The sequence below is a fragment of the Bacteroides timonensis genome (assembly GCF_000513195.1).
Classification (GTDB): domain Bacteria; phylum Bacteroidota; class Bacteroidia; order Bacteroidales; family Bacteroidaceae; genus Bacteroides; species Bacteroides timonensis.
In genome coordinates this window covers 1-436,111 of the sequence record NZ_CBVI010000001.1, presented here as the reverse complement: position 1 = coordinate 436,111, position 436,111 = coordinate 1, and the positions used below count along the sequence as shown (strand labels likewise).

304 protein-coding genes, 2 tRNA genes and 6 pseudogenes are annotated in these 436,111 nt (G+C 43.9%); 170 read left to right on the top strand and 142 right to left on the bottom strand.

Annotated elements, in window-relative coordinates; all coding sequences use genetic code 11:
• From BN161_RS01535 to meaB, 20 genes and pseudogenes are all read left to right on the top strand, one after another.
• The coding region (locus BN161_RS01535; protein ID WP_044262411.1) for a NeuD/PglB/VioB family sugar acetyltransferase at positions 1-576 on the top strand (576 nt) is incomplete at its 5' end.
• 205 nt (positions 577-781) lie between these two features.
• Positions 782-1,909: a phenylacetate--CoA ligase family protein gene (locus tag BN161_RS01530; RefSeq protein WP_125910712.1), complete on the top strand. Its 1,128-nt coding sequence runs from the start codon at positions 782-784 to the stop codon at positions 1,907-1,909.
• A 126-nt stretch (positions 1,910-2,035) separates the two neighbouring features.
• Entirely contained in the window at positions 2,036-3,208 is a 1,173-nt protein-coding gene (locus BN161_RS01525; RefSeq protein WP_044262360.1) for an alpha/beta hydrolase, read from the top strand.
• A 376-nt stretch (positions 3,209-3,584) separates the two neighbouring features.
• Positions 3,585-4,367, top strand: a complete 783-nt coding sequence (locus tag BN161_RS01520; RefSeq protein WP_394332279.1) for a glycosyltransferase — start codon at positions 3,585-3,587, stop codon at positions 4,365-4,367.
• A gap of 24 nt (positions 4,368-4,391) precedes the next feature.
• A complete protein-coding gene (locus BN161_RS01515) occupies positions 4,392-5,585 on the top strand; it encodes an O-antigen polymerase (protein WP_074435081.1) in 1,194 nt (397 codons plus the stop codon).
• Positions 5,545-6,474 carry a glycosyltransferase gene (locus BN161_RS27910; protein ID WP_074435080.1) on the top strand — a complete coding sequence of 310 codons (930 nt, stop codon included), beginning with the start codon at positions 5,545-5,547 and terminating at the stop codon, positions 6,472-6,474. The genes BN161_RS01515 and BN161_RS27910 overlap by 41 nt, the downstream gene beginning before the upstream one ends.
• A gap of 124 nt (positions 6,475-6,598) precedes the next feature.
• Positions 6,599-7,657 carry a glycosyltransferase family 4 protein gene (locus BN161_RS01505; RefSeq protein WP_044262358.1) on the top strand — a complete coding sequence of 353 codons (1,059 nt, stop codon included), beginning with the start codon at positions 6,599-6,601 and terminating at the stop codon, positions 7,655-7,657.
• Positions 7,658-7,690: 33 nt separating this feature from the next.
• Complete coding sequence (locus BN161_RS01500) at positions 7,691-8,641, top strand: NAD-dependent epimerase/dehydratase family protein (protein ID WP_081743601.1); 951 nt, start codon at positions 7,691-7,693, stop codon at positions 8,639-8,641.
• Between the two features lie 15 nt (positions 8,642-8,656).
• Positions 8,657-9,412, top strand: coding sequence for a glycosyltransferase family 2 protein (locus tag BN161_RS01495; protein WP_044262356.1), 756 nt, complete (start codon positions 8,657-8,659; stop codon positions 9,410-9,412).
• Between the two features lie 5 nt (positions 9,413-9,417).
• Positions 9,418-10,500, top strand: a complete 1,083-nt coding sequence (gene gmd / locus BN161_RS01490; protein ID WP_044262354.1) for a GDP-mannose 4,6-dehydratase — start codon at positions 9,418-9,420, stop codon at positions 10,498-10,500.
• 16 nt (positions 10,501-10,516) lie between these two features.
• Complete coding sequence (locus BN161_RS01485; protein ID WP_044262353.1) at positions 10,517-10,741, top strand: hypothetical protein; 225 nt, start codon at positions 10,517-10,519, stop codon at positions 10,739-10,741.
• 279 nt (positions 10,742-11,020) lie between these two features.
• Entirely contained in the window at positions 11,021-11,524 is a 504-nt protein-coding gene (locus tag BN161_RS01480; RefSeq protein WP_044262352.1) for an HU family DNA-binding protein, read from the top strand.
• A 72-nt stretch (positions 11,525-11,596) separates the two neighbouring features.
• Positions 11,597-11,695, top strand: a complete 99-nt coding sequence (locus BN161_RS29670; protein WP_167332476.1) for a smalltalk protein — start codon at positions 11,597-11,599, stop codon at positions 11,693-11,695.
• A gap of 215 nt (positions 11,696-11,910) precedes the next feature.
• Positions 11,911-12,021 (top strand): annotated as a pseudogene (locus BN161_RS30980) (ATP-binding protein); the annotation flags it as partial.
• Positions 12,022-12,206: 185 nt separating this feature from the next.
• The gene (locus BN161_RS01475) at positions 12,207-13,664 is read left to right on the top strand and encodes an aminoacyl-histidine dipeptidase (RefSeq protein ID WP_044262351.1); all 1,458 of its coding nucleotides are present in this window, start codon (positions 12,207-12,209) and stop codon (positions 13,662-13,664) included.
• A 222-nt stretch (positions 13,665-13,886) separates the two neighbouring features.
• On the top strand, positions 13,887-14,831 hold the full coding sequence (locus tag BN161_RS01470; protein ID WP_044262350.1) for a tyrosine-type recombinase/integrase: 945 nt from the start codon (positions 13,887-13,889) through the stop codon (positions 14,829-14,831).
• Positions 14,832-15,275: 444 nt separating this feature from the next.
• Positions 15,276-18,203, top strand: coding sequence for a PL29 family lyase N-terminal domain-containing protein (locus tag BN161_RS01465; protein ID WP_044262349.1), 2,928 nt, complete (start codon positions 15,276-15,278; stop codon positions 18,201-18,203).
• Between the two features lie 727 nt (positions 18,204-18,930).
• A complete protein-coding gene (locus tag BN161_RS01460; RefSeq protein ID WP_044262348.1) occupies positions 18,931-24,723 on the top strand; it encodes an alpha-2-macroglobulin family protein in 5,793 nt (1,930 codons plus the stop codon).
• A 71-nt stretch (positions 24,724-24,794) separates the two neighbouring features.
• Entirely contained in the window at positions 24,795-25,865 is a 1,071-nt protein-coding gene (locus BN161_RS01455; RefSeq protein WP_044262347.1) for a DUF1573 domain-containing protein, read from the top strand.
• A gap of 66 nt (positions 25,866-25,931) precedes the next feature.
• Positions 25,932-27,032 carry a methylmalonyl Co-A mutase-associated GTPase MeaB gene (gene meaB / locus BN161_RS01450; RefSeq protein WP_044262346.1) on the top strand — a complete coding sequence of 367 codons (1,101 nt, stop codon included), beginning with the start codon at positions 25,932-25,934 and terminating at the stop codon, positions 27,030-27,032.
• 105 nt (positions 27,033-27,137) lie between these two features.
• Here the strand turns inward: meaB and BN161_RS01445 are convergent, their stop codons facing one another.
• The gene (locus BN161_RS01445; RefSeq protein ID WP_044262345.1) at positions 27,138-28,049 is read right to left on the bottom strand and encodes a DMT family transporter; all 912 of its coding nucleotides are present in this window, start codon (positions 28,047-28,049) and stop codon (positions 27,138-27,140) included.
• A gap of 570 nt (positions 28,050-28,619) precedes the next feature.
• On the opposite strand from BN161_RS01445, the gene BN161_RS01440 reads away from it, so the two are divergent.
• The 17 genes and pseudogenes from BN161_RS01440 to BN161_RS01365 all read left to right on the top strand — a co-directional run bounded on the left by BN161_RS01440 (position 28,620) and on the right by BN161_RS01365 (position 46,052).
• A complete protein-coding gene (locus tag BN161_RS01440; RefSeq protein ID WP_044262408.1) occupies positions 28,620-29,681 on the top strand; it encodes a hypothetical protein in 1,062 nt (353 codons plus the stop codon).
• A gap of 140 nt (positions 29,682-29,821) precedes the next feature.
• The gene (locus BN161_RS01435) at positions 29,822-30,061 is read left to right on the top strand and encodes an NVEALA domain-containing protein (protein WP_044262344.1); all 240 of its coding nucleotides are present in this window, start codon (positions 29,822-29,824) and stop codon (positions 30,059-30,061) included.
• Positions 30,036-31,109 carry a BF3164 family lipoprotein gene (locus tag BN161_RS01430; RefSeq protein ID WP_044262342.1) on the top strand — a complete coding sequence of 358 codons (1,074 nt, stop codon included), beginning with the start codon at positions 30,036-30,038 and terminating at the stop codon, positions 31,107-31,109. The genes BN161_RS01435 and BN161_RS01430 overlap by 26 nt, the downstream gene beginning before the upstream one ends.
• A gap of 264 nt (positions 31,110-31,373) precedes the next feature.
• Positions 31,374-31,622, top strand: coding sequence for an NVEALA domain-containing protein (locus BN161_RS01425; protein ID WP_044262341.1), 249 nt, complete (start codon positions 31,374-31,376; stop codon positions 31,620-31,622).
• 147 nt (positions 31,623-31,769) lie between these two features.
• Positions 31,770-32,723, top strand: a complete 954-nt coding sequence (locus BN161_RS01420; RefSeq protein ID WP_044262340.1) for a BF3164 family lipoprotein — start codon at positions 31,770-31,772, stop codon at positions 32,721-32,723.
• Positions 32,724-32,950: 227 nt separating this feature from the next.
• Positions 32,951-33,958 (top strand): hypothetical protein, encoded by a 1,008-nt coding sequence (locus BN161_RS01415; protein WP_044262339.1) that lies wholly within the window; start codon positions 32,951-32,953, stop codon positions 33,956-33,958.
• Between the two features lie 28 nt (positions 33,959-33,986).
• Positions 33,987-34,856 (top strand): DUF1573 domain-containing protein, encoded by an 870-nt coding sequence (locus tag BN161_RS01410; RefSeq protein WP_044262407.1) that lies wholly within the window; start codon positions 33,987-33,989, stop codon positions 34,854-34,856.
• Positions 34,857-34,877: 21 nt separating this feature from the next.
• Positions 34,878-35,225 carry a hypothetical protein gene (locus BN161_RS01405; protein WP_044262338.1) on the top strand — a complete coding sequence of 116 codons (348 nt, stop codon included), beginning with the start codon at positions 34,878-34,880 and terminating at the stop codon, positions 35,223-35,225.
• Positions 35,226-35,363: 138 nt separating this feature from the next.
• A pseudogene (locus BN161_RS28380) lies at positions 35,364-35,525 on the top strand (DUF1573 domain-containing protein); the annotation flags it as partial.
• Positions 35,526-35,567: 42 nt separating this feature from the next.
• The gene (locus BN161_RS01400; protein WP_044262337.1) at positions 35,568-37,451 is read left to right on the top strand and encodes a hypothetical protein; all 1,884 of its coding nucleotides are present in this window, start codon (positions 35,568-35,570) and stop codon (positions 37,449-37,451) included.
• A gap of 40 nt (positions 37,452-37,491) precedes the next feature.
• On the top strand, positions 37,492-38,382 hold the full coding sequence (gene lepB / locus BN161_RS01395; protein WP_044262336.1) for a signal peptidase I: 891 nt from the start codon (positions 37,492-37,494) through the stop codon (positions 38,380-38,382).
• Entirely contained in the window at positions 38,382-40,064 is a 1,683-nt protein-coding gene (locus tag BN161_RS01390; protein WP_044262335.1) for an O-antigen ligase family protein, read from the top strand. The genes lepB and BN161_RS01390 overlap by 1 nt, the downstream gene beginning before the upstream one ends.
• A 25-nt stretch (positions 40,065-40,089) precedes the next feature.
• Entirely contained in the window at positions 40,090-40,527 is a 438-nt protein-coding gene (locus tag BN161_RS01385; protein ID WP_044262406.1) for a helix-turn-helix transcriptional regulator, read from the top strand.
• 155 nt (positions 40,528-40,682) lie between these two features.
• Positions 40,683-42,767 (top strand): sensor histidine kinase, encoded by a 2,085-nt coding sequence (locus BN161_RS01380; RefSeq protein ID WP_044262334.1) that lies wholly within the window; start codon positions 40,683-40,685, stop codon positions 42,765-42,767.
• Positions 42,768-42,835: 68 nt separating this feature from the next.
• A complete protein-coding gene (locus BN161_RS01375) occupies positions 42,836-43,660 on the top strand; it encodes an AAA family ATPase (protein ID WP_044262333.1) in 825 nt (274 codons plus the stop codon).
• Positions 43,661-43,774: 114 nt separating this feature from the next.
• Entirely contained in the window at positions 43,775-44,773 is a 999-nt protein-coding gene (locus BN161_RS01370; RefSeq protein WP_044262332.1) for a DUF4435 domain-containing protein, read from the top strand.
• Positions 44,774-44,792: 19 nt separating this feature from the next.
• Positions 44,793-46,052 (top strand): mechanosensitive ion channel family protein, encoded by a 1,260-nt coding sequence (locus tag BN161_RS01365; protein ID WP_044262331.1) that lies wholly within the window; start codon positions 44,793-44,795, stop codon positions 46,050-46,052.
• Between the two features lie 154 nt (positions 46,053-46,206).
• Here the strand turns inward: BN161_RS01365 and BN161_RS01360 are convergent, their stop codons facing one another.
• Both BN161_RS01360 and BN161_RS01355 read right to left on the bottom strand, forming a co-directional pair.
• Positions 46,207-47,382: a hypothetical protein gene (locus BN161_RS01360; RefSeq protein ID WP_044262330.1), complete on the bottom strand. Its 1,176-nt coding sequence runs from the start codon at positions 47,380-47,382 to the stop codon at positions 46,207-46,209.
• Positions 47,383-47,428: 46 nt separating this feature from the next.
• Positions 47,429-50,134 carry a TonB-dependent receptor gene (locus BN161_RS01355; protein WP_209441874.1) on the bottom strand — a complete coding sequence of 902 codons (2,706 nt, stop codon included), beginning with the start codon at positions 50,132-50,134 and terminating at the stop codon, positions 47,429-47,431.
• 531 nt (positions 50,135-50,665) lie between these two features.
• On the opposite strand from BN161_RS01355, the gene BN161_RS01350 reads away from it, so the two are divergent.
• Together BN161_RS01350 and BN161_RS01345 are read left to right on the top strand one after the other, a co-directional pair.
• Positions 50,666-52,855: an ATP-binding protein gene (locus BN161_RS01350; protein WP_052356140.1), complete on the top strand. Its 2,190-nt coding sequence runs from the start codon at positions 50,666-50,668 to the stop codon at positions 52,853-52,855.
• A gap of 119 nt (positions 52,856-52,974) precedes the next feature.
• Positions 52,975-55,764, top strand: coding sequence for a sensor histidine kinase (locus BN161_RS01345; protein ID WP_044262329.1), 2,790 nt, complete (start codon positions 52,975-52,977; stop codon positions 55,762-55,764).
• A gap of 111 nt (positions 55,765-55,875) precedes the next feature.
• Here the strand turns inward: BN161_RS01345 and BN161_RS01340 are convergent, their stop codons facing one another.
• The 14 genes from BN161_RS01340 to dxs all read right to left on the bottom strand — a co-directional run bounded on the left by BN161_RS01340 (position 55,876) and on the right by dxs (position 71,564).
• Positions 55,876-57,318 carry an NADH-quinone oxidoreductase subunit N gene (locus tag BN161_RS01340; protein ID WP_044262328.1) on the bottom strand — a complete coding sequence of 481 codons (1,443 nt, stop codon included), beginning with the start codon at positions 57,316-57,318 and terminating at the stop codon, positions 55,876-55,878.
• 95 nt (positions 57,319-57,413) lie between these two features.
• A complete protein-coding gene (locus BN161_RS01335; RefSeq protein WP_044262327.1) occupies positions 57,414-58,892 on the bottom strand; it encodes a complex I subunit 4 family protein in 1,479 nt (492 codons plus the stop codon).
• 48 nt (positions 58,893-58,940) lie between these two features.
• On the bottom strand, positions 58,941-60,872 hold the full coding sequence (nuoL, locus tag BN161_RS01330) for an NADH-quinone oxidoreductase subunit L (RefSeq protein WP_044262326.1): 1,932 nt from the start codon (positions 60,870-60,872) through the stop codon (positions 58,941-58,943).
• 98 nt (positions 60,873-60,970) lie between these two features.
• A complete protein-coding gene (nuoK, locus tag BN161_RS01325; RefSeq protein ID WP_007666971.1) occupies positions 60,971-61,279 on the bottom strand; it encodes an NADH-quinone oxidoreductase subunit NuoK in 309 nt (102 codons plus the stop codon).
• A gap of 12 nt (positions 61,280-61,291) precedes the next feature.
• A complete protein-coding gene (locus BN161_RS01320) occupies positions 61,292-61,807 on the bottom strand; it encodes an NADH-quinone oxidoreductase subunit J family protein (protein ID WP_044262325.1) in 516 nt (171 codons plus the stop codon).
• A gap of 101 nt (positions 61,808-61,908) precedes the next feature.
• Complete coding sequence (locus tag BN161_RS01315; RefSeq protein ID WP_044262324.1) at positions 61,909-62,397, bottom strand: 4Fe-4S binding protein; 489 nt, start codon at positions 62,395-62,397, stop codon at positions 61,909-61,911.
• A gap of 54 nt (positions 62,398-62,451) precedes the next feature.
• A complete protein-coding gene (gene nuoH, locus BN161_RS01310) occupies positions 62,452-63,528 on the bottom strand; it encodes an NADH-quinone oxidoreductase subunit NuoH (RefSeq protein ID WP_044262323.1) in 1,077 nt (358 codons plus the stop codon).
• A 100-nt stretch (positions 63,529-63,628) separates the two neighbouring features.
• The gene (locus BN161_RS01305; RefSeq protein WP_044262322.1) at positions 63,629-65,221 is read right to left on the bottom strand and encodes an NADH-quinone oxidoreductase subunit D; all 1,593 of its coding nucleotides are present in this window, start codon (positions 65,219-65,221) and stop codon (positions 63,629-63,631) included.
• A 30-nt stretch (positions 65,222-65,251) separates the two neighbouring features.
• A complete protein-coding gene (locus BN161_RS01300; RefSeq protein ID WP_007215268.1) occupies positions 65,252-65,845 on the bottom strand; it encodes an NADH-quinone oxidoreductase subunit B in 594 nt (197 codons plus the stop codon).
• The gene (locus tag BN161_RS01295; protein ID WP_044262321.1) at positions 65,833-66,186 is read right to left on the bottom strand and encodes an NADH-quinone oxidoreductase subunit A; all 354 of its coding nucleotides are present in this window, start codon (positions 66,184-66,186) and stop codon (positions 65,833-65,835) included. The genes BN161_RS01300 and BN161_RS01295 overlap by 13 nt, the downstream gene beginning before the upstream one ends.
• A 115-nt stretch (positions 66,187-66,301) precedes the next feature.
• Entirely contained in the window at positions 66,302-66,679 is a 378-nt protein-coding gene (locus BN161_RS01290; protein WP_044262320.1) for a hypothetical protein, read from the bottom strand.
• Between the two features lie 102 nt (positions 66,680-66,781).
• A complete protein-coding gene (locus BN161_RS01285; RefSeq protein ID WP_044262319.1) occupies positions 66,782-68,233 on the bottom strand; it encodes a TrkH family potassium uptake protein in 1,452 nt (483 codons plus the stop codon).
• A 39-nt stretch (positions 68,234-68,272) separates the two neighbouring features.
• Positions 68,273-69,613, bottom strand: a complete 1,341-nt coding sequence (gene trkA, locus BN161_RS01280; protein WP_044262318.1) for a Trk system potassium transporter TrkA — start codon at positions 69,611-69,613, stop codon at positions 68,273-68,275.
• Positions 69,614-69,656: 43 nt separating this feature from the next.
• Positions 69,657-71,564, bottom strand: a complete 1,908-nt coding sequence (gene dxs, locus BN161_RS01275; protein ID WP_044262317.1) for a 1-deoxy-D-xylulose-5-phosphate synthase — start codon at positions 71,562-71,564, stop codon at positions 69,657-69,659.
• Between the two features lie 197 nt (positions 71,565-71,761).
• Between dxs and BN161_RS01270 the strand changes: the two genes are divergently transcribed.
• The 6 genes from BN161_RS01270 to BN161_RS01245 all read left to right on the top strand — a co-directional run bounded on the left by BN161_RS01270 (position 71,762) and on the right by BN161_RS01245 (position 80,674).
• A complete protein-coding gene (locus tag BN161_RS01270) occupies positions 71,762-72,232 on the top strand; it encodes a DUF6078 family protein (protein WP_044262316.1) in 471 nt (156 codons plus the stop codon).
• Between the two features lie 267 nt (positions 72,233-72,499).
• Positions 72,500-73,489 (top strand): GSCFA domain-containing protein, encoded by a 990-nt coding sequence (locus BN161_RS01265; protein WP_044262315.1) that lies wholly within the window; start codon positions 72,500-72,502, stop codon positions 73,487-73,489.
• Positions 73,465-76,002 carry a bifunctional UDP-N-acetylmuramoyl-tripeptide:D-alanyl-D-alanine ligase/alanine racemase gene (locus tag BN161_RS01260; RefSeq protein ID WP_044262314.1) on the top strand — a complete coding sequence of 846 codons (2,538 nt, stop codon included), beginning with the start codon at positions 73,465-73,467 and terminating at the stop codon, positions 76,000-76,002. Before BN161_RS01265 ends, BN161_RS01260 begins: the two co-directional genes overlap by 25 nt.
• 133 nt (positions 76,003-76,135) lie before the next feature.
• Entirely contained in the window at positions 76,136-76,351 is a 216-nt protein-coding gene (locus BN161_RS01255; RefSeq protein WP_022392885.1) for a Sec-independent protein translocase subunit TatA/TatB, read from the top strand.
• A 109-nt stretch (positions 76,352-76,460) separates the two neighbouring features.
• Positions 76,461-77,282 carry a twin-arginine translocase subunit TatC gene (tatC, locus tag BN161_RS01250; protein WP_044262313.1) on the top strand — a complete coding sequence of 274 codons (822 nt, stop codon included), beginning with the start codon at positions 76,461-76,463 and terminating at the stop codon, positions 77,280-77,282.
• Positions 77,282-80,674, top strand: a complete 3,393-nt coding sequence (locus BN161_RS01245) for a DEAD/DEAH box helicase (RefSeq protein ID WP_044262312.1) — start codon at positions 77,282-77,284, stop codon at positions 80,672-80,674. Before tatC ends, BN161_RS01245 begins: the two co-directional genes overlap by 1 nt.
• A 412-nt stretch (positions 80,675-81,086) precedes the next feature.
• On the opposite strand, the gene BN161_RS01240 is transcribed toward BN161_RS01245, so the two are convergent.
• Positions 81,087-82,631, bottom strand: coding sequence for an MFS transporter (locus BN161_RS01240; protein ID WP_044262311.1), 1,545 nt, complete (start codon positions 82,629-82,631; stop codon positions 81,087-81,089).
• A gap of 301 nt (positions 82,632-82,932) precedes the next feature.
• On the opposite strand from BN161_RS01240, the gene BN161_RS01235 reads away from it, so the two are divergent.
• Together BN161_RS01235 and BN161_RS01230 are read left to right on the top strand one after the other, a co-directional pair.
• Entirely contained in the window at positions 82,933-84,153 is a 1,221-nt protein-coding gene (locus tag BN161_RS01235; protein WP_044262310.1) for a glycoside hydrolase family 88/105 protein, read from the top strand.
• Positions 84,154-84,157: 4 nt separating this feature from the next.
• Complete coding sequence (locus BN161_RS01230) at positions 84,158-85,126, top strand: pectinesterase family protein (RefSeq protein WP_044262309.1); 969 nt, start codon at positions 84,158-84,160, stop codon at positions 85,124-85,126.
• 114 nt (positions 85,127-85,240) lie between these two features.
• On the opposite strand, the gene BN161_RS01225 is transcribed toward BN161_RS01230, so the two are convergent.
• A complete protein-coding gene (locus BN161_RS01225; protein WP_007212477.1) occupies positions 85,241-85,588 on the bottom strand; it encodes a cupin domain-containing protein in 348 nt (115 codons plus the stop codon).
• A gap of 146 nt (positions 85,589-85,734) precedes the next feature.
• On the opposite strand from BN161_RS01225, the gene BN161_RS01220 reads away from it, so the two are divergent.
• The 5 genes from BN161_RS01220 to BN161_RS01200 all read left to right on the top strand — a co-directional run bounded on the left by BN161_RS01220 (position 85,735) and on the right by BN161_RS01200 (position 96,062).
• On the top strand, positions 85,735-87,501 hold the full coding sequence (locus BN161_RS01220; protein ID WP_044262308.1) for a pectinesterase family protein: 1,767 nt from the start codon (positions 85,735-85,737) through the stop codon (positions 87,499-87,501).
• Between the two features lie 213 nt (positions 87,502-87,714).
• Positions 87,715-89,031 (top strand): acetylxylan esterase, encoded by a 1,317-nt coding sequence (locus BN161_RS01215; RefSeq protein WP_044262306.1) that lies wholly within the window; start codon positions 87,715-87,717, stop codon positions 89,029-89,031.
• 265 nt (positions 89,032-89,296) lie between these two features.
• Entirely contained in the window at positions 89,297-92,638 is a 3,342-nt protein-coding gene (locus tag BN161_RS01210) for a SusC/RagA family TonB-linked outer membrane protein (protein ID WP_044262305.1), read from the top strand.
• Between the two features lie 31 nt (positions 92,639-92,669).
• Entirely contained in the window at positions 92,670-94,799 is a 2,130-nt protein-coding gene (locus BN161_RS01205; protein ID WP_044262304.1) for a RagB/SusD family nutrient uptake outer membrane protein, read from the top strand.
• Between the two features lie 111 nt (positions 94,800-94,910).
• On the top strand, positions 94,911-96,062 hold the full coding sequence (locus BN161_RS01200) for a dienelactone hydrolase family protein (RefSeq protein WP_044262303.1): 1,152 nt from the start codon (positions 94,911-94,913) through the stop codon (positions 96,060-96,062).
• Positions 96,063-96,472: 410 nt separating this feature from the next.
• Here the strand turns inward: BN161_RS01200 and BN161_RS01195 are convergent, their stop codons facing one another.
• Both BN161_RS01195 and BN161_RS01190 read right to left on the bottom strand, forming a co-directional pair.
• Positions 96,473-100,894 carry a hybrid sensor histidine kinase/response regulator transcription factor gene (locus tag BN161_RS01195; RefSeq protein WP_044262302.1) on the bottom strand — a complete coding sequence of 1,474 codons (4,422 nt, stop codon included), beginning with the start codon at positions 100,892-100,894 and terminating at the stop codon, positions 96,473-96,475.
• 24 nt (positions 100,895-100,918) lie between these two features.
• A complete protein-coding gene (locus BN161_RS01190; protein ID WP_052356139.1) occupies positions 100,919-102,073 on the bottom strand; it encodes a dienelactone hydrolase family protein in 1,155 nt (384 codons plus the stop codon).
• An 85-nt stretch (positions 102,074-102,158) separates the two neighbouring features.
• Between BN161_RS01190 and BN161_RS01185 the strand changes: the two genes are divergently transcribed.
• Entirely contained in the window at positions 102,159-106,622 is a 4,464-nt protein-coding gene (locus tag BN161_RS01185; RefSeq protein WP_044262399.1) for a hybrid sensor histidine kinase/response regulator transcription factor, read from the top strand.
• 41 nt (positions 106,623-106,663) lie between these two features.
• On the opposite strand, the gene BN161_RS01180 is transcribed toward BN161_RS01185, so the two are convergent.
• The 6 genes from BN161_RS01180 to BN161_RS01155 all read right to left on the bottom strand — a co-directional run bounded on the left by BN161_RS01180 (position 106,664) and on the right by BN161_RS01155 (position 118,709).
• Positions 106,664-108,073 carry a glycoside hydrolase family 140 protein gene (locus BN161_RS01180; RefSeq protein ID WP_044262301.1) on the bottom strand — a complete coding sequence of 470 codons (1,410 nt, stop codon included), beginning with the start codon at positions 108,071-108,073 and terminating at the stop codon, positions 106,664-106,666.
• Positions 108,074-108,443: 370 nt separating this feature from the next.
• Positions 108,444-110,021 (bottom strand): fibronectin type III domain-containing protein, encoded by a 1,578-nt coding sequence (locus BN161_RS01175; protein WP_052356138.1) that lies wholly within the window; start codon positions 110,019-110,021, stop codon positions 108,444-108,446.
• A 23-nt stretch (positions 110,022-110,044) separates the two neighbouring features.
• Positions 110,045-111,847 (bottom strand): RagB/SusD family nutrient uptake outer membrane protein, encoded by a 1,803-nt coding sequence (locus BN161_RS01170; RefSeq protein WP_044262300.1) that lies wholly within the window; start codon positions 111,845-111,847, stop codon positions 110,045-110,047.
• Between the two features lie 20 nt (positions 111,848-111,867).
• A complete protein-coding gene (locus tag BN161_RS01165; RefSeq protein WP_044262299.1) occupies positions 111,868-115,086 on the bottom strand; it encodes a SusC/RagA family TonB-linked outer membrane protein in 3,219 nt (1,072 codons plus the stop codon).
• Positions 115,087-115,364: 278 nt separating this feature from the next.
• Positions 115,365-117,848, bottom strand: a complete 2,484-nt coding sequence (locus BN161_RS01160; RefSeq protein WP_081743599.1) for a glycoside hydrolase family 95 protein — start codon at positions 117,846-117,848, stop codon at positions 115,365-115,367.
• A gap of 204 nt (positions 117,849-118,052) precedes the next feature.
• The gene (locus BN161_RS01155; RefSeq protein WP_044262395.1) at positions 118,053-118,709 is read right to left on the bottom strand and encodes an HAD family hydrolase; all 657 of its coding nucleotides are present in this window, start codon (positions 118,707-118,709) and stop codon (positions 118,053-118,055) included.
• A gap of 591 nt (positions 118,710-119,300) precedes the next feature.
• Between BN161_RS01155 and BN161_RS01150 the strand changes: the two genes are divergently transcribed.
• Complete coding sequence (locus BN161_RS01150; RefSeq protein WP_044262298.1) at positions 119,301-119,768, top strand: hypothetical protein; 468 nt, start codon at positions 119,301-119,303, stop codon at positions 119,766-119,768.
• Between the two features lie 69 nt (positions 119,769-119,837).
• Here the strand turns inward: BN161_RS01150 and BN161_RS01145 are convergent, their stop codons facing one another.
• From BN161_RS01145 to BN161_RS01120, 6 genes are all read right to left on the bottom strand, one after another.
• Positions 119,838-120,158, bottom strand: a complete 321-nt coding sequence (locus BN161_RS01145; RefSeq protein WP_044262297.1) for a HigA family addiction module antitoxin — start codon at positions 120,156-120,158, stop codon at positions 119,838-119,840.
• Positions 120,159-120,163: 5 nt separating this feature from the next.
• Positions 120,164-120,484 (bottom strand): type II toxin-antitoxin system RelE/ParE family toxin, encoded by a 321-nt coding sequence (locus BN161_RS01140; RefSeq protein WP_044262295.1) that lies wholly within the window; start codon positions 120,482-120,484, stop codon positions 120,164-120,166.
• A gap of 509 nt (positions 120,485-120,993) precedes the next feature.
• Complete coding sequence (locus tag BN161_RS01135; protein WP_007215299.1) at positions 120,994-122,676, bottom strand: glycoside hydrolase family 43 protein; 1,683 nt, start codon at positions 122,674-122,676, stop codon at positions 120,994-120,996.
• Between the two features lie 16 nt (positions 122,677-122,692).
• On the bottom strand, positions 122,693-123,916 hold the full coding sequence (locus tag BN161_RS01130; RefSeq protein ID WP_044262294.1) for a DUF4861 domain-containing protein: 1,224 nt from the start codon (positions 123,914-123,916) through the stop codon (positions 122,693-122,695).
• A gap of 93 nt (positions 123,917-124,009) precedes the next feature.
• The gene (locus tag BN161_RS01125; protein ID WP_044262293.1) at positions 124,010-127,879 is read right to left on the bottom strand and encodes a family 78 glycoside hydrolase catalytic domain; all 3,870 of its coding nucleotides are present in this window, start codon (positions 127,877-127,879) and stop codon (positions 124,010-124,012) included.
• Positions 127,880-127,900: 21 nt separating this feature from the next.
• Positions 127,901-129,505, bottom strand: a complete 1,605-nt coding sequence (locus BN161_RS01120) for a glycoside hydrolase family 28 protein (protein ID WP_044262292.1) — start codon at positions 129,503-129,505, stop codon at positions 127,901-127,903.
• A 519-nt stretch (positions 129,506-130,024) separates the two neighbouring features.
• Between BN161_RS01120 and BN161_RS01115 the strand changes: the two genes are divergently transcribed.
• On the top strand, positions 130,025-130,882 hold the full coding sequence (locus BN161_RS01115; protein WP_044262291.1) for an enoyl-ACP reductase FabI: 858 nt from the start codon (positions 130,025-130,027) through the stop codon (positions 130,880-130,882).
• A gap of 128 nt (positions 130,883-131,010) precedes the next feature.
• On the top strand, positions 131,011-131,715 hold the full coding sequence (locus BN161_RS01110) for an SAM-dependent methyltransferase (protein WP_007212501.1): 705 nt from the start codon (positions 131,011-131,013) through the stop codon (positions 131,713-131,715).
• On the opposite strand, the gene BN161_RS01105 is transcribed toward BN161_RS01110, so the two are convergent.
• The 6 genes from BN161_RS01105 to BN161_RS01080 form a co-directional block, all read right to left on the bottom strand.
• Positions 131,681-132,799, bottom strand: a complete 1,119-nt coding sequence (locus tag BN161_RS01105; protein WP_044262289.1) for a hypothetical protein — start codon at positions 132,797-132,799, stop codon at positions 131,681-131,683. The two genes, BN161_RS01110 and BN161_RS01105, sit on opposite strands and share 35 nt — an antisense overlap.
• Before the next feature lie 57 nt (positions 132,800-132,856).
• Positions 132,857-133,726, bottom strand: coding sequence for a lipoyl synthase (gene lipA / locus BN161_RS01100; protein WP_044262288.1), 870 nt, complete (start codon positions 133,724-133,726; stop codon positions 132,857-132,859).
• 51 nt (positions 133,727-133,777) lie between these two features.
• Positions 133,778-135,988 (bottom strand): S9 family peptidase, encoded by a 2,211-nt coding sequence (locus BN161_RS01095; RefSeq protein ID WP_044262287.1) that lies wholly within the window; start codon positions 135,986-135,988, stop codon positions 133,778-133,780.
• Positions 135,989-136,147: 159 nt separating this feature from the next.
• On the bottom strand, positions 136,148-136,909 hold the full coding sequence (locus BN161_RS01090) for a sugar isomerase domain-containing protein (protein ID WP_007212505.1): 762 nt from the start codon (positions 136,907-136,909) through the stop codon (positions 136,148-136,150).
• A 35-nt stretch (positions 136,910-136,944) separates the two neighbouring features.
• A complete protein-coding gene (locus BN161_RS01085; protein WP_044262286.1) occupies positions 136,945-138,090 on the bottom strand; it encodes an MFS transporter in 1,146 nt (381 codons plus the stop codon).
• A gap of 33 nt (positions 138,091-138,123) precedes the next feature.
• Positions 138,124-139,083, bottom strand: a complete 960-nt coding sequence (locus tag BN161_RS01080; RefSeq protein WP_044262285.1) for an ROK family protein — start codon at positions 139,081-139,083, stop codon at positions 138,124-138,126.
• An 813-nt stretch (positions 139,084-139,896) separates the two neighbouring features.
• Between BN161_RS01080 and BN161_RS01075 the strand changes: the two genes are divergently transcribed.
• From BN161_RS01075 to BN161_RS01055, 5 genes are all read left to right on the top strand, one after another.
• Positions 139,897-140,826, top strand: a complete 930-nt coding sequence (locus tag BN161_RS01075) for a TIGR01212 family radical SAM protein (RefSeq protein WP_044262284.1) — start codon at positions 139,897-139,899, stop codon at positions 140,824-140,826.
• 60 nt (positions 140,827-140,886) lie between these two features.
• Complete coding sequence (locus BN161_RS01070) at positions 140,887-142,086, top strand: FprA family A-type flavoprotein (RefSeq protein ID WP_007212511.1); 1,200 nt, start codon at positions 140,887-140,889, stop codon at positions 142,084-142,086.
• Positions 142,087-142,138: 52 nt separating this feature from the next.
• The gene (gene nagB, locus BN161_RS01065; protein ID WP_044262283.1) at positions 142,139-142,951 is read left to right on the top strand and encodes a glucosamine-6-phosphate deaminase; all 813 of its coding nucleotides are present in this window, start codon (positions 142,139-142,141) and stop codon (positions 142,949-142,951) included.
• An 83-nt stretch (positions 142,952-143,034) separates the two neighbouring features.
• Positions 143,035-143,673 carry a hypothetical protein gene (locus BN161_RS01060; RefSeq protein WP_044262282.1) on the top strand — a complete coding sequence of 213 codons (639 nt, stop codon included), beginning with the start codon at positions 143,035-143,037 and terminating at the stop codon, positions 143,671-143,673.
• Positions 143,674-143,720: 47 nt separating this feature from the next.
• On the top strand, positions 143,721-145,355 hold the full coding sequence (locus BN161_RS01055; RefSeq protein WP_044262280.1) for a sialidase family protein: 1,635 nt from the start codon (positions 143,721-143,723) through the stop codon (positions 145,353-145,355).
• Between the two features lie 5 nt (positions 145,356-145,360).
• On the opposite strand, the gene BN161_RS01050 is transcribed toward BN161_RS01055, so the two are convergent.
• From BN161_RS01050 to BN161_RS01035, 4 genes are all read right to left on the bottom strand, one after another.
• A complete protein-coding gene (locus tag BN161_RS01050) occupies positions 145,361-146,371 on the bottom strand; it encodes an AI-2E family transporter (RefSeq protein ID WP_044262279.1) in 1,011 nt (336 codons plus the stop codon).
• A 51-nt stretch (positions 146,372-146,422) separates the two neighbouring features.
• Positions 146,423-147,037: an L-threonylcarbamoyladenylate synthase gene (locus BN161_RS01045; protein WP_044262278.1), complete on the bottom strand. Its 615-nt coding sequence runs from the start codon at positions 147,035-147,037 to the stop codon at positions 146,423-146,425.
• A 73-nt stretch (positions 147,038-147,110) separates the two neighbouring features.
• On the bottom strand, positions 147,111-149,120 hold the full coding sequence (locus BN161_RS01040; RefSeq protein ID WP_044262277.1) for an AAA family ATPase: 2,010 nt from the start codon (positions 149,118-149,120) through the stop codon (positions 147,111-147,113).
• Between the two features lie 42 nt (positions 149,121-149,162).
• Entirely contained in the window at positions 149,163-149,948 is a 786-nt protein-coding gene (locus BN161_RS01035; RefSeq protein ID WP_044262276.1) for a Cof-type HAD-IIB family hydrolase, read from the bottom strand.
• Positions 149,949-150,086: 138 nt separating this feature from the next.
• On the opposite strand from BN161_RS01035, the gene BN161_RS01030 reads away from it, so the two are divergent.
• The 12 genes from BN161_RS01030 (at position 150,087) to BN161_RS00980 (ending at position 169,644) form a co-directional block, all read left to right on the top strand.
• Positions 150,087-150,965 (top strand): prenyltransferase, encoded by an 879-nt coding sequence (locus tag BN161_RS01030; RefSeq protein WP_044262275.1) that lies wholly within the window; start codon positions 150,087-150,089, stop codon positions 150,963-150,965.
• 1 nt (position 150,966) lies between these two features.
• On the top strand, positions 150,967-151,584 hold the full coding sequence (locus BN161_RS01025; RefSeq protein WP_044262274.1) for a CPBP family intramembrane glutamic endopeptidase: 618 nt from the start codon (positions 150,967-150,969) through the stop codon (positions 151,582-151,584).
• A gap of 152 nt (positions 151,585-151,736) precedes the next feature.
• Positions 151,737-152,903 (top strand): MalY/PatB family protein, encoded by a 1,167-nt coding sequence (locus BN161_RS01020; RefSeq protein WP_044262273.1) that lies wholly within the window; start codon positions 151,737-151,739, stop codon positions 152,901-152,903.
• A gap of 48 nt (positions 152,904-152,951) precedes the next feature.
• Positions 152,952-154,613, top strand: coding sequence for a helix-turn-helix transcriptional regulator (locus tag BN161_RS01015; RefSeq protein ID WP_044262272.1), 1,662 nt, complete (start codon positions 152,952-152,954; stop codon positions 154,611-154,613).
• Positions 154,614-155,342: 729 nt separating this feature from the next.
• A complete protein-coding gene (locus BN161_RS01010; RefSeq protein ID WP_044262271.1) occupies positions 155,343-157,748 on the top strand; it encodes a TonB-dependent receptor domain-containing protein in 2,406 nt (801 codons plus the stop codon).
• Positions 157,749-157,964: 216 nt separating this feature from the next.
• On the top strand, positions 157,965-159,515 hold the full coding sequence (locus tag BN161_RS01005; RefSeq protein WP_209441873.1) for a pectate lyase family protein: 1,551 nt from the start codon (positions 157,965-157,967) through the stop codon (positions 159,513-159,515).
• Between the two features lie 31 nt (positions 159,516-159,546).
• The gene (locus BN161_RS01000) at positions 159,547-160,854 is read left to right on the top strand and encodes a pectinesterase family protein (RefSeq protein ID WP_044262270.1); all 1,308 of its coding nucleotides are present in this window, start codon (positions 159,547-159,549) and stop codon (positions 160,852-160,854) included.
• Positions 160,855-161,115: 261 nt separating this feature from the next.
• Positions 161,116-164,370 carry a SusC/RagA family TonB-linked outer membrane protein gene (locus BN161_RS00995; RefSeq protein ID WP_081743598.1) on the top strand — a complete coding sequence of 1,085 codons (3,255 nt, stop codon included), beginning with the start codon at positions 161,116-161,118 and terminating at the stop codon, positions 164,368-164,370.
• Between the two features lie 12 nt (positions 164,371-164,382).
• Positions 164,383-166,458, top strand: coding sequence for a RagB/SusD family nutrient uptake outer membrane protein (locus BN161_RS00990; RefSeq protein WP_044262269.1), 2,076 nt, complete (start codon positions 164,383-164,385; stop codon positions 166,456-166,458).
• A 27-nt stretch (positions 166,459-166,485) separates the two neighbouring features.
• Complete coding sequence (locus BN161_RS00985; RefSeq protein WP_044262268.1) at positions 166,486-168,132, top strand: DUF5123 domain-containing protein; 1,647 nt, start codon at positions 166,486-166,488, stop codon at positions 168,130-168,132.
• Positions 168,133-168,337: 205 nt separating this feature from the next.
• Positions 168,338-168,562 (top strand): hypothetical protein, encoded by a 225-nt coding sequence (locus BN161_RS30265; RefSeq protein ID WP_244436370.1) that lies wholly within the window; start codon positions 168,338-168,340, stop codon positions 168,560-168,562.
• Entirely contained in the window at positions 168,556-169,644 is a 1,089-nt protein-coding gene (locus BN161_RS00980; protein ID WP_244436374.1) for a glycoside hydrolase family 3 C-terminal domain-containing protein, read from the top strand. The genes BN161_RS30265 and BN161_RS00980 overlap by 7 nt, the downstream gene beginning before the upstream one ends.
• Positions 169,645-169,672: 28 nt before the next feature.
• Here the strand turns inward: BN161_RS00980 and BN161_RS00975 are convergent, their stop codons facing one another.
• Positions 169,673-174,088 carry a hybrid sensor histidine kinase/response regulator transcription factor gene (locus BN161_RS00975; protein ID WP_044262267.1) on the bottom strand — a complete coding sequence of 1,472 codons (4,416 nt, stop codon included), beginning with the start codon at positions 174,086-174,088 and terminating at the stop codon, positions 169,673-169,675.
• A gap of 381 nt (positions 174,089-174,469) precedes the next feature.
• Here BN161_RS00975 and BN161_RS00970 point away from each other — a divergent pair, with 381 nt between their 5' ends.
• The 4 genes from BN161_RS00970 to BN161_RS00955 are packed head-to-tail and all read left to right on the top strand — an operon-like array spanning position 174,470 to position 182,768.
• The gene (locus BN161_RS00970; protein WP_125910710.1) at positions 174,470-175,183 is read left to right on the top strand and encodes a hypothetical protein; all 714 of its coding nucleotides are present in this window, start codon (positions 174,470-174,472) and stop codon (positions 175,181-175,183) included.
• A 43-nt stretch (positions 175,184-175,226) separates the two neighbouring features.
• A complete protein-coding gene (locus BN161_RS00965) occupies positions 175,227-178,505 on the top strand; it encodes a SusC/RagA family TonB-linked outer membrane protein (protein ID WP_044262265.1) in 3,279 nt (1,092 codons plus the stop codon).
• Between the two features lie 21 nt (positions 178,506-178,526).
• A complete protein-coding gene (locus BN161_RS00960) occupies positions 178,527-180,539 on the top strand; it encodes a RagB/SusD family nutrient uptake outer membrane protein (RefSeq protein ID WP_044262264.1) in 2,013 nt (670 codons plus the stop codon).
• A gap of 24 nt (positions 180,540-180,563) precedes the next feature.
• Entirely contained in the window at positions 180,564-182,768 is a 2,205-nt protein-coding gene (locus BN161_RS00955) for a right-handed parallel beta-helix repeat-containing protein (RefSeq protein ID WP_044262263.1), read from the top strand.
• 1,439 nt (positions 182,769-184,207) lie between these two features.
• Here the strand turns inward: BN161_RS00955 and BN161_RS00950 are convergent.
• Positions 184,208-188,566 carry a hybrid sensor histidine kinase/response regulator transcription factor gene (locus BN161_RS00950; RefSeq protein WP_044262262.1) on the bottom strand — a complete coding sequence of 1,453 codons (4,359 nt, stop codon included), beginning with the start codon at positions 188,564-188,566 and terminating at the stop codon, positions 184,208-184,210.
• A 168-nt stretch (positions 188,567-188,734) separates the two neighbouring features.
• Between BN161_RS00950 and BN161_RS00945 the strand changes: the two genes are divergently transcribed.
• The 6 genes from BN161_RS00945 to BN161_RS00920 all read left to right on the top strand — a co-directional run bounded on the left by BN161_RS00945 (position 188,735) and on the right by BN161_RS00920 (position 193,389).
• Positions 188,735-189,691: an SPFH domain-containing protein gene (locus BN161_RS00945; protein ID WP_044262261.1), complete on the top strand. Its 957-nt coding sequence runs from the start codon at positions 188,735-188,737 to the stop codon at positions 189,689-189,691.
• 10 nt (positions 189,692-189,701) lie between these two features.
• On the top strand, positions 189,702-191,042 hold the full coding sequence (locus tag BN161_RS00940; protein ID WP_044262260.1) for an alpha/beta hydrolase: 1,341 nt from the start codon (positions 189,702-189,704) through the stop codon (positions 191,040-191,042).
• Between the two features lie 40 nt (positions 191,043-191,082).
• On the top strand, positions 191,083-191,283 hold the full coding sequence (locus tag BN161_RS00935) for a DNA-binding protein (protein WP_044262258.1): 201 nt from the start codon (positions 191,083-191,085) through the stop codon (positions 191,281-191,283).
• Positions 191,284-191,345: 62 nt separating this feature from the next.
• Positions 191,346-191,828, top strand: a complete 483-nt coding sequence (locus BN161_RS00930; RefSeq protein WP_044262257.1) for a hypothetical protein — start codon at positions 191,346-191,348, stop codon at positions 191,826-191,828.
• 135 nt (positions 191,829-191,963) lie between these two features.
• Positions 191,964-192,290, top strand: a complete 327-nt coding sequence (locus BN161_RS00925) for a helix-turn-helix domain-containing protein (RefSeq protein WP_044262256.1) — start codon at positions 191,964-191,966, stop codon at positions 192,288-192,290.
• On the top strand, positions 192,274-193,389 hold the full coding sequence (locus BN161_RS00920) for a type II toxin-antitoxin system HipA family toxin (protein WP_044262255.1): 1,116 nt from the start codon (positions 192,274-192,276) through the stop codon (positions 193,387-193,389). Before BN161_RS00925 ends, BN161_RS00920 begins: the two co-directional genes overlap by 17 nt.
• Before the next feature lie 274 nt (positions 193,390-193,663).
• Here BN161_RS00920 and pelA read toward each other — a convergent pair whose 3' ends face one another.
• From pelA to BN161_RS00900, 5 genes are all read right to left on the bottom strand, one after another.
• Positions 193,664-195,523 carry a pectate lyase gene (gene pelA, locus BN161_RS27905; protein WP_052356137.1) on the bottom strand — a complete coding sequence of 620 codons (1,860 nt, stop codon included), beginning with the start codon at positions 195,521-195,523 and terminating at the stop codon, positions 193,664-193,666.
• Between the two features lie 53 nt (positions 195,524-195,576).
• On the bottom strand, positions 195,577-197,040 hold the full coding sequence (locus tag BN161_RS30260) for a carbohydrate-binding protein (protein WP_244436368.1): 1,464 nt from the start codon (positions 197,038-197,040) through the stop codon (positions 195,577-195,579).
• Between the two features lie 39 nt (positions 197,041-197,079).
• A complete protein-coding gene (locus tag BN161_RS30255) occupies positions 197,080-198,369 on the bottom strand; it encodes a GH116 family glycosyl-hydrolase (RefSeq protein WP_244436367.1) in 1,290 nt (429 codons plus the stop codon).
• A gap of 567 nt (positions 198,370-198,936) precedes the next feature.
• Positions 198,937-199,554 carry a response regulator transcription factor gene (locus BN161_RS00905; protein ID WP_044262254.1) on the bottom strand — a complete coding sequence of 206 codons (618 nt, stop codon included), beginning with the start codon at positions 199,552-199,554 and terminating at the stop codon, positions 198,937-198,939.
• Positions 199,544-200,248, bottom strand: coding sequence for a hemerythrin domain-containing protein (locus tag BN161_RS00900; protein ID WP_044262253.1), 705 nt, complete (start codon positions 200,246-200,248; stop codon positions 199,544-199,546). The genes BN161_RS00905 and BN161_RS00900 overlap by 11 nt, the downstream gene beginning before the upstream one ends.
• 166 nt (positions 200,249-200,414) lie before the next feature.
• Between BN161_RS00900 and BN161_RS00895 the strand changes: the two genes are divergently transcribed.
• From BN161_RS00895 to BN161_RS00875, 5 genes are all read left to right on the top strand, one after another.
• Positions 200,415-200,777 carry a BlaI/MecI/CopY family transcriptional regulator gene (locus tag BN161_RS00895; RefSeq protein ID WP_007212543.1) on the top strand — a complete coding sequence of 121 codons (363 nt, stop codon included), beginning with the start codon at positions 200,415-200,417 and terminating at the stop codon, positions 200,775-200,777.
• A gap of 22 nt (positions 200,778-200,799) precedes the next feature.
• Entirely contained in the window at positions 200,800-202,665 is a 1,866-nt protein-coding gene (locus BN161_RS00890) for a TlpA family protein disulfide reductase (protein WP_044262252.1), read from the top strand.
• A gap of 30 nt (positions 202,666-202,695) precedes the next feature.
• Positions 202,696-204,927 carry a M56 family metallopeptidase gene (locus tag BN161_RS00885; protein WP_044262250.1) on the top strand — a complete coding sequence of 744 codons (2,232 nt, stop codon included), beginning with the start codon at positions 202,696-202,698 and terminating at the stop codon, positions 204,925-204,927.
• Between the two features lie 15 nt (positions 204,928-204,942).
• A complete protein-coding gene (locus BN161_RS00880; RefSeq protein WP_044262249.1) occupies positions 204,943-205,710 on the top strand; it encodes a TlpA family protein disulfide reductase in 768 nt (255 codons plus the stop codon).
• Positions 205,711-205,803: 93 nt separating this feature from the next.
• Positions 205,804-206,409 carry a TonB-dependent receptor plug domain-containing protein gene (locus tag BN161_RS00875; protein ID WP_044262248.1) on the top strand — a complete coding sequence of 202 codons (606 nt, stop codon included), beginning with the start codon at positions 205,804-205,806 and terminating at the stop codon, positions 206,407-206,409.
• Positions 206,410-206,737: 328 nt separating this feature from the next.
• On the opposite strand, the gene BN161_RS00870 is transcribed toward BN161_RS00875, so the two are convergent.
• Positions 206,738-207,913, bottom strand: a complete 1,176-nt coding sequence (locus BN161_RS00870) for a peroxiredoxin family protein (RefSeq protein WP_044262245.1) — start codon at positions 207,911-207,913, stop codon at positions 206,738-206,740.
• Between the two features lie 140 nt (positions 207,914-208,053).
• On the opposite strand from BN161_RS00870, the gene BN161_RS00865 reads away from it, so the two are divergent.
• Positions 208,054-209,301, top strand: a complete 1,248-nt coding sequence (locus tag BN161_RS00865) for a carcinine hydrolase/isopenicillin-N N-acyltransferase family protein (RefSeq protein ID WP_044262243.1) — start codon at positions 208,054-208,056, stop codon at positions 209,299-209,301.
• Positions 209,302-209,304: 3 nt separating this feature from the next.
• Here BN161_RS00865 and miaA (BN161_RS00860) read toward each other — a convergent pair whose 3' ends face one another.
• The 12 genes and pseudogenes from miaA (BN161_RS00860) to BN161_RS00800 all read right to left on the bottom strand — a co-directional run bounded on the left by miaA (BN161_RS00860) (position 209,305) and on the right by BN161_RS00800 (position 221,944).
• Complete coding sequence (miaA, locus tag BN161_RS00860; protein ID WP_044262241.1) at positions 209,305-210,201, bottom strand: tRNA (adenosine(37)-N6)-dimethylallyltransferase MiaA; 897 nt, start codon at positions 210,199-210,201, stop codon at positions 209,305-209,307.
• A 128-nt stretch (positions 210,202-210,329) separates the two neighbouring features.
• A pseudogene (locus BN161_RS00855) lies at positions 210,330-210,889 on the bottom strand (IS1096 element passenger TnpR family protein).
• Positions 210,890-210,912: 23 nt separating this feature from the next.
• Positions 210,913-211,680, bottom strand: a complete 768-nt coding sequence (gene lpxA / locus BN161_RS00850; RefSeq protein ID WP_044262239.1) for an acyl-ACP--UDP-N-acetylglucosamine O-acyltransferase — start codon at positions 211,678-211,680, stop codon at positions 210,913-210,915.
• A 13-nt stretch (positions 211,681-211,693) separates the two neighbouring features.
• The gene (locus BN161_RS00845; protein ID WP_044262237.1) at positions 211,694-213,079 is read right to left on the bottom strand and encodes a bifunctional UDP-3-O-[3-hydroxymyristoyl] N-acetylglucosamine deacetylase/3-hydroxyacyl-ACP dehydratase; all 1,386 of its coding nucleotides are present in this window, start codon (positions 213,077-213,079) and stop codon (positions 211,694-211,696) included.
• A 3-nt stretch (positions 213,080-213,082) separates the two neighbouring features.
• Positions 213,083-214,123, bottom strand: a complete 1,041-nt coding sequence (gene lpxD / locus BN161_RS00840; protein ID WP_044262235.1) for a UDP-3-O-(3-hydroxymyristoyl)glucosamine N-acyltransferase — start codon at positions 214,121-214,123, stop codon at positions 213,083-213,085.
• Positions 214,124-214,208: 85 nt separating this feature from the next.
• On the bottom strand, positions 214,209-215,438 hold the full coding sequence (locus BN161_RS00835) for an HD domain-containing protein (RefSeq protein ID WP_044262232.1): 1,230 nt from the start codon (positions 215,436-215,438) through the stop codon (positions 214,209-214,211).
• 50 nt (positions 215,439-215,488) lie between these two features.
• Complete coding sequence (gene rhuM / locus BN161_RS00830; RefSeq protein ID WP_044262230.1) at positions 215,489-216,424, bottom strand: virulence protein RhuM/Fic/DOC family protein; 936 nt, start codon at positions 216,422-216,424, stop codon at positions 215,489-215,491.
• Between the two features lie 58 nt (positions 216,425-216,482).
• On the bottom strand, positions 216,483-217,307 hold the full coding sequence (gene pyrF / locus BN161_RS00825) for an orotidine-5'-phosphate decarboxylase (protein WP_044262228.1): 825 nt from the start codon (positions 217,305-217,307) through the stop codon (positions 216,483-216,485).
• 35 nt (positions 217,308-217,342) lie between these two features.
• Positions 217,343-219,112, bottom strand: a complete 1,770-nt coding sequence (locus BN161_RS00820; protein ID WP_044262226.1) for a DUF4153 domain-containing protein — start codon at positions 219,110-219,112, stop codon at positions 217,343-217,345.
• A gap of 46 nt (positions 219,113-219,158) precedes the next feature.
• Entirely contained in the window at positions 219,159-220,271 is a 1,113-nt protein-coding gene (gene prfA / locus BN161_RS00815) for a peptide chain release factor 1 (RefSeq protein WP_044262224.1), read from the bottom strand.
• A gap of 37 nt (positions 220,272-220,308) precedes the next feature.
• Positions 220,309-220,551 carry a hypothetical protein gene (locus BN161_RS00810; protein ID WP_044262221.1) on the bottom strand — a complete coding sequence of 81 codons (243 nt, stop codon included), beginning with the start codon at positions 220,549-220,551 and terminating at the stop codon, positions 220,309-220,311.
• A gap of 223 nt (positions 220,552-220,774) precedes the next feature.
• On the bottom strand, positions 220,775-221,944 hold the full coding sequence (locus BN161_RS00800; protein ID WP_044262386.1) for an AIR synthase-related protein: 1,170 nt from the start codon (positions 221,942-221,944) through the stop codon (positions 220,775-220,777).
• Between the two features lie 217 nt (positions 221,945-222,161).
• On the opposite strand from BN161_RS00800, the gene BN161_RS29665 reads away from it, so the two are divergent.
• A complete protein-coding gene (locus BN161_RS29665) occupies positions 222,162-222,320 on the top strand; it encodes a hypothetical protein (protein WP_167332475.1) in 159 nt (52 codons plus the stop codon).
• Positions 222,320-222,742 carry a type II toxin-antitoxin system VapC family toxin gene (locus BN161_RS00795; protein WP_044262217.1) on the top strand — a complete coding sequence of 141 codons (423 nt, stop codon included), beginning with the start codon at positions 222,320-222,322 and terminating at the stop codon, positions 222,740-222,742. Before BN161_RS29665 ends, BN161_RS00795 begins: the two co-directional genes overlap by 1 nt.
• Positions 222,743-222,766: 24 nt before the next feature.
• Here the strand turns inward: BN161_RS00795 and BN161_RS00790 are convergent, their stop codons facing one another.
• Entirely contained in the window at positions 222,767-222,991 is a 225-nt protein-coding gene (locus tag BN161_RS00790) for a hypothetical protein (protein ID WP_044262215.1), read from the bottom strand.
• Between the two features lie 620 nt (positions 222,992-223,611).
• On the opposite strand from BN161_RS00790, the gene BN161_RS00785 reads away from it, so the two are divergent.
• Positions 223,612-224,100 carry an RNA polymerase sigma factor gene (locus tag BN161_RS00785; protein WP_044262212.1) on the top strand — a complete coding sequence of 163 codons (489 nt, stop codon included), beginning with the start codon at positions 223,612-223,614 and terminating at the stop codon, positions 224,098-224,100.
• A 15-nt stretch (positions 224,101-224,115) separates the two neighbouring features.
• Complete coding sequence (locus BN161_RS00780) at positions 224,116-224,676, top strand: hypothetical protein (RefSeq protein WP_044262210.1); 561 nt, start codon at positions 224,116-224,118, stop codon at positions 224,674-224,676.
• A 121-nt stretch (positions 224,677-224,797) separates the two neighbouring features.
• On the opposite strand, the gene BN161_RS00775 is transcribed toward BN161_RS00780, so the two are convergent.
• The 15 genes from BN161_RS00775 to BN161_RS00700 all read right to left on the bottom strand — a co-directional run bounded on the left by BN161_RS00775 (position 224,798) and on the right by BN161_RS00700 (position 238,385).
• Positions 224,798-225,682: an Rpn family recombination-promoting nuclease/putative transposase gene (locus BN161_RS00775; protein ID WP_044262208.1), complete on the bottom strand. Its 885-nt coding sequence runs from the start codon at positions 225,680-225,682 to the stop codon at positions 224,798-224,800.
• A 600-nt stretch (positions 225,683-226,282) separates the two neighbouring features.
• Positions 226,283-226,864 (bottom strand): LemA family protein, encoded by a 582-nt coding sequence (locus BN161_RS00765; protein ID WP_044262204.1) that lies wholly within the window; start codon positions 226,862-226,864, stop codon positions 226,283-226,285.
• Positions 226,865-226,997: 133 nt separating this feature from the next.
• On the bottom strand, positions 226,998-227,903 hold the full coding sequence (locus tag BN161_RS00760; protein ID WP_044262201.1) for a TPM domain-containing protein: 906 nt from the start codon (positions 227,901-227,903) through the stop codon (positions 226,998-227,000).
• A 38-nt stretch (positions 227,904-227,941) separates the two neighbouring features.
• Positions 227,942-228,892: an alpha/beta hydrolase gene (locus tag BN161_RS00755; protein WP_044262198.1), complete on the bottom strand. Its 951-nt coding sequence runs from the start codon at positions 228,890-228,892 to the stop codon at positions 227,942-227,944.
• A gap of 17 nt (positions 228,893-228,909) precedes the next feature.
• Positions 228,910-229,656, bottom strand: a complete 747-nt coding sequence (locus BN161_RS00750; protein WP_044262195.1) for a shikimate dehydrogenase family protein — start codon at positions 229,654-229,656, stop codon at positions 228,910-228,912.
• A gap of 106 nt (positions 229,657-229,762) precedes the next feature.
• Positions 229,763-230,500: a bifunctional demethylmenaquinone methyltransferase/2-methoxy-6-polyprenyl-1,4-benzoquinol methylase UbiE gene (gene ubiE, locus BN161_RS00745; protein ID WP_044262193.1), complete on the bottom strand. Its 738-nt coding sequence runs from the start codon at positions 230,498-230,500 to the stop codon at positions 229,763-229,765.
• 69 nt (positions 230,501-230,569) lie between these two features.
• Positions 230,570-231,514, bottom strand: coding sequence for a phosphoribosylaminoimidazolesuccinocarboxamide synthase (locus tag BN161_RS00740; RefSeq protein ID WP_044262192.1), 945 nt, complete (start codon positions 231,512-231,514; stop codon positions 230,570-230,572).
• A 22-nt stretch (positions 231,515-231,536) separates the two neighbouring features.
• Positions 231,537-231,929, bottom strand: a complete 393-nt coding sequence (locus BN161_RS00735; protein ID WP_125910709.1) for a four helix bundle protein — start codon at positions 231,927-231,929, stop codon at positions 231,537-231,539.
• Positions 231,930-232,931: a PhoH family protein gene (locus BN161_RS00730; RefSeq protein ID WP_044262189.1), complete on the bottom strand. Its 1,002-nt coding sequence runs from the start codon at positions 232,929-232,931 to the stop codon at positions 231,930-231,932.
• 69 nt (positions 232,932-233,000) lie between these two features.
• A complete protein-coding gene (locus BN161_RS00725) occupies positions 233,001-233,627 on the bottom strand; it encodes a M23 family metallopeptidase (RefSeq protein ID WP_044262188.1) in 627 nt (208 codons plus the stop codon).
• Positions 233,628-233,645: 18 nt separating this feature from the next.
• Positions 233,646-234,311 carry a B3/B4 domain-containing protein gene (locus BN161_RS00720; RefSeq protein WP_044262186.1) on the bottom strand — a complete coding sequence of 222 codons (666 nt, stop codon included), beginning with the start codon at positions 234,309-234,311 and terminating at the stop codon, positions 233,646-233,648.
• A complete protein-coding gene (locus BN161_RS00715; protein ID WP_044262184.1) occupies positions 234,281-234,925 on the bottom strand; it encodes a lipoprotein signal peptidase in 645 nt (214 codons plus the stop codon). Before BN161_RS00715 ends, BN161_RS00720 begins: the two co-directional genes overlap by 31 nt.
• A 10-nt stretch (positions 234,926-234,935) precedes the next feature.
• The gene (gene pgeF, locus BN161_RS00710) at positions 234,936-235,757 is read right to left on the bottom strand and encodes a peptidoglycan editing factor PgeF (RefSeq protein ID WP_044262183.1); all 822 of its coding nucleotides are present in this window, start codon (positions 235,755-235,757) and stop codon (positions 234,936-234,938) included.
• Entirely contained in the window at positions 235,754-236,926 is a 1,173-nt protein-coding gene (gene obgE / locus BN161_RS00705) for a GTPase ObgE (RefSeq protein WP_044262181.1), read from the bottom strand. The genes pgeF and obgE overlap by 4 nt, the downstream gene beginning before the upstream one ends.
• Positions 236,927-237,050: 124 nt before the next feature.
• Entirely contained in the window at positions 237,051-238,385 is a 1,335-nt protein-coding gene (locus tag BN161_RS00700; RefSeq protein WP_044262179.1) for a nucleoside hydrolase-like domain-containing protein, read from the bottom strand.
• A gap of 74 nt (positions 238,386-238,459) precedes the next feature.
• On the opposite strand from BN161_RS00700, the gene BN161_RS00695 reads away from it, so the two are divergent.
• Positions 238,460-239,302 (top strand): helix-turn-helix domain-containing protein, encoded by an 843-nt coding sequence (locus tag BN161_RS00695; protein ID WP_044262176.1) that lies wholly within the window; start codon positions 238,460-238,462, stop codon positions 239,300-239,302.
• A gap of 95 nt (positions 239,303-239,397) precedes the next feature.
• Here the strand turns inward: BN161_RS00695 and BN161_RS00690 are convergent, their stop codons facing one another.
• The 3 genes from BN161_RS00690 to BN161_RS00680 all read right to left on the bottom strand — a co-directional run bounded on the left by BN161_RS00690 (position 239,398) and on the right by BN161_RS00680 (position 242,324).
• Positions 239,398-239,970: an adenylate kinase gene (locus BN161_RS00690; RefSeq protein ID WP_044262174.1), complete on the bottom strand. Its 573-nt coding sequence runs from the start codon at positions 239,968-239,970 to the stop codon at positions 239,398-239,400.
• A gap of 239 nt (positions 239,971-240,209) precedes the next feature.
• Complete coding sequence (hpt, locus tag BN161_RS00685; RefSeq protein ID WP_022209252.1) at positions 240,210-240,746, bottom strand: hypoxanthine phosphoribosyltransferase; 537 nt, start codon at positions 240,744-240,746, stop codon at positions 240,210-240,212.
• Positions 240,747-240,785: 39 nt separating this feature from the next.
• Positions 240,786-242,324: a peptide MFS transporter gene (locus BN161_RS00680; RefSeq protein ID WP_044262170.1), complete on the bottom strand. Its 1,539-nt coding sequence runs from the start codon at positions 242,322-242,324 to the stop codon at positions 240,786-240,788.
• A gap of 317 nt (positions 242,325-242,641) precedes the next feature.
• Here BN161_RS00680 and BN161_RS00675 point away from each other — a divergent pair, with 317 nt between their 5' ends.
• Positions 242,642-243,763 carry a retron St85 family RNA-directed DNA polymerase gene (locus BN161_RS00675; RefSeq protein ID WP_044262168.1) on the top strand — a complete coding sequence of 374 codons (1,122 nt, stop codon included), beginning with the start codon at positions 242,642-242,644 and terminating at the stop codon, positions 243,761-243,763.
• Here the strand turns inward: BN161_RS00675 and BN161_RS00670 are convergent.
• The 3 genes from BN161_RS00670 to def form a co-directional block, all read right to left on the bottom strand.
• Positions 243,760-244,611, bottom strand: a complete 852-nt coding sequence (locus BN161_RS00670; protein WP_044262165.1) for a SecDF P1 head subdomain-containing protein — start codon at positions 244,609-244,611, stop codon at positions 243,760-243,762. The genes BN161_RS00675 and BN161_RS00670 overlap by 4 nt on opposite strands.
• A gap of 19 nt (positions 244,612-244,630) precedes the next feature.
• Positions 244,631-245,437 (bottom strand): MBL fold metallo-hydrolase, encoded by an 807-nt coding sequence (locus BN161_RS00665; RefSeq protein WP_044262163.1) that lies wholly within the window; start codon positions 245,435-245,437, stop codon positions 244,631-244,633.
• A gap of 89 nt (positions 245,438-245,526) precedes the next feature.
• Positions 245,527-246,111, bottom strand: a complete 585-nt coding sequence (gene def, locus BN161_RS00660; RefSeq protein ID WP_044262161.1) for a peptide deformylase — start codon at positions 246,109-246,111, stop codon at positions 245,527-245,529.
• A gap of 167 nt (positions 246,112-246,278) precedes the next feature.
• Between def and BN161_RS00655 the strand changes: the two genes are divergently transcribed.
• Positions 246,279-247,115 carry a helix-turn-helix domain-containing protein gene (locus BN161_RS00655; RefSeq protein WP_044262159.1) on the top strand — a complete coding sequence of 279 codons (837 nt, stop codon included), beginning with the start codon at positions 246,279-246,281 and terminating at the stop codon, positions 247,113-247,115.
• Here the strand turns inward: BN161_RS00655 and BN161_RS00650 are convergent.
• The 3 genes from BN161_RS00650 to BN161_RS00640 form a co-directional block, all read right to left on the bottom strand.
• Positions 247,105-247,566 carry a hypothetical protein gene (locus tag BN161_RS00650; protein ID WP_044262155.1) on the bottom strand — a complete coding sequence of 154 codons (462 nt, stop codon included), beginning with the start codon at positions 247,564-247,566 and terminating at the stop codon, positions 247,105-247,107. The two genes, BN161_RS00655 and BN161_RS00650, sit on opposite strands and share 11 nt — an antisense overlap.
• A complete protein-coding gene (locus BN161_RS00645) occupies positions 247,563-248,312 on the bottom strand; it encodes a hypothetical protein (RefSeq protein WP_044262152.1) in 750 nt (249 codons plus the stop codon). Before BN161_RS00645 ends, BN161_RS00650 begins: the two co-directional genes overlap by 4 nt.
• Before the next feature lie 167 nt (positions 248,313-248,479).
• Positions 248,480-249,058 (bottom strand): Crp/Fnr family transcriptional regulator, encoded by a 579-nt coding sequence (locus BN161_RS00640; protein WP_044262150.1) that lies wholly within the window; start codon positions 249,056-249,058, stop codon positions 248,480-248,482.
• A gap of 595 nt (positions 249,059-249,653) precedes the next feature.
• Here BN161_RS00640 and BN161_RS00635 point away from each other — a divergent pair.
• The gene (locus BN161_RS00635) at positions 249,654-251,165 is read left to right on the top strand and encodes a bifunctional ADP-dependent NAD(P)H-hydrate dehydratase/NAD(P)H-hydrate epimerase (RefSeq protein WP_044262147.1); all 1,512 of its coding nucleotides are present in this window, start codon (positions 249,654-249,656) and stop codon (positions 251,163-251,165) included.
• Positions 251,166-251,179: 14 nt separating this feature from the next.
• On the opposite strand, the gene BN161_RS00630 is transcribed toward BN161_RS00635, so the two are convergent.
• A complete protein-coding gene (locus BN161_RS00630; protein ID WP_044262146.1) occupies positions 251,180-251,863 on the bottom strand; it encodes a DUF5715 family protein in 684 nt (227 codons plus the stop codon).
• Between the two features lie 111 nt (positions 251,864-251,974).
• Here BN161_RS00630 and truA point away from each other — a divergent pair, with 111 nt between their 5' ends.
• The 4 genes from truA to BN161_RS00610 are packed head-to-tail and all read left to right on the top strand — an operon-like array spanning position 251,975 to position 254,856.
• Positions 251,975-252,736 carry a tRNA pseudouridine(38-40) synthase TruA gene (gene truA / locus BN161_RS00625; protein WP_044262144.1) on the top strand — a complete coding sequence of 254 codons (762 nt, stop codon included), beginning with the start codon at positions 251,975-251,977 and terminating at the stop codon, positions 252,734-252,736.
• 28 nt (positions 252,737-252,764) lie between these two features.
• Positions 252,765-253,661, top strand: coding sequence for a DMT family transporter (locus tag BN161_RS00620; RefSeq protein WP_044262142.1), 897 nt, complete (start codon positions 252,765-252,767; stop codon positions 253,659-253,661).
• A 17-nt stretch (positions 253,662-253,678) separates the two neighbouring features.
• Entirely contained in the window at positions 253,679-254,149 is a 471-nt protein-coding gene (locus BN161_RS00615; RefSeq protein WP_044262140.1) for a GAF domain-containing protein, read from the top strand.
• Positions 254,150-254,199: 50 nt separating this feature from the next.
• On the top strand, positions 254,200-254,856 hold the full coding sequence (locus tag BN161_RS00610; protein ID WP_044262138.1) for a DUF3256 family protein: 657 nt from the start codon (positions 254,200-254,202) through the stop codon (positions 254,854-254,856).
• A 69-nt stretch (positions 254,857-254,925) separates the two neighbouring features.
• On the opposite strand, the gene BN161_RS00605 is transcribed toward BN161_RS00610, so the two are convergent.
• The 3 genes from BN161_RS00605 to BN161_RS00595 all read right to left on the bottom strand — a co-directional run bounded on the left by BN161_RS00605 (position 254,926) and on the right by BN161_RS00595 (position 257,777).
• A complete protein-coding gene (locus BN161_RS00605; RefSeq protein ID WP_007212615.1) occupies positions 254,926-255,816 on the bottom strand; it encodes a YitT family protein in 891 nt (296 codons plus the stop codon).
• 143 nt (positions 255,817-255,959) lie between these two features.
• On the bottom strand, positions 255,960-256,703 hold the full coding sequence (locus tag BN161_RS00600; protein WP_044262136.1) for a LytR/AlgR family response regulator transcription factor: 744 nt from the start codon (positions 256,701-256,703) through the stop codon (positions 255,960-255,962).
• Between the two features lie 3 nt (positions 256,704-256,706).
• Positions 256,707-257,777 (bottom strand): sensor histidine kinase, encoded by a 1,071-nt coding sequence (locus BN161_RS00595; protein ID WP_244436364.1) that lies wholly within the window; start codon positions 257,775-257,777, stop codon positions 256,707-256,709.
• Between the two features lie 92 nt (positions 257,778-257,869).
• Between BN161_RS00595 and BN161_RS00590 the strand changes: the two genes are divergently transcribed.
• Positions 257,870-258,775, top strand: coding sequence for a DUF6268 family outer membrane beta-barrel protein (locus tag BN161_RS00590; RefSeq protein ID WP_044262131.1), 906 nt, complete (start codon positions 257,870-257,872; stop codon positions 258,773-258,775).
• Positions 258,776-258,851: 76 nt separating this feature from the next.
• Here the strand turns inward: BN161_RS00590 and BN161_RS27900 are convergent, their stop codons facing one another.
• Together BN161_RS27900 and BN161_RS00580 are read right to left on the bottom strand one after the other, a co-directional pair.
• Positions 258,852-259,664 (bottom strand): DUF4377 domain-containing protein, encoded by an 813-nt coding sequence (locus BN161_RS27900; protein WP_125910708.1) that lies wholly within the window; start codon positions 259,662-259,664, stop codon positions 258,852-258,854.
• 77 nt (positions 259,665-259,741) lie between these two features.
• Complete coding sequence (locus BN161_RS00580) at positions 259,742-260,320, bottom strand: Crp/Fnr family transcriptional regulator (protein WP_044262130.1); 579 nt, start codon at positions 260,318-260,320, stop codon at positions 259,742-259,744.
• A gap of 43 nt (positions 260,321-260,363) precedes the next feature.
• Here BN161_RS00580 and BN161_RS00575 point away from each other — a divergent pair, with 43 nt between their 5' ends.
• Together BN161_RS00575 and BN161_RS30900 are read left to right on the top strand one after the other, a co-directional pair.
• Positions 260,364-260,678, top strand: coding sequence for a nucleotidyltransferase domain-containing protein (locus BN161_RS00575; protein WP_044262128.1), 315 nt, complete (start codon positions 260,364-260,366; stop codon positions 260,676-260,678).
• A pseudogene (locus BN161_RS30900) lies at positions 260,675-261,066 on the top strand (HEPN domain-containing protein). Before BN161_RS00575 ends, BN161_RS30900 begins: the two are co-directional and overlap by 4 nt.
• 16 nt (positions 261,067-261,082) lie before the next feature.
• Here BN161_RS30900 and BN161_RS30975 read toward each other — a convergent pair.
• The 6 genes and pseudogenes from BN161_RS30975 to uxuA form a co-directional block, all read right to left on the bottom strand.
• Positions 261,083-261,543: pseudogene (locus BN161_RS30975) on the bottom strand (poly(A) polymerase); the annotation flags it as partial.
• Between the two features lie 6 nt (positions 261,544-261,549).
• The gene (locus BN161_RS00560; protein WP_044262124.1) at positions 261,550-262,947 is read right to left on the bottom strand and encodes an RtcB family protein; all 1,398 of its coding nucleotides are present in this window, start codon (positions 262,945-262,947) and stop codon (positions 261,550-261,552) included.
• A gap of 463 nt (positions 262,948-263,410) precedes the next feature.
• Positions 263,411-263,665: a hypothetical protein gene (locus tag BN161_RS31125; RefSeq protein ID WP_044262121.1), complete on the bottom strand. Its 255-nt coding sequence runs from the start codon at positions 263,663-263,665 to the stop codon at positions 263,411-263,413.
• A gap of 846 nt (positions 263,666-264,511) precedes the next feature.
• On the bottom strand, positions 264,512-265,435 hold the full coding sequence (locus tag BN161_RS00550) for an Rpn family recombination-promoting nuclease/putative transposase (RefSeq protein ID WP_044262120.1): 924 nt from the start codon (positions 265,433-265,435) through the stop codon (positions 264,512-264,514).
• 147 nt (positions 265,436-265,582) lie between these two features.
• Positions 265,583-266,398, bottom strand: coding sequence for an SDR family oxidoreductase (locus tag BN161_RS00545; RefSeq protein ID WP_007215389.1), 816 nt, complete (start codon positions 266,396-266,398; stop codon positions 265,583-265,585).
• A gap of 25 nt (positions 266,399-266,423) precedes the next feature.
• Positions 266,424-267,596, bottom strand: coding sequence for a mannonate dehydratase (gene uxuA, locus BN161_RS00540; RefSeq protein ID WP_044262118.1), 1,173 nt, complete (start codon positions 267,594-267,596; stop codon positions 266,424-266,426).
• 70 nt (positions 267,597-267,666) lie between these two features.
• Here uxuA and BN161_RS00535 point away from each other — a divergent pair, with 70 nt between their 5' ends.
• Complete coding sequence (locus BN161_RS00535; RefSeq protein WP_044262117.1) at positions 267,667-268,638, top strand: AraC family transcriptional regulator; 972 nt, start codon at positions 267,667-267,669, stop codon at positions 268,636-268,638.
• A gap of 644 nt (positions 268,639-269,282) precedes the next feature.
• Here BN161_RS00535 and BN161_RS00530 read toward each other — a convergent pair.
• The 4 genes from BN161_RS00530 to BN161_RS00515 form a co-directional block, all read right to left on the bottom strand.
• A tRNA-Gly gene (locus BN161_RS00530) sits at positions 269,283-269,355 on the bottom strand.
• Positions 269,356-269,363: 8 nt separating this feature from the next.
• Positions 269,364-269,446: transfer RNA gene (locus BN161_RS00525), tRNA-Tyr, on the bottom strand.
• 73 nt (positions 269,447-269,519) lie between these two features.
• Complete coding sequence (ribH, locus tag BN161_RS00520; RefSeq protein WP_044262116.1) at positions 269,520-270,014, bottom strand: 6,7-dimethyl-8-ribityllumazine synthase; 495 nt, start codon at positions 270,012-270,014, stop codon at positions 269,520-269,522.
• Between the two features lie 136 nt (positions 270,015-270,150).
• Positions 270,151-270,834, bottom strand: coding sequence for a tetratricopeptide repeat protein (locus tag BN161_RS00515; RefSeq protein WP_044262115.1), 684 nt, complete (start codon positions 270,832-270,834; stop codon positions 270,151-270,153).
• Positions 270,835-271,131: 297 nt separating this feature from the next.
• On the opposite strand from BN161_RS00515, the gene recF reads away from it, so the two are divergent.
• Entirely contained in the window at positions 271,132-272,244 is a 1,113-nt protein-coding gene (recF, locus tag BN161_RS00510; protein ID WP_022208806.1) for a DNA replication/repair protein RecF, read from the top strand.
• A complete protein-coding gene (locus BN161_RS00505) occupies positions 272,241-272,531 on the top strand; it encodes a DciA family protein (protein WP_007212658.1) in 291 nt (96 codons plus the stop codon). The genes recF and BN161_RS00505 overlap by 4 nt, the downstream gene beginning before the upstream one ends.
• A gap of 3 nt (positions 272,532-272,534) precedes the next feature.
• On the opposite strand, the gene BN161_RS00500 is transcribed toward BN161_RS00505, so the two are convergent.
• From BN161_RS00500 to gap, 7 genes are all read right to left on the bottom strand, one after another.
• Entirely contained in the window at positions 272,535-273,326 is a 792-nt protein-coding gene (locus BN161_RS00500; RefSeq protein ID WP_044262112.1) for a histidinol-phosphatase, read from the bottom strand.
• Positions 273,323-273,829, bottom strand: a complete 507-nt coding sequence (locus BN161_RS00495; RefSeq protein ID WP_007215411.1) for a 5-formyltetrahydrofolate cyclo-ligase — start codon at positions 273,827-273,829, stop codon at positions 273,323-273,325. Before BN161_RS00495 ends, BN161_RS00500 begins: the two co-directional genes overlap by 4 nt.
• Entirely contained in the window at positions 273,771-275,513 is a 1,743-nt protein-coding gene (locus tag BN161_RS00490; RefSeq protein WP_044262110.1) for a S41 family peptidase, read from the bottom strand. Before BN161_RS00490 ends, BN161_RS00495 begins: the two co-directional genes overlap by 59 nt.
• A gap of 87 nt (positions 275,514-275,600) precedes the next feature.
• Positions 275,601-276,062 carry a dCMP deaminase family protein gene (locus tag BN161_RS00485; RefSeq protein WP_007212662.1) on the bottom strand — a complete coding sequence of 154 codons (462 nt, stop codon included), beginning with the start codon at positions 276,060-276,062 and terminating at the stop codon, positions 275,601-275,603.
• Positions 276,063-276,066: 4 nt separating this feature from the next.
• Positions 276,067-276,588 carry a DUF4847 family protein gene (locus BN161_RS00480; RefSeq protein WP_044262107.1) on the bottom strand — a complete coding sequence of 174 codons (522 nt, stop codon included), beginning with the start codon at positions 276,586-276,588 and terminating at the stop codon, positions 276,067-276,069.
• Positions 276,585-278,642 (bottom strand): M3 family metallopeptidase, encoded by a 2,058-nt coding sequence (locus BN161_RS00475; protein WP_044262100.1) that lies wholly within the window; start codon positions 278,640-278,642, stop codon positions 276,585-276,587. The genes BN161_RS00480 and BN161_RS00475 overlap by 4 nt, the downstream gene beginning before the upstream one ends.
• Positions 278,643-278,825: 183 nt before the next feature.
• Entirely contained in the window at positions 278,826-279,836 is a 1,011-nt protein-coding gene (gap, locus tag BN161_RS00470; protein ID WP_007215415.1) for a type I glyceraldehyde-3-phosphate dehydrogenase, read from the bottom strand.
• Positions 279,837-279,975: 139 nt separating this feature from the next.
• Between gap and mscL the strand changes: the two genes are divergently transcribed.
• Entirely contained in the window at positions 279,976-280,413 is a 438-nt protein-coding gene (mscL, locus tag BN161_RS00465) for a large-conductance mechanosensitive channel protein MscL (protein WP_044262383.1), read from the top strand.
• A 394-nt stretch (positions 280,414-280,807) separates the two neighbouring features.
• On the top strand, positions 280,808-282,361 hold the full coding sequence (guaA, locus tag BN161_RS00460) for a glutamine-hydrolyzing GMP synthase (protein WP_044262097.1): 1,554 nt from the start codon (positions 280,808-280,810) through the stop codon (positions 282,359-282,361).
• Between the two features lie 56 nt (positions 282,362-282,417).
• Here the strand turns inward: guaA and BN161_RS00455 are convergent, their stop codons facing one another.
• The 9 genes from BN161_RS00455 to BN161_RS00410 form a co-directional block, all read right to left on the bottom strand.
• Positions 282,418-286,728, bottom strand: a complete 4,311-nt coding sequence (locus tag BN161_RS00455; protein WP_044262095.1) for a hybrid sensor histidine kinase/response regulator transcription factor — start codon at positions 286,726-286,728, stop codon at positions 282,418-282,420.
• A 76-nt stretch (positions 286,729-286,804) separates the two neighbouring features.
• Entirely contained in the window at positions 286,805-287,119 is a 315-nt protein-coding gene (gene rhaM, locus BN161_RS00450; RefSeq protein ID WP_044262093.1) for an L-rhamnose mutarotase, read from the bottom strand.
• 20 nt (positions 287,120-287,139) lie between these two features.
• A complete protein-coding gene (locus tag BN161_RS00445; protein WP_044262091.1) occupies positions 287,140-288,546 on the bottom strand; it encodes a glycoside hydrolase family 88/105 protein in 1,407 nt (468 codons plus the stop codon).
• A gap of 24 nt (positions 288,547-288,570) precedes the next feature.
• Positions 288,571-291,777 carry an alpha-d-galacturonidase gene (locus BN161_RS30895; protein ID WP_074435077.1) on the bottom strand — a complete coding sequence of 1,069 codons (3,207 nt, stop codon included), beginning with the start codon at positions 291,775-291,777 and terminating at the stop codon, positions 288,571-288,573.
• A 93-nt stretch (positions 291,778-291,870) separates the two neighbouring features.
• Positions 291,871-295,212: an exo-rhamnogalacturonan lyase family protein gene (locus tag BN161_RS00435; protein ID WP_044262380.1), complete on the bottom strand. Its 3,342-nt coding sequence runs from the start codon at positions 295,210-295,212 to the stop codon at positions 291,871-291,873.
• A 32-nt stretch (positions 295,213-295,244) separates the two neighbouring features.
• Positions 295,245-298,250 carry a glycoside hydrolase family 2 protein gene (locus BN161_RS00430; protein WP_044262089.1) on the bottom strand — a complete coding sequence of 1,002 codons (3,006 nt, stop codon included), beginning with the start codon at positions 298,248-298,250 and terminating at the stop codon, positions 295,245-295,247.
• A 17-nt stretch (positions 298,251-298,267) separates the two neighbouring features.
• The gene (locus BN161_RS00425) at positions 298,268-299,599 is read right to left on the bottom strand and encodes a PD40 domain-containing protein (protein ID WP_044262085.1); all 1,332 of its coding nucleotides are present in this window, start codon (positions 299,597-299,599) and stop codon (positions 298,268-298,270) included.
• Positions 299,600-299,919: 320 nt separating this feature from the next.
• Positions 299,920-301,611: a RagB/SusD family nutrient uptake outer membrane protein gene (locus BN161_RS00415; RefSeq protein ID WP_044262081.1), complete on the bottom strand. Its 1,692-nt coding sequence runs from the start codon at positions 301,609-301,611 to the stop codon at positions 299,920-299,922.
• A 19-nt stretch (positions 301,612-301,630) separates the two neighbouring features.
• Positions 301,631-304,879, bottom strand: coding sequence for a SusC/RagA family TonB-linked outer membrane protein (locus tag BN161_RS00410; protein WP_044262080.1), 3,249 nt, complete (start codon positions 304,877-304,879; stop codon positions 301,631-301,633).
• 706 nt (positions 304,880-305,585) lie between these two features.
• Between BN161_RS00410 and BN161_RS00405 the strand changes: the two genes are divergently transcribed.
• The 6 genes from BN161_RS00405 to BN161_RS00380 all read left to right on the top strand — a co-directional run bounded on the left by BN161_RS00405 (position 305,586) and on the right by BN161_RS00380 (position 317,398).
• Positions 305,586-308,747 carry a SusC/RagA family TonB-linked outer membrane protein gene (locus BN161_RS00405; protein WP_044262079.1) on the top strand — a complete coding sequence of 1,054 codons (3,162 nt, stop codon included), beginning with the start codon at positions 305,586-305,588 and terminating at the stop codon, positions 308,745-308,747.
• A gap of 20 nt (positions 308,748-308,767) precedes the next feature.
• Positions 308,768-310,714, top strand: coding sequence for a RagB/SusD family nutrient uptake outer membrane protein (locus BN161_RS00400; protein ID WP_044262078.1), 1,947 nt, complete (start codon positions 308,768-308,770; stop codon positions 310,712-310,714).
• A 101-nt stretch (positions 310,715-310,815) separates the two neighbouring features.
• Positions 310,816-311,796 carry a hypothetical protein gene (locus tag BN161_RS00395; RefSeq protein ID WP_125910707.1) on the top strand — a complete coding sequence of 327 codons (981 nt, stop codon included), beginning with the start codon at positions 310,816-310,818 and terminating at the stop codon, positions 311,794-311,796.
• A gap of 484 nt (positions 311,797-312,280) precedes the next feature.
• Positions 312,281-313,525: a DUF362 domain-containing protein gene (locus tag BN161_RS00390; RefSeq protein ID WP_052356135.1), complete on the top strand. Its 1,245-nt coding sequence runs from the start codon at positions 312,281-312,283 to the stop codon at positions 313,523-313,525.
• Between the two features lie 9 nt (positions 313,526-313,534).
• On the top strand, positions 313,535-316,411 hold the full coding sequence (locus BN161_RS00385) for a glycoside hydrolase family 2 protein (protein ID WP_081743597.1): 2,877 nt from the start codon (positions 313,535-313,537) through the stop codon (positions 316,409-316,411).
• Positions 316,412-316,435: 24 nt separating this feature from the next.
• On the top strand, positions 316,436-317,398 hold the full coding sequence (locus BN161_RS00380; protein WP_044262076.1) for a YncE family protein: 963 nt from the start codon (positions 316,436-316,438) through the stop codon (positions 317,396-317,398).
• A 92-nt stretch (positions 317,399-317,490) separates the two neighbouring features.
• On the opposite strand, the gene BN161_RS00375 is transcribed toward BN161_RS00380, so the two are convergent.
• The gene (locus BN161_RS00375; protein ID WP_044262074.1) at positions 317,491-319,569 is read right to left on the bottom strand and encodes a beta-galactosidase; all 2,079 of its coding nucleotides are present in this window, start codon (positions 319,567-319,569) and stop codon (positions 317,491-317,493) included.
• Between the two features lie 390 nt (positions 319,570-319,959).
• Between BN161_RS00375 and BN161_RS31120 the strand changes: the two genes are divergently transcribed.
• From BN161_RS31120 to BN161_RS00360, 4 genes are all read left to right on the top strand, one after another.
• Complete coding sequence (locus BN161_RS31120; protein ID WP_244436360.1) at positions 319,960-320,130, top strand: DUF4450 domain-containing protein; 171 nt, start codon at positions 319,960-319,962, stop codon at positions 320,128-320,130.
• A complete protein-coding gene (locus BN161_RS00370; RefSeq protein ID WP_044262073.1) occupies positions 320,127-321,548 on the top strand; it encodes a rhamnogalacturonidase in 1,422 nt (473 codons plus the stop codon). Before BN161_RS31120 ends, BN161_RS00370 begins: the two co-directional genes overlap by 4 nt.
• 57 nt (positions 321,549-321,605) lie before the next feature.
• Positions 321,606-322,733, top strand: coding sequence for a glycoside hydrolase family 88/105 protein (locus BN161_RS00365; RefSeq protein WP_044262377.1), 1,128 nt, complete (start codon positions 321,606-321,608; stop codon positions 322,731-322,733).
• Between the two features lie 132 nt (positions 322,734-322,865).
• Complete coding sequence (locus tag BN161_RS00360; protein ID WP_044262071.1) at positions 322,866-324,143, top strand: rhamnogalacturonan acetylesterase; 1,278 nt, start codon at positions 322,866-322,868, stop codon at positions 324,141-324,143.
• Positions 324,144-324,152: 9 nt separating this feature from the next.
• Here BN161_RS00360 and BN161_RS00355 read toward each other — a convergent pair whose 3' ends face one another.
• A complete protein-coding gene (locus BN161_RS00355; RefSeq protein ID WP_044262376.1) occupies positions 324,153-324,818 on the bottom strand; it encodes a Crp/Fnr family transcriptional regulator in 666 nt (221 codons plus the stop codon).
• Positions 324,819-324,992: 174 nt separating this feature from the next.
• Here BN161_RS00355 and BN161_RS00350 point away from each other — a divergent pair, with 174 nt between their 5' ends.
• Positions 324,993-325,589 carry a MarC family protein gene (locus BN161_RS00350; RefSeq protein ID WP_044262069.1) on the top strand — a complete coding sequence of 199 codons (597 nt, stop codon included), beginning with the start codon at positions 324,993-324,995 and terminating at the stop codon, positions 325,587-325,589.
• Positions 325,590-325,593: 4 nt separating this feature from the next.
• On the opposite strand, the gene BN161_RS00345 is transcribed toward BN161_RS00350, so the two are convergent.
• Positions 325,594-326,019, bottom strand: coding sequence for an HU family DNA-binding protein (locus BN161_RS00345; RefSeq protein ID WP_074435076.1), 426 nt, complete (start codon positions 326,017-326,019; stop codon positions 325,594-325,596).
• 152 nt (positions 326,020-326,171) lie between these two features.
• Positions 326,172-326,888: a rhomboid family intramembrane serine protease gene (locus BN161_RS00340; RefSeq protein ID WP_044262067.1), complete on the bottom strand. Its 717-nt coding sequence runs from the start codon at positions 326,886-326,888 to the stop codon at positions 326,172-326,174.
• 192 nt (positions 326,889-327,080) lie between these two features.
• On the opposite strand from BN161_RS00340, the gene BN161_RS00335 reads away from it, so the two are divergent.
• Genes BN161_RS00335 through BN161_RS00325 form a run of 3 tightly spaced genes read left to right on the top strand, consistent with a single transcriptional unit; the run spans position 327,081 to position 331,747 of the window.
• Positions 327,081-329,021: a glycogen debranching enzyme N-terminal domain-containing protein gene (locus BN161_RS00335; RefSeq protein ID WP_044262066.1), complete on the top strand. Its 1,941-nt coding sequence runs from the start codon at positions 327,081-327,083 to the stop codon at positions 329,019-329,021.
• Between the two features lie 14 nt (positions 329,022-329,035).
• The gene (locus BN161_RS00330; RefSeq protein WP_044262064.1) at positions 329,036-330,307 is read left to right on the top strand and encodes a glycosyltransferase family 4 protein; all 1,272 of its coding nucleotides are present in this window, start codon (positions 329,036-329,038) and stop codon (positions 330,305-330,307) included.
• Positions 330,308-330,325: 18 nt separating this feature from the next.
• On the top strand, positions 330,326-331,747 hold the full coding sequence (locus tag BN161_RS00325; RefSeq protein WP_044262061.1) for a glycoside hydrolase family 57 protein: 1,422 nt from the start codon (positions 330,326-330,328) through the stop codon (positions 331,745-331,747).
• 97 nt (positions 331,748-331,844) lie between these two features.
• Here BN161_RS00325 and BN161_RS00320 read toward each other — a convergent pair whose 3' ends face one another.
• Positions 331,845-333,374, bottom strand: coding sequence for a DUF4270 domain-containing protein (locus BN161_RS00320; protein ID WP_044262059.1), 1,530 nt, complete (start codon positions 333,372-333,374; stop codon positions 331,845-331,847).
• A gap of 20 nt (positions 333,375-333,394) precedes the next feature.
• On the bottom strand, positions 333,395-334,219 hold the full coding sequence (locus tag BN161_RS00315; RefSeq protein ID WP_044262058.1) for a glycogen/starch synthase: 825 nt from the start codon (positions 334,217-334,219) through the stop codon (positions 333,395-333,397).
• Positions 334,220-334,465: 246 nt separating this feature from the next.
• Here BN161_RS00315 and panC point away from each other — a divergent pair, with 246 nt between their 5' ends.
• Together panC and panD are read left to right on the top strand one after the other, a co-directional pair.
• Positions 334,466-335,311 carry a pantoate--beta-alanine ligase gene (gene panC / locus BN161_RS00310; RefSeq protein WP_044262056.1) on the top strand — a complete coding sequence of 282 codons (846 nt, stop codon included), beginning with the start codon at positions 334,466-334,468 and terminating at the stop codon, positions 335,309-335,311.
• A gap of 27 nt (positions 335,312-335,338) precedes the next feature.
• Positions 335,339-335,692, top strand: coding sequence for an aspartate 1-decarboxylase (gene panD / locus BN161_RS00305; RefSeq protein WP_007212709.1), 354 nt, complete (start codon positions 335,339-335,341; stop codon positions 335,690-335,692).
• 363 nt (positions 335,693-336,055) lie between these two features.
• On the opposite strand, the gene BN161_RS00300 is transcribed toward panD, so the two are convergent.
• From BN161_RS00300 to BN161_RS00280, 5 genes are all read right to left on the bottom strand, one after another.
• On the bottom strand, positions 336,056-338,362 hold the full coding sequence (locus BN161_RS00300; RefSeq protein ID WP_044262054.1) for a bifunctional dihydroorotate dehydrogenase B NAD binding subunit/NADPH-dependent glutamate synthase: 2,307 nt from the start codon (positions 338,360-338,362) through the stop codon (positions 336,056-336,058).
• Between the two features lie 233 nt (positions 338,363-338,595).
• Positions 338,596-339,870: a serine--tRNA ligase gene (gene serS, locus BN161_RS00295; protein WP_044262053.1), complete on the bottom strand. Its 1,275-nt coding sequence runs from the start codon at positions 339,868-339,870 to the stop codon at positions 338,596-338,598.
• 145 nt (positions 339,871-340,015) lie between these two features.
• On the bottom strand, positions 340,016-340,285 hold the full coding sequence (gene rpmA / locus BN161_RS00290; RefSeq protein WP_044262051.1) for a 50S ribosomal protein L27: 270 nt from the start codon (positions 340,283-340,285) through the stop codon (positions 340,016-340,018).
• Positions 340,286-340,308: 23 nt separating this feature from the next.
• Positions 340,309-340,626, bottom strand: coding sequence for a 50S ribosomal protein L21 (rplU, locus tag BN161_RS00285; protein WP_044262049.1), 318 nt, complete (start codon positions 340,624-340,626; stop codon positions 340,309-340,311).
• A gap of 336 nt (positions 340,627-340,962) precedes the next feature.
• Entirely contained in the window at positions 340,963-343,176 is a 2,214-nt protein-coding gene (locus BN161_RS00280; RefSeq protein ID WP_044262047.1) for an HAD-IA family hydrolase, read from the bottom strand.
• Positions 343,177-343,312: 136 nt separating this feature from the next.
• Between BN161_RS00280 and BN161_RS00275 the strand changes: the two genes are divergently transcribed.
• The 14 genes from BN161_RS00275 (at position 343,313) to BN161_RS00210 (ending at position 366,783) form a co-directional block, all read left to right on the top strand.
• A complete protein-coding gene (locus BN161_RS00275) occupies positions 343,313-345,547 on the top strand; it encodes a GH92 family glycosyl hydrolase (protein WP_044262045.1) in 2,235 nt (744 codons plus the stop codon).
• Positions 345,548-345,587: 40 nt separating this feature from the next.
• Complete coding sequence (locus tag BN161_RS00270; protein WP_007212720.1) at positions 345,588-346,148, top strand: RNA polymerase sigma-70 factor; 561 nt, start codon at positions 345,588-345,590, stop codon at positions 346,146-346,148.
• A gap of 31 nt (positions 346,149-346,179) precedes the next feature.
• Positions 346,180-347,190 carry a FecR family protein gene (locus tag BN161_RS00265; protein ID WP_007215450.1) on the top strand — a complete coding sequence of 337 codons (1,011 nt, stop codon included), beginning with the start codon at positions 346,180-346,182 and terminating at the stop codon, positions 347,188-347,190.
• A 38-nt stretch (positions 347,191-347,228) separates the two neighbouring features.
• Complete coding sequence (locus tag BN161_RS00260; RefSeq protein WP_044262044.1) at positions 347,229-349,508, top strand: GH92 family glycosyl hydrolase; 2,280 nt, start codon at positions 347,229-347,231, stop codon at positions 349,506-349,508.
• A gap of 190 nt (positions 349,509-349,698) precedes the next feature.
• Entirely contained in the window at positions 349,699-353,061 is a 3,363-nt protein-coding gene (locus BN161_RS00255; RefSeq protein ID WP_044262041.1) for a TonB-dependent receptor, read from the top strand.
• Positions 353,062-353,065: 4 nt separating this feature from the next.
• Positions 353,066-354,682: a RagB/SusD family nutrient uptake outer membrane protein gene (locus tag BN161_RS00250; RefSeq protein WP_044262040.1), complete on the top strand. Its 1,617-nt coding sequence runs from the start codon at positions 353,066-353,068 to the stop codon at positions 354,680-354,682.
• 21 nt (positions 354,683-354,703) lie between these two features.
• Positions 354,704-355,702 carry a glycoside hydrolase family 18 gene (locus tag BN161_RS00245; RefSeq protein ID WP_044262038.1) on the top strand — a complete coding sequence of 333 codons (999 nt, stop codon included), beginning with the start codon at positions 354,704-354,706 and terminating at the stop codon, positions 355,700-355,702.
• Between the two features lie 8 nt (positions 355,703-355,710).
• Positions 355,711-356,877 (top strand): DUF1735 and LamG domain-containing protein, encoded by a 1,167-nt coding sequence (locus tag BN161_RS00240; protein ID WP_044262374.1) that lies wholly within the window; start codon positions 355,711-355,713, stop codon positions 356,875-356,877.
• Between the two features lie 30 nt (positions 356,878-356,907).
• Positions 356,908-358,866, top strand: a complete 1,959-nt coding sequence (locus BN161_RS00235) for a BT_3987 domain-containing protein (protein WP_074435075.1) — start codon at positions 356,908-356,910, stop codon at positions 358,864-358,866.
• Between the two features lie 118 nt (positions 358,867-358,984).
• Positions 358,985-360,994, top strand: a complete 2,010-nt coding sequence (locus BN161_RS00230; protein WP_044262036.1) for a glycoside hydrolase family 97 protein — start codon at positions 358,985-358,987, stop codon at positions 360,992-360,994.
• A gap of 25 nt (positions 360,995-361,019) precedes the next feature.
• A complete protein-coding gene (locus BN161_RS00225; protein WP_044262033.1) occupies positions 361,020-363,296 on the top strand; it encodes a GH92 family glycosyl hydrolase in 2,277 nt (758 codons plus the stop codon).
• Between the two features lie 227 nt (positions 363,297-363,523).
• Positions 363,524-363,742 carry a hypothetical protein gene (locus tag BN161_RS00220; protein ID WP_125910706.1) on the top strand — a complete coding sequence of 73 codons (219 nt, stop codon included), beginning with the start codon at positions 363,524-363,526 and terminating at the stop codon, positions 363,740-363,742.
• Between the two features lie 209 nt (positions 363,743-363,951).
• Entirely contained in the window at positions 363,952-366,393 is a 2,442-nt protein-coding gene (locus BN161_RS00215; RefSeq protein ID WP_052356133.1) for a DUF3987 domain-containing protein, read from the top strand.
• Positions 366,394-366,510: 117 nt separating this feature from the next.
• Positions 366,511-366,783 carry a DUF4248 domain-containing protein gene (locus BN161_RS00210; protein WP_044262370.1) on the top strand — a complete coding sequence of 91 codons (273 nt, stop codon included), beginning with the start codon at positions 366,511-366,513 and terminating at the stop codon, positions 366,781-366,783.
• 114 nt (positions 366,784-366,897) lie between these two features.
• On the opposite strand, the pseudogene BN161_RS00205 reads toward BN161_RS00210, so the two are convergent.
• A pseudogene (locus BN161_RS00205) lies at positions 366,898-367,783 on the bottom strand (Rpn family recombination-promoting nuclease/putative transposase).
• Between the two features lie 126 nt (positions 367,784-367,909).
• On the opposite strand from BN161_RS00205, the gene BN161_RS29660 reads away from it, so the two are divergent.
• From BN161_RS29660 to BN161_RS00160, 10 genes are all read left to right on the top strand, one after another.
• A complete protein-coding gene (locus BN161_RS29660; RefSeq protein ID WP_167332474.1) occupies positions 367,910-368,083 on the top strand; it encodes a hypothetical protein in 174 nt (57 codons plus the stop codon).
• Positions 368,084-368,088: 5 nt separating this feature from the next.
• Positions 368,089-368,601 (top strand): HU family DNA-binding protein, encoded by a 513-nt coding sequence (locus tag BN161_RS00195; protein ID WP_044262028.1) that lies wholly within the window; start codon positions 368,089-368,091, stop codon positions 368,599-368,601.
• Positions 368,602-368,652: 51 nt separating this feature from the next.
• A complete protein-coding gene (locus tag BN161_RS00190) occupies positions 368,653-369,096 on the top strand; it encodes an N-acetylmuramoyl-L-alanine amidase (protein WP_044262021.1) in 444 nt (147 codons plus the stop codon).
• A 5-nt stretch (positions 369,097-369,101) separates the two neighbouring features.
• Positions 369,102-369,254 (top strand): smalltalk protein, encoded by a 153-nt coding sequence (locus tag BN161_RS29655; protein WP_394332276.1) that lies wholly within the window; start codon positions 369,102-369,104, stop codon positions 369,252-369,254.
• A 141-nt stretch (positions 369,255-369,395) separates the two neighbouring features.
• Positions 369,396-372,557, top strand: a complete 3,162-nt coding sequence (locus BN161_RS00185) for a hypothetical protein (protein WP_044262020.1) — start codon at positions 369,396-369,398, stop codon at positions 372,555-372,557.
• 11 nt (positions 372,558-372,568) lie between these two features.
• Positions 372,569-376,069: a DUF6443 domain-containing protein gene (locus tag BN161_RS30210; protein WP_244436359.1), complete on the top strand. Its 3,501-nt coding sequence runs from the start codon at positions 372,569-372,571 to the stop codon at positions 376,067-376,069.
• Between the two features lie 6 nt (positions 376,070-376,075).
• Positions 376,076-376,576: an RDD family protein gene (locus BN161_RS00175; RefSeq protein WP_081743596.1), complete on the top strand. Its 501-nt coding sequence runs from the start codon at positions 376,076-376,078 to the stop codon at positions 376,574-376,576.
• A gap of 81 nt (positions 376,577-376,657) precedes the next feature.
• On the top strand, positions 376,658-376,879 hold the full coding sequence (locus BN161_RS00170) for a hypothetical protein (RefSeq protein WP_125910705.1): 222 nt from the start codon (positions 376,658-376,660) through the stop codon (positions 376,877-376,879).
• A gap of 132 nt (positions 376,880-377,011) precedes the next feature.
• Entirely contained in the window at positions 377,012-377,236 is a 225-nt protein-coding gene (locus BN161_RS00165; protein ID WP_044262014.1) for a hypothetical protein, read from the top strand.
• Positions 377,237-377,451: 215 nt separating this feature from the next.
• Positions 377,452-379,197, top strand: a complete 1,746-nt coding sequence (locus tag BN161_RS00160; RefSeq protein WP_044262012.1) for an AAA family ATPase — start codon at positions 377,452-377,454, stop codon at positions 379,195-379,197.
• Positions 379,198-379,211: 14 nt separating this feature from the next.
• Here BN161_RS00160 and BN161_RS00155 read toward each other — a convergent pair whose 3' ends face one another.
• Complete coding sequence (locus BN161_RS00155; RefSeq protein WP_044262009.1) at positions 379,212-379,775, bottom strand: RNA polymerase sigma-70 factor; 564 nt, start codon at positions 379,773-379,775, stop codon at positions 379,212-379,214.
• Between the two features lie 182 nt (positions 379,776-379,957).
• Here BN161_RS00155 and BN161_RS00150 point away from each other — a divergent pair, with 182 nt between their 5' ends.
• From BN161_RS00150 to BN161_RS00110, 9 genes are all read left to right on the top strand, one after another.
• Complete coding sequence (locus BN161_RS00150; RefSeq protein WP_044262008.1) at positions 379,958-380,878, top strand: FecR family protein; 921 nt, start codon at positions 379,958-379,960, stop codon at positions 380,876-380,878.
• 256 nt (positions 380,879-381,134) lie between these two features.
• Positions 381,135-384,422 (top strand): TonB-dependent receptor, encoded by a 3,288-nt coding sequence (locus BN161_RS00145; RefSeq protein WP_125910704.1) that lies wholly within the window; start codon positions 381,135-381,137, stop codon positions 384,420-384,422.
• Between the two features lie 14 nt (positions 384,423-384,436).
• On the top strand, positions 384,437-386,056 hold the full coding sequence (locus BN161_RS00140) for a SusD/RagB family nutrient-binding outer membrane lipoprotein (RefSeq protein ID WP_044262007.1): 1,620 nt from the start codon (positions 384,437-384,439) through the stop codon (positions 386,054-386,056).
• 35 nt (positions 386,057-386,091) lie between these two features.
• Positions 386,092-387,210 carry an endo-beta-N-acetylglucosaminidase family protein gene (locus BN161_RS00135; RefSeq protein WP_044262365.1) on the top strand — a complete coding sequence of 373 codons (1,119 nt, stop codon included), beginning with the start codon at positions 386,092-386,094 and terminating at the stop codon, positions 387,208-387,210.
• A gap of 24 nt (positions 387,211-387,234) precedes the next feature.
• Positions 387,235-388,392, top strand: a complete 1,158-nt coding sequence (locus BN161_RS00130; protein WP_044262005.1) for a DUF1735 and LamG domain-containing protein — start codon at positions 387,235-387,237, stop codon at positions 388,390-388,392.
• A gap of 251 nt (positions 388,393-388,643) precedes the next feature.
• Positions 388,644-390,923 carry a GH92 family glycosyl hydrolase gene (locus BN161_RS00125; protein WP_044262364.1) on the top strand — a complete coding sequence of 760 codons (2,280 nt, stop codon included), beginning with the start codon at positions 388,644-388,646 and terminating at the stop codon, positions 390,921-390,923.
• Between the two features lie 13 nt (positions 390,924-390,936).
• Entirely contained in the window at positions 390,937-392,247 is a 1,311-nt protein-coding gene (locus tag BN161_RS00120) for an MFS transporter (protein WP_044262004.1), read from the top strand.
• Positions 392,248-392,606: 359 nt separating this feature from the next.
• Positions 392,607-393,578 (top strand): glycoside hydrolase family 130 protein, encoded by a 972-nt coding sequence (locus BN161_RS00115; protein ID WP_044262002.1) that lies wholly within the window; start codon positions 392,607-392,609, stop codon positions 393,576-393,578.
• Between the two features lie 26 nt (positions 393,579-393,604).
• Complete coding sequence (locus BN161_RS00110) at positions 393,605-395,899, top strand: GH92 family glycosyl hydrolase (RefSeq protein ID WP_044262001.1); 2,295 nt, start codon at positions 393,605-393,607, stop codon at positions 395,897-395,899.
• A 342-nt stretch (positions 395,900-396,241) separates the two neighbouring features.
• Here the strand turns inward: BN161_RS00110 and BN161_RS00105 are convergent, their stop codons facing one another.
• The 9 genes from BN161_RS00105 to miaA (BN161_RS00065) form a co-directional block, all read right to left on the bottom strand.
• Entirely contained in the window at positions 396,242-397,774 is a 1,533-nt protein-coding gene (locus BN161_RS00105) for a PAS domain-containing sensor histidine kinase (RefSeq protein ID WP_044261999.1), read from the bottom strand.
• Positions 397,775-398,250: 476 nt separating this feature from the next.
• Positions 398,251-399,135, bottom strand: coding sequence for a TraB/GumN family protein (locus tag BN161_RS00100; RefSeq protein ID WP_044261997.1), 885 nt, complete (start codon positions 399,133-399,135; stop codon positions 398,251-398,253).
• 36 nt (positions 399,136-399,171) lie between these two features.
• The gene (locus BN161_RS00095; RefSeq protein WP_044261996.1) at positions 399,172-399,684 is read right to left on the bottom strand and encodes a C40 family peptidase; all 513 of its coding nucleotides are present in this window, start codon (positions 399,682-399,684) and stop codon (positions 399,172-399,174) included.
• 2 nt (positions 399,685-399,686) lie between these two features.
• Complete coding sequence (locus tag BN161_RS00090; RefSeq protein WP_044261994.1) at positions 399,687-400,496, bottom strand: ABC transporter ATP-binding protein; 810 nt, start codon at positions 400,494-400,496, stop codon at positions 399,687-399,689.
• Positions 400,497-400,504: 8 nt separating this feature from the next.
• Positions 400,505-401,998 carry a DUF5687 family protein gene (locus BN161_RS00085; protein WP_044261992.1) on the bottom strand — a complete coding sequence of 498 codons (1,494 nt, stop codon included), beginning with the start codon at positions 401,996-401,998 and terminating at the stop codon, positions 400,505-400,507.
• Positions 401,999-402,103: 105 nt separating this feature from the next.
• The gene (locus tag BN161_RS00080; protein WP_044261990.1) at positions 402,104-404,941 is read right to left on the bottom strand and encodes a M16 family metallopeptidase; all 2,838 of its coding nucleotides are present in this window, start codon (positions 404,939-404,941) and stop codon (positions 402,104-402,106) included.
• A gap of 289 nt (positions 404,942-405,230) precedes the next feature.
• Positions 405,231-406,031: a 3-deoxy-8-phosphooctulonate synthase gene (gene kdsA / locus BN161_RS00075; protein WP_044261988.1), complete on the bottom strand. Its 801-nt coding sequence runs from the start codon at positions 406,029-406,031 to the stop codon at positions 405,231-405,233.
• A gap of 36 nt (positions 406,032-406,067) precedes the next feature.
• Positions 406,068-406,994 carry a diacylglycerol/lipid kinase family protein gene (locus BN161_RS00070; protein WP_007212750.1) on the bottom strand — a complete coding sequence of 309 codons (927 nt, stop codon included), beginning with the start codon at positions 406,992-406,994 and terminating at the stop codon, positions 406,068-406,070.
• A 79-nt stretch (positions 406,995-407,073) separates the two neighbouring features.
• A complete protein-coding gene (gene miaA, locus BN161_RS00065) occupies positions 407,074-407,994 on the bottom strand; it encodes a tRNA (adenosine(37)-N6)-dimethylallyltransferase MiaA (RefSeq protein WP_044261986.1) in 921 nt (306 codons plus the stop codon).
• 764 nt (positions 407,995-408,758) lie between these two features.
• On the opposite strand from miaA (BN161_RS00065), the gene BN161_RS00060 reads away from it, so the two are divergent.
• The 12 genes from BN161_RS00060 to BN161_RS00005 all read left to right on the top strand — a co-directional run bounded on the left by BN161_RS00060 (position 408,759) and on the right by BN161_RS00005 (position 435,785).
• On the top strand, positions 408,759-411,878 hold the full coding sequence (locus tag BN161_RS00060) for a two-component regulator propeller domain-containing protein (RefSeq protein ID WP_044262363.1): 3,120 nt from the start codon (positions 408,759-408,761) through the stop codon (positions 411,876-411,878).
• A 103-nt stretch (positions 411,879-411,981) separates the two neighbouring features.
• Positions 411,982-414,441 carry a glycoside hydrolase family 31 protein gene (locus tag BN161_RS00055; protein WP_044261985.1) on the top strand — a complete coding sequence of 820 codons (2,460 nt, stop codon included), beginning with the start codon at positions 411,982-411,984 and terminating at the stop codon, positions 414,439-414,441.
• 307 nt (positions 414,442-414,748) lie between these two features.
• The gene (locus BN161_RS00050) at positions 414,749-417,244 is read left to right on the top strand and encodes a glycosyl hydrolase 115 family protein (protein ID WP_044261984.1); all 2,496 of its coding nucleotides are present in this window, start codon (positions 414,749-414,751) and stop codon (positions 417,242-417,244) included.
• Between the two features lie 26 nt (positions 417,245-417,270).
• The gene (locus BN161_RS00045; protein WP_044262362.1) at positions 417,271-419,196 is read left to right on the top strand and encodes a sialate O-acetylesterase; all 1,926 of its coding nucleotides are present in this window, start codon (positions 417,271-417,273) and stop codon (positions 419,194-419,196) included.
• Positions 419,197-420,661: 1,465 nt separating this feature from the next.
• Positions 420,662-423,796, top strand: a complete 3,135-nt coding sequence (locus BN161_RS00040; protein ID WP_044261982.1) for a SusC/RagA family TonB-linked outer membrane protein — start codon at positions 420,662-420,664, stop codon at positions 423,794-423,796.
• A gap of 12 nt (positions 423,797-423,808) precedes the next feature.
• Positions 423,809-425,677 carry a RagB/SusD family nutrient uptake outer membrane protein gene (locus BN161_RS00035; protein ID WP_044261980.1) on the top strand — a complete coding sequence of 623 codons (1,869 nt, stop codon included), beginning with the start codon at positions 423,809-423,811 and terminating at the stop codon, positions 425,675-425,677.
• A gap of 30 nt (positions 425,678-425,707) precedes the next feature.
• Positions 425,708-428,536: a SusC/RagA family TonB-linked outer membrane protein gene (locus tag BN161_RS00030; RefSeq protein ID WP_044261978.1), complete on the top strand. Its 2,829-nt coding sequence runs from the start codon at positions 425,708-425,710 to the stop codon at positions 428,534-428,536.
• Between the two features lie 44 nt (positions 428,537-428,580).
• On the top strand, positions 428,581-430,377 hold the full coding sequence (locus tag BN161_RS00025; RefSeq protein ID WP_044261976.1) for a RagB/SusD family nutrient uptake outer membrane protein: 1,797 nt from the start codon (positions 428,581-428,583) through the stop codon (positions 430,375-430,377).
• A 53-nt stretch (positions 430,378-430,430) separates the two neighbouring features.
• A complete protein-coding gene (locus BN161_RS00020) occupies positions 430,431-431,459 on the top strand; it encodes a DUF5627 domain-containing protein (protein WP_044261975.1) in 1,029 nt (342 codons plus the stop codon).
• A 32-nt stretch (positions 431,460-431,491) separates the two neighbouring features.
• A complete protein-coding gene (locus BN161_RS00015) occupies positions 431,492-433,738 on the top strand; it encodes an endo-1,4-beta-xylanase (protein ID WP_044261973.1) in 2,247 nt (748 codons plus the stop codon).
• Positions 433,739-433,817: 79 nt separating this feature from the next.
• On the top strand, positions 433,818-434,231 hold the full coding sequence (locus BN161_RS00010; protein ID WP_044261972.1) for a hypothetical protein: 414 nt from the start codon (positions 433,818-433,820) through the stop codon (positions 434,229-434,231).
• Between the two features lie 195 nt (positions 434,232-434,426).
• Positions 434,427-435,785, top strand: a complete 1,359-nt coding sequence (locus BN161_RS00005) for a transposase (RefSeq protein ID WP_044261969.1) — start codon at positions 434,427-434,429, stop codon at positions 435,783-435,785.
• The last annotated feature ends 326 nt before the right edge of the window (positions 435,786-436,111 follow it).

Genomic DNA, 436,111 nt, shown 5'->3' with positions numbered 1-436,111 from the left:
GACTTAGTTGAAAGATGCGGGTATAATGTAGCGGGTCTTTATCATTATGAAAAAGGCCGGACAGATGAATTGTACTTTGGATATAAAATACTGGGAACTCATGAAGAGTTGTTTGCATCGGATTTATCCGATAAACAATTTGCTATTAGTGTTGGCGACAATAAAATCCGAGCTCTGCTCTATAGTAGGCTCCGAGATAGTGCTGGTATTGTTCCTACGATTGTTCATCCCTCTGCGATTGTATCCCGTTACGCCCAATTAGGACAAGGTGTAATTATTCATGCTAATAGTGTGATTTCACCTGATGTGATTATCGGTGATGACAGTGTTGTTTCCTCTAATGATCTTATTACTCATGGAAGTCGAATGGGGATGCACTGTTTTGTAGCCAGTAATGTAGTACTGGGGGCATATGTAACCATGCAAGATTACGCCTTTATTGGTTCGGGTGCAACGATTATTTCCGGTAAGGTTTCCTATATTGGTAGAGAAGCTTTAGTCGGTGCAGGGGCTGTGGTAACCAAAAATGTAGAACCTAATAAACGGGTAGCTGGAAATCCGGCTCGTGAAATTTGATTATATGACTATTCTTTCGAGTGTTTTACGTTATCATTTTTGGATCAGGGATTTTTTCCGGGGAGGTAGAATTCGTTCTCACTACATAAATATACGATATATTCAAGAGCATAGAATACAAGCTCAGTGCCTAAGGCAGCGGATGTTGGCGGATTTACTGCAACATGCAGTGAAGAATACCCGATTTTATCGAAATATAAAATCTTTGGAACTGAAAGATTATCCTGTAGTGAATAAATCAGTCTTGCAGGAACATTATGACGAAATCTTTGTATCAGAGATAGATAACCCGTGGCAGTATGGTGGTAAATATCATATTCAGCGAACCTCCGGTTCGACGGGAACTCCTTTTGCCGTTCCCTTTGATACCAGAAAAAGAGAACGTCGCTTGGCCGAGTTGAAGTATTTTGGTAAAATAGTTGGTTTCAAATCGCATGATAAGCTGGTGCAACTTCGTATTTGGACCAAATGGCAAAACAAAACTAACAGTCAGTCTTTTTGGGAAAATATAGTACCCTTTGATATTTCTAATTTGAATGAAATAAATTTGAAGATGTTATGTGAGACTATACGGAGCGTTCGGGCTGAATGTTTGCGTGGATATGCTTCTTCTTTCGATTTATTGGCTCACTATGTAGGTGAGCATCATTTGAAATTACCTTCTGTAAAAATAGTTATTGCAGGTAGTGAAACATTGTTTGACTCTACTCGTGAACTAGTTGAAAAGAATATAGGTTGTCCCATTATATCTCAATATGCTAATGAAGAAAATGGTATTTTAGCACAGGAACGTGTGGGTGATAATGAACAGCGATTCTTTTTGAATGAATCTGGATATTTTTTTGAGGTCTTGAAATTCGATAGTGATGAACCAGCTGAATATGGGGAGCTTGGGAGATTAGTGATTACAGATTTGTTTAATTATGCTTTTCCGATTATTCGATATGATAATGGAGACAATTGCATAATGGAGTTGGATGAAACAACCCAAAATCCTTATATTTCAAAATTGTATGGTCGTCGGTTGGACATGATTTACAACACTCAGGGTGAACCGATTTTTCCAATGGCTTTAGCCCGTATTCTGAAAAATTATGAGATGATCCGTCAATGGCAGTTTATTCAGAAAACTTCAGCCCATTATGTACTAAAGTTAGCTGTCAATTGTAAAAGCGGATTGGAAGAAACATTAAGTGATGAAATACTAACACTGCTAAAAAGACTGCTGGGAAATGATTCTGATATTCGTATTGAATATGTGGATGATATTCCTGTTTTGAATTCAGGAAAAAGAAAGTCGGTCATAAATCAGTGGAAAAATTCTCATTGTTAATATTAAGTAATAATTAAAAACGAAGTAAGAGTGCTTACATAGGTGTGAAATCGAGTTGTGTATTCTTGGTAATCTTACAAGATTAGTTTGAGTAAAAATATTTATTATGCAAAAAATAAAAAAACAATGAAAACCCCAAAAACTTTGCTTGACAATGGAATCGTAGTGAGAGTTTCTGAAAAGGAAGAAATGTATTTAGTGCAAAGAGGGAAACTGCATCTTATCCCTAGTATTCGGGTATACCAGTCTTTATATGCTGGTAAGGATGTAGTGAAAGAGATAAGCATGGAACAGTTCTCAAATGTATGTATAGGTCAACCTTTATCTGAAGATACTAGATTGATAAAGGCTACTGGAGATGCAATCTATTTCAATACTAATAATACAAAGAGTCATATTCGTTCCTGTAATGATTTTAACCTTGCAGGTTTTGATTGGCATTCAGTCAAAAATATTTCGGATGATGAAATAAATAATATAGAAACAATTCGCGATTTTGTCATAGAACAAAATAAAGTAATTGCAATAGACGGGAATAGTATTCCTGAATTTTATAATCAGCAAATGCAGAATGTTGATTATGGAGCATTGAAGATGCATGAAAAATTTGTACCTGGGAATGTTGCGCGTACGGCTAGTATTTTATTACCGCCTAGGTATAATCCGAATGAAAAATATCCGATTTTATTTTTATATCATGGTTTGGGTGGAACATCTGAAGAATGGATAAACTATAGAGCACAATTCATAATCGGAAATTTGATACATGAAGATAAAATGCAAAGTTGTATCACCGTTATCCCAGATATTTTTCTCAGCAGTGATGACCAAGAGCAAAGAAGAAAAAAATATAGAGAATATAGAAAAATATTAGTCGAGGAATTGTTGCCTTATATGATGGTAACTTATTCGGTTAAGGATGGAGGGGAAAATACAGCTATAGGTGGTCTTTCCATGGGCGGTTATGCGGTTTTATATCATGATTGGCTTTGTTATTCGGTTCGTGGTTTAGATACTTTTCATTATGTTGGTGCCTTCGGTCCCAGTCAGGCTCTTTTAATGTTGGTTGGAGACCCTGATAAATTTATTCTTCCCAATTCACCAGAATGTTTTACCTTTATAAGTAGAGGAACTAATGATTCTATAGTCGATCAAGGAGCGAAATTGTATAGTGATACTTTAACTAAGAACGGAGTTGATAATGTGTATGTTGAATATATGAATGGGGGGCATGACGGTGCTACAATGAGCCGATTGTTATATCAATTTCTATCGTATGATTTTTTTAGGAAGAAGTAAGGCTGATTTATGATAGAGAATTAATACTGGGATACAAATAATAGGATGCAAAAACTACCTGAATGGGATGAAGCCCTTTCATTGATACATAGAATTGCGACTTGTCAAGAATGATCAACTTTGACAGCTTGGGATATCGCTTACAGCGATAAAGGATGGCTTATGGTAGAAGGTAATGCAGTTGGCAGTTGGGATGTCTTGCAATCTAACAAACAGGTTGGGAAAAAGCAGAGTTATTCTCGTATATGGATGAATATTTTAAAACAAACGAGTTGTTAAAAGAAAACAAACAGTGAATTACGATTTATTGGTTAGCATACGTTGCTGCACTTATAATCACGAACTGTATATCCGTCAATGTTTGGAGGGGTTCGTGATGCAGAAAACAAACTTTCGTTTCGAAGTCATAGTTCATGATGATGCTTCTACTGATGGGACGGCAGTGATTATAAAAGAGTTTGCAGAAAGATATCCCAATATAATTAAGCCTCTTTATGAAACGGAGAACCAGTATTCCAAACATAACGGCTCATTGAGACGTATAATGGATGCGCACATGCGGGGGAAATATATAGCTTATTGCGAAGGCGACGATTATTGGATAGACCCCTTGAAACTCCAAAAGCAAGTTGATGTATTGGAAGCAAATCCTGAATATAGTATGTGTTGTGCCAATTGTATTGATTATATACAAAAAAATGGTAAGATGAGATATTCTCCTCTTACAAATAAAAATGTGATTGTTTTGGATGATTTGTTATATAATAGAAATATGATTGCAACACTTACGGCTTTATGTAGAAAAGATCTAATACTGGAATATAACAGTAAATTATTTAAGTTATTACCGAAATGGCCACTTGGGGATTATCCTTTGTGGATATGGATGTCTACAAAAGGAAAAATATACAAAATACCCGATATAACAGCTGTCTACCGCATTTTTCCTGGATCTGCCAGTCATAGTGAAGATGAGAATAAAGGATTCTTTTTTGGCTTATCTGGATATGAAGTACAATTATTCTTCTGTACATTGTTGGATAAGTCTAGTTTTTCTGTTAATGTAAAACGAAAATGCTATGTATTACGATTCGTAGGTCGTAGATTTTGGCGACAACTTGATAAGCTGAAATATCTTTTTCAGATTGCATTCTCATAACATTATGAAACTTTTTGTGGTTATATGAATTGGGTGGTTGTATGTGTATTTGCACTTATGGCTTATTATTCTTATTATCGAACGAGAAGGATTATCTATCCGGCCGTTGTAGTGAGTGTTGCCTGGGCTTTATTACTATTTCTTTATAATGTATTGGATCATGGTCTTTATCCTTTATCTGATAGATTTTATTTTGCCACTCTTTTGTGGGGAGTACCTTTTTGCCTAGCATCACTAATCTGTTTTCGCTCTAAATATGTACAGACTCAAATCAATTATTGCCCAATTAGTACGAAAAGAGTGAATCTCCTACTCAATATATTAATTATTGTAAATATATATTATTTGTATCGGCTTTACAATTTTTCCTCAGTGGGTTATTATAAAGAATTCTTAATGTTAAGTTCGACCGGGGATTTACCATTTTTCTTTACCGCAATGAATTATGTAAACCAAATATCGTTGGTGCTTTTTGCAATAATTTGTTTAAAACGAGAAGCTATAAATAAAAATAAAATATATTTATTTGGTTTGATATTCTTTGCGTGCTGTTTTTTGATGAGTGTTAAGACAATACTTGCGCAAGTTATATTTATTGTTATTATAATCAATTATTATAAAGGAAAGTTCGATTGGAAAAAATCAGTAATTGCTTTGGCAGTATTTTTTGCTCTTATTGTCTCTGTTCAAGTGTATAGGAGCTACAATAATAATGATGAGTTTGATTTGATCCAGTTTCTTAGCGTTTATGCTCTTTCTCCATTACCGGCTTTTGATTTAGCTCTAAATGGAAAGATAGATTTGGAAGTGGGAGGAACCTATCGCTTCTTCTTGACTTTTGTTAATAAACTTTTCGGGCTTGATTTTGTGATCTATTCTGGTGGAGATAGATGGGTAGAAGTTCCTGTTCTTACGAATGTCTATACCGTAATGAGTGCTCCTTTTGCCGATTTTGGATATCTTGGAATTTCTGTATTTGCAGTGATAGAGGGCTTGTTTTGGGGGATTCTTTATAAGAAGGGGATTCAACAAAACAAAATACGATGGAAGATTTTTTATGCCGTGTACTTTTATACTCTGATATTCCAATTTTTTGCAGATTATATATTCACTTTCTTTTCTGTTTTATTGCAACTTTTCATTATTGTCTATTTAATGTTTTATAAACAACGCATCTATGAGAATCGACATTCTAATGGCTACCTACAACGGTGCTAAATATATTCGTCAGCAAATACTTTCAATTATTGCACAAACGCATAGTGATTGGCGATTATTTGTTCATGATGATGGTTCTACGGATGAAACGGTTCTCATTATTAAATCGTTTGCTTCAAGGGAGCATCGTATATTTTATTGTGATGATGGAATTACCAAATTGGGTCCAGGGTATAATTTTATGCATTTATTGCAGTATGTGGAGTCTCCTTTCGTTTGTTTTTGTGATCAAGATGATGTATGGTTTGATTGTAAATTGGAGATACTATTAGCTACTATTGCCTCGAAAGATAATACTAAACCTCAAGTCGTATATTCAAATGCTTATGATTGGTATCCTTTGCGGGGGAATTTAATAGGTAGGACTTCTACTCCATTTTATTGTTATAAGGCAAAAGATGCTTTTTTTATAAACGGGGGAATTCAGGGATGTGCTTCCATCTTTAATATGGAAATGAGAAATCTTATCCACCGCAAGCATTCGTATATAGCTATGCATGATCAAGTCCTGATGTTTGCAGGAATTATAAGCAATGGAATCGAATATATAAAGGAACCTCTCTTCTTATATAGGCAACATGAACTTAATTTTACTCCTCACCAGGCTCAGAACTTAATAGAACGAATCAAACTGACTATAAGGAATTATCGGATTCCAGTTGTTGATCCCAAATACTATCAAGGAATATCTTCTCTTCTTCAGACTTATGCTACTATAATGAATCGGAACGATAAAAAATTGTTTGAAGTCTATTTGGCCTTACCGAAACTCGGTGTTTTTCATCGTTTTTATCTGATTCTGAAGTATCGGTATTCTTTTAATAAAAGTACAGTTCTGCTTTTGTTAAAAATGATGATAAGGAGATATATTGGGGCATTTACTCTCTGAAAAACAGATGCATGATGTTCTTTCTTTTGGGTGTGTATTTGTTGGTATACTCTTTTCTATATATAATGATATGGTTCTATGCTGTTCCCTATTCCTCTTTCTTATTACATTAATTAGCTAAAAAATGAAGATAGCATATATCCTTCCTTCTTTACGGAATCAAGGTCCAATCATTGTTGTCAAGTCGTTGTCGGATTACCTGATACAGCATGGCTGTGAGGTTGATGTCTTTTATTTTGATGATTTGCAAGGCATGTCGTTTAATTGCGCCACTCGCCGTATATTGATGAATGAACCTATTGACTTTGACAAATACGATATAATACATTCACACTGTCTGCGACCGGACAAGTATGTCGTAAAATGGAAGAAAAATATTCATCGAGCCGTAGTAGTATCGACGCTTCATCAAGATACTTATCGTAGTTTTAGATATCAGTATAATTTTCTGTTGTCAAGGCTATTCACATGGTATTGGTGCAGGTTGCAATCTCGGTTTGATGCGGTAGTAAGTATCTCAAATCAATTAAAGGATATTTATAATAAGAAGATTAGCACGAATGTTATAACTATTTATAATGGATGTCCTACTAATTTTGAGAGAGAGGAAGATGATATTCTTGTTGATGAGCTAAGATGTATAAGAAGGCGATACAAACTGCTTGGCACTTATGCTTTTGTTACAAGAAGAAAAGGACTTGATCAGATTTTGAATGTACTACCAGAGCTCACAGGGTATGCTTTTGTTATTATTGGGGAAGGCCCTGACATTGAACGGTTGAAACGAATGTCTATTGATTTAAGTATAGCGGATAGGGTGCTTTTCTTTCCATATCAGAGAAGTCCTCGTAATTATTTGCCCTATTTTGATATTTATGTTATGACATCCCATTCTGAAGGTTTTGGCTTGTCTATGGTTGAAGCTGCTTTAGCAAGGAAATCTATTGTATGTTCTAATTTGCCTTCTTTTTATGAAATATTCCCAAATGATGAGGCTTCGTTTTTTGAATTGAACAATACAGGCTCTTTAAAAAACGCTATAGAGAAAGCTTATGAAGCGAAAGAAGATTTAGGTGAGAGGGCATATAAACGTTCTTATGAATATTTTACTTCAGAGAAAATGGCTGAAAACCATTTGATATTTTATAAGGGAATGATGGATAGATTGAATCTTTCAGAGTAATATTTTTTAGGTAAAATAATATAGTATAATATAATGAAAGTCTTGATAACCGGTAGTTCTGGTTTTATAGGTACTAATGTGGTATTAGCGTTTAGAGAGCGATTTGACATTTTGTGCATTGATCTGCAACCTCCTAAGATTAAATCATTGAGTGATATTTGGATAAAAGTTGATATAACTGATCTGAAAGCTTTTAGACAGGTTGTAGTCGAGTTTAATCCTGATTATATCTTGCATCTGGCAGCCCGAACAGATTTGGACGGGAAAGAATTAGGGGATTATGCGGCTAATGTTGTGGGAGTATGCAACCTGATGAAAATAGCAAGTGAACTTGCTTCATTAAAGAAAATAGTGATAACTTCTTCTATGCTTGTATGTCATACTGGTTACTATCCTAAGGATCAGTTTGATTATGCTCCTACAACTATATATGGAGAAAGTAAAGTTGAGACAGAAAAGGCTGTGTGGGGCAATAAACCAATGTGTGACTGGGCTATTATTAGACCTACTTCGATTTGGGGACCTTGGTTTGGTGTACCCTATAGAAACTTTTTTGATATGGTACTTAAGCGTCGTTATATTCATATCGGTCATAGAAGTTGTACCAAAACTTATGGTTACGTAGGCAACTCGGTATATCAGATAGAGCAAGTCTTATTTAATGATACGCGAGACGAAAACAGGAAAGTTTATTATATAGGCGACAATCCTGCTACAAACATTGAAGAATGGGGAAATGAAATCGCAACAGAATTGGGGTTTAAGATAAAACGGGTACCTTATTGCCTGTTGAGAATTGTTGCATATGTAGGTGATTGTTTGAAATTATTGGGTATCAGATTCCCTATGACTTCTTTCCGACTTAAAAATATGACAACGGATAATATTATAGACCTGTCTGATACTTATGAATTGGCTCCGAAGCCGCCATACTCTCGTATTGAAGGAGTTCGTAAAACATTGGATTGGTTGCGTTTAGCTTAAGTTATTTAAGTCATGATGAAAATATCTCTTATAACTGCTACCTTTAATAGTAGTTCTACCCTTTGTGATACTGTCAAATCTGTTCTGACCCAGTCTTATCAGGAGATTGAATATATTGTAGTGGATGGCTTATCAAAAGATGGTACAGTGGATATCATAAAAGAATATGAACCTTACTTTAAAGGGAGAATGAAATGGATAAGTGAAAAGGATAATGGACTATATGATGCTATCAATAAGGGAATCAGAATTGCGACCGGTGATATTGTGGGAATATTGAATTCTGATGATTTTTTTACTTCTACTACAGTAGTTGAAAAGGTAGCCAATAGTTTTATTACAGAAATAGATGCAGTTTATGGGGATGTACATTTTGTCAGGGCGAATAATTTGAATCGTTCCATTCGATATTATTCATCTAAAATATTTAGACCTACATTGATGAAGCTGGGCTTCATGCCGGCACATCCTACTTTTTATTGCAGGAAGAGTTGTTTTGATGAGTATGGACTATATAAAATAGATTTTAAGATTGCGGCGGATTTTGATTTGTTGCTGCGTTTTATTTATGTGCATCGCATCTCTTTGAAGTATTTACCTTTGGATATGGTGACAATGAGAATAGGAGGGGTTAGCACAAATGGGTTGCAAAGCCATTGCTGTATAATGAGAGAACACCTTCGTGCTTTTAGAGAAAATGGCGTGAGGAGTAATATATTACTTTTGTCTTTGAGGTATTTTTATAAGTTGATAGAATTTGTTAGAAAATAGAATATATGAAAAAAGTAGCATTACTAACAGGTATAACCGGCCAGGATGGTTCATTCCTTGCTGAATTTTTAATAGAAAAAGGATATGAGGTTCACGGCATTCTTCGCCGTTCTTCCTCTTTCAATACAGGACGTATCGAACATCTCTATTTGGATGAGTGGGTGCGCGATATGAAGAAAGACCGTTTAATAAATCTTCACTATGGAGATATGACGGATAGTAGTTCACTGATTCGGATTATTCAACTGGTGAAGCCGGATGAAATATATAATCTTGCGGCTCAAAGTCATGTGAAGGTCAGTTTTGATGTACCTGAGTATACTGCGGAAGCTGATGCCATTGGTACTCTTCGTATGCTTGAGGCGGTGCGTATTTTTGGTTTGGAGAAAAAGACGAAGATATATCAGGCTTCTACCTCTGAACTGTTCGGGAAAGTGCAGGAAGTCCCTCAAAAGGAGACAACCCCTTTCTATCCTCGTAGTCCTTATGGAGTAGCAAAACAATATGGATTCTGGATTACTAAAAATTACCGGGAGAGCTATGGAATGTTTGCTGTAAATGGAATCTTGTTTAATCATGAGAGCGAGCGTAGAGGCGAAACATTTGTGACGAGAAAGATAACGCTTGCTGTTGCCCGTATAGCTCAAGGCTTTCAAGATAAATTATATTTGGGTAATCTGGATTCGCTTCGTGACTGGGGGTATGCAAAGGATTATGTGGAATGTATGTGGCTGATTCTACAGCATGACACTCCGGAAGATTTTGTGATAGCGACCGGTGAGATGCATACGGTTCGTGAGTTCGCAACTTTAGCTTTTAAAGAGGTTGGCATTGAACTACGTTGGGAAGGTGAAGGTGTGAATGAAAAAGGAATTGATGTAAAGACGGGCAAACCATTGGTTGAGGTTGATCCGAAATACTTTCGTCCTTGCGAAGTTGAACAGTTGTTAGGCGATCCGACAAAAGCAAAAACATTGCTTGGGTGGAATCCGATAAAAACGAGTTTTTCTGAATTAGTAAAGATAATGGTGACACATGATATGAGGTTTGTAAAGAAGCTATATATCAAGAGTCAAATGACAGAATGATAATAGGTATGAATTGATGGATGTGAATTATAAGATTATTGATACCCAGCGGATCACCGATTATATTGCATCTTTTCCAAAAGGTGTTTCCGTAGAGGAGATCATTCAGAATTCCGGTGCTGAAAAGTTACGGGTATATCCTGCTCTTTTCGAATTGGAACAAAGTGGATGGCTGGAAGTACTGGAGAGGGAGGAACTGGGCGCTCCGTTACAGGTTCGTAAGAGAGAAATATTAAGATAAACGACAGGTAACAGCGGTTACTTTGTTTTAGGCAGCAGCCGGGATTACTCTATAATAAGGAGTGGTTCCGGCTGTTTTTTATTATGATAATTGGTTTATGCTTTGTGCTTGTTGTAGACAAATACTTTATCTATAGTGCTTTATAATAAACTCTGAAATAACCGTCTTGGTTATCCTGTTTTCTTTGGCTATTCCTGAATATATCCTCACCTTTGCATTGTTGGCCAACACAAGAAAAAGTAAAACGAAGTTGAACTAAAATGTAAAAGGAGAAAGATTATGCCTTTATTGTATTATGCGAGACAATCGCAGTTGAAAACGAAAGATGGGGTTAAGCAGTGGCACCTGACATTGAAAAAAGTAGGAAGAGCTGTAAGTTTGCAACAATTGGGAGAGATGGTAGCTGAGAAGTGCTCGGCAACGCCGGGTGATGTACACAATGTAATCAGGAACTTGATGTCGGTGATGCGGATGCAGCTGCTGAATAGCCGTACGGTTCGTTTGGATGGTTTAGGGACATTTACCGTGATTGCGCGGACACGCGGCAAGGGGGTAGATAATGAGAAGGATGTGAATCCGAATCAGGTGACATCCCTGCATTTCATGTTTACTCCCGAATATACGCGTCCGGCGGCATTGGGAACCACGCGTGCATTGTGGCAAGGTGTGGAATTTGAAAAGTGGACGGGTGGAACTGCTACTGATGGAAATGAAGGTGCTGATGATGGTAACGGAGGAAATGCCGGTGGTGACGGAGGCCTCGATGAGAATCCACTTGGGTAAGTGGAGAGTTGAGAATTGAGAGTTGGGGCTGCGCAGCCTATTGGGGATTAAAAACACAAAGTAAAAAGTAAAATGAAGAAGACGGTTTGGAATAAGATTCTGAAAATTGTAATAGCAGTGGCTTCGGCTATATTAGGAGCTTTGGGGGCTAATGCGATGAATATGTCATAAAAATATCGTGATTATGGAAATGAACGGTGGGAATATGGTTTGATGGACTATATCTCACCGTTTTTTCGATTTCGGGGTGATATAGATAGAGTGGATTGCAGACAATACTTTGCCGGAAAGTGTACGAAAAAGAATGCTCTACAACCATATCTTCTTCCGACCGAAAGAACTGTTGGATTACATTCGTCAGTCTGTGGTACGGAATACATTGCATACAGATAAATGGTTGGAAAGGCTTGTCGCATGGAGGTTTTCTGCCAACTGGTGAGACTGCCTCTTTTATCCTAGCCGGAGCAGATACGGAAAAACGGAAAGGGGTGATCCGGTGTGCATTACGCATGATCCAGTCAAAGAAGAAACTCTGGATAAAGTAATGTTGAAAGAGGCATTGCAGAAAGAAAAATAAAAAGTTGAATGTAAGTATACTTTTTGATAGATTTAATTCGTACAGTATTTATTGCATGGTTTAAGAATAAAAATGTATATTTGCGAAAACTAACTTTTAAACGTTATGAGTACAATTTTGCAATTAGCTCCACAGAATGTGTGGAAGCATTTTTATTCGCTGACTCAAATTCCCCGTCCGTCCGGACACATGGAGAAAATAACAGAGTTCCTTGTAAACTTTGGGAAAGGCTTGGGCTTAGAATCATTTGTCGATGAAATAGGCAATGTTATCATTCGTAAGGCAGCTACTCCGGGTATGGAAAACCGCAAAGGCGTCATTCTTCAGGCGCACATGGACATGGTGCCTCAGAAGAACAATGATACTGTTCACGATTTTACAAAAGATCCTATTGAAACCTATGTCGATGGCGATTGGGTAAAAGCTAAAGGTACAACGCTGGGGGCTGATAATGGTCTGGGTGTTGCTGCTATCATGGCAGTGCTGGAAGATAATAGCTTGAAGCACGGTCCGCTGGAGGCTTTGATTACGAAGGATGAAGAAACAGGTATGTATGGTGCTTTCGGTTTGAAACCGGGGACACTGAAAGGGGAAATTTTGCTGAATCTTGACTCGGAAGATGAAGGCGAACTTTATATCGGTTGTGCCGGAGGTATTGACCTGACGGCTACACTGGAATATAAGGAAGAAGCGCCCGCTGCTGATTCTGTGGCCCGTAAGATTACCTTGAAAGGTTTGCGTGGCGGACATTCCGGTCTGGAAATAAATCAGGGACGTGGTAATGCCAATAAACTTTTGGCTCGCGTGGCACATGATGTGCTGATTGAATTTGATTCTCAGCTGGCAAGTTTCGAAGGTGGAAATATGCGTAATGCCATTCCTCGCGAAGCGTGTGCTGTATTGGTGTTCAATCCGGAAGATACGGAAGGGCTGGAAGACTATATTAAAGAATATGAGGCGCAAATCAATGCGGAATATGCTCCAATTGAAAGTGGCATTACTTTGACGATAGAGCCGATTGAACTTCCTGCAGCTATTGTACCTGCTGAAATTCAGGACAATATGATTAATGTGCTGATGGCTTGTCAGGATGGCGTGATGCGTATGATTCCTACAGTGCCCGATACCGTGGAAACTTCATCTAATCTAGCAATAGTTATCATTGGTGGTGGTAAAGCGGAAGTACGTATTCTGGCACGCAGTTCTTGCGATACGATGAAAGAATTCCTGGCAGACAGTTTGACGGCTTGTTTTGCCATGGCAGGTATGAAGGTAGAACTAAGTGGAGGATATTCCGGCTGGCAGCCTAATGTGGATTCTCCGATTTTACATGCTATGAAGCTGTCTTACAAGCAACAGTTTGGAGTAGAACCTGCTGTGAAAGTAATCCATGCAGGTTTGGAATGTGGTATTATTGGTGCTAATTGTCCGGGCTTGGATATGATTTCCTTCGGACCTACACTGCGTTCTCCGCATTCACCGGATGAACGTGCATTAATTCCTACAGTTTCTAAATTCTACGATTTTCTGGTAGCAACACTGGAACAGACACCTGAGAAATAGAGAAATATCTATAGATTTTAAAAGCGGGGAGAATGTTTTTTAGAACATTCTCCCCGCTTTTTTTATTTGATATTTTTATTTAAAAAAATGCCGTTACTTTATAGGTAACGGCACAAAATATGGTGCAAACATAAGTGTTTTTCCATAAATGTGCAAATAAAGCTGTTCTTTTTTCTATAATTCTTTAAAAAAAGAGTAATTGTATTCAAAAAACATTCAATTATGAAACAAAAATTATTATTGGAGATGCTATCCTCCACTATTCTGGAACTTCGTGCAAATGGCCAGTGGGGCACTGCACATGTATACCGGAGCGCGCGGAATTCTTTCTTTGCATTTAATAATAAGGATATACCGTTCTGCAAATTGAATTCGAACCTTTTGAAACGTTTCGAAATTTATTTGCGCCAGCGAAGATGTAGCTGGAATACGGTATCTACTTATATGAAGGTGCTCCGGGCGGTTTATAACCGGGCAGTAGATAATGGTTATGCCTTATACATACCAAGGCTTTTCAGACATGTGCATACAAGTGTGTGTGCTGATCAGAGGAGATCTTTGGATGCTTCTGATATTGGTAACTTACTTTGTGAAACGGAGAAAATACCCATTAATGGCACTTTGCCTTTAGATGTACAAAAAACAAAGATACTATTCGCACTTATGTTTTTGCTGCGGGGAATCCCATTTGTTGATCTGGTGTATTTGCGTAAGGCGGATATTCAGGATAATATTCTGAGATACCGTCGGCGGAAAACCGGTCGACCATTGACGGTGGCGTTGACGCCTGAGGCTATGAGGTTGATTCGGATGGTGGCTAATACAGATCAGAATTCTCCTTACTTATTCTCTTTCCTATCCAGTCCTGAAGGCACTGAAACGGCCTATCATGAATATCAATCGGCATTGAGGGCTTTCAATTATAAATTGTCTGTATTGAAGAGATGGATGGGAAGTCATGCCCATCTAAGTACGTATACTATTCGTCATACATGGGCAACAATGGCTTATCATTGTGAAATACATCCGGGTATCATATCAGAAGCGATGGGACATTCATCTATCAAGGTTACGGAAACTTATTTGAAGCCTTTTCAAAATCAAAGGATAGATCAAGCCAATCAAGAAGTTATCTCTTTTGTGAAAGGACATGCTGCTGTCTTCTAAAGATTGGGGCGGATTTTATAAAGTTTCATTATAAAACGCTGATATTTGACTGTTCTAGAAATACAAATAATCAGCTAATTTCCTGGGATATTTTCTCCGGTTGTTTTTCCTATTTCCTTTCTTATAGCTTATGCATTGCGTGTATGCTGTTGCCTATCAGTGAAATATCGTGTTTTTCTTTAGTGGGTTTTATCAAATGTTCCTCTTTCTCACTCTATTCTATGTACTCTTTTCTTACAAATTAGTTTGATAGGTAATCTCTCCCATGTTTCGACATATTATTTGACTAATAAAAGACTTTTCCTGGAGTCTTTTCATGCTTTTTTCTTTTTATTCAACAATGCCGTTACCTATAAAGTAACGGTATATAATGAGATGAGGATTATTGATTAGACTATTATTATTCTTTATTTTTTTAAATTTATAAATTTAAAGTTTTTTATTATGAACAAAAAATTTCTAAGTGCAATCCTGTTCGGGGCTTTAATGGTTGGCTCTGCGGGGACATTTACGTCTTGTAAGGATTACGATGATGACATTGACGGTTTGCAGAAGCAGATTGATGCAACCAATGTGACATTAGGCGAATTGCAAGCGTTGATAAAGTCGGGATCCGTTATTACATCTGTAAACAGCACGAATGATGGAATTACTATTGTGTTGAGTGATGGAAAGTCTTACAAATTGACCAATGGTAAAGATGGCGCAAATGGAACAGATGGTAAAGACGGTGTTGACGGTAAGAATGCTGTGGCATGGACTATTGGTGCTGATGGTTATTGGTACGAAGATGGCGTAAAAACAGAATATAAAGCTATCGGCGTTGACGGTGTAAACGGTAAAGATGGCGAAGATGGTAAAGACGGCGTTGACGGTGAAGACGGCAAAGATGGCGTTGATGGTGAAGACGGTAAGGATGGCGAAGATGGTAAAGATGGTATTAACGGCAAAGACGGTAAATACTATTATCCTAACATAGAAACCGGATGCTTTGATATTTACCAGGATGGTAAATTGGTTGAAGCTACTAAAATTAGCTGGAAAGCTGCCGGAGTTAGTGCCATATTGAGTGGTAATACACTGACTTTATCTGGAGTAGATGGTGATGCACAAACAGTCGTTATCTATGTAGGAAAACAATTAGGATCTGTAGCATTCATTCCTGAAGTAATGAGTTCAGAAGTTGCTTATCCTACTACAACTAATCCGTTCTATCATTTGACTACTTACTTGGATGAGACTAAATATAATGCAACTACAAAGGTACTGGTGGCTCAAACCAACTGGGATAAATCTAATGTTGTAGCTATGCTTTATCGTTTGAATCCTGATGATGCTTACGTAAAAGGTGCGATTGCCGGTTTTGTAAATCGTGGCGTTTCTACACGTGCGGTTGCTGGTGATTTGACTAATTTGCTGAATATAACTGGTGAACCGACATTTGCTAATGGAGTTGCTGCAATGAATGCTACTATTAATGCATCAAAGCAAAGCAGCAGCAAAAAAGATATTGCAGCTATGCAGGTATGGGTAGGACAGAATGCTGTGACTTCTGACTATATTCATGTAAAATCAACTGCTATCAATGCATTGTTGGTAGACAGTATGGCTACGAAAGGTGGAACTCTGACAGAATTTTATCCTCGTAATAAGACTACCAAGGGTGCTACGGAAAATGATGCTTTTGTTAAGGAATTCGTTGCTCTGAGTGCAGATGCTAATCTTTCATTCAAATATGATGGTGATATTGATTTGAAAGACTATGTAGGTCTTTACTCTTCAGACAAAAAGAAATTCTTGGCTGAACTTGGTTTCTATGGCATGAGCTATGAATTCAGCCTTCCTACCGAATATAAATCAAATGATACGCAGAAGACAAATCAACAGTGGTACGTTGAGTTGAATGATGGCGTTGTTAAAGTTAATGCAACAAACTTGGAAAATGGTTTGACACCGGCTATCGGAAAAACTCCGGTCGTACGTGTGGATGCTTACATGACATCTAATGCAGGTACTAAAAAAATGGTTGCTTCTTCTTATATTAAGCTGTCTATTACAGCGAATAATCCTGGACCGGGTGAAGATGCGGATCCTATTACAGCAGATATCAGTTCTACTAAGCAGTATGAATATCATGCTCTGAAATCTGGTACTATGAGTACTACAGCTGGAGAAATGGATTGGAGAGCTGTTAATAATGTTCTTTATGGTAAAACTGGCTTGACTTCACAAACTTTCTGGAACTACTATGGTGGTAACACTAATGCGTATGAGGTGAAAGTGACGACGAAAGAGCAGAATTCTGGTCGTGAGATTGTTGTTATTACCGGCAATGGTCTGATGGGTGATGTGTATGCTTATAGCGGGGCAGGTTTTGATTTCCAAGTTCTGTTGAATCAAGGTGATACGCAAACTTCTAACATCAAGATTGGTGTAAACAATAGAATCAATACAGAAAATCGCTATATGGATGTAAATGGTTGGGGTGCCGAATATATTGTTACTCTTACTATCAAGTCTGATGACATCAAGACAAGAGGCGATATCGTCCTTACGCAAAAAGTTTATGTGAAAGAAGATTGTGCAATCTTTAAGTATGCAGAACCATATTATGTTCAAAACTACGATAATAATCCTAACTTGAAGGATTGTATCGTAACGAAAGGACAGCTGATTAATGGTAACTGGCAATTGGCATTAGCTGTAAGTGAACATTTTGAAATCATGTCGAATAAAGATAATATCTTTGATTATTATAAGACGAAGGGTAATATTGCGAGTCTTGAATTCAAATTTGCGGCTAATACTGAAGGTGTAACTCCTTTGTATTCATTCTCTACAGATGAGACTGTGGCATTAGATCATGAATTGACAAAGACTTATGAAGCATATAACATGACTTATAAGACGCAGTTAGTCAACGATGAGTGGTGTAATTATAACTATTGGATCATATTCGAAAATCCGTTTGAACCGGGTGATGCTGCAACGGTAACAATGGATGGTAATAAGATTGGTGGTGTTACAGGTGAAACTGCTCCATCAGTATGTGTTAAGACTATTGTTGGTACTGCTCAGAAAGCTTATTGTTGGAATGCTACTACTAAGAGATTAGAATTCACTGAGGCTGGTAAAGCATTAAAAGTAGCAGAGCCGACTATTGTTTATGACTTCGTAAAAGACGCTGCTTGGACGGCATTGGATCCTTATGGAGATTTGACGATTGATCATACTACAGGTCAGGTTTCTTGGAATAATAAGGGTGCTGAGTTGCAAAAGACTTATAAATTGTCTGTAAAAGCTACAGTTACATTTGATAATGTTTCTGTTGTAGAATGCAAGATTCCTGTTACGATTAAAGGAAAGAATTAATAAACCAGTTAATTGATACAACTACTCTGTGAAGACTAGTCCTTTTTTTCACCATCGTGAAAAGTAAAATGTTGTTGTGTGAGGCTGTTTCCAGTGGGAAGCGGCCTCACTCTTTTTCTGCCATCTTGTCTCCTGCCTTGTCATTCGTTTCATTTCCTGCCATTCTTGCTTATTTTCTCCTTGTCTAATCTTCTTATTTTTGATGTAGATCAAGAAATATGTTATAAAACATACTTTTCTATAATGTATCGCTCGAAGTTTCGAACAAAGGTATTATTTTTGTGTTATAAAACATGATTTCAATAGGATAATAAGATTTTTAAGGAGGATAACAAAATGAAAATGTTAAAGAAAATTTTTAAGCACATCAGCGAAGCTGATAAGCACGTTTGGGGTTACTCTACAATTTATTAAACCCCTTTTTATGAGAGTGTATTTGATTTTTAGGTATTAGTTTAATTTTTAAGGTTATGAAAAAAAAGATTTTTAAAACATGGAGAAACATTCTCGCCGAAGTAGGTCGGAACGAGATGTTGATGATGGGTTATACCCTGAAGAAGTAAAAAAGCATTTGAACTAGACTTTATGAAGCGAGAAGTACGTCCTGAAAACGTATTTCTCGCTTTTTTTATATCTCTTTGAAAGCTTTTTTATATAAAAAACAGCTTTTGTTTAAACTTTATTCCCTTTCTTTGTTGTTAGTACAAAGACTAACAGAATAGTATCCATGGAAAAAATTCAAAGAATTTGTAGTTTGGTGTTGCTGGCAGCGTTTTGGGGCTGTGTGCCTGTGCTGCATGCGCAGCCGTTTGATAAGTTGTGGAAGCAAGTGGAGCAAGCACAAGAAAAGAGTTTGCCGCAAACTGTGATTAAACTGACGGATGAGATATTCCGGAAGGGGGAACGCGAAAAGAATACCCCGCAGATGCTTAAAGCCTATATGTGCCGGAATACATATCAGAATATACTGACGCCCGATAGTTTCTATGTCAATCTGAAAGGATTGGAACAATGGGCGTTGCGTGAGCCGAATCCGGTCAGCCGTGCAGTGTTGAATTCACTGGTGGCGAGTATCTATGCCGATTATGCCGATAATAACCGGTGGGAATTGCGGCAACGCACTTCGCTTAATCTGGGAGAGACGGCTCTACCGGCGGATATCCGCGAATGGAGTGCCAATTTGTTTGTAAATCAGGTAATAAAATATACCGGTGAAGTCCTGAAAGACTCTACCGAGTTACTGAATACATCTTCACGTACTTATATTCCTTTTGTGATTTTAGGAGATGCGAGTGAATACTATCATCATGAAATGTATCATTTGCTGGCATCACGTGCTATTGATGCTTTACAGAAAGTCTCGTGGTTTGATACGGATTCTTTGGTGAAGAAAGACATTATGGGTATTTATGGGCAGATGATAAATACCTATCGGAAGATGCCTGATCGGAAAGATGCTGCCGTACTGACTATGCTGGATTATATGGCCTGGCGTAACCGTGAAGGAGATGCTTTGCTTCGTCCCCGTGCAGTAAAAGAAGCTGAGAGCGAAGCGCCGAACCAATATCTACGTGCATTAGACCGTATCATTAAAGACTATAGTAAACGTGATGTATGCGCAGAAGCATATCTGGCTAAAGCTCGTTATTACCGCAATATGCGTAAATATCCGGAAGCATTGCAAGCCTGTGATGAGGCTATTACTCTTTACCCTGACTACAAACGCATATCCGCATTGCGTGAACTGAAAGAAAGCATATTGCAACCGCAATTGAATATGTCTGTAAGCAAGGCTACTTACCCCGGTGACTCTTTAAAGTTGAGAGTGACCCATCGTAATCTGGATGGATTTACAGTGAACCTGTTTCATACTACTTTATTGAAAGAGGAAACAGATATGCCACAGATCAATTCCTCTTTTTATAAAAAATATGCCCGTAAAGTGAAGACTGAACACTTCTCTTTGTTGCGTCCGGATAATTACCAGTCGGCAGATAGTACGTATAGTATGCAGATGCCCGGCGAACCAGGTGTTTATGTTATGCAGATTGTACCTGATGACAAGAAAGGCAAAACTTCTGAAAACTATCTCTATCTTACTCGCTTCAAGGTGTTGACTTTGCCTTTATCGAATAAAGATTTTGAGATTGTGGCTTTGGATGCTGAGACTGGAAAGCCTATTGCAGATGCTCAGATTACTTTCTATTCCAGTTACGGAACAAAGAACAATGAGGTGCTGGAGCGGAAAACTACAGATGCTTCGGGCAAGGTGGTAATGCCGTGGAATAAGCAATTCCGTGCATTGAGTGTTGCGAAAGGTACTGATACGGCAATGCTATTGCAGCGTATTTATAATAGCTCTAATGGAGTCTGGAATAACACAAATGAAGAGTTTGATGAAGTGAAGATTTTGACGGACCGTTCTATATATCGTCCGGGACAGACTATCAATATAAAAGGTATAGCTTATGCCCAAGAGGGAGATACCGCCAAGGTTCTTCCCAATGCAACTTATACGGTGGAACTGTCGGATGTGAATGGCAATGATATTGGAGAGAAAAAAGTCCGTACCAATGAATTTGGTTCGTTTACTACAGAGTTTATACTGCCTGCTGCCTGCCTGAATGGATCTTACACGATTGAAGTTGAGGAAACTGATGGCCGGGCATTTGTACAAGTGGAAGAATACAAGCGTCCTACATTCGATATAGTTTTTGATTCTCAGAAGGATTCCTATCAAGTGGGAGACAGCGTACAGGTGAAAGGTACGGCGAGTTCCTTTAATGGTGTGCCTTTGCAAGGATTGGAGCTGAACTATACCGTAACCCGTAGTCTGTTTTCGTGGTGGAGATCTTATGGGCAGAGTTCCACTTCACTGGCTTCCGGCACTGTGACGATAGGAGATGACGGAATGTTTTCTATTCCTGTCCGCCTGCAAAGTGTGAAAGGGGAGAATGCCGGTTTTTATACCTATCAGATAGAAGCCTCTGTAACCAATCAGGCCGGTGAAACGCAAAGCAGTGTGACTACGCTCTCAGCAGGCAACCGCTCACTTGTTTTGTCTGTCGAAACGGAAGAGCGTATCTGCAAGGATGATAGTATCCGTCTGACATTCGTAGCGCGAAACCTGAATATGCAACCTGTTGCAGTGAAGGGTGATTATCGTCTGGTACAAACTGTAGATGGAAAACCGGAAGTCCGTTTCAGCGGACAGTTTACTTCTAATGTGGAAGTATTGTTGCCGGAATGGAAGAATTTACCTTCAGGTGCTTACGAACTACAATTAGCAGCCAAGGACGATCAGGGTAGGGATGTTGATTACAAGCAAAATATTGTACTCTTCTCTTATAATGACAATCGCCCTCCTGTAGAATCGCCTGTCTGGTTCTATGCACGCAATACGGAGTTTGGTGCCGGACACCCTGCCCAATTCTGTTTGGGGACTTCTTATAAGGATGCTTATGTCATGCTGGATGTATTCAGCGGTAAAAAGCGTTTGAGTAGTACGGTACTTCAATTATCCGACTCTATTGTTCGTTTTGATGTTCCTTATAAAGAGGAGTATGGAGACGGGATAGAGTACCTGTTTGCTTTTGTCAAGGGTGGTGAATTCTATTCTGAAAAGGTCGACTTACAAAAGCGTATGCCGGATAAAACACTGACAATGAAGTGGGATGTGTTCCGTGATAAGTTGCGTCCCGGACAAGAAGAGGAGTGGCGTCTGACGATAAAGACACCGCAAGGTACACCGGCTGATGCTGAGATGCTTGCTACCATGTATGATGCTTCTTTGGATAAGCTGTATCCCAATCGTCAGAATTTTAAAGTGAACTATCCCCGTTTTAATTCTCAGATATATTGGTCTTATGGATATGTAGGTGGAGCCTTCTATGCTTGTCATTTCCCAATGAAGGAGTGGAAAGTTCCGGCATTTATTTACGATACTTTTTATTCGGGAGAAGGTATGAATGAAGCAATGATAATCGGATATCGTTCTGTGAAGAGGACGGATGTAACAGGAAGCGTACAGATACGGGGAATGGCAAGTCCGCGAACTAAATCGATGGCTATGGCAGATAATGCTTCTGCTGATCAGACAAATATGCTGGTCGAAGAAGAGGCAGGTTTAATCTTTGAAAAAAACATGTCGCAGGAAACCGGACAGACGGCTGACGATGTGGAACTTGGCAATACCCCCGAACTTCGTACAAACTTTGCTGAAACGGCGTTCTTCTATCCGCAACTGCGCACCAATGAACAAGGTGAGATTTCCTTCTCCTTTACGATGCCGCAAAGTCTGACGCGTTGGAATTTCCGCGGATATTCCCATACAAAGGGAATGTTGACCGGTCGGTTAGATGCTTCTGCTGTTACGGCGAAGGACTTCATGCTGTCTCCCAATATGCCGCGTTTTGTACGGGTAGGGGATAAGACCAGCATTGCTGCAACCATTACCAACCTGACAGGTAAATCTTTGAAGGGAACTGCGAAATTTATCCTCTTTGACCCGATGACGGATAAAGTGATTTCTACCGGGCGCCAGGCTTTCACGGTAGAAGCCGGGAAGACGGTTCCTGTAAGCTTCCGTTTCACAGTGACGGATAAACAGGATATGTTGGGTGTACGTATGATTGCTGACGGTGGCACATTCAGTGATGGCGAACAGCACTTGTTGCCTGTATTGAGCAATAAGGAATACATTACTGAAACCCTTGCCATGCCAATACGTGGTGAAGAAAACCGCACTTTCTCCCTGGACAGTCTGTTCAATTATAATAGCCGCACGGCCACTGACCGCCGACTAACGGTAGAATTTACAGGTAATCCCGCCTGGTATGCCGTACAGGCATTACCCGTATTGAGTCAGCCCCGTACAGATAATGCTACAGCCTGGGCTGCCGCTTATTATGCCAATTCCCTTGCTTCTTACATTGCCAACAGCCAGCCGCGCATCAAAGCCGTGTTCGACAGTTGGCGCATGCAAGGTGGTAAGAAAGAAAACTTCCTCAGCCAGTTACAGAAAAATCAGGAGGTGAAGAATATCCTTCTCGAAGAGAGCCCGTGGTTGCTGGAAGCTACTACAGAAGCTGAACAGCAAGCGCGTATTGCTACTTTGTTCGATCTCAATAATCTGTCGAACAATAATATGACCACCCTTACTAAACTACAGGAATTACAAAATGCCGATGGCGCCTGGAGTTGGTACAAAGGTATGCCGGGTAGTCGCAACATGACGGGATACATCACCGAACTTCTTGTTCGTTTGCCGTTGCTCACCGGACAAAAGAACTCTGCTGGTGCTCTTTCCATGCAGCAAAGTGCTTTTAACTATTTGCATAGCCAGGCATTGCAGGAATATCAGAATATCCGTAAAGCGGAGAAAAACGGGGCGAAGATCAATAGCCTTTCATATCCGGCAATGACGTATCTCTATCTGATAGCTATTTCCGGTGAGAAAGTGCCTTTTCTCAATGAAGACGCTTATCGCTATTTCCTCTCCATGGTCGGCAAGAACCTAAGTTCGAATGCAATGGGAGTTAAGGCGCAGTCAGCTATCATTCTGCAAAAGGCGGGTCGCACGGCTGAGGCTAACGAATTTATCGCTTCCATTAAAGAGCATCTGGTGCAAACTGATGAACGGGGTGCATACTTTGCTTTCTATGAAAGACCTTTCCTTTGGGGAGCACAACCTATTTCCGTTCATGTGGAGGTAATGGAAGCCCTGAGGATGGCAGGAGGCAATGATGCATTGGTGGAAGAAATGAAACTCTGGTTACTGAAGCAGAAACAAACTACAAGCTGGAACTCACCTGTTGCAACGGCAGACGCTATTTATGCATTGCTTTGCCAGGGGAGTGACTTGTTGGCATCACGTGGTGATGTACGTATTGTTCTTGGTAATAAAGTGCTGGAAACATTCTCACCTGCCAAGACCACAGTTCCCGGATTGGGATATATCAAGGAAAGCTTTGCAGAAGGTAGTCCTGAATTGCGCGCCAAGTCCATTACTGTGGAAAAGAGGGATGCAGGCATTGCCTGGGGGGCAGTCTATGCACAATATCTGTCACCTGTTTCCGATGTAAAACAGCAAGGTGGTGAGCTGGCTGTAGAAAAGAAACTCTATGTAGAGCGTACTTTGACAGGTGGAAAGAAAGAATTGCAACCCATCACCGCTTCCACGCAACTGGCGGTAGGTGATAAAGTGGTTTCCCGTCTGACGATACGTCTGGACCGTGCCATGGATTTCGTTCAACTGAAAGATCAGCGTGGTGCCTGCTTCGAGCCGATGAATTCACTTTCCGGTTATCGCTGGAACGGTGGAATAGGTTATTATGTGGAGATAGAAGATGCTTCCACTAATTTCTTTTTCGATAGTCTGAGCAAGGGTGTATATGTGTTGGAATACAGTTACCGCGTTGCCCGTAGCGGGCAGTATGAAGCCGGGCTGGCAACCATTCAATGTGCCTACGCTCCCGAGTATGCAGCTCATTCAGCATCAGTGAAGGTCGAGGTGGAGTAGAAATTTTAAAACTTGCTTTTAGGAACTCTCATTTAAAACACCTACTTTTGTGCATCCTAAAATGAAAACGAATGAAACGAACCTTGATATGTATATATGCGCTTGCCGCCGTAGCACTGACTGCTACGGCGCAACCGCGTTTTTCATCCAATAAAGAAACTCACAACTTCGGACAGATCGAATGGAAACACCCCGTTAGCGTGCAGTATGTCATTACCAATACGGGTGATAAACCTCTGGTGCTTACTGATGTAGACCCTTCCTGTGCCTGTTCCGTAGCCCAGTGGACACAAACTCCCATTGCTCCCGGTGAAAAGGGGAAGATCGTTGTCGATTTTGATGCTAAGGCATTGGGGCATTTTGATAAGTCCATAGCTGTTTATTCCAATGCGCAGCCCAATCTGGCTTACCTGCACTTTACAGGTGAGGTGGTGCGCGAGATAAAAGACTTTACGAAAACCTATCCTTATCTTATCGGACAGATACGTATTGACAAAAATGAGATTGATTTCCCTGATACTCACCGTGGCGAAAAGCCTGTCATACGGATTGGCGTAGTGAATCTGTCGGATCGTTCGTATGAACCGGTGTTGATGCACCTGCCTTCCTATCTGGATATGAAAGTGGAACCGAACGTGCTTCAGAAAGGTGAGAAAGGGCTTATCACATTAACTCTCAACACAGAGAAACTGACAGACCTGGGACTGACACAGGCATCAGTTTACCTGTCACGCTTCACAGGTGACAAGGTGAGTGATGAAAACGAGATACCTCTTTCTGCCATTCTCCTGCCTGATTTCTCCGGTATGACCGATACGGACAAGGCGAATGCTCCGGTAATCCGTCTTTCGGAGACAGATATAGACTTGAGCGCACAACTGGCTAAGAAGAATAAGGTGAAACATGATATACAGATCACCAATACCGGACGCTCTCCGTTGCAAATCAGTAAGCTGCAAGTGTTCAATCCTGCTTTGGGAGTAAGTCTGAAGAAGAGCGTGTTGCAGCCGGGCGAAACCACCCGCTTGCGTGTGACGATAGATAAGAGGAATATCGCCAAGAAGAAACGCCACCTGCGCATTCTGATGATTACGAATGATCCGATGCAGCCTAAGGTTGAGATGAATATCAAAGCGAGTTAAAGATTTATGATTTCATAAATCATAAATCTTATCATAAATCATAAATTAGAAATCATAAATCTTATCATGGAACATCCTGAAAACGATGAATCCTATAAAGGATTGGTTGTCAATGCAGGCATTGAGCAACCTTCGTCTGTCAATCCCTATCGCCGCCCGAAACCTAAAAAGCGTCAGCGTTCCGTAGCGGAGTTTGTAGAAGGTATTGTGAAAGGAGACGTCACAGTGCTGAGCCAGGCGGTTACTTTAGTGGAAAGTGTGAAGCCCGAACACCAGGCATTAGCACAGGAAGTTATTGAGAGATGCCTGCCTTACTCAGGGAACTCTATCCGTGTGGGTATCAGTGGTGTGCCTGGAGCCGGAAAAAGTACCTCGATTGATGTCTTCGGCTTGCATGTGTTGGAAAAATACGAAGGTAAGCTGGCAGTGCTTGCCATCGACCCCAGTAGCGAGCGCAGTAAGGGCAGTATCCTGGGTGATAAGACGCGTATGGAGCAACTCTCCGTTCATCCAAAATCCTTCATTCGCCCCAGTCCGTCGGCAGGTTCTTTGGGTGGGGTAGCGCGTAAGACGCGTGAAACGATTATTCTTTGTGAAGCTGCCGGTTTCGATAAAATCTTTGTAGAGACGGTAGGTGTGGGACAAAGTGAGACAGCTGTACACTCTATGGTCGACTTCTTCCTACTTATCCAGTTGGCCGGAACAGGCGACGAACTGCAAGGCATCAAGCGTGGTATCATGGAAATGGCGGACGGTATTGTTATCAATAAGGCAGATGGTGATAACCTGGAGCGTGCTAAACTGGCCGCATCGCAATTCCGCAATGCTCTGCATCTGTTTCCTGCTCCCGAGTCAGGATGGACGCCACAGGTGATGACTTATTCCGGTTTCTATAACCTGGGTGTGAAAGAAATCTGGAAGATGATTTACGACTATATTGCTTTTGTGAAAGATAACGGTTACTTTGAATATCGACGTAACGAGCAAAGCAAATACTGGATGTACGAAAGCATTAATGAGCGTCTGCGCGATAGTTTCTACCACAATCCGGCCATAGAAGCCATGTTAAGTGATAAAGAACAGCAGGTATTGCAAGGCAAACTCACTTCCTTTGTTGCGGCAAAGAGCTTGCTCGATACCTATTTCGGAGAAATGAAGAAAAATTAGCTACGAGCTACAAAGCTACGAGCTACAAAGCTACGAGTTACAAGTGCCTTGCGGCATGATAGCGCAGCTACTTGTAGCTTGTAGCCTTTGTAGCTCGTAGCTAATTCACGCTTTTTTCCCTTCCTTCTCAAAGTCCGCTTTCGATTTACTCTTCGTTACGATATATACGCCAAGGAATACCAGGGCGATAGCTACACCTTTTTCCCAACCGAATATACCCAAACCCATGATAATGGCAGCAATAGAAGCTACGATGGGTTGCATATAGTTGTACATACTCACTACTGTGGGACGCAGCAACCTTTGGGCGGTCATAATGAAGATATAGGCAAGGAAGCTACCACCTATTACCACGTAGCCCACTTGTACGTATGCCGCGGTAGAAATTTCCGCCCACTGAATACCTGCCACATCATGATAAGAGAATGGAATATAGCACATGGAGGCATAGATAAACATCCATTTATTCAATGTGATGGGAGAATATTTCTGCGATAAGCCCTTGAACACAGTCAGATAAATAGAGAAGCTGATTTGCGCTACCAGACAAAGCAAGTCCCCGATAATACTGCTGTTGCCGTTGCTTGTGGCCTGACTGCTTAATATAAGCGTCAGCGCTCCCATAGCCCCTACAAAAATACCCAGTACTTTCAGGTTCGTGATAGGTTCCTTCAGATAAATGGCGGCGATAATCATGGTTACGATAGGGAGTGTGGTTGTCACGATGGAGGCATCGATGGGTGAAGTCATTGAAAGCCCGAAGATATACACTCCTTGATTGAACACCAGTGCAAAAAGTGAAGCAAAGAAAATCTTTAGCATATCGCGGTGATCCACGTGTTCGTGCTTACAGAATGCAGACAGTAGCCAGAAACAGGCGGCTGCACCTACCATGCGGAACGTAGTTACCGATAAGGCTGAAAACTCCATAAGTGCGGATTTGCCGATGGGAGCCATCAGTCCCCATAAAATATTGGCAGTCAGGGCGAATATGTGCCCTTGTACATTCTTATTCATACTCTTTTTTCGTTTGAGGCTGCAAAAGAACAACTATTTTCTGAAACTAAAAAGTCTTTTCTCTTTTTATATACTTGTGGTCTGTTGGAAGCATTAATCATATTAGCACATTTATTCATATTCACTCGGAAAGGAAACTATGCTTCTCAATGTCAGTAGCATAGGGACATGACACTTGAAACTTATTACCTTGAGAACCGAAACTCCCTTTGTTTTGCTGCACAAGATGGCATCTTGTGTGGTGTAACATACTATCTTGAACAACACAAGATGCCATCTTGAGCAGTAAAGGTAGTCACGCTTCAGTAGATATGCAAGCTTTTTACGGAGGAAAGGTAATAGTGATGTATGTGCATTATAACTGATTCATAACCGCTCGGGCATGAAACAACCGTCTTCATCTTCTTTTAAATCATGTAGAAAGACTTTTTCTTATTTTTTTGAGCTATTTTTGTATTCTGTAAAAACAAGTGACTTTACATCCTCTGCTTGTAGAGGTGAAACTTCTTGTGTTTTGTCTTTAAAAATGTGTATGTACTTATATTATTGAATAAATGCCTTGTTTGTATTGTGAAACATTATAGGAAAATATCATACGTATTAGGGGGAATCCTGCTCTTTGCAGTGGGAATGCTTGCTTTTCAGGTATATGAAAGCGGAGTGGAAGGGCGCGGAATATGTAAGCGAAAGGCGGAGGCTTCACTGAAATCCGTTACGGAACTTTGGGCAAACAGGGAATTTGATAAACTTGGAATTCCCTATTCTGTTGGAGGAGGCGAACCGAAAGAGGAAAGCAAGCAGCGTCGTATAGTGCTGGCGGAAGGAGAGACGGTGGTAGCGGTCGATTCGATAAAGGAAGAAAAGCGGTTGATTGCTTCACATAACCTAAGTGCAAAGGTTCGCTTCCTGTTTTTGGTGGACAAAGCGGCTTTCAGCCTTTTGAATGAATTATGGCAAGAAGATTTGAATGATAGACACACTTATTGTTCCGGTGCTCTTATGCTGCAATCGGAATTGCCGGGTGACAGGAAAGGAAAAAAGTTTATGGCCGGAGACTCAACGCTGATGACTGATAAGTTCAAATTAGGAACCTACTATCTGGATGATATGTATTTTCTTGAATTGACGGCTTATCTTTCACTTCCTTCCCCATGGTTGTGTGCCGATTGGGGAAAGACCGGTATTGTTTCTTCTTCCATTATAGTTATCCTTTGCTTGTGCATATTTGTCCTTCTCTTTTGGCATAATCGAAAGAAGGACAACGACGATGAAGCGGTTGATCCGGATGATTGCGTAACGCGCATCTCCGAAAATAAATATCAAATAGGCGGAGTCCTGTTTGATGAAGAGGCGTGTACGCTTACTTTTGAAGATCGAAGTGTGGTGAAATGTCCTATGCAGTCTTATAAACTACTTTCTGCATTTGTCCATGCGGAAAATCATTTCTTATCGAATAACCGGATTGTTGAAGTTTGTGGTTGGAGTTTAGAAAATATCAATATTAATCAAAACAGAAGAGTAACAGTAAGCCTTCTCAGGAAGTTACTTGACGCCGAGAAGTCTCATGTGAAGATAGAATCCGGTCAAAACGAGCAAAAAGAACAGGGCTTTTATATGCTTGTTGAAAAATGATAAGTGCCTTATTATTAGTATAGAAAGGGGGAGTAATAAATTTTTTACTCCCCTTTTTTACTCCCGTAAATGCATTTTGAATCTATTTATTATTTACATTTGCCGGCATAACAATTATTGATGAAAAACATACTAATAAAATGAAGAACAAGATGAAAAAGATTCTGGTATTTATGGGAGTTGTAGCTATTGCTATAGGAGGATATGTTTACAGTAAACAGTCATCTGTCAAGATGTCTTCTTTAATGTTGGAGAATATAGAAGCGTTGGCAGATTCAGAAACAGATGGTGTTCTTTGCTTTGGAAAAGGGTTGGTTGATTGTCCGCTTAATCACGATAAAGTATATACTTATTATGCTCCGTATAGCTTATATTATTAGCGTTATATCTGTCCTGCTATTCATTTCTTGTACTTCGAATCCGGTTGCTTCCGGTAAAACGTCATATACTGATTTCCCACAGGAGCAAAAATTGAAGGCAAAGACGATACGGCTGGATACAGCTTTATTCCGCTATCCTTCTCGTCTGCATATCAGGGACGGGAAAGCTGTGGTACTTGATTTGCATGGAACAGACTATTTCTTTCATACATTCAGCTATCCTGATTTTCGTTACCTGTCTTCTTTCGGGAGGCGTGGAGATGCACCGCAGGATATGCTTTCTGCCGAAAATTTCCGATGGAATGGGGCTTTTTTGTGGACATTAGATTCCAATAAGTCAGAATTAACAAGGTTTGGGTTTGCTTTATCCGGTGATTCACTGCTTCGTCAGGAAGCGGTGAATCTGGATAAGGATATTCTCCGGGCATTGGATTTTGTAATGTGTGAGGATTCTGCCTTTATCATTCCCGATTATTCGGGTGACAGTCGCTTTTGCAAAGTAAGCAAGAGTGGAAAATTGATGTATAAGTTTGGTGCTATTCCTACTGTCAACGAGGATGCCTTGCAGAATGCCCGTCCGGCTTTGGCGCAGGCGTGGCGTAGTTTTATAGACTATAATCCCCGAAACGGGATACTTGCTGTTGCCACTCAGTTGGGTGAAGTGTTCGAAATCTATAATCTGAAAGACAGTACGCATGTTGTGTGCATGGGACCGCATGGTGAGCCGGAGTTTCAGGTGTCCGGGGGATATGGTATTCCTACGGGTATCATGGGATTTAGTGATGTGCAGGTGACGGGTCGGGCCATTTATGCAGTCTTTCATGGGCGCTCGTTCAAAGATATAGCACGGGATGCCCGGAATGGTATTGATCATCCGGATGGCGGGCAATTTATCTATGTGTTCAGCTTGACGGGAAAACCGTTAAAGAAATATGTACTGGATCATTACATTTGTGGCATATCGGTAGATGAGCAGCGTGGACTTATTTATGCTACGGATGTGAATGAGGATGAGCCGATAGTAGAATACCATATAAATGGTATGTAGAGTTAATTAATTTATTAAAAGGAGCAGACGGTAAACGACTTGTTTCGCTGCAATAGAATACCGAATGCTCCGTAACCCCTAAAATTTAGAAGCCTGGCAAAGATACAAATTTTTAAGCAAAACGGAAATTGATTTCCGCTGTTACGATAGTGCAGTGTGAAATATGCTCTAATGAGATACTCTGTATCTTACTTCTCGACTGTACAATATATGTGTACTTGATATTGGTAATTGAATAGATTTTTACTTTGAAACAATATAGAAATGAAGAAGTTTATGAAAATAACTTTTGTTGCGGCATTTGCGGCAATTGCAGGTTATGGTGTTTACACAAATCAGAAAACAGATGCTATGTCCGATTTGATGTTGGCGAATGTAGAAGCATTAGCAAATAATTCAGAAAATAGTGGAACTGTAGATTGCTGTAACAGTAGTGATTGTAATGGCGATTTTTGTGGAACTTTCTATCCTGCGGATGGTTCAGGAAAGGGATATAAAATGTTTTATAAATAATGATTTTTCGGATTGCTTAATTAGGGATTAAGCAATCCGATTTTAAATATATAGTATATGTGTTATTTGCGATGTTTGTTTCTTGTGGTCTTATTGGCCGGGTTGTCGGCTTGTTCTGAGGACAATCGAAGAAAAGGAAGAAAGGCGATGGAAGATTTGGCAACTTCCGAATTGTTTTTTCAGGAAATATCGTTGGAAACAATTCTCGGCAGGCCTTTTCAGATAGAGATTGTGGACAGCATATTGATAATTGGGGATAATATTGAAGGAAAGGCATTGTTTCTGTATAATTTGTCGGACTCTTCTTGGGTTCGAGTTTTAAACATAGGACAGGGACCCGGTGAAGTGCTTGCTCCTCTTGCTATTGACGTGTCTGATAGGGATCATACGATAAGCGTGCTTCAAAGACAAAGTGGAATCTGCCGAAGATATCGGGTTGATAGATTGTTTAATGATTCAATTTTTGATTTTCAGGAGGCAAGTTTGGAAGGAGCGGATAGGGTAGCTCAAATGCATGACGGATATGCTTGTTTAGGGATGTTTGAACAAGGCATATTGTCATTTTTTGATGCAAAAGGAAAAGAAAGTGAATGTATTGACCTTTATTCTAGATTTGACATAAAGGATATATCTGCCAAATATAGACTGTTTCAGGGGCGTTTGGCTTTTAACGAACGGACAAGGTATCTGATGTTTGCTCCATCTTATGCTTCCGAAATTGGTTTTTATGCGGAACAAGATGATGGCAGTTGGGTGAAGAAAGATTCTTTCTGTTTGGGAACAGGAGGATTTGAGGATAGAATTTCGGAGAGTTCCGGCTTTGAACTTTTTAAGGACGATATAAGGAATTGTATGGATGCTTGTAGTTCTGAAAATTATTTTTATATGTTGTATGATGGAAGTGATTTAGGGCATACTCACAAGATAGAGTTTCGTTATGTCATTCGTTTTACTGCCAATGGTATATTGGATTGTGTGTACAAAGTGAATCCTACCGTCCGCAATATTTGTGTTTCGTATGACGATTCTGCCATGTATGTGCTGATGATAGGCAAGGATGGAGAGTATGCTATAGGTAAATCAGAGCTTTCAATAAGGTAACACAGTCAAATAACGAATGATGCTAAGTGTGGGCAAAATGGAGTTATTTATGCTAGATAAAAGAGAAGTGAAATGGAGTTGATATTTACAGCTACTAAAATATGTTTAGAATGTTCCAACTAGGCATTTTTGTTGTTTGCTATAGTCAATATGATAAGGGAGAATCAGCCTATATAGGCTGATTTTTCCCCTATTGATGTTTTAAATAATACAAATAATATTTTTTGATGAAACGTATCGTCTATTTTATTTTGTTTGTTTTCTTTGCGAGTAGTTGCTTTAGAAATTCTGATGTGGAAAAATCTCAAAATCATTCTACTAATATCATTGATGTAAAGGAACTTGTAAAAGAAATTGTTATAGACACTCCTTTGATAGGAGGCTGGGCACGACCTTTTATTATAAATGATTATTTATTGATAAGTGATTCTCAATCCGAAGAAAAATTAATCTCTATCTTTGATAAGGATAATTTCTCCTATTTGATGGGAATTGGAGATGCAGGGGAAGGACCTAATGAAATTACGAATATGGGGGTAATTGTGCCTGATGAAGTGCACCATCGATTTTTTGTACCTGATTATGGAAAATTGAAAGTTTTGAGTTATAGTGTGGATAGTATCTTAAAAAATCCTTTTTATCGACCTGAAGTAAAAGGAGATATGAAAGAATTGCAATTTCCGGATAGATTTGTTTATGTGAATGACACTTTCTGTATTGCACGTTCCATAATGGTCGGAGAAAGCAAATATTTTCAACAATCTTTGGTGCGGTGGAATATGTTGACCGGAGAAATGGAATTATTGGTTGAAGGGCATCCTAAGATAGAACGAAAGCGAAGCCAGTTTGCGGTATCATTGGAACATAATCTGATAGTTGATTGCTATGCTCATCATGACCTAATGACGATTCATGATCTTGATGGTAATTTGAAATACAATATTTATGGTCCTTATTGGGATGACAAGACGAGTAATGATATGGTTTATTATGATGCTGTGGTGATTTGTAAAGATAAGATTGTTGCAGCATATGCAGGAGGACGCAATTGGAGTGACGAGGGATTTCCTAATTGTTTTCAAGTCTATGATTTTAATGGGAATTATATTAAAACGTTGGATATAGGTCGTAAAATTTGTAACTTTTGTTATGATCAGAAGCTGAATAGATTAATAATGGTATTAGACAATGAAATACAATTTGCTTATTTAAATTTAGATGGACTTATAGACTAAAATGAAGAACTAATATTAGAAAATAATGATGAAATATTTTGCAGTTTTGTTATTAACCCTGTCTGTATTGTCTTGCATAGATGTTAGACAAAATAAGCTTGAGAATCTGTTAGAGAAATGGATGGATTATGAAGTTAAATTTCCTATAACTTCCATTTTTACAATACAGGGGAGAGATACAGTGGATTTTTATATGAGTGGTGATTACAAGATTGTGACGTATATTGATACTATAGGATGTACCAGTTGTAAATTACGGTTGTCGGACTGGAAGAAATTTATGAATGTGGTTGATTCTATAAAAGAGGATTCGGTTAAGTTCTTGTATTATTTTGCGCCCAAAAAGAATCAGGAGGTATATAGTGTGTTAAGAACTGAAAAGTTTGTTTATCCTGTTTGCATTGATGAAAAAGATTCGTTGAATATATTGAATAAGTTTCCTTCTGAAATGGAGTATCAGACTTTTTTGTTAGATAGAGATAATAAGATTATAGCAATTGGAAATCCTATTTATAATTCAAAAGTTAAAGATTTATATTTGAAGATTATTCAGGGAAAAGAATTTACGCAGATGAATGAAGATACAGGTCTGATGACAGAAGCCAGTATTGACTATACATCCTTATCCTTGGGTAATTTTGACTGGGAAAAAGAGCAAAAAGCAGTTTTTACATTGAAAAATACAGGTAATAAACTATTAGTCATTGATGCAGTTTCAACATCCTGCGGCTGTACTTCCGTTGATTATTCCAAAGAACCCATTCGTCCGGGAAATTCTATATCACTGAATGTGACGTATAAGGCAGATCATCCCGAACATTTTGATAAAACTATAACAGTATATTGCAATGCAGAATCTTCTCCTGTTGTTTTGAGAATAACCGGCGATGCAGAATAAGATAACATAAATGAAATACTTATGAAGAAACATGGTATCCTATTAATAGTCTGTTTCTTTTTGATATTGGCTTCCTGTACTAAAAATAAGGTTGGTCCTTCCTTAGAAGATATTCTATCAGCCAATCCCAAATTGCAGGTTGTTCTTGACAAATACCGAGATGATTCCTTGAAGTATAGGGCTGCTGTTTTTCTTATCGAAAACCTGCCTTTTCACTATAGCTATGAAGGTGAAGCTCTAAATGATTACCTAAAGCTTTTTGAACTTCATGGAAAAGGTACCATGTACCCAGATAAAGTGCTGGATTCCATTAAGCGCGCTTGCGGCTCTTTTCATTTATTCATGATAGTAAAGGAGCCATTGATGTAATAGGTAATCTGAAAGGAAGATGTTCCAAACTTAGGAAGATTGTGGCTGATGGAGGATATAGAGATGAATTAATTGGGAATGTGAAGAAAGCGTTTGGCTGGGTATTGGAAATTGTACTCAGGCCTGAGGAGGCAAAGAAGTTCACGGTATTTTAAAAAGCCTGTCAGGCCTAATGATAGTTTAGAGTTATGCGTTACGTATAAAGCGGAGCATCCGGAACATTTTGATAAAACTATAACTGTATATTGTAATACAGCATTTTCTCCTATTGTTTTGCGAATAATCGGCACAGCCCAATAGGGTAGATGTTTCAAATAACGGATCAGAAATAAACATAGTAAGATGGTTTGTAGATTAATAAAAAGATATTTGCTCGCATGTGTATTGCTGGTTATAATGTTGCTTACAGCTTGCGGTAGGGGAGACGGCCGGTTGGAATATGCATTGCAGTTTGCCGGAGGCAATCGGGGTGAACTGGAAAAAGTGCTTGTGTATTATAAGGACAGCGGGCAGAAATATGACGCAGCCCGTTTTTTGATAGAGAACATGCCGCAATATTATGAGCGGCGGGGGATACCTGTAGATTCGGGAAAGGCAGCGTTGGCAACGGTGGACTCGACGGGAATGGTACTTCCGGAACTTGTGCAACGCTGGGGACATCCCGATATGCAGGCATTGGAGAAGGTTTATGATGCACAAGTGATTACGGCTGATTTCCTGATACGCAACATAGACCATGCGTTCGACTTATGGAAGCGGCGCCCTTGGAATAAGTACCTGCCTTTTGATGATTTTTGTGAGTTTATTTTGCCTTATAGGATAGACGATGAGCCACTGGAAGAGTGGCGCGGACTTTACGGGAAGCGGTATGCTTTTCTGCTTGATTCCGTCTACAAAGGAACGGATGTAGTGGAAGCCGCCGCCGCGGTGGGAAGATGCCTGAAAACGGAAGGGTTTGAGTATAACTGGGAGTTCGGGTTGCCGCACCTGGGGGCCTCTTTTCTGATGGATCACCGCGCGGGAACCTGCGTGGATGCATGCGACCTCACCCTGTATACCATGCGTTCTCTAGGCATTCCGGTAGCCGTGGATTATTATGTATATAGCTCGGAAACACGGAAGGGACATACGTGGAACTCCGTGCGCGACACCACGGGAGCCTTCTGGGGCATGTGGGTGACAGCCAAGGAGTGGAAACGCGGACAGGTGTACCGTGACGGCCGGAAATCGGGCAAGATCTTTCGCAAGCGTTTCGGTACGCCCCGTTATATGGATGCCTCTGCCGACTACTTTCCCGATACGCTGAGGGTGAGGGTACCGGATAGAAGTCCGGATTATCTGTTTCTGGGCATCTTTCATCCTAAGGGGAGATGGGTGGTTGCCGATGTCGCGGAGGTACGTCGTGGCGAGGCGGTTTTTCCGCATGTGGAGTCTGATGCCATTTATGCGGTATTGGAGAAAAAGGAGGACGGCAGTTTCGCCACAGTGGACTATCCGTTTTATTTTGACGGGAAGAATCTCCATTTCTACATTCCCGACAAGGAACGCGAAGAGAAGGTCACTTTGTACCGCAAACATCCCCTGATGGGCTGGATAGGCATTTATTTGGATGAGATCTGCGGTGGTCGCTTCGATTTTTCCGATACGGAGGATTTCAGGCATATAAAGTATACTTATCAGGTTCCGGACACCCCAAGAATCTGTTACAATGAAGTGGTGCTTCCGCAACAGTTGAAATGTAGATACGTGCGATATCAGGCTATGGAATGGAAGAACACAAACATAGGCGAGTTGCTGTTCTGGGGAGGGGAGACAAGGTATTATCCTGAAACCGTTAAAGGAGCACCTGCGGAAAATCCGGTGAATGTGCAGGAGCGGATGTTTGATGATGATCCGTTGACTTATTATAGTACGCGATTGCCGGGAGCCACCTTGCTGATGGATTTTGGAAAGCAGGTGGAAATGGATCGTTTTATCTTTATCCCTCGTAACGACGACAATTTTATCCGCATTGGCGACACCTACGAGTTATATTACCATGACGGCAAGGACGGATGGGTTTCGTTAGGACGCAAAACGGCTTCAGCGCCGGAACTGGTCTATGATAATATGCCTCGTGGAGCACTGTTCCATTTGCGTTGCTTGACACGTGGTGAAGAAGAACAGGTATTTCACATAAAAGATGGGAAACAAGTATTTATCAGTAATTTGAGTTATGTGAGATGAATACCGGGAACTATAGTTTTGATTTTAATTTCATGGAGGGATGAAGAGAAGTGCATCTTTGAAGAAAATCGTAAATAAGGGAATTGATCTTTTCCTTTGGTTCTGTGGCATTGTGGTATTGTGGCTGTTGGCGCAAGTCTTTTGTGTGACCTCGTTCCATATTCCAAGTGATTCGATGGAGCCGGCACTATTGGCTGGTGATGTGATATTGGTGGATAAACTAACGTATGGGGCAAGGCTCTTCAATGTGATGGATGCCGTTGCAGGAAAGCAAGTGGAGATAAAACGCTTGCTGGGAATGGGTGGAATGAGGAGGAATGATATAGTAGTCTTTAACTATCCTTGTCCTAAACAGTGGAAGCGGATTGAAATGGATGTGATGCAGTATTATGTGAAACGGTGTGTTGCGTTGCCGGGAGATACGTTCCGCATTGTAAACGGACGCTATAAGGTGGATGGCTATGCCGGAACACTGGGGTACGTGGATGCGCAGGACAGGTTCATGGCACTGATAAATGAACAGGCGCTTGCTGATGATGCAATCGGTGTGAGGGCATATCCCGAAGATTCTTTGATAAGATGGACGGTGAAAGAGTTTGGGCCTCTGTATATTCCCAAATCAGGTGACGCCATCCCGATGGATGGACGCACTGTTAAACTTTATGGGAATATAGTGGAGTGGGAGCGGCAAGGAAACCTCCGTCATGAAGCGGGGAATGTGTATTTGGGCGATAGCCTTATTGCTGAATATCGTTTTTTAAAAAACTATTATTTCATGGCTGGAGATAGAGCTGAAAACTCAAAAGATTCCCGTTATTGGGGGCTGTTGCCAGAAGAATATATTGTTGGAAAGGCTGTCAGGATATGGAAATCAGTGGATAAGAGGACGGATAGAGTGCGGTGGAATAGGATATTCAAAAAGATAGAATAATGATAGGATGGACACATAAAATAAGAGAGGCTACAGTTGTTTTGCTACAGTTTGTAGCTGTTTGCTCCTTGTTGAGTATGGTATGTGCGACAACTCCTGAACTGCCTGCAGGCGAAACCATCGGCCAATGGGTGTGGTTTGGAAAAGCTGTATTGGTTTCGACCGGTTGTATCACTGCTTCTTGTTTGCTACAACTTCTAGGAAAAGCTTCCTGGACAGATATTTTGTTTTTCCGGAATTTCTTTGTTCATGTGGCTTGGAGTTTGGTATTATTGGGGACTATTGAAGTCGTTTGGGGCTTGCGGCAATTATATGGATTTTCTGTTTCCGGGCATTCACGGTATGCACTGACAGGCTCTTTCTTCAACCCCGGTCCGTATGGGGGATATTTAGCGTTGATATTACCTGTTTGCCTGCATTTGTATTTACGTGCCTGTGAGTGGAAAAGCACAGATGTTCTTCATAAAATAGAAAAAGTGACGGCAGGGCTTGCCGGCATTCTCATCTTATGTGTACTACCGGCTACAATGAGCCGTTCTGCCTGGATTGCTGCTGCAATAAGCTGTGCATGGGTGGCGTATATGCATCGTGACAGACGTAAGTGGGGCGTATTGTGGCGGAGATATAAGAAACGTTACCTTACATGGGGAGTGGTCGGGCTTTTTGTTCTGATATTAGGAGGTGCTGGTATTTTCTTTTTGAAGCCTGACTCTGCTATGGGACGTCTGTTTATGTGGAAAATTACTTGTAAAGCTATCGTAGAACATCCTTGGGGATGTTATGAAGGATTTGCCTATGCCTATGGCGAAGCGCAGGAAAAATACTTTGGTAGCGGAGACTATACTGCTTGGGAAGAACGTGTGGCCGGAAGTCCGGAATATGCTTTCAATGAATATCTGGAACTGGCGTTAACAGCCGGAGTTATAATTTGTGTCATGTTCCTCTTGACTATTGGGATAGTTCTGTGGTTAGGGACAAAATGGGGGCGTTATGAAATTTGCGGAGCACTCATATCCTTGCTTGTTTTCTCTTTTTCTTCTTATCCCATGTATTTTCCGGTTTTCGTGGTAACCGGTATATGTCTGCTGTTTGCTTGTGGAGCCGGTGATGTGGGCGGAAAAATTCTTATTTGCAGCGCTTGTGCACTGATATGGGTAGTGGGGCTTAACGGTAAATGGCAACGGGAGGAAGATGCATGCCGGGGTTGGGTGTATGCGAGGATGATTTATCATCAGGGAAATTATACTGCTGCCGATGAGGCTTACCGTAAGCTCTACCCGCAGTTGGAAGAAAGGGGGGAATTCTTATTTGAATATGGGCATAGTTTGCATAAGTCCGGTCGTTATGATCAATCTAATTTGCTTCTGGAACAGGCTGTCTTATATAGTGCTGATCCAATGGTATTGAATATTATAGGTAAGAATTATCAGGAAATGCAATACTATGAAAAGGCTGAAACTTATTACCTGGCATCGGTCCGCCGGTTGCCGGGGCGGATTTATCCCTACTACCTGCTGGCAAAACTTTATGCGGAACCGGGCTATCGGAATAGGGAGAAGTTTGAGAAGATGCAACGGATTGTATTGACTAAAGAGCCGAAAGTGCATTCCACCGCTATCAGGGAAATGAGGGGCGAAGTGGAAAAGATAGGGAACGACTGGTGTAATACGAAGATTGAATAGGTTAATATGATATAACATGGTGGATATGGATACGTATAAGGATAGTTGGAATGCTTGTCTGCTGTACCGCAATAAACAGTTGACAAAACAATTGAAGGATTATCAGAAGGCTTCGGCATTAGCCGGATGTTCTTCTTCTTTGATAGTGGCAATGGGGCAGTTGCTGTGTCTTCATCAAAAACCTGCTTATGGTATAGTCAAGGATGAGGCTGAATGGAGGGATCTGTTTATCGTCATAGACTTGTTTTATGGTGGGTGCCTGTCAGAAGAATTAGTGCCATTTCGTTTAAGTGCCCAGGAGTTGAGGTTGTGTTATCTGTTACGTGCTCACTTGGATAATAGGACAATCGCGCTTCTGTTTAATATAGTTCCCCGGTCTGTATTGAAAGCAAAACAGCGCATTAAAAATAAGTTGGCATTATCAGCTACGGATAGTTTGGATAAGTATATACAACAATGCTGATTGTCACTAATATAGATATCAATTCCGCCAACGCCTACTTGCAGTGAAATCATAGAAAGACTTCTTATTACAGTTAAATACGAATAAATTTGCTCTAACCTCCAATTTATTCTATATTTGCAACTTAAGTGACAAGTTCTTCAAATTGTCCGAATATGATAAACTACTTGATAAAAATTATAACGACCCTCTGGCTCATATTCTTTTGTCTGCAAGTTAGTGTTGCTCAGGAGATTGATATTAATCAGACCAGAAAACACCTGCTGCAAACACTACAAGACAATTCCGTCGACAAACAGCAGAGGATGGAGCTGTATATTGACTTGTACGACTTGTCCGACGATGTGACAAGCAAACGTACCTATATTAACGAATCGCTGCAACTGGCCATTCAGTTGAAAAATCAGATATATATTTTTGAGACACTGGATATTCTTTGTCGCAGTTATAAAGATGAACCGGACTCTTTGCACTACTATCAGCAGATAGGAGAAGAGTGTATGGAAGGGGCTTATAAGAACTTTTATATGGCATGGCTCAAAGCTTTTCCTTCTGTTTGCAAGATGGATGAGGCGGAGAAACCTGATGAAGCTAATGAAGAAATTTCACGGTATAAACGCCACAAGGTAAATCTCTCCGATAAATCGCAGGAAGTGCAATGGGAGATGATTCTTTGTTCGGCAATGGAGTGCATCAATTACTTTTCACCGTCTGTTACGAATTTGGGAGACCGCATTATCCATTTGAAGAATATTCAACAGTTGGTCAGAGATTTACCTTTTGAGGTAAGTTATAAGTTCAATTGGTATTATCTGACTCGCATCGAGTTCATTTATCGTGCTGAAGGAAAAGCTGAAGAAGCAGCGAAGGCTGTTGAGGCTTTGGAACAAATGGAGCAACTATACGATAGCCAGTTTGAACTGCCTTTCTACAAGAGGCGTGCTTATATCCGTACCCGTAGCCGTGAAGCTTTACGTATGGGTGTTTATAGCGAAATGCTTTATTTCGTAGATGCTATAGGCAGGAAAAGAGCTGATGAAATTTATTCCCGGATGAAAGCGTACTATCAGGATAAGACTTCAGAGACAGATGAAAGATCATTCTTGGCTGCCGCTTTCCGCTATTATCTTTATACAGCACAATACGATCTTGCCATGCAGACGGTGGATGACTTGCTGGAACGGACAGATTCCACCGACACAAATGAGCGGACTGAGTTGCTGGCGAAGAAGATTAACCTGGTTACTCAATGGAAACAGCATTACAAAGAAGGATTTGACGCCTTTTGGGAATATACCAGCTTGATGGAAGATAATCATGTGGAGGAGACGAATGAACAGTTGGCTGAGATGAGGTCATTGTTTGAAGTGGACAAACTAAAGATAGAACAGGCCGAACTTCAAGCACGTTATCATCGTATCGCTCTTGCTGTGCTCATAGTCCTGCTTCTGGTTTTCTTTATCTGGGGACTTTATCAGTACTTGTTGACGAAACGGCTGAAAGCAACGAAGTGGGCACTGATTCTGTCGAATGAGAAAGTTGCTAAGGAAAGCGAACGAGCCAAAGCAAGCGACCGTATGAAGACGGAATTCCTACAGTCAATGTGTCATGAGATACGTACTCCACTCAATGCTATCTGTGGTTTCAGTACCCTGTTGCTGAATGAAGATTTGTCCCAGGAAGATAAAAAAGATTTTCCGGTTATCATTGAAAAGAACTCCAATCAATTGACTGAATTGTTCGAGGACATCCTGCAAGTATCGGACTTAAGCAGTTCGTTAGAGTTGCTTCCTATGGAACAGGTGGATATATTGTCGATTTGTGCCGGGCTTCTGGATATATGTAAGAGAAGAGCAGGAAATCCCGAAATCACCTGGTTATTTGAATCGGGATCGGACGAATGTCTTGTAAAAACGAATGCCCAATATCTGCAACGTGTTGTGGAACACCTCCTGAACAATGCTGCAAAGTTCACGGTTGCCGGTACTATTCGTATGAGCTTGGTGCATGCCGAAGGAAAAGTACGTATTATGGTGAGCGATACGGGAATCGGTGTTCCGGCTGATAAGGCCGAATATATATTCGACCGTTTCACTAAATTGGATGAATTTATGCCCGGCACCGGATTGGGGCTTTATTCCTGTCGCCTCATTGTCACTCGTCTGGGTGGTTCCATTTATCTCGATACATCTTATCGGGATGGCGCATGTTTCTGCATTGATTTGTCGGATGAGAAGTGATTTTTCTATTTCCGGGCGTGGAAATAAAAGATAATCACGTATATTTGCTTTCATTAAAAGCAAAAACTATGGAAGAACAAGCCAATTACATCAAACGTATAGAGATACACAGGTTGTGGGATCGCTTTGACATAGCTTGGGACTTACGTCCCGACGTGAATATCCTTTCCGGTATCAACGGAGTGGGGAAAACCACGATCCTCAACCGTTCCGTCCACTATCTGGAAGAACTTTCGGGGGAGATAAAGAACGGCGAGATAGAAGGCGTACGTATTACCTTCGACCGTCCGGATGCCACGTATATCCCTTACGACGTAATTCGTAGTTACGACCGCCCCTTGATTATGGGCGATTTTACCGCCCGCATGGCCGATCCGAACGTCAAATCCGAACTAGACTGGCAACTTTATCTCTTGCAACGCCGATACCTCGATTATCAGGTGAATATTGGCAACAAGATGATCGAACTCCTTTCCGGCGATGAGGAACAACGTTCACAAGCCGCTTCCTTATCCCTTCCCAAGCGGAAGTTCCAGGATCTGATGGATCAGTTATTCAGCTATACCCGCAAAATCATAGATCGCCGCAGTAATGAAATCATCTTCTATCAGGACGGTGAACGCCTGTTGCCCTATAAACTATCTTCCGGTGAAAAACAGATGCTGATTATTCTACTTACCGTGCTGGTGCGCGATAACGCCCATTGTGTTCTCTTTATGGACGAACCCGAAGCGTCCTTGCACATCGAGTGGCAACAGAAACTTATCAGCATGATACGTGAACTGAATCCCAATGTTCAATTGATACTTACTACCCATTCTCCCGCCGTCATCATGGAAGGCTGGCTGGATGCGGTGACGGAAGTTGATGAAATATCTACGGATATAAGGTGATAGGGTAATAGGATGGTAAGGTGATAAAGTGGTAATGTAATCTCACCCCATCACCCCCTGCCAACCTTATCACCTTATCACCTTATCACTTTTACCACCTTATCACTTATTATTATGGCTACTTCTTTAAAACATAATCTTACCTCTGCCTATTTCAATGCCGCCAACAAGCTTTATCCCAAGAAGGCGCGGCGTCGCATTGTGGCGTATGTGGAAAGTTACGATGATGTAGCTTTCTGGCGCACATTGTTGGCTGAGTTCGAGACAGATGAATATTATTTCCAGGTGATGCTGCCTTCGGCTACCTCTCTTGCCAAGGGTAAAAAGATGGTGCTGATGAATACGCTGAATACAACTGAATTGGGCAAGAGCCTGATAGCCTGTGTGGACAGTGACTACGACTTTCTGTTACAAGGCAAAACGAGTGTTTCACATAAGATAAACAGTAGTCCCTACATATTCCAGACGTACGCTTATGCCATCGAGAATTTCCATTGTTATGCTGAAAGCTTGCACGAAGTTTGCGTACAGGCTACATTGAACGACCGTATGCTGATTGACTTTCCTGCTTTCCTAAAGCGTTATTCGCAAATTGTCTATCCGCTCTTTCTCTGGAACGTCTGGTTCTATCGCCAACGAGATACTTATACTTTTCCGATGTATGACTTCAATGCATGCACCCGCTTGCAGGAAGTCAATGTACATCATCCCGAACGAACACTGGAACCCGTGCAGCGTGCCGTTGCCAAGAAGCTTTCCGAGATGCACAGACGTTTTCCGCGAAATATCAAGTCGGTGGAGGCTTTGGGTGTGGAACTGGAGAAGCTGGGACTGAATCCTGATACTACTTATCTCTACATACAGGGGCATCACCTCATGGATGGTGTTGTGATGAAACTTCTTATCCCCGTATGCACCGTGCTGCGTCGCGAGCGCGAACAGGAAATCAAGCGTCTGGCCGCCCACAACGAACAATTCCATAACGAACTGACCAGCTATGAGAATAGCCAGACCAACGTCAGCCTGATGTTGAAAAAGAACAGCGGATACAAGAACCTTTACTTGTATCAGTGGTTAAAAGAAGATATAAGAGACTTCCTGAACAAGTATTAATAATAATCCCCTTACTATCATGAGCATTGTACAACAAATTAACGAAGGACTTCAGACTTTAGGTTTCAGCCGGTCATTGGCCGACCAGTTAGATCAATTTATTGCATTTCTGGGAGTTCTCTTGGTGGCTTATCTGGCAGATGCTATTTGCCGGAAGATCTTGCTGAAAGTTGTTTCGCGTTTGGTAAAACAAACAAAAGCTACCTGGGATGACATTGTTTTCGACCGGAAGGTGATGGTGCACCTTAGCCGCATGGTGGCACCTATTCTTATTTACATCCTGCTTCCCTTGGCTTTTTCCGATGCGGGATCGGCGACGTTGGCGCTTATTATGCGTTTCTGCCTCATCTTTATTATTATAATGTTTCTTGGTTTTCTCAGCACTTTGCTTACTGCGGTTTATACCGTATATAGCGAGAAGGAACAGTTCCGTGACCGCCCTTTGAAGGGACTTTTGCAGACAGTGCAGGTCATCCTTTATTTTGTCGGGGGTATCATTGTTGTCAGCATACTGATTGACCGTTCACCCGGTGTATTGCTCACCGGTCTGGGAGCTTCGGCTGCCGTGTTGATGTTAGTGTTCAAGGACAGTATCATGGGCTTTGTTTCCGGTGTGCAACTTTCTGCCAACAATATGCTGAAGGTGGGAGACTGGATCACCATGCCTAAGTATGGGGCGGATGGTGACGTAATAGAAGTGTCATTGAACACGGTGAAGGTGCGCAATTTCGACAAGACCATCACTACCATTCCTCCTTACCTGCTCGTAAGTGACTCTTTCCAGAACTGGCGTGGCATGCAGGAGAGCGGTGGACGCCGCATCAAGCGTTCTATCAATATCGATATGAACAGTGTACGGTTCTGTACTCCCGAAATGTTGGCAAAGTATCGCAAGATACAGCTCTTGGCAAACTACGTTGAACAGACGGAACAAGTGATAAAGGAGTATAATGAAGAACATCATATCGACAACTCCATCCTTGTGAACGGGCGTCGCCAGACGAATCTCGGTGTCTTCCGTGCTTACCTGAATTGCTACTTGAAGAGCCATCCGGGTGTAAATCATGATATGACCTGTATGGTGCGTCAGCTTCAACCTACCGATCACGGTATACCGTTGGAACTGTATTTCTTTTCTGCAACCACATCCTGGATACCTTATGAAGACTTGCAATCTGATGTCTTCGACCATCTGTTGGCTATTATTTCCGCGTTCGATCTGCATGTGTTCCAGTCACCATCCGGAGATGATTTCCGGAAGACGATATTGAAGGACTAACCTCCTTTTAGCTATATGCGAAGAATCCTGCAAACTGATAACAATCGCAGTTTGCAGGATTCTCTTGTTATTGGAGTATTGTCAAGTTTTACAGTTTATTTATTTCTTCAATTGTCAAGCCGTGATATCAGAGATATCATTCGGTTCATCATTATTATTTCACCCAGTTGCCGCTCATCCAGCTACATTCTGCCTTGATGGCATCGAAGGAAGCGTAGGCGAGGGAAGTGTCCACCTTGTTTCCGGCTGCTGTGAAAGTGTCGTTGGTGTAGATGCTTTCTTTGCTGTCTAGTGCATTGCTGAGGGTGATGTTCGTCAGTTTGGAGGTGCCGTTTTTCAGCGCATCTTCAGTTTCCTTGCTTTCTACGGCAAGCGTCTTGCCTTTGCCGCAAACTTTGGCGTTGTCAATCTCTACCTGAGTGCCGCGACGCAGACGGATGCCTTGCTTGCTGCCGCCGTTGCCTGCCAGAATCAAGTTCTTCAGCACGGGGTGAGAAACCGGAGTGGCGGCGTAGTTGTTTTCGTTGTTGTCAGCTTCGATGAGGCAGTCGCAATCGTAACCCAAGGTTGTTGATGCTTCCTGATAAGCCACGAGGTCAGTACCCTTGCCGTTCCAGCCTTCCGTCCAGTCAAAGGAGTCGTCGCTACAGCTCACTACTACCATGTTGCTTACATTTACCGAACCGCCGAAGAACTCGAAACCGTCGTCAGAACCTTTGTAGGCCTGGCAATGGTCAACCGTGGTGCCGCTACCTACGCCGTAGAAGGAGATACCATTGGCTTCCTTTTCTTCATTGAAGGCATAGCCGGTATATTCCAGACGGATATATTGCAATGTTCCGGAGTTGTCCGCATCATCATTGCCGCCATAAGTGGCGCCGCCTATTTCAGAGCTTCCCTTGCCGCCCTCGGCATTGGTGTGGGCCTTTCCGCAGATGTGGATGCCGCCCCATGCGCCCGGTTCTTCTTTCTCGGAAGTCATGACGATGGGAGCCGAAGCTGTACCTACGGCGTTTATCTTGCCGCCTTGTTTTACGAGGATGTAGTCCACGATGTCATCATAGATGGCCGTGATTTTTACGCCGGCTTCGATGTTCAGCGTAGCGCCGTCTTCCACGATGTATTCACCGCTCAGCTTGTAAGAGTAGCCTGCTTTCAGGGTTACGTCGGAGGAGATGATTCCTTTCAGGGTGGTTCCGTCGGCAACGACGTTTCCGCTTTCATTTCCGTTTTCATTGTTGTTGTCATCGTCATCGCTGCTGCAAGCGGCGAAAGAGGTCATGGCTGCAAGAGCCAGTGCAAAGAGTTTGAATGATTTCATAATGTTCATTGTTTTGATAATACAATCTATTTTTGTTTATACCTATTGTTTCGTTCTACAGTTTGTAGTTCACTCCAATCTCGAAGTTGCTACCCTTCTTGTAGCGTTCCACTTCCACTTCCTGTCCGGTGGTGGGCACGTCTTGCTTGAAGATGACGCTGCTGTTCAGCAGGTCGTTCACTTGCAGCTTCAGGCTGAAATGCTTGTTCAGGCTGTAGCCGGCGCTGAAGTTCAGCGTGTGCTGGGTTTGTTGCTTGATGTCGCCCAATTCGGAAACGCCTACCGCATGGATGCGGCTGCCTTGCAGGTTGTAGAGCAGTGCGAGGTTCAGCTGCTTGTCCTCGCCGAAGCGGGGGGAGTAGGTGAGGTCGGCATTGGCAAGGATGGGTGATGCGCCTTGCAGCTGCCGTTCCTTGTTGGTGTAGGCGCCGCCTTCGGGCAGCTTCACGTTGGTGTACATATAGGAGGCGTTGGCGCCGAGGCGCAGGTCTTTCACCAGTTGCTTGCGGAATTCCACTTCCACGCCGCCTGCCATGCCGTTGTCGGCATTCTGGAAACTGTGCAGCGTGGCACCTCCCTGCAACGCCTGGATGCGTTCGATGGGCTTGTCGAGGTACTTGAAGTAACCGGTCACGGACAGCATGTCGCCGTTCTTGCCGAAGAGTTCGTAGCGCAGGTCGAAGTTATAGTTGTAGCCGTTCTCCAGCTCGTCGTTACCACGGACTTGCGCCGAGCCGTAGGCCTCTTGATAGAGGAACGGAGCCATCTCGATGAACGACGGGCGGGTGACGGTGCGTGAGGCGGAGAAGCGGATGCTGTTGGCATCGTTCACCGTATATTTCAGGTTCATGGTGGGGAAGAGGTCGTTCTTGCTCAGCTTGCTCTGCTTGGCATACCAGTCGCCGCCGTCGGTGGCATAGTCCACCCATTGCTTGCTTATTTCGTAGCGCACGCCGAGGTTGACGAGCAGCAGGTCTGTGGGGTAGAAGTCGGCCAGCAGATAGCCGGAGTAGATTTGGTTGCCTGCGCGGTAGCTGTCTTTGGGCTGCATCACGCGCTGCACCACGAGGTTGCCGTTGGCGATGTTCTCTTGGTTGAGGAAGCCGTCGGTGTCGTAGATGCTGCTGATGGTGGGGTTCAGCTTGTTCAGGTTGTAGTAGAAGCGGGTGGCGCTGTAGTCGCGGCTCTTGTCCTTGTAGCTGAAGCCGGCGCGCAAGAAGTTGTTTTCGCCCCACTTCCATTTCAGCGAGAGGTTGCCGTTCCATTCCTCCTCGTCCAGTGAGCCGAAGTAGCGCATGGTCTCCTGCCGGTTCAGCTTGAAGAGGCTGAGGCTGCCGTCTTCGTCTTTCACGTACATCACCTGCCGGCGGTCGGGCTCTTCACTGCCCGTCTTGCTGTACGAGCCGCCCCAAGCCAGTTCCCAGCGGTCGTTCTTGCCGAAGTAGTGCGTGCCGTTCAGCTGGTGGTTCTGCAGGCTGTAGATGTGCGTGGTGTTGTTGCTTCCGGTCAGTTCATGACCTTCGGCGTCCACGCCTTCGCGGCGCTGGTAGGTGTCGATGGCGTTGCGGGCATAGAAGAAGGTGTAGCCCAGACGGTCGTGCTTGCGCAGCGTATATCCCACGTAGCCCAATGCGGCGAGCTTCAGCTCGTTGGCGTAGCTGTCGTAGGAGAAGTCGTCCTGCACGTTTCCCGTGGCTTCCAATGTCTTGTAGAAGGCGTTGTCCATGTTCTGATACCCGTTTCCGGCACTGGCGGAGACGAGGATGCTCAGGGTTTGGTTACCGATGCCGATGTTCTTGCCGAAGCCGAGGTTGCCGCTGAAGTCGGGCAGTGAGCTTTTCTTCTGTGTGGCAAAGGAGGTGTCGAAGATGTTCCTGGTGGTGACGTAGTGGTCGAACTCCGTCAGGCTCATGCCGAGGGCCGCCTGGTCCACGGAGGGGCTCTTGAAGAGCGATCCGGCGCGGTCCATCTGGTAGCGGTCCTTGCCGAGCGTGTTGAACGCTCCGCCTACGTTGAGGCCGATGTTGAAGAAGTCTTCGGTTATGTTCTCTTTGGTATTGATGTCGATGTGCGCGCCGCTGTAGTCGGCGAAGGCGGAGGCGTCATAGACCTTGCTCACGGTGATGTTCTGCACGGTGGAGGCGGGGAAGAGGTCGAGCGGAATCAGCTTGTTGTCCGGGTTGGGCGAGGCGATGGGCAGCCCGTTCAGCGTGGTGGTGCTGTAGCGGTCGCCCAGTCCGCGTACAATCAGCTGTCCGGCGCCGGCGATGGAGATGCCCGTAATCTTCTTTACGCCTTCCTGCACGTTGCTGATGCCTTTGATGCCCATCTCCTTGGAACCGAGGTTCTCGATGGCGAGGGTGGCTTGCCGGCGTTCCATCTGCAGGGCGCGTTCGTTCTCCAGGTTCTTCTTGGCAACGACGGACACTTCGCCCAGGGCTTGCGCGTCGCTTTCCATCTCGAAGTTCAGCAGGGTTTCGCCTTTCACCCTTACGGTGGTCAGGGCGATGTCCTTGTAGCCTACGTATTTCACGGTCAGCGTGTAGGTGCCGTTCTTCAGGTCGAGGGAGTAGTTGCCGTCGATGTCTGCCACGGCGCCTTGCGCAGTTCCTGCCACTTGCACGGTGGCTCCGGTCAGCGGCTCGCGGGTCTGCTTGTCGGTGATGGTTCCTTTGATGGTGCCTGCCAGGGCAGCCATGGTGGAGAGGGTTAGGAATAAAATAAGGAAGAAGATTCTTCCTAAGTCAAGTTTCATACTCATCTTTATATGCGTTTCTTAATTCGCTGCAAAGATGAGGCGTTTGTATTACGGAGGAAATACATAAGTCGTACATTCCGGTGTCTTTTCAGTTACAAGGAGGTTACGGCTTCTGCTCCGGAGATATAGGACAATGATGATGGGCAGGATTGCGGATAAATGAGACTTTAGAGCGCGCTCTTAACATACGGCATCCGTATACGGTAATATACGGCACCCGTATAAGGTCTGATACGGCACCCGTATAAAGTCTGATACGGCACCCGTATAAGGTCTGATACGGCACCCGTATAAAGTCTGATACGGCACCCGTATAAGGTCACATACGGCACCCGTCTTGTCATCCTGAGTGCGGAGACTCTCAAGAACATTTACGAAGTTATTGTTTATGTGTTGCCAAAATGCCTGTGTATCAAAATATTTCAGGTAGAAGTCATTGCATTTACAGCTTTTTTATTCTATTTTTGCGTGTCCGTTGGGCACACACGTTTATCAGAACAAGCAAAAGATGAAGAAGCAGTTGTGGTTAGAAGATTGATACATATCGTACTCTTGCTGTGCATGGGGGCTTTCCCTCTCCTTGCCCAGCATAACATCTACAAGATAGACGACGAGCTTTTCGCCTACCAGCAGAAGTGCGTGAAGGTGGTGCGCCAGAAACAGGCGCTCGCCATGGCTGACACCCTCTTCCGGTGGGCGGCGCGGAAGGACGACAGCAAGGCGCAATGCCTCGCCCTGCATCTGAAGGTGGACCATTACTACAGCAACGACGACCTGCCCGCGCTGAAAGATGCCGTCCGGCAGCTGAGGGACTTCGCCGTGAAGACGCCCCACCAGCAGTACGTCTTCAGCGGATGGAACCGGCTGATTACCTTCTATCTGAGGAAGATGAAATCCGTGGAAGCCTTGGCCGAGGTGCAGCTCTATCAGGCAGAGGCCGTGCGCCTGGACAACCCCTACGGGCTTGCCTATGCCTACCGCCATTATGGAAACGTCTACAGGCTGATGCGTAATAACAAGGCTGCCCTGAACTACTACCGGCTGGCGGCGGAGGTCTTGGAGAAACAGGGGAACAAAGGCGAGCTTTCTGCCATGTATCAGGCGATGGGAGATATCAGCATTGCTCTCGGCGACGATGAAACTGCCGAGCAGTATCTGAAGAAAGCCCTGGACACTGCGCCCGGAGGACAGAGGAAGATGTTGCCCATTCTCTATCTGGCACGGTTCTATAGTAAGAAAGGCGACGTGAAAGAAGCAGGCAGATACCTGCAGATGCATGACAGCTTGAGAAAAGAATACCCTATCTGGGGCGGTACGGCCTCCATTTATGCAGGCATCAAGACCAACTACTATCGGCTGGCCGGAGATTATGCCCGTGCAAGGATCTGTCTGGACTCCATCCCTGAGACAGATACTTATTACAGTGCCCGATATCAGCTGGAGGCGGCGACGGGCAATTACCGGGAGGCCTACCGATGGCTTCTGAAGTGGGACTCGCTGAAAGCGAAGCAGAACAGCGATGAACTGAACAACATGTTGACCGAATACGCCACCCGCTTCGACAACACCCGCCTCGAAGCCGAAAAGAACCGCCTTGCCTTGCAAAACAGCGAGATGCGCCTCCGCCAGCTGGCCGACGAGCGCAGCCTGATGGAGGCCGACAAGGAGCGCGACCGCCTGAACCTGCAGGCCGCCGAACTGAAACTCAAGAACTCCGACCTCGCCCTGAAGCAGCAACAGTCCGACTTGGAGCGCAACCGCACGGAAGTCCTCCGCCAGAAGGAGCGTGCCGCCGCCGCCGAGGAGCGCGAACGGATGCAGAGCACCATCACCTCCGTGCTCATCATCTTCTCCGGCAGCCTGATTGTCTTCATCTTCATCTACACCATGCAGCGCCGCAAGAGCATCGTCCGCCTGCAGAAGGAGCGCAACATCGCCCTGCGTGCCCGCAACGAGGCCGAAGAACTGCGCTTTGCCGCCGACCGCGCCCGCATGGAGGCCGACCGTGCCCGCGAGGCTGCCGAGTATGCCAACCAGCAGAAGTCCGTCTTCCTGCAGAACATGAGTCATGAGATACGCACGCCCCTCAACGCCATCGTGGGCTTCAGCGACGTGGTGAATTCCGAAGAAGACCTGGGACTGACGCCGGAGGAGCGCCGCGAATACCTCAACCTCATCCACGTGAACACCGATTTGCTGTCCACGCTCGTGAACGACGTGCTGGACCTTTCGAAGCTGGAAAGCGGCACTTACACGCTGACCCTCGCCTCCGTGGCAGTGGGCGAACTGTGCCGCGGAACGCTCCGGAGCATCGCCTCGCGCGTGGTTCCCGGCGTGGAGCTGAAGCTGGACGAGCCTGCCGGCACCGCCTCCACCCTCACCCTGCAGACCGATGCCGTACGCCTGCAGCAGGTGCTGACCAACTTCCTGACCAATGCCTGCAAATATACCGAGCGGGGCAGCATCACGCTGAAATATCGTCCGCTGGAGGATGGCGGCGTCGAGTTCTCCGTCACCGACACCGGCAGCGGCATTCCTGCCGACAAGGCGGAGACCGTCTTCGAACGCTTCGAGAAGCTGAACAACTTCAAGCAGGGCACGGGGCTGGGATTGAGCATCTGCCGCCGCATCGCCGAGCTGGTGGGCGGACGGGTGTATGTCGATACGGCATACCAAGCGGGAGCACGCTTCGTGTTCGTGCATCCCGAGTTAAAGAAGTCTTAGGCTATCGGCTTACTCATTACTTGCTGTGCCCGCTACTCTTTTTTGTTGCCGGGAATGAGGACAAATTCCAGAAGTAAACATTATCTTTGCATTATCTCGAACTTTAATGCGTAATTGATATGAGTGTTGTCCCCTCACAAGAATCCGAACGTTTTCGTCGCCTCTCCACTATCGGACAAATAGGATGGTGGGAAGCTGACTTTGCTACCCGGGAGTATCTTTGCTCCGAGTATATATGCAATTTGCTTGGTATGAAGGGGGATACTCTGGCCTTCCGTGAATTCGGGATGTGTATACGCGAGGATTATCGTGAACGCATCAGTCGTGAATTTCTTTCAATAGAAGAAATAGAGGTATACGAACAGATCTTTCCCATCTATGCCGCACGCGGTGTGGTTTGGATTCGTTCCCGCTTAGGAGAGAAATGGGTAACTGAAGACGGGCATTTAAAGGCTTTTGGCATCCTTCAGGTAATCGGGGTTCCGGAGAATACGGAGGCCGAAAACACCCTGAAGCAATTCAACGCTTTATTGTTCCGGCAACATGCCGTATCAAATTCCCTGCGTAATTTCTTGAAAGACAAATGCCTGGATGAAGTTATCCCGAAAGTGCTGAGGGATGTCCTTGAACTCTTCCATGGAGGGCGCGTATATATCATTGAATACGGCGGGGAGCGCCCCGCCGCTCAGAGCTGTACGTATGAAGTGTTCGCTACGGGAGTAGCCCCGGAGATCGATTTCCCGCAAGATGCCGATACGCGGGGAATGGAATGGTGGAATGGCCGGATAATGGCGGATAAACCTATCTTATTGAACTCTTTGGCGGAATTGCCCGAAGAGGCCGGACCGGAACGCCGGATATTGTCGGCGCGAGGCACCAAGTCGCTGATGGCGATCCCTTTGCGGAATACTGAACGCATTTGGGGATATATAGGCATTGACCTGGTGGAAAAGGAGCATAGATGGAATAATGAAGATTATCAGTGGTTCTCTTCCCTTGCCAATATTATCAGTATATGTATCAACCTGCGCCGTGCCAGGGATGAGGCGGAGCGTGAGCGTTCTTTCTTGCGTAACTTGTACAAGTATATGCCTATGGGGTATATACGCCTTTCTGTCATGTTTGATGGGGAGGGGTGTCCGGCGGATTATCTCATTACGGACGCGAACCAGTTCAGTTCTGATTTATGCGGCATGCCTCTTGAGAGGTATAAAGACCGTTTGGCTTCAGAGATTTATTCGAAAACAAAGATGGCTGAGAAGATGAGGGTCTTGTCCGAGATACACAATAGGAATACGTACAGGGAGCAGGACGAGTACTTTGAACTTACCGGTAAAACTTGCCATTGCGTTATTTATTCTCCTGATCCAGAGGAATTGGTCTGCCTATATATGGATGTTACGGAGATGCGGAAGACCTATATGGCACTGGATCACAGTGAGAAGCTTTTGCGCAATCTCTTCTCCAATATTCCGGTAGGTGTGGAAATCTATGATAAAGATGGCTGCCTGATTGACCTCAACAATAAGGATCTGGAAATATTTGGAATTGCCGGTAAGAAGGATGTGCTTGGCGTGAATTTCTACGAGAACCCCAATGTGCCGATAGATATACGTGAACGGATGCGGGTTGAGGATGAACTCGATTTTTCGCAGGATTATGAATTTGCCGGCATACGGGGATACTATGGATCGGGAAAGAAGGGGAAAATCGAGCTTTATACCAAGATTAGCAAGATATATGATACCAAAGGTAATTGTAGCGGCTTTGTACTGATCAACATTGATAATACGGAGCGGCTTAGTTCTATCAGCCGTATTCATGATTTTGAAAACTTCTTCTTATTGATATCTGACTACGCCAAAGTGGGGTATGCCAAATTAAATCTGCTCACCCGGGAAGGATATGCCATTAAGCAATGGTTCAAAAATATGGGTGAAGATGAGAACGTGCAGTTGGCTGAGGTTGTCGGCGCCTATGATAAGATGCATCCGGAAGACAGGACCCGTGTACTGGGCTTCCTTGAAAAGGCTAAAAAGGGAGAAGCGACAAGTTTCAAGAGTGAAGTACGTGTGCTGAGGCTCGGAACATTGAGTAAATGGAACTGGGTGCGCATGAATGTAGTGCTCAACCGTTATGATCCGGCGAATGGCCTGATTGAGGTAATCGGTGTCAATTACGATATCACCGAGTTGAAGGAGACGGAAAAGAAGCTGATTGAAGCCAAGGAGAAAGCTGAAGAGGCAGATCGGCTGAAAAGTGCATTCCTAGCGAATATGAGTCATGAGATACGTACACCGCTGAATGCCATTGTCGGCTTTTCAAGCTTACTGGTAGAGGCGGAGGATCCGGAGGAAAAGCGGGAATACGCTAAAATGGTAGAGGAGAATAATGAACTGTTGCTCCAACTGATTTCAGATATTCTGGACCTGTCGAAGATAGAGGCGGGGACTTTTGACTTCAAATTCAGGGATTTCGACATGAATACTTTGTGCGGGGATATTGCGCGCTCCATGCGGCTGAGGGTGAAGCCGGGAGTGGAACTTATCTTTGAACCGGCCTTGCCGCAATGCATCATAGTCAATGATCCTAACCGCTTACACCAGGTGGTCTCCAACTTTGTAAATAATGCCATTAAGTTCACTACCACAGGCAACATCCGGATCGGATATGATAAGCCGGATGAAAAGCATTTACGGGTATATGTGACAGACACTGGTATTGGCATTGCTCCCGAAGCTTGTCGCAAGGTATTCGACCGCTTCATCAAACTGAACTCTTTTGTGCAGGGCACAGGGCTGGGGCTTTCCATCAGCAAGAGCATCATCGAGCAATTGGGAGGTAAGATTGGTGTGGATAGTGAGCTGGGCAAAGGCTCAACATTCTGGTTTATCTTACCGCTGGAATAATTCAGCTACGAGCCACAAAAGTTACGAGCTACGAGCTACAAGCTACGAGTGCCTTGCGGTGTGATAGCGCGGCCACTCGTAGCTTGTAGCTTTGTAGCTCGTAGCTTGTAACTAATTCAGTCCGAACGAGAACTTGTCGATGGATTGATAAACCACGCTCGCAAGGCTCAATACAATAATACCGAGCGTACAGATGATAAGGCTTGCACGCGTATAATTATCGCTGCGGAAAGTGGCGATAGGCTCATCACTCTTGTTGATATACATGGACTTCACAATCTTCAGATAGTAATAGAGTGAAATAATCGTATTTGCCAATGCGATGAACACCAGCAGATGGAAACCACCCTGGAAAGCTGCCGCGAAGATAAAGAACTTCGAGAAGAAGCCTGCGAACGGAGGAATACCTGCCAGTGAGAACAGGGCGAGCGTCATAAGGAATGCCAGTTTTGGATTGGTACTGTACAGTCCGTTATACTCTTCAAGAGTGAAGCGATGGGCGCGCAGGGCGATGATCGTAATCACTGCAAATACAGAGAGGTTGGCGAACATGTAAATAAGTACATAATACACCAATGATGCCATACCCTGCCCTGTTCCGGCAATCACACCCAACATGATGTATCCTGCCTGCGAGATACTGGAAAATGCCATCAATCGTTTCAGGTTTTCCTGGTGTAGGGCGAAAAGGTTGGCAAGGGTGATAGAAGCTATGATAACCCAATAAAGAACTTCCTGCCATTGATCCACCATCGGGGCGAATGTCTTGATAAGGATAGTCATTAATACGAAAGCTGCCGATCCTTTAGAAATCACACTCAAATAAGCGGTTACTACGCTCGGGGCACCTTCGTACACGTCTGCCGTCCAGAGGTGGAAAGGAACAAGGGAAAGCTTGAACCCCATGCCGGAGAAGAAAAAGACAAATGCCATTATTTGCAGGGCGTTGCCGTCCAGGTGGGCTGGGATATCATCGAAATAGAGAGTGCCTACCGTTCCGTAAATAAGCGAGATGCCATAAAGCAACAGTCCGCTGGAGAAAAGTGCGGTGAGGATGTATTTGGCACCGGCTTCGGCAGAGTGATGGCGGTACTTGTCGAAAGCAACCAATGCAGCCATCGGGATACTTGCTGTTTCCAGTCCGATGAAGAACATCAGGAAGTGTCCTGCGGAAATCATGAAGTACATACCCAGCAACGTGCAGAGTGTCAGCATATAGAATTCACCTTGTTTGATGATGGTGTCCGGCAGCTTCAGCCACTCGTGTGCCATCAGGAAAACAATCAGCGTACCTACGCTGAGGATGGACTTCACGATGCTTTGTATCGGGGCGTTATGGTACATGCCACCGAAAGCATCGGCAGCCGGACCGGGGATGATGGTAATTAACGTGTGTATCGTGAGCAACACGACGGGCAGCATGGTATTGAGCCGTGGGTTACCGTCCTTCTTATGAGCGTCAGGGCTCATGAAGAGGTCGGCCACGAAGAGAATCACGATGACAGCTATCAGCGAAAGCTCTTCTTTGAGAATAAGGAATTGGGAATAATCCATATCTATTAAATTAATAATTAAGAATTAAGAATGAAGAATTTGGCTGTGCTATGATGCCGTGCGATAATTCTTCATTCTTCATTATTAGTTCTTCATTAAAATGCGCTGACTACCGGTAGCACACTGTCTCCGATCATATTGCTGATCCATAACGGAGCAAGACCGAGACCTGCAACGCAGACGATGAGAATAATCACGGCAGTGCGCTCATCCCAGGTGGCGTCAGTCAGTGCCAGATGGTGCTTGTTGGTGCAAGTACCATACAATATTTTGCCAACCAGCCGGAGGATATAGACTGCGGTAATCACGATACTGGTACAGGCAATGATTGTCCACGTACGGTGGAAAACATCCGCATGCTGGAAAGCACCGTTGAAGATGGTCATCTCGGCAACGAAACCGCTGAGTCCCGGAAGTCCGAGATTGGCAAGTCCGGCAATGACGTAACAGACAGCAAGGAAAGGCATGATTTTCATCAATCCCGAAAGCTCACGTACGTCGCGTGTGTGGGTACGACCGTATATCATACCGATGAGGGCAAAGAACAGGGCAGTCATCAATCCGTGGCTGAGCATTTGTAGGACAGCACCGGTACAAGCCGTTTGGTTCATCATCAGGATGGCGAAGAGTACAAGGCCGCAGTGAGATACGGAAGAGTAGGCATTAATATATTTCAAATCTGTCTGTACACAAGCCGAGAAGGCACCGTAGACAACGGAGATACCCGTCAGTATCAGGAATATCCAGCCGAGTTCCTGAGCAGCTTCAGGCATCAGATACATGGCGATACGGAAACAACCGTAACCACCAAGTTTCATCAGTACACCTGCATGGAGCATACTTACGGCAGTAGGCGCCGAAGCGTGACCGTCGGGGCTCCATGTGTGGAACGGGAACAATGCACCGAGTACACCGAAACCGAGGAAGGTAAGCGGGAACCAAATGCGTTGCTGTTCGATAGGAATATTATGCAATTGGGCAATTTCCAGCAGGTTCATACTGGTGGCACCGGAACCGAAATAGATACCCAGAATGCCAATAAGCAGGAATGCGGAACCACCCATCAACATCAGTGTCAGTTTCATGGCAGAGTATTCCTTACGTCCTGATCCCCATACACCGATAAGCAGGTACATCGGAATCAGTGCTACTTCATAGAACATGAACATGGTGAACAGGTCCGTAGAAATGAAGAAGCCGAACACACCCAGAGAGAGCAGGGTGAACCAAAGGAAATATTCTTTCGTCAACGGTTGCAGGCGCCAGGAGGCGAAAGTACCGGTGAAGACTATGATGGCAGAGAGCAGCAGCATGGCTACTGAAATGCCGTCTACTCCCACGGAGTAGTGTATGTTGAGTGCCGGATACCAGGGTACATCCGCGCGGAAGAGCATTTCGGCTGTGTCTCCGGCGGCACGCGCTTGCAGATAAGCAGTGGTTAGGCCTACGGCGGCCAACACTAATGCCGATGCACCTGTCACCATCACCGTGCGTATCTGCTTGATGTTGCGACTCAGCCAGAGACCAAGTAACATCAACAGGGGGATGAGAACAAAAATACTTAATATGTTCATCTTTATATTTACGATTTAACGATTTACTATTTACGATTGAAATATCTCTTATAGCAGCAATAACAATATCAACGCCAGCGTACCCAACAGGAATACGTAAGTGTACTGTTGAATTTGTCCACTTTGCAGACCGCGTATCTCATCACTGGTGGCATTGGCACTCCAGGCAAGGAAGTTGAAGAAACCGTCTACTACGTGGCGGTCGAACCAGGCGATGGGGCGGGAGATGCAACCAAAGATTATTTTGTGAGTTACGAACTGGTACACTTCATCGATATAGAAGCGATGATATGCAGCTGTCCATAATCCGCGGAAACGACGGGCAAGGGCATTGGCAACGGGTTGCTTTGCCCGTGCGTACATGGCTGTGGCAATTGCGATGGAGATGACAGCTATAGCAATGCTGGTACCTGCCACCGCCCAGTCGAGATGTATTTCGTAGGCTGTACCGTTGGAAGAGATGAATTTACCGAAGGGGATGAAACCGGCTCCGATAGTAACAACGGCAAGAAACATCAGCGGGATAGTCATAGCCAGCGGGCTTTCGTGGAGGTGAGGCACTTCAGCCAAGTTTCCGTGCGGCGTGTGGCTCTCATCGCTCGGCGACTCTTGCCGGGGCGCTGCGCCCCCCCAGAAGATGCCGTAATAGAGGCGGAACATATAGAATGCCGTCATAGCGGCAATTGCTGTCATAATCCAACCCATAGCAGGACTGAACTGGAAGCATGCAGTCAGTATTTCGTCTTTAGAGAAGAATCCGGAGAACGGAGGGATACCTGCGATGGCTAGACATGCAATCAGGAATGTGATATGTGTTACAGGCATATATTTACGTAACCCACCCATGGCGGACATTTCATTGCTGTGTACCGCATGGATAATGCTACCTGCGCCGAGGAAGAGCAATGCCTTGAACATAGCGTGCGTGAACAGGTGGAACATGCCGGCCATATAGCCCAGACCGCCATGATGCGGATCAGCGGAAGTACAAACTCCCAGCGCCACCATCATAAAGCCAATCTGTGAGATCGTGGAGAATGCTAGCACACGCTTGATGTCACTTTGCACACAAGCTACCGAAGCGGCATAGAATGCAGTGAACGCTCCGATGTAAGCTACCAGGTGCAGTACGTCGGGTGCATAACCGATGAACAGCGGGAACATTCGCGCCACAAGATAAACTCCGGCTACTACCATCGTTGCTGCATGGATCAATGCGCTGACGGGTGTCGGGCCTTCCATCGCATCCGGCAGCCAGATGTGCAACGGGAACATGGCACTCTTTCCGGCACCACCGATAAACATAAGTCCTAGTGCCAGAGGTATCATTGTCGCACCGCCTTTCAGCAATGCCATTTCACCGGGCTGGAAGGTGTAAGTTCCGGCATAATAACCGTAAATAAGGATACCGATCAGGAAACCCAGGTCGGCAAAACGGGTAACGATGAACGCTTTCTTGCTTGCAGCGACAGCAGACGGTTTCGTATAGTAGAAACCGATGAGCAAGTAAGACGAAACACCCACCAACTCCCAGAACAGATACATCTGGAAGATATTGGTAGCCACCACCAGACCCAACATGGACATGGTGAAGAGACTGAGGAATGCATAATAACGTTGGAATCCGCGCTCACCTTTCATGTAGCCGAAAGAGTAGACATGTACCATCAGCGACACGGTAGAGATGACGATGAGCATCATTACTGAAATAGGATCGAGCAGGATACCTAGGTCAATGCTCAGCGTCTCGGTGAAAGGCAGCCACGTCACATTATAAGGCATAAGTGTGGCGAAAGTGCCGTCCGCCAGACGCGGAGCGGAGAAATACTGCCAGGCAGTGGCGTAGCTCAATACGGCTACCACAGCCAATACCGTGGTACCGATGATGCCTGCCGTCCGGTGCGTCATCCATTTGCCGCCAATCCCCAACGTGAGGAAGGAGAGCAAGGGGAGGAGCAGGATTAGAATTGTATATTCCATATATACTTCATTTTATCAGTTATTATTTTTATTATCTATATCAAGCGTACTATGCAGGGTGCGTGCGCTGACCTATGCAGGGTGTGTGCATAGTAAGGCTACCACTTCATTTCGTCCAGTTTACCGACTTGGATGCTTCGTATATTACGGTAGATGTTGATCATAATCGCGATAGCTACTGCCGTTTCGGCTGCCGAGATGGCAATGGAGAACAGGGCAAAGAAATACCCTTCCAGTCCGTCGGGGAAAAGGAAACGGTTGAATACTGCGAAGTTGATATCCGTAGCATTCAGTATCAACTCGATGCTGATAAGTATCGCCAGTGTGTTGCGGCGGGTGAAGAACCCGTAGATACCGGCGAAAAACATGATAGCCGAAACTATCAGATAATATTCCATGTGAATCATAATCAATTGTTTTTAGCGTTTACGTGCAATCACCAACCCACCTACGATACATGCCAGCAACAGAATGCTGACTGCCTCGAAGGGAAGCAGATAACCGAATTTGTCACTACTCAGCATAGAGTGTCCGATAGTCTTGATGTTGATTTCCAGCGGTACAAGATCGGTAGTAACGAGGAATTTATGTTTCAACGTAATGAATACTACGATGATGGCACCACCTACGGTTGCGCCCAGACCGGCCAACAGTTTGCTACGTTTCAACTTGTCGGTAGTACGGTCTCCTTCGCCACTGGTCAGCAGGATGGAGAAGACGTAGAGCACAACAATACCGCCGGCATAAACCATGATTTGTACCGAGCCCAGAAATGTGTAGCCCAGCAGGAAGTAGATGCCTGCCGTGCCGAAAAGCGTGAACAGCAGATACGTTGCCGAGCGTACCATGTGGCGTGTAGTCACAGTGAGAATGGAACACACGCTGATGAACACTGCCAGAAAGTAGAATACTACGGTTTCAAGGGTTATTTCCATATTCTTTTTACTTTATTATTCTTGATTCTATCTTAATTCTCCTCCTCCCGGGAGGTTGCTCTCCCCCGATAACGGGGGAGGTCGGAGGGGGGGGAATTGAGTCACTCCGGTTTCTTTTTCTCTTCTACATGACTGCCCGGATGGTTCAACGTCTTCACCAGCTTTGTACGGTCGAACACCGCATGCTCAAAGTCTGTAGTAAACGTAATCGCATCGTGCGGACAAGCAGTGACACAAAGTTGGCAGAACATGCACGAACCGAGGTCGTATTCATACTTTGCCAATATCTTCTTTTTCTTGCCGTCCCCAGTCTCTATCATTTCACTTGTCACCTTGATGGTATCGTTGGGACATGCTATCTGGCACAGTCCGCACGCTACGCAATGGTGTTCGTTCCGGTCATTGTGCGGCATGGTCAGCGTACCGCGGAAACGGTCGAACATCTCCAGCGTCGCACGGTTCTCCGGGTATTGCTCCGTCACCTTCCGGCGGCAGAAGACGGTCATGGTAGTTTTCATACCCGTCAGCAAGGAGCCGATGCCGTGCACAAGTCCGCCCAAATAACTGTATGTTTCGTTCTTATCTTTCATAATCTCTTAATATTTAATTTTACCGAAGGGAACCCTGCCTCGGCGCTACGCCGGCTAAAAGTGCAGTTTAAATACAACAATCAGTACCATCAGGATGAGGTTTACCATCGAGATGGGTACCAGATACTTCCATTCCAATGCCAGGATCTGGTCGATACGCAAGCGGGGGAATGTCCATTTAATCCACATCAGCAGGAATACTACGAAGAATGCCTTGCCGAAGAACCAGATGAAGCCCGGAATATAATCCATCACAGCGTTGAAGCCATCCAGCCCTACAATATGAAACGGCATCCAGCCGCCCAGGAAGATGGTGGCAGCCACGCTGGCTACAATAAACAGGTTCAGATATTCGGCCAGGTAGAAGAAACCGAAGTGCATACCGCTATATTCGGTGTGGTATCCTGCCGTCAGTTCACTTTCCGCTTCCGGCAAGTCGAACGGACCACGGTTGCACTCCGCGTTTCCGGCTATCAGATAGATAACGAAAGCGATCACTGCCGGAATGTGTCCTTTGAAGATGAACCATCCGTCAGCCTGTCCTTCTACAATTTCAGAGAACTGCATTGTACCCATCAGCACTACCATAGTCAATATACTCAGTCCTACAGACAACTCGTACGAGATGATCTGTGCTCCGCTTCGCATGGCTCCGATCAATGAAAACTTATTATTGGATCCCCAGCCGGCCAGCAGAATACCCAGTACACCTATACTGGATGCTGCCAGCAGGAAGAATACACCTACATTGAAATTCAGCACTTCCATACCTTTATTGATAGGGAGGCAGGCAAATGTCAGGAATGAAGCTATGATCACCATGAACGGTGCCAGGTTGTAGAGGAAACGGTCGGCAGCTTTCGGAGTGAAGATTTCTTTGGTCAGCATTTTCAACACGTCGCAGATGACCTGAATGCTACCCCATTTACCTACACGGTTCGGACCGAGACGGCACTGGAAGAAAGCACATATCTTGCGCTCCATGTAAATCAGAATGATGGCGAGTACGGCATACATCAAAATGATGCACACGCCTATCACTACACATTCGAGGAATATCGCCAGACCTTCCGGCATCAGGGAAGTCAGCGTCTGGTGTATCCAGTTGGTTACTATACTAAAGTCAAACACGTTATTCTAGTTATTAGGTTTTAAGTATTAAATATTAATTGGCTGCGTCCTCATTCTGCATAGAATTAATACTTAATACTTAATAGTTAATACTTAATACTTACCTATCAATATCCGGCACTACGTAATCCAGCGTTCCCCCGATTGCAATCAGGTCGGCAATCTTTGCTCCGCGGCAAATGGTATCTACGGTGCTTACCAGCGGTAATCCCGTGCTGCGGAAATGCAGACGGTACGGAGTCTTGTCGCCGTGGCTTTCCAGGAAGACGCCGAACTCACCACGGCTACCTTCTACGGCAGTATAATACTGTCCTTCGGGTACACGGATGATGGGTTTCATCTTTTCCTGATACGGGCCTTCGGGGATGTTATCAATGAGTTGCTCAAGGATATTCATACTTTCCATGATTTCGTCCATACGAACCATGTAGCGTGCCCAGGAGTCGCCTTCGGTATAAACGATTTCTTTGAAGTCCACTTTGTCGTATACTCCGTAGGGATGGCGTTTACGGACGTCGCAAGCCCAGCCGCTGGCACGTCCTGTACCACCTGTAGCTCCGAAAGCGATGGCATCTTCACGGCTCAGTACTCCTACGCCTTTCAGGCGCTGCCGGGCAATGATATTGCCGGTGAACACCTCATGATATTCGTGGATGATGCCACGCAGGTAGGGGATGAACTCTTTCACTCGTTTCTGGAAGTTGGGATGCAGGTCGGCCTGCACGCCACCGATAGTGTTGTAGTTCATAATAAGGCGTCCGCCGCAGGTTTCCTCGAAGATGTCGAGTATCTTCTCGCGGTCGCGGAAACCATAGAAGAATGCGGTCAGGGCACCAAGGTCCATTGCGAGACAGGAGTAGAACAGCAAGTGAGAGTCTATACGTTGCAATTCGTCCATGATGGTACGGATATACTTCACGCGGTCGCTCACTTCAATGCCCATAGCCTGCTCGATGCATGCGCAAAGGGCGTGGCGGTTCTGATGTGCGCCCAGATAATCCAGACGGTCGGTCAGTGCCAATGTCTGCGGGTAGGTGAGGCTTTCGCACATCTTCTCGATGCCCCGGTGGATGTAGCCGCAGTTGGCGTCTATCTTCTCGATGGTTTCACCTTCCAGTGATACACGGAAACGCATTACGCCGTGCGTGGCAGGGTGTTGCGGACCGATGTTCACAACATATTCTTCGTCTCCGAAGAGTATCTGTTCTTTATTCTTTATTGTACCATCCGGGCTAAGTTCCAGTTCGGTAGTGGTATCAATGGTTTCTTCATTGTCCATACGTAGCGGATTGTCCTTTTCCGGATCATTGTCCTTACGCATAGGGTGTCCTACCCAGTCGTTACGCAGGTAGAGGCGGCGCATGTCGGGATGTCCGATGAAGACGATACCGTAGAAATCGTATACTTCACGCTCCAGGAAATCAGCTGCTTTCCAGATGTCACTGACACTGGGTAACTCGGCATTCTCGCGGTCCAAGGTAGCGGTGCGTACGACTAAACGTTCTCCGGTAGTGGTGGATTCCAGATGATAAACCACTCCTAAACCACGCGGCGTGTCCGGCGTGTCTTTGTCGGTTGTTTCTCCCCAGTCCATACCGGTCAGGCATTCCAGAAAGTCCATCTGCTGTTCTTGGCGCAGGCGGAGCATTTCGGCATGCAAGTCCGCAGGTTCTATAAATCGTATATTATCCATATTTTGATTATGTTTCGTTATTGTAGCTCATCACTCGTCACTATCCGGTTTCGGTTCCTTCCGGTTCACTCCGCCGAAGAATTTCTCTATCTTCACTTTGCGTTGCAACTGCATCATGCCGTAGTAGAACGCTTCCGGACGGGGGGGACATCCCGGGATGTACACATCCACCGGTAGAATCTTATCTACTCCATTCACTACGTGATAGGATTTCTTGAACGGTCCGCCGCTAACGGCGCATCCACCCACGGCAACCACGTATTTCGGGTCCGGCATCTGATCGTATAGACGTTTCAGTACAGGCGCCATCTTATTTGTGATAGTTCCGCACACCATAATCATATCTGCCTGGCGCGGACTGGCACGGGCTACTTCAAATCCGAAACGCGCCATGTCATAGCGCGCGGCACCCAGTGCCATGAACTCGATACCGCAACAGCTTGTTGCAAACGTAAGCGGCCACAGCGAATTGCTGCGTCCCCAGTTGATGAAATCGTCCAGTACGCCGAGGGCGACATTGGCACCTCCGGCATTAAGTTCGCGAACGAGTTTCTCCAACGTTTCATTATCCGTAAATTCTTCATACGGGATAGACTTTATTTTGGGCTTTTTTATTCTTTCCATTCCAATGCTCCTTTCCGCCATGCGTAGGCAAGTCCTAATACCAGGATAAGTAAGAAAAATAAGATACTAAGCAATCCCGCTATTCCCAGGTCGCGGGCAATGACTGCCCATGGAAACAGAAATACCGTCTCCACGTCGAACATCAGAAACAGGATGGCAAACAGATAGTAACCCACCCGGAACTGCATCCATGATTTACCACGGGTAGGAATACCGCACTCGTACGCTTCCATCTTCTGTGGATTGTACGACCGGGGGGATATCGCCTTGGACAACGCGATAACAATACCCACGAAAGCAATTGCCGTCAGCAAGACGACTACTAACAAAGTAAAGCTCATAAATCTAATTAACTTTTAGATGTATATAATAGGATAGTTAGTCGAAGGTAGCAATACCTCTGAATTGCCTTCGACGGACCTTGGCAAGCCTGTAGAACTTGCCTGACTTAGTTTATCAAATGATTATCTTTCTCAGCCCGAATACATAATAGGAGAGTGGGTCGGGCACAGGATAGAAAGCGGAATGCAACAACGGATTGCTAGTCGGCGAATCGGCCAGCCAGTACATCCGGAAGTAATTCAGCAAAATGAAAAAACTCTTGTTGCCGGGCACCTGTGTGCTGTCCACATTGTCCATATATAAGGGCATGGACGAGAAATGATTGTATATATTACGAATGTTTTGCTGATGTGAGGTAGGAGCCTGAGAAAGGAAACAGCGTTCGCTGTCGTTGCTTATCAAAGTGCACGATATACCCGCCGCCTGAGCTGCACCGTCGTATAATAATACGCCGAGTAGGATAATCATAAAGTATTTTATGCACTGTTTCATTCAACTACTTTTTCATTCGGCTGCAAATGTATAACAAATATTGGCTATTTTGTTATATAGAGATGGCAAATAAGTCTCTTTTTAGCACTTTTTTGCCTTATATCAACTTCTTCTCCAGAATTCCGGAGTGAAAAGTAATAATACGGTAAATAATTCCAGACGTCCCAGCAACATAAGGAAAGCCATTAACCACTTCGCCACATCGGGCAGTGCATTCCATGAGAAGGCGGGACCGGTTTCTCCTAACCCGGGTCCCATGTTGCCGATACTGGATATCACGCACCCCACAGATTCTACAAAACCAATGCCCATTCCCATCATAATCAATACGCTGATGATAATGATTACTGTATATATAAAGCAGAAAGCCAGTACTGTAGATTGTATGGAGGGGGAAATCACCTGCTTGTTGATACGTACCGGAAGTATTGCGTTAGGGTGGAGGATATGTTTGAATTCATTGCGGGCCACTTTGCCGAGGATTACCATACGGATACATTTAAGACCACCCGTTGTGCTTCCCGCACAGGCACCCATCAGCATGACGATGGTTAGCAAACCCCACGTCACGGCGGGCCACAACATATAGTCGTCCGTGGCGAATCCTGTGGAAGTGTGCAGTGAAATAACCTGGAACAGTGACTTGCGGAATGCATCTTCCATACCTATGGGGTTGGAATAATAAAGTATCACTGCAATCAGGCCGGTAAATAGTACTACCGACCAGAAATACCACTTTAACTCAGCATCGTGGATAACTTTCTTGAACTTTCGGTTGACAAAGAACAGCAGTAACGTGAAGTTAATACCGGATATGAACATGAAGATGGATATTACATATTCAATATAGGGTGATTGGTAGTAAGCTACACTGGCTTGCTTGGTGGAGAATCCACCTGTGCCTGTAGTGGCAAAGGCATGGCAGACACTGTCGAACCAGTCCATTCCCCCCAGCATCAGCAGGGCGACAAGGATACAGGTGATACCTGCATAAATGCTCCAGATCCATTTGGCTGTGATGCCGATGCGCGGATGCACTTTGTCATGTGTAGGTCCGCTGGCTTCGGCGGCAAACACTTGCAAACCGCTGACACCGAATATCGGAAGGATGGCGATGGTGAACATGATAATACCCAAGCCGCCTATCCATTGTGTCATGCTGCGCCAAAAGAGCAGACCGTGGGGGAGTGCTTCGATGTCATCCAATATTGTAGCGCCCGTGCTGCTGAAGCCGGACATCGTTTCAAAGAAGGCGTTGGTAATGCTGGGTATATATCCACTGATGTAGAACGGTAACATACCGAAAAGCGAGAAGGCTACCCAGGCAAAGCTGACGAGTACATATCCGTCCCTGCGTGTCAGTTGGCGGTCACCGCCTTTGCCCATGGCTGCTAGGAGTAGTCCGGCGCCTGCCGTAATACCTGCTGATACCCAGAAATCTACCAACGCTTCATCCTGGTAATAGAATGAAACGCCCGAGCAAAGCAATAGCATCACCGTCTCCAGCAATAGGAGGATACCGATAATCCGTATAACCGTCTTGAAATTAATCATATCATATGAATGAAGAGTGTTCTTTTTTTAGTTCTTCATTTAATTAAAGTATTTCTCAATCTTCTTAATCATCATGCTCAAACAGAAGACTACCACGTGGTCACCGGGTAATATCTGCGTATTACCCGTTACTACGACTCCTTCGCCCTGTCGGATCAATCCGCCGATAGTGGTTCCCTTCGGCAGCCCGAGGTCCTTAACCGGGTGTTTGGTAATTTTAGAGTCGGCTTTCACGGTGAACTCTGCAACGTCGGCATTGGCAAAGGTCAGGCATTTTACGTTGCTGACGTCGGCATCCAGCATCATCTGATAGATGTGGCTGGCGGTAATCATCTTCTTATTGATTACCGTACCGATGTCGAGGCTCTCCGCCATACCTATATAATCTATATTTTCTACTTCCGCCACCGTCTTGCTGACGCCCATACGTTTGGCGGCAAGGCAGGAAAGAATGTTTGTTTCCGAATTTCCAGTAAGGGCTACGAAGGCTTCCGTGTTCTTCAGACCTTCTTCGATAAGCAGGTCCATATCGCGTCCGTCTCCGTTGATAATCATAACCTTATCATCAAGAAGTTCTGTCAGGCGGTTGCAACGGTTCAAGTCGTTGTCTATGATCTTCACCTGCATATAGTCGGGTACATATTGGGCGGTTCGCACGGCAATGCGGCTTCCACCCATGATCATTACGTTGCGTACATCGGCATAATCTTCCTTTCCGGCTATCTTACGTATATAAGGTACATACTTGCGGGTAGTGGTGAAGTAAACGATGTCATGCAGTTTGATTACATCGTCACCGCGCGGAATCAGTGTTTCGTTGCAACGTTTGATGGCTACCACGTGATAGGGTTTGTCTGTTTCGGCAAGCTGGTGCAGAGGAATATTCAGTATTTCCGCTTTTTCACGCATCTTGGTACCGATAAGTATCAGCGATCCGCCACAGAATTCCCACCATTGGCGCACCCAACTCATACGTATGGAAGATACGATTTCTTTAGCGGCAAGCATTTCAGGGTAAATCAATGAGTCAACACCCAGTTTCTTGAAGAATTCCTTGTTCTTAGGCAGGAGATACTCGTAATTGTCAATACGGGCAACGGTCTTTTTGGCACCGAGGTTGGTGGCCAGCATACATGCGGTCATGTTACGGCTCTCATCGGGAGTGACGGCTATAAACAGGTCAGCATCTCTAGTCCCCACTTCTTTCAATCCCTGAATGGAAGTAGGCGATGCCGTGACCGTCATTAAATCGAAGTTGGAACTAAGCGTGCTCAACCTCTCTTCATTGTCGTCCATCAATATGATGTCCTGCTTCTCGCGAGACAACAATTTTGCCAAGTGTGTGCCTACTGCGCCGGCACCGGCAATAATAATTTTCATTGCTCTTTATTACTCTTTCAACTGGCAACAACCTGTAGCCATTTTATGTTCTTTCCTTTATTATAGCAGCTAAGATTCCTTCCTCATCCATGCCACACAGATGATACAACTCCTGTATCGTGCCGTGTTCTATAAACGTATCCGGCACGCCTATGCGGTGTACGTGCGGCGTATATTCGTTGTCGGCCATAAATTCCAGGATGGCAGTCCCCATGCCACCTTTCCGTATGCCGTCTTCAATGGTGATGATGCGGGAAAATGAACGTCCTATTTCGTGTAGCATCTCTTCGTCCAGTGGCTTGAGGAAACGCAGGTCATAATGTGCTATTGAGATGTTTTTTTCTTTTTCCGCCCGTTCGATGGCCTTTGCGGCAATGTTCCCTATCGGGCCGAGGGTAACGACTGCCATATCTTTACCGTCCTTCAGCTTGCGTCCTTTGCCAACCGGAATTTCTTCCAACGGGCATTTCCAGTCCTTCAGCACGCCGCGCCCACGGGGGTAGCGGATAACGAACGGACCTTTGTCCGGCAGCTGTGCCGTGTACATGAGGTGGCGTAGTTCGTGCTCGTTCATAGGCGAGGAAATCGTCAGGTTGGGGATGGGGCGGAAGTAGGCCAGGTCGAACACGCCGTGGTGAGTCGGTCCGTCTTCTCCTACCAGCCCGGCGCGGTCCAGGCAGAGCACAACGGGAAGTTTGAGTATGGCGATATCATGAATGACATTGTCGTAAGCACGTTGCATGAATGACGAATAGATGTTGCAGAAAGGTTGCATCCCTTCTTTGGCCATACCGCCCGAGAAGGTGGCTGCATGTCCTTCGGCAATACCTACGTCAAAAGCACGGTCGGGCATTGCCTGCATCAGCATATTCATGGAACACCCTGTAGGCATGGCGGGAGTGACGCCGACGATGCGTGGATTCTTTTCGGCAAGTTCCACCAGGGTTTCTCCGAAAACGTCCTGATACAGCGGTGGCAGGTTGTGTGTATCCGCCGTGAAGCGTTCACCCGTTTCGGGATCGAACTTTCCCGGTGCATGCCAGATGCCCGGAGCCTTCTCGGCAGGTTCGAAGCCTTTCCCTTTAATGGTGTGCAGGTGCAGGATTTTCGGTCCCTTCATATCTTTGATGTCCCGCAGGATACGTGCGATGTTCTTCACATCGTGTCCGTTGACGGGGCCGAAGTAGCGGATATTCATTCCTTCGAAGATATTCTGTTGTTGGGCGGCTATCGATTTCAGGCTATTGCCAAAACGTATAAGAGCCTTACGGCGATCTTCGTTGAGGATGCCCACTTTGAACAGCATCTTGGATACTTTGAAGCGGAGCTGGTTGTATCGGTTTGAGGTGGTCAGGTTGAAGAGATATTGCTTCATGCCGCCTACACTGCGGTCTATGGCCATCTCGTTATCGTTCAGAATGATAAGCAGGTTGTTGGAACTTGCTGAGGCATTGTTCAATCCTTCGAATGCCAGTCCGCCGCTCATGCTGCCGTCGCCAATTACGGCAACCACATGGCGGTCTTTTTCTCCTTTTTCTTCTGCCGCTACCGCCATGCCGAGAGCCGCCGAAATGGAGTTCGAAGCATGTCCGCAAGTGAAAGTGTCATAATCGCTTTCATCGGGAGAGGGGAAAGGGCGGATACCCTTGAATTTCCGGTTTGTGGAGAATGTCTCCCGACGTCCGGTCAGTATCTTATGGCCATACGCCTGATGGCCTACGTCCCACACGATGCGGTCATAAGGAGTATTGAACACGTAATGCAGGGCGACGGTCAGTTCTACCGTCCCCAGGCTGGCTGCAAAGTGTCCCGGGTTGCGCGAAACTTCTTTAATAATGTCCTGCCGCAATTCTTTGCAAATCTCCGGAAGCTGATCAACGCTTAGTTTACGCAGATCTTCGGGATCAGAAATAGAATTTAGCAAGTTATATGTTGTTGGTTCTGTCTTCATCTCTGTTCTGAGGATTACAAATTGCAAAATTAGTAAAAGAAAACGGAAGGTATTCCCTTTTTTTGGGAAAAAATACGTGTTACTGCTTCTTTCACCTTGGTTCTTCAGCCTTTTATCTCATGATTCGATAACTATTCCCTTTTGAATTGTTCCATCTGAATAGATTCGCTACATTTGCACCTGCAAAACAGAATAATATGAAAGCTTACTTTAATTATGATATGGTGCCTTTGAATTATATTCATTGTCTCAATTCCGCCTGTACGCGAGGCGAAAGTTGTTTGCGCCACCTTGTCGCGTTGCATGTGCCGCAGAATTTGAAGAGCGTTGTGGCGGTAAACCCGTCCAACTATCCGGCGGATGCCGGAAGTTGCCCCTACTTTCGGAGCACCGTGAAACTTCGCTATGCCTGGGGCATCAGTACCCTTTTCGATAACATTCCTTATAAGAAAGCCTTGATGCTGAAAAGGATGGTTCGCGATATCTATCCCCAAACCACTTATTACCGTATCTTGCATGCGGAACGTGGGCTCTCGCCGGCAGAACAGGAGCGGATTGCCGGACTTTTCCTGCGGGCGGGTATCACGGAAACTCCCGTGTTCGACAGTTATCTTGAGGAGTATGATTGGGATGAATGTCATGTGCCGAAAGCGAGAACCACGCTCTAACTTCTTGTCTGACAGAAGGGTTGGGGTCCCACGTGGCTTGACCGTAGTGGGACACTCGTTCAGTCCCGGTGGGAGGGTATTTCAGTCGTAGTGAGAGGGTACTTCAGTCGTAATGGGAGGGTACCTCAGTCGTAGTGGGAATACCGCTTACTCCTATCGTCTGGCCGGTTATCCTTCTTTTCTTTTGTATCTTTAGGGTGGATTGATTAGTTTTGTAGCGGCAACGAAAGCTGTTTTTTCACTTTCATAATTCTTAATTATTCACTTATGAACTTTTTTACTTCCGTTGAGTTGCCTTCCGGCATGCCACGTTTCACTCAGTCGGACGAGTTTCTGCTGATGGGTTCTTGCTTTGCCGCCCATATCGGTGCGTTGCTGGCAGATGCCAAGTTTCGTTCGGATATGAATCCTTTCGGGGTTCTTTATAATCCGTTGTCGATTTCGGCAGCTTTGCGCGAGGTGGTGGCGGGCAGGATTTATACGGACGAAGACTTGTTCTTCTTCCGTGAGTGCTGGCATAGTCCGATGCATCATGGCGATTTTTCTTCTCCCTTGGCAGAAGAAGTGTTGCAGCGCATCAATACCCGTCTGCAAACGGCGCACGAACGTATCCATCACTTGAACTGCCTGATGCTGACTTTTGGTACAGCGTGGGTGTACGAACAGAAATCCACGGGACATGTGGTTGCCAATTGCCATAAACAGCCGGAGTCTGTTTTTACCCGTCGCCGGCTCAGCGTGCAGGAGATTGTATCGGATTATACCTCTCTCTTCTCCGGTCTGATTGCCCGTAACCCAAAGTTGAAAGTGATTCTTACGGTCAGCCCCATCCGTCATGTACGCGACGGAATGCACGCTAACCAATTGAGTAAAGCTACACTTTTGCTTGCTATCGATCAGTTACAGGCTTCATTTCCCGAACATGTCTTTTATTTTCCGGCTTATGAGCTCTTACTCGACGAGCTACGTGACTATCGTTTTTACGCTGACGACATGGTGCATCCATCCCCCCTGGCGGTGCGTTATGTATGGGAGAAGTTTGTGCGGATCTGTCTCTCTGAGGATGCGTTAGAGATTATGCAGGAAAGTGAAAATATCAATAAAGCGCTATCCCATAAGCCTTTTCATCCTGAGTCAGACGAGTATAAGCGTTTTTTAGGACAAATTGTGTTAAAAATCGACCGACTTAACAAAAAATACCCGTACTTAGATTTCAAAAAAGAGAAAGATATATGCCGTATACGATTGAAACAATAGCCGAACGCATCGGTGCACGACGTGTGGGGGACACGCCGGCAACCATAGATTGGTTACTTACCGATAGCCGTTCCTTGAGTTTCCCCGAAGAAACCTTGTTTTTTGCCTTAACTACCAAGCGTAATGATGGCGCACGCTATATACCTGACTTGTATTCACGCGGTGTTCGCAATTTTGTGGTCAGCAAAGAAACCCTTCAGGCAATTGACAATGGACAATTGACAATTGACAATTCTATGCAGCGTGATGGTGCGCAGCCCATTGTCAATTGTCAATCGTCAACTGTCAATTTTTTAGTGGTCGCCAATCCGTTGAAAGCTTTGCAGAAGTTGGCGGAACAACACCGTGAACAGTTTCAGATACCGGTTATCGGCATAACGGGCAGTAACGGAAAGACGATTGTAAAGGAATGGCTGCATCAATTGCTCAGCCCTGAGCGGGTGATTGTCCGTTCGCCACGCAGCTATAATTCACAGATCGGCGTGCCGCTGTCCGTCTGGCAGATGAACGGGCAGTCCGAACTCGCTATTTTTGAAGCTGGAATTTCGGAGATGGGGGAGATGCGTGCCTTGCAGAATATTATCAAACCTACCATCGGCATACTGACCAATATCGGCGGAGCTCATCAGGAGAACTTCTTCTCTCTGCAAGAGAAGACCATGGAAAAACTGTCGCTCTTCAAGAACTGCGATGTGGTGATCTATAATGGCGATGATGAATTTATCAGCAATTGTGTGGCGAAGTTCATGCTCAGTGCCCGCGAAATCGCGTGGAGCCGGAAAGATATGGAGCGTCCCCTGTTTATAAGTAAGGTGGAGAAAAAGGAGGATTGTACCGTGATCTCTTATCGTTATCTGGAGATGGACAACACCTTTATATTGCCTTTCATTGACGATGCTTCCATTGAGAACTCGCTGAACTGCCTGGCTGCCTGTCTTTATCTGATGCTTCCTGCCGAGAAGATTACGGAACGTATGGCGGCGCTGGAACCGGTGGCTATGCGCCTGGAAGTGAAGGAAGGTAAGAACGGTTGCCTGTTGATAAATGATAGCTATAACAGTGATCTCGCTTCACTGGACATTGCGCTTGATTTCCTTTACCGTCGTTCGCAGAGTAACGGACTGAAGCGGACTCTCATCCTCTCGGATATACTGGAAACCGGACAGAATGCGCCGACACTTTACCGGAAAGTATCGCAGCTTGCCGGTAGCCGCGGCATTGAGCGTATCATCGGAGTGGGCAGTGAGATCTCTTCGTGTGCCGCGCGCTTTGACATCGAGAAGGCTTTCTATCCTAATACAGAGGCCCTGTTGCGTGCCATTTCCCGTGGGGAACTGCGGTTGGAGAATGAAATTATATTGATAAAAGGTGCCCGTCAGTTCGGCTTTGATGCCTTGACGGAAGAATTGGAGAAAAAGGTACACGAAACCATTCTTGAGGTGAATCTTGGAGCCATGATAGCCAATCTGAACTATTATCGCAGTCAGCTGCGTCCGGATACGAAGATGGTGTGCATGGTGAAAGCATCAGCTTATGGGGCCGGTTCGTATGAGATTGCCAAGACCTTGCAGGAACATCATGTTGATTTCCTGGCTGTGGCTGTGGCTGATGAAGGTTCCGAACTCCGCAAAGCGGGTATCACGGCAAGCATCATCATTATGAACCCGGAGATGACCGCGTTCAAGACCATGTTCGACTATAAGCTGGAGCCGGAAGTGTATAGCTTCCACCTGCTGGATGCACTGATTAAAGAGGCGGAGAAGGAAGGAATCACTAACTTCCCGATTCATATAAAACTGGATACGGGCATGCATCGCCTGGGCTTTGCCGCCGAAGATATGCCGCGATTGATTGAACGGCTGAAAGGACAGAATGCAGTGATTGCCCGTTCGGTATTCTCGCACTTTGTGGGTAGTGATGCGGCACAGTTCGATGCGTTTACACGTGGACAGATTGAAACGTTTGAGGCGGCATCCATGCAGTTGCAGGAAGCATTTCCGCATAAGATACTCCGGCACATCTGCAATTCGGCCGGTATCGAGCGTTTCCCGGGTGCACAGTTCGACATGGTACGCTTGGGTATCGGTTTGTATGGCATCAGTCCCATTGATAACAGCATTATCAATAATGTGAGTACACTGAAAACCACCATCCTGCAAATACGTGATGTACCCCAGGAAGACACGGTAGGCTATAGCCGCAAGGGACACCTGACGCGTAATTCACGAATTGCCGCATTGCCTATCGGATATGCCGACGGATTGAACCGTCATCTTGGCAACGGGCACGCCTATTGCCTGGTGAATGGCCGGCGTGCGCCCTATGTAGGTAACATCTGTATGGACGTTTGCATGATTGACGTTACGGACATTGACTGCAAGGAAGGGGATACTGTGGAGATTTTCGGTGATCATCTGCCTATTACGGTACTTTCCGATATTCTTGAAACCATTCCTTACGAAGTGCTGACAAGTGTTTCTACGCGGGTGAAAAGAATCTATTATCAGGATTAACCGTTTGTTAGTGAGTTGTATATGCTTCCCGATTATTCGGCTTGACGCAGAAAGTTTTCGTTTTAATCTGTGTAAATCTGTGTAATCTGTGGTGAAACTATTATATTTGCAACAAATTTAAAAGACTACGGATATGACAAATTTACTTTTATTAGGCTTTCTGCCCAGCGGTTCCGAATGGGTTATCATCGCCCTGTTAATACTGTTGTTGTTTGGTGGCAAGAAAATCCCCGAACTGATGAAAGGACTCGGTAAAGGTGTGAAGAGCTTCAAAGATGGTGTGAATGAAGCAAAAGAAGAAATAAACAAGGCGAAGGATGATATAGAAGAGCCGGCTTCAAAAAAATAAATGAGTTACATAAGCTACGAGCTACAAAGTTACAAGCTACAAGTGGCTGCGCGATTATGCCGCACGGTACTCGTAGCTTGTAGCTCGTAACTCTTAGCTACTTACTACTATGGCAGATAAGGAATTAACCTTTTGGGATCATTTGGACGAACTGCGCCGTGTATTGTTTCGGGTACTCGGTGTATGGTTTGTGTTGGCTGTCGGTTATTTTATTGCGATGCCGTGGCTGTTTGATAACGTAGTGTTAGCTCCCTGCCACAATGACTTTGTCTTCTACGATGTGTTGCGCTATGTGGGAAAGGTTTTCGATCTCCATGATGATTTCTTCACACAGGAGTTCCACGTCAAACTAATCAATATTAATCTGGCTGCCCCGTTCTTTATTCACATGTCCACTGCATTCTGGATGTCGGTGGTGACGGCTACGCCTTATATCTTTTTCGAAATCTGGCGGTTTATCAGTCCAGCGCTCTATGCTAATGAGCGGCGTGGCGTGAAGAAAGCACTGTGCATTGGTACGGTGATGTTCTTCCTCGGTGTGCTTCTGGGTTATTTTATGGTCTATCCGCTGACGCTGCGTTTCCTTTCCACCTATCAACTGAGCGCGGATATTGAGAACCAGATTTCTTTGAATTCCTACATAGATAACTTCATGATGCTGGTGCTCTGCATGGGGCTGGCTTTCGAATTGCCGTTAGTGACGTGGCTGCTTTCGCTCTTGGGACTGGTACATAAATCTTTCCTGCGCAAATACCGCCGTCATGCACTGGTGCTTATCGTGATTACTTCAGCTATCATTACGCCGACTGGCGACCCCTTCACCCTGACTGTGGTTTCCGTTCCGCTTTATCTGCTCTATGAGTTGAGTATCCTGATGATTAAGGATAAAAAGACCGATGCGGACGAGACTGATGAAGAGAAGGAGGAATAATGAAAGAAGAAGCGCGGGAATACTATCATTTCTTGCTCACTGTCTGCCGGGATGAAGATATTCCGCCGGTGACGGCTTACCGTCAGCTTCGTGAATTTCTGGAACGTCTTTGCCGCACGCAGATGCCGGACGGTAGCCTTCAGATGACGGATCTTTCTGCTCGCGTCAGTTTTGTGGCCTCAAAAGTGGGACTTTCCGTAGTGGAACAAAACCGCCTGCACACCTTCCGACTGACTTCCAATGCCGTACTGAATCGGCAATCCGAACCTTCACGCGAGAATCTGTTGCGTGACATCAAGACATTGACCTTCTTTGTGAAACGGTTGACGGGTGAGGATATCCCTGCTGAACTATATCATCTGCTTCCCCGTGCGGATGCCACTTATATTGTTGCTCCGCCTGCAAAAGAACGGATACGCCGGATGCGTGTCTGCTTCCAGTATGCTGACGACACATTTTTATATGTATTGCCGGTAGATACCGTTGCTGATGAACCGCTGAGGGTGCGCTACAATGTATCTCAGGTGAATGAGGAATTTGCCGAGACCTGCAAACAACTGTGGCGTCATGCGCAGGTCAACCTGCTGGATGTAGCTGTAGATGAGGCTGGTATACTGACGCCCTCCTTTATTATACTGGAACCGGACTATCTGTTGGATATCAGCTCATTGGCAGAGTGCTTTAAAGATTACGGGCATCATCCTGCCAATTATTTGCTGGCACGCCTGCAATCCCCTGACAATACACGCCCGCTGTTACTTGGAAACATCGCCAATCTTTTTTTGGATGAGTGGATCTATGCCAAGGAGGAACCGGACTATCTGACTTGTATGAAGAAAGCGTTCCGTACCTATTCCATTGATTTGGCCGCATGTGCCGATTTGTTGGATAAAGAAAAGGAAAAGGAATTCTTCGCTGATTGTAAACGGCATTTCGACCATATCCGGCAAACGGTGACGGAGACTTTCCGTGCTCCCGGTTATGAACTGGATAAGACGGATGCCGTACTGGAACCTACCTATATTTGTGAAGCCCTGGGATTACAAGGCCGCCTGGACTATATGCAGCGAGACATGTCTTCCTTCATAGAAATGAAGTCGGGCAAGGCTGACGAGTATTCCATCCGGGGCAAGGTGGAGCCGAAGGAGAATAACAAGGTACAGATGTTGTTGTATCAGGCGGTATTGGAATACTCTATGGGGATGGATCACCGCAAGGTCAAAGCTTATCTGCTCTATACCCGCTATCCGTTGTTATATCCCGCTCGTCCGTCGTGGGCGATGGTGCGCCGTGTAATGGATGTGCGCAACCGGATTGTGGCGAATGAATACGGTATGCAATTGCGTAATAGTCCGCACTATACGGCGGAGCGGTTGAAGGATATTCATCCGGATACACTGAATGAGCGCCATCTGAACAATACATTGTGGAAACGCTATCTTTACCCTGCCATTGATGCCGTGACGCAGCGCCTTCGGGCGCTTACACCGTTGGAACAATGCTATTTCTATACACTCTATAATTTTATTACGAAGGAACTGTACACTTCAAAATCGGGAGATATTGATTATGAGGGGCGTACAGGGGCTGCCGCCTTGTGGCTTTCTACGCTTGAAGAAAAGTGTGAGGCGGGAGAGATATTATACGATCTGACAATCACGGAGAATCATGCGGCGGATCTGCATAAAGCATACCTTGTGTTAGCACGGGCCAACCAGCAGTCGGCGCAGACATTGCCGAATTTCCGTGAAGGAGACTCCGTCGTTCTCTATCAACGTAATAATGATACGGACAACGTAACCAATAAAATGGTATTCAAAGGAAATATTGAGCGAATCACTGACCGGGATATCCGTATCCGCCTTCGTGCTTCGCAACAAAATACTTCCGTGCTTCCTCCCGACAGTCGTTATGCCATCGAGCATGATTATATGGATACTTCTTTCCGCAGTATGTACCTGGGACTTTCTGCCTTTCTTTCTGCCAACAAGGATCGCCGGGACCTGTTGCTATCCCAGCGACAGCCGGAGTTTGACGTTTCTTTCGATCCTCGCATTGCAGTTGCTCCGGATGATTTCTCCCGTATCACCCTGAAAGCCCAGGCTGCTAAAGATTATTTTCTCTTGGTAGGTCCTCCGGGCACCGGAAAGACTTCCCGTGCTCTACGCGGTATGGTGGAAGCCTTCTATCGTGAGGGGAAGCAGATATTATTGCTCTCGTACACCAATCGTGCAGTGGATGAAATCTGCAAAACCCTCTCTGCCATTACGCCTGAGATTGATTTCATCCGTATAGGGAGTGAACTTTCCTGCGATATACCTTTCCGTTCCCATCTGATAGAGAATGTGCTGGAATCCTGTTCTTCACGCCGTGAGGTACATACCCGCATAGAGCGTTGCCGTGTTTTTGTGGGCACTGTCTCCACATTCTCCTCCAAAACGGAATTGTTCCGTCTGAAAACTTTCGATGTGGCTATTGTGGATGAGGCTACTCAGATACTGGAACCACAACTGCTGGGGCTTCTTTGTGCGCGTAATGTGGCGGGTGGAAATGCTATTGGTAAGTTTATCCTCATTGGTGATCATAAACAATTGCCTGCCGTCGTGCTTCAATCCGAATCCCAATCTGAAGTCTGCGAGGACTGCCTGCACAGCATCGGTTTGCATAATTTGAAAGATTCCCTTTTTGAACGCCTCTACCGGAGTTCTGCCGACACCACTCATCACTTATCACTCATTACTAACCGCTCCTACGACATGCTTTGTCGCCAGGGACGTATGAATGTGGAAGTGGCTCGTTTTCCTAATCATGCCTTTTATGGCGGACTATTGGAACCTGTCGGTTTGCAACACCAGCAAGGAGAACTGACACTTGCTCCGGGATTGGAAAATGATGAATTTGCAGATATATTGGTGCGTCGTGTGGTTTTTCTTGCTTCAGTGCCGGAGGGCGCTTCGCAATCGGCAAAGATTAATCATTTCGAAGCGCAGCTCGTAGCCAGACTGGCAGCTGCTATCTATCGGCAATATGACGGTAGTTCCGGTTTTTGTTCTGCCCTGACTTTGGGGATTATCACTCCCTATCGTAGTCAGATAGCTCTTATTAAAAGTGAAATAGCTGCTTTGGGCATTCCGTGTTTAAACGATATCCTGGTAGATACCGTAGAACGCTTCCAGGGGAGTGAGCGCGATGTGATTATTTATTCCTTCTGTGTGAACCGTACTTATCAGTTGAAATTCCTTGCCAATCTTACGGAAGAGGGTGGGGTGTGGATTGACCGGAAACTGAACGTGGCTCTCACTCGTGCCCGTAAGCAATTGTTTATGACAGGTGTACCCCATTTGCTACGGCAAAATCCTATCTATGCGGACTTGTTGGATAGTATTTTCTGAAATGGAAGGAACTGTGGCTTTCAGAAGGATAATCCGAGTTTTATTTAGCAAATCTTAAACGTTCCTCTTTTCTTTATATCTTTTATTAGTATTTCTGAATGTAATAAACCCTTATCTTTGCCGAACGTTTTTTTCATAGAGATTTAGATTTAAGGTTAGAAGAATTGTGGAAGTCGTGAGACTTCCCTTTTTTTCATCTTAAAGTTTTGCGCTCCTGTATCTCTCATGGACCGTTTGAAGGTAATTTGCTAAAGTATACTGAGGTTCATGTTTTTCACGGGAGAGTGCAGAAGAGAGTCGCTTCGTGAGAAGGGGCTTTTTTTGTGCCGGTACTTTTCTGTCTTTTATATATATCAAAAAAGGTGCTCACTGCTGAACACCTTTTTTATTATCTATATATACTATTCCAGTATTATTCCAATACAATAGGTTTGTATTTCGGAACCAATGCCTTCATTACAACCCAACCAATCAGGTAAGCCACTGCACAGATGCAGAAGATGATGAAGTATCCTGCAGGTTTACCGGAGAAGCCCATAAATTCCATGGCGGGACGTACATATTGCGCACCATGTTTCAGCAAGTCTTTTGTCATTTCCACTTCCGTTCCGTCTGCCATTGTAGTTCCGGCGGCGTAGGTAAATAACATACCGGATCCTTTATTAATAAGGAATGAACCAATACCACCAGCCATACCACCAATACCTGTTACAGTCGCAATAGCAGTTTTAGGGAACATATCACTTACGGTTGAGAAGATGTTGGCTGACCAAGATTGGTGAGCTGCACCAGCGATACCGATAATGATAACTGGGAACCAATAAGAGTAAGAACCCAATGGCTGTGCGAACAGTGCCAACAGGGGGAAGAATGCGAAAATCAGCATAGCCCGCATGCGTGCTGCATAGGGATTCATGCCTGTTTTATTCATAATGATGGTCGGCAATTTACCACCATAAATAGATAACATTGTAATAGCGTAAAGAACAAAAATCAGCAGCATGGCCGTAGAACTATCTGATGAGAAACCGTAAACGTCGCTGATATATGCAGGAGTCCAGAAAAGGAAGAACCACCAGACACCGTCGGTCATGAACTTACCAAATGCGAAAGCCCAGGTTTGCTTGTAACAGAAAGATTGCAGGAAGCTCATTTTCTTTTCTTCTTTTCCTGCTTCTACAGGGGCAACACCTTCTTCGTGCTTATCTTGTTCAATGTATTCCAACTCAGCCTTATTCACATGTTTGCTCTTGGCGGGTTCTGTATACATGAACACCCACATACCCATCCAGATGAAACCGAGGACACCGATCACGATGAAAGCCATTTCCCAGCCGTTTCCTATACCTATTTCTTTAAAGTATTTGGCTAATAGAGGAATCGTGACAGGTGCTGCAAGTGCACCTACCGTAGCACCGGCATTAAAAATACTGGTTGCGTATGCACGGTCTTTCTTTGGAAAATATTCGGCGGTAACTTTGATGGCCGCCGGGAAATTGCCAGCCTCACCGAGTGCCAAAACGAAACGGGCAGCAATAAAGAAATAAACGCTGACTGTTGCAATGGTGAGTGCCATTGCAGAACCGGTTTCTACAGCAATCAGGGCATCCGAACTTTCCAATCCTACCCACAATTCGGTAGCATAACCGCAAACTGCATGAAGACATGCACCAAATGACCATACACCGATAGCCCACAAGTAACCTTTTTTAGTTCCCATCCAGTCAATGAAGCGACCGGCAAATAGCATACTGAAAGCGTAAATAAGAGAGAAGATAGAGGTAATGGTACCGTAATCGTTGTCGGTCCAATGGAACTCGGGAGCGATAAAGTCTTTCCACGTCAATGACAGCACCTGGCGGTCAAGGTAGTTTACTGTTGTCGCAAAAAATAACATGGCACAGATGGTCCACCTGTAGTTGGTCATCTTTCCCATTGCATTTTGATTTAAACTCATGATACGTTGATTTAAAATTATTAATTCTTATTTCTGGGGCCAAAAATACACATTATTTGATGTATATCAATACTTTTTTCGTCTAATTTCCTGCAATTTTTGTTCCAAGTGCAAATAAATGGCAAAAAAACTCGTTATCGTGCACGAAAACACTCGTTCTCGCACACGAAATACTAAATTTATAGAAGGCGAAAATAAATAATGCACCTTTTCAGTCGAAAAGTACACAACGTTTTAGGTGAGAACCGCTATCTTTGTCACATTACTTAATATAATCTATATACCTAAAAACAAGAACAGAATGATGAACAATCTGCTTTGTAAAACTTTTGTGATGGGAGCGCTGATTTGCTCCACTCAGTTGTCCGCTCAGAAAGTAAGTGATAAGCAACCGTGGTCGGTACGTATGGTAGAGTCGGAGATGATTCGCTGCCCGGAATCCTGGCAACTGGATTTCCAGCCAAAACTGAAATGGGATTATTGTCATGGGCTGGAGTTGCAAGCCATGCTGGATGTGTATGATACGTATGGAGATCAGAAGATGTTTGACTATGCGCTGGCTTATGCGGACACTATGATACACAAGGACGGAAGTATCGAGACCTATAAACTGCATGAATATAATATCGACCGCTTGAATTCAGGTAAATTCCTGTTCCGTATCTACGAACAGACGAAAGATGAAAAATATAAGAAAGCTATCGACTTATTGCGTAGTCAGCTTGACACCCATCCGCGTAATGAGGACGGCGGTTTCTGGCATAAGAAAGTATATCCGAACCAGATGTGGTTGGATGGTCTTTATATGGGAGCACCTTTCTATGCTGAATATGCTTTCCGCAATAATCGTGTGCAGGATTATAAAGATATTGTGAACCAGTTTATTACAGTGGCACGCCATACGTATGATCCGAAGAACGGACTTTATCGCCATGCCTGTGATGTAAGTCGTAAGGAACGTTGGGCAGATTCCGTTACCGGACAGTCACAACATAGCTGGGGACGTGCTATGGGATGGTATGCAATGGCATTTGTTGATGCGCTGGACTTTATTCCCGAACATGAGGCGGGACGTGATTCCATGCTCGTTATCCTTAATAATATTGCCGCACAGGTGAAACGTATACAAGATCCGAAGACTGGGTTATGGTATCAGGTGCTGGATAAGAGCGGTGAGAAAGGAAACTATGTAGAGTCTTCCTGTTCTACTATGTTTGTTTATGCCCTGTTCAAAGCTGTTCGTAAAGGATATATTGATAAATCGTATCTGAAAGTGGCTCTCAAGGGATACCAAGGTATTCTTGATAACTTCATAGAAGTAGATAAAGACGGTGTGGTGACTATTACCAGAGCCTGTGCGGTTGCAGGTCTGGGTGGCAAAAACTACCGTATGGGAGATTACACCTATTATATAAATGAGACAATCCGCAGCAACGATCCCAAGGCAGTAGGTCCGTTTATCATGGCAAGTCTGGAGTGGGAGCGTCTGCAACAAGTAAAGGAAATCGTAAATCAGAAATAAGACAATGAAACGGCTAACTTATTATTTATGCGGCATACTTCTTCTCCTGGTGGGGATCATGCCGTTATCGGCACAGTCCCAATATAAAGATACAATTGTGGTTGCCCGTGATGGTTCGGGAGACTATCGCACGTTGACGGAAGCTATGGAAGGCATTCGTGCTTTTATGGATTACAAGGTTACAGTGCTGATAAAGAATGGAACGTATAAGGAGAAAGCGATAATTCCTTCTTGGGTGCAGAATGTAGATTTCATCGGTGAAAGTGTGGAGAATACGATTATTACGTATGATGACCATGCCAACATTAATAAGATGGGTACTTTCCGTACCTATACTGTAAAAGTGCAGGGAAACAATATTACCTTCAAAAACCTGACCATAGAAAACAATGCTGCCAGACTGGGACAAGCGGTTGCCCTTCACACGGAAGGGGATAAACTGGTATTTATCAACTGTCGTTTACTGGGAAATCAGGATACCATTTATACAGGTGCCGCAGGTACACGCCTTTATTTCGTAGATTGCTATATTGAAGGAACCACCGATTTTATTTTCGGTCCTTCTACCGCTTTGTTTGAGAACTGCGAAATCCGTAGCAAAACAAATTCATACGTGACGGCAGCTTCTACGCCCGAAGACATTGCGGTGGGTTATGTCTTTAAGAATTGCAAACTGACGGCCAATCCGGGTGTGGATAAGGTTTATCTGGGGCGTCCCTGGCGTCCGTATGCCGCTACCGTATTCATCAATTGTGAGATGGGTAAACATATCCGTCCCGAAGGATGGCATAATTGGGGAAAAGCGGAAAACGAGAAGACAGCCCGCTATGCTGAATATAATAGTATGGGAGAAGGTGCTGCGGCAGCCGGTCGGGTAAAATGGGCGAAGCAGCTGACCAAGAAAGAAGCTGCCCAATACGATGACCTGAATTACATCTATCGGATGTGTAGCGACTGGAAACCTGAAAATTAATAACTTAGCTTCCTGTCTACAAAGAGCCAACTTCCTGCTTACAAGGAGTTAACTCCTTGTCGACAGGAAGTTAACTTTTTGTTAGCAAGAAGTTAACTCCTTGCAGACAAGGTATTAGCGCTTCAGAAAATCCGCTCTCATGGGGCTGAAACAATCTATCAGGATACCAGCTTCCAGGCATACGCACCCGTGTTCCGCATCCGGTTCAATGTAGACGCCGTCTCCGGTTTCTACAATTTGTTTTTCACCGTTCACGGTAAACTCAAATTTACCGCTTGCCACATAGGTGGTTTGTGTATGGTAGTGGGTGTGTGGTGTACCGATGGCACCTTGCTCGAATTTTACTTTAACCAGCATCACTTGCCCGTCGTAGCCCATTATTTGGCGTACTACTCCTTCGCCTGCCGGTTCCCATGCGATTTCTTTTTCAAGAATGAAAGTGTTACTTCTTGTCTTTTTCATTTTGTTGCCAGATTAGTTGTTTTGCCGGCAAATATACGATTAATATTAATTTTTCTACTGATTGCGACTTTTTTTACACTTCGGATCCTTTGTTTTTGGGTAATATTGCACCGGAAAATAATAATACTATTTATATTTGATGAATTATGAAACACAAGTTGACATTATTGCTGGGGTTGTTTTTCCTGCTCTCGGCTTTCAAGGCTGACAAGCCTTTGATTACGATTTTCATGATTGGAGACTCCACTATGGCGAATAAGCCGTTGACAGGTGGAAACCCCGAACGCGGCTGGGGACAGATGTTGCCCGGCTATCTTTCCGAGGAAATCCGTGTAGACAATCATGCTGTGAATGGACGTAGTTCCAAGAGTTTTATTGACGAGGGACGGTGGGAAAAGGTAATCTCACAGGTGAAGAAAGGGGACTATGTATTTATTCAGTTCGGACATAACGATGAGAAGTCCGATCCGAAACGGTATACGGCTCCGGGAAGTACTTTTGATGAGAACCTGAAACGTTTTGTAAACGAAACCCGTGCCAAAGGCGGTATTCCCGTTTTGTTTAACTCCATTGTACGCCGTAACTTCGGTACGGCAAATGGGAATGCAGTGGCTCAGGCTATCAGTCAGGATGATATACAGAAAGGAGTGAACCCGGATGCAAAGCGGGAGGCTTCGGAGCAGCCTGCTGCTACTGAAGGTGGCAAGCTAATTGATACACACGGTGCTTATCTGGATTCTCCGCGGAATGTAGCGAAAGAATTGGGTGTGGCTTTTGTGGATATGAATAAGATTACGCATGACCTTGTAGAGGGCATGGGGCCGGTAGACTCCCGGAAATTATTTATGTGGGTACCTGCCAATCAGGTCGCCGCGTTGCCGAAGGGGCGTGAAGATAACACTCATCTGAATGTTTATGGCGGGCGTGTTGTGGCCGGTTTGGCTATGGATGCCATTGCTAAGGAAGTGCCGGAACTGGCTAAGTATGTTCGGCACTATGATTTTGTAGTGGCGCAGGATGGTAGCGGAGATTTCCTTACCGTGCAGGAGGCTATTGATGCTGTTCCTGATTTCCGCAAGAATATCCGTACTACGATACTGGTGCGTAAAGGTGTGTATAAAGAGAAGATTGTGATACCGGAAAGTAAGATCAATATTTCCCTGATAGGTCAGGACGGGGCAGTGCTTTCGTATGATGATTATGCGCAGAAGAAAAACTGCTTTGGCGAAGAAAAGGGAACCTCCGGTTCGTCTTCCTGCTATATTTATGCTCCTGATTTTTATGCTGAGAATATTACGTTTGAGAACTCTTCCGGTCCGGTAGGACAGGCGGTAGCCTGCTTCGTAAGTGCCGATCGTGCTTATTTTAAGAATTGCCGTTTCCTTGGCTCTCAGGATACGCTTTATACGTATGGGAAAAATTGCCGTCAGTACTATGAAGATTGCTACGTAGAAGGTACGGTCGACTTCATATTCGGCTGGTCTACGGCTGTCTTTAATCGTTGCCATATCCATAGTAAAAGAGGTGGTTATGTCACTGCACCTTCTACGGATCAGGGACAGAAATATGGCTACGTATTTTATGATTGTCGTCTGACTGCGGATGACGGTGTACGGGATGTATCTCTTTCACGTCCCTGGCGTCCGTATGCACAGGCTGTGTTTATCCGTTGCAATCTGGGTAAACACATCTCTCCTGCCGGATGGAATAACTGGGGAAATAAAGAAGCGGAAAAGACCGTTTTCTATGCAGAATATGAAAGCACGGGTGAGGGTGCCAACCCCAAAGCGCGTGTTCCTTATTCCCATCAATTGAAGAATCTCAAAGAGTATGAGATGGAAACCGTACTTGCCGGAGATGACGGATGGAATCCGGTGAAAAATGGGGATGAACTGCTAAGCATAAAGCGCTGATTGACACCAGTCATCTCTGTACTATCTCCGTGCTATCTCCGTAGTATCTCCGTATGTTCTCCGTACCAAGTCCGTGTCAAGTCCGTATCGTCTCTGTAATTATAGACACGGACTTGATACGGAGATGATACGGGCTTGATGCATTGTTGATACGGATTTGATGTGAAGCTGATATTTGGATTTGATAAATAAACTTATAACTATTAGAACACAATGATGAAAAAGAATTTATTTGTATTACTGCTCGCCCTGATACTGCCGCTATCGTTTGCATCTGCGGAGAATTATCCGTACCGGAGCGATGTCCTTTGGGTGACTGTACCCAATCATGCTGACTGGATTTATAAGACCGGAGAAAAGGCTACGGTTGAAGTTCAGTTCTATAAATATGGTATTCCGCAGGATGGAGTAACTGTATCTTATGAAATAGGCGGAGATATGATGCCGGCAGAAACTTCCGGTTCGGTTACGTTGAAGCAGGGAAAAGCGGTTATTCCTGTGGGAACTATGAAAGAACCCGGTTTCCGTGACTGCCGCTTGACAGCCACTGTGGATGGAAAAAGTTATAAGCATCATGTAAAGCTGGGTTTCTCACCGGAGAAGATTAAGCCTTATACGCAGATGCCGAAGGACTTTAAAGAGTTCTGGGAAAACAATAAAGCGGAATCCGCCAAATATCCGTTGACTTATACGAAGGAATTGGCAAAGGAATATTGCACCGACAAGGTGGATTGCTATCTTATTAAGCTGATGTTGAACAGTCGCGGACAGAGTATTTACGGCTACTTGTTCTATCCGAAGAATGCAACAAAAGGCTCTTGTCCGGTAGTTCTTTGCCCTCCGGGTGCCGGAATTAAAACAATCAAGGAGCCTTTACGTCACAAATATTATGCAGAACAAGGCTGTATCCGTTTTGAGATTGAGATACACGGATTGAATCCTACCTTGACAGAGGAGGCATTCAAGGAAATCAGCAACGCTTTTAACGGTAGAGAGAATGGCTATCTGAATAATGGACTTGATAACCGTGACAACTATTATATGAAACGAGTGTATTTGGCTTGTGTGCGTAGCATCGACCTCCTGACTTCCTTGCCCGAATGGGATGGTAAGAATGTAATTGTCCAGGGCGGTAGCCAGGGAGGAGCTTTAGCTTTGATTACGACCGGTTTGGATCCTCGTGTAACAGCTTGTGTAGCCAATCACCCCGCTTTGAGTGATATGGCAGGGTATAAAGCGGGGCGTGCCGGAGGATATCCCCACTTTTTCCGTACCGAAGGGATGGATACACCGGAGAAGTTGAAAACGATGGCATATTATGATGTAGTGAACTTCGCCCGTCTGATAAAGGTTCCTACCTATATTACCTGGGGATACAATGACGATGTGTGTCCGCCAACCACCAGCTATGCCGTTTATAATACGCTGGATTGTCCGAAGGAAGCATTGATTACCCCGATTAATGAGCACTGGACTTCCAATGATACGGAATACGGGCAGTTGCAGTGGATATTGAAGCATCTGAAATAAGTAAAATCTATCTTATTCCTCGTCCCCCCGGATTTCTCTTCAATGAAGAGAGTTAATCCGGGGGGATTTTTTGTGACTTTACCGTGAGAAAATCCCCCTCTCCCTTTGTCAGCTGTGTTTTGAGTGGTATAGAGCGATTTTTCCACCGATTCAAGCATATTTTTCACCTGAGAGAGATAGATTATCCGCTACTTTGCAAGTGCAAGGCAGACATGAATGCTTTGTAGTGAACTCAGAATTTGTTTAATCAATAAATCATTTACTTATGAATTACAGGAAAAAGGTCGTGTTAATGCTCGGGGTTTTATCCTACCTCAATTTGGGAACTTTTTCTCAGGCTGCTCCCTTGACAGTGGATCATATTTCAGTAGCCGGTGTGCAGCAAGCTTTCAATGACAAGAAGACAATTAAGATTTCCGGTTCGGTCAGAGACGCAGCCGGTGAATCTATTATTGGTGCTACCATCCTAGAGAAGGGAACTTCAAACGGTGTCGTTTCCGATATGGACGGTAACTTTTCTATGACTGTGGCTGCTAATGGGATATTACACATCTCTTATATAGGCTATGTAGATCAGGATATAGCGGTTGCGGGTAAGAGTCTTTTCAATATTCAGTTGCTTGAAGATACGGAAATGCTGGATGAAGTGGTTGTTATCGGTTACGGTACGGTGAAACGTCGTGACCTGACGGGAGCCATAGCTTCGGTAAAAGGAGATGAGGTTGCTGCCAATCCTGTATCCAACGTTGCACAGGCATTGCAGGGACGTCTGCCGGGAGTGAACGTAGTGTCGCAGGACGGTCGTCCGGGAGCTACAATCTCGGTACGTGTCCGCGGAGGAGGGTCCATAACCCAGTCCAATGATCCGCTCTATGTAGTCGATGGATTTCCGGTAAGCAATATTGGCGATATACCGGCTTCGGAAATAGAATCTATCGATGTGTTGAAAGATGCGTCATCTACGGCTATTTATGGTGCACGCGGTGCAAACGGTGTAATCCTGGTTACCACTAAGAGCGCCAAGGAAGGTCAGATTAAGGTAAGCTATGATGGTTATGTACAGGTCAAAAATGTATCGAAGACGCTTGAAACGCTTTCGGCTCAGGAATATATTCTTCATAACTGGAGCTATGCCGCATCCAGAGGAACCGCTAACCAGGATGCTGTTGAGAAATACTTCGGTCTGGGAAGTAAGTATGGTAACCACTATGCCGACTATGCCAATGTGAAAGCCCATGACTATACGGATGATGTACTGCGTACCGCACTGTCTCATAACCACAGTGTGAATGTTTCGGGCGGTACAGATAAAACGAAAGTGATATTTACACTCGGCTATGTTAACGATGAAGGAATCAAGATCAATTCAGACTACAACCGTCTGAATGCTTCTTTCAAGATTCGGCAGAAGCTTGCCAAAACACTGGACCTGGATGTTGATTTCCGTTATACGGAGTCAAATCTGAATGGACGTGAGAATGTAACGAACGGTAAAGGTTCTAATGTGTCGGGAGCTTATCGCTATCGTCCCATTGACAATCCGTTGGGTGGCGTCTCTTATTCGGAAGTTGCATCAGGCTTCAGTTTCGGTGTGGCTAATATCGATGACAAGCACAATCCGGTAGAACTGATCGATGATATCACGAATAAATCCTATTCCCGTTCATTGAGAGGATCGGCAGCTTTGTCATGGGAGATAATCAAGGGGCTTGTGGCTCGCAGTGAACTGTCACTTACCCGCAATTCTTCGAAGAGTACTTATTATGAGAACGGATATACAAACGGAGATAAACGTGCCACCCTTAACCGGGGCATGGGAGATGGATTGCGTTCGGTGAGCACTTTGAATTATAACTTCAATATCGGCAAGAACAACGTATTCTCGGCCTTGCTGGGTAATGAAATCCTGAAGTCGGATTCCGAGTCGTCGCAAATCACGGGCCGCGGTTATCCCTCTACATTCGATTATGACACCACGATGGGATTGATCCATACGGCAACCACCTCTTTCTCTGCCACCAATTCTTATAGTGTGCCAGCCCGTACAGTGTCTTTTTTCGGACGTTTGAGCTATACTTCCATGGACCGTTATCTGTTCACCGGTACGTTCCGTGCCGATGGCTCTTCTAAGTTTGCGCCGGATAATCGTTGGGGATACTTTCCCGCAGGTGCTTTCGCATGGCGCCTTTCGGAAGAACCTTTCATGAACGGCACAAAAGATTGGCTTTCCAATCTGAAGCTTCGTTTGTCCTATGGTACTTCGGGTAGTGACAATATTAGTTCCAATCTGTGGCGTGAAACCTGGTCGAGCCTTGGTTCGGGCAGCAATCATACCCCTATCAACGGTGAACTCGGTTCATTCTATCGTCCGGACGGTTTGCTGGCTAACTCTAAGCTGAAATGGGAAACTACTATTTCGCGCAACTTCGGTATTGACTTCGGATTCCTGAACAACCGTGTTAACGGTAGTCTGGAAGTATACTGGAATACTACAAAAGACTTGTTGATGGCTGTACCTGTGGATAACACTACCGGATACTCTTATCAGTTCCAGAACTTCGGTAAAACCTCCAATCGGGGTGTTGAGCTTTCGGTGAATGTAGATGTGATAAACAAAGGTGATTTCCGTTTCAACGTAGGCGCCATCTATAACTACAACCGCAATAAACTGGACGAACTGCCTAACGCCGACCAGTATCTCTACTCTTCATACTGGGGTTCTTCCTCTCTGGTTCCTACCAACGATTATATGTTTGTAGAAGGAAAAGCTATCGGTCTGGTACGTGGCTTTATCAGCGAAGGATATTATACCGTGGATGATTTCAATTACACCAACGGCCAGTATGTTCTGAAAGAAGGCGTGCCCGATATTACGAAAGCCTTGACCGCTACATACATGCACCCTTACGATCTGCCTGCCGGACAGACTGCATTCCCCGGAGCCGCCAAATTCCGTGATGTGGATGAAAGCGGTACGGTAGACTTGGATGATGCTACTTGCCTGGGCGAAGTGATGCCTCGCCATACGGGAAGTTTCCAACTGAATTTCAACTATAAGAACTTCGATCTTTCTACTAACTTCAACTGGACGGCAGGCGGTAAGGTATATAACGTGGCTGCTATGATCAATGCGTCCGGTCAGGAATTTGACGGAATCGGTGCGCAACGTGCATCCTGGGTGGCCGATGCTTTCAAGGTTTATAATGTGAATGCTGCGGGTGACTTGTATGCCGTTACCAATCCCGATGAGTTGAGAGCATTGAATGCGAATGCCAAATATCATTTACCCTACCATCAGAGCGGCATTACTTCATCAGAATGGTTGGAGAATGGTTCATACCTCCGTTTGCAGACGCTGACGCTCGGATATACCTTGCCCAAGAACTGGTTGGCTAAAGTGCATGTAGATAAGATACGCCTGTACCTCACCGCAACCAATCTCTTCACCATTACCGGTTATTCGGGCATAGATCCTGAAGTGAATGCCAACCCTACAGGACAAAGCGGATTCTACAGTAACCTGAGAATTTTCCCGACGCTCAACATGGACTTCGGAACTTATCCGCGTGCGCGTACATTCACTTTCGGCGCTAACATAACTTTCTAAATAGTAATTGTAAAATAACAGAGAAACAGATATGAAAAAGATATTGAATATAACTCTCGCGGCAGCTTTCGCATGTGCGATGACCGGTTGCCAGGACTTTCTCGACACTTCCTCTCCGAGTGTAGTAGACCGTGATTTTGTCTTCTCAAATGAAGAGTCTGCACGTGGTGCATTGTATTATGGTTATGAAACCCTCCGTGCAAACCGGAGTGTACATAATGTCGGATTCTTCTGGCATCCGGTTTGGGGATCGGACATTGAAGACTCTCAGGACATCTACGATGAAGGTAGCGCCGGAATCTGTGAAAAATGGTATTATCCGGGTGGTACGGGCAACTATAACATTAACTCCGGTGAAGGAACGGAAGTGTTTACCAAGCTTTACGAAACGATATCCGTGGCCAATTCCCTGATATCCAGTTTTGAGGCGCTTGATAACTTCCAGTCGATCATGACCGGAGAACCTAATAACCTTTCGGATATCTATGGGCAGGCTGTGGCTCTGCGTGCTACGTGCTACTGGGAGTTGTGTCGCTGGTATGGCGATGTGCCCCATGCACTGAATGCCGGTGAACAGGCAAAAGGATTGACTTCCCGTTATGCCATTTATGACTATCATATCCGGAAACTCAGGGAGGTAGAGCCTCATATGTATCGTCCGGGTGAAGGTAGTACGCGGGCGGATGTCATGAATCGTACGTATGTTCAGGGACTTATAGGACGTCTTTGTATGTATAATGGTGGTTATGCAACCCGCCGTACCGACCTGGGTGCAGACTTCTATGTGGATGGTAACGGAAAGGTGCTTACCTTCGACGATTGGAGTGTGGAAAAGAACGGTGCCGTTTACGGACGCCGCAGCGATTGGAAGGATTTGTATGCCATAGCCAAAGAATATCTTCAGGCGATCTATATGAATCCCGGTTCGGTGGTATTGCGCACAACGGACCCCCGTTCTACAGGTAAGAACGGACAGGAGTATAATAATCCTTACCAGTATATGTTCCAGCAAATGCATGCTGCCGATAATATAACATTGGCTGATGAATCTATCTACGAACTCCCTCACGAATACAATGGCGGGTCTTCCCGTCCGGCTTATATCGGTCGCCCCTCATCGGGTGGTGACGGACAGGCGCCTTGCGTGGCATGTGGACAGGATCGTATCCAGGCACATTTCTACTACGGTTGGTTCGATAATAACGACCTGCGTCGTGACGCTTCTGTGGCCGTAACGGGCAGCACAGGTGGTGGTCAGGAGCTGATGCAGTCATTCGACCGCAGTGCATGGGGTAAAGGATGTGGCCCGGGTACCAATAAGTGGGACTGGAACCGGATGACTGCTCCTGATACAAAAACATACGGTAATTCCGGCATCAACTTCTCCTATATGCGTATCTCCGATGCTTATCTGATGTTGGCTGAAGTGTGTGCGGCATTGGGCGATGAAGGCAGTGCCAAGACGTACCTTGCCATTGTTCACAACCGGGCATTCCCCGGTAACAACGACCCGAACTTCGAAAAGTATATCTCGGACTGCGGCTCTGTGTATAATGCGGTGCTTAAAGAACGTGCCCTGGAATTCAGTGGCGAAGGTGTGCGTCGTTTTGACATCATCCGCACTGGTATTCTTCCGGAGGTTGCCGTTGAAAACAGAAAGGTGATGTCTGCTATCATTGAGGGCATACGTCAGGATGGTTACTACACGTTTAAGAATGGCAATCAGATACCTGCCTATATCTGGACGAAGATGGTCGATGCTAAATCCAAGTATGGATATAGACTGACATCACAAACTCCGGCTGACAAGCAAGATGATCCGGTATTGTTTCCGGGATGGCGCGGACAGCATGATGATTGGGGAAGTCTGGTTCCAGCTTATGCAGGCGTGACGATGACGAACGTTGCAATCAAAGGTTTGTTTAAGTATATCGAACCGGGTTCTGCCGAAGCGTTGGCTTTGGAAGCTGATGGATATGTACAGACTCCCTGGGCTATCGATATGTTGAAATATGAGGATTCTTATGCGAAGAAACTCTTCGCCGGTTATACGGATGCCGATTATGCGGCAAAGAATCCGCCCATCCATTTATTGCCGAATATCTATCAGGTATTGCTGAATTCGGGAATTACGAATGGTTATGGTTTTAAGCAGCAGTAGTAGTAGCTACGGGCTACAAGCTACGAGCTACAAGTGGCTGCGCAGTATTCCGAAAGGTACTCGTAGCTTGTAGCTCGTAGCTCGTAACTCTTTCAATTAATTGAAAGTAATATGGTAAGAAGATGTATTCTTTGCATGATATTAGGGTTGGCTACTTCGGTAGCCGCCCTATCTCAGCATTTGTCCGGTTACGAACTGGAAAGAGAGATGCCTGTTTTCCTGGATCAGCTGAAAGCAGAGTTGACTTACCCCATGGCTTGGGGAAATAGTCCGGTTAAGAATTTTAAGAAGTGGCGCAAACAGGCACGCAATGCCGTGCTGGATGCCATGCTTGCCCCTCCGCCTCGCACTACCGACTACCGGACTGAGATCATAGCCGAAGAGCAGCGGAATGGGTATAAAGCCCGGAAGTTACGTTTCAATCTGACCGGCTATTCCCGTGTGAACGCCTATATGCTGGTGCCCGATGGTGAAGGTCCCTTCCCGGCAGTAGTACTTTTGCATGACCATGGAGGTCATTATACGATTGGTAAGGAGAAAATGATCCGTCCCTTCGGAGTATCTCCCGAAGTCCTGGCTGATGCTGATGCCTGGGCTAAACAATGCTACGGTGGGCAATATGTAGGCGATTATCTGGCTGCACATGGATATGTAGTTATTTCTATTGATGCTATATTCTGGGGAGAACGCGGACGGAAAGAAGGCGTCGATGGTGACAAACACATGGCTGTGGCAGGCAACTTCATGATGCTGGGACGCAGTTGGAGTGCTTTCATGAACTACGAAGACATGTATACCACCGACTTTCTGGCTACGTTGCCCGAAGTCGACTCCAAACGTATCGGTTGCATGGGCTTTTCGATGGGAGCTTACCGTGCCTGGATGCTTTCGGCACTCTCTGATAAGGTGAAAGCCGGAGTTGCCGTCTGCTGGATGGTGACTACGGACTGCCAGCTCTCATGGGAGTATGGAAAAGAAAGGGGAGGTTTTGCCAATATGCTGCCGGGTATCCGCCGTTATCTGGATTATCCGCATATCGCATCCATTGCCTGTCCCAAACCGATGTTTTTCCTGAACGGGGAACATGACAAGCTCTTTCCTCCAGTAGGAGTGAATGCCGCCTTTGCAGAAATGCGAAAAGTATGGGAAAGCCGTTCCGCAGGCGACAAATTGGTTACGGAACTGTGGGATATGCCTCATGATTGCGGAATAAAGGTACAAGATGCCATTCTCTCCTTTTTGGAAAAGAACCTAGCCCACTGATGACCTTATTCATATACCTTTGGTGGTAAAAAACATTTAAGTATATCTACGCTTAAACATTACCTCTTTACAGATAAAAATTCCCAGGTTAAATAGGCGTTAACTCCTAAGCTTGGGAGCATCACATTCCTAAGCTTGGGAGCATCGCACTCCTAAGCTTAGGAACATCGCACTCCTAAGCTTAGGAGTTAACACCCCCCTAAAATGGGAGGTGCTACCCCCTCTACAATACACTGTAGCGGGGGTCGGCTAAATTTATCCTATTCGGTTTTCAAAATCAGAAGATAGAGATAAAGAAGAGAAATAGAGAAAAATAGGCAGGCAGAATTATTAACAATCAGCCTGCCGGTAATGAAATCTTCAGAAGATGGAATAACCTCGACTTAATGGAGGAAAGCCGGAAGAAAACCTTAATTGTTTTGCTTTCGGCTTTCCTTGTATTCAGTCGGTGTCATTCCATATTGCTGCTTGAAGCACTTGCTGAAGTAATGCGAGTCATTCAGTCCCACCATATAGGCTATCTGAGCCATATTATACTCTTCTGTCTCTATGAGTTGAGCTGCCCGCTTCATGCGTATTTCTCTCAGGAACTCAACGGGAGATAAACCGGTCAGTGTCTTCAGTTTCTTGAAGAATACGGAGCGGCTCATGTTTACTTCGCCGGCAATGTCTTCCACTGTAAGGTCACCGTTATCCAGATGCTTCTCTATGGTTTCCATCACTTTATCCATAAACTTCTGGTCGTTGGGCGAAAGGGCCGGAGGGGTGGTTTCCTTTTTCCCTGCCAGGGGTTGTTCGGTGGATGCGGGCAACAGACTGGCGCAATACAATGCCTGTAACTTCTTGCGCTGTTCAAGCAGATTGAAAATACGTGCTTTCAGGTAGGCAGCGCTGAAGGGCTTTGTGATGTAATCGTCCGCTCCCAGCTTCATGCCTTCTATCTTGCTTTCGATGGTCGACTTGGCCGTCAGCATAACGATGGGAATATGGCTTGTGGTCATCTCTTCCCGCAGTTCGCGCACCATTTCTATACCATCCTTTTCGGGCATCATAACGTCGCTGATGATGATATCCGGCATATACAACTTACTCTTTTCCAGTCCGGTATTACCATTTTCCGCTTCTATAACATTGAAGTACTGGGCAAAGATGGTTCTTATGAAGAAGCGTAATTCCTGGTTATCTTCCACTATAAGGATGGTTTCTTTTTCACTGTTCAGGTTCTCCTCTTCGTTTCCGGTGAGCGGAGAGAACTGATTGCCAGTGCGTACTGGTGAGGCATCACTTACTACGTAGTCGGACAGGATGAACTCAACGGTTTCATCGAAGTGTTCTTTTCCTTTCTGCAATCTGACGCTGAAGCAACTCCCTTCTCCCGGTTTGCTCCGGATGCTGATGGTGCCGTGGTGCATATCTATCAGCTCTTTCACCAGTGAAAGGCCGATACCGGTGCTGGCCTGGTTGAAGAGGTTCTTATCCACTAAATTCTCGAAGCGGACGAAGAGGGACTTTTGCTTATTCTCCGCAATTCCTATTCCCTGGTCTTCCACGGCAAGAATCACATCCTTTTCTTCTTCCTGCACCATCACTTTGATCTGTTTCCCTTGGGGAGTATATTTGAAAGCGTTCGATAACAGGTTGAACAATATCTTTTCCAACTTGTCAGAGTCCGCCCATATCTTGAGGCTGGCGACTTCCGTATCCATACTGAAATCAATCTGGTGTTCATCGGCAAGGCTGTTGAAGCTTTCCATAATGTGGCGGATGAAAGGGATCAGGTCAATCTGTTGCACCCTCATCTTCATCTTCTTGTTCTGTATCTTGCGGAAGTCCAGAATCTGATTGACGAGCCTTAGCATCCTGTTCGTGTTTCGCTCTACCAGCACCAACTGTTCCCGTTCCTCATCATTCAGCTTGCCGTGTTGCAGGACTTGCTCTACGGGACCGGCAATCAGCGTCAGCGGTGTACGCAGTTCGTGCGATATGTTTGTGAAGAAACGTAGCTTTATATCTGAAATCTCCTGTTCGACGGATACCTTATGCTTCAGCCTGAAGATGGTGAAGAGGATATAGGTGGCTGTAAAAATGACCAATAAGATGAATAGCACGTACAGGGAATATGCCCACGGTGTCTCCCAGAAGGAGGGAAGTATGTTGATGTCCAGTGTACGCGTGTTCTCCACCCAGATGCCGTCGCTGTTTGTAGAGCGGACTTTCAGGGTGTAATGCCCTTTCGGAAGGTTGGTGTAAGTGGCGGTTCGCTGGTTGCCGATATTGTTCCAGTTATTTTCAAAGCCTTCCAGTTTGTAGGAATAGGAGATGTTGCCGGGATACTTCATGTCCAGGGCGGCAAACTGGATGCTGAATCCATTCTTATCGTGAGGCAGGGTCAGGAGGTGCGTATCATCGATGTGGGTGGTCAGTATGCCGCCTTCTTCGGGAGTCACCGTCTTCTCGGCCTGTTGCAGGCGGGTGAAGATGATAGGAGGAACGTATGTACTTGTATGGATGGAATCCGGAAAGAAGTATAGGACACCTTTCACGGTATTGAACAGCAGATAATCGGACTCTGTTCGCAGAGCCGCCCCTTCATTGAAACTGATTCGTAGGGGGAAAGCTCTGGAGGGGTAGTTTATTATTTTATCCGTGGAAGGAATAAACTTGCACAGCTCTTTCTCTGTAGCGCACCACAAGTTGCCGTGCGGGTCTTCTTCGATGGATAGCAATACATCCGAAGGAAGCCCGTCTCTCATGGTGTAGGCCTGAAAGCGGGCTTCAGTGCCCTCCAGTGAGAGTAGCTTATTGAGTCCGCCTCCGAAGGTGGCCACGTACATTTCGCCTTTCCGGGTGAAATATATGTTGTGCACGTCATTGTTGCTGAGGCTGTTGGCGTTCCCCGAAATACGGCAATAACGTTGGAATTCTATCTCTTCCGGTTCTTTGAAATTGCCCTTGCACATCAGTAATCCTGTGGCGCTGCCTATCCATATATTCCCTTTAGTGTCGGAGGTGATGAAACGTGTACGGTAACATTGGCTGATAGGATAGTTCTTTAGCCGGTTCCGGTAGTTGATGAAACGGACTGCTTCTTTGTCTGTTCCCCGTTCCAGGTAGTTGATTCCTCCTTCGAATGTGGCAATCCATATCCGTTGCTGCCGGTCTTCATGCAGACTGTAGATTTCATTGCCGCTCAGACTGTATACATCGTTTGCGTCGGCACTGTACTGAACGAGATGATAAGTCAGAGGCTTCCCCTGAGGCCTGGCGGCGAATAGTCCGTTGCCTTTGGTACCTATCCAGATGGTGCCTTCGTGATCTTGTATGATGGAATAGCCGATTCCTAACTTGTCCGTGCTGTAAGGGGAAATAGTCCCTGCGGACGTAAGGTTGCCCACATAGCGCCATTGGCTGTCGTAGACACGTATTATTTTGTCTTTATTGCCCGTCCATATATATCCGTTGCGGTCCTGGTAAACGGCACGGACGTTGCTTCCCGGGAATTCCGTGTCATCCGGGGCGGCGGTAAGCAAATGGAAATGATTGGTATTGAAAGAGATCTTCTCCAGTCCGTTTCCGTACGAACCGAGCCATAAATTACCCTGTTTATCGGTAAAGACATTGGTCACCTTATTGTCGGCGCTCCAACCCGATTGCAGGGTCGGATTGTAAAACGGACGTATCCGGTTGTTCTTACGGTCGTACCAGGCAAGTCCTCCTCCCGAAGGATGTACCCATAAAGAGCCGTTGACATCCTCGTATATATACATTTCCGGTCGGGAATCGACGATATCTTTGCCGTACTTGTCTTGCAGAATGAAGTGATCGAACTGATCGTTTTCAGGATTGAAGTGCGTCACTCCTTTGGTGCTGAGGCGTATCCATACTTCACCGTTGGTATCGATATAGGCTGCTTTGATCTGGTTGTCCTTTAATGAAGGATAATTCCGGGTATTATAGTGACGATGGTTTCCGGAACTTTGTTCATACACAAAGAACCCGTCGCTGGCTGTGCCAATGAATAGCTTGTCCTTTTTGAGTTGTCGGATGGTTTTGATAGACGAGCCGGTGGGGAACTCTTGCCTTACAAACTGGCCATTGTCCGGATTATATTCGTATACGCATCCTTGTTTAGAAGTGAAGTAGATGGCATGGTTGTTTTCCAGTGCATCGTAAAAAGGTTGTTTGTCCTTTTCCGGAGGAGCGACGAAGTAAGAAGAAAGTTTCTCTTCATTCCCGTTACGAGTCAGGCGGTATAATCCGTTCTCGGTAAGAATCCATTGGTTCTCCCGGCTATCCTGAAAGATAGACTTGATAGGTTCTGAGTATGAAATTTGATGGGACTTGAAGAAGTCTGTGACTTTCATTTCATGTGTTTCCGGATGGGTGGAGATATGAAGTAACTCATTTTGTACGGTAATTATCCATACGTCTCCACATGGAAGCACATGCATGTCCAGAGACAGATAGTTGTCGTAAGGGATAGCCTGGAACCGTTCAAGCCGCGGATTGAAACGATAGACCTGGTGATTGTAGCTTTGTACCCAGATATATCCGTATCTGTCTTCTTTAATATTGTCCAGACGGTTGTTGCTCAATCCGATGCTGTCGCCCGGATGGGCTTTATAGTTGTTAAATGTATATCCGTCAAATTTGTAGAGACCGTCCCAGGTAGCGAACCACATCACTCCTTTGTCATCTTGCAGGATGCTCATGATTGTATTCTGCGAGAGTCCGTCTTCTGAGGTATATTGTGTAAAGGTATGTGGTAATTGTCCGAAGCAGAAGTCGGTGGCAATTACGCAGAGGATTAGAAATATTCCGATTCTTCTCATGGTTAGTGTATTACCGGCTACGCTTTATTTCAGCCATTTATTGAAAAACTCCAAAGTCTCTTTCTGCATTTCCTTATTGAAGAAGTGTTTCTCTTCCCATATCTTGGTAACGAGGCGGTCGGCAGCCTTCTGACTCTGCCAAACAGCCTGCATGGTGCTGTACGCATCTTTAACACCTTCTACCGGAAACAACTTGTCCCGGCTTCCATTGAAAAACAGGGTGGGTTTCGGGCAGGCGATGCTTGCCGTATGAGGATAATCCAGATAGCGGCGCAGGTTCGGTATCAGCATGGAATAAGCTGATCCGCCTTTGTTTTGGTTGTTGGTGAGTGTCATCAGGTATTCGGTGGTGTTCATCCAGCAAATGGAGGCGGAGACTTTTATGCAGTCGGTGATGGCGGAGAGCATCCAGGAACGGTAGGCTCCCATGGAGAAACCTACGCATCCTACTTTATCTTTATCCACAAACGGCAGTGAGGCCACGAACTCCGCACTTCGCGCATCATCCATATTGATAAACGCTCCCCACGAACTTCCCATTTGCAGGAAGTTGGAAGCTAACGCTTGTTGTCCGTCATAGTTCACCCCTTCCTTTCTGCCACGTTCACCCCAGAACAAGGCATCGATGGAAAGTACCACATAACCGTGTTCAGCAAAATAGTCTCCTGTATATTGTCCGTCGTAGCAACCTGTTGCCCAATTGTCGGCGTCCGCTATGATTTCAGCGCTTACATCGAACGGGCGTACCATTTTCTCCTTGCCGATAGAGAAGTGCGCGCCATGATCGTGCAGCATGACGACTGCCGGAAAGGGACCGTCACCGTCCGGTACCAACAGGTAGGCGGGAACACGACACCACTCCGATACGTTAAATAGTATTTTTTGAGCCTTGTATCCGTTGCGCTGTTCGGTAGCGATTACCGTCATGGCATAATCGGTAGGGGCGGGAGGCAAAATCTGCATACACTCCAGTAGGGTTTCCCGTGCCTGTGCACGCCATTTATCAAACTTGCGGATAGGGGAGTTTCCCCACGCTGCCGGGTAAGTGAGCTGCTGTTTCAATTGCTCATAGAAGACCGGCATGTTCTTGACAACACCATATGCGGTGGTATCGGTTTGAGCGATCATACTGAGATGTCCGGAGAGAACAATCAGGAAAGTGGTTGTAATGCGTTTCATGGTCAGGGGTTGTTAAAATCTAAGCAAAGATACATGATCTTTCTATGAAATACGTATCTTTACCGCATAGAATAAGCCTGTTATGATGAAAAAAATCTTGTATCTGATCCTTGGGTTGATAGGCGCGTTGTCAGTAAAAGCGCAGCCGGATTGTTTCTTCACCCATTATTCGTCTGAAGACGGACTTTCTCAAAATACAGTAATGAGCATCCTGCAAGACCGCAAGGGAAATATCTGGCTTGCTACCTGGGATGGCATTAATAAGTTCAATGGTTATTCGTTTAAAACGTATAAGGCACGGCTTGATAATCGTATCGTGCTGAGTCATAATCGTGTAGACCATATGCTGGAAGACAAGTATGGCTTCCTTTGGCTGCAAACCTATGACAATCACGCCTATCGCTTTGATCCCCGTACGGAAACGTTTGAGCGTGTGCCGGGTGATAATGAAGAGGGGGGCGCAGCCAACATTACGGATATCAAAGTTCTGCCGGGTGGTTCGGTATGGTTGCTGACGGAGACTGAAGGGGTGATCCGGGTGGCGACTGATCCACAGGATTATAGACTGACTTCCCAATATTATTCTACTCAATCGGGACAGTTTTCCGCCTCACGTGTGTTTCAGGTATATGAGGACCGGGCAGGTAATGAATGGATATTGTCTGATAACGGATTAGGGATGTTGGCACCCGGAGAGAAATCACCGGTTTTTTATTTCGCAGAGACAGCAGAGCGAGAGAAGAAAGGCGGGCAAGCCTTTTATTCCTGTTTGGAGCATGGTCCCGAAATCTATTTCGGATCGGATAACGGGCGCGTATGGCGCTATCAGAAGGAGAGCGGGCAGTTCTTGTTGCTGAGCCTGCCGGTTTCATCCCATATTGTGGCAATCGATCATATAGATGGAAATGAGATCATACTGACCACTTCGAAAGACGGATTCTTTACTTATAAATGTGATACAAAGAAGACAGAACACTTCCCTGCCTCCCGTTTTCCTGATGCACCGATTCATGGTACTTATGTGGATAAAGCATCGGAAGTATGGTTCGAGCAACATATTCCGGGTACAGTGGTACACTTTAATCCGCGTACACAGGTCTTAAAGCGTGAAGTAATAGCCGTAGAACCTACCAGTACGGACCGTTCTCGTCCGGCTTTCCATGCGCATGAAGATATCAACGGCGTACTTTGGGTACATCCGTATGGCGGCGGTTTTTCATATTTTGACCGTGAAAGTAATAGTCTGCGTCCGTTCTATAATGAGTTGTCAGGGCATGAATGGCGCTTTTCCAATAAAATACATACTGCCTTTTCCGACAATCAGGGGAATCTGTGGATGTGCACTCACTCTAAGGGATTGGAGAAGGTTACTTTCCGTCCGTCTCAGTTTGGCATCGTAACGCCGGTACCACACGATTATGAGTCATTGAGCAACGAAGTACGAGCTCTTTGCGAAGATGCAGACCAAAATTTATGGGTAGGCTTGAAAGATGGTAAACTACGGATATATGATAAGAACCGTGTAAATAAGGGCTATCTGACCGAAAACGGTACTGTGTCGCACAGTGGTACTCCGTTGCGTGGTAATGTTTATTTCATCTTGCAGGACAGTAAACAGAATTTCTGGATTGCAACCAAAGGGGATGGCCTGGTGAAAGCTGAAAAACAGAGAGATAGCTATCACTATAAGCTGACCCGCTATCAGCATCAGGAAGGTGATATTTATAGTTTGAGTGACGATAACGTTTATTGTGTATACGAAGATAAGCATGGACGCATCTGGATTGCTACATTTGCAGGCGGCATCAATTATATGGCGCACAATCAGGGTGGTAAGGAGATTTTCGTGAACCATCGTAATAACCTGAAAGGATATCCTATTGATTATTGTTACAAGGCCCGTTTTATAACAGGTGATGATCAGGGGCATATCTGGATAGGAACTACCGTGGGCGCTTTGATGATGGATGCAGACTTCAAGAATCCCGAAGATGTGAAGTTCCGTCATTTTCTGCGTGTTCCGGACGATGAGCATAGCCTAAGCAATAATGATGTGCATTGGATTGTATCTACCCGGGATAAGGAACTCTTTATTGCCACATTTGGCGGTGGACTGAATAAATTGGTATCGCTGGATGAGAACGATAATGCCTGTTTCAAGTCGTATACGGTACAGGATGGTCTGCCTTCGGATGTGTTGCTTTCCATACAGGAGGATAAAGCCGGTAATTTATGGCTCAGTTCGGAAAACGGCATCAGTAAGTTCATTCCTTCCGAGGAGAAATTTGAGAACTATGCCGATAAGGAGATCTTTTTTCGGGTACGTTTCAGTGAAGCGGCTTCGGAATATACAGCTTCGGGTAATATACTTTTCGGGGCGAGTACAGGTATTTTCTATTTCAATCCCGATTCCATCGGGAAGAGTAATTATGTGCCGCCAATGGTTTTCTCTAAGTTGCTGGTGGCGAATGTAGACGTGGTGCCGGGACGAGGTTCCGTACTGAAACAAGGATTGGATGATACCAGAAAGCTGGTTCTCTCGCATCGGGAGAATATTTTCACTATACAGTTTGCTGCACTCGACTATTCCGCGCCTTCCGAAATACAATATGCTTATATCCTGGAAGGTTTTGAAAAGGCTTGGAACTATGTCGGTAAACAGCGTATGGCTACTTATACCAACTTACCGAAAGGGCATTATGTCTTTAAAGTCCGTTCTACCAACAGTGACGGTATATGGACTGAAAACACGCGTACATTGGACATTGAGATACTACCTTCCTTCTGGGAAACTCCGTTTGCTTATTTCCTGTATGTGCTTTTCTTCATCATGATTATTGTAGCGGCGGTGTATATCTTGTTCACTATTTATCGCTTGAAGCATGAGGTGTCCGTCGAGCAACAAATGACGGATATGAAACTGCGTTTCTTTACTGATATCTCTCATGAACTGCGCACTCCGTTGACTTTGATTTCAGGCCCTGTGGAATATATACTGGGGAATACCAAACTTCCGGATGATGCCCGTGAACAGTTACAGGTGGTAGAACGGAATACGAACCGCATGTTGAGGCTTATCAACCAGATACTGGACTTCCGGAAGATACAGAACCGGAAAATGAAGATGCAGGTTCAGCGTATGGATGTGGTGGCTTTTACTCGCAAGATCATGGCGAACTTCGAGTCCGTTGCCGAAGAACATCAGATAGACTTCCTGTTTGAAACGGAGAAGGAAGAACTGTATCTTTGGGTAGATGCGGATAAATTTGAGAAGATTGTATTCAATCTGCTTTCCAATGCTTTTAAATACACTCCGAATGGAAAGATGATCACGGTGCTTGTGCGTGAAGATGAGAAATCTGTTTCTGTAAGTGTGGAAGATCAGGGAATAGGCATTGCTGATAATAAGAAAAAGTCATTGTTTGTCCGTTTTGAGAATCTGGTAGACCGCAATCTGTTCAATCAGTCCAGCACCGGTATCGGTTTGTCATTGGTGAAGGAATTGGTCGAAATGCATAAGGCGACCATTACCGTTGATAGTAAGTTAGGAGAGGGAAGCTGCTTTAAGGTGGACTTCCTGAAAGGTAAAGAACACTATGATGCAACTGTGGAATTCTTGCAAGATGATGCCACGGTGGGTATGGGAGTCGCAGAACAGGTTGTTAGTGAAATACCGGATTCTTCTGCAGAAGATACTATCGAGGAAGAATCGGAAGAGAGTATGGACGCGAAAGGAACGATGTTACTTGTGGAAGATAATTCGGAACTCCGTTTGTTCCTGCGCAGCATCTTTGCCTCCGAATACAGAATTGTGGAAGCAGTGGATGGTATGCAAGGTTGGAGTAAAGCTTTGAAATTCCTCCCGGATATCATTATTAGTGATGTAATGATGCCCGGAAAAGATGGCATCACCATGACGCGTGAACTGCGTGCCGATATGACCACCAGTCATATTCCCATTGTATTGTTGACGGCTAAAACTTCCATTGAAAGCAAATTGGAGGGATTGGAGTATGGAGCGGACGATTACATCACGAAGCCGTTCAGTGCCACTTATCTGAAAGCACGCGTAAAGAACCTGCTCACACAGCGCCGAAAGTTACAGGGTATCTATCGGGATAACCTAATGACGGGAAATGCAACGGTTGACTTAACGGAAGAAACTGTAGAAGAGCAAGGACCGGAAATGTCTCCGAACGATCGTAAGTTTATGGACAAACTGGTGGAACTGATGGAGAAGAATATGGATAATGGAGAATTGGTAGTAGACGACTTGGTGCAGGAACTGGCAGTCAGCCGTTCAGTCTTTTTTAAGAAACTGAAGACACTGACGGGGTTGGCGCCTATTGAGTTTATTAAGGAAATGCGTATCAAGCGTGCCGTGCAATTCATTGAAACCGGAGAATATTCCATGACTCAGATCTCTTATATGGTGGGTATTAATGATCCCCGTTATTTCAGCAAATGCTTCAAACAGAAGATGGGAATGACTCCGACTGAGTATCGGGATAAGGGAATGAATAAGATCAATTCGTCAAAAAACACATGAATTCATCAAAATGGACATCCTCTTGTTTTTATTAAAACTATCTATTGCAATGCTTCTATATACTTCCGGGTTCCGTCTGTTAGGATGAGTACCCAGTCATTGCCGTTTGAATGACCGCCTTCAGGCTGGAACGTTTCTACTTTTGAACTAAACTCACCGATATAAGATAGCTCTGCATTGCGCGGTGAATACCACCAAGCCTTTTTAGTCTTTCCATGAATCTTGCTGAGGTCTATTTGCATGGGGCGTCCGGTATAGTTGTACACTAACATATAGTCGTTGCCACGTGTTGCAATGAGACGTTCATACTTTGTGCCGTTATCGCCGGCTATGCAACTCTGGTCGGCTACTCTTTCAAAGAAGGGAAAAGCAAGTATCAGTTTTTTCAAATATTGCATCTGGTTGAATCCGGGATCTTTCAGGGCTTCATACCATAATTTGGTAGCACCGTAGGCTGGATTAACTCCCGGCTTTAGGAATTGCATGATAGAGCTATGACCGTACGTATGGCCGAATGAACCGGCAAAAACCGACCAGTAAGCATATCTGCGTACATCGTTGTCTTTCCAGAAACCTTCCTTAGGGTCGTGAAGTCCTTGGGGAATGGCTTCATAAGACGGCTCTCCATCAATAACCGGACGTAGTGGTTTTTGAGCAAGACTATGTTCCACATATCGCCAGTTGTCTTCTTCTGTGCCTTGTGGTAACAGTGTCTTTTTGTCATCTTTGCTTTGTCCGTAGCGGCGGTGTCCACTTTGGAACATATTGAAATCCAGCCAGGGGGCATCGTTGAACCATTCTGCCGAGAGTGTCCTTCCGAAAGGATGGAAAGTCATGAGATGGTTCTTATCAATGGATTTAATGGTGCTGGCAAGCATGTTCCAGACTTCGGTTTTGATGTTTCCATAGATATCTCCGCCAATCATCCAGATGATGTTGGGGCGATCTTTGTAACGGTTGGCGAGAAAAGTACCATAAGCCTTGGCTTCTTCCACATTCATTTTTCCACTTTTTACCAGCCCGCCCCAGATGCAGACCATACCGATATAAATCCCTCTGCGGGCGGCGGCATCGATGATAAAGTCCATGTGATCCCAATATCCATATATACCCGATCGGTTGATATTGGAGAAATCAAATCCATCCGGCATAGACGATTGTCCATAAAAGTTCATGGCAGGTACCCCGTTGATGGTTTGTACCTGTACTACGTTGAAGCCTGCTTGTTTGCATTGTTCAAGATAGTATTCCGCTTCATCCCGGTTCAACCTTTCGGGAAGCAGCCAACCGGTATCTCCGAGCCAGAAGAAGGGAGAGCCATTCGTATGCTGAAGGTAACGGGAGTTCTCTGAAACTTGCAGTGAACCATTCTCCCAAGGGAGAGATTGGCGTTGCGGTAATGCTTGGAGGCATACGCAGATAAATGATAAACAGAATAATACTTTCTTCATGATATAGATTCTTTTGATTTTTGTAGTGTTTTAAAAATGACTTGGTATAAATGGGCGTTTTATTTTTCCAGTTAGAGAAATCTTTTTTCCCAGTTAGAGAAAAATAATTTAGTAATAGGGGAACAATAAATTGGGGGATAAACCGGCATTTGTGTACCAAGTTATTTTTTTAAGCCTTACATAAATGTTCCGTCAATAGTGGTTTGCACTTATGTATATGCAAAAATAGAAGTTTATAACTATAATAAGGAAGAAAATATGGTTATTTTGGGGTAAATGATGATAATGCCCTCAGAAAGTCTTAATCTAACTTTCTGGGGGCATTTCAAACTGCTATATATTCCTTTTTAAGGATAGACTATCAGGTATATTAATACCAGCGTGGGTCACCGATTCCCTCGTAGAGAAGGTTATCGTTAGTGATCTTGAAGTCGCCTTTTGCTGCATCAGCATAACCCGGGTCAAGGATCTTGCCTGTGGTATCATAGAATTTGCCTGTACCTCCTTCGTTTAAGGAGACAAGATTGGCAGTATTGAAGTAGTTGTTGTTAAAGAAAGCTGGCACTGCTGTCGCACTGTTGTCTGAGAAGCCTCTACCACATTTAGGCATATTAGACACCATGTTGTTGGTGAATGTAATGCTGTTATTCTTGAAGCGTACGTAGAATAATCGTCTGCTACTGCTATTACTTACTCCATCCAACGTACAGTGGTCAATATTAATAACGGGAGCTGAACCTGCAAAATTGCTTGAAGCATCATCATAGCGGACTAAGTCACGGCCTGCACAGCTGTTCCAGATAGTGCTATTAGTGATATTGATAGCTTTGATGTAACCGGTGCGACAGTCGAACATATCGCCTCCGTTGCATACGATGTCGTGAATCAGACAGTTGTTAATCGTTATTTCATCTATGGTAGCCGCCACGTTTACATAATAGAAGCCTTTTGTGTAATTGGATATTTCGCAATCATCGACAATCAGTGAACCATAGGTGGTGGCGGTCTTGAATTCAAAAGCTTGGCTTCCATCAGTATTCGTACCGTCCATCACAACTTGTTTTATGTTGAGTGAAGCACCATCACTTAATGTGATGCAGCCATTGATAACTGGACGGTCGCTTGGGCGTACCGCTTTAATTTCAATATCGGCCGAGATGTCAATCTTGCCTATTACTTCTTTTCCATCTTCTATTGTGACATTGGCGTAAGTGCCCGGATAGAACGCAAATGCGTCTCCATCTTTGGCATCTTTCAATATCTGTGCGAAATCATCTCCCGGTTCAATGGCAATGGCACCGGCCAGGTCGATCAATGTAGTGAAGGTCACTGTTCCGCGTGTTTTCGTACCGTTCATTAATTTGGCGGTATAAGTTGTTTCAGGAGTCAAACCTTCAATGGTTGCGGCACCTGCTGCAATTTCGGCGGAAGTAACGGTGTGGCTGATATTACCCGGAGTCAGCACGATGCTTGTTGCCGTTTCACCGGCTGTCCAGCGCAGGGTAACAGAGGATATTGTCAGATCTTCTTCGGGAACACTGCTGAATATCTGTTCGGTACCGGTCTTGAAATAGACACCGTTCCATTTGGACTCAGCGATGTTTTCTCCGATGGCCTGTATGCGGGCAGAGTATTTTGTTTCGCCTTCCAGTCCGGTAATGGTGTAAGGTATATCCGTATTGCTAATGCCACTCAATGTGCGGACGGGGGTGCCGGTAAATGTCAGGCTGTCATTGGCGAAAACTTCGATGTTATAGCTTGACGCTCCGTTTACGGCACTCCATGACAAACGTGCGTTCACTTGATTGATGACTCTCGCTTCCAATGAAATGGGAGAGAAGAGGCGGTCGTAATCGATGCTTGTGAGCTCTGTGCTTTGATCCTCGCAGGCGGATATCAGGGCGGTTATGGCCAATCCTAATATATAGATATATTTCTTCATTTTCATATTCTTTCTATGTGAAACACTAATTAGTTATTGGTTAACATTCCATTGCTACTGTCAATGAAGGTCTGCCAGATAGGCCAGAATTGATTTTCATCAGGATTCTTCTGATAGAGCACTTCAATCAGTGCATCAGTGAGCTTTTCTGTTGAGATCCAGGTTGTATTGCTTTCGTAACCTAAAGCGGCACCGGCTTCATCCGTATCTCCGTGGTTCAAACCGTAGATTTTCAAAGTTTCTCCATCTTCGGCGGTCTCGTAATAAAGCTTTTCGGGAAGGTCGGAGTAAGCACCTTCTCGGCGTGCCAGTTGAGACATTTTCGTTTTAGCTTCATCCAGCTTGGTTTTCAGTAAGTTCCAACGAATCAGATCGGCTTTTCTTAAAGACTCTCCGGCAAATTCCAATGCGCGCTGCTCAACGATGGCGTCAAAGAAGGCTGTTTTGCTGGCGGTTGCTTTAGCTATATAGTCACTTACTTTTCCTGCCGGCAGTGCACGGTCCAGAATAGGCTTCAGATATTGAGCCGCTTCAGATGGGGTACTTAATTCATTGACAGCTTCAGCGGCCATTAAATATACATCGGCCAGACGCAGATATTGCCAGTTTATGCCATCGTCATTTGTAGAAGTTACGACACGGTTCATCCATTCGTAACGGAGCTTACCGAAGCACCAGCTTTTCAAACTACGAAGTTGCTGAACTCCATTTGCGTATAAAGGAGTTTCTGTAGAGCCGATGTTGATACCGTCTCCTTTCCATTCGTAAGGCACACAGGTAATGTCGCGTCTTACATCCTCTACGTCATAATCATAGTACAGATAAGGGAGCGGACCGTTTACACCGCCCTGGCTTTGTTGGGTGTATTGGTCAAAAGTCTGATGCTTTACACCGAAAGTATAGAGCACGCGGCCACGTCCGTCCGAGAACGGAATTTCCCAGATGGATTCTCCACCTGCTGCGGTGTTGTCCTGACATAATTTGGTGAAGTTTTCTTTGAATGACCCTAAAGTGCATCCGCTTTGGTTAATGATATCCAAGCATTCGTTCTTTACGATTTCGTACATGTTGGCAACACTCAAGCGTGGATCGTTACTTCTGCGGACTCCGTCTGCCCGCTGGCTATAGCCTGCTGCATAGAGCGCAATACGAGCACGCAGTCCTTTGACAAAAGCTTTGTTGACGCGTTCCGTGGTTTTGGTTATGGAAGAAGCGTTGGGCCATGCTACCATATCTTCGGCTTGTTCCAAATCACTCAGAAGGCGTATATAGATGCTGTCTCTGTCTGTTCTCGGCAAATAAACCGTTTCAGAACTATTGGGTTCAAAACGAGCGGGAACATCCCCCCAACCTTTAATCAGATCCAGGTAAATGACAGCTCTGAGTGTCATGGCTTCTCCTAACAAGTGAAGAAAATCGGGATCGTTGAGGTCTGCATAATTGCTAAGTCCGCGGATGCACAGATTAGCACGTTCAATGCCTTCATAGAATTTGGCCCAGGCATTGGTCGAGTTGTTCATCTGAGTATTTGATGGACGCGCGGCATAGGTGGAGAGTTCGTATTTCCCGTCATCTGCAATCTTGGTCGGATCTATATTGTTGATCCATTCGATATCCGTATTTATTCCGTAATAGGGGAGATAACGGCCGCGGTAGGAATTTGTCTCACCAAATGACTGGTGTATACCCATTACGGCAGCTTCCGCCAGAGAATAAACCTTAAACAGGTTGGGCTCCTCCATGGCTGATTGGGATGGAGCGTCTAAGTCACATGAGGTCATGCCGCATAAAAGTGACAATGACACAAGAGTGGAATATATTAATCTTTTCATATTTGTACTATTAGCTTATGTTAGAAATTCAGGTTAACGCCTACAACAAACTGACGGCTCTTTGGGTACGCTGAATAGTCAACGCCCGGAGTCAGGTTCGTTTTGCGGATGGTTGAAACTTCAGGGTCATACCCGGAATAGCTGGTGAGGCAGAATACATTGTATGCAGTCACATAGAAACGCAGGTTCTGGATCTTAACCTTGTTCAGCATCGCTTTGGGCAATGTATAGCCTAAGGTCAATGTACCCAAGCGCAGGAATGAAGCATCTTCTACCGCCCAATCACTGAATACCATACGGGCGTTATAAGGTGACCACAGGGTGGTATTGGCATTCATCGCGGCCAATTGATCGGGGTCGTTGCAGATGGTTCCGTCGGCATTCAGGTTTGTCCAGCGTTTGCTATCGGCCATGTCCGAAATCATGTTGCGGTATTGGTATTTACCGGTTTGGGTAAACTCAATCTTATTGGCGTTGTAGACGTCGTTTCCATAGCTCCAGTTAAAGTTGGCACTTAGGTCAAATCCATACGCACGGGCATTGATGGTGAAACCTCCTGTATGCACCGGGTTGGCGTCGCCTATGATTTCACGGTCGTCAGAAGTTACGGCATTGTCTTCACCGGGATTCAGATTCTTCAATTTCATGCTACCCGGGCGCACTGTTCCTACTACGGCAGAACAGTCTGCCACACCTTCTTTCAATATCCATTTTTTGGAAGCGGCGTCATAGCCTTCGAAATCGCTAACCTCATAGCGACCGTCGGAACGGTATCCATACATTTTACCGACAGAACCGCCTTTGGCTATCCAGAAGTCATAACCGATTTCAGAAGAAGCCCAGTATGTCTCTGCACCAAAGTCGTCCATGATACCCAGGTCTTTGATTTCATTCTTGTTGAAACCGATATTGGCACTGAAACTTAAACCAAAATTCTTTTTATCAATAGCTGTCCAATTGATGGTTGCTTCCAGACCTTTGTTTTGGGTCTTACCCATATTGCGGTACTGATAGTCGTAACCTGTACCGGCAACAGGAAATTGAATCAACAGATCCTTTGTTGTATTCAAATAAGCCTCGACGCTACCGTTCAGCTTGCCACCCAGTACAGTAAAGTCTAAACCGATATTACGGGTAACGGTTGTTTCCCACTTCAGGTCAGGATTAGGCATTGTTTTAGAAGCAGACCAATAGTTGCTGAAACCGTTAATCCATGATGTTGCAGAAGAAGAGTAGTTCAGGTTCATTTGTCCCGAAGGAATGTTGTTATTGCCAGCAGTACCGTAACTGAAACGGAGTTTCAAGTCATCCAACCAAGATTTTGTGTTTTCCATAAAGGGTTCCGATGAAATACGCCAAGCGGCAGCGGCAGATGGGAAGTAACCCCATTGGTTGCCGGAAGCAAATTTGGAAGAACCGTCGGCACGGAATGTTGCGCTCAACAGGTACTTGCTTTGATAGTCATAGTTGATACGTCCGAAGTAGGACAATAGCTTGTCGTCCGGATTGAGATAATTGTCAATAGAGTAGGGAACACCTTGAGTCGAAAATTTCCAGGCATCCTGAGCGGTGAAGCTGCTTGGGAATCCATGTACGATGTTGGTTAATACTTTGGACTTGGTGATAACCCATTCATGACCGATCATTGCATTCAGGTGATGGCTGTCTCCTTCAAAAAGCTTGGAGAAGTCGTAACTGATGGTATTGGTATTACGGAATTTGTGGCGGCTGGTATTGGCAAGCTGAATGGCCGGTTTGCCCTGATTCTCAGAGGAGGGCACATTTTTAATATAATAGGTGGTTAGACCCCAGTAGCGCTGATCGCTGTTGCGGTAGTCATCATAGCCTACTTCGGTTTTAACTTTAAAATTCTTGAATATTTCCCAGCCGAAACTACCGGCAATGTTCAATGTCTTGCGTTCTTGCTGGCGGTCATTGTCTGAGATGGCTGTCAGCGGGTGGTATAAGTTACCCAAGTCATCATCTGCGCTACCTGCCGACGCATCGAGGTTTGACAGAGGTATCGGAGTATAGATGACAGAATATTTCAGACGCTTGTCGGAGTCGTAAGTACTGCTTACATCGTTAGCGCCACCACCATTGATGTCTGTTTCTGAATAGCGGGCTTGGAAATCAAGAGTGACATTCTTTACAGGTTTGGTATTCAACTTTAAGCTGAAGTTGTCACGCTTGTAACTTGATCCTTCCATGATGGCTTTATCATTCATGTGGCTATAGCTGAAGGCGTATCTGATTTTGTCACTACCACCGTTAATATTTAAATTGTGGTTGAAAGTATGTCCGGTACGTCCGAATGTCAGATCTTGCCAGTCATTGGAAGGAATGTTATTGTACTGGTCCATATCCGCGTAAGTTCCGAAATACTTTTCATAAGAACTCATGTCATCAGATTTGATAAGTGCGGCCAATTCATATTGCCATTTCGCATAATCGGCCGGAGAAAGAACGTCCAGTGTCTTGGCTATTTTCTTCCAGCTATAATATGCATTGTAGCTAACATTGACTTTACCTTCTTTTCCACTTTTGGTAGTCACCAGAATTACACCATTCGCACCGCGCGAACCGTAGATAGCCGTAGAAGAGGCGTCTTTCAGTACGGTCATGTCTTCGATGTCAGAAGCGGGAATATCACTGATGGACTCTACCGGGAAGCCGTCTACGATGAACAACGGAGTGTTATCGCCTGTAATGGAACCGCCGCCACGTACGCGAATCTTCATTTCGGCGTCGGGAGAACCTTCGGTGGTGGTGATCTGTACACCGGCCATTTTACCAGTCAGTGCTTCTGTGGCTGAAGCCACCGGAACGGCTGCCAGTACATCCGAACTGACTGTCGCTACAGAGCCCGTCAGGTCCTTACGTTTTACAGAACCATAGCCGATAACCACAACCTCTTCCAAAGCCTGCGCATCGTCCTCCATCACAACATTAACTTTAGTTTGGCCTTTCAGGGGGATTTCCTGAGGTCTCATACCCACATAAGAGAATACCAATGTGGAATTGGCGGGAACACTAAGGGAGAAATTGCCGTCAATATCGGTAATAGTACCGTTGCTGGTATTCCCTTTCTGTACTACGGAAGCACCGATAACGGTTTCCCCCGTCTTGTCTGTCACAGTACCTGTTACGGTTACATTTTGCGCTGATACGCCAAGCGATATCATGGCTACTATAAAGAATAGTAGCGCACTGCGCATGTTTTTCATTTTGTTAGACATTCTTTGCATGTTATTAATTAAGTATGATTTTTTTCCTTTGTGTGTTCGGGCACACTGTTAATTCGTTGCTGCAAATGTATCGGGATGTGAAAATATATATGTGTAATATCTGTTTTTAGGGTGGTATTTTTTGTTATTTACTGTCTCTTATGCTTTTGTGGATAGCCTAAATGATGTTATATAACAGAAAAGAGGGGAATTTATTGTTCCCCTCTTGACGTTTTAACATAGTGACGACTGACTTTAGCCGGCATCCCGGTTTTGGTTACTATTTATTCTTATTGATTTCTTGCGGTCAGAATGTATTCGTTTCCTGCCTGAGTTTCGATGTCATATACATAAGTCTGTGCGTATTCCGGTATGCAAACCGGTGCATTGGCGGCAATCAGTGGTTTGCGGATGCTCTGTGATTGCAATAGCGGGTTGTCGGATACCTCTTGTACGCTTGGAGTCAATTTTTCCCCATTCAGATACAAGGGGGTCTGGGTCCGTATGCGGAGTGTACCGCCAATATTGGAAGTGATAACGGCTGTTTGTAGTTCTCCGTTTTCCCACTTCATCTCTTTCACTGTAAATCCGCCACGGCAACGGATACCTTTCAATGTTCCCTGTTTCCATACGTCGGGCAATGCCGGAAGAAGATGGATAGCTCCGTCATGGCTCTGAACGAACATTTCGGCAATACCGGCAGAGCAGCCAAAGTTACCGTCGATCTGGAAAGGCGGGTGTGCATCGAACAGGTTCGGATAAGTACCACCGTTTTGTCCCTTTTCATCGGTAGTGGGGTGCAACTGTTCGGTTATCAGTTTATAGGCATGGTTACCATCGAGCAGACGTGCCCACAGGCACACTTTCCAACCCATTGACCAACCGGTAGAGTGATCGCCACGACCTATTAAAGACTTCTTGGCAGCTTCAAACAGGATGGGAGAGTTGTAGGCACTGATTTGGCGCCCCGGATACAAACCCCAGAGATGAGAAACATGGCGATGACGGTCTTTGGGATTATCCCAGTCGTGCATCCACTCCTGTAACTGTCCCCAACGGCCTACCTGCATAGGGGTTAAATTGTTAACTACAGTCTGCAAACTGTCGGTGAAAGCGGTGTTTTCGTTCATTAAACCGGCAGCGGCAATCGTATTGTAGAATAAATCGTAAACCATCTGATTGTCCATCGTGGTTCCTGCAACAACAACAAAGTCACGTTTCCCGTTGACAACCGGTCTGTTTTCCGGAGAATAGGAGGGGGCTACTACCAGCCAGTTATTCTCGGGTTCACGCACCAGAAAATCGAGGTAGAATTCGCAGGCACCACGCATCAGGGGGTATACTTCGGCTAGATAGTTTTTGTCGCCGGAGAAGAGGTAACGATCCCACAGATGCTGGCAGAACCAAGCGTTGCAAGTGGGCCATACGCCGTAGCTTGGTCCGTCTACGGCACCGGTGCTACGCCAGATATCCGTATTGTGATGCAATGTCCAGCCGCGACAACCGTACATGGCGGCACTTTCGCGTCCTTGTATGGCTGCTTCTTTTACTAATTGCAGGAAAGGTTCGTGCATTTCGGGCAGAGAGGTACTTTCGGCAGGCCAGTAGTTCATTTCTACATTGATATCAGTAGTATATTTGCCATCCCAAGGAGCACGTAACTGGTAGTTCCAGATACCTTGCAGATTGGCGGCTTGCCCGCTGGGCTGTGAACTGCATATCAGCAGGTAGCGTCCGAATTGGAAGTATAAAGCAGCCATTTGCGGATCGAAGCTTGTACTGAACTCTTTGACGCGTACATCTGTCGGCTTGTCGGCTTGAGCATTGCGCCCCAGGTCCAGAGATACCCGGTTGAAGTACTTCTGATATGTATTGATATGGGCGGCTTTACTCTTCGCATAGTTCTTGTTGACCTGTTTCAGATATTTCTGTGCAGTGCTGAGTGCATTGCCCGATACATCCTTATAGTTTACGAAGTTGGTGCCGATGGATACGTATAATGTAACGCTATTGGCATTTTTGACTTGCAGGGTGCTGTCTGATGTTGCTTCCAGACTGCCACCACTGTTCTCTATGCGGGTGAGGGCGGTGAATTCCACTTTGCCTTCGATACCTTCGTGGTCGTTAGCTTTTCCGTTCAACTGTAATTCTTTGCGGGAGGAGATGCTGCGTACCACATTACTTTTATAAGGCGTGGTATATTTTGCAGCGAATGAGATGCTCTTCTTTTGTGAAGCTGTCAGGCGGATTACCAGGACCTGATCGGGGAAAGAAGTATAGGCTTCACGGGTATAGGTTACTCCATTGGCAGTGAAGCGGGTGGTAGCTATTGCCTTTGCAATGTCCAGATCACGATAATAATCGTTGTAATTGCTGATTCCATCAAAGTCAAGATGCAGGGAACCTACAGTCTGATAAGGCATCCCGTTGGCGGATGGCGAACAGATGGTGGGGCCGCAAAGCTCTTGTGCCTCTTTATTCTTGCCCTCGAAGATGAGTTGGCGGATCCGTGGCAAAGCATCTTTGGCTTTGGGATTGGTGTTGTTGTAAGGAGAACCTCCCCATACGGTTTCTTCATTCAATTGGAATTGTTCGTGTACAGGGTCGCCAAAGACCATGGCGCCTATACGCCCGTTGCCCAGTGGCAGAGCTTCTACCCATTGTGTGGCGGGTCCATCGTACCATAATTTGAGAGTTTCATTTTCCTGCTGTGCCTGCAAACTACTGCTTATGCAGATTGCGGCAAAGCATGTCGATAACCATTTCTTCATCATTGTTTTTCATTTTTTGTATTTCAGTTGCAAGGTTAGGCAGTTTTCGACACTTTCAGGGGTAATATCTATTTAAAAAGGAGTAAAAATGATGCATACAGCGGGATTATTAATGCAATCTTTTGCCAGTTAATTGGCACGACATTGCCAACACGGTGGCACAACATTGCCAACACGGTGGCAAGATTCAGGCAGTAGAGGCTGAATTTAGTATTTCAAGACGCTCTCGATAATCTCCTCAGCCTTATCCACAATGTAGTCAGGATGGAAGGTTTCCAGTTCAGCGCGTGGGCGGAATCCCCAGGTCACTCCGCAGGAGGTTATATCTGCATGGATAGCTGTCTGCATGTCTACACCGGAGTCTCCTACATAGAGAACATCTTCTTTGGCTGTCTTTGCTATTTTCAGGATATCGTATACGACGGTGGGATCGGGTTTTACATTTACCCCTTCACGTTGGCCGAAGACGGCGATGAAACGAATTGTAGGAAAATAGTGGGCAATTAGTTTCTCTGTGGCTGCTTGATATTTGTTGGAAGCGACTGCGAGTTGCAGTCCCTTGGTCTGTAGTTCGGTTAGAAGTTCCGTGATGCCGGGGTAGGGGCGGCTTTTGTCTGCATTATGCTGGTCATAATAGGGTACAAATTCTTTTCGTATGCGCAGGACATTTTCTTCCGTCTTTTCTCCTTCGGGCAGAGCACGCTCAAAAAGTTTGTTGATGCCGTTTCCAACCATGAAGTTGTACTCTTGTTCTTCATATGTGGGATATCCTAAGGCGGCTAATGCGTGATTGGTACTTTGTGCCAGATCGGCAATGGTGTTCAGGAGGGTACCGTCTAAATCAAAAATTACGAGTTTCTTCATTTTTCTTACTTTCTTTTCTTTATGAACGCAAATATACGGCATTTCGTTCAAATTATCTGTAATGAGTTGATTCGTTTCTGATGGGTTTTGAATAGAATGGGTACGCGGACGACGCGGATAAGGCGGACAAACGCGAATTTAAAAAGCTGCGCTATACTATTATAAATGATAAATTAAAGTCCGCGTTTGTCCGCCTTATCCGCGTCGTCCGCGTATCTATTGTTTCATTTCTTTTCAATTATGAATGAATTTCAACTTCTGATTGGCATTATTAATAAAGTTAATCGGAGAACAAATGAATTTTCCTCCCCGATTTACATTGCTACTTTATTTTTTATTGTACCTTTGTGATGTCGAATATTTTTTTACCACACAGCAGGGAAACCTGCCAAGAAACCGTGACGGGCATTTTTATGTCCGTCGCCTCACTCCTATATGGCGGTCCCTGTACCCCCATGGGGAGTGTTAATGCACCTCCAAATACTAGCTGTGTGGTTTAGTGTTCGACAATGGGACAGGCGGGGATTGCCTTTTATATTTCTCCTCCTCTCTCATAAATCGAATTATTCACCTTTTAAAACTTAACGATTTATGGAAAACAACACTCAGCCGGTAACCGCTCAGGAATTACCCAACGCAGCAATGCACCCACGCACGGGCTTCCCGTCAGAAGAAGCCATGAAAGCGTACTATCTACAACTGATTGGCATTATGAACATAACGTATGCCGAAGAGCCTTCGGAAGATATAAGCCTGCAATGTCTGAAACGCAAATTAAGACAATTCATCCATGTTCTACGATTGATAGGCACACACGAATGGGGAAACGGCATTGCAGAAATACAAGATGCCAGCGGAATCTATATGCTGCAAAGCACACTCCCGCATAAAACGCTTCTGCAAGCCAACCGGGAAATCGGTCTGCATCTGCAATTCATTACGCAGCTGGCAAGCAATGTAGGTTTTCTGAAACAATTGGAAGGTATCTTACATTACCATTTTCAAAACGTAGAAAGCTTACTGAATAAATTGAAAGAAGAATCGACAGATACCTTGTAAAATAATAAAAGAGCGAGGGGAAAATTATATGGCTTTACACCTCGCTCTTCTACCCGTAAGCACTCTATCTTAAAAGACAGCAGCTATTTTCTTTATATTATTTAATCTCTCAAGCAAAGAACTATTTCTACGTGCTACTTGCATATTATAATCCGTTTGCATTCTTACAAGCAAATCTGCATTGATACCTAAAGCTGCCTCCAGAAGTAAAGCGAATTCTGTAGTTATCGGACGCTTTGCATTAAGCACCTCATTTAAGGCTGAATAAGACAAACTAAACTTTCTTGCAAAGTCCTTCTGTTTTATACCTCTACATTCTAATTCTTCCTTAACCAATTCACCCGGATGATAAGGACGGAATGACTGTAAATTGTTAGCTGTTATACTCATAGTTCTTACTTATAATGATTTGTAATATCTACCAAAGAACAAATTTCCACGAGGGTTTGGTTACTAACATTTGTAACTTCCCGAAATTCAAGTCTATATTGATCATTAATACGTAAAGAAGAAAGTCCTTTCTTATCGCCTTTCAACTTTTCATAATTTAGAGATCTATATTGATACAGGTCTTCTATTCTATAGGCATTTAACAAAGCTTTGACACACCTTAAATAGCCATTAATTATTTGAGGCTGGAAACGATGTTTTTTATCATTAGTCTTTCCTTTTTCATAAAGTTCCGCCAAATACTCTTTCTCAAATTCTACATTCATACATATGTTCTTTGTTGACACAAAGGTAATATATAATAAATAAATTCGCAATTTTAGCGAATTATTTTTCATTAGGAACAGTTTTATATAGGCAAAAAATACTAGTAATGCAAATCTGTAGCTGAGATTTATTATCATTCTGTTATGGGCAAACCAATAATCCTGTATGATAGGCGCCCCATATACAGATGATCAATATTTACAAAACAAGATATTTGTGAGATCAGTCGTATGCTTAGGGTATCTCAGTATGATACTTAGGGTACCTCAGTATCATACTGAGATACCCTAAGTCGTATACTGAGATACCATTATTATAATATATCTGATAATCAGCTGCTTACAAAAAGAGTTTTCGTTGTTGATAAATTCAAACAAATGAACTGTTTAAAATGATGAATTATTTCCTTTCGATGCCTTATTGCCGTGCCAAAAAAGCCTCCGGATGTCATACACTTATACATCCGGAGGCTCTGTATTATCGCGTAACTTGCACGCTTAGAAAAATCTTATTTCTTCGTAATGCGGAACCAGTCTACATCTGCCCAACCACCGTCATTGGTAGTAATTGCAGGACGGGTACAGAAAGTACCTACCTTGACACCGATCCATTTTCCTTCTTTTGCCTGGAATGACTTGCCAAGAGGCTGGTATTTCTTTCCATCAAGACTATAGCTGAAGTCACACATAACCAGCAGATCATGTCCGCCTTCACTCTTTGAAATCTTCTTGTTGGCATCGCTGCTGAATTTTACTTTCAGATAGATGGTGTTGTCTGTCAGGTCTACCGTACCGTTTACTTGTTCCGGTGTGCCTTTGTCTGCCTTCAGACAGGATACTTGCGAGAGAACCAGCCCTTTGTCCGTATTCTCCAGGATCAGTCCGGCATAGTCCATACCCATCACTACCAATCCGGTACGTTCGCCTTTGTATTTATCTACCGGCTTGAAAGTCAGTTTCATGGTAGCAGTGAAGTTGGGTGCCGGAGCCTTCTGCAACAGCAGATTGGCAACATCGAACAGATTCTTGTATTCTTTCACTACCGGGTAAGAATACAGGCGTACAATGCTTTGGTCTCCTGCGTAGTATGCCCACTTCTCGTTGATATTGGCATGCCACTGCCATTGCGGAGACAAAGTATAACCGTCGAACTCGTCACTTTCCTGCGGAGTGCAGATGGGATATGTCTTACCTACGTTTGGCTTTTTGTAAGTCATTACAGGTTCACCACAACCGTCACCGTCTTTGTCGATACCGATTACGGGCCAGTCATTCACCCATTTCATGGGTTGCAGATGTACCAGTCGGCCATAAGCGCCTACATCCTGGAAGTGGAAGAACCAGTCTTCTCCGGTCGGGGTATCTACCCATGCACCTTGGTGAGGGCCATTCACAGGGCTATTACCTTGTGCAAGCACGGTTTTCCATTCGTACGGTCCGTATACATTCTTCGAACGGAGCACTACCTGCCAACCTGTAGGTACACCACCTGCCGGATGGAAGATGTAGTAATATCCGTTACGTTTGTAGAATTTTGGTCCTTCACAGGTCTGGTGCGCCTCATGTCCGTCAAATACGATACGTGACGGAGTGATGGCCTTGGTAGCTTCAGCATTCAGTTCGCAAATGGTGATTACGCTCTTCAGTTCGGCGCGGCTACCTGCGTAGGCATGTACCATATACACTTTACCGTCCTCGTCCCAAAGCGGACAAGTGTCGATGATGCCTTTACCCGGTTTCACCAATACAGGCTCAGTCCACGGTCCTTTCGGATCTTTGGCTTTTACCATGAAAGCACCTTGGTCGGGATCTCCCCAGAAGATGTAAAACTCACCGTTGTGATGGCGGATGGCAGGTGCCCATACGCGGTTACCATGTTCAGGACGTTCGGGAGTTTCTATTGGGGGCAGAGCGTAAGGTACGGCAGCGCCAATGATAGTCCAGTTCACCAAATCTTTGGAGTGGAGTATCTGCAATCCGGGCAAACAGTTGAAACTGGAAGATGTCATGTAGTAATCGTCTCCTACACGGCAGGCATCCGGGTCGGAATAGTCTGCATAGAGTACCGGGTTCTTGTACTTACCGTTTCCCTGGTCGGCTACCCATACCTCGGAAACATAATTTTTCTGCTGTGCTGCCAGCGGAAGGGCGAGCAACAGGCATAGACTCATCAAGGTCTTTCTTGCTTTCATGATACGTTTTTAGTTATTAGTGATTAGTTATTTTCACCACTGCCGGATGTTCCAGTTCTTCTTTCCATTCGCAGATATAGGCGAACCATGCTTCGGGAGTTTTATAACCGAAGGTTTCTTTCATGGAAGTGAATGTGATATTGTGGGTGAAATATTTGCTACCTTTGGCACCGATGGTGTACAGGTAATTAGCCTTGTCTTTCACTTCGGCCTTTACGTACTTTTGCGGAATGTATGTGCCCAGTCCTACGGTTTCTTTAGCGTACTTCACGGTGTCGTTTACGGGCCAGTCTGTTCCCCAGCAACCTATCAGGCCTTTATGGTCGGAGTAAGATACAGAGCCTTTGATGTCTATAACACCGGTACAGAAGATTTCGTCTTTCAACGGTTCTTCAAAGAAGGTTTCCACAAACACATCGCGGTGTCCGCCGTAGAGGGTGTAGCGGTTCGTCATGCGTAGTTCCGAACCTTGATATTGCCAGTCTGTCACTTCTATTTCGGCGATGGTGCGTACCGGACCGTAGGCAATGATGCGCTCGGTAAGCGTGGATACAGGTTCGATATGAGTGGATTTCTTGCCGTCCCAGCCTTTCAGCGCGCCTAAACCGCAGCTGCCGCCTACCAACAGGACGTCGTCACCGAAGCCACGTGCCAGTTGCTCGTCGGTGGGATAGAATTGTGATTCTTTGATTTCAAAGCCTTTATTGAATTTGCCGTAGATGTCGACTGTTTGCTTCTTGTCAAAGTACAGGCGATAAGCCACCAGTTCAGATTCGAAAGCCGGACCGTGGTGATGCATCTGATTGTAGATGTTACTGGTTCCCGGAATGGTTACCGAATGTACGGGGACATGCTTGCCTCGCTTGTCGCTTACCAGCATCTCGGCATATACACGGGCAGGATAAGTTTTGTCGCTTTTGGCGGAAGACAGAGTGACGGTCACTGTTTTCTTGCTCTTGGCAGGCAGGTCGATGACAAATGCAAGTTCATCCGGACGGAGGTCGCCATTCAGGTCATCCAGTTGCGAAGGTATTTCTTCGCTTCCGTTCATGACTACTGCCGAACGTACCCGGAACTGTGGATTGATTTCACTGAGTTTGATTACTACCGGTTCGTCCGCTTTTGCCTTGTTCCAGGTGTTACTTACTTCCACCTTGAAACTCTTTTGGGTTTCTTGTGCTTCTGCTGTGACAGAAAGACCGCACAATAATAGCAATACTGTAAAGATATTCTTCTTCATGGTTTTAAATATATAACTAATTTGCTACAAAAGTAGTGCAAACCTACCGTAATTCCTTTTCCATTTTGATATAAATACTGTCGCCTTTGTGAGTTATTCCTTCCAACCGGCTTCCTCAAAAGAGGTGACTTCCACCTGTTGGGGATCGAGGCAGGCATACTTGATGCGCTGTCTCCTCCATGTATAAACAATGTGTATTTTTCCGTCTTTACCCTGAATGACTGAGGGGTATGAATATTGATTGATCGGCGAATCCTCCAATACCACAGCCGCTTTCCAATGCATACCGTCGTCACTGATTGCTACATTGATGGGGGTACGTTCTTTCCGTTTCCCTTTGATGTAGCGATAGTGGTTGTATACCAGCAAGTGCCGTCCGTCTTTCAGTGTAATTCCATCAATGCCGGAATTGTTGTTAGGCAAGTCAATGAACGTTACCGGACTCCAGGTTTCTCCGTTGTCTTCACTCCAGGTGGTAGCAACAGAGCCGTTGTTCTGAGTACGGCATAAGGCTTGCAACTTTCCGTCTTTATGTGTCAGGATGGTGGGCTGTATCACTTGTATGGTTTTATGCTTCTGATTACTGAACTTCACCTGATCTGTTTCCACAATCTCGGAAGCAGTTATAGGACCAATCTTTCGCCAGGTCTTTCCTTCATCATCGCTGATTTCGAAATGAATCCGCCAACCGTTCTCATCTTCCGTACTGCTGGGGCAGATCATCCGCTTGCCGATCCATACGGGCTTGTTTTTGATGGGACCAAGGAAGCCTTCGGGAAGTGCCCGGGATTTGCTCCATGTTTTTCCACCGTCTTTCGAAGTAACGACATGACCACTCCATCCGGCTACGTTCACACCTATCTTATAATAAAGCTGTAGTTCTCCTTTCGGCGTTTCGGTCAGTACGGGATTCCAGCAGGCGTATTTGGTTCCGTCCAGTACACCGTCCGCTACCATTTGTGGTTCCGTCCAGCCTGTTTTTGTCTTGCGGCTAACCCAAATGCAACAATCGGGATTCTTCTCTTTGGTTCCCCCGAACCAGGCTGCCACTATTCCGCGACGTCCTTCTACGATAGTAGCCGCATGGCTCTCCGGGAAGGGAGGTTTCCGACAGATAAAGTCATCTTCCAGCAGGCCTTTTCTTCCTTTTCCGTATGATATGTTCTTTTTGATCTGGAAGTTATAGTTCCCCGAACCTATCTTACAAACTGTGTATCCGTCTTCCTGGCGGAGTATTTGTAAACCTTCGGATTGCTTCAATGGCTTTCCGTTTTCGGTGAGGGCGGAGGTATCTGCATTGGGCAGCCATATAGTAGCCGTACTATTGGCAGGTACACTGATTTCCCAGGAATACCCGGCAGCTGTTTGTGACCAGTCACTCGTTACTTTGCCATAAGGTGTAATGTGAGAAGCACGAATAAATCCTACTTCTTCCAGTTCGAAAGCAGGTTTCATCCGGATTTCCTTGAAACCGGGAGCGGCATTCCGGATACCTGCCAGATGTTGATAGCAATAGGGGAGGAAATCGCCCAGTAACATGACGTGGTTGCCGCTGTTCATGGCCGGATCAGCTGTGTTCCCGTTCCATAACTCCCAGATGGTGGTAGCTCCGTTGGCCGCCATGTATCCCCATCCGGGATATTTGGTATGGGTAGCCAGAACGTATGCTACATCTGTGCGTCCCATTCTTACAAGCTCGCGCATCAGCCATTGTACGCCAATAACTCCGCATTGAATGGTGGCATTGTAATAGTCTACCGTTTTATGAATGATTTGTCGGGCGACGGTTTCTTTTTCCGTATCCGGTACCATGTCGAATGCCAGTGGGAGAAGGTTGGCTGTTACGGTATTATTGCTGTAATATTGTTTTTCCTGATTCCAGAAGGTCTTGTTGAAACCTTCTTTTACGTGTTCTGCCAGTTCCCGATATTCCCGAATATCCTCAGCTAACTGCTGGTGGTACAGCTGTCCGGCAATATCCGGAGTGTGGGGCATATCTAACTGAAGCTGTGCAAACTTTATCATATATTGCAGCAGCTTGTAGTAATAGGCGGTTGCTATCAGTTTACCATCGGTAATGCGGGCCGGGTCTTTCGAATGTATTAATTCGGGAGATTCGGGCGGAAGACACCAATCGCCGTAACGGTCGCGGGTGATGATATGCGATTGGTTCATGAACTCTGTGCGGATGTGCTCCATCCATTGCTTCATGGCGGGATAATGCTTACAGATGGCTCCCGGGTTTCCATATTGTTCATACAGCATATTACTGATGAAAATGAAGGTTGACGGCCAGGTCACGTTGTCCGTATAGTAGTAATAATAGGCCGGCACCACATCGGGTATGCATCCGTCTTCCCGTTGCGCATCGCGGATATCGTCCATCCACTTGGCATAAAGCGGACCGTTTTCCATCAAGAAACTTTCACCCAGTGCGCCGTTGGTATGGTCGCCCAGCCAAGGCTGGCGTTCATCACGCTGGGGACAGTCGAGCGGTATTCCCTTATAATTACCACGGATTCCCCAGAAGGCATTCTTCACTAATTGGTTCAGGATAGGGTTGTCACATTCGAATGTTCCGGTGAGAGGCATATCGTCATTTACAACTTCGCCTGTAAAGTTGGCAAGGGTAGGAGTACCCGGAAATTCGCTGACTTCTACATAGCGGAAGCCATGATATACAAAGCGGGGAGCCCACTCTTCAATGCCTTCTCCTTTCAGGATATAAAGGTCGGTTACTTTAGCGGACCGTAAGTTGGCGGTGTATAGTTCTCCATCCGGTTGCAGGGTTTCTGCAAAGCGCAGGCGCACTGAGTCGCCCGCATTTCCTTTTACCCGGATACGCAGCCAGCCTACCATGTTCTGTCCCATGTCGAGGATATAGCCATTGGCTGATTTACGGATGGTTTGGGGATTAATCTTCTCCACTACCTTGATACCCGGTATGGTTTGTCCGCGCAGATACCCCGAAGGTATGGAAACACGTTCCGCCTGCAACCAGGTACTGTCGTCATAGCCGGTTTCCGACCAACTTCCTAATTCTTTTCGGGCATCGTATTCCTCACCGTCAAACTCATTGTTGCTGCGGATGGGACCGTCGGCTGTCAGTTTCCAGTTCGTATCTGTGGCAATCGTTTCCCGGCTGCCGTCCGTATATTCTATGATCAGGTTCATCCGGACTTTTGGATAGCCGAAGTTATGGATTTTATAAGTGCGATAGTTCTGGCGCATGAAGTGGTATCGTCCGTTTCCGAGCGTAATACCTATGGCATTATCCGCCTGTGAGCGAAGCAGACTTGTTACATCATAGCTGTTGTAAAGTACGGTTTTCCGGTAGTCGGTAGGAGCGGGAGCCAGTACAAGGTCACCGACCCGTTCGCCGTTGATGAGGCATTCGTAAACTCCCAGTCCGCTGATGTGCAGGGTTGCCTCTTTTATTGCTTTGCTGAGTTTGAATTCTTTGCGTACATACCGGGCGGACAGGCGTGAAAACATGGTTTCACTATCCCAGGACATAGGTCTGTCCATACCAATCCAACGTCCTTTCCAACGTGTTTCTCCCATCAGTCCCATTCCCCAGAAAGCAGGTTCGCTCCAGGTGCTCTCACCTGTACCGGTTGTTACCTGTACTTTCCAATAATAGCGCTTGTTGGGTTGTAAAGAGGGACCTTGATAGCTTATCCAGATGGACGCATCAGAGCGTACCTCGCCTGAATCCCACACGTTTGCCCGATTCTTGCTTAGAAGTTCCGGGGAGGACGCAACGAGCAGGCGGTAAGTTGTCTGCATCACATTGCGTTGCCCGCTTTGGAGCCGCCAGCTGAAACGCGGTTGAGGGGTATCCAGACCTAAAGGATTAGTCAGTTGTTCCGTGCGAAGGTCTGTTATGGAAAGAGTATCGCTCTGTGCTGCTTGGATAAACAGACAACACAGAGCGATCAGTATGATTACTTTTTTCTTCATACACCAGCGGTATTATATACCTTATAAATCGATGTTCAAAGCTTTGGTTGCCGAATTATTATAAGTCTTCCCGTTTACTTTCAGGTCTTTGGCTTGTTTCACCTGCAATGCTGTGCCTTTGGTATCTATCTTCACGTTCTCTATAGAAACATTCTCTGCCTGGCTGATAACGATACCTTGCTTGGCGTCCGTAACAACTACATCCTTTACGTGTACATTACGGATAGGCATTTCAGGCAGTCCGTTGAAGAACATGGCACGTCCTACGTTTCTGCAAGTCACATTTGTGATATGGATATCACGGAAAGCGGGAGTTTTTTCCGTTACAGGAGGAACGGATGATTTCATTCTGCCTTCCAGGTCATCTTCCGTTTCTTCACCGGCACCTTTACCACCATAGAATAAGTCGAACAGCAAGGCTTCGTGCGGGATATCAATCATATTGATGTTGTGAATATAGATACCTTCTACTACACCGCCACGTCCGCGGGTACTCTTGAAGCGTAAACCTACATCCGTACCCAGGAAAGTACAGTCGGTTACATAGACGTTCTTTACGCCACCCGACATTTCGCTACCTACTACGAAACCGCCGTGACCGTGCAATACGGTGTTATTTTTTACAATCACATTCTGACATGGTTCGCCGCGTCTGCGACCGTCTTCATCTTTTCCCGATTTGATACATATAGCATCGTCACCGGCATCAAATATATTATTGACAATCAACGCGTTCGTGCAAGATTCCAAGTCCAGTGCATCACCATTCTGGGAGTACCAAGGGTTGAAAACTTTCACATTGTGAATCGTGATATGCTCGCATGACAACGGGTGCAGACACCAGCTGGGAGAGTTCTTGAAAGTTACACCTTCCAATAATACTTTTTTGCTCTTAACGATATTCAGCAATACGGGACGTAGCCACGGGCGGATTTCATTCCATTCCTCATCCGTATTAATGCCTTCCGGGTTATTGAAATCTTTAGTAGCCATAGCGCCTTTCAGTGCACCGGCAGTGGGATACCAGATGCTACCGGATGCATCGACTACACCTCCTGAACTTACCAGGCTACTCCATTGGCTCGCAGTCAGTTTACCTTTTTTTACCGGACGCCAGCTATCACCTGAACCATCGAATACACCATGTCCCGTAATCGCTATATTCTCAGCATTCCATGCTGAAATAGGTGATTGGCAACGGCGGGTATCCAAACCCTCAAAAGATGTTTTAATAATAGGATAAGCCTCGAAATCATCTGTGAACAACACCAGGGCGTTCATTTCAGTATATAGATTGACGTTGCTCAGTAACTCGATAGGGCCGGTCAGCCACAAGCCTTCGGGAATAATTACTTTACCGCCACCTTTGGCATTTACTGCCTTTATAGCGTCGTTGATAGCTTTGGTATTCAGTACGATACCATCTCCTTTAGCGCCAAAATCTACAATATTGACTGTATAATCCGAAAAAGCGGGTTGTTCCACTTTCGGCATATTGAAGGGCAAATTCTCATAGATACTTTCATCTATATAATTTCCGTTTTGGGCATTTACCGTACCCTGTGCAGGTAACAACGGAAGGGCCAGTGCAACAAGCACCCATAGTTTTTTGATAAATGTGTTCATTCGTGATACTATATTTAGTTATAAGTTATTAGTTATTTGTTGTTAACTAACAGGCTTCTTCAACTTCTCATTTTCTTTCCTTTTTTATTATCCTCCCGCAAGCGGCTCTCCCGAGTGGCCTGCGAAAGAAATAATAAATGATTCATGTTAACCTAATTCTAACCTTAAATAAATATTATGAAAAAACCTCTTAATTACCGGTTGCAAATGTATCGGGCTTTAGCTAAAACCATGTGCACAATTTGTTGGTTTAGGTGGATTTTTTGTGGTTTTGTCCTTTTCTTTGCACACTTTCGGGCTTTTTATGCAGAAAGTTCATATCTTTAAATAAGATAGGCGGCATTTCAGCATAGCAAAAATGAGCAAGCTTATTTTGCTATGCGTTCAATTTGCACTATCTTTGCAGCCTCAAAATAGTAAACGTGGTGATAAGATGCAAGTTGATGAGGAGGCGAACAATAAGAGCAATTTCCTTGTTGATTTGTTTATTAGATACCCGTCAACTTTAATATTATAGGTATGAGTTACAATTTGTTGAAAGGAAAAAGAGGCATTATTTTCGGTGCTCTGAATGAGCAGTCCATTGCCTGGAAAGTAGCTGAAAAAGCAGTAGAAGAAGGTGCAATGATCACCTTATCAAACACTCCGGTAGCAGTTCGTATGGGCGAAGTTTCCGCACTGGCAGATAAATTGCAATGTGAAGTTATCCCCGCTGACGCAACCAGCGTAGAAGATTTGGAAAATGTATTCAAACACTCCATGGAAGTTTTGGGCGGACCGATTGACTTTGTGCTTCACTCCATTGGTATGTCTCCGAATGTTCGCAAGAAACGTACATATGATGATTTGGATTATGATATGCTGGGTAAGACGCTTGATATTTCCGCAGTGTCTTTCCATAAGATGATACAGGCTGCCAAAAAGCTGAATGCAATTGCCGATTACGGTTCAATCCTTGCATTGAGTTATGTGGCTGCGCAACGTACATTCTATGGATACAATGATATGGCAGATGCAAAAGCTTTGCTGGAATCCATTGCGCGTAGCTTCGGTTATATCTATGGCCGCGAACATAATGTACGTGTCAATACCATTTCACAGTCTCCGACTATGACTACTGCCGGTTCCGGTGTGAAGGGTATGGATAAGCTGTTCGACTTTGCCAACCGCATGTCTCCGCTGGGCAATGCTTCAGCCGACGAATGTGCTGATTATTGCATCGTAATGTTCTCTGACCTGACCCGTAAGGTAACCATGCAGAACTTATTCCATGACGGTGGTTTCTCCAGCGTGGGTATGAGCTTGCGTGCCATGGCTACTTATGAAAAAGGACTGGATGAATATATGGATGAGAATGGAAACATTATCTATGGGTAATATATAATGATTAACGGTTAGTGATGAGTGATTAGTGGCTATGCAGTATAATGGCATAGCGAAATAAATCGCTCATCACTAACTTTTTTCATTTATCACTTATCACTAATAACTTATCACTTATCAACGTGGAAACAGCTCTTTATCTTTTGCCCGTCACTTTGGGTGATACACCGATTGAAACGGTGTTACCTTCTTATAATAAGGAGATCATACTTGGGATTAGTCACTTCATAGTAGAGGATGTGCGTTCTGCACGCCGCTTTCTGAAGAAGGTGGACCGGGAAATAGATATTGATACACTGACTTTTTACCCGCTGAACAAGCATACATCACCTGAAGATATTTCAGGATATCTGAAACCGTTGATGGCGGGATTGTCTATGGGAGTGATTTCCGAAGCCGGCTGTCCGGCAGTCGCTGACCCGGGAGCGGATGTAGTGGCGATTGCTCAACGGAAGAATCTGAAAGTAGTGCCCTTGGTGGGACCTTCTTCAATCATTCTTTCTGTCATGGGGTCGGGCTTCAACGGGCAAAGTTTTGCTTTCCACGGTTACCTTCCTATTGAGCCGGGCGAGCGTGCCAAAAAAATAAGGACTCTGGAGCAGCGGGTTTATGCCGAACACCAGACTCAACTATTCATTGAAACACCTTACCGCAATAATAAAATGGTGGAAGACATCTTGCAAAATTGTCGTCCGCAAACCAAACTCTGTATTGCTGCGAACATTACGTGTGAGGGAGAATATATCAAAACCAAGACAGTGAAGGAGTGGCAGGGAAAAGTGCCCGATCTTTCTAAAATTCCTTGTATTTTTCTCTTGTACAAATAACATCCTTCAGGTGCTCATATTCGTTTTCAAAGCAGCAGCTGAAGAAGTTCTTGCCTAAATTATGCTCTATTTGCTGGAAAGTCCAAAGCTTTCCGTCTTTTACCTGCTTGTCCCGTAGAAGATTGTCGTCTTCTACCTCAAGAATGAAAAGATAGATCAGCCGGTTCGTCACTTTATTCTCAAAGTGATACATGATATTGAATTGTAAATCTTGTATCGGTGCTTGTGGAAAAGCTTGTCTCACAAGCCGGACGATGCCTTGTTCCAGGGTTTCTCCATATAAGAGATAACATTCCATGGGTATATCAGTCTTCCCTCGGTCGAGAATACAACGTTGGGGGCGTGGACGAAGATACAACATACCGTTATGAGATACAGCGATACGGACTACCGGATTGATATATTCATTTTTCTTGTTGATAGCATCCACTGCCAGGCTTCTGCCAATCACATCCCCTTTGGTATTAACAATGGGCACGAAAGCTGTGTGCTCCATCACTTGATTGAAATAGAGGATTCCGAACTGATTGAATAATATACTCAGAATAAATACAGCTGGCGGACAATACCGGAATAAAACATCCCTGGAAGTTTCACTTAAGGGACCAGGTAACAGAATTGTGATGAAGACTCCCAGGAAATGAAGAAAAGCGATGATGACAACTACCCGTGTTGTTACAATGGCAGACTCTGCCCCTTGCGCAAAAAGTTGTTTGCAACATTTCTGTGACTGGGAAATCTGGTGAGCGAGAAATCTTTTCCTGTTCAGGAAGATAATAACTACGGGTATGAGAGTACTGATCTCCAATGTCAGTGGAAACATTTCGCGGGAACTGCAATCACCGAAGATTAAAGTGGTCAAACTCAAAAGCAAGAGCATTCCGGTAGTGCAATAAAGTAGGAAATTGGGGATTCTTGCTCCTTTTCCCCATAAGGTATATAAACTATAAAGAGCCCCTACACCTGCACCAATGTAGATGGAAATGTCTTGGGTTATAAATTCGCACAATATAATAGATACGATAACCGGGATAAATCCCAAAGACATATTAAACTTAGATGATAGAACTCCTTTTTTTGACATTGCAAACTTTATTTTGTCGTTATCTCATAGATAACAAATAAGTAGAGCAATTGGTTTTTACTTCGTTTCTTTTTTGTAAAACTGTACCTGTTTTTCGGCATGATAAGAAGAACGCACCAAAGGTGCACTTTCTACCTGATCGAATCCTTTTGCCAGACCGGTTTCTTTGTAAGAAGCGAATTGTGCGGGAGTAACGTATTCTGCCACAGGGTAATGTTTATGTGAAGGTTGCAAGTACTGCCCGATGGTCAGGATTTGACATCCTGCACGGCGCAAGTCATCCATCAGTTCTTCCACTTCTTCCGGAGTTTCGCCTAATCCTACCATGATTCCTGATTTTGCTGTGATTCCGCTGTCGGCTATCTGGCGTATTACTTCCAGGCTTGTTTCGTAGCGGGCTGCACTACGTACCAGTGGAGTGATGCGTTTCACCGTTTCCATATTGTGGGAGATAATTTCCGGTTGTGCTTCAATGACCTGGGATACCAATTCTTTTCTTCCTTGAAAGTCGGGGATCAGCACCTCGATGGTAGTTTCCGGATTGAGGCGTTTGATTTCGCGTATGGTGCATGCCCAATGTGCAGCGCCGAGGTCCGGTAGATCATCCCGGTCTACGGAAGTGATGACAGCATGGGACAGTTTCATCAAGGCTATGGATTCCGCCACATGGGTAGGCTCTTCCATATCTAATGGAAGCGGTTTACCTGTCTGTGTATTACAGAATTTGCAGCAACGGGTACAGATGTCACCGCCTATCATGAAGGTGGCAGTCCCTTTACCCCAACATTCTCCCATATTAGGGCAACGTCCGCTACTGCAAATGGTATGCAGGCAGTGGGATTCAACTATACGTTTGGTTTCGGTATACCGTTCATTGGCTCCAATACTTATTTTGAGCCATTCGGGTTTGCGTACTCTGTCTTTCATGATAGAAATAAAGAAATCTGATCTATGTAATCTGTGGTGAACTTTATGATCTTAAAGATTTTTTTCAAAGAAATTCGTCAGCTTCGTATACAGATGATAACGGGTGTTTCCGCCATAGATACTGTGGTTACGGTTTGTATAAAGTTGCATATCGAATTGCTTGTTCAACTGCACCAGGTGCTCTGCGTATTCTGCACAGTTCTGGAAATGAACATTGTCATCCGCCATTCCATGTACCAGCAATAAATTGCCATGCAATTTGTCTGCCCGGGTGAAAGCGGAAGAGCCTTTATATCCTTCAGCATTCTCTTTGGGAGTGCGCATGAAGCGTTCGCCATAAATTGTGTCGTAGTAATTCCAGTCAGTGACGGCTGCTACTGCAACTCCGGCCTTGAATACGGGCGTTCCCTCACTCATACTCATGATGGTCATGTATCCGCCATAACTCCAGCCCCAGATGCCGATACGGTTTTTGTCTACATACGGCTGGCTACCCATATATTGGGCTGTTGCCACCTGATCTTTCGCCTCTTTCACGCCAAGATTCAGATAAGTGCATTTTTCGAAGTCTGCACCACGTCCGCCGGTTCCACGTCCGTCTACACAGACTACGATAAAACCACGACTGGCCATATAGGTTTCCCAACTGATGCTCCATGTGTCCAGTACCTGTTGCGAACCGGGTCCGCTGTATTGATACAGAAGTACAGGGTATTTCTTGGATGCGGAGAAATTCACCGGCTTCATCATCCAACCGTTCAGACTTACACCATCTCCGGTCTTGAAAGTGAAGAACTCTTTCTGAGGTACACTGTATTTGGCTAAAGTCTGTTTCAGATTATCATTCGTAACAAGCGTACTCAATACTTTACCTGTATTATCATTTAGAGTAATGACAGTGGGAGTATTCAGGTTTGAATAACGATTCATGTAGTACTTCATGTTCGTACTGAACTGTGCACTGTTGAGACCCGGTTGAGAAGAAAGTTTGGTTTTCTTTCCCTTGCGGTCAATTTGGTATACAGCCTGGCGCAGCGGGCTTTCCTCATTACTGATATAATAGAAACTGTTATCATCAGCATCCCAACCCAGGAATTCTTTTACTTCATAGTTCCCACTGGTAACCTGTTTAATCAGATTTCCACCCATGCTGTACCAGTACAGATGATTGTAACCACTCTTTTCGCTCACGAAGCTGAAGTTTTCCGGATAGAAAATGATATTATCGAATACGCCTTCTTTGATATAAGCGTCACTTTCGTCACGCAACACCTGTTTGCAAACAGTAGAACGCGGATCACCGAAATACATGTCGAGGCGGTTCTGATGGCGGTTTAAGGTGATAATGGCCAACTTGTTAGGATCTTGTGTGAAGCGGATACGCGGGATGTACCCGTCAGCATCCAAGGGAACCTGCATCTTGCGGGTTACTTTCGATTTGATATCGAAGGTATGTACACTGACCTTTGAATTTGCCTCTCCTGTTTTGGGGTATTTATAAGTATAATCTCCCGGATACTTCTCAAAAGCTGTGATGTGAGGATTGCTTCCGGCAAAAACAGGGAAACTGTAAGAAGGCACTTCCGTCTCGTCAAAGCGGATATAAGCCAGCATCTTACTGTCGGCACTGAACTCCAGAGCACGGTTGAAAGAAAATTCTTCTTCATATACCCAGTCGGGGATACCGTTCAGAACGGCATTACGCTTGCCGTCTTCCGTAACCTGGCTTTCGCTGTTTCCGTAGAGAAACTTCACAAGATAGATATTATTATCCCGTACAAATGCAACCATTGTTCCGTCCGGTGAAAATACAGGTGCTTGCTGCGGTCCACCGTCTGAAAGCTTTTCTACTATGTTATTGATTTCTCCGTTGACATTTCGCTTCAGACTATATATATAATGTATAGCTGTATAAGAGCGGCGATAAATCGGAGTCTGTTCTGTAGCAATAAGCAGTTTGCTGCCGTCAGGTGAAAAACTGTAGCTGTCAAACGTCTTAAACGGACATTCGCGTGCGGTAGCAGCATCGAACAATACTTCTACCTGTTTTCCTGTCTTGAAAGAGTATTTGATGATTTGCGTTCCTTCCGCATTCATTTGCGAATAGTGTTCCCCGTCTCCGGGAATGGGAATGACTCCGTAAATATTTTCAGCACGGAATTTACCTGATACAATATCTTTTAAATCGAGAGGCTGACCGCCTTGTGCAAAGCCTGCCAATGCGCAGAGGCAAAGAAGAATTGCAATACTTATCTGTTTCATAATCCTGTTTGATTTCTTTAGAGGGCAAATATAGGGATAAAAACTGAAAAAGTGTAGATAAATTATGTTTCCTAATTGTAAAAAGCCCGTCGAGCTTTGTGGGGGCAAAGCTGAGGCGGGCTACCGTCACTCATAAATGATGATTGGGGCTTCTTTGGGTTAGAGGATTTTTACTTTCTTTTGATATTCGGCAATAGCTGCATCCAGGCGTTCGTGAGCTGTTGTGTCGCCCGGCACGTTATGTGACGGATGGATATACAGATGTACGCCGCGATCTGCCAGAATTTCGGCAACGGTAGTGATGGTCATCCATACCATAGTAACGAAACTTAGGGTTGACAATGGCCCCACCTTGTCGAAGTGATTCTTCAAAGGCACGGAAGCATCTACCAAAGGCACGCAGGAGTCCACTATAATATCGGCAAGTTGGAACAGGTTCTTGCCGCTGGAATGACGGCTTGCTTTGTCGCCTGTTTCTCCGGCTGAGCCGTAAACGATGACTTTCATACCGCGCTTCTTAGCTTCCAGTGCCATGTCGATGTTTACTGCATTGATTCCTGTGTGAGAGAAAATCCAGATGCAATCTTTGGAATCGAAATCATAATTCTTCATGATTGCCTGTCCGTAACCTTCTGTTCTTTCCAGAAACAGGAATTGATGGATACCCATTTGGCCGATGATTTGTGTAAAGAATGTCAGCGGAAGTTCGCACAGTGGGTGAAAACCTACAAAACTACCGATACGAGGATACATCTCTTCAACGGGAATTGTTGCGTGACCACATCCGAACGTGTGTACCCAACGGCCGGCTTCGATGGAATCTGCCATAGCGGTGGCTGCCTTTTTGATATTCTCCAATTGCGTGGCTTCCAGTTTTTCCATGATGCCATGCGCGTTTTTTAACCATTCAAGTGCTAACATAATTTTTTTGATTTTTAGGGGGTAAATAATTTCTTTTATTTGAGTGAGCGTTTAAACAATAGAAGCATGATGAGCAGGGAGGCAATCATCATATAAGGATACACAACGATACTGTATCCTTGCGAGATAATTCCCGTGAGGCTGTTCAGTAATGTCTGTCCGATCAGAGCTATAACAAGGGCCACACTGAATGCCGTTCCCGACAGAGAAGCGTACCGGCTGCCGACAATGCTGAGTATGACGGGGAAAGTAGATGCCAGTCCTGCACCGACAAGCACCATGTCTATGGCAGCACGTGCAAAGTCCGGTGAAAAAGTGAGCAGTGCAAAACCTATTGCGGCCGTAATCAGGCTGGCGCGAAGAACAGTTTCCTGTTTTATCTTTTTGAAGAGAACCACCAGCAACAGACGGGCAACAGTCAGTCCGGCCACCATGCAAGTCAGTGCCATGAGCGCCCGGTTTTCGGGGATGTTGGTGGTTTGTCCCAGGTAGAGTGTAGTCCAGTTATTGCATACACCTTCGATACCGCTTTGGAAAAAGAGGATAAAACTGAGTAATAATAAGCTGCTTTCTTTTAACAACCCCAGTCCTTCTTTGATTGGGAATCCTTGTGGCTGTTTGGGGGCGGGGAAGCGTACACCGAGACAGAACAGGATACCTGCCAGCATTACAACGCCCGTGCCTTGCAGTATAATTTCAAAAGAATAATATCCGGACAGGAAACTGAGTAATACAGGAATCCCCAGCGCACCGATACCATAGAATGCACCCAGCAGACTAAGGCGCGAACCTTTCTCCGCTTCGTCGGAAATATCAGCTACTAAAGCATTTGTTTCACCGTTCAGAATCCCTCCTCCCAGGCCGATGCCGATAATGGAAAGTTGCAACAATGGGATACTTGTAAAGAAAGCAATTCCTTCCAGTCCGAGCAACACGACCAGACAACTGAGCAGCAGTAACGCTTTGTGTCCGAAGCGATCTACAATAGGACCGAACAACAGGGAGCCTCCCAATAAACCGAGAGGCAGGAATGTCACCAGTGCGGTGGCTTGGAGATTGTCCAAACCCAGTTTGGTGGTGAGGGACGGTAGTACCGAGCCCAGGGTGATCATCGAAATGCCAAAGAAGCACATACCGATGCACGCAGCCGTGAAAACCAGATTCTTGTTGTAACTACTCATATTAATATAATAAAGATAAGTAAGGTGGTAAGATTACTCGTACAGGTGCTTTTTAATAGCGAGAAAGGCAGCTCCTATCAGTCCGGCATTACCGGACAATTGAGAGGCTACAAATTCCACCTGCTTGATACTGAGCGGTTGTGCCCATTTGCAGGCTTCTTTGTAGATATCATCTATAAAGATACCGGCAGGGCCGAATACCCCTCCACCCCAGATTATCTTTTGCGGATTCAGCAGGCTGACAAAGTTGGCAGAGGCCATTCCCCACATTTCTATGGCTTTGTGTAGTACGGAAACTGCAATCGGATCTTCCTCATTGTATGCGCTGAATACATCATAAGCGGAAATGCGGCAGATAGGTTTTTGACGTAAGCGTCCTTTATAAGCTTTATTTGCACGGACTGCATCCCGCACTCTGGCTCCGATACCATTTCCCGAGGCATAATATTCGAAACAACCGCAGGCATCGTATTCTTCTTTATAAGGAGGTTGCAGTGCCATCCAGCCGGTAGCGCCGATGATGTCGTTTGCGCCGTGCAACACGTGTCCGTCGATGATGATTCCAGCGCCTATACCGGTTCCTACGGCAATGAATACTGCACTATGGCAGTCTTTGGCTGCTCCCTGCCACATTTCTCCATACATATAGCAAGTACGGTCGCTGTCGATGTAGATTTCTATATCCGGTGCCGTTACGGTACGGAGTACTTCTTGTAGCGGGTAGTTTTCCCAGCCGGGGATGTTCGGGGCCCATACACGTCCCGTCTGCGAATAGACAATGCCGGGGACACATATACCGACGCCGTCAATCTGGATACGGCTTCTGCGGGCAACAGTCAGGAGTTTAGCAAGGATTTCTGCGGCAAGTTTGCCTACTTCGTGTCCCGTTCTTCCTTTCAGCAGACGCTTTCGGTTGAACAACATACTTCCGTCAGGGAGGAAAATAGCGCTTGCTATTTTGGTGCCGCCTATGTCGAGAGCGATGGTAGCCATGGTGTTATAGTATTTATAGGTTGATCTATCAAGGTTTTAGGCAAAGCTATGAATTAATTTCGTTTTCCATGCTTCTTTATAGAAGGAAATGTATGTAAAACATGTTGCTGATCACTAAAATGTATTTAATGGATTCGTCCTGATGTGCAACGCTCGTATTCTATCTTGTTTATTATCAATGGGAGAAACATTTTTTAATGCAATACAAAATAAATGGTTTTATGTTCGTTAACGTTTGTCTCCGGAGCTGTTAGGTGGATATGTGAGTTATAGCAAATACGGTTCAGATACGGCTCGGTTATGTACCGGATATGCATAAATCGTATTTGATATCAGGTGATTATTTGTTTTGGCTATGTCTGTTTGAACTTTTGCAGTAGGCTTTACCGGGTGTTGACCTTGGTTAACAGCCCTGCCAACCTTGGTAAACAGGTCCGTCAACCTTGGTTGATAAGCCTGTTAACCAAGGTCAACACCTGATTATTCCTAAGGCTGGTGGGGTATTTCGCTGGTTCTTAGTAGAATAGTGACTGATATGAAATGAATGAATGCCCCGTCCTATATGGTTTGACTGCGAAAGTGAGAGCAACCCCTTGCCCTCACACCGGATTTTTTACTACCACCACACTTAATATCTTAACTATCAGCGATTACACACTAAAAGTGAGAGCAGTGAGGGTAACTTGAATCAACTTTTCATTGAACGCTGAATTCAACTTTTATGTGCGACACCTTTTTCCGGGCTCACATTTGTATCCTAACCGAAGCTTTATCTCAAAGAAAAGCCTTATTTTTGTAACAAATAACAGCTTTATGGATGTAGCACCTATATTATATAATGAGTTTCCGCTTTTCCTGAAACGTTATTTTCCGTATAAGGTACAGAAAATATCACTGAATGCCGGTTTCACCTGCCCGAATCGGGATGGTGTGAAAGGATATGGCGGTTGTACCTATTGCAATAATCAGACTTTCAATCCCGAATACTGTCGTACGGAAAAATCTGTAACTCAGCAGTTGGAAGAGGGGAAAGTCTTTTTCGCCCATAAGTATCCCGAAATGAAATACCTTGCCTACTTTCAGGCATACACCAATACTTACGGTGAATTGGAAGCATTGAAGCGGAAATATGAGGAAGCACTGTCTGTTCCCGATGTGGTCGGTCTGGTCATCGGTACCCGGCCGGATTGTATGCCGGATACTTTGCTGCATTATCTGGAAGAAGTGAATAAAAACACTTTCCTGTTGGTTGAATATGGTATTGAAAGCACCCACGATGCCACACTCCGCCGAATCAATCGCGGACACACTTTTCAGGATACGGTAGATGCTGTGGAAAGAACTGTTGCCTGTGGCATTCTTACCGGTGGGCATGTTATATTGGGACTTCCCGGTGAAACGCATGAAGACTTGGTTGCACAGGCCGCTACGCTGTCGCGCCTTCCGATTACAACTCTCAAAATGCATCAATTGCAGTTGATACGCGGTACCCGTATGGCACATGAATATGAACAACATCCCGAAGACTTCCACCTTTTCGGGGTAGAAGAATATATTGATTTGGTAATAGACTATATAGAGCATCTGCGCCCCGATTTAGTTTTAGAACGCTTTGTTTCGCAGTCTCCTAAAGAATTGTTAATTGCACCCGACTGGGGACTGAAAAATTATGAATTTAATCATCGGATACAAAAAAAAATGCGTCAGCTCGGAGCTTATCAGGGAAAGAAATATGATATGTGAGAAAAAAAACTTATTTTTGCGGCTGTTTGAATATAGAATCAATCTAAATAAAGAAGTTTTATGAACCAGAAGACTATGATAAAAGGAAAAATACACTATGTAGGAGTAAATGACCGTAACAAGCACCTGTTTGAAGGCTTGTGGCCACTACCTTATGGAGTGTCTTATAACTCTTACCTGATAGACGACGAAACAGTGGCTTTGATTGATACGGTAGATGCTTGTTATTTCGAAGTATATCTTCGTAAAATAAAAAGTATTATTGGCGAACGTCCTATCCAGTATCTCATCATTAACCACATGGAGCCCGACCATTCCGGTTCGATCCGCCTTATTAAACAACATTATCCCGATATTGTCATTGTCGGTAACAAGCAAACCTTCGGTATGATTGAAGGTTACTATGGTGTGACAGGCGAACAATACGTTGTAAAAGACGACGATTTCCTGGCATTGGGACATCACAAACTGCGTTTCTACCTGACACCGATGGTGCACTGGCCCGAAACTATGATGACTTTTGACGAAACGGAAGGTGTACTGTTCTCCGGCGATGGTTTCGGATGTTTCGGTACGTTGGACGGTGGTTTCCTTGATACCCGTATCAATACGGATCGTTATTGGGATGAAATGGTGCGCTATTACTCCAATATCGTTGGTAAATACGGTTCTCCGGTACAGAAGGCTTTGCAGAAATTGGGAGGATTGCACATCACGACCATCTGCTCTACCCATGGACCTGTTTGGACAGAGTATATAAGTAAAGTAATAGGCATTTACGATAAACTAAGTCGCTATGCTGCCGATGAAGGAGTGGTGATAGCTTACGGTTCCATGTATGGCCATACAGAGCAAATGGCGGAAGCCATCGCAGCGGAGCTATCTGCACAGGGCATCAAGAATATCGTGATGCACAACGTCAGCAAAAGCAATCCTTCCTATATCATTGCAGATATCTTCAAATACCGTGGTCTGATTATTGGTAGTCCCACTTACAGCAATCAGATTTATCCGGATATCGAGTCCCTGCTTTCCAAAATACTGATACGCGAAGTTAAAGGCCGCTATCTGGGTTACTTCGGATCGTTCACGTGGGCGGGTGCTGCGGTGAAGCGTATGGCTGAGTTTGCCGAGAAGAGCAAGTTTGAAATTATAGCCGACCCTGTAGAGATGAAGCAAGCGATGAAGGACATCACTTACGAACAATGCGAACACCTGGCACGTTCTATGGCTGAACGCCTGAAGAAGGACAGGGAATAGTAATTCTTGATAAGATACCCCTAATTTATTAACCTGATAAAAAACAATCACAATGAGATTAATCATTCAACCGGATTATCAATCCGTATCCAAGTGGGCTGCTCATTACGTAGCCGCTAAAATTAAGGCCGCTAATCCGACGCCTGAAAAACCGTTTGTTCTGGGTTGCCCTACCGGTTCGTCACCGCTCGGCATGTACAAGGAGTTGATAGACCTGAATAAGAAAGGAATTATTTCTTTCCAGAACGTGGTTACTTTTAATATGGATGAGTATGTGGGTCTGCCCAAAGAACATCCGGAAAGCTACTACTCTTTCATGTGGAACAACTTCTTCAACCATATCGACATCAAACCGGAGAATACCAATATCCTGAACGGGAATGCGGCCGACCTGGATGCTGAATGTGCCCGTTACGAAGAAAAAATCAAGTCTTACGGCGGTATCGACCTGTTTATGGGTGGTATTGGTCCTGACGGACACATTGCCTTCAATGAACCGGGTTCTTCTCTGTCTTCCCGCACACGTCAGAAGACCTTGACGACTGATACGATTATCGCCAATTCCCGTTTCTTTGACAATGATGTAAACAAAGTGCCCAAAACGGCATTGACTGTTGGTGTAGGTACAGTGCTTTCTGCCAAGGAAGTGATGATTATTGTGAACGGACATAATAAAGCTCGCGCGCTCTATCATGCAGTAGAAGGTTCTATCAATCAGATGTGGACCATCAGTGCTTTGCAGATGCATGAGAAGGGTATCATTGTAGCTGATGATGCAGCCACTTTTGAACTGAAAGTAGGCACATACCGCTATTTTAAAGATATAGAAGCTGACCATTTGGATCCGGCTTCTTTGCTGAAGTAAATATACGGCTTGTATAAAGGTAATTTGCGCAGTTCGTTTCCACTAAGTAGGTGCGAAGCGGGCTGCGCAATAAGTCGTTTTCTATGAATGATATAGATTGCCCTTACGACGACCTGCTATGCCATTCCCTTTCGCTGTTCCGTCAATTTCGATTGTACGATGATCGCATAGAAGAGGATAATGCTTTTAACTTTTTAAGGGAAGCGGAAAAAGTAGTCAGTGATACCAGAAATGGGATTTGTGCGGCTAAATTGGGATGTGTAATAGAATGTCTTGCCCACAGATTTTATATAGATGATGATACGGATGGAATATTGGAAGAGGTAGATACCTTTCTGATTAAATTTTGGAAAGGTTTGAAGCAACCTTCTCCGGAAGCATTTATTGCTTCCTTATGGATTGGAGAATATTTTCTGCTACGCTTAAAGAACCCGAAATCCCGCCTTCATGGTCGCAGTAAAAAGATGGTCTCCAAAATCCTGTCATTTTTGGCTGATATGCTTCGGAAGCCGGAAAAACAAAAAGTACTCTGTCTTTCTTCTGTTGCTGTTTTTGAGGAAACAGTGGACTGGATTAAAGAAGTTTGTGATATGCATATTTGTGAAAAGCAAGTCGTGATTCTATTGGAGAGACTTTATCAACTTCAAGAAAAGGGGATGTTGGGGGGAGAAGCAGATAAAAAGAATACTTTACGGCGGCAAATATGGGATTTTTATTATTGAATGTTATCTTTGTAACCAATAACACGCTATTAACTTGATCTAATATTATGAAGAAGCCGGCAATCCTGTTTTTATTATTCTGTTTACTGTGTTCAGTTCCAGTTGTCCGTGCTGCGGATACAATTTTTGTTCGGGAGACACAGATTCCTGTTCTGATAGAAAGGGCGGATAATGTTTTGTTCTGTTTGCGCCTGGACGCAAAGGAGAGCAAAGTGTTGGATGAGATCGTTTTGGATTTTGGAAAGGATACGAACCTGTCCGCAATCCAGTCTGTGAAACTTTATTATAGTGGTACGGAAGCATTACAGGATAAGAGGAAGGAACGTTTTGCCCCTGTAGAATACATTTCAAGTCATACGCCTGGGAAGACTCTGGCGGCTAACCCTTCTTATTCCATACAAAAAGCGGAAGTTGCTAATCCGCAGAATCGTGTTGTTCTTGTCGCTAACCAGAAACTATTTCCCGGTATTAATTTCTTTTGGATTAGTTTGCGGATGAAGCCGGAAACTGCGTTGGATACTAAGGTAATGGCGGTTGTGACTTCCGCTACTCTGGATGGTAAGAAAGCACTTTTGGATATCGTCTTCCGGCAAGGTATTGAGCATCGGATGGGAGTGGGCGTGCGCCATGCCGGTGATGACAATTCGGCGGCATATCGTATTCCGGGCTTGGTGACTACAAACAAAGGAACTTTATTGGGTGTATATGATGTGCGTTATAATAGCAGCGTCGATTTACAGGAACATATAGATATAGGGTTGAGCCGCAGCACAGATGGTGGGAAAACATGGGAAAAGATGCGCCTGCCTCTGGCTTTTGGTGAAACGGCCGGATTGCCTTCGGCTCAAAATGGAGTGGGAGACCCTGCCATATTGGTAGATACGAAAACCAATAATGTGTGGATCGTTGCTGCCTGGACTCATGGCATGGGAAATCAGCGTGCCTGGTGGAGTTCGCATCCGGGGATGGATATAAACCACACTGCGCAGCTTGTTTTGGCGAAAAGTACAGATGATGGTAAAACATGGTCAGAGCCTATAAATATAACAGAGCAAGTGAAAGATCCTTCCTGGTATTTTCTGTTGCAAGGTCCCGGACGGGGAATAACGATGGAGGATGGTACTTTGGTTTTTCCCACGCAGTTCATAGACTCCACCCGTGTGCCGAATGCAGGTATCATGTATAGCAAGGATAGAGGAAAAAGTTGGAGAATGCATAATTATGCCCGTACAAATACTACAGAAGCACAGGTTGCTGAGGTTGAGTCGGGTGTACTGATGTTGAATATGCGTGATAACCGGGGCGGTAGCCGTGCCGTAGCAATTACGAAAGATTTAGGTAAGTCATGGACCGAACATGAATCTTCACGCAAAGCATTGCAAGAACCGGTTTGTATGGCAAGTCTGATAAGTGTAAAAGCGAAAGATAATGTCTTGAATCGGGACTTGCTTATCTTCTCTAACCCCAATACAACGAAGGGGCGTCGTGATATTACTATAAAAATAAGTCTGGACGGTGGCATCACCTGGCTTCCGGAGCATCAGCTTTTGTTGGATGAGGGCAATAACTGGGGATACACTTGTCTCAGCATGATCGATAAAGAAACTATTGGTATTCTTTATGAGAGCAGTGTAGCTCATATTACGTTTCAGGCAATAAAATTGAAAGATGTTGTGAATTAATAGCCTTATTTCTTTCCATCCAGATATTCCCTCTTGAACATATCCACAAAAAGGAAGAACAGCGAGAGTAATAGCGGTCCGAAGATGACCCCCATAAAACCGAATAGAGAAAGACCGATGACGACCCCGAATATTGTGATAAGCGGATGTATATCAGCCATTTTCTTTTGCAGAATGAAACGTATCAGGTTGTCGAGCTGAGAGATGATCAGTGTTCCGAATATCGCTAACCCGATACCATTGAACCAGTCACCGGATAAGGCCATATAAACGGCAATCGGGAACCATACCAGTGCTGTACCTACCATGGGGATGACCGTTGCAAGGCAGGTAAGGAATCCTGTAAGCAGAATGTCCGGTACATCAAAGAACCAGTAACCGATCATGGCTACTCCACCTTGTATGATTGCCAGCAAAGGAATACCGACAGCGTTGGAGTGGACAATCATCTTGATGTCGTGCACTACATGTTCTGTATTGGCTTCACTGAAAGGAAGTATTTCGCTGATGTATTTCTCCATCCTCTGTCCGCCTATCAGCATAAAGTAGAGCACGAATACCAGAACGAAAAGGTTGACCGCAAAACTACTGATACTGCCCATGACGAATTGCCCTATGGCAGGAAGTGCGGAGATAATAAAGGAAGTGGTATCCTTGCCCAGTACGTCATAACCGGTTTTTTCCTTGATGATATTTGCTGCACTTTCAATCGGGGCAATGATACTCTGCGGATCCAGATTGATATCCTGCAATTTGCTGACTAATAACCAGACTGCCAGCGCCAAAGGAACCAGAAAGAAGAGGATGGCTTCGGTAGTAATAAGGGTTGCAGCCACACTTCGTTTCATCTTCCGTTTGTCGGTCAGATGTATCATCTGTCTTCTGACCAGGATATAGATGGTTAATGCACCTAATAAACCGCCCAGAAAGGGAGTAATTTGTAGGAACAGGATTATACCCAGCCCGATGATTATAGTGATTAGTGAATATTTCCAGTATTGTTCTTTTGTACTCATATCCTTTTTGCTGTTTTCTATAAGAAACAAACAAAGTGGGCATTTGGTTGGTTATCCTTCATTCAACCAGCCTTTTCCCTGACGGATAACTTCAATTTCTCCACTTGTGCAGTCTACAATGGTAGAAGATTCTGTACCACCGATGCCACCGTCAATAACCAGATCGACAAGGTCGCCGAATTTTTCATCAATCAATTCCGGATCGGTGCAGTATTCTATATCTTCGTGCGCTTCGTGAGGAAGAGTGGTAGTCATGATGGGAGCGTCCAGAATACGGGCTATTTCCTGGATAATGGCATTGTCGGGCATACGGATACCTACTTCTTTTCGATTACGGAAAATCTTTGGCAGGCGGGTAGTTCCGTTCAGGATGAAAGTGAAAGCACCGGGCAGGTTGCGTTTCATCAGTTTGAACGTATTGTTATCTACCTTTGCATATTCGCTGATGCTACTTAAATCATAGCAAATAATGGAAAGGTTATTCTTGCGCGGATCTATCTCTTTGATACGGCAGATACGTTCGATGGCACGTTCTTTCAGCCCATGGCAACCAATGGCGTACATGGTATCAGTGGGATAGATGATGAGGCCACCGTCATTCAAAATATCCACTACCTGTTGCAGGTCTTGTGGATTATTGTTCTTTTCGTAAAGTTTCAGAAGCATAGGGCTGATAATTAGTCTATATATAATGACACAAAAGTAGGGAATAAGTTTCTTATTCTCAAATAAGTGTGGCTTATTTCTTGGATGATTTTTTTCGAAGTTCTTCTGCCAGTCGCCACTGCAATGCTGCCTCTACTTCTTTTCCTGCCTGCATCAGGGCATCTCCGAAAAGTTCATGCGCTCCGGCATGCTCCGGTTTCAGGGTGGTGGCTTTGTCCAGATCAGCTATGGCGCCTTCGGTTTCTTGCTGTTTCAGACGTAATTTTCCCCGGTTGTAAACAGCTTTAAATTCAGCCGGACGTAGTTTGACGGCACGTGTCAGGCATTCTTCCGCTTCAAGATATCTGCCGTCATTGAAGAGGGTGATGCCTTTACGTATCCATGCATCCGTATATTCCGGATAAAGTTCCAGCGCTTTGTCGTAGTTGGCGATGGCGGCACGAGAGTCATGGGCAAGAGTAATGGACTCATTACCCATCAGATAATACTCACGTGCATAGGCTTGCAACCGTTTCTGTTGCTCTGCCATTTGGGATTTTAGTTGATCGTTGTTGTCTCGTAGCTTGTTGATAACACCTAACTTGCGACGGATGAGGCGTTGAATAACAGGCTTTTCTATGTCGTATCGGGAGTGTATAGCTTTAAAGAAATGGTTGAGGAAGACTTCGAAATCTCCTTTATCGAATGCTTTGGTTGCAGCAGCATATTCTACGTCAGCTTGCGCCTGTTTCAGGGCTCGGTCTATGGCCTGCCGGTTATTGAAACGTTCGGCAAAATTCACTATTTCCGGGCGTACAAAGATATCAGCCCGATTCACAGGTTTCTTTAGTTGAATACCTTCCAGTGAGGTGCAGCGGCTGAGGGCGACGTACGCTTGTCCACCGGCAAATACACCGCCGGTGAAATCGATGACTACACGACTAAAGGTCAGTCCCTGACTTTTATGGACGGTGATAGCCCATGCTAATCGTACGGGAAACTGGGAGAAGGTGCCCAACACTTCTTCTTCAATTTCTTTTTTCTTTTCGTTGTATTTATAGCGAATGTTTTTCCAATGCTCCGGTTTGACGTCACATTCTTTCCCATCATCAGTGATGACGTAGAGCGTTTCTTCTATCTCATCGAACCCACTTACTACACCGATAGTGCCGTTTACCCAGCGGCGGTCGAAATCATTCTTGATAAATATGACCTGTGCACCCGGTTTCAGTACAAGTTCACGCGAAGTGGGCAGACTGCTTTCGGGAAAGTCACCAGTGACTTCTCCCCGGAAGGTAACAGCGTCTCCGGGCAGTTCTGCCAGTTTCCGGTCATTGATATAATCTACGTTATCGCGACGCGTAGCGAGGGTGATATACATATCTTTCTCATTCTCTTCGATGTCGGTTCCGTAGCGGGTATTGAGTAGTTGCAGGTCAGCGGCACCGGCAGTATTGCTGCGAATATGGTCCAGAACGCTGACAAAGACTTTGTCTGTTTGGCGATAGACCTTTTCAAGTTCAATGGAAACAAGGTCTATCTGGTTGAAAACCCTTGCAGAGAAAAAGTAAGGAGTAGGATAGAAGCGGTTCAGGATTTCCCGCTCATCGCCTTTCACTACAGGTTCGAGCTGGAAAACATCGCCTACTAACAAGAGTTGTTTCCCACCGAAAGGTTCGCGCAGGTTGCGTGAGTAGACACGCAGGATACGGTCTACGGCGTCAATAATATCTGCCCGTACCATGGAAATCTCATCGATAATAATGAGTTCCAGTTCTTCCAGTAGTTTTCGTTGGGGTTTGGTGTATCTGAAGAATTCGTGAATGCGTCCGCGCTGCAAACTCAGATTCGGGTCGTCGGGAAGCAAAGGATGAAACGGTAGCTTGAAAAAACTATGCAGGGTGCTGCCACCGGCATTGATGGCGGCGATACCGGTAGGCGCCAGTACCACATGTTTCTTTTTTATATTCTCACAGATATATCTCAGAAAGGTAGATTTACCCGTACCCGCCTTTCCGGTCAGAAACACGGACTGGCGGGTATATTGTATGAGACTCAGAGCATCCTGGAACTCTTTGTTGTTGGTATCTACTGTTTGGGACAAGATTAGTAATTAGTAATTAGTAATTAGTAATAAAAAAGAGGACTATATAATGGAGAAATGTTTAAGTGCATTGGCTACTCCATCTTCATCAACCGAAGTTGTAATGTAATTGGCATGTTCCTTCACTTCGTCCACGGCATTTCCCATTGCTACTCCAATGGCGGCATGGCGCAGCATACTTACATCGTTTCCTCCGTCGCCAAATGCCATTGTTTCTTCCAGGCGAATACCGAAGTGATTGATGATTTCGTCGATACCCTTTTGTTTGGTATTTCCTTTGGCGGTGATATCGGCAAAAGCAGGAAACCAACGCCCGGATTCGCAGTCCGGCAGTTGGGGAAGAATCTCTTTCTCTTGCTCCAGTGTAATGAACGGTGTCATCTGGAAGATCTCCCGGCGAATCGCTTCTTCAGGTGTCTTTACGGGAAGCACATCTACTTTCAGATAATCGTTGAATATCTTTTTCACCATATCGTCCGGCTGGCAGACGCAGATATCATGTTCGCCTACAAAGATACAGGGGAAATTCTGTTCGGAGGAGATATGTGCTAATGTCTGTACGTCAGCAGCGGGAATCGCGCTCTTGTAAATCACTTCTTCGCCTACGAAACAATATCCGCCGTTCATGGTTATATAACCGTCTATTAATCCGCGGTCCTGCAAGGCAGAAAGGTTGTTGATGATAACTGCGGGGCGTCCCGTAGCGATAAAAATCCGAATGCCTTTGGCTTTGGCAGCGGCGATGGCTTCGATGGTGGTTTGGGGAATAGCATGGGTATTAAAACTCACTAAAGTGCCGTCGATGTCAAAAAACAGGGCTTTAATCATATAATTTCTATTTTACTTGGATGCAAAAGTACTCAAAAGTGAGGATATTTTGTACTTTTGTCTCCTAAAGAAATCGTAAATAGTCATTATACATTAATAAAATAATAAAAGCTGTTTTTGAACGCAGTTAAATCGCAAATGAAGAAGCATTCCTTAAAAGATTGGCTGATAGCTGTACGCCCCTGGTCGTTTCCGGCATCAGCAATGCCGGTGATTGTCACGCTGGCATATTTGTATTGGGCATACGGGGTAATAGAATGGGCGAACGGACTGTTAGGGTTGGTCGGTATTGTTATTTTCCACGCTTCGGGAAATGCGTGGAGTGATTATTTCGACTTTGAACGGGGAGTGGACAGGGTGGATACATTTGGCGTGAAGACCCTGACAAGCGGGCAATTCATGCCATTGGAGATACGCAACCTGGCCATAGGCCTGATGGTGCCGGCGGTGATGGTCGGTCTTTGGCTGGTAGTCTGTACGGGGCTTCCCTTGTTGTGGATAGGTGTTTGTGGAGCTTTGTGTTCGCTGCTTTATCCGTGGCTGAAATACCGGGCTTTCGGAGATTTCGTTATTTTTGTAGCTTATGCCATACTTCCTACTTTGGGTATATCTTATATTACTATGGGGAAATTCCTGCCTGATGTATGGTTGATAATCGTTCCGGTGGGATTGATTACAGTAGCCATCCTGCATGCTAATAATACGCGTGATATAGGTACGGATGTAAGGGCCCGGATTAGTACTCTTGCTATGAGGCTTGGGGTGAAGACGGATATTTACCTATATATGTTCGAGGTGCTTTTCCCGTTTCTGTGGATCGCGGCTTGTGTAGCGTTGGGATATTTTCCGTGGTGGTCTTTATTGACGATAGTAGGAATTCTGCCTGCAATAGCCAATGCACGGACTATGTTGCGGTTGCCGAAAGAAGGGATTGGTGTCATATCCAATCTGGATGAAAAGACGGCGAAACTGCAACTCTTGTTCAGTTTATTGTTTACTGTTACATTCCTGATATAGTATGAAACGAATTATTATTCCTTTATTGATAGCTGCTTTCTTGTGGTTCTTTATGTTTTCTCCCTGGACAAGCGGAATATTCAACTTCTGGACGGCCATGAGCTTTTCGGCTATTGTGTTGATGAATATGGCTTTTGCGCTTCGTTCGCAGTGGTGGATAGAAGATGTGAAGTTCGATTGGAAGAATATTGCCGGAGGGGTGGGATTGGCTGTTGTTTTGTGGGGAGTATTCTGGTTGGGAGATAAGGCTTCCGCCTGGCTTTTCGACTTTGCCCGTCCGCAGGTGGAACTGATTTACGGAATGAAAACCGGTGAAAATCCTTGGTTACTCTCCATATTACTACTCATATTGATAGGTCCTGCCGAAGAAATCTTCTGGCGGGGATATGTGCAGAATGCACTTTCGAAGCGCTGGAGCCCGAATGTCGGTTTTATAGTGACAACATTAGTTTATGCATTGGTACATATCTGGTCGTTCAACTTTATGCTGGTGATGGCGGCGTTGGTGGTTGGTGCTATCTGGGGATTAGTTTATCGATTGTATCCGCAGAAATTGGGAGCATTGATTGTGTCGCATGCAGTGTGGGATGTGTCGGTATTTGTTGTGTTTCCGATTTAATATGACTCTTTTGCGGTAATTTTTCATCCGCAGATGACACAGATTACACGGATTTATAAATTGAAGTAAAAGAAATCTGCGTTATCCGCGCTATCTGCGGATGAAGAATGAAATCTTGATTTACAGGAATATAGAATATAAAACAAACAGCAATGAAATACAATTTTGATGAAATCATTGAACGTCGTGGCACTAACTCGGTGAAATGGGACGGTGTAAAGAATATCTGGGGGCGTGATGATTTGCTCCCTATGTGGGTGGCCGATATGGACTTTCGTACTCCGCCTTTCGTGATGGATGCTTTAAGAAAACGCCTGGAACATGAGGTGTTGGGATATACTTTTGCTTGTGAAGAGTGGTATACTTCTATTTGTACATGGCTTCACGACCGTCATCAGTGGGATATATCCCGAGAGATGCTGACATTCGTTCCGGGAATCGTTCGCGGGCAGGCTTTTGCCCTGCAATGTTTCACTAATCCGGGGGATAAGGTAATGGTGATGACTCCTGTTTACCATCCTTTCTTCTTGGTAACTGAACGTATGGGGCGTGAAGTGGTATATTCACCCTTGGAATTACAGGATGGACAATATCATATCAATTTTGAGCGTTTTCGTAAAGATTTGCAAGGTTGTAAAGTTCTGATTCTCTGTAATCCCCATAACCCCGGCGGACGTGTATGGACAGCAGAAGAGTTGAAAGAAATAGCGGCTATCTGTTATAGTAATGGAACATTTGTGATTTCTGATGAGATTCATGCCGATCTGACTTTGCCTCCTTATAAGCACCATCCGTTTGCTACGGTTTCCGAAGCAGCAGCATCGAACTCACTTGTCTTCATGGCTCCCAGTAAAGCATTCAATATGCCCGGATTGGGAAGCTCGTATGCGATTAATGTTGATAAGGATATTCGTGAACGTTTTCAGACCTTTATGGAGGCGGGTGAGTTTTCTGAAGGACATTTGCTTGCCTATATCGGTGCGGCAGCTGCTTACATGCATGGTGCAGAATGGTTGGAGCAAATGCTTGATTATATAAAAGGGAATATAGATTTTACAGAAGAATATCTGAAAGAACATATTCCGGGCATTGGCATGATACGCCCGCAAGCTTCTTATCTTGTTTTCCTGGATTGCCGGGATTTGGGGCTGACACAGAAAGAGTTAACCCGACTTTTTGCAGAGAAAGCACATCTGGCTCTGAATGACGGAACTATGTTTGGTCAACCGGGAGAGGGCTTTATGCGGTTGAATATCGGTTGTCCCCGTTCAGTGCTGAAGCAGGCTTTGCAGCAATTACGTGAGGCTGTTGTGCAGTAATATCAAAAAGAAGAATCTATTTTTGTTGGCCGTACAGGTCTATACTACATGAAGAAACTCTTATATCTTTTTATTGTAAGTGGTATTCTGCTGTGTGCTTGCAGGCATACCGATAGTACTGCTTTGCTCCGCCAGGCGGATGCGGTGGTTTATGGTAATGCGGATAGTGCAATGAAACTCCTGTCGTTAATCAAGAATCCGGAGCGGTTGCCGTTCGAGGAAAAAATGTTGTATGGCTGGCTGCGTACATTTGCACATAATGTACGGGGAGCCTCCATGGCGGAAGACTCTTTGATTTTACCCGCATTTCATTATTTTGTCGCCGGTCCGGACACGGTAAAGATGCTGAATTCATTCGTGTTGAAATCCAAATATTTATATTGGCAGAAAAAGCATGAAGAGGCTATGGCTGTATTGGATAGCGGTATTGCGGCGGCTACGGCATGTAGAGATACTTATCTGATGGTCAATATGCTTTCTGAGAAAGCAAACAGGCATGTGTACGTTGAGAAGGATTATAAAAAGGCAATAGAAGCACATCTCAGAGCGATTGCCATTCGTGAAGATGAAGGCCTGTGCTATTCTTTGGGTATTGCCATGGGATTACAGGGAAATGATTCGGCTTCTTACTATATGGACCGAAGCATTGAACTGGTGGAGAAAAAGAAAGATACGATGCGCTTGGTGCATTATCTGCGAAACTACGCGCAGTTATTGTCCTATATAAACAATGATTATAAAAGGTCGGCAGAAGTGTCAAAACGCCTGCGGAATTTAGCGTCTGATGAAGGGCAGGTTGCCATGACTGACTTGGTGCTGACGGAATGTTTCCTGAAAATGGGAGAGTTGGATTCTGCCCAATACTACCTCGATCAGGGCAGAGCACTATTTGGCCACCGGGAGAAGTTTTTAACTACAGAAAATATGATGACTTATTATCAGGGACTGATAGATTATACACGTCATCGTACATTTGATTTCCTGAAAGTGATGCGTTATAATGATTCTGTTCACAATGCCCTTTATGCCTTGCAAAGTACCATTCAGCGGAAGGATGAAAGTAAGGAATCACTTTCGAATGCCAATTTGCAGTTGACGGTAGAGCGACAGGAGACGCAACTGACGCTGTTAGCTTGTTTGCTGTTACTGGTTGTTACGGGTGGTGGTGCCTTTTTCTATATTCGGGCCCGTCGTCATCGTCTGATTGAAGCGGAAGAGCGAATCGAAACACTGAACCGTTTGCTGGCAGATGCTACGAAGGGAGACAGTGAACCAGAGACTACCGGAAATGTTAATCAGGAAGTGGAAGACGGACAGTTTTTCCGAAAAATACTTTTGCAACAGTTGGGCATTATTCGTTTGGTCGCTACGCAGCCTACATCACAAAATCAAGATTTACTTCGCCGCATATCCGGCATTACGAACCGGGAGTTGCCCGTAGAAAGTCTTTTGGTGTGGGAGGATTTGTATCCCGTGATCGATCGTATATACGATGGCTTTTATACTCGAATGAACGGACGTTTTGGTTCTGTACTAATAGATAAAGAACAGCAGCTCTGTTGTCTGCTTTGTGCAGAGTTCTCTACAAAAGAGATTAGTGTAGTGACGCAGCAAAGCATTCCGACTATTTATCAGCGGAAGACGAATATCCGGAAAAAGCTGGGAATGGGGGAGAAAGAGGATATCGTCGGTTTTATTCTGGAGAAATAACAAATATTACCTGCTTTTCGCACACTCTTATGTGTATTCGTGTTTGAGCGGTTATGAGCTAAATTGATACGCTGACGACGCGGACAAGGCGGACGAACGCGGATTTTTATTTTTCATCCGCAGATGACGCAGATAACGCTGATGCCTTTTATCTTCCGTTAAACATAGCGCAGCTTTAAAAGATCGGCGTTATCTGCGTTATCTGCGGATGAAAAGTTACTTGCACACCGAAGGGAACCAACGGTCAGCGAAGCTAAATCTTACTCCGCGTTCGTCCGCTCTATCCGCGTCGTCCGCGTACCCATTCTCAATATAAATAATAAATATTTATAAAACAAAACATTTGCGAGATCAGTCGCATACTTAGGGGGTCTCAGTATGATTATAGCACGCTTGATAATCAAGTATTTACAAAACTAATCTTTGGTGGTTATAAATTAGAACAAATAAACTATTGAAATAATGAATTGATTCGTTTCTTTTGCGGAAATGAAATAGGAGCTGTATCCGGTTCGCGGAAATGAACGCGTCTATTCATGCATATAAATAGTATATAGACTCTCAAAAGGCAAATATAGAGAACCTTAAATTTAATATGTTGATAATTAGTGCTGTATGCGTCTCTAATATAGAACTTTTATATCCCGATATAGAGTGCTTGAGACATGTTTCACCCCTAACTTTGCATCAGGTAAAAACGAAAAGTGAAACATTTAAATCAATCGAACGATGAAAGCAAATTCAATGAAGACTATCGGGAAAAGACTCGGATTCTTAATCCTTATCATGTGTGTGGCAGTTTCTATTTCTGCTCAAAGTTATCAACTCTCCGGTTGCGTACAGGACGAAAACAATCAGCCGGTGGAAGTAGCGAACATTCTGCTGAAACAGGCCAAAGACAGCACCTATCTTACGGGTATGCTGACGGATGCACAAGGGTGTTTTACCTTTACTCAACCTAAAGGGGAATATCTGTTGCATATTACTCTGATAGGTTGTGAAGATATCTATTTGCCCGTCTCCTTACAGGGAAATAAGAATGTAGGTATGCTCACCCTGAAATCCTCTTCTACCTTTTTGAATGAAGTAACCGTTACGGCAGCCCGCCCGGTAATCAAGCGTCTGGTAGACAGAGTTGTTTTTGATACACATAATGCCATCGCTACTGCCGGAGGAAATGCACTCGACCTTTTGCGTGAAGTGCCCGGTCTGCGCGTTGGTCAGAATAGTATTGATATCATAGGTAAAGGAGGCGTGAAGATATATATCAATGATCGTGAAACGAAACTTTCCGGTGACGAGTTGATTGACTATCTCCGTTCTTATGACGCTTCTCAGATACAGAAAGTGGAAGTAATTACTACTCCGCCATCCAAATATGATGCGGCTGGTAATGCAGGTATTATCAATATACGTCTGAAGTCACGTCCTAAAGATTATCTGGGAGGTACGGTGTCCGCTTCTTATAATGCAGGCGAAAAGGAGAATTACGGTTATGGTGGTGTAAACCTGAACATCAGCAAAGGTCGCGTATCTTCTTTCATCAATGCAGGTACTACACAAGGTAACTATGAGAACCGTGAGGCGAATCGTCGCTATTTTGCTCAGAATACTTGGGATGGGCGTACGGATTATAAGAAATATATGCAGAGTTATTATGGTCAGGCAGGTGTGGACTTTGCGCTGGAACGCAACTGGACGTTAGGTTTGCAAGCTGTTTACAACCACAGCAACCCTAAAGATTCCAAAGCAGTTTCTATTACGGAAGTTTATGATGTGGCTACTGCCCGTCTGGATTCTCTTTTATTCTCTGACAGTGAGGAAGGAACTAAAGCCGACCGCATCAACTTGAATTTCCATACTGACAAGTCCTGGGGTGATAAGGGTAAAAAGATGACCTGGGATGTGGATTACCTGTACGATAAAAGGGATAGTCACATGGGGTTCCTGTCTGACACTCAGACTCCTGACGGTGTAACTATACCCGGAACCAATTTTGATTACAGTTATTTGCAAAACCGTAAAGTAGATGTATTCTCTTCTGCACTTGACTTTACACTTCCGTTCGAGAAGTATAAGGTGACCGCAGGTGCCAAGGTTTCTTTCACGAATACACGTAACCGTATCAATTATGATACTTCGGACCCGACACTGGTGCAGGACGATTATTTCCACTATAAAGAACAAATCTATGCTCTTTACGCTGACTATAACCGCGCGTTTGGCAAGCAGTTCTCTATGCAGCTGGGCTTGCGTATGGAACACACCCGTACTACCGGCATTTCTGAGTCGGAGAATACGACGGACAAGCACGATTATACCCGTCTGTTCCCTACGCTCTATTTCCTGTATTCACCCAATGAGCAGAATGCGTTGAACCTTAGTTTGTCCAATCGCATTTCCCGCCCTTCACAGAATATGGTGAACCCTTTCCCGTTCTATCAGAACAAGTATACCTATGCTTGCGGAAAGGAAGACCTGAAGCCGAGTTATACGTATAATGCCGAATTGGGTTATACATTCAAGAACAATCTCAATATCTCTGCCTTTTATTCTTATTCGGACGATGTATTCTTTCAGGTTGTAGGTTTAGATCCGGAAACGAATATCAGTTCTTTCCTGTGGGATAACTTTATGGAGACACACTCTTTCGGGTTGAATAACTCCTATACATTCCGTACAAAATGGATGCAGGCTTATGTTCAGCATGGTGTAAACTATAGCCGTACAACTTCCAGTGCCGCTTCCACATCAGCCGAAGAGAAAGGATGGGCTTATAATGCCAGTTTGCGCAATACATTCTTCCTTAATCCGAAGAAGACATTTATCGGAACGCTTTCAGGTTGGTTTACTTCACGTCAGTATAGTGGAGTATATCTGATAAAACCTACTTATGGTGTCAGTGCGGGTTTGCTCTATCGCATGCTGGATAATAAGCTCAGTCTTAGCCTGAACGTCAACAATATTCTGATCAGCCATTCGAAGCTTGAAACTGTTTCCAATGGAGTCCGGATGACGACGGACAATCAGTTTGCCTTTACCGGTTTCCGCATCGGTGTTTCCTACACGTTTGGTGGAGATATCCGCAGCAAGGGACAACGTAATAGTAACTCAGATATTCAGAACAGATTATAAAAATTGCTTTCATCGTTTTTACCTAGCTGAAAGCACTCCCGTGGCGGGAGACGAACGGCTTGTCAGAGTGAAACAGTGGTTTCACCGGGCAGGCCGTTCACTTTGTTTCCATAAAGTATATGAATCATTCCTCCTTTTCTACCAGTTTTTACCCCTTACTTTCTTCATGATTGCCCACTTTTGCATACCAACAAACAAATCTATAAGAGGAAGTATATGAAAAACAAAATGAAAAACCGAGTAATAGAGATGAAGGACTTATGCCTTTTATGGCTCTTCTTGTTCTTATTAGGTGGAATACCGGCAGGAGCGACTACTATTTCTGATGATGAATCAGCATCCGGTACGGAAGAATTAATCGCTTTCCCCGGCGCTGAAGGTTTTGGCCGGAATACTACCGGTGGTCGCGGTGGTAAAGTTTATCACGTCACTACATTGGAAGATGGAATGCAGGCAGGAACGTTACGTTATGCGCTTGCGCAAACAGGTGCACGTACGGTGGTTTTTGATGTAGCCGGGACTATCTTCCTGAACAGACCTTTAAGAATCACTAACGGAGATTTGACTATTGCCGGACAAACGGCGCCGGGGCAAGGTATTTGTATTGCCAGACGTCCGGTAACTATTAACGCCAACAATGTTATTGTTCGTTATGTACGGTTTCGCGTCGGCAATGAAGGCGGTGGAGAACCCGACGGACTTGGAAGTACCGATTGCAGGAATGTTATTGTAGACCATTGTTCTATCAGTTGGTCGGTAGACGAGTGTTGTTCGGTGTACGGTGGTGAAAACCTGACTGTTCAGTGGTGCCTTGTTTCCGAAAGCCTTCGGACGGCCGGTCATGCCAAAGGAAAACACGGATATGGGGCCATCTGGGGGGGAGCGAAAGCGTCTTTTCATCATAATCTGCTGGCACATCATGAAAGTCGTTTTCCCCGACTTGGTCCCCGTCCTTTCACTCAGGAACGCGAGCATGTGGATATGCGGAACAACGTTTTTTATAATTGGGCGGGAAATGGCTGCTACGGTGGAGAAGGAATGCATGTCAATATCGTGAACAATTATTATAAACCAGGTCCGGCTACTCCCAAAAACAGTCCTGTACGCTATCGTATTGCCGCTCTTGGAGTGCGTACCACGAAATATTGTACCAAGGCGGATGGCAAACCCAATGTTTGGAAACCTATGGAACATGTATGGGGGAAATTCTATGTGGACGGTAATGTAATCGAAGGTAATAAGGAAGTAACCAAGGATAACTGGACAAAGGGTATTTACGAACAAATCAACAACTCATCCTGCGATAATACTTTCACTAAACAAGTGAAGAAAGAGATGCGCTTGGCCAAACCTTTGGATGCAGGTATTGTCACTACACATACTGCTGAACAGGCGTATGATCTTGTATTGGCCCACGCCGGTTGTTCCAAACAACGTGATATTATAGATATACGTATTATAGAGGAAACCCAAAATGGTACGGCTACTTACATTGGCAGCGTGACGAAAGGTGCTGAAAATGCTCCCGGATTGATCGACTTACCGGCAGATGTGAAACCGGAGGGAGCTATTAGTGCTTGGCCGGAATTAACGAATGGCGGTGTTACAGCCGATGAGCTAAGAGATACTGATAGCGATGGTATTCCGGATGTATGGGAAACAGCTCATGGACTGAATCCGAAGGATGCTTCCGATGGTATTACTACTACATTGAGTAAGGAAGGTTATACCAATTTGGAAGTCTATATGAACAGTCTTGTACCGTAGGAACCAAGAAACAATTATCAAACATAGAAGTATGAAGAAGATTATTTTTACTGCACTACTTGTCGGAATCTTATCCGGAGGATGTGCACAGGAGAAGGAAGCAGTCTCTCCATTTCAGGCTGTAGTGGCTCAGGATGGCAGCGGCGACTATGCAACTATTCAGTCTGCCGTAGATGCGGCGCCGGAGAACCGGCAGGAACCATGGCTCATTTTCGTAAAGAACGGTTCGTACCGTGAACAGGTAATTATCCCTGAGACCAAGACTTACATTCATCTCATTGGGCAGGATAAAGATAAGACAATCATCCATCACCGTCTCAATGTAGGCGGAAAACCCAAAGAAGGTACTGCGCCTGAGAAGACCGCTTTCTGGAAACATTCTGTTCATAATCCTTCCTCTGAAGTTTACAAATTAGAAGGCAGCGTTGTTTATGTGAAGGGAGCCCATTTTTATACAGAGAATATTTCTTATCTTAATGATTGGGGGGTAGATAGCCAAAGTGGTCCTCAAGCTTTGGCTATGAGTAGCCAGGCTGATTGTGCTGCATACAATAATTGTATTTTTCGCTCTTTTCAGGACACCTGGATGACTTCCAGAACTGACTCTCACCGTCTTTATGTGAAAGATTGCTGGATTGAAGGAGCGGTAGATTACTTTTATGGCAGTGGAGATGCTTTGCTTGAGAACTGTACATTATATAATGTACGCAGTGGTTCTGTAATAGTTGCTCCCTCTCATAAAAATGTGAGGTTCGGATATGTATTTCGCAACTGTATAGTGGATGGTAATGCCGCTGCTGCCGATGGTAAACAAAAGTTGGGACGTCCGTGGCATAATTCTCCTCGTGCAGTTTATATACATACCACTATGCGCATTCCTCTTGCTCCCGAGGGGTGGACAAACATGGGGGCTATTCCGGGCTTATTTGCAGAGTATGACAGTCGCGATGCTGAAGGTAATATACTTGACCTGAGTCAACGTAAGACTGAATATGACGGACGTGGTCCTAATAATCCACCGAAAGGTTCCTGTCGTGCAACAATCACCAAGGAAGAAGCGGATGGCTATGTATACGAACGTATAATTCCAGGAGATGACGGATGGGATCCCCGTGTGATGATGGAAAAATTGCCGTCTCCCGCAAAGTTGAAGAAAAAGGGGGTGAAAGTTAGTTGGAAAGCAGTACCTGCTGCCGCCGGATATGTCATTTTTGATAATGATCGTGTCATAGGCTTTGCCAAAGAGCCGATCTATACTTTGCCATCTGAAGTAAAAGGAAATTTAAAAGTATGTGCTGTCAATCGTTATGGTTCATTAGGAACAGAGAGTGTCCTTTAGTTAATGAATTGTAATGGTGCTATAACATATTGACATTTTTTGCATGTGGAATCCCGGGCTTGTGAAAGTCTGGGATTTTTTTGTTAAAACTACTCAGTTATAGTCTCAAACTGAATTATTACTCCCTTTCTGGATGATTTTACTCTTTAAATACTCTTCTAATTCTGAATTTTGCAAAAGAATTAATAACACAGGTTAAGTTAAGAAATGAAAAGCTTTACGAAAAACACTGTACTTATTGTTTAACTAAATAATACTATCATGAAACAAGAAATCGAAAAGATGAAGAGCAGGTTACTTCTGTTGGCATTCATTTTAATGGTGCCTATTGGAGTGTTTGCTCAAAACATTACGGTAAAAGGTAATGTGACTGATTCGGAAGGAGAACCGATTATCGGTGCCACTGTTATGGAAAAAGGTAAAAGCCAGAATGGTGTCATCACTGACTTAGATGGTAATTTTACTCTGAATGTGTCAGGTAAAGGAAAAAAGATTGTTATTACCTATATAGGTATGAAAACGGAAGAAGTGGATGCGGTAACCGGAAAGACTTTGAAGATTGTCTTGAAGGATGATTCGCAAACACTGGACGAAGTAGTAGTAGTTGCCGTAGGTTATGGTAACGCACGCAAGAAAGATTTGACTGGCGCTATTTCTTCCGTAGGTGAGAAAACATTGAAAAACATCCCAACTACTTCAGCTTCAAGTGCCATTACGGGACGTCTGGCGGGTGTAAGCGTTATTACAACTGAAGGTTCACCGGATGCAGCCGTTAATATTCGCGTACGTGGTGGTGGTTCTATCACGCAGAGCAATGAGCCGCTGTTCATTGTAGATGGATTTCAGGTGAGTAATATTAATGATATTCCTCCGACGGATATTGAAAGCATTGATGTGTTGAAGGACGCTTCTTCTACTGCCATTTATGGTGCTAAAGGAGCTAATGGTGTAATTTTGGTTACTACAAAAGGTGGTCGTGCCGGTAAGACAGAAGTGACATTCAATGCATCATTGGGTTTGAACCGTTTCTATAATGAAACTGAGGTTCTTTCTCCCTATGAATATGTTTACTATCAGCGTGAATTGGACCCGGCTAAGAATGCAGGCTTTTTTGACCGCTATGGGCAGTGGGAAGATGTCGATATTTATAAAGGTAAAGAAGGGCTCAACTGGCAACGTAAATTGTTTGATCGTACCGGATTGAAGCAGAGCTACAACGTAAACATTAACGGTGGTAGTGAGTCTTTGATTTATAGTATAAGCTACACACGTGATGATGAAACTTATATTATGCAAACATCCAAATATCGCCGTGATAATCTGAACTTGAAGTTAAGCAAGAATTTTAATAAAAAGTTGAGATTGGATCTTAATGCTAAAATGAGTAATAATGTTATTGACGGGCCCAGTGTATCCAGTGGTTCCAAACTACGTGACTGCGTGAAGTATCCCCCTATTGGTACGCTTACTGACCTAACGGAAGACGATCTGGCTGGTGATAATGAATTGATCCCTGAAAATATCAGTAACTTGAATGACCCCTTCTACAATATTACCAACGAGTATAAGAAGCAGTCCAAGTTCAATAATACCTATAATGTTGCTTTAATATGGGACGTTATTAAAGGATTACAGTGGCGTGCAGAAGGCACTTATGGCTTTACTTTTGATCGTACTGATAATATTTATCTGAAGAATACAGGTGAAGCGAATGGTAAGGCCGGACAGCCTGTTGCCTATCGTCAATATTGGAATGGTTCAAAATGGACATTTCGTACTTTGCTGACTTATAAATTCAAGTTGAAAAAGCATCATTTTGACGTTATGGGCGGTATAGAAGCTAATAACTCTGAAAAGGATGATATGAAAGTCAATTCAGACTATTATCCGGGTGATTATTTGGCTAATGACATTCTGGCTATGTGGAACAATGGTACTGCAGAACCCACTTATACGACCATTAATGAACCCGACCGCAGCATGTCCTATTTCGGTCGTGCCAATTACATTCTGAATGATCGTTACTATCTGACTTTTACGTTGCGTGCAGACGGTACTAATGTGTTTGCACCTGGAAATAAGTGGGGTATTTTCCCTGCTGCATCTGCTGCATGGCGTATTTCGGACGAAAGTTTCATGGAATGGTCTAAAGACTGGTTGTCCACTCTGAAAATGCGTGCCAGTTACGGTAAGTCCGGTAATGCTCGTGTCGGTTCCTATTGGCGTCAGACTTATAGTCCGGTAACTTCTACTAAGAATCTTTATTATCAGAATGAGATTGGACAGAGTAGCTTGCAACCTGCCAAACGTCTGCGTAATGAAAATCTGACCTGGGAGTCTAAGTTCTCAACGAATGTAGGTTTTGACTTAGGTTTCTTCAGTAATCGTATAAATCTGACATTTGATTATTATAATGATGTTACTAAGGATTTGATTATGGAAGTGCAGTTGCCCTCTAATGCAGGTTATAGTAGCCAGTACCAAAATCTTGGTCAGACCACTAATCGCGGTGTAGAGTTGTCGTTGAATGCGAATCTCGTTCAGACGAAAGATTTCTATCTTGACTTTAATTTTAATATTGCTTTCAATAAGAATAAGGTAGATGCATTGTATGGTGCCAATGGCGACGAGATGATTCTTTCTGGTGGTGGAACAGAGACTGGTAGCGATAACTATCGTGTTTTTGTAGGCCAGGAAGTTGGTTTGATGTACGGTTATGTGTCTGATGGTATGTATTCTTTTGATGATTTCACTTTCAATCCTACCACTAAAAAGTGGGATATTGTGACGACTAAAGATGAAAATGGTGTACCAATCGTTACAGATTGTTCGGGTGTACTTTCTCGTGCAGGAGGTTATTTCGGACCTGGTCACATGAAATTGAAGGACTTGAATGGTGATGGAGTTATTGATGCTGATAATGACCGTAAAGTAATCGGTCATGCGTTGCCGAAACACACCGGTGGTTTTAGTTTTAATGCCGGTTGGAAAGGTTTCGATGTTACAGCGATGTTCAACTGGTCGTATGGTAATGATATTCTGAATATCAATAAAGTAGACTACACATCTTATACAGGTTCTAAACGTTATCAGAATCTGAGTAATGATATGAGATTGGCAAATCGTTTTACAACAATAGATCCTGTTACAGGACTTAATATCTATTATGGTGAATATGCCAACCCTGAACGTTTGCAGGAAATTAATTCCAATGCTTCCATCTGGCATCCGTTAATGAACAATACGATTACCACAGACTGGTTGGTAGAAGACGGTTCGTTTTTGCGCTTAGGCGTTCTGACGCTGGGATATACTCTTCCGAAATATTGGACTCAAAAGTTCGGTGTGAAGAGCCTGCGTGTCTATGCTACTGGAAATAATTTATTCTGTCTGACAGGATATAGCGGTCAGGATCCGGAAGTAAATACAAGTTCCAGCAATATGACTCCTGGTTATGACCGTTCGGCTTATCCGAAGTCCAGATCCTATATTTTTGGATTAAATGTTACATTCTAAACTAATAAACTTATGAAATTACAGAATATAGTATATGTATTGACGGTGGGAGGTGCGCTGTTAACCTCTTGCAGCGATTTTCTTGATACGGAATCTCCCTCGGTACAAAGTAGTACTGTTACTTTTGAGAATGAAGGTATGACGCGTTCGGCTATTATGGGAGTTTACTCCGAATTAGCAGGTACGTATGTTTATGGACAGAAAATGTCGGTTAACTGGCAAGGGGTTTCTGATATTGAATTGGCTAGTGGTTATGCTACTGACCCATCCAAAGATCTGACAAGTGATACAGGGGCGGCCAATTATTATTGTGATTGGTACAACAAGACCCTGCAATGGGGATACATTTTCAAAATGGCAGAATTGGCCAGTACGGCTGTGGATGGCATTCGTGCTTCAGCGCTTTATAAAAGTGGTAATGCGGCGATGAAGCGTTATTTGGGTGAGGCTTTAACATTGCGTTCATTGTCTTATTTTGAATTGGTTAGGCGTTGGGGAGATATTCCTTTTAAGGAAGGTATGTCCAACTCGGATCTTTCCAATGTATATATGGGAAAGATTAATCGTGATAGTATTTATTCAAGTATTGTTCGTGACATGCAGGAGGCAGTAAACTATTTGCCTTGGGTAGGAGAAAATTCTGATTATAATTGCGAACGTGTGAATAAAGGATTTGCCAAGGGATTATTGGCTCGTATTGCTCTTTTCGCAGGAGGATGGTCTGTTCGTGACGGTAATCAGTTTCCTGATGATTCTAATGTAGAACACTATCCTAATGTTGAAGGAAATCCCGGTATGGAGGAAGTAGGAGGTTATTATGTTGGTAGACCTAAGAATTGGCGTGATTATTATGAAATAGCCGAGCAGCAATGTGCTGAAATTATTGGTGCTCCGGAGAATCCTCATCAATTGGATCCTGATTATGGACATATCTGGAAAACAGTTTGTGGCTTGAATTATAACGAATATAATGAGAATCTTTTTGAAGTAGCTAATGGAGTAGGGTATAGTGGTGACATCGGTACATTGATGGGACGTACAATGGACGGTGGAATCGGGTATGGCAGCCGTGGTTTCGGTGGTTCTTATGTATGTTCAAATGCTTATTATTTCTATTCATTCTCTCCGACTGATACTCGTCGTGATTATGCTTGTTACTGGCCTCAGTATAAGAAAGATTCAGATGCGAAGAGAAATCGTGAGGTGATGCAGACTGATATAATGAACGTGAAATTGGGCAAATGGGGCTTCTTCTGGACTTCTAATGCATATCGTTCTATAGCACAAACAGCTACGGCTCGTACTCCTACTGGTATTAACTGGATTGTGATGCGTTATTCAGATGTCTTACTGATGTTTGCTGAAGCTCGTTATATGTTGGGTAAAGGAATTGATTCAAATAGTGAAATAGCTAATATCAGTGCACGCAACGCATTGGAACAAGTTCGTACGAGAGCTTTCGGTGCCGGTTCTGAAGAAGTAAATAAATATGATGCTGATTTCTTTGAGGCTATTGTTAACGAACGTGCCTGGGAACTGGGTGGTGAAGGTATCCGTAAATTGGATTTAGTTCGTTGGGGATTACTCGATTCTAAAATAGAGGATATGAAAAAGGCGATGCTTTATTTGCTGGACGGTACTCATACCATACAAATCTTCGATAAAACGTATGAACCAACTGATTTCCCGGTGAAAGTGTACTATAGATATGATAAGGAAGGTGAATTCATAGATTTGTCTTCAGCCAATTTCTATCGTAACTTGGCCGATAATCCCGATACGGAAGTTTATTCGGAAGCGAATTGGTTTCCCCGTTCTTATTGGAATTTGGCCGAAGGTAAAGAAAGTTCTTTAGTTGATAATTCTGTAAAGATATTGTCTTGTGCCACTGGTTTGCGTAAATCTTATGATTATACGGAATTGCTGGGTACTTTGAAGTATGGCGAGTTGATTCAGGCTAAGTTGAATCTGATAGATATAGGTAATGAGATCTGTAATTATCGTCATTTCCATTCTATCTATTATGATGATATCTATAAGTCAAAAGGGTATTTGAAGAATTCTTATGGATATGATAAGCAAAAATAAAAAGTTAACTTATTAAAGAATGAATATATGAAACTTAGAAATATATATTATATCTTATTGGGAGTTCTGGCATTTTCTGCCGTTGCTTGCCAGGAGGATGCCAATGACTGGGGGATAGAACCAGGTCATGACCGGTTATTCCGTACTACTGAATTTAAAGTGACTGATAATACATCTCCTACTTCTATAATGTTAAGTTACAGAGGTATAACGGATGCTTCAAAGTATATTTTTGAATTTAGTAAAGGAGATAGTCTGGAATTTACAAATATTGTGAAGACTGTAGAAATTCTGGCAGATACCTTGACACCGTATCGCCAGGAGACTACTGCGGTTAAAACGGAATATCGTACATTGTTCACAGACTTGGATGGAACCAGCCGTTATTCAGTACGTGTAAAAGCGATAGATGGAAAAACAGGTAAAGAGTCCGGTTATGTGGGACTTTTCTTTGAAACTCCGGATGAGCAGATATTTACGGAGGTTATTCCTTCTACTTCCGGTGCTGTCTTGAAGTGGAAAGCCGATAAGACCGCTACTCATATCCGCCATGCCGAATTGAAGTTTACGGTGGAAGGAGAAGGGGAAGAACAGACTGTTTTGATTGATACAGTATGGGTAGAACCCGCTCACGAGTTAACAGCAACTGAAAAACAGGCAGGAACTTATTCCATTAAAGACTTGAAGGCAGGAACTAATTATCTGGCATATATCCTGAATGGCGATGTGCTTAGAGGCAAATATAGATTTTTGACACTGGGCTCTTCTGTAGGAGAAACAATAGACGTACAATCAGGAGATGACATTAATGCTTTGCTAGCTTCTGCTCCGGTAGGACCGGTAACTCTGGCTTTCAAAGGTGGAGAAAGCTATACGTTTGGTGAGATCACTGTGCCGACAAATGTGAAGGCTCTTTATATGGCAGGTAATGTGATTGACGGTCAGCTGCCTCAATTGACGGCTACCAAAATGACATTTGCTGCTCCGCTGGGAACTGTGAAATGGCAGAATATCGATTTGATAAGTGACGGACAATCTCAATTCTTCATTGAAATAGGCAATACGAATTGCTTCAGTACTATAGCCTTTGAGGGATGTCATATCAGTGAAATTCCACGTAGCCTTGTGCGTTTGAACAGTGGTGATGTAGAAATAAGTGGTATTACAATCAGTAATTGTATTGTGAAGAATGTAGCATTGAGCGGCTATGGTCTGTTCAATTTCGGTAAAGCTAAATCTCTGAAGAAACTCGTTATTGAAAACTCTACGCTTTGTGAGATTGGTGATCAGTTGATGGATGTTCGTTTTGTTATTGATGAAATAAAAATGAATAAATGTATCTTCTGTAATTATACAATTGGCATGCCGAAGGTATTCCGTTTGGATAAGCAACCGAAGTCTATTGCTGTGACAAGCACTGTCTTTACCGGAACGAATGGTGGCAGCAAGATCAATTCTGGGAATAGTGACTACTCAGGCTTCCTCGATTTCTCTGGTTGCTATTTGACTTCTGACTTCCAGGTAGACTCCAGACCGTTCACGAATGCCAAGTCTTTGTCTATGACATCTCTGGAATTATTCGTAGATCCGATGAATGGGGATTTCCATTACAAACCGGAATTGAAATTTGAGGGTGAAGGCAAAGCCGGTGACCCGAGATGGTGGATACAATAGGTAAGATTCTATATAGGAAAGATTGTTAATGATGGAGGGAGGTTGTTCATATGAACAACCTCCTTTTGTGTTTAATCTGCTCTGAGAAACTTTTCGAATTTTGGGATAGTGCACTTATAGTACCTGAATTTCCCCCATAATACCTAATTTCCCCGGGTGTATTTGCATAAAATGATTAACAATAACTCTATAAAAGTAACAGACTATGAAACGATGGATTTTGATTGGTATGGTCATAGCTTCCGGTATGACTATACAGGCACAAAACAAATTGCCCAAAAAGTTTCCTTACCAGGATACAAGTTTAACTGCAGAAGAATGGGCGGATGATTTGCTCAAAACAGGGGAGGCTGTTACGGAAGTGCAGCAATCCACCCCATTCTTATTTAATACCGATGGGGCTGCTCCTTTTGCACGGGAGTTATTTTAAGAGGATTTTCTGCTGAATATCGTTCTGTATTTCATCCGGAAAAAACGGAAGACGTTGTTTTTCGTATTCAGATGCGAGGCGCCTATGAACTTTATATTAATGGTAAACTGGTTAAGGAAGACGAAGGAGCCGTAAAGCAAATGACTTCCATTTATACGTTGAAGGCAGAATCAGGAAAGTCTTATGATATTTTATTAAAGTATCGTCATTTTGACAAAACGGCAAATCTTAGCTTTGATATGGGAGTAAATGCTCAGATAGATGTGAAAGGATTGTTGGAGCGTATCAAAGATGTAGATGTAGTTATCTTTGCGGGTGGTATCTCTCCGGCACTGGAAGGAGAAGAAATGCCTGTGGATGCAGCTGGTTTCAGGGGAGGAGGTCGCACCGAAATCGAGTTGCCGGCTGTACAGCGACGTGTTGTTGAGGCTTTGAAAACTGCTGGAAAACGGATTGTGTTTGTTTATTTCTCCGGTGCAGCTATAGCTTTGGAGCCGGAAAGTCTGAATTGTGAGGCTATCCTGCAAGCATGGTATCCCGGGCAAGCTGGTGGTCAGGCTGTTGTCGAAGTTTTGTTCGGCGATTACAATCCGGCTGGAAAATTACCATTGACATTCTATCGTAACCTGGCGCAGATTCCGGATTTTGAGGATTATAATATGACCGGATACAGGTACATGAAAGAGACTCCTTTGTTCCCATTTGGTCATGGACTTAGTTATACTACATTCAAATATGGAAAGTTAAAAATGAATGGTGATAAAATTGCTGCCGGTCAAAATCTGAACGTGGTGATTCCTGTAACTAATACAGGAAGTCGGGATGGAGATGAAGTGGTACTGGTCTATCTTAAAAGAATGAATGATACAGAGGGACCGGTTAAAACGTTGCGTGCTTTTAAGCGTGTGTGTATTCCGGCAGGTAAGACGGTTGAGGTTAAATTATCTTTGGATGATACCCAGTTGGAATGGTGGGATGAACAGAGCAATACAATGAGAGTTTGCCCGGGAAACTATACTGTTATGATAGGAGGTACTTCCTGTGAGAAGAGTTTATTATCACGGGCATTTACCATTCGGTAAAATTATGGAGAGATGATAGCTGAAATGTTCAACTATCATCTCTTTTATTTTCTTTGTATTCCGAAGGCGTCATTCCCATTTGTCTTTTGAAACACTTTCCGAAATATTTAGGATCGTTGAAGCCTGTCATGTAAGCCACTTGTGAAAAGTTATATTCTCCGCTGTCTATTAATTGTACGGCACGTTTAATTCTAATTTCGCGTATGAAGTCCACGGGAGACAGACCGATGATGGATTTTAGTTTCTGATAGAAGACAGAACGTCCTAAATTCAGTAACTGGGCAAATTTGTCGACTGTAAGTTCTGAGTTTTCCATTTGCTCTTCCATTACTTGCATCACTTGCTGCATGAACTGCTCATCGTATGAAATGATCTGAGGTTGCGAGGGGGTCAGTTTCTCTTCCAGAGTGGTTTCCTGAGTATTGTTTAATTTTTCCGACCATGCTTTCCAGTAGATTTCCTGCAATTCTTTACGTTGGTGAAGCAAAGACTTGATACGGATTTTTAGATACGTTGCACTGAAGGGCTTGGTGATATAATCGTCTATCCCTTGTTCCAGTCCTGATATGCGATCATCCAGCGATGATTTGGCAGAAAGCAGAATGATAGGTATGTGACATATTTCTCTGTTCTCCTTAATATTCTTTACCATATCAAGGCCATCCATAGCAGGCATCATAATGTCACTGATAATCAGATCGGGAATATATTCCCGGGCTTGGTCCAATCCTTCTTGTCCATTGGTGGCGGTGATTACCCGATAACTTTCTGACAAGATATCTGATAAGAAGTTTCTTAGTTCTACGTTATCTTCGACAATTAAGATGGATATGGGGTCTTCTTCATTCGATATCTGATTCGGTTCATTGGCTGTCTCTGAAGGAGTAATGTCAGCCATTGAAGCTATTTCAACCATGGGTCTTATTTCATTTTTCTTTTCAGCGGGGGCTGAATTTCCGTCATTCAATATAAACTCTGTATTTTCTCTTCCCTCATAAACTTTTTGATTCATTGGTAATATAACGGTAAACTCGCTGCCTACACCGGGTTGACTTTTTACTTCAATGTTGCCACAATGTAGTTCTATCAGTTCTTTAACAAGTGATAGTCCTATGCCTGACGAGGGCTGCAATATGTTGAATTTTACCAATGTTTCAAAGCGTTGGAAAAGTGTTTGCTGTTTTTGAAGATCAATACCAATGCCTTCGTCTTTTATGGAAACAATTAATCTGCTACTTTCCACATTGGCAATGACGGTGATAGACTTATTGGCCGGAGTGTACTTGAATGCATTGGATAACAAATTAAAAATGATTTTTTCAAACTTATCCTGATCGATCCTGGTTTCTATAGCTTCCTGGTTTGTTTCCAATTGGTAATTGATATTCTTTTCTTCAGCAATAAGGCGGAAGTTATCCATTACTTTTTGTAATAGACTGAGGACGTCTGTCTTTTCCAGCAGCACTTTCATTTTTTTATTCTCTATTTTCCGGAAGTCCAATATCTGGTTTACTAAATGCAACATACGCTCCGTATTCTTGTGCACCAGGGTTAAATGTTTACGGGCATTGGCTGTGAGAGTTTCGTGTTCCAGAATTTCACTAACCGGACTGGCTATGAGTGTTAACGGAGTACGTAATTCATGCGAAATATCGGTGAAAAAACGCAATTTTATATTTGCCAGTTGTTGTTCAATATTTATCTGATGACGTAACCGGTATATGTAGAGAATGATATAGACGATAGTTGCTGTAGATAACACAAATAATACGACATATAGAATCCATGCCCAGTATGTCTCCCAAAAGGTTGGAAGCACGGTTATAGGCAGGATACGTGCTTTTTCCATCCATACTCCGTCACTGTTGGTGGAACGTATTTGTAATTCATATTCTCCCGGAGGCAGGTTGATATAGCTGGCTGAACGGCTGTTATCAACTTCATTCCATTTTTCTTCCAATCCTTTCAGACGGTAAGCATAGCTGATTGATTCCGGAGCTACATAATCCAGAGCTGCAAATTGGAAAGTAACATTGCGCTCGGATGGTTTCAGCCGTAGTTCTTCCAGATCATTAATATCTAAATTCTGGGAAGTTCCCTGTATTTTAAACCCGGTGAATACAATGGGAGGAACATAGCTACTTTTCTGAAGGTGTTCGGGACTAATTTTGAGTATTCCGATGTCTGTTCCTAATAGCAATTGATTATTTTCCAGCACAGGAGCTGCCTCTGTAAAGTAAAGCTCTTGTTGCATGTACTTTTTATCATAATATTCAAATGTTTCCTTTTCCGGATTGAAACGGGTGAGGGCATTTTCTGAAATTACCCATAAGCTTCCTTCTTTATCTTCTATCATAGACTGGACTAGGTCGGATGGTAAGCCATCTTTTGTCGTATAAGGTTTAAATTCGATGTGTTCACTTAATAGATTTTCAGAAAGGATTTTATTGATTCCTCCGGTAAATGTAAGAATGTAAGTTGCTTTCCTGTTATCTGTGTAGACATAGGTAACATCATTGCTGCTGAGGCTGGATACTTCATTCGGGTGACGTAGATTTCTATAGAAACAGATATCTTCCGGTTGATTAAATTCACTGGAGAAAGTCAACAAGCCCTCCGTAGTGCAGACAAGAATGGCATTATTAACTTCGGTGATGTAACGTACTTTGGTAAAATGGTTTTTAGGGTATTCCTTCAGCTGATTATCATTATGTATGAAACGAATTTCTCCTTCAGCTGTTTCCTCTAATAAATTTAGCCCTCCACCATAGCAGCCTATCCAGATTCGTTTCTGGTGGTCCTGATAAATACTGTAAATACTATTATAGCTCAAACTATACGGATCGTTTTCCTGGTGAGTAAATTGACGTATCTGAAAATGATCTTTGCTGTCTCTTGTTAATCGGAAAAGACCATCCAATTTACTTCCCATCCAGATGATTCCATTTTCATCTTCCATAAAACAATAGATGTTCTTTTGGAAAGATATGGGCTGTGAACTGATGCTACCTTCGGGAGTCAGATATCCTTTTAAACTTCCATCCGGTTGATAAATTCGTACATATCCTTTTTTGCTGGCTGTCCAAAGCTCATTTTTTTCGTCTATCAGGAAAGCACGTGTCTCAAAACCGGTATCCATGGCTTGCAGAGAGCATGCGTATGTAGAAAATGAGATTTTTGTAACATCCCAGTGATTGCATATCCAGAGATTGCCTTGTTGATCTAAAAAAGAGTTCAGAATAACGGGGGTGAATTTTGTTTCAGGATTATTGTAATCAGTATAATAAGATTTCAGTTGTTTGTTTTTTCGGTCATAATAGGAGAATCCACCTCTATGCGGGACCATCCACAGTGTTCCTTGCTTATCTTCAAATATCAGGTCGCGGCTTAAGCGTTCGGCTTTCGGCAGGTCTTCTTTCGGAGTAATATAATGTTGTTTCTCTTCTGTTTCTAAATTGTAACGTACTACTCCGGGCATATCGGAGTATAACCATAATTCTCCGAAACTATCTTTGAATACAGACAAAACTTCGATGGAGGGATTAGTAGGAGTACGGGGATCTATTAACCGGTATCTTTGATCTTTTGCAAAGTAAATATAGAGCCCGTTGTCTGTGCAAAGTCCTATGCTGTCTTTTCCCAGTCTATTGATAGAATTGATAGTATTGGAGGTTGAAAAGGGCATTTCATGAAATTGAAGTTGCTGTGTCTGGGGGAGATATATTACTAGCTGGTTGTTGGCAGATACCAGATATATATTGCCGTTATCCTCTTTGATATTCTTGAATGGGATATCGGATTCTATATTCTTTTTGCCAATGATAGAAACTCCTTTGTTGGTTAATATCCACTCGTCACCATCGCTATCTTGAAAAATGGTGATTATTTGATCTCCTTTCAGATTCTTCTCTTCGATACTATATAAGGTTATTCCTTCTCCTTCCTGATCTTTGAATGCTTGTTCGTCGATGCGGAATGCTCCACGGTCACATACGACCCAACTTACTCCTTTAGGTAGTGCATAGACACTCTGCACAGCGTAGGTCTGCTGTTTGGGGTCTTCGTAAGGACGTAAGATGTCTATGAATTTCTCTCGGCGGCTATCGAACAGATAGACTCGCGAGTCATAAGTCTGACACCAAATGTCACAGGTTTGTGTCTGTATGATTTTGGCTATGCGGTTACTGGTTAAGGTACATCCGTCTCCCGGAAATGCTTTATAGTTCTTGAAAGTGTATCCGTCGAATTTATTTAAGCCATTCCAAGTGGAAAACCAGATAAATCCTTTGGAATCTTGTAGGATGTTAGTGACAGACCTTTGTGCCAATCCGTTATAAGCGGAGAAACGTTGAATTTGGCAAATCGGTTGTGCAATGGCTACACAAGGGATAAAAAGACAAATCAATATTAAATAATAGACTTGTAGTATAATGCACTTTTTCATAGTATTGACTGATTTGTTACTGTTGCGCAAAGATACGAATTATCCATTTTATTACTATGTATTAGAGGAGGAAATATGGATGTGGAATTATTAGGTGACTATGTGGAATATTTGTTTTTCCCACCTTGGTTATGTGGACTACAATTAGCCAGAAAGCTGTTTTTAAGCATTAAGAACATTCGTTTCCACCTATTGCGATAATTTTTCCCCCTTTAACCAAATGCCTTTTCTGACTTTTGCATCAAAAAATACAAGTGATATTTTCTTAAAAATCAAAAAGCTATACTATGAATATGAAACGCACATCAGTTAATAGTAGCAAGCATTTTGATTATATAAAGAAAATATTCCTATTGTTAACTATTACAAATTAATATTCTTATGAAAAACAAAAGTTTAAACTTCTCGGGGCTAAAACAAATGTGTTGCTATGCTCTATCTTTGGTTTGTTTTACATTTTTCGGATGTGCTAATGAGCTTCCTTTGAATGAGGTGGATAATGCTACAACAGGGAGAGTAAGTACTCGTACTGAGCTATCGGATACTATAACTGTTGGAGGCATACAATATGAAGTTCTTGACTGTTTTAGCTTTATAACCACTATCGGATGTGTCTATGCTACTACTACATCGCACTTGGATATTAGAATAAGCTATCCTACTGTTAATTCGCAAGGTTTAATGGTTTATAAGGAATCTCAAGATTACTATAATTACCATTTTAGCGGTACTAATATTTATGAATGGTGTAATCCCATTGTGTCTATAGTGGAGGATCAATTAGATATAGATGATAAGATATGTGCGCCTGTTGATGGATCTGATACTTATTTATATCTGGATATAACGGCAAATGATGGTCCATATACCTGGGGAGGAGAAAAAGAACATATCTGGATTAGATATTATTTTACACATAAAGATTATAAGTTTAAATATCTTATGTTAGAAAATAGCAAAGATGACCCACAGCATTACAAGGCTCGTCTTGCTGTACCATTCAATTCTGCTGATGCTTGTGGGTATATATATTTAGGTGATGTTCGGATTTCAGACAGCTATGGAAATTGGGGACCTATGTATTTAGATTATTGAAAAAAGAGGAAATTAATTCTATTGTTTAACCAAATATTCTATTATGAAACAAAATTTTAGAAGTATGAAAAGCAAATTAATCCTTTTGCTGGCACTACTTTCGTTTGTGCCGATTGGGGCGTTTGCTCAGAACATTACTGTGAAAGGCACTGTACTCGATGGAACGGGTGAAACGATTATCGGTGCTACGGTAGTGGAAAAGGGTAATACCTCCAATGGTGTTACTACTAATTTGGACGGTCAGTTTACATTGACTCTTCCTAAAGGAAAGAAATTAGTGATTTCTTATGTCGGCATGGAAACTCAGGAGGTGGACGCTGTTGCCGGAAAAGACTTGAAAATTGTATTGAAAGATGATTCACAGGCACTTGAAGAGGTGGTGGTTATCGGTTACGGTGGCAGTAAGGCAAGAAAGGATTTGACGGGTTCTGTTGGTTCTATTTCGGGTGCCAAGTTGGCGGCTGTTCCTGTTACATCTGCTGCGGTAGCTTTGCAAGGTAAGATTGCCGGTGTACAGGTAACTACGGTAGATGGTGCTCCGGGAGCTGATATTAACATCCGCGTCAGAGGGGGTACGTCAGTAACCCAAAGTAATGACCCCCTTTATATTGTTGATGGTTTTCAGCAAGATAACATCAATGATATTCCTCCTTCGGATATCGCTTCTATCGATGTCTTGAAAGATGCCTCCTTGACGGCCATTTATGGTGCGAAGGGTGGTAACGGTGTAGTAGTGGTCACTACAAAATCGGCTAAAGAAGGTAAAGTTCAAGTTAGTCTGAATGCACAGATGTCTGTTAGTCACTTGTCTAAGAAGCTGGATTTAATGGATGCTTATGATTTTGTTAACTATCAGTACGGATGGGCTGCTTCTAAAGGCAATCGTTCTGATAAAGCAAAATATTTCCGTGCCAATTTCGGTAATCCTATGGATCTTGATATCTATAAGCGCGCTACTACACACGATTGGCAAGATGAAGTAATGGGGGAAACTCCGTTGAACTACTCTACGAATGTAAATATTGGTGGTGGCTCTGAAAAGTATCGTTTCAACATTTCGTTGACGCAGTCTGAAGATAAAGGTATTATTATGGGGTCAGGAGTACGTCGTACTAACTTGAATATTAAGTTACACACTCAGTTGTCCAAGAACTTGTCACTTCAACTAAATCCGAAAGTTTCTTATCGTCGTGATACCGGTGCGGGTGGTGACAAGATTGGTAGTGGCGGTATTATAGATGTATTGCGTTATCGTCCAACGAACGGTTTACGTGAATTCGCTTACTGGGATCCTGCTACGGTTGACCCGGATGATGAAGCTATCTTTGAATATACTAATCCGAAAAATGATATCAAGGAAAATACTCTGAAGAAGCATTCTTATAGCTACACCAATCAGCTTGCATTAGAGTGGAAGCCTATTGAAGGACTGGTATTGCGTACGGAGGCTGTACATGCCATGTCTTTTAACGATGAAAACCGTTTTTACGGTGCTATGACTGAGGATGGGCAGAAACAAAATAAACTTCCGATTGCCTCTATCAAGAATAAACGTACGGAGAAGTTTACTTGGACTAATACGGCTACGTATGGTTTCGATATTGAAGGTTTGCATAACTTTTCATTCTTGTTAGGTCAGGAGGTGCAAAGCAAGCAGACGAAAGAAACATTCATGAAGAACCGTTATTTTCCTCGCTACATTACAGCTGACAAGGCATTGAATAATATGAATCTTGGTAAACCGTGGGAAAGTACTTCCTCGCTTTCTACTCCTGAACGCACTGCTTCTTTCTTTGGACAGGCCAACTATAATTACGATCATAAGTATTTGCTGTCTGTTACCATGCGTGCCGATGGTTCTACTAAGTTTGCTCCGGGTGAGCAATGGGGCTACTTCCCGGCTGTTTCAGGCGCATGGGTGTTGAGTCAAGAGGGATTCTTGGAAAATAATGAGATTATCAGTAACCTAAAGTTACGTGCAGCTATTGGTTTGGCGGGTAATAATCGTATTGATGACGATATGTGGCGTTATCTCTATTCTGTGAATACGACTTCTGGTCCGGCCTTTGGCGAATCTACAGAGAATGGTGAGCCGTATTATGGATTGGGAGATGGAAAAACTTATCCCAATACCAGAATTAAATGGGAAACCACATTGACTCGTAATGTCGCTTTTGACCTGGGTCTTTTTAACGACCGTTTGACTATTACACCGGAATTTTATTGGAATACCACGAAAGATTTGCTCTATACTTCAGATGTGCCTACAGTGTCAGGCTATACCAAGCAGATGCGTAATATCGGTCAGGTAACGAATAAAGGTTTTGAATTGAGTATTAACGGTGATATTCTTCGTGGCAAGGATTATGTATTTAGTGGTAACTTTACATTCGGTTTCAATAAGATGATAGTTGACAAACTGAATGATACCGATGATGTGATTTGGGATCAAAATGACCGTTGGAAATCTAATTACAATGATTATTGTCTGAGAGTAGGTGACCAAGTAGGCTTGATTTATGGTTTTGTGTATGACGGTCTTTATGGCATGGATGAGTTTGATTTCGACCCAAATCAGAACTTCTTGGCTATTCCTAAAAAGGGTACAATTATCAATACTGTATATGATAGCAGTAATTCAGGCGATCCTACACTTCCGGGTAAAATCAAATTTAAGGATATTAGCGGACCTGATGGAAAACCGGATGGTGTGATTGATGAGAACGACCGTACAGTAATTGGTAATACTAATCCAAAGTTTCAAGGTGGTTTTGGCTTCAACGGACAGTGGAAAAACTTGGACTTCACCATCAACTTCAACTATATGTACGGATTTGATGTGAACAATGCTACTGCTTATCAGTTGTCTTCTTCAGAAAGTAACGATAAGAAGTTCTATAATGTACTTTCCAAGTTCAAGGATAGTTGGCATTATTTTAATCCTGCTGATGGTGAACACTACTATAAGAATACTAATGTAGAAAATTCAGTAGACGTTTATGGAGCTGCCAATGCGGGAGTTACTTTGTGGAATCCGACTGATGTGACAAAGAAGGTTACACATTCTTATTTCATTGAAGACGGTTCATTCCTTCGTTGCCAGGATATTACGGTTGGTTATACGCTGCCTAAGAAGCTGACTCAGAAATGGGGAATGTCTAAGGTCCGTTTTTATGCTAGTGGCTCCAATCTCTTTATTATTACCGGATATTCCGGCTATGACCCAGAAGTGGATGTGCAGACCGGCCTGACTTGCGGTATGGACTACAACCGTTATCCACGTAGCCGTAGTTTTGTGTTTGGTACTAATATTACTTTCTAATTAACTAAAACAGATAGAAATATGAAATTGAAATATATTTTTATGACCAGTCTGGTTGCATTAGGACTTTCTTCGTGTAACGACTTTCTGGAAGTAGAGGCACCCTCGAAATACGAGAACGGCTATGTCTTCAATGACAGGACCGAGATAGATCGTGCTCTCAATGGCGTTTATGCTCAGTTGTTGAGCAGTGATACTTATGGAAGTGCTTACCTAAGTACTTTCTGTTTAAACAGCGATGTGGATATGGCAATATATACCAATGATGTAGCGACTAATAATAGCTATCGTCGTTTTGATTGTTCTCCCACTGGTGGTGAAGTAGAAAAAACGTGGAATGCTGCATACAAAGGTGTGGAGTATGCCAATAACTTTATCTATCAACTTGAAAACAGTGAATTATATGCTGAAGGCGACGAAGAGTTGAATCAGATGATGGGAGAGGCGAAAGTAATGCGTGCGATGTTCTATCATGATTTGGTGGTGATGTTTGGTGATATACCGTTCTCTTTGGAACCGTCTTCTGGAGCTGAAGATAACGGTAGCTTGTTACTTCCTGTCACAGATCGCGAAGAAATACACAAGGTTTTGATTGCAGACTTAAAGTCTATTGCGCCTAAAATGCAATTGGCTGCTGACCTGAGTGCCGGAGTGGAACGCGTTTCTAAAGAATTTTGTTGGTCTATGATTGCTCGTATGGCGTTGACGTGTGGTGGTTATTCACTTCGTCCAGATCAGGCTAATACGGCGAGTTATGGTAAAATGGAACGTCCGGCTAATTATAAAGACTATTATGAGATTGTCCGTCAATATTGTGACTCGGTTATATCCTCTGGTAAGCACTCTTTGAATCTTTCTTATCGCCAAGTATTTATCGATGAGTGTAACTATAAAGTAAATAACAACGATGACCCCATTTTTGAGATTCCGTTTGGCAAAAACTCTACGGGGAGTATCGGTTACATTCAAGGGCCTTCAAGTGATTTATTTGAGGGTAATACTAGTGGTACCAATATTTGGGGAGAATGCAAAGGGAACGCTCGTCTCAATGCTCTCTATCGTTTTTTGTTTGATGAAGGCGATACCCGTCGTGACTATGTGACTGGCCTGTGGTATTATCAATATGATGGTACACCGAAACTTCGTAATGACCGTACGGTACACAATAATAAATGGTCTAAACTTTGGACAACTGCTAGTATGGGTGCTAACAGTCAGGGTAATACGGGTATAAACTATCCTTATATGCGCTATGCTGATGTATTGCTGATGTATGCTGAAGCTGTCAATGAATTAGAAGGAGGAGTTGACGGTACTAATGGTTCGAAAGCTGTAGAGGCTTTGCGACAAGTGCGTAACCGTGCATTTGCTGGTGATGCAGGTACGGTGGAAAATTATTTGGCCACTGTCAGTGCTAATAAAGATACATTTTTGAAAGCTGTATTGGACGAACGTAAATTTGAGTTTGCGGGTGAGAATATGCGTTGGAAAGACTTGGTTCGTAATAATATGTATGGTGAAGAAGTTTATTATTCCTTTATGCGTTATTACGGAATAGCAATGAATGGTGAGTCAACTATGGATATGGAAGATATTTCTATACATGACGGTAAGAATGCCGATTTTTGGGAATCTATACCTTATACCATATTTTATAAAGATGATAAAACGGGTGTAGCAAATCCGAATGACGTGAATGTTTATCCCAACACGAGCATGAATATACTTACGTTTTATAAAAATTGTCTTTATGACAAGAAAAGTAATGCAGATACAGACGGAGAAACAGATTGGACAAAAGCGACCCTCTTTGGTTGGTGGAACACTACAGATGGTATTCCGGAAAATCAGATGCTTTACTCGTACTATGGCTATATACGTGGTGATTATCGCGGTATTATTTCTGTGATTCGCGACGGTAACCCAGAAATACCTTCTTTGGATAACTTACCTCCAGTTCGTTACATTCTGCCTTATCCGAACTCTGCCATTCAGCGTAGTGCGGGAGCTTATAAAAATTATTACGGTTATTGATAACTATAAATCTTTTATTGAAATATGAAGAATAAAACATTATATGCCTTGTTGACTCTCTTATGCATTTCCTTCTATTCTTGTAAGGATGATGAAGTGGTTGTCAACCCTGATGGCACTAATCCCGACAGGGAGTTTATGACCATGTTCCGCAAAGATGATAATACGGGCAAGGGAACTGATGAGCCTTACGCAAGTAGGGTGAAAGATTTGAATGATATTCAACTCTATTGGTATGGCGTAAAAGATTGTGCCGGATATGAGATAAAGATGGCGTTGCAGCCTAATGTATCTTCCGGTTTGGCGGAAGACTGGAACAATCCAGCTCATCTCTTGATGGATACGATTGTAGGACCGGATGTGTTGAGTCTGTTTATTAAAGATTTGAATTATAGTACGTCTTACCGCTTTGCCATTCGTACTCTTTCTACAAAAGGAGAGGATTATCATTCCAAATGGTACGGTTATGGTGACCAACGGCATTGGGCGGACTATATGCAGATAGATACAGATACCCGTTATCCTACTCCTGACTTAGTTGTAATTGATAATATTACAAAAAGCTCTTTCCGCTTGAATATAGATCGTGTATATGCTACATCAGGTGATCCCGGTAGTTATAAGCAGTATTTTGAAGTGGATGAGGAGGGGAACTTTGTGGTACATACTATCTCGGTAGTTCCTTCGCCTACCAATCCGGATGCGCAAGTTCCTGACAAATGGCGGAATTATACAGTTAAGCAGGAAGATTTTGAACGGGGGTACATTGATATAGATGGTCTGGACATGAACAGTGTATATGTAGTGGATGCTGAAAACAAGAATATTCTTGTTCATGTAGATGCTGTTTATAACACTTGCACGGTACGTACAGATGGTGAACCGGGTGATCCGATATTCTTGGCGCATGTGGTAGACCCCAATGATACCATTCCGGGTGCTGTGGAGTATCAGGCGATGTGTTTGGATAAAGTTCTGACGGATTATACCACTGACGCTGCTTTGACTGAAGGTACCATTTTTGAATTGGAAGGTGGAAAAGCCTACTATTTCGCTACTAACCCGTCTCTTTGCAAGGGATTGACAGTACGTACTCGTCAATCTGATTTGGAAGCAGGTAAAGGCAATGCTAAGATTTATTTGAATGGTATGTCTAAAAAACCTGACGGTTCAGGAGTCTCCTGCAACTTTATGTTTGGTCGTCAGCCACAGCAAGGCGAAAGTGATGCACCTATCAACGTAAAGTCTGTAATCTTTGAAGACATCGATTTTGACAGTCCAGAGGCGACTAACTACGGCGATGGGAAGGCTACAGGTAATTACTTTGCCAATATGTATCCTAATGGCATGGCGGTAACGTTCAGTTCTTTTGAAGTTAGAAGATGTTCGTTCCAGCGTATGGTTCGTGGTTTCATCCGTGTGCAAGGTTCTAAACGTAAGGTGTTTGAAAAAATATTGATAGAAAACTGCTTGTTCTACAATTGCGGATACTACGACAATAACGGTAGCGGTTATGCCTGGATAGCCGGTGATGGTAAAGATCCGAAATCTAATATCTTCCGTGATATCACTTTCCGTAATAATACGTTTTATGATTCACCTCGCGTTAGCATCTTTACAGATAATAATAAGACTTTGGCATGGCCTGCCAGCGTTCGGTATAAGATGACTCTTGAGAATAATACTTTTGTAAATTATAGTACGCGCTCTTCCGGGCGTAATATGTTTAGCTTTAAGTATATACCGGGTGGTAGTGAGATAATCGTGAGAAAGAACCTCTTCATTCAGGCTAAAGCGGCAGATGACGATCGTAATCTTTACTTTGGTGGTATGGATATTCGTGACTTTGCAGGTACAGGACCAAGAGAAATTACGTTTGACATTGCAGACAATTATGCTGTAACTAGTGAAGAGGGTAAGCAGAAGGATGATGGTATCTTTACAGGTGGTGCATTCAGTGCCAAGAAGAATAGTGCCGGTGCATTCCTTGACTATTTGCCAGGTGTTATCAATGGTGCCGAACAGTTGACGGTGAAAGTAGGCTCTACTCCGCTTGCCCCAACTGATTTGATGGTCGATCCGAATCCGCCTTATAAGAATGGCGACAAGGATATGCATGAAACAACTACGGAGAAGCTGATGAACGGATTGAAATTCAAGAATACCGATCAGGTTCGTAATCATGAGATCTATAAGTTAGGCATTGGCGACCCGAGATGGAGACAGTGATGACATAGGTATTATTAAATATACTTGTCTATATGAGGCTGTGAAGTTTTGTTAGACATTCTTTGCAGGAAGGGCGTTTCATTCGGAGGAACGCCCTTTATGTATATAGTAACTTATGAGGTTTATGATTGCTATAAAATAAAGCATAGAGTATTTTCTGATATATTTCAATTACCGGGATGAGTATTGATAGTCAGTCATCATCCCTTCATCTCCCTATGCTAAATGAATTAGCGTCACTACAAGACGGGTGCAGCATGGCTGCAAGATGGTGCAGTATCCTGTAAACTATAAACAGAACGTTGTAACACAGCTATAACGCTATATTACTTCTTATAAAGCAATGCAAGCAAAGTAAAGAAGCGAGGTTTTCATAACCCTACAAGAAATGAGCAAAAGTGGTAAGCGGGCTGTGTCTAAAAAGTGAATTATCATTTAGCTCAAAGCATGCCGAAGGCTTGCGAAATTTATGAAGTGATACGGAGCTAGTTTGTTCTCCATATTTACTTCCATTAGTTGAATTTATTTGTCAGTTATCGTTTTGTGCGGAGATATGAGATGATGATGTCTGGATTGAGTATTTTCCCAACGTGCGGCGCTTGATGAAAAAGAACGCAAGGAATCCTTATAAGAAAAATGCAAATAGAAAGCGTATGTGGGAAATGAAAAGAATATCGCATGGTGATGCTTTTGTAAAAGACTCAAAATGTCCGTTTAATGTGAATTTTCAATCAAATAGACTTTGTAGAAACGAACGTGGTATACCGAAAAGTAGCGGATAAAACCTTTTTTAGAGGAAACTTACGCTCATATTTCGGGCAAAATAACCTTTTATCCGGTAGGGCTACACCCTTTTAAGCGCATGGCTACACCATTTGGGGCACATGGCTACACCCTTTCGGGCAAATGGTGTAGCCCTTTTAGCCGCAATCTTCCTGTATTTAGATCCATTTCCGCTGCGGGGAACGGCAGTTTCCCCTCGTGGAAACTCGCGTTTCCCTTGATGGGAACGATAGTTTCTCTTAATGGGAACGACAGTTTCTCTTAATGGGAACGACAGTTTCTCTTAATGGGAACGACAGTTTCTCTTAATGAGAACGACAGTTTCTCTTAATGGGAACGATGGTTTCCTACCATAGAGAAACTCTAATCAATTAGTTCTTAGATTATTAAAGATACCTTTTAGGAAGCATTAAGAATAATACAAAAAACGCATGGCAAAGCAGGGAATTGACGGAGGGGGAATAACTGCCGGATTAAGAAGTGATATAGAGAAAAGTCATAACAATGCAGGAAAGACTTTTCTTTATGCTTATCTTCTTTCCTTAAACGTCATCCCGAATAAAAAACAAGCGGATTGCAAATCCTCTTGAACGAGGGTTGCCATCGGCTGTTCCTCCGTCAAAACGGCTTAGCCCTTCCTACTCTTAAATTAACACCTATTGGTTTTGAAATTCCGAAGGACTTACTCCGTATTTCTTCTTAAAGCATTTACTGAAATATTTCGGGTCGTTGAAGCCAGTCATGTAAGCTACTGTAGAAACATTGTATTCTCCGGTCTCCAGCAATTGCATGGCACGTTTGATACGCATCTCACGAACAAAATCAACGGGTGAGAGACCTACAATGCTTTTTAATTTTTGGTAGAATACTGTGCGCCCCATGCCCAGTTTTTGGGTAAATTCGTCAATAGTCAGTTCTGAATTATCCATCTGATTATGCATTATTTCCATTACCTGCTTCATGAATAGCTCGTCAAAAGGAACTATTTGCGGTTTTTCCGGTGCTATTTCTATGAAAGGTGTGGGGGAATTTTTTTTCTTTTCCGACCATTGTTCCAGATAAAGTTCCTGCAATTGTTTGCGCTGCTGCAACAATGATTTGATACGTATCTTTAGATAAGTGGAACTGAAAGGCTTCGTAATATAATCATCGATACCTTGTTCCAGGCCTGAAATCCGGTCGTCCAAAGACGATTTGGCTGAAAGCAGAATAATAGGAATGTGGCAAATATCCCGGTGTCCTTTGATTGCTTTTACCATATCCAGTCCGTCCATGACCGGCATCATGATATCGCTGATGATAAAGTCCGGCATGTAGGACAAGGCCTGTTCCAGTCCTTCTTGTCCGTTAGTGGCTTCAATGACTTTATAGGTTCCCGATAAAATATTGTTCAGGAAATCCCTCAGTTCGACATTGTCTTCCACAATCAGTACGGAAATAGGATCTCCATTCGTGTCGTCATCGGCAGGAGAGAGGGCTTCTTCTGTTTCTTCTGCATTCTTTTTTTCATCAACAGGCTGAGGGAGTGTCTTCTGATTGTCTGTAGAAGGAATATCATTCAGAATGAATTCCGTGTTTTCCTTCTTTTCATACACTTTTTGGTCAAGCGGTAATGAAACGATGAATTCGCTGCCTATTCCGATTTCAGTATTTACCCGGATGTTGCCTTGGTGTAGTTCAATCAACTCTTTTACTAATGATAGACCGATGCCGGAAGAAGGTTGCAGAATATTATTATTCACCAGTGTCTCAAAACGCTGGAATAAGGTTTGCTGCTTTTTGGGGTCGATTCCAATGCCTTCGTCTTTAACGGAGATTACTAATCTTTTTTCATTTACAGAAGCGCATACAGTGATAGACTTGTTGGCAGGGGTATACTTGAATGCATTAGACAGTAAATTGAAAACAATTTTTTCTAGTTTGTCCTGGTCAACCCAACTGTAGAGGCGTTCTTGATCGGTTTGCAGGCGGAAGTTGATATTTTTTTCTTCAGCCATAATTTTGAAGTTATCCATCACTTTCCGTAATAGGCCGATAACCTCTGTTTTTTCCAGCAATAATTTCATCTTCTTGTTTTCTATTTTGCGGAAATCGAGTATTTGATTGACGAGCCGCAACATACGTTCCGTATTGGAATGTACCACCGTAAGAAGTTTGCGGGCATTGTGAGATATCTTTTCATTCTCCAAGACTTCACCCACCGGGCTTGCGATAAGAGTTAATGGTGTACGTAGCTCATGGGAGATATCCGTAAAGAAACGTAGTTTTATATTGGCTAATTGCTGTTCAAGGTATATCTGGTGACGTAACTTATATATATAAAGTATAATATAGACAATAGTTCCTGTAAATAGGATGAATAAAATAGTATAAAGCAACAAAGCCCAATGCGTTTCCCAAAAAGTAGGTATAACGATAACTGAAAGTTTCCGCACGTTATCTGTCCATACTCCGTCGCTATTGGTCGAACGTATCTGAAGCTCATATTCTCCCGGAGAAAGATTAATGTAACTGGCTGTACGGCTGTTGTCTACTTCATTCCATTTTTCCTCCAATCCTTTCAGGCGGTAGGCGTAGTTGATGGAGGCCGGATCAATATAGTCTAATGCGGCAAACTGGAAAGAGACATTTCGTTCATCGGGTTTCAGGCTCAGTTCTTTCAGGTCGTCAATGTCGATATTTTGTTGGGTTCCTTGCAGTTTTAGCCCGGTGAAGACGATAGGGGGGGAATAAGCACTTTTACTGAGTAATTGGGGATTGATTCTTAGGATGCCTGCATCCGTACCCAATATCAACTGATCTTGTACGATGACAGGCGCGGCTTCGCTGAAATAGACCTCTTTTTGGAGGTGTTTTTCGTTATAATGGTCGAAAGTGCCGCTCTCGGGATCAAATCTGGCTATTGTGTTCTCTGATATAATCCATAAATTATTTTGATGGTCTTCAATCATTGACAGAACCAGGTCGGATATCAATCCGTTTTGCTTTGTATAGGTTTTGAACTGGATATGGTTCGTTTGCAGATTATCTGAAATGATCTGATTGATTCCTCCCGTGAATGTAAGTACGTACGTATTCTCCCGGCTGTCCGTATAAATATAAATAACATCATTGCTGCTCAGGCTGGATGCTGTATCAGGTATACGTACATTGGAGTGGAATTTGATATCTTCCGGTTGTTTGAAGTCACAGCCGAAAGTAATTAGTCCTTCTGTTGTGCCGACAAGGATGGTGTTATTAACCTCTTTAACGATGCGTGCCTTGGTGAATTTGTCTTGTGGATAGCCTTTCAGTAAATTGCCGCTATGCACGAAGCGGGTTTTTCCATCCGGCGTTTCCTGAAGCAAGTTTAAGCCTCCACCATGTGTAGCTATCCAGATGCGTTTTTGGCAGTCTTGATAAATGCAATAAACGCTGTTGTTGCTTAAGCTGTAAGGGTCATTTTCATTATGGACATATTCTTGTATCCGGAAATCTCCGTTTTCCTTTTTTCTCAGCCGGAAGATACCGTCCCATTTGCTGCCTAACCAAATATCTCCTTGCTCATCCTCCATAAAGCAATAGATATTCTTGGAAAATGATACGGCCTGCTTACTGATTTTTCCATCGGGTGTCAGATAGCCTTTGAGGGATTTATCCGGATTGAAAATCCGGACAAATCCTTTTTTATTCGCTGTCCATAGATTCTTTTGCTTGTCGGTCAGGAGAGCACGCGTTTCATGGCCATTATCAAATACTGTCAGTTGACTGGCATTGGGAAAGAATGAAACTTTGTCCATCCAAAAGTTATTGGTAAACCATAGATTTTTTTGATTGTCCAGATGAAAATTGGTGATGACAGGAGTAAATTTAGACTCGGGTTTGCTGTAGTCAGTGTAATAGGGCTTGAGTTCTTTGCTCTCACGGTCATAATAACTCAGGCATCCCAGGTGTGGCACTATCCATAATGTTCCTTGATTATCCTCAAAAATCACATCCCGGCTTTTGAGTTCAGCCTTTGGCATATTTTGTGATGGGGTCTCATAATGTTGTTTTTCTTCGGTTGTCAGATTGTATCGTGTGACTCCGCGTTCATGACTGAATAACCATAATTCGTTGTAGCTATCCTTGAATATATATCTTATGATTGACGGACAGCCGGTATCTATAAACTTGAATTGGTTGGTTTGCGCGAAGAATAGTATGACGCCGCTGTCGGTACCCACTCCGATGGTATCTTTTCCCAAACTGTGTATGCAGCTTAACTTACCGTATGCGAAAGGTATCGTTATATCTTGAAGTTGTTTGTTCTGCTGCTGGTAAGTAGCTAAACGGTTGGCGGATATTGTATATATATTCCCATTGTTTTTACAAAGACTTGTAAATCTGGTGGTATCAGATAAAACCTTCTGACCGACTATACAGACTCCTTTGTTCGTAAATATCCACTCATCTCCGTCGGTGTCTTGCTGAATGTTCTTTACATTTTTGCCCGGTAGGTTATTTGCTGTCGGACTGTAGAGTGTAATGCTTCCTTCATCCCCGTTTTCAAGCATTCGTTCATCTATTCGAAAGGCTTCTTCTTTGCACACAATCCAGCTGACACCTTTGGGCAGAGTATATATTTTCTGTACTACATATGTTTTCTTTTCATTTTTCTCGATGAATTGGAGAATATCAATAAACTTCTCGTGCTGGCTGTCGAATAAATATACCCGACCATCGTAAGTTTGACACCAAATACTGTTATATTGATTAGGAGTAATTCGTAATATACGATTACTGGTTAGTGTACACCCGTCTCCAGGGTATGCCTTGTAGTTTTTAAAAGTATAGCCATTAAATTTATTCAGCCCGTTCCATGTAGAGAACCAGATGAAACCTTTTGAATCTTGCGCGATATCAGTAACTGTTTTCTGTGCCAGTCCATTGTATATTGAAAAATGTTGAATTTGACATATTGGTTGTGTACAAAGTATACTTGGAAATAGTAGTACTAAATAAAGTAATAGGATGGTTTTAAGCTTGGTGTTCATGTATATATTAATATCTTTAGGTTAATAATTTAATTTCGATGAAGCAAAGATACGAAAAAACTGTTGTTTTTCTTAATCTTGTTTAAAATAGCTGTTGCTCTTATCAAACTTCTTGAGATATATGATATATTTGTGATATTAAAATGATATCAATTAAATCTATTAAGTATGGAAGCTAAAGAAAAGAATTTCAGTGGTTTTAAGATGAATGGATTCTTGGGGCTATTTATTCATCTTATCGTGTTGCCTGCGCTTATTTATTTCGGTTTTGTCACTTGTGTTTCGACAGCGGTTGTGGCAGGTGTTTTCTGCCTTGTCTGGCTGATAATGTTTGCCGGTTATATGCAATTGGAACCGAATGAGGCTCGGGCTATGGTGTTTTTTGGTAAGTATAAAGGTACATTCAAGGAAACTGGTTTCTTTTGGGTGAATCCATTTCTGGATAAGAAGAAACTTTCTCTTCGTGCACGTAATCTGGATGTAGAGCCTATCAAGGTAAATGATAAAATAGGTAATCCTATTCTGATAGGGTTGGTATTGGTATGGAAACTTAAAGATACCTACAAAGCTATGTTTGAGATTGATTCGCAGACAATGGCTTCATCTGTCCATACGGGGGGGAATGCCAACCAGATTAATATAGGTAATGCGGTTGCCAGCCGTATGAATGCTTTTGAGAATTTTGTGAAAATACAAAGTGATGCCGCTTTACGTCAGGTGGCGGGACAATATGCTTATGATGATAACGAAGCGGATACTGAAGAACTGACACTTCGTTCCGGTGGTGAAGAAATCAATGAACAGTTGGAACAAAAGTTGAACGAACGTCTTGCCATGGCAGGTATGGAAGTAGTGGAAGCACGCATCAACTATCTGGCTTATGCTCCTGAAATTGCTGCGGTAATGCTCCGCCGTCAACAGGCTTCGGCTATTATTACTGCCCGTGAAAAGATTGTGGAAGGTGCCGTTTCTATGGTAAAAATGGCTTTGCATAAACTTTCTGAAGAAGAGATTGTTGAACTGGACGAAGAAAAAAAGGCGGCTATGGTCAGCAATTTGCTGGTAGTACTTTGTGCCGATGAGGCAGCACAGCCGATTGTTAACGCAGGTACATTAAATCATTAATCAAGATAATATGAGCTTTTCTTTTTTATATAAGTGGGCATTAGTGCTTGGTTTATTGCTGGGACATGTAGCAGCGGTTTTTGCTCAGGATGCAAATATGGACCGTGCGAAACATGTGTACGAATTGTTTGTGGCGGATCAGGGGGATAGTATTCATGTTCTCTTGAATAAAAATTTGCAGGAAAAATTATCACCGGAAATTTTTAAGGACATGTTTAAGCAATCGGAAAAGCAGTTCGGAAAACTTCAAGCCAAAGGTGAGTGGAGGCAAGAGAGTGCTGAAGGTATAACACTTTATTATCGCGATCTGAAGTTTGAACGTTACAGTCTCCGTTTTTTGTTGTCTTTCGATGCTGACGGAAGTATGAATACCATTCGTCTGATGCCTGTGCCTGCCGCTTCTACAGCCAAACCGGTAGCTTATGATAAAGAGAAAATGCAGGAACGGGATATAACGGTGGGAGCGGATGGTTTTAAATTGCCCGGAACACTGACGTTGCCTGTAGGCAAGAAAAAGGCTCCTGTCGTAATCCTTGTGCATGGTTCCGGTCCGCAGGATCGTGATGAAACTGTCGGTCAGAATAAACCTTTCCGTGATTTGGCTTGGGGATTGGCAGAACGTGGTATTGCAACGGTTCGATATGATAAGCGTACAAAAGTATATGGTGCAGCTTTTATTCCGGAAGGCCAGAATGCAAACTATGACACTGAAAGTGTAGATGATGCTGTAGCCATTATTGCTTGGGTGAAGGGATTACCGGAGGTTGATGCGGACAGTGTTTATGTATTGGGACATAGTTTAGGGGCCACATTGGCTCCTCGCATTGCAGAACAAGCAGATGGGGTGACTGGAATTATCCTTGTTGCCGCTTTAGCCCGTCCATTTGAAGATGCTATTGTTGAACAAATGACTTATATATCTTCTCTGACGGACTCTTCCGCTAATGCCAAAAAGCAGATTACAGAAATAAAAAAACAAGCGGATAATATAAAGAAGTTGGGTACTCCAGAATATGATGATAGGATTCCTTTATTGTTGGGTGTTCCTCGTTCTTACTGGGAATTTGCTAATGCCTATAAACCGGTAGAAGTGGCATCTAAACTGACTCTTCCCATACTTATATTGCAGGGCGAACGTGATTATCAGGTGACTATGCAGGATTTTGGCTTATGGCGCTTCGGGCTGATGCGTAATAAAAATGCTTTCTTTAAATCTTATCCTAAACTCAACCATATGCTACAGGAAGGTAGTGGTAAGGCTACTCCGTTTGAGTATAATCAGGCGTCACCTGTAGCCGGATATGTCATGGATGATATTGCGTCGTTTATTCATAACGGAAACCTGTTATAATACAAATTCAATTGTAAATTGTTAAATAGTAAATAGAATCGTGGCTAAAAAAGAAACTTCAACCAAAAGCTTTGTTCTGCGTGTAGATGCTGCAACTATGGATGCCATTGAAAAGTGGGCAGCCGATGAGTTTCGTAGCACTAACGGGCAGCTCCAGTGGATTATAGCTGAGGCATTGCGGAAAAGCGGGCGGATGAAGAAAACAAAGAATACTCCTCCGCCTGAAGAACCTGAGTTGTAGTTTAGCGATAAGTTGTTAGTGATAAGTGATTAGTAGTTTGAATTATAATTCATATATTGTTTATGTTAAATCTTGGTCCATATTCAACTAAAGAGTTTCCTAATATCCGGGTATATCCCACTATAATAGATCGTATATTGGAAGGTGTTGCCGTATTGTTGGCAATTGCTGCCTGGGTGTGTGCAATATGGGTGTATATCCATATAGAGGACAAGATTACAGCTAATTTCTCCTTTATGGCTGCGGGATTAGGTACTTTATGTCTCCTTTTAGTTGGTATTTCTGCCTATCTTCCTATTCGTTGGATACGTTTTCCAGTACGTATCACAGAGCGCAATGTCGCGGTACAGTATTTTATGGCAGCCCGTATTGCTCGTATATTGAATGTGTTTCTTACTTTACTTTTCCTAACTCTTGTTTTTAATAAAGTAGAGATGGGATATGGTATTCCGCAAGGTCTATGTAATATGATTACGAGTGCGGTCGTTGGTTTGATGATATTGGCACTTATAGTCTATTATATATTGGCGTTTAAGTATAAATAGAATTGTGGTATAAAGTTCTGCATGGTATAGAAATAACTTGCAAGATTTTGATTGCTTGATTTAATGAATTATCTTTGTATTTAGATATTATAGTATCTGAATATAGAGGTTTTGAAATTAATCAAATACAATAGTATGCCATTACTTTATAACTTTGACATAGATTCTGTTGAAGAATTATTAGCTATTCTTGCTCAGAACCTACAAAAGCGAAGGCTTGAAAAAGGACTTTCCCGAGAAGCTTTGACTGAACTTAGTGGTGTTCCTACTCCTACTATTGCTAAATTTGAGCAAAAACATACTATTTCATTGGCGTCCTATGTGGCATTAGCGAAGGCTTTAGGGTACTCTAAAGTGATAAAGGAACTTTTATCCGTACCTTTATATAATACAATGGAAGAGCTGGAGATAATTCATAAGAATAAAAATAGAAAAAAGGGGCGTAATGAAATTGGTAAATAAACTAACGGTAACCTATCATACTCGGAATGTTGGAACACTTAGTATGACACCCGACAATCGCTTGTGTGCATTTCAATACGATAAAGAATGGTTGGCTACTGGATTTTCTATATCTCCGTTCGACCTGCCTTTAAAGTCAGACCTGTTCATTGCTAAGCCAGAACCATTTTGGGGAAATTTTGGTATTTTCGAAGATAGTCTGCCTGATGGATATGGTCGCTACTTACTTAACAGATTGCTGAAGAAGCAAGGCATAAATGATGATGAACTAACTCCTTTACAACGATTGAGTATTGTCGGAACCTCAGGCATGGGGGCCTTGTGCTATCTTCCTGAAACATATGTAGGTGAGGAGAAGGCCCTTCCTGAATTGGATGATTTACAACAGATGGCGTTAAATGTACTATCTGAAAAGTCGGAAAAAGATGAGGATATACTTTATTTCAATAGTGGTAACTCTGGTGGATGCCGGCCAAAATGTCTATTACAGGATGCAGAAGGCTCTTGGTTAGTCAAATTTCGCCATACGTATGATCCTAAAAATATGGGAAGGATGGAATTTCGTTACAATGAGATTGCCCGTAAATGCGGAATAGCTGTACCCGATTTTAAATTGATGGAAGGAAAGTATTTTGCAAGTAAGCGTTTTGATATCGAAAACGGAATCAGGCTGCACATTGCTACTTCCGGTGCGCTTCTGAATGAGTCTATATTACAACCCAGGTTGGAGTATAAAACATTGCTCCATCTGACTGGTTATCTGACTCAGGATCCGAAGCAGGTGGATGAAATGTTTCGTCGTATGGCATTCAATGTGTTGACTGAAAATAAAGATGATCATGCTAAAAACTTCACTTTCATTTGTCGGGAAGGTGTTTGGTCGTTAGCTCCTGCTTACGATTTAACCCGATGTAGTAACGGATATAACGGAGAACATGCCACTTCTGTTAATAAACAAGGGAATCCGAGTATTGAAGATATGCTTACTGTGGGGGAAAGTATTCGTATTTCTCGAAAAAGAGGATTGGAAATACTTCGGCATATAGCGGGCTCTTGTGAAGAGCTATTAGCTGATAAGTACAAATTTATAAGAAAATGAGCGATTATATCTGGAAATACCTAGTTATGACTATTACCACCTTTCATTATACCTTGTTTTAGGGATTGTGACATCTTCGCAAATGCCCTACTTTTGCAACATCAGATTTAATGAATTAGTTAGTCATAATTACGTAACCACTTTTATTAAGGAAAAAAGGTTCCCGTCTTCCCCGATGTGATATCGTGAAAGAACGGGAATTTTTCCATTTAGTAACGTAGGGTATCGTGCACTTGAGACTTGCAAAGCTTTTATTGAATCTCCTTTATAAAAATCAGTTGTCGATCTGCTGCCCTATAGTATTGTAAGTCTTACCGTCTTTTATTATAACGATGCGGCCGTTTCTGATCTGCTTGACAGGAACGCCGGAGTCTTCAACGGAGACTTCTCGAATGCCGGTGGGGTCTTTGGTCTCAACACAGTAGAGGGTAATTATGACACAGCACTGTTTTACCTCAAAACTGAAGTCAAGATTCTGCTGGGCCGGCTTATCCGAAAGGTCTATGGTGTGCCGCACGTAGGTTGCTTCTCCGTCCACTTTGGCGGGAAACACATAGTCGGTCGCAGAATATTCCACGCCATTAAGTTTGCGGAGGTAGGCTTCTACGTCATAGTTGTCATAACCATAAAAAGCTACCTTGACCACTTTCAGATCTTTGGGAATGCTGATATTGTACTCTACGCCTTGTGAGAACTTCAAAGTGTTGGACTGGCCATTGGCATATTGCTTTCCTTTGGCGTTGGATATGGTAAATCCGTCCCGGAAGTTGTAGGTAAGGCCATCGGCGGAACTTGATGTGTAGGTGGTACCCGACAACTCGTGCAGGGTGGCGTCCCCCGCCTCATTGCCGGCGTCAATTTTTTGCTTCCATGCGGGATACTCGTCCTTAATCACCTTTTGGCACCAGCTGCCGAGGTATTGATAGCTACGGCGGTTGTCGGCAGTGAGCGAGGTGGCGATGGGGCACCCCTTGCTGTCAACTACGGGATCAGTGTCATCGTAGTTGTAGAGGAAGCGGTAGTAGAGGTGTGCCACTTCATCCGAATAAATGGCAAAGATGGGTTGGTAGGCTCTGTCTTCACGATAGGATATCCTTGCAATTTCCTCCTCGGTATAGGTGTAGGTCTTACCTTGATAGGTATAACTGCGGCTTTTGCCACGCTCTCCCAACATGTTGAACAATTTGTTGTAGACCTGCTTTCCTGTTTCACCACCCAACTGGATGAAGCGTCCCCAGATGGCACTTCCGGGTTTGTCCACAATGCGGCGGTCTTGTTCTCCGGCAACATTAACGTAATCTTCAATGGCCTTACCCTCGATTTTATGTTCATCCAGCCAGGTCACGGCGGCCGTGATGGCGTCCTGTAATTCGGGGGAGGGGTTTTCAATAGTCATAAGGAACGATAGGAGGGTTGCCGACTCGCTGCCGCTAATCGAGGGAAGTTCGTGGGGGCGGCCTACGGCGGGGAGCAGATCAGTCGGATCATGCTGAGCGCACCATGCGGCCTTTTTTCCGTTGTCGTCGACTTGGCAATCAAGAATCACTTCAATACCTTTATCGAAGGATGCTTGACAGTGTTCACGTTCGGCTTCACCGACAATGTCGGCGAAGTCTCCCTTATTGTCATGAATATTACGCAACAGTTTCATAATGTTAGTGATAAGGTCATCGTTGAAGGTTATGTAGTCCCTATAACCTCCGTTGTCGTCAAGGGGCCAGTATTGCGACCATCCCCCGCAGCTTTTTTCGGCCTCGAATATCATGTTGAGGGCTTTACCAAAGGCTTCGCGATATTTCTCTACTTTACATCCCTGCCATACTTTGGCGAGGAAGCACATCTCCATAGTTGTCGAGCCGTTGTCTAGGCATGAGTGGTCATTACGCGAATTCTTCAACTCGGCTAGGTCTGAAGAGGAGAGTTTATGATAATCGTAATTCTTCATCCAGCCGCCGTTTGTCTTTTGGACTTCGAGCAATACGTCGGCTATGGCTTGTGCCTGTGCAGAGCTATACCATTCGGTTCCCATGGCTCCCGAGCAAACCTGTGACCATTTCAGCGTGGATACATCGGCTGCCGATGCGCTGAAAAATAATCCCCAAAGGACTAATGTACTAAGTATAAGTTTTTTCATGATGTAAGGAATTTGTTTTTCATTGATAAAGATATTTATTGAATTTACATTGTTTATTTAAAATGTATGCTCCTAAGATCCAAAAGATTGTCGGGATGCGGACCAAAGAATCTCAATATAACGTTATGGACGCTTTTGGTTTTCTTCACGGGACAGGATACCATATGCCATCCTGAACCGGTACTTTCAATTCTGCATGTACCCACGATTGAGCCTGATGTATCGTCTAGTACAATCTCAATCTCGGCAGCCTCTTTGTTGGAATTATTAACCTCCAACAGTATTTCGGTGGCACCTTGTCTGCCAAAATCCATATTGGAGAAGAGCATATAGTCAAAATTATTGCAAGAGGTGACATACTTTTCCCCGTCGGCATTTTGCTTAACTTCAATACCCGCTTGCTTATCAGCCATATACGCCGGAATAAGTTCAAACGGAGACAACTTATTGGGTTCATAGGCAAGTGTAAGGGGTTTCTCAGGCTTAGCGGGAGTACTGGAAGAGGGGACCTTATATACTCCTTCTACCTTGACGTCTATCTTGGAATATGATTTGCCATCAAGATTTACAAATAATTTCTTCGCATATCCGGAACCAGTCTCAATATATTTCATCGGCTTACCGTTGACCTCAATCCTGATATCACTTTGAAAGTCATTCTTAAGATATAAGCGGGAGACTTCCATCGGGTTTTCTGTTTTCATCACTATCTTTCTCTTCATCATCCTATTGGCGACGCTCTCTTCACAATCAATAGTACCGGAAGTCTGTGGAGTAATAAAATAAGCGTTTTTCAAAGATTCGCTCATTGCTGGATATAGTATCGGTTCCAACCATAATTCTTTAGTATTAGCGTCCCTGTGGAATCCTATTACATTGTAATAGTTTCTCCATATTGCGGGGATGCTGATGTATTGCATCTTACTTCTATAGCTATCGGAAACAAAATTGGACTCGGTAACAATCGGGAGAATGTTGAGCGGGTGTGCGAACACTTTGTCACGGTTCATATACTGACGCATATAGCCGTCCTTTTGCATCACATACCAACGGTCGAACTGACCGGTGTTGAGCATCAGTCCTCCATAATGTGCAAGTATATAGGGAGTCCATTCGTCATATGTACCCTGAGGATAACCAAGTCCCCAATAGTAAGGATAATAGAAATTATCAAGCTTATTAAGTATGTAATCAGTATCCTCAGCATCCATAATCTCACCAAGCTTGAGATGAAGAGCCAACCATTGTCCGGTGCTTACCGATTCGCAATGCTTGCCCATAAAGGGTTCTTTGTCTCGTATATAGCGGGATTGGAATCCTTTGCGAGCCTGTTCATAAGCGGATTGATATAGTGATTGAAGTTTTTTATCTGACATGGAGGCCGCCATTTGCGTCATCAACTTATATGCAACAACGGAAAGCGTGGCGTTATATGGATCCGGATTTCCTCCGGCATCGTAAGAATTCTCGGAACCTTCAAATGTATAAGGGTATTTTTTACTTCCGTACAGCTTCACTTGGTCAAGAATACGCTGTCCGGCTTTTTTTACATAGGGCTAAAGTTTAACGAATCTGTCCTTGTCGCCTGTGTAACGATACGCCTCAAACACAGATATGATGAGCCCGGAGTTTAAGTCTACCCATTTCTGGATGTTTCGGTAATCCTGATGTTCTGTGTCATCCCATGCCACAAGTTCCGACCGTTTAGCTCTCTGGTCTTTTGCATCCATCAAATTGAAATCATGGTGAATCTGGCCATTGTTCATTTGTGTGCGCCCCCAATATTCAAGTTCTTGCCATGCGTAATAAGGCACAAACTGATACATTATTTGTCGTGCGATCCACATCTGATCCATAGTTCCGAAACATGTCCATTGTCCTTCAGCAAACGCCACGCGTCCGTCTTTCTTGTACATTGAATTGATCACAATGGAGGCGAGTGCGTTCAGAGTCTGATTCTTAATCCATTCCGGAAGATTGGAAGCGCGCATTCCGTTTACGAGTTTCTCAGCATTATCTTTAAGTTTGTCAAATACATTCAGACCATGGTGCGCTATTGTTTCCGGATTGTCATACAGGTTCATGTAATATCCAAGCTCAGGATCCTCCCTGTTATACCATGCCACTACAAATCGAACGTGCTTGGTTTCTCCCGGAGAAAGCTTGGCTGTCGCAGTTACCAAGCCATCACCTTTTCCGGATAGAAGATCGCTTGACACTTTCATTTTCTTTTCCATGCCGCATGCCAATATGCTCCATTCATCATTACTTATTCCGTAATGTTTGACATTCTGAAACGTCTTGCCGTTTGAATGCCACATTAATGATAATGCGCCATTAACCTCATGCTTCATAGTGTTAGTGAGACTAATTTCATAGAGGGCATATGGAAGGTGCATATTGTTAGTATTGTGATTAGGATCTATGGGGGAAATACCTACCATTTTGACTTTTACCCCATCTATAACTCCGAAATCAACATAATGCAGCGGCCACACAGCGTCATCATTTGGCCGGTTATTAGTAAGCGAAGCCTTAAGTCTATGGGAGTTGCCTTGAGTATTATCGTCAATCACTCGCAACGAAAAAGCAGCTCCGGTAACAGGAGCAAAATCATACGCATCAGCGGGAGGACGCACCATAGCGGAAAAAGTTCCATTGTTTGCATTAAATTTTATTCCTCCGCAACCAAATCCTCCCAGTGGAACTCCGCTAGTACCGTTTACCACTGATTCGTCAAAGCTGTAGAAAGCTGTATCCTTCTGCACGACTTTGCCGTCAGCAGAGGCGGCATGTACAATATGTTGTACTAATAATATTGCTAAAAATATGAAACGTTTTTTCATGATGTAAAATATATGTGTTTTTTAGTTTATTTCTTTTCTTCTAAAATTTTGTTTCATAATACAATGAGCACTTAAACAAAAAATAGTTTTTTGCTATAAGAATATATCACTTAGATGATGCAAAAAAACGGGAAAATGTTGGGTTAAAGGGGGAAAATTTAGCGAAATAGGTAGAAATATTTATTGAATTGACGATTTTATAAAACAGACAAGCCTATATAGAAGTTGTATAGTCGGTCGTAATATCAAAGTATCAATACCCTGCCGACAAGAAGTTAAGAGTTTGTCGACAAGGAGTTAGCTTCTTGTCGACAGGATGTTGACTTCTTGTAAAGTATTGATAATCAGTATCAGTTTTTGCTACTGGTTTTACACCGCTTTATTCCTACTTTCGTGTCTTATTCAGTGCTCCGATGATGTATTTCCCATTGCTATTTACTACGCTCCATTTGGTGTTATGTACTATTTTCCAGACTTCATTTCCCAAACGTCCGTAATCTGACAGCTTCAATATTGCTTTTACCTCGTCCGGGTCTTTGATATGTACTTCTTCAATTTCTGCACTTTTTATAGATTATCCTTGATGTCCTGCAATTCCACTAACTTATTCACAATAGCGTAAATGGTGAGACCTGCCGGAGAATGTATTTGTAGTTTGCGGGCGATGTTCCGACGGTGGGTGATAACGGTATGGATGGAAAGGTAAAGTTGGTCGGCGATGGCTTTATTGGTCATGCCTTTCACAACGCAGGTTATTATTTCTTTTTCACGCTGGCTGAGCGTTTCCTGCTCGTTTTCTTTCTCTTTTTCTTCGTCGGTGCAAAGCAATTGGTTTATTTTAGTGGAGATTATTTCTGTATCATCGCAGATAGAGAGGTGGTCGTCGTACTCTTTTAGTGAATTATTGTCGATGACCGAGCATACAAGTGCCAGATATTTAGTTTCTACCTTTCCATTTTCTGTTTTGAACGTTGTAATGTCAAACCAACTGCCGAAGGTTGGATTGACAATGAGGATATCCGGTGTGTTCAAGTGGATGTAGCTCTGTAGAGATTCCGGGGAAGAGATTTCTATTGGGTGTACATTCAGGTTGGGCAAACGCTTTAGTACTGTTGTAAGTCCACTCCGGATGATGACTGAAGTCTCTGCAACTGCTATTTTTATAGAAGAAACATTATTGTTCATTTTTCATTCTCCTTTCCAGTTGTGCCACGGCGGGAACAAACATATAGTCTTCTACTTGGCAGTGTGAAGCAAGGTCATGCTCACAGTTGAAGATATCGAAAAGAACAGCATTGAGCTTGTTGTTGTTCTCTTTCTCGGGATAATACTTAATGATAATATTTTTCAGTTCTGTCAGCTTGGATTCAATCTGATTATGCTTACTGGCAAAGGTTGCTATATCATAGTCCTCTGCAAGTTTGCCTTCGAGTAGTTTTTCGACATAAGTGAACACAGCCTCGTTTTCATATTCCATGTGGCGGCGTACCTCTTTGGCATATTCATCGAAGAATTTCAGAATGAGATAGGCAATATTATCCGAACCTGAGCAATCGATAGATTCGATGAGCTTACGACGGATAACAGGTAATTTAAAATCGAGAAAGTAAGTGTGCGCCCGTTTCAGGTAATCCATGAGGGCTGAGATGGAAAATACGTTTTCCTCTCCACTATAAGTATATTGTTCTTCACTGATGAAATTGGCTACTGCGAGAAAGGTACGGTAGTCTACGCCTTGTGCTTCACAAACGTCCTTTACACTCTTGTCTCCGAATCCTAAGGACAGGCCGAAACGGCTCATAACCATTAATAAGGAGTAGTTATCACAGATAAGGTCGCTCATTTTGTCTGTGGCGCAATACTTATGCGGTTCATTCATTGCAGATTATCCTTTCTTTCTTTATTTATTCGTGTGCAAAGTAACGGATTTCCCTCGGGAATTGCAATCGCTATATGTAGGTATTTTGTGTTTAGTCTTATTTAACGAGAAAAATTAGTTTATAAACTAAATATTTTAGTTCTTTGCGAAAAACAAATGAAGAGTTATGAAAGGATTGACTGCGAAAGAAGAGGAAATCATGGGATTTTTCTGGGAGAAAGGTCCGTTGTTTGTGAAGGAGATGCTGGCTTTCTATGAAGAACCGAAGCCGCATTTCAATACGCTGTCCACGATTGTGAGGGGATTGGAAGATAAAGGTTTCCTGGCACATAAGACTTACGGTAATACGTACCAGTATTATGCTGTGGTGAATAAGGAAGACTTCAGTAAGGGAACGCTGAAGAAAGTGATTAGTAAGTACTTCAATAATTCATATCTCAGCGCAGTATCATCGTTGGTAAAAGAAGAAGATATTTCGTTGGAGGACCTGAAGCAGTTGATTGCAGAAGTGGAGAGAGGAACGAAATAGAAACTTTAAAATGCCAAGAATTATGAAAAGCATAGCTATAACTTATTTTGTATTGATAGCTGTTTGCGTAGGTTTGCAGGCGAAAAAGGTTGTGAAAGCTCCTTATTTCATGGCAACGAATACGCGTAGCCTTGAAATAGAGAAGGTGACATTAGGAAAAGATACTACTTGGCTTGAAGTGAAGATTTATAATAGGCCAGGCGAAGGGGTGAGGATAGACTCGACTGCCGTATTATGTGTGGCAGATAAAAAGTACGCTCTTTATAATAGTGAGGGCTTTTCGCAGAAGGAAGAGTGGACGCGTCTTCCTGCTTCTGGTGAAATGGCGGCAACGTTGAAATTTGCTCCACTTCCACAAGAGACGGAAAGCTTTGATTTTATTGAAATGCCGGGCAGCGATGAAGGTTGGAATGTCTATGGTGTACGTTTAGACGGTAAGAAACCTCAGGTAGATGTGCCCGAAGAAGTGTTACACCAACAGTTGGATTATACTCTACCCTTACCGATACCTGAACTGAAGGCCGATAAAGCTATTGTAAAAGGTAGATTACTGGGGTATAAACCGGAATACGGTGTGAAGCTGTTGTTCTACAATTCGGCGTGGTTCTTTTTTGATTTTTTTGGTAAACAAATAGAAGTAGCGGAAGATGGAACTTTCAATTATGAAACCGATGTATTGTTACCTTGTGGTTGTACTCTATGGGTCGCTGGATGTCAGTTTTATTTGTTTATTGTGCCAGGTGGTGAATTGGATATAACGATGAATCTTCCCGCTATCTTTTGGTTGCGAAGCCATTTGTTTGGAGAAAAACAGAGGACGGATGAAGAGACCCAGGTTTGGTATCAGGGCGATTATGCTGGGCTGAATACAGAATTGTTACGTATTGGAGGAATGATGAGAGTTGGTAGTAACGATAATTTCTGTGCAGATATCTGTGGGATGACACCATTGGCATTTAAGAAGTATATTTTTAAGCAGTATAAGACTCTCAGGAAACAATTGGAGGGAGAAAAGAATTTGAGTCAGGCAAGTCGTACTTATGCTGGGGTAAATCTGGATATGAGTCTTTTTAGTTGTATCTATAATTATAAAAGTAACCTTAGTTATGCTCCGATGATTTCAGGTAAAAAAGGGGTGAAGCGAGCGGATATGACTGTAGACAGTACTTCCTACTTCAAAGAGATTCTGGAACTGGATGTTTTGCATTCACCTGAGCTGAAATATTACAATTATTATCCGGACTTTGTAAGAACAGCAACGAGTAGTCTTCGGGACAGATTTGTACAAGATCCTCTTTGGGTAGATATAATGCTGGGCATGCGTGCTGCCTCTAACTTAAGCCGGCAGTTACCGCTAAGTCCTAAAGAACGTTTAACATTGGACAGCATCCATACACCAGCAATCCGGCAATTGTTTTTGAAGAAGAATGCGGATATTGAAGCTCGGTTAGAGGCTGTTAAGAATAAGACCGGCTATACAGCTTGCCTGTTGGATACGGCAGTTACTGCAGATAGTCTATTGGCAGTTGTCACCCGTCCTTATCGTGGTAAGGTGGTTCTGATAGATATGTGGAATACTTGGTGTGGCCCTTGTATGCGGGCTATGAATAGCCTGAAGCCGGTGAAAGAAGAATTGAAAGATGTAGTGTATATCTATATAGCAGATGAAAGTTCACCTGAAGGGAAGTGGAAAATCACCATACCTGATATTCATGGAATACACTATCGGATCACGAATGAGCAGAGTTCTGCATTAGGTAAACTATATGAGTATCCGGGAATACCTACTTATTTTGTGATAGACCGGGAAGGGAAGCTCTCATATAAAGTTACCGGATTTCCCGGTGCGGAGGTGATGAAAGAAGAACTACTGAAGGCTGGGGAATAGTAGCTGTAAATTATTAAATAGTACGTTAATATGGGAATTTTCTTTGTCTATATACTGAAGTCTTCGGTTTGTTTGGCGGTATTTTACCTGTTTTACCGCTTGTTACTGAGCCGTGAGACGTTTCACCGTTTCAACCGGGTAGCGTTGTTGAGCATATTGTTGCTATCTTGTCTTTTGCCATTGGTGGAAGTTACTGTGGAGAAGCAGACAGAGGTTCATCAAACTATGATGACACTGGAACAGTGGCTGATGCTGGCGGATATGATGAATACTACAAATGTGGAGGAATTGCAGATAGAGGAAGTGACGGTAACTTGGATACAGGTTGCATTATTGGTGTACTTGGCTGGTATTTTACTTTTTGCTTTTCGTAATGGGTATTCGTTGCTGAAGTTGGGTAATTTGTTAAGATCAGGCAGAAAAGAAGACTTGAGTAAATATACTGACGGTGGTGAGAAAGTGACTTTGATAGTGCATGACCGCGATATAGCTCCGTTCAGTTGGATGAAATACATCGTTATTTCACAGAAAGACTTGGATGAGAATGGACGGGAAATACTTATTCATGAGTTGGCTCATATACAGAACCGGCATTCGTGGGATTTGCTGGTAACAGATATCTGCATCTTTTTCCAGTGGTTTAATCCGGCTTCGTGGCTGCTGAAACAGGAATTGCAGAATATCCATGAATATGAGGCGGATGAAACGGTGATTGAAAAAGGCGTTGACGCGAAACAATATCAATTATTATTAATTAAAAAAGCTGTCGGCACAAGGCTCTACTCTATGGCCAACAGCTTTAATCACAGTAAACTTAAAAAACGTATCACTATGATGTTAAAAGAAAAATCGAATCCGTGGGCAAGATTGAAGTATTTATATATACTTCCGGTAGCTGCCATTGCAGTAACTGCTTTTGCCCGTCCTGAAATCTCGGAAACCGCAGAAGAGATTTCAAGAATGTCGGATGCACTCGGAATAGAACAAGCAAGCTTGCTCTTCTCTCGTTTGCACGACATTTCTGCCGTCAAAGTTAATGATTTGACAGCAATTGTGGAAGCAAAAGCCATAAAAACTATGGAAGAGCCAGTACAGGTAGCTCCAGCACTGAAAGATACAGCTAAACCCGTGGAGGTGAAGTATATCCCCGTCGAAGTGACTGAGAAGCTACAGGGTACTCCCTTCTTCGAGGTGGTGGAGCAAATGCCGGAGTATCCGGGTGGCATGGCTGCTGCGTTGGAGTATATTCAGAAGAATATGCGTTATCCTGAAGCTGCAAAGAAGAATGGTACACAAGGACGCGTTACGGTACAATTTATTATTGATAAGGGAGGAAATGTGACGGATCCGAAAGTGATTCGTGCTGTAGATAAAGATCTGGATGCTGAGGCTATCCGGTTGGTGGGAGCAATGCCGAAATGGAAACCGGGTATGCAGAAAGGACAGGCGGTAGCAGTGAAGTATACACTGCCGGTAATGTTCAGACTGGAAGGGGGAGAGATGAAGAGTTCCCGTACCGTAGAAGTGAGCAGACGCCCTGGAAGTTTATTGGATAGTGCTTTGGTTATAGTGGATGGCAAAGAAGTTACCCAGTCTATATTGAATGCAATAAATGTAGACAGGATAATGAGTTTTAGCATCTTGAAGGATGCGGCTTCTACTGCAATATATGGAGAAAAAGGCAAGAATGGAGTTATATTGATCACTTTAAAAGATGATAAAGAAGGATATCATTCATCAGAAACCTATACACTAAAGAATACAGATGATCCCGTGGTTTTGGGAGTGAAAGGTACAGGTAAATTTACTACTGTCAATGGAGTGCAAGGTATCTATATAAATAGTAAGAAGGCAAACCGGGGAGATGTGACCTTTTTTGTAGATGGTGTGAAAATTGATTCCAGCGTAGCGGACATAGGTGAGGTAGTATCGGCTGAAAGAATTGAAAGCATGAGTGTTGAGAAAGGAACAGATGGAAAGGGGCAGATTTATATCACTACCAAAGACAAAAGAGGAGTTGAGAAGACTTCTGCCAAAGGTGATATGAAAGTGGAAGGTATTGTGCAGGATAAAGACGGAGAACCTGTCATAGGTGCTGCCATACTGATAGAAGGAACAAAAAGCGGCAGTATAACCGATGTGGATGGTCGCTTTGTCTTATCTGCTTCAAAAGGCGATAAACTGGTTGTTTCTTATATTGGCATGAAAACTGCTAAAGTAAAGGCGGAGCCGAAGGTGACAGTTACTTTGAAAGATGAATAATCAAAGATATTTTATATGAAAAGGAATTCTCTCTTTTTGTTTCTCTCTATGATGTTTGTTTGGGTGGGGCTTTGCTCCGCCCAAACTAGTAGTGATAAGTATGTTCTCATTGACGGATGTTTTTTCAATGGTATGCCTCCGGGAATTCGGACTGATGAAGGTGCCCAGATGATTATGCTGACAGATGGGGAAGGACATACCGCATTGGAAATACGTCTGAATAAAGGAAAAACCTTACCGGACTATGCAATGAAATATCGGGTTCCCGTAGAAAAAGTACCCGGAGGAGAGGAATTATTGCGGATTTCCCGTTCGGGAGCGCAAAAGCCAATGGCGATTGCAGCGACTAATACAGTAACTCTTGATAAATGGGTAGGAAAACCATTCCCGGACTTTAAGGTAAAGGATACGACGGGGCGGGTATGGACGAAGGCGGATATCATTGGAAAGCCTTTCGTGCTGAACTATTGGCATACTGGTTGCAGACCATGTATCAAGGAGATGCCGGAACTGAATGAATGGATGAAAACCTGTCCGGGTGTGACTTATTTTTCTACTACCTGGAATACAGCGGAACAGATAAAGAAGATAGTGGAAAACCGTCCTTTCCTTTTTACGCATATTGCCGATGAATTATTTTTCTTCAATTTGTTTAAAGTACAGGTCACACCGACTACATTGTTGGTAGATAAGAAAGGTATTATCCGTTATTGGGAAGAAGGTACAAGCGAGAGTAAACGGGCCTATTTGCTTGATAGACTAAAGGAATTATCAGTCGAATAATCAACTTTGTTTCTTATTTCTTTGTTTAAATCATTACTTTTAAGTATTTTTGTTTGAGACGGTTTAGTATTCTATCACTTAAAAGATAATGCTATGAGACAAGGAAAACAAATTCACCAGGGATATAGCTTCTTTTGGGGAGTATTTCTATTATTAGTGATGTCTGCCGCTATATCTATTCATGCTGAAGCTCCTTTTGCCAAGGAGGTGGTGCTTTTCAAAGATACTTTGAAAAATCAAACTCTCGTGACGCAGTCTCCGAAGAGAGACAGTACTTTGGTTATCAGAGACCGTGTTCCTATTCCATCTGCTCAACCTCTGTTTATTGTAAATAAGATAGAGGTTTCTTCTGAAATTGTTGCAGCATTGAACCCTGAATATATTGAAAGTATCGAGGTTCTGAAAGATGCTTCATCTACTGCAATCTATGGTACGCGTGGAGCAAATGGAGTTGTCATTTTTAAATTGAAGACCAGTGAACAGGTAAAAGAAGAAAAGACAACTAAGCAAATTGAAGCGCTTCTGAAGCACAAAGGTGTGGATAAACGTAATGTACGTTACTACATTGATGGCAAAGAAGTCCCGGCAAGAACCGCTTACCAGACAGACATTGAGCAAATGGAAGTAAAGACCGGTGCGGACGGAATACTGGAAGTTTATATCAAGCCGGCGCTTTACGTAAGGGGAGAGTATGAGTAAAAAACGGAAGTCTCGTCAAGAGCAGATTTACGGAACATTAACGGAACGGGAGGGCTTAGGCTTTCCCGTTCTTGTTTTTGGGGAATAGATGATGTGTTTACCCTGTTTACATCATCTGTTTGACCCCGGCAGATGGTTTGTTTTGGGTGATTACATGGTATGTTTTGCCTCATAACAAGGTATGTTTTCCCTGATTTCATACTATATTATACAAAAAAAGAGGAACAACCCGCGTCGCTCCTCTCAGTGTATTCTTCCTGAATCTAAATCAGGATTACGGTTACAAATATACTACATTCGTAAGGCAAAGTCAAGCATTCCGGCTTTTTTATTTGCCTATTTCTTTTTCCAATAAATCTTTGAGCGGCTGATATATGTCGCTATATCCTCGCAAGAGTGTTTTGCCTTCGGGTGAAATCACCATCAGGATGGGAACACCGTTGAAGTAGTAGTCGGTTGCTATAAAGCTATTTTCTTTTTGTTCCGTATAAACAGTGGGCCAGGGAGGGAAGTAGAGCGCAGCCGCTTCCGTATTTCCGGAAAGATCCTGAGGACGCTTGTCTCCGGTGAAGCCCAGGATTTCGAATCCCTTATCATGATATTCTTCGTAGAGTTTCAAGAGGCGTGGATGCACCCAGGTAGTCCCCGGACAACCATATCCCCAATGATAGATAAGCAGATATTTCCCCTGATAATCTGACAGGGAAATGCGACTACTGTCGTCGGCGGTAACGGTAAATGCGCTTGGAGTGTTTCCCGGTTCAATATTCTTCATTACTTTGAGCAACTGCTCTATTTTCTTTCCGGTGGTCGATGATTGAATCTCAGGGGTAAAGCGGGCAAATCTTTCCTGTGCTTCTTTGTATGGTATCGCATGGAGAGACTGCATGTATTCCAAAGCTGCATATTCGCTATCGTCCGCTGTGTTATAGAAGTTGCGCAGAGCTTCGCTCAATTCCTTGGAATGGCACTGTCTGTAAGCCTGATTATAATAGATCACTGAATCCGGATTGGCCTGCGGAGTACCCCGTAGATCGGCGAAATGGCGTAGCTTGCGATAGAGTTTGTTCATTTCCACCGTTATGCTGTCGTCCAGGGTGAGGATGCGTTGCAGGCGCGGGTCGTCATACATTCCACCTTCTTTTTGCATGGCAGGGAAGAATTCTATATCACCTTTCACCTTCAAATGGTCGCCCGGCCGGGCATAAAACGAAAAGCCGCGATTACAATAGATCGGGGGTTCGGTTTGGGAAGGATGGTATGCAATATTATAAAGGCCTGTTTCTGCAATAATTTTACTGAAAGAGAATTCTCCTTTCTTGGTAGCTACAAGTGTGTCGCAGCTGGTTTCCTTCCAATCGGGCAATGAGTGGTGGGTGAAGATAAGCGTATCTCCTGCCAGTATGCCTTGTGTAGTGGCGTCTATCTGAAAAATGGGAGCTGTTGTGCAGGAGCTGATTAGCAACACGGATGTTAATAACACTGTTAAGGAGAGTCGTTTCATAGTTTCCAATTTTTAGTTGCAATCAAAAGTAGGTGTTTTCATTGGGATATCCAATGTAAACTAAATAATTCTCATCTTTATGGGTACTTCTTTATCAGAAAATCTTATTTTTGTATCGACTTCTTAATACCTTGTAATCTATGTTGAAACAACTATCCCTATTGGCTCTGTGCATAGTAGCCATTGCGTGCCCGACTAATCCGGTGCAGGCCTGCACCTCTGCTGTCGTATCGGGCAAAGTGACGCCCGACGGTCGCCCCCTGCTTTGGAAAAACCGTGATACGGACTTTATGCGAAACCATATTGATTATGTGAAAGGCGAGAAGTATAACTTTATTGCTGTAGTGAATAGCGCCAATGCATATCTGAAAGAGGCATGGATGGGAACTAATTCCTCAGGATTTGCTTTGATGAATACACAATCGTATAATCTGGTGGATGTAAAGGGCGATGAAGAACGGGGGGCAGCCAATGGGCGTGTTATTTATCGTGCACTCGAAGTTTGTGCAACGGTAGAGGACTTCTGTCATTTTCTGGATACCATTTCCAAGCCCAGCGATATCGAAGCTAATTTTGGTGTAATCGATGCACAAGGCGGGGCAGCTATGTTTGAGGTAGATTATCATAAATATGTGATGTATGATGCCAATAACCCGAAGGACGCTCCTTATGGTTATATTGCCCGTACCAACTTTTCTTTTGCTGGTAAGGTGAACGAGGGTGCCGGTTATGTACGCTATATGGAAGCAGACCAGGTGCTGATGAAAGCTTCGGCTACGGGTAGCATTACCCCACAGTTTATTTTCAATGATTTATCGCGTTCATTCCGTAATCGTATGCTGGATATTGATTTGCGTAGCGGGGCATATAATCGTCCTCAGGCATCGGGTTGGTTTGTAGATCAGGATTTCATTCCGCGTAGCAGTACATCGTGTTCGGTAGTGGTACAAGGTGTGAAACCGGGTGAGAAAGCCGAACTGACTACCATGTGGACACTGTTAGGTTATCCTCCTACCGGTATAGCTGTTCCGTTGTGGGTGAAAGATGCCGGTAAACTTCTTCCTGGAATGGTACGTTTCGGCAAAGAACATGAGGCAGCTCCGCTCAGTGATTGGTCACTTCGTTTGGCAGACAGAGTTTTCAGCTATAAGCAGGGAATGGGTACCGGACGTTATCTGAATTGGGAAAGATTGTATAGTCCTGAGAAAGGTGACGGTTATATGACAGTGATTACTGCGGTAGAAGATGAAGTCTTCCGTACGACGAAGCCATTACTGGAAGAGTGGTATAAAAAAGGAAGCCTCGATCCCCAAGCAATACCGAAGCTGTACGATGAACTGGAATCATCTATCAGAATGATTTATCAGAGTTTACTGGAATCAGAATAGAATTTACATTATCGAACGGAGGTACGCCAGTATCTCCGTTTCTTGTTCCGGATGGAACCAACGGATTTCTTCATCTCTTTTGAACCATGTCATCTGCTTGCGTGAATAGATGCGGGAGTTCTGTTGGATTTTCTCTATGGCAAAAGGCAAGGTCCATTCTCCGTCGATATATTTGAACATCTCTTTATAACCTACTGTATTCAATGAATTAAGTGCCCGATAAGGATATACCTTTCTGGCTTCTTCTTCCAAGCCATCCTCTATCATAATCTCTACCCGCCGGTTAATGCGGTCGTAAAGTTCTTCCCGGTCGCGCGTCAATCCTATTTTGATGATGCGGAAGGGGCGTTCTTTTTTCTGTTGTGTACGAAATGAGGTGTAGGTCTTCCCTGTCATATAGCATATCTCCAGTGCATGGATTACGCGTTTAGGATTCTTCAGGTCTACTATTTTGTAGTATTCCGGATCGAGTAACTTTAGCTCTGCACACAATCTCTCCTGACCTTCCGTTTCATACTTATGCAGCATCACTTGGCGTGTTTCAGCATCTACGGTCGGAATATCATCAATGCCTTTGCAAACGGCATCCACATACATCATAGAGCCACCGGTAAGCAATACTGTATCCTGTTCGGTAAATAAGGTTTCCAGAAGTTTCAATACCTCCGCTTCATATTGGGCGGCACTGTAGTAATCCGTGAGTTGCAAGGTTCCTACAAGGTAATGTTTCACGCGTTGCAGTTGCTCGGGGGTAGGGGCTGCCGTCCCTATTTTCAAGTCGGCATAGAGTTGCCGAGAGTCTGCGGAAACGATGCAAGTTTGGTAATGCTCTGCCAGCCGCAGGCTGAGTTCGGTCTTTCCGACTCCGGTCGGTCCAATAAGCACTATCAGGGTTTTCATAAGGAAATGGTATTTAGAGAATCATTTCCCATCCGCAGATAACGCGGATAACGCAGATCTCTTCTAGGCTTAAGTCTTTCAAATCTGTGTTATCCGCGTTATCTGCGGATGAAAAATTTAAAATAATATTAGAACTTTTCTTCCTCGAACGGTGCTGCGCCACCTTCGCCTCCGCCCATGTCGAAACCTTCCTGGTCGAATTCTTCCAGATCAAAGTCCTGATCTCCATAGAAGTTTTCGTCCAGATCAAGCGATCCGCTGTTGGCTGTCATTTCTTCGAAGTCAATTGTCTGTTTCGGAGCATCACCTTCCTTCTTGGTACACTTGGCACCTTTCATTTCTTTTCCGGTAATGATCTCGGAGAGTTCAATGAAGAAACAGCGTTCTGTCATGTAGTCGAACACATAGAGTAACTTCTGCTTTTCATCTTCTATCAGTTCGCTGATAGTGGTGTCTTTCATTACCCAACTGTCCATCTCCGGATTGTCATCCATCTCTTCCAGTGTAATTTCCTTTCTTTTTCCCAATCATCATCACAGATGAAGAAAGAAGTCATCTGGTCGTTAGTATAGCCTACTGACTTCACTATAGCCTCATGGAAGTCGTAGAATGTAGCTTCCGGGTCAATTTGTATTTCTCTTACGAAGTCGTCCACTTCATCGGAGATAAGTGTAAATCTGTATATCATATTCTAATTACTTTATCGTTTTATCACCTAATAATACCACGTTCGGAGTCACGGATGAAGCTGACAATGTATTCTATTTCCGGGCTCGTCGGAATTTCTTCTTCTATTTTCTTTAATGCGTCTGAAGTGTTCAATCCACTCTGATAAATGATACGGTATGCGTTGTGTATATTCTCAATGGTTTCATTGGAGAATCCGCGACGGCGCAACCCGATAATGTTGATACCGCTGTAAGCAATCGGTTCCCGGCCTGCAATGATGTATGGCGGAATATCCTTACTGAAACGGCAACCGCCTTGTATCATGCCATATCCGCCTACACGGCAGAATTGATGCATCAATACATTGGCGCTGATAATGGAGAAATCGTCTATCACAATCTCACCTGCCATTTTGGTAGAGTTACCAATGATGCAGTAATTACCGACAAGGGCGTCATGAGCTACGTGTACACCTTCCATCAACAGGTTATTGTTACCGATAATGGTTCTACCTTTGGCAGCCGTACCACGATTGATGGTAACATTTTCACGAATGGTATTGTTGTTACCGACTTCAGCGGTACTCTCTTCTCCCTGAAATTTCAGATCCTGAGGGATGGCACCGATAACAGCTCCCGGAAAAATCGTATTTCCATTGCCGATACGTGAACCGTCCAGAATGTTGGCATTTGCCATAATCTTGTTGTTATCGCCGATTACCACATTCTTGTCGATGAATACAAAAGGAGCAATCTCTACGTTTTCCCCGATTTTTGCCTCGGGATGAATATACGCTAAGGGACTTATCATATTTAATTGAGAGTTACTTGTTCTTAACTATTTGTGCCATAAACTCTGCCTCGCAAACCACTTTCTCGCCTACGAACGCATAGCCTTTCATCGTGGAAATGCCACGGCGGATAGGTGCAAGCAGTTCTACGCGGAAGATAAGGGTGTCACCCGGCACTACCTTCTGGCGGAACTTCACACCATCTATCTTCATGAAGTAGGTGGAGTAGCGGTCGGGTTCGTCTACGGAGTTCAATACAAGCAGACCGCCTACCTGTGCCATAGCTTCAACCTGTAATACACCTGGCATGACCGGTTCCTGCGGGAAGTGTCCTTGGAAGAAAGGCTCGTTGGCAGTGATATTTTTCACGCCTACAATATAATTGGCACCTATTTCAATCACTTTGTCCACCAATTGGAATGGGTAACGGTGCGGCAACAGTTCGCGGATACGATTTACATCCATGATGGGTTTGCGGTTACAGTCGTAAGTCGGAGCCTGTATATCGTGCAGGCGGATTTCCTTACGTATCTGGCGGGCGAACTTGTTATTAATGGTATGTCCCGGACGGGTAGCGATGATACGTCCCTTGATGGGTTTGCCTATCAAAGCTAGGTCACCGATTACGTCGAGCAGTTTGTGACGGGCACATTCATTGGCCCATACCAGTGGTTTGTGGTTGATGTAACCCAGCTGCTCGGCATCCATGTGGGGGACTCCCATTACGTCGGCCAGTTTATCAAAGTCTTCCTGAGACATTTCACGTTCGTAGATTACGATAGCATTGTCCAGATCACCACCCTTAATGAGGCCGGCTTGCAACAATGGCTCTATTTCGCGTACAAATACGAATGTGCGGCTGGCAGCTACTTCGTCTTTGAACTTTGACATGTCCTCCAGTGTTGCAAACTGGTTGGGAATGATGGTCGAGTCGTAAGATACCAGTACATTCAGACTGAAGTTCTCGTCGGGCAACACGATGATGGAAGAACCAGTCTTTTCATCGCGGAACTCGATCTTTGACTTGATAATATAGAAATCTTTAACGGCGTTTTGTTCTTCTGTACCGACGCGCTCTATCTCTTTTGCATAGTATTGGGCGCTACCGTCCAGAATGGGAAACTCAGGACCGTTGACTTGTATCAAGCAGTTATCGATGCCTAAGGCATAGAGGGCTGCCATGCCGTGCTCTACAGTACTAACCTTCACACCATTCTTGGAAAGAACAGTGCCGCGAGTGGTTTCAGTCACGTTGTCCGCAACCGCATCAATGATAGGTTGTCCCTCCACGTCGGTGCGCTGGATTTTATATCCGTGGTTGTCCGGAGCCGGATTGAAAGTAACGGTAAGGTCAAGTCCCGTGTGAAGACCTTTACCACTGAGAGAAAAACTGTCTTTCAGAGTCTTTTGTTTCAACATTTGTTACTTATTTATTTGTTGTTTTAATTCATTCAGTTCTTTGCGCAATGCATTGATTTCCATATATAAGTCGGGTAATCTCTTAAAAACAACGGATGCCTTGAAATATTGTTTTGCATCGAAAGCGGGAGAACCCATCATCTGGCAATCATCTTTTACGTTTCCGGATACTCCACTTTGACCGGCTATGCCTACTTTGTTACCTATATGGGCGTGCCCGGCTAAACCTGCTTGTCCGCCTACTCTGCACCATTCGCCCACTTTGGTGGAACCTGCTATGCCTGCTTGTGCTGCCATAACGGTGTGCGAGCCGATTTCGTCATTGTGGGCTATTTGTATCAGATTGTCCAGCTTCACTCCTTTATGTACGATAGTCGCACCCATCGTGGCACGGTCTACGCAGGTGTTGGCACCGATTTCCACATTGTCCTCCAATATCACGATACCGATTTGTGGAATCTTCTCGTAACCTTCGGGCGTGGGGGCGAAGCCAAAACCGTCTGCACCGATCACGCAACCGGAATGCAGGATGCAATGATTGCCTATCCGGCAGTCATGATAAATGGTTGTATTGGCATATAAGATACAATCGCTGCCCACTTTGGCGCCACTGCCTACAGTAGCATGCGGATGTATCATTGTATTGTCTCCCACTTCTGCGTATTCGCCAATGCAAGCGAAGGGCGCAATGTAAACATTCTCGCCGATTTTCGCAGTCTCAGCAACGAAAGCCAACGGATCGATACCCACGCGTTTGGGCTTACTCTGTTCGTAAAGATTGAGCAGTTTAGCCAAACTTTCGTAGGCGTTATCTACTTTTATTAAAGTAGCTTTTATTTCCTGCTCAGGAACAAAGTCCTTGTTTACCAATACAATACTAGCTTGGGTCTCGTAGATATAAGATGTATATTTGGGGTTTGACAGAAACGATATAGCACCGGGGATGCCTTCTTCTATCTTGGCAAAAGTATGTACAGTTGCATTCTCATCTCCAACGATTTCTCCTTGGATAAATGTTGCAATTTGTTTAGCAGAGAACTCCATTGTCTTATTCTTGTTAGATGGTTTCAAATCACAAATAACGGACTTTTTTTTTATATTTCCTTGTCCTTGGGTGAATATTTTATACTTACCTATGCAAACGTTGGTAGCAAAGATAGTATTTTTTTACCTTCTTAGACAATAGGGAAATATTGAGCATGTCCGATGCTTCAGCAATATTCTTAATACTTCCGTCTTTATAAAGGATATCAATACTATCGTCTGCCGGGTCGTACATATTCTTCTCGATGCTGGGGGTAGAGACGAAATAGCTCGCTTCAGAGAGGGGTATGTCCAGTTGCTGACTGATTTGCAAAGTTAACTCTTTTTTTCTTTCTTCACATATTGGTTCGGTAGAAATTTCCACTTTAAAGATATTACGGTTAATCATACCGAGGCTCAACGTGGACAGAACCTTGTCGTTGTGGGTGCTCCAGACCTTTAATGCGGTCCATATATCATTGTCGTCCAGTTGGATAAAGTTCTCCAGACACTCCGGATTGTTATAGAAAGTTTCCTTGTTGATGTCATTGTAAAGGAAAAAACGCAATGCCGGTGAAGCAAATAATTCTACACCTTTACTTGCTAATTCTTTGGCACGGAGCAGGGCGCTGATGAGCATTTTCTCGTATGCCACGGACGTTTTGTGCAGATATACCTGCCAGTACATCAAGCGGCGGGCTGTGAGGAAGTTCTCAATGGAATAGATGCCTTTGGATTCTACCACGAGATGGTCTTCTTTCACATCGAGCATCTTGATGATGCGTGCCGAGCCGATGTTACCTTCCGTTACGCCGGTATAGAAACTATCGCGGCGAAGGTAGTCCATACGGTCCATGTCGAGTTGCCCGCTGACCAGTTGGTGCAGGAACTTCTTGGGGTATTCGTCCTTGAATATCTGGATGGCAAGTGTGAGTTGCCCGTTCATTTCTTTGTTGATACGTTCCATCAGCATGAGGGAGATATCCTCGTGAGATACGCCCTGTACGATGGTGTCTTCCAGTACATGAGAGAAAGGACCGTGTCCGATGTCATGCATCAGAATGGCTGCCTGTACGGCTTCGGCTTCACTGTCGAAAATGAAGTTTCCCTTGCTGGCGAGCTGCTGGACAGCTTCACTCGTCAAATGGAAAGCCCCCAACGAATGTTGAAAGCGAGTGTGCTGCGCACCGGGATAAACCACAGACGACAAACCCAGTTGCTTGATGCGGTTTAAACGCTGCAAAAGGGGATGTCGCACGATGTCGTACAGCAACCCCTTCGGGATATTGATGAACCCGAACACCGGGTCGTTAATGATCTTTCGTTCGTAGGGCATGTGTTATAATTTACTCGTTTTTATATAAAGTTTTTGTCTGATTCTAATGTTTATGTTAAGAAGTTCATAACCAATCTTGTCATAATCTCCTTTTCTTCTGTTTTTGATTCGGCTATCATGATGGTTATTGCGACAAGTGTGCTGTCATTGATGCGTTTCTCTCCGTTTTCATGATATAGAATTCTATTCTTTTGCAGAAAATAGAGGAATATGGTGGCTGCAATACGCTTGTTGCCATCGTTGAATGAATGATTCTTGGTTATGAAATAGAGTAGATTGGCGGCTTTTTCCTCAACGGACGGATAAACATCTTCCCCGTCAAAGGTTTGGTAGATAGCGCCGATACTGCTATAGAAAGATTTATCTTTTTCATTGCCGAAGAGGTCACTGTCTGTATTGAACTTCATGCTGTTTATTACATTACGGCACTCTTCGTAGGTCAGGACATGCGTTGCTTTACTCCCGTCGGGTTTTCTGATGCACTGATGGTCATAATCGTCCAGTAGGTCAAGAGCCATAGTGTATTGCTCTACTACGGCAAGCATTTGTTGGGCGTCAAGTTGGTTGGTGGTGCGTTTTAATATTTTGATGGCCTCTCCCAGCTGCTTTAAGCGATTGTCGTTGACGGCGATACCACGAATCAAGTAGTCTTTCAGAACAGAGTTTGCCCATATACGGAATTGTGTACCTCTTTGGCTCTTTACTCTGTAACCTACGGAAATGACGACATCCAAGTTATAAATCATTGTTTCATAAGTCTGATCGGCATCTGTGCCCACATGTGCAAATTTTGCACATGTGGTATTTCTGAGTAATTCACCTTCTTTATATACATTATTAATATGCCGCCCAATAACAGTTCTATCTTTTTGAAACAGCTCAGCCATTTGGGCTTGCGTAAGCCACACTGTGTCCTGCTCCAACTTCACATCAATGGAAGTCTTTCCATCCTGGGTTTGATATATGACAATCTTGCTTTGGTTCATGATTGCTGCTGGTTTTCTGATAACCTTTTCATTAAGTTTCTTAGCTATTCAGTGGCTATCAAAGGATAGCCTTCAACTGTTCCGCCATCTGCTGTTGCACTTCCTTTGCGGCGTTGCGTGCGGCTTCTGCAAATTTTTCAGTCTTATCAACATAGATGATACCACGGCTGGAGTTTACAATCAGTCCGCAAGTGGAGTTCATGCCGTACTTACAAACTTCTTCCAGTGAGCCACCCTGCGCACCTACGCCCGGCACAAGTAGGAAGTGGTTGGGAACAATCTTGCGGATATCTTCGAAAGCACGGCCTTGTGTGGCACCTACCACGTACATCATCTGTCCGTCGTTGGCCCATTCCTGAGACTTGCGCAGTACTTTTTCGAAAAGACGTTCGCCGTTGGGATCTTCCGTCAACTGGAAGTCGTGTGAACCTTTGTTGCTTGTCAGTGCTAAAAGGATTACCCATTTGCCTTCGTAAGTTAGAAATGGAGTAACACTGTCCTCACCCATGTAAGGGGCTACGGTTACAGAGTCGATGTCCAGTTCGTCGAAGAAGGTGCGGGCGTACATGGCAGAGGTATTTCCTATGTCACCACGCTTTGCATCGGCAATGATGAATTGGTCGGGATAGTTTTCCTTGATATATTTCACAGTCTTTTCAAAAGCGATCCAGCCTTTCACGCCCATGCTCTCATAGAAAGCGAGGTTCGGTTTGTAGGCGATGCAAAGGTCAGCCGTTGCGTCGATGATGGCTTTATTGAAGGCGAAGATCGGATCTTCTTCTTTCAACAGGTGTTCGGGAATTTTCTTGATGTCTGTATCCAGACCTACGCAGAGGAATGATTTCTTACGCTTGATATTTTCAAAAAGTTCTTGTTTATTCATATCGGATATATTTAGTCTGTTTATGATTCGTTTTACTATTTCCTGAATAAATAGCCGTTTATATTCAGTAAAAGAGCCTCGTTTCCTTCCTCTTGATAATCTAAGGAGAAGCCTGTCAGTATGAAGAGGCACTTATCGGAGTTACATTTGAATTGTGCAGGAGGCATTTCACCATATTTATAACGTTGAAGTGCTTCAATGTTTTTGAGGTCAATGTATACCGTATCGTTCATTTTGTCTGTCCGGGTACCGAGAGAGGCGGGCAATACTCCTGTTTCTATATACTTGCGTGGAATCTTGAGTTGCCTGCTTGATTCCGGTATGATTACGAAACGGCTGTATCCCTTAGGAATCTCGATGCTTGTCAGTGAGGATGCCTGAGCACTGTATGATATAGCCCGGTTATTGCCAGTGGCTTTATCGTTGTCGGCCGTTTCATCACTGTTCTGACCGAAACGGTTTTTGGCATAATAGAATGATGCGTCTTTGTCCACAAGGTTGGCTATGCTTTTTCGTCCGAACCAGTAGTGCAGATAACGGAGTCGGTCGTTTACTTGCAATGCGGTCTTTGCCGGAAGTGAATCCAGCCAGTTGTCGTACTGGTTGCGTGAGAGGGGCAAGTTTGTTTCACCACTGCGTGCCAGTTCCTTCTCTATGCTACGGCGCATGACGTTCCGGGTGATACTTGCATAGTTCACCGGCAATACGGAAGTCAGCAGGAAGATGATGGAAAATGAAATGGGAATCCAACTGATGCGGCGTGCCCGGGTGAGGACCAGTCCGAAACAAACGATATAACACCAGATATTGAGTGTGATCAGATAAAGCCGGTTGATTGTGACACCATAATCGTTGAAGCGGCGGATGATGCCGACTGTCATTAATATCAGTAACGGCAATACTAGGGCAGGCAGCCAGCGTGCAATCCATTCGTTTATGCGCTTTGATTCACTGACCCGTGCCGGATACAGTCCGAATTCAATGGCGATACATCCCGCCATGAGCGCCACTACGAGCCAGGATACCCAGCCTGTAGGCAGTTCCCAACTGATAAGGATGCGGGTGGCATAGATATAGAGCACAAGCAGATACCCTGCCATGAGCGGGAGAAAGAGGAAATGTATCGTTCCGTTCAGGAACTCCGACGGTTGCGGTTCTTGGTTGTGCTTTAGCTCATCTTTGGGCAACATACCGAGGAAGAGCAGCATCGGAAGCAATACACTGCATACAACAAGGATATACAGGTAACATTTCCAGCTTACATCCACATCGAAAAGTTGGTGGAGTGAAAAGACGAGCAGGCTTATTCCGCCACTCATAATCAGTCCCACCACGTTTGCCGTGACAAAAGCCCCTACGGTGTAGGAAGCAAAGTTCCAGCTCGGAATGTCATTCTTCTCTTTGGTGAATGAGAGGAAAAAGACTGAAAGCCACAAGGCGAGGATAGCCGCTCCGTGAGCTATGCTTATTTCTGTGAGCGACCGCTCTGGAGAGAGGCTGTAGAGATACACTGCGTCGGCAATAAGCAATACATGCATCACAATATGCACGCTGATTCCTTTAATCCGGTTCTTTATCTCTTCGCTCCACAGATGGAGAGTGAGTGAGAGCAGAGTACCGACAGAGAAGTAATAACCCAAAACCAGCGTCAGCTTCTCTTCGTCATCCATTTCGGTAGATACCAGATAAGCCAGATAGGCGGTAAGTGCAAGGACAAAGCGTACTGTGGTTGGAAAACGTTTCAGGCAATTCTGAAATGCTTCCGTCAGAGTATGAAATGCTTTATTTAAAAACTGTCCTTTCATCTTGTTCTGCCGTTGATGTTTCCGGGTCTACGTCTTTCTTTTAGGGTTACAGTTCACTCTCTTTCAGTCGTTCTGCATTTTCCGCTACAATCAGGTGGTCTATGCAGTCCTGGATATCGCCATCCATGAAGGCGGCAAGGTTATAAATGGTATAGTTGATACGATGATCGGTGATACGTCCTTGCGGATAGTTGTAGGTACGGATTTTAGCGGAACGGTCTCCGGTGGATACCATTGTCTTACGCTTGGAGGCAATATCGTCCAGATATTTCTGGTGTTCTTTGTCGTAAATAAATGTACGCAGGCGTGAGAGGGCGCGTTCCTTATTCTTCGGTTGGTCGCGCGTTTCGGTACATTCTATCAGGATTTCCTCAGAAGCACCCGTATTGGGGTTCTTCCAGACATAGCGCAGACGCACACCGGATTCCACCTTATTTACGTTCTGTCCGCCGGCACCGCCGCTTCGGAAGGTATCCCACTTGATTTCGCCTTCGTTAATTACTACATCGAACTCTTCTGCTTCGGGCAGCACGGCTACGGATGCGGCGGAAGTGTGCACACGCCCCTGAGTTTCAGTGGCCGGAACGCGCTGCACGCGGTGTACCCCCGATTCATACTTCAACGTTCCGTACACATTATCGCCCGTAACGCTGCAAATGATTTCCTTGAATCCGCCTGCTGCGCCTTCGTTGACGCTGGATATTTCCATCTTCCAACCTTTTGTTTCGCAGAATTTTGTGTACATGCGGAAGAGGTCTCCGGCAAAGATGGCGGCTTCATCACCACCTGTACCGCCACGGATTTCGAGGATGGCGTTCTTGCTGTCCTGTGGGTCGGCAGGCACAAGGAGGAGTTTGATATGTTCTTCCAGTTCCGGCTGGCGTGTCTGACAGGCATCCAGTTCTTCGCGTGCCATTTCCCGCATTTCCGGATCGGATTCGTTAGTGATGATCTCTTTGGCTTCCTCGATGCCGTTCAGCACCTGGATATATTCTTTGCGGGCATCCATCAGGTCACCCAGTTCTTTGTACTCTTTGGTGAGTTTTACGTAACGCTTTTGGTCGGCAATCACTGCCGGGTCTGTAATCAGCGTCGATACTTCTTCGAAGCGAGCAACGAGGCCTTCGAGTTTTTCTAATATGGTGTTGTTGTCTGCCATTTATACAGTCTTATCTTTTAAAATACTACTTCTGCATTTAATTCCGGGATTTATGCTTAGAATTGTGCCATATCGCATCAATGGCAAGATATTCTACGCATGACCAGCCTAATATGCTTATTGAACGCATAATGATGCGACCTATTTTCATCTCTGGTTCTTGAATATAATCTATCAGCCCTCCGATGAGGTCGATAATAACAAACAAGATAGCTATTGCACCCAGTTGAACTACGCTTTTAGGTACTTTGATATAGGTGCTGTCATTTTCTGCCTCCATCTTTGTTAGTATTTGAACTTTATGTACTTACATCTGATGATTAATTTTTTGGAGCTTGTTCTCTCATGATTTTCCTTGAAGTGATTGAGAGTAGAATGACTATAAGTGCAGTTACTATGATAACAGTACGCTTTTCAAGAGCATTGAAAGTAGCTAATGCAGCTATAGTCACACCTTCCAAGATAATAAAGAAAACAGTACACAATATGAGCTTCTTCATCTTTTAGTATCTAAATTCTCCGAACTCGCTCTTGATTATCAGTTCCTTCTTATCACTTTCCTCAATGTGTCCCACAATCTGCGCATCGATACCGAAGCTCTTGCTGATGGCAATTACTTCCTCGGCATGTTCGGGCGACAGATATACTTCAAGACGGTGTCCCATATTGAATACCTTGTACATCTCTGCCCAGTCCGTATTGCTCTGCTCTTTAATCGTTTTGAACAAAGGAGGAACAGGGAACAGATTATCCTTAATCACGCGGCAATTGTCACCTATAAAGTGCAGCACTTTTGTCTGTGCGCCACCCGAGCAGTGTACCATACCGTGGATTTCAGGGCGAAGTGCATCCAGCAACTTCTTCACTACCGGTGCATACGTGCGGGTAGGGGAGAGTACCAATTTACCAGCATCCAGCGGGCTGTCTTCTACGGCATCCGTCAGTTTCAACCCACCGGAGTAAACCAGTTCTTCGGGCACTGCCTTGTCATAACTTTCGGGATATCTCTCTGCCAGATATTTAGAAAATACATCATGACGGGCTGAAGTCAGACCATTGCTGCCCATGCCGCCGTTATATTCCTTTTCGTAAGTAGCCTGTCCGTAGGAGGCCATACCTACAATTACATCGCCCGGACGGATATTGGCATTGTCTATTACATCACTGCGCTTCATGCGGCAAGTCACGGTGCTGTCTACGATGATGGTGCGCACCAAGTCGCCCACATCGGCAGTTTCGCCACCTGTGGCATATACGCCTACGCCCATTTCGCGGAGTTCGGCAAGTAGCTCGTCCGTACCGTTGATGATGGCGGAGATTACTTCGCCCGGAATCAGCAGTTTGTTACGCCCGATGGTGGAAGAAACCAGAATATTGTCCACAGCGCCTACGCAAAGCAAGTCATCGATGTTCATAATCAGAGCATCTTGTGCAATGCCTTTCCACACGGAGATATCGCCCGTTTCTTTCCAGTACATATAGGCCAGCGAGGACTTTGTACCTGCGCCGTCAGCGTGCATGATGTTGCAATACTCCGGGTCGCCGCCCAAAATGTCGGGGATAATTTTGCAGAAAGCCTGCGGGAAGATTCCTTTGTCGATGTTCTTGATGGCATTGTGCACATCTTCTTTAGACGCGCTGACGCCGCGCATCATGTATCTTTGGTTACTCATGAGATTAATAAGTTTGTTCAATATTGATGGCGCAAAGATAGTGATTATTCTTCAGATACCTGCTTATTCTTTAACTGTTATTGTTCCGTCAATTAAAAGAAATGCGCTATCTTTGTATAAGATAAGCTGCATCTCGGCATAACTTTTTCATGCAAGCATGAAAGTTCTGCGCTCGATTTGCATTATCTTTGTAGAATAAAAACTAATAATAAGCCTTATGGAAGAGAAGAAGGAAAAACAAATAGAAGAAAAAGCTACGACTGAGGTGGTGGCTAAGAAGAAGGGAAGCAGAAAGAGAAAGGTGAGTAAGACATGGGAAGCCATGCAAAGACTGAAAGGTAGCCTGATAGTAAACGACCCTAAATTTCTGCTGTGATGCGTTATCTTATAGATACTAATATTTTTGTTTATATGGCATCTGATCCCGAATATCTAAGCAGGGATATAGATGCCATTATTAAAGAACCGGAAACGGTGCTTTATATGAGTGCCGAGTCTGTTCGCGAATTAATAGTTGCCTATCGCAACAAAGGCTTGTGCTCCAAACGATGGAAGTCAATAGAAGAGATGGTAGTCGCCATCGAAAACGACTTCTACGTTAAGATACTCCCTTTAAAGAAGGAGCACATGAAAACTTACGCAAAAATGGAAATAAATGAAGCCCAGGGACACAAAGATCCTTCCGACCATGTAATCATTGCCCATGCCATCACCGAGCATTTACCGCTCATCTCCAGCGATACCCGCTTTGAATTCTACAGAAATCAAGGACTCGATCTGATATTCAACAGAAAGTAATCCTCGTAAATCATAGATTGCATTCTACTGTTTTACTTTCAATCTCTCCCAAATCGTTTTCTTTTGAGACATTTTTATTAAAGCAACCCCCATCAGGCAACAAGCGCAACGCAATTCTTCTTTTGAAAGTGTATTCAGCTTATTCGTAATACAGGATAAGGGATAGTTTTCTTTGAAAAAGGCGAATACGTCGGCTGAGTTTTCTAAGTCGGTTTTCATCTGGCAGGAGCAGGTAAGAAATTCATCCATCGTGTTATAAGTTTTAAAGGGTTAGTCGTGTGTTCCTACTTCTCTAATGTAAAAAAGAGACGTGGGAACTATTGGCATTATTATTTCTTCCCAAAGGCTCTGGTAAACCCGTCAAGCAAACAATAAGCAATAGCCCCACGCCAGAGTGTATATAACAAAGTTATACGCAACCCGGACGTGGAGACTTCCACTTATTATCCGTGCTTGTAAAAATTTACCAGACTTTTAGGAAGACGAATAATAAAATGATATCTCCAAATCACAAAATAGATCTCTTTCCCAACGAAAGAAATATGCAACAAAGATACAAGTTTTTTTGAAAAAGTATGCATAGAGTGAGATAGAAATGAACTATAAATCTTTATAGTTAACCTCACTGAACAGTGATCTCTAAGTGAAGTAATTGTTGCTATTATATTGCCAATGTTTTGCCATCGTACTGGCAAGTTTTTGCCAATATAGTGGCAAGACTTTGCCAACACGATGGCACAACTTTGCCAATATGGTGGCAAAAGATGGCAGATGTACTTCGAGCGTGAAACAGCTTTAACTTACTTTTTTCTTCCCTCTTGCAACTAATTCCCTAACCGGGCGTCTTATGTATAAAAGACTATCTTAAGATGGAACAGAATACGAAAGAAAAACAGTTCACTTCCCTCATCGAGGAATACAAGCGAGTGATCTATAAAATCTGCTACATGTATGCAACGGATGGAGATAATTTTAAAGATCTCTACCAGGATGTAGTAATAAACCTTTGGAAAGGCTTCGAGGGTTATGAAGGAAAAGGTAAACCGTCTTCGTGGATTTACCGCGTGGGATTGAATACCTGTATCTCCTTCTACCGCCAGCAGCAACGCCGGGGCGAACATACTTCCTTGGATTCCCTCTACGGGCTGGAAGCAGAAGATAGTGAAACGACCAAACGTTTGAAAGAGATGTATCGCCTCATTGCGGGACTGGATAAGTTTGAACGTGCCGTCATCTTGCTGTGGCTGGATGAAAATTCTTACGAAGAGATTGCGGAAATTGTCGGCGTGCCGCGCAACACCGTAGCTTCAAGATTGAAACGAATCAAGGATAAACTTACGAAACAAGCGAATAGCTAAAGGAGGAGATAGAATATGGAACTGGAAGATTTGAAAAGGGATTGGAATGATATGGAAGAAAGACTGGGAAAACTGGAGATGGGACACTGTAAACTATTGAATAAGACTGTAAAGAATAAGGTAAAACAGATGGAAGAGCGTCTCTATCTGCGGCTTACGTGCCTTATTCTCTTTTTGCCTCTTTTTGCCTGGGCTATGGTGCGCAATCAAGTATATGATTTCAGTGTACTGACGTGGATATTGTTGTTTATGTTTGTAGTTGTGATACTCGCCCGGCAACTTACGTGGATGTTGCTGCTAAGGAAGATTGATTGCCTGAAGATGACTGTACGTGAAGTGTGTCTGGCGGAAAGTCGTTTCCGGATATCTTTCAAAGTGGGAATAGCTGTAAGTGTGTTGTGTGGCATACCTTTGCTGGCAAGCATGATATGGGATATGTCCCAAATGGGTGATCGCTATATATTGATAGGTGCCTGGACTGGGCTTGTCGTCGGGTTGTTGATTGGGATCCGTTTGTTTCTCAAAGCATGGAGCGGGATAAAGGAATTGAAGGAGGCAATATCGGATTTGAGATAGCATTGCTCAGTATTTAGTTCCTTTTCAGTTTTGAATTAACCGCTATAAAATAGAACGCCCCGCCTGCTTTTCATAAAACGAAAATCGGGCGAGACGAAAATGAATAGTATCTTGTGGCTATTTATAATTTTTCTATGTCTTTGATGGGTAAACCCGTCACCTGGTGGATGATTTCGGAGGAGATATTCAAGGATTTCATTGTTCGGGCGTTCTCTATTTTCTCTTCTGCTCTGCCTTCCTGTCTGCCTTCCTGTCTGCCTTCCTGTCTTCCTTCCGCTGCCGCCGTACTCAGCACATCATTCTGAATCATCACGGCATTGATATGTTCGTCATACGCCAGTTGTTCCGACCTGTCCATATTGTAATAAATCAGTTTGCGGCGTGCTTCTTCCAGTCCGGGAGCTTTCGTGTCGGGGCGGATGATGCCGGTTTTCAGATACTCTATCCATTCCTCAAGTGGGGTGACGGCCACCTTATTGAACTCATTCACCCGAATCAGGAAGTATTCGGGGAAGATTTCGGCGGGAAGCTTGCGCACGATAGCGTCTTTTTCTTTGGTGGTGACCTCCAGAAAGTCGCCTGTATGCACGCCCACAAAGGAGTTCTGGCCGTGGTACAAGTAATCGTTGCCCTTGCCAATGTCGAAATAGAGAATGCTGATGGAGTACACTTTCTTCACTTCCGAGTAAAGTTCTCCTAGTTCGATATGCTCCGTGATGGCCTTGGCAACGCCGAAGAGGATACGCTCCAGATAGTATATTTCGCGCGTGTTCTGCACCTCAACGATGATGATTTCATCCTTGCTATTGCGTGCCTTAATGTCCACACGGTTGAACTTCTCGTTTTCACGTTGCTGGTTGCCCTCGCTTTCCAGTATCTCGACGATGCGGATAGGCTCACCCAGCAACACGGTGAGGAAGCCTTCGAGGACGCCGAAGTTGGCCTTGTTGCGCAGCAAACGTTTCACAGCCCAATCAAAACGTATATATCTATCTTTCTGTTCCATAACTTATGTTTTTCTGCTTACGCACAAAGGTAAGCATAATTTCTGTTTCCAACGTGTCGGGAAAAGATTATTTGTTTTCTTCCTTTCCCGATAGTAATGAGCTAAATGATAATTTAGAGGAGAATGGGTACGCGGACGACGCTGATAGAGCGGACGAACGCGGAGTAAGATTTAGCTTCGCTGACCGTTGGTTCCCTTCGATGTGCAAGTAACTTTTCATCCGCAGATAACGCAGATAACGCCGATCTTTTAAAGCTGCGCTATGTTTAACGGAAGATAAAAAGGCATCAGCGTTATCTGCGTCATCTGCAGATGAAAAATAAAAATCCGTGTTTGTCCGCCTTGTCCGCGTCGTCCGCGTATCAATTTAGCTCATAACCCGTCAAAAGTGAACATATTCAACTCCTGATTCGCATTATTAACAGGTCTGAGGAACTGAGCCATATATGTGATATTTACAAATTAAAACTAGCAAGTTGAACTTGTGAAACATGAATAATCTTAAAACATAAAAGTACCCCTTCCTGGAAGCTCGCATCTAAAAGAGTTTCCAGGAAGGGATTGTTTTTTATAGAACCGTTTGTTACGGTAGGAATATACTTAGAACTGTACCTGCGGTGCTGTTTCAGCTCCTTCGGAAGCTTCAAAGTAAGCGCGCTTTTCGAAACCGAACAGACTTGCAAGAATGTTCTTCGGGAAGCGGCGGATGGCAGTATTGAAGTTCTTTGCTGCATTGTTGAAGTTGGTACGTGCCACGTTGATACGGTTTTCAGTACCTTCCAATTGAGCTTGCAGTTCCAGGAAATTCTGGTTTGCTTTCAAATCGGGGTAATTCTCAGTAATGGCAAGCAACTTACCCAATGCAGAAGTTACCGCACCTTGAGCTTTCTGGTATTCAGCCAATTTTTCCGGAGTCAGATCATTAGCATCTACTTTTATTTGAGTAGCCTGGCTGCGGGCCTCTACCACACCTTCCAAAGTTTCTTTTTCATGAGAAGCGTATCCTTTTACCGTATTAACCAGATTCGGAATCAAGTCGGCACGGCGTTGATATTGTGTTTCAACGTTTGACCATTGTCCGCTTACGTTTTCATCCATAGTTACCAGTCCGTTATAACCAGTGACACCCCAAATGACGAGGAGAGCTAAAACAACAAGAATGATAATAGTTGATTTCTTCATACTTTTCTTTTATTAAATGATTATTATTAATTAGCTACAAATTACGAACTACAAGCTACGAGTTGCTACGCTGTGATACCAAAGGCACTTGTAGCTTGTAGCCCGTAGCTTGTCACTCTGAGAGTTTCAACTCTCAGAATCGGGAACCGGCACCTCCGCCACCTCCCATACCTCCACCGAAGCTGCCTCCGCTGAAGCCACCGCCTCCTCCGCCGAAGCCTCCGCCACCGCCAAAGATGACCGGACCTCCTCCGCCACCTCCGCGATAGTTTTCATCATACGACTGTTTGCGGCGTACTACCTTGTGTCCGCAGTTGCGGCAAGTGTAGGTAACATCTTCCGTTTTTACTCCGTTGATCCGTGAAACCACTTTGCTGCTGGTACGTTGCAATTTGTGCTGTCCGCAGTTGGGGCATTTGCTTGCGGCACGTGCTGCCATCCAACCGATTCCTCCGGCAACAACAAAGAATCCGATAACTGCTGCCAGAATGCCGAAGAAGGAAATGTCTTCTTCATCATCTGTATCATTCACCATGCTACCGTCCAGTCTGCCGCATACGGCACGCACACCGGCAACCATACCCGCATCCCAGTTACCATCTTTCAGATAAGGAATCATGTCGCGCGTCTGGATACGTTTACAGATGGCATCGGGCAGATCTCCTTCCAGTCCATAACCTGTATAGAACTGGATGCAGCGCTGGTCGGTCACCAGAAGAATGACCAGACCATTATTCTTTTCTTTCTTTCCCACACCCCATTCATTGAGCAGGCGGTGTGCAAAGTCAAAGCAATCATCATTACCGATAGACGGAACTACGGCAACTACTGTCTCAATGCCGGTCTGTTGTTCCAATGCATACAGCATACGGTCGATGCTGTCGCAGGCAGCCTGAGAGAGGATGCCGTCCGGATTGCAGACATAGCGCATTTTGTTCTGAAGATGTACTTTGGGGATATTGTCTGTAGTATAGACCTTCTGTGCCTGCATGGATAGCAGCAGGCATAGGAATAAACTTATGGAGATTAATCTTTTCATACTAATGTATTTGTGTGGCGAATATAGGAAAAATCACATCAATAGATGTATTTTCCTACAAAATTCTTCACACGTTTGGTGTATTCCTCCGGGTGATCCTTGTAGGACATGGCGTGTGTGGCACCGGGGGCAAGCCACAATTCTTTAGGTTCCGATTTTGCCTCGTAGAGAGGATATACCATCCAGGTGGGTACGTATGTATCTGCATCGCCATGAATGAAGAACATCGGCAGTTTGCATTTCCTGATCTGATTCAGCGAAGAAGCTTCCTTGAAGTTCCAGCCGTATTTCGCGTTGCACAGCCAGCTGGTGGTGTACATCAACGGGAAAGGAGGCAGTCCGAATTGTCCTTTCAACTCGTAGGAGAATTCGTCCCATACGCTGGTATAACCGCAATCCTCCACAAAACATTTCACAAAAGGTTGTTGAGGCTCACCGGATACCATCATAGTGGTGGCGGCACCCATAGAGATGCCATGTACTACCATTTGGGTATTTCCGCCGTAAATATCGTTGGCAATGTCCATCCAGCGCAATACGTCCAGCCGGTCTTTCCAACCCATTTGAATGGCAGGGCCTCCACTTAATCCCTGATTCTGCAGGTCGGGCAGCAGAATGTTATACTTTAAATCTTTGTTGTAAAGGTAACCTATCATCAGCATACGGATGCAATCGTCCGTATAACCATGCACGATGACGGCTGTTTTGTGGGTAGGTTCGGGGGCGGCTGCGTAAATGGCATGCAGTTGCACCCCGTCAGGGTTGATAATAAAGGTATCACGTAAAGCACCGACAGTTTGCAAACTATCTATCCAAGGCTTGATTTGCGGGTACTCGCTGAGTATATACTCGTAGGAGCCGGGAATATCTTTCCCTTTGTTGTACTCCGGTCTCAGCGAGTAGCCGAGCATGTAGAAACTCGCACCTGTGAGGGCAATCATGATAACTGCTAACAGTCCGAGCAGACTGTACTTGATACCTTTCTTCATCTTTCCTTCCTTTCACTCTATTTGTTCCATATTTCCCATGCGGCAAATGCTTGCAATAACAGCATTTCCAGCCCGTTTTTAGTAACGGCGCCGTGAGCCTCTCCCTTTTTCATGAAAAGGGTTTCATTGGGATTATATAACAAATCGTAGAGTAAATGGTTGGGAGTTAATTGATCATAAGGAATATCCGGACAGAAATCCACCTTAGGATACATGCCTACGGGTGTACAGTTTACGATAATAGTATATTCCTGCATGATCTCCGGTGTCAGTTCGTCATAAGTGAGGTAAGACGATTCCTTTTTTGTACGCGATACGAATATGCTTTCGATGCCCAGATTGGCCAGTCCGCGATAGACGGCTTTGGAGGCACCGCCTGTACCCAGAATCAGCGCCTTCTTGTGATGGGGTTGCAGTAAAGGCTCAATGGACTGCGTAAAACCTATAATATCCGAGTTGTAGCCGACAAGCTTTACTTTTCCCTTCGGCTGGCGGATGATTTTGATGACGTTCACTGCGCCGATCTTTGCGGTATCTTTGTCCAGTTCGTCAAGAAAGGGGATGACCTGCTCCTTGTACGGGATGGTCACATTAAGTCCGCAGAGGTTGGGATTTTCCTCTATGACTTCCATAAAGTCATTGATGTTGGGTATTTCAAAGTTTACATATTCGGCGTCGATATTCTCCGATTTGAACTTTTCATTGAAATATCCGATGGAAAACGAATGTTTCAGCGGATAGCCTATTAAACCGTATTTCTGCATAATTCTCTTAGTGTGCTATGTCAATAATATAGTAATGGTAAAATGGTGGGATGGTAGGATGATAACATTGAATCTTAACATGTTATCATCTTACCATCCTATCATTCTATTTAGTCGCAGTATAAAGAGTGCATATACCGAATGTCAGTCTGCGGAAATTAACCTGACTGAAACCTGCTTTGCGAATAACTTCCTGCATCACTTCGCCTTGCGGGAAAGCACGGATGCTTTGGGGCAGGTAGGTGTAAGCACTATTGTCTTTTGACAGGCATTTGCCGAGCAGGGGGATGACTACTTTGGAGTAGATGGTGAAAAGTTGTTTCATCGGAAAACGGTCCGGTGTGGAGAGTTCCAGAATGACGAGATGTCCTCCGGTTTTCAGCACGCGGCACATTTCCGTCAACCCTTTGTCCAACCCTTCGAAGTTGCGGATACCGAACGCTACGGTTACAGCATCGAACGTGTCATCGGCAAATGAGAGAGAGGTGCAATCCTCCCGGGCAAAGGTAATTTTGTCCGAGAGGTGCGCCTGTTTTACTTTATTACGTCCCACGTCCATCATTCCCTCTGAGATGTCGGTGCCTATCAGTTCGTCAGGCTGCAACTCGCGACAGGCAAGAATGGCGAAGTCACCTGTACCGGTGGCTACGTCCATGATGCGCTTCGGTTGGAAAGGCTTTAACCAATTGATCGCTTTCCGGCGCCAACTGCGGTCGATGCCTAATGAAAGGGTATGGTTCAGCTTATCATAAGCAGGAGCAATGTTGTCGAACATTTCTTCTACCTGCTCACTCTTCTTTCCGTCCTCACCGTAGGGTTTGATATGCTCCTGTGGGTAATCCATGTTGATAGTGTTTAGTGGTTAGTGATAAGTGATTAATAAACCTATAATTACTTATCACTAAGCCGTTTATCACTTATTTAAGTATTCCGTTACGTTTTTCTCGATACGTGAAGCAATGTTACTGGTATCTTCCTTCACGAATTGCTCTCCGGTGATATGCTCGTACAGTTCAATGTAACGCTCACTGATAGAAGTTACGATTTCGTCTGTCATTTCCGGAACTTGTTGTCCTTCTTTGCCTTGGAAACCATTGTCCATCAACCATTCGCGAACGAATTCTTTAGAAAGTTGTTTCTGGGCTTCGCCTTTTTCAAAGCGTTCCTGATAACCTTCAGAGTAGAAGTAACGGCTGGAGTCCGGTGTATGGATTTCATCCATCAGGTAAATAGTACCGTTGTGCTTACCGAATTCATACTTCGTATCTACCAGAATCAGACCACGTTCTGCCGCGATCTCGGTTCCTCTGTTGAAGAGTGCCATGGTGTATTTCTCCAATACGGCATATTCTTCGGGAGTAGCCAGGCCTTTAGCAAGGATTTCTTCTTTTGAAATGTCTGCGTCGTGTTCACCGATTTCAGCTTTCGTAGTCGGGGTGATGATGGGTTCGGGGAACTTCTGGTTTTCCTTCATTCCTTCGGGCAACTTTACACCACAGATTTCGCGTACACCGCTTTTGTAAGTACGCCATGCGCTACCGCAAAGATAACCGCGTACAATCATTTCGATGGGAAAACCTTCGCACATCACACCCACCGTTACCATCGGGTCGGGTGTAGCTGTCTTCCAGTTGGGACAGATATCAGTAGTAGCATCCAGGAATTTGGCTGCAATCTGATTCAGCATTTGTCCTTTGAAAGGAATGCCTTTCGGCAAAACAACGTCGAATGCGGAGATACGGTCAGTTGCTACCATAACCAGCTTTTCACCATTGATGTTATAAACATCGCGTACTTTTCCGTGGTACACACTTTTCTGTCCCGGAAAATTGAAATCAGTTTTTGTTAATGCTTTCATATTACAGTTCTTTAGCTACGAGCTACAAGCTACAAGAGGCTGCGCTCGTATTGTTTATTTTTAATGAGTTTATTAGACCACAAGTCATTCTTATTATTTCATTTAGGGCATTTGAACTATTAGCATATTCTTCAGAAGTTATATAATGTAATTTCTCTGAGATAATAAGGAATGTTTCCAATTCGCTTGCCGAGCCTAAAGAAATATATAAAAATTGCATAAATTCTGCTTTATTTTTTCTGCCTGAACCTTCTGCAATATTAGCCGGGATTGATGTAACGCATCTTCTGATTTGATTAGTTATAGCATATAGTTTTTCTTTAGGGTATTGCTTGGTTAATTCATAGACTGATATGACTAACTCAATACTCTTTTGCCATATTTTTAAATCTTTATGCGTCCTAATTTCTCCCATTTATATTATTTTCTTTTCACTGCTTATTGCTGTCCCCTTACTTGTAGCTCGTAGCTTGTCTCTTGTAGCTGCTTCGAATTTCTCGTAGGCATCTACAATGCGGGTTACCAACTGGTGACGCACAATATCTTTCTTGTTCAGTTCCACAAAGCTGATGCCTTTCACACCTTTCAGGATGCGGAGTGCCTGTACCAGTCCCGAAGTCTGGGAAGAGGGCAGGTCGATCTGTGTCATATCTCCCGTTACGATCATCTTGGTGTTCATACCCATGCGGGTGAGGAACATCTTGATCTGCTGGGTAGTGGTGTTCTGCGCTTCATCCAGAATTACGACTGCATCATTCAACGTCCTTCCGCGCATAAAGGCGAGGGGAGCAATCTGAATGACGTTCAGTTCCATGTATTCTTTCAGCTTGGCAGCCGGAATCATATCCTGCAAGGCATCATACAACGGTTGCAGATACGGGTCTATCTTATCCTTCATGTCACCGGGCAGGAATCCAAGCTTCTCACCGGCTTCCACGGCGGGGCGACTGAGGATGATTTTCTTGATCTCTTTATTTTTGAGGGCACGTACGGCAAGGGCAATGGCAGTATATGTCTTTCCCGAACCGGCAGGACCTATGGCAAATACCATGTCGTTCTTGGCGAAACCTTCTACCAGTTTAAGCTGATTTTCACTGCGGGGGATGATCGGTTTGCCTGTCACGCTGAATACGATGACGTTACCCGATTTTTCTGCTTGCGGTGCATTTCCTTTGATGATGTCGATAATCACCTCTTCTTTCAATGAGTTGTATTCGGCGCAGTATTTTTCCAGCTTGGTAATGTTTTCTTCGAATGCGCACATCTCTTCTTCATCTCCCAACACTTTGATGACATTGCCGCGTGCAACAATGCGCAGTTTGGGGTACAAAGCTTTTATCAACTGCATATTGGCGTTATTCACACCGTAAAAGATAACCGGATCGATATCCTCAAGAACAATCAGTTTTTCTATCATTGAATTGTTTATAAGTTCATGTCGTTTTATAGGTAAAACAGTTGCAAATTTAGTGAAACGTTTGGATACTTAGCTGGTTCCGGCTGTTTTTTTTGTTGCAGGCTTCACGATGACGCCTTTTCCACTCTTGGTGCAGTGAATACACTCTTTGCGGAGTGTCCTTTCTTTGAAATCGAAAATGAGATTGGGGTTGAAATGCTGTCCGTTGATGCGGGTTTCAAAATGAAGGTGTTCGGTGCTGGCCCGTCCGGTACGTCCGGTCAGTGCAATGGGTTGTCCGGCCTTTACGACATCACCACTCTGAACAAGATTCTTAAAATTATGACTGTATATCGTTTCCAATCCCGAAGAATGGCGCACAACGATTACGTTACCGTAAGCACTGTAAGGCTTCGACATACGTACAATGCCATCGAAAGCACTGCGTATTGTGTCTTTGGCGCAAGTCTTGATATCAATACCCGAGTGACGGCCGCTACCGCGTCCGTAAGGAGAAATCACTTTTCCTCCGGGAAGCGGAAAGCAATAGGCGGTATCAGGTATTTGCTCCAGATGCAATTCTAACAAATTTTCGTTATCGAAAAGCCCCGGTGTAGTAACCCGGATATGATTGATTTCCATTTGCGAGAAACTTGGTTTCTCTTCGGGCGGAGTATAAGCCAGTGCGAATGATAGTAGCAGAAAGAATATGTTCATGATTAAAGGTCCTTCTTGTTATTCAAAATAGATAATTTCTCCTCCATTCGAAAAAGTATATTTTTTCAGTAACTCCTGTATCATCTCGGCAGCTTCCCGCAGACCTTCCTGTCCGCTGTAACCATTGACGATGGCAAGGATATGCTGGGTGCCTAAATCCATTTTGGTACGTTCGTTGTCGCTGGTGGGAGTACCGATACCGCCTACGGCATCGCGATAGACCGGAAGTCCTTCGATGTTCAGCACGCCCCGTCCGATACCTTCGAATGGTTCTTCAGCGCGTCCAACTCCCAGTTTGAGGTCAGTGCCCTGTATTTTGTCCGCATCGAAACCACCGATGGAATAACCGGTGCGCAGGGATACCAGATTAATCAGGTCAACCAATGTATCTATTTGGTAAAGGGCAATTCCGCGCATCAAACGGCGGCGCAAGGCTTCGGCAGAGGGACGGTAACGGCTGGGGTCTTTGCCGCAACGTTTATAAGCTTCGCGGGTAGCTGCAATGGCGGGTTGCAGTTTGATGTCCTCCGGCTGGGTAGTGGAAGTCAGTTCCCGGGTGAAAGTGTTGATTTCTTCCCAAAGCCCTTCGCAAAAGGCTGTATTGGTAACTTCTGCATAGACGGCTGCGCCTTTGAAGATGGGGCAGGCATTTTTTATTTCTTCTGATACGGTGATCTGGTACATAAACTAAAACTGCTATTTAAACTTTTCATGTAAAATAAAAATAAAATAATCACTCCGCAACTGATGGCAGCATCCGCTAAATTGAATACCGGACTGAAGAATACAAAATTGTCTCCTCCTATAAATGGCATCCAGCTTGGCCAGTCAAACTCAAAAAGAGGAAAGTAGAACATATCGACCACTTTTCCATGCAGCCAACCGGTATATCCTTCTCCTATAGGTACGAAAGTAGAAATCTCGGCGGGTGTACTCTTACTGAAAATAACGCCATAGAATATGCTGTCGATGATATTCCCGATAGCTCCTGCCAGTATCAACGAAACACATGCAATATAACCACGCTTATATTTAGCTTTAATAAGTATGACGATATACCATCCAATCGCGATGGCAAATATTGTGCGGGCAACAGTCTGAATGGCTTTAGGCACTATCTGCATACCAAAAGCCATACCGGGATTTTCTATAAAGCGAAGATAAAACCAATCCGTGATATGAATGCTTTCATTATAAAACATATTCGTTTTAACTTCAATCTTTATGACTTGGTCAAGAATCAAAATTCCCAGTACAATGAGGATCGATAGTTGCCCTTTGGACAAAATGTTCTTCATATTAAAAAAGTTATGGTTTTGTGTCTACTATCATAATTCCCGATAGTATACGTCCTGATTTAATCCCCAGCCGTCTTGCCGAGAAAAATTCTTCATGCCTCATATAGGTACAAATGCCAGATGTTTCTATTTGCTCGCCGGGTACACCGAAGTCGAGCAACTGCATCCGGTTCGCAGCCCATAGATCGATATGATGCTTATGTGTTTCCGGTTTCCATTCTGATATATAATCCATTGCAAAACCGTTCATGCGGAAAGCTTCGTACACTTCTTCGCCCACTTCAAAAGAAGGCAAGGATATGCCGGGGCCGATACAAGCGATTACGTCTTTTCCATCGGTTCCGTAGAGTGCCCGCATCCTGTCGAGAGTATATCCGGCTATGTAATTCACCGTTCCCCGCCAACCCGCATGGGCAGCGGCTACCACTTGGTTCTTGCGATCATACAACAGGATAGGAATACAGTCTGCCGTAGAAATACAAATGCAGCAACCCGGTTCCTTGGTGATTAGTGCATCCACTCCTTGCAGCATGGCCGTGCGCTCGCCAGATGTGGCATTGAGATACTTTTTATCAATCACCTCCACCTTTGTACCATGTGTCTGGAACGGAATGACTAATTCTTTAGGCTGTTGAGGCATGGAGTTGCAGAGCAATTCCTGATTGCGACGGACAGATTCCGCATCATCCCCCGTGTAAGGCGTACAGTTGAAAGAAGCATAATCTCCTTTGCTGAAACCTCCCCGGCGGGTAGTTGCGAAACAAAAAATGTTGGAGTACGGTGTCATAACCCCGTATCCCAACATTCGTTTATCTTCTGTCAGAGCAATCATTGCTTGTCATCCTCCCAGTCCTCTTCCTCATACTCAAAGTCTTCCAGGTCTTCCACGTCCTCGTCATCTTCCACATATTCATAGCTGAGGTCCTCATCCTCACCCATGTCTTTCAACTCTTGCTGGAGTTTGCTTACATCTTTCGGACGGTGAACGATAGCTTCTATTTTGTTGCTATCTTTATTCAACTCTTCCCAAAGAATATCTTTCAGCACGGAAAGTCCCATACCGGTAATGGAAGAAATGAATACATGCGGAACGTTTGCAGGGAGTGTAGGCTCTATTTCGTCCATCAATTCCTGATCGAGCATATCGCTTTTGGTGATGGCAAGTACCCGTTGCTTGTCCAGCATTTCAGGATTGAAAGTGCTCAGTTCATTCAACAGGATTTCATATTCTTTCCGGATATCGTCGCTATCGGCAGGCACCATGAAGAGCAACAGAGAATTACGCTCGATATGGCGCAGAAAGCGCAATCCCAACCCTTTTCCTGCACTGGCTCCTTCAATGATACCGGGAATGTCCGCCATGACAAACGACTTGCTGTCACGGTAAGAAACAATACCCAGATTGGGTTCCAATGTGGTGAATGGATAGTTGGCTATCTTGGGCTTGGCGGCAGATACGGAAGCAAGCAAGGTTGATTTTCCGGCATTCGGGAAACCTACCAGACCTACGTCTGCCAAGAGTTTCAGCTCCATGATTACTGTCATTTCCTGCATCGGTTCGCCCGGTTGTGCAAAGCGGGGTGCCTGACGGGTGGCTGTCTTGAAGTGCCAGTTACCCAGTCCGCCGCGTCCGCCTTTCAGCATGATAACTTCTTGTCCATGCTCGGTGACGTCGCAGATGTATTCGCCCGTTTCGGCATTGTATACTACTGTGCCACAGGGAACTTCAATAATCTTATCTTCTCCGTCCTTACCAAAACTGCGGTTCTTGGAACCGGATTCTCCATGTCCGGCCAGTGCATGGCGGTCGTAGCGCAAATGCAACAGCGTCCAATAGTTACGGTTACCGCGCAGGATGATGTGACCTCCTCGTCCTCCGTCACCTCCGTCGGGGCCGCCATTGGGTATGTATTTCTCACGCCTCATGTGCGTAGAGCCTCGTCCGCCCTTTCCAGAGCGGCAATATATCTTTACGTAGTCAACAAAGTTCGATTCAGCCATTTCTTTCCTTACGATTGATTTTAAAATACTTATTTTCTTTTTCGATGCAAAAGTAACGATTCTCCAAGACTACCTCAAACTTTTTTATTCCTTTTTATTTATTAATCCGTAGCGGAGGGCATTTCTAACTTATTTTTAGCACTACTCGTCTATAAACGGTAAGTGCCGGAGTTGCTTCATCCGTCAATTCTAAAATGATATGTATGTTTTTGCCCGCAGCGTCAGCAGGAATATGCACTTTGCATTTTTCCGCATTATCCCCTTCTATTTTTACTTCACCTTTGTAACTGCTTGGTTCAGTATAAACACTCCACTTGTATATCAGCTTGTTACCATCAGGATCAGTTGAACCGCCAGCATCTAAAACTATGGAATTTCCGGCTTTTACCTTCTTAAAAATACATTTCAGCGAACGGTCTCCATCAAGCACTGCATGCGGATGGTGATTCACCGCTTTATAATCATCGGTTGTAGTCCACAACATACGTGCTGCAAAATTATTCCAAATGTGCTGCTGCCATTTGTTGATGGCGGCACAGCCCTCTTTACAGCTTCCATGCATATAATAAGGGTCATATTGCGTTTCATCTTTCCCGCTGCGCACTATAAAATCCATACCTCGTATACCACTCGTCTTTTGATTGGAGAAACGACCGCCCCATCCTCCATATTCAAGTGAGTCGGGCACATTCAGACCATTGGCATATACATAAAAGAAAGCTGGAGAGTCACCTTCCGTTGCCCACTTCCGGTCAGGATAATGCTTGCCTAATGGCTGATGACTTTGAATATTCTGTTTAAGCCATTGATCGGAAGGTCCCCAACCATATACTTCTTTATTTCTGATATATACTATTTCCGGGAAGTTCTTGGCTATCCAGGCTCCGGCATCATCTTGCCCTAGAACATCATATATGCGGATTTTTGCAGTAAACTTCTTAAGGTCTTTCTCGCTGCGTGTATGCTTCACTTTCCATAAAGCTTGTGCTATCGTATTCATTCCACCCCAAGCTGCAAGCCATACGGGGCGTTGATCCTTTTTCTTATCAACTACCGAGATTATCAGTTCTGATCCCGGAGAATCTTTACCTTGACCTACTCCGGTCATATTAGAGGAAGGTTGCCCTCGTTTAATAATTGCCCGCAGTTGATTCAAACTGGGATATCCTTCTGCATGTTTATTCAAACGAGGAAGAACTTCTCCAAACTGTTCTACTACCTCTGAAATTTTAGCTGTTTTATCCGGGTCGTCCATCCAGACTTGTGAACTGATTAATCCCTCAATGTCGATTACATTAGAGCATAATAACAAGTGTATCATTGACTGGATATCATCCGGATCAGTTCCCCCTAAATCAGTGGTTACAATCAGCCGATGTTTGTCCTCATTAGCCACTTGCGCCTCTGAATAAAGGCTCCATGCTGTAAGAAAGAAAAAGAAGAAAAGTACTTTTTTCATGGCATTTAAAGATTATTTTTGCAAATTTACCACCAAAATGTGAATAACACTCTCTATTTTTATATACGAATATAATGAATTCCGAGAAATATTACAGTTTTGATAAGTTTCGTGAGGAGTTTAAACCTTATGGACTTACATGTGAGACATGGATACCCCGTGTTATGCCCAGATACGATAGGCATAATGAAATAGAGATAAATTACCTGCCCCAAGGGAATATCACTTACTTGCGACACAGCGAAAAAATAACGATACCCAATAAGCGGTTTACGATATTCTGGGGACTTATTCCTCACCAAATAATTCATTATGAGAATGTAGAAAAGTATTATGTATGTACCATTCCTTTTGCGCATTTTTTATCTTGGAAGCTTCCGGCACAGTTTGTAGACAGCTTGCTCAGAGGAGATATTCTATATGAACAAACAGATGAATATTCTCAATATGATGAGTTCTTACTAAATAATTGGTTGAAAGATAGCGGCGTAAATGTGCAATCGGATCTTATTTTATTAGAAATGCAGACCAGAATCACTCGTATGGCTCATCACTTGCAGTCTTCAGATGATGGTATAGCATTGGCTTCATACCAAACAACACTTATCGAAAAAATAACCATATATCTTACTAAGAATTATTGTAATGATATTAAAGCCAATGATATCGGTGATGCAGTAGGTCTGCACCCTGATTATGCCAATCATATATTTAAGAAGGCATTTGGTACTACAATAAGTGACTATGTTGCTGAGTTAAGAATAGCTCATGCACAACGTAAATTACTGACTACCGATATGAGCATTACCGACATTGCATACGAATGTGGATTCAATTCTGTAGCCCGGTTTAATGCTACATTTTTTAGGAAAATCAAATGTACCCCGCGTGAATATAAAAAGAAGATCGTGAAATAGTTACTTGTTATTTTAGGGCAGACGGGAGAATAACAAAGCGCGGTAATAACATTTTCATGGGTATTACCGCGCTTCTGAATTATGATTGTGTAACTTTACTTTGCAGCGTCAATCGCAGCGCAAACATCGGCAAAGATTTCTTCCAACGCACCTTGTCCTTTGATGTGCTGGTATTGTCCTTCCTGTTTGTACCAGTCAATCAGCGGAGAAGTCTGTGAGTGATAAACAAGGAGGCGTTTCTTGATAGTCTCTTCGTTGTCGTCGGCACGACCGGAATCTTTACCACGTTTGATGAGGCGGATCATCAGTTCCTCTTCAGGTACATCCAGGTCAAGCATAACACTTACTCCCTGATTTCTTTCAGCAAGCATTTTCTTCAGAGCCTCTGCCTGTGCAATCGTACGGGGGAAACCGTCGAAGATTACACCTTTGCTGTTTTCGAAGCTGTCGAATACACTTGCAAGGATATCAATCATCAGTTCGTCAGGGATCAACTGACCTTGATCGATATAACTTTTAGCTGTTTTGCCCAGTTCTGTGCCGTTCTTGATTTCTGCACGCAGCACGTCACCGGTTGAGATGTGGTTAATACCGTACTTCTCTACGATTTTCTCACTTTGTGTTCCCTTTCCTGAACCGGGAGCACCGAAAATTACAATGTTCAACATTTGTGATTTACAATTTAACTGTTACTTATATTATACCTAATTCAAAATTCTTTTCTACAAATCATGTCTTTGACCTTATTCGTGTAGCCTTACTCCGTATCATGTCCGTACATGCCCCGTGCTTGGTCCGTATCCTCTCCGTACTTGCTCCGTGTCTTCTCCGTATAAAGGTACTTTTATACGAAGGAGGTACGGACCGGGTACGGACCAGACACGGCTCGGGTATGGCTCTGATCCTTTTAATCTACCACTGTATAAATGTCCGCATAATTGCGCCCGAAGCCGTCATAATCCAATCCATAACCTACAATGAAGTCATTGGGAATTTCCATGGCTACGTATTCTATATTCAAATCTACTTTCAATTTATCGGGTTTCACCAGCAACGAAGCGATATGGATTTCTTTCGGGTTACGTGTGCCCAGCGTGTCCAACAGACGTTGCATAGTCAGACCTGTATCTACAATATCTTCCACAATCACTACCGTGCGGTCTGTCAGATCTTCGGTAATACCGATCACTTCCTTGATAACTCCGGTAGAGGACACCCCCTGATAAGAAGCCAGCTTCACGAAAGAAATCTCGCAGGGGATAGTAATGTTTTTCATCAGATCAGCAGTAAACATAAACGAGCCGTTCAGGACGCTGAGAAACAGAGGATTTTTACCAGCCAGATCGCGATTAATTTCATTTGCAACGCGGGTTACTTCTTTCAGAATGTCCTGTTCCTTGATGGAAACAGTGAACTTTTTGTCTTTTATTTGTATGGTGTCCATAAGGGATAGATTTTTAAAATTGGCACAAAAATACGATTTTTATTCCACTCCATGCATCATCTTCTGTAATTTCTTTGAGAGTAGGAAGAGGATAAGGGAGGCTACTCCGGACATGATAACGAATACCATAAAGAAGTCGAACATATTTTCAATGCGGAATCCTAGTAAGGTTTTCACCTTGCCGTCTTCGGGATAAAGGCCGGCAAGAGTCCCGGCAAATTTATTGGCGGTGGACATTGATAGATACCATATTCCCATCATCAACGAAGCAAAGCGGATAGGTGTCAGTTTGTTTACCATTGACAAACCGATAGGAGAGAGGCATAACTCGCCTACGGTGTGGATAAAATAAAGTCCGGTCAACCAGATAAGACTAACCTTTACGCCTGGTTGAACATCTTTTACGCCAAAACAAATAATCAGATACCCCAAAGAGAGCAAAAGTAAACCGATGGCCTGTTTGGTAGGAGAAGCCGGTTCTGCATTTCGTTTACTGAGGAATCCCCATACTCCCGGCATGATGGCAGCCAGAATTACGACAAAGAACGGATTGAAAGACTGTATCCACGAAGCCGGCATTTCCCAGCCGAAGACGAAACGGTCAGTTTGTTCCGCTGCAAAGAGAGTAAGCGAAGCACCTGCCTGTTCGTAGGCGGCCCAGAAGAAGATAACAAAGAAAGCTATGATATAAATAACGAAGATACGACTGCGCTCTATTTTAGTAAGTGAACCATCCAGTAAGATGCTGACAGGGAAAACAATACATGCAGTGAAGATGCCGATACTGAACCAGTCATTGCCGAAGCACCAGTAGAAGAAGCTGGCAATAACGATGGCTAATATGGCGAGAAGCAGGTATTTGCGAATAGTCTTATCTTTATCTATGGCAGTTTGTTGAGCCGTTTTGTTCTCTTTGGGATGTTCGCGTTTTGCATCCGGTATAATACCGAGTGGTTGTCCGTCAGGTCCGATAAGATATTTATTTTTCTGCGTTTGAAACAGAATAACCGTAAGTACAGTAACAATTGCCGCAATCAGGAATCCCCATTTGAAGTCGTTAGGGTCGCCTGTTTCACCGAAGTAGCCGCAGACTAATGGAGCAAAGAATGAACCCACATTTACTCCCATATAGAATATGGTATAAGCGGAGTCTAGTCGCCTGTCTCCCGGTTCATAAAGTTGTCCTACCAATGTTGTAACTGTCGGTTTGAAACATCCGTTTCCTAATATAAGAAAGGTAAGTCCTCCGTACATCAACCAGTGAGAAAGTTCCTTGACATCCAGCATCGAAGCGCTGAAGAACATCAGGAATTGCCCCACTGCCATCATCATGGCACCCCAGAAAACAGAACGCCGGATGCCCCAGTATTTATCTGCGATATATCCACCGATAAGCGGGGTAAGATAAACCAGTCCGGTGTAGCTGCCATAAATAGAGGCGGCATGCTCCTTGTCGAACAGAAGCGCCTGAGTTAAAAACAGGATGAAGATAGCACGCATACCATAGTAGCTGAAACGTTCCGCCGTGCTGGTAGCGAAGATAAGGTAAAGACCTTTAGGGTGTTTGGATGTACTCATTGATTATATGTTATGTTTTTCTTTATAGAATGCAAAGTTAGAGATTAATTCTGTATTTTGTTTTTTGATTGTGAATTTGCTATGAAAAAACTTGTTTTGTTGTATATATGTGCGTAAATAATTTGCACGTCTGTTGTTCGGTCAACTGAAAAAGTCTATTTTTGCATCCGAAGAGGATGAGGAAAATATTTAGCAGGAAAGAGGTGTAGTCGCCTCGTAAGCTCAGGAGCTTTCTTAGAATGTAAATACTCTGGTATAAATACCACGATTTACATTAGTAAATACTCATCCTCTTCTTTTTTATATATACATGTGAGATGAATGGAATTCTAATAACGGTACTTATTATTACCTGCCTGTTGGTCTATAGAATTATTTCTTCAAGCAAGAAACAGGAAGGTTACAAAAGGTGGAAAGCCGGTAACCGCAGCAATACGGAAGATGTTACCGATACTGAAACTACCCGTAAAGGATGGTTCAGCCAGTACTTTGGTACTTCTGCTTCGATAACCATTCCGTGGTTCGACGAGGAGGCGGTGGCAAAGTGTGCCAATCTGTTAGGAGTAGAAGAAGCTACTCTGAAGGAGATACTGAAAGATATTCCCGGGCATTATCGGGAATTCTGGATTGGTAAAAGAAAAGGAGGCTACCGTATGATTTCAGCTCCGGATAAAGAGTTGAAATCCATTCAGGACACTATAAATCATCGCGTACTGTCATTTGTGAATATTCATCCCGCAGCTACTGGTTTCCGGTGCAAGATGTCCATCTCCGATAATGTCCGGCCGCACTTGGGCAAGCCTTATGTGCTGAAAACTGACATTCATGATTTCTTTGGTTCTATACGCAGCCCGCGGGTACGGAAAATGTTCGAGGGCATGGGATATCCGCCGAAGATTGCAAGAGTGCTTGCTGCTTTATGCTGTGTGCACAGATGCCTGCCGCAAGGGGCATCTACCAGTCCGGCACTGAGTAATATCATTTCTTATGAGATGGATAAAAAACTGGCGGCACTGGCTACTGAATACAATCTGGTTTATACCCGCTACGCAGACGATCTTACTTTTTCAGGAGATGTCCTTTTAGCGCAACAGATATTGCCTCTGATTAAACAGATCATTCGGGAGGAAAAGTTTGAAATCAATCATAAGAAGACCCGTTTCCTGAGTGAGCATAAGAGAAAGATTATCACAGGCGTTTCCATCAGCTCCGGTGTGAAGCTGACCATTCCCAAAGCAAAGAAAAGGGAGATACGCAAGAATGTCCATTTCATTCTGACGAAAGGGCTTGCGGAGCATCAACGCCGGATAGGCTCTCATGATCCTGCTTACCTGAAACGTCTGATCGGAACTCTTTGTTATTGGCGATCCATAGAACCGGATAATGCTTATGTTTCCGATTCTATTGCTGCTTTGAAAGGTTTGGAGAAAGGATCTTAATTTTTCTTCTTCTGAGGAGTAGGTTCAATGTCGTAATATCCTTCCTCATTCTTTACGATCTTGCATCGTCCTTCTTTTACCCATTTGTTCCAATCGTTGAATAGTCCGATGATATATTGGAACAAATCTTCCGCTATATTGATTTCCTCACCCGATTTCAGATTCAAAACTAATTGGTTATTCTCGACTGAAAGGAATTTTTTAGCTCTATCTATTGCTATCACATAAACCGTTTGATTGTATGCCCGGTCTTCCATCAATCCTGTATGGTAATTGTAAGGACCGATTGCATCATCGGACATCGGACGTTTAGTCTTAAGGAAAGTAGAGTCGGTAATGGATTCGCGTACCTTGCGGGCTTCTTCCCATGCTTTCTTATGTTCTGAAGAAATCTCTTCGTTTCTAATGTCCTCTTGAACTTGTCTGTACAGTGTTTTAAACTCAACTTCTTTGCCTGAAATAGCAAAATAGCCATTTGGAATCCGAGCATTAACCCGAGGATTGCATACTACCTTATTGTTACATACAAAGCCGATATGTTTACCTATAGACCGTTCGGTTGCATCTGCCCATACTTCAATCGACTGTTCGTTTACTCTTCCTACAATTTGGTATATCATTTCGCCTGTCCGTTCATTTAAGGAAGAGTCAAGGCTTATGGAGGCAAAATCTTTGGTCGTTACGATTGGCTCTGTCGAAAGGCTGTCTTGTTTACCACTCGTGATATAATACCATCCATTGGGGCGATTCGTATCAATGGCTTTTTCACGAAGGTTCATAGAACCGTTGCCGTTTCCTCCCAATGAGCTTAAAGCCATAAGTGCTACTAATAAACTGAATACTTTCATAACTTTATTATTTAGGTTACTATTCGATCTCTATTTTTAGTCCGACACCCACTTCGTGTACGGGTATTGACTTATGTATTTCCGCTTTCGCTTTGAAAGAGACGCAATGGCATGGATACAGTTCTTCGATACCATTTTTTTGAAAATAATCTATCGTTCTCGTAAGCCTTTCCGACAACTTGAACAGATGAAAACCACCTATAACTCCGACAATCTTCCGTTCATTGCATACCTCTTTGGCATATTCAATGATATTGCATATTCCGCTATGGGAACAGCCTGTGATAATGAATAAACCGTCTTTTCCCTGGTGAACAATGGCGGAATCATCCATTACATAATCGTCATACCGTTCACTTTCTTCGATGACTCCTATGGCATGCCGGCGCTCAAAGTCATTCATCATCGGTATTTCTCCAAGAAAAGTTATGTTCTTACTTACTTTGACGGGCTGCTTGGTCAAATGTAAGTTCATCACCTTTTTTACATCTTTTTCTATCAGTGGAGAACCAATGTGAAGTTCATTGTAGATTCTCTTTTTAAATACGTCCGGATGAGCCACAATCTTGCAATTGCAATCTGGATATTGGTTCATCAGATATTTTATCCCGCCTGTATGGTCATTATGACCGTGCGAAAGTATAAGGGTGGATATTGCAGATAAATCTATATTCATCGCCTGTGCATTCCTGATGAATGCGTCAGAATATCCGGTATCAAACAGAAGGCGTTCATTGTCATCTTCTATGTAATAGCTCAATGCAGGTTCACCTATATAATATTCATCGATGTAGGTGTTGTTATCTATTAATACGGTTAGCTTCATATTCTTTTTGATGCATTATTCGGAAATGGATACTCTTTAAGGAATGATACTTGCAACAAAAATACGAAAAGTCAGGCATAATCTTCGGTTTAATATGACTTTTGTGTTGGATATGACGCATTTATCTTTCTTTTCAGGATGCGTGCCAGTTTGTTCCGCAATAATTGTTTCCTGAAAGGCGACAAATGATCTATATACAGTTTCCCTTCCGTATGCTCAAACTCATGTTGAATGATTCGTGCCGTATATCCGTGGTAAACCTTGACTTGCTCATTAAATTCCTTATCCTGATACTTTATTGTTATGGACCAGGGTCGTGTCACTTCCTCATACAGATCGGGAATACTCAGACAGCCTTCTCCCGTAGTCCATACCTCGTCACTGTATGCCGTTATTTCCGCATTTATGAATGTTTCTTCTATCCCGCAATCATCTTTTGCAAAGAAATGTTCCCTTTCTTTGGCTGACATGTATGCATAAGTGTCCCGGCTATTCACTATAAATAGTTTGATAGGGAGATTTATTTGTGGCGCAGCCAGACCGCATCCATCTGCATGTTGCAGTGTTTGCCACATGGTTTCTATAATCTCCCGAATGTTGGGATAATCCTGTTCTATATCTTCACATTCTTTTCTCAGTACGGGATTCCCGTAAATTGTTATCGGCTTAATCATATTACTTTTTTTAGGCAAAAGTAACCCATAGACATCAACCCTTATGGTAAATTTTAGACATATCGTTCTGTACTATCCTATATTTATGTACTTTTGCACACATGCCGGTAAGCCTATTAGAACATATCATATCACATCCTTTCGCTTCTCTTGAGGGGATAAGGACAATGACTCCTGCAAAAGATCTGCAAGAGTATGTCGATAGTTTCTTTATCTTCCCTTGCTGCGATTTATCCGATAGCCTGGCGTATAACGATGGAACACCTATGTTAGCATTCCTGTCCGAGGCGGAAGATGAAGTAGAGTTGGAGTATAATGAGGCAACTTCCAGATTCAAATCCGGTTGGTTCAGTACAAGGTCTTTTGAAAAGATGGTTGTCCGTTTCTCCGGAAAGGGCACTTATCTGCTGATAGTACGGTTTAAACCTGCATCTTTTTATCGCTTGTTTGGGTTGGATGCCAAAAAACTCAATATCCGTCCTTTCTGGAATCTGCAATCCGTATTTCATAATTCGGATGCTTTACTTGAAGAAATGCAGCAATGTGGGGAAGTAGGAGAGAAGATAGAACTTTTAGAAACTTGTATCCGCGATGTCCTATCCGTAAATGAAAAATCTAATAAACTGCTGGATGAGGCCATTCGCTATATCAGGTTGCATAAAGGAACATTATCCATCGATGAATTAAAGTCTCATTTAGGCGTTAACTATAAATGGCTGGAACGAAATTTTTCCGAAGCAGTCGGCATGACGCCTAAGTGTTACTCTTCTTTGCAGCGGTTCATCCATGCTTATACTGCTTTTCGGGTACAGAAAGATTTGGTTCGCGTTACTGCGGATAGTGGTTATAGCGACACGAATCATTTCATTAAGGACTTTAAGAAGTATACCGGACAAACTCCCATGCAATATTTGCGTGCATGCAATATGAAATCCTGCCTCACAGAATCGCGAAGCAGGATTTCTCTTGAAAAGTCTAGTTTAGATTGTTCCGTTATTTTGTAGAGAGCGGTAGTGATTCATACTCCCTGTATTCTCTGTAATCTTGTCCGGGAACAGTTATCGGATCGTCATAAGTTTCGTATATGTGCAATTTGTCGGTGGTCAGCTGTTTTATTTCCCAATATAACCCGCTATCCATATAGATAATCTTAAAATTAGGTATCGTAAACGACCAGCGGAAATAACCCATGTTTTCGGAGACTTCTCCATCGTCATAGCTCCACACGAATTTACGGGAGCCGGTGGCATCGCTTTTGAATATCCACAATTCATATACATCGCACTCTCTGCCATCATATGACGTCATGTGGTAGGAGCGTTCCCATCCCTTGTTTTTGGTCAAGTTGTCGATAATTTCTTGTTGCCCGTCGTCGTAGTAGCCCGATTTCTCAGCGCAGCCCGTCAGTAGGGAGAGAATGATAAGCGGCAAATAGATGTATGAGTTTTTTATCATGGATGTGAAATATTAAGTCTTGCTATGGTGGCGTTGCTGTCACAACTGCTTGCTACTCCGAAGTTCCATTCTGCATCCGGCTGGTCTGCGTGCCATGCAAAGCGGGGAGTCATCATTCTATGACCTACACCGCAGAAGAGTACGCTCACCATTTGTTTGTTGCCGTTTTCCTTCATTTCACAAGAAACGAGAAATGCCCAACCTGCATTCTTGTAGGCCTGTGGAAAGAGTTCAATGGATGTTTCAATATCCCCGCTTCTATAAACGGTGTATTCCTTTTCGCTATCGGTTACTTTTAAGGAAACAGTTCTGGGATAGTAACTGCGGGTGGCTTCATTCTCATTTATTCTTTCCAGCACTACAGGGGAATCGCTTTTGGTACGGCTCACATAGATTTCGTTGCCGGTCATCATCACCACATAATCCACTCCGTGATTGGATGCAAATTGTCCCGACAGTTTGCTTACGCGGTTGATGCTCTGCTGAAATACATCGAGATTCAATGAATTGACGACAGCTAACTCCTCCGCATCCGCATTGGTGATATAAGACAGAGCGGTAGTCTGCTTATTGGGATTGATATAATACTCATGCGTCGTCTTGTTTATCTCGACAAACCTGTTCAGTACCTCTGCGTCCTGCTCATAGCTTCTGCTTGCTTGTTCGGACGGAACATTAAAATCATCTTGGCAGCCTTGAATGGACAGAGCCACTAATGCCATAAAGAGAAAATGTACATGTTTCATAATTATGTATTTTAAGAGTGATTATTCTTTATCGAACGTTTAATTCTACTTTGGTATGGTATCGTTAGTCTTTAACGTTTAACTCGCTACAAATTAAGTGCATAAAAAAAAGAAAAGCCTTGAACGAATTCAAGGCTTTCAAAATAAAGTGATAATCCTATGATTTTTTAACAAAACTCTATTCCCTTGATATTCTTTCGTATATGGCTGATTGTTTCAGGGGTGACCCGGAGAAAAGAAGCTATCTCCCTGAGTGTGATATAATTTAGAAAATCCGGGTAGCGTCTTACTAAATCCACATATAGTTCAGTAGGTGTTTTGCAGTAAATATCCAGCAAGCGCTTATAAGTCTGGACAAAGAGCTCTTCCGCTAAAATTTTTTCTAATTCCTGAGTAGATTTATCGGTAGAAAAGAAGTTGATCATTTCTTGGGCAGATGCACAATATATCAGAGAATCGGTTGTAGCCTGAATGCTTACCATTGCTTTCTCCTTCTTTATGCATTGTGGATAATCACCGACATATTCTCCTGCAAAAGCATAGCCTACAATGTGTTCACATCCGTTTTCATCCGTACATACATAGCGGAACATGCCTTTCTCGATATAGGCGGCATGTGTTGTGATAATGCCTTGTTCCGCAAAATATTCTTTTTTCTTCATTTCCTTGCGTCGTCCATGATCCAAAAAGAATTTTTTGAATATGGAGAATTCTTCACGCTCCGTATAGTTATTAAAGCCTTTCATGTGTGTAGATTTAGTTTTTGTCTTATTGATAGCAAAAATATAAAAGATGCAACAGAATGTGTGTTTTCCAGCAAATAAAAAAGGTTATTTAGATGTATGGCTTTTCTTTTATGGTTTATTTGTTTTTCAGGTTTCTTCTTGTAGGAGTTATGAACAAAACGATAATCCGATATGACAAATACCTTCAATATAAATAATAAATATTTATAAAACAAAGCATTTGCGAGAGCAGTCGCATACTTAGGGGGTCTCAGTATGATACCCTGATTATAACACACCTGATAATTAAGTATTTACAAAACCAATTTTCGATGATTATAAATTAGGACAAATAAACAGTTAAAACAATGAATTAATTCGTTTTTGTACGGTTATGAGCTAAATTGATCCGCGTCGTCCGCGTACCCATTCTCCTCTAAATTATCATTTAGCTCATTTCTGAGCGATAATGTTTTGTATTTTATAAAATACAATTTATCTTTGTAAGAAATGAAATATGACTTTGATGCGGATGAAACAATCCGACGTGAGGTAGATTTTTATTCTTGATGAAATTTATAGCTTGGAATTTGAACAATAATAGAGAAAGATAAATATGAAGATATTTCCTACTCAAAGCATCAAAGAGTTGGATGCTTACACCATAGAGAATGAACCGATTGCTTCCATCGACCTGATGGAGCGTGCTTCGCAGGCATTGACAAAAGCGATTACGAAACGCTGGGAGGCTGAAACACCGATTACGGTATTTGCCGGACCGGGCAATAATGGTGGAGATGCATTGGCAGTCTCCCGATTGCTGGCGGAAAAGGGTTACCAGGTATCAGTTTATCTGTTTAATACCAAAGGAGAGCTTTCTCCTGATTGCGAGGCGAACAAGGAACGACTGGCGGATGTGAAGAATGTGGATTTCCATGAAGTGACATCACAATTCGTCCCGCCCGTGCTGACGGTTGACCATGTGGTTATCGACGGACTGTTCGGTAGTGGATTGAACAAGCCGCTAAGTGGTGGTTTTGCTGCCGTGGTGAAGTATATCAATGCTTCGTCGGCACAGATTGTGGCTATTGATGTTCCTTCGGGATTGATGGGGGAGGAGAATACCTTCAATATCAAAGCTAATATTGTCCGGGCGGATGTGACGCTGAGTCTGCAATTGCCGAAGCTGGCTTTTCTCTTTGCTGAGAATCAGGAGTTCGTGGGTGAATGGGAATTGCTGGATATCGGTCTGAGTGAAGATGCGATAGAGGAGATGGAGACTGATTATAGTCTGCTGGAGGCTGAGGATATGCAGGATCTGTTGAAACCGAGAAATAAGTTTGCCCATAAAGGGGACTTTGGACGCGCCTTGCTTATTGCCGGTTCGCAAGGAATGGCGGGAGCGTCGGTGCTTGCCGCAAAAGCTTGCCTGCGCTCTGGGGTAGGGTTGCTGACGATGCATGTGCCTTATTGTAACAATATGATTGTGCAGACTTCCGTGCCGGAGGCTATGACGGAACTGGACCCCAGTGATACCTGTTTTGCCTGTCCTACGGATACGGATGATTATCAGGCAGTGGGCATCGGCCCGGGTTTGGGCAAGGCGGAAGAAACAGAGGGTGCGGTATTGGAACAGATAGACAGTTGTTTATCTCCTATGGTAGTGGATGCTGATGCTTTGAATGTACTGGCAGGGCATCGCAATTATATCGGATGCTTACCGAAAGGGAGTATTCTGACACCGCATCCGAAAGAGCTGGAACGGTTGGTAGGAAAATGTCAGGACTCTTATGAACGCTTAACGAAAGCACGTGAGTTGGCGCGAACATCAGGAACATATATCATCTTGAAAGGTGCTTATTCTGTGGTTATTACTCCGCAAGGGAAGTGCTATTTTAATACTACAGGTAATCCGGGTATGGCAACAGGCGGCAGTGGAGATGTGTTGACGGGTGTAGTGCTGGCTTTGTTGGCACAAGGGTATGCTTCGGAAGATGCAGCTTGTCTGGCGATGTACGTTCACGGGCTTGCCGGAGATATCGCTTGCAAGAAGTATGGGGCGATAGGAATGACAGCCGGGGATATCGTGACGTGTCTGCCGTTGGCGTGGAGGATGATGGAAGAATGAAAATACCTAATTTGTTATTTTCCTCTCGTCGTAATATGGAAGCATCCTTGCTTCAACTCATACTTTATATAGCATTTATCCGCTTTCCGCAAGTCGCGCAATACTTCGGAGAGTACGAGTTTCAATGTATCTGAACTGACATCCTGTAGTGGGCGTCCATCTTCATCTTCCACTTTCTCAAAACGCTTCCAACTGACATCGAACGTTGTCCCGTAGGAGTGTGCGGAGTTTGCAGAAGCATTTACATTGCGGCGGCGCAAGCGTTTTACGTCATCCTGTGTACGGAGTACGGAGGTTACGATAATCTTATTCGGATTGAGTCCTTTGGCTGTCAGCGAATCGAGGAAATTAGCACCGATGGTATCTAATAGTTGTGCTGCACCTTTAATGAGATATGGGATGGAATGTGTCAGCGAGTCTACTACATATAAATCATTCGTTTCGATGTGCTGAAGTTTTTCCTTCATGTGTTCAGCCTCTTTGCGGGAGGCAATTGGCGTAATGCCTATGGCTTGTGCAATATTCAGATGCGCTTCATTCAAGTCACCGAAGGTTCGTCTGTAACTGATTACTCCTTTAATATTTCGCGGTTCGTTCAGTTTGAGGGACATATCTTTCTTTTTGCATCCGGCAAGGGAAGTTCCGGCCATAAGTATTGCTAAAAATAAAAGCGGAAGTTTATTGTATCTTTGTTGCATATTGCTTGAAAATGTTTTTATGTGGGCACAAAAGTAGGAAAAAGAAAAGAGAGTTCTTCCTTATAGCCTTATTTTTGTACCTTTGCGCCCGAAAAATGAAAGCAAAAGAGTATGCAACGGTATTTTATTTATTTAGCTTACGACGGAACCGCCTACCACGGCTGGCAGATACAACCCAACGGAGACAGTGTACAAGAGTGTCTGATGCGTGCACTTGCCACACTGATGCGCCGTGAAGTAGAGGTTATTGGTGCCGGACGTACCGATGCCGGGGTGCATGCTTCTCTGATGGTTGCCCACTTTGATAGTGACGAACCGCTTGATACGGCTTTCTTTACCGACAAACTAAACCGCCTTTTGCCGCCCGATATTTCTGTTTACCGCCTCCGTGCAGTGAAGCCCGATGCGCATGCCCGCTTTGATGCAACGGCACGCATGTATAAATACTACGTGACTACGGCAAAGTCTCCCTTCAATCGTCAATACCGTTGTCGTCTTTTCCAGACACCCGACTTCGAACGAATGAACGAAGCGGCCCGTAGTTTGTTTAATTATACAGACTTCACCAGTTTCAGCAAACTGCATACGGACGTAAAAACAAACAACTGCCGCATCATGCATGCCGCCTGGACTCAGATAGACGATGTAACCTGGGTATTCACCATTCAGGCGGACCGTTTCCTGCGCAATATGGTTCGTGCCGTTGTCGGCACTTTGCTCGAAGTAGGCCGTGGTAAGCTCACCGTTGATGGTTTTCGCCGGGTCATTGAACAGAAAGACCGTTGCAAGGCTGGTACATCCGTTCCGGGCAATGCTCTGTTTCTGGTAGATGTCACATATCCCGGGGAATTATTCATCGCAGATAATAACTGAATAACTAACAATTAATTAACTAAGAACCATGTGGTTATTACTCGCCTTTCTCTCAGCTGCCTTGCTGGGTTTTTATGATGCATTTAAGAAGAAATCATTGCGCGATAATGCTGTGCTTCCCGTTCTGTTTCTGAATACGGTATTCTCCAGCCTGATATTTCTTCCTTTCATACTGATTTCCGCTTTTACTCCTGCTTTGAACGGAACAATGTTTGAAGTGCCTGTTGTAGGCTGGGAAGTACATAAGTTTATCATTGTCAAGTCGTTTATCGTTCTATCTTCCTGGATATTCGGTTACTTTGGCATGAAGCATTTGCCGTTGACGATTGTCGGCCCGATTAATGCTACCCGCCCTGTAATGGTGCTGGTGGGTGCCATGCTGATATTCGGTGAACGTCTGAACCTGTATCAATGGATCGGAGTCATGCTTGCCATACTTTCTTTCTTTATGCTGAGTCGTTCCGGTAAGAAGGAAGGCATTGACTTTAAACATAACAAATGGATTTACTTCATCGTGCTGGCTGCCATCACCGGAGCTATCAGCGGACTTTATGACAAGTATCTGATGAAGCAATTCAATCCTATGGTGGTGCAGTCGTGGTATAATGTTTATCAGGTATTTATAATGTGTCCCATCATTCTTTTGCTGTGGTATCCCAAGCGAAAAGAAAGTACCCCTTTCCGTTGGGACTGGACCATCATCCTGATATCCATCTTCCTCAGTGCCGCCGACTTTGCCTACTTCTATGCCCTGAGTTATGAAGACTCCATGATTTCCATAGTCTCAATGGTTCGCCGTGGCAGTGTAGTGGTTTCCTTCCTTTTCGGAGCGCTCTTCTTCCGTGAAAAGAATTTAAAAAGCAAGGCTGTCGACCTCATTTTGGTATTGATTGGAATGTTCTTCTTATATTTGGGAAGTAAATAAATCTCAAGATAGAATATATGGCAGAAGATTTATGTATCAGCAATGGCAGCAAGGCTGAAAAGTATCAGACTTTGCTTCCCCAGATAAAGAGCCTGATTGAAGGTGAAAATGACCTTATAGCCAATCTGGCAAATGTTTCGGCTGCGCTGAAAGAGACTTTCGGTTTCTTTTGGGTGGGATTCTATCTGGTGAAAGAAGAAGAACTGGTATTGGGCCCTTTTCAGGGACCGATAGCCTGCACACGTATCCGGAAAGAACGGGGTGTTTGCGGCACGGCATGGGCTAAGGCGGAGACGTTGGTGGTGCCCGATGTAGATGCATTCCCCGGACATATAGCTTGCAGTTCGTTGTCGCGCTCGGAGATCGTTGTTCCGTTGATTCGTGAGAATGGCGAGGTGTGGGGTGTGCTCGATATAGATAGTGAAAGCCTGAATACCTTTGACGAAACAGATGCACGTTTTCTTGAAGAGATATGCTCCTGGCTCTGAAGATTGTGTTGAAGTAATAAAATACAAAATAGGAATAACAGAAAAATAATATGATGAAGAAATTGACTATGTTTTTGTGTTTGGCTTGTGCCTGGACGTGTTCTCTGCAAGCCCAGGAAGCTAAAACCTTTTTCAAAAATATGCCCGATAGCCTCAGTCCGTTGCTTACTGCCGTGAACCGTGCCGACTGTATCGACTTCCTTGAAAGTAAGATGAAAGCGGAAGTAACCAACCGTTTTGGCGGCAAATCGGAAATGACGGAGCTTGCTCCCGACTATATCCGTATCCAGATGACACCGCAAAGCTCCTGGCAAATGAAACTGCTGGCTACGAGCGACAGCACGAAAGTAATCTGTACCGTATCTACAGCTTGTGCCCCTGCTTGTGATAGTGATGTCCATTTCTATACCACCGGTTGGGAAGAATTGCCCGCTTCTTCTTTCCTCACGCCTCCTGTAATGAAAGATTTCCTGTCATTACCCGATACGGTGATGGATTATGAAGTGAGAGATGCCGGCGAACAGGCAGATATGTTGCTGATGAAAGCCGATCTTTCTGCAAAGGACAATACACTGACCTTTACTTTTACAACTACTGACTATATGGATAAAGAAGCGGCAGAGAAACTGAAACCGTATCTCCGCCGCCCTGTAGTGTATATTTGGAAAGAAGGTGGCTACGAGCTACAAGCTATAAGTGACAAGTAGCTGCGCTGTGTTTTGCTATCGCACTTTGAAACTACTTGTCACTTGTAGCTCGTAACTCGTAACTCGTAGCTATTTCACCTTTATTCTGTCGAACCCTTCCCCGTATACTCCGATTACCGCACTTTGTGATACAAATGCATTTGGATCTATATCCTTTATCAATCGGAAAATAATTGTTGATTCGCGCTTCTTGGCAAGTACGAACAACATCTTTTGTTCCTTACCGCTATAAAATCCGGAAGCATTAATGACGGTGGCGCCCCGGTGTGGATATACATTGATGTGCCGGGCTATTTCATCATATTTCTCACTGATGATAAAGAACTGTACGGATTGCCGGGCACTGTTCACTACCTGATCCAGAACAAAACTGCAAATGTACAGGGTTACATAACCGTAAACCACCTTCTCCCAATCTTTCAACACAAAGTAACTGGAAGAAATGATAATCAGGTCACAGATCAGCATTACACGGCCTAATGTGATATCCCGGTATTTGTTGATGATGGCGGCAATGATATCCGTTCCGCCTGTGCTACCGTTGGAAGAAAAGGCGATGCCTATGCCGCCTCCGCAGAGGGATGCACCGATGACGCACGCCATGAAAGGCTGATCGTGCAGTAAGACCACGCCGCTTGCCAGTCTCTGAATGATGGAAAGGAAGAATGTCAGGGTGAATACGGCAAACACTGTTTTGATACTGAACTTCCAGCCCAGGATGCGGATGGAGAGTAGTAACAGGATGAGGTTGATGCTGAAATAAGTGTACTGCACAGGGAAGCCGGTGGCGAAATAGACTATGGAGGCGATACCCGGCACTCCTCCGGTGGTAATGTCATTGGGCAACAGAAATACTGTCCAGCCTATACCATAAAGAATTAATCCGAGGGCGATCATTAAATAATCTCTTGTTTCCCGAATCAGGCTTTGCTTAGTAGGGACGTTTACGATTGTTTTCATCTGTTTTATGCGTAAGTTTGGTAATGAGTTTTAGAAACTTTCTCTATAAAATGTGCGTTGTTTGTTTACGCCTGCAAAGATAGATGTAATATTCGGAAATCTTGTCTAATCCGTCATGGTTCATGAAGGGATGTGCCTAATTTTTATTTGCTGATTAAATTCTTATAGACTACTGTTTGCAGTAATTCCTCCCGTCGCAGAGCTGAAACTGGAAGTTCTTTCCCATTGATGAAGACTCTTCCTTTGGCAATGGAATCGATGTGCGAGAGGTTTACAAGGAAAGACTTGTGTATTCTGAAGAAGGCACTTTGAGGCAGAATTTCTTCCAGTGAAGCCATGGTCTGATGGATGACGAGAGTTTTGGACTTGAAGTGCAGTTTCAGATAGTTCTGCATACCTTCTACATATAGTATATCTTTCCAGGATATCTGGGTAAATGCATCCCCCTGCCTGATATACATTTCCCGGGCGGTTTCTTCTATTCCATTATTTTGCAGTAAGAGTTGGGTTCTGAAGGTATGGGCGGCCTTGGTCACTGCCTGGAAGAAACGCTGAAAAGAAATTGGTTTCAGTAAGTAGTCAACAACATTGAGTTGATAGCCTTCCAGGGCATATTCGGAGTAGGCGGTAGTTAGTATGGTCAACGGTGCTTCATCCAATGATTTCAGGAAATCGATGCCGGAAAGATAGGGCATATTGATATCCAGAAACATGAGGTCGATAGACTGGTTTTCTAATATTCCTCTTGCTTCGAGTGCAGAAGAACAGGTGGCGTTGACTGTGAGAAAGTCCAGTTTGCTGATGTGGTTGGCAATGCCTTTGATGGCGATTTGTTCGTCGTCTACGATGAGGCATTTCAGGGGTTGTTGTTCAGGGGAGTCTTTCATCTTTTATATTTCAATGCTAAGTGAGGTTTGATAATAGGCATCTGTTTGGTTGACGGACAACTGGTACTTCTTGTGAAACAGGATGTCCAGTCGTTTGATTGCATTGGCCAGTCCCAGTCCGGTGCCTGGTCGTTGCAGATGCGGGGAACTGGTGTTGCCGACTTCAAGAAGGATATGATGGACATTTTGTTTGAGCCGTATCTGTACTTGTCCTTTCTCCGTGGGTGTGTGCGATGCATGTTTAAAGGCATTTTCTATGAATGTCAGTAATAACAAAGGCGGGAATTCGATGCTGCCGTCTTCTACTTCCCATTCGGTGCTTACGGCCAGTTTGTCTTCCCAGCGAATGTTTTCTATCGCTATGTAGTTTTGCAGGAATTCTATCTCCTGTTCCAGGCTGATAAGATCTTTCTGACCGTTATACAATTGGTAGCGCAGGATATCGGAATATTTCTCTAACAGGGAGGAAGCTAAAGGCGCATTATCCTGTATCAGGATGTTGATGTGATTCAACACATTGAACATGAAGTGAGGGGTGATTTGCTGCCGTAATGTCTGGAAGAGGAATTGAGATTTCTCTTTTTCTAATTGCAGGTTTTCCGAATAGAAGCACAGGCCACAGAAGGCGAGATTAATAACCAATGTACCCGGTAGCAAGAGGATAGAGTTGAAAAGAAGGCTCTCTTCTCCCTCTACGAAGATGTTGGATACAGGGAACATACCTGTTTGTTCAAGATACTGGAAGAGAACGAAGTAGGAAGCTACCAGTGTACTTGTGGGGATGCAAAGCACTATAAACAATATCCAGAAAGGTTTCATCTGCTTGGTGCGTATCGCTTTTTTCAGCAGATGGTTGCATAGATATTGGTTCACCAGCATATAACTGCCACTTATGCAGATGGTGAGAAGCGTTGCTTCGCATATACTGGTCGACATATTGAGGAATTGTATCCAGAAAGTGCCGGCAATGAGTAGCCAAAAGATAGTAGAGAGCTGCCGCGGTTTGAAAGTCTGATGTTTCTTCATGTTGCAAAGATAAGGGATAAAGTGGTTGCTGCTTATCCGTTTCGTCATAAGCAGGCCGGGGTTTGGTCAAAAAGATTTCCTCGTTCGCATTGATATTGACAATCTTTGTGGCATACAAATCATTAAAAGAAAGAGCAAAAATGAAGTGGATATCTATTGCAACGGTCTTAGTTTTAAAGCTTTCTGTGGAATGCACTGCACAGATCACTATTAAAACAGAGTATTTCGGTACATCGGCTTATCGGGATGAACACAATCAGAAAGTGGGTAACAGTAAAGGTTCCGCTATGGTCTATCACGGAAGTGCCAATCTGCCTCTGTCGATGAAAAAGAACGAAAGCAATCAGCCTACGATATGGGGTATCGGACTTTCGGGAGATTATGCGTCTCTGAATAATAAGAATATTGCAGAGCCTCTTGTGTTGTCCGAGATTCTGAATTTGCAGATGTCGCTTTTCCATGTGCGGCCTTTGAGTGAGAAATGGTCGATGATGGTAAGCGTCGGTGTCGGTGTATATACGGATGATACACGGTTTTCGCATTTACGTTTCCGGAACGTATTGGGAAGTGCGGGGTTGGTCTTTGTCAGGCGTATACTCCCTAATCTGGAACTGGGTGCGGGTTTGGCATTGAACAATGCTTTCGGTTATCCTATGGCGTTTCCTGCATTATACGTAAACTGGAATTATGGGCATAAACTGACTTGCAGCTTTTCGGCTTTGGATGGAGCTAACCTTGCGGTTGGGTATAATGTGAACAAAACGTTCAGCATTAATTTCATTACGGAAATGGGTGGGCAGATGGCTTTGACAGAGTTGAATGGTGATGATAAGATTTTTACGCACCAGTACATTGTGGTAGGTTTCCGTCCTGAATTCAAGGTTTCCAAGCACATTTTTTTGCCTGTTACGGTGGGGATAAATGCGGTGCGCAATGCTTATTATGATGGCAGAAGCTTGTCAGCGTTCTTTAAGGCGATGGGGAGGGAATATGATCCTTGTTTCCAGATAGCACCGTATTTCTCGGTAAGTATTGTATTGCAGTAAGTTGTATTTCCGAAAACATTGTAGCTCGGTTTAATCCCCTCCATGCAGGTAGATAGGGCTACGCGGAGGGGATTAATCAGCGATTGTTATAACTAAGACGCTGTACGCGCACAACACCCTTAACTCCGGCATCCGGATATTTTGTCTTATAATACTCAGTCAAATCCTCGTAAAACCAAAGACGATTGAAAGAAGAGCCGGCAATTTGAGTGATAATGGCATCGTACGGGCGTATCATTTGTTCAGAGCCCGATTGAAAGATAAAGGTCCATTTTACATGCGTAACGATTTGCGCATCTGGTGGTAACAATTTATAGGAAGTAGGAAGTTCTGCATGAGGACCGTTTTCTCTGTGATATATCCCATTTAATAGTGGAGTATAATCTGCATCTACAAGTACCCACGTTGAGAGTGCCTCATTAAATACATAACCGCTGCCGACAAGGTACGATGAGGTATTCCGTAAATCATCTTCTATGATGCTTTTGAGTTCTGCATCAACCGCATACGTAAGTTGAATCTTAAATGGTGCTTTATGTTGGAATATAATTTCTCTTAATTCATACCTGACTGTGGAGCCATCAGTGGAGGGATTTTCAAGAGGGCTTATCTTAACCTTTAACTTGTAATCATATCCCTTATTATACTCAAAGCCTTCTATTTGATCTGGAGCTATATATAGTTTTTCATTATTCCCCTCAATGCTACATTCCATAATTTGAACACGAGGATGGGTTGGAGTTGAAGGTGTAGCTTTTATCCATACTAACTCAGGCGATACGGACATGGTAACGATATTCTCTACATTGTTATCGTCCTTATCACAACTAATAAAACAGAGTGTGTAAAGAAGTAATAACATTATTCCAAATCTTTCTTTTGCTCTCATAATACTGATCGAATTAAGGTACAAAATTATTTCGCTGCAAAGTAGAGCAAAATAAAGGATAAAAACCTTGATTTGAATCAAGATTTTCTTTTCAATACAATTCTTTTTCTAATCCGGCTTAAGGTTTCCGGTGTTATCATTAAATATGAAGCCATTTCTCTGAGTGTTATCCTGTTTAGTACGTCAGGACATTTTGTAACTAATGATAAATACCGTTCTTCCGGAGTATCGCAATACAGAGACTTGAGCCTCTGCGCCATTGAAAAAAGAACAACTTCTGCTATCCTTCTGCCAAGAAACTGAGTCTCCATACTACTATTGAAATATGAATTTATTTCAGATATAGAAAGCATATATATAACGGAGCTTTGAATAGCTTGTATATTGGAAATTGCATAACTATTGTTCTGCAAAGGCGAATAATTGCCGAGAATTTCGTTCTCAAATGCATAAGACAAAATATGCTCTTTTCCATCGGAATCATCACAGGTATATCTGAATGCACCTTTCTCAAGATAAGCTACAAAAGGGAAATTCTCTTCTGCCCTGCAAAAATACTCGCTCTTTTCTAAGGTAATTCTCTTACCCTTACTAAGAAACAGATGAATGAAATCACTAAAATCGAGTATTTCATTGTATATATTGAATTCTCCCATAAGCGTACTATTTTTTATTTGAACAAATGTACATGAAATTCATCTGTTTCTATGTCAGTCTTATAAAAAAAAGCAAGGCAATCTTCTTTCGCATCGCATTGCTCCTGATGCGAAGACCATTTTCTATGGGGCCGAAGCTCGGGGAGATGCACAGGTAGATTCGGATATAGACTTACTCATATTGCTGGATGGTGATCATTTGGCACCTGAACGTGAATTGGAGATTACCCGTCATTTGTATGAAGTGGAAGTGGAGACCGGGGTGATTATCAGCCCGATGGTAGTGTTGCGTCGTGTATGGGAAAGAATCACGACCCCATTCAGCATTAATGTAATGAAGGAAGGGATCGTGTTATGAAAGAAAAACTTGATTCCGAAAGTCGTGCCGCCATTGTGAATTATCGTTTGGAACGTGCTTATGAAACCCTGAAAGAAGCTGATTATAACACAATGCAGCCGTTAACCGTCTTTATTATGCTTGCTATTATACTGCTTCTGCACTGCTGTTAAATTGTGAGATAGAAGCCAATACACATAATGGCGTAAAGACACAACTTTCTATGTATTTTGTTCGCACCGGGCATTTGAGCTTAGATCATGGCGCAACCTTTAGCCTTCTATTTGAAAAACGTCAGGCAAGTGATTATAGTGACTTTGCATATTGTGATCTTGCTTTGGTAAATACACTTCGTCCACGGGCTGAGGCCTTTATTAATGCAATGGAACAATTGATAAACAAAGAGTGATGTATCTTGCCTACTGTCAGACAGAATACACCACTTCATGTGCCTTCCCCAGTTGCGGAACTTCCAGCTCCCCGAGCATTGTATCCAGTACCGCTTCCGGAACCATAAATTCCCGTTCACGATTTTGTTTCCTCCATACCGCATACGGCTTTTCGATATAAAGAATCTTCACTTTAACCCCGTAAGTGAGGAATAAATCAATCAGTTGCGAGCTTCTTCCTTAGCTTTCTGTACCACCCTGCCATTGGCAGCCTTATCAGTAGGGTTAACTTTGTACTTTCGCCGGATAGCATCGAGGCTTATCACAGGAATATCCTGTGGCAATGTACGGATATAATGATCTTTCCCCATTCCTGGCAAACCGGATAATAAGATAACTTCACACCGGAAATTATCATGTGGAATATAATCTATATACCCATCCTCAGCATGAAAGTACTGAAAGCGGGCATGATCTGTTGCAAAGCTTCGTGCCTTTGCCTCTTACTCTTTATTCATCCTTACAATGCGCGGCATGAATTTGCCCTGCACTTCTACCAATGTCTCTTGGGGCTGCATCACCCGGTCGATGTTCTTGTAGGCTAATGGCATCTCTTCGATGCTGCCTCCAATCAGTGTGACCCCGGCCTGCGAGAGAAATTTCTTCATGGCCGACTGGGTGAAACTCTCCTTTGCCTTCTGGCGTGACATAGCCCGTCCGGCACCGTGCGAAGCGGAACATAATGACTCTTCCACACCCTGACCTGCTACCAGATAACCGGGAGTTGCCATGCTTCCGGGGATAAGTCCCGGTTGCCCAGCCTGTGCAGGAGTAGCCCCTTTGCGATGCACGATGGCAGTGCGTCCGGGTGCAATCTCCTCTTTCCAGGCGAAGTTGTGATGATTGTTCACGTTCGCCATTGGCTTCAGTCCCAGAGCTTTCGAGAGGTTCAGATGAATTTGTTTGTGACAGGCACGGGCATAGTCGCCTGCCAGGTTCATGCTCATCCAGTATTCCTGTCCTTCTTCCGAGTTCAAGTCGAGCCAGGCAAAATGCTGCGCTTCACGCGGAAGTTTGCAGACTTCACGGGCTATCCGGCTGTAATGCATGGCAATAGCGGCTCCCAGTCCGCGCGAACCGGAATGTGACAGCAATGCCATATAATTGCCTTCGGGCAGTCCCAGCATATTTTCTCCTTGCAGAAGAAGCTCTCCGAACTCCACGAAATGATTTCCACCACCGGAACTGCCCAACTGACGGATGGCCTTCCCGCGTAAGCCCCTCAGAAGAGGTGTTAAACGGAATTCTTCCCGTTCTGTCACTTCATGTTCTTGTGCAAAGGTCAGGCCGCCCTCCATGCCGAAGTGAGTGTAGTCTTTCAACGCCTCTTTTATCTGATGTGAGTATCTTTTCAGATAATCCGCTTTGGCATCGAACACCGTCAAACTCATCCGGCAACCAATATCCACCCCTACGGCATAGGGGATGACGGCGTTGTCCGTGGCGAGTACACCGCCGATGGGCAGACCGTATCCGGCATGTGCATCGGGCATCAGTGCCCCGGCTACGCTGACGGGGAGCTTCATGGCCAGGTTCATCTGCTGTTTGGCAAGGGTTTCTATGAACTTGCCGCCATAGGTTTTATAGGGCAACGGCTCGTCGAGCAAGTCGTATGCTGTGAACTTCTTTTCGATGAGGGTGGGGGACAGGTGTTCGGCCAGTTTGCCCCATGTCTCATTCTCTTTATAAGTATCGGGGTTTTCCAGCACGTCGCTCAGTGTCTTGATAATCTGTTCTTTGCTTTGGTGCTTGCAATGTTTGCCGACAATGGCTACTGCCAGACTGCGTGCTACATTGTCTCTATATCCCAGCTTACTTAAATCTTTTAATCGTATTCCCATATTTTCTTTTTTCATGTGTACGCATACGGCATGGGCTGCCCGCCTCGCGACGGGGCAGTGCAATATGCGTTTGTACCCAATGCATGGGATGATGATAGGTACAACACTATCTGTCCACTGCATTGAAGTGAATAATAATAAAATTATAAATGTGATTGTAGGACTAATCAAGAAAATTGCAAAGCCCCATCATCCCGATGAGTCAACTTAGTCCTGGCTGAGATATTATAGTTCCAACATAAATTAGTCCCTTTCTTTCAGTTTTAAAGGGGTGAATACTGTGTTTAACAGTAGCAAAAGTAATGCATCTTTTTAAAGTATGCAAGGAAAAGGAACGTTTTTTTGCAGATGTAAACAGTTAGAGTATCTTCTTACAGCATCAATCCTTGGAGTCTGTATGGCATTGTCCGGACTGATTAGGTCAAAGATATTCTAAAGAATAGGTAAACTTTAAGAGATAAAGTTAGCGATGATCGTCTTTTAAGCTATAATCATCCCACCACTTCCTGTATTCGTGGGATATGGGAGTAGTGGGTATTTCTTTATACTGTTGTATTTGTTTTTGAAGTGAATCTATCACCTTGTATTTTTCTTCCAATATAAGGCGAAGGACAACGAGTACCAGAATCAATATCATGTACATGCAGAAAGCAGTAATGTGTATAAAGAGGAAGAAATTTAGTTTCCTTCTGTTGTAGGGGTGTGATGAGTATTTCATAGTATTTAAAATTGAGTTATAATATGTAGTCTATATGATAGTTCTTCATTGGGCATGAGTAATGCTGATGCTCTAAATGAATAAATCTGCAATAGAATGTCAGATGGATAGGACTGGACTGAGGTTTGCCGAGTATTAAATTACCGACAAACTGTATTTTGTCTCTTATTTCTTTGAGACAAGTTGAATTGAGAGTTTCAAGAACCTCATGATCCTGCGTTTTTATGATATACATGGCAGATGTTTTTCCTTGTTGTATAAACAGGATTATCTTGTACCATCGGGAGTTTTGTCTCGTGAGTACTTTGTAGGATTTGATAATGGGTGTTTGCATGTTCAATACTGTTAAAAGGAACGCACCTAAAACAGTTTACCATCCCTACTGAGGTCTGCAACAACCCGGACAAGCTAATAAACTGAATAGGTGCGCATATCGTAAGTTGTTGAACATACGAATGACCCTTCAGTTTAGGCTTGTCCATTTTTGAAGTTGCAGTTTCAGTATGGAGACTAAACTAAATTCTATAAAATGTACTTCGTTGTGAAGTACATTGCAAATATAAGCGAAAAAGATTAATAATGCGAGTTTATAGTTGAATTAATATAGGAAGAGCACCAATTACTCTAAATGGTAACTTTATTAACATGCTGGGGTCACTTTATTAACCCCACACGGTAACTCTATTTACATACAGAGGTAAAGGTCGTGACATACCGAGATAAAAGTCGTTACAATATGAGGTAAAGGCCGTTACATCCTGCGGTCTGTCTTAAACTCGTTGACGGAGTTAACTCCCCTCTGCACAGAAAGGAATTAATTCCGTCAACAAGTAAAAAGCTAATTCTTTATAATGTAGCAATCTCTTCTTCGGAAAGACCAGTAGATTTAATAATTACATCTATGGGAGTATTGAGTTCTTTTAGGGAAAGAGCTATACTATAACGCTCTTCTTCACGCCCCTCTTCACGCCCCTCTGCGCGTCCTTCTTCACGCCCTTCTGCGCGTCCTTCTGCACGTTCCGTATAGATGTTGTCTCGGAGGATAACAATATTATCCAAATGCCGATAATAGGCCTTCAACTCGTCTTTAGTCATCCTGTCTATCTTCAGGTGTTCACGAACCTCCTCTAAACCGGGAGCAGTAGCGCTGTCGGGAATATCACCTGTATTCAGATAATGAATCCATTCCTCTAACGGGCTTTTGGCCACCTGATTGAAATCATTTACTTTCAGAATATAATACTCGGGATAAAGTTGGCTGACAGTATCAACACTGAAAGTCTGTTTCTGAAAAGGAGTTAGTTCCAGAATATCCCCTTCATGGATGCCGCGGAACTCTGTTTTGCCATGATATACGATATCTTTTCCATTGCCTAGGGAGAAATATACGATATTAACGCTGTAAACTTTGCGTACTTTATCGTATCCTTCGCCACGATTGATGTATTCCGTCACAAGCTTGGAAGTGTCGAACAGCATGCGCTGGAAGTAAGCATATTCATTGTTATTCTGGACTTCAATCAGGATAAGTTCGCCTTTCGAATTTTCAGCAAGCATATCCACACGATTATACTTATCAAACTCATCCTCTTGATTACTTTCGCTTTCCAGAAGTTTCTGAATTTTGATGTTTTCTTTCAAAAGGGTAGTTAGGAATCCTTCCAGTACCCCAAAATTGGCTTTGTTGCGCAGCAGACGCTTCATTGCCCAATCGAAACGAATATAATTACCAGCCATAAGTTCGTCTCCTTTCTCTTGTTTTGTTTTCATTTCAACAAAGGTAACTGGAAAATGTTGAATATCAAACGGTGGATATGGATTTATTTTAAGTGCACGTTCGCATTCTTTTATTAAACAACAAAAGCTGTCTCAAAATTCTGAAACAGCTTTTGTATGGAAAAAATATGGTGTAACTTTTTATACTCCGCTGAATGCACTAAATCCGCCATCTATCGGCAGCAATGCACCCGTCACGAAACTTGCCGCATCGCTGCACAGAAATTGTACGGCGCCGTTCAGTTCGTTGATATCTCCAAAGCGTTTCATCGGAGTTTTGGCTAAAACTTTCTTGCTGCGGTCTGTCAGCGAACCGTCAGGATTGATAAGCACGGCACGGTTTTGGTCGCCGATGAAGAAACCCGGAGCGATAGCATTCACACGGATGCCGTCTCCATACTTCAGTGCGAGTTCGCTTGCCAGCCACTGAGTGAAGTTAGCAACAGCTGTCTTAGCTGCCGAGTAACCCGGAACGCGGGTGATAGCGCTGTAAGCAGCCATGGAAGATACGTTTACGATACAGCCTTTACCTTGCTTAGCCATCACTTTGCTGAATACCATAGAAGGATAAACGGTTCCGTTCATGTTCAGATTAGTCACTTTCTCCCAGCAGGTAACGTCCATGTCGAAGAAGTTCTGGTCGGGAGCCAGCGTAGCACCCGGCATATTGCCACCGGCAATGTTGAGCAGGATGTCGATACGTCCCCATTTGGCAACGATGTCATCAGCCAATTTTTCAAGGCTGGCGATGTCCAATACATTACCTACGATGCCGATCACATCTTCACCGTAAGCTTTCAGTTCTTCTACACGTTTGTCCAGTTGTTCCTGGCGGATGTCAACGGCTACTACTTTGGCGCCTTGCTCCATGAAACATTTGGCAATGCTGCCACCCAATACACCACCTGCACCGGTGATAACGGCTACTTTACCTGCAATACTGAATTGTTCGTTCATAATCTCCTTATTTAATTATTAGTTTTTAATTGTTTATTTCATCCTGCACCACTGCCATCATTCCTTCTACCTGTGCCAATGCCAGCATACGGCCGTGGAATGAATATCCGGGGTTATATCCCTTGTCTTCGTCACCCAGCATCATCCGCCCGTGGTCTACGCGCATAGGCAGTCCCGGGTTTTCTTTCTCAAAGATGCGGATGAGGTCAATCAGATGTCCGCGTCCGGTCAGGTGCGAGCTCTCTATAAAGTTGCCTCCGGGCATGGCAGCCGTGCTGCGCAGGTGGACAAAGTGAGTACGTTTAGCGAATTTCTTTGCCAGTTCACGAGTATCGTTATGCTCGCCTGCACTGAGGGAACCGGCGCAGAAGGTCAGTCCGTTGTGCGGGTTATCCACTGCATTCAGGAACCAGGCGATGTCCGCTTCGTTGGTGACAATGCGCGGCAAACCTAATACCTGGAACGGAGGATCATCAGGATGCACGCACATATTCACACCATATTCTTCGCAGACAGGCATGATGGCGGAGAGAAAATAACACATGTTTTCGCGTAGCATATCACGGTCGATACCTTTATAGAGGGCCAACAGCTTCTTGAAAATGTTCACCGGATTCTTATCTCCTTCTTTGATATTTCCGTTGACGAAACCTTGCGTCTTTACGATGATCGTGTCGATGAGATCATCCTTTTCTGCTTCGGTGATGGTCTTGTCCAGTTCTGCAACCTTTGCCAGTTCTTCGGCGGAGTAGTCCTTTTCGGCTCCTTCGCGTCCGAGGATTCGAAGGTCGAAGTAAGCGAAGCGAACACGGTCGAAATAGAGTGACGAAGTGCCGTCTGCCCAGGGATGTTGCAAATCCGTGCGTATCCAGTCGATAACGGGCATAAAGTTATAGCATACGGTTTTCACACCGCACTTGCCCAGGTTTGCCAGACTGACTTTATAGTTTTCTATCAACTGTTCACGTTCCGGTCCGGCATACTTGATCGCCTCGCAAACAGGTAGGCTTTCTACTACAGACCAGCGCAGGCCGTAAGACTCGATATAGGTTTTCAGATCGTTGATAGCCTCTTCGGTCCATATTTCACCATTGGGTACATCGTGCAAGGCAGTCACAATTCCTTCCACGCCGATTTGCCGCAGCATGTCGAGCGTGATTTTGTCTTTCTTGCCAAACCATCTCCAGGTTTTTTCCATAACATTTATATATTAATAGTTTAACTGATTCTTGACTGCAAATATACGTGCAAAAATAATGCTGTGATAAATGGATATTTGCAGAATATATGCGGATTTTTGCATGTATGCGGTAGCATTTCTATTGTCTTTCCTTATCTTTGTGTGTGAATTAAACTTTGCAGAATATATGCGCCGACCGATTATAAATGAAAAGTTGCCTATATCGGAGTCGAATCCGATCAAGGCACGGCATTACGATTATGATCGTTTCACTTATCCGTGGCATTTCCACAGTCAGTATGAAATCATTTATGTAAAGGAGAGTCATGGTCTGTGCTTTGTAGGCGACTGCATTGAGAAGTTCTCTGCGGGTGATGTGATTCTGTTCGGTACTAATCTGCCCCATTACATGCGGAGCAATGATATTTATGGTTCGGAGAACGCCACTTCACGCGTGCAAGGGACTATCATTCAGTTTGAGCAGAACTTTATGCAGTATTCCTTTGATTATTACCCTCAGTTTCAGCAAATAAAAATGCTGTTGGAGGAATCGAAGAGAGGTATCATCTTTCCGAAACAGGATGCAACCCGAGTAGGGGAGTTGCTTTCCGGCTTTCTTTCATTAAGTGGTTTTCACCAGATAAGTGGGTTGCTGGATTTGTTGCAGGAGCTGGCAGTCAGTCCGCAAAGAAGGACGCTGGCAAGTCTGCATTATTACGAAAAGTTTCCTACGCTGGGGAACAAGCGGATTGATAAAATCATTTCCTTTATAAACAATAACTACACCCGTAACCTCAAATTGAATGAAATAGCCGGAATGGCGAGCATGAACTCCAGCGCCTTCTGTCGTTACTTTAAGGAGAATATAGGGAAGACGCTTTTGCAGTATGTGATGGAAATGCGTGTGGGATATGCTTGTAAATTGTTAGCATTGGGAGAGATGGATATTTCGCAGATAGCTGTGGAATGCGGCTTCGATTCGATCACTCATTTCAATCGCACGTTTAAGCAGTTGGTTAATCTGACGCCGACGCAGTACAGGAGTAATATTATGAAATAATAGGGAATGTTTTTGAAATAATTCTGTTCACAATGAAACATTCTTTATTGTGATTTGCTTCAAATTAAAAATAATGTTTACTGATTCCGGCAGATAATCGTTGCCTTTTGTCAATAGCAAATTTATGTATTATTAACGGGAATACTGCCAAGATGAGTGTCATGACTCGAATGTCTTGTGATTGTGAATTTCTGATATCTTTTGCCTGTGGTTAGCGAGGCAAATGCCACACTTTATTCTCCTCTATGCCACATCTTAGTCCGTTGAATGCCACATGTTTAAACTGTTGAAGTGTGGCATTGGAGACGACGGAGTGTGGCATTACGGTTGTGCAAGTGTGGGCTCACGCTTATATAAGTGTAAGCCCACGCTTATATAACTGTGAACTATCGGAGCCTGCTGCGTTGAGGGAATAAAAAAACGGGGAAGCAGTTGCTTCTCCGTTCCTATATGCCATGAAATGTAGTTTAATGCAAAGTTGAATAAAGATTATCTATAAAAGGATGTTACAAAGATACGATATTGAGAAGGTGATGTCAAGTGTTTCGCTAATTATTTCCGGTTTGCATATTTGTTTTTTTATGGACTATAAAAAAAGAGAAATCCTGATAGCTAATTATTTGACTATCAAGATTCTCTCTAAGAGCGGAAGACGGGGCTCAAACCCGCGACCCTCAGCTTGGAAGGCTAATGCTCTATCAACTGAGCTACTTCCGCAATTTTTGTGGGCAAAGATGGATTCGAACCACCGAAGTCGAAAGACAGCAGATTTACAGTCTGCCCCATTTGGCCACTCTGGTATTTGCCCTTTTGCACTTTGAAATCTATCTCAATTCTCTCATTGAGTAGCTTTGTTTCTCAATTGCGGTGCAAAGATACGACTATTTTTGTAAACTCCAAGCAAAATCGATCATTTTTATTGCAGTAATTGCACATTCGTCACCTTTGTTACCCAGTTTGCCACCGGCGCGGTCCTCGGCTTGCTCCATTGTATTGGTGGTAATTAATCCGTAAATAACTGGTACGTTGCCAGTTGCGTTCAGTTGAGCAATTCCGTTGGTGCTTCCCATACAAACATAGTCAAAATGTGGAGTATCTCCTCTAACTACGCAACCAATTGCAATAACTGCATCCACATTACTATATTCAATGAATTGGTTGGCTCCAAAAATTAATTCAAAGCTACCCGGAACTGTTTTCACCAAAATGTTTTCGTCTCTGGCACCATGTTTTTTTAAAGTATTTATTGCGCCCTCTAAAAGTTTTCCGGTGATATTGAAGTTCCACTCAGAAACAACAATGCCGAACTTCATTTCTTTAGCATCAGGAACAGAGTTGAAGTCGTAGTCTGAAAGGTTATGATAAGCTGTTGCCATAGTTATTCTAAAATTAATAATTAAAAATAAAAGGGGGATAAAAAAGAAACGGATTACACGGATTTCACGGTTGTTTCTTTTTTATCCGTGTAAAATCTGTGTAACCCGTGTCTGATATACTATATAATAAGGTATATTACTTCTTCAGCAGTTTGGCTTGCTCGATGTACTTATCGATATCCATTGACTGGTAAGAACGGAAATATTTGTCCTTAATCTTGGTATATGCTTTGATAGCGTCGTCATACTTGCCTTGCTTAACGAGGATTTCTCCGGCTTGTTGCAAGTAGATAGGACTGAGTGAATTGTTATCAGCTTCGTCAGCAGCGCTCAGCAACATAGAAGCAGCTTTGTCTAGCTGGCCTAATTGTGCGTAGCAGTTACCCATTGCACCTTTCATTGCAGGAGCTATCATCTGGTCTTTTCCGCTGAAGCTATCCAGTGCTTTCACAGCAGCTTCGTATTGTCCCAGGTGAGCGTAGCAGATACCCATATATGCTTTTGCCAGGTTGGCAGCTTTGGTTCCACTGTATTCGTCAGCAATTTTAGCGAAACCTACGAATCCGATACTGTCGCCATTCAATGCCTGTTCGTAAAGGTCGGCCTCAAAGTATTCCTGTCCTTTGAACAATGCAGCCTGTGCCTTTTCTTCCCGCGGTTCAGCATAAAGGTTCTTGTACATTACTATACCGGCTACGATGATGATTACTGCTACTACAGCGCCGATAATTGCTTTTTTGTTTTTAATGAGAAATGCCTCCGATTGTGACAATGCTTCTTCCACATTCAGGGCTTCGTTAGCTTTCTTTTGTTCTGCCATTTTATATATTCTTTTTGTTATTATTCTTATTTAGCCATTTCGACCCGCAAAAGTAACTTTTTTATAGGTATCAACGAAATTTAGCGGCATCTTTTTTTCTTTTACACTTGAAAACCCGAAATTCTTCCTACTTTTTGATAAGCTAAGCTTCACCTCCGCATTAAAAATAAGCATGTTTATTTTGTACTGCATTCGGTTTAGATAAATCTCTCACATTCGGAAAAAAGAATGAATTCTCTTTTCGCTCACTAAATCGAGATTTTGCATTATCTTTGTAACTGAATTTACTGCTGTAATATGATACTGAAACGTATATCCATACTTAATTATAAGAATCTGGAACAAGTTGAGCTCTCATTCTCACCCAAGTTGAACTGTTTTTTCGGACAGAACGGCATGGGGAAAACGAATTTGCTCGATGCCATTTATTTCCTTTCGTTTTGTAAGAGTTCGGGCAATCCTATCGACTCGCAAAACATCCGCCATGATCAGGAATTCTTTGTCATTCAAGGTTTCTATGAAGCTCCCGACGGTACGCCGGAAGAGATCTATTGCGGTATGAAGCGCAGGCAAAAGAAACAATTCAAGCGGAATAAAAAGGAATATACCCGCTTGTCCGATCATATCGGATTCTTGCCTCTGGTCATGGTTTCTCCTGCCGACTCAGAATTGATTGCCGGAGGCAGTGACGAGCGTCGGCGCTTTATGGATGTCGTAATTTCGCAGTATGATAAAGAGTATCTGGAAGCTCTGATACGCTATAATAAAGCGTTGGCTCAACGAAATACGTTGTTGAAAAGTGAAGTCCCGGTAGAAGAAGAGTTGTTTCTCATTTGGGAAGAGATGATGGCACAGGCCGGTGAGATTGTTTTCCGCAAGCGGGAGGCTTTTATCAGTGAATTCATTCCTATTTTCCAGTCATTTTATTCTTTTATCTCACAAGATAAGGAGCAGGTAGGGCTGACTTATGATTCGCATGCCCGTGACGCATCCCTGTTAGATGTAATAAAAGCAAGTCGTGTGCGTGACCAGATTATGGGATACTCTCTGCATGGCATTCACAAAGATGAACTGAATATGCTTCTGGGTGATTTTCCTATCAAGCGGGAAGGTTCGCAGGGGCAAAACAAAACCTATCTTGTTGCCCTGAAATTGGCTCAGTTTGATTTCCTGAAAAGGACCGGCACCACAGTGCCTTTGCTTCTGCTGGATGATATCTTCGATAAACTGGATGCCTCCCGCGTAGAGCAGATCATCAAGTTGGTAGCCGGTGATAACTTTGGGCAGATATTCATAACAGACACGAACCGGGAACATCTGGATCGCATTCTTCATAAGGTAGGCAGCGATTACAAAATGTTCCAGGTAGATCAAGGAGTCATAACAGAACGGGAGGAGGATGAAGCATGAAGCGTAACGATGCCGAACAAATAGGTAAACTGATACGTACTTTCCTTCGGCAGGAGAGTCTGGAGTCGCCACTCAATGAGCAGCGGCTCATCAACTCATGGGCGGAAATTCTTGGCCCCACTATTGCCTCTTATACCCGCGAACTCTATATCCGCAATCAGATTTTATATGTTCATCTGACCTCTGCCGCTCTGCGCCAGGAGCTGATGATGGGGCGTGACTTGCTGGTACGTAACCTGAACCGTCATGTAGGTGCGCAGGTAATCACGAATATCATATTCAGATAGGGATTAGTGGTTAGTTATCAGTGATAAACTATCCACTCTCTGTATCTTCAATGCTTTCAATTCTTCTATGGCACGATTGTAATAAACAGGCGTTTCCAAGTCTTTATTGTTATGCGCATCCAGCCCGATGATGGCAGTACAACCTTCATTGGCGGCAATGTGCCAGAAGTCCGGGCAGGGATAAGTCTGCAAATTGTGCGCCTCATTATAAGCTACATAACCGATATTATATTCCAGCGGAATATGAAGGCGTGCGGCTGTGCGGCAGATATGGCGGCTGATTAACTTACAATGACGGTCGAACTGAGGATATGAGCGCATGAATAAATCCGGGTGAGCCAGACAGCAGAATAAACCACTCTCCATTCCCTCGATGGCACTCTCTTCATAGAGTTCCATCATATCGAGGTTCTCGGTATGATGCCCGAAGTAAGGGAACTTCTCATCTGTATGGTAATGGTGATTGCCGAACAGGATATAATCCAGTTGATACTCTTTGATTTTTTCTTTCAGCCAATGAATATAAGCGGGAAAATACTCGCATTCCAATCCGATTTTGATACTGATCTGATCCCGGTATTTCTCGCGGAGCGAGCGCAGACTTTCTACGTATCCGGGTAATTCTTCGGGGAGCATACGCATGTCAGCCACATAATCGGTGTGATACTTCCACGGAGTGTGGTCTGAAAATCCCAGTTCCTGATAGCCGCCTTTGATGGCGCTGAGCACGTAGTCTTCGTCGCTACCCGTAGCGTGCATGCAACGGGTAGTATGAGTGTGATAATTTGTTTTCATTGAATTGTTATAATCGTATCCATGCGGATGTCGAATGGCTCCGCAGGCACTTCTTCCACTAATTGAAAAGGAAAACAGATGCCGGCTTTGAAAGCCGTGAGGCGGGGGAGCAATCGGTCATAATAACCTTTGCCTCTACCCAGACGGTTACCTGCATTATCGAAAGCTACGCCGGGAACGGCGACAAAGTCGATAGCTGCATAGTCGGTGAAGAGTTCTCCGGTAGGTTCTTCAATACCATAACTTCCTGTTGCCAGATCTTCGGGACCGGTATAGACACGCAATTCCAGATCGTCACCTACGACAACCGGAAGCAATATCCGCTTTTCACGGCTCCACTTCCGGACAAATTCATGCGTATCGACTTCGTCCTTCAGTGAATAATAGAGCAGGACGATATGTGCCGCCCTGAAAGCCGGGTGGGCTTCCAGGGCGGCAAGTATTTCAGCAGACTGGGATTGATGCGTAGTGGTAAGCCCGTGCCGGGTCTTTAACAATGCCATACGCTTCCGCAGTTCTTTTTTTCTTTCCTTCATCTTTCGTTTCTTCTTTCACAACATCTTCCGGAGCTTTGGGAAATGCTTCGCCGTTCTCCAGAATTTCCAATGCCTTTTGTACGGTAGGATCGCCCTGGTTGATATACCTTATATAAGGCTCCCTGCCTAATATATTATAGATAATGTTTCCATAAAGGTTTCTTTCCATCAGCTTGTAGGACTTGTGAATAAGGATATTGCGTCTCTTCACTCCCTTACTGTCTGCAAAACGGATAAACTGTTCTACGATGCCTTGCTGACGAAGATATTTCAGCATGTCTTCTTCATTTTCGAACTCATTCAGTTTAGCCCGGTTGCGGTCGGAATACTGGAAGCTGAACTGTAAAGTCAGTCCTTTATTGAGCACTTCAATCAGATAAGAAGAGGTTCCTGTGGTATCCTGCGGTACGAATACGTCCGGCATAATACCACCACCACCGTAAACGGGACGTCCCAGACGGGTGGAGTAGCGCAAATTCTCGTCCAGCTTGATGCTATCCTTAGAGAAGAATTCACCATGCTCGTAGCGGGTCAGCCAATCCATTTCGTACTTGGCGTCCTTACCATTCTTATACGGACGTTGTATGCAACGACCGGATGGAGTATAGTAGCGGGCGATTGTCAGGCGGATAGCAGAGCCATCGCTAAAGTCAATCGGTTGTTGTACCAATCCTTTTCCGAATGAACGGCGTCCTACGATTGTACCACGGTCATTATCCTGAATTGCTCCTGCAAAGATTTCACTGGCGGATGCCGAACTTTCATTGGTCAGCACAACCAAAGGCATTTTCTGGCAACTGCCTGTTCCGTTGGCATAATCTTCCATACGGGGGTATTTGCGTCCCTGGGCATAGACAATAAGTTGTCCTTCCGGCAGGAATTCATTCACCATACGCACGGCAGCCTCCATGTAACCACCGGTGTTGTCGCGCAAGTCAATAATAATTCCCTTACAATTCTGATGACTGAGTTGAGCAATAGCATTCAGCAGTTCTACATGAGTGGTACGTCCGAACTTACTGATTTGAATATATCCATAATCATTGCTGAGCATATAAGCTGCATCAATTGTATTCTGTGGAATATCACCGCGGGTGATGACGAAGTCCAGCAAATCTTTTTCTGTAGCACGTTTGACACCCAATTTCACTTTGGTTCCTTTCGGACCTTTCAAAGTGCGCATGGCTTTCTCATTGGTCAGTTTTATTCCGGCGAACAAGCTGTCGTCTACCATAACGATGCGGTCGCCTGCCATCAGTCCTACTTTCTCGGACGGACCGCCTTGAATGACACTGTTCACATGAATCGTATCATCCTGAATGGTGAATTGAATACCGATACCGCTGAAACTGCCTTCCAACTCTGAATTAACTTCCTCCAGATTCTGGGCAGGAATGTAAGTAGAGTGGGGGTCTAACTCAGCCAATATCTGTGGCATTGCTTTTTCCACAAGATCCGTCATGTTGACGGTGTCTACATACTGGTCTTCAACAACCCGCAACAAAGCATTCAGCTTGTTGGACGAGCCATTAATAATGCCCAGCGTATTTCCGGCGAAATGCCTGGCATAAAATGTTCCGATCAGAATTCCCATTACCACGCTGATTGCAATGACGAGCGGGGTAAAGCGGGAAGAGTTTTTTGTACTCATATCTTTTAGTTGTTAGCTACGAGCTACAAGCTACGAGTGGTGGCTGGTATGCTTCGCAGATTTTAGTTTATTGTTTGTTTAAGGTCTTTATTCTTTACTTGTAGCCTGTAGCTCGTCACTTGTAGCTACATAAACTACCTCGATACCTGCACGCTTCAAAAGTTCGATACCGTCTTCCAAACGGTACTTTTCGGAGTAAACCACTCGTTTGATACCTGCCTGGATAATCAGTTTTGAACATTCGATGCATGGCGAAGCGGTGACATACATAGTGGCACCGTCGCTGCTATTGTTAGAGCGTGCTATTTTCGTGATTGCATTCGCCTCGGCATGCAACACGTAAGGTTTGGTAACGTTGTTATCGTCTTCACATACATTTTCAAAACCGGCAGGCGTTCCGTTATACCCGTCAGAAATGATCATTTTATCTTTGACGATGAGTGCACCTACCTGGCGGCGTTTACAATATGAATTTTCCGCCCAGATACTTGCCATACGTATATAACGCTTGTCCAGTGCTTCTTGTTTTTCTTTAGCAGAACCTTCCATAGTCTTAATTACCTGAGTTACGTTGTGGAGCGAAAGAGATGAACTTTACAGTCTGTCCCTCTTTGTAATAAATATATAGATTCTTATTATCTCCTCCATATTTGAATGCACTCTTTAGTCCGTCCATAAAGGCCTTACCTAAATACTTATCCCCATCGGTTCCTCCTCCATTTTTTATGGTAATCTTTAATTCCCGATTATCCCCATTTGCACTCCAGTCACCATTGACAGAGGCGCTGGTGGCTTTCCCGCTAAAAGTCCCGATTGCTACATCGTTTACGTTAGCACCTTCAAACACTAAAGTGTAATTATCTCCTGTAATCGTCTTAAAACTTTTTTCTCTGGCATCTTGATCGTTTTGCCAGAAGTCGTACATTTTGTTTTGCCCTTCCACTGCAATGTAAGTCATGTACCAGGTTTTTCCGGTGAAGATGTCAATGACATCGTCTTCCTGATCACAAGCGCTCAATACGGGTAAGAAGAGAGCGACTAACAGTAACTGTATATAGGTCTTCATCTTTTTCATTTCTTTATTCCATTTCTGATTAATAATGCATCAATAGTTGGTTCTTGTCCGCGAAAGCGTTTGTATAGTGTCATCGGGTGTTCTGTTCCTCCTTTGGAAAGAATGTTTTCCCTGAAGGAAGCGGCTACTTCCGGATTGAAGATTCCTTTTTGTTTAAACAGTGAGAAAGCATCTGCATCCAGAACTTCCGCCCATTTATAGCTGTAATATCCGGCAGAATAACCTCCGGCAAAGATATGCGAGAACTGTGTACTCATACAGGCATCTTCTACCATAGGAAGAATCTGTGCTTTCTTCCATGCTTCTTTTTCATAAACCTTCACGTCGCCATCAAATGGGGTAGTACGGGTGTACCATGCCATATCCAGTAATCCAAAGCTAACTTGACGCAGGCAGGCATAAGCGGCATCGAAATTAGAAGAATCTACAATGCGCTGTACCAATTCGTCCGGGATGAGTTCTCCGGTCTGATAATGTCTGGCAAATGTGTGAAGGAACTCCTTTTCAATAGCGAAGTTTTCCATGAATTGAGAGGGAAGTTCCACAAAGTCCCAATATACATTTGTACCGCTCAGGTTTTCATAGGTGGAATTCGCGAACATACCATGCAGGCTATGCCCAAATTCATGCAGGAATGTCTCCAGTTCACCAAATGTCAGTAAGGCAGGCTTGTCTTTTGTCGGCTTGGTGAAGTTCATCACAATAGATATGTGTGGACGACTGTTTTCACCGGTTGTCTCGTCAATCCATTGTTCTTTATAAGAAGTCATCCATGCGCCTGCACGTTTACCGTCTCTGGGATGGAAGTCTGTATAGAGCACGGACAGGAATTTGCCGTCTTTGTCGAATACCTCATATGCATCCACATCCTTATGGTATACCGGTATATCGCTGTTTTTCTTGAAAGTAATGCCATACAAGCGGGTGGCCAGACCGAATACACCGTCTTTTACCTTGCTCAGTTCAAAATAGGGACGGAGCATTTCATCATCTATCCGGAATTTCTGGTCTTTCAGTTTATGGGAATAATAAGACCAGTCCCAAGGCATCACTGTGAAGTCACTGCCTTCCAGTTGGCGTGCCAAAGCCTCTACCTCTGCATATTCTTGCTTGGCGGTGGGAGTGTAAGCGTCCAGTAGCTGATCCAGCAGTTTATATACATTGCCACTGTTTTCTGCCATTCGCTCTTTTAGGTTATATTCAGCAAAACTGCTGTATCCCAAAAGTTGCGCAATAGCCAGGCGGGTATTAACAAGCTTCTTTACAATCTCCAGATTGTTGGTTTCATTGTTATGGGTACATTTGGTATTATATGCCATATAAAGCTTACAACGCAAATCGCGGTTACTGGCATACGTCATAAACGGGCTATAACTGGGGGCCTGCAAGGTGAATACCCATCCTTCCACGCCTTTTTCTTTGGCAGTTTCTGCGGCTGCATCAATGGCGCTTTGCGGCAGGCCGGCAAGTTGTGCAGGGTCTGTCAGTACCAGTTTATAGTCGTTGGTTTCTTTCAGGTTGTTTTCTCCGAATTGCAGGGTTAGCAAGCTAAGTTCTTTGCTCAGAGCACGGTATTGCTCTTTGGCTTCTCCTTCGAGATTAGCTCCACTGCGAACAAAGCTATTGTACACCTTCTCCAGCAGCTTATTTTGCTCGGGAGTAAGATTAGCCTGGTCTTTCTGGTCATACACTGCCTTAATGCGTGCAAATAACTTCTCATTCAGAGTGATGTTATTGCCATGTTCGCTCAGCAACGGCATGATGGATTTTGCCAGTTCCTGCATGTCATCGTTGGTTTCCGCACTCAGCAGATTGCCGAATACAGTGCTGACTTGGTTCAACAGTTCGCCGGACTTCTCGTAAGCAGCGACCGTGTTGGCGAATGTAGCCGCTTCCGGGTTATTGGTAATAGCATCAATCTCCGCATTGTGACGGTTGATACCTTCACGAATGGCGGGTTCATAATGTTCGGTCTTTATCTTTTCAAACGGGATAGTACCGTGAGGCGTAGAATACTTTTCAAAAAAAGGGTTTTGAGCCTGTATTATATTCATAAAGCAGAGTAATGTTAGCGTTAGTTTTAATTTTATCATACTTACTTAGGTTCGGTAAAAATAATCTAACCGCAAAAGTGCAAAAAAAATAGCTGATTTAATGAATAACCCGTTGTATTTTAACAAAAAACAGGCAACCTCGTCGAGATTGCCTGTTTTAAATATTATTTTGTACTCTGCTTATTAGTTGTTAACTGAAGCCATGTGAGCGATCAGGTCAAGAACCTTGTTAGAGTAACCGATTTCGTTGTCATACCAAGATACAACTTTTACGAAAGTATCAGTCAAAGCGATACCAGCTTTTGCATCGAAGATAGAAGTACGAGCGTCACCCAAGAAGTCAGAAGAAACTACTGCATCTTCAGTGTAACCCAGGATACCCTTCAATTCGCCTTCTGAAGCTTCTTTCATAGCAGCACAGATTTCAGCGTAAGTAGCCGGTTTAGCCAAGTTAACTGTCAAGTCAACTACAGATACGTCCAAAGTCGGAACACGCATAGACATACCAGTCAATTTGCCGTTCAAAGCAGGGATTACTTTACCTACAGCCTTAGCAGCACCGGTAGAAGACGGGATGATGTTGCCAGAAGCGGCACGACCACCTCTCCAGTCTTTCATAGAAGGACCGTCAACTGTCTTCTGGGTAGCAGTTGTAGAGTGAACTGTAGTCATCAAACCATCCAAGATACCGAACTTGTCGTTCAATACTTTAGCGATAGGAGCCAAACAGTTAGTAGTACAAGAAGCGTTAGATACGAATTGAGTACCTTTCACGTATGTTTTTTCGTTTACACCGCAAACGAACATCGGGGTGTCATCTTTAGAAGGAGCAGACATTACTACATATTTTGCACCAGCTTCGATGTGAGCTTGAGCTTTGTCTTTGCTCAGGAACAAACCAGTAGATTCAACTACGTATTCTGCACCTACAGCATCCCATTTCAAGTCAGCCGGGTTTCTTTCTGCAGTGATGCGGATAGCTTGGCCGTTAACGATCAGCTTGCTGTTTTCAACATCTGCTTCGATAGAGCCGTTAAACTGACCGTGCATAGTGTCATACTTCAGCATGTAAGCCAAGTAATCTACCGGGCAAAGGTCGTTAATACCAACGATTTGAATATCGTTTCTTTCCATTGCAGCGCGGAATACGAAACGTCCGATACGTCCGAATCCATTAATACCTACTTTAATCATTTTGTTTAAACTTTTAAGGGTTTTATAATATTTGTTCAAATATCTCTCTTCTCTTGCGCATTTATTTCTGAAATGCGGTGCAAAAGTAAGAAAATGTTTTTATATTCGCACTTAATTTTATAATTAAATAATGGAAGTGATGGGAAAAAGTTCATTTTTACAAGATTTTAAATCATTTGCCATGAAAGGCAATGTGATAGATATGGCTGTCGGTGTAATCATCGGTGGCGCGTTTGGTAAAATTGTATCTTCTGTTGTGGCAGATATTATCATGCCGCCTCTCGGTTTATTGGTGGGAGGTGTGAACTTTACGGACCTGAAGTGGGTGATGAAACCTGCTGAAGTTGTGGACGGTAAAGAGATTGCCGCCGTAACCTTGAATTATGGAAATTTCCTGCAAGTGACGTTTGACTTTCTCATTATTGCTTTTTCTATTTTCCTGTTCATCAAGTTGCTGACCAGGCTGACGGCTAAGAAGGAGACAGAAGCTCCCGCAGCACCTCCTGCTCCTCCTGCACCTAGTAAAGAAGAAGTCTTACTGACAGAAATCAGGGATATCTTGAAAGAAAAACGATAAAAAGAACAAAAAATAATCCTCACTGTACCCGGTCCGTGTCTGGCCCGTACCTGGGCCGTATCTGGTCCAAACGCTTAGGTACGGAGCAAATACGGATCGGATACGGTGAGGGTAATAGGCGGTAGGAAAAACGGGACAATTCATTCCCTGTCAGCAAGGAGTTAACTTCCTGTCGACAAGAAATTAACTCTTTGTTGACAGGAAGTTAACTCCTTGTAATATCTTGATTATCAGTAATGTTTTTAAAGCTGATTTGACTATGTTCTATGTGTCTTTCCGGTTACCAAATTCATTAATTATGTTATGAAATATAGATTTTCTGGCTATTATTCCCGTTATTTTCTTACTTTTTTCTACTTTTGCGGAACATTTTAATTAAATCCATACAGATTATATGCAAGAAAAGATTGTCATTCTTGATTTTGGTTCGCAGACTACGCAGCTTATAGCCCGTCGTGTCCGTGAATTGAATACGTATTGCGAAATTTTACCTTATAATAAGTTCCCGGAGGGGGATGAGAGTGTAAAGGGGGTTATTCTTTCGGGAAGCCCGTTCTCTGTATACGATGAAAGTGCATTTAAAGCTGATCTGAGTGAAATTCGTGGAAAGTATCCTATTCTGGGTATCTGCTACGGTGCGCAGTTTATCGCTTATACCAATGGCGGCAAGGTGGAACCTGCCGGAAGTCGTGAGTACGGACGTGCACACTTGAGCTCTTTTGACAAGGATAATGTGCTGTTCAAGGACGTGAAGGAAAATACACAGGTGTGGATGAGTCACGGAGACACAATTACGGTTATCCCTTCCAATTTCAAAAAAATAGCTTCGACGGATAAGGTGGCGATTGCTGCTTATCAGATAGAGAACGAAAAGGTGTGGGGAGTACAGTTCCATCCGGAAGTATTTCACAGCGAAGATGGCACGCGGATGCTGAAGAATTTCGTGGTGGATGTTTGCGGTTGCAAACAGGACTGGAGTGCTGCTTCCTTTATTGAAACAACGGTTGCCGAATTGAAGGAACAGTTGGGTGACGATAAGGTAGTTCTCGGTTTGAGCGGTGGTGTGGATTCTTCCGTAGCTGCTGTATTGCTGAACCGCGCTATCGGTAAGAATCTGACTTGTATCTTCGTAGATCACGGCATGCTCCGTAAGAATGAGTTCAAGAATGTACTACACGATTATGAATGTCTCGGTCTGAATGTTATCGGCGTAGATGCCAGTGCCAAGTTCTTTGCAGAACTGGCAGGTGTAACGGAGCCTGAGGAAAAGCGTAAGATTATAGGCAAAGGTTTTATCGAAGTATTTGATGAGGAGGCCCATAAGATTAAAGATGTGAAATGGCTGGCACAGGGTACGATCTATCCTGATTGTATCGAGTCTCTTTCTATTACCGGTACGGTTATTAAGAGTCATCATAATGTAGGTGGTTTACCTGAAAAGATGCACCTGAAACTTTGTGAGCCGCTTCGCTTGTTGTTTAAAGATGAGGTTCGCCGTGTAGGTCGCGGATTGGGTATGCCTGAACATCTGATTACTCGTCATCCTTTCCCTGGACCCGGTTTGGCTGTGCGTATTTTGGGTGATATTACTCCGGAGAAAGTAGCTATTTTGCAAAATGCGGATGATATCTTTATTCAGGGCTTGCGTGACTGGAAAGTGAAAGAAGCTGATGGTAGCGAAACTTCTCTTTATCATCAGGTTTGGCAGGCGGGCGTTATCTTGCTTCCCGTGCAATCAGTTGGTGTGATGGGAGATGAACGTACGTATGAACGTGCCATTGCGCTGCGTGCTGTGACTTCTACGGATGCTATGACGGCAGACTGGGCACATTTGCCTTACGAATTCCTGGGTAAGGTTTCCAATGATATTATTAATAAGGTGAAAGGGGTGAACCGGGTAACTTATGATATTTCGTCAAAACCGCCTGCAACGATAGAGTGGGAGTGATTCATATACAGAAAGCCCCGGAATGCTGAATATCCCGGGGCTTTTTGCATGTGTTATCATTCAGGAATGTCTTCTTCTTTGTCATCAACCTCCTTTTCTTTCGGGTCATTCTTACCACGTAAATATACGGATGGAGATACTCCGAACTGTTTTTTGAAGCATTTGCTGAAATAGAATGGGTCTTCGATGCCTATCTTGTAAGATACCTCTGCCACTGTATAACGATTTTCAAGTAAAAGCTCGGCAGCTTTCTTCATGCGGATGATACGCATGTATTCATTGGGGGAATAGCCGGTTATTCCACGTACCTTGCGATAGAAAGTGGAACGTCCCAGTCCCATTACTGAAGCAAGGTCATCTACGGCGAATTCGCTATTACTAATCTGTTCTTCCAGAATAACCTGAAGCTTATCGGCAAATTGTTTGTCTTTCTCTGACGTACAGATAGCAGGAGTAATCATTCCCGGATCATCCGAGAATTTCTTCCGTAACTTTTCACGTTGCTTTATCAGCTGGAATACTCTTGCCAGCAATAGCTTGGGACTGAATGGTTTGGTGATATATGCATCCGCTCCGCTTTCCACGCCTTTCAGGTGATTTTCTGCCGAGCTCATGGCTGTTAATAATATGATGGGGATGTGGCTGGTGTCGAAATCATTTTTAAGCTTTTGGGTAACTTCGAAGCCTGTGGGTCCCGGCATCAGTACATCACAGATGATGAGATCGGCATCGTATGTACGTGCACGTTCCAGACCGGAAAGGCCGTCTGCTTCAGTAACAACTTCAAAATAAAGTTTGAATTCTTCTTTCAAGAATTCGCGTACGTCGTTGTCATCCTCTATGATGAGCAATTTGTACTGGTTCGAAGGCTCTTTTTTCTTTGTTACATTTACTTCCAGGCTTTTTTCTTCTTCATTACTTTCCGGTTTATATGCTTTCTCTTCCAGAAAGGCATTGTGAGGAATCAGGAAATCTTTTTCTTCATATACACTGATGTCGATAGGGAGTGAAACAGTGAAAACAGATCCTCCTCCCTGGTTCTCATCATAATTGATAGTCCCTTTATGGACATTTACCAGTTCGTGTGTCAGATGTAGTCCTATACCTGTACTATTGCTTGAAAAGTTACTTTGCATGAAGCGTTTGAACAATTCTCCCCGTTTTTCTTTGGCAATACCGATTCCTGTGTCAGCTACAGAGATTTCCAAGCATTTTCTGTCCTCATCGACGATAGCTGAAAGGATGACTTTGCCATTGCTCGGGGTGTACTTGAAGGCATTGGACAGGAGATTGTAGACAACTTTGTCCAGATTCCCTTTGTCGATGAACATCTTGTAGGAAGCCGCTGAAGGCTGGAAGCGGAAATCCATATTCTTGGATGTCGCAGTATCCTTAAAACTAAGGAATATTTCATGAAGAAAGCCCATGACGTCTGTTTCTTCCAGGGAGAGGGCAAGTTTGTTGTTCTGCATCTTCCGGAACTCCAACAGTTGGTTGATGAGACGGAGCATGCGCTGGGTGCTCTTGTTCATCACCTTCAGTGAATTGACCATTTCCTTGGGGACTTTGTCTATGCTCTGTATCTTTTCCAATGCTCCTTGAATCAGGGTTAGGGGAGTGCGGAATTCGTGTGAGATGTTTGTGAAGAATACGAGCTTGTATTCCGTCAATTGCTTCTCTACCTGTACTTTGTTGCGCAGGAGGTTGAAGTTGCGTATCAGTCTGTAGGTGATGTACAATATGACTGTCAGCAAGAAGGCATAGATAAGGAATGCCCAAGTGGTTTTCCAGAAAGGAGGAGTGATGGTAATCTTCAGAACAGCTTCCTGATCGCCCAAGATGCCGGTGGCATTGCAGATTTTTACGTGCAGACTGTACTTGCCCGGTGGTAAGTTCTTGTAGGATGCAAAGCTGAGTGGAGAGGGGCTGCTCCATTCTTTGTCATAGTTTTCCAGTCGATAGGTGTAGGTGTAGCTGTTGGTCTTTGAATAATCGAATGTGGTGAAGTCTATTACAAATGATCTCTGAAAGTGCTTCAGTTCTATTTCGTCGGTGTACATCATGGCGCTGGAGAGTGGGGAGTCGGGGTCGCCCGGGCGCATGGATATTCCGTTCACCTGAAGGTTGGTGAAGGTGATTGAGGAATTGAGTACAGGATTGTTTCCCATTTGCTCGGGGTTGATGACCAGCAAGCCGTAGTTGGTACCGAACAGCAGACTGCCGTTTTTGCTGACGCACGAGCTATTGTCACTGTAGACGTTACCCAATGTATAGGCTGAGAAAAAGTAATTGTCGAAAGCTTGCGTTTCGGGATTGAAGCGAGAGATACCGTATTCGGTGGCAATCCATAGGTTGCCTTGCTTGTCTTCAGCGATGGCTTGAACCATATCGTTGACGAGGCCGTTACTGGTGCCGTAATGCTTGAAGGTAAGGTTGCGGTAGTCGGTGCCGGGAATGCACATACTGAGGCCGCCACCGGAGGAACCAATCCATATCCGGCCCCGGGTGTCCTGATAGATGCACTTGATTTCGTTGCTGCGCAGTTTTCCGTTGTTGTAATTATAGGTCAGATAGTTTTGCGGGTCAGCTTGCAGGGAATCGGGGGAGAAGACGTAGACTCCGTCACTATTTCCTACCCATATCCAACCGCTCGAGTCTTCGATGATGGTGCGTGTGCGGCGTTGTCCGAAAGTTTTAGTGAAAAAGTGGCGGAAGGTGTATCCGTTGTTCTCTTTGATGGCAAGGTCCAATCCGCCGCCGAAGGTGCCTATCCACATGCGGTCTTTGCGGTCGCAGTAGAGGGTAAAGATATGGTTGTTACTAATGGAATGGGCATCGTTGGAGTGGTTGACATACCATTTTTCGCCAATGCAGAGACCTTCGCCACGGCTACCCATCCACAGGGTGCCGTTTAAATCCTCAGCCATGGCGTATATGTTGGAGTTGTAGTGAACTTCTTTTTTCTGTGTGTTGATCGGCGGGTCGTAGGTATAGACACCACCACCACGGGTACCGATACAGATGTCATCGTTCTTGAGGCGGGTAATCATGCGGACGGTATTGGAGCGGTCGGACAGGGAGATGGCTTCGGGGTAAATGCGTTTGATGCCTTCGTTCAGGATAGTAAGGCGGGCGATGCCGGTGTATTCTGAACTGACCCAGATGGCACCGGAACTGTCTTCCATGATGTATTGCAGATAGTTGGAGCTGATATGGCTGAAGCCGTCAATCTGGAAGCCGAAGTGCTGGAGTTCTTCTGTGGTAGCGTTGTAGGCGAAGAGTCCGTTGCCGTAGGTGGAGATCCAGATAATGCCCCGGGAGTCGTGTACGATGTGGTAGCGTTCCATGTCCACATAGTTCAGTTTATCGGGAGGGGAGAGGCGGAAGGTTTTAACGGCGCGGGTAGTGGCGTTGACGTACCATACCTGGCCGGTGTTGTTGTAGATCCAGAAGTCCCCCCGGTTATCCGTCAGCACGTTGCCGTTACGGATGTCGAGTTCCGGGTGGCGGCTGACGTGTTGGGTCTTCATATCGAACAAGTAGCCGCCGGTGTTGGTGAAGATGACCCACTCGTTTTGCAGGCGGAGTGTGCCATACAGGGTGATGCCGCCTTCGCCACGTGGCAGGCGGGCGGAGGTTGCAGTGGGTGCAGTACCACTCTTACGGTTGATGATGCCATCGGTAGAGAGAAAAAAGACATCTTTTTCGAAGTTCTGTGCGGCAAAGGCGTTGTTGTTGTCGACAATGACAGTCTGTGCACTGCTGACGAGGGCCACACCGTGGTCAGTACCTATCCAGATGTTGCCGTGCGGGTCGGGATAGACATAGGCTACGCTGTCCGAAGGTAGGTTTCCGCTGGATTTCTTGTAGGCAACGGATGAAAAATCACCATTGTGGTAGGTGATGAGGCGGCAGCCGTTGTGACTGTTCCACAGCCATATATCTCCATTGGGAGCTTCGGCCTTGCGATCGTAGTGCTGGCGGTATTCGCCGCGGCCGGTGAAGTCGACGAAACGTTCTGCCTTCAGGTCGTAACAGTTGAAGAATTCACCGGAGGTTTCGAGCCACAGGAAGCCGTTACGGTCTTCGCTGATGGAGCGGACGTGGTTGGAGGAGAGGGAGAGGCGTCCGGGCTGAGTATCGCCTTCGGGCAGGAGGGTGATGAAGGTATTGCCGTCGTAGCGACTGAGTCCGTTCAGGGTTCCCATCCATATAAACCCTTTGCTGTCCTGGAATACATAGCAGACGGAATTATTGGCAAGCCCGTCGGCGGTAGTCATATGGGTAGAACGTACTTCTACAGAGGCTGAGGTGTTAAGAATGGAGAGCAATAAGTACAGGCACACGAGTGAGAAGTGCTTTTTCATATTTCATAGATTTTGGTATGTAGCAAAAATAAGGAAAAAAGCGCATTGAAGACTAACTTCAATGCACTTTTAAGGTTTATTCCATGTGGAATACCTCGGGCAAGGGTATGGTTACCGGAGAATTATCCGGATTTACTTCCATGATGTCCGCCATGTAATCCCACCATTTTTGTACAATGGGATTGGTACCCATATCCTGCGAGGATTCTTCACCCCGCGTCTTCTGGCAGGCAAAGAGGATGTTGGTGTCGCGGTCCCAATAGATGGAGTAGTCATATACTCCGCCGTCGGATAACATCTTTTTCAGTTCGGGCCAGATGGCTGCATGTCTTTTCTCGTATTCCTTTTCGAAGCCGGGCTTCAGGAACATTTTAAATGCTTCTCTTTTCATGATATATTATTCATTGAGGGTTAATCGGGTTTACTGACACTGAAGATCGGTGCGGTAGTCTTCTGTTCAGTATGGTAATACTGAATGGCACTGTCGTTCATTTTAGGATGCTGTTTATTCAGCAGGTTGATCATTTCAGCTCCTGCCCAGATTACAGGACCATAGCCGTGTGCGGCATACACATTGACCGGGCGGTAATAGTAGAATGCAGGGTCGAATGCCATTCCGGTGCCCACACAGGTGCCTTCTACCTGTCCTTCTGCATTGATCTGTGTAGAAACTGCATGCCAACCGAGCTGCGCTACGGGACCGTAAGCCATTGCATCGAGCCAACCTTGGTTGATGGCGTGGGAGATGCAGTAGACATAGATAGCAGTTGCTGAAGTTTCCAGATAGGAATCGTTACGATCTAACAGTTGATGCCAGAATCCTTCGCCACTTTGAAGAGCAGCCAGTCCGCGGACGTGTTCACGAAAGAGGTTCATGAGCTTTTCACGCTGGGGATGGTTGGCCGGCATTACGTCCAGCACTTCGGTCATGGTGAGCAGCGCCCAACCGTTGGCACGTCCCCAGAAGAAGGCCGGATGATCCCCCATACCTTCTACCCAACCGTGACGGAAGAGTTTCTTCTCGGGTACCCACATACGTTCGGCAAATTGGAAGATTTGGCGAACGGCTTCGGCCAGATATTTGGACTGTTCTTTATCTGCCATACGAGAGTACCAGGCTACGGGAGGAACGCCCATGAACATATCATCCAGCCAAAGCGTGTTGAGTTGTGGACGGATGCGGGCAAAGGTTCCGTCGGCAAGGCGGTATTCTTTGTTCAGAATGAAGTCGAGATAATTATCTATCAAAGGATAGAGGTTGAGAGATTTATCCTGCAATTGTGCCTTAATCATAGCAGCACATACGGCACCGGCATCGTCAAGTGCATGAGGCGTCAGGATTTGCTTCATTTGGGGGTCGGCAGTACCATTCTTTTCGAGCAGATTACGAAAATGCGGAGCCACTTCGGCGAGAAACTTGAAGCGATCAGTAACATATTTCATGTAAGCTGCGTCTCCGGTGGCTTCGGCAGCTGCCATCATAGCCGAATAAGTAACTCCCCACTCATAACTGGCCAGGCGGAAGGCGCCGCGTTCCAATTGGGCGTCGGCAGGCAGGTTACTATAATCAGTGATAACTTTTCCGGTCTTCTCACTGACCACACGGGTATGAGTAGTCTTTTCCAGATAACGGAGAATGCGGTCGATGTCGGTTTTTACTTCAGTAGTAGAAAGAGCTTTATAGGGTACTTTATACTCCGGTTGCAACAGGTGCAGCGGGGTGTTGGAGTCATTGATAGCTTCCTTCTTTTTCTGGGCATAAGTGCCGATGCTGAGTAACAGTAAGGTGCCTGTCAGGCAGAATGTCTTTATGTTCATACTTTTAAATACTACATTATATAATTACTTTTTAAATTCATATCCTCTGAAACTTCCTTTCAGATCAGGTCCGAAATAGAAACCGGGCTGTGTCGGTTGGTTGTATGCTACGTTTTGTGTAGCAATACTGATCCTGTAAACCGGATCTTCCAGGAAAGTATGGAAACGGTAATCAGTTGCTATGGGCGATATGTAGAGGCGTAGTGCCGTATTGTCTTCCGTGCGCAGCAGCACTTCTTCGCGCCAGTCACCCAGAATATCGCCTTGCAGGCAGGGAGTTGCTTTGGTTCCGTTGTTCGATACAGCACCTTCGAATGTGACGAGCGGTTTGCAGACGCCGGTTTCCCAATCGTACTTGGATACCACATTCTTGTTCAGCAATTCACGGAGTAAATCGCCGTCCCACCACACAGCCATATTGGCAGAGAATGTTTTGATATTGGGATTGACTACTTCTCCCTTGATATTGCGTAGCCCTTTCGATTCCCACGACCACATCTCCACGCCGGGGTTCGTCGGGTCGATATCGGCGGCCATGCAACGGCCTACGTCTATTCTGCTTTTCACCTGAAACAATACTTTTCCTGTTGCTGCATCGCGGAAGCTGGAACCGTCGCGCTTGTTTTCATGGCAATCCCAAAGCTGAAGTCCGGGCATGTCAGGCGAGAACTTCGTCAGATGCATAGCATCTCCGTGTCCCATTCCGGTAGAGTAAAGCCCTTTACCATTATTATCGATGGCGCAGGAGCCATATATAATTTCGTCACATCCATCCCCATCTACATCTGCTATACGGAGGTTATGGTTGCCTTGTCCTGCATAAGCCTTGTATTCCGGGGTATTACTGTCGAATATCCAACGTTGTTTCAGTTCTTTTCCATCCCAATCGAAAGCTGCAAGTACAGTGCGGGTGTAATATCCGCGGCACATCACTACACTGGGATGGATGCCATCCAGATAGGCAACAGCTGCCAGGAAACGGTCGCTTCGGTTGGCGCGGTTATCTCCCCAATCTGCCAGATTTCCGCGTGCAGGAACATAATCGATAGTCTGCATAGCGGCACCTGTGCGTCCATTGAAGACGGTGAGGTACTCATTACCCTTCAGGATGCGACCTTGATTGGCAGGGGTACCCGGTTCGCGATAGTCGGCCGCGGCATCCCCAATCACTTTACCTTTTCCGTCGATGGTCCCGTCAGAAGTCTTCATGATGATCTCCGCACAGCCGTCGCCGTCGAAATCATATACCATGAATTGAGTGTAGTGCGCACCTGCACGGACATTGTGTCCCATATCAATGCGCCAGAGCCGTTCACCCGTCAATCGGTAGCAATCGAAAAGGACATTTCCAGTATAGCCGTCATGGGCATTATCATGTGCGTTCGATGGATCCCATTTCAGAATAATCTCATATTCCCCATCCCCGTCGACATCACCGATAGAAGCGTCATTGGGTATATAGGTGAATGCTTGTCCCGAAGGGGTGACCCCATCCGCCGGATGGTCCAGCGGAATATTGATGTATCCTATAGGCGCCTTCGCCGGCAGTGTATAGTTGCCCTCGATATGCCCTGTTTCCACACCGTTTACAACGGGTTTTACGGTGTACGTAGCTGCTTTCTTTCCTTTATAGGCATCCCGGTAGAAGGTTCCCGTTGTAGCAGGTACTTCAGCTATCTTCTTTCCGTCCCGATAGAGGTTGAACGCTGTGTTCTCGGGGTCGGACGAGAGGTATCTCCAGGAAACAGCTACTTCTGCCGGGTTCTCACGGATGGCTACTACACCACGACCCAACTTTTCCTTTTGTAGCTTTGAATAATCATAAGCCGGAGCGTTCGCCGCGTTGCGGAAGCGGCCGTACGTCACGTTCTCTTCCGTTACATTCTCTACGTTATGTACGTTCTTGATGAATTTCGTAACTTCATCGGCATGCACGTTCTTTATAACGACGTTCTTTGCAGGCAGTTTGGCATCACCTTTCAGATCGTAGATGGCCTCGGTGCGTTCACAGGCCACGTTAGTCATGTACAGACCATCGATACGGGTGATACGTTCCTCGTAAGTAGGCACCAGATTACGCCATTGGTAGAGTACATCCGTATCAATTTCGAGTACACGCTGCATCTTGCCTGCTTTCACATTCTCCATGTGGATGTTTTCGATGAAACCTCCCCGGCGGTGATTCGTTTTGGCAAAGAAGAGGCGGAACACGGAGTCTGGTGCTGCGCAATCGTGCATATATACGTTGCGTATGCCACCCGACATTTCGCTACCGATGCCCAGTAATGTATGTCCTTTTATAATGTTACAGTTACGGATTACAATATTCTCACATGGGGTATCCAGCCGCCAGGCATCCTGGTTGCGTCCGGCTTTAATAACAACCGCGTCATCTCCCTGATCAAACTTACAATCTTCTATCAGGAAGTTCCGGCTCATTTCCAGATCGACACCATCGTTATTGTGTCCGTGGGCATATACGTCCAGATTGCGAACAATACCGCCATCGCACATATACAAATGTATGGTCCAAAAGGGGCTTTCACGAATCTTGAACTGATCGAGCAAGACGTTCTTACATCTGTTGAAGTGTATCAGGTGCGGGCGAAGATTATTTTCTCCTTTCGCCATCTGTCTTTTTTCCACCGGAACATCCGTTGAGGCCATTGTGTAGAGTTCTGCAAGCGCATCCATGTGTGGTTTGGGGCGTTTAAACCATTTACGCCACGTGTCCATGATGGGTTGCAGTGTTCCGGTTCCGGTGATGGCTACATTTTCACAGTCGAAAGCATACACCAAAGGAGAATAGTTGTAACATTCCATACCTTCCCATGACGTCATCACGGCAGGCAGATAGTCTTCCGGATTGTCTGTGAAGCGCAGTATGGCACCGTCGGATAAATACAGGTTCACATTGCTCATCAGATGTACGGGGCCTGTAAGCCACTCGCCGGCAGGAATCACTACACGGCCGCCACCGGCGCGATTGCATGCCTTGATGGCCTTAGCGATGGCTTTTGTATTTATAGTTTTCCCTCCTTTTACTGCTCCATAATTTGCGATGGAAAAATCACGGTTGGGGAAAATAAATTCCTTTATCGGCTCCATGGCGAAAGGTGCGTTGACGGCGACAGCCTTATATTGGGGAGCAGGTATAGCACCCGATAAGCCCAGCGCAATCACTGCAATGGCAGCTATGCCGACCAAGGATTTAAAACAAGGTTTTTTCATGATATATTTTGTTTTTCATTAATTGCAAAAATACGGCTTAATACGAAATATTTCCATAGAATACTATGCAATATGCATGGAAAATCGTGCAAATTACTTGTCCATGGGAATCACTTCCTGCATGTAAATGGCATCCAGACTCCACAGGGCGGCATCGTTTGTGCTGATACTGGTACATTCGTCCAGCGGGGCAGGCACCTCGGGTGGAAGTAGGGTTGTGATACGGAAAGGCGGTGCCGGCGTGTGCTCCAGTCTTGTGAACAAATCCGCCCAAGCCTCCTTTGCCATTTCCGGGTTGCGTGTATGATAAGCGGCATAGCCCATCAAACGTGAAATGCGAAAACGGCTACGGTTTAGCTCCCATGCCTTCTGTTTATAACGTATCGTATAATCTAACCAGGCATCTTTCCATTCGGGTAGCTCAATCATCCGGAGCATTTCGTTCATCACCTCGAAGCCACCCATGATACTCATTAAGTGGTTAGTACTTTCCAGTTTGGGGTCGCATTCACTACTGATGATACCGGTTGCAGGATCAAAGCCAAGCGCTTTGGGCCCTGTGAAAATCCGATTGGGCAGGGCGGTGATACTCTTCATGCCGGTAATGATTTTATCGCGGTAAGCCACATTGCGAGTGCGTTCCCATTCCGTCATCCAGTTTCCAGCGTATGCCAGCCAGTCGGGACCAATGCGCAGGCGGGCGGGGGCAGTGCAGGGATATTCGCTACGCGGTTGTGCCAGACGCATAGGGTCCAGGGTATAGAGTTTCTGTTCGGCGTCTTTCACCTCGGTCATGAGGTCCCCACAGCGTTCGTCCGTAGTGAGATAATAGTAGAAGCGATTCCAAGCGGCCTGACTGATGCGTGCTTCTTTGGCGCCACATCCCCAATGGCTGACGTTGTGACGACTACCTAATCCGGCATTCTCCCCTATGTGGTAGACATCTACCTCGGCTGTATGGCGGGTCATAGCCTCTGCCATGTGCCAAATGTCCGCACGCCCTGTGCGCAGGAAATTATACCAAAGCCACATATTGGAGGCCAGTTCTGTATTGTCCCAAGCAAAGCCTCCGATATCGTATCGCCAGGTGTGGCGAACAGGGTCATACGCATGCATGACATCACCGTAGTTCCAGAAACCATACCATTTGTTCTGTTCGATGGCCTTTTTGTAAAAGTTAATATAGGCATCCAGACGATCTTCCACCCGGCTGCGGAATGGAGTACTGCGATCCGGAAGGCTCCAGATGCCAAAGGCTTGCTGTGCGTGCAGGTATTCGGGAGTAGGCATCAACACACCTGGTTCCGAAAGTTGCTTGGCACGGTCGGCAAAAGCCTTCTTCCCGGCGTATCCTCCCTGCGGGATCAGGGTGAGCGTAGTAGTGCGTGCAATTCCATAGGGTGTGCTCAGACCTTCCTGAACATCCTCGTAACTAGCGTTTAAATCGTGCGCTACATTATCGTAGTGGCGCAAATCCATGGGCTCGGCATCGGGGCTCCATAGCCAGGCGGTAAGGGTAGCTACGGGAGTCTTCGTCTCGGAGATTTCGATGGCCGAAGGATAAGACTGCCAGAAGTCGTGCAGGCAAAGCCCTAGTCCACCGCTGACGTCGCCGGCAAAGGTATATCCCTCACTGCGCGTGCCGGAGAAGGTGCCTATCCAGGGATTCGTGTCATTGGCCCGTTTACGGATGGAGAAAGCATCTGCAGTGAGCTGAGACAGGCGGTAGGTGTTCCACGATGCCCAGTTGTCCAATAGCGAGCGATTTTTTTCATCAAAAGCTTCATAAGGTGGGATGCGTTTCCCTCCCATCTGTTGTTGTTGCAGGGAGGCTTTCTTATCCTTGCCGGAGTTTTTATCCGTCGCATCCTTGCCGGAGTTTCTGTTCGCTGCGTCGCCCAGAGTCAGTACGCGGCGCCCCACTAACGGCTGTACGGGTTCGCTCCACACCCCGCCGTCAGCGCACGAGAAGGCTATGTGGCGGTTGTAAAGCGCTTCGCGCATAGGCACGTCGAAGCGGACGCCTAAGGCACGAATGAAATCCTGGTTCTGGTCTCCATCGAACAGGAAACTATGCACCATCTTCATCTGTTCACTTCCACTATAGAAATAGAGACGTACCACAAAGGGTAGCCATTCGCGTCCGTCTTTATTCTTATGTACGCCCTCCAGTTTTATCAGCGTACGTATAGAGCCGCAACGCTCTACCGTTGCTGATTTCACTTCGCTCACATAGTTACTGAAAGATACCTGCGAAGTGCTTTCAAGAATGGGCGTGCTTTGTGTGCTACATATCAGGCGTGTTTTTTCGCCCACCTTCACCCCTTTATATAGCAGACTGTCTATTAGGAATTCACCTTGACGGGGAATGTAAGCCGAAATCACTCCTGTTTCTATCAGAATGTTCCGGGGCATCTCGGTGACGGAAACGGATGCTTGATCGTTGGTTTTTGTTGTTCTTGCCTTTTTTACCGACTTCTTTTTTGCCAGTTCTAGTGTCGCTCCCTCTGTTCCGGCGGGGATAACGCCTGCTACTCCGCTCCATTTCACCGAACCGTCCGGCCAGTAGGCCAGCGCCCAAGTGTCGATCGGTATGTTTTCACCATTTACGGTGGTTAATTGTAAAGTGCTTTCAGGAGAGATTTTGCCTTTCTCAAAAGGCACACCGAAGCTGACCGCTTTGTCCATTTCGGGAGTGCCGCCGATCCATTGCAAAGGCACAACGGAGGTTTCTTGCAGTGAGCACTCGTAGCGGAAATTGGTAATGCGGGTACGCGATAGGGTGGTACGGAAGCCAAACCAACCTTCAGTCAGTGGTTTGGCATCCCTGAAATCCACCAGACGCTTTCCGTCTATATAATAACTAACCCTATTATTCTCGTTCGTAATTTTAATATGATACCAGTGGTTCGCTTTCAGTAAATGCTCTGCATCGGTATATTCTTTTAAGATCACAGGGCGGGCCTGAGGATCGGCGATGCCTGCTTCATTGCCATCATAGCGACGGAAGCGTGTGGTGGAGTTGTGATTCCCGCCATATCCCAGATAATAAAGCTGCAGGGAGTAGCAGTTCAGGAATATTCCGTTGCGCCATTTCTCGCGTTTCCATAAGTTGTCCGGATGTTTCGGGTCGGAAGCCATCCAGAAGCAATTTAAATCACTCAGGCGGTCTTTTCCCGTTTCACTGACTACGCAGGCATCGTATTCAATGGTGACTTTGCCGCTCATCTTTTCCTTTCTCCAGAGAGTTAGTCCTTTGGGAGAGACTATCTCAACTGTATCTCCCCGGAATGTTACTTTGTAATCGGGCGATTCCGACTCCACTTTCCAGAATTTGTGAAACTGGCGGGCATTTAAGCCGGAAATCAGGTTGTTTTTCTCCTCATAGGATTGAGAAAAAGCGTATATACTCCCGCAAAGCAGGAGTATATACATAATAACCCAGTGTTTTATATAATAATTCAATCTTATTGCCATAAGTTTTCTTTAAACTCTATTTCCACAATGCGTAATTCGTGCCTGGTTTTGTCTCCATCCTTAGCTTTATATAAATCCAGTTCGTTGGCGACGGGAGCAGCTACCTCGACTATTTGTCCGAAGGCGTCCCCTTCTTTACTTGCCCCTTTCAAGCGAATGGTAATCTCGTTGGTCAATACAGGTTTTACTTTCAAATGAACATATCCCAGACTTTTTTCAGTTTCTCCGCTCCAGATCAGTTCATCACCTGCATAGATTTCCAGCGGATAACTGCGCAAACGCCATCCGGTCAGTTTCAGGCAAACTTCATCCACTCGTGCGGCACGTTCCAATTGGTAGGTGATCCAGGCTGTATTTGCCCTTCCGTCATTTTTCCACTCGCTCAATTCGTTATCATCGAAACTATTGATAGTGTTTTCATTATTTGCACCGGCGGCAGCGGATAAGATGCCAACATCTACTTTCGTATCCTTATAAGAAGGTGTTAATGGAGTTTCCCCACGGGTTAATCTGCCTTCCAGTTCATTGCCGGGGATATAGTTGCTTAATCCATCTTTTACTTCTATTGGCGATGATGAGAAGCTGATCTCAGCAGATTTCAGTCCCTTGGCTTTTGCAGTCACGCGAACTGTACCGGCAGTTGTCAGAGAGCGGATGAGTGCGCGGTTGATGCCACATTCTACCGGCAGATCTTTTGAAAGAATAAAGTTGTCTTTTCCCTGTGCGATACCACCACGCCATTCGGCGGGTCCTTCTACATCGAAATGTATCAGGTCATTGGCCAACGGACAACGTCTGCCATCTTTATCCATTACTTCTACCTGAAGCAATACCATATCCGCACCGTCTGCTTTCCATCCATTAGGGCTCTGAATCAGGCTCAGCTTTATTTGCTCCGGTTCACCGGCTGTCTGTAAGTGGGTACGGCAGCATTCTGTTCCGTTTTCATCATAGCCCACTGCTTCCAATTTACCGGCTGCAAATGCTACATTTTCAAAAGTATATAAGAAATGGTGGTCTCTATTACCATATCCTAAGGATGTTCCATTCAGGAACAATTCCACTTTCTCTGCACTGGAAACTACATAGACCGGTTTCACTGTACCTTCTTTATAATTCCAATGGCCGATGATATGGATACGTGGATTTTCTATATCTACCCAACCGTCCCACATCACCTGATGCGCAAAGAAAGGATCTTTGGGAATGCGCATGGCATCAGTTACCCCACTACGACGATAATTCTCTACCCCGCGGAAATGAGTATTGGTATCAGAGAAGATGATCTTTACTCCACCTGAACTAACACGATCCCCGGTTCCCGGGCGTTCACGCCAATAGTCGAACCAGCGAATTATATTTTCTATCGTAAATGAATCCTGATTATGATTGTAAGCGCGTGCGTCTACTTTCTTCTGGATTTTATTGGTTGCGGCGGATTTGAAAGAATTGTTCCCTTCTCCATTCTTATGATAGGGGTAAGAGTATTCGTCCCAATACTTGCGCAATCCTTCATCGCGGCAATATTCCATGGCCCACATCGGGTGATGTTTACTCTTATTGATATAAAGCATTTCTCCGCCATATTCGGCTTCGCGGATATCAAGCATTTCACGTGAACCGATGGCACGGCCGCCATGAGGGTCATATTTATCGCGTATCGCTTTCATCTCTATCATGTGTTCCCGACTGATAGACTCATTTCCACATTCGTAAAACAGGATACTCGGGTTATTACGGTTGTAAATGATGGCATCACGCATCAGTTCAGTCCGTTGTCCCCACTGGCGTCCTTCACGGTCTTTTTCTGCATCACCGGCTTGCATTGCCTGGATCAGCCCCACTCGGTCACACGATTCAATGTCCTGTTTCCATGGAGTGATATGCATCCAGCGAACCAAGTTGGCATTATCTTCCACCATCAATCCATTGCTATAGTCACTCAGCCATGCCGGAACGCTCATTCCTACTCCCGGCCATTCATTACTGGTACGTTGGGCAAACCCCTTCATCTGGATTACGCGATCATTCAGCCATATCATACCTTTCCCAAAGCGAGTTTTGCGGAAACCTGTCCGGGTAGCTACTTCATCTATCTTTTTACCGTCTGCCCATAAACTTGTTTTTACGGTATACAGATAGCCATATCCCCAACTCCAGAAATGTAAACCATCCACCTCCGCGGCTGCTTTTAAGGTTACTGTTTCTCCGGGTTTCACTAAAGCCTGAGTACCGTCGAATACTTTGATTGTTTTGCCGTCACGGTCTATCAACTCAACTTTATAGGCCACTTGTTTGGCACGTTTGTGCTCATTCTTTATCTCGGATTCCGCATGAATCACCGCTTTGCGGGATTTTACACGAATGTCTTCCGCATAGATATAGACACCAGTGGTTTGCAGATTGCTGTATAGAGGCAGAGTCTGATATAATTTATCTGTAACATGTAGCCATACATTCTTAGGAATACCACCATAATTGGCATTGAAGTTACGGTCGCTCCACTGATATTTCGTGTCGGTAGCGCGTTCCTTGTAGTTCCAGTCATTATCAATGCGGAGGGCTATTACATTTTCCTGTCCGTATTTTATATAAGGAGTCAAATCGAAACCAACAGCCATCGCACCATTCTCGTGCAGGCCCAGATATTGACCGTTAATGTAGAAATCAGCTCCCTGACGGACACCTTCGAATTCTATAAATACCTTTTTATCTTTACTGCCGGCGGGTAAACGGAAGTGTTTACGATACCACATCACTGTATCCGTCAGTTGGTCGATGCTTAAGCGAAAAGCTTCATCTTCATTAAAAGCGCGGGGTAAAGTGACTTTTTTCCAATCCGTATCCTGAAAGCGTACTTGTTGGGCTTCAGGAGTATCACCAACGGAAAGTAACCAGTCGGAATTGAAGTTATATTTATTGCGAGCATCTGATGCTGCTACATACTGGCTTATGGATATAAAAGCCAAAAGGAATAAAAGGATTCTATGTTTCATGGTTTATTGTTATCAAATTAGTGTGAAATAAACGAAGTAATATCGACCATCATCAGATTCAAACGCTTGCCGTTTGTGAAGTGCCCGGATTGAAAAAGTACTTTTGTGCCGTCGGGACTGAAACTTGGGTGTGCATGATCCGGTTTCATTTTGGTGTCCGAAACCAGCCAATGGCGTTGACCGGTCTGTACGTTGATGAGCCAGACATTTCCTCCGAAGGTGTCACCCGCTGCCCAACGATTGTCGCGACTTGCATTGCAATGCCAGAATCCCCGTCCGGTAAGTTGTCCTTCTATGGCTTTGCGGTCTTTATCCAGTTCTACCTGACCTACTAATTCCACATCATCGGTGTGAAGATTGATACGGGCAATGCCACTAACTTGTTTACGAAGGCGAGGCTGAAAACCCAGGATGTTGAAATAAACATAGTCTTTGGTTGCAAAAGTTTCGTGAGTGACCCAGTCTAACGGAGTCTCTTTATAAAGAGGCTTGAAGACCGATCCGTCTGCTGTACAGAACCACATCCGCTGGTGTGCATCACCACCGGTTTCATTACAGAAAACGATTTCTCCTGGAATAAAACGGCTGGCTTGTATGTGTCCTGTTTTAAATTCAGTATCGATAACTTTGGTTACTTCGCCGGTAGCAAGGTTCATTTTTCGGATGCCACAAAGAGATGGTTTTATTTTTACCGGCTGGTTACTTTCCGGCAAGAATGCATTTTTCGCCATGCGTTCTTTTTCTTCTTCTGTTCCTTCACGTTCCACGGTGATATATGCATAGTCATCGTTGCAATCTATGGCATATCCTCCGGGATGTCCCATGTTTGTGGGAAAAGTACCTAAAAGAGTTTCATAAGCGGCAGGTTTTCCTACCTTTCCTTTTTTGATGTCTGCGAAGAACTTATCCAGGTTCATGACATACAGATTCCAGTCTTCTTTTTCTTTTCGGCTGATGAACATACGGTTGCTCTTATTGGCCAGGAATGCACTGCCCAAATCCGGACCTTCCGTAGCCTGAATGATTTGGCCTGTTGCCATTTCTATAAAATAAATTTGTGTGGGAGTCCAACTGCGTTTCTCTCCGTTTGGGAGTGTACGCTCTATCTTTTTATCGTTTGCGCGACTGGATGACCGGAATAATAGATATTTTCCGTCAGATGTCCACATCGGGTCTGTCTGATAGAGGAAACGGTCGTTTTTTAAAGTGTCGGTAAGTATGGTAATGGTGTTTCCGGTTTCACGGTCTGTATAAGTCTGCATTTCGGATGCGGTACAATTACCAAACTGGGCAAACAGCGCTTTGCTGAAGCCGGCTAATACAAAAATGGTTAAACAAAGCTTTCTCATAGTATGTCATTTAAAAAAATTGATGTCACAAATGTATGCGTCATGAATGTAACAGGGAATAGACAAATATCCATTTATATGGTTATTTGTACAGATATACGGAAGAATATATTTGTTCTCCGCAATTTCTTACCATCCTTACTTCATATTTGCCATCCTTTTTCTACCCCTTTCGGCACATCTTTTGAGAGGGGTACAATGACTCAGGGATTGAAAGGCATTCAGTCCCTGAGTGAATTGCAGCACGCTATGACGTTACAAAGGCAGCTCCCTTGTGAGAGAGCTGCCTGCATAAGAACTTTTACAACTATCAAATCTGATTAATAGTCGGGATTTTGGTTGTATAATCCTGGTTTGATGTGCATTTGTTCGTCCGGAATAGGACATAGATACCAACCCTCTTTAATAGTACCGCCGCTACCCATCTTATCAGTTTCCCTGCGACGTTCAAACATCTTCTGGATGGTAGATTTCCAATCTCCCCAACGTACAAGGTCGAACCAGCGGATACCCTCGCCAACAAATTCCAAACGACGTTCACGCTTAATCAAGTCGATAACCGCACCATCGGCGGCACTGACAACGGCGGCACCTGCGCGTTGGCGTATCTTGTTAACGATAGCCAGCGCTTCGTCATTGTTACCCTCACTTGCGAGTATTTCAGCATACATAAGAGCAATATCTTCCATTCTGATAACAGGATAGTTGATTGGATAATTGCGATAAAGGTCGCTGCCTGTCATTACTTTCTGAATATCAGTTTCGCTGAAACCTAAGGCTGTACGTTTGGGTATAGAAGGCAGGAACTTGTAGAAGTATGCCGTACGCTCAACCTTCTCAGGCCTTAAATCAAAATCGAACGTTACATCTGCGTTACTTGCATCGGCATATTCAGGCATCTTCGGGTCAGGCCAGTTGCTGCCTGTGCCTGCGGGCCAATTACGCGATTCAATGGATGCTCCCCATCCGCGCTTGTCGGCTTGATTGTCGCGGTCGAACTCCGCCGCCAATGATATTTCAACGAATGCTTCAGCGGTAGATGTAGTGCGAAGTGATATATAGGTAGATGGGAATAGCTGACTCATCTCGAATGGCACGCCACAACCTGTAGCGTTAGTACGGTGCTGGAATGCGAAGATAGTATACTTGTTGTAAGTCTCATCATCGATAAACTGCCTTGTCCATTCGTTCATATCAGGTGCCCAATACTTGTTGAAATTAGGATAGCCTGCATAGTCGAGCACGGCTTTGAGTTCGCTCTTTGCCAATGCCTTTGCACTTGCGTCATTCACAGGATAGCCCGACATGGTCATATATACACGGGCAAGCATCGCTTGGGCGGCAAGTTTGTCGGCACGTCCCTGTCCTTTGAGGGATTTGCCTTCCGAGTCTTTCATATCTGCATCGTATGGCAGATTATCACGCGCAAAGCTGAGGTCGGGAATAACGATATTGTTGTAAACTTCCTTAGCAGTCGACTGCGGAACACTTGCAACCTCGTCAGGTGACATTGTCTTGTCGATAACAGGCACATTGCCATATAGTCTCGCCAACTCAAAGTATGCCCATCCGCGCAAGAAATGCGCCTCTCCAAGCACTTGTTTCTTAAACGCTTCATCGAACGTAGCTCCCGAAACTTTTTCGAGAATGACATTCGCATTGTAAATAACCGCATACCACTCGTTCCATACCGTATTAAATTCGGCGGCAGTTACAGGAGCTGTGAACACATTCAACTGTATGTCCGGACGTACAGCGTTTGATTCGACATTGTACCACATATTGTCAGAGCGTGTTTCTGACAACCAAAGAAACTCGTCGCGTGAGATCCAATGGAGTTTGGAATATAATCCGATAACACCTTGATTGGCTTGTGTCGGCGATTGGTAGAAAGTTTCGGCACCGAGTGCGTCGACAGGAGGCACATTCAGAAAGTCCTCGCAGGATGACACTGTTAGTAACAACATTGCTGTGAGCAACGCTATTCTATATTTTTTCAATATCCTTTTCATATTTTACTTTGTTAGATTATTAGAAATTGAGGTTAAAGCCAAATGTAATAGTGCGTGCTATCGGATAACCGCCATAGTCAAGACCCATACTGCTGCCGCTCATGCCTGAAAGACTGCCATTGTTAGAAGCTTCGGGCGAAAAACCGCCATAGTATTTATCCCATAAGGCAAGGTTTTCAACCGATATGAACAAACGTGCGCTTGAGAACAATTTGGATATCCCCTTGACGTTGTAGCCTAAAGTAACATTCTTGATACGCAGATAATCTGACGAATACAGGTAACGGCTGCTAAGCTGTGTTCTACCGCTCAATGGATTTGGAGTTACACCGTCGCCTTGTTCTGTCTCGCTCCACCAGCAGTTTGACCAACGATCCATAAGGTTAGAGTTTTGTCCACCGCCAGGGGCATCGATAGCACGACCTAATATCGACATAATCTTGCCTCCTGTCTGGGCTGTAATCAGCACTGACAAGTCGAATCCTTTGTATGAGAAACGGTTAGTCATACCGTAAACCATTGATGGAGTCGGACTGCCTAATATTTTACGGTCGGAATTGTCTATGTTACCATCTCTGTTGGTATCATCCAGACGAATATCGCCCGGAACCACCTTAGTACCCTCAATTTTAATATCGTTGCGCGTTTTCCCGATGGATTCGGCATAATCCACGATTTCTTGTTCTGTTTTCCAAACTCCAATTGCATCCCAAAGGAAGAATGAATTGATGGCTTCACCAACACGCAAGGTATTGGTGACGTTTGAACCTGTACCAAAACCGCGATCTATGGCACTGTCACCACCCAGTGAGATTACTTTGTTTCTATTATAAGAGAAGTTAAAAGAGGTGCTCCACTCAAATTCACCCGTTATGTTTTGGGTATTAAGTTCGATTTCCAAACCGGAATTGTCTACCTGACCGATGTTCTTCATTACAGAAGTAAAGCCTGATGCACCAAGAATAGGTACACTGTAAAGAAGGTCTTTTGTCGTTTTGGTATAATAGTCGACAGAGAGTTGGATGCGGTTATTCATAAATCCCAAATCCAGGGCAAGGTCTGTACTATATGCTTTTTCCCATTTTAAATCTTTATTACCCAAAGCGTTAGCCGCATAACCGGCATAATCGCCGTAAGAAGCGGTACTCAATGAAGTGTAAGCCACTCCGACACCTATGTTATTATTACCTGTCACACCATAGCTTGCACGCACTTTGAATGCATTCCACCAGTCAAGACCAAGCTTTTTCCAGAACTCTTCGTTAGCGATATTCCAACCTGCGGAAACAGCGGGAAACCATCCCCATTTATTGTTTGCGCCGAATACCGAAGAACCGTCCCGGCGAAGGCTGCCCGAAAACATATAACGACCTGCATAGTCGTATGACAAACGCCCAAAGAATGAAGCGAGATGTCTCGGAGTCTGTTGCACAACGGTAGATGCGTTGATGGGCCAAGATGTGGCATTGTTGAACGTATAATTGATATTGTCGTTAGGGAACGGTGACTTGTAGGTCTGATTCGTACTGTAGCCGATGCTCGATTGTTCTTGAGATGTGCCAATCATGGCTCCTACATTGTGTTCACCGAATGTCTTGTCGTAGTTGACGACAGCTTGCAACAAAGTATTCCAACGTACATCTGTCGCGTGCGACGAGCTTGAGTTATTTCCTTCCGCATTTGCCCAGTTGGCACCGTTCGCGGTGAAGTTATAGCCTTGAGCATCGCGGTTGTAATAATTGACCGAACCAGTGAACTCAACTTTCAAACCTTCCATAGGGAGTATACGCAAGTATGCGTCACCCTGCAAACGCATCATGTCGCGTTTATTGATATTATCCATGACAGCCCACGGACTTGACGCGCTTCCCGCCCACTGATACTTGCCGTTGCCTTGGGCATTGTAGCGATAACCCGCTTCAACTTCTCCGACAGGCGGTTGCGACACGAGCTTGTGGGTCTGGGCATCCTTTCCATTGGCATTGCCACCCCAAGAGTGAGTATATGTAGGAGCAAGATTTAATCCCACCTGAACATATTTGCTTAGAGAAGTGTCGAGCTTGGCACGTACGGAGGCACGGCGGTAGCCTGTATTGTAGGCCAAACCGTCTTGGTCGAAGTAACCGCCCGAAATCATATAGGTAGTATTTTCCGTTCCGCCAGAAATGCTGACGTTTGCATCTATCACCGGAGCTTCTTTGAAGAACTCATCTTGCAAGTTCATCAAAAAGAGCGGGTCTGAACTGCTATACTGCGGGTGAGCGGCTTGAGTGGCACTGCTGACATATTGAAACCAACGGGGATCCATATCCCATGTAGCGTTGAAAGAGGCGCCTGCACCTACATTTGCCTTACGTGTCGCGTTATCGTCGGTGATGCTGAATGTTTTGTCCGGATGTTTAGAGGCCTGAGCCATATAATTCATGTCACTGCGTTTGATGCGGAATTCCATCCACTCTACAGGATCCATTACTGCAAGTTCTTTTTCCAAAGACTGAATACCGTAATTGAAGTTTACGCTAATCTTGCGTGCACCCTTTTTACCGTTTTTTGTAGTTACCAGCACAACGCCGTTGTTGCCGCGCGAACCGTAGATAGCAGCCGAAGCGGCATCTTTAAGCACCTCGATAGAGGCAATGTCATTCGGGTTTACACCAAGAAGATCGCTTACAGGTACACCGTCAACCACATAAAGCGGGTCGGCACTTGCATTGATAGACGCTGCACCGCGAACGCGTATCTTCAACGCTTCGCCGGGTTGTCCGGTGACTGTCTGTACTTCAACGCCTGCGAGTTGTCCTTGCAAGGCATTCTCTACGCGTGCCATCGGGCGGTCTTCTATGCTTTTGGAGTCCATTTTAGAAACCGCGTTCGTCAATGAGCCTTTCTTCACCGAACCATATCCGATAACCACCACTTCATCGAGTAGCTCCATATCATCTTCAAGAACGATTTTGATGACCGATCTGTCCGCGACTTTCACCGATTGCTCTTTGTAACCTACGAACGACACTTTGAGAGTTGCGTCTTGCGGTACATTTGCGAGGGTAAACTTACCGTCCTGGTCAGTGATGACCCCATTGGCGGTACCCTTGACAACAACATTGGCACCGATAATCGGTTCTCCGGTTTGATCAACCACAGTACCCGAAACGGTTTTGCCTTGCGCAGCGGCTCCCATAGCCAATACCGAGAACAAAGCAATGAGGAATAGCCGTTGGAGTTTGTCCAAACGACTTAACAGACTTAAATTCTTGCTGTTTTTCATACTTTAATTATTAAGTTAAACAAATTGTTGGTTTTTCTATTTTTTTCAGGAGAATTAAAGTCTCCAATCTGTGAAAAAGTGTTGCAAATATATGTGCAAAGTATCAGAAACGTAATGTAGAATTGCTTTTAAACATGTCGATTTTGATCTTTTTAAACCAAAATAGCATCAAAGACTGTGAATAAAATCAAAATGATTAGTCCTCGTAGCATTTTGATTATTTCGGGCATTTTATCATCGGAATTGTTACTCTACTATTGCAGCGAGGAACCTATAAACCCTGTCGGAGCCGTATCAGAGAGGGATCAAAGCCCTACTTGCTCCGTACCATCTCCACATAGAGGTACTTCCAACCGAATTTACTACGGAGTTGGTACGGAGCAGGTATTGCCCAACTCCGGCCTTGGTCTCTATTATTTGCATATGTTTCTCGCTATAATACTCGCTATAATATTAGAGCGAAAATTCCGATAATAAAATGCCTGGAATAATCAAAATGCTACGAGGACTAATCGTTTTGATTTTATTCGCAGTCGTTAATACAATTTTTCAGTTAGGAAGACAGAATTTTCCATGTTTTGACACAATCTTACATTCCCTTTTCAAGGCTTTGCGTATATATTTGCAACACTTTTTCACAGGTGGGAGACCTTAATTTTCCTGAGAGAATAGAAAACTAACTTTTGTTTAACTTAATAATTAAAGTATGAAAAACAGCAAAGAACAAAGTCTGTTGAACCGTATGAACATTCTTCATCGGTTATTTTTCATCGCTCTTTTCTCTGCCTTCAGCCTTGGCGTTGCGGCACAGACAAAGACAGTAAAGGGTACTGTTGTAGACGGTACGGGCGAGCCGGTTATTGGTGCCAGTGTATTGGTGAAAGGCACTACAACCGGCGTTATTACCGACATCGACGGTAATTTCACTCTTCTCAATGTCCCGGAAAAAGGGACTATCCAAATCAGTTTCGTTGGCTACAAGATGCAGGACATCCCTGTGGCTGGCAAGTCCACCATCAAGGTGACTCTCGCAGAAGACACGGAGATGCTGGACGAAGTAGTAGTAGTGGGTTACGGTGTTCAGAAGAAGAGCGACGTGACGGGTGCCATGGCAAGTGTAGGCTCTAAGGAATTAACTTCTATGCCTGTTAAGAATGCCATTGAAGGCATGCAAGGTAAGGCAGCGGGTGTCGATGTCACTTCTTCCGACCGTCCCGGTTCTGTTGCTTCTATGCAAATTCGTGGTATGAGATCTATGATTAAAGATGATAATGGTAATTATAGTGGTAACTCTCCTCTTTATGTAGTAGATGGAATTCCTTTGTCTTCTGGCGGTATCGAAGCTATCAATCCACAAGATATTGAGAAGATTGACATCTTGAAGGATGCTTCAGCAACTGCTATTTATGGTTCTCGTGGTGCAAACGGCGTTGTTTTGATTACAACTAAAAAAGGGTCATCAGGCAGAACAACCTTGTCTTATACCGGAACATTGACCCTGAGTAATATTCATAATCATGCCGAACAAATGAATTCGGATGAATATATTACTTTTCGTCGTGAAGCTTACAGAACAGCTGGGCAATACAATGAAAACGCTAATGGCTTGGTTCCAAACATTGAACAAGATAAAATCATATTCAATGCTACCGGTGACCCTACAGCTTGGAGTAATATTGAAAAAGGTTGGGCTAATGGTACATGGAATGGCAGTTTAGTTCCTAATACAGACTGGACTGGAATGGTGTCAAAGACAGGTGTTACTCATGAACACACTTTACAAGCTAGTTCTGGTACAGAAAAAGCGCAAAGTTTCTTTTCTTTTGGTTATCTGAAACAGGATGGCACTAACAAGGGACAGGATTATGAAAGATTTACAGGTAAGATTGGTACTGATATTCAAGCTACAGATTGGTTTAAATATGGCGGTAGCATCAATGGCTCATGGGCAACTCAGAATTATGGTTATGCCGGTTCCGGCTCTCGTGCCGCCAATGGTATTTATGCCGCTGCCAATAGCATGTATCCCTATGCACAACCTTACGACGCAGATGGTAATTGGATTTACTTGCCCGGCGGTTACACTAATGTGGTAAATCCAGTAGAAGAATGGAAAAACGTAACGGATGAACGCCAAACACTTCGCGTATTAGGTAGCTTTTATGGTGAATTGAGTTTCGGTAAAATGTGGAAACCTTTAGAGGGTTTGCGTTTTCGCTTGAACTTTGGTCCCGATTTCAAGGAATACCGTCAAGGCATTTATCGTTTATCCACTTCCATTTTGCAAGGTACAGGTAATGCCAATGATAAACCGTATGCAAAAGCTACCAAATCCCAAAATCTGTCTTATACATTGGACGCTCTTATGTATTATGACCGTACTTTTGGAAAACATAATATTGGCGCTACTTTGCTGCACTCTGCTTCCAGTTCAAGATATGAAGGGTATAGCATGACAGCACAGGGACAGGAATATGATGAACAATTATGGTATGCATTCGGATTAAATGACTTGGATGCCAAAAGTTCTAACTATAGTAGAACAAGCATGGAGTCTTATATGGTACGTTTGAATTATGGTTTTAATGACCGTTATTTATTGACTCTTTCCGGTCGGTGGGATGGCGCTTCGCAACTTGCCGCTGGTAATAAATGGGATTTCTTTCCGTCTGCTGCTATCGCATGGCGTATTGACCAAGAAGAGTTTATGCAGAACATTGATTGGGTAAATCAGTTTAAGTTCCGTTTAGGCGTTGGTACTACAGGTAATGCTGCTGTAAAAGCTTATGGAACGACAGGTGAGATTGCACATGTGTACTATCCTTTTGGAAGTAATTATGGTTCAGGTTACTATGCTTCAGACTATTCTTTGAAAAGCCCTCCTGAAATGGCAAATACTGAGCTGGGATGGGAAAAAACTACCCAATGGAACTTAGGTATTGATTTCGCAGTATTGAACAGCCGCTTGAGCGGTAGTATCGATGTCTACACTTCAACTACCAAAGATTTGTTGCTAAAACGCAATATCCTGTCTATCACAGGATATACCAGCACGTTTGCCAATGTAGGAAAGACAGCAAACAAAGGGATTGATATCACGTTGAACTCACGTAACATTGAAAGTAAAAACTTTAATTGGAATACCAGTCTGACTTTCTCTGCCAGCAAAGATGAAATTAAGGAATTGAGTAACGGAAAGCAAGATGACCCGAACAACACTTGGTTTATCGGCCAACCCATCAGTGTAGCTTATGATTATGAAAAAATAGGTATTTGGCAGACTAATGATGCTGAACTGATGGCAACTTACAATGCAAACAATAGTGTTTACACATACAAAGCTGGTGATGTAAGAGTAAGAGATGTGAGTGGAGATGATAGGATTACAGCCGATGAAGACCGTGTCATAGTAGGGCAATATACCCCGAAATGGACTGCTGGCATGACAAATACCTTCAACTATAAAGGCTTTGAATTATCATGTTTTATTTATTCACGCTGGGGATTCATTATGAATGGTGGTGCGGCTGATGTACAAGGCTTGTACCAATCGAGAAAAATAAATTATTGGACTCCTGAGAATCCAAGTAATGAATATCCTCGTCCTAACTATAATAATGGAGGTCAACCGGCTCATTATTCAGCTATGAATTATCAAGATGGGTCTTTCATCAAGATGAAAAATATCAGTTTAGGTTACAATTTCACACCACAAATGTTGAAATCTACACCATTCACAGCTTTGAAAATCTATGTCCAAGCAATGGATCCATTTATGATTTACAGAAAATGTGATTTTATGGACGGTGATTACCGTTCCAGCATTACCAACAGAAGCTGGGTATTTGGTTTAAATGTTTCATTCTAATTAATTATACAGAAAGAACTATGAATAAGAAATTATATACATTAATTTATGGTGGTCTGCTAAGTGCTTCTATCATAAGCTTAAATACATCTTGTTCCGACAGTTTTCTTGAAGAAAAGATGGTCAGTACATTAACTACTCAATATTTCGATACACCCGAGGGGCTTGATGCATTGGAAATAGCTGTCTACGAAGGTTTGCGCCATTATTATAGTGAAGAACATGCGTATGGTATGACTAATTTTGGTACAGATGAATTTCAGGCAGGAGGTGGTACAGACTACCGCTTTATGAATGATTATACAGGTATTACAGCCGTAGATCCCAAACAATTTTTTAGTGGTTTGTCCTTTTGGTGGGATACATTGTATGGACATATCAATACGGCAAATATGGTTTTACAGAAAACAGAAGCTATTCTTTCTCCCTCTGATAGCCGTTATAACCAGTATATGGGCGAAGGATATTTTTTCCGTGCATATCATTATTTCAGATTGGTTAACCAATATGGTGGAGTGGTATTGAGACTGACACCATCTAACGGTGTAGAAACGGAATTTACAAGAGCTACGGAAGGTGAGTGCTTCACACAGATTATAGAAGATTTGAAAAAAGCAGGTGAGATGCTTCCTGCAACGTCCTCTGACGGACATGTAACAAAAGCTGCTGCCTATCATTTCTTGGCTAAAGCATATCTGTTCCGTGCCAGTGAACGTCATGCAGATATTACCGAGTCTACTGATCTTGATAATGCTATCGCTTACGGCTTGAAGGTGATTAACAAGGAAGATGGTACAGACCGCGCTTTAGTGGAAGATTACCATGATATGTGGAACTTTTTGGAAGAAGGACCTAACGGTGCCGCGGAACAATGTTCCGAAATTATCCTTGCTGCTCAATTCTCTAATGACGATGAAAAGAAAAATCGCCTCTGTAATCGTACTCCCCTTTATTATCTGCCTCGTTATGAAAACAATATTACAGGTATGACACGTGTCATACAGTATGGTCGTCCTTACCAGCGTTGCCGTCCTACAGAATATACTTATGATGTATTTGACCGTGAAAATGATTCCAGGTTTTGGAAATCATTCCGCACATTATACAAATCTACCAAAGCTGCGGATGCAGTAGATATCAATGGGCAGACACAAAAACATGTGGTTGGTTCCACCGATGGTATCAGAATCATTGTGAATGATAAAACAGATAAACGATTTGATTCAGGCATATATAGCAGCACTACATTCCCTAATTATTGGGTACGTGATTTTGCTGACGGCTCAACCAATTTCAATGTTTCTCAGTTTGCGGGTTTGGACAAATATCTTGACCCGCATCGTACCGGTAATCAAAATGATGTTAACGGAACGCGTGATGGATTTCTTGCACGTATAGGTGAAACTTATCTTATTGTGGCAGAAGCCTATGGGAGAAAGGGAGATTATGCAAGTGCTGTAAATTATATCAATCTTTTACGTGGGCGTGCAGCATACCGTAGCGGCGAGGACAGAGGACACTATCGTAACCAAGCTTCTACTGAATATTTCAGTGGAAATACTTATTATGAGTCAACTGGTATACCCGAGGGAACAACAAGTTCAACCCATGATGCGATGATGATTACAGAAACAACTTTTGAAGCAAACTCTGATGCAGGTATTTCATATTCTGTCTTTGGAGCGACTACCAAGGCAGAAAAGTTCTTGCACTTCATCTTAAACGAACGTACGCGTGAATTGTGTGGTGAGTTCCTCCGTTGGGAAGACTTGTCACGTACCAAAACATTGCATGTACGTACTATTCCTTACAATAAAGATAACGCAGCAGAACAGTTGACACTTGATCAGGGCACTAATAAATACTTGCTTCGTCCTATTCCACAAACATTCATTGACGGGGTGACTAGTGGCGGCAGTCTTCTTAATAATGAGCAGAAAGCTAATATGCAGAATCCCGGCTACTAATAACCATGTATAGTTTATAATTTAAGAAAGGCTGCTTTATGATGGTGCTTGATTTGTTGTAAAGCAGCCTTTTCAGGAAACTCAATTTAAGCAAAATTGTTATGAAAAAAATTGTAGGCTTTTTGTTAGTTCTAATGGCATTGTTTACTTCTTGCCAACAACAGGATGTGATTCTGGGAGAGAATGATGGTGTGCGGACACGTTCTGCAAGTAGCAATGCGTTCACTTTTATAGATGAATGCTATATGGTATGGAATGATGATGACTATATGCTGGATTATGAACTGGTTGGTTCATCGGATGTTCCTTTGGATAAACCGGTGGAGATACAGTGCAGGGTATGGTATACAAATGGTTGGCAGGAGGATGTGGTTTTTGCGCGAGTTCCTGTAGGAGCGAAATATTTTTGTGATGAGAATTCTACATTGGGAGAGAATATAGCAACAAATGGTTACATTATTTCCAATGTAATGTATGTAGGCTATAATTATTCAGGAACTATGGATATTGTAGGACTTGAGAATATGGATACTTATCCATGGGATAGACCATCAGGACCATCTATTCCATCCAATCCACCTACTCCACCTACTCCATCCAATCCATCTACGTCTGTTCTAAGTGCAGAATGGACAAAAGGTAGTTATGATATCGGCGGTGAGTTAAAAGAACTGAACTATTTCAATGTTGAAGGTGGTATGGGACATAGTTATACACTTATTTCAGATGGTTGTTTTCTGATGGAAGTGGTCTTGACAAATGATAGTAACGAAGGACAGACATGCTTAGCAACAGATTTTGCCATTCAACATTCGGAATGGAATGTAACGCCATATTCTAAAGCTACTTATATGTTTTTGAATAACTCTAATGCTACATCTTCTGTTACAAGTGTGATGATTCCGGCTGGTGGTAGCAAAACCGTCTATTTCCAGACAAATGAATTATTCTATGAGGGAGAAGGAGGCTTTGATTATGATACTACTCCCCCATATCATGTTCAGTTGATGTATAAGAACAATGTCGTATGTGGCGACGATGTAAATGTAGACTATAATGAATATAACCAAGGTTGGTTGTAAGTCCTAATCGCAGAAAGAATATGTGGTAGGTTTTAGCTTTAGGTTAGATCGTTTTTATAGAGATTGTCTCTCCATTAATAAGAGAGGCAATCTCTTTTTTGCTAAGATTCACTCCGTTCAGCCGGAAAATAATGAATGAGTTAGTTGCGTCTACTCCTCATCAGCATGACTTCGGTAGAAATGACTATCGGCTCAATACAATATTCTAAAGAATCGTCTACTGATATCGTTGATAAACTGCTTCTAACCGACATTATGTTTTTGTCTTAGCCTGATATCGGTAGATACATTTATTAGTTTGTAAATGTGCCTACCTATATCAGGCTAAGACAGTAACGGCTTTTACATCGAGGAGTAAATGAAATGTAAAGCTGTGGTTGTACAATAACGCATATAATTGGATGTCATTCCATTCCATTTTATCTTCCTCCTCTCTATCTTTGTGTCCATTAGTATAAGGACATACTTAAATATTGAACATGGAATGAAGAATCTGTTATTGCTGCTGTTGCTATGCTTGGCAACGCTGGTACAAGCCCAGCCGAAGTTATTTGTAGGCCCTAATCAGCCATTGGGCGAAGGAAAAGGTATTCATCCCGGGCGTGTAGTTTGGGTGCATCATCCGGGCGTGGCTCAATGGGACGGTGAAACCGGGCTGTGGGTAGAAGATCGCTGGAACTCGCAGGCGAAGGCTGATGCCATGATACGTGAGGCTGTAATCCGGCTGGCAGGGGAGAGAAATCCGCGAAAGGCTTGGAAAGCATTGTTTGGTTGGTTCAACAAGACTCATAAAGGTGAGCGCAGGGGATATAGACGGGGAGAAAAAATTGCAATCAAGCTCAATATGAACAATGCCATTACCCATCGGGACACCATAGACCTGAACTCGTCCCCTTTCATTACGTTGGCGTTGGTGCGGAGCTTGGTCAATGATGCCGGAGTGGCGGAAGAGGATATTATTCTTTGCGAACCCAGCCGTGCCATCACCGACAGTATATACAATAAGTGTCACCGTGAATTTCCCCGTGTGGTGTTTATCGACAACATAGGAGGCAACGGCAGGCAGAAATGCGAATATTATCCGGAACAGATCAAGTATTCGGCAAATAACGGCAAGCTGGCACGCGGACTTGCCAAATGTATCGTAGATGCCGATTATCTGATAAATTCGGCGTTGCTGAAGACTCACAAAGGTCCCGGAGTGACGCTGACATCCAAAAACTGGTATGGAGCTACGGATATATCGCTGTTCTGGCGCAACAATGCGCACAATAACTTCAGTGCGGACAAGCGTCACGGCAAGCCCGGCTACAAGGCTTTTGTGGATTTTATCGGGCACAAGGACTTGGGGCAGAAAACGCTGCTTTTCTTGGTGGACGGTACGTATGGCTCCAGAGATGTAAACGGAAAGCCATCTCCCAAATGGCAGAAACCTCCTTTTAACAACGACTGGTGCTGTTCTATTCTTGTATCGCAGGACGAACCGGCTTGCGATGCGGTGGGAATGGATATGCTGATAGGCGAGTGGCCGGAGTTCGGCAGCTTTAACTATTGTGATGAATATCTGCGCGAAGCAACCACCATTCCTAATCCGGTGAGCGGTACGGTATACGATCCCGAACAAGACGGAAAGCCGCTGACCCGCCCCTTGGGATTGATGGAGCATTGGAACAATGCGCAGGAACGTAAATATACCAAGCTCGATTTGGTTTATATTCAGTTGAAATAAGAAAGCGTTATGAAGAAAAGCACAATCATTGCAATAGCATTAAGCATGGCAACGTCGGCGGGAGTGGGCAGTGCGGCTGCCCAACAGACTGAACTCCTTTATCTTTCGGGTATGGGGGCAGACAATACACGTACATGGGACTTTCGCTGTAGCGACGGAATGAACTCCGGAAAATGGGGGAAGATTGCAGTGCCCTCTTGCTGGGAACTGCAAGGATATGGAACTTATACTTACGGACGATATTATCTGACTCCCGGCAAGAAACCGGGAAGCGAGATCGGAGAATACCGTACTTCCTTCAAGCTGCCCGGGGATTGGAAAGGAAAACGGGTTTATATCGTATTCGAAGGTGCGATGACCGACACTGATGTAAAGATAAACGGGTACAGTGCGGGTGCTGTTCATCAAGGTGGGTTCTGCCGGTTTGAATACGAGGTGACGGACATTGTCAGCATCGGTAAGAAGAATAAGTTGGAAGTCACGGTCAGCAAGGAATCTGCCAATGCGTCGGTCAACTCGGCAGAGCGTAAGGCGGACTGGTGGCTTTTTGGCGGCATCTACCGTCCGGTCTATCTGAAAGCGGTTCCTGACACGCACATTAAACGTGTTGCGTTGCATCCGCGTATGGATGGCTCGTTGAGTGCGGAGTTGCATGTAGAGGGCATAAAATCCGGTAACAAACTGAGGATGGAACTTGCCGAAGCACCTTCGCTGATGAATGGAGGGCAGGTGCCGGAGGCAGACAAGCAAATCCGGACAATGGACTTGGCGGCAGCGGATGTGCAGACCGTCCGGACGCAATGGGACGACATCAAACCGTGGGATCCTGAACATCCTTATCTTTACAATCTGACGTTTACCTTGCTTTCGAAGACAGGTGAAGCGCTGCATACGATGAGTGAACGCATCGGTTTTCGTACCGTTGATTTCCGACGTCACGACGGATTGTACCTGAATGATACCCGTATTATTGCCAAAGGTACGAACCGCCATTCGTTTGCTCCGGAAAGCGGGCGTACCACTTCGAAAGCGTTAAGCATACAGGATGCGCTGCTTATCAAAGAAATGAATATGAATGCTGTGCGTTCGCACTATCCGCCTGACAATCATTTCCTCGATGTGTGCGACTCGCTGGGATTGCTGTACATTGACGAGTTGCCGGGTTGGCAAACATGCTACGATGACACTACTGCCCGGAAGCAACTAAAGGAGATGATTGCCAGAGATGTGAATCATCCTTGCATCTACCTGTGGAGCAATGGCAATGAAGGGGGATGGAATGCCCGTGTGGATAGCCTTTTTGCCGACTATGACCCACAGAAACGTCATGTCATCCATCCGTGGGCGGATTATGACGGACTGGATACCAATCATTATCCGGCCTATCAGACCGGTCCGTACAGATTGGGCAACGGACACAATGTGTTTATGCCTACAGAGTTCCTGCATGGATTGTATGATAGGGGACATGGTGCCGGGCTGGATGATTTTTGGGAAAGCTATACGCGCAATCCTCTTTTTGCCGGAGGCTACTTGTGGTGCTATGTGGATGAGGCCGTGAAGCGCACGGACAAGGGAGGAATGTTGGACAGCGACGGGCGGAACGGTCCTGACGGCATCGTTGGCGCCCATCGTGAAAAGGAGGGTAGTTTCTTTACGGTGCGTGAGGTATGGTCGCCCATCAAGATTGAGGGACTGCACGTTACTCCGTCGTTCGATGGAAAGGTGATGGTGGAGAATGCTTTCTTGTACACCAATCTGAAGGACTGCCGTATGAAATACAGCATTTATAAAGCTCCCTCACCGCTAAGGGAGAAAGAAAATCTTGCGGCTATGCTTGTTTATGAAGGGGAAGTCGCGTTGCCTTCAATCGATCCCGGTGAAAAGGCCAAGGCGAGCTTCCGGTTGCCCGAAGGTTTCTTTGATTGCGATGTATTGCAACTTTCTGCCATCGATCATTTAGGCAACGTGGTGTGCCAATGGTCTGCCCCCATCAAGCGGGCAGAGGACTATCTTGCCGGGCAATTGCCGCAACAGCCGGAAGGGAAAAGTGCAGATATTGATATGCAGAATGGATGTACCAAACTGTCGGCTGCCGGGGTAGAGGCAACGTTTGATAATCAGACGGGACTTCTTCTGCGAGTAATGAGCAATGGGCGTGAGACGGCTTTTAACAATGGTCCGCGCCCGGTAGGTATGAAAGCGGAATTCATAGGTTGCCATGGGCGGAAAGATGGTGATGATGCGCTCTTTGTGGCCCAATATCGGGGAGGAATAGACAGCATTGCATGGCGCATGACTCCTGCCGGCATTCTTACCATGAGGGCGGTGCTGCTCAACAGTGAGCATGGCAAGCGTTTCAAGGGTAAATTTGTGGATGATGGTGGAGCGAAGAATTTAGGCGTTACTTTTTCTTATCCGGAGGAGCAGGCATGTGGCATCAGTTGGCTGGGACGTGGCCCTTATCGGGTTTGGAAGAACCGGGTGAAAGGTACGCAGTTTAATATCCACCGGAAATCGTATAATAATACCATTACCGGTGAATATGGAGAAGGTGCCGGACCGCTGATCTATCCGGAGTTCAAGGGATATCATGCAGATCTGTATTGGGCGGAAATAGAATCGGATAAGAGTCCCGTAACCATATATAGCGGTACGGACGGATTGTATCTGCACTTGTTCACTCCCAGAGAGCCATTGAATATAGGGAAGGACAATACGATGGAAGTATTTCCCGATGGTGACATTTCATTCTTGCTGGAAATTCCCGCTATGCGTTCCTATAAACCATTATCCCAAATGGGACCTCGCAGCCAGCCGTCAAATGTCAGAATCAAGAAAGGCGACGAAGGGTTCTGTATCAATCTTGGCTTCGATTTTCGATAAGTGTTACCTATAAATACTATTAATATGAAGAAGATTATTTGTTTCAAATCCTTATTGTTATTACTGAGTTCCTTATTTTTGGTTCCGGTGTATGCACAAGATATGCTTGGTAAATTTGATTTTTTTTATGCAGGTCAGAGCAAGCAGAAACGTATGTTTATAGTGAAAAGTGGAACTGTCGTGTGGGAGTATTTCAATTCTGAAGGTAAAGGTGAAATCAGCGATGCCATACTCTTGAATGACGGCAATGTACTGTTTGCGCACCAGTATGGCATTACGGAAATTAATTCGCGGAAAGAAGTGTTGTGGAGCATGGAGGCTCCGCAAGGTATGGAGATCCATACAGTACAGCCCATCGGCAAAGACCATATTGTATATGTACAGAATGGGAAGCCGGGTAAAGTTGTCGTGATGCAGATTTCTACCCGGAAGATTGTACGCGAATTTGAGGTGCCTGTCAATCCATCGTCTTCTGTACATGGGCAGTTCCGCAATGCCCGGCTTACCCCACGCGGCACGTTGTTGCTTGCCAACATGTGCATGGGAGTAGTTACTGAGTATGACAGTCATGGTAAGGTGATCCAAGAGTGGAAGATACCGGCCCCGTGGTCTGTTGTTGAGTTGAAGAACGGAAACATCTTGGTAGTCAGCAATAAAGGATATGTGTGTGAGCTGGATCGGAATCAAAAGGAAGTTTGGAACATCGCTTTGAAACAGACTCCGGAATATCACATCACGAGTCCGCAGAAAGCTGTTCGCCTGGCTAACGGGAATACGATTGTGAACAATTGGTTCAATGAATGGAATAAGGTGGAAGTAGACAGGAAGAATCCGCCGTTACAAGCTGTAGAGTTGACCCCAGAGGGTAAGGTGGTATCTCAGTTGTGCGCTTGGAATGCGCCTGATTTGGGACCTTCTACTACTATCCAGTTATTATCCGAGGTGGTTGACAGAAATAAATGCTTCTTTGGAGATATAAATAGATAATGTTTCGTTTCAATCAGCGATTATAAAAACAGGCAGGTAAAGATTCAACTTTATCTGCCTGTTTAAGTATCTGCGATAATAATAACGTCTGTCTATTGCTTTATGGCGAACACCAATACGCCTGTTGTAGGAATATCTGTTGCTCCTATTAGGACTTTCGCTCCTGCCGGAAGTGCGAACGAGTAAGGCTTGTCGCTGTAATTAAGTACGATGCCCAGTCCGTTGCGATACTCCATTGTCACGCCGTAGGGTAGGTCCATGACGGGGATGCTCAACTCGGCATATAGCTTTTTCAGTACATCCCTTTCCAAAGTGCCGTCCGTGCTGTCGATGCCTACATACGTGATGCTGCCTTTGCCCAGTCTGCGGGTGCTGATTGCGGGCTTTCCTTCATAGAATTCTTCGATATACTTTCCCCATGTCCGGCAGTCCTTGCCCGGTTTCAGTATCTCCCCCCAAGTATTCCATGTGTATTCTTTGCCGTCCACGACATATTTTCCCGGTTCTTCGGGGAGGAGGAGGTCGTAGAATTCCATTTCATTGCCTGTCAGTTCGTCAATCATGGAGCCGAAAGGAGCTTCGGGTAGACGGCCGTAACGGTCTTTTTGTGCGGTACGGCAGGTCAGCACCAGGTTTCCGCCCTGTTTTACGTATTCGGTCCAGCGATCCACTAGAATTTTGTCTGCCATTTGATAGGCAGGGGCAATCACTACCGGATATTGCGACAAGTCTTTACTCTCATTGATGATGTCCACCGGGGCACCGAAGCTTTTCAGGGCGCGATAGTACTTCTCGATGTGAGCCATTGTGTTCCAGGTGCGGTTCTGTTTCTGTCGCTCGATGCTCCATGCGTTCTCGTGGTTGAAAAGGATGGCGGTGCGGCGTGCCTGGTAATCGGTTGGCTTAACCTCACGGGCCTTTGCTTGAGTGCGCAGTTGCTTGATTTCTTTCATGAATTGTTCAAATTCCCGTCCACCGGGGGTGACGGTGGTGCCGTCTGTGTTTACGATGCCGTAGTGGTATTGCTCTGTTCCGTAGAGTGGCTGGCGGTAGCGGTAGGTACATGTGAAATCGCTTCCACCGGCAAAAACACTCCACAGCCACAAGTGCACGGCTCCGGGCAGGGGTTGCGGGTTGATGCCTCCCCAGTTTACTTGCCCCGGTTGGAGTTCCATTACTCCGTAAGTTCCTTGTACGGGGCGGAAGAAATCGTTGGCAAAGGCGATGCGTAACGGGTTGCCCACGCGGTATCCGCGACGGCCGATGCCTTCATTGTCACCATAAACCATGTAGCGGGTATAGCTCGCAAAGTCAAGGTCGGGACTTCCACCGATATGGCCTTCATCATAGTTAGGGATATAATTGGTGGTAACCCATTGGTTGCGGGCATGCTTCTTAATCAGCAGGCATTGCTCGTTCAGGAAGTCATTGGTTTGTCCGGCGGCAAAGCGTCGGTAATCCAGTATTTGGTGATGATTCATAAACATCTGGGCAGTCTTGGGGAGGGTGATTTCGTCAAAGGTCGAATAAACTTCACTCCAGAAAGCAGTGCCCCAGGCATCATTCAGTTCTTTGATAGTATTGTGATACTTGTTTTTCAGGAAATTGCGGAATGCTACTTCTGCCGCCTCATTATAATCAAACTGTACGGCAGGCTCGTTATCAAGCTGCCAGCCTACGATGCGGGGATCATTGCCATAATGTTGTGCCAACTTCTCTATCATCTTGTAGGCGAGCTCCCGATACCGTGGAGAGGCGAATGATGCATGTTGGCGGGCACCGTGGTCGAGGACTGTACCATCTTCATACTTAATCAGGATTTCAGGATATTTACGACTTAACCAGACGGGTGGGGTAGCGGTAGAAGTACACATCACTACTTTTAGTTTGTACTTGTCTGCCAAAGCGACTGCCTTGTCCAGCCAGGCGAAGTCATATTTACCCTCTTCCGGTTCCAGTTGCGCCCAGGCAAACTCGGCAAAGTGGGTGAACTCAAAACCTAAGTCATGCATCTGCTTGAAGTCACGTTCCCATTGGCTTTCGTCCCAATGTTCGGGATAGTAGTAAACACCGGTCAGGGTGAGGTCTTTGTCATTGAACCATGTTGATTGTGCAAAGAGCATTCCGCTCATCAGGCATGCACAAAGTAGGGTGAAGATTTGCTTTTTCATGGATGTTTTTCTTGTTGGATTTATATGTACGCAAAGGTAAGTGACTCAGGAAAAAGAGCCTATGGAAAATAATGCAATTTCCTGCAAAATAGGACTCTTTTAGATGAATTTCCATGTAAATGTACATGTTTCCATTTATTGAAACTGTGAAATGGCCTATTTTCGCAACATGAATTGATTAACGGAATTACTGGATACTATGAGAAGAAGCATCACGATATTATTATTGTTAGTCCTTGCGCTGATGGAAGTGAAAGCACAGGTGCTTCCTTTCTGTTTGTCTAAAGGGGCGGGTACTTTCCGACTCGGAATAGTAGCAGGTGATGAAAGCCGTTGGTTGGATGAATGTAGTTTGAAGAAAACGCTGTCACTGTATATTATGGCGAAAGTATGGGGTTGCGGGTTACTTCGGGAAAGAAAACAGAAGCTCCTGTACTTCCCGGTTTCTACTCCTGGACTGCGCAAGAGAATTGTTACTTCTGTTTCTATAAACAGAATGCCAAGGCGGATTATAATTACTTTATGTTACCGGAACTATTTCTAAAAGAAAATAAGAGATGAAACGTTTGGTTGTGTTCATATCGGTTTGTTGCTGGGTGTTGCTGATGCAGGCGTCCATCCATAATGTGAAAGATTATGGAGCCAGGGCCGACGGGGTGACCATTGATTCACCCGCCATCAACCGCGCCATCTCTGCGGCGGCCGGTGAGGGAGGTGGAACGGTGTATATCCCTGCCGGAGAGTATGCCTGTTATTCCATACGGCTTGCCAGCCATGTTCATCTTTATCTGGAACAAGGTGCACGCATCATAGCGGCATCGCCTACTCCGGAGGGTGGATATGATGAGGCTGAGCCGAACGAACATAACCGTTATCAGGACTTTGGTCATAGCCATTGGAAAAACTCCCTGATCTGGGGAATCGGTATAGAGGATGTGACTATTAGCGGTTCCGGACTGATCTATGGCCGTGGGTTGACTCGTGAAGAAAGTCGTTTGCCGGGAGTGGGAAATAAGGCTATCAGCCTGAAGCTTTGCAAAAATATCACACTGAAAGATTTCTCTATGTTGCGTTGCGGGCATTTTGCCTTGTTGGCCACCGGAGTTGATAATCTGAGCATTATCAACCTGAAAGTGGATACCAACCGTGACGGATTCGATATAGATTGCTGTAAGAATGTCCGCATAATGGGATGTAGTGTCAACAGTCCGTGGGATGACGCTATTGTATTGAAGGCATCCTACGCCCTCGGAAGTTTCAGGGACACGGAGAATGTGACGATTTCCGATTGCTATGTTACCGGTTATGACCGTGGAACGATGCTGGATGCCACATGGCAGCGCGATGAACCGCAGGCGCCCGATCACGGCTATGTAACAGGACGTATAAAGTTGGGCACTGAGTCCAGTGGCGGCTTCAAGAACATTGCTATTACGAACTGTATCTTTGAGCGTTGCCGCGGCCTTGCCCTTGAAACGGTGGATGGCGGCCAGTTGGAAGATATTGTTATCAGCAATATCACAATGCGGGATATTGTGAATGCCCCTTTCTTCCTGCGCCTTGGCAAACGTATGCGTAGCCCCGAAGGGACTCCGGTAGGTTCAATGAAGCGTATTCTTATCAGTAATGTCAATGTATTCAATGCCGATTCACGTTATTCTTCCATTATCAGTGGGGTGCCGGGAGCATGGATCGAGGATGTAACTTTCAGCAATATCCATATTTATCATCAGGGAGGCTATACGGCAGAAGATGGCAAGCGTATTCCGCCTGAGAATGAGAAGACTTATCCGGAACCATGGATGTTCGGCATTATTCCGGCAAAAGGTTTTTATATCCGTCATGCACAGGGAGTGACGCTGGATAATGTACATTTCCATTATAAACAGCCGGATGGACGTCCTTTGTTTGTGACGGATGACGCCGAGAGAGTGGTGTACCGGAATATAACCGTGGATGGTGAAGGGTACAATAATTAGTGTGAAACAATAGGTAGATTAAGATATAGAACAGTATTAATGAGTAATAACCACATCATGAAAAAGAAATTGATAGGAGTTTTCCTCTTTATGAGTCTCATTTGCGGGAGTGTCAGTGCACAAGGATTACCCGACAGGAAAGAGACACTTAAAACTTTGGTAAAAGTGAATGATTACTTCATGAAGAAGTATGCAGATTATCGTACGCCGTCTTATAATGGTATTATTCGCCCCAGTAATATCTGGACGCGGGGAGTATATTATGAGGGATTGATGGCGCTGCATTCCATTTTTCCACGGGAAGATTATTATAATTATGCTTATCAGTGGGCTGATTATCATAAATGGGGAATGCGCAACGGGAATATTACCCGTAATGCCGATGACCAGTGTTGCGGACAGGTTTATATCGATTTGTATAATATTTGCCCCAATCCGGAGATGATTAAGAATATCAAGATTAATATCGATATGGTGGTTAATACTCCGCAGGTAAACGATTGGTGGTGGGTAGATGCCATACAAATGGCAATGCCTGTTTATGCCAAACTGGGCAAATTGACAGGAGAGCAGAAATATACTGATAAGATGTGGGAATTATATAGCTATACCCGCAACGAGTATGCCAAGAATGGTTTGTTCAATCCTAAAGACGGACTGTGGTGGAGAGATCATGACTTTGTTCCGCCCTATAAAGAACCGAATGGAGAAGATTGCTATTGGAGCCGTGGTAATGGCTGGGCGTATGCCGCATTGGTGCGGGTGTTGGAAGAATTACCGGCAAATGAGCTGCATCGTGCAGATTACATCAATGACTTCCTGGTTATGAGTAAGGCAATCAAGAAGTGTCAGCGTAAAGATGGTTTCTGGAATGCGAGCTTGCATGATGAAACAAACTTTGGCGGTAAAGAAACGAGTGGTACGGCTTTATTTGTTTATGGAATGGCCTGGGGCGTACGCAATGGGTTATTGGATAAGAAAGAATACCTCCCCGTATTGTTGAAAGCCTGGAATGCAATGGTACGGGATGCTGTTCATCCAAACGGTTGTTTGGGCTATGTACAGGGAACAGGAAAGGAACCTAAAGACGGTCAGCCGGTGGCTTATGATAAAATACCTGATTTTGAGGATTATGGTATCGGCTGCTTCCTGTTGGCAGGAACCGAAGTGTATAAATTAAATTAATTAGTAACAGATTTCATAGATTATAGTATAATTGATTAAAAAGTCAATTAGGGGGAAGGAGGGACTGTGAAGTCGTTCCTTTTCTTTTTCTTTGCATAATAAATTGAGTAACTAACATAAAACGAAAGAGATATGAGACGAATTTTTACATTGTTAATTTTAGGATTCTTGTTTGCTTCCGGTGCGGGAGCACAAAGTTATAAGTTCGACTTTACTTCCGGTAAAAAAGTGAAGGACGGATATCTCAAGATTACATCCGCCGACCGGTATGATCAGGCAAAAGGCTATGGATATGACTTATGTCCTTCCCCTGACGGAAAGAGTAAGGCTCCTTTCTTCTTTTCTGTAGCCGTACCGGATGGGGATTATCGTGTTACGGCTATTGTCGGCAGCAAACGCAATGCAGGAGAAACAACACTTCGTGGAGAATCACGCCGTCTCTTTTATGAGAACGTGAAAACGAAAAAAGGGGAATTACTGCCCTGTTCCTTCACTATAAATAAGCGTGATATACATATCTCCGACAAAGAAGACGTACGCATCAAGCTGCGTGAACGTGGCAAACTGAACTGGGATGATAAACTGACTTTAGAATTCAACGGAGATGCTCCCCGGTTAACAGAACTGATTATTGAGCGCGTGGAAAATGTTCCTACGATCTTCCTATGTGGCAACTCTACTGTAGTCGATCAGGACAATGAACCCTGGGCCAGCTGGGGACAGATGGTGCCGCGCTTTTTTACAGATAGCATTTGCTTTGCAAATTATGCTGAGTCTGGCGAATCCGCCAATACTTTCATTGGTGCCGGTCGCTTAAAGAAAGCTCTGACGCAAATGAAACCGGGCGATTATATCTTTATGGAGTTCGGCCACAACGACCAAAAGCAGAAAGGTCCTGGTAAAGGTGCTTTTTACTCTTTTATGACAAGTCTGAAAACTTTTGTAGATGAAGCTCGTGCCCGTGGTGCTCAACCTGTATTGGTAACTCCTACCCAAAGACGTAGTTTTGATGAAAACGGAAAGATTAAGGATACCCATCTCGATTTTCCCGATGCAGTACGTTGGTTGGCAGAAAAGGAAAATATACCTTTAATAGACCTGCATGCTATGACACGTGTCTTGTATGAGTCTATGGGAGTGGAGGAGTCTAAACATGCTTTTGTGCACTATCCGGCAAATACTTATCCCGGACAGGATAGACCATTGGCGGATAATACCCATTTTAATCCGTATGGAGCCTATCAGATTGCTAAATGTGTAATTGAAGGTATGAAGAAAGCCGGATTGCCTGTTGTGAAGTTCCTGAGAGCAGATTACCAAGGATATAACCCGTCACAGCCGGATAACCGCGACTCTTTTAAATGGAATGACATTCCGTTTACGGAAGTGGAAAAGCCGGACGGTAACTAAAGAAGGCTTTTAGGGGATCAATCTTTCTAAGTCCGGAATCACTATTTCGCCTCGGTGTAGCTCAAGTAACCCTTTTTCCTGCATGCCATTCAATGCTTTCGATACACTCAGGCGTGTGTCATTAATGGCATTGGCAAGTTCCTCCATCTTTATTTTCAGTATCTTTTCTCCCGAGGGACGTTCAGTGTGTGAGAGTATGAAATCGGTGATACGTGCTTCAAGTTTTTCCGGAACTTCCGTCCACAAACGATTGTAGCAGGTTTGTGCCCGGTTACTGATAATATTCATATAGTTGAGTCGGAAGATTTCGTAGCTGAACAAATTGTTCATCACAAATGCTTTATTGATAGTTACGGTATGCACTTCTGTATGGGCTACGTGAGTAGATACATAAGATGTATTCATACCGAACAAGGATTGGGGCTCGATCAGGTAAGGAGCCTGAAAGAACTCCGTAAAGGTGTAAGAATTATCTGTGGATGAGGTGGATGAAGCGATTTCCCCGTTTAGGATAAATACCAACTGTACACATGCTGTACCTTTTTTAACTAAGATTTCGCCCGCCTTATGCTTGGTGAAATGTAATTTTACTTTTCCCAATATATTGGTGAAGTCCTCATGGGCGAGTCCTTGAAACAGTGGCAATTGGAGCAGGGTGTCATACATCGTTTCCATATCTTTATCAACTTCTTGTTTGAAAACAAATGTAGGCATAATAGCTATTTACCGTAAACACTTTGCCTCTCTTTTTGTTTTTTTTATTATTTCTTAAATGTGCTATTCATTCAGGTGGTTAAATCTTGCGGAATGCATAAAAATCGATTATCTTTGCAAAAAAAGGAGGGATACATGTTGGCAGCATTCAATTTACAACAAATGATCAGTGCTTTTATCGTACTGTTCGCAGTTATCGATATCATTGGTTCTATTCCTATCATTATCAATTTGAAGGAAAAGGGAAAGGATGTGAACGCGCTGAAAGCTACGTTAATATCTTTTGTATTATTGATAGGCTTTTTCTATGCAGGGGATATGATGTTAAAGTTGTTTCATGTGGATATTGAGTCGTTTGCCGTTGCGGGTGCATTCGTTATTTTCCTGATGTCTCTGGAGATGATTCTGGATATAGAGATATTCAAGAATCAGGGACCCATTAAGGAGGCTACTTTAGTGCCGCTGGTTTTCCCGTTGCTGGCAGGTGCAGGCGCTTTTACTACATTGCTTTCTCTTCGTGCGGAATACGCCAGCGTTAATATCATCATTGCCTTGGTGCTGAATATGCTCTGGGTGTATTTTGTAGTTAGCATGACCGGGCGCGTGGAACGCTTCCTGGGCAAAGGCGGTATTTACATCATCCGTAAATTCTTCGGCATCATTCTATTGGCCATTTCCGTAAGGCTGTTTATGGCGAATATTACTTTGCTGGTAGAAGCGCTCCATAAATAGGCATTTATACATCTTCCACGTTAATCCATTCCAGATGCGGGTCGATGAGCGGTTTGCTCGTCACCTGTTTGCTTTGTCCACGCGTATATTCGGGGATGAAGCGCACCTTTACAGAAGTGATCTGGCTGGGCGATACTTCTTCAGGAGTATCCACGCCCTGACCGATGGCCTGGCAAGTGTAGTAGAACGTCCCGATTCCCATCAGGCGCACCGACCGGCCGCTACTCAGCATGCCGGACAATACATAACTCAAGTTTGCCAATACGGCATACGTGTCTCCCCGGCTGACGGTGGAAAGCAGGGAGAGGCGTTCGGCCACATCATCAGTCGTATATGGACGGCCTTTCGTCACCGCCCGTGGATACCATTTTCCTTTTTGCTTTTGTTTCTTGTAAAATGCCATTTTTTCATTCCTCCTTTTATAGTACATGAGCCGGGCGGATGTCCGGACTCTGCCCGGATAAGCCTATGACTCAAGTATAAATCATGTGGGATGATTATAGGAATCATGCGGGATGATTATGGAAATCATGTGGGATGATTTATACCTTTGTCGCAAAGGTAGCACTATTCGGGTATATATCAAGGGATGCTGGCTATATTTCTGAAATTATCTTTTGTTTCTACTTCCGTCGCTTCCTCATTTTCTTCGTTTTCGTCAGGTTCTTCTCCATGCTCTTCATCAAGTGTTTCTTCTTCTTCATCGTCTTCGTTTGCAAACGGGTCCGGTCGTTGAGGCCCGTATCCCATGAATGCAATGGCGCATATTGTGCCGGCTATGGCTCCGCTCAGGTGTCCTTCCCAGGAAGTGGTTTCTTTGGCAAAGAATGGGAACATATTCCAGATAAGCCCGCCATAAAGAAAGGTAACCAATAGGGAGATGGCAATCAGCGGAACGTGCTTTCGCAGGATGCCGCTGAAGAATAGAAAGAATGCAAGGCCGTAGATGATTCCACTGGCTCCGATGTGCCATCCCGGCTTACCTATAAGAAAGGTGAGTGCACCGCATCCTATCCAGATGGCAAAGAATATATAAGAGGCGATGTGCCGGTAGAAGTAGAACAAGCACCACATCAGGAAGAGTAGCGGTAATGTATTTGCCAGTAAATGCCTCCAACTGCCATGTACAAGCGGGTGTGCGAAAATGCCGAATACTCCTCTTTGTTCCATAGGGTATACGCCCAATCTCCTGAAGTCCCAATCCATGCCGGCTTCAAGGAACTTTAGCAAGTAAAGAATAAAAATAAGGAATAACGGTATAACCGCTGCCAGAGCTATCCGGCGCATATCATGCTTCATGTTTCGTACAGGTTTCTGTTATTTTGGTACAATGCTACGAATATTTAAGTAAAAAACGAAAATAAATGAACTTTTTATTTTGCGTATTGTCTTTAATTTGTATTTTTGGGCATCACTACCATACCCGCAGACATAGTAGGCGAGGTATGGAGCATGATGCCTGAACAATTAACCTTTAAATAATGCACAACTATGAGTTATTTACGATTTGACAAGACTCTGATGATCAATCTGGAAGAATCTTTACCAAGGGAGATACTTCGGACAAATAAATCAGGAGCCTATCATTGTACAACGATTGTAGATTGTAACACACGCAAATATCACGGACTGTTGGTGATTCCCGTCCCCAATCTCGACGATGAAAATCATGTGCTGCTATCTTCTTTGGATGAAACGGTAATTCAGCACGGTGCGGAGTTTAATCTGGGGTTGCATAAATATCAGGGAAATCACTTTAGTCCGAATGGACATAAGTATATCCGCGAATTTGACTGCGAGCATATCCCGGCGACAACTTACCGTGTAGGAGGAGTTATTCTTCGCAAAGAAAAGATCTTTGTACACCATGAAAACAGAATTTTAATTCGTTATACCTTGGTCGATGCCCATTCGGCAACCACACTTCGTTTCCGTCCTTTCCTGGCATTTCGCAGTGTGCGCGAATATACGCACGAAAATCCACAGGCAAACCGCGACTACCAGTTGATAGAGAACGGTATAAAAACTTGTATGTATCCCGGCTATCCCGAGCTCTTCATGCAACTGAACAAGAAGAATGAGTTTCACTATCAGCCGGATTGGTATCGTGGCATCGAGTATCCTAAAGAACAGGAACGTGGATATAGTTTTAATGAAGACTTGTATGTTCCCGGATATTTCGAAGTGGATATAAAGAAAGGTGAGAGTATTGTTTTCTCTGCCGGTATCTCTGAGATTTCCCCGCGTAAATTGAAACAGACATTTGAAGCGGAAGTGGAAGACCGTACGCCGCGCGACAGTTTCTATCACTGCCTGGTGAACTCGGCACACCAGTTCCACAACAAGCAGGGTGACAACCACTATGTGTTGGCAGGATATCCCTGGTTCAAGTGCCGCGCCCGCGATTTGTTCATATCTTTGCCCGGCCTGACGCTGGCAGTAAATGAACAGGATGAGTTCGAAGATGTTATGGTGACTGCAGAAAAGGCTATACGGGAGTTTATCAGTGGAGAACCATCGAGTTATAAAATATATGAGATGGAAGATCCGGATGTATTGTTGTGGGCTGTATGGGCTTTGCAGCAGTATGCTAAGGAGACCTCACGTGAACAATGCCGCCAGAAATACGGTCGTTTGCTGGAAGATATCATGGACTATATCCGTAGCCGTAAACATGTTAATCTCTTCTTGCACGAAAATGGCCTATTGTATGCCAACGGGACGGAGAAGGCTATCACTTGGATGAATTCTACGGTGAATGGCCGTCCTGTAACTCCGCGTACGGGATACATTGTAGAAGTGAACTCTTTGTGGTATAACGCACTTCGCTTCATTGCCGACCTGGTTCGTGAAGCCGGCAATGTCCAGTTGGCAGATGAACTGGATGCCCAGGCCGAAATAACCGGGAAATCCTTTGTAGAGATTTTCCGCAATGAGAGCGGCTATCTGTTCGATTATGTAGATGGGTTTATGATGGACTGGAGCGTCCGTCCCAATATGATATTTACCGTTGCCTTTGATTATTCTCCGCTGGACCGGGCACAGAAAAAGCAGGTGCTTGATATCGTGACGAAAGAGTTGCTTACCCCGAAAGGATTGCGTACTCTCAGTCCGAAGAGTGGAGGATATAATCCGAACTATGTCGGTCCTCAGATTCAGAGAGATTATGCTTATCACCAGGGTACGGCCTGGCCGTGGCTTATGGGCTTCTACATGGAGGCGTACCTGCGTATTTACAAGATGAGCGGTGTATCATTCGTGGAGCGTTATCTGATTGGTTTTGAAGATGAGATGACGAGTCATTGTATCGGTTCGCTCCCCGAGCTCTTCGATGGTAATCCACCGTTCAGAGGTCGCGGTGCAGTGTCTTTTGCCATGAATGTGGCCGAAATACTGCGCATCTTGAAATTGTTGTCTAAGTATAATTTATAAGAGGAGGAACGAAAATGAAAGTTTTAATGTTTGGATGGGAGTTCCCCCCGCATATCTTAGGTGGCTTGGGAACTGCCAGCTACGGTCTGACGAAGGGAATGTCCCAGCAGGAAGATATGGAAATTACTTTCTGTATTCCAAGGCCATGGGGCGATGAAGACCAGAGCTTCTTGCGTATCATAGGCATGAATAGCACTCCGGTAGTGTGGCGTGATGTAAATTGGGATTATGTTCAGGGACGTGTAGGTTCTTACATGAACCCCCAACTCTATTATGATTTACGTGATCATATTTATGCCGATTTCAATTATTTGCATATCAATGATCTCGGTTGTATCGAGTTTTCCGGCCGTTATCCGGCCAACTTGCACGAAGAGATCAATAACTATTCCATTGTGGCCGGTGTGGTGGCACGCCAGCAGGAGTTTGAGATCATCCACTCACACGACTGGCTGACCTATCCTGCAGGTATTCATGCCAAACAGGTATCAGGCAAACCGTTGGTAATCCATGTGCATGCCACCGACTTCGACCGTAGCCGTGGTAATGTGAATCCTACTGTGTATGCCATTGAGAAGAATGGAATGGACCATGCCGATCACATTATGTGTGTGAGCGAGCTGACTCGTCAAACGGTTATTCATAAGTATTTCCAGGATCCACGCAAGGTATCTACCGTGCATAATGCAGTTTCTCCGCTTCCGCAGGAAATACAGGATATCGTACCGCAGAAGAAACCGAATGAAAAGGTGGTGACTTTCTTAGGCCGTATCACTATGCAAAAAGGACCTGAGTATTTCGTAGAAGCTGCTGCAATGGTATTGCACCGTACTCGTAACATCCGTTTCGTAATGGCGGGCAATGGTGATATGATGAACCAGATGATTCGTTTGGTAGCCGAACGCGGTATTGCCGACCGCTTCCATTTCCCCGGTTTCATGAAAGGAAGCCAGGTATACGAAATGTTGAAGGCGAGTGATGTGTATATCATGCCATCTGTTTCCGAGCCCTTTGGTATTTCTCCTTTGGAGGCTATGCAATGTAGTGTACCTACCATTATCTCTAAACAATCCGGTTGTGCCGAGATATTAGATAAGTGTATCAAGACTGATTACTGGGACATTCACGCTATGGCAGATGCTATTTATGCTATCTGTACTTATCCTGCCCTTTACGAGTACTTGCGCGACGAAGGTAAAAAGGAAGTGGATGCCATTAAGTGGGAAGATGTGGGACTGAAAGTGCGCCGCATCTACGAAGAGGTCATTAAACAATATAATAGATAACAATAAAACAATATAGATATGAGAACGATCTGTCTTTATTTTGAGATTCATCAAATCATTCACCTGAAACGCTATCGTTTCTTTGATATAGGTACGAATCATTATTATTATGATGATTATGCCAACGAATACAGTATCAACGAAGTTGCCGAACGTTCCTATATTCCGGCATTGAGCGCCCTCATTGAGATGGCGAAAAACTCCGGCGGTGCATTCAAGGTGGCTTTGTCTATTTCCGGTGTTGCTTTGGAACAATTGGAAATCCACGCGCCGGCTGTGATTGACCTGCTACATCAGTTGAATGATACAGGTTGTTGCGAGTTCTTGGCCGAACCTTACTCTCACGGCCTTTCTTCTTTGGCAAATGAAGATTGTTTCAAGGAAGAAGTGAAGCGTCAGAGTGCTAAGATGAAACAAATGTTCGGTAAAGCACCGAAAGTATTCCGTAACTCCAGTCTGATTTACTCTGATGAAATAGGAGGATTGGTGGCAAGTATGGGCTTTAAGGGTATGCTGACTGAAGGTGCAAAACATATTTTAGGATGGAAGAGTCCGCACTATGTGTATCATTGCAGCTATAACCAGAACCTGAAACTGTTGTTGCGTGATTTCAAGCTTTCAGATGATATCAGTTTGCGCTTCTCTAATTCCGAATGGAATGAATATCCACTGTTTGCCGATAAGTATATTGGTTGGATTGATGCTCTGCCACAAGAAGAACAGGTCATCAACATCTTTATGGAACTTAGTGCATTGGGAATGTCACAGCCGCTTTCTTCCAACATACTGGAATTCCTGAAAGCGTTGCCTGCTTGTGCAAAGGATAAAGGTATTACTTTCTCTACACCGACGGAGGTTATCACTAAATTGAAATCTGTATCTCAACTGGATGTTCCGTATCCAATGTCCTGGGTAGATGAGGAGAGAGATACCAGTTGCTGGCTGGGTAACAGCATGCAGCGTGAAGCTTTCAATAAATTGTATAGTATTGCCGAACGCGTTCATTTATCCGATGATCGTCGCATCAAGCAGGATTGGGATTATTTGCAGGCAAGCAATAACTTCCGGTTCATGACGACGAAGAATAGTGGTATTAGCTTGAACAGGGGAATCTATGAGTCTCCTTATGATGCTTTTACTAACTATATGAATGTTTTAGGTGATTTCATCAAGCGGGTAGAATCTCTTTATCCGATGGATATAGATAATGAGGAACTGAATGCCTTGCTGACGACTATCAAGAATCAGGGTGACGAGATAGACGAATTACACAAAGAGGTGGAAAAGTTGCAGGCTAAACTGGAAAAAGAAAAGACTGCTGAGGCAAAGGCTAAAGCTGCTACTGCCAAAGCTAAAACTCCTGCTGCTACAAAGAAAACAGCTGAAAAGAAACCTGCTGCGAAGAAAGTAACAACAACCAAGAAGGAAACTGTCAAGTAGTTTTTCTTCTTAGGAGAAAATACATCACAAATAAAAAGCCTTCCGTTCAAACAGAACGGAAGGCTTTTTTGTACCTTTACTTATTTTGAGGAGAAGTTTATTTATTGAATGTTGTATAAGTTACTTCCAATTTCAGAGCTTCACCTTGTGGACCGCCTTTCAATTTAGCATATCCGGGTTGGAGAACGCTTTGGATACCTGTCATTGTACTGGAAGTACTGGAACTTGTAGTGTCATAGGTGACTGAAACAGGCATCAGATATACAGTACTCCAGTCTTTTTCCCATTCTTCCTGATTCCATTTATCGCCTGCTTCTTCTTTGGCTTTTTTCATTGCGGCATCTTTTCCTTGAATGCAAGTAGTAACTAAACGGGCAATATTATTAAATGTGTACTGATTGGTTGCCACATTATTATGCTTTACGGTGTAAGACGTGATGTTGTCCGGCAATTTGTTTTCTTCGAAGAAACTCTTGAAGTCTACTTTGCGTAATAGCAAAACATTGCTTGGAGCACTCATGCTGAACTCATATGGACTGTCTTGCTTATTGTAATTGGTGAATGTCAGTTTCACCGCATTCAGTGTGTCATTGGATAATTCCTGGTAGATTTTATCATAAGGTAATTCAGCCTCTGTGAAGATTCCGGCAGGAGATTTAATATAAGTATGTTCGCCTTCTGCAGCAAGTTTTTTGATTTTATCCGAATTAAGGAACTGATTGGCCTGGATTACTTCTTTAGTAGAAGCAAACTCAGTCCGCCAAGTGTAAGCGGTAGAGTCCTGACCCTCAAAACCTGATTGCTTCCGTTTGTAAGGAACGTTGGTAGCAGTGTCTATTACAAAGAAGTGATATCTCATTTGTAAGTCTACGCGGTCTACGTAAAGAACTGTTCCGTCCCCATAGTCACTTTTGATATACACACCTTTGAATACATTTTTAATAAACTCTTTAGAGTTCTTGAAGTATTCAGGATGTTCTTTACTAAGATTAAACCAGTTGTTTCCATAAGTGTCCTTGTCCAGCGTAAAAACCACACTTGGATAGTAGGTCTTGTTGCCATATTCATCCGTTGCGTTTCTTTCTTCGTCAGTTACGCTTGTATCGTAGGCTGTATAGGCTCTGCGACCTAATAATATGGGTAGCGCACCCTTCGGTCTGTAATATTCTGCCGGTTCGATATTGGTATAGCGGTTACGGTCCAGTTCGGCTTGTAATTCGTATGCACTCATACGGCAGGCATTCAGCGAATCTCCGAACCAGCTGGAATAGAAAACAACTAAACGTGCACCTGATATTGAATCGCCTGTCAGAATCCCTGTTTTTTTATCAAAATCATATTTTTCAGGGAATTTGAAGCCATCTATACAGTTCAACTCAGTCAGGAAACTCGCTTCGTAGTATCCGAAAAGAGGATCTGTAAAACGCCCTACATAACCTGTACTGGTTTTGGCAAATACAGAGTCAGCGACAACGGAACGTGTAGTGACGGGAAATTCTGTGGTCAGTGCGGTAATACCGTCAGAGCCGGGTAACATTCCTATTCCTAATGTACCGGTATTATCGTCGCAACCAAAGAAAGTAAGGGTTGCTGTCAATAGCAGAGCGCCTAAAAACTTCACTTTCATAGTTTTCTTTGTTATCTTGTTTATTTTTGTTCTGTTTCCCATACTTTGTCGTAGAACTCATTGCAAGCATCGGCAAATGTTTCGGGAGTCTGATATTCTAAAATGGGTTTTCCAGATTGTCGAGCATATTCCATCACTTCTTCGTTGACTTTTTCGCTTTGCTGGATAATACCGTCTGCATAATCAATGGCCAGTTTGCACAACGTAGTGTAGTCTACAGGAGCCTTCAGGTGAGCTACATCCTTCTTTGTAACACCTTTCAATACCAATCTGTTTACAAAATCAGCATTAAACGATTCTTTGAAGTCATCTTCGAAAACGGAGAATACTACTTTAGCGTCACGGAATGAAGGCTCGTCCTTATATGCTTTCTTTATATACAAAGGAGCTAAGGCAGTCATCCAGCCATGGCAGTGAATGATATCCGGACACCAGCGTAACTTCTTAACTGTTTCCAATACACCGCGTGCATAAAAAATAGCACGACTGTCATTATCTTCATATTCCACACCATTCTCATCTGCTGTTTCCAGGCGGTTCTGGAAATAATCATCGTTGTCGATGAAATAAACCTGCATGCGGGCAGACTGAATGGAAGCAACTTTAATAATAAGGGGGTGGTCGGTATCATCAATAATCAGATTCATACCGGAGAGACGTATCACTTCATGCAATTGGTTTCTGCGCTCATTGATATTCCCCCATTTAGGCATGAATGTTCTAATTTCTCTGCCTTTTTCCTGGATTGCTTGAGGTAGGTTTCTGCCTACAAGGGACATTTCGGATTCTGGTACGTAAGGAGTAATCTCTTGGGTAATAAATAAAACCTTGTTCGCCTTTGTCATAATAACAATGTTCTCAATTATTCTGCAAAGATATAAAAAAAATCGGGCACTTGAGCAAATAAGGCGACTCTATAATTCCTTATGAATTGTTAACTGCTTGTTTTTCAGTGCTACATTGCTTTAAAGCAGGTTGTTGTCCGAGTAGAACTTTTGCATTAATTTGCGATATTTCTTCTTTATATGCTAAATAATAGTTTATTTTGCACCGTTTTTGCGAACAACTAAGTTATTATATAACCTATAAAAATGGAAATAGTACATACTATCAAGGACTTGCAGGCCGGACTCTCGGCTTTACGGGCCCAAGGTAAAAAGGTAGGATTGGTACCTACAATGGGTGCCCTACATGCCGGTCATGCGTCATTGGTGAAGCGTTGTGTTGCAGAGAATGATGCTGCGGTAGTGAGTGTTTTTGTAAACCCGACACAGTTTAACGACAAGAATGATTTAGAGAAATATCCCCGTACGCTGGATGCCGATTGTGCTTTATTGGAAGCTTGCGGTGCTGCGTTTGTGTTCGCTCCTTCGGTTGCGGAGATGTATCCTGAACCTGATATGCGCCAATTCAGCTATGCGCCGTTGGACACAGTGATGGAAGGTGCGTTTCGTCCGGGACACTTCAATGGTGTTTGCCAGATTGTGAGTAAGCTGTTTGATGCAGTGAAGCCGGACCGTGCTTATTTCGGAGAGAAAGATTTTCAGCAGTTAGCTATCATTCGTGAGATGGTGCGCCAGATGAATTATTCGTTGGAAATAGTGGGATGTCCCATTATGCGTGAAGAGGATGGGCTGGCTCTGAGTAGCCGCAACGCACGTTTATCTGCCGAAGAACGCAAAAATGCTTTAAAAATATCGCAAACATTATTTGAAAGTCGTACCTTTGCGGCTTCTCATACAGTTGCTGAGACTCAGAAGTTTGTAGAAGATGCCATTGCTGCCGCTCCCGGTCTGCGTCTGGAATACTTCGAACTGGTGGATGGCAATACGTTGCAGAAAATAACCAATTGGGAAGATACGGCGTATGCTGTAGGTTGCATTACGGTGTTCTGTGGTGAAGTTCGCCTGATTGACAATATTAAATATAAAGAGTAATAAACCTAAAAAGAGAGATCAGACCTTATGATGATTGAAGTGCTGAAGTCGAAAATCCATTGCGCTCGCGTCACGGAAGCTAACCTCAATTATATGGGAAGCATTACGATTGACGAGGACTTACTGGATGCGGCTAATATGATTGCCGGTGAAAAAGTGTACATAGCCGATAACAATAATGGTGAACGTTTTGAAACCTATATTATTAAAGGCGAACGTGGTTCGGGCAAGATATGCCTGAATGGTGCGGCAGCCCGCAAGGTGCAGCCGGACGATATCATCATTATTATGTCGTATGCCTTGATGGACTTTGAAGAAGCCAAGTCGTTCAAGCCGTCGGTGATTTTCCCTGATCCGGCAACGAACAAAGTGGTGAAATAAACGGGAAGAAAAACGGTGGAAAGCTTGACTTTAGTTGTTTGATTCCGTATCTTTGCCCATGTAATCCTGGTTTAGTTTCGGGAACGAAGATAGTAAGAGGAGTGACGCAAGTTGCCCCTCTTTTTTTGTGCCTGTATGTAGGGTTTATCGGAAGATACTATGTTTTGGTCCATAACATACCATGTAATTGGGTAAAACATACTATGTAATCGCTCGAAACATACCATCTGTTTAGGACGAATGAATGGTGTAATCGGAGTAAACAGATTATCTGTTCCGGAAAAAGAAAAGCGGAAAGACCGAAATCTTTCCGCTTTGTTAATGTTATGTAAACTAGCTCTTGACAAGCAATGGCTTTTCTACTTATTTGCTCAACTGCTCGTGCATTGAGGCAGCAGCCTTGCGGCCATCACCCATAGCAAGAATAACGGTAGCACCACCACGAACAATATCACCTCCGGCATAAATGGTCGGAATAGATGACTGCATGTTCTCGTTTACGGCAATCGTGCCTTTGCGCCCCATTTCCAGTCCCGGAATAGAAGAAGGCACAATCGGGTTGGGAGAAACCCCTACGCTGACGATAGCCAGATCTATATCAATGGTTTCCGTTGCACCCGGGATAGCTACAGGACTGCGGCGGCCGGATGCATCCGGTTCGCCAAGCTCCATCTTCTGTAAGATGACTTGTTTTACCTTTCCTTGCTCGTCGGCGATGTATTCGATAGGGTTATGCAGCGTGAGGAACTCAACACCTTCTTCTTTCGCGTGTTTTACCTCTTCGATACGCGCAGGCATTTCCTCTTCGGAACGACGATAGATAATCATGGCACGTTCAGCACCCAAGCGGCGTGCAGTACGCACTGAGTCCATAGCTGTGTTTCCACCACCGATAACGGCTACATTTTTACCGAAAGGCACCGGAGTATCAGAGTCTTCGCTTGCTGCATCCATCAGGTTGACGCGTGTCAGGTATTCATTGGATGACAGGATATTGATGGAGTTCTCTCCCGGAATATTCATGAAGTTAGGCAATCCGGCACCGGATGCTACGAATACACCTTTGAAACCTTCTTCTTCCAACTGTTCCACACTGATAGTCTTACCTATGATGCAGTCCTTAATGAAGTTAACTCCCATCTTGGCAAGATTGTCAATCTCTACATCCACCACTTTGTTCGGCAGACGGAATTCGGGGATACCATACTTCAATACACCGCCTATCTCGTGAAGGGCTTCGAAGACAGTAACGTCGTAACCATATTTAGCCATATCTCCGGCAAAAGAAAGTCCGGCAGGTCCGGAACCGATAACGGCAATCTTGATACCATTCTTTTCCTTGATTTCCGGTACTGAAATTTGTCCGCTTTCACGTTCATAGTCAGCGGCAAAGCGTTCCAGATAACCGATAGCGACCGGTTTCTCTTTCATTTTCAGGTGGATGCATTTAGCTTCGCACTGTTTTTCCTGCGGGCAAACACGACCGCAAACAGCAGGCAGGGCGCTGGTTTCTTTCAGTGTCTTGGCAGCTTCGAGTATTTCTCCACGTTCAATGTTTTTGATGAAACGGGGAATATCAATACCTACGGGACAGCCTTCCATACAGCCTGGATTTGCACAATCGAGGCAACGCTTAGCTTCCGTCAGAGCTTGTTCCTCTGTAAGTCCCTGGTTCACTTCTTCCTTGCGGCTATGCGAACGGTATTCCGGATCGAGTTCGTTCATTTCAACACGTGGAATAGCAGTACGTTCTTTGGGTTTCATTGCTTTGCGAAGTTCCAGACGCCAGGCGGCATTACGACTTTTCTCGTCAACTTCTTGTGTCGGTTCCGGTACAGCTTTGCAGGATTCGTCTTCTTTAAGCTTGTGCATCTCCTCGCGTTCGATGCTCTTGAAAGCACCCATACGCTTCAACATCTCGTCGAAGTCTACCTGATGGCCATCAAATTCCGGTCCGTCCACACAAACGAATTTGGTTTTTCCACCGATGGTGATGCGGCAAGCACCGCACATACCTGTACCATCCACCATGATTGTATTCAGCGAAACATCAGTCGGTATTTCATATTTCTTAGTCAGCAAACAAACAAATTTCATCATGATAGCGGGGCCGATAGCAAAACATTTGTTCACTTTCTCCCGTTTAATGACTTCTTCCACGCCTTCGGTTACCAATCCTTTGCGTCCGTAAGAACCGTCATCGGTCATAATGATGACCTCGTCTGCGCTTTCGCGCATTTCTTTTTCAAGGATAATCAGCTCTTTGCTACGTCCGGCAAGTACGGCAATAACGCGATTACCGGCAGCTTTCAAAGCCTGTACGATAGGGAGCATGGGAGCCACGCCTACACCACCACCTGCACAAACCACTGTTCCGAAGTTTTCAATATGAGTAGCTTGTCCCAGCGGACCTACCACATCGGTGATGTAATCGCCCTCATTCAGTTCGCAAAGGCGGGTAGAGGAGAGGCCTACTTCCTGTACTACCAAAGTGATAGTGCCGCGTACGGTGTCAGCCGCCGCAATAGTCAATGGCATACGTTCGCCTTTTTCGCCTACACGTACAATGACGAAGTGTCCTGCCTTACGTGAACGGGCAATTAAAGGTGCCTCGATCTCTAATTTAAAAACCTTTTCAGAAAAATGTTCTTTGCTAATGATTTTGTTCATTATCTATAAATTTTGTTGGTATAATTACGTAATCACTTTCAGATTGTTACGGTTTGCAAAGATACGGGTTATTTGGTAAAAACAAAGAAAGTTTCTTCTAAAAAGCTGTATTACTGATGTGGACAAACGATAATTCGCCCCTACCAGGTTGTATAGACGTAATCATATAAACGTCTGTGGTTACCTATGTAGGAGCGAATTATTATTCACCCGCTCGTATAGCGCAGCTATTTTTAGTCAATTATTTCAAAACCCGTATACGGCACCAATGCCTTCGGGATACGGATACCTTCCGGCGTCTGATTGTTTTCCAGCAAAGCGGCAACAATGCGTGGTAATGCCAATGCAGATCCGTTTAATGTATGGCAAAGTTCTGTCTTCTTTTCTCCACTGCGGTAACGGCATTTCAAGCGGTTAGCCTGATAAGTATCGAAGTTAGAAACCGAACTTACTTCCAGCCAACGCTTCTGTGCTTCGGAGTAAACCTCAAAGTCGAAGCAAAGGGCGGCTGTAAAGCTCATATCTCCACCGCATAGGCGGAGGATACGATATGGCAATTCCAGTTTTTGCAATAATCCTTCCACATGATCCAACATCTCTTTATGAGATTGTCTGGAATGTTCCGGTTTGTCAATGCGTACCAATTCTACTTTAGAGAATTCGTGCAGACGGTTCAAGCCGCGTACATCTTTACCGTAAGAACCTGCTTCACGACGGAAACACTGCGTGTAAGCACAGTTCTTGATAGGAAGTTGCTTCTCTTCCAGAATCACGTCACGATAGATGTTTGTTACAGGAACTTCAGCTGTCGGAATAAGATATAAATCGTCTACTTCGCAATGGTACATCTGACCTTCCTTGTCGGGCAACTGGCCTGTTCCGTAACCGGAAGCGGCATTAACCACTGTCGGAGGCATGATTTCCAGATAACCAGCTTTGCGGGCTTCGTCCAGGAAGAAGTTGATCAACGCGCGTTGCAACTGCGCACCTTTTCCTTTATAAACCGGGAAACCGGCTCCTGTTATCTTTACGCCCAGGTCGAAATCTATCAAATCATATTTCTTTGTCAGTTCCCAGTGAGGCAGTGCATCTTTGGGGAGTTCGGTTTCCATACCGCCCATTTTCTCTACTACATTATCTTCAGCACCTACACCTTCGGGTACTTCATCATAAGGTATATTAGGAATGGTATAGAGTAGATTCTGCATATCTTCGGCAGCCTGATCCATTTCAGTCTGCAAAGTCTTGTTGGCTTCTTTAAGTTCGGCTACACGGCTTTTGGCAGTTTCTGCTTCCTCTTTCTTTCCTTCTTTCATCAATTGTCCGATGGATTTGGAAATCGAGTTTACTTCAGAGAGGTTATTATCTAATATAGACTGTGTGCTACGTCTTTTGTCGTTAAAGGCAATTACTTGGTCTATTGTTTCTTTCGCATTTTTGAAATGCTTCTTTTCCAGTCCGCGGATCACCGCGTCGGTGTTTTCTGTAATTTGTTTGATGGTAAGCATATCTTGATACTTTGTTTTGATTAAAATCTTGATTTGAGAGCACAAAGATAGTGTAAATCAGAAGTAATGCAAAAAAGAAACTATAAAAAGAAAGGGATACAATCTATCAGATTGCATCCCTCATCTTTATTTCTTATTCTGAAACTTACGCTTCTGTGCTTTCGGCAGGGATTACAGATACATAACGTCTGTCTTCCTTGGTTACTTTGAACTGTACAGTTCCGTCTACTAAAGCGAAAAGAGTGTGGTCTCTACCCATACCGATGTTGTTACCCGGGTGGAATTCAGTACCTCTTTGACGAATGATGATGTTGCCTGCTTTGCAAACTTCGCCACCAAATATCTTAACGCCTAATCTCTTGCTCTGTGATTCGCGGCCGTTCTTAGAACTACCGACACCTTTTTTATGTGCCATTTCTTCTTACTGTTTTAAATTGATTAAGCTACTACTTCTGTAATTGTTAACTCTGTGAATTGTTGACGGTGACCGTTCAACTTGCGATGACCTTTTCTTCTTTTCTTGTGGAAAATGAGAACTTTGTCACCTTTTACCAGGCTGGATACAATCTGGCAAACAACTTTTGCACCTTCTACAGTAGGAACACCTACAGTGATTGCACCGTCTTTGTCTACCAAAAGAACCTTGTCAAATTCTACTGTCGTACCGTTTTCAGCATTCTGGATGTGGTGTACAAACAGCTTTTTGCCAGCTTCTGCTTTAAATTGCTGACCGTTGATTTCTACAATTGCGTACATTTCTTATATATAATGTATAAGTTAGCTCCGTCGGGTGGTCTCTAATCACTTAGAAAGCACTTTGTCGAACCCGGTGCGGAATAATCGGGCACAAAAGTACTTCTTTTCTTCGGAACGGGCAAGTGTTTCATCTTCTTTTTGCGGAAAAAATGGTTTACCTCCATTCTATGTAAGGAAAGCGGAGTGTATATAAAACGTACTTGAGACCTGCTTGCTCCGTATCTGCTCCGTACCTGCTCCGTAGCAAATTCGGTTAGAGGTACCTTTAACCGAATTTGCTACGGAGCAGGTACGGTTCGGGTCCTATTTTGATGCGGACCGGATTTGCCTGAAAAACTACAAAAGCGGCTTTAGTATATAGACCGCCGCAACTATCAGTGCCATTACAATAATGGCAAAGATAATAAGCAGTATCAAACTATAGAAGAACATCAGTATTGTAGTCCAGAAACTTCTCCACCAGGTATATCCATACAGTTGCTTATAATCCAGGCAGAAGAGGGCAAAGATGAATAGTATGGGCAATTCGTATAAATCGCCTACCTGTGCACTGCCGTTGAAAGGAAGCACTATGATACTGAGCAAGAGTATCTGACAAGCAATATAAGCCTGTATAAAGACATGTTCTGTCAGATTGTAACGCAGTTTGTTCTTTTTCCGACGGAAAGCCATGAGCGTTGCCAGAGCAAAGAGGGGTAATGTGGCGATAATACGGAATGCCTTGTTACCATGGCCCCAACTTTTCAGTAAGTTCCATACTTTTTCCAGAAAAGGTGTATTGTGAATGGCTTTTTCAAGCTTATTAAATACCGATGACCCACCTTCCAGAAGTTCATCTATGAGTTCGTCATCTTCATCACCATTTATTTGGAGGGTGATGTTATCCTTTTTAAAGGTGTTTTGGGTTTCCAGTTTTTCCAGATCCTGATTCAGTTCTTTTATTGTTTGGGCCAAAACCTCCTTTTGGTCTGGTTTCTTGGTATTTTTCATCTGTTTCTTCAATAGCTCACGTGCAGCTATCAGATTATTCTTCCGGATGTCCGTAGAATCTTCTGTTTCCAGATTTTCCAGTTTCTTATCCAGACCTTCTATCGTTTTATTCAGGATATTTTGGGTAGTCGGGTCTGTTGCTGTTTCTATACGTTTTTGCAATTGTTCACGTGCAGCGACTATTTCTTGCCTTTGAGCTTCCGGAGACTTTCCCTTTTTCTCTTTCAAGGCTTCAGGATCTACCAGTTGCACGGCCATGATGTAAAGGGCGGCAAGTACAAATAGTGTCTGGAAGGGGCGGAAGTATAAGATTCGTTTGCCGGCAATGAAGTCTCTGATCATGTACCCCGGGCGGTAGAGTAAATCCAGAAGTGTTCGACCAAAGCCATTATCAATATTGGTGAATCCTCCCAATATATTTCTGAATGCATTACTGAAGCGGTAGCGGGGAGTGTTCCGGCTTTGACCGCAACGGTTGCAATAGCTGCCCGTATAGACAGTATCACAATTCAGGCAGATATTACCTTCCTCGCTGATGGGAGGGATTTCCTTTCCACGCACCATCTTGATGTGAAGAGTGCGAAGTCGTGCTTTGCAAGGAGACCACCAAGGTGAGATAAATTCTAAAACCCGGTTGGGGAGCACCCTGCGTTTGCTGAGAATGTACCAGAGCACCAGTATGAAACAATACATGAAAACATTGCTATCTTCCCCTTCTTCAAAAGACAGCCATAGCAATATTGCTAAAATCAGTATTTGCCAAATGTTGATCATCTTTCTTCTGCGGGGAGCGGGAGAAATGGGAGAAGCGGAAACAGCCGGAACTGCAGGCGTACTGACAACAGGAGGTTGAGGTATCACTTTATTGGCAGTCGAGTCCTCGTTGTCAGCAGATTGTTTATCATGGGTCGGTTGCTCGTCATTTTCCAGTAGTTCTTCCAGTGAACTCATAATCTTCCAGTGTGGATATTTGGCTAATTCTTCGGTGGTAGTTACTCCATGGGTTACACCTGCAAAGTCTACACCTGCAGCTTTGGCTGTGGCAGCATCTACTGTACTGTCACCAATATAGAGGGTTTCAGCTTTGGTGACGTGTAATTGTTTTATGGCAAGTAGCAAACCTTCGGGCGAAGGTTTGGCCGTTTGTACATCTTCTCCGCCGACAATGATATTGAAGAAACTGCCGGGGAAATGTTGGTCGAGCATTTCCTTAATTCGGTAACGGTATTTGGTGGAGATGATACCTATGAATGCACCCGCATCTTTCAGGGCCAGCAGCACAGACTTGGTTTCCAGAAAAAGCACGGTGTTTATTGTCATGTGGGTGTCCGCTTCTTTCCTGTATTCACTTTTAAAACCGGCCAGCTGCTCTTCATCCGTCACTCCCGTCAGGATAGAAAAAGATTCTTCCAATGTTTTCCCGATGGTGCGTTTTATGTCTTCATCGGTCACATTTGTATAACCATGTTTATTGAGCACATTGCGGAAGCAAGTAACAATGCCGCGAGAAGAGTCTGCGAGCGTGTAATCAAAGTCAAAGAGATAAGTCGTATAGCCCATGTCGCTTTTTGTGGCAAAGTTATAAATTAATTGGAATTTTCTGACTATATTTGTTCTCACGATGAATTTATTTTAAAAACTGCTAAGTGTTTCTTTGCGCTGAGTTGTTCCATACATACGTTAACTATGTAATATTATGAAACTATCAGAATTATCTTTTTGGATTTTGCTTCTTTTCTCTTTTTCAGCGTGTGTATCCCAACAACCGGATGCGGAAACTGAGTGTTATGCAACAGAGTACGTCAATCCTTTTATTGGTACCGATTTTACAGGAAATACTTATCCCGGAGCGCAGGCACCGTTCGGTATGGTGCAGTTAAGCCCCGATAATGGTCTTCCCGGCTGGGATCGCATCTCCGGTTATTTCTATCCGGACAGCACGATTGCAGGTTTCAGTCACACTCATCTTTCGGGTACGGGAGCCGGTGATTTATATGATATATCTTTTATGCCCGTGACTCTGCCTTATAAAGAAGCAGATGCGCCGTTGGGCATTCACTCTTTATTTTCCCATGATGAAGAAACGGCCAGTGCCGGATATTATCAGGTGCGGCTGAAAGATTATGATATCAACGTGGAACTGACAGCAACCGAACGTTGTGGCATCCAGCGTTATACTTTTCCTGAAGCGGACGCAGCTATATTCCTCAATCTGCGGAAAGCTATGAATTGGGACTTTACGAATGATACCCGCATTGAAGTAGTCGATTCGGTAACTATTCAAGGATACCGTTTTTCTGACGGTTGGGCACGCGACCAGCACATTTATTTCCGTACCCGTTTTTCTAAACCGTTTGCATCCGTGCAGTTAGATACTGCCGCTATCGTCAAAGACGGTAAGCGTATAGGTAGCTCTGCTATTGCCCGTTTTGATTTCCACACAAGTGCGGGTGAACAGATTCTTGTCACTACGGCTATCTCGGGGGTAAGTATGGAAGGCGCAGCACGCAATCTTGCTGCTGAAGCTTCGGCAGACGATTTTGACAAGTATCTGGCTGTTACCCGTAAGAACTGGAACGAGCAACTTTCCAAAGTCGAAATCAAGAGCGATGACATTGACGAGAAAGTTAAGTTCTATACAGCCCTTTATCATTCCATGCTGGCCCCGACTATCTATAGCGATGTGGATGGTGCCTATTATGGTCCTGACAAGCAAGTGCATCAGGCAGATGGATGGACCAATTACAGTACTTTTTCATTATGGGATACCTACCGTGCCGCTCATCCTCTTTATACCTATATTGAACCACAGCGTGTAAACGATATGGTAAAATCCTTTCTTGCTTTTTCCGAACAGAACGGACGTCTTCCGGTATGGAATTTCTATGGAAGTGAAACGGATATGATGATAGGTTATCATGCAGTTCCCGTCATAGTGGATGCTTACTTGAAAGGGATTGGGGATTTTGATCCGAAGAAAGCTTTGGCCGCATGTGTAGCTACAGCCAATATTGATGAATATCGTGGAATAGGGTTATATAAAAAATATGGTTATGTGCCTTATGATGTAACGGATCACTATAATTCAGAGAACTGGTCACTTTCTAAAACCCTGGAATACGCTTACGATGATTATTGCATTGCCCGTATGGCGGAGAAACTGGGTGAAAAGCAAATTGCAGATGAATTTGATAAGCGTTCTCTGAATTATAAGAATGTATATAATTCTCAGACAACATTCATGCAACCGCGGAATAACAAAGGAGTCTTCATTGAGAACTTCAGTCCGGATGATTATACTCCGCATATTTGCGAAAGTAATGGTTGGCAATATTTCTGGTCTGTGCAACAAGACGTTGATGGACTGATCAGTCTGGTTGGAGGCAAGGAACGTTTTACCCAGAAACTGGATAGTATGTTCACTTACAATCCTTCTGCGGATGAAGATCTGCCTATTTTCAGTACTGGAATGATCGGGCAGTATGCACATGGTAATGAACCGAGTCACCATGTCATTTATTTGTTTAATGCCATAGGGCAACCTTGGAAGACTCAGAAGTATGCAGCTGAGGTGATGCATGAATTATATAAGAATACACCTGCCGGTTTGTGTGGGAATGAAGATTGTGGTCAGATGTCTGCCTGGTATGTGTTCAGTGCAATGGGATTCTATCCGGTAGACCCGATTAGCGGCAAATATGAGATAGGTACTCCCATGTATCCTGAGATGAAACTGCATCTGGCTGACGGTAAAATATTTACGATATTGGCACCGGCTGTCAGCAAAGAGAATATTTATATCCAGTCGGTAAAACTCGACGGAAAACCTTATGATAAAAGTTATATCACGCATGAGCAAATAATGAATGGTTCTATCTTTGAATTTGAGATGGGGAATAAACCGGGTAAAGCGTGGTATGAGATAGAGTGATAGAGTGATGGATGGTGCCAGATAATATAATTGTGGGATTATGAGTGATAACTTTGACCTGACTTATAAACTCCTTTTCCGTAAGTACTACGCCAATCTGCTTTTCTATGCCACGCGCATCGTGGGTGATGAAGAAGCGGAAGACGTAGTACAAGATGTATTTGTAGAATTGTGGCGGCGGAAAGATACGATAACGGTAGGAGAGCAGATACAGGCATTTCTGTATCGGGCGGTGTATACCCGTGCTTTGAATGTACTGAAGCACCGGGATATCAAGAATACTTATGAAGCTGTAGTGACGGAGATCAACCAGAAAAGAATAGAGTTTTATCAGCCGGACAGTAATGATGTCGTGAAGAGGATAGAAGACCGTGAACTCAGAAAGGAACTCTCCGAGGCTATAAATGAATTGCCGGATAAGTGTAAGACGGTCTTTAGACTCAGCTATCTGCATGATATGAAGAATAAGGAAATAGCAGATACTATGGGGATATCATTGCGGACCGTGGAGGCTCATATGTATAAAGCCCTGAAGTTTCTGCGTGAGAGGTTGGGCTACCTGAATTTTATGTTAGTCTTGTTTTTATTAGGTAAGGTGTAAGTGTTTTTATCGAAACGGTTGTTTTAATAGTATGATGAAGGAAGGAATGAATAAGTTGGATGAAGAATTGATGGCCAAATTCCTTATGGGGGAATGCTCCGAAGAAGAGCTCTGTAAGGTAAATGCATGGCTGGACGAATCGGACGGTAACGCTCGTGAATTGTTCAGGATAGAGCAGATATATCATCTGGGAAAGAGTGAAGAATTTGCGGATGAAAAGAAGATAGAAAAAGCTGAAAAGCAGCTGTTCAAACGGCTGGCACAAGAAGAAGCTAAACGAAATAAGGTGAGAAGATTGAATACCTGGATGCGGTATGCCGCTATGTTCATAGGTATCTTTTTTATATCCGGTTTGAGTTATCATATTTATCAGTCACAAAGTGAAGAGAGCAAATTGGTTGCTGTCACTGCCCGTGATGAGGTGAAGGAACTGATGTTGCCTGATGGCACTAAGGTTTGGCTGAACAAACATACTACTTTAAAGTATCCACGTGAATTCTCAGAAAAGGGAAGGAATGTATATATGGAAGGGGAGGCCTATTTTGAAGTAAAGCGAAATACGGCGAAGCCTTTTATAGTGCGCAGTGAAGCCATGCAGGTAAGAGTTTTGGGAACAGTCTTCAACTTAAAGAGTGACAAGACTAACCGTTCTGCGGTAGCTACACTGATAAAGGGGGAGATTGAAGTGAAAGGTAATCACGAAGAAGGCATGATAGTATTGGCTCCGGGACAAAAAGCGGAATTGAATGCTGTAACTCGCCGTCTGGTAGTGAAACAGGTGGATACAGGCATTGAAAACTGGCATAATAATCAGTTTGTCTTTGAAAAGGCTGACATATTTACGATTGCCCGTACTTTGGAGAATTCTTATGGGGTGAAGATTATTCTGGCGCCTGATATGGATGCTACAAAGACATATTCCGGTACATTAAAGAAGAAAGATAATGTCGAGGAGACTCTGAATCTGATTAAGAGCACGAATGCACTTCCCATTGAATATAAAATTGTGGGAAATAGTGTATTTCTGTCTTCAAAGAAATAGGTAAAAATCGGAAGTATATAATCTTAAAACATAATAATATGAGGAAACTGCTTTTATCGATTTGCTGTTTAGGCTGTGCTCTCTGGGCTCAAGCCAAAGATTTTACGCAATACGTCAACCCGCTGATGGGGACATTGTCTTCTTTTGAACTTTCTACGGGAAATACATATCCGGCTATCGCACGTCCTTGGGGTATGAATTTCTGGACTCCGCAGACCGGAAAGATGGGAGATGGCTGGCAATATGTATATACTGCTAATAAGATTTGTGGTTTCAAGCAGACCCACCAGCCCAGTCCGTGGATTAATGATTACGGTCAGTTCTCCATTATGCCTGTAACAGGCAAACCAGAGTTTGATGAAGACAAACGTGCCAGTTGGTTCTCACACAAAGGAGAGGTCGCATTACCTTATTATTATAAGGTGTATCTTGCCGAGCACGATGTTGTGACAGAGTTTACGCCCACAGAGCGTGCCGTTTTGTTCCGTTTTACTTTTCCAGAGAACGAGAATTCGTATGTTGTAGTAGATGCTTTTGATAAAGGCTCTTATATTAAGATCATTCCTGAGCAGAATAAGATAATCGGATACACCACCCGTAACAGCGGTGGAGTTCCTGATAACTTCAAGAACTATTTCGTTATAGAATTTGATAAGCCTTTCAGTTATCAGGCTTCTGTTGTTGACGGCGCTTTGGTTGAAAACCAGAGTGAACAAACAGCAGGACATGCGGGAGCCATCATCGGTTTCAAAACCCGTAAGGGAGAAATTGTACATGCCCGTGTGGCTTCTTCCTTTATCAGTTTTGAGCAAGCAGACAGAAATCTGAAAGAACTGGGGAGTGACAGTTTTGAAACTTTGGTTCAGAAAGGACAAGATGCCTGGAACCAGGTATTGGGAAAAATAGAAGTGGATGGAGGTAACCTTGATCAGTATCGTACTTTCTATTCCTGCTTGTACCGTTCAGTACTCTTCCCGCGTGCTTTCTTTGAGTTTGACGAGGCTGGAAATCCAGTTCACTACAGTCCTTATAACGGAGAAGTTTTGCCCGGATATATGTATACTGATACAGGCTTTTGGGATACTTTCCGTTGTCTGTTCCCTTTCCTCAACCTGATGTACCCTTCAGTAAACAAACAGATACAGGAAGGCCTTATCAATACATATAAGGAAAGCGGCTTCTTCCCCGAATGGGCAAGTCCGGGACATCGCGGTTGTATGATCGGTAATAATTCCGCTTCTATACTTGCCGACGCTTATCTGAAAGGTGTTAAAGTGGATGATGTAACTACCTTGTACGAAGGTCTTATCCACGGAACAAAGAATGTGCATCCGGAAGTTTCTTCTACCGGTCGCCTCGGTTATGAATACTATAATGAATTGGGATATGTTCCTTACGATGTGAAAATCAATGAGAACACTGCCCGCACTTTGGAATATGCTTATGATGACTGGTGTATCTACCAGATGGCAAAAGCTCTGAACCGCCCGAAGAAGGAACTGAAGCTTTTTGCTGACCGCGCTATGAATTATAAAAATGTGTTCGATAAGGAAAGCCTGTTGATGCGTGGACGCAATAAAGATGGACAGTTCCAGGCTCCTTTCTCACCCTTGAAGTGGGGAGATGCCTTTACGGAAGGAAATAGCTGGCATTATTCCTGGTCTGTATTCCACGATCCTCAAGGTTTGATTGATCTGATGGGTGGTGAAAAAGTCTTTGTTGAAATGTTGGACTCGGTATTTATCGTTCCTCCTTTATTCGATGACAGCTACTATGGCCAGGTAATCCATGAAATACGTGAGATGACGGTGATGAATATGGGTAATTATGCTCATGGCAACCAACCTATACAGCACATGATTTACATGTATAATTATGCCGGACAGCCCTGGAAAGCGCAGTATTGGTTGCGTCAGGTGATGAATCGCATGTACACGCCCGGTCCCGATGGCTATTGTGGAGATGAAGATAACGGGCAGACTTCTGCCTGGTATGTATTCTCGGCATTAGGATTCTATCCCGTTTGTCCGGGAACCGATGAGTACGTCTTGGGTGCTCCCTTATTTAAAAAAGCAACGCTCCATTTCGAAAATGGTAATTCATTGGTGATCGATGCTGCTAATAATAGTTCTGAAAATATGTACATCGAATCGCTCCGCTTGGATGGAAACGCGTATACGAAGAATTATCTGAAGCATGGAGATCTGTTGAAGGGTGGTGTCTTGAAATTTGATATGGGTAGCAAACCTAATTTACAACGAGGAACACAGGTGGAAGATTACCCGTATTCTTTCTCCAATGAAATAAAAAAGAAATAAAAAACTGAAGTTAATAATGTAATGAAGAAGGGAATAGGAAATAAAACTATTCCCTTTTTCTTTTAATGAAAAAAAATATCATTTTGTAGTAAGTGTATTTTGAGTGTTCGTTGTTTTATATACGTAAGCCGGAAGAAATGTTCTTCTGACTAATTAGAATTAACCAATGTGTAACCTTTAAACTTTGTTTATGAACAACAATCATGCTTTTCAAAGTTCGAAATTTCTACGAGCTTTATTAGTCTTGTTCTTCATGACTGTATCCGTTCAGTGGACCTTTGCCCAACTGAATTTGAATGTCTCTCGTACGACGTTAGGTACAGTTATCGAACAGATCAAATCTCAATCTAAGTATCAATTTTTCTATGACGACAAGCTCGCTACTATGGCAGTGGAGAATGTCAAAGTGAAGAACGCATCTATAGAAGATGCCTTGAATGCTATCTTGAAAGGAAAAAACATTTCTTTTAAAGTAGAAGATAACATTGTTTATCTTTCAGAGAAGTCTGCTGCGCCGCAAGAGGGTAATCAGCAAGGTAAAGAACGAACCATTACCGGACAGGTATCGGATGATATGGGACCCCTTATCGGTGTGAATGTATTAATAAAGGGTACAAGCATTGGGTGTATCACTGACCTTGATGGTAACTTTACGCTGACTACTACTGAGGCAAATCCGGTGGTACAGTTCTCCTATGTGGGTTACAAGCCACAGGAGGTTGCAGCCAAAGGACAGAATGCTATCAATGTGATGTTGGAAACTGACTCACAACTGATAGAAGAGGTGGTGGTAACTGCTTTGGGTATCAAACGTGCTACAAAAGCGTTGAGCTACAATGTGCAAGAAGTTAAGAGTGATGAGATTACCCGTGTAAAGGATGCCAATTTCGTAAACTCTTTGAACGGTAAAGTTGCCGGTGTAAATATCAACGCTTCTTCATCCGGTGTAGGCGGTGTGTCAAAAGTAGTGATGCGTGGTACGAAGTCTATCATGCAGTCTTCCAATGCACTCTATGTCATTGATGGAGTTCCGATGTATGCCGGAACTGGTAAGGGAGGTACTGAGTTTGACTCAAAGGGATCTACCGAACCTATCGCTGATATTAATCCTGAAGATATTGAATCTATGTCGGTACTGACCGGTGCGGCAGCAGCAGCTCTTTACGGGTCGGATGCTGCGAATGGTGCTATCGTCATTACAACGAAAAAAGGTAAAGAGGGGCGCGTAAACATTACTGTGAACAGTAATACCGAAATCTTCAACGCTTTTGTAACCCCTGATTTCCAAAATCGTTATGGAACCAGTGGCGGTCAGATTACACATAGTTGGGGAAATCTGTTGAATTCTTCTAATTCTTATGGATACAATCCGACAAGCGATTATTTTCAGACAGGTGTAACCGGAACGGAGAGCATTTCCTTGTCTACCGGTACGGATAAGAACCAGACGTATGTTTCGGCTGCCGCTGTTAATTCTAAGGGACTTATACCGAACAATAAGTATGCACGCTATAACTTTACTTTCCGCAATACCACCTCTTTCCTGGATGATAAGATGACTTTGGATGTGGGTGCAACTTATGTGCTTCAGAAAGACCAAAATATGGTGAACCAAGGTACTTATAACAACCCCTTGGTGGGTGCTTACCTGTTTCCGCGTGGCAATGACTGGGAAGATTTCAAGATGTACGAACGTTATGATGCTTCTCGTAAACTGGATACCCAGTATTGGCCGGTAGGTGATGCAGGTATGGTAATGCAGAATCCATATTGGATTAATTATCGTCAACTTCGTAATAACAATAAAGACCGTTATATGCTGAACGCCAGTTTGAACTACAAGATACTGGATTGGTTGAGTGTCAGTGGTCGTGTCCGTTTGGATAACTCTTTCAATGATTATACTGAAAAGTATTATGCCGGAACAAATACGCAGATGACTGAGGCATCTACACGCGGGCTCTATACTATATCTAAAACGACAGATAAACAATTGTATGCCGACTTCCTTATCAATATTAACAAGAGTTTTGGAGAGAATTGGAACCTTTCGGCAAATATCGGTACTTCATTTATGGATATGCGTTCCGATGGACTGGAAGTGAGAGGTCCTATTGCTGACGAAAACTTTGAAGGTGAAACTCCGGGACTTGCTAACGTATTTAATGTGCAGAACCTGAGTGCTAAGAAAACAAAGCGTATGCAGAACGGCTGGCGTGAGCAAACCCAGTCTGTGTTTGCTTCTGCTGAACTGGGCTACAAGAGTACTTATTATCTGACATTGACCGGACGTAACGACTGGCCTTCACAGTTGGCAGGACCTAACTCTACCAGCAAGTCGTTCTTCTATCCTTCAGTAGGTCTTTCAGTCGTGTTGTCTGAATTGATGCCTAATCTGAATCGTGATTATCTTTCCTTCATGAAGCTGCGTGGTTCTTTCGCTTCTGTAGGTACGGCATTTGAGAGATACATAGCCAATCCTCGTTACGAATGGAATGAAAGTACAGGGCAGTGGAGTAACACCACCCAGTATCCGGTATACAACCTGAAGCCGGAACGTACCGAATCATGGGAAGTCGGTTTGACTTTGCGTTTTTTGAAGAACTTTAATTTTGATATGACCTACTATAATACAACTACCAAGAACCAGACATTCAACCCTCAATTGGGAGTATCCGGTTATTCAGCGTTGTATATCCAGACGGGTGCTGTGCGTAATCAGGGTATCGAACTTGCATTGGGATATGAAAATACTTGGAAAGATTTTACCTGGAGCAGCAACTATACGTTTTCTACCAATCAGAACAAGATTACGACTTTGGCAGACAATGCCATTAATCCTGTGACCAATGAGGTGATTTCTATTTCTACATTGAATATGGGCGGTTTGGGATCTGTACGTTTTCTGTTGAAGGAAGGTGGTTCTATGGGAGATATCTATTCTAATATAGATATGAAGCGTGATGCCAATGGCAATGTGTATGTAGATCAGAATGGCAACGTGACTACCGAAAAGATTGAAAACTCGGATGAGTGGATCAAGCTGGGAAGCGTATTGCCGAAAGCCAATATGGCATGGCGCAATAACTTCTCCTGGAAGAACTTTAATGCGGGATTTATGATTTCAGCCCGTTTGGGAGGCGTGGTATTCTCACGTACACAAGCCGTTTTGGATGAATTCGGCGTATCAGAGGCTACGGCTGCGGTGAGAGACTTAGGATATGTGTCGGTGAATGGAGGAGACCGGGTAAGTCCGGAATCATGGTATAGTGCTATAGGTGGTGGTGACGCAGTGGCGCAGTATTACACCTATTCGGCAACAAACGTACGTTTGCAGGAAGCCTCTATCGGGTATACATTCCCTCGCAAGATGTTCAATAATGTATGTGACCTGACGATTTCGCTTGTAGGACGTAATTTGTGGATGATTTATAGTAAAGCTCCGTTCGATCCTGAAAGCGTAGCATCCACTGACAATTTCTATCAAGGTGTCGATTATTTCATGATGCCTTCTACCCGTAATTTCGGTTGTAGTGTAACTCTTAAATTTTAATGTTATGAGAAGAAGTATTATTAATAAAATAATAGTAGGAACACTGGTTTTTACCGGAGTATCTTGTACAGGTGATTATATGGATATTAACTCGAATCCTTATCAACCTGGAACTGATGATATGCAAGCCGACGACTATATGTTGGGGTCGGCAATGAACAACCTTTCCAGTTGCGTGGTATCTTCGGACGTAAATACGGCACAGTTCACCGACTGCTTGTTGGGTGGACCGATGGGCGGTTATTTCTCGGATACCAATACTGGATGGGGAAATACGATTGGAAACTTTAATGCTACGGATAATTGGACTAATGTATTCTTGAAGTCCGACAAACTCATTCCACAGTTATTTACTAACTTGACTTCGGTTCAAAATATATCCGAAAAGACTGAAAATCCTGTCCCTTTTGCCATTGCAAAGATTATTAAGGTAGCTGCCATGAGTCGCGTAACGGATACTTACGGCCCTATTCCTTATTCAAAAATAGGTCTGGACGGTGCTGTTACCACTCCTTATGATTCGCAGGAAGTTGTGTACAAGCAGTTCTTTACCGAATTGGATGAAGCAATTGCTACTTTGAATGATAATCCCGGAGCAGCCCTGGCTGCTACTGCCGACTATGTATATAGCGGAAACATCAACAAATGGATTTTATTTGCCAATTCATTGAGATTACGCCTCGCTATGCGTATTGTGTATGCTAACCAGACACTGGCTGAACAAGAAGCTCAGAAAGCTATACAGGGGGGAGTGATTGAATCAAATAATGATAATGCCAAGTGGAGTTATTTCGGCTCGATTGTCAATCCGCTCTATACCGCAACCCGCTATAATTCAGCTACGGACCATGCTTGTCTCACCGGTGGTGATACACATGCGGCTGCCGACATCATCTGCTATATGAATGGATATAATGATCCTCGTCGTTCCAAATACTTCGTTCCGTCCGAATGGGCTGGTTATGAATATGTAGGTGTTCGCCGGAGCATTAATCGTTCTACGCTGGGTGTAGATGCACACAAATATTCCGGTGTCAATGTAGGTCAGAGTGATCCCATTATGTGGATGAATGCTGCTGAAGTAGCTTTCCTGCGTGCTGAGGCTGTGGCTGTATTTGGTTTTACCGGTATGGGTGGTACTGCAAAGGATTTCTACGAAAAAGGTATCGAACTGTCGTTTGAACAATGGGGTGCCGGAAGTGCAGTTGATTATATAAACAATGCTACCAGTAAGCCCGGTATATATGACGATCCTTCCGGAGCCAACAGCTATGGCTCACAGTTGTCTACCATTACTGTGAAATGGAATGAAGGAGATACGCCGGATGTGAAACAAGAGCGTATCATTACCCAGAAATGGATTGCCAACTGGATGCTTGGAAACGAAGCATGGGCGGATTTCCGTCGTACAGGCTATCCTCGCTTGATTCCTGCGGATCCTGCTGGAAACAAGAGTGGTGGTGTAGTCGACAATGAATTAGGAGCGCGTCGTATGCCTTTCCCCACTGACGAATATGTCAGCAATAAGGCGAATGTGGAAGCTGCAGTGTCAAGCTACCTGAAAGGTGCGGACAATTATGCTACCCGTGTATGGTGGGATTGTAATTCCAAAATCAGATAACCCTATTTTATTCGATAAGTTATGAAAAATATAATAAAACCTATTACCGGTCTGTTCGTTTTGGCAAGCATTGTTTTGGCTTCCTGTACGGATGTGGAGAGCCTTTCCATTAACGAGTCTACTATAAAAGATCAGAACCCCGAAGCATATGCGAAGTACCTGAACAACCTGACCGCCTATAAAGCTTCTGAACACAAAGTAGTGTATGCCTATTTCGATAACAGTAATAAGGCGCCTTATAGTCCGGCGCAGCACATTACTAATATGTCGGACAGTATTGATGTCATTTCGATGATGTATCCCGAATTAGCGGACTTCGAAAAAGTAGATATAGAAACTGTTCATCAGAAAGGAACGAAAGTAGTTTATACCATTAGTTATGATGCTATAAAGGCGGCTTATGATGACTTGGCTTCAGATGGAAGCGCTTCTATGGAAGCTTTTGATAGTTACCTGCAAAAAGAACTTACCACACAGCTTGCCTACTTGCCTAACTATGACGGACTGATTGCAGAGTTTTCCGGAAAAAATCCGGCATTCATGTCGGCAACTGACTTGGCAACTTATCAGGCAACACAGAACATTTTTCTGAATGCAGTCAATACATGGAAAACTGCTAATGCAGATAAGTTTTTTGTATTCAAAGGAAAACCGCAGAATCTGATTGACAAAAACATCTTGAATAGTTGTAAGCACATCATTTTGGACAGTGGAAGTGCAACCACTGCTGCCGAGTTAAATCTTCTGGTGGACAATGCCTTAGAGGAGGGGGTTCCGAGTGACCGTTTTGTTATGGCTGTGTCTACGATTTCTTATGATACAACTGATAAGAAGACAGGATATTGGGATGGTACTCGTGCATTGGGAGAGGTAGCCTATTGGGCCACTGTAGAGGCTGTTGGATATAAGAAAGCCGGCATTGCCATCTATAATGTCCAGAATGACTATTACTCTACCAGTGGTGCTTGCACCTATGTGAAAGAAGCGATTGATATAATGAATCCAGCTCCCGTTAAATGATTACTATTATGAAACTTAAGAATATCTATTTTATCTCCTTGGCACTGATTTCCGGTATGTTCTCCGGATGTGCCGATGATACGGAGAATTTTGACAACCAATTGTTCATGACCTCGAAGACTCCGACCACGTTTTTTGTAAAGGCAATTACTCAAAATGCCACAGGAGAATTTTCTATGTCTATTCCGAAACCCTCAGAACAAGATATCACCTTCACTATAAAAGCAGATGCAAGTTTGGTTTCCGTATATGAGGACACTTATTATGTCAGTGATATGGAGATGCTCCCGGAAGGTCACTACAGTTTCAGCGCAACGGAAGGAAAAATTGCAGCCGGCGCTTTGAAATCGACCCCAATCACAGTTTCTTTTACCGAACTTGGCAGCTTAGACCTCAATAAAACCTATGTATTGCCGGTTACGGTTGCTGATGCAAGTATTAATGTGCTGGGATCGTCGAATACATCTTACTATGTATTCAAAGGTGCTGCGCTGATTAATAAAGTGGCGAATATCAATAAAAACAATGTATATGTAGACTGGGTAAACCCGAATGTTGTTCAAAATATGAAGACGATGACGGCTGAAGCTTTGATTCATCCGTATAGCTTTGAGAACCAGTTGAATACTTTGATGGGTATCGAAGGACAATTCTTGTTCCGTTTCGGTGATTCGGGCGTACCTTCTAATCAATTGCAGATAGCAACAGGCAAGGGAAACTTTACGAATAGCTCAATGGTGGCTCCACTGAATGCATGGACACATGTTGCTGTAACTTACGATTCGGAAGCACAAACTATTAGGGTCTATTTCAATGGCAAACTTGTAGGTGATTTTACGGGTGCTACGTATGGTCCGGTAAACTGGGGCATACCTCATTCCGACGAATCGGATGGTAAACCACGTTGCTTCTGGATTGGTTACTCCTATAACAACCAACGTTTTCTGGATGCCGACATCTCAGAAGTACGTATCTGGAACCGGGTGCTGACTCAAGATGAAATAAATGCTGAAAACCATTTCTATGCTGTAAGTGAGGATGCTCAAAATCTGGTGGCTTATTGGAAATTTGATGACGGAGCAGATATTATCAAAGATTACAGCAACAGCGGAAATGATGCTACAGCATCTGCTAAATTGACTTGGGTAGATGTAGAACTCCCTGCAAAAAAGTGATAACCCTTAATCTAATTAAAAGTGCTTATTATGAAACATTGTTATAAAATAAGAATCGCTGCATGGTCGTTGCTATTGTTCGGAGCTGTATTTACAGCTTGTGAAGACGACCTCACTATTTCAACAGGCAACGATAAAATCTTTGAGACTGTTGACGGAACTTATGGTAGTGTGCGTTCGGCTGCCGGAGCTAAGCAACTGACTACTATTGCCATCAGGGACAATAAAGCCGGTGCAGGTCACTTGTTCTTTGAATTGAGCAAGAAAGCAGAAACGGATGTGCAGGTAACTTTCAAAATTGATGCAGATGCGTTGGCAGCTTATAATGCCGCCAATGGTACGAGCTATCAGATGTACCCCACGGATAAGTTGTCTTTGGAAAATGGTGGTAAGGTGACGATTGCTACCGGAAGTAAGAGATCCGAATCACTGGAACTGGATATCAATCCCGGTGGAACAGTAGGTACCACTTATGCCGTTGCCATTTCGGCAACAGCCGGCAATGGTGTGGAGGTGTCTTCCAATACTCAGTCTTACATTTATTTGGTTGAGAATCTGGGTGTGACTCCTGATCCTGCTATGAAGGGGGATATTAAGAATCTGGTCTATGTAGAGGTGAACAATGAAAGTCCGTTGAATGCTGGTGAATATATGGTAGATGGTGTTCCTTTCTTTGATATCGTCAGTATTTTTGCAGCCAATATCAATCTGGATAGTGATGGCAGACCGTATATTTTCTGTAATGATCAGGTCTCTTTTGTGTTGGCAAATGCCGACAAGATTATCCGTCCGTTGCAGCAAAAAGGTATCAAGGTTCACTTATCTATCTTGGGTAATCACGATGATGCCGGTATGCGTAGTTTGAATGAAAAAGGTGCTAAAGCCTTTGCAAAAGAGTTGAAAGCATATATCGACATTTATGGTCTGGACGGGGTTGACTTTGATGATGAATATTCTTCTTATGCTGAAAAGGTGGACGGGGTAGTAGGAGCTAAATATAAAGGCACTGCAGGCAGCGTGGTATCCAGTTTGGCAGAATGTACACCTGAGAATTACAAGAAACTATTGGAGGAATGTCGTAGAATAATGCCGAAAGAAGATGGCGTGACATTCGGAATTTATTGGTATACTACTGACGACCATCCGATGGGCAGCGGTTTGGAAAATTTGATTGATTACTCTGTATATGGTACTTATGGGGCATTCAATGACTATTTTGGTCAGGATATACCGAAAGAAATCCAGGCGCCGTATGCCATTACATTGATGAGTGAGGATAGTGGAAGCCTAAATAAGATTAGTGTTAACGATACTTATCTGGATAATGTGGTGAATGGTGGTTACAAATACTTTGCATTCTACAATCTGGGTTCAAGCCGTATGTACGAGTCTTATTTCGATAGGGTGGCTGCGAAACTCTGGAACAAGGATGTGTCGTGGACCGGTAATTATTACACCCGCACTGACCTGTCTGCCAAGAAAGGTTCTGTACCCAGCTATGAATCTTATTTAGGAGAATGGACGGTAACTCCGGGTGCAGCATTATATTACTATTATGAAAATGATATTCCTAAGTGGTGGGATTGGACAAATGCAGAAGCTTTCGATATCACTATTGCCGAGGATGTTCAGGGAAAAAGCTACAAGGTTTACGGTTGGGACGGTAAGGATATTACCGGTACATATCCGTTCATTATGAACTATGATGACAGAGGAATAGCTCTTTGTCCTTCTCCCCAGGTCATCGGTACTGCCGATGGCACGACTTATGCTATGGCCCGTGCTACATATAGTGGTGCTGCTTGGGTTGCTATGGCGGCATCAGACGAGGCTTTTGTCCTTGAAACATTGGGCGGAGCTGTTTACATCTGTGACTCGGGAAGACGCTATGGTTTCAGCCTGTTTACAAAGGACGGCGATACTTATAATGCAGTGGAAGGACAGAGAAATCCACATTCAAGCGGTACGTATACGCTGGTTAAGAAATAAAAGTAAATATTTAATATATGTCAGAACGAGCCTCATGCTGACATCAGGATGAGGCTCGCAATGATATAAGTAGTATCATTGCTTGTGAGGCTACTCTTCTCCTATACAATCAAACAATATGAAACAACGTCTTATATATATAATTGTATCCTTTTGGTTTCTGGCAAGTTGCACTTCTTCGAAACAGACAGAAGTAACCTCGCCTGATGACCATATCCGGCTTGCCCTCAATCTGGATGATAATGGTGAGATAGCTTATCAGGTAAGTATTGGAGATACCTTGTTTATCAAGCCCTCCATGTTGGGTTTCGAGGCCAATGACGGGGTTAATCTATTCGGAAATTTCCATGTGGTAAATACCGACTTCGCCACTCACGACCAAACCTGGACCCAGCCTTGGGGTGAAAACAAAACCATTCGCAACCATTACAACGAAATGGCTGTCCACCTGTCCGATGCGGCAAACACGAAACTGACTTTGCGTTTCCGCGTTTTCGACGATGGATTAGGTTTTCGCTATGAATATGAAGTTTCCGGAGCTGACAGTATTCTGGTGACAGACGAACTGACTGCGTTCAATATAGCACAGGATGGCACCTCGTGGTCCATACCTGCCAATTATGAAACATACGAGTTGCTATATCGTACACAGCCTGTTAGCCGGACAGACAATGCAAATACTCCCATGACTTTCAAAACCGGAGGTTTATATGCCAGCATCCATGAAGCGGCATTGACTGATTTTCCGGAGATGACCTTGAAGAATACGGGAAACTGCAATTTTAAATCCGAACTGGCTCCCTGGCCGGACGGCATAAAAGCCCGCTTCAACGGAGGAAGCTTTAAGACACCTTGGCGCACTATACAGATTGCCCCGAAAGCAGTCGGGCTTATCAACTCCGGTCTTATCCTGAATCTGAACGAACCTTGTGCGCTGGAAACTACCGACTGGATACGTCCGATGAAATATGTAGGTATCTGGTGGGGAATGCATCTGGGAGTGGAAAGTTGGGTGATAAATGATCGTCACGGTGCCACAACAGAGAACGCAAAGCGGTACATCGACTTTGCGGCGGCCAACAACATCGAAGCAGTGATGTATGAAGGCTGGAATGAAGGTTGGGAAAACTGGGGCGGTTCTCAGACATTCGACTATACCCGTCCGTATGCTGATTTTGATATAGAGGAAATTGCCCGCTACGCCCGGGAAAAAGGAGTCGAGATTATCGGACACCATGAGACGGGAGGCAATATTATGAATTATGAGAAACAATTGGATAAGTCATATAAATGGTATGCTGATCTGGGCATCCATTCTGTGAAAACCGGTTATGCAGGTGGACTTCCCGACGGACACAATCATCACGGGCAATACAACGTGCGCCATTACCGTAAAGTAGTGGAAACAGCCGCCAAATACCATACTACGCTCGATGTGCACGAACCGATCAAAGATACGGGTATCCGCCGCACCTATCCCAATATGATGACCCGTGAAGGTGCCCGCGGTATGGAATGGAATGCCTGGAGCGAAGGTAATCCGCCGGAACATCATGTCATGTTGCCTTTCACCCGTCTGCTTGCCGGACCAATGGATTATACGCCCGGCATATTCGATATCATGTACGAGCGTGCCAAAAACTCTCCCTATCGCAAGCAGTGGAATATGAAGGACAGCAAAGATTGCCGCATCAACACCACATTGGCAAAGCAGATAGCTAATTGGGTGATACTTTACTCCCCCTTGCAGATGGCGGCGGACATGATCGAGAACTATGAAGGACATCCCGCTTTCCAGTTCTTCCGCGATTTTGATGCCGACTGTGACTGGTCGGAAGCGCTGGCCGGTGAACCGGGAGAGTTTGTGGTCATTGTCCGTAAGGCAAAAGATAAGTACTTCCTGGGAGCCGCAACGAACGAAGAAGCGCGTAAAGTGGATGTTAAGTTAGACTTTCTGGAAGAGGGTAGGGTATACCGTGCCTTGATCTATGCCGATGGAGAGGGTGCCGACTGGGAACTTAATCCTACGGCTTATGACATCATTGAGAGACTGGTGACTGCCAATGACACCCTGACGGTCTCTATGGCAAGAGGCGGCGGACAAGCCATCAGCTTTATGCCTGCCTGACATGAAAACGTAATACAATCAAAATATGAAGAAGAACATGAAAATCAATTCTATGCTGATGAGCGGTCTTCTTTTGCTGGTGATGTACGGTTGTACGCCGGCAATGCAAGATTACTCATCATACGTCAATCCGTTCATTGGTACGGGAGGACACGGGCACACCTATCCCGGGGCTATAGTGCCTAACGGAATGATTCAGCCCAGCCCTGATACGCGCATTTATCAGTGGGACGCCTGTTCAGGTTATTATTATGCAGATTCTACCATTAACGGTTTTTCGCATACACATCTCAGCGGTACAGGCTGTGGAGATTATGGTGACGTATTGCTGATGCCTACCGTGGGCAGGCAAGATTATCATGCGACGGGAAAGGAGAGTCAGCAGATGGCATACGCTTCCGCTTTCTCTCACGACAATGAGACGGCCCAACCCGGTTATTATTCGGTATTTCTGGATCGCTATAAAGTGAAGGCCGAACTGACCGCCACCCGGCGTGCGGCTATCCATCGTTATACTTTTCCGAAAGCGGAAGATGCAGGATTCATCCTTGACCTGGATTACAGTCTGCAACGCCAGACGAATGAAGAAATGGAGCTGGAAGTAATCAGCGACACCGAGATACGCGGGCGTAAGAAGACGGTATATTGGGCTTTCGACCAATACATTAATTTCTATGCCAAGTTCTCCAAGCCGTTCACCTATACTTTGGTGACCGATTCTATGGCACTGGACGAAGGCGGACCGTTGCTGCCCACAGCTAAAGCACTGTTGCAGTTTCAGACCGGAGCCGGCGAACAAGTCCTTGTGAAAGTAGGAGTTTCTGCCGTGGATATGGACGGAGCACGCCGGAATGTGGAGGCTGATATACCCGGATGGGACTTTGACAGTGTGCGCAGTGCCGCCCGCAATTCATGGAATGATTATCTGTCGAAAATAGATATCGAAACCAACGATGATGACCAGCGGACTATGTTCTATACAGCACTCTATCATACGGGCGTGCAACCCAATCTGTTTACGGATGCTGACGGACGCTATCTGGGCATGGACCTGAAGCCCCACCAAGGCAGTGTGGAAAATCCTGTCTACACGGTTTTCTCTTTGTGGGATACTTTCCGTGCCTATCATCCCCTGATGACGATTATCGACCCGGATTTGAACCAGGCTTTCATCCGTTCGCTCATCCTGAAGCAGCGCGAAGGCGGCATCTTCCCTATGTGGGAACTTGCAGGCAATTATACCGGAACCATGATTGGCTATCATGCCGCATCCATTATCGCTGACGCTTACACAAAAGGCTATCGTGATTTTGATGTGGAAGACGCCTACAAAGCCTGCATCCGTGCTGCGGAATATGACACCACCGGCATCCTGTGTCCTCCGCTGGTATTGCCTCATCTGATGCCGCAAGCCAAATACTGGAAGAACAAGATAGGCTATGTACCTTGCGATAAAGACAACGAATCGGTGGCCAAAGCATTGGAGTATGCTTATGATGACTGGTGCATTTCGCTATTGGCGGAAGCTTTGGGTGATAGACCTAATCAGGAGAAATATGCAGCGTTTGCTAAAGGATACCAGGTTTATTTCGATGCTTCCACCCGCTTCATGCGCGGACTGGACAGTGAAGGCAACTGGCGTACACCTTTCAATCCCCGTTCTTCCAATCACCGCAATGATGATTATTGTGAAGGTACCGCTTGGCAGTGGACCTGGTTCGTGCCTCATGATGTGGACGGGTTGGTGGATCTTATGGGAGGCCGTGAGGCTTTTATCGGCAAGCTGGACTCTTTGTTCATCGCTCCTTCGGCTATGGAAGGTGAATCGGTATCCGTTGACATTTCAGGTCTGATAGGGCAGTATGCGCATGGAAATGAGCCGAGCCACCACATCGCACATCTATATAACTATGTCGGTCAGCCTTGGAGAACTCAGGAATTGGTGGACGAAGTGCTCCATACCCTTTACTTCAATGACCCTGACGGCTTGTCGGGCAACGAAGACTGTGGGCAGATGTCGGCATGGTTCATTCTCAATTCGATGGGATTTTATCAGGTATGTCCCGGTAAGCCTGTGTATTCCATTGGCCGGCCACTGTTCAATAAGGCAACCATCCAGCTGAAGGATGGAAAAACTTTCACAGTTGTAGCGCATGGCAACAGTCGCGAAAATAAGTATGTGCAGAAGATGCTCTTGAACGGTCGGGAGTTGGTGGAACCTTTCTTCAACCATCGGGATATTGTGGACGGTGGAACGTTAGAGTTGACGATGGGGGATAAACCGGTGATTGAAAAGAAATAGTATAAGTGGATTTATTATACGGAGATGGGTAGTTAAATGAAAATTTAATTACCCATTCTTCGTATAATCCATTTACTTAACTTTCGCAAGCTCAAGTTTCTTAGTAAACAAGAGAACAGTTGACCAATTGACAAGGGAGTTTGTAACTCTCTTAGGTTTAAAGACAGGTACTTTAAAGTTCTCTCTCTCTCTTGTTCCCTTGTCAACTGATGCCTTGTCAACTAATAATGGGAACAGCTCATAAAAAATGTCATAGCACTAATCTGGTTTTACTGAAAGAGGTGGAGACGATTTTTACTAATTTGAAAGAAAAGGGGGGACTGACTGATCAAGAGGAGCGGATCGTCAGACGTATTGTAAGAGACGGAGTTAAGCTCATTGACGAATATGAGGCGGAGAAAGAAAAGAGAATCAGAAAGAGGGAAATAGAGAAATATGGGAGATGACGGATTGGAGTTTTAATTGCTAGGTGGAAACTCTGTATGTTAAATAGTGTTGTGCGTAAAAATGTACACTTTTCATTTGTAATATGTTTATTATCAGTTATATAAAAATGAAAAGTGTACAAAACGTCCCATGCCGTTTATTTTATTATGCTTTCCTTTACAGCGGCGGAGGTAATAGTGCCTGTGCCTGATACTGTAACATTGCAAAAATGAAAGATACAGATCAAAAAAAAATTGCAAATTCGGAATCTCCCGGTTCCGTCTCTGAATTTCCGGGCGTGCGGAGTAAAACATCACGTACTATCACTATCCGGGAATTTGTGGACACGGTGCGTAGCGACCGTTATCGACGGCAGGTATTGGAATATCGCCGACTGAAAGCTCTGCCCGGACATGAAGCCGAAGCGCAGGCGATAAAGGAAAATATGCCGTGCATTGTGCCGGCCGGCGTATGCCTGAACGGACATGCGGTGAAAGATTTGTCGGATCACAGCGGGCTGTTGTGCGTCGACCTCGACCACACCGACCGACGCACGCAGGAAGTGTTCGGTCTGGCATGCTCCTTGCCCTTCACTTACGCCTCGATTATCAGTATCTCCGGTGAAGGCATCAAAATGCTGGTCCGCGTGCGTACGGAAGATGTGCGGCAAGATTATGCACGCCTCTACGCGGCGGTAGGCAATGCGGTGAGCGCCCATGTAGGGCATCCCTACGATGAGAAGTGCAAGATTCTGACCCAGCCCTGTTTTTATAGCTACCATCCCGAGGCGTACTATAACGAGGAAGCTGTGGCATTTGAAATGCCTGAGGTTGTGCTTGCGCCTATGCCTGCACCGGTCACGTCCGCATCGGAAAAAACGAAGACGCTGTCGCCCGCTACTGAGTTGACTCTGAGAACAGTCTGTGGCTCTGCCCCGGCTTCCGCCTGTGGCTTCATCCCCCAGCTGCTCGACGATTTCGAACGTAGCAACCCCTTCCGCCGTGGCAACCGCAACGACCTTGCCCTGAAACTGGGGCGTGTGGCAGGAAGTAAAGGTTTTTCGCCTGACGAACTGGAACAATTGATTTCTCTTTTCTCCTGCCGTTACGCATCGGGTGATTTCACGGCTGAAGATATTCGTCAGCGCGTAGTGGCTGGATATCAGTTTGTTGGAAACCTGCCGGAAAAGAAAAATGCGTTGGTGAGAGACCAAAAAGGGGCCAGGGTCACTTATAGCCCCGGATGTGTGGCGAATGAAGAAGAAAATCCGGAAGCGGTGTTGGAGAAAAATGACGAATTGCGTGCTGATGCACCTTACATTCCCGATGATGTTTTTACCCGTCTGCCGGACTTGCTGACCCGTTGTTGCCGCTATGCAAGTGACAAGCGCGAACGTGACATGACGCTGCTGGGCTGCCTGAACAGTTGCAGCGCACTTTTCCCTTACGTCCGTTTCTACTATAAGAATTCGCTGCATTCTCCGCATTTTTATCTGGCCACTGTGGCTCCTGCCGGTACGGGCAAGGGCGTCATGGCTTTCACAGCCGTTTTGCTGGATCCCACGCAGGAATACTACGACCAGATACGCCATGCGAACAAGAAATCTTATGAGCAAGCCCTGCTGGTATGGGATACAGAGCAACAACAGGCAAGGCATGAGAAACGTCTGCCGGACATCAACCTGAAACCGGAAGAGCCGAAAGCGCAGTATCTCAAGATATCTGCCACTACGAGCAAGAGCCGTCTTATCGAACATCTGGCCGCTGCCGGTGAATTGGGGTGCTGCATGACTACCACCGAAATCAATACGATGGTTTCCTCTTTGGGCCAGGATTGCGGTAAGTATGAAGACATCCTTTGCAAAGCCGCCCATCACGAGGAAGTTTCCTCATCGTACAAGGTGGATGGCGATCCGATTGTAGTGCGGCATCCGCACCTGGCGCTCAACATTGCCGGTACGCAAGAGCAATTCTATGTCTTTTTCCGTTCGCTCGAAGTGGGGCTTTTTTCCCGTTTCGCATTCTACACCCGTCAGCAGAACCAGCAATGGGAATCCTGTGCACCCGGTGATGAGCAGGTTGACCTTCGCAGCTACTTCCAGTCTTTGGGGCAGGAACTGCTTGAGATGCATAAAGTGCTGTTGGAGTCGCCCACACTGGTCACCTTCAGTCCTGCGCAGTGGCAGCTCCATACGGAAATGTTCAGCGAGTTACTGCGCCGGGCACTGTTGGAAGGGCGTGATTCTTCAGGCAGCCTCATCCGCCGTGCGGGACTGTTGGGGATGCGCCTGGCTGCTGTCTTCACCATCTTCCGCAAATGGGAAGATTACCGCTATGCCAAGGAGTATGTTTGTACGGATGAAGACTTCCGCACGGCAATGGACATCACCCGTACGCTGTTGGAGCATAGTCTTTTGCTCAGTACTTCGTTGCTCGACACTACTCTGCCTCCCGTCAGCATGCATCGTTTTCACCGGTTGGATGAGATTCTCACGTCTTTGTCTCGTAGATTTACTTATACGGAGTTTATTCAAGCGGTGCAAAACACCGGAATGTCCGAATCTACGGGCAAACGGCTTTTGCGCAAGGCGGTGAATTTGCAATATATTGTAAAAGAGGAAGATGGCTATCGGAAGAAACGGAAAAGCCCTTCTGGACGGGGCTATAAGTGACCCTGAACCTGAATTGGCCTCCGGTAGGGCTTTCGGAAGTGTTTTCGAAGCCTTTCCGGTGTTCCGATTTTTCTTGAATAAAACATGAATAACAGAAAATAGAAAAATAATATGATTATGAAAAAGTACACAAATTCCGAAGCAGCCTTTCTTGAAGGCTTTGAATCCGCAGCTTTCCGTTTTGAAGTCAAAGCATATCTGAAGTCCGATCTGGCGCAACTCTACTTTCCCTGTCTTTCGTCCGAGGCGGCCCTGCGTAAGCTCCGCCGTTGGATCAACTTCAATCCCGACCTTCACCATGAACTTTACGAAGGTCCTGAGGGGAAGAACGATCAGATATTCAGCAAGCGTCAGGTGGCGGTGCTAGTGAAGTATCTGGATGCACCCTGACCGGGATGAGGCCTCTTGGCCGGCCGGAAATGAAAACAAGCAATGTTATGGTGCGGAACAAGCTATGTTCCGCACCACGGCATTGCTTGTTTTGCATGATAACATTGCTTGAGTTTAAAGGGAATTTATTTCATCGATGGGAAGTCCGGTGACCGTAGCAATTTCGGTAGTGGGAAGTCCGGCATTCTTTAAATTCCGGGCGATGTCTCTGGCCTTTATCAATTCGCCTTCCGCTCTGCCTTCCGCTCTCCCTTTTGCTTCTCCCCTTGCTTCTCCCTTTTGGATAGCTGTTTTAATTACACTATTCCAGTCTCTGTACACTTTCAAACTCTCCTCGTATGCATAAAGGGGAGAATTGCGCTATTTCCGCGGCTTCGAAGAGGCGGTTGAACACACGCTCCTGCAAGGCTACGGGACGTTCCATGAGGCGGGATAGGTTTTTGAGGACGAACATCCATTTGTCGAACAAGGTTTCCAGCTCCTGTTCGGTCTTGTGGAATTTGGGCATCTCCAGATAGACAAAGATCAGTTTGTCATAAAACACTTCGTGGGTGCTTGTCTCCATCAGCTTCACTTCATGGTAGAATTGGGGCGACTTCACGTCATCAAGGGTAAAGTTCAGTATGCCTATTATGTATACCGCTTTGAGTTCATAGTCCCATATTTCTCCCTTGATGGCTTGATCCCTGATGGGGAAAGTGGAGTAATAGATGCTTCTGTCCTTGAAGAACTGCTGTTCCCCTTTCTGCATCTCAATCAGGATTTTCTCTCCCTTCTCGTTCTGGCAATAGACGTCGAAGACGGCACGACGTTCGGCTTCCCTGCTGCCCAAGTGTTCGGTGTTCAGGTAGGTGACATCTTCTATGACCTGTTCGCCGTTGAACAGGGCATTGAGAAATCCGATAAGAATCTCCTTGTTCAGGTCGGTTCCGAACAACAACTTGAATGCAAAATCGGTATAGGGGTTCACATACCTCTCGCGTAATCCTTCACTGCACATAAGCGTTTGGCATTTATTGTTTTATGCAAAGGAACGAAAAAAAAGTGGATTTGAAAAAGATAGAACAGGTAATTTCTGCCGGCACTGGATCAAAGTCCGGCAAAGTACAGCCCGGTATGTACCGGTATGACCCTGTACGTCCCTTCCTGCCACCGCCTTCCCGTACCTTTGTCATGTCCTCAAAGCGGGGACCCTGCGAAGCTGTTTCTGGGGTATGACGTCGACTCTGCCACTTCTTCGCTCGATACAGAGATAGATTCCGGTTGTGTGACCGGTTTTATCAATCTTCAGAAAAAATAATAAATATGTCAGTAACGTACAAAAAACAGTTTCGTAAAAATCCGTTCCTGAAGGACGGTTCGGGCAAGTACTACCCTCAACTTTTGGTCTGGGGCAAATCTGCCACCCTGAACAGCATTGCCGTTCAGATGAAAGAAAGCAGTTCGCTCACCCTGGGTGATATTCAGAGTGTACTCACCAACTTCGTGAAGGCTCTGCGTGGCGAACTCTACAACGGCCGTTCCGTCAATATCGACGGCTTCGGAGTCTTCAGCCTTTCGGCTTCTACGGTGGGCTCCGCGCTCAAGAAAGAGTGTCTGCCGGAGAAGATTAAGGCTGTCCGCATCAATTTCCGCGCTTCGAGTGCCATCCGTCCTAATCTGGATGCCGCTACCACCCGTGCGGAAGACCGCATCGACTTTGTCGACCTTGAAACACAGCTCAAGAGGCTGAATATGCAAGGCTCGGATGAAGAGGAAGGCGGTGGTAACCAAGGTGGTTCCGGCGGCGGAGGACTGGATGAAAATCCGCTGGGATAGTTTCTGGTTTCTGAAAAATCACTCATCACTAAACACTCATCACTAAGTTATATGAGAACAATTGATCACATCATTATTCACTGTTCCGCCACACGCGAAGACCGTTCGCTGACTGTGGCCGAACTGGAAGAGAATCACCGTTGCCGTGGCTTCCGCGGTATCGGCTATCACTACTACATCCGTAAGGATGGCACGGTAATCAATACCCGTGCTTTGGAACTTGTCGGGGCGCATGCCAAGGGACACAATGCTCATTCGATAGGTATCTGCTATGAAGGCGGCCTAGATGCCAAGGGACGTGCGAAAGATACCCGTACACCGGAACAGCGTAGTGCCATGCACTTGCTGGTGGCGCAATTGCTAAAGCGGTTTAAAAATAATATTTGCATCTGCGGGCATCGCGACCTCAGTCCGGATCTGAACGGGGACGGGCTGATAGAGCCGGAAGAGTGGGTGAAGGAATGTCCGTGCTTTGAGGTGAGGAAGGAGCTTTGAAAGTAATGAGACATGAGATGCAAGATAATGGCCGATGGAAAGGAGGTGTTGGAATAATGGCAATCAAGAGATCCGCTTGGAGTATGATTCTGAAAGTGGCTGTCGCGGTGATAACGACGATAGCGGGGGTGCTGGGCGTTAATGCGATGACACCGTAGAAGTTTCCCGGATAAGAGTTTTGCGGGGACGGTTAATTCATGTGAATAGGAAGTGTGTGACCGTCCCCGCTTTTCTTTTATATAGTCTCCCCTTGTATTTATCAGATTTATCAATCAATCTAAAAAAACAATAAGTGAAAAATGAAGAAATATATAAATAAATATCTGTTTACTGCTTCAATATTGGCAGTTTTGACTTTACCTGTAATGGGCTCCTCGACCGGTGATATCAGTTCTCCGCTGAAGCTGTCAGTCCATGAACCAGCGGTTTATTCTCCTCAAGTGATGGAACTGATGAGATATGACAATCATGCTGCTATTGATCTGAATACCGGATGTATAGCTCCGTCTATCAATCTCGTCCATTTTCAGGATCAGGATTTTGACTTTCCTATTTCTATTACCTACAATTCCTCGGGTTTTCGTCCGCGCAATGCAGATAACTATGTGGGAAGAGACTGGATGCTGAATGCCGGTGGAATAGTATACCGGCAAGTCAACGGGATGCCGGATGACTTGGAAGCTTATATGGAAAATCCTGACCAACTATACGCTTACACGGGTTTTCTGAAAATGTTGGGAAAGAATACGTATAACACAAGCGCCATGAAACAAGAAGTGGCACAAAATCCATATAAATATGCTCATTTGAAGAGCCTTGCTTCTTCTATGTTGACACTTCCTTCTACAGACAATAATAAGCCGGTGGAAGCTTCACCGGATATTTTCTATTTTTCTTTTGGGAAGCATTCCGGTAAATTCATGATTAATTATGACGGAAGTGTTAGTGTGGTTGGGTATAACGGTGGCAAATATCAAGTAGACCTGACAGAGATGAAGTTGTTTAGTAACACTGCTCCGCAAGAAACCTGTATTCGTATAAAAACGGATGACGGATATACATATACGTTTGGTGGTGGCGGATACGCATCATTGGAATATAGCGCTCTTTCGTGGCAAAGCGATTATAATTTCACGCCTAATCCCAGTAAGGGACATCACGAAATAACGGCTTTCCATCTGACGAGGATAACAGCCCCTAATGGAAGGGCGCTGGATATTTATTATCGTGATATTGACAGGAAGTACCACACTACTCCTCATTCAAACCTAATAGCGTTGAATCAGCAGGGAAACTATGAGAATCGGACTGACTTGTTGATGCAGTACCAACTTTGCGGAAAGACTACGATATCTACACCTTATGGAGTGGGGGCAATGAATGCAAGTACCGGGATTAGTAGTCCAATTTATGCTCAGAATAATGTGTATCGGAGCTATTCACTCAATAAGGTTGCCTTGATAGACCATATAGAGACAGATGGCTGTACCATCAGCTTTACCTATTCTACACGCGGCAAACAGCCTTTGCCGGTCACTAACACTGCCAAACAGTTCTTCACCAGTTGCGGGGCTAAGCTTGATGGAATAAGAATGGAGTATAATGGAAGCACGCAGTTGGCACAACTGACGTACGATTATGCCGTGGGTAACCGGATGTTCTTGAAGAGTGTCAAGACCAATAAAGAAGGAACTTTCCGCATGGAATACAATACTCCCTTATTGTCTGAAACTCCCAACCCTTTGACCAGCAATATCGACCATTGGGGATTCTGGCGTGGAGAGAATGCCAATGTAGCTCTTATCCCCGGTATGTCCTATCCCTTTTCGCAATATTCTCTGGATTATAAAATAACGACCGATCATCGCAATGCAACGGGAAATAGATATGATGTAAGTCTTCTCAGACAGATGACGTATCCTACAGGCGGGCGTGTGGAATTCAATTACGAACCTCATAAGTACTCCACTATCGTGCAAGCTGGGAGCGCTACTTTTTATCCCACCGACTACAGTCTTTCTCCGTCACTATCCGGACTGGCAGGAGGTGCGCGTGTCCGTTCCATCCGCTATATGGATGCCACAGGAAAAGTGCAAAAGGAAACTGTGTACACTTATGGTAGTCCTTCTAAAGAAGGAAAAGTGATGTATATGCCATTCTATAGGCATTTGCTGGTAGAAGCAGATAATAACAGTGCCCGAATTACTATAAAAGGTGCGGCTTTCAATAGCGAAGGTTTCACAGACATATCTTATCCTGGCGTCCATATACGTTACCCGGAAGTGACGGAGCATTATATTGATTCGTCCAAAGGAGGTTTGGAACAGAAGCATTCTTATAAAAAAACAGAATTTCAGACCAATCAAGGTATTTCATCTTCCTATTATAATACCAATGAATATTTTCAGATACTATCTACTACGGGAGACAGTCACATCTATACTCTGTTTGCGGAAGATTACAAAAGACATCTGAAGCATCTGGTTGCTCACTCCACGGATGACGCCTCCTTGTATTACGCCAAGATATCCCGGGAAACATATTATGACGAAAACGATGTAATGCGGAAGAAAATAGATTATCGCTATGCTTACCACAATGAAGATAATTATAACTTATGTCTGTTTAGTCCGAATATTAGCGGTAGACAGATGTTTAATCTGTTTGCGCATATCGGAAAAGAGTATTTCCGCATGCTTCTACCGGTTTCTACGCGAACTACAGACTATTATGGCGCACAAGGCGAACAGCAAAGGGAGCAATGGGAATATATGAAATATGACGGGTCAGGTTATCTGATAGAGTCTTCTCAACCCAAAAATAAGATTGATTCTTTGATAACAGTCTATCAGTATGCCGAATACTCAACGAAGAATAAATTTCAGATGTTGCCAACCGCTGAGTGGCACTATAGTGGCGCTTCCGGTAAAAGGCAATTGCTTGATTGCCGGAAGACGGAGTATCGCTTGCCTGGAAGTATAGGTGCGCAAGAATGGAAAGTGGTGTCGAAAGAATCTCTGTTTGATGGCAATGGGAAGTTGGCTGGCAAGATAGAGTATACACACTATGACAAATACGGAAACCCGGTGGAAGCTGTGGAAAATGGTTCACGGCATATTGTCTTTTTGTGGAGTCATTATGGACAGAACTTGAGGGCACGCATAGAAAATGCTTCGTATCAGGAAGTAAGTGCGGCTTTAGGGAAAAATCCGGAACTCCTGTCTGCCTCGGCAACGGATATTTCTGCACTCAACAATGTTCGTTTGCAACTGCCCCAAGCCAGAGTCTATTCATATTGGGCTGGTTATGGAAAGGACATAACAGTTTGTACTGCTGTAAATGGTAGAAATATTTATTATAACTATTATACAAGTGGGAGATTGTCACAAATCTATCGGCATAGCGAAAAAGGACGGACAGAAGTGATTCAGACAAATGCTTATCATTTTGTAAACGAATAAAACTAAATATTATGAACGTTAAATTAACCAGATATATAACTGTTTTGCTGACCTGTCTGCTTTTCAGTTCACAGGTTTACGCGATAACTGGTCCAACTACTGGGCAAAGCATGGAAGAGGCTATTGAAGTTAGATTTCAGGGAGACCATTTCTCCTGTACTAAAAGCGGTCGCTATAATATAGGCATGTTCACCAAACTATTTCTTTATTATAAAATGTATATTGACAGACCGATGATTGTCCAACTGAAACATTATTCAAGTGTGCCGATAATGATCAATATATTAGATGAACAAGGTGGTTTCATCGAAAATCCAGGGAATATGCTACCCTCCTCTTTCAATCCCGGAATCTATTATGTATTACTGAGTGTACGTGGTGCTGATGTAGATATATCTCTGACGTTTGAAGGGACATCCTTGTATGCGGATGAAGACGATGGTCCGGAAACACCGGAAAATTATACTCCTTCTCAAGATATGAATTACATACGTACCATAACTCCGACAGTGGGTACGGATGAGGCGAACGCCCTTTATTACCTGAGTAAGGCTAAACATCACATACGTTATTTTGATCATTTGGGCAGACTGGCGCAGGAAGTGGCATACAAATCTTCGCCCAACAAAAAGGATGTGGCTGTTTCTCATGCGTATGATGCTTTAGGACGGAGTAGCAAGCAATGGCTCCCGGTGATGTGCTTAGCCCCCCAATCCCCTGGTACCTTCATTCCTGAAAATATCGTTGAAAAGAATGCTCAAGATTTGTATTCCGATCAGGCTGCATTCAGTTATCCTGTGTATGAAGCTTCATCGCTGAACCGCATCATAGAGAATTATGGTCCCGGAAAGGCATGGCAAAGTAAGGGACACGGCGAAAAGACCGACTATCGCACCAATACGTCGGCAGATGCTTGTTTGTATCTCGGCGTGTCGGGCACACCTGCTGCTCCCCAGCTCTTGCAAAAAGGAAAATATCCGGTTTCTGAACTGACTGTAGTCGAGACCAAAGATGAAGACGGGCATACTGTCCTCAGTTTTGAGGATAGGGAAGGTCACGTCATACTGAATAGGAATCTTACTGCGCAGGAAACATTGGATACTTACTACGTTTATAACGAACTTGGTAATTTATGCTTTGTGTTGTCTCCTATGGCGGCAGCCAATCTGAGCGGTTCACCGCAAACCATTCTGGACAAGTATGCTTACCAATACCGATATGATTATCGGAAACGCTGCATTGGCAAGAAGTTACCGGATTGTGGTTGGGTGGAAATGGCATACGACCACAACAATCAATTGGTGTTTACCAGTGATGGTGAGCAGCAGAAGCGTGGTGAGTGTAGTTTTAGTATTTCCGACTTGCTGGGTCGGGAGGTGCTAAGCGGAGTGTATCAGGGTACACTGCCGGATCGCGCCGTTTGTGATGCTTCGGACATCTATGCTGTCTATTCACCTGGCACTGCAGGTGCCCGTGAAGGTTACCGGATTAATTGTCCGACGGGTATCTCGCTTGAAAAGTTGAAAGTGTTGCAGGCTAATTATTATGATACGTACTCGTTTGCCGGTATTTTATCCGGTTTCAGCGGAAATCTCAGTTATGTGGAAGATACCGGTATTGGGAAACGATATACCGGTGAACCGAATGTGCATTGCAAAGATTTGCTGACAGGTAGAATGACTATGGTATTAGGGGGAAATCAGAAACTCTATAGTACTTATTATTACGATTATGACAGAAACTTGATACAGGAACGGCATACAACGTTGAATGGCAAAATCGTAGTCAATAAGTCATCCTTTAATTTCAGTGGGCAGCCGGTGAAGGTTATTGAAGAATATGGTACGGAAATATCTGCTCAGAAAAGCTATCGCTACGACCACATGGGAAGAATGGTTCAGGAAGTGCATACATTAGGAAAAGATAGCACGAAGTTTATCTATGATCATGACCTTCAAGGCAGAATTATACGGCAGACGCGCATTCATGGACTTGATTCTTTAGTGACCACCAATCGGTATAATATACGAAGTTGGATTGAAGCTATTGAAAGTCCTCTGTTTTCACAAAAACTACACTATATCGATGGAAAGGGCACGCCTTACTACAATGGTAATATCAGTAGCATGACGTGGAAAGGAAATGATGAAGTGATGCGAGGATATAAGTTTACTTACGATGCGAGAAATCGCATGACAGATGCTACTTATGGAGAAGGCGATCTCATTAATGCCAATCCGAATCGTTTCACGGAGCAAGTGACCGGTTATGACAAGAATGGAAATATCCTGGGTTTGAAGCGTTATGGGCAGACAGGTGCTTCGTCTTATGGTTTGATTGATAATCTTGCCCTTACTTTGAACGGCAACCAGCTAAAAGCTGTGAATGATGCAGTTACGACTTCTGTCTACAACAACGGTTTCGAGTTTAAGGATGGTGCTAAAGTGGCTACTGAATATACTTATGATACGAATGGGAATTTAACGAAAGATTTGAATAAAAATATTATTTCTATTCAATATAATATTCTAAATTTGCCAAGTATAGTAAGTTTTTCAGATGGCAGTACTATTACCTATACTTATGGTGCTGACGGTACGAAACTCAGGACTGTGCATAAGATAGGTAGCGCAACCACAACTACCGATTATTTGGGCAATGTGGTCTATGAAAATGGTGTTGCCAAGTTGCTTCTGACGGGCTACGGTTATGTTTCTTTGAACGACAAGAAGTATCATTATTTTTTGCAGGATTATCAGGGAAACAATCGCGTGGTAATGGATTCATCCGGCAAGGTAGAAGAAACGAACCATTATTATCCTTTCGGAGGTGTATTTGCAAGTACCGGTAATGTACAACCTTATAAGTATAACGGCAAAGAACTGGATGCGAAGAAAGGGTTGAACTGGTATGATTATGGGGCGAGAATGTATGACCCGGCACTGGGAAGATGGCATACGGTGGATCCGTTGGCAGAGAATTATTATAGAGTCGCTCCTTATGTGTATTGCGATAATCTTCCGGTGCTTTATATTGATCCTGATGGTAAAGGCTGGAACGAAGCTTGGCCTCATCTTAAAAATAGTGTTTCAGGGAATATTTCTTTTGGATTAAATGCTGGAGTATCAGCTCAAGTTTTGGGCGTAAAGATAGGTGCTCAAATAAATGCTGGAAGTGTTCAATATGGAAGCGGTGGGGCTAAGGAAACAAGTGGTGTTTCAGTTAATGTGGGAATTGTAGGAATTGAAAGTTATGATAATGCGTATGAATTAGATAGTCGAACTTCGGTTAAGGAGAATGGCTTAATTGTAAGTGTTCCTTTGTGGTCAGAAGATAATAAGAAGACTACAACATATGATTCTACTAATAAATACTATGAAAAAATTGATGAAGACGAAATCTCAAAGTCAGAAGTTGGTAATATCGATTTCTCTGCAGCTGTAGGTGTTGGAGTTGCTGTAGAGATTGATTTAAAAGAAGTTTGGAACTTTTTTGTTAACTTGTTTAAATGATAAGATATGAATATGAAATTAAAAAGGTTGATGGCATTTTATATTGATGTTGCTATTGCTGCCTTATTAGCAGTTTTGGTAAATGGAATCTTACTTTTTTGCAATATAAGGGTAATAACTCCAATGATTGCTATTTTTGCGTGGTTTGCTCTTTTTTGTAAAGATTGTTTTGGGGGAGCGAGTATTGGAAGGCGTATTGTAGGTATTCAAGTTGTTGATGCTAATACTGGACAAATAGCTAATCCTTTAAAATGTGTATTTCGGAATCTATTCTATTTTCTGACTTTTATAGAATGTATTGCTATGTATTATAGTTCAAATGGACTTCGTATAGGAGATTATGCTTCCCATACTAAAGTTATTCTATATAATAAAGCCTTGCAGAGTCCTAAGTTATCTCAGTCCATTTTAGCTATTGGATATGCTTTAATAGGATTAATATTATTTGAACTCTTTTACTACTTTCGCGCTTCTTCATTTGGATTACAGGGACTTTTATATCAATAAATATTTCCGTTCAGCCGGATCTGTTTATCCGGCTGTTTTGCGTATACGAATACTATCGGAATTTATACAATGATAAATATTATGAAGAGAAGAAAGAAGAAATGGACCACCAAGAATACCCATTTTAAAAAGGATAAAAAAAGGGAAGAAGAACCTGATGATTGGATGCTCAAAGTAGCCTCATGGATTTTTCTTGCACTTGCTATATTAATAATAACAATAATTGCTTTGAATAATCATGTTGTAGGTTATGATAATTTTATAGGTCGTCCTCTTGAGTGGTCTCGTTCTTTATTTGATTAGGAGATTAACTTCGTTTTCTGTTCTTATTCAGCCGGATAAATATATCCGGCTGTTTCTTCTTACGAACCCTGAAGCGTTTCAAACAGCAGAAGAGTATTACCAGAATTTAGACAACACTAATAATTATTAAGTATGGGGAAAAGAAAGAAAAAGTGGACAACCAAGAATACTCATTTACCTAAAATGGGCCAAAGAGAGTATGAAGAAAAAATATCTCGTACTCATAAGATTATAATGATCATTATAGTCATAGGTATGATTATTGCAGATATCATAGTAATGGCAGTTGATACACACGTTGTTGGTTATGATCACTTTCTTAGTATTCCTCTTGAATGGATAAGGTCTTTAAAATGATGTTCCGTTCAGCCGGATATCTTTTTATCCGGCTGTTCTCATATCCGGATTCTCAATCTGCTTGAAAATATAAACTCCTCTCGTTTGCATCCCATCCGGAAAATGGAACTAAAACAAGAATTTACTATAAAATACGTAGTTGCCTTGTCAAGCTGTCGCGGAAAGTTTATCTTTGTATCTGCATATAGAATATTTATTCTTTAAAGGCGTAAATTATGGAGCACGTATCAGATAGCAAATTGTTGCCTTATGGCATGATGAACTTTGCGGTTATTCGTCGTGATGATTATTATTATGTGGACAAGACCTCTTTCATTCCATTGATAGAGCGTTCGGACCGGTTCTTCTTTTTTATCCGTCCCCGTCGCTTCGGCAAGAGTCTGACCTTGAATATGCTGCAACATTATTACGATGTGAATGCGAAGGATAAGTTTGATGCTCTCTTTGGTGATTTGTATATAGGGAAGCATCCCACCAAAGACCGCAACAGCTATTTGGTACTGAAACTTAACTTCTCATTGGTAAGTGCCGAACTGCACAACTATCGCAAGGGCTTGGACGACCATTGCAGCATTGTTTTTGACTATTTCTGTGATGTCTATGCCGATTATCTGCCGGAGGGGATAAAAGAAAAGATGCAGGCGAAAGACGGAGCAGTCAATCAGTTGGAATACCTTTATATGGAATGTGCCAAAGTGAACCGGAAGATTTATCTCTTCATTGATGAGTATGACCACTTCACCAATACTATACTTTCCGATGCCGACAGCCTGAACCGCTATACTGACGAGACACATAAGACCGGCTATCTGCGGGCTTTCTTTAATACCGTGAAATCGGGGACGGATTCATCCATTGAGCGTTGTTTCATCACCGGCGTCAGTCCCGTGACGATGGACGACCTGACCAGTGGCTTCAACATTGGAACTAACTATTCGCTCTCATCCGAGTTTAATGAAATGATGGGCTTCACCGAAGAGGAGGTTCGTCAGATGTTGGCGTATTATTCCACCACCTGCCACTTCAACCATAGCATTGATGAAATCATTGAGATTATGAAGCCGTGGTATGATAATTACTGCTTCGCTCCCGAGAGTTACGATACAACCACGATGTATAACTCCAACATGGTACTTTATTTCGTAAAGAATTATATTTTGTATGGTAAGGTGCCGCGTGACATGATAGAAGATAACATCCGCATTGATTACGAAAAACTGCGTATGCTCATCCGCAAAGATAAGGAATTCTCTCATGATGCCTCTATCATTCAGACTTTAGTGAGCCAAGGATACATTGCCGGAGAACTGAAGAGAGGGTTTCCTGCCGTTAGTATTGTCGACCCCGACAATTTCATAAGTTTGCTTTATTATTTTGGTATGCTCACTGTCAGTGGAATACATAAAGGAAAAACTAAGTTGACTATTCCTAACCAGGTGGTGCGTGAACAACTCTATACTTATCTGTTGAATACATATAATGAGGCGGATCTGAATTTCAGTAACTACGAAAAGAGTGAACTGGCTAGTGCTTTGGCTTATGATGGTAATTGGCAAGTTTACTTCGCTTACATTGCCGACTGCCTGAAGCGTTATGCATCACAGCGTGACAAACAGAAAGGAGAGTTCTTTGTACACGGTTTCACGTTGGCAATGACAGCGCAGAACCGCTTCTACCGTCCAATCTCCGAACAAGACACACAGGCGGGATATGTAGACATCTTCCTATGCCCGTTGCTGGATATCTTCCCGGATATGGTGCACAGTTATATCATCGAACTGAAGTATGCTAAATACAAAGATCCTGAGAGCCGGGTGGAAGAACTGCGTCGGGAAGCCGTTGAGCAGGCCAATCGCTATGCAGATACCGATACGGTGAAACGTGCCGTCGGCACCACGCACCTGCATAAGATTGTAGTGGTATATAAAGGTATGGAGATGAGGGTGTGCGAAGAGGTATGATCCGGTGTGTGCTCTTATGCTCTTCCGGAAGCGATAAATAAGAGTAGAAGAGGTAAATAGTCCTTCAACTCATTACGAAGCAATTCTATAGTCTTTTGTTTATAGCGGTTGACGGATTTCACGCTGAGATTCAGCTCTTCTGCAATTTCTGCATGGGTTTTCCCTTTGAAGAAACTTTCGATAAAGACAGTGCGGTAATTATCAGGAAGTTTGTTCAGGGTCTCATACAGCATCCGGTAAAGCTCATCCAATGTATATACGCTGTCCGATTCGGTTTCGTAGACAGGAGTCTTTTTGCGGATTATTTCCGCATAATTCCATTCGTACTCCTGATGTTTTAGGAAATTCAGACAACTGTTTTTTACACACATCTTAATATAGCCTAATGTGGTATCAGAGTCTATCTCAAAAGTTTCTATTTTATCCCATAGTGAAGTAAATACATCTGAAACAATATCTTCTCGTGTTTCTTTATCTTCTATAAATCTCTTTGCATACAGACAGAAAGGTGCGTAATATTCCTCGTAAAGTAGCTTGAAAGCCTGTTCCTTATCATGTCTTAGGAAAGATATTTTCATACTAATTAGATTTGTTGAAGCGTTTTTGTCGGGCAAATATATAATAAGAAAGTAACATAATGCTCTTTTTCTTCTTTTTTTGCCGGAATGAAAAAAAACTCAGTTTGCCTGTCCCTTTTTTAAATCTCAGTTGTATTATATATGTAATTGCAATTATAAATACATTTTTTTGAACAGGAGTTATGGAAAATTTGAATCCCGAATCATTGCTACAAAAAGCGCAGGCATTGGGAGATGATATTAAAGAAATAGAATCTATTGATGTGGAGCATGCTTATCGGCGGATGCAACAAAAGATAAAAAGCAGCCGGCGGAAGATGATTTACAATCAATGTATGCGTTACGCGGCATTTTTGACGTTGCCATTGTTGCTGGCTTCGTTGACTTTGGGATATCTGTATTTCCATAAACCGGTAGTAGACGAGAAATATGCCGAAGTAACGGCAGCCATGGGATCAGTGATCCGATATGAACTTCCCGATCACTCTGTTGTATGGTTGAATGCCGGCAGTACTCTGCGTTATCCGACGGTGTTCCGGAAAGACAATCGGAATGTAGATCTGAAAGGTGAGGCGTATTTTGAAGTTCAGGCCGACAGGGAACGTCCTTTTTATGTAAACACATCGAATGGGTTGAGCGTATATGTATATGGTACGAAATTCAATGTAACTGCTTATGAGGAGGATGACTGTATAGAAACTGTGCTGGAAAAAGGTAAGGTAAATGTGATAACCCCCAATCAGGAAACAATGGTATTGTCGCCCGGTGAACAGTTGATTTACGAGAAACAGAGTCAGAAATGGACAAAACATAAAGTGGATGTTTACGAGAAGGTAGCCTGGAAAGATGGAAAATTAATATTCAGAAATGCATCGCTGGAAGAAATCTTCAAGCGTCTGTCGCGGCATTTCAATGTAGAAATTCAGTTTAACAATAGGTCTGGAAAAGAATATAGATACCGGGCTACTTTCCGGAGCGAAACTTTGCCGCAGATATTGGATTATCTGGCAAAATCGGCAGCACTGAAGTGGAAGGTGGAAGACGCGGCGCAACAGGCGGACGCTACCTTTACGAAGACAAAAATTACAGTCAATTTATATTAGTAACCTTTTAAAAACCTGAAGAGCCTATGATATAGCATAAAGAAATGAAAAACAAAAAAGGAAGAAAGCTGTCCCCACAGCCTCCTTCCAGGAGATTTTAAAGATTCGCGGAAAAGAGTCTCGCAAACGCTAACCGGGAATCAAACCTTAGTTCATTGAGTAATAAACTTTAGTTAACCGCAAATGTATGAAAAATAATCATTCATTTAATGCATTATGCCTTAAATATACCTTAAATATAAAACTTCCTTTACCTATGAGGATAAGTCTGATACTACTTTTTGCTGTTGTATTGCAGCTTCCCGCCGAGAATGGGTATGCCCAGCGCACCCGAATGCCTTTTTCTATGGAGAATGTTTCTGTAGAGCAAGTGTTGAATAAAATAGAGGAAAACTCCGATTATGTATTCCTTTATAATGATAAGACGATTCAGACGGATCGTATAGTTTCGGTAAAAAATAAATCCGGGAAAATTATAGATGTGCTGAATGATGTCTTCCGTGGAACCAATGTTACGTATACGGTCATGGACAAACAAATCATTCTGTCTACCAAACAGGTTGCCCAACAGGAACCTCAGATAAAAGTGACCGGTGTGGTGAAAGATGCAACCGGAGAACCGTTGATCGGTGTGAATGTCAAAGTGAAAAATGCTCCTACCGGTGCCATTACGGATTTGGATGGTCAGTTCAGTCTGATAGTAAATAAAGGTGATGTACTGGAAATTTCTTATGTGGGATATACTACACAGAATGTAACCATAGTTAATGATCAGACCTTGAATGTTTTGCTGCAAGAAGATGCACAGAAGCTGAATGAAGTGGTTGTTACAGCTCTTGGTATTAAACGTGCAGAGAAAGCATTGAGCTATAATGTACAAAAGGTTGATCAGGATGAACTTGTAAAAGTGAAAGATGCCAACTTTGTTAATTCCCTGAATGGTAAAATTGCCGGTGTAAGCATCAATAAAAGTGCCAGTGGTGTAGGTGGCGCTACCCGCGTGGTGATGCGTGGCGCAAAGTCAATCGAAGGTGATAATAATGCTTTGTATGTGGTGGACGGTATTCCTTTATTCAACACCAATATGGGGAATACGGATAGCGGCATTATGGGTGAAGGCAAAGCCGGTACTGAAGGTATTGCAGATTTTAACCCAGAAGATATTGAAAGCCTTTCTGTACTGAGTGGCCCTTCGGCTGCGGCTCTATATGGTAGTAGTGCCGCCAACGGTGTGATTCTGATTACTACAAAGAAAGGTAAGGAAGGTAAACTGCAAATTTCTGTCTCTTCTTCTACCGAATTCAGCAAGGCATATATGACTCCGGAATTTCAGAATACGTATGGAAACAAGAAGGATGCGTATGATAGCTGGGGAGAAAAACTGGCAACTCCGTCAAACTACGACCCGAAGAATGATTTCTTCAATACAGGTACCAACTTCATCAATTCATTGACATTGACTACGGGGACAAAACAGAACCAGACATTCGCTTCTATTTCGTCTACCAATTCTAAAGGTATCGTGCCTAATAACGCTTATGACCGTCTGAACTTTACCATTCGCAACACCGCTACCTTCTTTAATGATAAGTTGCAGCTTGATCTTGGAGCATCTTATGTGAAGCAGAAAGATAGAAATATGGTTTCGCAAGGTCAGTATTGGAATCCTGTGATGGCTGCTTATCTGTTCCCACGTGGTGAGAGTTTTGAAGCGATTAAAACATTTGAAACCTACAATGACGGGCGTAAGATTCCTCAGCAGAATTGGCCTGTAGCTGATCCGGTTTATGCTTCTCAAAACCCTTATTGGACGGCCTATCGTAATGTGGCTACCAATGAAAAGAGCCGTTATATGTTCAATGTAGGATTGACTTATAATATAACCGATTGGTTGAATGCAGCTGCCCGTTTTAGAATGGATGATACTCAGGTGCTGTTTGAGCGTAAGATTTTCGCCACTTCTGATCAGAAATTTGCAGAAGGTAAGAAAGGACATTACGGATACAGTAATTATAACGATCGTCAGGAATATGCCGACTTTATGGTGAATATCAACAAACGTATCAAGGACTTCAGTCTTTCTGCCAACTTGGGTTGGAGTTATTCCAATTATTGGTTGTTAGAGAGAGGGTATAAGGGCACTTTGCTTGGTGTAACCAACGATTTTAATGCTGTCAATATAGATCCCGCCAACGGTCGTATTTCTGAAAAGGGAGGTGATAGCCGTGTGCGCAATCATGCTGTTTTTGCCAATGTGGAATTAGGCTGGAAGAGTATGCTCTATCTGACGCTGACCGGACGTAATGACTGGAACTCTCGCCTCGTAAACACGGATGAAGAATCCTTCTTTTATCCTTCTGTTGGTTTATCAGCTATCGTTTCCGAAATGGTGAAATTGCCTGAATTCATCTCTTACTTGAAATTGCGTGGTTCGTTCACCGAAGTCGGTGCACCGATTTCCCGTTCGGGTTTGACTCCGGGTACGGTGACAACACCTATTTCAGGCGGTGCTATGAAAGAGACCTTTATTTATCCGTTCACTGACTTCAAGGCAGAACGTACTAAATCGTATGAATTCGGTTTGAGTTTGCGCTTGTGGAATAAACTGAGTGCGGAGATCACTTATTATCACTCTAATACAAAGAACCAGACTTTCTTGGGAAGCCTTCCGGAATTTACCGGTTATAAACAGATTTATCTGCAGGCGGGTGATGTGGAGAACCGTGGTTGGGAAGCTTCATTAGGCTACAATGATAAGTTGGGTAATGGGCTGGCTTTCTCTTCTACACTTACTTTCTCACGCAATATCAATGAAATCAAAGAGATGGTAAATGGTTATCATACCGATTTGTTGGATGATCCGATTCAAATTTCTGAAGTGAAGAAAGATAAAGGCCGTATTATTTTAAAAGAAGGTGGCAGCATTCATGACATTTATGCCAATACCTTCCTGAAGAAAGATCACCAAGGGTATGTGGAAATAAAGGCTGATGGTACGTATGGTGTAGAAGCTGGTGACCCCGTTTATTTAGGAAAGGTAGCTCCAGACTTTAATATGGGATGGAACAACGCCTTGTCATATAAGGGATTTGGGGTAAGTTTCTTAATTAATGGACGCTTTGGGGGTATAGTAACGTCTTCTACCGAGGCATTGCTTGATCGTTTTGGTGTCTCAAAGCGTTCGGCTGAAGCACGCGATGCGGGAGGTGCCTTATTGCCGGGACAAGGTAGAGTAGATGCAAAGACTTATTATCAGATGATTGGTACGGGAGGTTATGAAACTTCCGGATATTATGTCTACAGTGCTACTAATATCCGTTTACAAGAGTTGACATTCAGTTATACGTTGCCTAACAAATGGTTTAAAAATGTGCTGAAGGACGTTACACTTTCATTTATCGCAAACAATCCATGGATGTTGTATTGTGAAGCTCCGTTTGATCCCGAATTGACTCCTTCTACCGCTACTTACGGGCAAGGTAATGATTATTTTATGCAGCCAAGCGTGCGTAGCTTTGGTTTTGGTATTAAATTTAAATTGTAATAGACCGCTTTATTATGAAAAAGATAAATAAATATAAACTCTTAGCAAGTATATGCGCCATGTCGCTATTAGTGTCATGTGATTACGAGAATATCAATACAGATCGTCAGGGAATGACTGACGAAGAAGGTATACGGGATGGCTTTGCTGTAGGTGGATCGGTGACAAGTATGCAAAAAACAGTTTTTCCTGTGGGGACACAAGCCGATGATACGGATATTATTAATCTTTATCAGACTGCTTATCATCTTTCAGTAGATTGTTGGAGTGGCTTTTTCGGACAGAATAATGATTGGGGAGGCAATTCGCACCCGACTTATTATTTGTTGGATGCTATGATTTCGTCTACCTATACAAGTGCGTACACGAATGTGCTCGTTCCTTGGAAAAAATTGAAAGCTTCTGCTGAAAAGAACAATACCCCTGAAGTTTTTGCATTGGCGCAAATACTGAAAATTTCAGCATGGCACAAAGCGCTGGAGTCATTCGGACCCATACCTTATTCTCATGCGGCGGATGCAACAATGAACATTCCTTTTGATTCAGAGAAGGATGTGTATACAGCCATGTTTAAGGATTTGACTGAGGCCATTGATGTATTGACGTTGAAAGCTGAAGGTGGGGTTGTTCTGATGGAAGATTTCGATGCCGTTTATGCGGGCGATACAAGGAAATGGGTGAAGTATGCCAATTCATTGATGCTTCGTTTGGCTATACGTATTCGTTTTGCCGATGAGGGAATGGCTAAAAAATATGCACTTCAGGCAGTTACACACTCTATTGGTGTAATGACTAATAAGGATGAAGAAGCGCAAATGAGTGTGGGTGCAGGCATTACTTTCCGCAACAATATTAACTGGTTGTCTGAACAGTATAATGAAACACGTATGGGATCGTCTATATTTTCTTATTTGATGGGCTATAAAGATCCTCGTTTAAGTACTTATTTCAAGCCTGTAGATGCGACTAGCGAGCTTGGACAATTAGCTGACGATGGTAAAAAATATCAGGCTGTACCAGCCGGACATCGTTATGGGCAGAATGATGTTTATAAGTTATTCTCTAAACCTAAAATAGAAGATAGTACTCCTACTTACTGGATGCGTGCTTCTGAAGTGTATTTCTTACGTGCTGAAGCGGCTTTGGTATGGGGAGGCGAGTTTGGAAGTGCCGATGAACTCTATAAACAAGGTATTGCAATGTCATTCCAGGAAAATGGCATTTCCGCTTCTGTTGATAACTATATGAATTCTGATGAGATCCCCGTAAAACATGAATTTGGAGGGCGTTACTCTTGCAGTTTTGCTGCACCTCATGCTGTTACTGCTAAGTTTGAAGGTGATCAGGAAGAGAAACTGGAGAAAATTATCATTCAGAAATGGATTGCACTCTTTCCGAATGGTCAGGAGGCTTGGACAGAATGGAGAAGAACCGGTTATCCGGATTTGAATCCTGTAATGGTGAACGAAGGCTCATTCCAAGGGGCTACTGTCGAAGGAGGCGTTCGCCGTATGATTTATCCTGCAAGTTTCAAAGATACAGAAGAGTTAAAAGCTGCTTTGCAGTTGTTTAATAATGGTCAGGGCGGTGAAGATAAGTCTTCTACCCGTTTATGGTGGGATTGCAAGCGATAATCTATAGAAACAGTTTTAATACAATAATGAAGAATATGAAAGCATTAAAAAAAATATTATATATCATTCCGTTACTGAGCATGATGGCAACATCTTGTACGGATGTAGAAAATATAGAAATTGATCACATCGGCGGATACAACACCTTGGATAATGCGAAGAGTGAAGCTTATTATGCCAACTTGCGTGAATATAAAGCAACCGCCAATAACTATGGTCGTCCCGTAGCGTTTGGATGGTTTTCTAACTGGGCTCCATCGGGAGCGATGCGAAAGGGATATTTGTCTTCTGTACCCGATAGCATGGATATTATATCTATGTGGAGTGGTGCTCCCGGAAGATTCGAGATAACGGAAGCACAAAAGACAGACAAGGAATTTGTGCAGAAAGTAAAAGGTATAAAATTGTTGGAAGTTAGTTTACTTTCGCATTTAGGAAAGGGAAGAACCCCTAATTCTGTTTATGCAGAAGTGGAAAAGAAGGCTGAGGAAGAAGGATGGTCTGATGATAAACTTGCAACGGAAAGAAAATATGCACGTTGGGACTTCTGGGGATTTACTTCTCATGATTTGAACAATACTGAAAATTTGGAAGGAGCATTGGCTAACTTTGCCAAAGCGCTTTGTGACTCACTGGTTGTAGGTGATTGGGATGGTTTTGACATTGACTGGGAACCGGGTAGCGGTTTTAATGATTCTGATGGAACTTTAAACAATCGGACTATTGTTTTCTTGGTTAAAGAAATGGGCAAATACATTGGTCCCAAAAGTGATCCGGAAGGAAAAGGACATAAGTTGTTGTGTATTGACGGTCTTATAGGCTATTTTCCCGAAGAAATGGAAGAGTATGTAGATTACTGGATAACCCAGTCTTATGGAAGTTCATCCCCTCACTATACTTCTCCCGGAAATATACCTGAGAAGCTTATTATAACAGAGAATTTTGAGGCTTCTGCCGGACATGGCGGACAGTTGTTACGACAAGCAGCCTATATGCCTGACAAGGGATATAAAGGAGGTGTTGGAGCCTATCGCTTTGACAATGATTATGACAATACACCCGATTATAAGTGGATGCGGCAAGCGATACAAATTAACCAGCGTGTGTTTAATGAATGGAAAGCTGAGCAGGGGAACAAAGAGGAAAAGAAATAAATTAAATTTTAGAATCTAAAGGATATGAATAAATATTTATTGAAATATATAGCATTTTGCTTTATCGTCATGCTGTTAGGCAGTTGTAATGATAGTGAAAGTGATTTGTTGGAACCTAAGGTTTATTTTGAAAACAAGGAATATGTAATCGAGGTAACTGATGCAGAAGTAATGACTCATGATCTGCAGGCCCGAGTATCTTCTTTATATTCTTCTTCGGTAGAGGTATCTTATGAAGTAGCGGATCCCAGCGTTGTAGAAGCGTATAATAAAAAATACGGTACGGAATATGAAACTTTTGAGGCATCTAATGTGAAGTTGGGTAGTGGCTCTTCTGTAGTGCCTGATGGTCAGGTGTATGCGGAATTGGTTTCTTTGCAGTTTTCTAATCTGAAAAGTATAGAAGAGGGAAAATCTTATCTTCTACCGGTGCGTATCAAGTCGGCTTCTTTGCCTATTATTGAAGAAAGAGATATCGTTTATTTTGTTGTTACTAAGCCGGTACGTATTATGAAGGTGGCCAAGGTTTCTAGTAACTATATCAAGGTTCCTTTGGTACCGGGTACACTATTTACTTCCATTACGTATGAGGCGTTGATTAATGTGGACTGGTTTGGAAATAATAATACGGTTATGGGATGTGAAGGTAAGTTGATTTTCCGTATCGGTGACACACCTTTGGTAGCTGCAAATCACTTACAGATTGCCGGTAGCAAGGAATTCAGTGTTTCGCAAGGTCTGGAAGAACAGAAATGGTATCATGTAGCATTCTCGTATGATCAACCGACTGGAAAGGCTGCTATTTACATCAATGGTGAGAAGGCTTCGGAGGCTACTTGGGATACGCCTAACTTCGACCTTACGGCCAATGCAGGAGGGTTCTTTATCGGAAAAGTGGCAGGATTCATGTGGGGAGAGCGCCCATTCTATGGTCGCATGAGTGAAGTCAGACTTTGGAATGTATCCCGTACGGAAAATCAAATAAAACAGAATATGATTACCGTTGATCCGAAATCAGAGGGACTTGCCGCCTATTATAAACTGAACGGAACAGACCAGTTCCAGGATGGAGATACCTGGAAAGTGAAAGATGCTTCGGGGCATGGTATGGATGGTCTGGTCAATGGGGGACGTTCTGCTCTCAATATTATTGATTTGGATGAACCGGTAACCATAAAATAACTTTATAGTTGAAGTTTAGAAAGGCTTTATAGTCTTGTTTACTATAAAAATAAGCCTTGTTTTACAGTAGAATGCAAGTTTTTGTAGTTAATAGTTACAGGAACTTGCATTTCTGTTTTAGAATGAAACAACAGGAGATATGCTAATTAAATTTAAAATTGAAACTCTAAGGGTAGTAGTTCAACAAAGTGAGTTGTATTATTGATACATAGTGAAAAAAAAGAGCGTCAATGCTCATTAAACTGAATTTAATGATGAAAAACATGAAATCCATTGCAAAGCAGGCGAGTGCTTTCCTATTACTGGGAATGGCGGTTTGTAGCTGTACATATGTGCTTCAGCAACAAGACCACGCATCCTACGTGAATCCCTTTATCGGTACAGGCGGACATGGACATACATATCCCGGAGCGGTAGTTCCTAACGGGATGATTCAACCCAGCCCTGATACGCGTATTTATCAGTGGGATGCTTGTTCCGGCTATTATTATGCTGACTCCACGATCAACGGTTTCTCACATACCCATCTCAATGGCACCGGCTGTGGTGACTATGGTGACGTATTGCTGATGCCCACCGTAGGACAGCAAAGTTATCAGGCTATGGGAACGGAAAGTCAGCAGATGGCCTATGCTTCCGCATTTTCTCATGAAAATGAAACTGCTGAACCGGGATATTATTCCGTATACTTAGACCGTTATCGGGTCAAAGCAGAACTAAGCGCAACCAAACGTGCCGCAATTCATCGTTATACCTTCCCGAAAGCAGCGGATGCCGGGTTTATTCTCGATTTGGATTATAGTCTGCAACGCCAGACGAATGAGGATATGGTACTGGAAGTGATCAGTGATACGGAAATCCGCGGACATAAGAAAACCGTATATTGGGCTTTCGACCAATATATTAATTTCTATGCTAAGTTCTCCAAGCCTTTCACCTATACATTAGTGACCGATTCTATGGCATTGGATGCAGACGGCCCGCTGTTGCCCACCGCTAAAGTCTTATTGCAGTTCGAAACCGGAGAAAATGAACAGGTGCTTGTGAAAGTAGGCGTTTCGGCTGTCGATATGGATGGAGCACGCAAGAATGTGGAAGCTGAAATTCCCGGATGGGATTTTGACGGAGTAAAGAAGGCTGCCCGCCAGTCCTGGAATGATTATCTTTCAAAGATAGATATTGAAACTGAAAATGCTGATCAGCGCACTATGTTCTATACTGCACTTTATCATACAGGCGTGCAGCCTAACTTGTTTACAGATGCTGATGGCCGCTATCTGGGTATGGATTTGAAACCCCACCAGGGAAGTGTGGACCAACCTGTTTATACCATCTTTTCTTTGTGGGATACTTTCCGTGCTTATCATCCTTTGATGACCATCATAGATCCGGATTTGAATGAGGCATTTATCCGCTCTCTTCTTCTTAAGCAGCGTGAAGGCGGTGTCTTCCCGATGTGGGAGCTGGCCGGAAACTATACCGGTACGATGATCGGCTATCATGCCGCTTCCGTCATCACGGATGCTTATATGAAAGGTGCCCGTAATTTTGACGTGAAAGAGGCCTATCAGGCTTGTTTGCGTGCTGCCGAATATGATACGACAGGAATAAAGTGCCCTCCTTTGGTATTACCCCATCTGATGCCACAGGCTAAATACTGGAAGAATAAGATTGGGTATGTGCCTTGCGATAAGGATAATGAGGCGGTAGCCAAAGCGCTGGAATACGCATACGATGACTGGTGTATTTCTGTTCTTGCCGGTGAGCAGGGCGATGCGCCCAATCAGCAGAAATATGCCGAGTTTGGCAAAGGATACAAACATTATTTTGATCCTTCCACCCGTTTTATGCGTGGGCTGGACAGTGAGGGCAACTGGCGTACACCTTTCAATCCCCGTTCTTCCAATCATCGCAGTGACGATTATTGTGAAGGTACTGCCTGGCAGTGGACTTGGTTTGTGCCTCATGATGTAGAAGGATTAGTAGAATTGATGGGAGGTCGTGAAGCTTTCATAGGCAAACTGGATTCACTGTTTACGGCTAATTCCGCTTTGGAAGGGGAACTGGTATCTGCTGATATTTCAGGGTTGATCGGACAATATGCGCATGGCAATGAGCCGAGTCATCATATTACACATCTTTACAATTATGTAGGACAATCATACAAAACTCAGGAATTGGTAGATGAAGTTTTGCATACACTTTATTTTAATGATCCGAACGGACTTTCGGGTAACGAGGATTGCGGACAGATGTCTGCTTGGTACATTCTCAATGCGATGGGATTCTATCAGGTATGTCCGGGCAAACCTGTGTATTCTATCGGCCGTCCCTTATTTGATAAAGCAACCATTCACCTGAAAGGCGGGAAGACTTTCACCATCGTAACACATGACAATAGTCGCGAGAACAAGTATGTGCAGAAGATGGTCCTGAATGGTAAAGAACTGAATGCGCCCTTTTTTGCACATCAAGATATGATAGACGGTGGTACTCTGGAATTAACGATGGGCGGTGAACCGCTGAAATAAAAGTCAAATAGGTATGAGTCGAAATAGTCGTAATCCGATTTCCTGGGTACCCACCGTCTACTTTGCTATGGGGCTTCCCTTTGTGGTGCTGAATATGGTATCTGTACTGATGTTTAAAGGTCTGGGCATCGATGATGCGCAAATTGCTTTGTGGACATCACTGATTATGTTGCCCTGGACACTGAAATTCCTTTGGAGTCCGTTTCTGGAGATGTTCAAAACGAAGAAATTCTTTGTAGTGTTGACACAACTGATTACCGGGGCAGGTTTTGCCCTTGTAGCGTTGGCGTTGCATCTTCCGGCTTTCTTTGCCGTATGTATTGCTTTACTGGCGATTATTGCTTTCAGCGGGGCAACGCATGATGTTGCAACCGATGGTGTTTATATGTCAGAATTGAATAAGCAGGATCAGGCTAAATATATAGGTTGGCAAGGTGCTTTCTATAATATTGCTAAGATTGTCGCATCCGGTGGGTTGGTTTGGTTGGCAGGATGGTTGCTGAAACACTATGGGGGAGTTCCGGGAGCGGAGGAAACTGTTCGTCATGAAGCCACAGTACAGGCTTGGATGACGGTTATGTTCATTCTGGCTGCTGTAATGGTATTGCTGGGAGTGTATCACATGCGTATGTTGCCTTCGGGAGGAACTGCTGCCACGGGCACGACATCCGGCAAGGAAACTTGGAACCGGTTGGTGGAAGTGATCCGGAACTTCTTTCAGAAGAAACATATCTGGTATTACATTACTTTCATCATTCTTTATCGTTTGGCCGAAGGTTTTGTCATGAAGATAGTGCCGTTGTTTCTGAAGGCGGAACGTTCAGTCGGCGGTCTGGGACTGGGAGAACAGGAGATAGGTTTGTACTATGGTACTTATGGGGCGGCTGCATTTGTGCTGGGTTCCTTGTTGGCCGGCTATTATATATCTCACAGAGGGTTGAGTCGCACGCTGTTTTCACTATGCTGCATTTTCAATCTTCCATTTCTGGCTTATACACTACTGGCCATTTATCAGCCGGAGAACGGCATGTTGATAGGCGGTGCCATTGTGCTTGAATATTTCGGTTATGGTTTCGGATTCGTAGGTTTGTCGCTGTTTATGATGCAGCAAGTGGCACCCGGTAAGCACCAGATGGCTCACTATGCTTTTGCTTCAGGCATCATGAATTTGGGTGTGATGTTGCCGGGTTCTATCAGTGGCTTTGTCAGTAACGCGTTGGGATATAAGACATTCTTCGTCTTCACGATGTTTGCTACTATTCCGGCATTCCTGATAACGTATTTTGTGCCGTTTACCTATCCGGATGAAAAGAAGGTTAAATGATAATTTAGCGAAACGCAGATTAACGCAAATTTTCGCAGATTAAGTAATCATGCGAATCAGGAGTTGAATTATGTTCATATCCGGAAAGTAATGAATTAAATGATAATTTAGCGGCGAGAATGAATAGGCAGAACTATCTCAATTCTCCTCCTCCTCGGAGGAGGAGTACCCGTAGGGGGAGGTGGTAGGTAAAATAATAAATACCTATTAATAAGAATATTAAGGTATTCTTTCCTACCTACCACCCCGCCCTTTGGGCACCCCTCCTCCGGGGAGGAGGGGAATTTGGATAGTCAGAGTATTTCACTGCTAAATTTCCATTTATAAAATTAGTAATAACAATAAATATAAAAAGAATTATGGACAGCAAAATTTCAATGCCTTGGGAAGAACGTCCTGAAGGTTGCTCAGATGTCATGTGGCGCTATTCTAAGAACCCGGTTATCGGGCGTTACCACATTCCGAGTTCCAACAGTATTTTCAACAGTGCGGTAGTTCCGTTCGGAGATGGGTTTGCCGGTGTGTTCCGTTGTGACAATAAGTCGGTGCAGATGAATATCTTTGCGGGCTTTAGTAAAGACGGAATCAATTGGAAGATAAATCACGAACCCATTAGCTTTAAGGCGGGGAATACGGAGATGATAGAGTCCGAGTATAAATATGATCCGCGTGTCACCTGGATTGAAGATCGTTATTGGATTACTTGGTGCAATGGTTACCACGGACCTACAATTGGTATCGGTTATACATTCGACTTCAAAGAATTCTTTCAGTGCGAAAATGCCTTTTTGCCTTTTAACCGCAATGGGGTACTTTTTCCGCAGAAGATAGATGGTAAATATGCTATGTTGAGTCGTCCGAGCGACAACGGTCATACACCGTTTGGAGATATTTACATCAGCTACAGTCCGGATATGAAATATTGGGGAGAACACCGTTGTGTGATGAAAGTTACTCCTTTCCCCGAAAGTGCATGGCAGTGTACGAAGATAGGGGCAGGTTCTGTTCCGTTCCTTACTGAAGAGGGCTGGTTGATATTCTATCATGGGGTTATTACTACCTGCAACGGTTTCCGCTATTCTATGGGAGCGGCCATTCTTGATAAAGAGAATCCAGACAAAGTGTTATATCGTACCCGTCCGTATTTGCTTGCACCTGCTGCTCCTTATGAATTGCAGGGAGATGTGCCCAATGTAGTATTTCCTTGCGCCTCTTTGCAGGATGGAGATAAAGTAGCTGTATATTATGGCGCTGCCGATACAGTTGTTGGCATGGCCTTTGGCTATATTTCGGAAATTATAGAATTTACGAAGAAAAACAACATTGTATAGTTAATCCCTTAAAGAATCAGTCGACTATGAAACGTATTTTATTGGCTTACACACTTTCTACCCTTTGTCTGCTTCCGGCGTTTGCCGGAGGTGGAGAGGGTTCTTTACCTATAAGCTATGTCAATCCTTTCATTGGTACTACCAACTTCGGAACTACTAATCCGGGAGCGGTCTGTCCCAATGGAATGATGTCCGTGGTCCCCTTCAATGTGATGGGATCGGAAGATAATAAGTATGATAAAGATGCTCGTTGGTGGTCTACTCCTTACGAGTATCACAATTGTTTTTTCACCGGCTATTCGCATGTCAATCTGAGCGGTGTGGGGTGTCCCGAACTGGGATCTTTATTGCTGATGCCTATTACGGGTGAATTGTCCGTAGATTATAAAGAGTATGGAAGTCGTTATAAGGACGAACAGGCCTCTCCGGGCTATTACAGTAATTTCCTCACTCGCTATAACGTAAAGACTGAGGTGTCTGCCACTCCCCGCACGGGTGTTTCACGTTTTACGTTTCCTGCCGGACAGAGCCATGTATTACTGAATTTGGGTGAAGGACTGACTAATGAAACCGGTGCTTTCCTGAAACAGGTGAGTGACACTGAATTTGAAGGTATGAAATTATTGGGAACTTTCTGCTATAACCCCCAGGCGGTATTTCCTATTTATTTTGTAATGCGTGTCAACAAGCAACCGGCATCCAGCGGTTATTGGAAAAAGCAGCGTCCCATGACCGGAGTGGAAGCTGAATGGGATCCCGATAACGGACGCTACAAGCTTTATACCCGTTATCGTAAGGAAATAGCCGGAGATGATATCGGTGCTTTTCTTACTTTCAACACGACGGAAGGTGAACAGATTGAAGTGCAAATGGGAGTTTCTTTTGTCAGCATCGAGAATGCCCGTCTGAATCTGGATACAGAGCAAAGTGGAAAGAATTTCAGTCAGGTATTGGCTGATGCCCGTATGCATTGGAATGAGGATCTTTCGCGTATCCTTGTCGAAGGCGGAACGGAAGAACAGAAAACTATCTTTTATACTGCTCTTTACCATACATTGATACATCCCAATATCCTGCAAGATGTCAATGGTCAGTATCCCGCCATGGAAAGTGATCAGATTCTGACAACAAAAGGAGACCGTTACACTGTTTTCTCGCTTTGGGATACGTACCGTAACGTTCACCAACTCCTTACGCTGGTTTATCCCGAACGTCAGTTACAAATGGTGCGTTCCATGCTCGATATGTATCGCGAACATGGTTGGCTGCCCAAATGGGAACTCTACGGACGTGAAACGTTGACTATGGAGGGTGACCCGTCTATTCCTGTCATCGTTGATACCTGGTTGAAAGGATTACGTGATTTTGATATCGACCTGGCTTATGAAGCTATGTATAAATCTGCCACTTTGCCCGGTGCCGAGAATTTGCTAAGGCCGGATAATGATGATTATATGTCATTGGGATATGTTCCTTTGCGTGAACAGTACGATAATTCAGTCTCTCATGCATTAGAGTATTATATTGCGGATTATTCTCTTTCCCTGCTGGCGGATGCATTGGGTAAACGGGCAGCGGAACAGGGTAAAAAAGCAGAAGCGCGGAAATATCAGGCTGATGCCCGTCTTTTTTATAACCGTTCATTGGGATATAAACACTACTATAGTAAGGAATTTGGTACTTTCCGTCCCATCCTGCCTGACGGTCAGTTCTATTCGCCTTTCAACCCGAGACAGGGAGAGAATTTTGAACCGAATCCCGGTTTCCATGAAGGATGTGCCTGGAATTACAGTTTCTATGTTCCCCACGATGTGAAAGGGCTTGCCCGTCTCATGGGTGGACAGAAACCTTTCATTGAAAAACTTCAGCGTGTCTTTGACGATGGTCTCTATGATCCCGCCAATGAACCCGACATTGCTTATGCTCATCTCTTTTCTTATTTCAAGGGTGAAGAATGGCGTACGCAAAAGGAGACTCAAAGGCTTTTGCAGAAGTATTTTAAAAATGCTCCCGATGGTATCCCCGGTAATGATGATACCGGTACCATGTCTACCTGGGCCATCTTTAACATGATAGGATTTTACCCCGACTGTCCTGGTGATCCGTATTATACCCTTACTACGCCTGTATTCGATAAGGTGGTAATTCGTCTTGACCCTGATACTTGGGGAAGCGATAAGTTGGTGATAGAAACTGAGCGCCCTTCAACAGAGTCCTTATACATTCGTGAGATGGAGTTAGGAGGGAAGAAATTATCCCGCTACCGCATCAGTCATGAAGAACTGGTGAAAGGTGGAGCGCTGAGATTTATACTTCGATAGTATAAAGAAGATAACTGTATATACTTATCGCACGAAAGTAAAAAGTAAGGCAAAAGATAAAAAAAAATTGGATTAGGAGGTTTTAAAGATAGGGAGCATCCATGTTTCTTTATAGATGGCAACTTATTGGTCGATTGAAAATAAAGAGCCTGTCGATAAGGAGTTAACTTCTTGTAATCCTTTGATAATCAGATTATGATTTCAGACAGATTTTCAGCTTTTGGGGCTATTGATATCTCGTCTTGTACTTAATGACGAATAAAGGTATGTTGGGTATTAAATCCTAATATACCTTTTTTCTTTTAAAGGTTTTATATTGCAGATATAAGGGTTTGGCACTCTTTATTGGGACAAAGTATATGCTTCAACCGGGGTATAAGGTATCTTGAACCAAAATTCGGAACCTTTGCCTTGAACTGAATTTACTCCTATTTCACCATTCATTCTTTCGGCGATCATGGTGCATATAGAGAGTCCTAATCCTGTTCCTTGTTTAAAACTGTCCAATTTGACGAACCGTTCAAAGATGTGTTTCTGTTTTTCAGCCGGAATGCCAGTTCCGGTATCTCGTACAAAAAAACGTATTTTGCCTTCTTGTGGCACGTTATAGCCAATATCGATATAGCCTTTTGGGGTATGCTTTATGGCGTTTGACACATAATTGTTTATAACTTGTTTTACTCGTTTGGGTATTGTATGAATGATGCATTGTTCCAAGCCGGGTAAAAAACGGATATCAATGTCAGATGTGATTTTTAGTTTGACGGTAGTATATATTTCATGAAGGGTATCGTTGACATTCATGTTTCCTTCGACGAATTCGAGTATACCTGCTTCTATGCGTGAGATATCGAGTATGTCATTTATCAGTTGTAAGAGTAGTTGGTTGTTTTCTTCAATAATATGTACGTATTCCTTCATGTCTTCATTCTGAATGTATTCAGATAATATGGATGAAAAGCCAACAATCGCATTTAGGGGAGTGCGTATTTCATGACTCATATTGGCAAGGAAAGCAGATTTTAGGCGGTTGGACTCTTCTGCTTTTTCTTTGGCTTCCAATAATTCTGTTATATCCAGTGCGGAACTTACTATCCAGCATTCTTGTCCATTGTTATAGGAAACGAGCGTTTTGTGAAAGGATAACGTGTGTTTTTGTCCCTTAGGATTGGAGAAAACTTTGATGTATGACTGGGGAAGGCCTGTTTCCGCTATCTGCCTGTCGGTTTCCTGTATGAAATTATCGGGCATCAGATGATTGAATTCACTTTCAGGATGGCCGATAATTTTTTCTGATGATATTCCTACCATTTCCGAGGCTTTTTTATTCCAGATAAGATAGAGTCCTTTATTATTATTGTCTTTTACCGTAGTTGCGATTGGAAGGTTTTCGAGTATGCTTTCCAGAAAGTAACGGTATTTTTCATTTTCCTGTCGTTGGTTTTCGCTTTCTGTAATATTGCGTACAAAAGCGATGACGCGCTCTCGATTTAAATATACCATTCGTACCGAAACATATAATTCTTCCCCAGTTTCTACTTTGATCTTTACAATCAGGCTTTCGGGAGTACGTGTTTCCAGGACTTTCTGTAATAATGCTATATGTTTTTGATATTCTTCAGTGGTTATAATCAAATTACGGAGATTGAGTTTCCCTAGGTTATTGAGTGGGAGTAGGTTAGCCTTTTCTGTAGGCTCGTTCAATAATTTAAGCACAATACCTTGTTTGTTTATTAAATAAACTGGAATATCAATAGCCTTGATAATCTGTTTATTAAAGCTCTTATATTTGCGGTTTATCCAATATAGAAACCCTACAAATATAACACTGAGCAATAAAAAGACTTGTATTTCTCCCAATAATAGAAATTGCATAATTAGTGTTTTTATAGTTTCCGCCTATCCTCTTTGGCGGAGGTTAATATATAAAAAAGCGCGAGGACTGTTATGTCTATTACCATTCGAGGCTCTGGAAAATGCCCACACTGTAAATAGACAACAGCCCTCACGCCTAAGTATACAATAACATAGACGTGAAGAAACTGTTGCTATTACCCCGCAGTGTTTTTGAATTTTCCAGATTCCGAATGGCCAGGGATAATAACTTTCGCTTCTTGCGTTCTCATAAAATAAAGTCATTATTGCAGATTATCGCTATAACTTGCAAGACTTTGGTGCAAAAGTAAGATTATTTTCTCAAATGAGAAGGATCGTGGTGTATAAAAGTATAGAATTGAGGAAGTAAAAGGGGGATTATGATAAAAACGGGTGACTGCAATCACTTGCAATCACCCGATATTTTCATCGTTTTTGTGTTTATAAAATGTTAGTAAAGAGAGAATTTATAGTTTTTATTTCATTGGTTCCACTGTATAACCTTTTTCTTTCAATAGGTTCAATACACCATTTGTTCCCGGCAGATGTCCTGCACCCACTACAAAGAGAGTAGGGGTTTCCTTCATGATTGAAGGTATTTTCTCAATCCAGGCTTTGTTGCGGTTATCTAGCAGATCTTCCATTTCTCCCGGTTGAGGGTCACAAGAGTTGCCGTCACGCTCTTCCATCAGTTTCAACATTTCGTCCAGGTTTTGAGCTTTATAGGCATTGTTTAAGCGTTTGGTTTGATCCATAGCTTTATCAATGTCACTTATTAAACAGTAAAGCAGATTTGCCTGGCGTTGCAATGTCTGACTATTGAGCAGTACGTTGATTTGTGATATCGGAGTTTCCAAACCGCCTACTTTCTTGCCACTCTGTATAGCTTGTTGCTGGAAGTAAGTATCCAGTTGTTCTTGCGGGTTGAAACCACCCAAATGCTTCATACATAAAATAAGAGTCAATTGTTGGGTGATGAAAGCCGGTTTCATTTTAGCTAACATGGCAATGTCCGCCATCAGATTTTCTTTTACAGCCTTGCCTACTAACTCATATTGCTCGGGGGTGAAGAGAGCTTGAAGGGTAGTGTCTCCTGCCATCATCATGTTTTGCTGCATCGTTTGCATGAACTCAGGAGACATTGCTTCGGACATAACTACTTCTCCATATACTTGTGAAGTACCATCTACTGCCTGTGGCAGGCCGGAAATACTGTCTTTTATGCTTAACGGAGCTAAATGGTGCGTTCCTAAAATGTACGAGGGCTTTTCCAAGCCGTTACCGGATATTTTCCAGAGTAACTGTGCATTGGCATTCAGTGCGATGCCGATAAAAAGGAGAATACCTAAAATCTTTTTCATTATTTTTCAAATTAAAGTTCATTTGAATATTGCTTATTATTTTACTCGCCCTCCGCGAAGCCAGTATTGCGTGTAGTATTGCTCGCTGAGACTGCTGACAATAACTCCTTTACTTGTGCTGGCATGTATGAATTTCCCATTTTTAAGATAGATACCCACATGTGCCACTCTTTTCTTGGACACACGGCTGGTGAAAAACACCAAATCTCCCTCACGCAGGTTGCGACGGGAGACTTTGTTGCTTTCTTTGAGTTGTTCATTGGTGCTTCTGGATAAACGGATGTTATATACCTGCTTATAGAGTTGTGATACCAGTCCGGAACAGTCTGTTCCGCGTTTGTTGTCACCACCTGCACGGTAGGGGACTCCTATCCACTCCGCAGAGGCAATGTACAACTTGTGGTTATCTTCCTTATTTATGTCTATTCCCATGCGGACAGAAGCTTTTGCCAGCGCTTTGTAGTCGAGACGAGGTGCTGATGTATGGCAAGAACTTAAACTAAAGGTCAGTCCGATAAGTGCAACTATATAAGAGAGGTATTTCTTCATGCTTATTCCTCTTTCTCTTCCGGTTGAACAATTGTTTCCTGAACGGGCACTTCTTGAATTGCTGTTTCCTGGGCCGTCATTTCCATCATCTCTTCTTCAATTTCTTCTTCTACTCTGATATTGAAGTAGTCTTCAAGCTCTTTTTCAGCTGAGTTATTCTCATTCCGAATATCACGGATAATCACTCCATTCTCCATCAGGGCAATACGCGGACACACATCCACCGTATGGTTCAGGTTATGACTTGAAATAATGACTGTGGCATGATGATCTTCATTGTATTTTCTCAGCAGGTGCTTGATGATGGATTGTGAACTTGGATCAAGGAAATTGAACGGTTCATCCAGGATCAGCAATTGCGGATGATGCAGCATGGCGGAGATAATACCTATTTTCTGCTTGTTTCCGGCAGAGTAGTTACGGATGAATTTCTTTTGTCCGAGGACTTCATTACTCATGAAGCGTTCAAATGGAAGCAGACGTTCGTCTACTTCTTCTTTTTTCAGACCGTACATTTTACCGATGAAGTAAAAATATTCTTCGGGAGTAAGGTAATCGATCAAGAAGCCATCATCGATGAAAGCACCTGTGAATTGTTTCCAGTCTTCATTTTTGGATACATCGATATCATTGATTGTCACATTTCCCAGATCTGCCTGTAGCAGGTCCAGTATCAGACGGAAGAGGGTAGTCTTACCTGCACCATTGTTGCCTACCAATCCTAACATATCGCCCTGGTAGATGCTATATTTCTCGATATCTACGGCTTTCTTTTCGCCGAAGTTTTTTTGAAGTTGGTTAATCTCTATCATATTCGTTATTATTTTTGTCTACTATCGTGAAATCCTTCCATATTCTTATATCGGCGCTTCATGAAGCGATGATATACATTCCGTAGCCACCATCTTGAAGTTGCGATGAATAGTATGCCGACAACTAAGAGAATCCATGGGGTTACTTCTTTGCCCACCGTCGCATTCAGTACGAAGAATAGTAGCAACGGCACTCCGAATGCACCTCCTGAAATGAGGTTCTGCAAACCGGTACCCACATTTTGCCGTCCGGTCATTTTGGCGTTCAGGTCGAGCGTCTTGTTGTTGTACACTGCCAACTGAAACATACAGAAGTATACGGCACCCGGAACGAATACGACCCAGGCGATGCATCCCAGTACAGACACTTTACCCGTCACCATACCCGGTATCATCAGCACAAACGGGATGAGGAGTGCGATGCTGTACAAGATGTATTTGGCACGCAACAATGAATAGATGGACTCTTTTCGGCTCATCAGTCCGTCAATGTAATTGCCTTCGTAGCTCATCAGTGGCGAGAGGAACAGAATACCGAAGATGATATAGTTGTAAAGTACGAAGAAGTCGCGCATGGCTCCATCGTAAATATCAGAAAAACTGATGGTAAGACTGAAGATCAGTACTATAGCGGTAACGGAATAAAGTGACTTCCTGCACACCTTGTTGCGTAGTAGCAATTTCAACTCCAGCCGGATGTATTCTCCTATTTCGCCATAACGATCCAGGAACTTGTATTCGGATACTGTTTTTACCTGAACGGTAGTGTCTTCTGTTTTATTCAGTTCATTGTAGACCAGTTTTTGCATAATGCTCCGGTTGATGAACCACATGAGGGAAATGGCTACCAGGACACTGATAAATGTGAGTATGTTTCCCGTGATAAATCCTTCGCCCAGATCAATGAAGAAACCGAATAACGGACTGTTATCTGGAATGAAAAGTGCAGCTGCAATACCTCCATATACGACTATCGGTAAGAGAACCCACCAGATGCGTTCGTCCATCAGCGTACGACATAGCAGATACCAGTAATTATTGAATACGATGAGCAACCAAATACCAATGCAGTAGGTCAATACACCCCCTATTCCATAAAATTTGGTAACAGTGATAATAGCGAACGGAACAAACAGAAAGAGCCAGAGCAAATTAAAGCTGTTAAGTCCCGAGCGTAGGAGCAGGAAGTCGATAAGACGACTCCTTTTGATAGGGAGCAGTAAGTAAGGTTTAACTTCCTGTGTCGGTGTTTTCAAGAAGGGTAACCGCAGAAGGAAGTCCAGGGCGAGTATGAAGATTAGGCCGCTGTTCATTACGTGATAGGCTTCTTTGGCGCCTCCGTCGAAGGCGAAAGCGAATGTTGTTCCGAAGAAAATGAGATAGCCTGCCCAGAACACACTCATGAAGTACATCCAAAACTTTCCGAACTTACTTTTCTCGTACATCGGATGTCGCTTTTCAGCTAACTTTCCGTGTCTGCGTAGCTCAAGAAATAGATTCATGTTGTTTAGTGATTAGTTGTTAGTGATTAATGGAGCGATTGGAAGGTAGTGATTAGTAATAAGTAAGAATGCACTCGCTTATCACTAATCACTTATCCTTTATCACTATTTGTTGGGTACCGTCATGGTCACCTCAATTTCATTTCCTTGTTTTAACAGGTCAGATACAAACTTCTGGATATCTTTAGCTGTGATGCTATTTACGATATCCGTGTATCCTTCTGTCATATCCATGCCATAATAGAAGTAATCGTTCAGATTATTCATCCAGTATCCGTTTTCTTTCTGATTGTCGGCATACTTCTTCAGCATGTACTCTTTCACTTTCTGCAAGTGTACGTCTGACGGTCCTTTGGCTGCAAGTTTCTTCAACTCGTCTACTACAATACCTGCCAGTTTATCTTTCTTAGCCGGATCGGTCTGGAAGACAATCTGCAACAATAATTGTTCTTTCGGATACTTCTGTAAGTCGCCAAAACAGTTTACACCATATGTACCACCTTCTTTTTCGCGTACTTCTTCAGTATAAACCATATCAAGAACCTGAGTTGCAAAGCTCAGCAAAATGTCATTCTTTAAAGTATAAGGAGCTTTACCACTGTACAGGAATACGATAGTTGCTGTAGGAGTTTGTTGCTCTTTGGCATATTCATTCTTGTACACACCCTTGCGTATACTCATCTTCGTATCCTTGAAGGTTTCTTTACGGTTGATGGCAGGCAGTGCACCTAAGTATTCGGCAATCAGTGGTTTGGCTGTTTCAAGGTCAATGTTTCCGACAAAGTAGAATGTAAAGTCGCTGGCGTCTTTGAAACGGTCGTTGTACATTTCCAGGATACGGTCGTAATCAATCTGATCCACCATTTCCGGTTTCATCATTACTACGCGCGGATGATTATTGTACATTGCTTTCTGTAAAGAGTCGTTTATAGAAGAAAGAGGATTTGCCTGTGCACTTTCCAATTGAGCTTTCATACGATTTTTAAAAGATTCGAATGCTTCCGTATCTTTACGGGGAGCGGTGAAGGTGAGATATGTCAGCTGCATCATCGTTTCAAAATCTTTTGGTGAGCAGGTACCGAATACATTCTCTGTGGTAGCACCCAGACCGGCATTGACGGAAACTTTCTTGCCAGCCAGTACTTTCGTCAAGTCTACTTGGCTAAAGTTACCCAAACCACCTACAGCAATTACGTTGTCCATAACGGCGAAGTTCAGTGCGTCTTTGTCGGGGAAAATGGATTTACCACCCAGACTGGTACCTTTCATGCGGATTTCATCAGCTTTGAAATCAGTCTTCTTTACATAGACAGTCACACCATTTGAAAGAACTAATTTTGTACTACCATAGATGTCGCCTTCTTTCTCAGAAATGATTTTACCACCTTTCGGAGCTTCTTTCATCAGTGGTTCGTCAGATACTTTGTCTACGTATGCTTGCAGGTCGAGATCTTTCATACCTTTCAGTAAGCTGATAACTTCTTCTTTTGTCGGGTATTTCAAGCCTTTTTTTGCAGGACCGGCAATTATTACTACTTGATTGCTATCCGGAACGAGTTGCTGCATTACCATATTCATGGCCTGTAAGGGAATGTTCGGAGCCAGTTGGTTCATCATAGCGTACTCAGCTTCAATTCCCGGAATAGGCTCGCCATTCAGGAAGTTCTGTACATATTCTCTTACGTAAGAACCGTGCTTGGTCTTTTCGCGTTCGTTGTAGGCAGACTCTAAACTCTGCAAATAGTTGGCGCGTGCGCGTGCATATTCTGATTCGGTGAAACCGAAGCGACGTGCACGTTCAGTCTCTTGTAGTAAGGTTTTCAAGGCTGTTTCAATGCCGTCGGCTTTGCTTGAAGCTGAAAGCGAAAAGGCTTCTTTGGTCTTGGCTACAAAGAAGTCGCTGTAGTCACTGCTTGCACGGGTAAACGGCGGGTTAGCACTCTGAACCAATTCGTTCAGACGGGCGTCCAGCATGCTGCTGATCATGCTCGTCATATATTGTGAAGCAAGGTAGCCTACATTATTCTTTTCTGAATCAGGAGTAGCGTCTTGCTTGAAGTAAATCTCAATCGACGGGTCGTCTACTTCCTTATCTGTACCGATGGCTACGATGGGTTCCTTATTATCAGCGACAGGATAGTAAGTACGCTCTGCCGGATTTATCGGTTTTTGTACATCGGCGAATACTGCCTTTAGTTTAGCCTCTACAGCGTCTACGTCGATATCACCTACGATAACGATACCTTGCAGATCGGGACGATACCATTTGTGATAGTAATCGCGGATATCTTTATAAGGGAAGTTGTTGATCACATCGATAGAGCCGATAGGCATACAGTCTGCATATTTGTCACCCGGATATATAGTTGGAAGCAAATCGGTGTAGACGCGCAATATACCACTATTGCGGCTGCGCCACTCTTCACGGATCACACCACGTTCTTTGTCGATTTCATCGTCTTTGAGCAGGATATAGTTAGACCAGTCGTGCAGGATCAGCAGACAGGAGTCCAATACACCGGTGCGGTCAATCGGAGCATTACTGATGTTGTAAACAGTTTCGTCTATGCTGGTATAAGCATTTAAGTTAGTACCAAATTTGATACCTACGGTTTCGCACCAAGGGATGACGCCGAGGCCTTTATCATCACCGGGGAAATTCTTAGTACCGTTGAAGGCCATGTGTTCCAGGAAGTGGGCAAGTCCGCGTTGTTGCGGTTCTTCAAGAATGGAACCTACTTTTTGGGCGATATAGAACTCAGCCCGGTTTTCGGGTAATTTGTTGTGGCGTATGTAATACGTCAGGCCATTGTCTAATTGGCCGATACGGACATTTTTGTCCACGGGAAGGGGCGGAAACTGCATTTGCTGAGCTACCGCTTGTTGGAAACCGGCACATAGAACGAATGCTACTGCCAGTAAACTGTGAAATAAATGTTTCATGTTGATGAAAATTAAAATTGTTTCTTGACCTATTTGTCGAAGAGGGAGAGGAGAAATCACAGAAAGGATCTATTTTTTATATGAATGATAATTTAAGGGGAGTGGGTACGCGGACGACGCGGATAAGACGGACGAACGCGGATTTTTATTTTTCATCCACAGATAACACAGATTTTTTATCTTCCGTATGGGATATTATGGGGTATATTACATTCAACATGGCGTAGCCCTTAAAATCCGTGTTCGTCCGTCTTATCCGCGTCGTCCGCGTACCCATTCCCCTAAATTATCACTTTATCGCCTCACGAACCCGTACCAGTTTCGTCAGTAGTCCTTCCAGTAAATCGAGCTTCAGCATATTGGCACCATCGCTTTTGGCTATTTCAGGGTGCTCATGTGTTTCAATAAACAATCCGTCTACACCGACCGCAACACCGGCTTTGGCAACGGTTTCAATAAGCTGCGGCATACCACCTGTCACTCCGCTTGTCTGATTGGGTTGTTGCAGAGAATGTGTAACATCCAGAATGACCGGATAACCAAAGGTTTGCATTTCAGGAATGCCACGGTAGTCTACAACAAGGTCTTGATATCCGAAAGTTGTTCCACGTTCGGTAATCATAACTTCCTTATTTCCGGCTTCTACTACCTTTTCCGCAGCAAAGCGCATGGCGAGTGGAGACAGGAACTGTCCTTTTTTGATGTTAACCACCTTTCCTGTTTTTGCAGCAGCTATCAGAATGTCTGTCTGGCGGCAAAGGAATGCTGGTATTTGCAGTACATCTACATATTCGGCGGCCATTGCGGCTTCTTCTGCAGAATGTATATCTGTAACAGTAGGCACACCAAAAGTATCGTGTACTTTCTGTAACACTTTCAACGCTTTTTCATCGCCTATTCCCATAAATGAATCCAGACGTGAACGGTTGGCCTTGCGATAAGAGCCTTTAAATACATAAGGTATTTGTAATTTCTCCGTGATATTTACCACACGTTCGGCAATACGCATTGCCATCTCTTCTCCTTCAATCACACAAGGACCTGCCAATAAAAAGAAATTTCCGGCAGGATTATTCTTTAATTCAATCATAAATATTTAGTGTATGGTGAACGTTAATCGTTATTCTTAGTTGGGTATAATCAATGTTATCGCCTCATGCATAATTCCGATGTCCAGTGGAAAATGCCGGTCGAGAATACGTCCGTCCAAGTCTACCGAAGCATTTTGTGCACGTAGTACTTTTACTTTCTGGGTACGGTAAGGCATCACGACTTTATGATTCAGAATACGTCCCTGGATAAGCATCCACAGTCCTGATACGAGTTGTAGCAGCTCCGGGCGATAGATAACGGATACATCGAGCCAACCGTTATACGGCACGGCACTTGGTGCTTGTCCGTATCCCCATGCACTACCGATACATACCGTCATGATACGTCCCCGGATGTGTTCTCCGTTTATTTTGAGATGCATCCGGTAGAGCTTCCGTTCAAAGAAAAGTGAGATGAGGGCCATGAGGTAGGACAGGAATTTTACTCCCCAGAAACGTTTGGTCTGGTCGGAAATCTTCACGATGCGGGCTCCTAAACCAATATTGATTGCATTGAGGAAATAGCGTGTAACATGCTTTTCACCATCATAATAGTTGCAAAATCCCACGTCTATCTTCCGGCGTCGGTTATTTATGATGCAATCTACGGCATCTTTGTATTCTGAAGTCATTTCCCAGTATTTGGCAAAGTCATTTCCGATACCGTTGGGAATGATACCTATGGCGATTTCTCTTTTATCTTCTGCATTGGACGACATGATACCGTTGATGGCGTCGTTTAGCGCTCCATCACCGCCCACCACAACAATGGTGCGGTATCCATTATTAGCAAGAATGCCGGCTAAACGTTCCACAGATCCGAACCCTTCAGACTGCACATAGTCATAAGACACGCCTCGGCTGTCCATATATTCTTTGATTTCTTTCCACCGTTTCTGCACTTTCCGCGTGCCGGCTTTGGGATTGTATATCACTCCCCACTTTTCGGGTTCTACGCTCATATTGTTATCTCTTAGTAAAGTCCTACATAATCATTTTTGTACTCTCCCCGCAGTCTTTGTCTTTGTTGCCCCAAAGATACTAATTCCCTTCGAGTTTCGCTTGTACAAAAGCAATCTTTTCTTCCATAGGCAGCCCGGCATCCATCCAATGGATAGTAAAGCCGCGTCGTTCCATTCCCCGGAACCAGGTCATCTGCCGTTTGGCAAACTGATGAATAGCAATCTCCAGTTCCTTGTACATCTCTTCGTATGTCAGTTTGCCGATAACGTACAGAGTCAGATACTTGTATTCCAGACCGTAATAGATAAGATCATCCGGTTGGATGCCCTGTTCTATCAGGCGTCGTACTTCATCTACCATCCCTTCGTCCAGACGTTGACGCAGGCGGTGGGATATCTTCGTACGACGTAATTCCCGGTCTATATCTACACCAATGATAAGGCTGTTCAGTTCCGGGAACGCCCGTTCGTCTACCGGTGTATGTGCATAATATTCTTCTATCTCAATGGCCCGGATCGCTCGTTTTACGGTGTCGACATCTGTAGTATTATGCAGGGCTTTGTATTGTTTCAGCATCTCAGTCAGTTCTTCTAGGGATTTATCGGCAAGGCGTGCACGTAACTCCGGATTTTCGGGAACTGGCAGTAACTTATAGCCTTTCAATACGGATTCCAGATACATACCGGTACCTCCACACAAAACGGGAAGTTTCCCTTTTTGTTTAATAGTCTCGTACGCTATCAGAAAATCACGCTGATATTCAAAAACATTGTATTTATAGCCCGGGTCAGCAATATCAATCAGATGATAGGGGATTGGTTTACCGTTCACAGTGTAGTCTACCAGGTCTTTACCCGTGCCGAGATCCATACCACGGTAGATTTGCCGGGAATCTGCACTGATGATTTCTGTGTCAAGAACATCTGCCAGTGCTGCGGCGAAGGGAGTTTTACCGGAAGCGGTAGGACCTAATATAGCTATCAAATCATAGTCAGGCATAAGTCGTTTTGATTATTTTTCTACAAAGATAATGCAAACCGAAAGCAATACAAAATAAGCTTGATTATTTTTACTGCTGAGGTGCCGCTTATCTTCGCATTAGCAAAGATAATGCAAACCGAAAGCAATACAAAATAAGCTTGATTATTTTTAATGCTAAAGTGCAGCTTGTCTTCGTTTTAAAGCTAAATATGAAAAAGGAAGTGAAAAAGAGAATGTCTTCTCTTAAATGGTGTTATAAATGCGTTGTTTTCGCACACGGAACTTGCTACTTTCAAAAAAGTGCGTACCTTTGCATTGTGTTTTTCATAGTATTAGATTTAAGGTTAACAAAGGTTGGAGTACAGCGGTACTCCTTTTTTTATGTCTATACCTCATCTCTTCGATATTGAAATATTCATTTCATTCATACCTCATTTGTATACCATATCCATATGCTGCGTGGCTATGTTACATCATTGAAAGTATATGTAACAGGTATGAGAAAGTATGTAATACCAGTATAAATACGTGTAGCGAAATGATGCAGATGTATTCCAGAGGATTGGATAAATTTGCAGAAATAAAAAAAGAAATGATAAGATTAGTCAATATAGGGAAATTAGGTAAAGGTAAAATGAAACTATCAGTTTTCAGTGAGTAGGTTTACCAAATTAGGTTAGTTAATTATTTTTAGGTCTGTGAGGTTGTGTTTGTGAAAACACAACCTCATTTATATGGTGATAAAGATGTATATTTGCAATACTAAAAGTATATGCCAAGCTATGAAATACATATTGATTCTACTACTTCTGTTGATTTTTCCACTATCCGGTATTGCGGAAAAGCATTGTGTCTTTACTCCAATTAACGGAACGCATGGATTGTCCGGAAATAAGGTGCGCAATATCACTCAGTTGCCGGACGGGCGCATGATGATAACTACGGAAGGATTACTGAACTTATATGACGGTACTAATTTCAGTTATCTGCACTATGATCGGGAAGATATCTGCCGGTTATCAGACTATTCCGGATTTCATCACGAATATATAGATGCTCACGGATATATGTGGCTTAAAAATCAACGCCAACTGATGGTGGTGGATATAGGACGTGAATGTTTTATTGAGCGACCGGACAGTTTGCTGGCTTTATGGGGGATAGATACTCCGATGAAGGATTTTTTCATGGATAAGACCAAGGATTTATGGGTCATAACGGATAAGGATGATTTGGTACGCATAGATAAGACAACTCTGCAGGCAAGTACTTTTCTGAATCGTGTTTCATCGATTGGAGATACCACCGATCAGGTTTATGATCTTGGGGTGTTGGACGGGAACTTATATCTGTTCTATCGTTCCGGTTTATTGATTTGTTACGCTATGGAGTCACAAAAGGAAATATATCGGCAGAAACTGTCGGATGAACTTCCTGAAGGAGTGTATGGGAATACATCTTACGTAGTGCCGGGAACGAATACTTTCTACCAGTTATGCAATGGTAACAGGGGCGGGGTAATGTTGGCTTATGATGTAGAAAGAAGAAAATGGAACATCGTGTTGCAGACAAGCTATTGGCTGAATTACCTGTCTGTTGATAAAGACGGAAGCATATGGATTAGTTGTCATAAAGGATTATGGAATATAGATGCGGGGCTGGAAAGAAAACAATATATACTAACCTTGAAATTAGTGGACGGACGCAATATAAATACAGAAGTGAGTACGCTTTACAATGACAGCCAAGGTGGCATGTGGGTAGGGACCTTGAACCGGGGAATCCTGTATTATCATCCGGACCGTTTCCGCTTTCAGAATATTGGCAGGACATTGTTTCCCGTTACGGAAAATATGAATCTTTATGTAACTTGCATTGCAGCACAAAACCAGGATAATATGTGGGTGGGAACCCGGGAAGGACTATTCTCCTATCATCTTTCTAATGGAGACATAAACTTATATTCCAAGGAATTGTCCACAGTCAATTGCAATACCCTGTTTAAGGACAGTCGGCAACGTACTTGGTTGGGAAGTATCGGACAGGGACTTTATTGTATGCTGCCGGATGGAAAAACCAGATATTATCCGTTGTCCGGCCAGACAATTCATTCTATTATGGAGCAACCGGACGGAACTCTGTATTTATGTACTGAAAATCAGGGTTTCGGTACATTTACTCCCGAAACCGGACAATATGAAAAGGAGCAGGGACTACCTCAGACGGATAATTTGACTGTCTACCAATTGGCATCTTTGGGGAAGGACCGTTTAGCAGGCATTACACGGAAAGGTTGGTTTGTTTATGATTGTACCTCAAAAGAATATACCTTTAACCCCAGTTTTCATGTGTGTACTTCCATCTTTGTAGACCGGCAAAAGCAAATATGGATTGGTCTGGAAGATGGGTTGTTGCTTTATAACACAGCTACCGGACAACAAAAAACGTTTCATACCACGGACGGCTTGGTCAATAACTCTATCCGTTCCATCATTCAAACACAAGATCATGCTATCTGGGTATCTACTTCTAACGGGATAACACGTATCACTGTAACGGGAGAGGGAGAACAGATGCGATATTCGTTTGCTAATTTCAATCAGTACGATGGTGTGATTACGGATGAATTCTGCGAGCGGTCCTCTTTTGTCGCAGAAGATGGAACTCTCTACTGGGGTGGCATTAATGGATTTAATAAGTTTGTCCCACTTCATACCACAACGGAGCGGGCGTATGCCTCACCTCTATTCGTGGGCTTTGATCTGTTTGGTGAACGTGTGGAAAGTGGAAAAATGTATCATGGTAACAGGATACTTCAACACCCTATAACCTTGACCAAAGAGATTATCTTGAACTATGATCAGAACTTTTTCACTTTAGAGTTTTCCGCCTTGAATTATATCAATCCCACACAGACCTATTATCGTTACCAACTGACGGGTATTGACTATTTGGAACGAGAAATCCGCTCTTCCGATGGTAAGGGGACTGCCACTTATACTGACTTGCCGCCTGGCACTTACACTTTCAGAGTGCAAGCCGCTGATAATAGTGAGTCGTGGACGGGAAAATATGCGGAAATTGAAATAACCGTAAAAGCTCCGTTTTGGAAAACCACTTATGCTTATCTCTTTTATTTTCTGTTCGCAACGGGAAGCTTGATCGCCATAGTTTTTGTATATATACGACACAAACGCCGAAAACTGGTACGTGAGCAAAAAGAGAAACTGGATGAAATGAAGTCCACTTTCTTGCAAAACATCAATCAGGAACTGGCAGAACCTATCAGTCGTATAATCTCTCCCTTGGATACCATTTTAAAACATACGGATGAAGGCAGAACCAAATTGCAACTGAAGGAAATACAGAATAATGCCGTAGAACTAAAGGAACTGGTTGACCAGCTTTCGGAAGGAGTCCTGTCTCCTCTGTCGCCTGCTGAAAATGAATTGGCTTTGGAAGAACTGTTGATGAATATGCGCCAGTTGCTGGAACAGCAGGAGAAAAGGAAAGAACAACTGAAAGCAACTCCGGGAGCTGAGCCGGACAACTCCTTGCTATCGGCAGCCGATGAATTGTTTCTTCGTAAGGCTTTGAAATTTGTAGAACAGAATCTGGACAATCCTGAGTATTCAGTAGAGGTATTGAGTCGGGACATGGGAATGGATCGCACGGGTCTGTATCGAAAACTGGTTTCAGTGGTAGGAAAGACACCGACAAATTTTATCCGTTCCATTCGTCTGAAACGTGCCGCACAACTTTTGGAAGAAGGACATACGGTGGCCGAAGTTGCCGACCGGGTTGGGTTCAGTACATCCAGTTATCTGAGTAAATGTTTTCAGGAAGAGTTTGGTATGCGTCCTTTGCAGTACGTTAATAGTCTGAAAGAACAACCGAAATAGTCACATTTCAACGAGATTGTTGCTTCTTGCAACATTTGTACCACGTGCTTTATAGGCTTCAGGCTACTTTTGCCCTCATAATTCAAATTTTAAACGAAATATCATGAGAAAAGTAAAAGTAGGAATTACCGGTATATTTCTTTTAGTATCCGGTTTACTGATGGCGCAAAATGTGAATAGGACGCCACAGGGTGTAAAGGTAAATGTGGTGGAAGGAAACTTCAATGCAGAAGTTATTTTTTATTCTCCTTCTATTGTCCGCATAGTGAAGTATCCTTCGGTAAAGGATCAGATGCCGGACAAAGAAAGTCTTTCCGTAACATTGGTGCCGGAACAAACTAAGATTGATTTTAAGGAACAGGGAGATGATGTCAGATTGAAAACGTCTGATATGATTGTTATTTTAAACAAGACCGATGGAACGGTACGCTTCACCGATACAAAAAACAACGAATTACTGGCAGAAAAGGGAACTCCTTCTTTTTATCCGAATAAGGGCAAAGCCGATGAGGGCACTTATAAAGTTCGCCAGGCCTTTACGCTTGAAAAAGAGGAGGCTATATATGGATTGGGAATACTTCAGAATGGTAAAATGTCGCAACGTAACCAACGGAAGTATCTGATGCCGGGCAATGTGGAAGACGGAATCACCTTCTTCCAATCCGTGAAAGGCTATGGTCTTTTCTGGGATAACTATTCTCCGACCAACTTTGCTGACGATGAGAATGAGACTTCATTTGAATCGGAAGTTGGTGATTGCACAGACTACTATTTTATGTATGGTGGAGATGCCGATGGCGTAGTTGCCCAAATGCGTACTCTTACCGGGCAAGTACCCATGTTCCCCTTGTGGACGTATGGCTACTGGCAGAGCAAAGAGCGTTATAAAAGTCAGAATGAAGTACTGGGCGTACTGAACAAATACCGTGAATTACAGATTCCCCTGGATGGTATCGTGCAGGATTGGCAGTACTGGGGTAGTAATTACCTGTGGAATGCAATGGAATTTTTGGATGGTAATTACTATAATCCTCAGCAGATGCTGGATGAGATTCATGCAAAGAATGCGCACATGATTATCACGATCTGGTCTTCATTCGGTCCACAGACCAAGCCTTATAAGGAGCTGAATGAAAAAGGACTATTGTTTAATTTCAGGACTTGGCCTCTTGCAGGCACTGATACGTGGCCTCCCAGGGAAGACTATCTGTCGGGCGTGAGAGTTTATGATGCCTACAGCCCCGTTGCACGTGATATTTACTGGAAACATCTGACTCGCCTCTATGATTTGGGTATGGATGGATGGTGGATGGACTCCACCGAACCGGATCATCTGGATGCAAAACCCGAAGATTTTGATACACCTACCTATTTAGGCTCATTCCGCAAAGTACGCAGTGCCTATCCGTTGATGGCCGTAGGTGGTGTTTATGATCACCAACGAGCTACGACTTCAGACAAGCGTGTGTTTATTCTTACCCGTTCAGGATTTGCTGGGCAGCAGCGCTACGGATGTAATGTATGGTCGGGTGATATCGTTTCTACCTGGGAATCATTGCGTAAACAGATACCTGCCGGGCTGAACTTTACCCTTACGGGAAATCCCAACTTCAATAGTGATATCGGGGGCTTCTTCTTAGGCCATTACAACAAGGGATGGAATGATGGATCAGCTACAAAGAATCCGTCCTATCAGGAATTATACGTACGCTGGGTACAGTTTGGAGCGTTCAATCCGATGATGCGTTCGCACGGAACGGAAGCTCCGAGAGAGATTTATCAGTTTGGAAAAAAAGGAGAACCCATTTACGATGCTATCGAAAAAGCTATCCGTTTGCGTTATTCTCTGTTACCTTATATATATTCTACTTCCTGGCAGGTCACCAATAAGCAGTCAAGCTTTATGCGTGCGCTGATGATGGATTTTGCCGATGACAAGAAGGTGTGGGACATGAATGACGAATATATGTTTGGCAAGTCTATCCTGGTGGCTCCGATTGTGGAAGCGCAATACACTCCGGAAGTGGCAGCTACTGCATCGGAAGAGACAGGCTGGGACAGGGATGACAATAAAAATAAGAGCAAAGGCAGCATGACAGTAGACTTCACTACAAAGAAAACTGCAAAGATTTATCTGCCCGCAGGCACTGTATGGTATGATTTCTGGACTAATGAGAAATATGATGGTGGTCAGGAAATATCAAGAGAAACGACTATTGATATGATTCCACTTTACGTCAGAGCCGGAAGTATTGTTCCCATCGGCCCCGATGTGCAATATGCGACAGAAAAAGCTTGGGATAATCTTGAGTTGAAAGTGTATGCAGGTGCCAATGGCAGTTTCACCCTTTACGAAGATGAGTTTGATAATTATAACTATGAATCAGGAGCATATACGGAAATTCCTATGACATGGAATAATGCTTCCCGTACGCTCACTATCGGTGCACGCAAGGGAAAATATAACGGCATGCTCGAAAAACGCCAGTTTACGGTGAAGACAGCGGACGGCAACAGCAAGACGGTTACTTATACAGGAAAGAAGGTGACGGTAAAACTTTGACCAGATGGAGTAACTTCACTTTGAGTGTGATGTCTATCATCAATGGTATTGATGGTGGGCATCATCGGCATTGATGATAGGCTAAGGCCAGGGGACATGAATGATGGAGGTAAATCAAAGGTAAGGTGCTGGTTTAGGGCTGACCAGAGCCATTTTTTGAGCGTATGTTACATCAATGTAAGTTTATGTAACATGAAAAGACGGGATGTAACATTGACCGTAGCAAATGGGAACACGAAGATTCGAAAAGTTCTTTGTAATGAACTATCTTTGTACAAAACGAAGGTTAATTAAAAAGTATCTTACCATGAAAACAAGAATTAGTTGGATTTTTTATTGTTTAGTAAGTTTCATGTTACTTCCCTCTTTGTCGGCGGCAGAGCGTTTTGTGACAAATAAGAGTAATGGTTTTACCTGGATACAGCAAGGAAAGGCGTATCCGATACTGGTAGACTCGCAGGAAGATAAAGGAGTGCTGAGGGCTGTTGCCAATTTGCAGACAGATGCAGGTAAAGTGACAGGCGCTACTCCGGAAATTATTCATTCCCCATCCGGTAACCGTATGCTGATTGTCGGTTCTGTTGAGAATAGTTTATGGATTAAACAACTGGTGCAGGCAGGAAAGATTCCAGCTGCAGATTTGAAGGGGAAACGTGAGAAGTACATTCTTCAGACGGTGAAGCAGCCCGTGGAAGGAGTGGAAGAGGCAATTGTCATTGCCGGTAGTGACAAGCGGGGAACTATTTACGGTATTTACGAGCTTTCCCGGCAGATGGGTGTCTCTCCCTGGTATTTCTGGGCAGATGTTCCGGTGGAGAAGCATGATATTATATCTATTAAAGAAGGTGTATATACCGATGGTGTACCGGCAGTGAAGTACCGCGGTATTTTCCTGAATGATGAATGGCCCAGTTTAGGCGGCTGGGCGTCTGCTACCTTTGGTGGGTTCAATAGTAAGTTCTACGAAACGGTGTTCGAACTGGTGCTTCGCCTCAAAGGAAATTTTATGTGGCCTGCTATGTGGAACAGTGCTTTCTACGATGATGACCCGATGAACGGTCCGTTGGCCAACGAGATGGGAATTGTGATGAGTACTTCCCATCATGAACCGATGGGACAGGCTCAAAAGGACTGGAAACGTCGTGGAAAAGGAGAGTGGAATTACACTACGAACGGTGCTGTGTTGCGCGACTTCTGGCAGCAGGGTATGGAACGCTGCAAGGATTGGGAAGCGGTGATCACCCTTGCCATGCGTGGCGACGGCGATGAACCGATGAGCGAAGATGCCAATATCTCCTTGTTGCAGAATATCGTGAAAGATCAGCGGAAAATCATAGAGAAAGTAACCGGTAAGAAGGCAAAAGAAACTCCGCAGGTATGGGCGCTTTATAAGGAAGTGCAGGATTATTATGATAAGGGTATGCGAGTGCCCGACGATGTAACGCTGCTGCTCTGTGATGACAACTGGGGCAATGTACGTAAATTGCCCGACTTGAAAGCGAAGCCTCGTAAAGGTGGTTACGGCATGTATTATCATTTCGACTATGTAGGGGCTCCCCGTAACTCCAAATGGATAAATATTACTCAGATACAACGCACGTGGGAGCAGATGATGCTGACCTATGACTATGGCGTGCGCGAATTGTGGGTGGTGAACGTAGGTGACTTGAAGCCGATGGAATATCCCATCACCTTCTTTTTAGATATGGCCTGGGAACCGAAACGTTTCAATGAAAATAATCTGTTTCAGCATACGGTGGATTTCTGTCGTCAGCAATTTGGCGGATACTATGCCGAAGAAGCGGCTCGTCTGATCGACACTTATACTAAATACAACCGTAGGGTTACTCCGGAAATGTTGAATGACCGGACTTACAGCCTGGAAAATTATAACGAATGGCAAAGTGTAAAAGATGAATACGCTGTATTGTGTCTGGATGCTTTGAAACTTTATTATCTGATGCCTGCCGAATACCGGGATGCTTTCGACCAACTGGTACTTTTCCCGATACAGGCATGTTCCAACTTATATGATATGTACTATGCCGTGGCAATGAACCGTAAACTGGCAGAGGCCAATGATGTGAAAGCCAATAAATGGGCGGATAAGGCACGTGCTTGTTTCGAGCGCGACTCCGTGCTGACTTATCATTATAATCATGTAATGAGTGGGGGCAAATGGAATCATATCATGGATCAGACTCACATCGGATATAGATCCTGGAATGATCCGAAGCGCAATATAATGCCTAAAGTGACTTCTGTACCCGAGCCCCGTATAGCTCCTGCGCCACCTGTGTTTGTAGAAAAGGATGGATATATATCTATTGAAGCAGAACATTATACCCGTTCAGCGAATGGTGCATCTGCTAATTGGATTACGATCCCTAACCTGGGACGTACCTTGTCAGCCGTCACTACTTTGCCTTCCACAGCTACTCCGGGCGAAGATATGTATTTGGAATATGATTTTGAAACGGAGAAGAGTGGTGAAGTAACAGTTATAGTACGTTTCTCTTCGACATTGAATTTCAATGATTATAAAGGACTGCGATATGCGGTTTCACTGGATGGCGGCGACGAACAGATAGTCAACATCAACGGTGATTATAAAGGTGAACTTGGCAGATTGCAGGCTGAGCACATCATTACTACCCAAACAAAACATTTGCTTGATAAGAAAGAAAAGCATACCTTGCGCATCCGTCCGCTTGATCCGGCACTTGTCATGCAGAAGATAATGATTGACTTCGGAGGTTTGAAACCTTCTTTCCTGGGAGCGCCGGAGAGTTCTGTAAAATAAGAAGGAGTATGGAGAAAGGAAAGATTATGAAATACAGATTTGCTTTATTGATAGTACTGGCCTGCATCTGTTCTGTGTTGGCTGAGGCTAAAGTGAAACTCCCATCCGTTCTTTCGGATGGGATGGTATTGCAACGTGAACGTCCCATAAAAATATGGGGAACGGCTGATCCGGGTGAGAATGTGGTTGTCATGTTCAAGAAGAAGAAATACACGGCAGTAGCCGATGAAAATGGCAAATGGCTGGTAACACTTCCTGCAATGAAGGCCGGTGGTCCTTATGAACTGACAGTGAACGAAATGACAGTGAAGGATATCCTGATAGGAGATGTATGGTTGTGCTCGGGACAGTCGAATATGGAACTGACGGTGGCGCGTGTAGCGGATATGTTCGGTAGAGAGACTGCTACTTACGAGAATTCAATGGTCCGCTATGTCAAGACTCCCTATGGTAATGATTTGCATGGTCCTAAAGAAGATATATCCCAGATGAACTGGACAGCACTGAATCCGCAGGTTGCCCAGTCTTATGCTGCATTACCTTATTTTTTTGCAATAGAGATGTATAATGAGACGAAAGTTCCTGTCGGCATTATCAATTCAAGTTGGGGAGGAAGTTCTATTGAAGCCTGGATGAGTGAAGATGCGCTTCAGGCATTCCCGAAGAACCTGCGTGAGCGGGATATCTATAACTCCGATGAATACAAGGCATTGATGAATAAAGCGGGAGGAATGATGTCGAGGTTTTGGAATCTTTCTTTATATAAAGGTGATGAAGGCCTTCATGCTCCGGTTAAATGGTATGAACCGGAATTGAATGATTCCGACTGGGAGGAAGTGAATATGTTTTCTTATCAGTTGGGCAGTAAGGATGGTTATCCGGTAAGTGGATCGCACTGGTTCCGGCAGAATATTCGCCTTACAGTCGGGCAGGCTGATAAAGATGCCATATTGCGTTTAGGCTGTATGGTAAATGCGGACTCTGTGTATGTGAATGGTGTTTTTGTAGGTACTACTTCCTATCAATATCCGCCGCGCATTTATAAAGTTCCTGCATCGGTGTTGAAAGCGGGAGAGAATCTGGTTACGGTACGTCTTATTAATTCCGGTGGTCGTCCCAGCTTTGTAAAAGGTAAGCCCTATTGCATGGCGATAGATGGGGATACGGTTCGCTTGTCCGAGGAGTGGAAGTATAGGCTGGGTTGTGAAATGCCTGCCGGAAGAGGAGGTGTATCTTTTCAGAACATTCCGACCGGTATGTATAATTCCATGATTTCTCCTTTGCGGAATCTTACTTTTAAGGGAGCTTTGTGGTATCAGGGCGAATCGAATGCAGGACGTCCGGGTGAATATGAAGCTTTATTGACTGCCATGCTCAAAGACTGGCGGGTGAAATTTGCAGATGAAGACCTGCCATTCTTTATTATGCAGCTACCCAATTTTATGCAGACGCATCAGCAGCCTGTAGAAAGTGGTTGGGCAGGTATGCGTGAAGCACAGCGGCAGGTGACGTTGAAGTTGCCTAATACCTCTTTGGTTGTGGCAATAGACTTAGGAGAGTGGAATGATATTCATCCGCTGAATAAGAAGGAACTGGCAAGGAGAGTGGCGCTTCAGGTCAAGAAGAAAGTATATGGTCACAAAGATATAGTTCATAGTGGTCCGCTGTGCACTGCCGCCGCTATTGAGGGAGGAAAGATCATTCTATCTTTTGAGGCGGGAACGGATGATTTAATGCCTGTAGCTCAACTTAAAGGTTTTGCGCTGGCGGGAGCGGATGGACGTTTTAAATGGGCTGAGGCGACCGTGGAAGGCAATAAAGTGATGGTCTGGAGTGAAGGGATTGCTCAGCCCACAAAGGTTCGCTATGCTTGGGATGATAATCCGCAGGAGGCCAATTTGAAGAATAAGGCGGGACTTCCGGCTTCGCCGTTTCAAATGGATGTTCCATGATTCCCTAAACTTGATTGACTAAGAAACACCGGAATTTACGCGCTCGGTGCAATATGACAATAAGATAGTGAAACAGATGTATTCCGTTGCAATACATCTGTTTTTTTTCATTATTAATAACAAAGGTCCCAATCAGAAAGTTGCTTCCAGAAGGATAAAACCTTGTTTTATCTGATTCATATCATCTATTGTTATGTTACAGATGGTCTATTCTGCTCCATTACATGATCTATTCTAATCAATCAGATAATCTATTCTCCCTAAACGGATGATGTAATTTGAGAAATGGCTACACCTTTTGCCCCATAAGGCTACACCATCCTTACCAAAAGGTGACACCATCACCCAAAAAGGGTGTAACCCTTCTGAAAAGCAGGCAATATTCTTCTATTTCAAAGAAGATAGGTAGCGGAATCAAATAATCATATTTGAAGAAAATACGATCAAAGCGCAATTAATAAGAACGAAATAAGAAGGAATCTCTTTCTAAAATGCGCTTCCTTTCACCATTACAAATCATACTGCATTTGCCTAACAGGTAATCCTTGCTTTTTTTGCATCACGGCAACTAATGGTACGAAAGAAAGCAACCTCAGACATCATGATTTACATTTTGTCATATTGCTCATTTCGCTCAAGCAGCTCATTTTGCTCAAATTACGTAAGTAGCCTGAAAGTTTTTCCCTTTACTCTATTTTTATCTGTCAGTATATTTATTTTACCATGTAACCCCTCCATTCTCAAGGACCTCTTTCCTCGCATAGTGAGTCTAATCAAGTGCACTTTCTTCTACTATTTCTTTCGCTTGTTTATATTCATTTCCGAAAGATATGTCCATCCCCTGTCTGATCTTGATAGAAAGTAATCAAAAAGGCTTAAAAGTGTTAATGGATGTATTGCTGCAATAAATGAATGAAAGTCATTTTTTAGCTTTAACAAGTGGGTTACATATTTTTTGTGATACGTTACCACGCTGTTTTTTCTTGCATTTCTCTTGCGATTTTTGATTCATTATTATGGTGTTTTTCGTTCGCGGAAATGGCTTTTCAAACTCTCTTTCTCTTTTTGAAAACAACTCTCTTGTGTGTTTATAATTGGTTGAAATATAGTGTATTACATAATTTTACGAAATGCGGTCAAAAAAGAATGTAACATCGAAAAGAAAGATGTAATGTCATCAAAAAAACGTGTAGCATGATCGTATCCGCCCTTCCATTTCTGATGCATACATTTGCTGCTGAGAAAAAGCGACTATATTATTTGGAGAGATACGTATGGAAAACACTTTTCTTTCCTCTTATGACATGAAACGCTAATATATGTAATAATAGTAATATGATTATTAACCGTTGAATTATTAATCTTAAAAGACTAATTGATTATGAAATGCAAGTATGATGACAGCTAAAGCTATCTATAATAGCTAATGGAAAAAAGAGAATGTAGTTTTTAATATCTTAAACTAATGGTAATGAAAAATGTAACAAAAAAAATCCAAAAGATCCCTTACCTGCTGGTTTTGTTGCTATTAAGTTGTTTGCCAACTTTAGCGCAAAATGGGGTAACGGTAAAAGGAACAGTTCTTGATGGCACTGGAGAAACTGTAATTGGTGCTTCCATCGTTGTGAAAGGCAACACTTCAATAGGTACGATATCAGATATAGATGGAAATTTTACGTTGGCTGTTCCTAATGATAATGTAACTCTCGTTGTTTCATTTATCGGTATGGAATCACAAGAGGTGAAAGTAACCCCTCAGCAATCGATCAGAGTCGTGTTGGAAGATGACAGCCAACAGCTGGAAGAAGTTGTGGTAGTGGGTTTTGGTCAGCAGAAGAAGGCCTCGGTGGTGGGCTCCATTGCACAAACCACTTCGAAAGCTTTGGAGCGCACCGGTGGTGTCTCCAGTTTAGGTCAGGCGCTGACGGGTAACCTCCCGGGTGTAGTGACTATGACTACTACCGGTATGCCGGGTGAAGAAGACCCGAAGATCACCATTCGTGGTGTGACATCCTGGAACTCAAGCGATCCGCTTATATTGGTGGACGGTGTAGAACGTCCCATGAATTCGGTGGATATCAACTCTGTGGAAACCATTTCTGTATTGAAGGATGCGTCGGCAACTGCCGTATTCGGTGTGCGTGGTGCCAACGGTGTAATCTTGATTACCACCAAACGTGGTGCCGAGGGTAAGGCAGTGATCAACATCAATGCCAGTACGACATTGAAGACCTACTCTAAATTGCCCGATATGATGGACTCGTATGATGCGCTTTCGCTCCGTAACCAAGTTATCGAGAGTGAACTGGCTTATAAGCCGGAAGCCTGGAGTTACTACCTGACGCAGGACCGTTTGAACAAGTATCGCTATCCGGCCAATCAGGCAGAAGCTGAACGCTACCCCAATATGGACTGGGTGGACTATCTGTTGAAGGACGTAGCTACTTCTTATAATGCCAACGTCAACATCAGTGGTGGTACTAAGTTCGTGAAATATTTCGCCAGTGTGGACTATACGCATGAAGGCGATATATATAAGAAGGTAACCAATATTAAGGGCTATGACCCGGGATTCGGATACGACCGTATCAACGTGCGTAGTAACCTCGATTTCAACCTGACCAAGACTACTAAATTGCACGTCAACCTTTCGGGTTCGCATGCCGTGAAGAAGGCTACGCAAGGTCAGTACGAGAATCTTGTTTGGAGTGCTTTCTATGGCATCTCTCCCGACTCTTTCATGCCGGTGTACAGTGACGGTACCTTTGGTTACTATTATCCCAACCCCACGCAGGCTGCCACTAACTCTTACGAGGGACTCAGCGTCAACGGTATAGGTTATACAACAGATGATCGTCTGAACACTGACTTCACCCTCGAACAAGATCTTGGTTTCGTACTCAAGGGGTTGAACATACAGGCTAAGTTGGCATTCGACAACGCCTTCCGTGAAACAGGTCGTGGAGTGGATGACACAAACGACTGGGAAAGTGAAATGCACAAATGGATCGATCCCGATACAGGTATAGAGTATACCGACGTTTCTCCTGATGCCTTATATAAGTTCGACTTTAAGAATAACAGCGCTTGGATGACCGGTGCGGGTGCTGTTCAAAACTGGGCTACCTACCGCCGTATGAACTATTCCGTTCAGCTGAACTATTCCAATAAGTTTGGAAAACATACAGTGGGAGCCATGGGTAACTTTAGCCGCGAGCAGTATGCTACCGGTAGCGAACAGCCCCATTATCGTGAGAACTGGGTGTTCCGTGGCACATATGATTTTGCAAACCGTTACATGTTGGAATATAACGGTGCTTACAATGGTTCCGAAATCTTTGCTAAGGAAAATCGCTTTGCCTTCTTCAACTCGGGTGCTATCGGATGGATGGTTTCGGAAGAACCCCTTGTGAAGAAACTCAACCTCAAGTGGCTGGATATGTTGAAGCTTCGTGCGTCTTATGGTCAGATTGGCGATGACAATGTAAGCGGACGTTGGCTTTATATGGATACTTGGAGCAATGGTGGCAGCTATCGTCAGTCGTTGACGGGTGTAGATCCTTCCAAGAGCCCTTACAGCTGGTGGCAACAGAGCCAGCTTGGCAACAAGAACCTGCAATGGGAGACGGCTACCAAACTTGATATCGCTGCTGACTTCGCTATTTTTGGCGGCCTTATCTCGGGTTCATTTGACTATTTTAAGGAAAAACGTACCGATATTTTGGTAACCGGTGCCAATCGTGCCGTTCCTTCATATTTTGGTACTTCCGCTCCTGTGGCCAATCTTGGCAAGGTAGACAGTGAAGGTTTCGAGTTGGATATTCGCTGGAATAAGCAGCTCAACCGAGACTGGCGCCTTTGGGGTAATGGTTCTCTGACTCATGCTGTCAGCAAGATCAAGGAGGCGGATGATCCCAGACTGAAACCTGACTATCAGAAGAAGGCTGGTAAGGCTATTGATCAGAATTATTCTTATGTGGATCATGGATATTATAATAGTTGGGATGAACTTTATGGTAGTACGGCGCACGATGAATACGATGAAGGACGTAAGCCCGGTAACTATGTCATCCTCGATTATGATGCCGACGGTATTATTTCCGTGAACGACAATATTCCTTATGGCTATACAGGTACTCCGCAGAATACAATGAACCTTCAGATCGGTGCTGACTACAAAGGCTGGAGCTTCTTCGTTCAGTTCTACGGTGTGACTAACGTAAGCCGTTCTGTAGGCCTCAGTAGCTTGGGTGGTACAAGAAACACCGCTTTCCACGAGGGCAGCTACTGGTCTCCGGAAAATCAAAACGGTGATGTACCTCTGCCTCGCTGGCTGAACCAGACAAGCCGGTATACCGATGGTACACGCTTCCTCTTCGACGGTTCGTACGCACGTTTGAAGTATGCTGAACTTTCATATACCTTCTCTAAGGAAAAATGGCTGAAGGCATCGGGTTTGGGCACTTTGAAGCTGTTTATCAATGGTAACAATCTCTTCCTCTGGACCGATATGCCCGATGACCGTGAGTCGAATACCGGTGGATGGAGCGCATACCCCACTCAACGTCGTTTCAATTTAGGTTTTAAAATAACACTTTAATCTGAGATTAAGATGAAAAATAAGATTATTCACATACTTTTCGTATTCTTCGCAGCCGGATTCACGTTTACTTCGTGTACCGACTATCTGGACAGAGATTCCGACTCTGTGCTGTCAGCAGAAGATGCGTTCAAGAACTTCAATAACTTCCAAGGATTTATCGAAGTGATGTATAACGTTATCCCCGACGTGGCCAAGCATAACTGGGTAAGCTCCTTTAACTGGGGTGACGATGAGGTTATTACTACCGGTAATGGTGAAGGTTTGATGGGGTATGCTATCGATGGTGGTAACTACCGCACTTATATTGGTAAAGGTGACTGCTTCCTGGATAGAAGCTGGAAAGTTGATGGAGACCGTTTTGCTAAGGCTCTGTGGGGTGGTGGCTGGTATGCCATTCGTCAGGCCAATCTCGGTCTTGAAGCTCTGCAGAGTGGTTTGTTGAAGGATGCCACGCAGGAGGAACGTGACTTTGTCGAAGGTCAACTCTATTTCTTCCGCGCTTGGTTCTATTTCCAGCTTACTACTTATTGGGGTGGCTTGCCATATATGGAAAGTGTATTGCCATCCGATGCACAGTTCAACCTGCCGCGCGAAAGCTATCAGGAGAATGCCGAAAAGATGGCGAGAGACTTTCAGCGTGCTGCCGAGCTGCTTCCTATCGACTGGGATAACACTGCTGCAGGCAACCGTACTAAGGGTAACAACGCTTTCCGTCCCAACAAGATTTGGGCACTTTCTTACCTAGGTAAGTCTCTGCTCTATGCCGGTAGCCCTTTAATGGTGAATGGTGGTGAAAATAGCAACCGTTCATACGATGCGGATTATTGTAAACGCGCGGCTGATGCTTTGGGCAAGGTGCTTGCCATGGTTGAAGGTGGTCAGACACAATATGCTTTGGTAAACTTTGACAAATACAGCAGTCTGTTTTATACTAAAGAGCAGAACTGGCTGATGCCCGGTGGTACGGAAGCCATTATGCGTAGCCCTACTTACGGTGCCGACTCTTACTGGCGTCAGATGAACTCCTATCAGATTCAGGATATTGCAGAAGGTGATGGTATCATTCTCTGTCCCGCTGCCAACTATGTGAATTATTTCGGTATGGCGAATGGTCTGCCACTCAGTGATCCCAATTCCGGATTCAGTAAGGAGCAACCTTGGAAAGGTCGTGACCCGCGTTTCTACAATAACTTTCTCTATGATGGTGTGAAGATGATTAAAGCTCCGACGGACGATAAATTCAAAGCTTTTGAGTATGCCAACCTCTATGAAGGCGGTAATGCCTGCAACGATCCTAAGAGAACCAGCCGTACGGGCTATCTCAACTATAAGTTTATTCCGTTGGGAGCCAACAAGGCTGATAACGACTACGGATACGGTAAGGCTACCCATTTCCATTTAGCATGGTTGCGTCTGGCAGAAGTATATCTTCTGTATGCCGAAGCTGCTGCGCAAGGTTACGGTTCGCCCTCCGGTAAGTCTACTTCTTTCACGAAGAATGCTGTGGAAGCAGTCAATGTAGTCCGTCAACGTGCGGGTGTGGAAGATGTTGCCACCGCATACACTGCCGATCTTGAAAAATTCATGGATGAGGTTCGTCGTGAACGCGCTGTTGAACTAGCTTACGAAGGACATCGCTTCAACGACCTGCGTCGTTGGAAACTGCTGACCGAATCTCCTTACAACATCAAGACCACGCAGCGGTTCGATCGCGCGGAAGCATTTGACCCTAATGCCGACCCGAAAGAACGTAAAGTCGTTAACTTCCGCGAAGAGGTAGTGACGCAGCGCAAGCTCTCCGGCAAGCACTACTGGCTGCCATTCAAGACCGATGATGTGACGATGTATCCTGAATTCTACCAGAATCCCGGTTGGTAATGGTTTTATTAACGTAAAAACTCTAATAAAATGAAACATATATATAAAGGACTTGTACTTTGTGCGACGTTGGCTTTCGCTTACACACATACTGCCGCTCAAGAACCGCTGGCAGATATGTTGGAAGCTGCTCAAGCTGATACGCTCTCAAAGGTGCAAGTGGCATTCCGCTCCATCGACCAGCGCGACCTGCTGGGTGGAGTATCAGTGATTGATATGAAGGAAATGTCAGAGAAAGCATATACAAGCAATAGTTTAGGCTTTGTAGACAATGTGGTGGGCGGTTTCAACGGAAACATCTGGGGAAATACCGAATACCTCGTTATCGTAGACGGTATGGTACGCGACGCTAACAACGTGCTCCCTCACGAGATAGACCAGATTACGCTTTTGAAAGGAGCGTCGGCCGTAGTGCTTTATGGTCCGCGTGCGGCCAAAGGCGTTATCTCCATCACCACCAAACGTGGCGAAATTGGCGATCTAAGAATTAATATTCATGCCAATACCGGTTTCTATACTCCCAAGTCTTATCCCAAATATTTGGGTTCGGCAGAGTATATGACTCTCTATAATGAGGCTCGTGCCAATGATGGACTGGCTGCGAACTACTCGCAGGAAGATATCTTTAATCATGCTTCCGGTTCGAATCCCTATCGCTATCCCAACTTCGACATGTATTCTTCCGAATACCTGAAGAAAGCTTATAACCGTTCGGAAGCAATAGCCGAAATCTCAGGTGGTAGCGAGAAGGTAAGGTACTATACGACTACCGGTTACTATCGCGAATCATCATTGCTGAAGGTGGGCAAGACCGAGGATAACTATGTCAGCCGTTTCTTTGTACGTGGTAACGTGGACATGCGGCTTCATAAGCTTATCACTGCGCAAGCTGATGCCAATGTTACTTTTTATGATTCCTATTCGGCCAATGTAGACTGGTGGGGACAGACAGCCACGTTGCGTCCACACTTGGTGACTCCGTTCATTCCCTTGAGTTACATTGAGGCAACCGATCAGAATTCATTGAATGCTGTGCTGAACAGTAGTTATCTTCAAAATGGCAAATTCTTCTTTGGTGGTACGCAGCAACATCCCACCAATCCGGTGGCCGATGCTTATGCAGCCGGCGACAGCAAGTTCGTAAGCCGTCAGTTCCAGTTCAATACCCGTTTTGACGTCAATCTCTCTCCGTTGCTCAAAGGCCTTTATTTCCGTGCTAAATACGGTATCGACTATGCATCGACCTATAATCAGGGTTATAGCAACAGTTATGCCACTTTTGCCCCTACGTGGAGCAACTACAACGGCGAGGATATCATTTCAAGCATTACTCAGTATGGTAAAGATGAGAAGAGTGGCACTGAGAACATCAGTAACTCGGCTTATCGTTATACATACAACGTGTCCGGTCAGTTCGACTATCAGAATACTTTCAACGAAGATCATAACGTCTTCGGTATGATTCTGGCCAATGCCTGGCAGACACAGCGCAGCGGACATTACCATCGCACTACTAACGCCAACTTGGGCTTCCAGGCATCCTACAATTATCAGCACAAGTACTATGCTGATTTCAGCGTTGCAATGCCTTATTCTACAAAGTTGCCCACCGGCAATCGCGTGGCCTTCTCGCCTACGGTGACTTTAGGCTGGAATCTGGCGAATGAGAAGTTCCTGGAAAACTCTATTTTCGACAATTTGATGTTCACTGCTTCTGTAGGTATCATTAATCAGGACCTCGACATCACTGCCAGTGACAATGAAGACGGCTACTACCTTTACAAGACAGTGGTACAAAAAGGTGGCTGGTATAGTTGGGGAGATAACGGTGATCTGGCTGCAACAGAGTTTCAGCGTGGTAACAATCCCGACATGACCTATGTGAAGCGTAAAGAGTTCACTGCCGGTTTGCGTGGTTCAATGTGGAGTAATCTGATCAATTTCGATATCAATTTCTTCACCAGCAAGATGGATGGCGGATTGGTTCGTCCCGGTTCATTGTATCCTAACTACTTCACGCAGATTGGTTATCCGTCATCATCTATCATCCCTTATGTAAACTTCAATGTGGATCAGCGCACAGGTTTCGATTTCAGCGTATATGCCAATAAGAAGGTGGGCGAGGTAGATCTGACTCTGGGAATTAGCGGTATGTATTATAAGAGTACTGCTAAAAAGCGTGACGAGAACATCGAGTTCAGCTATCTATCGGCTGTGGGGCGTGCGCTGAACGGATACTGGGGCTTGGAGAGCGAAGGTTTCTTCCAGGATGAAGCTGAAATTACTTCGGCTCCTACACAGACGTTTGGTGACGTGAAACCGGGTGACGTCCGCTACAAGGATCAGAACAACGACGGCAAGATTGATGATAATGACCGCGTATTCCTGGGTCGTTGGGACTCTCCGCTTATGAGCGGCATCAACCTCACTGTCAAGTGGCGTGATTTTACTTTCTTTGCAATGGGTAACCTTTACTTGGGTGGTCACGGCATGAAAAATAACTCTTATTACTGGATGAGCGGTGACAGCAAATACTCAGAAATAGCACGCAATCGCTGGACTCCCGAGACTGCGGCTACAGCTACCTACCCGCGTCTGACGACTACCAATGGTGCAAACAATCTCCGTACTTCGGACTTCTGGATGTACAAGAACGACCGTTTTAATCTGTCTCAGGTGCAGCTCACTTATGCTATGCCCCAAAATGTGTTGCGAGGAACTTTCATTAAAGGCTTGAGCTTTTTTGCCAATGCTAACAATCTGCTGATGATTGCCAAGGAACGCAAGATACTGGAAATGAATGTGGGAAGCGCACCTCAGACACGTTTCTACCAACTTGGTTTCAAGGGTACGTTCTAAGAATGTGAATAATAAATAATATGAAGATTGAAAAATAAGAAGTTATGAAACTAAAAAATATCATCTTGTCAACAGCATTATTGGTGGGATTCTGTGCTTGTGATGACCTATTCGAGCCGGCTATAGAAAACCATAAGACTGTGGAAGACTTGGAGAATATGCCTGCATGGGCTGTCGGTTTACTGGGACATGCTTATATCAGTAATCCGCTGGGCGAAAACGCCAACTCTTGGAAGTTTACCGATGTGGCTACTGACGATGCCGTGTCCAACGATGTGGGCAATGGATATCTGAGAATGGCGACCGGTGCATGGCGTGCCGACAACAATCCTGTGGATAGTTGGCAATATTTGCGTGCCTCTTGGCAATACCTCAATCAATTTCTCGAAATATCCGATAAAGTGGAATGGGCCAAAGACGAAATGGCTTCCGAGCTATTTAAAATACGTTTTCAAGGCGATGCGTATGGTATGCGTGCCCTCTATATGTATCATTTGCTGATGAGTTGTGCCGGATGGACTGCCGATGGACAACTGCTGGGCATACCCATTCTGCTGGAGTCAGAGACTATCTACTCCGACTTCAATAAACCGCGCAACACATTCCGTGAATGTCTTGACCAGCTGAACCGGGATGTGGAGAAAGCTATTGAAATGCTTCCGGAAGAGTATGGCGATGTGGAAACTACGGCTGAGGTGCCCACTAAATATACTCAGATGGGTGCCGACTTTAGTCAGTACAACCGTGTCTTTGGCGATCATGCCAAGAATCGTATGAGTGCCCGCGTAGCTCGCGCTGTTCGTGCTCAGGCCGCTCTGTTGGCTGCCAGTCCCGCTTATAGTGAAGGTTCAGGTGTTACTTGGGAACAGGCCGCCAACCGTATGGCTGAAATCTTGGCGAATCTTGGCACCAACCCCATTGCGGCTATTGATGCTACGGGTAACAAGTGGTACGAGGATTCCAACGGTATCAAGAATTTGGTAGCAGGCTACAACCGCCCCGAATTCTTGTGGCGTAGCAACAAAAACGAGAGTGCCGACCTTGAAAAGGATCAGTATCCTCCTTCACTTTTCGGAAAAGGTCGTGTTAACCCGACGCAGAATTTGGTAGATGCATTTCCCGCGCTGAACGGTTATCCCATCAGCGATCCGAAGAGCGGATACGATGCTCAGAATCCGTATGCTGATCGCGACCCTCGCTTAGCTCTATACATTATTTATAATGGCAGCAAGGCAGGTAACTCAAGTAGCGTCATCACTACTGCTGTAGATGGTACTAACAATGATGCCATGAACAAGTTCGACGGTGCTTCTACACGTACCGGCTATTATCTTCGCAAGTTCTTGGATATGAACGTGAATGCTAACCCCAGCAATACGACCAACGGTTATCACATTAAGCCTTGGATTCGTTATACTGAAATTTTCCTGGGTTATGCCGAAGCAGCTAACGAGGCTTGGGGGCCACAAGGTAAAGGTGCAAACAGCTACTCTGCTTATGACGTGATTAAGGCTATCCGCCAGCGTGCCGGTGTCGGTGAGAATGGTGGTGATCCCTATCTGGAATCAGTGAAGAATGACCAGGACAAAATGCGCGAACTCATCCGCAACGAACGTCGTCTGGAACTCTGTTTCGAAGGCTTCCGTTTCTGGGATCTTCGCCGTTGGAAGGTAGATATCAGCAAACTGAACGAAACTGCAAAGGGTATGAAGATTACAGGAACTCACCACGAGGTGGTGGACGTAGAGAAACGCGACTATAAAGATTATATGTACTATGGTCCTGTACCTTATAGCGAAATGTTGAAGTTTGATGCTCTCATCCAGAATAAGGGATGGTAAGCGACAGGCTGTATGTAAACGAATTTATATAAACTGAATAAATGAAAATAGCAATGAAAAAATCATTCTGGATAATAGCCGCTATGGCGGGAGTCTTGTTCACTGCATGCGAAAACGGTGACCGGGATTTCCCAGACTTTAAATATTCTGCGGTTTACTTTGCCTATCAAAGTCCCATTCGTACCATCACACTGGGCGAGGATCCATCCGTAGATAACTCATTGGATAACGAGCACAAGTGTCAGATTATGGCTACGATAGGTGGTGTATATGATAACAAAAAAAATGTGGAGATTGGTATCCGGGTAGACAATTCGTTGTGCGATGGTTACACTTTCGAAAGCACAAAAGGTGATATCGTGCCTTTGCCCACATCGCACTACACGCTGAGTGATGACAAGATTGTTATCAAGAAAGGTCAGGTATTGGGTGGCGTTACGGTGAATTTGACCGACGCATTCTTCAATGATCCCAAGGCTACGGAGTTGAACTACGTTATTCCGGTAGTAATGACCGGTGTGCAGAATGCCGACTCCATTTTGGAAGGTAAGATTGCGGCTGGTATTGGTACTCCCGATCGTGTGAATAAGGAAGATTGGGAAGTACAATCCAAAGATTATATTCTTTATGCCGTGAAGTATGTCAGTAAATACGATTCACATTACTTGCGTCGGGGTGTTGATACTTATACTGGTAACAAGACCGGTACGGAAGTTCGCCATGCTGCTAATGTGGAGAAGGATGAAACCATTGGCGGATTCAGTACGCTGGGCTTGAACAAAGTGCAGTGGGAGCGTCCTACTAAAGATGCTGCCGGAAAGAATGTTGAAGCCAATTTGATACTCACTTTCGACGAGAGCGGCAATTGCGTCATTACTTCTAATACCGATGGCGTAGAAGCTAGCGGTAACGGTAAGTTCGTTGCCAAAGGTGACAAGAACAGCTGGGGAAATAAAGACCGCGATGTAATCTATCTGGACTACACCATGGACTACGCTGGCATTCATTGTGCCACTAAAGACACTCTGGTGACGCATTACCGTGGCGTGAAGGCTGAATGGTTTACTCCCGTGAAGAAATAACGACAGGGTTTCTTATTTTAAAAAGTATTAATATGAAACATACAAAAAATATATTAGGTACAATGCTTTTGATGGCTGCGGCTGTTGGCGTCGCTTCTTGCGTGGATGACAAGCCGTTGGCTTTCTCGGTAGAGAAACCTGCTTCCATTGCAGGTATGGAGTACCTCAATGACTATGATGTCTTGAAAACTTATGTGAACAGCAGTGCCAATCCCGACTTTAAGTTGGGAATTGCACTGGCTGCAAACGATTACACTGCTGGAGGACTAGTAACTCAGTTGGCCAACAGTAATTTTGCGGAAATGACGGCAGGCAATGCCATGAAGTATGCATCATGTGTGAACGATAATGGTGAGATGAATTTTGGAACAGTGGAGAACTTTGTTTCTGCGGCTAAGGCCGGAGGTCTTACTATTTACGGACATACGCTGGCTTGGCATGCACAACAGAGGAATAAGTATCTGAATTCACTGATTAAAGATAAGGAGATGGATGTAGATCCAGATGCGAAAGTGGATAAAGTAGATTATGAAATAGACTATTCTACTGCGGGATATAGTTTTTGGAACGAAGCAAATGCAGAAGTAAAAGAAACAACTACCATTGGAAAAAATGATGCCGAAGGTTGTTTGGAAATTAAAACTTCCGTTGCAGCTTCTCAGAATTATTTTGTTCAGTATTTTACAGCTGATGGCTTACCAACTGAAATAGGTAAAGAATATAAGTTAAAGATGATGGTCAAAGGTTCTGCTGAAGGTACTCTTAATTTCGGCATTGGACCTTGGGGCGGCCGAGCAGAAGGTTCTTTTTCTTTCAACACAGAATGGAAAGAGTATGAGTTTCCATTCAAAGCGGTAGCAGATGGCGGGCATGTAATGACACAATCCGGTCTTTTTGTGGGAACTATTCAAATTAAGTATGTTAAGATTACTCATTCTGAGGCTCCGGTTATGGAAATCTTTACCGACATAATTGCCAATGGTGATGCAGAAGGTAGTGAAACTACTAATTTTGTTTCTACTCATGTGGGTGGGACTAATGGTGCTTGCGATATCGTTGATGGTGTAGGTAAAGATGGTAGTCGCGCTTTTGTTGTAACGTCAGCAGGTGGTGGTGTAAACAGTTGGGATACTCAGTTCTTTCTCTATGCTGACCGCCCGTTGGTAGATAAGGAAGTAGTACATATTTCTTTTGACTATCGTGCAGATGTACCTAACAAGTCAGAATCTCAGGCTCATGCTGCTCCAGGTGCTTATATTCATTATGATGGCGGATGTGCTGTTGATTTTACTACAGAATGGCAACATTTCGAAAAAACTATTACAATAAATACAACTCTTTCTCCTACTGAAAACATGCAGACTTTTGCATGGAATCTTGATGTAGGTGTGCCTAATGCGCCTGCTAACAAGTATTATTTTGATAATATCAAGTTGCAAATAGTAACTAAAGGCAATTCTATTCCTCTCACTCCCGAAGAAAAGAAAGACACCCTTACTTGGGCTATGAACAACTGGGTAGAAGGTATGATGAAAGCTACCGGTGGTTATGTAACTGCATGGGATGTAGTGAACGAAGCTATTTCCGGTGGTGGTAACGATGAAGGTTTCTATACCTTACAATCAGCCAGCAACGTTTCTCCCGAAGATGCCAAGAACAATTTCTACTGGCAAGACTATTTGGGTAATGTGGATTATGTACGCATTGTTGTGGCTGCCGCTCGCAAATATTATGCAGAAAACGGTGGTACTGCTCCTTTGAAGCTCTTTGTCAATGACTACAATCTGGAGTCAGACTGGGATGATAACAAAAAAGTCAAGAGTTTGGTACACTGGATTGAGAAGTGGGAAGCTGACGGTGTAACAAAGATTGACGGTATCGGTACACAGATGCACGTATCTTGCTATGCCAATGCTGCCACGCAGAAGAGCAAGGAAGACCATGTAGTGAAGATGTTTGAAATCATGGCTGCGAGTGGTAAGCTTGTGAAGATTACTGAGCTTGATATGGGCTATGTAGATGAGAACGGTACCAGTGTGAAGACAGAGAATATGACCGAAACTCAGCATAAAGCGATGGCAGAATATTATAAGTTCATCGTGAAGAAGTACTTCGAAATTATTCCTGCTGCTCAGCAGTATGGTATTACCCAGTGGTGTGCTACCGATGCTCCCAGTGATTCTGGCTGGCGCGGTGGTGAACCCGTAGGTCTTTGGGATTCCAACTTCAGCCGTAAGCATACCTATGCAGGTTTTGCTGATGGATTGGCTGGGAAATAATAGAGTTTTATAAAAGAAGGCAGCGGGTGTCATAATGTGAAACCGCTGCCTTTATTATCTTAATAAAAATTGTACAACAATGAAAAACATTTTATTTATTTTATTGGCTTTATTACCGACTTTAGTATGGGCCGAGAAAAGTGAGAGCGTTCAAACGAATGCTTATGTGGCAACAGGGACTTATACTACTAGTGCTTTTGGTGGAGTTCATGTCTTAACAGGACGTGACGAGTTTACTAAAATGGCATTTGTCATTGGTATCCAATTAGATGAACTTCCGGATGGAATGTATTATGAGTGGAAATTATTAGAGGCGAATGGTGGGGATGAGACTTTTCAGCCACAGCCAAGCAATGATAAGGTCTGCTATATAGGATTGAATGGAAATACGGATGTTTTAAGGTTTTCCGTAACTACACGTACAGCAAGTGGTTTCCAAGGAATAGTTGCAGAAAGAGTTTTTACCTTCCTTTTCCTTCCGAATCGGTTATAGATATGTTAGGGTATAACCGGAGATGATATTTATACCTATAGTTTTGTCCGTTATTGGTAATTAGGGATATTCCTAAAATAAGAAAATTTAAGGCAACTAATTCATTGCGAGTTAGTTGCCTTTTTTGTATCTTTAAGCATTCCCCCTAAAAAACGGTTTGACTGCCAAAACGGGGGTAATCTAAAATAGAAACACATGGTAAAGATACAAAAAATATCAGAAATCGAACCTTGTTTAGGTTTTAGTGAGTTCGATATGCTTAAAAAATATCGTCAAAGTTTTGCAACGAGTGAATTAGGTCGCCTCCATTCTTTATTCCCTTTCTCGGAACTGGCCCGACAAATGCATTTGAAGTCCTCTGCTTTGGGGCGTAAAAGTTATTTTTCTCCCGAAGGTAAAATAGCCTTGATGGTCTTGAAGTCTTATACCAACTTTTCCGATTCACAACTGATTGACCATTTAAACGGTAATATTCATTACCAGTTATTTTGTGGTGTTCAGATCGATCCGCTTCATCCGCTAACCAATCCTAAAATCGTTAGTGCGATTCGTCAGGAACTAGCGGCTCGCCTTGATATTGAGTCCCTCCAGCTTATTTTGGCAGAGCATTGGAAACCTTATCTTGAGAACCTTCATGTCTGTATGACCGATGCCACCTGTTATGAAAGTCATCTGCGCTTTCCTACTGATGTCAAACTCTTATGGGAAGGTATTGTATGGCTTCATCGTCATCTGTGCAAACATTGCCGGACATTGCACATGCAACGTCCCCGTAACAAGTATCTTGATGTAAGCCGTGCCTACCTTGCTTATAGCAAACTGCGTAAACGCAGGAAATCACAGACCCGTATGATTAAACGCAGACTACTTCAGTTATTGGAAAAGTTACTGGACCAGCTGGAGCAGCTTCATTTATCCTACAGGCACAGGCTTACACTATCCTCTGATTACCAAAGACGTTTATCGGTCATACGGACGGTCCTTGAGCAAGGGAAGAATTTATTTGCAGGCAAAAAAGTGCCCAACCGTATTGTGAGTATCGACCGGCATTACCTTCGCCCCATTATCAGAGGCAAGGAAACCAGATCCGTTGAATTCGGAGCCAAAGTCAACAATATACAGATAGATGGAATCTCCTTTATTGAACATATCTCCTTTAAGGCTTTTAACGAAGGAGTACGTTTGAAAGACTGTATTCATCTGCAACAACAACTGACCAGGGTTAGGGTTAAGGCGCTTGCAGCGGATTCAATCTATGCTAATAATGCCAACCGGAAATTTTGTACTAAATATCATATAAGTACTTCCTTTAAGCGTAAGGGCAGAGCGCCCAAAGATGAGCCACTTCGGAAGATCTTACGGTCGGAACTCAGCCGTGAAAGAGCGACCCGCCTGGAAGGAAGTTTTGGAACGCAGAAACAACATTACTCACTGGCCAGAATTAAAGCTAGAAACAGGAAAACGGAAATGCTTTGGATTTTCTTTGGAATACATACGGCCAATGCAGTATGCATGATAGAAAAGGTTGAAAAGAAAAAAAGAGCGGCTGCATAATCAGACTAAAATAACAAAAGGAAAACAGGAGAGGTTTTTAACTTCCCCTAAAAAGACATATACATAATGTACCGTTGGGGAGAAAATATAAGAATATGTAAATAATATTCTATAAAAAAGATAGAAGACTGGAGACTTTACAGGAAAAAATTAAGAGAAAAGCTCACGTAAAGTAAAACTGTTCTCTTAATTTATAAGAAATACGGACATTTACTGAATATCCCTAATTAGTCTTATATAGGGTTAGGTTTCTGATAGGATGAAGCTGTCATAAGGTATAAAACGCCCATACAGGAAACTCTTGTATGGGCACTTTTTTCCCCGTT

Excerpts from the sequence above, each read along its gene's own strand:
- BN161_RS01525 (WP_044262360.1), top strand. The coding sequence starts at position 2,036 with ATGAAAACCCCAAAAACTTTGCTTGACAATGGAATCGTAGTGAGAGTT.
- BN161_RS01520 (WP_394332279.1), top strand. The coding sequence starts at position 3,585 with ATGCAGAAAACAAACTTTCGTTTCGAAGTCATAGTTCATGATGATGCT.
- BN161_RS01515 (WP_074435081.1), top strand. The coding sequence starts at position 4,392 with ATGAATTGGGTGGTTGTATGTGTATTTGCACTTATGGCTTATTATTCT.
- BN161_RS27910 (WP_074435080.1), top strand. The coding sequence starts at position 5,545 with ATGAGAATCGACATTCTAATGGCTACCTACAACGGTGCTAAATATATT.
- BN161_RS01505 (WP_044262358.1), top strand. The coding sequence starts at position 6,599 with ATGAAGATAGCATATATCCTTCCTTCTTTACGGAATCAAGGTCCAATC.
- BN161_RS01500 (WP_081743601.1), top strand. The coding sequence starts at position 7,691 with ATGAAAGTCTTGATAACCGGTAGTTCTGGTTTTATAGGTACTAATGTG.
- BN161_RS01495 (WP_044262356.1), top strand. The coding sequence starts at position 8,657 with ATGAAAATATCTCTTATAACTGCTACCTTTAATAGTAGTTCTACCCTT.
- gmd (WP_044262354.1), top strand. The coding sequence starts at position 9,418 with ATGAAAAAAGTAGCATTACTAACAGGTATAACCGGCCAGGATGGTTCA.
- BN161_RS01485 (WP_044262353.1), top strand. The coding sequence starts at position 10,517 with ATGGATGTGAATTATAAGATTATTGATACCCAGCGGATCACCGATTAT.
- BN161_RS01480 (WP_044262352.1), top strand. The coding sequence starts at position 11,021 with ATGCCTTTATTGTATTATGCGAGACAATCGCAGTTGAAAACGAAAGAT.
- BN161_RS29670 (WP_167332476.1), top strand. The coding sequence starts at position 11,597 with ATGAAGAAGACGGTTTGGAATAAGATTCTGAAAATTGTAATAGCAGTG.
- BN161_RS01475 (WP_044262351.1), top strand. The coding sequence starts at position 12,207 with ATGAGTACAATTTTGCAATTAGCTCCACAGAATGTGTGGAAGCATTTT.
- BN161_RS01470 (WP_044262350.1), top strand. The coding sequence starts at position 13,887 with ATGAAACAAAAATTATTATTGGAGATGCTATCCTCCACTATTCTGGAA.
- BN161_RS01465 (WP_044262349.1), top strand. The coding sequence starts at position 15,276 with ATGAACAAAAAATTTCTAAGTGCAATCCTGTTCGGGGCTTTAATGGTT.
- BN161_RS01460 (WP_044262348.1), top strand. The coding sequence starts at position 18,931 with ATGGAAAAAATTCAAAGAATTTGTAGTTTGGTGTTGCTGGCAGCGTTT.
- BN161_RS01455 (WP_044262347.1), top strand. The coding sequence starts at position 24,795 with ATGAAACGAACCTTGATATGTATATATGCGCTTGCCGCCGTAGCACTG.
- meaB (WP_044262346.1), top strand. The coding sequence starts at position 25,932 with ATGGAACATCCTGAAAACGATGAATCCTATAAAGGATTGGTTGTCAAT.
- BN161_RS01445 (WP_044262345.1), bottom strand. The coding sequence starts at position 28,049 with ATGAATAAGAATGTACAAGGGCACATATTCGCCCTGACTGCCAATATT.
- BN161_RS01435 (WP_044262344.1), top strand. The coding sequence starts at position 29,822 with ATGAAGAACAAGATGAAAAAGATTCTGGTATTTATGGGAGTTGTAGCT.
- BN161_RS01430 (WP_044262342.1), top strand. The coding sequence starts at position 30,036 with ATGCTCCGTATAGCTTATATTATTAGCGTTATATCTGTCCTGCTATTC.
- BN161_RS01425 (WP_044262341.1), top strand. The coding sequence starts at position 31,374 with ATGAAGAAGTTTATGAAAATAACTTTTGTTGCGGCATTTGCGGCAATT.
- BN161_RS01420 (WP_044262340.1), top strand. The coding sequence starts at position 31,770 with ATGGAAGATTTGGCAACTTCCGAATTGTTTTTTCAGGAAATATCGTTG.
- BN161_RS01415 (WP_044262339.1), top strand. The coding sequence starts at position 32,951 with ATGAAACGTATCGTCTATTTTATTTTGTTTGTTTTCTTTGCGAGTAGT.
- BN161_RS01410 (WP_044262407.1), top strand. The coding sequence starts at position 33,987 with ATGAAATATTTTGCAGTTTTGTTATTAACCCTGTCTGTATTGTCTTGC.
- BN161_RS01405 (WP_044262338.1), top strand. The coding sequence starts at position 34,878 with ATGAAGAAACATGGTATCCTATTAATAGTCTGTTTCTTTTTGATATTG.
- BN161_RS01400 (WP_044262337.1), top strand. The coding sequence starts at position 35,568 with ATGGTTTGTAGATTAATAAAAAGATATTTGCTCGCATGTGTATTGCTG.
- lepB (WP_044262336.1), top strand. The coding sequence starts at position 37,492 with ATGAAGAGAAGTGCATCTTTGAAGAAAATCGTAAATAAGGGAATTGAT.
- BN161_RS01390 (WP_044262335.1), top strand. The coding sequence starts at position 38,382 with ATGATAGGATGGACACATAAAATAAGAGAGGCTACAGTTGTTTTGCTA.
- BN161_RS01385 (WP_044262406.1), top strand. The coding sequence starts at position 40,090 with ATGGATACGTATAAGGATAGTTGGAATGCTTGTCTGCTGTACCGCAAT.
- BN161_RS01380 (WP_044262334.1), top strand. The coding sequence starts at position 40,683 with ATGATAAACTACTTGATAAAAATTATAACGACCCTCTGGCTCATATTC.
- BN161_RS01375 (WP_044262333.1), top strand. The coding sequence starts at position 42,836 with ATGGAAGAACAAGCCAATTACATCAAACGTATAGAGATACACAGGTTG.
- BN161_RS01370 (WP_044262332.1), top strand. The coding sequence starts at position 43,775 with ATGGCTACTTCTTTAAAACATAATCTTACCTCTGCCTATTTCAATGCC.
- BN161_RS01365 (WP_044262331.1), top strand. The coding sequence starts at position 44,793 with ATGAGCATTGTACAACAAATTAACGAAGGACTTCAGACTTTAGGTTTC.
- BN161_RS01360 (WP_044262330.1), bottom strand. The coding sequence starts at position 47,382 with ATGAACATTATGAAATCATTCAAACTCTTTGCACTGGCTCTTGCAGCC.
- BN161_RS01355 (WP_209441874.1), bottom strand. The coding sequence starts at position 50,134 with ATGAGTATGAAACTTGACTTAGGAAGAATCTTCTTCCTTATTTTATTC.
- BN161_RS01345 (WP_044262329.1), top strand. The coding sequence starts at position 52,975 with ATGAGTGTTGTCCCCTCACAAGAATCCGAACGTTTTCGTCGCCTCTCC.
- BN161_RS01340 (WP_044262328.1), bottom strand. The coding sequence starts at position 57,318 with ATGGATTATTCCCAATTCCTTATTCTCAAAGAAGAGCTTTCGCTGATA.
- BN161_RS01335 (WP_044262327.1), bottom strand. The coding sequence starts at position 58,892 with ATGAACATATTAAGTATTTTTGTTCTCATCCCCCTGTTGATGTTACTT.
- nuoL (WP_044262326.1), bottom strand. The coding sequence starts at position 60,872 with ATGGAATATACAATTCTAATCCTGCTCCTCCCCTTGCTCTCCTTCCTC.
- nuoK (WP_007666971.1), bottom strand. The coding sequence starts at position 61,279 with ATGATTCACATGGAATATTATCTGATAGTTTCGGCTATCATGTTTTTC.
- BN161_RS01320 (WP_044262325.1), bottom strand. The coding sequence starts at position 61,807 with ATGGAAATAACCCTTGAAACCGTAGTATTCTACTTTCTGGCAGTGTTC.
- BN161_RS01315 (WP_044262324.1), bottom strand. The coding sequence starts at position 62,397 with ATGAAAGATAAGAACGAAACATACAGTTATTTGGGCGGACTTGTGCAC.
- BN161_RS01305 (WP_044262322.1), bottom strand. The coding sequence starts at position 65,221 with ATGGATAATATACGATTTATAGAACCTGCGGACTTGCATGCCGAAATG.
- BN161_RS01300 (WP_007215268.1), bottom strand. The coding sequence starts at position 65,845 with ATGGAAAGAATAAAAAAGCCCAAAATAAAGTCTATCCCGTATGAAGAA.
- BN161_RS01295 (WP_044262321.1), bottom strand. The coding sequence starts at position 66,186 with ATGAGCTTTACTTTGTTAGTAGTCGTCTTGCTGACGGCAATTGCTTTC.
- BN161_RS01290 (WP_044262320.1), bottom strand. The coding sequence starts at position 66,679 with ATGAAACAGTGCATAAAATACTTTATGATTATCCTACTCGGCGTATTA.
- BN161_RS01285 (WP_044262319.1), bottom strand. The coding sequence starts at position 68,233 with ATGATTAATTTCAAGACGGTTATACGGATTATCGGTATCCTCCTATTG.
- trkA (WP_044262318.1), bottom strand. The coding sequence starts at position 69,613 with ATGAAAATTATTATTGCCGGTGCCGGCGCAGTAGGCACACACTTGGCA.
- dxs (WP_044262317.1), bottom strand. The coding sequence starts at position 71,564 with ATGAAGACAGAACCAACAACATATAACTTGCTAAATTCTATTTCTGAT.
- BN161_RS01270 (WP_044262316.1), top strand. The coding sequence starts at position 71,762 with ATGAAAGCTTACTTTAATTATGATATGGTGCCTTTGAATTATATTCAT.
- BN161_RS01265 (WP_044262315.1), top strand. The coding sequence starts at position 72,500 with ATGAACTTTTTTACTTCCGTTGAGTTGCCTTCCGGCATGCCACGTTTC.
- BN161_RS01260 (WP_044262314.1), top strand. The coding sequence starts at position 73,465 with ATGCCGTATACGATTGAAACAATAGCCGAACGCATCGGTGCACGACGT.
- BN161_RS01255 (WP_022392885.1), top strand. The coding sequence starts at position 76,136 with ATGACAAATTTACTTTTATTAGGCTTTCTGCCCAGCGGTTCCGAATGG.
- tatC (WP_044262313.1), top strand. The coding sequence starts at position 76,461 with ATGGCAGATAAGGAATTAACCTTTTGGGATCATTTGGACGAACTGCGC.
- BN161_RS01245 (WP_044262312.1), top strand. The coding sequence starts at position 77,282 with ATGAAAGAAGAAGCGCGGGAATACTATCATTTCTTGCTCACTGTCTGC.
- BN161_RS01240 (WP_044262311.1), bottom strand. The coding sequence starts at position 82,631 with ATGAGTTTAAATCAAAATGCAATGGGAAAGATGACCAACTACAGGTGG.
- BN161_RS01235 (WP_044262310.1), top strand. The coding sequence starts at position 82,933 with ATGATGAACAATCTGCTTTGTAAAACTTTTGTGATGGGAGCGCTGATT.
- BN161_RS01230 (WP_044262309.1), top strand. The coding sequence starts at position 84,158 with ATGAAACGGCTAACTTATTATTTATGCGGCATACTTCTTCTCCTGGTG.
- BN161_RS01225 (WP_007212477.1), bottom strand. The coding sequence starts at position 85,588 with ATGAAAAAGACAAGAAGTAACACTTTCATTCTTGAAAAAGAAATCGCA.
- BN161_RS01220 (WP_044262308.1), top strand. The coding sequence starts at position 85,735 with ATGAAACACAAGTTGACATTATTGCTGGGGTTGTTTTTCCTGCTCTCG.
- BN161_RS01215 (WP_044262306.1), top strand. The coding sequence starts at position 87,715 with ATGATGAAAAAGAATTTATTTGTATTACTGCTCGCCCTGATACTGCCG.
- BN161_RS01210 (WP_044262305.1), top strand. The coding sequence starts at position 89,297 with ATGAATTACAGGAAAAAGGTCGTGTTAATGCTCGGGGTTTTATCCTAC.
- BN161_RS01205 (WP_044262304.1), top strand. The coding sequence starts at position 92,670 with ATGAAAAAGATATTGAATATAACTCTCGCGGCAGCTTTCGCATGTGCG.
- BN161_RS01200 (WP_044262303.1), top strand. The coding sequence starts at position 94,911 with ATGGTAAGAAGATGTATTCTTTGCATGATATTAGGGTTGGCTACTTCG.
- BN161_RS01195 (WP_044262302.1), bottom strand. The coding sequence starts at position 100,894 with ATGAGAAGAATCGGAATATTTCTAATCCTCTGCGTAATTGCCACCGAC.
- BN161_RS01190 (WP_052356139.1), bottom strand. The coding sequence starts at position 102,073 with ATGAAACGCATTACAACCACTTTCCTGATTGTTCTCTCCGGACATCTC.
- BN161_RS01185 (WP_044262399.1), top strand. The coding sequence starts at position 102,159 with ATGAAAAAAATCTTGTATCTGATCCTTGGGTTGATAGGCGCGTTGTCA.
- BN161_RS01180 (WP_044262301.1), bottom strand. The coding sequence starts at position 108,073 with ATGAAGAAAGTATTATTCTGTTTATCATTTATCTGCGTATGCCTCCAA.
- BN161_RS01175 (WP_052356138.1), bottom strand. The coding sequence starts at position 110,021 with ATGAAAATGAAGAAATATATCTATATATTAGGATTGGCCATAACCGCC.
- BN161_RS01170 (WP_044262300.1), bottom strand. The coding sequence starts at position 111,847 with ATGAAAAGATTAATATATTCCACTCTTGTGTCATTGTCACTTTTATGC.
- BN161_RS01165 (WP_044262299.1), bottom strand. The coding sequence starts at position 115,086 with ATGTCTAACAAAATGAAAAACATGCGCAGTGCGCTACTATTCTTTATA.
- BN161_RS01160 (WP_081743599.1), bottom strand. The coding sequence starts at position 117,848 with ATGATGAAGAAATGGTTATCGACATGCTTTGCCGCAATCTGCATAAGC.
- BN161_RS01155 (WP_044262395.1), bottom strand. The coding sequence starts at position 118,709 with ATGAAGAAACTCGTAATTTTTGATTTAGACGGTACCCTCCTGAACACC.
- BN161_RS01150 (WP_044262298.1), top strand. The coding sequence starts at position 119,301 with ATGGAAAACAACACTCAGCCGGTAACCGCTCAGGAATTACCCAACGCA.
- BN161_RS01145 (WP_044262297.1), bottom strand. The coding sequence starts at position 120,158 with ATGAGTATAACAGCTAACAATTTACAGTCATTCCGTCCTTATCATCCG.
- BN161_RS01140 (WP_044262295.1), bottom strand. The coding sequence starts at position 120,484 with ATGAATGTAGAATTTGAGAAAGAGTATTTGGCGGAACTTTATGAAAAA.
- BN161_RS01135 (WP_007215299.1), bottom strand. The coding sequence starts at position 122,676 with ATGAAAGCAAGAAAGACCTTGATGAGTCTATGCCTGTTGCTCGCCCTT.
- BN161_RS01130 (WP_044262294.1), bottom strand. The coding sequence starts at position 123,916 with ATGAAGAAGAATATCTTTACAGTATTGCTATTATTGTGCGGTCTTTCT.
- BN161_RS01125 (WP_044262293.1), bottom strand. The coding sequence starts at position 127,879 with ATGAAGAAAAAAGTAATCATACTGATCGCTCTGTGTTGTCTGTTTATC.
- BN161_RS01120 (WP_044262292.1), bottom strand. The coding sequence starts at position 129,505 with ATGAACACATTTATCAAAAAACTATGGGTGCTTGTTGCACTGGCCCTT.
- BN161_RS01115 (WP_044262291.1), top strand. The coding sequence starts at position 130,025 with ATGAGTTACAATTTGTTGAAAGGAAAAAGAGGCATTATTTTCGGTGCT.
- BN161_RS01105 (WP_044262289.1), bottom strand. The coding sequence starts at position 132,799 with ATGTCAAAAAAAGGAGTTCTATCATCTAAGTTTAATATGTCTTTGGGA.
- lipA (WP_044262288.1), bottom strand. The coding sequence starts at position 133,726 with ATGAAAGACAGAGTACGCAAACCCGAATGGCTCAAAATAAGTATTGGA.
- BN161_RS01095 (WP_044262287.1), bottom strand. The coding sequence starts at position 135,988 with ATGAAACAGATAAGTATTGCAATTCTTCTTTGCCTCTGCGCATTGGCA.
- BN161_RS01090 (WP_007212505.1), bottom strand. The coding sequence starts at position 136,909 with ATGTTAGCACTTGAATGGTTAAAAAACGCGCATGGCATCATGGAAAAA.
- BN161_RS01085 (WP_044262286.1), bottom strand. The coding sequence starts at position 138,090 with ATGAGTAGTTACAACAAGAATCTGGTTTTCACGGCTGCGTGCATCGGT.
- BN161_RS01080 (WP_044262285.1), bottom strand. The coding sequence starts at position 139,083 with ATGGCTACCATCGCTCTCGACATAGGCGGCACCAAAATAGCAAGCGCT.
- BN161_RS01075 (WP_044262284.1), top strand. The coding sequence starts at position 139,897 with ATGGATGTAGCACCTATATTATATAATGAGTTTCCGCTTTTCCTGAAA.
- BN161_RS01070 (WP_007212511.1), top strand. The coding sequence starts at position 140,887 with ATGAACCAGAAGACTATGATAAAAGGAAAAATACACTATGTAGGAGTA.
- nagB (WP_044262283.1), top strand. The coding sequence starts at position 142,139 with ATGAGATTAATCATTCAACCGGATTATCAATCCGTATCCAAGTGGGCT.
- BN161_RS01060 (WP_044262282.1), top strand. The coding sequence starts at position 143,035 with ATGAATGATATAGATTGCCCTTACGACGACCTGCTATGCCATTCCCTT.
- BN161_RS01055 (WP_044262280.1), top strand. The coding sequence starts at position 143,721 with ATGAAGAAGCCGGCAATCCTGTTTTTATTATTCTGTTTACTGTGTTCA.
- BN161_RS01050 (WP_044262279.1), bottom strand. The coding sequence starts at position 146,371 with ATGAGTACAAAAGAACAATACTGGAAATATTCACTAATCACTATAATC.
- BN161_RS01045 (WP_044262278.1), bottom strand. The coding sequence starts at position 147,037 with ATGCTTCTGAAACTTTACGAAAAGAACAATAATCCACAAGACCTGCAA.
- BN161_RS01035 (WP_044262276.1), bottom strand. The coding sequence starts at position 149,948 with ATGATTAAAGCCCTGTTTTTTGACATCGACGGCACTTTAGTGAGTTTT.
- BN161_RS01030 (WP_044262275.1), top strand. The coding sequence starts at position 150,087 with ATGAAGAAGCATTCCTTAAAAGATTGGCTGATAGCTGTACGCCCCTGG.
- BN161_RS01025 (WP_044262274.1), top strand. The coding sequence starts at position 150,967 with ATGAAACGAATTATTATTCCTTTATTGATAGCTGCTTTCTTGTGGTTC.
- BN161_RS01020 (WP_044262273.1), top strand. The coding sequence starts at position 151,737 with ATGAAATACAATTTTGATGAAATCATTGAACGTCGTGGCACTAACTCG.
- BN161_RS01015 (WP_044262272.1), top strand. The coding sequence starts at position 152,952 with ATGAAGAAACTCTTATATCTTTTTATTGTAAGTGGTATTCTGCTGTGT.
- BN161_RS01010 (WP_044262271.1), top strand. The coding sequence starts at position 155,343 with ATGAAAGCAAATTCAATGAAGACTATCGGGAAAAGACTCGGATTCTTA.
- BN161_RS01005 (WP_209441873.1), top strand. The coding sequence starts at position 157,965 with ATGAAAAACAAAATGAAAAACCGAGTAATAGAGATGAAGGACTTATGC.
- BN161_RS01000 (WP_044262270.1), top strand. The coding sequence starts at position 159,547 with ATGAAGAAGATTATTTTTACTGCACTACTTGTCGGAATCTTATCCGGA.
- BN161_RS00995 (WP_081743598.1), top strand. The coding sequence starts at position 161,116 with ATGAAACAAGAAATCGAAAAGATGAAGAGCAGGTTACTTCTGTTGGCA.
- BN161_RS00990 (WP_044262269.1), top strand. The coding sequence starts at position 164,383 with ATGAAATTACAGAATATAGTATATGTATTGACGGTGGGAGGTGCGCTG.
- BN161_RS00985 (WP_044262268.1), top strand. The coding sequence starts at position 166,486 with ATGAAACTTAGAAATATATATTATATCTTATTGGGAGTTCTGGCATTT.
- BN161_RS30265 (WP_244436370.1), top strand. The coding sequence starts at position 168,338 with ATGAAACGATGGATTTTGATTGGTATGGTCATAGCTTCCGGTATGACT.
- BN161_RS00975 (WP_044262267.1), bottom strand. The coding sequence starts at position 174,088 with ATGAAAAAGTGCATTATACTACAAGTCTATTATTTAATATTGATTTGT.
- BN161_RS00970 (WP_125910710.1), top strand. The coding sequence starts at position 174,470 with ATGAAAAACAAAAGTTTAAACTTCTCGGGGCTAAAACAAATGTGTTGC.
- BN161_RS00965 (WP_044262265.1), top strand. The coding sequence starts at position 175,227 with ATGAAACAAAATTTTAGAAGTATGAAAAGCAAATTAATCCTTTTGCTG.
- BN161_RS00960 (WP_044262264.1), top strand. The coding sequence starts at position 178,527 with ATGAAATTGAAATATATTTTTATGACCAGTCTGGTTGCATTAGGACTT.
- BN161_RS00955 (WP_044262263.1), top strand. The coding sequence starts at position 180,564 with ATGAAGAATAAAACATTATATGCCTTGTTGACTCTCTTATGCATTTCC.
- BN161_RS00950 (WP_044262262.1), bottom strand. The coding sequence starts at position 188,566 with ATGAACACCAAGCTTAAAACCATCCTATTACTTTATTTAGTACTACTA.
- BN161_RS00945 (WP_044262261.1), top strand. The coding sequence starts at position 188,735 with ATGGAAGCTAAAGAAAAGAATTTCAGTGGTTTTAAGATGAATGGATTC.
- BN161_RS00940 (WP_044262260.1), top strand. The coding sequence starts at position 189,702 with ATGAGCTTTTCTTTTTTATATAAGTGGGCATTAGTGCTTGGTTTATTG.
- BN161_RS00930 (WP_044262257.1), top strand. The coding sequence starts at position 191,346 with ATGTTAAATCTTGGTCCATATTCAACTAAAGAGTTTCCTAATATCCGG.
- BN161_RS00925 (WP_044262256.1), top strand. The coding sequence starts at position 191,964 with ATGCCATTACTTTATAACTTTGACATAGATTCTGTTGAAGAATTATTA.
- BN161_RS00920 (WP_044262255.1), top strand. The coding sequence starts at position 192,274 with ATGAAATTGGTAAATAAACTAACGGTAACCTATCATACTCGGAATGTT.
- pelA (WP_052356137.1), bottom strand. The coding sequence starts at position 195,523 with ATGAAAAAACTTATACTTAGTACATTAGTCCTTTGGGGATTATTTTTC.
- BN161_RS30255 (WP_244436367.1), bottom strand. The coding sequence starts at position 198,369 with ATGAAAAAACGTTTCATATTTTTAGCAATATTATTAGTACAACATATT.
- BN161_RS00905 (WP_044262254.1), bottom strand. The coding sequence starts at position 199,554 with ATGAACAATAATGTTTCTTCTATAAAAATAGCAGTTGCAGAGACTTCA.
- BN161_RS00900 (WP_044262253.1), bottom strand. The coding sequence starts at position 200,248 with ATGAATGAACCGCATAAGTATTGCGCCACAGACAAAATGAGCGACCTT.
- BN161_RS00895 (WP_007212543.1), top strand. The coding sequence starts at position 200,415 with ATGAAAGGATTGACTGCGAAAGAAGAGGAAATCATGGGATTTTTCTGG.
- BN161_RS00890 (WP_044262252.1), top strand. The coding sequence starts at position 200,800 with ATGAAAAGCATAGCTATAACTTATTTTGTATTGATAGCTGTTTGCGTA.
- BN161_RS00885 (WP_044262250.1), top strand. The coding sequence starts at position 202,696 with ATGGGAATTTTCTTTGTCTATATACTGAAGTCTTCGGTTTGTTTGGCG.
- BN161_RS00880 (WP_044262249.1), top strand. The coding sequence starts at position 204,943 with ATGAAAAGGAATTCTCTCTTTTTGTTTCTCTCTATGATGTTTGTTTGG.
- BN161_RS00875 (WP_044262248.1), top strand. The coding sequence starts at position 205,804 with ATGAGACAAGGAAAACAAATTCACCAGGGATATAGCTTCTTTTGGGGA.
- BN161_RS00870 (WP_044262245.1), bottom strand. The coding sequence starts at position 207,913 with ATGAAACGACTCTCCTTAACAGTGTTATTAACATCCGTGTTGCTAATC.
- BN161_RS00865 (WP_044262243.1), top strand. The coding sequence starts at position 208,054 with ATGTTGAAACAACTATCCCTATTGGCTCTGTGCATAGTAGCCATTGCG.
- miaA (WP_044262241.1), bottom strand. The coding sequence starts at position 210,201 with ATGAAAACCCTGATAGTGCTTATTGGACCGACCGGAGTCGGAAAGACC.
- lpxA (WP_044262239.1), bottom strand. The coding sequence starts at position 211,680 with ATGATAAGTCCCTTAGCGTATATTCATCCCGAGGCAAAAATCGGGGAA.
- BN161_RS00845 (WP_044262237.1), bottom strand. The coding sequence starts at position 213,079 with ATGTTGAAACAAAAGACTCTGAAAGACAGTTTTTCTCTCAGTGGTAAA.
- lpxD (WP_044262235.1), bottom strand. The coding sequence starts at position 214,123 with ATGGAGTTCTCTGCTAAACAAATTGCAACATTTATCCAAGGAGAAATC.
- BN161_RS00835 (WP_044262232.1), bottom strand. The coding sequence starts at position 215,438 with ATGCCCTACGAACGAAAGATCATTAACGACCCGGTGTTCGGGTTCATC.
- rhuM (WP_044262230.1), bottom strand. The coding sequence starts at position 216,424 with ATGAACCAAAGCAAGATTGTCATATATCAAACCCAGGATGGAAAGACT.
- pyrF (WP_044262228.1), bottom strand. The coding sequence starts at position 217,307 with ATGAATAAACAAGAACTTTTTGAAAATATCAAGCGTAAGAAATCATTC.
- BN161_RS00820 (WP_044262226.1), bottom strand. The coding sequence starts at position 219,112 with ATGAAAGGACAGTTTTTAAATAAAGCATTTCATACTCTGACGGAAGCA.
- prfA (WP_044262224.1), bottom strand. The coding sequence starts at position 220,271 with ATGGCAGACAACAACACCATATTAGAAAAACTCGAAGGCCTCGTTGCT.
- BN161_RS00810 (WP_044262221.1), bottom strand. The coding sequence starts at position 220,551 with ATGGAGGCAGAAAATGACAGCACCTATATCAAAGTACCTAAAAGCGTA.
- BN161_RS00800 (WP_044262386.1), bottom strand. The coding sequence starts at position 221,944 with ATGAGTAACCAAAGATACATGATGCGCGGCGTCAGCGCGTCTAAAGAA.
- BN161_RS29665 (WP_167332475.1), top strand. The coding sequence starts at position 222,162 with ATGGAAGAGAAGAAGGAAAAACAAATAGAAGAAAAAGCTACGACTGAG.
- BN161_RS00795 (WP_044262217.1), top strand. The coding sequence starts at position 222,320 with ATGCGTTATCTTATAGATACTAATATTTTTGTTTATATGGCATCTGAT.
- BN161_RS00790 (WP_044262215.1), bottom strand. The coding sequence starts at position 222,991 with ATGGATGAATTTCTTACCTGCTCCTGCCAGATGAAAACCGACTTAGAA.
- BN161_RS00785 (WP_044262212.1), top strand. The coding sequence starts at position 223,612 with ATGGAACAGAATACGAAAGAAAAACAGTTCACTTCCCTCATCGAGGAA.
- BN161_RS00780 (WP_044262210.1), top strand. The coding sequence starts at position 224,116 with ATGGAACTGGAAGATTTGAAAAGGGATTGGAATGATATGGAAGAAAGA.
- BN161_RS00775 (WP_044262208.1), bottom strand. The coding sequence starts at position 225,682 with ATGGAACAGAAAGATAGATATATACGTTTTGATTGGGCTGTGAAACGT.
- BN161_RS00765 (WP_044262204.1), bottom strand. The coding sequence starts at position 226,864 with ATGAAGAAATCAACTATTATCATTCTTGTTGTTTTAGCTCTCCTCGTC.
- BN161_RS00760 (WP_044262201.1), bottom strand. The coding sequence starts at position 227,903 with ATGAAAAGATTAATCTCCATAAGTTTATTCCTATGCCTGCTGCTATCC.
- BN161_RS00755 (WP_044262198.1), bottom strand. The coding sequence starts at position 228,892 with ATGAAGAAAGGTATCAAGTACAGTCTGCTCGGACTGTTAGCAGTTATC.
- BN161_RS00750 (WP_044262195.1), bottom strand. The coding sequence starts at position 229,656 with ATGCAGAAATACGGTTTAATAGGCTATCCGCTGAAACATTCGTTTTCC.
- ubiE (WP_044262193.1), bottom strand. The coding sequence starts at position 230,500 with ATGGATTACCCACAGGAGCATATCAAACCCTACGGTGAGGACGGAAAG.
- BN161_RS00740 (WP_044262192.1), bottom strand. The coding sequence starts at position 231,514 with ATGAAAGCATTAACAAAAACTGATTTCAATTTTCCGGGACAGAAAAGT.
- BN161_RS00735 (WP_125910709.1), bottom strand. The coding sequence starts at position 231,929 with ATGGGAGAAATTAGGACGCATAAAGATTTAAAAATATGGCAAAAGAGT.
- BN161_RS00730 (WP_044262189.1), bottom strand. The coding sequence starts at position 232,931 with ATGATAGAAAAACTGATTGTTCTTGAGGATATCGATCCGGTTATCTTT.
- BN161_RS00725 (WP_044262188.1), bottom strand. The coding sequence starts at position 233,627 with ATGAACATATTCTTTCTGCTACTATCATTCGCACTGGCTTATACTCCG.
- BN161_RS00720 (WP_044262186.1), bottom strand. The coding sequence starts at position 234,311 with ATGTACCAGATCACCGTATCAGAAGAAATAAAAAATGCCTGCCCCATC.
- BN161_RS00715 (WP_044262184.1), bottom strand. The coding sequence starts at position 234,925 with ATGAAGAACATTTTGTCCAAAGGGCAACTATCGATCCTCATTGTACTG.
- pgeF (WP_044262183.1), bottom strand. The coding sequence starts at position 235,757 with ATGATTGCTCTGACAGAAGATAAACGAATGTTGGGATACGGGGTTATG.
- obgE (WP_044262181.1), bottom strand. The coding sequence starts at position 236,926 with ATGGCTGAATCGAACTTTGTTGACTACGTAAAGATATATTGCCGCTCT.
- BN161_RS00700 (WP_044262179.1), bottom strand. The coding sequence starts at position 238,385 with ATGAAAAAAGTACTTTTCTTCTTTTTCTTTCTTACAGCATGGAGCCTT.
- BN161_RS00695 (WP_044262176.1), top strand. The coding sequence starts at position 238,460 with ATGAATTCCGAGAAATATTACAGTTTTGATAAGTTTCGTGAGGAGTTT.
- BN161_RS00690 (WP_044262174.1), bottom strand. The coding sequence starts at position 239,970 with ATGTTGAACATTGTAATTTTCGGTGCTCCCGGTTCAGGAAAGGGAACA.
- hpt (WP_022209252.1), bottom strand. The coding sequence starts at position 240,746 with ATGGACACCATACAAATAAAAGACAAAAAGTTCACTGTTTCCATCAAG.
- BN161_RS00680 (WP_044262170.1), bottom strand. The coding sequence starts at position 242,324 with ATGAGTACATCCAAACACCCTAAAGGTCTTTACCTTATCTTCGCTACC.
- BN161_RS00675 (WP_044262168.1), top strand. The coding sequence starts at position 242,642 with ATGAATGGAATTCTAATAACGGTACTTATTATTACCTGCCTGTTGGTC.
- BN161_RS00670 (WP_044262165.1), bottom strand. The coding sequence starts at position 244,611 with ATGAAAGTATTCAGTTTATTAGTAGCACTTATGGCTTTAAGCTCATTG.
- BN161_RS00665 (WP_044262163.1), bottom strand. The coding sequence starts at position 245,437 with ATGAAGCTAACCGTATTAATAGATAACAACACCTACATCGATGAATAT.
- def (WP_044262161.1), bottom strand. The coding sequence starts at position 246,111 with ATGATTAAGCCGATAACAATTTACGGGAATCCCGTACTGAGAAAAGAA.
- BN161_RS00655 (WP_044262159.1), top strand. The coding sequence starts at position 246,279 with ATGACTCCTGCAAAAGATCTGCAAGAGTATGTCGATAGTTTCTTTATC.
- BN161_RS00650 (WP_044262155.1), bottom strand. The coding sequence starts at position 247,566 with ATGATAAAAAACTCATACATCTATTTGCCGCTTATCATTCTCTCCCTA.
- BN161_RS00645 (WP_044262152.1), bottom strand. The coding sequence starts at position 248,312 with ATGAAACATGTACATTTTCTCTTTATGGCATTAGTGGCTCTGTCCATT.
- BN161_RS00640 (WP_044262150.1), bottom strand. The coding sequence starts at position 249,058 with ATGAAAGGCTTTAATAACTATACGGAGCGTGAAGAATTCTCCATATTC.
- BN161_RS00635 (WP_044262147.1), top strand. The coding sequence starts at position 249,654 with ATGAAGATATTTCCTACTCAAAGCATCAAAGAGTTGGATGCTTACACC.
- BN161_RS00630 (WP_044262146.1), bottom strand. The coding sequence starts at position 251,863 with ATGCAACAAAGATACAATAAACTTCCGCTTTTATTTTTAGCAATACTT.
- truA (WP_044262144.1), top strand. The coding sequence starts at position 251,975 with ATGCAACGGTATTTTATTTATTTAGCTTACGACGGAACCGCCTACCAC.
- BN161_RS00620 (WP_044262142.1), top strand. The coding sequence starts at position 252,765 with ATGTGGTTATTACTCGCCTTTCTCTCAGCTGCCTTGCTGGGTTTTTAT.
- BN161_RS00615 (WP_044262140.1), top strand. The coding sequence starts at position 253,679 with ATGGCAGAAGATTTATGTATCAGCAATGGCAGCAAGGCTGAAAAGTAT.
- BN161_RS00610 (WP_044262138.1), top strand. The coding sequence starts at position 254,200 with ATGATGAAGAAATTGACTATGTTTTTGTGTTTGGCTTGTGCCTGGACG.
- BN161_RS00605 (WP_007212615.1), bottom strand. The coding sequence starts at position 255,816 with ATGAAAACAATCGTAAACGTCCCTACTAAGCAAAGCCTGATTCGGGAA.
- BN161_RS00600 (WP_044262136.1), bottom strand. The coding sequence starts at position 256,703 with ATGAAAGACTCCCCTGAACAACAACCCCTGAAATGCCTCATCGTAGAC.
- BN161_RS00595 (WP_244436364.1), bottom strand. The coding sequence starts at position 257,777 with ATGACGAAACGGATAAGCAGCAACCACTTTATCCCTTATCTTTGCAAC.
- BN161_RS00590 (WP_044262131.1), top strand. The coding sequence starts at position 257,870 with ATGAAGTGGATATCTATTGCAACGGTCTTAGTTTTAAAGCTTTCTGTG.
- BN161_RS27900 (WP_125910708.1), bottom strand. The coding sequence starts at position 259,664 with ATGAGAGCAAAAGAAAGATTTGGAATAATGTTATTACTTCTTTACACA.
- BN161_RS00580 (WP_044262130.1), bottom strand. The coding sequence starts at position 260,320 with ATGGGAGAATTCAATATATACAATGAAATACTCGATTTTAGTGATTTC.
- BN161_RS00560 (WP_044262124.1), bottom strand. The coding sequence starts at position 262,947 with ATGGGAATACGATTAAAAGATTTAAGTAAGCTGGGATATAGAGACAAT.
- BN161_RS31125 (WP_044262121.1), bottom strand. The coding sequence starts at position 263,665 with ATGAAATACTCATCACACCCCTACAACAGAAGGAAACTAAATTTCTTC.
- BN161_RS00550 (WP_044262120.1), bottom strand. The coding sequence starts at position 265,435 with ATGAAAACAAAACAAGAGAAAGGAGACGAACTTATGGCTGGTAATTAT.
- BN161_RS00545 (WP_007215389.1), bottom strand. The coding sequence starts at position 266,398 with ATGAACGAACAATTCAGTATTGCAGGTAAAGTAGCCGTTATCACCGGT.
- uxuA (WP_044262118.1), bottom strand. The coding sequence starts at position 267,596 with ATGGAAAAAACCTGGAGATGGTTTGGCAAGAAAGACAAAATCACGCTC.
- BN161_RS00535 (WP_044262117.1), top strand. The coding sequence starts at position 267,667 with ATGGATATTTGCAGAATATATGCGGATTTTTGCATGTATGCGGTAGCA.
- ribH (WP_044262116.1), bottom strand. The coding sequence starts at position 270,014 with ATGGCAACAGCTTATCATAACCTTTCAGACTACGACTTCAACTCTGTT.
- BN161_RS00515 (WP_044262115.1), bottom strand. The coding sequence starts at position 270,834 with ATGGCAGAACAAAAGAAAGCTAACGAAGCCCTGAATGTGGAAGAAGCA.
- recF (WP_022208806.1), top strand. The coding sequence starts at position 271,132 with ATGATACTGAAACGTATATCCATACTTAATTATAAGAATCTGGAACAA.
- BN161_RS00505 (WP_007212658.1), top strand. The coding sequence starts at position 272,241 with ATGAAGCGTAACGATGCCGAACAAATAGGTAAACTGATACGTACTTTC.
- BN161_RS00500 (WP_044262112.1), bottom strand. The coding sequence starts at position 273,326 with ATGAAAACAAATTATCACACTCATACTACCCGTTGCATGCACGCTACG.
- BN161_RS00495 (WP_007215411.1), bottom strand. The coding sequence starts at position 273,829 with ATGGCATTGTTAAAGACCCGGCACGGGCTTACCACTACGCATCAATCC.
- BN161_RS00490 (WP_044262110.1), bottom strand. The coding sequence starts at position 275,513 with ATGAGTACAAAAAACTCTTCCCGCTTTACCCCGCTCGTCATTGCAATC.
- BN161_RS00485 (WP_007212662.1), bottom strand. The coding sequence starts at position 276,062 with ATGGAAGGTTCTGCTAAAGAAAAACAAGAAGCACTGGACAAGCGTTAT.
- BN161_RS00480 (WP_044262107.1), bottom strand. The coding sequence starts at position 276,588 with ATGAAAAAGATGAAGACCTATATACAGTTACTGTTAGTCGCTCTCTTC.
- BN161_RS00475 (WP_044262100.1), bottom strand. The coding sequence starts at position 278,642 with ATGAATATAATACAGGCTCAAAACCCTTTTTTTGAAAAGTATTCTACG.
- gap (WP_007215415.1), bottom strand. The coding sequence starts at position 279,836 with ATGATTAAAGTAGGTATTAATGGATTCGGACGTATCGGACGTTTCGTA.
- mscL (WP_044262383.1), top strand. The coding sequence starts at position 279,976 with ATGGGAAAAAGTTCATTTTTACAAGATTTTAAATCATTTGCCATGAAA.
- guaA (WP_044262097.1), top strand. The coding sequence starts at position 280,808 with ATGCAAGAAAAGATTGTCATTCTTGATTTTGGTTCGCAGACTACGCAG.
- BN161_RS00455 (WP_044262095.1), bottom strand. The coding sequence starts at position 286,728 with ATGAAAAAGCACTTCTCACTCGTGTGCCTGTACTTATTGCTCTCCATT.
- rhaM (WP_044262093.1), bottom strand. The coding sequence starts at position 287,119 with ATGAAAAGAGAAGCATTTAAAATGTTCCTGAAGCCCGGCTTCGAAAAG.
- BN161_RS00445 (WP_044262091.1), bottom strand. The coding sequence starts at position 288,546 with ATGAACATAAAGACATTCTGCCTGACAGGCACCTTACTGTTACTCAGC.
- BN161_RS30895 (WP_074435077.1), bottom strand. The coding sequence starts at position 291,777 with ATGAAAAAACCTTGTTTTAAATCCTTGGTCGGCATAGCTGCCATTGCA.
- BN161_RS00435 (WP_044262380.1), bottom strand. The coding sequence starts at position 295,212 with ATGTATATACTCCTGCTTTGCGGGAGTATATACGCTTTTTCTCAATCC.
- BN161_RS00430 (WP_044262089.1), bottom strand. The coding sequence starts at position 298,250 with ATGAAACATAGAATCCTTTTATTCCTTTTGGCTTTTATATCCATAAGC.
- BN161_RS00425 (WP_044262085.1), bottom strand. The coding sequence starts at position 299,599 with ATGAGAAAGCTTTGTTTAACCATTTTTGTATTAGCCGGCTTCAGCAAA.
- BN161_RS00415 (WP_044262081.1), bottom strand. The coding sequence starts at position 301,611 with ATGAAAAGGATATTGAAAAAATATAGAATAGCGTTGCTCACAGCAATG.
- BN161_RS00410 (WP_044262080.1), bottom strand. The coding sequence starts at position 304,879 with ATGAAAAACAGCAAGAATTTAAGTCTGTTAAGTCGTTTGGACAAACTC.
- BN161_RS00405 (WP_044262079.1), top strand. The coding sequence starts at position 305,586 with ATGAAAAACAGCAAAGAACAAAGTCTGTTGAACCGTATGAACATTCTT.
- BN161_RS00400 (WP_044262078.1), top strand. The coding sequence starts at position 308,768 with ATGAATAAGAAATTATATACATTAATTTATGGTGGTCTGCTAAGTGCT.
- BN161_RS00395 (WP_125910707.1), top strand. The coding sequence starts at position 310,816 with ATGAAAAAAATTGTAGGCTTTTTGTTAGTTCTAATGGCATTGTTTACT.
- BN161_RS00390 (WP_052356135.1), top strand. The coding sequence starts at position 312,281 with ATGAAGAATCTGTTATTGCTGCTGTTGCTATGCTTGGCAACGCTGGTA.
- BN161_RS00385 (WP_081743597.1), top strand. The coding sequence starts at position 313,535 with ATGAAGAAAAGCACAATCATTGCAATAGCATTAAGCATGGCAACGTCG.
- BN161_RS00380 (WP_044262076.1), top strand. The coding sequence starts at position 316,436 with ATGAAGAAGATTATTTGTTTCAAATCCTTATTGTTATTACTGAGTTCC.
- BN161_RS00375 (WP_044262074.1), bottom strand. The coding sequence starts at position 319,569 with ATGAAAAAGCAAATCTTCACCCTACTTTGTGCATGCCTGATGAGCGGA.
- BN161_RS31120 (WP_244436360.1), top strand. The coding sequence starts at position 319,960 with ATGGGGTTGCGGGTTACTTCGGGAAAGAAAACAGAAGCTCCTGTACTT.
- BN161_RS00370 (WP_044262073.1), top strand. The coding sequence starts at position 320,127 with ATGAAACGTTTGGTTGTGTTCATATCGGTTTGTTGCTGGGTGTTGCTG.
- BN161_RS00365 (WP_044262377.1), top strand. The coding sequence starts at position 321,606 with ATGAAAAAGAAATTGATAGGAGTTTTCCTCTTTATGAGTCTCATTTGC.
- BN161_RS00360 (WP_044262071.1), top strand. The coding sequence starts at position 322,866 with ATGAGACGAATTTTTACATTGTTAATTTTAGGATTCTTGTTTGCTTCC.
- BN161_RS00355 (WP_044262376.1), bottom strand. The coding sequence starts at position 324,818 with ATGGAAACGATGTATGACACCCTGCTCCAATTGCCACTGTTTCAAGGA.
- BN161_RS00350 (WP_044262069.1), top strand. The coding sequence starts at position 324,993 with ATGTTGGCAGCATTCAATTTACAACAAATGATCAGTGCTTTTATCGTA.
- BN161_RS00345 (WP_074435076.1), bottom strand. The coding sequence starts at position 326,019 with ATGTACTATAAAAGGAGGAATGAAAAAATGGCATTTTACAAGAAACAA.
- BN161_RS00340 (WP_044262067.1), bottom strand. The coding sequence starts at position 326,888 with ATGAAGCATGATATGCGCCGGATAGCTCTGGCAGCGGTTATACCGTTA.
- BN161_RS00335 (WP_044262066.1), top strand. The coding sequence starts at position 327,081 with ATGAGTTATTTACGATTTGACAAGACTCTGATGATCAATCTGGAAGAA.
- BN161_RS00330 (WP_044262064.1), top strand. The coding sequence starts at position 329,036 with ATGAAAGTTTTAATGTTTGGATGGGAGTTCCCCCCGCATATCTTAGGT.
- BN161_RS00325 (WP_044262061.1), top strand. The coding sequence starts at position 330,326 with ATGAGAACGATCTGTCTTTATTTTGAGATTCATCAAATCATTCACCTG.
- BN161_RS00320 (WP_044262059.1), bottom strand. The coding sequence starts at position 333,374 with ATGAAAGTGAAGTTTTTAGGCGCTCTGCTATTGACAGCAACCCTTACT.
- BN161_RS00315 (WP_044262058.1), bottom strand. The coding sequence starts at position 334,219 with ATGACAAAGGCGAACAAGGTTTTATTTATTACCCAAGAGATTACTCCT.
- panC (WP_044262056.1), top strand. The coding sequence starts at position 334,466 with ATGGAAATAGTACATACTATCAAGGACTTGCAGGCCGGACTCTCGGCT.
- panD (WP_007212709.1), top strand. The coding sequence starts at position 335,339 with ATGATGATTGAAGTGCTGAAGTCGAAAATCCATTGCGCTCGCGTCACG.
- BN161_RS00300 (WP_044262054.1), bottom strand. The coding sequence starts at position 338,362 with ATGAACAAAATCATTAGCAAAGAACATTTTTCTGAAAAGGTTTTTAAA.
- serS (WP_044262053.1), bottom strand. The coding sequence starts at position 339,870 with ATGCTTACCATCAAACAAATTACAGAAAACACCGACGCGGTGATCCGC.
- rpmA (WP_044262051.1), bottom strand. The coding sequence starts at position 340,285 with ATGGCACATAAAAAAGGTGTCGGTAGTTCTAAGAACGGCCGCGAATCA.
- rplU (WP_044262049.1), bottom strand. The coding sequence starts at position 340,626 with ATGTACGCAATTGTAGAAATCAACGGTCAGCAATTTAAAGCAGAAGCT.
- BN161_RS00280 (WP_044262047.1), bottom strand. The coding sequence starts at position 343,176 with ATGGGCTATACGACTTATCTCTTTGACTTTGATTACACGCTCGCAGAC.
- BN161_RS00275 (WP_044262045.1), top strand. The coding sequence starts at position 343,313 with ATGAAACTATCAGAATTATCTTTTTGGATTTTGCTTCTTTTCTCTTTT.
- BN161_RS00270 (WP_007212720.1), top strand. The coding sequence starts at position 345,588 with ATGAGTGATAACTTTGACCTGACTTATAAACTCCTTTTCCGTAAGTAC.
- BN161_RS00265 (WP_007215450.1), top strand. The coding sequence starts at position 346,180 with ATGATGAAGGAAGGAATGAATAAGTTGGATGAAGAATTGATGGCCAAA.
- BN161_RS00260 (WP_044262044.1), top strand. The coding sequence starts at position 347,229 with ATGAGGAAACTGCTTTTATCGATTTGCTGTTTAGGCTGTGCTCTCTGG.
- BN161_RS00255 (WP_044262041.1), top strand. The coding sequence starts at position 349,699 with ATGAACAACAATCATGCTTTTCAAAGTTCGAAATTTCTACGAGCTTTA.
- BN161_RS00250 (WP_044262040.1), top strand. The coding sequence starts at position 353,066 with ATGAGAAGAAGTATTATTAATAAAATAATAGTAGGAACACTGGTTTTT.
- BN161_RS00245 (WP_044262038.1), top strand. The coding sequence starts at position 354,704 with ATGAAAAATATAATAAAACCTATTACCGGTCTGTTCGTTTTGGCAAGC.
- BN161_RS00240 (WP_044262374.1), top strand. The coding sequence starts at position 355,711 with ATGAAACTTAAGAATATCTATTTTATCTCCTTGGCACTGATTTCCGGT.
- BN161_RS00235 (WP_074435075.1), top strand. The coding sequence starts at position 356,908 with ATGAAACATTGTTATAAAATAAGAATCGCTGCATGGTCGTTGCTATTG.
- BN161_RS00230 (WP_044262036.1), top strand. The coding sequence starts at position 358,985 with ATGAAACAACGTCTTATATATATAATTGTATCCTTTTGGTTTCTGGCA.
- BN161_RS00225 (WP_044262033.1), top strand. The coding sequence starts at position 361,020 with ATGAAGAAGAACATGAAAATCAATTCTATGCTGATGAGCGGTCTTCTT.
- BN161_RS00220 (WP_125910706.1), top strand. The coding sequence starts at position 363,524 with ATGGGAACAGCTCATAAAAAATGTCATAGCACTAATCTGGTTTTACTG.
- BN161_RS00215 (WP_052356133.1), top strand. The coding sequence starts at position 363,952 with ATGAAAGATACAGATCAAAAAAAAATTGCAAATTCGGAATCTCCCGGT.
- BN161_RS00210 (WP_044262370.1), top strand. The coding sequence starts at position 366,511 with ATGAAAAAGTACACAAATTCCGAAGCAGCCTTTCTTGAAGGCTTTGAA.
- BN161_RS29660 (WP_167332474.1), top strand. The coding sequence starts at position 367,910 with ATGACCCTGTACGTCCCTTCCTGCCACCGCCTTCCCGTACCTTTGTCA.
- BN161_RS00195 (WP_044262028.1), top strand. The coding sequence starts at position 368,089 with ATGTCAGTAACGTACAAAAAACAGTTTCGTAAAAATCCGTTCCTGAAG.
- BN161_RS00190 (WP_044262021.1), top strand. The coding sequence starts at position 368,653 with ATGAGAACAATTGATCACATCATTATTCACTGTTCCGCCACACGCGAA.
- BN161_RS29655 (WP_394332276.1), top strand. The coding sequence starts at position 369,102 with ATGAGACATGAGATGCAAGATAATGGCCGATGGAAAGGAGGTGTTGGA.
- BN161_RS00185 (WP_044262020.1), top strand. The coding sequence starts at position 369,396 with ATGAAGAAATATATAAATAAATATCTGTTTACTGCTTCAATATTGGCA.
- BN161_RS30210 (WP_244436359.1), top strand. The coding sequence starts at position 372,569 with ATGAACGTTAAATTAACCAGATATATAACTGTTTTGCTGACCTGTCTG.
- BN161_RS00175 (WP_081743596.1), top strand. The coding sequence starts at position 376,076 with ATGAATATGAAATTAAAAAGGTTGATGGCATTTTATATTGATGTTGCT.
- BN161_RS00170 (WP_125910705.1), top strand. The coding sequence starts at position 376,658 with ATGAAGAGAAGAAAGAAGAAATGGACCACCAAGAATACCCATTTTAAA.
- BN161_RS00165 (WP_044262014.1), top strand. The coding sequence starts at position 377,012 with ATGGGGAAAAGAAAGAAAAAGTGGACAACCAAGAATACTCATTTACCT.
- BN161_RS00160 (WP_044262012.1), top strand. The coding sequence starts at position 377,452 with ATGGAGCACGTATCAGATAGCAAATTGTTGCCTTATGGCATGATGAAC.
- BN161_RS00155 (WP_044262009.1), bottom strand. The coding sequence starts at position 379,775 with ATGAAAATATCTTTCCTAAGACATGATAAGGAACAGGCTTTCAAGCTA.
- BN161_RS00150 (WP_044262008.1), top strand. The coding sequence starts at position 379,958 with ATGGAAAATTTGAATCCCGAATCATTGCTACAAAAAGCGCAGGCATTG.
- BN161_RS00145 (WP_125910704.1), top strand. The coding sequence starts at position 381,135 with ATGAGGATAAGTCTGATACTACTTTTTGCTGTTGTATTGCAGCTTCCC.
- BN161_RS00140 (WP_044262007.1), top strand. The coding sequence starts at position 384,437 with ATGAAAAAGATAAATAAATATAAACTCTTAGCAAGTATATGCGCCATG.
- BN161_RS00135 (WP_044262365.1), top strand. The coding sequence starts at position 386,092 with ATGAAAGCATTAAAAAAAATATTATATATCATTCCGTTACTGAGCATG.
- BN161_RS00130 (WP_044262005.1), top strand. The coding sequence starts at position 387,235 with ATGAATAAATATTTATTGAAATATATAGCATTTTGCTTTATCGTCATG.
- BN161_RS00125 (WP_044262364.1), top strand. The coding sequence starts at position 388,644 with ATGATGAAAAACATGAAATCCATTGCAAAGCAGGCGAGTGCTTTCCTA.
- BN161_RS00120 (WP_044262004.1), top strand. The coding sequence starts at position 390,937 with ATGAGTCGAAATAGTCGTAATCCGATTTCCTGGGTACCCACCGTCTAC.
- BN161_RS00115 (WP_044262002.1), top strand. The coding sequence starts at position 392,607 with ATGGACAGCAAAATTTCAATGCCTTGGGAAGAACGTCCTGAAGGTTGC.
- BN161_RS00110 (WP_044262001.1), top strand. The coding sequence starts at position 393,605 with ATGAAACGTATTTTATTGGCTTACACACTTTCTACCCTTTGTCTGCTT.
- BN161_RS00105 (WP_044261999.1), bottom strand. The coding sequence starts at position 397,774 with ATGCAATTTCTATTATTGGGAGAAATACAAGTCTTTTTATTGCTCAGT.
- BN161_RS00100 (WP_044261997.1), bottom strand. The coding sequence starts at position 399,135 with ATGAAAAAGATTTTAGGTATTCTCCTTTTTATCGGCATCGCACTGAAT.
- BN161_RS00095 (WP_044261996.1), bottom strand. The coding sequence starts at position 399,684 with ATGAAGAAATACCTCTCTTATATAGTTGCACTTATCGGACTGACCTTT.
- BN161_RS00090 (WP_044261994.1), bottom strand. The coding sequence starts at position 400,496 with ATGATAGAGATTAACCAACTTCAAAAAAACTTCGGCGAAAAGAAAGCC.
- BN161_RS00085 (WP_044261992.1), bottom strand. The coding sequence starts at position 401,998 with ATGAATCTATTTCTTGAGCTACGCAGACACGGAAAGTTAGCTGAAAAG.
- BN161_RS00080 (WP_044261990.1), bottom strand. The coding sequence starts at position 404,941 with ATGAAACATTTATTTCACAGTTTACTGGCAGTAGCATTCGTTCTATGT.
- kdsA (WP_044261988.1), bottom strand. The coding sequence starts at position 406,031 with ATGATTGAATTAAAGAATAATCCTGCCGGAAATTTCTTTTTATTGGCA.
- BN161_RS00070 (WP_007212750.1), bottom strand. The coding sequence starts at position 406,994 with ATGAGCGTAGAACCCGAAAAGTGGGGAGTGATATACAATCCCAAAGCC.
- miaA (WP_044261986.1), bottom strand. The coding sequence starts at position 407,994 with ATGCCTGACTATGATTTGATAGCTATATTAGGTCCTACCGCTTCCGGT.
- BN161_RS00060 (WP_044262363.1), top strand. The coding sequence starts at position 408,759 with ATGAAATACATATTGATTCTACTACTTCTGTTGATTTTTCCACTATCC.
- BN161_RS00055 (WP_044261985.1), top strand. The coding sequence starts at position 411,982 with ATGAGAAAAGTAAAAGTAGGAATTACCGGTATATTTCTTTTAGTATCC.
- BN161_RS00050 (WP_044261984.1), top strand. The coding sequence starts at position 414,749 with ATGAAAACAAGAATTAGTTGGATTTTTTATTGTTTAGTAAGTTTCATG.
- BN161_RS00045 (WP_044262362.1), top strand. The coding sequence starts at position 417,271 with ATGAAATACAGATTTGCTTTATTGATAGTACTGGCCTGCATCTGTTCT.
- BN161_RS00040 (WP_044261982.1), top strand. The coding sequence starts at position 420,662 with ATGGTAATGAAAAATGTAACAAAAAAAATCCAAAAGATCCCTTACCTG.
- BN161_RS00035 (WP_044261980.1), top strand. The coding sequence starts at position 423,809 with ATGAAAAATAAGATTATTCACATACTTTTCGTATTCTTCGCAGCCGGA.
- BN161_RS00030 (WP_044261978.1), top strand. The coding sequence starts at position 425,708 with ATGAAACATATATATAAAGGACTTGTACTTTGTGCGACGTTGGCTTTC.
- BN161_RS00025 (WP_044261976.1), top strand. The coding sequence starts at position 428,581 with ATGAAACTAAAAAATATCATCTTGTCAACAGCATTATTGGTGGGATTC.
- BN161_RS00020 (WP_044261975.1), top strand. The coding sequence starts at position 430,431 with ATGAAAAAATCATTCTGGATAATAGCCGCTATGGCGGGAGTCTTGTTC.
- BN161_RS00015 (WP_044261973.1), top strand. The coding sequence starts at position 431,492 with ATGAAACATACAAAAAATATATTAGGTACAATGCTTTTGATGGCTGCG.
- BN161_RS00010 (WP_044261972.1), top strand. The coding sequence starts at position 433,818 with ATGAAAAACATTTTATTTATTTTATTGGCTTTATTACCGACTTTAGTA.
- BN161_RS00005 (WP_044261969.1), top strand. The coding sequence starts at position 434,427 with ATGGTAAAGATACAAAAAATATCAGAAATCGAACCTTGTTTAGGTTTT.